We start from the raw sequence: 453118 nt of genomic DNA on the forward strand, positions 1-453118 counted from the left end.
ACGGCCCGGGTGTAGGGACGTTCTGCCTGCCGGTGCTGGAACGGATGAAAGGCGATGCACAGCTGATCGCTATCGATACCAACCCACTCTACGTCGAATTCCTCAACCGGACGATCAAGGACAGCCGCTTCACCGCAGTGCTCGGGTCTGCAGAGGATGTCGAAGAGATCGTCCGCCTCGCCGGGCATGACAACGCCGATTATATCCTGTCTGGCCTGCCGTTCTCGACGCTTCCCGGCGGCGTCGGCGAAGCCATCATCTCCGCAACGCACCGTATCCTGCGGCCGGGTGGAGCCTTCATGGCCTACCAGTTCACTGCCGCCGTACGCGACCTCATGCGGGCCGATTTCAAGCGCATCGATAGCGGGTTCGAGTTCTGGAACGTGCTGCCATGCAAGCTGTTCTGGGGCTGGAAGGAATAAGGCCCCCTAGTCGAATGTCTCGCTGATCGAATCCGGCGTGCCACCCGAGAGCTGGCGATAGGCCGCCGCGACAACCGACAGGAACACGCAGACAAAGACCGTGTTGATCAGCGATGAAACGAGCCCATTGCCGAACAGCGCCACCTCCGGCCCGGCAAGACTCAGGACCAGGCCGACCACCATGGCAACCACTGCCGAAAGCACGCCGAAGGCAAGGAAGAGCAGGAAATAAAACAGCCACAGCCGCAGCGAATTGCCTTTCGTCAGCGCCCACGACCGGCCCATCGCTTTGACGGGGTTGAACTGCTTCTCCATGCCGATGACGGCGACTGAGAGCGAAAACTTGGTGTAAACATAGATCACCAGCACAACCGCAGTCAGGCCGACCAGCGAGATGAGCAGGATTGACCCGGTTGCTGCGGCGATGCCCAGCGGGATACCGGCCACCAGCATCAGCGCGAGTGATTGCAACAGGCCGATCCCGAGGAAAGGGAGCAAGCCCTTGAAGCCGAAACCGATCGCTTCGCCCACGGTCGGTCGGTTGCTGTGCGAGATCAGGGCATAGATCGCCAGTGTGCCGACGCCTTGCAGAAGAGCCATCAGCAGGATCAACCACCAGATCTCGCGATAGACCGCCATCATCGCATTCATCATCGCGTCGGGATCGTTCGCCCCCGGCTGCATGGCCGGGTTCTGGCTCATGTCGGGGGTCATCAACATCAACACGAGATAGGGCAGGAAGAAGAATACCCCCGCAATGATCGTCACCATGTTGGTGTTGCGGCGAAGCATGGCGATCCCGTCATCCCAGGCGCGGCTCATGTCGAATTTCATTGGCGATCCCTCCCTGCCAGCAACTTGCCCCTTGATAAGCGCTTCCACCCACGCCACGCAATTGGCGATTATGGCTCAAAGCACAGACCTGGACCCAGCCGAGATGCCGGAGTGGCAGACTGAGAGCGAGAAAGTGCCTTACCGCACAGCGCTCGAAGTCATGGATGCGCGCAACGCCGCGATTGCAACGGGCGAGGCTCGCGAGCTGGTATGGCTGCTGGAGCATCCACCGGTCTACACCGCCGGGACCAGCGCAGCCGCTGACGAATTGCTCGAGCCGCGGTTCGAAGTGGTCGAGGCTGGGCGGGGCGGTCGCTATACCTATCACGGGCCCGGGCAGCGGGTCGGTTATGTGATGCTCGACCTCAGGCAGCGGGGTAAGGATGTGCGGCGCTTCGTCCACGCGCTGGAAGACTGGGTGATCGCGACCCTTCGCGGCTTCGGCGTCGAAAGTTGGTCGGTTGATGGCCGGGTGGGTATTTGGACCACCGATATCGATGGTCGTGAAGCCAAGATCGGTGCCATCGGCGTGCGCGTGCGGCGCTGGGTCACCATGCATGGTTTTTCCGTCAATCTCGATCCTGACCTGAGCCATTTTGCCGGCATCGTCCCATGTGGAATCGATGAATTCGGCGTCACCAGCCTCGCCCGATTGGGAATCGCGCTTGCACCGGGGGAGTGGGATGCGGCATTGCAGGCCGAAGCGCCGCGCTTTCTTGCCGCGCTGGAAGGAGAGCAGGCATGATGCGGCACGGCGGTTTTGCTTCGGCAGCGGTTCTGGCTTTGGCTGTGGCAGCCTGTGGTGGATCCGCAGATGCACCCACTGTGACCGACGGCGACGCACAGGGCGAGGTACAGGGCGGGAGCATAAGCGATGCAATGCTGGCGACCGATGCGGTGAAATCACAGTCGCCGTCGCTCAAGCCTTCGCCGACCGAAACCGGCGGCGGTGGCAACGCTGGCCAGGAAGGGCCGGAAGAAGCGGCGGAACCGGTCGCGCCGGCAGAAGCCGCAGCGCCGGAAGAGCCGGCTGAAGAAGGCTAGTCGATGTCCAGCAAGCGCTTGGCGCGTTCCAGCCCGATGCGGTCGATCGAACGGCCATCGACAGTGACGACCTGCGCTTCGGGATAGAGTTCAAAACCGGATAGTACGGCACGCGCGGCCACCAGTTCTTCTTCGGTAGGGGTAAAGACCTGCTCGATCACCGGAACCTGGGCCGGGTGGCGCGCCATCATCCCGTCAAAGCCGTTCATCCGTGCGCGTTGCACGGCTGCTTCCAGCGCTTCCGAGCTCTTCACGAGCCCGCTCGGGCTTTCGATGGCCTGCAATCCGCGCGCCTTGGCGGTCAGCAACAATTGCGCCCGGATGGCCCGGATTGCGTCATTGTCGGCGCTCGCCATGTGCGCAGCGGCCGCCAGTGCCTGCGCATCCCATGACAGGCCGAGGATACGGGGGTGGGGATCCTGCGCGAATTGCGGGATCAGCAGCGCGGCCTCAGGGGCATCGCCGACTTGTGGCAGGATGCGGACTGAGTTGTGCGGAACATTGAGCTTCTGCTCAAGCTCGTAAATGTCGGCCGCCAGCATCTGCACTTGCTGGGGCCCCATGGCGCGGGGCAGGACGATGCCCTGTGGCCGCCCGGCCATTGCGGCATTGAGATCTTCCTTCCAGTGCGGGCTGCCGATCGGGTTGATCCGGACCCAGCGATCGAAGCGTTTCTTGTTGGTCAGCTGGTGTTGCTGCTTGGTCAGGAACTGGACAGCGTTTTCGCGGGCCTGGGCTTTCTTGCCCTCCGACACTGAAGCGAGATCGAGCACAACGATACCCGCGCCAACGCCCGGCGTTCTCGCCAGCTTGGCCTCGATGTCGGCCGGGACAAGGAGCCAGGATCGTGCGGGCATGGTTTTGGCCTCAGTTGGTCCTCGGGCGGCGAAGCCTCAGGCGACCTGTGCCTGCTCCTCTTCCAGCGTGGGATAGTCGATGTAACCTTCGGGGATCGGGAAATACCAGCTTTTGGGCACATCCTTGTTGGGGTTGAAGGGTGCGCCAACGGCGATCCGCTTCTCAAGGTCCGGATTGGAAATATAGGGTCGCCCGAAGCTGATGGCATCGGCCTTGCCGCTGCTGACATCGGCATCGGCCTGCGCCGCGTCATAGTCCGAATTGAGGATCAGCGGGCCGGAATAGAGCGTGCGGATCAGCGGGCTTTGCTTGGGCACATCGGTGGCGCCGAAGGTGCCATCCGGCCCCGGCTCGCGCAGCTCGACGAAGGCAAGGCCCAGCTCTTCGCAGACCTTGGCCGCAGCGCCGAAGGTGGCGGGCGGGTCGCTGTCATCGCAGCCCTGCGTCTCGCCATTGGGCGAGAGGCGGATACCCACGCGGTCCGCGCCCCAGACGTCGATCAGCGCTTCGAGCACTTCGCGCATGAAGCGGGTGCGGTTTTCCGGCGAGCCGCCATAGTCATCGTCGCGCAGGTTGGAGCTATCGCGCAGGAACTGGTCGATCAGATACCCATTGGCCCCGTGCAGCTGGACGCCGTCGAACCCGGCTTTCTTCGCCTGCGCGGCAGCGTTGTGATAGTCGCCGATGGTGCGCTTGATGTCGTCCAGCGACATGGCGCGGGCAGTGGCATATTCCTGCTTGCCGACCGGCGTATGTGCTTCGCCGGGGGCCTTGGTGGCGCTGGCAGAGAAGGGCGGTTCGCCATCGAGGAAATAGGGGTGGACGATCCGCCCCATGTGCCACAGCTGCATGACGATCAGCCCGCCTTTTTCGTGGACGGCCTCGGTCGACAACTTCCATGCTTCGGCCTGTTCGTCGCTCCAGATACCGGGGGCAGACGGCCAGCCCAGCCCTTCGCGGCTGATCCCGGTCGCTTCGGTCAGGATCATCCCTGCGCCGGCACGCTGGCGGTAATAGGTTGCCATCAGCTCGTTGGGGACGAACATCGGTTCGGCCGCACGCCCGCGGGTCAGCGGCGCCATGAAGATGCGGTTCTTCGCCTCGAGGGCGCCCATGGTCAGCGGCTGGAACAGGCTGTCGTGCATAGATTTCAGTCTCCGCATTTTCTTTTTCAACTCGGTTAACAGCGGCTAGGGCAGCGCGATGGAGCGTGCAACCGTCGAAAATGTGTCAGGCCGGCAATGGCTGCTGTTGCTGGCGTTGCTGGCGGGCAACGTCGCGCTGGCGCTGGGTCCGTGGGCGGTGCGGCTTGCCGATACCGGGCCGGTCAGCGCGGCGTTCTGGCGGCTGTTCCTGGCGCTGCCGATTTTGATGCTGTTGGCCCGGGCCAACGGACAGGCGCTGGGCGGGATTCCACGGCGGACGCTGATGCTGGTGGCGCTGGGTAGTACGGCCTTCGCGCTCGACCTGGCCAGCTGGCACTATGGCATAGGGCTGACCCGGCTCGGCAATGCGACGCTGTTCGGCAATGCGGGCAGCGTCGTGCTGCTGTTCTGGGGCTTCATCGTCAGCCGCACCCTGCCCAAGGGGATGGAATGGCTCGCCATCGTCTTCGCGCTGGGCGGGGCGGCGATCCTGATGGGCGAGAGCCTCGAGATCAGCACTGCGACACTGGTGGGCGACCTGTTCTGCCTCGCCGCGGGCCTCAGCTACGCGATCTACCTGCTGACCTTGCAGGACGCGCGCAAAGGCATTGGCGCGTGGAGCCTGTTGGTATGGGTCAGCCTGTTCGCTTGCCCGGTGCTGCTGGTGCTGGCGCTGGTGCTGGGGGAGCCGGTCCTGCCGGGCGCGGCAGGCTGGGGGCCGCTGCTGGCGCTTTCAGTGACGAGCCAGATCGTCGGGCAGGGCCTGCTGGTGTTCGCCCTGCGGCATTTCCCGCCGCTGATCATCGGTGTCGCGCTGCTGACTCAACCGGCGGTGGCAGCGCTCTATGGCTACGGCGTGTTCGGCGAAGTGCTGGGCGTGTGGGACATCATCGGCATGGGCCTCCTCGGCAGCGCACTGGTAGTGGCGCGGAGCGAGCGGCCGAGAAGCGGGCCGGGGATGGCGGTGGGGCGGAACCCCTAGTACGTCATTTCCGCGAAGGCGGGAAATCAGAGTGACCTTGCGCTATTCTGCCCTGGATTCCCGCCTTCGCGGGAATGACGACTACTTACGAAACCACTCAAACAGGCATCGTTGGTTGTTAGGACGGCACTAAACCTTTCCCAGATCCCCCTTGCCGACAGTGCCGCTGGCCATTTCCAGCATCCGGTCGAGGCTCTTTTTGGCCTTGAGGCGCAGCTCTTCCTCGATCTCGATGCGTGGTTCCAGGTCGCGCAGCGCGACGTAGAGCTTCTCCAGCGTGTTCAATGCCATATAGGGGCAGATGTTGCAGCTGCAGTTGCCGTCGGCACCCGGGGCGCCGATGAAGTTCTTCTCCGGCAGCGCCTTTCCCATCTGGTGGATGATGTGCGGCTCGGTGGCGACGATCAGCGTGTCGCCTTCGAATTCCTTGGCGAATTTGAGGATGCCGCTGGTCGAGCCGACGTAATCGGCGTGGTCGACTATTGTAGGCGGGCATTCGGGGTGGGCGGCGATCGGCGCATCCGGATACTGCTGCTTGAGCTTGAGCAGCTCGGTCTCGCTGAAGGCTTCGTGGACGATGCACACGCCCGGCCACAGCAGCATTTCGCGGTTGAACTTGCGGCTCAGGTACCCGCCGAGGTGGCGGTCCGGCCCGAAGATGATCTTCTGGTCCTTGGGGATCTGCTGCAGGATCGTCTCCGCGCTGGAGCTGGTGACGATCACGTCGCTCAGCGCTTTCACTTCCGTGCTGCAATTGATGTAGGTCAGCGCGATGTGATCAGGGTGCTGCTCGCGGAACTTCTTGAACTTCTCCGGCGGGCAGCTGTCTTCGAGGCTGCACCCGGCGTCCATATCGGGCAGGACAACGATCTTCTCGGGCGAGAGGATCTTGGCGGTGTCAGCCATGAATTTGACGCCGCAGAAGGCGATGACATCGGCATCGGTTTCAGCCGCCATCTGCGAGAGTTGCAGCGAGTCGCCGACGTAATCGGCGAGATCCTGGATATCGGGGGTCTGGTAGTAGTGCGCCAGGATCACCGCATTGCGTTCCTTGCGCAGGCGGTCGATCTCCGCGATCAGGTCCTTGCCGGTGGGGAGTTTGGTTTCAGCGGTCATTGGTCGTCCCGTCGGTTAAGCGTTTGAAGTGCTTATAGACGGAACGGCCATGAAGGCGAGTGCGTTCCGGGCACCCGCGCTTGCATGGGGTGCCACGCAGTTGAGCCGCGCGGCCCGATGGGATAATCCCGCGCGGCGATGAAGCAGTCCGAACCCCTGTCGACTGAGATGATCCGATCCGGCCTCGTGAAGGTCGAAGGCATGGTCGCGCCGCACGATGTTCACGCTGCGCGCGACCGGGTGCTGGCATTGGCGAACGAGCACGGGTTGTTCAGCGAGGGGCGCTGGATGCACTCGCCCAGCTCCTTCGGCTATCCCAAGCCATTCCGCAATGCTCTCAACGCGCTCAATTATGACCCGACCTTCCCGGACCTGCTAGGCGCACCTGTCCAAACAATGGTCGAGGGAATCCTCGGCCAAGGGGTCATGCCGCTCCCGCCCGGACAGCAACTGCTGTTCACCCTTCCGGGGCAGCAGGACTGGCAGGTGCCGCACGATGTCTGGCATCTCGATATGCCGCGGCTGGGCGAGGATGCTTCACCGGGGCTACAAGCCTTCACTTTTCTCGAGGATGTCGACCCCGGCGGCGGGGCTACGCTGGTTGTTGCCGGGTCACACAGGCTCTTGAATGGCGATCAGTTCCTGAAGTCGAAGCAGGTTAAGCAGAAGCTGGCGGCGGAGCCGTTCTTCCGTTGGCTGTTCGATCCCGCTCGTACACCGATCACCAATCCGGCTGAAGCAAAGGGGCAGATGCACGGTGTAGACCTGCAAGTGGTCGAGCTGTGCGGGAAGGTGGGCGATGTGTTCCTGATGGACCTGCGCGTGCTGCATACGCCTGCCCCGAATTGCTCCGAGACGGCGCGGATCATGGCGACGTGCCGCTATCCGGTCCTGTCCGCTGCCGCCATGCTGGGCGCAGCGGCCTAGGCCAGCCTAGAAACCCGGCGGCAAGAAGGCTTCGGCCGGGCGCTCGCCGCCGGGTGTGCCTTCTACATGGGCGGCGACATAGGCCTTGGCGGCATCGGTGCTGGCGATGGCTTCGCCAACCACTACCGATGCCAGGGGCAGGGCCAGTGTCCACCACCAGGCCTTGTGGATCGATCCGTAACGGCGCTTGTCCACGATCATGGCGATCGCCGGGAACACCATAGAAGCGACCATGATCACCCAGAAGGTGTAGGGAATGGTGAGTGGCAATGGCAGCAGACGGGCCAGCCCCGGCGCAGCGACGGTCGCCATTGCCCCGAACATCAGCCGCCGGTGCCAGTCGGTCTCGCGACGCTTGGCAATCGCCCAGCCGGCCAGCATTGCGAAGACGATGATATGGGCGATATTGACGAACAGGAATTCGGCCTGAGCGAAGAACGGCGGACCGCCGAGCACCTGCAAGGTCACGAAGCTAAGCCAGATCGCCAGCACCACCATTGCCGGGATGAACAGTGCGGCGAGCTTGCCTATACGCCGGTGCAGCGCAATGTTGCCGCGGAACACCAGCGTATTTTGCAATAGATAAAGTCCGGTCCAGCCCATGAAGGTCAGTCCGTGGACGTGGTAGATCCACGGGACGTGGATGGTGGAGCGGCCCATCAGTGCGTTGAGCCCAAACCCGCTGACGACTGTCGCCGCCATCACACAGGCCATGATGAAGAAAAACCGCGCTTCGCGTTGCGCAGTGTCCGCCGGTGCGTCAGCCGCAGTGGCCATGGAAACCCCTCTCCCATTTTCCGACCCACCGGCAAACTAGCAGCGGGTGCGGGCAGGGCAAGGGCCACAGCGTCTTAGCTCACCTCTTCGCCGTCGAAGCGCACGTTCACTTCGACATCGCCATAGCCTGCAACCTCCAGAGGGATAGCGAGGTTCTGCGCCACGGCCTGGCGCGCAGCATCGCGGGCCAGGTCCATCAGCACGGTGTTGGCGGCCTGTTTGCGCGCTTCCCGCTCGGCGAGCTGGGTGTTGTCGCGCGTGAGGTCGCCCTGCGCATCACGGCTGATCCAGATACCCTCGCGCAGGTATTGCGCGCGGGCTTCGTCGAGATTGGGCTTTCCTATCTGTACCTGCGGCAGTTGCACGGTCAGTGTGTTCGATTCCCCGTCCCAGTTCAGCCGCGAACGGTCGACCTGCGACAGGTCGACGGTGTAGTTCACCCGGGTCGGGATCACTGCCACCTGGCGCGACTTGAGCGCGCCGAAGAAACGGCTGTTCTCGCTGGAGACGACCGGTGCGAATTCGGCGCTGAAGACCGTCAGCGAATTCTGTTTCTCGAACGCGACCAGGCTGGTGGCCAGGGGATCGCCGAGGTCATCGGGGCCGAATGCCTTCCAGCCCAGCCAGGCGACAGCCGCGATCAGCAGGATCACGATCATCCACGGCACCGCCTGGATACGCGCGAGTGATTGCTGGCGTCGGGGCTCCAACACGGTGGTGTCCGTTGTTTCCGCAGCGGGTTCCAGATTTTCAGTCATCGTCAAGGCAAACCAGGTTAGAGTGGACATAGTCGAAACCGCCAAGTCTCCAGCTCACGCCTCCCAAGCTGTGAAAGCTGACCCGCTGTTCGAATTGGCCATTGTTCGCAGATGGATCGATCCGTCGGTTAAGATACTTCCCCAGTGCCTCGTGATCATACCAGGGCGCAATATCGACGACCTTTGCTCTTGCGTTCCCATAGGTGTGCCATACGCATCCAATCCTGGCCGGCTCGGAAAGGGATGCAATCCCCTCAACTTCGATGTCCAAGGCGCGAAACCCGATGGTGATAGGGAATGCACCATAGCGTCGGTTTGGATTGCGGCAGCTCCTGGAAAAGGCAGAAAGTCCGAGTGGAGTGAAGCGGACGAACAATTCGTTCCGCGCGCGCTTTTGCTCCGGATGCTCCGCAATCCCGATCAGCCCCGCATCGACCAACGGCTGTAACAGCATCTCAGGATCGCCATGCTCCCCCCTGCGTCGTACCTGGATGAAGTCTTCAACCATCCTTCCCCGAGGCCGGAACGAAACGCCTGCGGGAAAGGTGACGCAAGTTTCGGATTGATCGAAGGTCTGCTGAAGCGCGGCCGCCAACTGCCCTTGATCCAGCGCAGGTTTGGCAGGCCCAGTGGTCGCGGTGCTGGCGCAGCCCGAAGCTGCCAGACCAAAAACAAGCAGGAGCCAAAGGCGCTTCACCTGCAAGTCCCTAATTTGCAGTCGCGACGTGCCAGGTATCCCCGTCGTGGAATACTTCGCCGCGCCGTTCGAGGTCGATCAGGTGTGCATGCACGCTCATCTGTGCAGCCTTGTCCAGCCGCGGGTCGAGCCCCTTGTACATCAGCGGCACGAAATCGGGCAGCGCCAAGGGCCGTTCACGTAAGTGTCGCCGGATCTGGTTCTCGCGCTGGCGGCGATGGCCGATCATGCCGCGCACGAGCTGGCGAGGCTTGGTGATCGGCTCACCATGGGCAGAGTAGTACACGGCGTCTTCGCGTGCGTAGAGCTTCTCCAGGCTCTTCATGTAGTCGCCCATGTCGCCATCAGGCGGGATCACCACGCTGGTCGACCAGCCCATGACATGATCGCCGGTGAACAGCGCGCCGCTCTGTTCCAGAGCGAAGCAGAGATGGTTGGAGGTGTGCCCCGGCGTATGCACCGCGCGCAGGGTCCAGCCGCGTCCGGTCATTGCCTCGCCGTCTTCCAGCACCCGGTCAGGGTCATAGGTCGGGTCGAAGGCCTCGTCGGCACGAGGCAGGTCGCTTTCCAGTACCAGCGGGGCGCAGCCGACGATCGGGGCACCGGTCAGCTCGGCCAACGGTGCAGCGGCGGGTGAGTGGTCGCGGTGCGTGTGCGTGCACATGATCGCAACGACCGTGTCATCGCCGATCGCGTCCATGATTGCGGCGATATGGTCTGGCTCATTCGGGCCGGGATCGATCACCGCCACTTCGCCTTCGGTCCCGACAATGTAGGTCTGGGTCCCGGTGAAGGTATAGGGCGAGGGGTTAGGTGCGAGGATGCGGCCCACCAGTGGCTCGGGCCGCTCGACCTTGCCCACCGGCCACGGTTTGGGAGGAGGCTTTGCCATGCCCTTGCATATGGGGGTGAAGGTGCCGCATGTCACGCCACAACAGTTTCTGCCCGGGAGAGAGCAGCTTGTCCGACCTGATCCTAGTCCTCGATGAAGGCACCACTTCGACCCGCGCCATGTTGTTCGGGCTCGATGGCTCGATGCATGGCGTAGCGCAAAAGGAGCTGACCCAGCATTATCCAAGGCCCGGCTGGGTGGAGCATGATGCCGGCGAGATCTGGGACCGCACCTTTGCCTGTGCGCGGGAAATGGTCGACAAAGTCGGGGTCGATAGAATCGCTTGCATCGGCATCACCAATCAGCGCGAGACCGTGGTGGCGTGGGACCGGCAAACGCTGGAACCGCTGAGCCGCGCCATCGTCTGGCAGGACCGCCGCACGGCTGGTTTCTGCGCGGAACTGAAGGCTGCCGGGCATGAGGAAGAGGTGCAGGCGAAAACCGGCTTGTTGCTCGATCCCTATTTTTCAGGGACCAAAATGCGTTGGCTGCTGGATCACGACGAACGGGTGAAGCAAGCTGCCAGGAAAGGTGCGCTGGCGCTGGGCACGGTCGAAAGCTGGCTGGTGGCGAAGCTCTCTGGCGGCGATGCGCATATCTCCGACGCGAGCAATGCCAGCCGCACGCAATTGCTCGCGCTCGATGGGGCGCAGTTCGATGACGGCCTGTGCGAATTGCTGGGAGTGCCGCGCGATGCCTTGCCCAAGGTTGTCGATACGCACGGTGCGCTGGCGGAGGCGCAGCCGCATTGGCTGGGCAAGGCGGTGCCCATCACCGGCATGGTGGGCGACCAGCAGTCTGCGACGCTGGGCCAGGGGTGCCTTTCAGTGGGCGATACCAAGGCGACCTATGGCACCGGTGCTTTCGTGCTCGCCAACAAGGGCAGCGAGCTGCCGCGTTCGGACAATCGCATGCTCGGCACGGTGCTGTGCCAGCAGGGTGGCGAGCGGACCTATGCCATCGAAGGATCGGTATTCGTCGCCGGCAGCCTGGTGCAGTGGCTGCGCGACCAGCTGGGTCTGATCTCAAGTGCGGCAGAGACCGAAGCTCTGGCGCGCTCGATCCCCGATAGCGGCGAGGTGGTAATTGTGCCCGCGCTGTCGGGGCTTGGCGCTCCGCATTGGCGGGCCGAGGCACGAGGGGTGATTGCGGGTCTCAGCTTTGCCAGCGGCAAGGCCCAGATCGCCCGCGCCGCGCTGGAGGCGATGGCGCACCAGACCCATGACCTGGCTGAAGCCTTCGCTGCGGATGGGGCGGCTTGGACTTCGCTCAGGATCGATGGCGGGATGAGCGCAAACGACTGGATGGCGCAGGACCTTGCCGACATGCTCGGCCTGACGGTCGAACGCCCCGATTTCGTGGAAACCACCGCACTGGGCGCCGCGATGTCGGCGGCAGTGGGCGCCGGCCTGCACCCGTCACTTGAAGCGGCCTCGCATGAGATGCGGGGCTCGGTGCGGGCGTTCGATCCGGTGATGTCGGATGCCGTGCGTGAAGAGCGCCTTGAGCGCTGGCGCAAGGCGTTGACTGTGGCCTAAAGCCGCCTCAGCGCGCTTTCGAGCCGCGCGTGGATCTGGTCGAGCCCTTCCGGTCGGGCATCGGGGCCAGTGCGCCATGCCTTGTCGAGCCGGGCGACGCGGGCGTGCAGCAACTGCGTCTCCACGATCAGCAGCTGGGTCGGCAATTCGAGTAGTTCCAGCTGGTCCGGTTCGGACGCACGGTCGGGTGGCAACTGGCCGTGCTTGCGCAGCTGGGCCTCAGTCATTTCGCCGCGGAAATAGGCCCGCTGGTTGAGCAGCCAGGCCAGCACATGCATGACGCGGGTGGTTGTCTTCAGCCCTTCGGTCGACAGCGCAATCCGCACCTGGTCCATCTTGCCGGCATCGCGTGGGGTAGTGAGGTCGAAAGCTGCGCGAACATCGTCTGCCAGAACTAGAGCTTCGCAATACAGCTCTTCGACAATCGTCGCGGAAAGATCGGTCGGGTCTCGCATATGTAAAATCCCGTAAGACCGTCCGGTGCCTGCGGAAAGCCGGGTAAGGATGATGTCCCTAGGAGAGATATGGGGTGTCCCAGCGGGGAACAGTTTTTGGTGTGTTTGCTTTCCGCAAGCGCGTCCGCGCTCGCGATTTCCTCGCGCCTACGGCGCTGCGGGCGGCCGGTCGGCCTTGCGGTCGGCTAGTCGCCGACCGTGCTCCGCTGCCAAGCCAATAGTTTCAGGATAGGTATCGATAGCACCGGGCCGGTGGAGGCCCGGCAAGGGCGACCGCCCGCCCGCAGGGGCCCGTAGCGAAGCGGAGGAACAGCCCCGAGGACGAACCGACGGAGGTCGGTTCGCAAAACAAGTCACGCAATGATGTCGGGAATCAGCTGGTCCTCGATCATGCTGATCTGGTCGCGCAGCGAGAGCTTGCGTTTTTTCAGACGCGCGATCTGTAGCTGGTCGGTGCTGCCGGCTTCGGTCAGCGCGCCGATTGCCGCGTCGAGATCGCGATGCTCGACGCGCAGATGTTCCAGCCGCTTGCGCAATTCCGCTTCGGTCACGCTTTCTTCGCTTCCTCGCCGATGACAGGGAAGACAACTCGTCCCTGAAAATGGTTTACCAATCGCATAGGGGGAAACAAGGACTTCGCAATCTTTGTGTGATGTGGTTGTATGCAGTTGGGCGATTGGCCCGCGAGGCGAGTCGCTCCTACGGTCGCACAACCCAAGGAGGAGAGCCCTATGGCTTCGTCACATGTCAGCGCCTTGCAATCCAAACACGCCGGCCTCGAACATCGCCTGCAAGAAGAGATGAACCGCCCGGCTCCTGACATGGCAACGATCCAGCTCCTGAAGAAGAAGAAGTTGCGATTGAAGGAAGAGATCGCTGCGAGCTGATCTTTTCGCCCGCCCGGCGGGCATCGCCATTTCCCAAGGAGCGTCCGATAGGCTAGGCGCAGCGGCATGACTGCTGCTGCTGCTGCCCGCCAGATTCTCACGCGCCTGCACGACATCATGGCCTCGCGCATGCACGCGCAAGGCAAGCTCGATGCCGTGGTAGAGATCATCGGTGAAGCGCTCGATAGCGAGGTCTGCTCGATCTACCTGCTGCGCGAAGGCATGCTGGAGCTGTTCGCGACCCGTGGCCTGAACAAGGCTGCGGTCCATGTTACTCGCATGGCACTGGGCGAAGGCCTGACCGGGACGCTTGTCGCCAATAACGAGACGCTTAACCTTGCCGAAGCGCGCGCGCATCCAGACTTCCAGTATCGCCCGGAAACAGGTGAGGACAAGTTTCACAGCTTTGCCGGCGTGCCGATTGTCTATCGCGAGCGGGCGGTGGGTGCGCTCAACGTGCAGCATGTCGATCCGCGCAAATACGAAGATGTCGAGATCGAAGCCCTGCAAACCACCGCCATGGTGCTTTCCGAGCTGATCGGCAATGCCGAGCTGATCGATGAGGAAGAAGTGGGAGCGACGGAAGCACAGACCGGACCGGTCACCGTCGAGGGCTTGTCACTTGTCAGCGGGATTGCTGCCGGACACGCGGTATATCACCAGCCGCGCGTGACCATCGACCAGGTCGTTGCGGAAGACATCGAGATGGAGCGCCAGCGGGTCTATCGCGCCTTTGACAAGATGCGCGACCAGATCGACGGGCTCTCGCAGCAGGCTGAGTTCGGCAAGGGCGGCGAGCATGAAGAGGTACTCGAGACCTACAAGATGTTCGCCTACGATGAAGGCTGGTCGCGGCGGATCAACGAAGCGATCGACAGCGGCCTGACCGCCGAAGCGGCCATCGAGCGCGTCCAGCAGCGGACCCGCATGCGCATGCGCGAGATCGACGATCCGCTGTTGCAGGATCGCATGCATGATCTTGAGGATCTGGCGAACCGCTTGCTGCGGATCGTGTCGGGCCAGCTCGGCACGGCGGCGTCGCAAGGACTGCGGCGTGACGCTATCCTGATCGCCAAGAACCTCGGCCCGGCCGAGCTGCTGGAGTACGACAAGCGCCGGCTCAAGGGCGTGATCCTTGAGGAAGGTTCGCTCACCGCGCATGTCGTGATCGTCGCGCGTGCCATGGGGGTGCCGGTGCTGGGCCGGGTCCGGGGCTTGCGCGGGATTGTGCGCGAAGGTGACGAGATCCTGCTCGACAGCGATGCCGGGACTGCCACCATCCGGCCGACCCCGCAGGTTGCTGAGGCATTCGATGCGCGCTTTGCCAAGACCAAGGAACGGCAGGCTGCCTACGCCGAGCTGCGCGATGTAGAGCCGTTTACGCGCTGCGGGACCAGGATCCAGGTGCTGATGAACGCCGGCCTGCGCGACGATATGGCAAACCTGCCACTGGTGGGCGCAGATGGAGTCGGGCTGTTTCGAACGGAATTCCAGTTCCTTGTCTCTGCAACCCTGCCCCAGCGCGAGCGCCAGCTGAGGCTCTATCGCGATGTGCTGGATGCTGCCGGGGACAAGGAAGTTACCTTCCGCACAGTCGACATCGGCGGCGACAAGGCCGTGCCTTATCTTGCATCGGGCGAGGCTGAGAATGACGAAAACCCGGCGATGGGCTGGCGCGCCTTGCGGCTGGCGCTGGAGCGCGAAGGCCTGCTCAAGGCACAGGCACGGGCCTTGCTAGAGGCCGGTGCCGGCAAGCGGCTGCGGGTCATGTTCCCGATGGTCAGCGAGCCGTGGGAGTTCGACGCTGCCAAGCAGGTGTTTGACGATCAGCTGGCATATTTGCGGAAACAGAAGAAGCTGCTGCCCGACGAAATCCAGTATGGTGCGATGCTGGAAGTCCCGGCGCTGGCAGAGGTGCTTGATCTCGTGATCCCGAAGGTCTCCTTCCTGTCGATCGGCACCAATGACCTGACCCAGTTCCTGTTCGCGGCCGACCGGGCCAATCCCAAGCTCGCGGCGCGGTATGACTGGGTCAGCCCCGCGATCCTGCGCTTCCTGCGGCGGATCGTACAGGCAACGGTGGGGCATAACATCGGCCTCGGCGTGTGCGGTGAAATGGGAGGGCGCAAGCTGGAGGCGCTGGCGCTGCTTGGCCTGGGCATAAGGCGCCTGTCGATTACACCGGTTGCGGTCGGACCGATCAAGGAACTGGTGCGACAGGTCGACCTGAAGGAAATCGAGCAAGCGATGACCGGATTTCTTGCTTCGCCACCCGCGTCATTGCGCGATGCGCTTGAAAATTGGGCGAAGGAGCGCGGAATCGACACCCAGTAAGGCCTGTGCCGCACGATTCTGCGCTTGACACATGCGCGGCGCTACTGGGATGTAATAACCATAAAACAAACGCCAGCTACCAAGGTCGCGACAGACAGCTTATGAGTGAAGAGGACGCCCCATCCGTCGAGCCCGCTGATATGGGCGGTGCCGGAGACCAGCTGCGCGCCGAGCGCGAGCGGCAGGAACTGACGCTGGCAAACATTGCCAGCAAGACCCGCATTCCCTTGCGACATCTTGAAGCGATCGAAGCCGGCGATTTCGCCAACCTGCCCGGTCGCACCTATGCAGTGGGCTTCGCCCGCAGCTATGCCAAGGCGCTGGGTATCGACGAAGGCGCGATAACCGAACAGGTTCGCGCCGAACTGGGTGCCGAGGATCCGAGCGAGCGCTATGCCAGTGGGCAGGCGCTGGAGCCGGGCGATCCGGCACGGGTGCCGTCGAGGGGGCTCGTGTTCTTCTCCATCGCTTCGATCCTGCTGCTGCTGGCAGGTGGGTTCATGTTCTACCGCACCTTCTTCGCTCCGGCTTCCGGGCCGGGATCGATCCTCGCTGCAGAGCAACGCGCCGAAGCCGAGGCGGCGCTGGCCGACAATTCCGCCGCAACGCCTGCGACGGACACCGTCGACCCGGCTGGCGAAGTGGTATTCACTGCTCTGCAAGACGACACCTGGATCAAGTTTTACGACGGCGCCGGCAACCAGCTGATGCAGAAGCAGATGGCTGAAGGCGAGCGGTACATCGTGCCCGCCGATGCAGTAAACCCGCAGGCATGGACCGGACGCCCGTATGCTTTTTCCATCACCATCGGCGGCCAGTCTGTTCCCAAGCTGAGCGAAGAGGATGTGACGGTGAAGGATGTTCCGGTGAGCGCCGAAGCGCTGCTGGCCCGCGCGGAAGAGCCCGCGCCGGAACCCACCCCGCAAACCTGACCGCTCGCCGTGCATTTCCCCGGATTTCCGGGGTTTGCCACTCGACAAGGCGCGCGCCCGGATTAGTTTTCGGTTTAACCACGTTCAGCATGGGTTCGGTGCACCATCGGCATGGCGCATTGACGCAATGACAGCGACGCGATGGAAGGGATGACCATGAGTTTTCGCCACACCCGCCTGATTGCAGGTGCCGTGATGCTTGGCCTTGTAGTGCCGGCGGTCCCAGCCTTTGCTCAGGATTCCAGCGAGGAGGCTCGCATTCGCAAACTGGAGGCCGAAGTGCGCGCCTTGCAGCGGCGGGTATTCCCGGGCGGCGACGGGCGCTATTTCGAACCACAGATCACCGGGCAGCCAAACGCTTCGACCACGCAACCGAGCACGTCCACCACTGCGGTGACGGATATCCTCGCCCGGCTCGATGCGCTGGAGGCGTCGCTCGCCCGCCTTACGGGCCAGGTGGAAGTGAACAGCAACAGCTTGCGCGATCTCTCTGCGCGGCTGGTCGAGCTCGAGAGCAACGGGAGTGTAACGACGACCGGTACATCGGGCAGCGCCACCAACCTGCTGCCGGCAGCAAGCGGCGAAAGTAGCGCTTCGACTGCGGTTGCGACGCCCACTCCGGTGCCTGACCCGGCACCTGAACAAAGTGGCCCGAGTGCGGAGCGGCTCGCTGCGGTGCAGGCAATTTCCAAGCCGCAGACAGACGACGCGGGAGACGACGAATATTCCTACGGCTTCCGGTTGTGGAATGCGGGCTTCTTCTCTGAAGCGCAGCAGCAGCTGGCGATGTTCGTGGACGAATATCCTAACCACAGTCGTGCGACCTATGGCCGCAACCTGCTGGGACGGGCCTTTCTCGATGATGGCAAGCCGCGTGAAGCGGCACCGTGGTTCCTCAAGAACTACCAGGAAGACCGCAATGCGGCCCGTGCGCCCGACAGCCTGCTCTATCTTGCTGAAAGCATGATCGCGCTGGGCGATACGAGCCGTGCTTGCATCGCTCTCGTTGAATTCGGCGAAACCTATCCTGCCCTGGCGTCCGGTCGGCTGCAATCGCAGTACGAAGCTAACCGGCGGAAGGTGACCTGCAATTGATACGCGCGTTGATCCAAGGTTAGTCGAGCGGTTTCGGGAGGACTTTGAACGCTCCTGTCCGCGGTTTCCATTGTCGGATGGGCGCGTCGGCGTCGCTGTGTCGGGTGGTCCTGACAGTCTCGCACTGTTGATTTTGTTGCATGCAATCCTGCCGCGCGACTCGCTCAGGGTCGCGACCGTTGACCACCAATTGCGGCCAGAAAGCGCAGGCGAGGCGAAGGCTGTTGCTGCGATCTGCAAGGCGTTGGACGTCTGTCACGACATTCTCACTGTCGAGGTGGATGACGGCAACCTGCAGCGCGGAGCCAGAGATGCTCGTTATTACGCACTTTGCGACTGGGCATCCGGTCTGAGGCTAAAATGTCTGATGACAGCCCATCATGCAGATGATCAGGCCGAAACCGTATTGATGCGGCTCAATCGTGGCAGCGGCGTATTTGGGCTGTCAGGCATCAGGCGTGCGCGCTGGCTTCAGGGTCGAAAGAAGGGGCAGATGGAGTGGCTGGTCAGGCCTCTCCTTTCTTGGAGAAAGACTGACCTTGAGAAGGTTGTCGAGGCATCACCTTTTGACCCGATCGATGACCCGAGCAACCGCAACCTCGACTTCGACAGGGTCGCCGTCAGGGAATACCTGAAGAATGCTCCATGGCTCGATGTCGACGCGATAGCTCTCAGCGCCGCTAATCTTGCCGACGCTGCAAGCTATATCGACGAAGAACTCACTACTGAAGTGTGGGGTCTCAATGTGCGGGAAGTGGCTGACGAGATTAGATACATCCCGGTCATATCCCGTTTCGCCAACATTGAAATTGTGCGCGACATTGTTGAGCGGTTGGGGTCTGCCAAGCCTCGTTCTGAGATCGGCCGAATGGTTGACAGACTTCAGACAGGTCAATCAGCCAATCTCGGTGGGGTGCTAGCGCGAGTAGGTGGCGAGGAGTGGGTCTTCACGCCCGAACCACCCCGCCGGACAGGCTAGCCGATCACAGGATCGATTCGCCCATTCCCAGCGTCTCGCCATTGGTGATGATCACCTTGTCGCCCTTCTTGGCGACCGCGAAGACCTTGGCGGCGAAATCGTCGGGCATGCCGATGCAGCCGTGGCTGGCATAGCCGTTCTGGACGTCCGATCCGTGCAGCGCGACGCCATCATCGGTCAGGAACATCGAATAGGGCATCGGGGCGTTGCCATATTTCTCCGACACGTTGTGGCGCATCTTGTACTTGATCGGGAAGGTGCCGAGCGGGGTCGGGTGCTCGTCGGTGCCGAGCAGGACAGCGGCGGCGCCGATCTCATGCCCACCCTTGAAGACGCTGATGACGCGGGCCTGCAGGTCAACCGTCATCAGGATCGTGCCCTCGGCGGGTGCCTTGTCGGTATTCCAGTGCCATTCGCCATATTTGATCGGGCCGTTGATCGGCAGGATGCTCTTGACGACGAATTCGCCCTCAGCTTCTGTCGAGGCCTCTTGCAGTTGGGCTTCGCCCTGGCCCGGGGCCGCAGCGACAGTCTCTTCGGTGAGCTTCGCAGGATCGACCGGGATCGCTTCTTCCAGCGCCATTTCCTGGGTCGTGCCTTCTTCGCCAGACATCATCGTGCTCGCCAGCGTTGCGCCACCGAGGACGAAAACCGTGGCCGCCGTGGCGCCACCAATCCATTTGATCATCGCGTTCATGCGGCCTGTCTGGGCTGAAATTCGCCAAGATTCCACCGCATCACCGCTCGCGTCCCGCAATCGGACGGCTGGCAGGTGCAAAAGTTAACGCGGTCAACTGCCTAGCCGTGCGCGCCAAAATGGTTGGCGATGGCGGTAGTGATCCTAAGCGAGAGCGAATAGGCGCGCTCGATCGGGTCGATGTAGTGCCGCCCGATTGCCCCATAACCCTCGCCTTCGTCGTCGGGCCAGTCGCTTGGCTCGTCCATCTGGAAATCGTCGAGCTGGGGGAAACTGGTGGGGAAGGCCCGCCGCATCTGGCCCAAGGCGTCGTCGATCCGCAGAGTGAAAACCATTTCCAGCACGTCGTCGCGGCTGATGTCGTTGGCACGGCTGAAGCTCGGGATCGACACCGCGCGCAGGAACATGTGCTTGAACAAGGCCAACCGTAGTGCCTGCAGCACACCAATGGTGCGGCGTACTTCCTCGCGCTCCGGCAGCGGGTCTTCGGGTTCCAGCAGGTCGAGCAGGCGATGGAACTTGAGCGCATCCACCCGCAGACGACTGACCAGCCGCCGGAACACGCCATTGCGGTCGTCCTTGGTCAGATAGTCGGCCAGCGCCTGGCAGGCATCGGAAATGCTCTCTTCCGTCCCGCGATAGGTCCGGCTCGCCCAATAGGCGCTGTTGAACAGCTCGCCATAGGCGGCCATCGTCTTGATGCTGGCGAGCGCATTGGCGTTGCGCACGAGCCGCATCAGTTGCCGCCCGCGCGGACTCGATTGTATCAATTGTGCGAGGTCTTCCTCATTGCCTTCCACCGCCGCGCCGATCCCGGCGATCACGTTCACAGGGTAGCCGAGCTGCTGCAGGATCGCATTGTGCGGGATCGCGCGAATCTGGCGCAGGCTCATGCTGCGGTCAGAGGCAAGGTCGCTCTGGCGGCGGCTGACGCGGCTGCCGGTGGTGTTGAGCATGCCCAGACCGAATGCCGTGATGGCGCGCGAATAGGTCTGGCTTTCCAAATGCTCGCGCTGGTGCGCGCGGATGGCGCGGTAGAAGTCGAGGCTCAGATCGGTGCGGACGTAGAAGGGATCGGGCTCATCAGGCGCGTGCTCTTTCCATTCATAGTCGGCGATCTGCTCCAGTGTGGCGAGTGCCAGCTCCTTCGTCTCGAAGAACTGGTAGCCGTCACCGCCCTGGAAGCTGGCTTCAGGCTCGAGCCGGATATTGCCGCGCGCAAACCGGCCGCGGGCCCAGGGGGAAAGCGGCCACTCCAGGCGGTCGCGAAAGCTCGCCGGATGTGCCCCGCGACCCATGCTCTCGCCATGGGTGTTGAATACCAGCGCGGCCACATCGCTGAGGGCATTGGCGCGCATGGCATCGGCCATCCGCCCCTGCAGGCGTTCGATGGCGAGGCTGGCGGGAAGCTGGCCGACAAATCGCCCGGCGTCGGAGAAACCGGTCTGGATGCAAATGCGGCCGCGTGTCCGCGCATAACTGCGATACTCGTCTTCCTGCAGCAGTGCATCGAGGAAGCGCCCGCCATGCTCCAGCGCGGCTTCGGTTTCGAACAGCGGCGAGACGTCGACCTTGCCCTCGATCCCGAACAGCTTCGCAAAATAGAGCGCGGCCATCACCGTCGAAGGCTGCTCGCATTCGGCGACCAACATGCGGATCGGCGCATCGGCGTCGATGTGTTTCAGGATCTGCTGCATGGCGAGGAACTGGCGGATCGCGGTCGATGCCTCGATCGCCAGCGCACCGAAATTGGCCCGCTGCGGCTTCACCTCGCGCACCATCCTGCGCAGAACCGCCATCGCGCCCTTGCTGCCGATCTCCAGTGTCTCGCCACCCTCGATCCGGCGGCGGATGGCGTTGTGCAGTTGCTTGGCGTTCACCCGGAAGTGGATCCAACCCATACCGAGCCCGTCCGCCCGCATGGCAGCCGTGAGCGCCAGCAGCTTTATGGCGCGCTCTTCGGGGGCGGTTTGCGCCTCTTCCTCCAACGCTGCGATCAGCGGAGTGAGGCTGAGCAGCTTGTTTTCGTGGTGGGCCGTGAGCCGGTTGGCAGCATCGCTGAGGTCCACAGGATCCGAAAGATCCTGCGCGAAATCCTCTGCCCGCGCTTCGGCATAGGCCAGCGCCGGGTGCAGCGTCGCGAGCAGCTTGTGTCCGCTGTCGATAGCCTCGAGCCGCGCGACATAGCGGCGCAGGCGCTGGGCTTTCTCATTCAGGCGAAACCCGATCGAGTCGTACCATTGGATATCGGTCCGCCCATCCATGTCGTAGCCGACCCAGGTGGCGAAGCGAAATGGCAGCGGCTTCAAGTCGCGCCAGCGATCCGGCCACTTGACCGCAGCTTCGGCAAGCAAGCGGCTGACGATCGAATAGCGAGCCTGCTGGGCATTGCCGATCGCCCGCATGGCACGCTTGTGTTCGTAGTCGAGCGTCACTGCGGGGCGGTCTTCCGTCGCCGTGCAAGCAGCATCGGCGACACTGCCGTCGCCGGCGATGGCCGAAGCCAGGGAGCTTGCCTGGTCGGGCGTCAGCAGGAACGTGGGGTGGGCGGTAATAACCGCGTGCAGGCGTGGCTGTTCCCAATGTTCGCGGAAGGCGCCAAAGTCGCTGAACTCCGGGCCGAGCCGGGGCTCTCCCACATGTGGGAGAGCCAGCAAGCGACGGCTTCGCGCGGCGCGGTCTTGCAGTGCCAGCGTTTCGAGCTCGCAGATCATGCCTTCGACATGGTCAAGTGACAGATCGCCCGCTTCAAGCTCGCGTGAAAGGTCGAGCGAGAGCTGGAAGACGGGGTTGAACAGCGGGGTTTCCGCAGTCCGGGCATGGAGTTCCTGAAGACGTTCGCGGAGATCGGCGACTGTCTTCATGCCGCCAGCCCCGCAGCGGCCCGGGCCGCTGCCTCGATAGCGGTAAAGTCCGTCGGCTTGCGTGGAGCTACCCAGCTGCCGCCAACGCATAGCACCGGATCGAAGGCCAGCCATTCCGGCGCGGTGGCTTCGCTGATGCCCCCGGTGGGGCAGAACAGGCACTGGCCGAAAGGAGCCGCGAGCGCTTTCAATGCCGGCAGGCCACCGGCGGCCATGGCCGGGAAGAATTTGAAATGCGTCAGGCCCAGGTCGAGCCCGCGCATGATATCGCCGGCATTGGCAATACCGGGCAGGAAGGGGATACCGGCGCTGATTGCTGCCTTGCCGAGCGGCTCGGTCAGGCCGGGCGAGACGATGAACTCGCTGCCGGCACCGATTGCGGCGTCGAGTTCCGCAGCGTTGGTGACCGTTCCTGCCCCGACGATCGCGCCTTCGACCTGTTTCATGGCGGCGATAGCTTCAAGCGCCGCTTCAGTGCGCAGCGTTACTTCAAGTACGCGCAAACCGCCTGCGACCAGGGATTCGGCAAGCGGCACGGCATCGGCGACATCATCAATCACGATCACCGGGATGACCGGGGCGGTGCGCATGATGTCTTCGATACTGCTCATGTGGCTCATTTCCCGTGTTCCGAGGCGTAGGCGGCAGCAGCGCCGAACAGGCCCGGCTGCGGATGGACGATCAGCTTGACGGGAATGCCCGCCATCAATTCGGCAAAGCGGCCCTTGGCGCGGAATCGCTCGGCAAAGCCGGAGCCGACCAGCGTATCGCGCAAGCGATAGCCCAGCCCGCCAGCGATCGCGACGCCTTTGGCTCCATGTGCGAGCGCCATGTCGCCTGCGACGCTACCAAGCGACAGGCAGAAGCGGTCAACTGCGGCTGCGGCCAGGCTGTCTTCACCGGTCATACCCTTGGTCCAGATCGTGATGTCGTCGACATCTGTCACCGGCTTGCTCTCCATCGCCGCGAGCGTTTGGTAAATGTCGACGATGGCCGGGCCGGAAACGACCCGCTCCACAGAAACCCGCGTGAGTCGTTTGCGCAGGCGAGCCAATATCGCGTCTTCGATGCTGTCGAGCGGGGCGAAATCGATGTGCCCGCCTTCCGTTGCAGACACGCGGTAACGGCCATCGGGTTCGCGATAGAGATGTGCCACGCCGAGGCCTGTGCCGGGGCCAAGCACGCTAAGCCGGCCAGTTGCCGGGAGCGGCGTTTCCGGCCCGGTCAGGTGGATAAACTGATCTTCACTGGCACGGGCGACGGCGTGAGCGACCGCTTCGAAATCGTTGACGATGGTGAAGGCGTCGACCCCGAGCTTTTCCTGCACCAGCGCCGGGCGGATAATCCAGGGATTGTTGGTGAAGCGGATCACATCGCCGCCGACCGGCCCGGCAATGGCCATGCTGACTGCCTTGGGCAGCGAGCCGCCCTTCCGCTCACGGAAATCCTCCCATGCAGTCTGGAAGCTGGCGTGATCTTCGGTGTGCAGGGTTTCCGGCTCGCCCAGCGTGATGGTGCCATCGTCGGCAAGCGTGGCGATGGCGAAGCGGGCATGGGTGCCGCCGATGTCGACGGAGACGAGCTGGGTCACAGGCCTGCTGCCGCGAGCATTGGGCTGGCGCCTTTCTCTGCGCTATCGGCATGCATGCGGAACATCGCGAACATCTCGCGGCCGACACCCCAGTCGGCGTGCGGATCAGGAGCAGCCTCTCGGCTGTCGAGATCGGCAGTGGTCGATAGCGCGCCGGTGGTGGCGCATAGCTTGACTATATCGCCATCGCGCAGTTTCGCCAGCGGGCCACCGCCGAGTGCCTCAGGGGTCACATGGATCGCTGCCGGTACCTTGCCGCTGGCACCCGACATGCGGCCGTCGGTGACCAGTGCCACGCGGTAGCCGCGATCCTGCAGCACGCCCAGGGGCGGGGTCAGCTTGTGCAGTTCCGGCATGCCATTGGCGCGTGGGCCCTGGAAGCGCACAACCACGACAACATCCCTGTCGAGCTCGCCCTTACGGAACGCCTCGGTGACTGAGGGTTGGTCTTCGAACACGCGACAGGGCGCTTCGATGATCCAGCGTTCCTGCTCGACCGCGCTGGTCTTGAAACAGCCACGGCCGAGGTTGCCTTCGACGAGGCGCATGCCGCCATCGGGGCTGAACGGATCGGACGGCGGACGCAGCATCGTCTCGTCGCCGGTTTCGCCAACCGCGCGATAGGCGAGCGCGTCATCCTCTAGCCCAGGCTCCATCGCGTAGGCAGAGAGGTCGCCATCCCAAACGGTTGCGATATCGCGATGCGCGAGCCCGGCGTCGAGCAATTCGCCAATGACATAGCCCATGCCGCCTGCGTCGTGGAAATGGTTCACGTCGCCCGAGCCATTGGGATACACTCGCGCGATCAGCGGCACCGCGCTTGAGAGCTCGCTCAGGTCGGTCCAATCGAAGATCACACCGGCAGCGCGGGCCATGGCCGGGATATGGATCGCGTGGTTGGTCGATCCACCTGTGGCGAGCAGGCCGATGGCGGCGTTGATGATCGCCTTTTCGTCCACGCACCGCGCAAGGCTGCGTTCCCTGGAGCCAGTTAGTGCTGCCAGGCGGTGCACTGCCGCCTTGTCGAGCGCCTGCCGCAGCTTGGTACCCGGCTGGACGAATGCCGCGCCCGGCACATGCAGCCCCATCATCTCCATCATCATCTGGTTGGAGTTTGCGGTGCCATAGAAAGTGCAGGTGCCAGGCGAATGATAGCTACCCATTTCGCTCGCCAGCAACTCATCCCGGTTGGCCTTGCCCTCGGCATAGAGCTGGCGGACCCGCTGCTTTTCCTTGTTGGCGACGCCGCTGGGCATCGGGCCACTGGGGACGAAGATGCACGGCAGGTGGCCGAAGCGCAGGCTGCCCATCAGCAGGCCGGGTACGATCTTGTCGCAGATGCCGAGGCAGGCGATGCTGTCATACATGGCATGGCTCAGCGCGACGCCGGTGCTCATGGCGATAGTGTCGCGGCTGAACAGCGACAGCTCCATGCCGTCTTCGCCCTGCGTCACACCATCGCACATCGCCGGGGTTCCGCCTGCAACCTGTGCGGTGGCGCCGACTTCGCGGGCGTAGATCTTCATCCGCTCCGGATACCGGCCGTAGGGCTGGTGGGCGGAGAGCATATCGTTATAGGCGGAAACGATCCCGATATTGGGAGCTCCACCCGCTTTCATCGTCGCCTGGTCGTCGGTCGCCCCGGCATAGGCGTGGGCGAGGTTGGAACAGCTCACTGCGCTGCGATCGGGTGCCCGGTCGGCCTCGCGATCCATCAACTCCAGATAGGCGCTACGCGTCGGCTTCGAACGTTCGATCACCCGCTCAGTGACCTTGTGAATGGTGTCGTTGAGATTACTCATCGTGCCAGCTCACTCCGTCGCGTTCGGCAAGGGCAATCGCCGCGCTCGGCCCCCACGTGCCGGCACCATAGGTCTTGGGCTTGAGTTCGTTTGCTTCCCAGGTCGCACGGATGGCATCGACCCATTCCCACTGCGCTTCGACCTCGTCGCGGCGCACGAACAGCGTCTGGTCGCCTTCGATCAGGTCGAGCAGCAGCCGTTCGTAGGCGATCCTCCGGGTCTTGCCGCTGAAGGCATCGGGCATGGCGATATTGAGCGGGACTTGTCTGAGGCGGATACCATCGCGACCCAGCCCCGGCACCTTGGCCATGAGACTCAGCGAAATATTCTCCTCCGGCTGGATCCCGATCACAAGCCGGTTGGGCTGGGTTGTGGCACCCTTGGAGCCGAAGATCGAATGCGGGATGCAGCGAAACTGGACGACGATTTCCGTTACCCGCTCGGGCAAGCGCTTGCCGGTGCGCAGGTAGAAGGGAACGCCTTTCCAGCGCCAGTTGTCGACATGCGCCTTGATGGCGACAAAGGTTTCCGTGTCGCTGTCCTTGCCCAGCTCTTCGTCGTAGCCGGGTACCGACTGGCCATCGACAGCACCGGCGCGATACTGCCCGGTCACCGTTTCACTGGTGTCGACCTTGCGTAGGGCGCGCAGCACCTTGACTTTCTCGTCGCGGATGGCGGTGGCGTCGAAATCGGTCGGCGGCTCCATGGCTACCAGCGCGAGCAACTGCAGCATGTGGTTCTGGACCATGTCACGCAGCGCTCCGGCATCGTCATAAAAGGCCACGCGGCCTTCCAGCCCGACTGTCTCGGCAACGGTAATCTGGACATGTTCGATGTAGTTCGAATTCCAGATCGGTTCGAACAGGATGTTGGCGAAGCGCAGCGCCATCAGGTTTTGCACTGTCTCCTTGCCGAGATAGTGGTCGATGCGGAACGTCCGGTCTTCGCTGAAAGCAGCGGCTACGGCATCGTTGATCTCGCAGGAGGTTTCGAGCGAAGTCCCGAGCGGCTTTTCCAGGCCGATGCGCACATCGTTCCCGGCAAGCCCGGCGTGTTGCAACCCGGCGATCGTTGGCTCGAACAGGCTGGGCGCGGTGGACAGGAAGATGGCCAGGCCATTGCCTGTTCCGCCGACCTTCTTCGCCAGTTCGGTGTAGCCTTCCAGCGTGGTGGCATCCAGCGGCTGGTAGTGTAGGCGGTTGAGGAACTGCGCCATGCCGCTGCGGCGCTCGGCCGGCATGAACTTTTCCAGTGCTTCGCGCGCGAAGTTGCGAAACCCGGTGTCGTCGAGATCGGATCGGGCGGTGCCCACGATCTGCAGGTCTTCGTGGATCAGCTCATCGGCGTGCAGCGCGGCGAGCGAGGGCAACAGCATACGCTGCGACAGGTCCCCGGTTGCCCCGAACAGCAGCAGGCGATCGGCGGTAAAACTCATTGGCGAAGCCACTCCCCATGCATAGGCGACCATAGCTATCAGCGGTACGGCCTGCATGCCAGTGCCGCGCATAGCTATTCAATGCGAAGGGGGTGGCTAGTAGCGCTCGACGCTGACCGCATGGCCCCCGAAATCAACCAGGCCGAAGCTGGTGAGGAAGCTGACGTCCGCCGCATCGCGCCCGACCCCGATCACTGCGGTCTCATGCGGCTCTGCCATGCCAGTCGGGTCGACCAGCACCCAGTCGCCGCCAGTCCCGTCATCGAGGAACACTTCCGCCACGGCATGGAAATCCTGCGGCGTGACTTCGGGTGCGTAGCAGCTGGCATAGCGCGCCGGGATGCCCGAGGCGCGAGCAAAGGCGATCATCACATGGGCATAATCGCGGCAGACTCCGCGTCGCTCGACAAAGCTGTCACGCGCGGTGGTGTGTGATCCGCTGGTGCCGGGCGCATAGGTGAAATGCTGCGCGATCCAGTCGCGCATGGCTTCGACCCGCGCGCCCCCGTGAAGGGAATGGAATTCGTCCTCCACCAGCGACTGGAAGGTTTCGGCGGCGCAATAACGGCTGTCGAACAGATATTGCGTAGTATCACCGGGCAGGGCAGTCTTGGCGACCTGACCCAGTGACGACAGCTCTGCCGGGCGACGGGCTATCTCCACCGTCGCTTCGTATAGGATGGAGACTTCGCCCTCGGCAGTGATCCAGAACCGTTCACCCACCCCATCCTGCGCCGCCACGCGTTGCACCGGCATGGCGGCGGGGAGGGTGGTGACGCCGTTGACGATGCGCTGTTGCGGCGTTCCCGCCACTTCGCACTGCAGCAGGCAGTCGACAGGGTGCGGAGCAACGAAGGACAACGTAGCTGTGATAGCCAAGGGCATAGCTGCCCCCTAGTCGTGCAGCCGAGTCGAAGCTACCCGCAAACAAAAGTGGGGGCCGGGATCCGCGCATGTGGATCCCGGCCCCCGCCTGCCGGTCCGCAGGAACCGAGTGGGAGGATTGCTTCCCGGACAGGCTTACCAGGCGATCTGGAACCCGCCGCGGGCGCCAACCTCTCCGCTGTCGAAGCCAACACCGATGCCAGCAGAGACGGATGCATTCTCGCCGACTCGTGCGCTCATGGCGATGGTGCCAGCCGTACGATCCTCGAAGTAGCCGATGCCGCCCGAGAGACCGAAATTGGTCCCCGCCGGGAGTGCCGGCGACTCCATCGCCAACGCCATGGCTACGCCTTCGTTGGCGCGTTCTATTGCCGAGCGGTTGGCGGCGGTTTCACCGAACAGGGCATTGATCTGCTGCGTCTGGGTCGTCCCGAGTGCCTGCAGCGACGCAATCGCGCTGGTGTTGTTGGCCTGTTGTGCCGACGAAGCCAGTGCAGTCCGGCCCAGTGTGCCGGTGGCATCGGTCGTCACAGCAAATACCGGACCGACCTGACTCGATGTGCTCGTGTCGAGTGACGCAACCACCACTTGGCCGTCGTTGGCCGCGACCGCGCCGTTTCCAATGGCGATCGAGTTCGTCCCGGTGGCCGAAGCGAGGTTGCCGACCGCGATCGAACCGTCACCGGTCGCTTGGGCGAAGTTGCCGATCGCGATAGCGTTGGTACCCGAGGCAACGGCGTCCTCGCCGCCAGCAAAGCTCTGGTCGCCCGATGCCGTGGTCTGGTGCCCAACGGCGGTCGCCATGGCACCCGAAGCGACCGCTTGCCATCCAAGCGCAGTCGAGCCCGGGGTGGAAGCGACACTTTCGCCACCGATGGCAGTGGTCGAGTTCCCGGATGCCAAGGCGCTGTCACCCAGCGCAACTGCATCGATGCCGTTGGCAACCGACAGGTTTCCAATGGCGATGGAAAAATCGGTCTGGGCCGAAGCTGCTTCGCCTACGGCGAGTGAGCGAACGCCAGCCGCATTGGCGAGGTGGCCGATGGCCTGTGCGCGCTCGGCCGTTGCTGAAGCGCGCCAGCCGATTGCAGTGGCGCCCGGACCAGTGGCCACGCTTTCGCCGCCGACAGCGGTGGTCGAGTTTCCATTGGCTGCAGCAGTATCGCCAATCGCCAGCGCATCGATGCCGTTGGCGATCGACTCATTGCCGATGGCGGTCGCGAAGTCGCTCTGCGCATCTGCGTTCTCGCCGACCGCTATGGAGCGGATGCCCGACGCACTGGCGAGGTGGCCGAGCGCCGTGGCTCGCTCAGCCGTCGCTTCGGCGCGCCAACCGAAGGTGGTTGCGCCTGGTCCGATGGCAAGTGCCTGCCCACCGACAGCGGTGGTTGACGGGCCTGATGCGAGTGTCGCGCGTCCTGCGGCTCCATCGCGGTTGCCGCCGATGGCAACGGAGTCGCCACCGTCGGCAACTGCAGTGTTGCCGATGGCGATGGCATTGGTGCCGGAGGCGATCGCATCCTCGCCCCCTGCGAAGCTCTGGTCGCCTGAAGCGGTTGTCTGGTGGCCTACGGCTGTGGCCATTGCGCCGGTGGCCTGGGCTTGCCAGCCCAAAGCGGTTGCACCTGGAGTGGTAGCATCGCTCTCGCCACCGATGGCGACCGTCGAAGGTGCAGAAGCCGTGGCAGGATCGGTCCCGGCATCATCGCCGCCAATGGCGACAGCGTCAGTCCCGGTTGCAGAGGCGCCGTTACCGACTGCCGTCGCGCCATTGGCAGTGCCGGTGTTGCTGTCGGTGCCGCATTCGGTCGATTCGACATTGGCATCATTGCATTCCGGGGTCGCATCGGCCCTAGCCGGAGCAGCAGTCGCCATTGCGATCGTCGCGGCGCCTGCCATCAGCACCATGGCTGCGGGCTTGTTCAATACCAGTTTCATCGTGAAGTTTCCTTCCTGTTGGTTCGGACCAGTCAGCCGTTCGACGATGGTCTCCCTCCCGGCAGGATCGAGATTGCGCGCGATGCCTCAAGGCACCGCTCTTCCCCCGATACCACCAGGTCCCCTCGGGTCCCGGCGCGTCACCAGATCAGGTGACGCGGGCAGCTACCCGCGAGTCCGCAAACTGGATGCAGACAGGAAGATGAAAACCTGTAAAGTACTGAATTATAAGGAAAGAAAGTTCATTTTCTCAGGTTGCGCGGAGGATCAGACCTCGTCCAGCACACCCACCAGCAGGATCGGCGGCGACGGCGCTTCGTGGCGAATGCCCTCATCGCGTTCGAAGGTCACGGCAAGCGCAGATCCGGCCACGAGCAGGCCGGCCTCAACATCGCTCAGTTCGCGTTGGAATGTGCCGCTTCCGGGGATTTCGCCCAACGAACGGGGGACCCCGTCAGCCGGGATGACCCAGAGTTCGGCGATCTGCCCTACTTCCGGATCGAGACCTTCCAGCCGCAGGGCCAGGCGGCGGGCGTCGGGATCGATCACACTGGCAAGGCGCCGTCCGGCGTTTTCGTCCTGCAACTGCGCAACCAGCTGCGGCGTAGGCGCGGCATCCTCGATTGGCGGGGTGACACCGGTACCGCCGGGTGTCGCCACATAAAGGACGAGCGCGGCAGCAGCCATGGCCGTACCCAGTGCCGCCCACGCCACGCTCCAACGGGAAGGCCCGCCTGTGGACGGCTCGAAGGCGACAGTGCCATCGCCGAGCTTGTCGAGCGCGGCATGGATGCCGCGCAGTACGTCAGCCGAAGGGACCATCGACCCACCGGCCTCGGCCATGCGTGCCAGCCGATCGTCCCACCAGGCCACGGCTGCAGCGAACTCGGGCTCGGCCAGCTGGCGGCGCCGAGCCGTCGCGCCATCGTTGCCTTCGAGCACGCCCAGCGACTGCTCGCCGGCAAGCAGGAAGTCGTCTTCGGGCAAGGCGATCGTATCAGCCACCGAGGCAGCCTTTCAGGCCGGACAGGCCGCGCCGGATCCAGCTCTTGATAGTACCGAGCGGGGCATCGACCTTGCTTGCGAGTTCCGAGTGTGTCAGCCCGTCGAAGAATGCCAGACGGATCGAACGGCGATGATCGTCCTGTAATGTTTCCAGGCAGCGTTGCAGTGCCTCGGCATCCTCGACATCGCACAGCCAGTCATCCTGCGGCCTCGCATCGTCGGCGATTTCAGGGAGTTCGTCGCTTGCCTCTTCGCCTAGCCGCCCGTCTCGCCGCAAATCGCTCAGCGCCGTGTTGCGAGCGAGAGTGCAGAGCCACGTAATCGGGCTGCCTTTGGCCGGGTCGAACCGCCCCGCGCGCTGCCACGCCTTGATATAGGTTTCCTGCAACAGGTCTTCGGCCCGCTCGCGCATGCGGACTATGCGCACGATGGTCGCAAACAGCTTGCCCGAGGTCATTTCATAGACGGTGTCGAGCGCGGCGCGGTCTCCCGCAGCCATGCCGGCCATGGCAAGCCTCAGAGCCTCGCGACGCGCTTCGCTCATGCAGTGCAACCCCTCTCAAGCAGAATCCTACACCCGATGTTCGACGAACCCAAGTCTTACCTTGGCCATCAATTCCTTAGGCAATGACCCCGTAGAGGTCATGCGCATCGGCATCTTCGACTTCGACACTGACAATCTCGCCTGCCCCTAGCGTCGCCGGGACATTGCGCAGGTAGACCGCGCCGTCGATCTCCGGCGCATCGGCCTGGCTGCGGCCTGTCGCACCGATATCGCCATCTTCGTCGGGCTCGCCGATCTCGTCGATAATGACAGGCAGTGTCTTGCCGACCTTGGCCTGCAGCTTGGCGGCGCTGATCCGCTCAGTCACTTCCATGATCCGGACGTAGCGCTCTTCCTTGAGCTCCTCGGGAACCGGGTCGGGCAGAGCATTGGCCTGTGCCCCTTCGACCGGTTCGAAGCGGAAGGCGCCGACGCGGTCGAGCTGCGCTTCCTCGAGCCAGTCGAGCAGGTACTGGAAGTCCTCCTCGGTCTCGCCGGGGAAGCCGACGACGAAGCTCGAGCGGACCGCGATGTCCGGGCAGATCGCGCGCCAGCCCTTGAGCCGTTCGAGTACCTTGGCCTCGTTGGCCGGGCGCTTCATGGCCTTCAGCACCTTGGGGCTGGCGTGCTGGAACGGGATATCGAGATAGGGCGTCAGCAGCCCCTCCGCCATCAGCGGGATGACCGCGTCGACATGCGGATAGGGATAGACATAATGCAGCCGCACCCATGGCGGCGTGCCGTCACCCGTGTCGAGCTGGCCCAGTTCGCGAGCAAGGTCGGTCATGTGCGCGCGGACCTCGCGGCCCTTCCACTGCCGCGGTTCGTGGCGGGTATCGACACCATAGGCCGAGGTGTCCTGGCTGATCACCAGCAGTTCTTTCGTGCCCGCTGCGACCAGCTTCTCCGCCTCGCGCAGCACTGCATCCACGCGGCGGCTGGCGAGTTTCCCGCGCAGGTCCGGGATGATGCAGAAGGCGCAGGAGTGATTGCAGCCTTCGCTGATCTTCAAATAGCTGTAGTGTCTTGGTGTGAGCTTCACGTCCGGCTGCGGGATCAGGTCGATAAACGGCCCCTGCGAGGGCGGCGCGTGTTCATGGACCGCCTCGACCACAGCCTCGTACTGATGCGCCCCGGTGATCGCAAGCACGCTCGGATGTGCAGCGCGGATGGCGTCGGCTTCCTCCCCCATGCAGCCGGTCACGATCACGCGGCCGTTCTCGGCAATGGCTTCACCAATGGCCGCAAGGCTCTCTTCCTTGGCGCTGTCCAGGAAACCGCAGGTGTTAACCAACACCACGTCGGCCCCGGCATAATCGGGGCTCATGGCATAGCCATCGGCGCGCAGCCGCGTAAGGATGCGCTCGGAATCGACCAGCGCCTTGGGGCAGCCGAGGGAAACCATGCCGACTTTCTTCTGGTCGGGGATCAGGGAAGTGGTGGTAGCCATGATTGCGCGCGCCCCTACACCGGTCTCGCGAATTGCGCTACTACCAAGCGATGCGGATCGAGATCGCCCTCAGGGAACGGACCGAGCATGTCACGGTCGAGCGGGCCGACGGCAGCACTGCGGTGTTTGTCATCTCGCGCAAGGGGCCGCTGCCACACGACGCCTATCATTTCTTCGTCGAGCAGGCGTTTGGCATTGATGATGGCTTCTGGGGCCGGGTGGCACAGGGCGAGGATCCCGAGGCGATCCAGCTAGCGGCCATCGCCGGCGGCCATGCCAGCGCGAAGCGCGCCACCGAGCCCGACCCGGCGCTGATCGGGCTGATCCAGGCTGAACGGCTGGTCGAATGTTTCGAAGCTGAAAGCTGGTCCGGCAGCGCGGATGACGGAGCAATCGCGGCGATGGCCAGGGCCGGTTGGCAGGCCAGCCATGTCCCGCCGCTTGAGCTGTCGGCTGCAGCATTGGCGCGGGTCCGCACGGGATTGCGTGAACTTGCCGACAAGTGGCGGGAAGGGGCTGTGAAGCTGACATGGGAGGAGGAGCACCATGGGTGATATGAGCTTGCTGACGATCCTGCTGGCCGGGGTGGCATTCTTCGTGGTTGGAGCGATCTGGTACGGCGTGTTGTTCGGAAAAGCATGGCAGGCTGCCGCCGGTCTTAGCGATGACGATGTACAGAGTGGCAATATGCCGCTGATCTTCGGACTAACACTGGCATTCGAACTGCTGATCGCGCTGGTACTGGCGCACCAGTTTGCAATGACCGGTGCCAGCGACCGGGCCATCATGATGATCTCGGTCGGCTTCGGCGCTTTCGTGATGACCCCGGCGATCGGGATCAATTATTTGTACCAGCGCAAAAGCGGCAAACTGTTCGCTATTGATGCCGGACATTTCATTGTGGGTATGGCAGCGATGGGCGGGGTGTTTGCGCTGATGAACTGAAGCGGTTAGGCTCCGATCAACCAGGAGGCCCCCCCAATGCTTGAATTCGCCATACCCCTTGCGCTTGCGCTCCAGGTTTCGACGCCGTCGGACTTGCCACCGGCTCCCGCGCCTGAGCGTTCAGATGTCGATCTGTCGGAGCTCAAGAAGATCTACGTGAAGGATTCCTCGGCTGCTCTGCGAGTCGAGGTCTCTCACCCACTCCAGCAGGTCTGCGTACGCAAACCGGTGCTGGGCAGCCGGGTCAAGGTTCGCACCGTGTGCCAGGACCAGGCTTCGTGGAAAGCCTACCAGCTGGCCCGGGACGCGGATGCCGATGAATGGGGTAACGGTCGACGCGGCATCGACGTAAAGTAGCGACATGACGCGCCTTCGCGCGAGCTTCAGTCGCCGTTGTTCGAAGGGATCACTTCGACGATGATGTCGCCGGACTGCAAGCCGGCGCATTCTTCTTCCCAGTATCCATGCGGCTTGCCGTCGCGATAGATTCTCAGGCCAATGCCCTTGCCGCAGCTTTCGGCCAGCGGCTTGCCGATTTCGTCCGGTTTTACCTCGCGCTCCACCAGCTGGACCTTGCCGGTGACGCTGGCGAGGTCGGCCATATAGTCGGCGATGTGGGCACCCTTGGCGCTTCCAGCGAGCAATAGGCCTGTGAAGCGAACCGGGTTGATGACATTGTCGGCACCGGCCTGCTTGGCGAGGAATTCATTGTCGTCGGCACGCACGACGACGCTGATCGGGACATTGGGCGCAAGGTGGCGCACTGTCAGCACGATGAGTATCGAAGTGTCGTCCCGCCCGGCAGACACCAGCACGTTGGATGCCTCGCGGATGCGGACCGCCTCCAGCGTATCATCGCGAGTAGCATCGGCGGCCATTACATTGCAGCCGAGCCGCTCTGCCGATCCCACGCGCTCTTCACTGGGGTCGATGACCACGATCTTGCTCGGGTCGGTGCCGCGCTCGATCAATTCGCTGACCGCTTCCGAGCCGGATACGCCGAAGCCCAGCACCACGACATGGTCCGATAGCTGTTCCTGGATGCGGGCCATGCGCCACTTCTCCCAACTGCGTTTGATGATGAAATTATAGGCTGTGCCGACGAAGATGAAGAGCACGGCGAAACGGACCGGGGTCACGATCACCGCTTCGACCAGCCGTGCCCGATCGCTGATCGGGGCGATGTCGCCGAACCCGGTGGTGGTGATGGAGATCATGGTGAAATAGATCACGTCGAGGAAGCTCACTTCCCCATCGAGATTGTCGACCAGCCCGTCGCGATCCCACCAGTGGATCATGATGACCAGCATGATAAGTCCGAGGGCAAGGCCGACGCGGATGCCGAGGTCGCCCCAGACAGGGATCCTTACGGCCCGGCGCAAGGGCTTGAAACGCGGCCCACGTGCCAAACGCTTGCGCCTGCCGGCCCCGATCGTTTCCAGTTGCTTGCTCATGCTCGCTTGCGTGCGCCTCTCCGTGAAGAGGGCGCTAGCCTATTTGGCGCGGGGCGGCAATTTGCTTGCCGGATCAACATCCTCGCCATCGTGGCGGATTTCGAAATGGAGCTCCGGCCGGGTCGCCTTGCCGGCATCTCCGGCGAGGCCGATGCGCTCACCGGCCTTGACGACATCGCCCTTCTTCACTGTGATTCGGGCAAGGTGGCCATAGGAAGTCTGCCAGCCATTGCCGTGGTCGATCAGCACCTGGCGGCCGAAGCGGGTCTTCTCCTCGTCGGCGAACACCACCGTGCCGCTGGCCGACGCGCGCACCATGTCGCCGATCTTGACGTCGATATCGATCCCGTCATGCCCGCCGCCATCGGGGCGCTTGGTGAAGCCGTAAAGCACCTTGCCATCATGCGGGCGGCGGAAATAGGGCGTGGCTGGGATCGAGCGGCGGGCGACCCGCTTGGGCTCGAACACGGCGGGGATGATCAGCGTCTGCCCCGCCTTGACGGTACCCTTGTCATCCAGCCCATTGGCAATCGCGATATTCTCGAACGAGACGCCATACTGGATGGCGATGCTGAAACCTGTCTCGCCTTCCTTGACGGTGTGGTTGCGCTGGCGCGGAATCGTGAGCACTTCGCCGACCTGCACCGAATAGGGCTCCGGGATGCCATTGGCGGCAGCGATCACGGCCAGCGGCACGCCGGCGCGCTCGGCAATGCCGGACAGCGTCTCGCCTTCCTTGACGGTGTGCTCGGTCTCGGTCGCGGGGTTGTAAGCAGCCAGCAGGAACGGAGCGGCGAGGGCGAGGAGAGCCGCGCGCGACATCAGTCGAACCGCTCGCCGATGGCGGACAGCAGAGAATGCTGGGTCAGGTCGAGCTGCAGGGGCGTCACGGACACATATCCCTCGTCGATGGCTTCCAGATCGGTCCCGTGATCGAGCGTGTGCTCGATCGCGTAGAGCCCGAACCAGTAGTAGGTTAGCCCGCGTGGGTCACGCCCCTCGACCACCGATCCGCGCGAATAATCGTGGAAACCTTGCCGTACAGCGCGGATTCCCTTCACTTTTTCGGCCGGGAGGGGAGGAAAGTTTACATTGATGAAGGTGCGATCGCCGAATGGTGCGTCAAGCAACTTGCTGACCACCTTGGCGCCAAAGCTGCGCGCCGCATCGAAATGCTCGTGTTCGCTGTCGCGCACCAGCACCTGGCTCAGCGCGATCGAGCGGATCCCTGCCAGCGCGCCTTCCATCGCAGCGGAGGCAGTGCCGGAATAGGTAATGTCGTCAGCGAGGTTGGCACCGCGATTGACGCCGGACAGGATCAGGTCGGGTTTCTTGTCCTCCAGCACAGTCCGCAGCGCCAGCATGACGCTGTCGGTCGGCGTGCCGGTGACCGAATAGCGCCGCTCGCCCAGCTTGCGCAGGCGGACCGGGTGATGCAGCGTGAGTGAATGCCCGGCGCCCGACTGTTCCTCCGCCGGGGCGCAGACCCAGACATCGTCGGACAGCTCGCGCGCGATGGCTTCGAGCACTTCGAAGCCCGGGGCGTGGATGCCGTCGTCATTGGTAAGGAGGATGCGCATGGGTTTCTCGGTCTTTCCTTCTTCCGTTCGGGCTGAGCCTGTCGAAGCCCAGCCACCAGACTTGCGGCACCGTGGCGGCTGCCCTTCGACAGGCTCAGGGCGAACGGGTTTAGCTACTTGGTTCCAGCTTCGTGACACCCCCCATATAGGGTGCAAGCACTTCGGGCACCGTCACGCTGCCGTTTTCCTGCTGGTAGTTCTCCAGCACCGCCACCAGCGTGCGCCCGACTGCGAGGCCCGAGCCGTTGAGCGTATGGACGAAGGCCGTCTTCTTCTCGCCCTCGGGGCGATAGCGCGCATTCATCCGGCGGGCCTGGAAATCGCCGGTGTTCGAACAGCTGCTGATCTCTCGATAGGCCCCCTGGCCGGGCAGCCAGACCTCGAGGTCATAGGTCTTGCGCGCGCCGAAGCCCATGTCGCCTGTGCATAGCAACACCTTGCGATAGGGCAGGTCGAGCGCATGCAAGATGCCTTCCGCGCACTCGGTCATGCGCTCGTGCTCGGCTTCGCTGTCTTCCGGGCGGCAGATGCTGACGAGCTCGACCTTCTCGAATTGGTGCTGGCGGATGAAACCGCGCGTGTCCTTGCCCGCTGCACCCGCTTCGCTGCGGAAGCACAGCGTATGCGCGGTTAGGCGGATCGGTTCGGCAAGGTCGGGGATGATCTGGCCGGCGACCGATGCGGTGAGGCTGACTTCGGAGGTCGGGATCAGCCAGCGGCCATCGGTGGTGCGGAAACTATCTTCGGCAAACTTGGGCAGCTTGTCGGTCCCGTACATGGCATCGTCATTGACCAGCACCGGCGGATTGCACTCGGTGTAGCCGTTCTCGCGCGTCTGCGTGTCGAGCATGAATTGCGCAATCGCCCGGTGCAGCCGCGCCATGTCGCCGCGCAGGAAAGTGAACCGCGCGCCGCTGAGCGCCGCTCCGGTTTCGAAATCCATCCCCAGCGCGGGGCCGAGATCGGCGTGTTCCTTCGGTTCGAAGGCAAAGTTGCGCTGCTCGCCCCAGCGGGTGACTTCCTGGTTGTCCTCCTCGTCCTTGCCATCGGGGACGTCGTTGGCGGGCAGGTTGGGAATGATCGCCAGCGCCGCTTCCAGCTTCGCGCCGAGTTCGCGGTCTTCCTCCTCCAGCGCGGGGAGCACCTGCTTCAGCTCAGCCACTTCGGCCTTCAGCGTTTCGGCGGTGTCGGTGTCGCTCTTGCCCATGGCCTGGCCGATCGCCTTGGAAGCCTCGTTGCGGCGGCTCTGCGCTTCCTGCATGCGGGTGGTGACGGCGCGGCGCTGCTCGTCGAGCGCGATCAACTCGGCGCTCACCGGCTCCAGCCCCCGGCGGGCAAGGGCGGCGTCGAAGGCTGCGGGATTGTCCCTTATCTGGCGAATATCGTGCATGGCCGCGCCTATGCCGATTTGCCGCCGCAAATGCCAGTGGGGAAGTGATCGCAATCGGCCCAATCACATGGGGAAGGGAACGGATCGCGCCCTTGTGCGCTTTTTCTCAAACAGTAGAACGGGTTGCTCGCTGTGCATTGCACATAAGCCAATTCTAGCGAGTGGGGCACAATCACTTGAGCAATACTTCACCGCCCCGGCGGGCGCCGTTCGTTGCCATGCTCAACCAGCTGTTCCGCGCCGGGCGGGCGCTGGGCCAGGTCAAACCGCCGGTCTATGATCGCGACATCCTGGTCGAACGCGCAGTCGAGGACATGGGCCTGAGCGACTTCGGCGATCCCTGGTTCCTCGAGCCCTTCGATGTCCTGTTGCAATCCATCCGCGAGGAAGCCCGCCTCAATCCGGGCGGCGACTGGGCCGCCATGTTCTATCTCGAGCATGTGCTGATGCACCGGCTGCTGAGCGAATGGTGGTTCGACCGGCATCCCGAAATCCTCGATCGCTCGCTCAAGCGCCCGGTGGTGATTGTCGGCCCGATGCGGTCGGGCACGACCCGGTTGCACCGCTTGCTCGCCGCCGACCGCCGCTTCAGCCATTTGCGCAGCTTCGAAACCATCAGCCCGGTGCCGCGGCAGGATTTCGAGGATGTGCGCGCGGGCAACAAGCCGGACTTCCGCCCGATCCTGGCGCAGCGGGCGATGCGGCTGGCGCGGCTGGTCAATCCGCGCACGCTCTCGATCCACCCGACCGGCCCGTTCGAGCCGGAGGAAGAACTCGGCCTGCTCTGCGCCAGCTTCTATGGCATGAAGCACGAGGCGCAGTGGCACGTCCCGAGCTATGCCAGGTGGTGCGAGGGCGTCGATGCGACCCCGGCCTATCGCTACATGGCGGACCAGCTGCGGCTGGTCGGCTGGAGCCAGCAAGCCTCGACCCTGCGCCCGTGGATCCTCAAGACCCCGCAGCACATGCTAGACCTGCCCGCGCTGCTCAAGGTCTTCCCCGATGCGCGGCTGATCTTCACTCACCGCGATCCGCAGCAACTGGTCGGCAGCGCCGCCTCGCTGGCGTGGAACCAGACCATCATCTATTCCGATGAAGCCGATGCCGGCGCAATCGGGAAGGAATGGCTGCGCAAGACGCATTTGCAGGTCGAACGCATGATGACCGCGCGCGAGAACATCGCGTCAGAGCGGATGATCGATGTCCAGTACGAGGACATGGAGAACGACTGGCGCGGGACGATGGAGCGGGTCTATCGCTTCCTCGATCTCGATATCGAACCGGCGGTTGCCGGGATGGAGGACTATCTCGAGCGATCCCGCGAATTGAAGCGCCACCCACATCGCTACAGCCTGGAGATGTTCGGCCTGACCGCCAACGAAGTGCGCGAGCGGATGGGCAGCTATATCGACCGGTTCGATGTCCCGATGGAGAGGCCCCTTGGCACCCCGGCCAAGCGCAAGGCGATCTGAAACGCCGCGGCTGGTTCACTTCGTCGGCTTTCGCGGCGACCGCTACTGGAATGCCGCCCGCGTATTCGGTCCGCCTGACATGATCCACGAAGCCTGGGACCGATACGCTGCGGACGATGTCGCGCCAGGCGACTTGGTGATATTCGCACAGGGTGAATGGGACCAAGCCCCGCGCAGCTTTGCCGTCGAAGCGGAAATGAAGCGCAGGGAGCGGTGGGATGAAGGGTGACCGGCAGGAGTCACTTGCACGGACAGGCAGGGATGGCATTGAGCATCGCCATGGCTGATACCGATCCGAACCTGCACACCTTCGATTGCTGCGGGACCAAGCTGGCCTGGTGGGAATGGACTCCGGCGGCCAAAGGCAAAGCCCCATCGCTGTTGTTTGCCCACGCGACCGGATTTCACGGCCGCGTCTGGGATGCAGTCATCGAGCATTTCCCCGATCGCCACGTGTTGTCGCTGGATCTGAGGGGCCATGGCCGCTCATCGGGCGGGCCGGTCGATCATTGGCGTGTCTTCGCTGCCGACACGGCGGAGCTTCTCGAGCATGCAGGTGTTGAATTGGCGTTGGGCATCGGCCACTCCATGGGTGCACACACGCTGCTGCAGGTTGCCGCTGATCGCCCACACAGCTTCGCGCAGCTGGTGCTGTTCGATCCAGTGGTAGTATCGCCTGAATTCTACGCTGCAGAGACGACGCCGTGGGATAGCCGCGAGCCACACCCGACAGTGAAGCGCAAACGCCACTTTACTTCGCCTCAAGAGATGTTTGAACGCTTTGTCGCGCGCGATCCCTATGCGCTCTATGACCCGCGCGTGCTGCGCGACTATTGCGAGTACGGATTGCTTGAGAAGGCCGATGGCGAGTTCGAGCTGGCATGCACACCGGAGATGGAGGCCAGCGTATACATGAGCAGCCGGAGCAATGGCGGCATTGTCGAGGCGGCACGCTCAGTCGATTTCCCGGTTACCGTTGTCCGCGCAAAGCGGCTCGACTTCCACGACTTCAAGTCGTCACCGACCTGGCCCGATCTGGCATCGGCCCTGCCGCAAGGGCGCGATCTTTACCGTCCCGACATGACGCACTTCCATCCGTTCCAGGACCCGGCAGATGCTGCATGGATCATTGCCGATGCGGAGGGAAATGGTGGGCGCGACAGGGATTGAACCTGTGACCCCACCCGTGTGAAGGGTGTGCTCTACCGCTGAGCTACGCGCCCGCCCGTCTTGCGGCGATCGGTCTTGTCGCCGGGCAGGGGCGCGCCTCTACTGTAGCGGGGCGGGCCTGACAAGCACCTAGTCGGCGAAAATCCGCGCCAGCCGGTTCAACCAACCTCGGTCGCCGTCAGAGGCGGCGCGGGCCTTCGGTTCGGCCGGGCAGGCGAGGCAATAGGCCTGCATTCCGCGCGCGCCAGCAAGGCGAGTCAAATCCGCTTCGACCTGGCCGATCAGGGCCTGTTGCCGGGCAGCGACCATTGCGAACAGATCGCCACCGCGAGCCGCTTCCCCCTCGTCAGAGAAGAGCAATGTACGCAGCAGATTGTCGTAGGCAGGTTCGCTGCCGCCAATAAATTCCGGATGCCAGTCGCCGTCATCGAGCTTGGCCTCGCCTGCAACCCATTCGAGCGCTTCGTCGAGGCCGCCATACTGGTCGATCAACCCGACCTGGCGCGCAGTGCCGCCGTCCCACACGCGGCCCTGGCCGATCTCGTCGACCCGCTCGACCGGCAGCTTGCGCGCGGCTGAAACGCGGGAAAGGAAATCGGCATAGCCATCCTCGATGGAGCTCTGGAGGATGGCATCGACTTCCGGCGTGAAGCCCCCGATGAGGTCGGGCTGGCCGGACAAAGGCGTTGTCTGCACACCGTCCGAATTGATGCCATATTCGCCAGTAATCCCTTCGAAGGTCGGGACCACCGCGAAAATGCCGATTGAACCGGTAATGGTTTCGGGTTCCGCGAAAATCCTGTCACCTGGCGTCGCAACCCAATAGCCGCCGCTTGCAGCTACATTCGCCATGGATACGGCAATGGGGATATCCTTCGCCTTGTGCCGCAGGATGGCCTCGCGAATGGCTTCACTGGCGAGCACTGAACCACCAGGCGAATCCACCCGCACGACGAGCCCGGCGAAGTCCTCGCTCAGGGCTTCGTCGAGCAGTTCAGCGATACGGTCACCGCCGGCAATACCCGGGCCGGCTTCGCCGTCCACGATCTCGCCGGCAATGGTGATGACCCCTATGGCGGAACCAGGGCTGTCCGGGCGATTGGCCGACAGCCACGGGCCAAGCTCGGTGTGGGCAAAGCTGCCCGGGGTCAGATCCCAGTCGTCCTTGCCGACGATCTTCGCCACGTGCTCGCCGAACTGGACCTTGTTGCCCAGCTTGTCGACGAGTCCGGCAGCAAGTGCGGCCTTGGCAAGGTCACCCTTGCTCGCTTCAACCCATTCGACTGGGGTCTTGGCGACGAGGTCGACATCGGCCTTGGGGCGCGCTTTCTTGACCTGTGCCTGCCATTCTTCCCACAGCGCGCCGTAGAGCTCCTGGGCATTTTGCCGCGCTTCGGGCGACATGCCGTTGCGATCAAATGGCTCCACCGCGGACTTGTAGGTGCCGACCTTGTAGATACGGGCGTTGATGTTGAAGCGGTCAAGCAGCTCGCCATAGTAAAGGCGGTTGCCGCCCGGCCCGGCAATGATCGCGCCGCCGAGCGGGTCGATCCATACTTCGCTGGCATGGGCGGCCAGCAACAGCCCGTCGTCGCCGTATCCTACCGCATAGGTCAGCACCGGCTTGTCCGCCGCCTTTGCCCGATCGAGCGCTTCGCCTATGTCCTGCAAATGCACCTGCCCGCCGCCGACGAAACGCGAGAGATCGAGGACGACGGCCTTGATGCGATCGTCGCCGGCTGCCGCATCAATCGCCCGGACCAGTTCCTGGACATCGTATTCGCGGATTGGGGCGCTGCCACTGAGGAACGCTTCGATCGGATCGATCACGCTCTTTTCCTCGACCACCACGCCGTCCAGTTCCAGCAGCAGCGCACCATCGCGCACCTGTGCTGGGCTGGGCCGGGCGGTCAGGACTGCGAACAGGGCAGAGAAAAACAGCAGCAGGAACAGCAGGCTGAGACCGTCCTTGATCCCGACCAGCAGTTTCCAGACCTTGCTTGCGAACCTCATGGAGTTTTCGAACCTCGTATTGCTTCCCCGGCAACATAGGTAGTTGCGTCTCTGCCCGCTACATCAAACCGCTTGAGCGCAGCATACAGCTCGACTAAGGGCTCGGCTTTAATGACAGACACCGGCAACCCCGCTTCGACCGGCCGCTATCCAGCGGGCGGGCAGGCCTTTCCGCATGGCAGCCTGACCGGCATAGCCCAGCTCGAACGCCACGAGATCCTATACTTGCTGGACGAGGCCGAGCAGTGGGTCGATTTCAACCGCCAGAGCGACAAGCATTGCGACCTGTTGGGCGGGCTGACGATCATCAATGCCTTCTTCGAGAACAGCACCCGCACACTGCTGAGCTTCGAGATCGCGGGCAAGCGGCTGGGGGCGGATGTCGTCAACATGCATGCCGCGCAGTCGAGCGTGAAAAAGGGCGAAACGCTGATCGATACCGCGATCACGCTCAATGCCATGCGCGCCGATGCCATTGTCATCCGGCATGGCTCGAGCGGCGCGGTGGACCTGATCGACAGCAAGGTCGATTGCCCGGTGCTCAACGCCGGCGACGGGCAGCACGAGCACCCGACGCAAGCGCTGCTCGATGCGCTCGCGCTGCGTCATGCGCTGGAAGAGCGCGGCGAAGGCGGAGATGACTTTACCGGCCTTACTATCACCATCTGCGGCGATATCCTGCACAGCCGCGTCGCTCGGTCGAATATCCTTTGCCTGCAGGCGATGGGTGCCAGTGTCCGTGTGTGCGCGCCGCCTGCCTTGATGCCGGTCGGGGTCGAGCGGATGGGGGCTGAGCCATTCCACGATTTCGAAGCGGCGCTGAAAGGCTGCGACGTGGCGATGATGCTGCGACTGCAAACCGAGCGGATGAGCGGCCAGTTCATCCCCTCGGCGCGCGAGTACCATCATCTCTACGGGCTGACCAAGGAGCGGCTGGAGCGCTGTGCGCCCGATGCGCTGGTAATGCACCCCGGTCCGATGAACCGCGGCGTGGAGATCGACAGCGATGTCGCGGACATGCTCGACCGCTCGATCATCACCCGCCAGGTCGAGATGGGCGTGGCAGTGCGAATGGCCTGCCTCGACGTGCTGACACGGCGTGGGCGCGGAATTGCCGGCTGGCAGGGCGAACTAGGCAAGGGGCAGTGGGCATGAAGCAGCAGCGTTCCCTCGTCATCGCCAATGGCCGGGTTGTTACGCCGGACGGGATCCGGGATGGATCCGTGCTGTGCAAGAGTGGCCTGATTGAACAGGTTGGAGACTTTGCCGCGCCGCATGATGCCGAAGTGATCGATGCCAAGGGGCAGGTGGTTGCCCCCGGGATTGTCGATCTGGGCGTGTTTGCCATCGACAAGCCGGCGTTTCATTTCGCTGGGATCACCCGCGCCGCGCTGATGCCCGACCAGTCACCCATGCTCGACCTGCCAAGCCGGGTTTCCTATATCGCCAAGAGCGGCAAGCCCGACTTGTGGGTCCATCCTCTCGCTGCCGCGACGAGCGGCCTCAATGGCACCGACCTCGCCGAATTCGCGCTCATGCGTGGGGCAGGTGCGCGCGGGATTGCCACAGGGCGGCGCTGGATCGCCGATAGCGGAGTCATGCTGCGGGTGCTGCGCTATGCCGCCATGCTCGACCTGGTCGTTGTAACTCATGCAGAAGATGGCGGCATCGCAGGGGATGCGGTTGCGACCGCCGGTGAGATGGCAACCCGGCTGGGCCTACCGAGTGCACCGGCGGAGGCAGAAGCGCTCGCGGTCGCTCGTGATATCGCGCTGGCCGAGATGACCGGGGCGAGGCTGCATCTGCGGCAGGTCACTACCGGGGCGGCACTGGATCTTGTCCGGGCGGCAAAGGGCAGGGGTGTTAATGTCACGGCGGGTGTGACGCCGGCGCATTTCATGCTGTCCGACCTTGCCACGGGTGATTTTCGTACCTTTGCCCGGCTCTCGCCGCCGCTCCGCGAGGAGCATGACCGTTTGGCGGTGATCGAAGCGATCGGTGACGGGACCATCGATGTCATCGCCAGCGGACATGATCCGCGCGGGGCAGAGGACAAGAGGCTGCCTTTTGCCGATGCCGAACCGGGCATGGCCGGAGCAGAGACGTTGCTGGCGACAACGCTGACACTGGTGCGGGATGAAGTCATTTCCCTCGAACGCGCCTTTGAACTCCTCGCCTTGTTGCCAGCGAGGCTCTTGGGCGTGCCCGCAGGGCAGGTGGCAGAAGGCCTCGAAGCGGATATCGCCGTGATCGATACGGATAAGCCCTGGGTCGTCTCCAGCAGCCGGATGGCCGCAACTGCCGGCAATACGCCGTTTGACGGGCAACCGATGCAAGGGCGTGTGACGACATTGCTGAAGGGCGGCTTGACTGTTACCCAGTCTTAATCATGCATCAGCATGCAGGGTTAATGTGGTGGTCGTAATTCCCGTTCCTGGCGATGATGACAAAGATGAGGGTTAGTCCCTTGGAAGAAGAAAACACAAGCAAGCGTCAGACCGACCGCAAGCGGATCGGCATCCAGGGCCGCTACCGGACCGGCTCGGGCCGTCCGCGCGATGTCTGGATCACAGACCTCTCACAGACAGGTTGCCGCTTCTACGACAAGTTCGGCACCATGCAGAAGGGAAAAGCCCTGACAATCCGGATCGGAACCGTTGGACCGATCCCGGCTGTCGTGAGGTGGTGGGACAACCAGGTCAACGGCATCGAGTTCGAGCAGCCGCTGCACGAATCGGTCTATGAACACATCTGCGCCAATTTGAGCGAAGTTCCCCCGGAAGCGCTCGACGATCAGGGCGACATTTCCGCCTGATTGCCCTTAACTACGGCAAAAGAAAAAGCCCCTCCCGGGATGTGGCCGGAAGGGGCTTTCGCTCGCTAGATGGAGAAAGTTTTCCTGCGCACCCTAGCGGCGAGCGAGGCGATATCCCTTGTCGACTGCACCGGGCAGCGGGCGGCCATCGGCCCAGGCAATGCAGCCCTGGCCCTTGGCTTTGACCTTGCCACACATGCTGGTGGCGGAGGCGACCTGGAAACCACCGGCGGACACGCGGAAGTAGGTCTTGCCGCGCACCTTCGCTTCAGTGATGACCATCTGGTAGTCACTCAGTTCGGGATAGCGGGCGGCATAGACGCCCCAGGCCCGGCGTGCACCGGCTTCGGAGCGGAAGCTGCCGAGCTGGATCAGGTGCGTGCCATTGGTTTCGACCTGGCGGGCAGCGACGCGCGCAGGGCGCGGTTCTGCACCGGAGCGGGTCGGGGTGGACTGAACCACCGGGTTGGAAACGAATTTGACTGCGTTCGATGCGACCTGAGCGATGGTGGCACCGGTCGGAGCCTTGGCCTTGAAGGCATCCTCGAAGCTCTCCGGTGCACGGACAGCCGGTGCGGCAACAGCCACCTGAGGTGCGTCGGGCTGGCGTGCGCCAACCGGAACACCATCGATCGGCGGCAATTCACGCGGCGTCGGAGCGCTCGCAATAAAGCCTTCAGACGGCTGGAGTTCGCCATTGGCGGCATAGAGCGAGGCCTTGGCTGCAGCTTCGGCTGCGAACTGTTCGACGCCCGGGTTGTTGTTCAGTGCGAGCTGCGCCGGCTGGCCGGCATCAGCGCTGACTGGAACATTGAGCAGGCCGGCAACACGCTGCTGGAACGCTTCCGGCTGGGCCGATTGAGCCCATTCGCTGATGCGCTGGTCGATCTTGTCGCCCGGCACGTCTTCAGCTGCCATGAGCCGAGCAGCACGCCAGTTGCCCTGCAGGGCATAGGCATAGGCCAGGTTCTGGCGCATTTTCGGCGTGTTTTCACCGGCGCGCAGGGCATTGCCCAGCACATGCACACCGCGATCGGCTTCTCCGGCAAGGGCCAGAGCGAGGCCGAGATCGGCTGCGGGGATCTGGTCGCGCCAGTCGTCAAGCACGGCCACAGCGGCGCGGTTGTCACCCTTGCCGATGGCGGCGAGGGCATAACCAAGCGCAGTGCGGGCCGACTGGTCGCCCAGCTTCATCGCGTCGTCGAAGCTGGTCGCCGCTGAAGCAAAGCGCCCGGCGTCGAGGTAGGCAGCGCCCAGCATGGCACGATAGGCCGCGTTGCGCGGTTCGGCGAGAACGGCGGCTTCGGCATTAGCGACGGCCTTGCCGCTTTCGCCGCGCTGTAGCGCGGTCTGCGCCTTGCTGGCCGACAGGTCGGCACGCGGAGCGCCTTGTCCACTGCACCCGGCCAGCGCGACCAGCCCGATGGCAGTCGTTACGGCCAGTGCGGCATTTCGGTTGATGCGAGCCATTGGTCTTTCCCCCTTGCAGGTGGTCTTCAGCGCCGCTGCACTTGAGCGGCGAGTGAATCGATATCGGGCGAGCTCTCGAGCAGGCTGTCGAGCGCTTCAGTGACGATCTGCTGTGCGCTTCGCCCCTTTACGGTGCTGAGCAGGCGCAGCTTGAGATGGCGTTCTTCGTCGAGCCGCAGCGTGAAGGCTGCCCGCCTGCCGCGCGCCAGGGCGGATCGGCGTTTCGCAACGGCCTTCGGGGCAGCCTCGGAAACTGGTTTTTGCGGAGCAGGTTTCGCAACGCGTTCAGCAAGCACTGCCTGCTGACGGTGCACTTCGGACTGTTTCTTCTCCGCGAGTGCCTCTTGTGCAGCCTTGTCGGCGGCCCGCGATTCGGCTTCGGCGGCTTCGTTGGCAGGTTCCGGCGTCAGGTGCAGGACCTGGCCGTGCGATTCCACTTTGCCATCGTGGTGCTCGTCTTCGCCCATGTCGTTCCAGCCCAGGTCTTCCAGGTTGGATGCAACGTCGGGCCCGTTCGGATTGAGCGGGGCGAGCTGCGGGCGCATGGCCGGCTTCGCGCCGCCCTTGCGGGCCAGCAGGCTTGGGTTGAGAGAGGCAAATGATGCTTCGTTCATGGCCTTGCGCCTGCCTTGCTTACTGAGCAACCCGGCGGCCGAAGCCACCTTGCGGACGACCGGCACCCGGAATCTGCGAAACAGAACCCGGAGCGGCAAAGACGGTGCGGCGGAAGTTTTTCTCGAGGCGATCCGCGATGTAACCCCACAGTGCTGTCACTTCTGCGGCGCTGCGGCTTTCCGGATCGACTTCCATGACCGTGCGGCCATCGATCATCGAGGCCGCGAAATCGGTGCGGTGGTGGAGGGTGATCGGAGCGACAGTGCCGTGCTGCGAGAGGGCGACAGCTGCTTCGCTGGTGATCTTTGCCTTGGGCGTCGCAGCGTTAACGACGAACACCAGCGGCTTGCCGGCGCGTTCGCACAGGTCGACCGTGGCACCCACGGCGCGCAGGTCGTGCGGGCTGGGTCGCGTCGGGACGACGATAAGCTCAGCCACGCCGATGACCGACTGGATGGCCATGGTGATTGCCGGCGGTGTGTCGATCACGGCGAGCTTGAAGCCCTGCTGGCGCAGGATCTGCAAGTCGCTCGCGAGCCGAGCAACAGTGGTTTGGGCAAAGGCGGGATATTCCGCTTCACGCTCGTTCCACCAATCGGCCAGCGATCCCTGTGGGTCGATGTCGATAAGAACAACCGGCCCAGCGCCAGCGCGCTGTGCCTGTACGGCAAGATGTCCCGAAAGGGTCGTCTTGCCCGATCCGCCTTTTTGCGAAGCCAGTGCCAATACTCGCACAGGTCGGTCCCCCTGATTTGCTTCGTTCACCCACGCCTTTCGCGGGCTTTCGACAGGTGGGATCGCAGGATACCCCTAATTTTGGGTTAACGGTGACGGCAAGAATTCGCGCCAATGCCCAGTGTGCGCCTCTCGCGGCCCAGGCCAGGGTTAGAAAAACTTTGCTAACGGCCTGTTCACTATGTCACGCTATCCATCAGGGCAGGATTTTGGTTTGTCGAGAGGGTTCGCAGCCGCATCATGATGATCGCGCGTACATATCGGGGCCTGCTTGCTGCAGCCCTGCTGGCCGTGCCGGCTGCAGCGCTGGCTGACGTCAAGGCTGGGGTCGAAGCATGGACCGCTGGCGATTATGACCGTGCCGTGCGCGAATGGCGCGAACCGGCAGCCAAGGGCGATCCCGATGCCCAGTTCAACATGGCGCAGGCCTATCGCCTCGGGCGCGGGGTCGAACAGAATACCAAGCAGGCCGAGGTCTACTATGCCAAGGCGGCCGCGCAGGGCCATCTGAAGGCAGCTGACAATCTGGGGCTGCTGATGTTCCAGGGCGGGCGGCGTGAAGAGGCAATGCCCTATGTCAAGTCGGCGGCCGACCGGGGGGATCCGCGCGCGCAATATTTGCTCGGCATTGCCCATTTCAACGGCGATTTGGTGGAGAAGGACTGGGTTCGCGCCTATGCCTTGCTGACGCTGGCCAATTCTGCCGGGCTCCCGCAAGCAGGCCCGGCGATCCAGCAGATGGACGATTTCATCCCGTTGGAGCAGCGCCAGCAGGCCCAGCCGCTCGCAGCCCAGATCAAGCGCGAGGCCGATGTGCGCCGCTCCAGCCAGCAGGCGGCGGTTGACCTCGGCGATCCGGCACCGGCGACAGTGGCAGCAGCCGTTCCGCCGCGCCCACAACCGGCGGCCTCCGATGCTACACGCCTGCCTCCGGTCGCAGCGCGCATTCCCGAACCGATTGCGCAGACGCCGGTCGCGCCCTCCGTTGCTGCAGCACAGGCTGCCATCGCAGAAGCAACGCGCGTTACCGGCACACAGAATCCCGCCGATGCAGGCGCTACTTTTGCGGCTCGCGAGGGATCGGCAAGCGCTTCGCGCCCCGCACGCGACGAAGCGGTGCGAGTTGCAGCTGCCCCCTCGGCCCTTCCGGCAGCGGAGCCGGCACAGGCACCAAGCCAGAGTATGCCCGCTCAGGCCCGGACCGGTCCCTGGAAAGTCCAGCTTGGTGCCTTTTCCGTCGCCTCCAACGCCGACCGCCTGTGGTCGCAGTTGGCAGGTCGTGCTGAACTTTCCGGTTCGAGCAAGTTGCTTGTGCCGGCGGGCCGGGTGACCAAGCTCCTTGCCGGTGGCTACGCCAGCCGCGGCGAAGCACAGGATGCCTGCGCTGCGCTCAAGCGCAGCGGGCAGGATTGCCTCGTCACGCGTTAAGGGCCCGCCGATCGACCTGGTTATGTCGGCCGTTGGTCGAAGCGTCTTTGGCGGTTAGCTTTAGCGTGATACGCCTTCCGGGACAGGGAGGAACAGCAATGGCAACTGCAGCTACGCCAGACATGGAAGCCGGCGCGGGTGGTGCATCGGCAGAGCCGGTGTCGGCGAAGGATGGCACGCGGCTCGTCAGTCTCGATTTCATTCGTGGGATCGCTGTGCTGGGGATCCTGTTTGCGAACATCACTGCCTTCGGCCACCCGTTCATGGTCTATATCTGGCCGGAAGCCATGCCCGGAGGGGCGACCCTCGGCGACAAGCTGGTGTGGTTGTTCCAGTATGTCGTAATCGACCATAAGATGCGTGGCCTGTTCACCCTGCTGTTCGGGGCCGGGATGATGCTGTTCATGGAGAGGGCCTGGGCGCGTGGTTCGACTCGCTGGCTCCAGTTCAGGCGGTTGCTGTGGCTGCTGCTGTTCGGAATGATCCATTATTACCTGATCTGGTTCGGGGACATCCTGCAGCTCTATGCCGTATGGGGGATCGTCGCTCTGACAACGATGAAGTGGAAAGCGAAGACCCAGCTTGTCGTATCGCTTGTGCTCTACGTGCTGGGGACCGTCGCCTTCACCGGCTTGATGGGGTCGCAATATTACTTCGCCGAGAACCCGCAGGTGGCGGCGCAGTTCCTCGACGAAGAACAGCTCGAGCAGCTAGCGAATGTCGAAAGCGAAACGCTCGAAGAGGTTGCCGAGACCGTCGAACGATACCAGACGCAGAGCTATGCGGGCTTTGTCACGCACCAGGTGCTGGAGGAAACCGACCAGAACCTCGTCGGGCTGGCGTTCGGCCTGTTCGAGACGATCGGCATGATCCTGATGGGGATGGCACTCTACCGGTTCGGCTTTTTCAGCGGAGCATTCGATTCCGCCAAGATGCGAAAGTGGGGATGGATCGGCTTGCTGGGCGGGGCCGGAACGTCGGCTGCGCTGGGCCTGTGGGTCTATGTGGCGGATTTCCCGTTGATGCTGACCTTTTTCGTGTTCCAGGGCCTGATGATGCTGCCGCGCCTGGCCTTCGTGCTCGGGTTGGCCGCGCTATTGGTCGAATGGGCACCGCGGGCGAGCGAGAGCTGGCTTGGCCAGCGCTTTATCGCCGCCGGACGAATGGCGTTCAGCAATTACCTCGGCACTTCGATCGTCATGCTGTTCCTGTTCCATGGCTGGGCGCTGGGCCTGTTCGGGCAGCTGCATCGGATCGAGCTGTTCGGGATCGTGCTCGCGAGCTGGACTGTCATGCTGCTGTGGTCGAAGGCGTGGCTTGAGCGGTTCCGCTACGGACCGCTCGAATGGTTGTGGCGTTGCCTGACCTACTGGAGGCTGTTCCCCTTCAAGCGCTAACACCGGGCCGACAAAGGCCCGGCGAGGGCGACCGCCCGCCCACAGGTGCCCGACCAAAGAGAGGAATAGCACCGAGGATGGTCGCTCGGATGTGCGACTACAATCACAGATGTCACTTGCTATTGAGAATAATTCGCATATCTTTGCTCTTGCGAATCACTCGCAGGAGAGCCGCCAGCATGTATGTCTGCATCTGCAACGCTATCAGGGAAAGCGAGCTGCGCCGTGTGGCCCGGCACGTCCCCGGCGATGCGGAACAGGCCTATGCGGCGATGGGCAAGGTCCCGCAATGCGGCCAGTGCCTGTGCGATGCCGACTGTATTCTCGATGAAGAGCGCGAGTTCGGCCTTCAACCGGCCGCTGCCTGAGCGCTCCAACCGCTAACGCAAATCGCTCGCAACTGGCGGAATTCCGCCATTTTTCCGCTGTCTGGCCCTTGTCCGTCCGGGTCCGATGGGCGTATGCCTATGCCATAACCCCCATCGAAGGAGTCGGGCCATGAAGGGCGATGCCAAGGTCATCGAATATCTCAACAAGGCACTCACCAACGAGCTGACCGCGATCAACCAGTACTGGCTGCACTACCGTGTGCTGGCCGACTGGGGCGTGCACAAGCTGGCCGAATACGAGCGCCACGAATCGATCGACGAGATGAAGCACGCCGATATCCTGGCCGAACGCGTGCTGTTCCTTGGCGGCCTCCCCAACTTCCAGGCCATCCACAAGCTCAAGGTCGGCGAAACGGTCGAGGAAATTCTCAAGGCCGACCTGGCCATGGAGGAGGAAGCGATCCCGCTTTTGCGCGACGCCATCCAGCACAGCGAAAGCGTGCGAGACTACGTCAGCCGCGAAATCTTTGCCCGCATCCTCGAGAGCGAGGAAGAGCATGTCGACTTCCTCGAAACGCAGTTCGACATGATCGCGAGGATGGGGCTGGAGAATTATGTCCAGCTGCAGAGCAAGCCGGCGGAAGAAGGATAGGCTTTTCTGGCCTCCCTCATTTACTATTCTTCCGCATCTACCCGTCGGGCTTCTCGATATGTCGGGCGTTGATTTGGGCCACCGGAGGGATCAAGCTCGATCTCAAACTCTTGGCTCCCGTTCTTTCCGAGCTCGTCCTTGAAGTAGATTGTTGCCCGAAAGTCCTCCATTTTGGATAGGTCGTCATAAGACCGCTGCATGGAGATAGTCTCACCCGCAGGCAAATGGGCCGCTTTGGAGGTAACTTGACCGTCAACGACAATTGAAACGTCTGTGCAGGTCGCTGCCACATTTCGAAAATGAAACTTCTGCTTTGTGGTTTGTCCGGAGTAGCTTGCACCGCCGACAGTGAGGAAGCGCGGCTGAGCAAGCCTCTCCGCTTCAAGTTCCTTAGCCCTTCGGTCATCCAGTTCTGATTTCAGTTGGTCTCTGGCGACTTCGACAAGCGCCCTTTGCTGCTCAACCGAGTTTCGAAGCTCTTCTCCTTGTATATGAAGGGCTTTGCTGCTGTTCCGCAATTCTATGCCTTGTTGTAAGAAGCCAAGGACGAGCCAAAGAAATGCTAAGGGAGCTGCTGACCCCGCCAGGAAATCACCGAACTCGTTCGGTCGCATTCGCCAGAAGGCATCTTGTTCGGACAAGAAATAGATCAGCAATATCAAAAGGTACGCTAGACTCGCGCCGAAGCCGAATCGGAATAATATCGACGGTTCGTGTACGATATCGTCTGATTGCCCATGATCTTCCGTCAACTTCTGATCTCCTAACTCCCCTCGTCACGGCCCTCGCGGGTCTGGCCACCGGTAGCGATTACAGTCTCCGCAGCAAACATAACCAAGCCCAGGATCAGGAGCAGCATCGTGGCGATCCAGGCGATCGCCGTCAGCGTGCCGATCTGCGGCTTGATGAAGGCGCTGATAAACAAGAGCATGATGACCAGAGAAATGGTGAGCGCCGCGGCCGTGGCAAACGTGACGGCGCGCTGGGCGTAGCGGCGGCGCCGCTTGAGGCGTTTCAATTCGCGCCGTTCGCGGGCCGTGTGCTCTTCGTCCATCCGCTCTTCCAGCCGGTCGATACGGTTGGCGATCCAGATCAGCCGGGCCATAATGACGTTCATGATCGCGCCGATCGCTGCCAGCAGGAAGGCCGGGGCAAGGCTGAGGCGGACGATCTCCTGCACGCGCAAGGTGCTGGAGGTGCGTTCAAGCAGGTCGGTCGCAAGGTTGCCTGACTGGACGAGCAGGTCGAGCCACATCAGCCGCGCTCCGAGCCGCCGCTGAAATTGCCCCCTCCGCCCTTGTTGGCATTGTAGGGATTTTTCGAACTCTTCAGCACCACGCGCACTGGCACGGCATCGAAGCCCAGCTTGGCGCGGATGCCGTTGACGAGATAGCGCTCGTAGCTCTTGGGCAAATCGTCGAGCCTGTTGCCGAACACTACGAAGCGCGGCGGTCGGGTACCGGCCTGGGTGATGTAGCGCAGTTTGATCCGCCGGCCGCCGGGTGCGGGCGGAGGGTTGGCCTCTAGCGCATCGTCGAACCAGCGGTTGAGCGCAGCGGTGGGCACGCGCTTGGACCAGCTCTCGCGGATCACGAAGGCGGCGCGCAGCATGTCGTCGAGGCCTTTGCCGGTCTTGGCGCTGACCGCAAACAGCGGCAAGCCACGGACCTGCGACAGCCCTTCGTCGAGCGCGGCGCGGATTCCGTTGAAGAGGTAGGACGCATCTTCCGCGATGTCCCACTTGTTGATGGCGATCATCAACGCGCGGCCTTCCTCGAGCACCTTGCTGGCGATTTTCAGGTCTTGGTGCTCCAGCCCCTGCGTCGCGTCGAGCAGCAGCACGACGACTTCGGCAAAGTCCACGGCACGCAATGCATCGGCGACGGAGAGCTTCTCCAGCTTCTCGACGACCTTGGCCCGCTTGCGCATCCCGGCGGTGTCGATCAGTCGGATGTCGTGGGTCGTCCCGTCCTTGGGGTCGGTCCATTGCCAGTCGACCGCGATCGAATCGCGGGTGATCCCCGCTTCCGGCCCCGTCAGCAGGCGATCTTCGCCCAGCAGGCGGTTGATCAGCGTCGACTTGCCCGCATTGGGCCGCCCGACGATGGCGAGCTTCAGCGGGCCGAGAGGAGCGTCTTCATCCTCTTCGCCTTCGGCCATCTCGCCAGCCTCGGCGGCCAGCTCGGCAGCGCGCTCGGCCTCTTCCTCAAAATGCCCGATATGCGGCCACAGGCCTTCGAACAGGTCGGCGACGCCTTCGCCATGCTCGGCGGAGATCGGCGCGGGGTCACCCAAGCCCAGCGAATAGCTTTCCAACAGCCCGGCATCGCCGGCCTTGCCCTCGGCCTTGTTGGCGACGAGCACCACCGGGACGTCGACCGTGCGCAGCCAGCGGGCGATTTCCTCGTCGAGCGGGGTGATCCCGGCCCGCGCATCGATCACGAACAGCGCGGCGTCGGCACCTTCGAGACTGACTTCGGTCTGCGCGCGCATGCGGCCAGGCAGGCTCTCCTTGTCCTCGTCTTCCCAACCGGCGGTATCGACCACGGTGAATTGCATGCCCGCCAGTTCGGCGTCGCCCATGCGGCGGTCGCGCGTTACCCCCGGCTGGTCATCGACCAGCGCGAGTTTCTTGCCCACCAGCCGGTTGAACAGCGTGGACTTGCCGACATTGGGTCGGCCGATGATGATCACAGTGGGTTTGCGGGTCGCGGACATTATGCTGGCGCAGGTGGCGCTTAAACGCGCGAATGGCAAGCATTCCCGCAATCCCTGTTTCGCGCAATCATGGTATATTCGCGTTAACCACAGCCGGGAGGCGGGTGGAAAGGTTACCGCCGCATTAGTGGCGACATGAAAAATGCTGTCACATCGCTATGTATCGGGGTCGCCCTGGTTGCAGCGCCAGCCCTTGAAGGCTCGCCGCAAGGTGCCGCGCATGCGCAGGAACTTGCGCCCTACTTGCAGTGCGTTCCCTATGCCCGCGAGGTAAGCGGGATTCAGATCTATGGCGATGCCTATACCTGGTGGGACCAGGCCGAAGGCGTTTATGATCGTGGCCGGAAACCCAGGGTGGGCGCGGTCATGGCCTTCGAAGCCAATGACCGGATCCAGCTGGGCCATGTCGCAACGGTGGTAAAGGTGATCGACAAACGCACCGTGCTGCTCGACCATGCCAACTGGTCGCCGATCAACGGTCGCCGAGGCCAGATCGAGAGCGGTGTCAGGGCGGTCGACGTTTCCAGGAAGAACGACTGGAGCCAGGTGCGGGTCTGGTATGCTCCGCTGAATAACCTCGGTACGACGCCGTGGCCGGTGCTCGGATTTATCTACGGCGACGGCAAAGCCACGCCACGCAAGGCACCGTTCGAGCCCCGGCCTGTCGAACGGTCGCCGGTTCAGGTCGCCGCAGTGACGGGCAAGCCTTCGCGCGATTTCCTCAACGCGTTCGGTTCACTGGGGCAGGGTGCCAATCCGCCCCTGCTCGAGCGTCGTGCGCCTGAAGCACCGCGGCAGATCGGTTATACGTCTCCGCCGCCGATCCAGCGCCGTGCACAGGCACAGCCCCCTGTGCGAACCGCCGCGGGCGATCCTTACGCGAACGTGCTCGCCAAATACGACTGACACGTAACGGGGTGGGGCTCAGGCCTTCGCTACCGGGGCATCGTCACCCAGGTCTTCATACCACGCCTCGACCGGGCCGGTGAGTTTGAGCGTCAACGGATTGCCCTTGCGATCGACGGTCTTGCCCGCCTGAACGCGCACCCACCCCTCGGAAATCGAATATTCCTCGATATCGTGGCGCTGCTTGCCCTTGAAACGGATGCCGACGCCGCGCTGCAGCACTTCGCTATCGAAATGCGGATTGCGCGGGTTCACCGACAGGTGGTCGGGCGGGGTATCTGCAGCTCCAGCTGCGGGAGTGTTCTCTTCGCTCATGGCGCGGCCCGATAATCCCGCGCGGCGCGCTGGGCAAGCACTCTGACGCATTGCGTGCTTTTTCCGCTACCGGGAGCCTTGCCCTTTGTCGCACTAGCCATTAGAGGCGCGCCTTCAACGCGGTGCACCGTTGGTGTGCCGCGTAGCTTCGTTCGGGGCTTCATTCGGGCTAGCGGGCGTGGCGGAATTGGTAGACGCGCTGGTTTTAGGTACCAGTATCGCAAGATGTGGGGGTTCGAGTCCCTTCGCCCGCACCAGTCCGCTGCCTGAGAGCCGAACTACAGAGCAGTTTACACAAGGCACAAAGACCAACCCATGCAGACTACAGAGACCACTAACGAGGGCCTCAAGCGCGGCTATGAGCTGACGCTGACCGCCAAGGAAATCGATGCCAAGATCGATGCCGAGGTGAAGAAGATCGCACCGCAGGTGAAGATGCCTGGCTTCCGCCCTGGCAAGGTGCCGGCCAACCTCGTGCGCAAGATGCATGGCGAACAGCTCCACGCACAGGTGCTCAACGACACGATCCGCGAATCGGTCGATGCACTGATGAAGGACAAGGAACTGCGCCCGGCGATGCAGCCTGCCATCGAGCTCAATCCGGATTATGAGCAGGGCAAGGACGCCAAGGTCACTGTCGACCTCGAAGTGCTGCCGCAAATCACTGCGCCGAGCATCGAAGGCCTTGAGATCGAGCGCCTGATGGTGCCGGTGGCCGACGAAGCCGTGATGGAAGCCATCGAACGCATCGCCGGCAGCAACAAGAGCTACAAGGACGCTGCGAAAACCAAGAAGGCTGCCGATGGCGACCAGCTGATCATCGATTTCGTCGGTTCGATCGACGGTGTCGAATTCGAAGGCGGGAAGGCCGAGGATGCCCCGCTGGTGCTGGGATCGGGTACCTTCATCCCGGGCTTCGAAGACCAGCTTGTGGGCGTGAAGACTGGCGATGAAAAGACCATCACCGTGACCTTCCCGGAAGACTACCAGGCTGAACATCTCGCGGGCAAGGACGCCCAGTTTGCCATCACCGTGAAGCAGGTGAAGGTCGAAACCGAAACCAAGCTGGACGACGAGTTCGCCAAGAATCTGGGCCTTGAGGGCATGGACCAGCTCAAGGAGCTGATCAAAGGCCAGCTCGAGCAGGAAACCGGTGGTCTCACCCGTACGGCGATGAAGCGCTCGCTGCTCGACCAGCTGGCAGCCGGTCACGATTTCGCCGTGCCGCAGGGCATGGTCGACGCCGAGTTCGAGCAGATCTGGAACCAGCTGCTGCAGGAAGCGGCCCAGGAAGAAGATGCCGACAAGGCGATGAAGGAAATCGAAGCGGAAAAGGACGACTACCGCTCGATCGCCGAACGTCGCGTGCGCCTCGGCCTGCTGCTGTCTGAGATCGGCCAGGCCAACGGCGTCGAGATCAGCCAGCAGGAAATGACCATGCTGATGACGCAGGCTGCACAGCAGTATCGTGAGGAAGATCGCGAGCGTTTCATGCAGTTCATCCGCCAGGATCCGATGGCCGCCGCCCAGCTGCGCGCTCCGCTGTATGAAGACAAGGTCGTCGACTTCCTGTTCGACAAGGCCGAGATTACGGACCGCGAAGTGACCCGCGAGGAGCTCGAGGCGGCGATCGAAGCCGACGCCGAAGAAGAGAAGAAGCCGGCGGCGAAGAAGAAGGCTCCGGCCACGAAAGCTCCGGCCAAAAAGGCACCGGCCAAGAAGGCTGCCGCCAAAGACGAGGCCAAGCCGGCTGCCAAGAAGGCCCCGGCCAAAAAGGCTCCGGCCAAGAAAGCAGAATCGACCGAGAAGAAGCCCGCTGCAAAGAAAGCCCCGGCCAAGAAGCCGGCCGCCAAGAAAGCACCGGCGAAGAAGTAAGCACTCAGCCGGCTAGCGCCCGGGGTTATTCAGCCTCGGCTTCGCGCTCGGCCGGTTTCCAGCGTTCGAAAGTAGGCTCGGGCAGCTCGGCTGTCCGGGCCTTTTCGTATCCGCGCCCTGCCTTGAGTACGGCGTGGTCGTCCCACTTGGTGCCGATGATCGAAAGGCCGACCGGCAGGCCTTCGATCTGGCCCATCGGCACGGTCAGGTGCGGGTACCCCGCAATCGCTGCCGGGCTGCCATAACCGATCGAACCGTTGAAATTGTCGCCATTGACGAGGTCGGTGGTCCAGGCCGGGCCGCGCGTCGGAGCAACGAGGAATTGCACGTCGAATTCCTTGAGCAGCGCATCAATCCCTTCCTCGCCGGCGATGCGCACGGCATTGGCGCGGGCTATTTCGTAGGCTTCGGTATCGGTCGTCTCCAGCGCTTGCCGGAAAACCTCCTGCCCGAACCAGCGCAGCTCGGTATCGCGATTGGCTTCGTTGAACGCGACCAGTTGTCGCAGGTTTGTCGGTCGTGCGCCGTCTTCATCGTCCCATTCGAGCCCGGCGAGATACGCGTCGATCCCTTCGCGGAATTCGTACAGCAGCACCGTGAAGCTGTCGCGGAACATGGCGCTCACCTGCTCCTGGTCCGCTTGCTTGTCGATTTCGACGAGGATTGCACCGGCCCGTTCCATGTCGCCTAGCGCGAGGTCGAAGACGTTTTCCAGGTCTTTCCGATTGCCGACATGGTTGCGCATTACCCCGATCCGCACACCTTGCAGGTTTGCGTCGATCATGCCTTCGGTGAAGTCGGGCTTGCGCGCGTCGGCTTCCGCAGTCGCCGGATCGAGCGGATCGGTCCCGGCCATGGCGTTCATGAGCATCGCTGCGCGATAGATGTCGACCGCCATCGGCCCAGCGGTGTCCTGCGTGCTGGAGATCGGCACCACATGCGTGCGGCTGATAAAGCCGACGGTGGGTTTGAACCCGACAATGCCGTTGATGGAAGCGGGGCAGGTAATCGAACCATTGGTTTCCGTGCCCACGGCAGCCCAGGCGAATTTCGCCGCCACGGCGGCGCCGCTCCCGGACGACGAACCGCAGGTGTTGCGATCGATGGCATAGGGATTGCGGGTCAGCCCGCCGACGCCGCTCCACCCGCTGGTCGAATCGTCGCCGCGAAAATTGGCCCATTCGCTAAGGTTGGTCTTGCCCAGGATGACGCCACCAGCCGCGCGTATACGCGCCACAAGCGGGGCATCGCGCCCGGTCATGTTGTCTTCCAGCGCGAGGCTACCCGCAGTCGTCGGCATGTCCCGCGTGTCGATATTGTCTTTCACCAACACCGTCATCCCGCCCAGCGGCAAGCCTGCTTCGTCGGCGATCCTTGCCTGAACCGGGGCGTCGGGATTGGTGACGATCACTGCATTGAGCTCGGGCCCTGCGTCATCCAGCTCGGCAATCCGGGCCAGTTGGCGTTCGGCCGTTTCCTCGGCAGCACTGGTGCCGGGCAACAGCGGCTCGGCCTCCTGTGCTACGGCTGGGGAGGCAAGGGCAAGAGCGAGCAGCGATGCAAATGTTTTCATGGACGGCAGAGTGCCACCGACCACGAAGGATGCAAGGGTGTTAGAAGTTTCCGCTGACGCTGAAGCGGAAGATCGGTCCAATCCGCCGACTGCGTGCTTCCTGGAATGCGATCGGGGCGTTCGGACGGTCGCCGGTGTATACCGTGCGTTCGAACTTGTTGCGCGCACCCAGCACATTGCCGACCAGCGCCTGCACGGTCAGCCCGAACACATCCTTGTGTTCGATAAAGACATTCATGAAGGCCGGCCCCTCCCAGTCGCGCCCTTGCTCGAAGCGACGCGAATACGGAGCGTTGTTGGCGGTGAAAAGCCCGCTTCCCCATGCGAAGTCGCTCCCTGGGATATCGTGCCGGAAATCGATCTCGAGCAAGTCATTCAGGTCGAACGAGAAAGGCCGGGTCTCGCCGGTGAAGGGATCCGTCACGTCCATCCATCGCTTGACAGCCTTGATCTCCAGCCGGGCCCCGTTGAAGCCAATCGGTTCGCCTTTGAGCGTAGTATTGAGCTCGACGTGGAAACGCTTGGCATTGCCGATATTCCCGCGCGCTTCGCCGCCGCTTGCGAGGGGGAAGAAGTCCACGAAGTCTTCGAACCAGGCTTGCCGCAATTGCAGCTTGGCCGAACCCCAGGCACCCAGGCCCTTGTTGACTTCAAGCTCGACGTTCCAGCTCTGGTCGGGCTGTAACTCGTTGTTGCCGCCGTTCTGGTTGTCGTTGTTGAGATTGACGCTGGCGAGGAAGTCGCCAAACGAAAGCTGCCCGACCCGGCGGCGAACTTCCAGTGCGATGTCCAGATCGTCGGCCGGCTTCCAGTTGAGCGAGACTGAGCCTTTGGGGCGCTGGAAGCTGCGCGAATTGGCGGCCGAGCCGGTCTGCTCGATCTTCGAATACTCCGCACCGCCGGAAAGCTGCAACGATAGCTTGGGGGTCAGTTGCTTGCTGACACTAACGATGCCTTCATAGCGGTCTTCGGTCACGCCACCGGTCCCGGCCGGGAATGCCAGCTCCAGGAAATTGCCGCTGCCATCGAGCTCGAACAGGCGCGAGGCGCGGTTGAGCCGGTTGAACGCTGCTTCGCCCGAGACCTGCCAGTCTGCTTCCCACATGTTCCAGCGATACTCGAACCGCCCGATCCGTTCGCCGGTCTCGTTAGTCTGCTGGAAGCGGAACCCGGTAGTCGGGCTACCATCGCTGAAGCTGTCGACCAGCTGGGCAGTGAAATTGTCGCGCTCGAACCGCTCCAGACCGATCAGCTTGAGCTTGCCTCCCGCCAGCGGGAATTCGATGTCGCCACCGATCTCATATTGCGGACCGTCTTCCTCGCGCATGTCCTGTCGAGTGCGGACCAGTCCTGTTGGGCTGGCCCCGGTTTCGGGCTCAACCGCGCGGAAGAAGTCCTCGCCATAGCTGAGGTTGAGATTGGCCACTGTTTCACCGCCGAAATCGTAGGTGAAATTGGTGCTGAGCTTGGGATTATCGAACTTGCCGGAGAATTTGCTGAACTGATCCTCGATCAGCGCGCCGTTCCTGTCAGTGATGAGTGTCGGACCGTCGGCCCCGAAACGGTTGTTCTCATTGGCGATCGATACGGTGTAGCTCAGCGCGCCGCTGCTGCCGGTGATCGAGGCTTCGCCACCATAGAGCTGGGCTTCTGTGTTGTATGGTCGAAATCCCGTACGCCAACGGAACTGACCACTGGTGCCGCTGCTCTTGTAGACGACATTGGCAACCTGACCGGACAGCCCGGCAATGTCGAGCGCGTTGCCGTCGAGCACTTCGATCCTCAGTACGTCTCCGGCCGGGATGCGGCGAAGCTGGTCCCGGATGGAATCGGACTTGCTGGAAAAGCGCTCGCCATTGACGATGACATTCTGGTTGGCTTCTCCGAGGCCGCGCTGGCCCTGGTTGCCATCGTCGATCTTGAAGCCGGGTATCCGACTTACCATGTCGAGCGCGGTGCGCGGCGCAAACTGCTCGAAATAGGCAGGCTCGAACACCTGGCCCTGGGCTTCGACCGCCAGCGACCCTTCCGGAACATTGTCTTCGGTCGTGCTTGCGGCAGTGTCCTCGGCCAACACTGGAGTCGGAACGCAAGTGAGGGCGAGCACGGCGGCGAGAGCGCGGGTGGGGGAGTTTCGAATACTGGGCAAGGGATAGTCCATGCAGTTTGAATCGGGGGTAGGCCAACCCTCGGAGTTTGTTCACGATTACAACAGTAGTCATCGACCGAAGGGGTATTTGTCGGGACCAGCGACATACAAAATCCGCAAGAATCGACAGGCCGTTGTTCACCTAGGGTGAACGGTCGATACCTCGTTCGCATGCATACCGGTGGCCCGATCGAAGGGCGATTCCAACAGGCTAAGGGTTAACCCCCTTGAACATCGTTGGCCGACCGCCGACATAGGCGCTCGACTTACTTGCAGAGGAAAATCTCCCCATGATCGATGTCCGCGACCAGCTTGGCGAAACCTATAGCACCCAGGGCCAGTTCACGCGCGATCCGTTGACCGGTGCGCTGGTTCCGGTGGTGGTCGAGCAGACCAGCCGCGGCGAACGGAGCTTCGATATCTTCAGTCGCCTGCTGCGCGAACGGATCGTGTTCGTGACCGGACAGGTGGAAGATGGCATGGCTTCGCTGATCACCGCGCAGCTGTTGTTCCTTGAAAGCGAAAACCCCTCGAAGCCGATCAGCATGTATATCAACTCGCCCGGCGGCGTGGTGACTGCAGGCATGGCGATCCATGACACCATGCAATATATCAAGCCGCGCGTTTCGACCGTCTGCATGGGGCAGGCCGCGAGCATGGGCAGCTTCCTGCTTGCAGCGGGCGAGCCGGGCATGCGGATCGCACTGCCCAATGCGCGGATCATGATCCACCAGCCGTCGGGCGGTGCCCGCGGCATGGCCTCCGATATCGAAATCCAGGCCCGCGAGATACTGCGCATCAAGGCTCGGATGAACGATCTCTACGTGAAATACACCGGCCAGAAGCTGGAAGAGATCGAAAAGGCAATGGATCGCGATACCTTCCTCGAAGCCGACGAAGCGATGAAGTTCGGGCTGGTCGACAAGGTCTTCGAGACGCGCCCCGAGAACGAAGACAAGACCGAAGAGGGGTCAGGCGGAGCGCCTGAGTAACCCTTTGCGGTAAGGGATGTGCCATGGCCCCGCTCCAATGCGGGACAGGGCATCGAAAGAAGTGGGAAACCTTGCCTTTTCAGCGCAGGGCAAGGTGGCTGCCGTATATGGCAATGGTTGTAATGTGGCCCGTTGGCGATACACTTGCCGAATCCCCGTGTTTTGCGGGTAGGGTCCGAAAGCCTAGGAAATGACGAAATTGAGCGGAACTGATAGCAAATCAACGCTGTATTGCAGCTTCTGCGGCAAGTCGCAGCATGAGGTGCGCAAGCTGATTGCGGGCCCGACGGTGTTCATCTGCGATGAATGCGTCGAGCTGTGCAACGACATCATCCGCGAGGAAACCAAGGCTGGCCTCACGGGCCGCAAGGAAGGCGACGTTCCTACGCCGTCGGAGATCTGCGGCACGCTCAACGACTATGTGATCGGGCAGGACCGCGCCAAGCGCGTGCTCTCGGTCGCGGTGCACAACCACTACAAGCGCCTGAAGCACAGCGGCAAGGCCGATGGGGTCGAGCTGGCAAAGTCCAATATCCTGCTGGTGGGCCCGACGGGATCGGGCAAGACGCTGCTGGCGCAGACGCTGGCGCGCACCTTCGACGTGCCGTTCACCATGGCCGATGCCACCACGCTCACCGAAGCCGGTTACGTCGGTGAAGACGTCGAGAACATCATCCTCAAGCTGCTCCAGTCGTCCGACTACAATGTCGACAAGGCGCAGCACGGGATCGTCTACATCGACGAGATCGACAAGATCACCCGCAAGGCGGAAAACCCCTCCATCACCCGCGACGTGTCGGGCGAGGGCGTGCAGCAGGCGCTGCTCAAGCTGATGGAAGGCACCACTGCCTCGGTCCCGCCGCAGGGTGGCCGCAAGCATCCGCAGCAGGAATTCCTGCAGGTCGATACGACGAATATCCTGTTCATCTGCGGTGGTGCCTTCGCCGGTCTCGACAAGATCATCGCCGATCGCCTGCAGAAGCGCAGCATCGGCTTCGGCGCACACGTAGCTGACCCTGACAAGCGCAAGGTTGGCGAGCTGCTTGAAAAGAGCGAACCTGAGGATCTCCTCAAGTTCGGCCTGATCCCGGAATTCGTCGGTCGCCTTCCGGTGATCGCGACGCTGCACGACCTCGATGTCGATGCCCTCGTCACGATCCTGCAGGAACCGAAGAACGCGCTGGTCAAGCAGTACCGCAAGCTGTTCGAACTCGAAGATGTCGAACTTACCTTTACCGACGATGCCCTCGTCGCGATTGCCGAACGCGCGATCCTGCGCAAGACCGGCGCCCGCGGCCTCCGCTCGATCGTCGAAGGCATCCTGCTCGACACCATGTTCGACCTGCCCGACCTCGAAGACGTCAGCGAAGTCGTGATCGACGCCGATGTCGTGGCCGGCAAGAAGGAACCGATCCGTGTCGTCGCCAACGACGATGACAAGGGCAAGAAGGACGAAGCGGCTTAAAGCCGACCGTCCGCGATAGATCGCACCACCAGTCCCTCTCCGTTCCGAAGGAATGGGGAGGTGGCAGCCCGCAGGGCTGACGGAGGGGTAGCGATATGCGCAAATTGGACAACGCCATTGCGAATGCGCGCAAGGTGCACCACGAGATGTCGCTGCCCGAGCGCCTCCTGTGGCATGAGCTGCGTGCGCGCAAGGGCGGTGCCAAGATCAGGCGGCAGCATCCGGTCGGGCCCTATGTACTCGATTTCTACTGTGCCGCCGCGAAGCTGGGTTTCGAGATCGACGGAAGTGCTAACGATTTGAGCGACCGGCCCGAGCGGGACAGGAGCCGGGACTCTGCCCTCGCCGATCTGGGCATAGAAATCGTTCGAATACCCGCACGCGATGTGCTGGACGATTGTCGCGGCGTTGCAGAGCACATCGCTACATACTGTCAAAGCCGAACCCGGTGATGCTCCCTCCGACCGCGCCTTGCGCGGCCACCCCCCCGATCCTCTGGAACGGGGGGATTGGTCAGGCCTCGATCCCATACTTCCCCAGCTCATCAATCGCCCGCTCGCTGCCTTCGCCGTACCTGCGCCATTTCTCCACGCTGCTGGTGTAGATCGGTGACCGGACCTGCACGGCGCTGGCGGTTGCGACAGGCTCGGCATTGCGGTGGAACTCCATGCAGGCATCGTCCCATTCCAGCCCGCAGAAAGCGAGCAAGCGTTCGGTCTGTCCGCGCTGGTCGGCGATGACCTCTTCGTAGCGGACCGGGAGGAAGCGTGCGGGGGGCAAGGATGCCTCGAACGCATTCGCCATCCGTTCGAACCCCGCCACGAAGTGCGCCGTGTCGCCGAAATCGTAGGCATAGCTGTAATAGCTGAAGCCGGTAGCGAAGAGCTGCCGGTAGTTGGCGAACAACACATCGAAAGGCGAACGGCGCAGGCAGATCACCCGCGCGCCGGGCAGCGCGCGCAGGATCGCGGGCGTGAAAAAGGCGTTGAACGGCATTTTGTCGATGAAATGCGGCGTGTCTCCGGCGAGCTGGCTGAGCCGCTGGAGATAGGCCTTGCCAACGGCGGTGAGATCGGGAGCGGTCGACGCAGCCTGCAGCAGCGCCGGTTCCAGCACGAGTTGGCCGGGTGTTCTCAGTTCCTGTTTCAAGAGGATCGCAAAGTCCGACAGCTCGCCGACCGAGCGCACATTGGGATGCGAAGTAAGGATCCTTTCCACCAGCGTCGTTCCGCTGCGCGGCATACCGACGATGAAGATCGGACGCTCGTCGCCTGAAGGGATGTCGGCAAAGCTGCCTGCCCCGCCAGCTGCGATGGCCGCATCCGCAATTGCTTCGGCAGCGCTGCGATCATGGGCGACCTCTGCTGCTTTTGGAGCCTTGGCGCGGTCGAGCCACTTCAGCGAGGTGTCCCAATCCTGGCGCTCCTCCGCCAGCCGAGCCAGCGCGTGACCGATTGTGAGGCGAGACTCGACGTCCTTCGAATCGTCAAAGAGCTGCGAAAGCGCTGCGTCCCATCCCGGTTCAGGCTCGTGTGCGAGCTGCACCAATGCGCCCCAGCCCTTCGCGTGGTCGGGCTGCATGGCCACGAGGGCATGGAACTCGCGTTCCGCGTCCGCGAGGTCCCCGGAGAACTGCAAGGCGACAGCCAGGTTGTATCGGTAGTCGGCATTGCCTGCTGCGCCCGCCACCGCCGTTCGGAACGGCTGAACGGCTTCCGCATGGCGCCCGGTCCGCGATAGCGCGACCCCAAGCTGGTTGGCGATATGCGGATCGTCGGTTCCGAGTTCAAACGCCACCAGCGCTCGTTCGCGTGCTCGCTCCTGGTCCTGCTGCATCAACGCCACCCGGGCTTCCAGTACCGCCAGCCAGCAGCTTCGATGCCCGGTCTGTGCCGCAATGCTGCACAGCTTCTCCGCACCGGGTCCATTGCCGTGCTCCACGGCTATCGCTGCCATCACCAGTACAGCCTCGACCGCCTGCGGGTCGTCTTTCAGGGCCTGCTGCGCTGCAGCATGGGCAGCCTGGAAGTTGCCGGCGAACAGTTGCTTTCTTGCAATTGAAAGATTGGAAATGTCGGTTTGTCCTGTCACGGCGTTGACAAATTTCGTCTGGCTTGGCTCAATTCCGGGGTATGTTGCTGTGCAGCATAGGGGCTGAACACCCATACCCCGAAAGATGAGGTAACCAGATATGAAAACGAGAACAACCGGCCGTATCGCCCGGGCTGCCCTGTTGAGCAGTACCATGATCGCAACCGCCTATGCCGCGCCTGCACTTGCGCAGGATGGCGAAGAGGGTGCCAGCACCGGCGGCGACAAGAACATCATCGTGGTGACCGCGACCCGCCGAGAGGCATCGGTCCAGGATATCCCGCTCAACATCGCAGCCGTCGGTTCGGCGCAGATCGAAGAACAGGGCCTGACCGAGCTTTCCGACCTGCTGCCCTTCGTTCCCGGCATCAACATCGTCGATCGTGGCGGGCGCCAGGGGAACCCGGTGATCGTTCGCGGCCTCAACGTCGATGCGATCGGCTCGGGTGACGGCAACAACGACGGTGGCGGCACGGTTGCCACCTATATCGGTGAAATCCCGGTGTTCGTCGACCTCAAGCTCAACGACCTCGAGCGCGTCGAAGTCCTGCTTGGCCCGCAAGGCACGCTCTATGGTGCAGGTACACTGGGCGGTGCGATCCGCTACATCCCGCGTAAGCCGCAGTTCGGCGAAACCTCCGCTTCGGTACGTGGCGAGATCTCGAAGTATGACGAAGCCTCGAGCCTGAGCTACGAGACCGGCGTCACCGTGAACTTCAGCCTGTCGGATACCTTCGCGATCCGTGGCTCGCTCGACTGGACCGACGAATCGGGCTTCATCGATTACGTCAACGTGGTCGACCAGATCGGTGTGACCAACCCCGACACCGGTGCTGGTCTCAACCGCGTCAAGGATGCGGATGGCGAGCAGACCCTGTCGGGCCGCATCGCCGCGCGCTGGGAACCGACCGACTGGTTCGACGCCACGCTGACCTATTACTATCAGGAAGCCGACATTGAAGGTCGCCGGGTTTCGCACTGGCGCAACAACGTGCCGGGCCTGCTCGATGGTAATCCCAGCGTCGGCCGCTACGAAGCCGCCTTCCGCGTGCGCGAGCCGAATACCATCAAGAACGACCTGATCGCGCTTGAAGTGGTGGCGGACCTCGGCTTTGCCGAACTGACATCGGCCACGGGCTGGAGCACCTTCAGCGACGACGGCCAACGCGACCAGACCAACCTGCTGATCACGCTGGAGTATAGCTACGAGCTGTTCCCGGCCTTCACTTCCTTCACTCGCGAAGTGGGCGAGGAAGAACGGATCAACCAGGAAATCCGGCTCGTTTCGAAGAATGACGGTCCGTTCAACTGGATCATCGGCGGCTATTACAACCGCGCCGATACCGCCGGTTCGTCGTCGGAATTCGTGCCCAACTACGTGCCTTACGTGAACCAGCCGGCACTGGGCTTCGGCTTGACCGACCGTCCGGACGCACTGGAATACTTCTCCACTGCGCGCAGCCGCCTGACGGAAACGGCGCTGTTTGGTGAGCTTAGCTACACTTTCTTCGACCAGCTGACGCTGACGGTCGGAAGTCGTTATTACGACTACAGCCTGAAAGCCGCGTCGACGGTCGATTTCCCGCTGTTCGAGCCGCTCAGCTACACGCCGCTGACGCTCGACCAGGTGGCAAGCCAGGCGTTCGATCCGGCACTGGCACAGTCCGACAACGGCTTCCTGTTCAAGGGCAACCTGTCGTGGGAAGTCAGCGATGACTTCCTGCTCTATGTAACGGTCAGCGAAGGTTATCGCATTGGTGGTGTGAACGGACTGGGCGACTGTCCGCCGTTCGACCCCAACGCGACGCAGGGTGCATGCGCGCTCGCGCCGGGCCAGCAATTCGGGCCCAATCCAGGCGACATCTCGATCCGCGACGAACGCCAGTTCTCGCCCGACAAGACCCGGAACTATGAAATCGGCTTCAAGTCGACGCTGGCCGATGGTGCGCTGACCTTCAACGGTGCGCTCTATTACATCGACTGGATCGATCCGCAGCTTGGCTCGGCCACGGTCAACGCCAATATCCCGATCACCGTCAATGGTTCGGGCGCTGAATCGAAGGGTATCGAGTTGTCGGCAAGCTGGCGGGCAACCGACCGCTTCCAGCTGCGCGGCAACTTCAGCTACACCGACTCGACGCTGACCGACCTTACGCCGGACCTGATCCGTACGATCACGCCTCCGGGTTTTGGTTCGGGCTTCGAAGACGGTCAGGCCGGCGACCGCCTGCCGGGCTCGCCGACCACCCAATTCTCGGTCTTCGGTGCCTACAACCAGCCGCTCGGCAATGGTGACGAGCTCGTCTTCAACGGCAGCCTGTCGTATCAGAGCAACGTGCTGACCACGACGGGCGCGCGTGGCTCCAGCTTCACGCTGGGTGGCTACGCGGTGGCCAACGCCGCTGTTACCTACGAAGCGGACCGTTGGTCGGCGACGCTGTTTGTTGACAATCTGTTCGACAAGTTTGCCGAAACCGGTGCCATCGGCACGCCGCTGTTCAACCAGACGGTGACAGACTTCGAAGGCGGCACGGTCTATCCGCGCGCGTTCTCGACCCACATCTTGCCCCCGCGCCAGATTGGCCTGCGGGTGAAGATCGACTTCGGCAACTAAGCCGACAGATCGAGACCTACAACAAAGCCCCGCTCGGCGATCTTGCCGGGCGGGGCTTTGCTTTGCTGGCTCGCAAGAGATGGGGGAGGCCGCGAGCCGACTGCCGGTGATGGGGGACTTAGCCCGGCAGGAAGACGCCATCCGTCACGTGGATGACGCCGTTCGAAGTGTTCACATCGGCCTGTGTTACGGCTGTCGCACGGCCAGCGGCGTCAGTGATGACGATAGTGTCGCCGGAAAGGCGCGCGGTGAGTTTCTGACCCGCTAGCGTATCGATGGTGAAGCTGCCCCGGTGACGCATGATGGCGCTGGTGAGGTCCGCTGCGCTCACTGCGCCTTCCACCACGTGGTAGACCAGCACATTGGTCAACTGGCCTTTGTTCTGCGGCTTGAGCAGGGTCGAGACTGTGCCGTCCGGCAGCTTGGCAAAGGCGGTATCGGTCGGCGCGAACACCGTGAACGGGCCGGGGTTCGAGAGCGTACCGGCGAGGTCCGCTGCGCCGACTGCTGCGACCAACGTGTTATGTACGCCGGTGCTCTGTGCAGTCTGGACGATATTCGGCTGGCTCTTGGCCTTGTGATGGCCTGCGAGCGCGGGCTGCGTCATGACAGCGGTACCGCCTCCCAGCAGGACAAGGGCAGAGGCAGCGGCGAGGGCTTTCTTTGGGAATGACATGGGTATTCTCTCCTGTTGTGCCAACGGCCCCGTCCTGCCTGGCACAGGAAGATACGAAAGCACCCGCACCGCGGATGCATCCTGTCGCGAATTTTTCCTGGGAACGCCGCGTCAGAGCGCGGTGAAAGTGCCCTGTGCAACAACCGGGCCGGCTTCGCCATCCTTGGGCGCGCCGCCCAACGGTTCGCGCGTCAGGACTAGCTCGGCCCCGTCTCTCAGCTGGGCCGCGAGCGCATCGTCGAGCGAGGTTTTGCGCACTTTACCCGGAGCAACGACGCCGAGCGATTGTGGCGCACCTTCTTCAGGAACGACCCACAGCTCGTGGTCATGCACGCCATCGGCGGTGAGACCCGCTGCCGAGACCAGCAGTTCGTGCCGGTCATCGAGATAGGTCACTTCGAGCCGCAGTCCGGTTTCGCCCACCGGAATCGAAGCCGCCAGCGGCGGCCCTGCTTCGGGGGCAACGGGTGTCGGAGTCTGGTACGGGAAGAAGGTCAGCATCAACAGCAGACACGCTGCCACGGCCGAACTCAGGCCCGTCGCCCATTTCCACCGCCGCAAGCGGTTCTCAAACGCGACGACATTGCCGCCGGTTTCGCTCGACCTGTCCAGTTCGGCTTCGATCGATTGCCACAGATCCGTGCGGGGCTCCTGAGCGGGGACCTCATCCAGCAGCGGCGCGAAATGCGCCTGCCACTTCGCCACCGTCGCCGCGAAGTCCGCGTCGCGCGCTTCCATTCCGCGCGCGCGCAGCAGCTCTTCCCCTTCAAGGAGGCCGAGAGCGTATTCCGCAGCGAGGTGGTCGTGTTCGGTCATTCGGCTTCGAGACAGGCTTTCAATTTGGCGAGGCCACGGCGGATCCGGCTCTTGACGGTGCCGAGCGGCTCGCCATCGGTTTCAGCCACTTCAGCATAGGTCCGCCCTTCGAAAAAGGCAGTACGGATGGAAGACCGTGTCGGTTCTTCCAGTTCGCCGAGGCAGTGATGGATGCGGGCAGATTGCTCGGCATCCTCCAGCAGCGCGTCCGCACGCGGGGTATCGTCGGCCAGCTCCATCGCTTCATCGACGGGCACTGCGCCGCGCCTGACCTTGCCCGTGCGCAGGCGGTCGATGGCGCGATTGCGCGCGAAAGCGGCGAGCCAGCTAATCGGGCTGGCCCGTTCCGGGTCGTAGCGGTCGGCGCGCCGCCACAGGGTGAGATAAACGTCCTGCAATGCGTCCTCGGCTTCCTTGCGGTCATTCAAGATACGCAGGCAAATGCCGAATAGCTTCGCATGGGTGACGTCATAGATTTCTCGCAAGGCATCACGATCGCCCCCGGCCAGCCGCACTATTGCCGCGCGGAGCCTTTCACGGGCCGCAGTGGCGTCGGCATCGCTCAACAGCCTCCCCCGCACCCGGGTTCGCGTTCGACCTGTACGGTCATGTGGTTGATACCAAACCGATGCTCGAGATCGTGGGCAAGTTCGCGCAGGAAGGCATCCCCATGGCCGCCTGGCATCACAAGATGCGCAGTCAATGCGGTCTCCGTGGTCGACATCGGCCAGATGTGCAGGTCATGGACTGCGTTCACACCCTCTTGCCGGGCGAGGAAACTTTCGACTTCCTTCTCACAGATCCCGTCGGGCACGGCATTGAGCCCCATCTTCACGCTGTCGCGCGCCAGGCCCCATGTGCCCCAGGCAATGACGGCCACGATGGCGAGGCTGGTGACCGGGTCGATCCAGACCGCTCCCGTCAGCAATATGGCAGCACCGGCGATGACTACGCCGACTGAGACCAGCGCGTCGGCGGCCATGTGCAGGAAGGCTCCGCGGATGTTGATATCGTCCTGCCCACGTACGAACAGCAAAGCGGTGGCGGTGTTGATGACAACGCCGATCCCGGCAACGATGATCATGGTCCAGCCTTCGACGGATGCCGGCGCAATCAGGCGGTGGGTGGTCTCGTAAAGAATGACTCCGATAGCCACGAACAGCAACGCAGCATTGGCGATGGCGGCGAGGATGGTCGAGCTCTTGTAGCCGTAGGTAAAGCGGCCCGAAGGTGGCTTCTTTGCAGCCACTGCGGCACCCCATGCCAGCAGCAGGGCCAGCACATCCGACAGGTTGTGCCCGGCATCGGCGATCAGGGCCATGGAGCCCGAAAGATAGCCATATGTCGCTTCGACGATAACGAAGGCGGTGTTGAGGACCACGCCTATGGCAAAGGCCTGCCCGAAGTCCTTGGGCGCATGGCTATGACCGTGGCCATGGTGGTGGCCGTGCGCATGGTCGTGCCCGTGATGGTGTGAATGCGTCGCGCCCATGCGAATCAGTCGTAGACGCAGGAATCCAATCCGTCACGCCGGACAACGCCGATACGCGCGGCTATCGTATTGCCATAGCCGCGGACCCAGCCGCGGGGGTTGGTGACGGCCCGTTTCTTGGGCAACGGCAGGGCGGCCGCCATGCGCGCTGCCTCCATTTCCGAAAGCGAGGCAGCAGACTTGTGCCAGTAGCGCTGGGCACCGGCTTCGGCTCCGTAAGTGCCGATCCCGGTTTCCGCGACGTTGAGATAGACCTCCATGATCCGCCGCTTGCCCCAGATCTTCTCGATCAGGAAAGTGAACCAGGCTTCGAAGCCTTTGCGGACGTAACCGCCACCCTGCCACAGGAACACGTTCTTCGCGGTCTGCTGGCTGATGGTCGAGCCGCCGCGGATGCGTCCGCCCTCGGCGTTGCGCTTGATCGCATTCTCGATCGCTTCAGCATCGAACCCGCTGTGCGAACAGAATTTGCCATCCTCCGCCGCAATGACGGCACGCACGAGGTCGCGATCAATGTTGCTGAGCGATTCCCAGTCCTTGGTAATGCCATTGCCGTCGAGCACCATTGTTGCCGTGACGGGGACCGGCACAAACTTGAACAGCACCACCAGCCCCAGGCTGATGCCGATAAACCAGACGACAATCTTGGCCAGGAGCTTGGCAAGGCGGATCATGTTAGCCGGTTACTTTTCGTCCGGCAGAAAAGCAACGAGGCCCTGATCCGAATGGAACAGGGCCTCGAATTCTGTCACGCAATGGGGCGTCAAGCCATCCCCGGCATCAGCCTTTCGCCGGCGATCCGCTGCATCGCTTTCTGCAGCTTTTCGAAGGCACGCACTTCGATCTGCCGAATGCGCTCGCGGCTGACGTCGTAGACTTGCGACAACTCTTCCAGCGTCTGCGGGTTTTCCGTCAGGCGGCGTTCGGTCAGGATGTGCTGCTCACGCTCGTTGAGACTTTCCATAGCTTCGACCAGCATTTCGTGCCGGACATGCGCCTCTTCGGCGTCGGCCACGGTTTCATCCTGCAGCGGGCGATCGTCGGTCAGCCAGTCCTGCCATTCGCCCGAGCCTTCCTCGCCGCCCCGCATCGGGGTGTTGAGCGAGCCGTCGCCGCCCATCATCATCCGGCGGTTCATGTTGACGACTTCCTGCTCCGGCACGCCGAGGTCAGTGGCGATCTTGGCCACGTCATCGGGGTGGAGGTCGGTGTCCTCGTAGGCGTCGAGGTTTTTCTTCATCCGGCGCAGGTTGAAGAACAGCTTCTTCTGCGCGGCGGTGGTACCCATCTTCACGAGGCTCCAGCTGCGCAGGATATACTCCTGGATCGAAGCCTTGATCCACCACATTGCGTAAGTCGCGAGGCGGAAACCGCGATCGGGCTCGAATTTCTTCACGCCCTGCATCAGACCGACATTGCCTTCGGAGATCAGGTCCGAAACCGGCAGGCCATAGCCGCGATAGCCCATCGCAATCTTGGCCACGAGTCGCAGGTGCGAGGTAACGAGCTGCGCGGCAGCATCGGGATCCTCATGTTCCTCATAGCGCTTGGCGAGCATGTATTCCTGCTCGGCGGTGAGGACGGGGTATTTCTTGATTTCGGCGAGATAACGGTTGAGGCTCTGCTCACCGCCCAGTGCCGGGATGGCTACTGCCTTGGAATTGCTCACTCTTTCCCTAACCTTTCTTGCGTCAACCCGGTTGCCGGACCCCTGATGGGCATCCGTGCGAGTGGGCCACACGGTTACATATAGTGTTTCAGGCGGCAGATTACACCGCCTTTCATCGATAAAAACGCGCAGTTTCGTCGATCAGTTCCTGCATGTCTTCGGGTAAATCGGCGGTGAATCGCACCCTTTCGCCGGTTACGGGGTGATCGAACCCCAGATCGGCCGCGTGCAGTGCCTGTCGGGCGAAGCCTATCTCCTTCAAAATCGGTCGCAACCCCTTGGGATCGCTGCCGTAAACAGGGTCTCCTAGTAGCGGATGCCCGATTGACTGACAGTGAACGCGAACCTGGTGGGTACGCCCGGTTTCCAGCCGACACTCGATCACAGCGCACTTCCCGAGCGTTTCGATGACCTTGTAATGGGTCACTGCCCGTTTGCCACGCGAGGATTCCTTGGGAAGCACGGCCATTTTCTTGCGATCGCGGTCACTGCGGCCGATCCGCGCGTCTATCTTTCCTTCGCGCGGATTGGGGATACCCGCGCAGACGGCGATATAGCGACGTTCAATCGAATGATCGGCGAACTGCCTTGCCAGCCCTTCGTGCGCGGCATCCGACTTTGCCACCACCAGCAAGCCCGAAGTGTCCTTGTCGATGCGGTGGACGATGCCGGGGCGGGCAACGCCGTTGATGCCCGACAACTGTCCATGGCAATGGTGCAGCAATGCATTGACCAGCGTACCGTCTGGATTGCCCGCTGCTGGGTGGACGACCATCCCGGCGGGTTTGTTGACCACAATCAGGTGCTCGTCCTCGAACACTACGTCCAGCGGGATGTCCTGCGGTGTTGCGGCTAGCGGCACGGGTGGAGGTAGGCGGATCTCGAAATGCGCCCCGGCCTGCATCTTGGCCGAGGGGTTGGTAACGATCGTCTTGCCTACCGTGACAGCCCCTTCCGCCATCAGGCCTTTGATCCGCTCGCGCGACAGCTCGCTCGCCTCGGCCAGCGCCTTGTCGACCCGGCCAGGGGTTTGCAGCGTTCCGGTGATGACTTCGGCTTCACCCATGCTAGGGCCATGGGCGATGCATTTCGAAGTGACAAGGGATGTCGTGGCGGCGATCCGGGCCGAGGCCGAGCGCGCGCATCCACGCGAGTGCTGCGGGATCCTGTTGGGTGACGTGGCGCGGATCGACGCGATCCTTCCTGCTGCCAATGTCCATGCCCTGCCGGAAACCAACTTCGAGATTGATCCGCAGACCTTGATTGATGCTCATCGCGCTGCGCGACAAGGTGGAGAACAGGTGATGGGCTACTACCATTCGCATCCGGCCGGCGCAGCTGAACCTTCCGCCACCGACTGCGCGCGTGCCGCGCATGACGGGCGCATCTGGGCCATAGCCGGCGCGGGCAGAGTCACCTTCTGGCGCGATAACAAGGGCGGGTTCATCGAACTTTCCTACTCTGCTGTCGATGGCTAAACTCCGCAAATGACCGCACATTCAGACCTATTCTCACCAGCGACGGCTTGCTCCTGCTGGCAGGAGGGTTTTTTTGCGCTAGGACTGTGTAACATGCGGTCCATGTCTCATCAGACGCACTCAGGAATTTGATCTCGCCCATGCACGATACCGACGCCATTACCCTTGCCAGCCAGCTGTGCTCGCGCCTGTGCCATGACCTGCTCTCGCCGGTCGGCGCGTTGTCGAACGGGCTGGAGTTGCTGGCTGACGAAGAAGATCCCGAGATGCGCCAGCGATGCCTGGAGTTGCTGGAACAGAGCGCCCGCACCAGCGCCAACAAGCTGAAGTTCTTCCGCCTGGCCTATGGCGCGGCAGGTGGCTTCGGTGATCGTGTCGATGTGACCGAACCCAAGGCCGTGATCGAGGCATTGGCCGCCGATGCCAAGCGAGTGGAGATCAACTGGGCCATTGCCACCGACAGCCTGCCCAAGCCGGCGGTGAAGGTCATGCTCAACTATGCCCAGATGGGGCTCGATGCGCTGGTCCGCGGCGGAACGCTGGATGTCGGTGCCGAACGGCGCGACGGCGCTAGCGAGATTGTCGTCCGTGCCGCAGGCCCCAAGGTCGCATTCGATGTGAGCGTAGGCAAGGCGTTGGAGGGCTTGTTGCCTGCGGATGGCCTGTCCGGCCGGACTGCGCCCGCCTATATGTTGTCGATCCTTGCCGACAGTTGTGAAGGCGAGCTGCAATACCAGCTAAGCGAAGAAGCGTTGGTCCTGGGGGCGGTACTGCCGGGCTGATGGGGGAACTGGTCCACCATGAACGGCCATCGCCGAATTGCAATGAACGGGCGCTGCCGATCAGCATGGTGGTGCTGCATTATACCGAGATGAAACCGGTCGAAACCGCGCTCGACCGCTTGTGCGACCCTGAGGCGCAGGTCAGCGCGCATTACCTCATCAGCGAGGAAGGCGAAGTCACCTTGCTGGTGCCCGAAAACAAGCGCGCCTGGCATGCTGGCGTTTCCTACTGGCGCGGCACGCGAGACGTAAACTCCGCCAGCGTGGGTATCGAGCTCGACCATCCGGGCCATGCGCTGGGCTATCGCGAGTTTTCGGAGAAGCAGATCGATGCGCTGGTCCCGCTGCTGCATTCGATCGTCCAGCGTTATGACATCCCGCGTGCCAATGTGGTCGCCCATTCGGACGTTGCGCCGCAGCGCAAGACCGATCCGGGAGAGCTGTTCCCCTGGGAACGGCTGGCAGAATATCATTTGTGCCTGCCACGCCCTGTAAAGCTGGAGCAGGGTGACCCGTTCGACAATGACGCAGCCTTCTATCTGGCGCTCGAGCGTTTTGGCTATGACATCACTGACGGCCACAAGGCGGTCGAGGCATTCCAGCGGCGCTGGCGGCCGGAACTGATCGACGGTCAGGTTGACGGGCAAGTTCGCGCGATCCTGTTCCAGCTGTTGCTCGACCGTGATCGCGGCATGGCGCGCTGAGCGCGCGGGAAGATCAATTTACAACCCGATCATCGACGGGTGCGGTCAAACGGGTGTAGTTTCCCGCATCGTTTCGGAAGATGGGGGAAACTATATGATACGGAAATTGAGCGCTGAGTTCTTCGGCACATTCTGGCTGGTCTTCGGCGGCTGCGGTTCGGCAGTCCTGGCTGCGGGTTTCCCCGAGCTGGGGATCGGTTTTGTCGGCGTTTCGCTGGCGTTCGGGCTTACCGTGCTGACGATGGCCTATGCCGTCGGCGGCATTTCCGGGGGGCATTTCAACCCGGCTGTGTCGCTCGGCCTCGCAGTCGGCGGGCGCTTCGCCTGGCGCGAGCTAGCTCCCTATTGGTTTGCACAGGTCGTCGGCGCAGCAGCAGCTGGGCTGGTGCTGTTCTTCATCGCTTCGGGCAACCCTGACTGGAGCGCGGGCGGCTTTGCTTCCAACGGCTATGGCGCGCTGTCGCCGGGCGGGTATTCGATGCCGGCAGTGCTGGTGGCAGAGGTTGTCCTGACGGCCTTCTTCCTGATCGTGATCCTCGGCTCGACCTCGTCGATGGTTCCGGGCGGCTTCGCTCCGATAGCCATCGGCCTGGCGCTGACGCTTATCCACCTGATCTCGATCCCCGTCAGCAACACTTCGGTGAACCCGGCACGTTCGACTGGCGTGGCGCTGTTCGCGGAGACGGGCGCGATGGGCCAGCTGTGGCTGTTCTGGGTCGCGCCGCTGGTTGGTGCAGCCATCGGCGCAGCGATCTGGCGCTACCTGCTGGCACCGGAAGAATCACTCGAGAACATCGGCGGCTAGTACTACCAGCCTTGCACGGGCCACCAGGAGCGGGCGCCAGCTTCCATTGAGCCGGCGCCCGTACTATATGGGCAGTGTCAGGGGGCCGGGCAGCTGCGTGTCGCAAGATGCGAGGAAAGTCCGGGCTCCACGAAGCAAGGGTGGCGGGTAACGCCCGCCCGGCGCGGGCCGCAAGGATTGCGCCGAGGGACAGTGCCACAGAGAGTATACCGCCGATGGCGCCTAAAGCGCACAGGCAAGGGTGAAAGGGTGCGGTAAAAGCGCACCGGGGGGCTGGCGACAGTCTCCGCATGGCAAACCCCACCCGGAGCAAGGCCAAATAGGGACCTCGCGCCGCCCAATCGAAAGAAAGGACGGCATTGGCGCTTCGCCGAGAGAGGTCCGGGTTGGCTGCTAGAGCGCGCGGAGCAATCCGCCGCCCAGATGAATGGCTGCCCTTGCGGGGCCGGTCCCTCGGGATACCGCCCGCAAGACAGAACCCGGCTTACAGGCCCCCTGGCACTTCACTTTCCGGCCTCGTTCATGCCATGCCCAGCTTGCCTTGATAGATTCGGGGCAAGGCAAGGGGGGGATACGATGCTCGGGACACTGACGGCACTGGCACTTGCGGCAACCACCGGGCAGGCCGACGATAGCCTGATCGAACAGGCCCGGTCCGAATGCAGCGGAATGCCTGCGTCGAGCACACTGGTCGATGCACGGGGTCTGACGACGCTTGAGCAACTTGTCGAGAAAGCCAAGCCTCATCGCGGCAGCATGCATATTGTCGTCGGTGGAGATTTCAGCGGGCAGGACCTGCGCGAAGTTGCGTGGTTTCTCGACCGGGGCTGCATCGTTGAGACCAAGCTCGAAAAGAGCGACTTGCGCGGGGCAGATCTCGTCTCGACGGTATTCATCCGTGCGCAAATGGCGGGGGCTGACCTGCGCGGTGCGACGCTCGATACGGCGCAGTTCGTCGGGGTAGACCTGTCGGGAGCCGACCTGTCCGGCGCTTCGCTGGGTGGGGCAACTTGGGAAGGGGCAAACTGGTCGAGCAAGCTCGAAGGGACCAGTTTCCGAGGCGCGTTCATGGAGAGCTTCGCGTTCAAGTGCGAGATCACCATGGACATGAGCTGCGGAGGCAGCAGCGGGGCCGACTTTAGCGGGGCGGACCTGACCGACGCCGATCTCTCCAGTTACCCGATCTGGGGTTTTGACAGTTTCGATGGAGCAACCTTCAACCGCACTTATGTCTCGGCGCGGGCGGTTCCCTATCTTGAGGGCATCGATGTGATCGGCCCGGTGCTGCTTGGCTACAAGCCTCAAAGCCCAGACGATGGCCGCGCAAGAGTCGAACTTTCGGCCGAAGAGTTCGGCGCTCTCGTCACATCCAGCCGTGCGGCGAAACGTGACGTTCCCTCGTTCGATTGTGCCAAGGCTGCAAAGAGCGTCGAAACGCTCATATGCGGCGAGTATCAGAGCGAGTTGCGAAGGCTCGATCGCGACATGGCCGCCCTCTATGGGCAGGCTCGAACGGCGGGGAAAGCGGACGCGGCGGGCCAGCGCGCCTGGCTCAGTCGCCGCAACGATTGCACCAAAGGCGAATGCGTTGAAACCAGCTACAGGGCGCGCATGCAGGAGTTGTTTGCAGCGATCGGCACCGAGCTCGCGATCGCGCCCGATGCTTCGCGCGAATATGAGGAAGACGTTCTCCCCGTTACCGACGACATGCGGCAAAGCGCACTCTACCAGCGCATCCTGCCTGCCATTCGAATGGCCTCGATGCAGGGTGTGACCCTCACCGGTCGTGAGGACGGCAGCATCAGCGCGCGGGGCGAAGCGGTCGGCGGCAACGCTCACACCTGCTCACTGGGTGCTGACGAGCTGGTATACGATCCGGCAACGGGCTGGTATTCGGCCACAGCCCGGGACGGTTCGCCGATCCCGATATTGCTGGTCTGGGACCAGCGCCTGTTCTTCCGCTACTCCGGCAATGCCGACACGCCTGACGAGGCGCAGGACTACATCAGTTGCGGCATGCGCGCGGCGTTCGGGGAACTGCGCGAATTGGGGCGGTAACGCCAACGCAAAAGGCCGCTTCCCGATTCAGTGGAAGGCCCCGTTCGTCGTGGTTCACCTGCCCGTTCAGAGACGCCAGTCGAGTCGGGTGCCACTTCGTTGTTGTCCGGTCCGCTGGGGGAGGCACATACTCTCTTGAAGGATGCCTGGCATTGCGTGGTCTGTTAAAAATTCACATGGTTTATTGCCAGAAAAGTATACGCTGCCGAAAATCTAATGTATCGACCTTATGAATCCGTCACAGACCGGTAGAGATTTATTTGGATCCACCGCTCATAAGGATGAATACGAGGTCGCACTCGGGGATTGAATTTGTATCTGGCCTGCGATGGTTCTGCTCGCGCAACATCTGTTTGTGCAGCACTGCTTTATTGCGGGAGGGATAGGAAATGAGCAATTCAATATCGAGAAAGGTGGCGGGCGTTTGTGGCGCGCTCGCCATGCTGGTTTCGCTGGCAGGATGTGAAGACAAGCCCGGCGCAACCACCGAGCTGGATCTGACTTCGGTCAATTGTCCGGAGGGGCTCGGTTGGGCCGAGGGGCTCGAAGCCTATCTCGACCCCGCTGCCATGATGGACGTGAATACCTCTGCCGAGGCTGACGATTGCCAGTTCAACCAGTGGTCGTGGGAGACATTTATCTGGGCGACTGCCGAGGTCGGCGAGAATAACGCGCCTCGCTTCCTGGGGTGGAAGACGCCGGACGACCTGATCCCGACCAAGGGGGACGCACCTCGCACTCCTGGCCTGCTTCGGCTCGAAGGACATATGAAACCGCTGCACATGCCCGGTGTTGCCAATCGCGACGGCGCGATTGTGGAGGCCGATGGCAGCATGCTGATCGGACGCAACGGTTATCCGGTCTATGCCTCAGTCCACATGACCGACGGCTTCTTCGCCACCGTCCAGCGTAATCTCATCGCCACGGGTGCCTACGAAAGCAATCCGAACCAGGACGACTACTTCAGTGTCGGCGATGCGGTCGTAAAAGCGACCTGGTACCGGCTCGACGAAGGTGAGTCTGCCCCCGAAGGTGCGTACACGACCCAGGCCGAGGTGCCGGTTCTCACCAAGAGCTGCGTCGATGACGTGTGCAAGGCAGTCACCACCGGTCAGTTCACGACTGTGACAGTCGCGCTCGTAGGCATGCATGTGGTCGGCTATACCGAGAACCACCCGGAATTCCTGTGGGCGACTTTCGAGCACAAGATAAACGCGCCGACTTTTGCTGACGACACCTTCGTGTTTGATGCCAGCGCCAGCAATCCGGACAACTTCACATTCTACGACGCCAACACGCCGATGGGCAGCGATACCTTGCTGGTGCGCACCAATCCCTCCAGCGGGGCGGTGGTGAGCTTCGATGAAGCGACCGGCAAGTTCTCGCCGATGACGCAGGTTGTGCAGATGAACCGGACCGGGGGCGATACCCAGCCTGATGGACCGGCCAATATTACTGTCCTCAACCAGGTCTCGCAGGCGGAACTGCAATCGATCAAGCCCGGGACGCCGTTCCAGAACTATAATCTGATCGGCACGACCTGGTTCAAGCCCAACACATACGTCACCACGACCGAGGGTTGGCAGAATCTTGGGCGCGGTGATGCCGTGGGCGCGATCAGCCTGATGAACAGCACGGCGGAGACGTTCCTTCAGAGCGCGAAAGGCAAGCAAGGCAACAATTGCTTCGAATGCCATAACGCTGGATCGTTCTCATACCCCGGCATCCAGCCCAAGGCATTGGCAGCGCGTCGTGTCGCGATCAGCCACATGATCGCCACTGGTTCACCCTATGATGTGCCCAACAGCCTGCCCGTGGAGCAGGGCACCGAAGAATAGTCCCCCGAAGAAGGCCCGGGAACCCATGCGTTTCCCGGGCCTTCTGTTTCCATGGACACTATAAACCTGCGCCCTGCTTCGCAGCGCATCGCCATCCTCGTCGCGCTCTTCATCCAGATCGGGGCGACATTCCTTCCGGCGCTCGGGCTGGGGGATCCGATCGGAGATCGCTCGGACAGTATCCGCACGCTGATCACGCCATCGGGCTGGGCCTTCGCGATCTGGGGGCCGTTGTTCTTCGGCTCGGCATGTTTCGCCGTTTGGCAGGCGCTGCCGAAGCAGGCGGACAATGCGCTGATTGGGCGGATCGGCTGGTGGGCGGCGCTGGGGCTGGTGATGCAGGGCGTATGGGCGACCTATACCCAATGGGCCAACCTTACCGCGATCAGCGCGGTGATCATCCTGACCTCGCTGGTCGGCCTGCTGGCGGTGTTGCGGATCGTTGTGAACTTCGAGCGTGACTTCACGCTGGCCGAACGTTTGCTGGTCGGCTTGCTGTTCAGCGCGCTGGCAGCGTGGCTGACCGCAGCAAGCATCGTCAATATCACCGCCTCGCTGGTCTATCACGGCGTCGGCGACGGGCAGAACGGCTTGCTAACGGCGGGCCTGATCGTTGTCGGCGGGCTGATCGCTGCCACCGCCACATTCCGCAGCCGCGGCAACCCATGGTATGCGCTGGTCTTCTGCTGGGCGCTGCTGGCGATCTACTTCCGCGGTGGGCAGGTCGATGCGCGCATCGCTCTGGCCTGTATCATGGCCGGGGTCTTGGTGATTGGTGCGGCTGTTGCCGGCTTGCGCAAAACTGAAAACCGTCGACGCTGGCTGGGCTGATTAGGGTCGCCCGATACTCACATACTCAAACCCGCGCCCGCGCACGTCGTCGGGTTGGTAGATATTGCGCAGGTCGACCAGCACCGGCGATTTCGCCAGTTCCTTGACCCGGTCGAGATCGAGCGCGCGGAAGGCGTCCCATTCGGTGACGATGGCGACCGCATCCGCGCCTTCGATGGCGGCGTAGGGATCGTCGACCATGGTCACTTCCGGCATCAGCGGGCGGGCCTGCTCCATGCCTTCGGGATCGTAGGCCGCAACCTCGACCCCGGCATCGGTCAGCGTCTGCGCCACGGCAATCGCCGGGCTATCGCGCATGTCGTCGGTGTTGGGCTTGAAGGTCAGGCCGAGCAGCGCGACCTTCTTGCCGCGCGCGGCGTCCATGCCGCCCAGCGCGTCGAGCACCTTGCGGCCCATCGCGCGCTTGCGGCTGTCGTTGACCTTGACCACAGCTTCCACGATACGCACCGGACTGTCGTAATCCTCGGCGGTCTTGAGCAGCGCCAGCGTGTCCTTGGGAAAGCAAGAGCCGCCATAACCGGGCCCCGCATGCAGAAACTTTGCGCCGATGCGGCCATCCATGCCGATGCCGCGACTGACATCCTGCACATTGCCACCAACCTTTTCGCACAGGTCCGCCATCTCGTTGATGAAGGTGATCTTGGTCGCAAGGAAGGCGTTGGCGGCGTATTTGATCAGCTCGCTCGAGCGACGGCTGGTGAACAGGATCGGCGCTTCGTTGAGGAACAGCGGGCGATAGACTTCACTCATGACCTCGCGGCCGAATTCGTCCTCTGCGCCGATGACTATGCGGTCGGGGCGCTTGAAATCGCCAATGGCAGCGCCTTCGCGCAAGAATTCGGGGTTGGAGACGACCGAGAACTTCTGGCTGGTGCCGCTATTGCGGATGATCCGCTCGACCTCATCACCTGTGCCGACGGGGACTGTCGACTTGGTCACGATCACAGCCTCGTTGGCAAGGTTCTCGCCCACTTCCTGCGCCACCGCATAGACGAAAGTAAGGTCGGCATGGCCATCGCCCCGGCGACTGGGGGTGCCAACGGCAATGAAGATTGCCTGTGCACCCTTGATGCCTTCTGCCAGATCCGTGGTGAAGCTGAGCCGTCCGGCTTTCACATTGCTTTCGACGAGCGCGTCGAGCCCGGGCTCGTAGATCGGCATGATGCCTTCGTGCAGGCGATCGATCTTCGACTGATCCTTGTCGATGCAAACCACATCATGGCCGAAATCGGCGAAACAGGCTCCGGACACAAGGCCGACATAGCCCGAACCGACCATCGCGATTTTCATACCAGCGTTTCCTTTTTCTCGACGGAGATCGCGCCGTCCGTTTCAACTGCCTGGATCACCCGCCGCGTCGTGCCTTCCAGCACGAGTGCGGTCAGTCGACCGAAGCGGAATGCCCCGGTGTCGATCCCGATGCGATTGGCCCGTACATCGATATCCTCAAAGATTGTATGACCATGCACGACATGCAGCGGGTGCTGACCATCGTGTTCGAGGAAGCGTTCGCGAATCCATAGCAGGTCGTCGCGCTTCTGGTTTTCCAGTTCGACCCCCGGCTTGATCCCGGCATGTACGAAGACATAGTCGCCCGCGATAATCATTTCCTCGAAGGTCTTGAGAAATTGCAGGTCGTCCTTCGGGACGTTCTTGCGCATGAGCTTCTGCAGCTCATCGAGATCCGCATTGTTGTATTTCTTCTCGGACACGCCGTAGCTCAGGATTGTCTCGCGCCCGCCGTGCCGGATGAAGTGCCGCAGGACCTTGGTATCCTTGAACGACTTCACGAACATCTCTTCATGATTACCGGCCAGGATATCGACCCGGCGGCGCCGTTGCCATTCGCGCGCATTGGCGATGACGCTGCGGCTATCGGGGCCGCGGTCGACGAGGTCGCCGAGCAAGACAACCCGGACATCGAGATGGGGTGCTGCGGCAGCCTCTTCCTCGATCGCCAGAATCAGGGTTTCGAACAGGTCGTTGCAGCCATGGATATCACCGATCACATAATAACGGGTGCCGTCCGGCACGGACGCGCTGGGTGATTCGGGCTTGGCCCGGAAGAGGTTCCTGATCGATTTGAGCATGGTGCTGGGCAGAGATTAGTCGAATTCCGCGCGGCGCGACATAGGGACTCGTGACCGCAACCGCAACGCGCAACCGCGTGGCGAAGCTGCCGCAGTGATGCCAAATGGCAACGCTGACACCGCGTCTCTTGGCGGGGATACAATTTTCTTGTGCACTGCAGCGTAGATGTGCATGATTGTGTCTCATCGACGCGAGATTGCGATCAAAAACCAGCAGCCGGTCGATGCGCAGGTGGGACGAAGCGACACCCTAACGCAAGGAAGCTTGTCATGCTTACGTCCTTTCGCGGTCTGACCGCGCCTCTCCTCGCCGGTTGCGCCTTTGTGGCAACCCCGGCATTCGCCGCAGAAACCGCTGCGGACGATTCTCTTCTCTCCGAACCGTCGGCTGCTTCTGTTGAAGCCTTGCCTGATGCTGCTCCGGCGGCTGCGGACAATGTGGTCGACCCCGTTGTCGACCAGGCTAGCATCGCTCTCGCAGCAGTAGAGCGCGACGCCTATATTCCGACCGACGACCAGGCCAATTCGGTAGGCGACGAAAGCGGGTTCGAGCTTTCGGGCAATGTCGCTCTCGTCTCTGACTACCGTTTCCGCGGCGTGTCCTTCTCCGATGGTGACTTCGCGCTGCAAGGCGGGATCGACCTTGGCCACTCAAGCGGCTTCTACATCGGCACCTGGGCGTCGTCGATTTCCGGCGGCTCACCGTATGGCGAGCTCGAGCTTGACGTTTATGCCGGCTGGAGCGGTGACATTTCCGACGGAGTAACTGTCGACGTCGGCCTGCTTTACTACATCTATCCGACCGAAGGCGAACTGGCGAACCTGCTGGGCGTGGAGACGGATTATTTCGAACCCTACGCGTCGATTTCGACGACGCTCGGCCCGGTCGGCGCCACACTTGGCGTCGCTTACGCCTGGGACCAGGACTCGCTGGGCGGGTCGGACAACCTCTATATCTACACCGACTTCGAAGCGGGTATCCCCAACACCCCGCTCACGCTGACCGCTCACCTCGGCTATACCGATGGCGTGTTCGCTACCTCGGGTAGCGGGGAATCCTTCGACTGGGGGCTGGGTATCTCGGCCGCTGTCGGCGAGAACCTCAGCATCGGCTTCAACTATGTCGATACCGAAGGCCCTTCGATCGAAGACTTCACCGATGCCGGTTTCTTCGTGACGATTGGCTACAGCATGTAAGCCTCCCGCCAGGGACCACCAGGAAAGCCCGCGCCGCCCAGACGGTGCGGGCTTTTCCGTTCTGGGCTTGAGGTCGGCCTAGCCGATCGAAAAATCGATCGTGGTAACGACCCTGACCTTCTTGAATGGCGAATCCGCGACGCCCCAGCCGCCAGCTTCCCCGTCACGGGCTTCGATAGTAAAATAGCCCTGCGTCGCATCGCGGATGCCGCCGACATGGGTGCCGCTGTCTTCCGCGAACTGTTCTGCCGCCGCACGCGCGTCACGTGTCGCTTCCGCCACCATCTCGGGCTTGATCTTGTTGAGGTCGGTAAAGCTGTAGGACATGCCCGAACCTTCCTCCAGGAACACTCCCTTGCTGACGAGATCGAATTGGCGGGACACCGCTTTCTGAGCCCGCTCAATATCGTCAGTCCGCAGAGCCAAGCGTTGCCGAACGGTGTAACTCGTCACGCCGTCGCTCGTGTAGCTGGAGACATTGGCCCCGGTCGGCTGCAAAGCATCGTCGGGAAACCCAAGCTCCTCGAAGAAGGTCTTGATGGTATCGGTATCGCGCCGGACCTTGGCCTGCGCCCCGGCCAGGTCACTGGAGCTGCTGGAGTAGCTGATCGTCCATGTCGCAAGATTGGCCGTCACATCGCGTTCGGCCAGGCCGCGGACCGTTACAGATCGCTCCGCCTCCTTCGCTCGGAGGAGGCCATCGCCCAGCAAATACCCGCCAGCTATCAGTCCGAATGAAACAACAGCCGCCGTTCCGAGCCATCGCTTGGCAGTGGCGTCGAAAAATCCTTGCGTACCGGAACCATCTGCCGTTGCACCCACTTCAGTCATCATCCATCCTCCAATCCATCGCGCTACCCTGCGATGAGTTGTGTAATTCTGTCGATGAACTGATTCTGAAGCGAGAGTCTGAATGGTCAAATATCTGCACACCATGATCCGCGTGAGCGACCCGGAAGCCACCGTCGATTTCTTCAAGCTGATCGGGCTGGAGGAAGTGCGGCGCTTCGACAACGAGAAGGGACGTTTCACGCTCATCTTCCTTGCAGCGCCGGGGCAAGAAGGGGCTGCAGAGGTCGAACTCACCTACAATTGGCCGCCGGAAGATGGCAGCGCGCCGGAAGAATATGTCGGGGGTCGCAATTTCGGCCATCTCGCCTATCGGGTCGAGAATATCTACGAGACCTGTCAGCGAATGATGGACGCCGGCGTAACGATCAATCGTCCGCCGCGTGACGGGCATATGGCCTTCGTACGTTCGCCCGACGGCATATCCATCGAACTGCTGCAGGAAGGCAATTTGCCCCCTCAGGAGCCTTGGGCGAGCATGGAAAACAGCGGTACCTGGTAGGCTCCCTAGCCAGGCTGTACTGGCCTGTCAGGGCGTGACGAATTCGCTCGGTTTCTCTTCCGGGTGCGTTGTCGTTAGCCGCAGGATCACATAGCCGATGACCGCTGAGACCAGCGACCCACCGAGGATGCCGATCTTGGCTTCGTCGATTAGCAGGCGGCTCTCGGTGAAAGCCAGGCCGCTGATGAACAGCGACATGGTAAAGCCGATCCCGGTCAGGATGCTCACGCCCCAGATCTCCACCCAGTTGGCATTCTCGGGTGCCTTGGCGAAGCCCAGCTTCACGGCGGCGACGATAATGCCGAAGATCCCCACTTGTTTGCCGACAACTAGACCCGCAGCAATCGCCAGCGGCAGCGGGGCCAGCACTTGCTCCATCCCGATACCGTCGAAATTTACGCCCGCATTGGCAAAGCCGAAGATCGGCACAACGAGATAGGCGCTCCAGGGTGCCAAGCCATGCTCCAGCTTTTCGAGCAACGAGTGCCCGTCCTGCCGGTGCATCGGAATGGTCAGCGCTGCCAGCACGCCGGCAATGGTGGCGTGGACGCCGGAGAACAGCACTGCGACCCACAGCACCAGGGCCACAAGGATGTAGGGCCAGATACGGTCGACCTTGAAATGGTTCATGCCAACCATCACGGCAAAGACTACGGCGGCCACACCCAGCCACATGAGCTTGAGATTGGCCGTGTAGAATGCGGCAATTACCAGCACGGCACCGATGTCATCGACGATGGCGACGGTCAGCAGAAACAGCCGCAGCGAAGCGGGCACTCGGCTCCCCAGCAGGCCCAGGACACCCATGGCAAACGCGATATCGGTTGCTGCCGGGATTGCCCAGCCGCGTACCAGCGGGCTGTCGATCCCCACCACGAAGACATAGATCAGGGCGGGAACTGCCATGCCGGCCATCGCGGCGAGAACGGGCAAGCGACGTTGTTCGGGGCTTGAGAGCTGCCCGCAGATGAGTTCGCGTTTCACTTCCAGCCCGACGACGAAGAAAAACACCGCCATCAGTCCGTCGTTGATCCACAGATGCAGGTCATCCAGCTTGGCAATCGGTGTCCAGCGCAACTCTCCGTAGAACAATTGTTCATAAGCAGCGGCCAGCGGCGAATTGGCGACGATCATCGCTGCTGCAGCGACGAGGATCAGCAGGACGCCGGCAGAAGCATCGCTCACGAACAGGGCGCGGACAGGCGCAAATGCACGCGCCAGCGGCTTGACGATAGGCTTGGGGAGAGGGTCAATCATTATGGGTGGCCCTTTTGATGGATATTTCTCGCGTTGCAAGGGAAGATAGGGTCAGCTAACCTTGTAAACGAGGACAGAGTCAGGGGGACTCTTGTATCTCGCAGGTTTTTCTGCGGGCGAATGGCTGCTTCTCATCCAGCATGAATTGCTGCTTTTTGCCGGACTATTTTTCCTCATTGGTGCACTCGACGAGCTAGCGATCGATTTGGTGTGGCTGTGGCTGTGGCTGCGTGGGCGTGCGCAATCGGCGCAAATTGACCCGTCGCGTAATGCCTTGCCTTTAAAGGGGCCGGTAGCGGTTCTGGTTCCAGCCTGGGACGAAGAAAAAGTCATCGCGACCACCATCGGCCACGCGTTGGAAGCATGGCCGCAAGAAGGCCTCACACTCTATGTCGGATGTTATCGCAACGATCCGGCAACGATTGCGGCAGCTGCTTCGGCTGCGCCGGGCGACCGGCGCCTGCGGCTGGTAATCCTCGAACGCGACGGCCCATCGACCAAGGCCGATTGCCTCAACCGACTGTATGAAGCGCTGGAGCAGGATGAGCTGCGCCGGGGCCAGGGCTATCGGATGGTCCTGTTGCACGATGCCGAGGACATGGTCGATGCCGAGGCCTTGCCGCTGCTTGACCGCGCGTTGGAAGATACAGACTTTGTCCAGCTACCGGTGCTGCCGGTGGCCCAGCCCGGATCCCGCTGGATTGGAAGCCATTACTGCGAGGAGTTCGCCGAAGCACACGGCAAGGCCATGGTCGTGCGCGATGCGATCGGCGCTGGGCTTCCCTCGGCCGGGGTCGGTTGCGCTGTTGCTAGGTCGCAACTGGCCGATCTCGCCAGACAACGCGGCAGCGGACACCCCTTTGCCGCTGACAGCCTTACCGAAGATTACGAACTCGGCCTCGCCATTGCACGCAATGGTGGGCGAATGTGCTTCCTGCGTGCCCGGAACCGCGATGGCAGGCTGATAGCAACCCGAGCCTGCTTCCCCTCCGGCATTGCTGCTGCCGTACGCCAGAAGACACGATGGCTGCACGGTATCGCATTCCAGGGCTGGGACCGTCTCGGCTGGAGCCGTTCGCCAGTGGAAAGCTGGATGCGCATACGCGATCGACGCGGTCCCTTTACGGCCCTTGTCCTCGCAATTGCCTATCTCTTGCTGGTCCTGACTGCTGCCAGCTTGACGGCGTCAGCGATTGGGCTGGCACCCGCCATCCGGCTGAGCCTGGTACTCAAGGCGCTTCTGCTGTTCAACCTGGCGAGCCTTGTGTGGAGGGCGTTCTTCCGCTTTGCCTTCACCGCTCGTGAATATGGGCTGGTTGAAGGCTTGCGGTCCATTTTGCGGATTCCAGTGGCCAATGTCATCGCCATCATGGCCGGACGCCGCGCCTTTGCCGCCTACCTAGGAGTATTGTCGGGCAACGCCGTCAGGTGGGACAAGACTGAACACCATCACCATGCCGCGCAGCTCAAGCAGGACGAGGTGCGCGCTTGAGCAGTTCAGACAGGCGAAGGGGGCAACCGCTGATCGTGCTGGGTACGATCCTAGGCCTGTGGCTGAGTGGCCGCGTGATCTTGTGGAGCCCGCCGTTCACCAGCGACGCTGCAGGGCAGGCTGATGCGAAGTTGAAGCGCGGAGCTGACATTGAGCTGACTGCCAAGGCGTCGCCTGCAACCGCTCCCAGCGACACAGAGGCAACGGACAGCTTTGTCGAAGGATACCAGGCGGCAGGGAGGGTTTGGAAGGCAGCGCCGGCATCCCCGCCCTATCAGCGCATGCGCGATACCACCGCCAGTCCGCCAGTGCAGGACCTTCGGCCACACGGCGAAGGGGGGAGCAACCTACCAGCTCCGTCGCCGCTGCCGCCTGCTGAAGGAGTTCATCGAGCTGCGGGTGAAGCTGGTGATCGTGACCTTTTCGAACCGCCGCCAACCGAGGAAAAGTCGTGGCGGCTCGATAGCTGGGTAATGGTTCGCGAGGGAGGTACAGTCGCCACCGTCAGTGCCGGTGGCCGCCCTGCCAGCTATGGGGCCAACCAGATTGGCGCGGTGCTGCGCTATCGGTTGGGAAGCAAGGCCTCGCCATTCCTTTTTGCCCGGGCGAGCCAGGCGCTGGTGGACCAGGGCGAGACAGATCTTGCCGTCGGGGCAGGATTCAAACCATTCGCCAGGGTGCCTCTCACCCCTCAGGCCGAGTTGCGCGTTACTGAGACGACGGGCGGCACACTCCTGCGCCCTGCGGCCTACGTTGTGACGGACCTCCAGCCGTTGGCTGTCACCGAAGAGATTGAGGCCGAGGCTTACGCCCAGGCTGGCTATGTCGGCGGAGACTTTGCCACTGGTTTCATCGACGGGCAGGTGCGTATCGAGCGCGAAGCAATGCGGATGGGCGGGAGCAAGGTGCGGGTGGGTGCCGGCGCCTGGGGCGGAGCGCAGAAAGGTGCAGCCCGCTTAGATTTGGGACCAACGGCCAGCGTCGGGGCGAGAATCGGGGATGTGCCTGTCCGCCTTCATCTCGACTATCGCTTGCGACTGGCCGGCAGTGCCGAACCCGGATCGGGCGTCACCGTCACACTAAGCACCGGATTCTAGCGCAGCGCCGCTTTTCTCCGGCGCAGCCCTCGGCTACGGCTGGGACGCCCATGGACGTCTATCTCCCTATCGCCAATCTCTCAGTCAATGGACTGGTGATCATTGCGCTTGGCGTACTGACAGGGATCCTGTCCGGACTGTTCGGTGTTGGCGGCGGCTTTCTCACAACGCCGCTGCTGATTTTCTACGGCATTTCGCCAACAGTGGCCGCCGCCTCGGCCGCAACGCAGGTAACCGGGGCCAGCGTCTCCGGCGTGCTGGCGCATCAGCGGGCAGGCGGGGTCGATTATCGCATGGGCGCAGTGCTTGTCGTGGGCGGCATCCTGGGGGCAATGGTGGGGGCTCTGCTGTTCCGGTTGCTGCAGTCGCTCGGCCAGATCGATGTCGTCATCAATGTGCTCTACGTCCTGATGCTGGGCACAATCGGCTCGCTCATGCTCCGCGAAGCGCTTGACGCGATATTTGCTCGCAGACGTGGCAGCGAACCCGTGGCAGCCAAGCGTCGCCACCATCCGCTGGTAGCCTCGCTACCCTATCGCTGGCGGTTCTATCGTAGCGGGCTCTACATCTCTCCTCTGGCACCTTTGATCCTTGGATTTCTTGTCGGCATACTGACCATGCTGATGGGTGTCGGTGGTGGTTTCATGCTGGTCCCGGCCATGCTGTACATTCTCGGCATGAGCGGGCGGGTCGTGGTCGGCACATCGCTGTTCAACATCCTGTTCGTAACCATGGCGACGACAATGACTCACGCCCTCACGACCAAGGCAGTTGACCTGATCCTTGCGGGCCTGTTGCTGATCGGATCAGTCATGGGGGCACAGTTCGGTACCAAGATCGCTCTGAAGGCCCGCCCGGATATCCTGCGTCTGGTGCTGGCATCGATCGTGATCCTGATCGCCCTGCGGATGCTGTTCGGACTGGGCGTGGCACCGGACGAAATCTATTCGGTGACCTTGTTGTGAACCGGCTTCTTGCCCTGATGCTGGCATTCTTTGCGCTGACTGCGCAAAGCGACCCGGTGCTGGTGCCCGAGGTTTCGCAGCACAAGGTCGAACTGCGACAGGGCTTTACTGGTACGGAACTGCTGCTGTTTGGAGCGGTGCTCGACCCGCAAGGACGGCGGATGAGCGAGGAATACGACATTATCGTCGTCCTCAAGGGGCCGACCCAGCCGATCCTGTTGCGCGAGAAGCAGCAGATCGGCGGTATCTGGATGAACGCGGAGAGCATGGATTTCCGCTCTGCGCCGTCCTATTTTGCGGTTGCTTCGAACCGTCCCATTGACCGGATCGTGGATGACCGCACTGCGGCGATTTTCGAATTCGGGACGGATTTCATCCAGCTTTCTCCCAGTGGTACGATCGACCCGGAAGAACAGGCCCGCTTTCGTGACGGGCTGGTCGACTTGCGGCAACGCCTGGGGCTCTACAAGCAGGACTTCCGCGGGGTCCAGCTTCGCGAAGGGGTGCTGTACCAGGCGCGCATTGCACTGCCTTCGAATGTCCATGCGGGGACCTACACGGCAGAAACGTTCGCTGTCAGCAGGGGACGTGTGATTGCCTCTGCCATAGCCGAAGTCGAGGTGGAGAAGGTTGGCTTCGAGCGCTTCGTGGAAACGGCAGCGCTATATTGGTCGTTTCTTTACGGGCTGGTGGCGATCGGTCTCTCGGTCGGCATGGGTTGGCTGGCCGGTCGGCTTTTTGCCATGATCTGAACCTCTTGCAGCGCGGTTGACGCGTTCTTAACCCCAATTCGCCTATGCCCGGCGGGTAACACCACATTGGGGATCGAGGTCCGAATACATGACTGACATGGGCAACCAGGATATCCGCGCGGCTGCGCCTGCCGGACAGGCGCAGGGCAAACCCGTCGACAACACCGCCAAGCCCATTGGCGTCGTGCTGGAGATCGCCGGTTCGGGCTCGCAGATCGCGCTTGACCTGCAGCGGCTCAATGAATGCATGAAGGACCAGGATCCTTCGGTCGCCCTTGCCGGCCAGGTCGGTAGCCAGATCAAGATCAAGGTTGGCAACAGCTGGCTGCTGGCGAGCGTCCGAAACCAGCGCCAGGACCGGCGCCAGAACGGCGGGATCATTGCCAACATCGACTTCCTTGGTGAAGGCCAGGAAGAGAAGCTCACCGGTCGCATTCACAGCTTCAAGCGCGGGGTCACCCGGTATCCTGTCCCCGGAGCCTATATCTACCCGGCCAGCACGGCCGACCTGAAAATGGTTTACGCTAGCGATGGGCGCTCCAACATCCAGATCGGCACAGTCTATCCGACCAAGGATATTCGCGCCGGGCTTTATGTGGACGCCATGCTGGGCAAGCACTTCGCGCTGCTCGGCTCCACCGGTACCGGTAAGTCGACCAGCGCCGCGCTGATCCTGCACCGGATCTGCGAAGCAGCGCCCGCCGGGCATATCCTGATGATCGACCCGCACGGCGAGTATTCGGCGGCTTTCAAGAACACCGGTCTCATCCTCGACGTGTCGAACCTGCAGATGCCATACTGGCTGATGAACTTCCAGGAACACTGCGAAGTGCTGCTGACCACGACCGGCAACGATCGGCAAACCGACGAAGACATCCTCGCCAAATGCCTGCTCAAGGCGCGGCAGAAGAACCGGCTGGCCGAGTTGTTGGGCAAGATCACTGTCGACTCGCCGATTCCCTACCTGCTGTCTGACCTCTCAGCCGCCGTTGCAGACGAGATGGGCAAGTTGGACAAGGCGCACTCCTCGGCGCCCTACATGCGCATCAAGACCAAGCTCGAAGAGCTCAAGGGCGACCCGCGCTACCAGTTCATGTTCTCCGGCATGCTGGTGGGCGACACCATGGCCGAGTTCATTTCCAAGATCTTCCGCATGCCGAGCGACGGCAAGCCGATCGCGATCATCGACGTGTCCGGCGTCCCCTCGGACATCACCAGCACCGTGGTGGCAGTGCTCAGCCGCCTGGTCTTCGACTACGCGATCTGGGCCCGCGAAGAGCGCACGCGGCCGATCCTGCTGGTCTGCGAGGAAGCGCACCGCTACGTGCCGAGCGAGAAGAACGCCGATGGCTCGTCGGTTGGCGACATCCTCAGCCGTATCGCCAAGGAAGGCCGTAAGTACGGTATCTCTCTGGGCCTCATCACCCAGCGTCCGTCCGACCTTGCCGAAGGCGTGTTGTCGCAGTGCGGCACCATCATCTCGATGCGTCTCAACAACGAGCGCGACCAGGCCTTCGTGAAAGCCGCCATGCCCGAAGGCGCGCGCGGTTTCCTCGATTCCATCCCCGCACTGCGCAACCGCGAATGCATCGTCTGCGGCGAAGGTGTGGCGATCCCGATCCGCGTCTCGTTCGACAATCTCGAAGAGTCCAAGCGTCCGGCGTCGGAAGACCCGAGCTTCATCGAGCTGTGGAACCAGAGCGGCGGCGAAGAGGATTCGGTCGGGCGCGTGGTCCAGAGGTGGCGCGCTCAAGGATAGCTTTGCGCTCCCACCTCCGTGGGAGCGTCCTCGCGGCTATTCCTCCTTCCAGTCAGGCTGCTGCGGGTGCGCGGTCGCGCTTGCAGCGCTGCGCGCCGTGCTCCGCAGCCAAGACATTCACGTTCCCCTGGTATCTCCGAACAGGTGGATGTGGAGCCGGTCCGAGAGGCCGTATCCATGCTCCAGGCATAGCTGCACCAGCCATTCCTCGCGCCGGCGCAGGGTCGCGCTGTCGGTCCCTTCGGGCATCAGGAAGATGCGCTGCGGGGGAATGGCGTGGGCGCGTTGCAGTACCAGTACCTCGTCGACATCGCCAGGTTCGGCGATCACGAACTTGAAGAACGCCCGCTCATCGAGCGCATAGCTGTCGAGCCGCTCGGGGATCAGCGCGAGATCGGCCGGATTGCCCGAATGCGCGAGCTTGGGGCTGACATTGTACTGGTCGATGCGGATATCGAGCCGGGGCGGGGCCTTGGTGGTGCCGTTGGTTTCGACTTCCACTGACATGTCGGGCAAGTGCTCAAGCATCTCCGCCAGCGGCCCGGCCTGCAGCAAGGGTTCGCCGCCTGTGATGACGAGCCGCTTCTGCCCCAGCGCCGCGATCCGCTCGGCCACGTCTGCGGGTTCGAGCGAGAGCTGGTTGGCCTTGCGCGCGTAGGTCTCGCCGCTGCGATGCGGGCGGTTGTCGCCTTCGAAACGCCAGGTGTAGGCGGTGTCGCACCACACGCAGGCGAGGTTGCAGCGGCTGAGCCGGACGAAAGCCACCGGCGTGCCTGCGCTTGGCCCCTCACCCTGGACGGAGGCAAAGATCTCCGGCCCGCCCGAGTCGTCTGTGGCGAGGACTAGCTGCGCCACGTCATCCCAACCGCGCCAGCGCCGCCTTGAGCCGCTCGACTTCGGCGCTGTGGTGGGCGAAGTCGGCCTTGGCCTTCTCCACCGCTTCGGGCGCGGCGCGTTCGACGAAGTTGGCGTTCGACAAACGGCCATCGAGCGATTTGGCTTCCTTCTCCGAGGCGGCGAGCGCCTTCTCGAGGCGGGCCTTCTCGGCGTCGATATCGATGATGCCTTCGAGTGGGATCACGAATACGTCGCTACCGGCGGTGACCTGCATGGCCGGGCCAGCGGGCGCTTCGCCCACGGTGACCGGGGTCAGCCGCGCGAGGCGTTCTATCGCGGCGCTGCTGCGCTCGATGGTGCGGCTGGCTACGCCGGATGGTTGCGGCAGGAAAGCCGCCAGCTTTGCGCCCGGCGCGATGCCCAGCTCGTTCTTGGCCGAACGGACATTGCCGGTCAGCTCGATCACCCAGTCGATCGCATCGGTTGCGTCCTTGCTCACGCTGGCGCGCGGGTTGGGCCATTTGGCGAGGATCAGCTCGTACTCGCGTTCGCCCTGCGCGTGCCACAGCTCTTCGGTGATGAAGGGCATGAAGGGGTGTAGCATGACGAGGATCTGGTCGAGCACCCATCCGGCAACCGCGCGGGTTTCGGCGGCGGCAGCTTCGCTCGCACCCTCCGCGAACACCGGCTTGATGAGCTCGAGGTACCAGTCGCAGAAGCGGCTCCACACAAAGTGATAGATCGTATTGGCTGCGGCATCGAAGCGCAGGCCGGCCATCGCTTCGTCGAGCGCTTCGACCGTTTGCTGGACTTCGCCGATGATCCACTGGTTGGCGGCGAGGCGCGCTTCGGGTGCCGCCAGCGTATCGCTCGCGCCGATGCCGTTGGACTGGCAGAAGCGCGTCGCGTTCCACAGTTTGGTGGCGAAGTTGCGGTATCCCTCGACCCGCTTCTCATCCATCTTGATGTCGCGACCCTGGCTTTCCATCGCCGCCATGAAGAAGCGCATGGCATCGGCGCCATACTGGTCGATCAGGATCAGCGGATCGACGACATTGCCCTTGGACTTGGACATCTTCGAGCCGTCCGCGGCGCGGACGAGGCCGTGGAGGTAGAGCTTGGGCCACGGGGCCTGCCCGGTGTTGAAATACCCCGCCATCATCATCCGGGCGTCCCAGAAGAAAAGGATGTCGAAGCCAGAGATCAGCAGGTCGTTGGGGTAGTGCTTTTCCAGCAGCGCGCTCTCGTCCGGCCAGCCGAGCGTCGCGAAGGGCCAGAGGGCGGAGGAGAACCAGGTGTCGAGGACGTCGCTGTCCTGCGTTAGGGCGACGCCTTCGCCGGCCTGCGCCTGCGCTTCAGCCTCGGACATGGCAACATAGCATTCGCCATTGTCGCCATACCAAGCCGGGATCCGGTGCCCCCACCATAGTTGGCGGCTGACGCACCACGGCTGGATGTTCTCCATCCAGTTGAAGAAGGTCTTTTCCCAGCTCTTGGGGACGATCTCGATCTCGCCGCTCTTGACCGCTGCGATCGGCTTCTTCGCCAGTTCCTCGGCGTTCACATACCACTGGTCAGTCAGCCACGGCTCGATCACCACGCCGCCGCGGTCGCCGAAGGGGGTGGCTATCTGGCGGGGCTCGGCGTCGAGCTCCTGCTCCTCGCCTTTCTTGGTCTTGGTGATGTGCGGGATCAGGTAGCCCTGTTCCTTCAGGCGCTGGACCACCAGCTCGCGCGCGCCATCGACGCCGTCTCGCTTGAAGCGATGCAGGCCGATAAATTCCTCCGGCACCAGCCCGTCGGCGGTCTGGCAGACATTGGCATCGCCATCGAGCATGTTGAGCATCTCGCCCGCCGCGATCCCGGCGCGCTTGCCGACTTCGAAGTCGTTGAAATCATGCCCCGGCGTGATCTTCACCGCACCTGAACCCAGCTCGGGGTCGGCGTGCTCGTCGGCAACGACAGGAATGCGCCGACCGGTCAGCGGCAGGATAACGTGCTTGCCGACCACGCTGGAGTATCGATCATCGGTCGGATGCACCGCCACCGCCATATCGGCCAGCATCGTCTCGGGCCGTGTGGTGGCGACTTCGATGTATTCCTGCCCACTATCGAGCGTCACACCATCTGCGAGCGGATACTTGAAATGCCAGAAGCTGCCCGGGATCGTCTGCTGCTCGACTTCGAGGTCGCTGATCGCAGTCTTCAGCTTCGGGTCCCAGTTCACCAGCCGCTTGTCGCGGTAGATCAGGCCCTTGTTATAAAGGTCCACGAACACCTTGAGCACCGCCTTGGTGAAGTGCTCGTCCATGGTGAACTGCTCGCGGCTCCAGTCCATCGAGCAGCCCAGGCGGCGCAGCTGGCGGGTGATGGTGCCGCCGCTTTCCGCCTTCCATTTCCAGACGATGTCGTTGAATTCTTCGCGGGTGTAGTTGGTGCGCTTGTCCTGCCGCTCTTCCAGCTGGCGCTCGACCACCATTTGCGTCGCAATCCCGGCATGGTCGGTGCCGACCACCCACAGCGCATCCTTGCCGCGCAGGCGTTCATAGCGGATGACGATATCCTGCAGCGTGTTGTCGAGCGCGTGGCCGATATGGAGGCTGCCGGTCACATTGGGCGGCGGGTTGACGATGGTGAAGGGCTCGGCGTCAGGGCGCTCGGGCCGAAACAGCCCTTTCTCTTCCCAATGCTGGTACCATCGCGCCTCGATAGTGGCGGGGTCAAACGTCTTGTCGAGTTCTTGTGTCATGTCGCTCTGCCCCTTGCCAAGCCATTAGGTGCAGCGCAACATTTCTCGCGCGTCAGGCCATCAGGGCATCGATCTCGGCATTGGCCTTGGCGCGCAGCTGGCGCTTGCAGGCGACGAAGCCCGGCTGGCTCATAAGCTCTGCTGCGCGACCGACTGCAATGTTGAGCAGGGCATCCGGCGCAACGATCTCGTCGGCCATGCCTGCTGCCACCGCTTCCTCAGGCCCGATCAGCTGCGATGTGAGCGCGAGCCGCCGTCGCCACACGGGGTCGAGCCAATGGTCGAGCACCGCCTGCGGCACACTCGGGAAGACCAGCCCCGCTTTCGCTTCGGGCAGTCCGATCCGGTAGGCCCCTTCCGCAGCGATCACCCAGTCGCCGGTCAGCATCATGATCCCACCCGCGCCGATGGCGTGGCCGTTGACGGCGCAGACCAGTGCACAGGGCAAGCGGTGCAGGCTGGCGCAGAAGCTGTTGATGGCGTCCCGGGCCCTTCTGCCGCCTTCGGGCGAGAGTTTCGCCGCGATCTTGGTGTCCATGCCGCGGGTAAAGTCGCTGCCAGCCCCGGTCAGCACGACGCCTCCCGCCGGTGGACCTTCGGCCAAATCGGCCAGCAAGCCTGCACCTTCCTCGAGGATGTCGGAATTGAGCGCGTTGTAAGGCGGGTTGGTGAGAGTGAGGACACAGGTCCCATCCCGCAAATCGGTCGTGAAATACTGCATTGCTGTTCTTTCCCTTGCCCGAATCCGGTGCTTGCGGGCGATCCTAGGGGCACGAACCGGGATTGTCGCGCGGCTTGAATCTCCCCTGCAAAGTCGGCGCTTGCCTTGCCGGGGCGTTTCCCCGCATAGGTGGCGCGATGTCGGAAGGGGCAAGTTTTACCCTGCAGCAGCAGGATGATGGCAGCACGGTATTGCGGCTGTCCGGTCCCTATCTGGTGTCTACCATCGGCGCGATCGACCAGGACTTGCGCGATCTAGGAGGTGATTTCCAGGCGGTAGACCTGAGCGATGTCGAGGAAATCGATACCGTGGGTGCATGGATGGCCAGCACGGTCGCACGCCGCCACGGTGCCAGCATTGTCGGCGCGGGCGAACGGGCGTTGCGCCTGATACGCGCAGTCGAGGCCAGCTCCAACGACGCCGAGATGGCTCCGGACAAGGGCTCGCTGTTCGAGCGCGTCGTGGTCATGACCGGCGAACGGGTCATCCAGTTCAGCCGCCATTTCGTCGATCTTGTGAGTTTCACCGGCGCTATTCTTACCGCCTTCGGAACACTGCTCATGCACCCGAGCCGTTTCCCCCTAAGGGCGCTGGTACGCCAGCTGGAACTGGTCGGGATCAATGCCTTGCCGATCATCGGCCTGATGAGCTTCCTGATCGGTATCGTCATTGCACAGCAGGGCGCGGTACAGCTCGAACAATTCGGGGCCGAGACGCTGACCGTCAACCTCGTAGGCCGGATTACCTTGCGCGAGCTGGGCGTGCTGATGACTGCGATCATGGTCGCGGGTCGTTCCGGCTCGGCTTTTGCTGCGCAGATCGGTACGATGAAGCTGACCGAAGAAGTCGATGCCATGCGCACGATCGGCATTTCGCCTGCTGAAGCGCTGATTATCCCGCGCATCCTCGCTGCCGTCCTGATGATGCCGCTGTTGGGCTTCTATTCGGCCTGCATGGCGATCATCGGTGGCGCGATCATTTCCGATTTCACGCTCGGCATTCCGTTCTGGAACTTCCTCGAGCGGATCCAGGATGTGGTGCCTACCTACGACTTGTGGGTTGGCCTCATCAAGGCACCGGTTTTCGGCCTGATTGTTGCATTGGCGGGCTGTTTCCAGGGCATGCAGGTCCGCGGGAATTCGGAAGAGGTCGGCTCACGGACGACCAAGGCTGTGGTGCAGGCGATCTTCATGGTAATCGTGCTCGACGCGTTCTTCGCGGTGTTCTTCACGGAAATCGGGTGGGGTTGATGGCCGCCGATCGCAACCTTGCCGAGCATGGACGCTACACCGGTGAGTTTCCGATCCGCGTGCGCGGCCTCGTCAACCGGTTCGGCGATTTTACCGTCCACGAAGACCTCGATCTCGATGTCAAGCGCGGCGAGATCCTGGGCGTCGTCGGAGGTTCGGGTTCGGGCAAGAGCGTGCTGATGCGTTCGATCATCGGCCTGCAGCGTCCATCGGGCGGCGATGTCGATGTGTTCGGGCACTCGATCACCGATGTCGATCCGGACCAGCATATCGGCGTACGCGGTCGCTGGGGCGTACTGTTCCAGGGCGGGGCGCTGTTCTCGACCCTGACAGTGGCCGAGAATGTGCAAGTGCCGCTACGCAAGTTCTATCCCGATCTCGAGCCCGATGTTGTCGATGCCATCGCCCGCTACAAAGTGGTGATGAGCGGACTGCCGGAGAATGCCGCGAGCAAGTATCCGTCCGAGCTTTCGGGAGGGATGAAAAAGCGCGCCGGCCTGGCCCGGGCGCTGGCGCTTGATCCCGAGCTGCTGTTCCTGGATGAGCCGACCGCCGGACTCGACCCGATTGGAGCGGCTGCATTTGACCGGCTGACTCGCGAGCTCAAGGAAACGCTGGGGCTGACGGTATTCCTCATCACCCATGACTTGGATACGCTTTACGAGATCTGCGACCGGGTGGCAGTGATTGCCGACAGGAAAGTGATCGCCGTGGGAACGATCCCCGAATTGCTGGAAACCGAGCATCCCTGGATCCAGGAGTACTTCAATGGACCGCGCGGGCGAGCGGCACAGGCCAGCCAGCTGCGCGCCAAAACCATGGACAATTCCCGCAGCAACGGCTCAAAGGGATAAGCAATGGAAACGCGGGCAAATCATATCTGGGTAGGCGCGGTGACGCTGGTCCTGCTGGCCGCGCTGGTGGCGTTCATCGTCTGGCTGGCCCGCTTCGGCGAGGGCTCGCAGAAGGAGTACGACATCTTCTTCAAGCAGTCGGTCGAAGGTCTCGCTACCGGCTCGCAGGTCTCATTTGCGGGTGTGCCGGTGGGGCAGGTGCGCCAGATCCAGCTTTGGGAGACCGATCCCGAATTCGTCCGTGTGCGCATTGCCGTGCGGGACGAGGTCCCGGTGTTGGTTGGCACGACCGCGACGGTGCAAAGCTCGTTCACCGGGGTCTCCACCATCCTCCTCGATGGTGCGCGCAAGGGTCGCCCGCCGGTCACTTGCGAAACCACCACTTGTGTCGAAGGCGTCCCGGTGATCCCGCCGAAGGCTGGCGGTTTCGGCGAAATCCTCGCCAACGCGCCGCTTCTGCTGGAGCGGCTGGCGACGCTTACCGAGCGGCTGACCGAAGTGCTCTCCGATGACAACCAGGCTGCGCTCGCCGGCATCCTGCAGAACACCAATGCCATGACAGAGGACCTTGCCCGGGCGACGCCCCGCATGGAAAGCGCGGTGGCAGAGCTGGAGAACACCTTGCGCGAAGCAGGCGAAACGCTCGACGCTTTCGAAAAGGTGACGAATTCGACCGACCAGATCATCAACCAGGAAGGCGCGGCACTGGCGAAGGAATTGCGCGGGACGCTGGGTTCAGCCAGCAAGGCGCTGCAATCCCTGAGCAAGACGCTCGATGAAACGCAGCCTGCCGCCAAGACTTTCAACCAGGAAACGCTCCCGGCTGCCCAGGCGGCGCTGGCCGAGCTGCGCGAGACCAGCAAGGCCTTGCGCGCAGTGACCGAACGGCTGGAAAACGAAGGGGCCGGCAGCCTGCTGGGGCCTCAGCCGCTGCCGGACTACGAACCATGAGGGGCCTGATGCATTCGACACTCGTCCGCACCGCAATCGTGCCACTGGCCGCGCTGACCCTCGCCGGTTGCGTCAGTTTTGGTGGTGAAGCGCCGCCGAGCCTGATCTCGCTCACTGCTGATCTTTCCGCACCGGCGGGAAGCGGAGCCACCGGTACAGCGGAGGATGCGCTGACGGTGCTGGAACCCAATGCCCCGGCGCGACTTGCCGTCACTCGCGTACCGGTGCAGGTCGACGATGCGACCGTCGCCTATCTCAAAGACGCGGTCTGGGTCGAGAAGCCTACCCGCCTGTTCCGCCGCCTGCTGTCCGAAACGATCTCCAGCAAGACCGGCCGTGTTGTGCTCGACGGCCTCGATCCGACGTTCCCGACGTCCGACAAGGTGCGCGGTACGCTGGTCGAATTCGGATACGACGCGCGATCATCTTCGGTCATCGTTCGCTTCGATGCGATCCGCGAGAACGCCGATGACAGCATCACTACACGGCGGTTCGAGAGTATTGTTCCCGGCGTGGAAGCAGAAGTTGGCCCGGTTGGCGATGCTCTCAACCGTGCAGCCAACGATGTCGCCGGCCAGGTGGCCGATTGGCTTGGTGAATAGGGCTCAGGTGCGAACGGCCCGGGCAAATTCCATCGCCCGTCTGAAATCCGCCAGGCGCCTTTCGCGCCGGACCGTGGATTCGTGATCTTCGCCCCACAGCTCGACCTGCCAGTCTTCTTCGAGGCTGGCGGCATCCCACAGCGCCTCCGGATTGGCGTCATCCTCCAAGGCTGTCAGTCCAATGATGAGCGATGCGGCGAGTGAAGTCGTCGCAAATAGAGGCGCGAGCAGGAATGGATCCATGTTCTCGATGCGCGATCCGATCATCGCCCGGGCTTGCGCATTCTGGGGCTTGTGGATGATGCCGCTGGCCCGTTCCACGTTGACCTTCTCGCGCGCTTCGAAGGCGACAACGATCGGCTCCCACACTTCTTGCTGGCGCTTGAAGAGCGGTTCGTCGGGATCGGCCCGGTAGCACAGGGTATCGGTCTCGAAGAATGCCTGCAGCTTGGCAGGAATATCGTCGACCTTCGTAGCGATCATGTCGATGGCATAGTCAGCCATGTCCCGATGCTTGAAGCCGACGGGGTCGATCTTCTCGCCTTGGGCGGCCCATTCGCCGGCCAGCATTTCACACAGCGTGCGTGAGGGTACGGCCTGAGGCCGCTTGCCTTGCGTCCTAATCGGTCGCCCGTCGAGCAGCACCTGCCACCCCGCGCCGGTCTCGCCGACGCTCACGTCCTTCCAGAATCGTTTCATTGGTCGGGGGTGCGCCAGCTCTTGGAGATGAGATTGGGCAAGAGGAAGAACTCCATCGCACCCAGCACCAGAAGGAGATAACCGAGTTCAGGGAAATCAATCAGCCGTCCGGAGATGATGACCGCTCCGAACAGGGCCATTGCAGCACCGCTGAGGCGGATCAACTGGAGGATCAGAAAGCGTTTGCGAGCGAGCTGTTCCTGGTCATCCATCGAGCATGTCTCCCAATTCTTGCGGCGTTTCCGCCACTGCCTCTGCGCCGGCTTCGAGCAAGGCTTCAGGCGGATGATATCCCCATGCGACCCCGATCGCGCGGGTCCCGGCTGCACGACCCATCTCGATATCGTATGTGGTGTCGCCGATCATGACAGTGGCGCCAGGCTCGGCCAAAGCCTCTGCGATCGCCAGTTCCAGCATTGCCGGGTGCGGCTTGGAAGGATGATGGTCGGCACCCTGCAGGCTGGCGAAACGATCGAGCAGGCCATGCCCGGTCAGCACAGTGCGCAAACCGCGATTCGACTTGCCCGTCGCTACGGCAAGGGCCCAGCCGGTCGCCTGCAAGCGGTCGAGCAACGGCAGGATCCCTTCGAACAGAGGCTCGTGTACCTCTCCCCTTTGCCTGGCCTCGAAGAAGCTGGTCTTATAGGCTTCTACCGCGTGACTCACCTGCTCTGGGCTGGCTTCGGAGGCCAACCGTCGGATCGCCACCGGCAGGCTCAGGCCGACGATCTGGCGGACGTCTCGCCGGTCGGGTGCGGGTAGGCCGGCCTCCGCAAAGGCGGCTTCCATCGCGTTGCAGACCGGTCCCTGGCCATCGACAAGGGTGCCATCGCAGTCGAAGACGGCGAGCCTCACTGTCACTTCTTCCGGCCTCCGGGACGTCCTGGCTTGGTGCCTCGCTTTACCTTCGCACCACCCGATTTCTTGCCCAGCTTCTTGGTCGCGGGCCCTCCGCGTGCGCGCCGCGGACTGCGCTGCGATTTGCGATACTGCTTGGCGTGCTGGCGCGCAGCCTGCTTCTTCTCCGCCGGGGTTTTTTCCGTAATGTCTTCGCGCAACGGAGCGGCCTTGCTCAGTGACAGGTCGAAACCCAGCTGTTCCATCGAAGCGGCGAAGTGTTCGGGCAGGTCGGCGGTCACATCCAGCTTGCCGCCGCTCTGGCCCTTGCTGCCCGGCTGCGAGATGATCAGACGCCGCGCGTGCAAGTGCATCTTGCGGCTGACGCTGCCGGTCAGGAAAGCGTCCTGCCCGCCATACTTGCCGTCGCCGACGATAGGGTGACCCATCGCTGCCATATGGACGCGCAGCTGGTGCGTGCGCCCGGTCAGCGGCTCAAGCTCGACCCATGCCGCCTTGTTGCCGACCCGTTCGACAACGCGGTAGCGAGTCTTGGCCGGCTGGCCGTTCTCCTCATCGACATGCATCTTCTCGCCACCGGTTCCGGGCTGCTTGGCGAGCGGGGCATCGATTTCGCCCTCCATAACATCGGGCACGCCGACAACCAGGGCCCAGTAGATCTTCTTGGCCGACCGGCCGGAGAACCGCTTGGAATAGGACGCCGCAGCACCCGGCGTACGAGCGATCAGCAGCACGCCCGAGGTATCCTTGTCGAGCCGATGGACGAGGCGCGGGCGGGGGGCGTCTTCGTCGTCCGAATCGACAAAGGCATCAAGCAGGCCGTCGACATGCTTGGTCGTCTTGGTGCCACCCTGAGTCGCAAGGCCCGGCGGCTTGTTGAGGACGATCGCGCTCGGTGTCTCGCGGATCACCATGTCGTGCGCCATCTGCACCTGTTCGGGCGACAGCGGCTTGCGGGCTGCGGGCTTGCGCGCCGGATCTTCGCCGCCGGGCGGGATGCGCAGGACCTGGCCTTCTTCCAGCCGGTCGTCCGGCTTTGCGCGCTTGCCATCGACCCGCAGCTGGCCAGTGCGGGCCCAGCGGCTCACAGTGCCAAAGCCGACCTGCGGCAGGTTGCGTTTGAACCAGCGGTCGAGGCGAATGCCATCGTCATCCGCGCCTACAGTGAACTGGCGCACGCTTTCGGGATCGCTTGTCCGTGTCATGCGATCAGCCGCGTCAGCATCAGGCCGAAGACAAGCGCACTGATCGCCAGCGAAACGGAAAGAACCACGTAAAGTGCTGCAAACGCCAGTTGTCCGCGCTCGACCATCACCCAGACCTCCAGGCTGAAGGCGCTGAAAGTGGTGAAGCCGCCGAGAATCCCGGTGCCGACGAGCAAGCGCCACTGGTCGGTGTTCTCGGGTGCCATCTTGAACAGGAAACCGGCGAGGACGCCCATCAGCAGACTGCCCAGGGCGTTGATCGCCAGCGTGGCCCAGGGAAAGACGCCCATCGCCTGTGCGCCCATCCAACCGGTCATCCAGCGACCGACCTGATATCGCAAAACTGCACCGATCGCGCCGCCGAGGGCGACGTTGAGGCTGGCGTAAAGTGGGGGAAGTGTACTCACGCGAGCAGCCTTAGACGGTCACAGGCATGCTCGCCAAGCGGCAAGTTGCATCCCGGCAAAAGAGTGATCGCGCGCTAGCAGCTTGCCTTTGGAGGCGATTTTGCATATAGCGCGCTCGTGTGAGCCGACCGCCTCGCGGATTCGGCGCTTTTTTAATTGGAAATTTGCGGTGCAACCCGCGCAGTTCTGCGGGCTCTCCCCATTTGATGAGGTGACGTTCTTTATGCAAATCATGGTTCGCGATAACAATGTCGACCAGGCTCTCCGCGCGCTCAAGAAGAAGCTGCAGCGTGAGGGGGTGTATCGCGAGATGAAGCTGCGTCGCCACTATGAAAAGCCCAGCGAAAAGCGCGCCCGTGAAAAGGCTGCTGCTGTCCGCCGCGCCCGCAAGCTGGAGCGCAAGCGGATGGAACGCGACGGCATCAAGTAGGCCCAAAAACGCAGGGCTTGCGATTCTTTGCTTCGCTGCGCTTGAAGTGGCGGCGGGCATACGCCAAAGGGCGCGGGAGACTTCCTCTTCCGCGCCCTTCGCTTTTCGGGGTTCGATCAATCAGGACTTGCCATGACTGAAGTTACTCGCGTTCCGCTCCAGCCCATTGCCAAGGGTTCGCTGACCAAGCTGTGGCTGGGCGTCATCGTTGCCGCTCTGATCGGTGCCGGGGTTGCCTGGGCCGCCGTTCCCAAGGGCATCGATATTGATGAACTGGTGGCCGGAACCGGCAATTCCCCTGAAGTCGGGGACGTTGTCTTCGTCAAGTATGTGGGCACACTTCCCAACGGCACCGAGTTCGACCGTTCGCAGCCCTTGCCGATCCCGCCCGGCATATTCCCGGAAGGCACGCCGATGCTGATTCAGGAAGGCCAGATGATTGATGGTTTCTACCAGGGGCTCCAGCAGATGGAGAAGGGTGGCAAGTACAAGCTGACGATCCCGGCCGAGCTCGCCTATGGTGATGCGCCGCCGCCCAGTTCCAGCATCCCGGCCAACTCGGATCTCATTTTCGAAGTCGAGATGGTCGATTTCATGAGCGAGGCCGATGCCAACGCCAAGATGCAGGCGCTGCAACAGGCCATGGCGGCCCGCCAGGGTGCCGAAGGCGCGGATGCACCTCCTCCTCCGCCGCAGAACTGATAGACACTGAACCGATAAGGGGCCGCCGACGCCATGTCCGTCGACAAGCAAACCGTTGCCAAGATCGCTTCGCTCGCGCGTATCAAGATGGATGACGCCGAACTCGAAAAGCTGGCACCCGAACTCTCCAAGATCCTCGACTGGGTCGAGCAGCTGGGCGAAGTCGACACCAGCGATGTCGAGCCGATGACGGCGGTCATCCCCAACCACCTGCGCTTGCGCGACGATGTGGTCGATGCCGATCCGCTAACCGGTGGCGGTGTGCGCGACAAGGTGCTGGCGAATGCCCCGGCGGCCGAGCATGGCTTCTTCGGCGTGCCCAAGGTGATCGAGTAATGCCCAACGTCAATGAATCGCTGATCGAACTGGGCGTCGCGGAGATTCGCGATGGCGTCGCTGCAGGCGACTTCACTGCACGCGAAGTGGCGGAAGCCTTCAACGCGCAGGTGGCAGCTGCCGAAGAACTCAACGCCTTCATCGTCACCACGCCGGACAAGGCGCTCGAGGCAGCCGACGCGGTCGATGCTGCGCGGGCCAAGGGTGAGGCGCTTGGCAAGATGGCCGGCGTTCCAATCGGCATGAAAGACCTGTTCGCAACGGAAGGTACTCAGACCACTGCCGCGAGCCACATGCTCGAAGGGTTTACCCCGCAGTATGAATCAACGGTCAGCGCCAATCTCTGGCGCGCCGGCGCAGGCATGCTGGGCAAGCTCAACTTGGACCAGTTCGCCATGGGGTCGTCCAACGAGACCAGCTATTTCGGCAACGTGCTGAGCCCGTGGAAGAAGGAAGGCAGCAATGCCGCGCTGACCCCGGGCGGGTCTTCGGGCGGTTCAAGCGCTGCCATTGCTGCGCGGCTGTGCCCGGCAGCGACCGGGACCGACACCGGCGGTTCGATCCGCCAGCCGGCTGCGATCACCGGCACCACCGGGATCAAGCCGACCTATGGCCGCTGCAGCCGCTGGGGCGTCGTCGCCTTTGCCAGCAGTCTCGACCAGGCCGGCCCTATGGCGCGCAACGTCAGGGACTGTGCGATCATGCTCGAAGCCATGGCCGGCTTCGACCCCAAGGATGCGACCAGCCTCGACATGCCGGTGCCGCAGTGGGAAGCGGGCCTGTCCGCCGACCTCAAGGGCAAGAAGGTGGGCATCCCCAAGGAATACCGCGTCGACGGGCTCGATGGCGACATTGCTGCCAGCTGGGATCGCGGGATGGAATGGCTCAAGGATGCCGGCGCCGAGATCGTCGATATCTCGCTGCCGCACACCAAATATGCGCTGCCTGCATACTACATCATCGCCCCGGCGGAGGCTTCCTCCAACCTCGCGCGCTATGATGGCGTGCGCTATGGCTTGCGCGACCTGCCCGATGGGGCGGGCCTGCAGGACATGTATGCTGCCACCCGCGCCGAAGGCTTCGGCGACGAGGTCAAGCGCCGCATCCTGATCGGCACCTATGTGCTGAGCGCAGGCTTCTACGACGCCTATTACAACCAGGCCCAGAAGATCCGCACGCTGGTGGCGCGCGACTTCGAAAATGCATGGGCGGAATGCGATGTGATCCTCGCCCCAACGACGCCTAACGCGGCGTTCGCGCTCGGCGAAATGCAGGCCGATCCGCTGGCAATGTATCTCAACGATGTGTTCGCCGTCCCTGCTTCGCTCGCCGGACTTCCAGCAATGAGCGTCCCCGCCGGGCTCAATAGCGAAAACCTCCCGCTCGGGCTGCAGATCATCGGCAAGCCGTTTGACGAGCAGGGGGTGCTGGGTGCCGGCCTCGCCATCGAACAGCGTAGCGGCTTCACCGCCAAGCCGGAGAAATGGTGGGCGTGAGCGCGCCCAGCTTCGCCGTCACCTACACGGTGAAGGATGAAGCGCGGCTGCTGCCCGATGCAATCAAGTGGCACCGGGCGCTGGGGTGCAAGCGGTTCTACATCTTCCTCGACGGCACCAGCGATGCGATGCGCGACTGGCTGCCCCGGCAGCCGGACGTGATGGTGCGCGAGAGCGTGCCGCCTGCCGAAGTGCGCGATGCGCCGGGCTTCATGAAGGTCATGGGCAAGGGTTGGGACGGCTACATTGATGCCCGCAAGAACCTCAATTCGTGGGTCGCAGCGCGGCTGGCCCTGCTCGACGGAATCGACTGGCTGGCGATGATCGACCCCGACGAATTGCTGCTGCCCGATCCGAAGGCAGGTCCCGATCCGGCGGCAATGGTGCGGCTGCTGGGCGAGCAGACACCCGATATTGCGCAGCTCCTGCTGCCCAATTGTGATGTCCTGCCTGATGGCAAAGCCGGCACCTCGCCCTTCGCGCAGCGGCATTTCCAGGCCCGCTTCCCCGCGCTGGAGGCGGTGTGGCGACCGGCGCGCAAGGCGCTGTCGCTGGTCTCCAATCCGGCGCGGGTGGCGCGGTTCGACCAGTGGTTCTGGGATCGTGCATTGGGCGACGATTTGCCACGGCGGCTGGTGCATCCGGTCAACGGCGAGACCATCCCGGCGGGCTATTTCCTCAGCTATACGAGCCACAAGTCGATCCTGCGTACACGGGCGCATCGCGGCTGGCGGCCGATCATCCATCACTGGAAATGCGAGGATGGCGAGGGCGAGACGGCCAAGACCAGGCGCGCCCGCGTGCTGCATTTCGATTTTACCACGGCCGATGCCTACCTGCACAAGTTCGGCCAGCGGCGCGGCAACCGCGAGGAGCGCCCGCAACACTTCGCCGCCCGCCGCGCGATCGGCGATATCGCGCTCGATTGCAGCGACGCGGGAGCACGGCGCTTCTTCGAGCAGTGCCTCGCGGTGAGCGACCCGGAGCGGATGGCGCAGCTGGTCAAACGCGGCGTGGTACTTGACCTGCCGCAAGTCGCCGCGTTCTTTGACCGCGAAGGAGAAGCGCTGTGAAGCTGTGGAGGCCCTATCGCTGGGGCGGCGCCATCATCAAGCTGGCGCGGCGCATGGGGCTCGACATCCGCCCCACGCTCACGCGCGAGCATCGCATCGCCGGGGCGCGGCTGAGCTGGCGCGATGAGGAGCCGGGCGTGCTGCGCGGCGCGATCGTCGACGGCGAGGTCGAGGGCGTCCCGCTCAAGCTGTTCGTCGAGAACGACTTCGACGTGATCCAGCAGGTCCACCGCAAGGGCGCGCTCTACGAGCCAGAGGAACTGGCGATAATCAAGTCGGCCTGGACCGGCGGGACATTCCTCGATGTGGGGGCCAATGTCGGCAACCATGCGCTCTATGCTGCACTGGTGCTGGGAGCGGAGAAGGTCATCGCCTGCGAGCCGCAGGAAGCCGCCGCGCGCATTCTCGAAACCAATGCTGCGCTGAACCATGTCGCCAGCCGGATCGAGCTGCACCGGGTTGGCCTGTCCGACAGCGCCGGGAACGCGAGCCTACAGCTACATAGTAATAACCTCGGCGCGACCCGTCTGACGGCGGGCGCGGGTGGTATCGAACTGGTCACCGGGGATACGCTGGTGGGTGAGCAAGGGATCGGCTTCATCAAGATCGACACCGAGGGTTTTGAACTCCCGGTCCTTCGCGGGCTGGCCGGGACGATCGCGCGCGACCATCCGCCGCTGTTCGTCGAAGTCGAGACCGAAAACCTTCCCGGCTTCGAACAATTGTGCGCCGAGCACGGCTACACCATCACCGAACGCTTCCAGCGCTACGAAACCAGCGTGAACTGTCTCGCAATCCACGAAGAGAATAGCTAAGAGCCCCCTCCATGAGCACTTACCGTATCCAGGGCGCAACCGGCGAATGGGAGGTCGTGATCGGCCTCGAGGTCCATGCGCAGGTCACTTCCAATGCCAAGCTGTTTTCAGGCGCCTCGACGCAGTTCGGGGCTGAGCCCAATGCCAATGTGTCGCTTGTCGACGCGGCGATGCCGGGCATGCTGCCGGTCCCGAACCGCGAGTGCATCCGCCAGGCCGTGCGTACCGGCATGGCGATCGAGGCGCAGATCAACGCCTGGTCGCGCTTCGACCGCAAGAACTACTTCTATGCCGACCTGCCGCAGGGCTACCAGATCAGCCAGCTGTACCACCCGCTGGTGGGCGAGGGGCAGCTGCTGATCGAAGCCGACGAGAAGGCCGGGATCGCCGAGGACAAGGTTATCGGCATCGAGCGCATCCATGTCGAGCAGGACGCCGGCAAGCTGATGCATGACCAGCATCCGACCATGTCCTATGTCGACCTCAACCGTTGCGGCGTGGCGCTGATGGAGATCGTCTCCAAGCCCGATATGCGCTCGCCGGCCGAGGCAGGCGCTTACGTGCGCAAGCTGCGCAGCATCCTGCGCTATGTCGGATCGTGCGACGGCAATATGGAAGAAGGCTCGATGCGCGCGGACGTCAACGTCAGCGTGCGCAAGCCGGGTGAGGAATTCGGCACGCGGACGGAGACGAAGAACGTCAACTCGGTACGCTTCGTGATGCAGGTCATCGAATACGAAGCCAATCGGCAGGTCGACCTGATCGAAAGCGGCGGCGCGGTGGAGCAGGAAACCCGCCTGTTCGATCCGGGGACGGGCACCACGCGGACCATGCGCAGCAAGGAAGACGCGCATGACTATCGCTACTTCCCCGATCCCGACCTGCTGCCGCTGGAGCTGGAAGCCAGCTTCCTCGAGGAATGCCGCGCATCGCTGCCCGAGCTGCCCGATGCCAAGCGCAACCGCTACGAAAGCGAGCTGGGCCTGACGCCCTACAATGCGCGCGAGCTGACCGCCGAGGTCGAGACCTTCGCCCGCTTCGAAACGCTGCTCAGCGCCACGGCCAAGGCCATCGGCAAGGACGAGAAAGCGCTCGCGACGCAGGTCGCCAACTGGGCGCTCTCGGTCGCGCCCGGCGTGATCAAATCATTGGGCGATGAAGGCGATGCCAGCCACGCCACGGCCGAGGCGCAGGCGGCGATCCTCAAGATGCAGGACGCCGGCGAGATTTCGGGCGGGCAGGCCAAAGAGATCTTCGAGATCGTCCTCAAGACGGGCCGCGCGCCTGACGAGATTGCCGACACCGAAGGGCTGAAACAGGTCAGCGACACCGGTGCCATCGAAGCCGCGATCAACGCGATCATCGCCGCCAATGGCGACAAGGTCGAGGAATACCGCGGCGGCAAGGACAAGCTGTTCGGATTCTTCGTCGGCCAGACGATGAAGGCGATGCAGGGCAAGGCCAACCCGGCGGTGGTCAACCAGATACTGAAAGACAAGCTGGGGTAGGCCAATTTGGCTTGCCGACTAAGCGCGAAGCATTACAATCATCGCGGTAACCTTTGGGGTCGGAGGTCGCATGCTATCGTTTCGTATACCCGTCATTGCGGCTGTAGCGCTCTGCGCCGCGCCGCTCGTTGCGCAGGAATCTGCTCCCGACGAAGAAGCTCAGGCCACGCCTGCGATAGAGTTACCCGATCTCGTCGCTCCCGACGGCAAATATGGTAACGAGCTCAAGTTCTTCGTCTTCCACAAGGAAGGCGTGAGCTACGATGCGGCGCGGAGCGACATCGCGGAATGCACTGTTCACACGGTTCACGGCAGGCAGCTCAAGATGCCGGCATTCGTGGCGTGGGACGATGACGACCGCACGTCGGTCCCGGTCGAGTTCAATGGCAGCTACGGGCTCGTCGGGCTGGCAATCTATTCGATCATCGACGGTCCGATTGAACGCAGCATCCGCCAGCAGGTGATGATGCGCTGTATGCTCCCGCGTGGTTATGACCGCTATTCGGTGACCGAGGAGATGTGGAAACAGATCCATGTCGGGGACAACCCAACCGAATTGATCGACTTGCAGGCCGCGATCGCCGCCGGCCCTGTCCCGGCTACCCCGAAGGTAACCTCATGATGATCCGCATCCTGCTCGCGGCATGGCTACTGCTGGCGGTGCCATTTGCGGCCTCGGCCCAGGATGGGCCAGCCTTCCAGCATTTTCGCAAAGGGGAGAAGGTGGTCCTTTCGCCCGAGAAGGCCTACCTGCTGATCCGGATGCCGGCGGAGTCGGTATCAACCAAGCTACAGCCGGTCTTCCTGCGCAAGCCTGTCCAAGACGAACTGGTCGCCTATCGGGCGGCGAAGCAGAAGGCCCATGAGGAGGCGGGCGAAGACGCTGGTCCGATCGAGAGCTTCGCCTTCGAATATTCCGGCGCAACCAATCTCTACCAACTTGAAAACGGGAAGTTCTACGCGAAGGAGGGCAAGGACCGCATCTTCGTGATCGCTACCGAGCCCGGGGACTATGTCTTCTACGGGATGGGGTTCAACAAATTCCTTTGGCAGTGCAATTGCTTCGGGACGGTGTCCTTCACTGCAAAGGCCGGCGAGGTGACTGATCTCGGAGCGATCCTCATCACCTTGGCGTGGGACGAAAGCGGCTTTCCCGAGCTGGCCGAAGACACTGGGCTGGGCAAGAAGATGCGCCAGGACTACGCCATGTTTGCCGCCGGGATTCGCCCCGATACGGGCAAGTCCGTGCCCGGGCAGCTTGCTTCGCTGCCGATCCGGCCTGCCGAGTATCATGCCGTCGGCAGTTTTCGCGAACCGGCACGACTGCTTGCCAACCGGCTCGCGCCGATCCCGGGCGTCCTCGCTTATGACAATGGCGCGGTGATCGACGCCCGGACGGGCGAGGTCTTGCCCAAGCGATTCTGACGTGAATTTCACACGACCGGACTGCCGCGAACTGTGACTTCTATCGTCCTTGTCCACCCCGAAATCCCCGGCAATACCGGCGCGGTGGGGCGCACCTGTGTGGCGCTGGATATGGAGTTGATCCTGATCCACCCGCTGGGGTTTCAGATTACCGACAAGCGGGTGAAGCGATCTGGGCTCGATTACTGGCCGCACATCCGGCTGGTCGAATTTGCCAGCTGGGAGGCGTTCCTGGCCGAGCGTGCGCCGCGTGCAGACCAGCTGTTCCTGTTCGAGGAGTATGCACAGCGCAGCTTTTACGAGCCCGACTATCCCGCTGATGCCTATCTCGTGTTCGGGCGCGAGACCAACGGGTTGCCGCAGGAAATTGTCGAGGCGCATCGCAGCCAGATGGTCAGCCTGCCGATGCGGTCAGACAAGGTCCGCTCGCTCAACCTCGCCAATACTGTTGCCGCAGCCGCCTACCAGGCAGTTCGGCAGCACTTGGGCTGAAGGATCGCTCGAACGCAGGGAAGATCTAGTCGCCTGCGCTCTGGGAAGTGACGAACCCTGCCTTTTGCGACCAAATGACGGCGCCGAGATCGTCGCGCATCAGCACCGGACCATGAAAGCTGGCAACCAGCGCCTGATCCTTGCTGCGTTTGCTGGTCTTTGCTGCGTAGGTCCCGGGATCGAGCGACATGACCGCCGGGATGACTGTGCCAAGGCGGGCGAACGCCTTGGTCATGGCGGCACGGACCAGCTCGCCGTCGTTGGCGGACCAGCGTGCTACGTTTTCGAAATTCTCGTATGATCGATTGTTCAGCCTGACGATGCTGACAATCCGCTGTGCGTACAGCGGAGCAAGGGTCGCACCCTTCAACACAGAGACATCTGCGACTACCTGGACTTGCGTGAAGTCGGGAGACATCTGGTAGCTGAAGGAGATGTGGCCGAGCTGCTCGCCCGGATTGGCCGAGGCAAAGGATCTCAAATTACCATCGCCATCGAGCACGAAGCCGATCAAGCTCGTTCCAAACCAGTCGAGCTCTGCCAGCGCTGTCTCTGTGGCATCGAGGGCAAGCGGGACCGGATCGAACCCCTCCAATGCCGCAATCAGGGGCGCAGCCTCGGCTTCGGCACGCAGAGTGGCATTGTCCGTCAGGATGTCTTTCTTGTTGTCCATGCTGCGGACGATCAGGCCGTCGAGCAGCCCGCCACCGCCGGGATCCATCGCCACCCTGCCAACGTCGACCGAGATCTCCATTTCCTGTTGCGGGACCTGAACCGCCACCGGGCGCAGGCTGGCGATTCTGCGATCTTCTTGAGCAATTGCCTCAGCCGCCTGGCCCCAGGCTGGAGCCATCGGAACTGCAGCTGCCACAAGCAAGACGGCAAGAGTGAAGCGGGATCGTCTCATCATGAATTACTCAGACACTGGCAGATGCGGTTTGCAGCAGGCAGCCAAAGCCAAGGGGCATCGAACCGACCGGTCCGATGCCCCTTGTCGTTGCCCTTACTTGAACTTCTTAGCGTACTCGACGAAGTTGGCAGTGAAGGCCTGGCGCAGGTCTTCTTCCGCTGCTTCAGTTTCGTCAGTAGTCTTGGGCGGGAAATGCGAGAGCCCGTTGCCGCCGCGGCCCTTGACCAGTGTGGTCGAATCCTTGCCGGTGCGGAAATCCTTGAAGATAAAGCGGTTGTTGAGCGAACGGCCGTAGATCGCTTTCTTCTGGTAGAAATTCTGCGTGACGATCAGTTCTGCGTAGCAAGGCGCAGTCGATTCCGTCAGGCGGGTTTTCACCTTGGTCGTGATCTTGCGGTCGGCGATCGGCGTTTCATAACGAACCGCCGTACCTTCCGGCAGGTTGAGTTCGCCGACAAGGTCGATCTGCTTCAGCGCGGCAACCTGGAAACGCGGGCCCAGAGCTTCCTTCAGATACTCCGCCTCGCTGACGTTGCGGTCCTTGTTCTTCGCAGCATCGGCAATAGCGCCGATCGCGCCAAAGCCCGACAGCAAGCTCGTGGTCTGTGCCTGTCCTTCAAGGGTCGGGAAAACGTGGAGATAGCAAGTCGGCTCGGCGTCGGACACAGCTGCTTCCGTGACCTGTTCAGAAGCGCCTTCCGCAGCAGTTTCAGCGTCTTGTGCGATACCGCCGGTTGAAATGCCGACAGCCAGAAAGGCTGCAAGCGCAAGGTTCGATTTACGCATTATTGGTCTCCTTGAGAGGTGTAAGAGTTGGATTGCATGTCGACGCCTTCCCCATTGGGTGCGTCGCCGCTTGCTTCCGAAGGCGTGACGTCCGGATCGGAGTCGTTACCTGGCACGGCAACGGAATCGCTCGGCGCCGGCTCTTGGCTGACCGCGTCGGTTGAAGTGGCAGGCTCAGCGTCTTGTGTCGTGGTCTCGCCGGTTTCTTCCGGCACAGGGACGGCTTTTGCGTCCACACCCACGATGTAAGGGATATCCTCGCCGGTCTTGGCGCGAAGCTCTCGGCCCTGCTCGATTTCAACGCCCTTGCCTTTGACCAGCCCGGCAAAGATTCCGACCATGAACATGGTCGCAGCTGCTGCGCCATCATTGCCCTTGCCCTCTTCGCGGTAGCGACCATCGAGCAGGAAACTGTCACCACCGATTTCGATGGTGCGGAGGGAAAGGCCGAGGATGCCTTGCTTGCCAAAGCCACCCTTCTTTGTTGCGAATGTGACTTGGCCGGCCCCGATCGAACCTTTCGGAATGACGATGGTGTCGTTGTGGACGACATCTTCCATCACGGTCACGGAGAACTCATCCCCGACGACATGCGTCTGGCTGGAAATGGCTTCGTTGAGCGTGACGTTCACCAATGTGAACATGGGTAGGTCGGCCCATTGTTCCGCAAGCGCGGGCTTGTCTTGTTCCGAAACGGCCATGCCGTCGTCTGCAGTCGCGTCTTCTGCGTCCGGTGCCAATTCGGCGTCGGCCCCAACGGGCGCTGCCATCGCTTTGTCGGGGTAGGACTCTTCGGTCGCAGCGCCATCGACCGGTAGCTCCGGCGTGGTCGCGGCGAACCCGGCCGTGGCGACGCACAACGGCACAATCCCAAGCAGCGCAAGCCCATTACAGGCTCTTGAAAATTCCATTGAAAGACGACCCCTAAGTCCAGCCGGTCTGAATTAATGGGGCTCCGAAAAGCTGTCCAGCCCCAAAAATCAACTATCGACTTCGGGTGCCTGGCCAGTGAGTACTTCCACTATTGTTGGAGAGAGACAGAAGATTGATCCCGGGCAATCGAGGTTGCTCCATTGTCAGCCTGTCTTCAGGCCAAGCAAAAGGCCCTGCCGCATTGCTGCGACAGGGCCTTTGTTGTGCCTGGTGGGCAATGACGCTTATGCGCGTGTACCGGTCAGCGGCATCGAGCCGAAGGCACCGGCATTGACTGCGCCGGTCAGCGAGTCGCCGTCGATGGTAGCTTCACAGTCGAGCTTCATCGGCATCGGCACGGTCATGTCCATCGACCACTTGATGGTGTTGCCTTCGACCGTGCCGCTGGCGATGTCCATCGAACCCATGGCACCGGCCATGTTGCCCGAGAAGGTGCCATCGCCGTTGTCATTGATGGTCAGCGTGCCGCTCTGGTCGCCCATCGGGCTCTTGACGGTGGTGTTATAGGTGCCTGCTACGGACATTGGGTTCTCCCTTGGTTTGGATGTCGTGGTGTGGCCTAGGCCGTTACTTACATTTGTGTCAATTCACCTCTGTCATTCAGCCGCCGGAAGTTCGATCTGCTCGATCGGCAGGCCGAGCCCTTCGAGCTGCGACATGACCTTTTCCGCATCGCCGACGACGACCCAGGTGAAGCGGTCCACATCGATCGCTTCCCGCGCTGCAGCGTCGAGGCTCTCCGCGGTTTGCGCACGATACTTCTCGGCCAGCGTCTCGTAATAGTTCATCGGACGCCCATAGAGGACATTGTTCTGCATTGCGCCGAGCACCGCGCCCGAGGTTTCGAACTGGCCGGGCAATTCGAAGATCTCGTTGTTGACGATCCGTACCAGCTCTTCCTGGCTCACCCCGTTGGTGGACGTAAACTCGTCAATCTCGCGGATCAGCTCGCTCAACGAATCGCCGGTGCGGTCGGCCTGGACCGGAGCGGAGACGATGTAGGTCACCGCGCCTTCGCGCTGCGACACACCACCACGCACGCCATAGGACCAGCCCTTGGTTTCGCGCAGGTTCATGTTGAGCCGGGCGAGGAAGTTGCCGCCCAGCGCATTGTTGGCGTTGAGCAGATCGACGATGCCGGGATCCTTGGGGTCGACCGTGGTCATCAGCCCGCCATAGATGAAGCTCTGCGGCGAATTCGGCCGGTTGACGAGCACGATCCTCGCAGCGTCCGGAGCAGCGGCCTGGGTTGAGAAGTCCTTGCTTCCGCGCGCCATGCGATTGCTGGCCCACTTGCCGAATGCCTCATCGAGCTGGGACTTGATGTCATCCAGTGCCATGTCGGAAACTACGAACAGTGTCGCATTATCGGGCTGGATCCAGCGGGTCTTGAAACCGACCAGGTCATCACGCGTGATCGAGCTGACCGATTCCACCGTGCCGCTGCCGGCATCGCCATAGGGGCTGTTGGCCCCATAGAGCAGCGGGGTCAGCGTCATCTGCGCAATTCCGCGCGGGTCGCGCATCTGCTGCTTGATGCCGGTTACGGTCTGCGTGCGAACCCGCTCGAGCTCGCCTTCATCGAAGGCCGGATTGCGGACGATATCGGTCATCAGCTCCAGCGACGGAGCGAGGTTGGCGCTCAGCGCCGTGAGAGTGAAGGTCGAACGGTCCGATCCGCCGCCGGTCGAAATCACAGCACCCAGGCGCTCCCGCTCCTCCGCAATCTCTTTCGAGCTGCGAGAGGTGGTGCCTTCGTCATACAGGCTCATGGCCAGCCCTTCGAGGCCGCGCTTCTCGACCGGGTCGGCCGCCGAACCGGCATTGAACGACAGCGCCACACGCGTCACCGGCACGGCATCGCGCTGGGCGTAGTAGACTTTCATGCCGTTGCTCAGAGTGGTTTCCTCAACCGTCGGGAAGTCGAGTTCCGCCAGAGCATCGATCGGCGGCTTGGGCCGCTCGACCGTGACCGTCAGCGTGTTGTCGGCCGGTTCCGCATCGCCATCGGCCTCGCCGTCGACGGAAGCGGCTTCAGCGTAGTTGCTGTCACGTTCGCCTGGCTCCAGCACCAGCGTCATGGCCGGACGGGTCATCCACTTTTGCATGGCTGCTTGCACGTCGGCCGGGGTCAGGGTGGCCAGGATTTCGAGCTGCTTGGCGTAAAAATCCGGATCGTCGACGAATACTTCGCCGCTGGCGAGTGTCACCGCCTTGCCGCCAAATCCGCCAACCTGCTCGAGGCCACGAATTGTACCGGCGACCTCTTGTGTCGCCGCCCGGCGAACTTCGTCTTCAGTAGGGCCATTGGCAATAAGGTCAGCGATAATCTCGTTCATACGGGTTTCGACTGTGGCCGGATCGACGCCCGGACGGGCCGTAGCTCCGACAGTCAGCACGCCTACGCGCTGGAACGAGAAGTTTCCGGCCGAGACACCGACAGCGATCTTCTCGTCACGTACAAGCGCATTGTCGAGCCGGCTGGAGGACAGGCCGCCGAGGATTTCCGCACCAATGGAAAGGGCAACCAGGTCCTTGCTGTTGAGGCCCGGCGCGGTCCAGTAGCGGCTGATATTGGTCGCTGCGACCTGGTCCTTCATCACTGTGCGGACGTCTTCCGCAAGTTCGGGAATGTCGGCGGCGGCCGGGGTGTTGACCGGGCCGGCCTTGATCGGGCCGAAATACTTCTCGACCAGCGGGCGGGCTTCTTCGGCCGAAATGTCACCCGCGAGCACCAGCGTCGCATTGTTGGGTCCGTACTTGTCGATGAACCAGCTGCGGACATCGTCCATGGATGCGCTGTCGAGGTCGGCCATCGAGCCGATCGGCGTGTGGTCATAGGGGTGCGGGGCAGGAAACAGCGTCTTGACGATCTCGTAGAACACCAGCCCGCCCGGCTGGTTGTCGCCCTGGCGCTTCTCGTTCTGGACGACGCCGCGCTGGTTATCGAGTTTCTCCTGCGTCACCGCGCCGAGCAAATAGCCCATGCGATCGCTTTCCAGCCACAACGCGCGGTCCAGCGCGCCGCGCGGCACGGTCTGGAAATAGTTGGTACGGTCGAAATTGGTGGTGCCGTTGTAATCGGTGGCGCCCATTTCCTGCAGGTATTGGAAATAGTCGCCGGTGGCGTTTTCGGAGCCGTTGAACATCAGGTGTTCGAACAGGTGGGCAAATCCGCTCTTGCCCTGCGGCTCGTCCTTGGAGCCGACATTGTACCACACGGCAACGCCGACGATCGGGGCTTTGCGGTCTTCATGGACGATCACTGTCAGACCGTTGTCGAGCTGGAACTGCTCATAAGGAATGGCGACCTGTTCGATCAGGTCCGGCAGCGGGGCTACCGTGGCTTCGGCTTCCATGGCGGCAGCCGGCTTGTCGCCATGGTGATCGGCAAGGGCCGGGGTTGCAGCGGCAAGGGCAATGCCCGTGGCAAGGGCGGTCAGGCTGGTCGAAGCAAAGCGAAGCATGGTCTCTCCAGGGTAAATGTTCTGCGATGGTTGAATGATTAGTGCCTCAGCGGCGGCTGGTCACGGTCTTTCGGGATTTGGCATTCTTCAATACGTCAACGCGCCAGAAGTGGACCGGTTTCAACTCTTTCCGGACGAACAGCGCCGACTGATCGGCGTAGTGCTTGCTGACAGGGCGGGTCACTGCGGCACCGAACGGTTGGATCGAGCGCGATCTCACCTTTTCGCCAGCCAGCCACTCGACCCACATGATGAAGCTGTCGCCATGGACGACCTGCAACCGGCCGTCGGGATCGACCTGCCAGGTGGTCGAAGCGCGCAGCGTGTCCGAGCCGCCGTCGAGTGGCAGGTCGACAGCAAAAGGTGCGGTCGATCCTTGTCGCAGCCGCAACAGCTCGCCCATCGGCGGGTCGAGGCGCCCGAAATGCTCCATCAGGTGATCGACCGACCATTGCAGCTGCTCGGCGACATCGGGCAGGTCCTTGTTCTGGTACTCTGCCGACATAAAATCCTTGATCATCAGCAGCGCGAGCGCGTCTCCGGAGCCTTTGCCGTCAGCGGTAAAATCCCAGTCGAGTAGCAAGCGACGGGCCTCGTCGAGCTTGCCATTCTCCGGTTTCATTCTTTCCAGCGCATCCCACAGGTCGGAGACATAGCCTTCGCGCTCATAGGCACGGTCATACTTGATCCGCTCCAGTGCGTCGCGGTCTAGCTGGTTGGCTTCGCTCAGCAGTTTCCACGCCCGGCGCGAGCGGTTGGTCTGCTTGAGCTCGACCCCCAGCTCGGGCGCGAAGTCGGCAGGATCGAGATCATCCGCCGCGCCAGCTGCCGTGTAAGGCTCGTTGTTGGCATTGTAGAGCCAGCCGGAGGACGGATTGACGATCTTGGGCAACTGCTCGAAGTCGACTGTGTCTTCCCAGATCAGCGAACTTTCATTGCCGGGCAGGACTCCGCGCCAGTTGTAGCCGGGCTTCCGGTCCGGGAAAGCGGCGTTGTAGAGATAAGCGATATTGCCTTCGGCATCGGCGTAGATGGCGTTGAAGTTGGGATTCTCCATCTTTTCGTACACCGCCATCCACTCTTCGAGCGACTGTGCCCGGCCTAGGCGGTAGTAGGCGTCCATCGATTCAATGCTGTCCATCTTGGCATAGCGCAGAGCGAAAGCACCGTTGTCGTTGATGATCACCGGGCCGTGCACGCTGCGATAGAAGGTCTGCGGGATCGGGAGGACGACCGGACCAAACTTCACCGGCAGGATTTCGGTCTTCTCTTCCAGCTCGTGCCATTCGCCGTCGAGGCGGTAGCGCGTGCCGGTTTCATCCATCTCCAACTGGTAGATATCGACTAGGTCGGGGCGATTGACGGTGTAGGTCCAGCCCAGCTTTTCGTTGTGGCCCAGCACCGGGTAGGGCGTGCCGGGCAGATTGGCTCCGGCGAAATGCCAGCCTTCTTCGCTTTCAACCACCAGTTCGTACCATGAGACACCGCCGCGCCAGGGTTGGTGACTGTTGGAGATCAGCGTGCTCGGCCCACCCGATTTTTCCGGCGTGATAGCGAAGGCGTTGGAGCCGGACAGCGCTGCCATCTCGCCCCATGGCAAGGGAAAGCGTGTCGCGCTGGCCTGCTCGGGAGCGGCTTCGGCTTCGGTCACGGCCCCATCCGCATCGCGCGGGAAGCCCGGGATGTCCGGACCGAATTCGCGCCGCAGCGGCTTGCCTTCCACAAGGTTGCCGATGATCGAACCGATACCGAAGAAGAAAGGTTGGCGCAGGGCAAATCCCGCAGCCACATCCTCGCCATTGATAGGGAAAAGGCCAGCCAGCTTCAGTTCTGCAGGGTGGCTTATTGCATAGTCATTGAGGCCGCTGGCATAGGCTTCGAACAGGGCCTGCGTGTCTTCGGGCAGCGCGGCATAGTTGCGCTCCGCCGTGCCGCGCGCATCGACCAAGTGATAGGCAAAGTCGATCTGCGCGCCGTCGGGCCCGGCAATCGCACCATAGCGTCCCTTTGCCATCGCGATCACATCTTGCAGGGTGAAGAAGTCGTCCTCGCTCTGCGCGATTGCGACGCCATACGCGACATCGGGATCGGTCTTGCCGTATATGTGCGGGACGCCGAATTCATCGCGGATGATCTCGGCACTGTAGGTATGGCCGGCCGCTGGTGCTTCGCCAGCGCGGGCGTAGAACGGCTCCCATGTCATCAGGCCGATCACAACGACCAGCGCCAAGACTACCAGCGCCCCACCGAGGCGCACAATCCACTTCTTCATCGCGAATCCTCTCTTGCCAGGGGCCTAGCGAGGCTACCCGGCAGGGTGAAGGGAAAACGACTCAGGAAAACTTGCCGCTCCACCTTCCGGTCTGAGGTTGGGACACGCTACCCACCCGAATCGTGAACGCGGAAATTACCATAGGCTACCAAGCAGGCGAGCAGCCGGTCGTCTTCGATATCGAAGAACTGCTGGCGACGCGCCTGCTGGTGCAAGGCAACAGCGGGTCGGGCAAGTCGCACCTGCTGCGGAGGCTGCTCGAAGAAAGCGCCGGCATGGTCCAGCAGGTCGTTGTCGACCCTGAAGGCGATTTCACTTCGCTCGCTGATGCCTTCGACCATGTGGTGATCGACAGTGCGGCTTATTCGCCGCCGGAAATCGAAGCATTGGCGCGGCGTTGCCGCGAGCACCGGGCAAGCGTCGTGCTGGCACTGGAAGGGCTGGAAGTGGAGCAGCAGATTCGCTGCGCTGCGCAATTCCTCAATGCGCTGTTCGATGCCCCGCGCGAACACTGGTTCCCGGCGTTGGTGGTGGTCGACGAAGCGCAGATGTTTGCGCCCTCGGTTGCGGGTGAGATCGGCGAGGATACGCGCCGGATGACGCTTTCGGCGATGACCAATCTGATGTGCCGCGGTCGCAAGCGCGGCCTCGCCGGGATTGTCGCCACCCAGCGGCTGGCCAAACTGGCGAAGAATGTCGCGGCGGAGGCTTCCAACTTCCTGATGGGCCGGACCTTCCTTGATATCGACATGCAGCGCGCCGCCGACCTGCTGGGCATGGAGCGCAAGCAGGCCGAGCGGATCCGCGACCTGGAGCGAGGGCATTTCCTCGCGCTGGGCCCGGCGATCAGCCGCCGCCCCGTGGCGGTGAAGATCGGTCCCGTCCGCACCGGGCATAAGGCGCGAGCAGAAGGTTTGATGCCCTTGCCTGCGGCACCGACGCAGGGGATGGAAGCCCTGCTGACCGGCGACCTTGCCGCCGATGTGCAGGTTACAGCGCCGCCGCCTCCACCACCACGTCCGGTGCCTCACCCCGAGCAACTCGTGCCCGATCGCGCGCCCGCACCTGCCGTTGCATCGGCCGATCCCGAGCACCAGGCCGAGCGCACGGCTTCGCTAGACGCCATCCTCGGCTCCCTTGCCCGCGAAGATGGTTCGACATTCCAGTCGGCAAGCCGTCTCTACCAAGCCTTCCTCACGCGGGCGCGAACCGAAGGTTTTCTCGGCGTGCCCATGGACATGGGCGAGTTCCGCCGCCGCTTTGCCATTGCCAGCGTTGACCTCGACCGATTTGCGGATTGCGACAGACAGCGCCTGATGGCGCTGGTCGAGGGTGTCGATGACGATATCGTGGCCCCTTACCTCGCCATCGCTGCGGCTGCGATGGATGGTCTTCCGGCACCCGATGACAACGAATTGGCGCGGGTCTATGGCACCAGCTCCCCGGGACGAATCCGGCGTTTGCTCGACCATCTCGAGAAGCTGGGCCTGATCGTGGTGCGAGAGGAATTCGGGGGCGGGCGAAGCCTGCTGGTTCCGGGCGTCGAACCCCAGTCTGCGAACTGATCCGCCAAGTTTTTTCGCAGCTTGCCTCTGGTCCTGTGGTGACAGGGTCCTATATCCGAGTAACACACCTCATTTTTGACGCAGGTCATTGCATACGCAGGGCTTGTGTTGCAAAAATGCAACATTATATGTCTCGGGTAACAGTTGAGGGACCACCATGAATCTCGAGAAATTTACCGACCGGGCCAAGGGCTTCCTGCAAGCGGCGCAAACCGTTGCCATCCGCATGAACCACCAGCGCATTACGCCGGCGCATTTGCTCAAGGCGATGATCGAAGATCCTGAAGGCATGGCCTCAGGGCTAGTCGCCCGGGCCGGCGGCAACCCGCGCGCGGTCGAGGACGAAGTCGATGCGGCATTGGCAAAGATTCCGGCAGTCAGCGGGGGCGGGGCCCAGCAGACCCCGGGCCTCGATAATGATACAGTCCGCGTGCTCGACCAGGCTGAGACAATCGCGGAGAAATCGGGCGACAGCTATGTCACCGTCGAGCGGTTGCTGGTGGCGCTTGCACTCGCTTCCACCACTTCGGCGGGGCAGGCGCTCAAGGCCGCCAACGTCGACCCCAAGGCACTGGAAGCGGCCATCAGCGAACTGCGCAAGGGCAAGACAGCCGATACCGCCAATGCCGAACAGGCCTACGACGCGATGAAGAAATACGCCCGCGACCTCACTCAGGCGGCGCGCGACGGCAAGCTCGACCCGGTGATTGGCCGCGACGAGGAAATCCGCCGCACCATCCAGATCCTTGCCCGGCGGACCAAGAACAACCCGGCGCTGATCGGCGAACCCGGCACCGGCAAGACCGCAATCGCCGAAGGCCTCGCGCTGCGCATTGCCAATGGCGATGTGCCTGACAGCCTCAAGGGTCGCACGCTGATGTCGCTCGACATGGGCTCGCTGATCGCCGGCGCGAAATATCGTGGCGAGTTCGAAGAGCGGCTCAAGGCCGTGCTCGACGAGGTGAAGGGTAGCGACGGTCAGATCATCCTCTTCATCGACGAGATGCACACGCTCATCGGTGCAGGTGCGTCGGAAGGCTCGATGGATGCTTCCAACCTGCTCAAGCCCGCGCTGAGCCGCGGCGAGCTGCACTGCATCGGCGCGACGACGCTCGACGAGTACCAGAAGTATGTCGAGAAGGACCCGGCGCTGCAGCGACGCTTCCAGTCGGTCTATATCGACGAGCCGAGCGTGGAAGACACCATCTCCATCCTGCGCGGGATCAAGGAGAAGTACGAGCTGCACCACGGGGTGAACATCACCGACGGCGCGATTGTCGCTGCCGCGCAGCTGTCCGACCGCTACATCCAGAACCGCTTCCTGCCCGACAAGGCGATCGACCTGATGGACGAGGCGGCCAGCCGCATCCGCATGGAAGTGGAATCGAAGCCCGAGGAAATCGAAGGGCTCGACCGCCGCATCATCCAGCTCAAGATTGAAGAGCAGGCGCTGCAGAAGGAAACCGATTCCGCGTCCAAGGACCGGCTCGAGACCCTGCGCAAGGAACTGGCCGAGCTGGAGCAGAAGTCCAGCGAGCTGACCACCCGCTGGCAGAACGAGCGCGACAAGATCCACGCCGAGAGCCGCATCAAGGAAGAGCTCGACCAGGCCCGCATCGAGCTCGAGCAGGCGCAACGCGAAGGCAATCTCCAGCGCGCAGGCGAGCTGTCCTACGGCACCATTCCCGAGCTCGAGAAGAAGCTCGAGGAAGCCCGCGGCCACACTGAAAATGCGCTGCTCAAGGAAGAAGTGACCGAAGACGATATCGCCGGCGTGGTCTCGCGCTGGACGGGTATCCCGGTCGACAAGATGCTCGAGGGCGAACGCGACAAGCTGCTCAAGATGGAAGAGATCCTGGGCAAGCGTGTAATCGGCCAGTCGCAGGCAATTGAGGCTGTGTCCAAGGCCGTGCGCCGCGCACGGGCGGGTTTGCAGGACCCGGGCCGCCCGCTCGGCAGCTTCCTGTTCCTCGGGCCGACCGGGGTCGGCAAGACCGAGCTGACCAAGGCACTGGCCGGCTTCCTGTTCGACGACGACCAGGCCATGGTCCGCATCGACATGTCGGAGTTCATGGAAAAGCACGCGGTCGCTCGGCTGATAGGTGCTCCTCCGGGCTATGTCGGTTATGAGGAAGGCGGCGTGCTGACCGAAGCGGTACGGCGGCGTCCCTACCAGGTGGTGCTGTTCGACGAAGTCGAAAAAGCCCATAGCGATGTCTTCAACGTATTGCTGCAAGTGCTCGACGATGGTCGCCTGACCGATGGGCAGGGACGGGTTGTGGACTTCAGCAACACGCTGATCATCCTCACTTCGAACCTCGGCAGCCAGTATCTCGCGCAGATGGACGATGACCAGAAGGTCGAGGATGTCGAGCCGCAGGTGATGGACGTCGTGCGCGGCCACTTCCGCCCAGAGTTCCTCAACCGGCTGGACGAGATCATCCTGTTCCACCGCCTTTCGATGGAGCACATGGCACCAATCGTGGAGATCCAGGTCGGCCGGGTGCAGAAGCTGCTCAAGGATCGCAAGATCACTATCGACCTTACCGATGCGGCCCTGCGGTGGCTTGGGCGGGTCGGCTACGATCCGGTCTATGGCGCGCGACCGTTGAAGCGGGCTGTCCAGCGCTACCTGCAGGACCCGCTGGCAGAGAAGATCCTGCAAGGCGACGTGCCCGACGGCAGCACACTGAAGATCGATGAAGGTGATGGCGAGCTCAAGATGGAACTCGCCTGATTCTTACAACGCTGCGGGATTCGCGCCCGCCAACGCTGCGTTGCAACAATTCGAACAGGCCACCGCGCGACTGCAGTGTAACGCTCTGTCGTGCGAAGGCTGTTCTGCGCAACTTTCTGCCGCCAGCCTACGCTCGCCACAGAAATTGTGGGAATTAAGCAACAACATTACAGCACAATGAACGGAACCCTCTCCAACCGCTTTGACATTCCGAGGTGGCCTGATGCAGACGTATGCCTTCGCAGGAACTGGGGGTTCCCGCACATTCGGATAATCGGGAAAGCTGCCTGGGGCGGTTTTCCCGTTGCTGTTATCTGAAGGGGGCGCGCCAGTTCCAGTTGTCGCGACTGGAGAAGTTATGAAAAAGTTCCAATCGAATTCGTTGAAGGGCCTCGCGGTTTCGGCATCTGTCGTTGCGCTGGCCATTTCGGGCCCCGCATTCGCACAGGACGAAGATGGCCAGGATGAAGAGTGCGTTGCAGACGCTGCCGGCAACCTGCCTGACGGCTGTGACATCAGCACCCCGACCCCGACGCCTGGTGGCGGTCAGATCGTCGTTACCGGTTCGCGCCTGAAGCGCGACACCTTCTCCAGCATTTCGCCGCTGCAGGTCCTCACCTCCGAAGACCAGAACGAAGGCGGCCTGTTCGATCCGGCCCAGATCCTGCAGCGCTCGGAAGCTGCTGCCGGCCAGCAGATCGATGCGACCTTCCAGGGCTTCGTGCTCGACAACGGCCCGGGTTCGCAGACCATCAACCTGCGCGGTCTGGGTGCCGACCGTACGCTGCTCCTCATCAACGGTCGCCGCATGGCGCCGGCCGGTGTGGAAGGCGCGCCGACCAACCCGTCGCTCAACCTGCTGCCGGGTACGCTGGTCGAACGCTATGACCTGCTGCTTGACGGTGCATCGTCGGTTTATGGTTCCGACGCAGTCGCGGGCGTTGTCAACGTTGTCCTCAAGAAGGACTTCGACGGCCTGGAACTGCGTGTCGACGGCAACGTGAACCCGCAGGGTGGCGGCGACGACTACACGCTGGGTGCAGCCTGGGGTAAGAATTTCGACCGCGGCTTCTTCGGCATCGGCGTGGAATACTCGGTCCGTGACGAAATCCGCCTGCGTGACCGCGACTTCTTCGACGGTTGCGACACCCACTACGAAATTGACCAGAACGGCAACATTCGCACAGTTGGCTTGGCTGATAACGCTGCGGTCCAGAACCGTAACCCGGCCATTTCGGTTGCAGAGAGCGAATGTAAGATCAGCGGCATCAGCGGCCGTATCTTCCAGCCCTATGCGCGTTTCGGTTCGGTCTATTTCCCGGGCAATGGCAACATCGCCAACTTCCCGCTCGATCCGCGCACTGGCCGTCCGTTCCCGTTCGGTGAATCGACCAACGCCTTTGGACAGGACCTCGACACCAACGGCGACGGCATCCGCGACGTTGACTTCCAGAACGTCAACACCAACGGTGCCAACCAGAACCAGGTCTTCGTGCCTGAGCAGAAACTGCTCAACATTATGGCGTATGGTGAGTACACCATTCCCAGCGAAATCAACCTGACGCCGTATTTCGAGTTCAACTACAGCCGGGCAGAGATCTACGGCGAAGAAACCTTCATTGCGCAGGTTTTCCCCTATGTGCCTGACTTGAACCCGTTCAACCCGTGTAACTTCCTGACCAACCCGGATGGTGTCGACTGTCGCGCTGTTGATAACGAAAGTCTCGGACTGACCGGTACCCCGTTTGCTCTGTCGACCGGTTTCACGCTGCCGACCCTGCCGATTTTTTCGATCCGCGGTGATCGCAACGATATCGACGTTGTGCAGGAACAGATCCGCGCGGTCGTCGGTATGCGCGGCGACATGCCGATCTTCGGCCCGAGCTGGAGCTTCGACACTTCGCTCGTCTATTCGCGTGCGAAGGGTGTCTCGAAGCGCCGCGGTATCCGTGAGGACCGCCTGGCCCTCGCGCTGGGTCTCGACCCGACGGCCGATTACAATGGCGACGGCATCGTCGACAATGACGGCGACGGTATTGCCGACGACTACGATGCCAACGTCGACGTGTTCGGCATCTTCGGCGACCCGCTGTGGATCGGCGTCTGTAACGCTGCTGGCATGGCTAACCCCAGCCTCGCTGCTCCGGACCTGAATGCTTCGGGCTGTGTGCCGGTCAACCTGTTCGCTCCGAGCGTCCTGACCGGTGCCGTCGGCGACTTCGCCACCCAGGCCGAACGTGACTACCTGTTCGGTGAGCGCGTCTTCAACACGATCTACAAGCAGATCACCTGGAACGCCTTCATCACCGGTGACCTGTTCGAACTGCCGGGTGGTACGGTCGGGATGGTGCTTGGTGGTGAATACCGCCGCGACGAGATCAACTCGCAGCCTGACACCGTTGCTTCGAACGGCCTGTTCTGGGGCTTCTTCTCGGACAAGGGTGCAGTCGGTAACAAGGAAATCAAGGAAGCCTTTGCCGAGATCGATCTCCCGATCGTCGCCGGTGTCCCGGGCTTCCAGGAACTCGACGTCAAGCTCGCCGGCCGTATCACGGACGACGAGTACTACGGCACCAACTACACCTATTCGGGTGCGATTGGCTGGCGTCCGTTCAGCCCGCTGTTGCTGCGTGCCACCTACGGTACGTCGTTCCGCGCGCCGAACCTGCGCGAGAACTTCCTCGCCGGCCAGAGCGGCTTCAACACGCTGTTCGACCCCTGTGCGGTCCCGACCAATGCTTTCGTCAACGGTGCCTACAGCGCAGCCGACGACCAGCGTGACCCGGTTGTCCTGCAGAACTGTCAGCGTGAAGGTCGCGACCCGACCAGCGTCGGTATCGATGCTCAGGGCCTCAACACCAACCAGTTCTCGAGCGTCGAAGTCACTACCGGTGGTAGCCTTGACATCGATCCGGAAACCTCGACCGCTCTGACGGCCGGTTTCTCGTTCGAAGAAACCCTGGCCGGTGTCGACATCAACCTGGGTGCGAGCTACTTCCGCATCAAGCTGGAAGACTCGATCATCGAGCCGAGCAGCCAGTTCATCGTCAACGACTGCTACACCCGCAACGATGGTCAGCGCAGCCCGTTCTGTGACCGTATCTCGGCTGACACGGCGGCGGCTTCGCGTCGCCTGATCAACTCGGTCAACTCGGGCTTCATCAACCTCAACCGCGAGAAGGTCGAAGGCATCGACTTCAACGCCTTCCTCGCTACCGATGTCCCGATGTTCGGCGAGAACGTCCGCTTCTCCGTGCAGCTGCGTGCCAATCACCTGCTCGAGAAGTCGACGCTGTTCATCGATGACACCGGTGTTGAGCTGTATGATGCGGACGAAGGCGAGTTCGGCTTCCCGCGTTGGACCGGCACCGCCCAGTTCCGCGCCAGCGTCGACAAGTTCCGCCTGACCTACACCATCGACTACACCGGTCCGGTGGAGCAGGATCCGGCTGGTATCGACCCGCTGTCGGATGCGTTCGGCAACGGTCCGGACGGGAACCCGACCGGTTTCATCGGCGATACCTGCCTCGGCGGCGGCTCGGCCAACGGCAATGTGGCCGGCGACAACATCTTCTGTCGCGACGTCGGCTTCGCCAAGGCCCAGTTCCTGCACACCGTGTCGCTGCGCTACCGTGCAGAAACCTGGTCGGTGCTGGTCGGTGTCAGCAACATCTTCGACACCGCTCCGCCGCTGGTGGATGGCAACGAAGTGTTCGCAATCAACAACGTCGCGATCGGTAACGGTTACGACTACGATGGCCGCGAATTCTTCATCAGCCTTGAGAAGTCGTTCTAAGCGAGTTCATCTTGCTTGAACCATGAATGGGCGGCCCTGTGCGATTGCGCCGGGGCCGCCCTTTTCATATCATTCCCAATCCCTGAAGTTTGGAAGAGTCGCTCCATGAAGTTTTTGAAGACCACCGCCCTTGCCGCTGCCGGCGTTGCAATGACGCTCGGCGGGGCCTTGTCGCCGATACCCGCCATGGCGGGCCCGCAGAATCAGCCGACCGTGCCAATCGAGGTGTGGTCGCTGCGCGATTCGATCACAGCGATGCAGCTTTCGCCTGACGGCAAGCACATCCTGCTGCTCAAGAACGAGAGCAAGGAAGGCGAAAACATCCTGGAGATCTACGCAACGGCAGATATGTCGAAGCCGCTACGCCGCCTTAACGCGGATCCAATGGAGCTGATCAGCGCACGCTGGGTCAGCAACAACTACATCTTCGGAACTGCCTGGCAGCAGAAGCGCAAGTCGGTGAAGAAACAGGAAGAGGATTCCCGCAGCTACCGGACCTATTCCTACAATCTCGACAAGAACAAGTTCAACCAGGTCGAAGGCAACTTCTCGATCGTCAGCACGCTGCCCGACGATCCCAACACGGTCCTGGTCCAGACGGGGCGTGGCGACAGCGATCTCACCGGTGTCGATCCATTCGACCTGTTCCGCCCGCGGTCCTATTATCGCTACAATCTCGAGAGCGGGGCTCGCTCGCTCGTTCTCAAGGGAACGACGAAGTACCCGTTTGCGAGTTTCGACAACAACGGTTACCCGCGCTTCACTCAGGGTCAGGATGACGACAAGACCGTTCGGACTTACTACCGCAAACCGGGGGACGGCTCTTGGAAGCAGTTCGGCCCGGTCCTGGACCAGAACGATCCGAGCCAGCTCTATCGCCTCCTAGGTGGCTTTCAGGGTCCGGCCGGTTTCGATCCCAGCAACCCCAACATTGGCTACATGATCGAAGCTCGTAATGGGGCCGACAAGGCGTCGCTATGGGAGTTCAACTTCGAGACCGGCGAATACACGCGCGAGCTGTTCAAGGCCGAAAATGCCGATGTCATGGGTATCCTGCAGAGCTCGATCCCCGGGGATGAGCGATTGGTGGCTGCAGTCTATCCCGGCGCAAAGATGGAATACCACTGGTTCGACGAGGAAGAGAAGGCGCTTTACGCCCAGCTCGAGCAGCTGATCCCTAATGCGCACCAGGTCCGGATCTCGAGCCGCTCGCTCGACGGGCAGTCGATGATCGTGACCAACAGCGGTCCGCGCGATCCTGGTTCCTACTGGTTCGTCAAGGACGGCAAGATCGTCAAGCTCGGCAGCCGTAACCCGTATCTCAAGCCGGACCAGCTTTCGGACGTCGAATTCATCCGCTATCCGGCGCGCGACGGGATGATGATCCCGGGATATGTGACCAAGCCGAAGGGCGAGGGGCCGTTCCCGCTGATCGTCTTGCCGCATGGTGGCCCGGCTGTTCCCGAGGTCGTCGGTTATGACGAGTGGGGCCAGTTGCTGGCCAATGCCGGCTACATGGTGCTGCAGCCCGGCTATCGCCAGACGGTGGGCTGGGGCCAGAAGCACTTTGATGCCGCTTACGACCAGCACGGCTATGCCATGCAGGACGACAAGGACGACGGTGCGCTCTACCTCGTGGAGCAGGGCCTGGTCGATCCCGACCGGATCGCCATGTTCGGCTGGTCATACGGTGGCTATGCCGCGCTCGTCGCGGCGCAGCGCGAGGACAACATCTACCAGTGTGCGATTGCCGGCGCAGCCGTTTCGCGGGCCGATGTCTGGTATCGCGATGTAGTGGACGCCTATGCTCCTAAGGCGCTCGATGACTGGTTCCAGACCCGCGGGGTCAAGACCGGCGTGCATCCCTACAACGATGTCGCCAAGACCAATATCCCGCTGCTGATGGTCCATGGCGATGTCGACCGCCGAGTTCTTTACTACCACATGAAGGACTTCAAGGACGCTGCCGACAAGCTGGGCAAGACCAACATCCAGTATCTCACGCTCAAGGGCGCAGACCACTTCTATACGACGCTCATGTATGAGCATCAGGAAGCGTTCTACACCAAGATGCTCGATTACCTCGCCAATGATTGCGGTCCGGGCGGGCTCTGATCCGCTAGGCCAGGAAAAGCACGAAAGGAGGGGCGCAACCGCAAGGTTGCGCCCCTTCCTTATTCCGCGTCGCCTAAACCGTTATTGATATCAACGGGTTGTAGCAGTTCGCGGGATCACTCTATCCGCCGGCCCTTGACCCCGGTCTGGCCATTCACGCGGATGAAATAACTGCCCATCGCGGCTTTCTTGAAGACGACGGTCTGGCCAGCCTTGGGGGGTTTCCAGCCCATCTTGGTCTCGGCAATGCGCCAGACCGAACCTTCCTGCGTGGTGAAAATCCAGCTTTCGCGACCTTCACGGCGAGCCTTGGTGATCGTCGTCTCGAGTTCGTTCATTTCGCCGTCTTCGCCGCCGAACAGCTTGATCTTCGGCAGGCTGAAGCCGAACAGGCCGCGCTTGGTCTCCTCGACATCGGCTTTGTCGACAACCTGCAGGCTGCCATCTTCGGTGGCCGCAATCACTTCGCCGACTTCCCTGTCATAGCAGGCCAGCCGGGCGGTCGGTTCGGCAATCGAGCGACAAGCCTTGAGCTGCTCGATCGTGTCCTCGCTATTAGGCACCACCGAGTCTTGCGCGCTTGCTGTCCCAAGGGGAAGAGCGCCAGTTGCAAGGGCTGCGCAGCCAATGGCTACAGGAAGGGGAAATCGCCGCATGTGTCCTCCGATATTGTCGCTGTGAACTGCCACATGGCAGCGCTCGCGCCAACTGTCACTTCAAAGTCACACATGCTCGAACAACCGCGAAATCCGCCGTTTCTCGATTGATACGAGGCTTGGCCGTGGCCTAGAGGCGCATCATTCGGATCACTGTGTCCGAAGGACCAACCGTTCAAGGCGTGCCCAAGGGGGGCACGCGGGATCAAGGGGATTGGAATGTCCAACCGTTTTAATAAGGCGGCTCTTCTCACCGGTACCGTAATGGCCGGTGCGATGATCGCTACTCCGGCTTATGCCCAGGATGAAGAAGGCGCTTCCAGCAACGACGGCCTGATCGTCGTTACCGGTTCGCGTATTGCTCAGCGCAATGTCGAAACCGCTGCTCCGATCGCAGTCGTGCAGGATGAAGAATTCAAGCTCTCCGGCACGGTCAACGTCGAAAACGTGGTCAACACGCTGCCGCAGGTTGTCCCGGGTTTCACCTCCAACTCGAACAACCCGGGTACCGGTACTGCTACGCTGAACCTGCGTGGCCTCGGCTCGACCCGCACCATGGTGCTGGTCAACGGCCGCCGCTGGATGTTCTACGATACAGCGCAGATCGTCGACCTTAACACCATCCCGAACTTCCTGCTCGACAGCGTGGACGTCGTGACCGGTGGTGCATCGGCAGTTTACGGTTCGGACGCTCTGGCTGGCGTCGTCAACTTCCGCCTCAAGGACGTTGAAGGCATCGAAGCTGGTGCACAGTACTCGCTGACCCAGGAAGGTGACGGCGCTCGTTACCAGATCTACGGTGCAATCGGCACTTCGTTCGACGATGGTCGCGGTAGCGCCACTGTCTACGCCGAGTACTACAACCGTAAGCCGATCTTCCAGGGCGACCGTGCGTTCTCGAACTTTGCTCTTGGTGGTGAAGCCTTCGGCCTCAACCAGCTGCAGTTCGGTTCGTCGACCCTGCCGAACGGCGTGATCCGTTACTTCGGTGACGGCGACCGCACCGGCACCGAATTCGCTGCCAACCGCGCAGTCGTGTTCGACAACACCCCGGGTGAATTCCGCACCCGTACCGGCGACACCTACAACTACGCTCCGGTCAACTACCTGCAGATCCCGCAGGAACGTTACCTGATGGGCGGCTACGCTGACTACGAGTTTGCCGATGGTCACGAAGCCTACATGGAAGTGTCGTTCGTCAACAACCGCGTTGCCCAGGAGCTTGCTGCTACCCCGGTAACCGGTTCGTTCAACGTCAACCTCGCTACCATCCAGCCGTTCCTGTCGCCGGGCGACTTCGCTCAGCTGCAGCAGCTGGATGCGACCGAAACCGACGGCAACCCCGGCAACACCGTGCTGTTCCTGCAGCGCCGTACGATCGAAACCGGTCCGCGTAACAGCCTCGACGAGCGTAATGCTTTCCGTGTGCTGGGCGGCGTTCGTGGTTCGATCACCGATTGGCTGAACTACGATGCCTACTACATGTATGCACGTACGCGTAACGCCAACGTCCAGGCCGGTAACATCTCGCGCTCGGCCTTCCAGGCCGGTCTCGACGGCTCGGCTCCGGCGATCAACATCTTCGGCCTTGGCACGCTCACGCCCGCCATGGTTCAGCAGATCTCGATCCAGGCACAGAACGGCGACATTTCGACGCTTGAAGTTGCCAACGCTGCCCTTTCGGGCTTCCTCGGTGACCTCGGCATGGGCGGTGGCGACATCGGCTTCGCCGTTGGTGTCGAATACCGTGAAGTCGGTTCGCGCTTCATTCCGGACACCGCACTCGCATCGGGTGACGTTATCGGCTTCAACGCCGGTAGCCCGACCGAAGGTGGCTACAACGTTCGCGAATTCTTCGCCGAGCTGAACATCCCGATCCTCGAAACCGACAGCGGTCTTCGCCTCGAAGCTACCGGTGCTGCGCGCTATTCCGATTACTCGACGCAGGCAATCGGTGGCGTCTGGACCTATGCTGCTGGCGTGGAATTCGCACCGGTTGATGGTCTGACCCTTCGCGGTCAGTACCAGCGCGCGGTTCGTGCTCCGAACGTGGGTGAGCTGTTCCAGGGCCAGGCCATTGGCTTCCCTGGCGCGAACGACCCCTGTGCCGATCCGGCCGCAGCCACTAACGCTACCGTTCGCGCACTGTGCGAAGCGACTGGCGTCCCGGCAGCCAACGTCGGTAACCCGGGCATTCAGCTGAACGCTCAGATCCCGGCACTGTTCGGCGGTAACCCGAACCTCTCGGAAGAAACTTCGGATAGCTGGACCGCTGGTGTGGTCCTGCAGCCGGCGTTCATTCCGGGCCTGACGATCACGGCCGACTACTTCGACATCAGCGTCGACAACGCAATCTCGGTTGCTGGTGGTAGTCTCCAGGGCCTCCTGAACCTCTGCTACGCCGATATCCAGGATATCAACAGCGCAGCATGTCAGGCGTTCGTCGGTACGCGTAATGGTGCCGGTGCCATCACCACGGCTAATCCGCCGCTGGTTGGCAACGCCAACATCGCAAGCCTGTTCGTCTCGGGTGTCGACCTTCAGGTCAACTACTCGACGACACTTCCGTTCTCGCTGCTGACCGATACGGGTGAACAGACGTTCAACATGAACTTCCTCGGCACCTGGACGGATACCTCGGGCTTCGTGCCGGTGGTTGGTCTCAACCGTACGGTGCAGTGCGCGGGTGAATTCGCCAACGAGTGTGGCGAGCCGACCCCGTCGTTCAAGTGGACCGCTCGTGCGTCGTTCGTGGATGGTCCGCTGACCACCTCGATCCGCTGGCGTCACCTGAGCAGCGTCAAGGATGACGATGACACGGTCGACTACGCAGCGTTCAACGGTGTTGAGAACATCAACGCCTACGACCTCGTCGACCTGACCTTCTCGTTCGAAGTCAACGAACAGGTGACGATCGCTCTCGGCGTGAACAACCTGTTCGACACCCTGCCGCAGACGCCGACTTTCGACGCCAACGGCTTCGTCAGCAGCACCAACAACGGTACGCTGGTGGGTTCGAACCAGGAGCAGGCCAACACCTACCCGAGCACCTACGACGTGCTGGGCCGTGACTTCTTCGCTTCGATTGCAGTCCGCTTCTAAGCGACCGGTCACACGGTAAAGAAAACGGGCGGTGAGGCTTCGGCCTCGCCGCCCTTTTCTTTTGTCCGCTCTGGGCGGATCGACAATTCAAGAAACACGCGACCAAGGGCTTACCGAGAAGCCGGTGGGTCAAGTCGTCACGAGGGGTAGGGGCGCTCGACCCTAAGACTGCAGGGTAAGCTCCCTGAAGTCGGCAAACGGGTCGGCAGCGCCGCTCTCGCTCAGCGGGGTCGATCTGGTTTCCACCAGCCCACCAGACTGAATAGCGCTGCGGAAACCCTCGCCATCGGCTGTCGTGCGACAGGCCTGTTCGAGGGAATTGATCCGACCGATCTCGTTCCGGGCCCGGCCAGCGAGGGTTTCCAAGGTTGATGCAACCTGCTGGCCTGTCACGCCTGCGCCTAGCAGCAGGGTCCGCCTTATCGCCTCGGAGATTTCCCATGCGGCCGAATTGGCTCCGAACCTTTGCGCGCCTTCCTGTACGGCCTGCATGACCAGCGGCGGAACATAGGCCTGGCCCTCGACCCGGTGGGCCAAGGCGGCATGCGCCACTGTAAAGAGGTCCTTGCGGTCGAAGATCCACCCGATCTGCATCCGCCGATCGCGGTTATGGGCAAGGATCGGCCCGTCCATCCGATGTGTCATGAGCGCCACCGTGCCATCCGGCCTGAGGACACGTCCGACTTCCTGCGATACTTCAGCCGTGTTGCCGTATTCGAACCCGAACTGGCTGACGACCGCATCGAAGCTCCCGGCGTCGAAAGGGAGTTTCTCCATTCCAATTCCGCCAATGGTCTCGCAACCCTGCGGCGGGGTCGGCAATTCGGGTGCAAGGTCGATACCGACGAGGGAGAGGTCGGGACGCTTGGCTGCCAGCCATCCCAACACCCGCCCGTCACCTGTTGCCAGGTCGAGAACGCGCGCTTGCTGGGGAAGAGCGGCGCACCAGTCCTGCCACTTGGCCCTTTGGAGAGCTTCGATCCCACTCCAACCGTCAGGCAGGCAACCGCCCTGTCCCTGACCGTCCTGCTGGGCCCAGAAATCTCCCCACGCGTCTTCGCCGACATTACTCATGGCAGTGAGTCTTCGTCGGTGACGACGTCGAAAGCAACCGTCATCCTTTGAGCAGCGCTGAAAGGGGTTGTGCCGTGATAGAGCGTGCTGGGAAACAGTGCGAGATGGCCAATCTGCGGCTCGATAACCTGCACCGGGCCTAGATCGAGCCGCAGGTCCGGCGCTGGACGCCCGATCTCGAGTGCACCATCGCCTGGTTGCCGTCCTTCCGGCAGGACCAGGTAGCAGGCCGAGCTGACGATACCTTGCGGATGGATGTGAGCGGTATGATGATCACCACCTCCAAACAGGCGCACCGACCACGAGCCCAGGATCTTCCACGGTGTGTCGCGGTGACGCAGGAGAGGATGGGTCGGATCGTGCGAAGGAAGCTGGTCACGATAGTTCTCCAGCGTCGCGCGGATGGCCTGCTGCAAGGCTGCAAACTCCGGCTCCAACCGATGGAACAAGATCCCACGTGTCTGCGACCCGCCGCGCAGCGATTGACCCAGCGGCATTGGTGAGCCGTCGTGCAAGGCATGGAGTTTCTCGATCGCAGGCGCGAGAACCGCTTCGGCATCAACCAGCGGCAGCAGGCTGACCAACCCGGCCTGTTCATGCAGCCAGGAGGCACGGTCATCGCCCGCAAGCCGCCAAGCAATCCCCCTCATTGCCCAGGCCGAAATATCCCACGCCTGCTCGGCCAGCGCCTTTTCTAGCAGTTCCTGGGCGCGATCCAGCTGCCCCAATCGGATGCGGTGCCGTGCTTCATGGAGCCAGCGGTCTGCGCGTTCGAGTTGGAGTTCAGCGAATACGCTTTCGGCGTGCGCATCGTCGCCCGCCGCTCCAGCGTTGATAGCCTCAAGCAAGCCAAAATGAGGCTGGTCAGGGAACCGCCGATACGCATCCGCTGCGACTTCCACTGCTTCGGCGGCATAGTCGAGCCCCGCCAGAACCGCGCAATGATCGGCCGGGATATTCGGGTCCTGCGGTGCCCGCCGGGCCGCCTCGGCATAGGGCGCGGTAAAGTCAACATCGCCCATTGCGTGGCGCAGCTGGGCCAGGAATCGCAGGCCCTCGAGCCAGCCCGGAGCCTGCTGCACGATCTGCTCGGCTATGTTGCGCGCGCCTGAGACATCGCCAGCGACATCGAGCGCCTGTGCTTTGGCCAACCACAAATCGGCATCGGCGGCATTGATCGCCAGCGCCCTGTCCACTCGCTCCACGGCATCCGCTTCACCGCGTTCGATGGCCATGCGTGCCCGGCCGTGCAACGCACGAGCGTGCGCCGGATCGAGGGCGATGCAGGCGTCATACCATCGAGCTGCTCCGGCCGGATCGCCCGCTGCGCGCTCCGCGTGACCCATGGCCGCGCAATAGCGCGGCAGTTTCGCGCCTTCCTCGGCGAAGTCCAACAGCGTCCGACGTGCTTCGCGGGGGAAACCGGCCCCGGTTTGGGCAATGCCCAGATTGATCGCGAAGTCGAGCGTTCCCGGCCTCGCCTTGAGCGCTGCTGCAAAGTGTTCGGCGGCCTCTGCAGGCTCTCCCCTTCGGATCGCGAGATTGCCGGCGGTGTTGAGCAAGTCGGCATGGCCGGGATGTTCCGACAGCGCCTGTTCGATCGCAGCCTTTGCTGCGGCGACATCACCTGCCCGTTCGGCAGATATGGCCCGACCATGCCATTCCTGTGGCGTCAGCGAACTCACCGGTCCCGCAACCAGCCAGTGATGGCGTAGCGACCCAGCGGTGCAAATGGGGCCACCATGCTGACGGAATGGGGCTGTGGCACCGCGAGCAGGTTCAAACTGTTGAACCGAGGCAGGAAAGCCTGCTCGATATTGCCGTCGCTATCGAAGAATTGCAGGTAACCGCCCCAGTCCGGCTTCCAGTCGTCAATCGTGAGATTGAGAACGTAGGCGACCTTCCAACCTTCTGCGACGTGACTGTCGATATGGAGGCCGAGAAACTGCGATCGGGCAAACAGCGTGGCCTGACCATCGGCCTTCACCAGGTCGCCAAACCCGGTGATGTCGCGCGCCAGCTGGAGGAAGTCAGGCGTGTTGATGTATTCGAGGATCAGTTCGTGCGGGCCGCCGGGATCCCAGCCTTCCTGCACCGCCTGCACGATCGGGTACTGGGCATAGCGAAAAGCATAGTCTCCGCGAGCGCCTGCAGCATCGGTGGCTGCCCCCAGCGCCTGCGCACGCTGCTGGCCTGTCGGCGTAGCCATGTCGCGGTGAAGGACCTGTTGCGGCCCTTGGAATTCGGACCCGTCAGCCTGCATGGCGAGGCCCCACGCAGTCGAGTTCTGGAGGATCGAGCGAATCTCCTCAGCAGTGTCCCGGGTCAGGACATCCCGCACTTGCACCCGTGTATCGCGCGCAAAACGGGTGGCGAGCTCAGCGCGATCGAGCGCCGGATTTATTTCGAATAGCTTCTTCGTCATGATCCCGCCGCGCTTTATGCGTAAGGCTATCTGCTTGGCAACCGGATGCGCCGCTCGTCCAGAGAATGCCAGTTGACGCAAACGTAAGGTGATCCTAGTCGAGTGGCAAATTGAAACCAAGAGAGGTGAGAGCCATGCCTGAAGCCTATATCGTCGAAGCCGTCCGTACTGCAGGGGGCCGTCGTGGTGGCCGCCTTGCCGGTGTCCATCCGGTAGACCTCCTGGCCAAGTCGCTCGATGCGATTGTCGAACGCAGTGGCATCGACCCCAATGCGATCGACGACGTGGTGACAGGCTGTGTGACGCAGGCTGGTGAGCAGGCAATGCAGGTCGGGCGCATGGGTGTGCTCGCTTCGAAACACCTCCCGCAATCGACCCCGGCGGTGACCATTGATCGCCAGTGCGGTTCGAGCCAGCAGGCGATCCAGTTCGCCGCGCAAGCGGTGATGAGCGGCACGCAGGACGCAGTGATCGCCAGCGGCGTGGAAAGCATGAGCCGTGTACCGATGGGTTCCAACGCTACGCTGCACATGAAAGAGGGTTTGGGCCACTACAAGTCGCCGGGCCTCGAAGAGAAGTTCCCCAAGATCCAGTTCAGCCAGTTCATGGGTGCGGAAATGATCGCTCAGAAGCATGGCTTCTCCAAGGACGACCTGGATGCGTTCGGCCTCTCCAGCCACGAGAAAGCCATCGCGGCTACGCAGGGCGGGGCGTTCGAGCGCGAAATCGTGCCCGTTGAGATCGAGACGCCTGAAGGCGAAGAATTGCACACGGTAGACGAAGGTATCCGCTTCGATGCCAGCCTCGAAGGCATCGCCGGGGTCAAGCTGATCAGCCCGGAAGGCAAGATCACCGCTGCGACATCCAGCCAGATCTGCGATGGCTCGAGCGCGGTGCTGGTGGTGAGCGAGGACTTCCTCAAGGCGCATAACCTCACCCCGCTGGCGCGTATCCATAACCTGACCGTCACGGCCGGTGACCCGGTCATCATGCTGGAAGAACCGCTGTTCGCGACTGACCGTGCGCTGGAGCGGGCCGGGATGAAGATCGACGACATCGACCTTTACGAAGTCAATGAAGCCTTCGCACCCGTGCCGATGGCCTGGGCCAAGCATACCGGTGCCGATCCGGACCGGCTCAACGTTCATGGCGGCGCGATCGCGCTCGGCCATCCGCTCGGCGCTTCGGGCACCAAGCTGATGGCGACGCTGGTCCATGCGCTGCACCGCCATGACAAGAAATACGGCCTGCAGACGATGTGCGAAGGCGGCGGTGTCGCCAACGTGACCATCATCGAGCGGGTCTAGAGATAGCCTGAGCCCCAGCGCAGGCTGGGGCCTCCCACAATACTCAATGATGTCCCAGCCTTCGCTGCGACTCATGCCAGAGAGGAAAAACAATGGAAGTTTCAGCCAATACTCCCGCAGTCGTCACCGGCGGTGCATCGGGCCTCGGTGCCGCCACGGCCCGCGCGCTTGCAGCCAAGGGAGCCATGGTCGCCATCTTCGACATGAACGAAGAGAAGGGCAACGCCATGGCGGCCGAGCTCGGCGGTGTGTTCTGCAAGGTCAATGTGACCAGCGACGAAGAAGTCGATGCAGGTTTCGCGGCAGCGCGCGAAGCGCACGGCCAGGAGCGGATCCTCGTCAACTGCGCAGGGATCGGCAACGCCATCAAGACCGCCAGCCGCAGCAAGGAAGACGGCTCGATCAAGCATTTCCCGATCAGCGCCTTCGATTTCGTCATCCAGGTCAATCTGATCGGCACCTTCCGCTGCATCGCCAAGTCGGCTGCGGGCATGCTCACGCTCGACCCGATGGGTGAATACGGCGAACGCGGCGCGATCGTGAACACTGCTTCGGTTGCCGGTGAAGACGGTCAGATCGGCCAGGCGGCCTATTCGGCGTCGAAGGCCGGGGTGATCGGCATGACCTTGCCGATTGCGCGCGACCTCATGAACGAAGGTATCCGCGTCAACACCATCCTGCCGGGCATCTTCGACACCCCGCTGCTGCAGGCCGCACCGCAGAACGTGAAGGACGCGCTCGCTGCTTCCGTCCCGTTCCCCAAGCGCCTCGGCCAGCCCGACGAGTATGCCAAGCTCGCCATGTGCATGATCGAGACCGGCTACTTCAACGGCGAGGACGTTCGCCTCGATGGTGCCATTCGCATGGCTCCGCGGTAAGGGTGGACTTTCCTACTCTGATGTCCGGCGCTAGCGTGTCGGCATGATTTTCGAAGCGCCCCGCATTCCCCTGTTCCAGCAGTGGAATCGGGGCGCTGGTTTTTCCGTCTTTGGACTGTGTAACATGCGGTCCATGTGTGCTTCAGATGCGATGATGGGAGAGGCTTCACGATGACCGACTACACCCAGATCCTGGTCGATAAGGATGACGGTATCGCCACCGTCACGCTCAATCGTCCGGAAAAGATGAATGCCTTTACCCGCACGATGATGGACGAAATCATTGCGGCGATGGATGACATCGATGCCGATGACGATGTGCGGGCTGTGATCTTCACAGGGGCTGGGGATCGGGCCTTCTGCGCCGGGGCCGATCTGACGCCGGAAGGCGGAGGACATGTATTCTCGGACCCGACACAGGTCGAAGACCTGTCAGACGAGCGCGTCCGCGATGGCGGCGGGCGGCTGACGCTGCGGTTGTTCGACAGCACCAAGCCGCTGATCAGCGCCTGCAACGGCGTGGCAGTAGGCGTGGGCATCACCATGCAGCTGCCGATGGACATCCGGCTTGCCTCGGACAACGCCCGATACGGTTTCGTCTTCGCCCGGCGCGGGATCGTGCCCGAAGCGGCATCGAGCTGGTTCTTGCCGAAGATCGTCGGAATCAGCCAGGCACTCGAGTGGTGCTATTCGGGCCGCGTGTTCGATGCGCAGGAAGCACTGGCTGGCGGGCTGGTGCGCTCGGTCCACCCGCAGGTCGAACTGATGGATGTGGCTCGCGGGATCGCCCGTGAGATCGCCGACAACACATCGGCCGTGTCCGTCGCCATGACCCGGGCCATGATGTGGCGCCTTCCTAGCGAGGATCATCCGATGGGCGCGCACCGGGTCGACAGCAGGGCGATCTATCGACTGTCGCGCGGCAAGGATGCAAAGGAAGGCATCGCCAGCTTCCTCGAAAAGCGTGCGCCGAACTATCCGGGCAAGCCGAGCGAAGACATGCCCGACTTCTATCCCTGGTGGGAGGAGCCTGAATACAAATGAGCAAGGCGGTGGAGGGTTGGCACATCGGTGTCCTCGGCGGATCGGGCCTCTATGAAGGCATCGCGCTGGAGGAGCAGCAGGTTATTGAAGTCTCGTCTCCCTTCGGGGAGCCATCCGGTCCGGTCACGACCGGGCGCGTCGGGAATGTCAAGCTGACCTTCATGGCACGCCACGGGGCGGGGCACCGCATGTCTCCTGACACTGTCAACTATCGGGCCAATATCGACGTGATGAAGCGCTGCGGGGTGACTGACTTGCTGGCGATCAGCGCAATCGGTTCGCTGCGCGAGGAATTGGCGCCCGGCAGCTTCGTTGCGATAGACCAGTTTATCGACCGGACGATCGGTAGCCGCCCGTCGAGTTTCTTCGGAGAAGGCCTGGTCGCGCATGTGGCGCTTGCAGATCCGGTTTGCGAACGCCTTGCCGGTCTTGCCGCTGATGCCGCCGCAGCTGCCGGGGCCACGGTCCATCGCGGCGGAACCTATGTCGCGATGGAGGGGCCGCAGTTCTCGACTCGCGCTGAGAGCCGGATGTACCGCGAGTGGGGCGGGGACGTGATCGGCATGACCGGCATGCCCGAGGCCAAGCTCGCACGTGAGGCCGAGCTGCCCTACGCCATGCTTGCGATGGTCACCGACTATGACAGCTGGCGCGATGACGAGGCCGGGGTCGAAACCATCGATATCCTCAAGGTGCTGCAATCCAACGCGCAAATGGCACGCGATACCATGCTGCACCTTGTCACTTCGCTGCCCGAGAAGCGGGAACCTAGCCCGCACGACACGGCGCTGGAGTACGCCATCCTGACCGCCCCAGAGCAGCGCGACCCGGTGCTGATGGCCAAGCTCGATGCGGTAGCGGGGCGGGTACTGGGGTAAAGCAAAGCTCGTCTTGCCAGCGGCGATGGTTTCCTTAGAAACTAGTATGATGCCGACAGAAACATCCCACGCCCCGGTGCTGGCAAACTTCCTGCCCTACGAGCTTTCGATCACCTCCAACGCGGTGAGCGGGCGGATTGCCGAGCTCTACCAGGCCCGGTTCGAGCTCAAGATCGCCGAATGGCGCATCATGGCGGTGCTGGGCGAGGCCGAGGCGCGGACCCAGCGCGAGCTGGCGGCGCTGACACTGATGGACAAGGTCGCCGTCAATCGTGCCTGCAAGGTGCTGGAGGATCGCGGGCTGGTCGGGCGCCAGCCCAATGCGCAGGACGGGCGTTCGCACCATGTCGCGCTGACCGACGAGGGCCGGGCAATCTACGGCCAGATCATGCCGCTGGCGCGCGATGTCGAGCGGCAATTGCTGGAACCCTTCACGACGAGCGAGCGCGATGTCCTGCGCGACCTGCTCGGCCGCCTGCGCACGGCTGCCGGACAAATAGAAGCGGCGGAAGACTAGAAGCCTCCCGCCGCCGATCAGCCCTTTGGGGCTGGAGAGTTGGTGATGCCTACATCGAGAAGGCGTCGCTGATCGAACAGGCCGCCGGGCCAAGAATGACGATGAACAGCACCGGCAGGATGAACAGGATCAGTGGTACGGTCATGATCGCCGGCAGGCGCGCTGCCTTCTCTTCGGCCCGCATCATGCGCTCGTTGCGGAACTCGGCTGACAGCACGCGCAAGGCCGAAGCCAGCGGCGTACCGTAGCGTTCGGTCTGCACCATGGTCGTGACCACGCCTTTGACGGCTTCAAGGTCGACGCGATAAGCGAGGTTGTCGAACGCGAGCTTGCGCTCGGTCAGGAATGACAGCTCGATCGCGGTCAGGGCAAACTCGTCGCCCAGTTCCGGATAGGCGCGACCAAGTTCCTTGGCGACGCGGTTGAACGCGGCGTCGACAGTGAGACCGGCCTCGGCGCAGATCACCAGCAGGTCGAGCGCGTCAGGCAAACCCTTGCGGATTGCGTCCGTGCGCTTCTTGGCGATGTTCTTGAGGTAGAGCTCGGGACCCTTGTAACCAAGGCCCAGTGCCGCACAGAGCGCGCCGTAGCGCTTCATGCTGCCCCATTGCGGGAAGAAGTCCATCCAGTAGACGACCGTGAACACGATCAGGCCCAGCACGATCGGCAGCACAAGACGCGCACCGATGACGTAAACCGCCAGTTCCTTGTTGCGAATGCCGGCGTGGGCCAGCTTCTGCTGGATGATCTCGATCTGGCTTTGCTGCAGAACCTTCATGTTCTGCAGGGTGTCCTTGACCTTCTCAGTCGATTCCGTCTTGCGGACCAGGCTCTGGCGCTTCTTGCCACTGGCCTTGACGATTCCGGCCTTGAGCTCGTCGCGACGCTCGTTGAGAGCCTTGACGCGCTTGGCCATAGGATCCTTGACCGTCACGGCGGCATAGATCGCCAGCATGACCGCGAGGGCTGCGATCCCGGCCAGGATCGTCCCGGCAAGGATGACATCGACACCAAGGAGCGTCGGGCCTGCGGGATTTCCGATAAGCATTGTCGTCCTCCCGCTCAGATCTCGAAGCTGACCATCTTGGCCATGATGAATGCACCGATGCTCATCCACACCAGCCCGCCGAGCCCGGTTACGATCAGGCGCTCGTCAGTAAAGAAGCCGCCGATGTAGCTCGGGTTGATCCACCAGATCATCGTGAAAACGATAAAGGGCAGGGCACCGACGATGTAGGCAGAGGCTTTCGATTCCGAGCTCATCGCGCGGATCTTGAGCTTCATCTGGCTACGCTTGCGAAGCACTTCCGACAGGTTGGACAGCGTCTCAGCCAGGTTACCACCGGTTTCGCGCTGGATGGCGAGCGTGATGCAGAAGAAGTTGAACTCCGGAATGCCCAACTTGTCGGCCGTGTTCTGGAGCGCTTCCTCCATCGATTTACCGATCTTGATGCGCTCGACGATGGCCTTGAATTCCACACCGACCGGGCCGGGAATTTCCTGTGCCACGACCGAAAGGGTTTCCGTCACCGGGAGACCCGAACGAAGGCCGCGGACAAGCAGTTCGATTGCGTCCGGGAACTTGGCATTGAAGTCGCCCGTCCGCTTCTTGATGAAGTAGCCCACCACAAGGTGCGGCAATCCGGCTCCGATCACCAGGCCGACAATAAGCGACAGCAATGCGGCGCCGCTGCGCAGGTAGATGATGATGGCGATCGCCAGCGCCAAACCCAGCGAGGCATAGAAATACTGGCTGATGGTCCAGCCCTTGCCGGTGCGGTCGAGGCGGATCTCCAGCGCTTCTGCGCGTGATGTCGCGCCGGCGACCTTTTGCGCCTTTGGCTTGCGAGCCGCGATCGCCTTCTTGAGCTGCGATTCGACTTTGGTGTCGGTGCTTTCGGAATGACGGTAGCGCACGGCATTGAGGCGCCGCTGGCTTTCCTTCGCAGCCGAAGGGCCGGACAGGGCCGTGTAACCGACCACCATCAGGGCCATCAGGCCGCCTCCAAATAGCAGGAGCTGCAAAATGCTCATGCGCTTACTGCCTTTCCCGTACTCACGTCACATTCTGGCGGGCGGGGCTGGTTGCCCCGCCGCCTTGGTTCTGCAGGCCTATTCAGCGGTTGCTTTCTCGGCTGCAGGACTCTTCTTCTTGAGCAGCGACTTGAAGTCGAAGCTGCCAAGCAGCGACTTCTTCTGCGGTTCGTCGCCATCGCCTTCTTCGTCACTGACGCCGATGATGCGTTCAGAGAGCTGGCGGATGACCTGGCTCGACTTTGCGCTGGGATTGGCGTCTGCGAAGACCTGGCCCAGCTTGGCTGCATTGGCGGCCGACTTCGAATCATAGGGAATCGTGAAGTCGATGCTGCGTTCGATCGAGGCTTCGAAATCAGATTTGCTGATCTCGACGGCACCAGTCTGCACCTTGTTGGCGACGATCAACGGCTGCGCATGGGCAGCGTTGGTCTTGAGCCAGGACAGCAGGCGGATCGTGTCGCGCGCCGAAGCGAGCGTCATTTCCGTTGCCAGCACCACGACGTTCACGTCAGCGAGCAAGTGCGGGAAATTGATCAGCATGTTGCGCGGCAGATCGATGACGGTCATTTCGAACGCCTGGCGGAATTCTTCCTCCAGCTGCACGAAGGCCGAACCATCGGTCATCAGCGGCGAATTGATCGGGGCCTCCGCCGAGAGGATGGCGAGGTTGTCGTTGGCGCGGATCATGGCGCGTTCGATGAACAGACCATCGATACGGCTCGGGTTGTCGATCGCATCGGTCAGCCCGCGACCCGGCTCGAGGTCTAGCGCGAGCGCACCGGTGCCGAAGTGCACATCGAGATCGAGCAGTGCGGTCGGCATCTTGTGATCGTCGCTGAACAACCATGCGAGGGAGGTCGAAAGCATCGACGCACCCACGCCGCCTCGCGTGCCGACGACAGCGGTCGAGATGTGGCGTTTGACCGCATCGGGATCAGCGTTCTTCGGCGCAGCGAACACGGCCTGGGCCTGGTTCAACGCGTCGCGCAGCTGTCCGGCAGAAAGCGGCTTCAGCAGGTAGTCGTGAATGCCGCTCGCGAGCAGGTCGCGATAAAGGCGCACGTCATTGACCTGTCCGATGGCGACCACCACCGTACCGGGTTCGCACACCTCGGCGAGGGCGTTGATGTCGTTGAGCGGGTCACCGCTTTCCGACAAATCGACCATCAGGATGTTCGGACTGGCCGAGACCGACAGGGATTGGACCGCGTTGCGCAGGCCGCCCTTGTTGCACTTTTCCGGCTGCCAGCCCATCTCGATGACCACCGGGCGCAGGATGTCCAGCGCGGTGTCGTCGCAGATGTAGGCGGCAAAAGGATCACGATTGCCGGGCATACCGGCGTTCCAGGGCGCGTTCATCAGTTGTTTCCTCCTCCGCCGGTCCCGCCACCGGGCAGGTTGCCAGTGATGCCTTCAGGGGCCTTTTCACGATATGCTTCAACGGCTTGCGACGAACGTCGAACGTAGGTTTCGCCAGAGCCCTTATCGCCGTTCACGAGATCTTCCGGATCCGCGACCATCGCCGCGAGGTTGGAGTTGATCGAACAGCCGTATCCGGGCTGGGTACCGTTGGTGAAGTTCATCTCGGACTGGACCGACCAATCGGGGCAGCCAGGCACCGAAGCGCTCGAACGAGTGATGACCACACGGGCGGAACCCGGCTGGACATAGCCTGAAGTGACCGGTGCACCGTCGCTGACCAGCAGGCCATAACGGCCCGCCAGTGCTGCAATCGAATCCTTGGTAGCAGAGCTCATCATCGGATCTTCGATCGAGACGCGGTCACCATAACGCAGGTCCATCGCTTCGAACCATCCGGCCAGCCGCTGCTGTTCCGGGATGGAAAGGCCACCAGCGCCGGTCTGGACGTCGAGCGTATAGTTGGTGCGTTCGACCACCGGCTGCTTCGTGCTGTAGAGCGTGGCGTTCTGCGGCATGCCGCCGCAGGCCGCGAGGGCGAAGCTGAGACCAATGGTAAGGGCCCCTGCGAACTTGGTTTTCTGGGTGCGCATTGCTTTCACCTTCCTCACTTAGAGACTGAAGCCCGGCGTCGCGGCGGCGGTGCGCTCGCTACGCTTGGAGTCACTGGATTTCTTGTCCGCCTTGCTTTCGGCCTGACGTGGCGAGGTCGGCAGGACAGCGCCCGGCTCGATGCGCGAAACATCGGGCGGCGTGCCATCACGATCGACAGCCGAAGGCTTGGGGCGGCCTGCTTCGTAGGTCGCACCGTTTTGCTGGTAGCCGAGCACGCGTCCCACCTCGTTCGGGCTCTGATAGCCGTCAGTCGGCAGGACGATGTCGTTGGCGTTCACCGGCTTCACGAGATAAGGCGTGACGATGATCACCAGCTCGGTCTCGCCGCGGCGGAACGAGGAAGACCGGAACAGGTTGCCCAGGATCGGAACGTCGCCAAGGCCCGGGGCCTTGCTGACCGAATTCTGCGCCCGGTTGCTCATCAGGCCGGCAATCATGAAGCTCTGTCCCGAGCCCAGTTCAACTGTGGTTTCTGCCCGCCGGGTCGTGATGGCAGGGATCAGCTGGTTGGCACTGAAGTCCAGTTCCGACACTTCCGAACGCACGCGCATCGAAATGCGACCATTGTCCAGGACCACCGGGGCATAGGCTAGGCTGATGCCGTAGGGCTTGAACTGGATAGCAGTCGTGCCGAGGCCAGCCGATTGCTCGTAGGGGTATTCACCCCCGGCAAGGAATTCGGCCGTTTCGCCCGAAAGGGCGGTCAGGTTGGGCTGCGACAGCGTGGTCAGCAGGCCGGTGTCTTCTGCCAGATCGATGGCCGCGCCAATGTCGAGACCAAGGAACTTGGTGAAACCGGAGATCGTGCTGCCCGAAGTCGGGATGGTCGAAACCACCGTCGTTCCGTCCGAGCCACTGGTAACGCCGGTGAACACTTCGCCGCCGACATTCCACTGCGGAATGGCCGTCCGGGTCGAATTGCCGACACCGCCACGGAAACCGCTCGAGGAGTCGAAGGTAGCGAGGTTCGCACCGATCACGCGGGCGAAGTTGCGGTTCACTTCAGCAAAGCGGACCTGCAAATTGACCTGCAGCGGCGTCGCCATCTTGAGACGGCTGATGACATTGGCGTTGTCGCCGAGGAAAGCCGACACCAGACGTTCGGCTTCCGCCACGTCTTCCGGCGACGAGACCGTGCCGGTCAGCAGCACCGTATTCGTTCCCATGGTAGCGGTCGCGATTTTCGCTTCCGGCATCGCCAGCGACAGCATCTGGTCGAGGCTGTCGATGTTGGAGCCGACGCGAACATTGGCAGCCCAGATCACATCGCCCGCCGAGTTGCTGGCATAGATGGTGGTTTCGCCACCGGCCTTGCCGAATACGTAGAGCTGGCGTTGCGACTTGACCTGCACGTCTGCGATGGCCTCGTTGGCAATGAAGACGTCGGTCATGGAACCGGGAATGCTGATCAGTTCGCCGCGACCGATCGACAGGACCACATCCTGCGACGGCTTCACGACCGACTGGGCGTTCGCCAGGCTGGCCGGACCAGCTGCCAGCGGCAGCGTGGCAAGGCTCAACATCAGAGCTTTGGCAATCAGGCGACGTTTCATGGTGTTGCCCCTTGGCTGTGTGGGTGCCGATTTCGATTGGCGGCGAAGGTGTGCGGTTGTCTGCGTTGTCATGTTTGGCCTCACCGGATCATTGCGCCGGAAGCCGCCGGAACGGTCTTCGCTGCTTCGTCGAGGCCCTGGCGCTGGCCGGACAGGATCCGGCCGGTTGCACCCACTTCGACGTCGGTGGTCTGCTTGCCACGGGTGACGCGGACGGTCGGGACCGAGCGTACCACGACCTGGCCATCGATGCCGCCGTTCTTCCGCGCGGTTTCGATGAAGGCTGCAGCAGCTTCCTGGGCTTTCTCTTCCTTGCTCTTGGGCAGGGACGAATTCTGAAAGCGCGAGACATCGCCGCCGGTGACATAAGAGGTCGGCCCGTCGTTCGGGGCATTCATAGCCGCCTGCAGGATCTTCTCTTCTTCTTCCGGCGAAGCGCCATCCGGGATCTTGACGTCACCCGAAGCGATAGCCCGTTCGAGTTCGGCCTGGTTGTCGGCGATCGAGCGAAGCGCAAGGCTAAGCGTGCCGATCGTCTGGGCCACAGCGACCTTCTCTGCGATCTTCGGCGTCACTTCGAGGGTGACGGTGCGGAAAGCGCGGACGACAGTCTTGCCGTTCTCATTGGTGGTCTGGTCGGTGCGCTGGTCGGTGGCAAGGACGCGCAGGTTGCGCAGGATGGTCTCGGTAGCCTTGAGGCCGCCTTCATCACCCTTGACCGCCTGGGTCAGCATCAGGTCGACGCGGTCGCCCGGGAACACGAAGCCGGCAACACCGGTGTTGGCGGAAACCGGGACGGTGATGGCGCGCATGCCCGGGCCGAGAGCCGCAGCGAGGAAGCCGCGGTCGCCGGGGCTCACCAGCGAGCCTTGGGTAACAGGCTCACCGGCCGTCACCTGGAAGCGCACGACAGTGCCGAGCAGTTGCGTGATGTCGGATTCGCCTTCGATGAAGTAAGCGTCCTGCACCAGCTCTTCCGGCCATTTCTGGAAACCGAGGGCGTCGGCGGTAATGATGGTACCGACCGGCAGGCTGCGCTGGGCAACCAGTACCTTCGGACCCTGCGGTTCCTGGACCGCGGCTTCCGCCTGCGGCGCAGAGGCCCCTGCAAACATGCTACGGGCCGCCAAGGCGGTGCCTACCGCAATGATCAGCGCTGCGAGCAGCAGAACCAGTTTCTTCCTGTCCATGGCTATCAAGCCCCCTTCAATCGGTCCCGCAAACAGCGCGGGCAGGTATGGTTGCCGTGGTTACGGCCCCAATGGTTAAAATCGGGTTCACCCCGCTGCACCGGTGTGGCCGAGCGCAGTTGCAGTGAGCGGAAAGTATTCAGTCGAGAGGATCCACAGCCCGGCCGCGGAGATGGCGACGCCATAAGGGATGGCCAGCCGATCCTTTTGCCGACGCATGAAATGCCACATGCCGAACAACAGGGTCAGCACACCGCCAACCAGCGCCATGATGATCACGAGTTTGAGAAACAGGGCGGGCGCAATCCACAAGGCGAGAGCCGTCAGCAACTTGACGTCACCGCCTCCCATCCAGCGCAGCGCAAACAGGCCGGCACAGATGAAGAAGGTTACAACGGCGACTCCGAACTGCCACGCAACGTCAGGCCACAGGGCCAGGCCGCTGGACCACCAGAATAGCGGAGCAGCCAGCGCAATGCCGGCATTGAGCCAGTTGTCGATCTGGCGGCGCTTCAAGTCCGTGAACGCGGCAACCAGTAGTGCGATTGCCAAGGCCACGAGCAGCCCGTAGTGGAGATATTCCAGCATTGATTTCCCCTGTGATCCCCCTTCACAGGTGCCGGTGCTACAGATCATCACTTACCAAAAAGTAACCAACGCCAGAGGTGCGCCATTAGCCATCCGCACAAATCCGGTTCTAACCCTGATCCGATGGGCATCGATCGCCGGGCCATACCTGCAGCGGCAAAGGAAGGCTGGTTCCAGCTGCCCGACGGCCACAAGGTCCGCCGGATCGATTGGCCGGGAGGTGTACCGACTGCTCGCGGATCGATCCTGTTCATGCCCGGGCGCGGCGACAATTATGAGAAATATCTCGAAAGCCTGGAACAATGGCACCGTGCCGGCTGGCGCGTGACGGCGGCCGACTGGCGCGGGCAAGCCGCGTCAGGGCGGCTCGGCAGTGATGCGGTGACCGGCCATATTGATGATTTCTCGACCTGGATCGACGATCTGGCGGCAGTTTGGAGTGCCTGGAAGATCGAGACGCCGGGCCCGCATGTCCTGGCGGGGCATTCGATGGGTGGGCATCTGGTGCTGCGAGCGGTTGCGGAAAAGAGGGTCGATCCGGACGCGGTGGCCCTGTCAGCCCCGATGTTGGGTTTTGTCGGCAATCTCCCGGTCGGGCTAACGCATGCCGTCGCGCGATTGATGACGCGCCTTGGCGACCCCAGGCGACCGGCATGGAAATGGAGCGAGAAACCCGGCGAGGTTCCGGCGGGAAGGCTCAAGTTGCTCACCCATGATGACGCGCGGTACCAGGACGAGCTTTGGTGGCGACAAGCGCGGCCTGAACTGGTCATGGGACCGGGCAGCTGGGGATGGGTCGAACGTGCCTATGCCTCGATGCGCGGACTGTTCGCTGCCGGCAAGCTGGAAGCGGTGCAAGTGCCGGTGCTCTTGCTCAGTACAGCGAACGATAAGCTGGTCAGCCACAAGGCCGTGGTGAATGCCGCCAGCCGCTTGCCGCATGGCGAGTTGGTTGCTTTCGGCAAGGAAGCCCATCACGAAATCCTGCGCGAAATCGACGAGGTTCGCGACCGGGCCATGGGAGCGATCGCCGAATTCCTTGACCGCACCGCGCCGGCGGAGGTCTGACGAGCCAGCGCAATGCCCGATTTCGACATTGCCATCATCGGTGCCGGAATGGCCGGGGCCAGCCTCGCGGCGGAGTGCGCGCCGTATGCCCGTATCCTGCTGCTCGAAGCAGAGGACATGCCAGGCTACCATACCACCGGTCGTTCCGCTGCGTTCTGGGAGGAATGCTACGGCGGACCGGAAATCGTTCCGCTAACCCTGGCCTCAGGCCCGTACTTGCGGGAGCACGGTTTCCTCTCTCAACGCGGCGCGCTTTATGTAGCGCGTCGGGAAGGTGTGGCGGCGCTCGATGCATTCATGAAACGGTTCGGAAATTCCGGCGTGACAATAGAGCGCATCGGTCGCGTCGGGATGCTGGCGCAGGTGCCCGGACTGCGCGAGGAATGGTGCGAAGCGGTGTGGGAGCCCTATTGCTCGGACATCGATGTGGCAGGGCTGCACCAGCACTATCTCAGCATGGCGAAACGGCACCGGGTAACGCTCGAATGCCGCGCCAGGGTCGCTGAAATCGTACGTGAAGGAAGCCATTGGCACATTGCGACCGGTGACGGACGATCATGGAGGGCGGCGACGATCGCCAACGCTGCCGGTGCCTGGGCAGATCAACTGGCGGAGATGGCCGGTGCTAAGTCGCTGGGTATCCAGCCGTACCGCCGAACTGTGGCCCAACTGGTGACGGACCCGGCTCCGAAACCTGACCAGCCACTCGTGCTAGACATAGAAGGCCGTTTCTATTTCAAACCGGAATCCGGTCGGGTCTGGCTGAGTCCCCACGACGAAGTGGCAAGCGAGCCGTGTGATGCGGCCCCGGAAGAGCTGGCGGTCGCCGAAGCGATCGACCGATTCCAGCATGTGGTCGACTGGAATGTGCGCAAGGTGGAACGCAAGTGGGCGGGCCTGCGCAGTTTCGCGCCCGACCGGCAGCCGATTTATGGCTGGGATCCGGAATGCGAGGGGTTCTTCTGGTTCGCCGGACAGGGCGGCTTTGGCATCCAGACGGCGCCCGCCGCTGCGAAATTTGGTGCCCAGCTGCTCTTGGGCCTGCCGTGCGACGATTTTACATCTTCGCTTGATCAGGCCCTTTATGCCCCACACAGGTTCCGCTAGCGTCGCCCATGACGTCGCGCCCCGTTCGTGGGTGCAGGGTCCCACAAACAGACGAGAGGGCGAAGATGGCTCACACTTTTGAGATCTACAAAGACAATGCCGGCGAATTCCGGGTCCGCTTCAAATACAATTCGGAAGTGATGTTCTCTACCCAGGGCTATTCGCAGAAGTCGAGCGCGCAGAACGCCATCGACTCGATCAAGAAGAACGGCCCGGGTGCCGATGTAGTCGACAACAGCTGAGGCTGTTCAGCTAGCCCAGCCGGGCAGCTTGAAGGTCGGCCGCGTCGCTTGCGATGCGGTCGACCCTTTCATTTTCAACATGGCCGTTGTGTCCCCGGACCCAATGCCATGTGATCTCGTGGCGCAGTTCGGCCTCGATCAGGTCGTGCCACAGGTCTTCGTTGCGAACCGGCTTCTTGCTGGCATTGACCCAACCGCGCTTCTTCCAGCCGTGGACCCACTTGGTGATCCCGTCGACGACATATTTGCTGTCGGTGTAGAGGTCGACATTGCACGGCTCGATCAGCGCATTGAGCGCTTCGATTACAGCGCGCATTTCCATGCGGTTGTTGGTCGTCTCCGCTTCGCCACCCGAAAGCTCTTTCTCGTGGCGACCCATGCGCAAGATTGCGCCCCAGCCACCGGGGCCGGGGTTTCCCTTGCAGGCACCATCGGTGAAGATTTCGACCTGTTTCATGTCCATGCCTCTAGCTTGCCATGCATCTCAGGCGAAGGCCTTGTCGCCCTCTTCGGCGTAAAAGTCCCACCTTCGGACAAAGTCCATCGGGTCCTTGCGGGTGACATGGGCATCGGCCGGGGTGTCGATCCAGTCCTCGGCGCGGCTGGCAATGAACCGCAGGCAGGCTCCCTGTGCCAGGATCGGCAACGCGGCACGTTCTGCCGCTGAGAGCGGTCGAACCGATTCGTACCCCGCTAGCAACGCGGTTGCGACATCGGGACGAAATGCCTGCCCGGATGGATCGAAACACCAGGCGGCATGTGTAACCGCCAGATCATACGCCAGCGTATCGTGGCAGGCGAAATAGAAATCGATCATGCCGGTTACGCGGTCGCCCAGCATCAGTACATTGTCCGGGAAAAGGTCGGAATGAATGATCGCCTCGGGCAAACCTGCGGGCCAAAGTCCCTGTAATGCAGTGCCCCGGGCGATGGCAGCGAAGACGGCCGGATCGATAAGCGACAAATCCCGCTCTCCGCACCGCTGCAACGTGGCGATATTGTCGGCAACGCTCAGGTCATTTGCGCGGGTTTGCGAGAACGACTTCGCCGCAATATGCATCTCGGCCAAAGCTGCGCCGACCGCGCGTACCTGCGCTGCGGTTGGCGAATCAACCGACACGCCGGGCAGATATTCGATCAATGCCACCGCCTTGCCATCGATTTGTCGCCACGATGCGCCGGTGCGATCATGGATCGTTCGGGGCACTGGCGCGCCGGCGGATGACAGGTGATCCAGCAGATCGAGGAAGAATGGCAAGTCCGCCAATTCGATCCTTCGCTCGTACATGGTCAGGATGTAGCGGGCACCCGCGCCATCATTGCCACTGGTCTCGATCAGCCAGTTGGAGTTGGAGACCCCCTCGGCAATTCCCTTGACTGAAACCAGCTCGCCCACGTCGTATTCCGCGATCAATGCGGCCAGTTCTTCGGAAGACAGGTGAGTGTAGACCGCCATCGGCGCAACGTCAGTCCATCAGCTGGCGGGGGAGCTTGAACACCATGTTCTCTTCAGCGGCGGCGATAGTGTCTTCTTCGACAGTGCGCCACTCCGCCAGCTTGTCGACCACTTCGCGCACGAGTTTTTCCGGAGCCGAGGCGCCGGCGGTGAGGCCGATGGTGCCGACACCGTCGAGCCATGCGGGATCGATCTCATCAGCGCGCTGGATCAGCTTGGCCACAGTTCCGAGACGTTCAGCCACTTCGACGAGGCGCAGCGAATTGGAGGAATTGGGTGCACCAATTACCAGAACCAGGTCCGCGCCTGGGGCAATCTGCTTGACAGCGGCTTGCCGATTGGACGTGGCATAGCAAATGTCTTCCGCCTTGGGTCCGCGAATATGGGGGAATCGCTCTTCCAGCGCTCCGACGATCTCAGCTGTATCGTCGACCGAGAGTGTCGTCTGAGTGAGGTAGGCCAGCGGTTCTTCCGTATCGAATGCCAACTTCGCCACGTCCTCGACCGTTTCCACCAGTGTCATTTGACCCGGTTCGACCTGGCCCATGGTGCCGATGACCTCGGGATGGCCGGCATGGCCCACGAAGATGATGTGCCGCCCTTTTTCGATCTGCCGCTCAGCCTGGCGGTGGACCTTGCTCACCAGCGGGCAAGTGGCATCGACATAGAGCAGCTCGCGTGCCTGCGCCTCGGCCGGGACCGACTTTGGCACGCCGTGAGCGCTGAAAACCACGGGGACGCCATCGGGCACTTCGTCAAGTTCCTCGACGAACACGGCGCCTTTCTCGCGCAGCGATTCGACGACGTAGCGGTTGTGCACGATTTCGTGCCGGACATAGACCGGCGCACCGTATTTCTCGATCGCTCGCTCGACAATCTCGATGGCTCGGTCGACACCGGCGCAAAATCCGCGTGGCGCAGCGATGAGAAGGCGCAAACCGGGTTTTGTCTGCGTCTCGTCGGGGGATGGAAAGGGCGCGTTCATGGTGCGCCCTCTAGCGCTTTCGCAAGACGCCCGCTAGGGCACGCGTGATCGTATGTACGAAGGACGGCTCATGACCCCGCATTTCCGCCTGTTTCTCCCGCTTGCTGCATTGGCTGTGCTGGCCGGTTGCAAGAGTGACGGCGAACTTGTTGTTACCGAGGGTGTCGGCGTTACGGCCACCCGCACTGCCTGCCCGGCCGTGGGCGTGCCTGATTACACCGGCGATATCACTACCTTCCGCTCGCCTACTTCGCGCACCGTAAACGATATCGACGTGACCGCTGCGATTACCAATGTACGGTCGACTTGTGACGAAACCGGCGAACGCATCTATTCCAACGTCACGTTCGACGTGCTGGCGAGCCGCACCGACACGCGCGGTGCCCGCACAGTGCAATTGCCCTATTTCTCGACGGTACTGCGCGGCGGCTCGGCGGTTGTGACCAAGCGGATTGGTACCGTTACGCTGACCTTCGCAGATGGCCAATCCCGCGCACAGGCAAGCGCGCAGGCCGGGGCGTTTGTCAACCGGGCGGAAGCGACACTGCCGGCCGATATTCGTGACCGCATCACTCGCAAGCGCAAGCCTGGTGATGTCGATGCCGCGCTCGATCCGCTGGCCGATCCTCAGGTTCGTGCAGCGCTCCAGCGCGCCACATTCGAGCTGCTGGTGGGTTTCCAGCTGAGCGAGAGCCAGCTGGCCTACAACGCGACCCGCTAACCTCTCTGCATATCGGCTTTGCGCCCGCAGCCGTTTCCGGCTAACCGCGCGCGCATGTCCGATATGAACACCCTCCATGCCGCCTTTGCGGCCAAGGTCGACGCAGTCCTGTCAACTCTGGAAGCCGAAGGTGTGCTGCCCGCCGGGATCGAGCGCAAGAACGTGACGGTAGAGCCGCCACGCGATCCCGGGCATGGCGACCTCGCCACCAATGCCGCCATGGTGCTGGCCAAACAGGCTGCCACCAATCCGCGCGCGCTGGCGGAAAAGCTGGTCGAACACCTCGTGCGCGATCCCGACATCACGGCGGCAGAGATTGCCGGGCCGGGTTTCATCAACCTGCGCCTGTCCGATGCAGCGTGGCTCGGCGAGCTTGAGGCCATCGCGGCGCTGGCCGCCGAATATGGTCGCTCGACCATGGGTGCGGGCAAGCGGGTCAATGTCGAATATGTCTCCGCCAATCCGACCGGGCCGATGCATATGGGCCATTGCCGCGGCGCGGTGGTGGGTGATGCGCTGGCCAGCCTGCTGGAATTTGCCGGCCACCCGGTGACGCGGGAATACTATGTCAACGACGCAGGCGGGCAGGTCGACACGCTCGCGCGGTCAGCCCACCTCCGCTATCGCGAGGCGCTCGGTGAAGACATCGGCGACATTCCTGAAGGATATTACCCCGGCGACTATCTCAAGCCCGTCGGCCAGGCTGCGGCTGCCGAATTCGGCGACCGCTTCAAGGATGCGCCCGAAAGCGAATGGCTGGACATCTTCAAGGCTTTCGCGGCCGAGCGGATGATGGACATGATCCGCGCCGACCTGAAGCTCCTCGGCATCAATCATGACGTTTTCGCTTCCGAAGCCGCGCTGCAGGCTGCTGGAAAGCCTGAAGAAGCCGAAGCCTGGCTGCGTGAACACGACCTTGTCTACGACGGGGTACTCGAACAGCCCAAGGGCAAGGTTGTCGAGGACTGGGAGCCGGTTGAGCTGCCGCTGTTCCGCTCGACCAAGTTCGGCGACGACCAGGATCGCCCGATCAAGAAGTCCGACGGCAAATGGACCTACTTCGGGGCAGATCTCGCCTATCATATGCAGAAGGCCGAGGACGCCGACGCGCTGATCGACATCTGGGGCGCGGATCATGCCGGGACCGTCAAGCGGATCAAGGCCGCGGTTGCAGCGCTCTCCGAAGGACAGGGAAAGCCGATTCCGTTCGACGTGAAGCTGGTACAAATGGTGCAACTGATGCGCGCCGGCGAGCCGGTGAAAATGTCCAAACGCAGCGGCAATTTCATCACCATCGCTGACATGGTGGAAGAGGTAGGCAAGGACGTTGTCCGCTTCACCATGCTGACTCGCAAGCCTGAAGCACAGATGGACTTCGACTTTGCGAAAGTCGTCGAGGCATCGAAGGACAACCCGGTATTTTACGTCCAGTATGCCCATGCCCGGATCCATTCGACCCTGCGCAAGGCGAAAGCGGAGGGGATCGAGCCCTCCGACGCGGCGATCGAGCGGCTGGGCGAGCCCGAACTGGGGCTTGTCAAGCAGGCGGCGCAGTTCCCGCGGATCGTCGAAGCAGCGGCGGCAGCGCGCGAACCGCATCGGATTGCGTTCTTCCTCTACGACCTCGCGAGCGCATTTCACTCCTTCTACAACCTCGGGAATGACGATCCCTCGAAGCGCGTCATCCTGGCACAGGATGCGGAGCTTTCTGCGGCAAGGCTTTTCCTTGTCGGCGCAATCGGGCAAGTTATCCGCAATGGCTTAACCCTGCTGGGGGTCGAGGCCGTGGAGGAGATGTGAGATGATGGCGCTTGGCGGCGACGACGAGAACGAATTCGACGCTCCCGAAGAGGAAGCGTGGGAAGGCGAGGAAGAAGAGCTCGACCTCGACGAAGATGAATCCCTGCCGTGGCTGGAATCGTCAGACTATGAAGAGGACGAAGGTGTCGACACCGGACGGATTGTCGGCTTTGTCATCCTTTCACTGGTCGCGCTAGGCCTGATTATCGGCCTGTTCTGGTTCTTTACCAATCGCGGCACCGATCCCGAGCTCACAGCTGACGGTTCGACCATCGAAGCCCCTGAAGGCGCGGCCAAGGAAGCGCCGGAGGATCCCGGCGGCAAGGTCTTCGACGGGACCGGCGATGTCGCGCCAGCCGTTGGCGAGGGCCAGACCCGCGAAGGGCGACTTGCCGATGGAGACACGGCACCCAAGCCGAGCGTGGAGACACCGTCTGCGAATAACGCCGGTTCCGCCAGCGTACCTGCCGGCACGGCCGTGCAGGTCGGGGCCCTGTCATCAAAGGCCGGGGCCGAGCAGCGCTGGCGCGAACTGGCGCGGCAGACCGATGCCCTGCAGGGCTTCAAATATCGGATCGAAGAGGCCCGGATCGACAATGGAACGGTCTATCGCCTGCAGGCTATTGCAGGTGACAAGGCCGCGGCCGATCGCCTGTGCAACGCGCTGAAGGCCGACGGCATCCAGTGCCTGGTGAAATGACCCGTTAAACGCGTGGAAAACTTGGCTTGAATCCATAGTGAATTTCCACACTCGGAGGTCCGCTCGCCCTTGCGGCAAGCGGGCTTTCTTGCGAATCTCTTCCTCTTATGACGCCCGCAATCTTCGGTATGTCCGGCCTCGCATTGACGGCGGACGAGCGTGCCTTCTTCAAGGAGGCCGATCCGGCGGGCTACATCCTGTTCGGACGCAATGTCGAAAGCCGTGCCCAGATGCACGCGCTGACCGATGAATTGCGGGCGATCCATGGGCGCGACGAGCTGTTCATCTGTATCGACCAGGAAGGCGGCCGGGTGGCGCGGATGAAGGCACCCGAATGGACGACATTCCCGGCCGGCGAGACATTTGACCGGCTCTATCGCCAGGCACCTGCCAGCGCGATCGAAGCAGCGCGCGTGAACGCGCAGGTACTGGGAATGGAACTGGCCGAAGTCGGCATCACAGTCGATTGCCACCCGCCGCTCGATGTCCGCCAGCCCGGCGCGCATGACGTGATCGGCGACCGATCACTGGGCAGCGACCCGATGCAGGTGGCGGCACTTGGGCGCGCCATCCTCGACGGGCTGGGGCGCGCCGGCGTGCTCGGCTGCATCAAGCACATGCCGGGCCATGGCCGGGCGCAGTGTGACAGCCACAAGGAAATGCCGACGGTGCATGCTACGGTGGAGGAACTGCAGGTCGACCTCGCTCCGTTCAAGGCGCTTTCGGACACTCCGGTGGGCATGACCGGGCACCTGCTGTTCCCGGCCTGGGATAGCAAGAACCCGTCGACACTGTCATCTACCATCATCGGCGACATCATCCGGGGCGAGATCGGGTTCGACGGGCTGCTGTTGACTGACGATATCGACATGCAGGCGCTTTCCGGCACCATCCCGGAACGGGCCGAGCGAGCCCTCTCCGCGGGATGTGACGTGGTCCTGAATTGCTGGGGCACGATGGAGGACATGCAGGGCATCGTCGCGCGCTGCGGCACCATGCGGGCTGAGAGTGTCGCGCGGCTGGAGCGAGCGCTGGCGTCGCGCAAGGCGGGGCTTGAAGCCGACAAGGCCACCTTGCTGGCGAAGCGCGATGCGCTGTTAAGTGTGGAAGGGGCGGCGGTATGACCGACGAAGATGCGCTGATCGTGCCGAGTGAGGATGCGCTGACTGACAGCGAGGCTTGGGAAGGCATCGCCGCGCCCGGCAGCAAGGACGAAGGCGCACTCTACCTCGCGCTTGACGGGTGGGAGGGGCCGCTTGACCTGCTACTCGACCTGGCGCGGCGGCAGAAGGTTGACCTGCGCCAGATTTCGATCCTTGCGCTGGTCGACCAGTATCTCGATTATATCGAGCGGGCCGAGGCGCTGAAGCTGGAATTGGCCGCCGATTACCTCGTGATGGCGGCGTGGCTGGCCTATCTCAAGTCGGCGTTGCTGCTGCCGAAGGAAGAACAGGAGGATCCCAGCCCGGAAGAGCTCGCGCTGCGGCTGCAATTGCGCCTGCAGCGGCTGGGGGCAATGCGCGAATCGGCGGCACGACTGATGGCGCGCGACCGGATCGGGCGCGACGTGTTCGTGCGCGGTGCGCCCGAGGGACTGCGGATCGACCGCAAGACCCAGTGGCGCGCCGAATGGTACGATATCGTTCAGGCCTATGGCCAGGTGAAAGCCCGTACGGCGCCGGTCGTCCACATGGTCGCCGAACGCCCGGTTATGACGCTCGACAGCGCGCTGGACCGGGTGTCCGCCATGCTGGGCGTCACGCTCGACTGGATGACGCTGGAGGAATTCCTGCCGCCGCATGCCGACCCGCAGCTGCGCCGCAGCGCCAAGGCCTCGAGTTTCGTCGCCGCGCTGGAATTGGCCCGGTTGGGCAAGGCCGAAATTGCACAGGACGAAATCTTCGGCGAGCTTCGCCTCAGGAGAGTTACGGTATGAGCGCGCCCGATGCCTTGCAGCGAGCCATCGAAGCCACGCTGTTTGCCGCCGAAGAGCCCATGAGCGTCGATTCGCTGTGCACGCACCTCGGCGATGCCGAGGCGGGGGATGTGCGTGAAGCGCTCAAGGCGCTGGAAGAGACCTATTCCGAACGGGGTATCCATCTCGTCGAGCGCTCCAAGCGTTGGCATTTCCAGACTGCGCCGGACCTTGCGCATCTGCTGCGGCGTGAAAAGGAGCAGGTGCGCCGCCTTTCGCGCGCAGCGACAGAAGTGCTCGCCATCATCGCCTATCACGAGCCGGTGAGCCGTGCGGAAATCGAATCGATTCGCGGAGTGCAGACCGCCAAGGGTACGCTAGACGTGCTGATGGAGGCTGGCTGGGTCCGGGTCGCGGGGCGCCGCGAAGTGCCGGGTCGGCCCGTGATATACGCTACGACACCCGATTTCCTGCAGCATTTCGGCCTTGAGAGCCGAAAGGACCTGCCTGGGCTAGACGAGCTCAAGGCGGCAGGCCTGCTCGATCCGGTCGACGACGCTTATGATGCCCTCGCCGGCGAGGATCCAAGCGGCGATGGCGAAGCTGATGACGAGAGTGTCGAAGACACCGATGAAGGCACTTTCGACACGTTCGAAGACGAGCAAACGCAAGCCTGACTGGCGCTCTTTGCCGGCAACGCCTATATTCGTTCCAACAGCTACCTAAAGTGAGGTCCCATGGGACAGATTGGCATTTGGCAGATCCTGATTATCGCGCTGGTTATCCTCGTCCTGTTCGGGCGCGGGCGCATCTCCGAGATGATGGGTGATTTCGGCAAGGGTGTGTCGAGCTTCAAGAAGGGGCTGAACGACGACGAGAAGCCTTCGCAGCCTGCCGGCAATCTCGAATCGCCCAAGGTTGACGCGAGCCCGACGGCCAACGAAACCAAATCCACCGACCAGCAGGGCTGACGCCCGCAGGAGAGCGCCGCCATGTTCGATATCGGCGCGACCGAACTGCTGGTGATCGCCATTGTCGCGATCCTGGTGATCGGTCCCAAAGACATGCCGCTGGCCTTGCGCACTGCAGGACGCTGGATTGCGAAGGTACGGCGCGTCTCCAGCCATTTCCGCAGCGGGCTCGATGCCATGATCCGCGAAGCCGAAATAGAAGAGATGGACAAGAAATGGCGTGAGCGGAACGCTGAAATCATGGCGAAATACCCTGACGAGGGAGAGATGGTGCCGATGTCCGAACCAGCACCCGATGCAGCAACCAGCCCGACGGCAGCAGAAGCCAGGGCAGCGCATGCGGAAAGTCGGGGCGAAGACCCTCCACCCGCAGATCCTGCGTCAAACGAAGCAAAGGATTGAGGCCGTGGCATTCGGCATCAAGGATATCGACGAAACGCAGGCTCCGTTGCTCGATCACCTGGTGGAGCTGCGCAGTCGCCTCTTGCGCTCGGTGCTGGCGTTGGCAGTCGCGTTCGGTATCTGCTTCTACTTTGCCGACGAGATTCTCGGTTTCCTCGTCCGGCCGCTCAATGATGCGTTTCCGGCCGGGCAGGGCAAGCTGATTTTCACCCAGCTCTACGAAGTGTTCTTCGTCGAGCTCAAAGTCGCGCTGTTCGCAGGCTTTTTCGTCAGCTTCCCGGTCATTGCGAACCAGATGTGGGCGTTCATTGCGCCAGGGCTGTATGCCAAGGAGAAGAAGGCGTTCCTGCCGTTCCTGATCGCGACGCCGATCCTGTTCACGGCTGGCGGAGCTTTGGCATACTATGTTGTGATGCCAACGGCATTCCGCTGGTTTCTGGGTTTCCAGGGCAATGTTGGCGGGCTCGACGTAGAAGCCTTGCCCAGCGCGGGCGCCTATCTTGGCCTCGCAATGCAGTTCATCCTGGCTTTCGGGGTGAGCTTCCTGCTGCCGGTATTGCTGCTGTTGCTCAACCGGGCAGGCATCGTCAGCCGCGACCAGTTCGCCAGGGCGCGCCGCTATGTGATTGTCGGGGTAGTAGCATTGGCCGCAATCGTTACGCCGCCCGATCCGGGGTCGCAGCTGATCCTGGCCGCACCGCTATACCTGCTGTTCGAGGGTTCGATGCTGCTGATGTGGTTCAGCGATCGGAAGCAGGCCGGGGCTCCGGGTTCCGATGCGGCGGAAGAGCAGCCCGCCGACGAGCCTGCAACGCGCTGATTTTCAACCGGGCAAGATTTCGTCGTGCTTGGCCGGGCAGCTGTTCTTCTGGCTCCGAACCTCGAACAGGCAATAAAAAAGCGGGGCACAAGGCCCCGCTCTTTTATTCTGTTTGTCCGTCAGGCTTAGCCGCTGACAGGGTTGTCGTCGCCGCCAGCAGCAATGATGATGCCGCCGATGAAAGCGAGCGCAGCGAAGATGCCGAGCAGCGTACCGCCGCCACCAGCTTCGCTTTCGCCTTCGACCGGAGCCGAAAGACGATCAAAATTGGCTTCAGCCACAGCCGGTGCAGCAGCGAGAGAGACGGCAGCAGCAGCAGCCAGAACACCACGGAATTTCATCATTGCCCTCCTTGAGGAAGATTCTTGTTGCAAACTTCACGAGCGTAATAGGGAAGCGACGGAGCAAGCGCAACCCCGAAAAACCCTGCAAATCAACTGCTATTGCAAGCGTGCAACGCCTTGAAAGAGAAAGGGCCCGTGGCGCGAACCACAGGCCCTTCTTGATAAGCTTTGCCGGACCGGCCGATCAGCCGCTTACGGGGTCGTTGTCATCGCTGGCGATGATGATGATCCCGGCGATGATCGCAGCGGCACCGAGGATCAGGAAGATGTCGGACTGCCCCTCTAGCTTGCTTTCACCGGTCACCGGTGCGGCGTCGCGCAGCGATTCAGCGGCGACAGGTGCGGCAGCGAGGCCGAGAGCAGCGGTCGCCAGAGCGATCTTGCGAAAAATCATAAAGTAACTCCACATTCTTTTGCTTGAGGTGGTGGGGGGTGCAATTGCTAGATCAATGTGAATTTCGGGTTAAAGTTCCGAATTTCCCGATTTGGCCGGTCAGTCCTGCCCGGCCTGGTAAACCCGCTCACCGGCGATCCAGGTCTCCAGCACCCTCGTGGCGCGCAAGTCGCTGGCGCTGGCAAGCATGGGATCGCGATCGACAAATATGAAGTCGGCCCGTTCACCGACGACGAGGCGGCCAAACCGACCTTCGGCAAAGCCTGCGTAAGCGGCATCGGCGGTGAATCCGGCCAGTGCCGCTTCGCGATTGACCCGTTCCTGCGGTAACCAGCCGCCGAACGGCTGACCTTCGGCATCCTCGCGGGTGAAGGCTGTAGCCCATCCGGCGAAGGGATCGGGAGATTCGACCGGCGCATCCGACCCGAACGCCAGCGGTGCGCCCGTGGCTGCGATGCTGGACCAGGCGTAAGCGCCACCGAGCCGGTCGGGGCCCAGCCGGGCTTCGGCCATCAACCGGTCGGAGGTTTGGTGTACCGGCTGCATCGAAGCGATGATGCCATGCTTCCCGAATGCGGCGATGTCGGCGGGGTCGACGATCTGGGCATGTTCGATGCGCCAGCGCCTGTCGCCGCCATAGGTTGCGGCGAGCTCGCCGAAAGCTGCCAGCAGCTCTGCATTGGCGGCATCGCCGATGGCGTGCACCGCTACCTGGAAATTGTCCATCGCCGCGCGGCTGACGAGATTGCGCAGCTGGTCGGGCTTGAGCATCGGCAAGCCGGTGTTGCCGGGGTCGTCATGATAGGGCTGCTTGAGCCATGCCCCACGCGAGCCAAGCGCGCCGTCGAGATAGAGCTTCACCCCGTTGAGGCGGAGCCGGTCGCCGTAGAGCCACTCGCTGGGCCCCGGGCCGCCGATCAGTTCCATCGCTTCTATCCCTGCAGCGTAGGACATGATCCGCAGCTTGAGTGTGCCCCGGTCGCCGGCGCGCCGGAAGGTCTGCCAGTCTTCCAGCGTCGTACCCATGTCAGCGGCGGCGGTGATCCCCATGGCAAGCAGCAAGTCCTGCGCCTTCTGCAAGGCAAGGTCGCGTTCGCGCGGGCGCGGTTCGGGAACGATCGAATAGACGAGGCTGCTGGCCGCATCGACCAGTACGCCCGACGGCGCGCGGGACCCGGCGAGGCGTTCGATCCGCCCACCGCTGGGATCAGCGGTTTGCGCGGATATGCCGGCGCGCTGCATGGCGAGAGTGTTGATCCACGTCGCGTGCCCGTCGACCCGCTCCAGCACCACCGGCCGGTCACCGACCGCCGCGTCTAGCTCGGCAGCGGTAGGGAACCGGCCAAGGCCCCACAGCTCCTGGTTCCAGCCGCGACCGATGATCCACGCCCGACCGGGGTTGGCAGCGGCGAAATCGGCGATCGCCTGCTGCGCTTCCGCCAGCGATCGCGTCTGCGACAGATCAAGCGTCAGCGCGCCGAAGCCGATGCCCATGACATGCAGGTGGGCATCGATCAGGCCGGGGATCACCACTCGGCCCTTGCCATCATAGGCATAGTCGGAAGGCGGCAGGTCAGCCCCGCGGTCGAGCACCTGCAGGATCCTCCCGTCGTCGCTTATCAGCATGGCGGCAAAGCGATCGACCTGGCCCTCTTCGTCGATGCGGATGCCTTCGACATTGTAGACCAGCGAATCGGCCAGTGCCGGGGTTGCAAGCGACAGCGCGGCCAGCGCGGCGACAATTTTCCTGACAATCATGAAGAGCTCTTCCCCTGTTTCGGGCCCTGCGGAAGACGGCGGATTAACGCGCTGGTATCCTGCCGCGCACCACCCATGGCCTGCACCTCTGCGTAGAACTGGTCAACCAGCGCAGAGACTGGCGAACTAAGTCCCAGCCGCCTGGCTTCATCGAGCGCATAGCCGAGGTCCTTTCGCATCCAGTCGATGGCGAAACCGAAATCGAACTCCCCCTGCGCCATGGTGGCCCAGCGATTGTCCATTTGCCAGCTTTGCGCCGCGCCACCGGAGATCGCATCATAGACCGTTTCCATGTCGAGCCCGGACGCTTGCGACAGTCGTACCGCTTCCGACAGGCCTGCCAGTACGCCGGCGATGCACATCTGGTTGGCCATCTTGGTGGTCTGGCCCGCGCCTGCCGCGCCGACATGGACAATCCGTGCGGAGAACGCCTGCATCACCGGGCGCGCGCGCTCGACGGCGTCCTCGCTGCCACCGCACATCACCGCCAGCGCGCCGTTTTCAGCCCCGGCCTGGCCGCCGGAAACGGGGGCATCGACTGCAGCGATTCTGCGTTCGCGTGCTGCCGCATCGACCCGCCGAGCCATATTGGCGGAGACTGTGGTGTGATCGACCAGCAAGCTGCCGGGCGTCATGGCGGGCAGGGCACCTTCGGACCCGAACAGCACTTGCTCAAGGTCCTCGTCATTGCCGACGCAGGTTAGCACCATGTCCTTGTCAGTCGCAGCTTCGGCAGGGGTGGAGGCGGTGCTGACAGAAACGCCTTCACCTGCCAGAGCCTTCGCCCACGCCTCGGCCCTGCTTGCCGTGCGATTGTACCCTGTGACCTCATAACCGGCACGCGCAAGGTGGCCTGCCATCGGCCCGCCCATCACGCCGAGGCCGATGAAAGCTATTGTCCTGATTTCCGTCATGAGGGAGCCGGGTAATGGTAATGTTGGGGCGTGCCAACATTCTTTCGAATTGCCTGCCTCCCACATCACCCCTAGGCCCGCAGCATGGCTACGCAGAATGCAGCGGAAACCGGCAGCGACGACCTGCCTCTCACACTCGAAGACGTGCGCGCCGCAGCGGCCCGCATCGAAGGTTCGGTGGTGCGCACCCCGACCCTGCATTCGATTACGCTGTCGAAGATTACCGGCGCGGAGATATGGCTGAAGTTCGAAAACCAGCAATTTACCGCTGCTTACAAGGAGCGGGGCGCGCTCAATGCGCTGCTGCACCTGACCGATGAGCAGCGCCAGCGCGGGGTGATCGCCGCTTCGGCCGGCAACCACAGCCAGGGGCTGAGTTACCACGGGACAAGGCTGGGGGTCCCTGTGACTATCGTCATGCCGCGCACCACGCCAACTGTGAAAGTGATGCAGACCGAAGCGGTTGGCGGCAAGGTGGTGCTCGAAGGCGAGACCTTTGACGAAGCCAATGCCCACGCACGCAAGCTGGAGAAAGAGCTGGGGCTTACCTTCATCCATCCGTTTGACGATCCGCTGGTGGCAGCAGGACAGGGCACGGTGGCACTGGAATTGTTCACTGATGTGCCCGAGCCGCTCGATTGCATCGTCGTGCCGATCGGCGGCGGCGGGCTCATTTCCGGCATGGGCACGGTCGCCAAGGCGCAGGAACCACCAGTTGAAGTGATCGGGGTCGAAGCCCGGCTGTTCCCTTCTTCCTACAATGCCTACAAGGGGCTGGAACTGCCGTGTGGTGGCGACACCCTGGCCGAAGGGATCGCGGTCAAGGAACCGGGCAAGTTCACTCAGCCCGTGATCGACCGGGTGGTCGACGACATCCTGTTGGTGGACGAGCCGAAACTCGAGGAAGCCGTCAGCCTGTTGCTGCAGATCGAAAAGACTGTCGTTGAAGGGGCTGGTGCGGCGGGCCTTGCGGCTATCCTGGCGCATAAGGACAGGTTCAAGGGCAAGAAGATCGGGCTGGTGCTGTGCGGCGGCAACATCGACACGCGGTTGCTCGCCAACGTCCTGCTGCGCGATCTCGCGCGGACCGGGCGGCTTGCGCGGTTGAGGATCACCTTGCAGGATCGCCCCGGCGCTTTGTTCAAGGTGATGTCGGAGTTCGACGCGCATAACGTCAACATCATCGAGATCTACCATCACCGCATCTTCACCAACCTGCCGGCGAAGGGCCTGATCACCGATATCGAATGCGAAGCGCGCGATTCGGCGCAGCTCGAACGGCTGGTTTCCGGGCTGCGCGGGAAGGGTTACGAGGTCACTCCGGTGGAACTGGCCAAGTAAGGGACAGCTCCCGGCACAATGCTTTCGAAAATTGTGCAAACACTTCAACGGGTAACCGGGTTTTATGGTTAAGGGTCTTTAACCCGCCCATCCTGTCGGGCATAAAAAGTCCATCGCAATGGCACGATGCCGTTGCCTGACAGGAGCACTAGAGCCGCCGTGACTGCCCCCGTTCGCTTTCCCCGCTTTTTCGTGACCAGCCCAGCGCCGTGTCCGTATCTGCCGGGCAAGACCGAGCGTAAGGTTTTCACTGAGCTCAAGGGTCCGCACGCCGACCAGTTGAACGAAGCGTTGGGCCGGATCGGTTTCCGCCGCAGCCAGACCGTTGCCTATCGCCCCAGCTGCATGGACTGCAATGCGTGCGTGTCCGTGCGCGTTCTGGCTGAGGAATTCGCCCCGTCCAGCTCGCAGAAGCGAACTCTCAAGCGCAACAGCGACCTGATTCGTATCGAGTGTCGCCCATGGGCCACCTCTGAACAGTTCGAATTGCTGCGTACCTATCTTGCCTCTCGCCACCCGGAAGGCGGGATGGCGGCGATGGACGAAATGGATTTTGCTGACATGGTCGAGCATACGCCTGTCACCAGCACTGTGATCGAATATCGCGAGCCGACCGAAACTGGCGAGCCGGGCAAGCTCGTGGGTGCCTGCCTGACCGATCGCCAGGGCGACGGGCTGTCGATGATCTACAGCTTTTACGACCCCACCCACACTGCGCGGGACGGGCTCGGCAACTACATCATCCTAGACCACATCCGGCTGGCAGCAGAAGACAATCTGCCGTTCGTCTATCTCGGCTATTGGGTCGAAGGCTCGGGCCGGATGAACTACAAGATCCGCTATCGCCCGATCGAAAGGCTCGGCCCCAAGGGATGGGAACGGCTTTCCCAAGAAGAGCACGACCGCCTCGTCCGACAGGCCGCAACCAAGCGCACCGATGGCGCGCCCGCCAAGATGGAACAGGCGAAGCATTTCAGCACGGCGGGTTAGTCAGCACCTGCTTCGACCAGGTCAGGAATGTAGGGAACTAGATTGCAGGGCCGGTGATGCTGAAGTTTGGCGTCTCTGGCAGCAAAACTGCGGGCACGCCTGCGGCGGCGAGGATCGTTCGCAGCCCGCCCCACAGGGCTCCGGCGACCGCGTTCCAGGCTTTCTCGACTGTGATGACGCTCAACATGGCGATGGACTTCGCCATGTTTTCTGCGTCGCGCTGCATCCCTTCGAGGAAGAACGCGAACAGATCGTCGTCATCGGTCAGGAAGCCATCGGCGCGTTCCTTCGCCAGGTGCTCGGCCTGCTTTGCCAGCATGCGGCCTTGCCGTTCGGCAAATTCCGCAATCGTACCGTAGCCGTCGTGTAGTTCGCCGCGCAGCGCGACCAGCATGTCGTTGAGAATGTCGGCAGCGTCCATGGCCTGCTCCTTCAGCGCTTGAGCGCGTTTTCGACCGTCAGGGCCTGGTCGATCTGGATATCGTAGCGGTTGCGAAAGGCGATGACAGCGCCGGGATCAAGCCCTGCCTGGCGATGGAGTGTCCGCATGCGTTTGAGGGTGGCGATCAGCTCTGCCAGGCTGGCTGGCGACGCATTGACGCAGCCATTGGGATCGCTTTCGGAATTGCAGAAGTTCCGCACGATAGAAAGCTCCTTGAGGCGGGATGCCATGGGAGGGATATAGCGCGTCGAGGCGCGCTGCCTGAGGGCATCGAACCTGCCGATCAGCGAGGCGTATCGATACTCCAGCCTGGCAAAATCCTCCTTGGTTGAGCCATCCTCGATCAAGGCGAACAGGGTTAGCGCGTCTTCATTCGCCGCAGTGAGATTTTCGACCAGAGACTGGTCATACTGCGGGGCCAGGCTCGCCATGCAGGCAGACAGGAGCAGAGCGATGACTGCCAGCAGCGCATTGCGCGCAATAACTATCATTCGGTGATCTCCCATCGGATTCGTAGCACGATTTCGGAGCAGTGTGGCGTGCCTTGGTCGGGAGTGCAAATCGGGTGGTTGGGCGTCGCAGCCTAGCGCTTGCCTTCCAGATGTTGGGCAACCCACCAGGCAACAAAGCTGGAATACGACGGCCACACGCTAAAGCCGGGCCGTGCTTCCCTGGTTGCGAGAGCTGGATCACCCCAGTCTTCGCGCTGGACCAGGTAAACCCGCTTGTCTTTGATCCACAACACGTACCAGCCGCCCTGCGGGTCGCGATAATCGGCCTTCTCCTCGCTCTCCACCACGGCAATAAAGTCCGCACTCATGCCGAACTCTTCAGTGAACAGCCCGGTCCACTTCTTCACGCCACAATAGCGGTCGCCGATGGGATCGCTCAGGAACACATGGGTGCTGTCGTTGAGGATGGCGTCCATGCGGTAGGTCCGCAAGAGATCGAGCGTTGCCGGATCGGCTTTCCAACCGACTTCCTTCAAGGCCTTGGCCACCTTTCCGCGTTCTTGCGCCGGGCGCGCCGCATCGACCTGCTCGCCTTCCCACCAGTCGCGCTGGTCCCTGACATGGGTGTCGATGAATCGCCGGGCCGCCTGCGGATTTTCGATGAGACCGCTCTCTCCATCGGGCACAGGCGGCGGCGCTGTGATTACACCCAGGTGCCGGTCGGATGCCCGGGTCGTTACCGCATCGCTCCCGGCAGGGCAGGTATTGGGCCAGCTATGCCGGTACGTTCCTTGCCAGCCGATCCGTTTGAGGACAGCGGCGAAAATGAAGTCGATGACGTAGGCGTTGTACTCTCCATACCCTTCCATTAGCCCTGCATCGGGATTGCGCCTGGCCTTGCCAAGCCACATCTTTTCATGAGCGGCGAGCATCTCTGCATCCGAGGCAAAACCGCCGGTGAGCGCTTTCACGCAGACCGCATATTCCTCCAGCTTGTATTTCGGGAAACGGTTCTTCAGCCAGGCGTCCTCCAGCGACTGCCAATGGCTCATGTCGAATGCAAATGTGCCGAGACAGCAGTCGAGCAGGTAGTTTTCGAATGCTGGCGAGTAGCCGACATCGACCTGGCTTGTGAGAACCGGGCCCTCCAACCTGGTATCGAGAAGGGCGGCGGCGGTCTTGATCTGGGCTTCGCCAAAATTCTTGTATTCTTCCAGCGACCGCCCGTGTTCCTCGCCAGCGGCAACAAATCTTTGATAGCGCTCGAGGGTCATACGCAGATATTTCTCTGCGTTCACAAGATCCCCCTGTCCCCAATGGAGGTTGGCGATCTTGAAGCAGCGGGCGGGTTGCCGGCTGAGATTACTCAGCGCGAGGTCGGTCTGGCCATCTGCCAGTTGTTGTTCGACCAGTTCGAGAAAGTTCAGCTTGCTTTGGCGGAAATCCCGCCCCTCGAGCATGTCGTGGTTGATATCGAGCAGGTATTCGATCCGGCTCATCTTCGCACGTTTCGCTGAAATCCGACCTTCTTTCGTGAAGTAACGCCTGAAGAAACTGGATAGGCCCATGGGTGTTGGATACTGGCGCTATATTCGATCCGCAAGTCCTGGTGAAGCGCAGCTCATCAATGCCTTGCACCTGACAAGAAAAGGCCGCCCGGTTTCCCGAGCGGCCTCTTGATTGCCGTATTGGCGAGCGCTTACGCGCTGTAATACATGTCGAATTCGACCGGGCCCGGGGTCGTTTCCCAGCGGATCACATCGTCCCATTTCAGTTCCATGTAAGCGTCGATCTGGTCCTTGGTGAACACATCGCCCTTGAGCAGGAACTCATGGTCGGCAGCCAGCGCTTCGAGCGCTTCGCGCAAGGAGCCGCAGACCGTCGGGACGTCAGCCAGTTCGGCCGGCGGCAGGTCATACAGGTTCTTGTCCATGGCATCGCCCGGATGAATCTTGTTGGTGATCCCGTCGAGGCCCGCCATCAGCAGCGCCGAATAGGCGAGGTAAGGGTTCGCCATCGCATCCGGGAAACGGAATTCGACGCGCTTGGCTTTCTCGCCGGCACCATAAGGGATGCGACACGATGCCGAACGGTTGCGAGCCGAATAGGCCAGCAGCACCGGCGCTTCGTAGCCCGGAACGAGGCGCTTGTAGCTGTTGGTGGTCGGGTTGGTGAAGGCATTGAGTGCCTTCGCGTGCTTGATGACACCGCCGATGTAATAGAGGCAGTTCTCGCTCAGCCCGGCATATTCATTGCCGGCGAAGGTCGGTTTGCCGCCGTCCCAGATCGACATGTGGGTGTGCATGCCCGAGCCGTTATCTTCCTTGATCGGCTTGGGCATGAAGGTCGCGGTCTTGCCATAGGCATGGGCAACCTGGTGCACGACATACTTGTAGATCTGCATGTTGTCGGCGGTTTCGACCAGGGTCGAGAAGGTCAGGCCCAGCTCGTGCTGCGCGGCGGCCACTTCGTGGTGGTGCTTATCGCAATTGAGGCCCATCTCGATCATGGTGGCGACCATTTCGCCGCGAATGTCCATCGCGCTGTCGACCGGTGCGACGGGGAAGTAGCCACCCTTGGCGCGCGGACGGTGCGCCATGTTGCCGGCTTCGTATTCCTTGCCCGAGTTGGTCGGCAGCTCGACATCGTCGATGGCAAAGCCCGAACCGGCGTAGCCGTCTTCGAAGCGGACATCATCGAACATGAAGAATTCCGCTTCCGGGCCGACGTAGACAGTGTCGCCGACGCCGGTGGTCTTGAGGTAGGCTTCGGCGCGCTTGGCAGTGGTGCGCGGGTCACGCGCGTACCAGTCGCCGGTCGAGGGCTCGACGATGTCGCAGAACAGGATCATCATCGGCGTAGCGCTGAACGGATCCATGTAGGCACGGTCGAGGTCGGGCTTCAGGATCATGTCGGATTCGTTGATGGCCTTCCAGCCTTCGATCGAGGAGCCGTCGAACATGAGACCGTCTTCGAGTTCGTCTTCACCCATGATGCTGGCGACCATCGAGAGGTGCTGCCACTTGCCCTTGGGGTCAGTGAAACGCAGGTCGACCCATTCGACCTCGTTTTCCTTGATCTGTTTGATGATGTCTTTGGCCTTGGACATTGGGTCTTCCCTTTACTGGTGATGTCTGGAGAAACGGATTGAGGTGGAAACGTCAGATGGCGTCGTCGTCTTTTTCGCCGGTACGGATACGCAGTGCGCTTTCGATGGAGGATACGAAGATCTTCCCGTCGCCGATGCGGCCGGTCTGCGAGGCAGCGGCGATCGCTTCCACTACGCGTTCGGCGTTACTGTCGGGCACGACGACCTCGAGCTTCACCTTGGGCAGGAAGTCGACGACATATTCGGCGCCGCGATAGAGCTCGGTATGGCCTTTCTGGCGTCCGAAGCCCTTGGCCTCGGTCACGGTGATCCCTGAAACGCCCACTTCGTGCAGCGCTTCCTTCACTTCATCCAGCTTGAACGGCTTGATGATCGCTTCGATCTTTTTCATCACGCCATATCCCCCTTGCTCGTCTTACCGACTCGGTGCCGGAGGATTGGTTCCGGGCAACGGCGGTCAGCTGCTTCATAATTCGCCCGCGCACGATCCAAGAATCGTGCCAGAATCATGCGCTGCTCGACTTCCGGCCCGTTGCCTAGGGCAAACGCGAGAGTCGGGGAAGCCGCTTCCGCCAAGCGAGGTCAGGCCTGCTTAATCGGAATCCAACACCTGCCCAATAAATAGGCAGAGTTGTCAGATAAGCCTCAAGCCGGTGCACTCCGGCAGGCCGGCCATGATGTTCAGATTTTGCACTGCGGCACCGCTCGCGCCCTTGCCAAGATTGTCGAGCACGGCGACCAGTCGAGCGTTCCAGCCGCCTTCGTTCCCGAACACATGGAGAGTCATGCTATCGCTCGGTTCGGCATTGCGGTGGATCAGCAGCTCGCTGGCAGTATCTCCGCGCGAAACCATGACTATCGAAGAGCCCTCGTAAAATGCCAACAAGGCATCGCGCAGCGCGTCGGCATGCGGATCATTGGCCATCGCACCTACGTGCAACGGCACTTCCACCACCATCCCTCGATAGGCCGGGACGACAGAGGGGGCGAACAAGACGACGTGATCGAGGCCGGCATGAACCTTCATTTCCGGACCGTGCTTGTGCGCGAGGTTCAGGCCGTAGGTGCGAAAGGCGATATCCGCGCCTTCGCCTTCGAAGCGTTCGATCAGCGCCTTGCCGCCGCCGGAATACCCGCTCACCGCATTGCAGGTGTAAGGCCAGTCGGCAGGCAGTTGGCCTGCGCGAACGAGCGGCGCGACGAGCGCGAGGAAGCCGGTGGGATAGCAGCCCGGATTGCTGACAAAGCGTGCGGAGGAGACCGCATCCCGGCCGACCAGCTCGGGAAACCCGTAGGTCCAGCCATCGGCCACGCGATGCGCGGTCGACGCGTCAATCACCCGTGTCTTGCTGGACGGATCGATCATTGCCACCGCTTCGATAGCAGCGTCATCGGGCAAGCACAGGATAGCGAAATCGCTGTCGTTGAGCGCTTCGCGCCGCGCCGCCGGGTCCTTGCGCCGGGCATCGTCGAGCACCACCAGCTCGAACTCATTGCGATCCGCCAGCCGGTCGCGGATTTCGAGGCCGGTGGTCCCGGCCGCGCCATCGATGAAGACGGTATGGGCCATCAGAGATCGAAAGCGGAGCGCTTTACATAGCCGCTCGGACCATCAGGCCCGCAGCTGCCCCAGACCCAGCTGGCCGTCACATCGAGGGCTTCGAACACATCGCCGGTCTCCAGCGTGCGGAGCACTTCGGACCCCTCATCCTCGGCCAGCAGCAAGGCCACTGGGCCATGCGCAACCGTCATTGCATTGGGCACGACATAGTGCGGCACGAGATAGCGATCGGCGAGCGCGATATGCGCGACATCGCCGCGGATCGGCAGCGTGCCGGGAGCGGGCCGGTCGACCGGCCCGCTCAGCGACAACTGGCCTTCGGGAATCGGATAATGTGCGCCTTCGCTCACCGCAGTCGATCAAACCCTGTTTGCGTTCTCAATTTCGCGCTTAGACGCCGCGCCCGCGCCGGGCAAGCGCGCCGCCAAAGCCTTACCCAGCGGTGAAGCGTTCCTGCAACATGCGCCAGCTGGCCCTTAGCCCGTAAGCCTCGCCACCCTTTGGGCGGCCGGGCTTGGCGAAGGGGCGCCAGGCGAAGGTGTCGAAATGGGCCCAGTCGATATCTTCGCTCACGAAGCGATCGAGAAATAGCCCAGCAACGCTGGCCCCGGCATAGGCATTGCCATGCGCGTTGTTGAGGTCGGCGATGTCGGATTTGAGCCATTCGCGATAGGCATCGGGAAGCGGCAGGCGCCACGGCTCATCGTCGCAGGCCTTGCCCGCAGCAATCAGCGCGTCTGCAGTCTCGTCACGGCGGGTCATCAGCGCCGGCAGGTCCGGACCTAGCGCCACGCGTGCTGCACCTGTCAGTGTGGCGAAATCGATGATCAGCTCTGGTTTTTCCTCGCTCGCCCGGGCCAGCGCATCGCCGAGGATCAAGCGACCCTCGGCGTCGGTGTTACCGATCTCGACCGTCAGCCCCTTGCGTGTCTTGAGCACGTCGCCGGGGCGGAAGGCATTGCCGGAAATGGCGTTCTCGACTGCGGGAACCAGCAAGTGCAGCCGCACCGGCAAATTGCCGCCCATGACCAGGTCAGCGAGTGCAATTGCATGCGCCGCGCCGCCCATATCCTTCTTCATCAACTTCATGCCGACAGCCGATTTGATATCGAGGCCGCCGCTGTCGAATGCCACGCCCTTGCCGACGATGGCGAGGACCGGGTTTTTCTCCTTGCCCCAGGTCAAATGCATGATCCGCGGTGCGTGCTTGCGATCCGCCGCCCGGCCCACGGCGTGGACCATCGGATATTCCTTCTCCAGCGTATCGCCCTTGGTCACGCTGAGCTTGGCGCCGTGCTTCTTGGCGAGCTTTTCGATTTCCTCTTCGATCGCTGCCGGGCCCATGTCCTCGGCCGGGGTGTCGACCATGCGGCGGACAAGGTGCACCGCTTCAGCCTCAGCGACTGCGGAAGCGATAGCCTTGACCTCTTCGGTCAGCAGCACGCGCGGACCCTGCGCCTTGTCGTCATCCTTGTAGCGGGTGAAACGGTATTGCGCGGTGAGCCAGCCAAGCATGGCTGGGCCGATCTTGCCGTTCTTCAGCCTGTAGGTGCCCTCGGGAAGCACCTCGGCCAGTTTGGCAAGGCACCAGCTGGAGAGGTCTTCAGGGTTGGCGACACCACCGACTGCAAACCAGCTGTCGCCATCGGGTACGATGCCGACCTGGTAACCGCCCCCGTCAAATTTCTGCGCCGCGAGCGCCGCACGCTGACCAGCTCCGAGCGATTTGCTCCAGTCAGTGAAGGTTTTTTCGTTGACCAGTTGGATCGGGACGGCGTCTTGCCCGCGATCGGGCTGGATAAGTTCAGCTTCAGTCATTTAATGTCCGTTTTGGTAAGCGCGTTTCAATGGTAATGGGTAGCGCGTGAATAGGAGTCAAACTCGATGATGCGTTTCGCCGTGCTGATTGCGCCTGCCATGGTGCTGGCCGCATGCGATCTTTCCGGAGAGGCAACCGATGGTGCGGGAAAGGACGATGGGGCTGCGGTTGCCACACCTGCTCCAACCGCTTCGGCCTCGGCCGCGCCTGATGCCGAAACGCCGGTCGAAGCCGTCAATATCAGCGAGGAATCAGCGCTCTTCAGCTTCGAATTTGCCTACCCCAAGGAAGTGGCCGCGATCCCGGCACTGAAAGCTCGGCTTGACAAGGACATGGCGGATGGTCGCGCGGCGCTTGAAAGCCAGGCCCGCCAGGCAAGTGCCGACTCCAAGGAGCAAGGCTTCCCTTACAACGCTTATGCCGAGGGGACCGAGTGGCAAGTCGTCGCCAATACACCGCGCTACCTGAGCCTGTCGGCCCAAATCTACAGCTACACCGGTGGTGCGCACCCGAACCACGGAACCTCCGCGCTGGTTTGGGACCGTGAAAGCAACCGCGCGCTCAAGCCGGTCGATTTCTTCGTATCGCCCGATGCGCTGAACGGGGCAGTAGAGAAGGCCTATTGCGCCGAGCTCAACAGGCTGCGGGCCGAGCGCAGGGGCGAAGTCGATGGCAGCGGATATTTCAGCGAGTGCCCCGGAGTGGGCGAGCTGACCGTCCTGCTGGGATCGTCAAACCGCAAGGCATTCAACCGCATCGGCTTTATCGCCGACCCTTACGTCGCCGGCTCCTATGCTGAGGGCGATTATGAAGTGACCTTGCCGGTGACCAAGGAGATACTCGCCGCAGTGCGCCCTGCCTTTCGCGACGCTTTCGCGGTTCGCTAGCGCGCACTCGCAATTTCGGCTGCCAGTCGCTACATACCGGCGCATGAGTGAATACCAGGTCATAACCAGCGACGACGACGTCCAGCGCGACGGCACCATCAAGCTCCACGGCCCCGACGGGTTCGAGGGCATGCGCAAGGCTGGCCGGCTGGCCGCCGAAATCCTCGACGAAGTGGCCGATTTCGTGAAGCCCGGCGTTACCACCGGCGAGATCGACGATCTCGTGCGCACCATGACGCTCGATGGCGGCGCGGTACCGGCGACGATGGGCTATCGCGGCTATGCGCACAGCTGCTGCACCTCGATCAACCACGTCATCTGCCACGGCATCCCGGGCGACAAGGTGCTGAAGGATGGCGACATCATCAATGTCGACGTGACCCCGCTGCTTGACGGCTGGCATGGCGACACCAGCCGTATGTTCTTCGCCGGCGAACCGTCGCTGAAGGCGCAGAAGCTTGTCGAAGTGACCTATGAATGCCTGATGCTGGGGATCGAAGCGGCGTCGAAGCCCGGCGCTCGGCTCGGCGATATTGGAGCCGTGATCGAAGCGCACGCGCGCCAGCACCGCTATGGCGTGGTCCGCGAGTTCTGCGGCCACGGCCTCGGCCGCCTGTTCCACGACGCGCCGGAAGTGGTCCACGCTGCGCGGGCGGGGACAGGGCCGGAGCTCAAGCCCGGCATGTTCTTCACCATCGAACCGATGATCAATCTCGGCAAGCCTTGGGGCAAGGTCCTCAAGGACGGCTGGACCGCAGTTACGCGTGACAAATCGCTAAGCGCGCAGTTCGAACACTCGTTGGGTATTACGGAAGACGGGATCGAGATCTTTACCGCGAGCCCGACCGGGAAGCACAGGCCGCCGTATTAGGCGATTTCCATCAACACCGTCACCCCGGGCTTGACCCGGGGTCCCACTTCCTTCTTCCTCGCGCGATGGGCGAAGAAGGCAAAGGCGGTTGGGTCTACATAATGGCCGATGTCTATCGCGGCACCATGTATGTCGGCGTTACAGCGCATCTGTCGGAGCGGATCACGCAACATCGCGAAGGCAATGGGTCGGATTTCTGCGCCAAATACGGGCTCACGCGCCTCGTTTGGGCAGAGCGCGGGGACGACATTCATGCCTGCATTGAGCAAGAGAAGCGCATCAAGAAATGGCGGCGTGAGTGGAAGTTCGAGTTGATCGAACGCGCCAATCCTGAGTGGGAGGATTTGTTCGATACGCTGATCTGAAAGGCAGTGGGACCCCGGCTCAAGGCCGGGGTGACGTAGGGAACTGGAACTGGCCTAAGCCCCCAAATACCCCAGTTTCTCCAGCTTCAGCAGCACCTGCTGCGCGGCCTGGTCGATGGTGATATCGGTCGTGTCGATCCGCATTTCGGGGTCTTCCGGCTCCTCGTAAGGATCGGAAATGCCGGTGAACTCCTTGATCACGCCCGCGCGGGCCTTGGCGTAGAGGCCCTTGCGGTCGCGGGCTTCGCACACTTCCAGCGGAGTGTTGACGTGGATCTCGAGGAATCCGCCGAGCGGCTCGATCAGTTCGCGGACCACGCGGCGGCTGCCGGAATAGGGTGCGATCGGGGCGCAGATGGCGATGCCGCCATTCTTAGTGATCTCGCTCGCGACATAGCCGATCCGCTCGATGTTGAGATTGCGGTGCTCCTTGGAGAAGCCGAGCTCGCTGGAGAGGTTCTTGCGCACCACGTCGCCGTCGAGCAGCGTCACGCGGCGACCACCCATCTCCATCAGCTTGGTCATGACCGCATTTGCGATGGTCGATTTGCCGCTGCCGGAAAAGCCGGTGAAGAACAGCGTGAAACCCTGTTCGGTGAGCGGAGGATGCCGCTCGCGCAGCACCTTCACGACTTCGGGGAAGCTGAACCAGTCGGGCAGTTCGAGATTGTGCTTTAGCCGCCGCCGCAGCTCGGTGCCGGAGATGTTGAGCTGGGTCTCATGGCTCTGGACCTCGTCCACCGGTGCATATTGCGCCCGCTCTTGCACATAGACCATCTGCTTGAATGGCACCAGGCTGATGTCGAGCTCTTCCTGATGCTCGACGAACAGGTCCTGCGCGTCATACGGCCCGTAGAAATCCTCGCCGTTCGAATCCTTGCCCGGCCCGGCATGGTCGCGCCCGATGATGAAATGCGTGCAGCCGTAATTCTTGCGGATGATGCCGTGCCACACCGCCTCGCGCGGGCCGGCCATGCGCATGGCGAGCGGCAGGAGCGAGAGCGCGCTGGTCTGGTCAGGGTAATGCGCCATCAGCTTCTCGTAGCAGCGCACGCGGGTGAAATAATCGATGTCGCCCGGCTTGGTCAGGCCCACCACCGGGTGCAGCAGCAGGTTCGCCTCGGCCTCGCGCGCGGCGCGGAAGGTTAGCTCCTGATGCGCGCGGTGGAGCGGGTTGCGGGTCTGGAAGGCGACGACCTTGCGCCAGCTCCACTTGGCGAACAGGTCGCGCAATTCCTGCGGACTGTGGCGGTTATGCGTGAAGTCGAAATGGCGCGGGGCCTGCACGCCTTTCAATTTGCCGCCGAGATAGACCGGGTTCGAATGGTTGAGCAGCCGATCGACTTCGGGATGCTTGTCATCGGTCGTGCCGAGCACGCCTTCGCATTCGGCACGCTTGTCGGGCGTCCACTTGTCGCTGATGGTCATGGTGGCGACGAGCACGCCTTCGCGGTCACGCAGGGTTATGACATCGCCTTCGCTCACCGTATCGGCGAACTCCTGCGTCACATCCATGGTGATCGGGATCGGCCACAGCAGGCCGTTAGCAAGCCGCATGTCTGAGACGACGCTGTCGTAATCGGCCTTGCCCTGGAAGCCCTCGAGCGGGGAGAAGCCGCCATTGAGGATCAGTTCGATATCACACAGCTGGCGCGGGGTCAGGTCCCAGCTGGGCCAGTCCTTGGACCTGGCTTTTTCCTCGGCAGCCTCCTCTGCGTTCAAATAGAGGTTCTTCAGCTCGCCGCCGTGCGGTTCCTTCAAGGCTCCCAAGTCGTCTCTCCCGAATCGATTTTTGCAAATGTGATCAAAGCATAGATCGGCGTCCGGCTCACCCCCCGCGTGCGGCGCGGATCGCGGCACCGGCGGCGAAAGGGGCAATGGCGCAGAGGGCGAGGCTGATCGCTCCGGCGAGCGCGATGCCGGTGGTGTCGCCCTGCGCCAGGCTGCCCGCGCCGAAGATCAGAATCGGGACCGCCAGCGGCAGCAGCAACAACCCGCCCAGCGCCGCACCTGCGCGCAAGCTTGCCATCAGGCTGGCAACGATCAGGCCGATACCGGCAAGACCGGGCGTGCCTGCCAGCAGGCCGAGCAGCACCAGCCGGGTCGTAGCACCGTCCAGCCCCAGCAAAGCGGCAGCGGGGAAGCATGCCAACAGCAAGAGCGGCGCGAAGGCCAGCCAATGCGCTAGCAGGCGGCTGGCCATGGTCACTTCCTCGGCAATGCCGCGCAGCGCGAACTGGTCGAACACTCCTTGCGTCAGGTCCTCGGTCACCAGCCGGTCGAGCGGCAGGATCGCGGCGAGCAGGGCAGCGACCCACAACACCCCGCCCCCGGTCCGCGCCAGCAGCGGCGCATCCGGCCCGACTGCGAATGGATAGAGCATCGCCACCGCGAGGAAGAACAGCAGCGGCAGGATCGCCCCGCCGCGCGAGCCCCCTGGCAGGAGCAGCGCGAGGTCGCGCCGGAGCAAGCTGCCGAACACGCTCATGGGGTGAAGTCCCCGATGGCGAGCGTCTGTGTCGCCACCCCGGTTGGCTGGTGCGACGCGATCACGCAGATGCCGCCGCCGCTGCAATGCAGCTTCACCAGCACTTCGACCTTCTCGCAGGCTCCACTGTCGAGCCCGTTGAAAGGCTCGTCGAGCAACCAGATTTCGTGGCTCTTGCAGAGCAGTCGGGCGAAGGCGGCGCGCTTGCGCTGGCCGGTGGAGAGGTAGCGCACCGGAATATCCAGCAGCGGCGCAAGTTCCATCGTCGATAGAGCCAACGACGGGTCGCTGCACCCGTCGAGCCGTTCCCAGAACTCCAGCGCCTTGCCCAGCGTCCAGTCGGGATCGAGCGCCAGCCGCTCGTCGATCATGGCCATTGCGCCCGCACTTTCGACCGCGCCTTCGAGTGGGCGCAGAAGGCCGGCCAGGATGCGGATCAGGCTGGACTTGCCGGTGCCGTTGGGGCCGGTCACATGCAACGCAGCGCCTGCCTCCAGCGCGAAGTTGAGACCGGTGAACAGCAGCCGGTCGCCGCGACGGCAGGCAAGGTTGCGTGCGGCGAGTGTGGCTTGCATGGGCCGAGGCGATAAGCCAAAGCCTGCTCCATCACAAGTTACCCGCACACGCCCACCGCACGAGGATGCCCATGACCGTCGCCAAGCTGACCGAGGAAGAACGCACAAGCTGGCTCGCCGCGCTCAAGGGCTGGGAACTGGCCGAGGGCAAGGATGCCATCTTCCGCAGCTTTGCGTTCAAGGATTTCAGCGAAGCCTGGGGCTTCATGAACCGTGTCGCGCTTTTGGCCGAAAAGCAGGACCATCATCCCGAATGGTTCAACGTCTACAACCGGGTCGAGATCACGCTGACCACGCATGATGCCGATCCCGAGAATGGCGGGGCGCTGTCGCTGCGCGATGTGACCATGGCCAAAGCGATAAACGCGCTGGTCTAGCGGTCGAGGTTACCTTCGCGTGGAAGTGGGCCGAGCTCGTATAGCAAGCAACGGTAATACAGCCCTTCGCGCCCGCGTTCGGCTGCGCCGGGAGTGATGCGCAAGCTGTTGTCGCCGGTGCATTCGGTGTCGAGCAAGGCCTGCTCTTCCGCTGTACGTTCGGTGATGGGCGGGCCGCCGATCAAGGGATAGGCCTTGTATTCGCGCATTGGCGAGCCGTAGAGCGCGCGCAAGGCGTCGAGTGCCATCGGGTGGTACAATGTGCCGTGAGTCTCGCTGTCGCCAGCATCTACGAAAGTCCATTGCAGCCCTGCCGGCGCGCTTGTGCGCAAGGCGTGGATCAGCTGCTCTGTCCCTTCGCGATGCCAGTCGCCTTCGGAGGCCGACGTCAGATAGAGCCGACGCTTGCCCGGTGGGGGCCTGGCGAAATAGCTCCTCGCTTCTCGTCCGTATTTCATCTCTTCCCACCACATGGAAGGCGAGATTGCGATGTAGTCGTCGAACAGCGTGGGGTCTTCCAGCAATGTCTCGACCACGAACAGAGCGGCTAACGATTCGCCCATGACCGTGCCATTGCCCTCGGTACGGAAGCTGGCTTCGATCCTCGGCTTCAACTCTTCGCGCAGGAATCTTCGATAGTCCGTCGAGCCGCCCGGAACGGCACCGAGCGCTTCTTCATAAGGCTTGTGATCTGCGGCCGAAGGCGCAAAGAAGTGGCGACGATTGACGCTCTGGATGCCAACCAGGATGAACGGATCGAACGAGTAGTTCATCTCGCGGCTCTGGACGATTCCGGCGATGTGCTCGAAATCTTGCTCCGGCCCGCCATCGAGCAGGTACAAAACGCGGAATCGCCTTTCGGGTTCGCTGGCATACTCGACAGGAAGCCTCACGACGAGCTTGCGCTCGCCGTCGAGCACGTTCGACGTGATTGTATAGACCGTGGCAGGGGAGAAGGGCTCACCCGGTGGAAGTTCCGCCTGGGCAGGGCCAGCCAGCCCCACCAGCAGCATCAGCGCGACCAGCAAACGCAAGAGGTCAGTCTCCCAAGAGCTGCATGTTGGCCCGGTCGCGCGACTGCTTGCGCACGCGGCCCGGCATCCAGCGGGCGGCGAACTTGATGCGCTTGGCGGTCTTGCCCACCGGCCAGTGAAGCTGGTCCTCATGCACTGCGCGCCACGCCGCTTCTGCCACTTTCTCAACCGGGGTAATTTCCAGCCCGGACGCCTGTACCCGGTTGCGGATATGCTCATTGGTGCCGGCATTGGGCACCATGTCGAGCAGCGGTGTGTCGATGAAGCTGGGCATCAACGAACGGACATTGATGCCGAAGCCGGCCCATTCGCCGTCGAGGCTCTCGGTGATCCCGCGGACGCCGAACTTGGTAGCGCAATAGACCGAGCCGCCCGGGCTGCCGTAGATGCCCGCTGCGCTGGCGGTGTTGAGCAGGCAGGAGCCGGGCGCGGTCTTCCTGAGGTGCGGGAAGGCCGCCTGCGCGCCGAACAGCACGCCCTTGAGATTGATGTCGAGGCAGCGGGTGATCTCGTCCTCACTGTTTTCGACCAGCGAGCCGCCGATGGGGATGCCGGCATTGTTTGCCAGCACATCGATCCTGCCGCCGGCGGCCTGCGAGAACGCCTCCAGAGCTGCATCCCACGCCGCGCGGTCGCGCACGTCGAGATGGTGGATCGAGCAGTTCTCTGCGCCGATCAGCCGCGCCGTTTCGGCCATGCCGCTGTCGCTGATGTCGCCCAGGCCGACGAACCAGCCTTCGGCTGCGAATTTCTGCGCGATGGCGCGGCCGATGCCGCTGCCGCCGCCGGTGATGAAGATGCTCTTGCGCGCCATGGTGTCCTCTCCCGAAAGGTGTCGGGAGGGACTGTGCACCAGAGCGTTGCGGAGTGAAACCCTTTATCCAGCCGCTTCGAGCAGGCCTTCCACGAACTCCGCGCCTTCGGGGATCTGCGCGGTCGATTGTGTCACCGTATCGCCGATCGGCTCGGCCCGCCCGCCAAGGTTGGTGGCGAGGAAATTTTCCGTCACAGCGGTGAAGGCGATGTTGTTGCTGGGCTTGGCGAAGCCGTGGCCTTCGTCGGGGTAAAGGACATAGGTGACCGGGATCCCGGCGTCCTTCATCGCGCTGACGATCTGGTCGCTTTCGGGCTGCTTGACGCGCGGATCGTTGGCGCCTTGCGCGATCAGCAGCGGGCGGACGATCTCGCCGGCCTTGTAGAGCGGGCTCCGCTCCTTGATCAGCGCCAGGCCTTCCTCGGTGTTCGGATTGCCCATGCGGGTGTGGAACTGCGCCACCATCGGTTCCCAATAGGGCGGGATCGATTCCAGCAGCGTTTCGAGATTGGACGGACCCACGATATCGACCCCGCAGGCGAACACCTCGGGCGTGAAGGTCAGGCCCGCCAGCGTGGCATAGCCGCCATAGGAGCCGCCCATGATCGCGATCTTCTCGCGCGGGGTGATCCCGCTTGCGACCGCCCATTCGACCGCATCGATCAGGTCGTCATGCATCTTGCGGCCCCATTCGAGATTGGCCGCATTGACGAAGGACTTGCCGAAACCGGTCGAGCCACGGAAGTTGACGGAGAGCACAGCATAGCCGCGATTGGCGAGCCACTGGTGGTGACCGTTGTAGCCATAGCCATCGCGCGCCCACGGCCCGCCATGCACCAGCAGAACCATCGGCACCGGCGCGTCGGGCACGCCGTCGCCATCGCTGTCGCTGCCCGGCGGCAAGGTGAGATAGGAAGGCAGGGTGAGCCCGTCGCGGCTGGTCAGCTCCAGCGTATGCATCGGCTGCAGCGGCGCGCCTTCAAGCTCGGGGCGGGTGGTGTAGAGCTTCGTCAGCGTGCCTGCATCGCGATCGTAGAGATAGCTCGCCGCGGGCTTCACCACCGGATCGTTGGCGACGATCCACTTGCGGTCATCGTCGGTTCGGCTGGATATGCCGAACTCGCCTTCGAGCTCGCCGCGCAGGAAATCGAAGGCGGCCTTGATGTCGGGATCGAGCGCAGTCCATTCGCGCTTGAGATAGGTCGCGCTCCACGCCAGCACTTCGCCGGTGTCCTTGTGCCTCAGCGTGCCGCCGATATCGGCGCGCGGGTCTTCCGCGACTAGGCGGCTGGTGCCGCTGTCCCAGTCCATAGCGAACAGCGCGGCGGTATTCCGTCCTTCGCTGTCGAGCCAGTACATGGTCTTGCCGTCGCGGGTGAAGCCCGCGGGGGAGGTGGTCAGCGCATCGTCGATCCCGGTCGACTTGAAAGCCTCGGCATCGACCGCATTGTCGACAACCTTGAAATAGTCGGTGCCGCCCTCGGCATTGGGCAGGATCGCCAACCGTAGTTGCAGGTCGTCATCGGCCACGAAGCCGGCGTAGGCATTGTTCTCCAGCACCAGCGTCAGCTCGCCCGTGTTGAGATCGAGCAAATGGACATCGTGGAACCGCGGATCGCGGTTGTTGAGGCCTATCAGGATGCGGTCCTTGTAAGTGTCGGACCCGCCAACCAGCATCACGCGTGTCTCCTCGAAGGGAGTCAGCGTGGTCTCCTTCCCGGTCTCTACATCGATACCGTAGAGCAGGAAGTTCTCGTCGCCACCCTTGTCCTGGATATAGAGCAGGCTGCGGCTGTCGGGCGCCCACATATAGTCGCGGATCGGGCGTTCCTTATCGTTCGACATCGCGCGCGCCGCGTCGGGATCATTCGCTGGGGCCATCCAGATATTGAGCACACCATCGCGCGGCGCGAGCCAGCTCAGCCACTTGCCGTCGGGGCTGATCTGCCCCCCGGCGCGGGTCGGGTTGCCGAACAGGTGCTCGCGCGGGATGAGCGGGAAGGCTTCGATGCTGGAGGTCATGCAGGGTCCGTTTTTGGATGGAAGTTCAGATCGCTTCCATATTGTAGGTATGCCAAGCGAAGATTGCGACCGCCCCGCGATGCGGTCGCCAGGCCTCTGCGACTTCGCGCACCAGCTTCTCCTTGGGCATTTCATCGTGCCCCAGCAGGCGGCCGACGGCCTTCTGCACGGCCAGGTCACCCGCTGGCCAGATGTCCGGACGGCCTTCTGCGAACAGCAGATAGATTTCGGCAGACCACCGACCGATGCCCTTGATGCGGGTCAGGTGTTCGATGGCTTCCTCGTCGTCGGAGGGAAGGCCCTCGAAATCGAGCTCGCCGCTTTCGACCAGTTCGCACAGCGAGCGGGCATAGCCCTGCTTCTGTCGCGACAGGCCGCAGGCGCGCAGCGTGTCGAAGTCGCGCTTCAGCAGGCAGGAAGGCGTGAAATCCTCGCCCAGTTCCGCCTCCAGCTTGTTCCACATCGATGTTGCCGCAGCGACGGAGACCTGCTGGCCGACGATGGTGCGCAGCAGGGTCTTGTAGCCGGTCGGGCGGATGCGCGGTTCGGGATAGCCCGCGATCTTGAGCGCATCGCCGATGCGCGGCTCGCGGGTCGCGATCTCATCCAGTCCGTCGCGGATCTGTGGTGCGGTCAGTCCCAATTGGAAACCCTCTCTTGCGTTCACGGGTTGCACCGCTTAGCAGCGCGGGCAAAGGGCCGATAGGCCGATCAATCGATACGGAGTTAGCAATGCCAAAACTGGTAGTGGTCAATCGTGATGGAGACGAAAGCACCATCGAGGTCGAAGATGGCCTGACCGTGATGGAAGCCATCCGCGACAATGGTTTCGACGAACTGCTGGCCCTGTGCGGTGGCTGTTGCTCGTGTGCGACCTGCCATGTCCATGTCGATCCCGCATCGATGGACAAACTTCCGACCATGAGCGAGGACGAGGACGACCTGCTCGAATCCTCCGACCATCGCGAAGCCAATTCACGCCTGTCGTGCCAGATTCCGTTCACTGCCGATCTCGACGGGCTGAAGGTTACTATCGCCCCTGAAGATTGATCTATCTTGGCGCAGGTGGGGGGAGCGCCTAACTCGCTTTCCATGATTGCACCTGCGCCGCACAATGACACCATCTCCCTTATCGGCAACACTCCGCTGGTCCGGCTCGCCGGGCCCAGCGCGGCTGCCGGTTGCGACATTTTCGGCAAGTGCGAATTTGCCAACCCTGGCGCTTCGGTGAAGGACCGGGCGGCGCTGTGGATCATCCGCGATGCGGAGGAGAAAGGCGAGCTCAAGCCTGGCGGGACGGTGGTTGAAGGGACCGCTGGCAACACCGGTATCGGCATCGCGCTGGTTGCCAATGCCCGTGGCTACAAGACCATCATCGTCATGCCCGACAACCAGTCCAAGGAAAAGATGGACACGCTGCGGGCGCTGGGTGCCGAGCTGGTGCTGGTGCCGCCGACCAAATTCGCCGACTGCAACCACTTCGTGCACACTTCGCGCCGGCTGGCAGAGGAGACCGAAGGCGCGATCTGGGCCAACCAGTTCGACAACACCGCCAACCGCAAGGCGCATATCGAAGGCACTGCGCCTGAAATGTGGGATCAGCTGGAGGGCCGGATCGACGGCTTCACCTGCGCCGCAGGGACCGGCGGCACTATTGCCGGGGTCGGTATGGGGCTCAAGGAATTCGACGAGAACGTGCGTATAGCGCTGACCGATCCGCACGGTGCGGCGCTCTACAATTACTACGCCAATGGCGAGTTGAAGGCCGAAGGATCGTCGGTCGCGGAGGGCATCGGGCAGGGCCGCATTACCGGCAACCTCGAAGGCGCGCCGATCGATACCCAGTTCCGCATCTCCGACGAGGAGGGCCTGGAATGGGTCGCACGACTGCTGCGCGAGGAAGGGCTGTGTCTTGGTCTTTCCAGTGGCATCAACGTCGCCGGTGCAGTGGCGCTTGGCCAGCAGCTGGTGGCCGAAGGACGCAAGGATGCCCGGGTGGCGACGATCCTGTGCGACACCGGTTTCCGCTATCTGTCTTCGCTCTATAGCGCCGAGTGGTTGCGCTCGAAGGACCTGCCAGTTTTCGACTGGCTCGAGCAGGCCTGATTGAGCGCCCCAATGTCCCGGTTGTTTGACGTTCAGCGCAGCCGGGTTATGGTCAGGATCATGGACCTGTTAGGCCAATCAATACGCCCCGCTGCGGACAGCGAAGCTGCCCTGCCTCATACCCCGCGTGAAGGTGAAACCTTTCACCGTCTCCAGGTCGGCCTGATCGGGCTTGGGGCCATGGTGCTGCTGGTGGGCGTCGCCAACATGATCATGGATCGGGCGCAGGAAGTCGAAGATACAACTGTGCCGGAAGCAGCGCCGACGGTTGAGCCTTCGCCGACGCCGACTCAGAACAAGGCACTGGAGAATGCAGGCGTGGTGCCCGACCTGCCGTCGGATGTAGTCGAGGAGCCAGTGCCGCAAGGTCCGGTCCTGCCGGAGCAAGGCGAAGGTGCCGAGCCGCAGGGACAGTAACAGCCGATGGCCGTTTGCGCTGGTTGCGGCCTTGCTGGCCGTGGCCGGATGCAGTGATCCCCAACCGGCGCAATCTGTCGACAAGCCGAAGTTGGGCCTCCTCACCAGCCTGCCGATCCTCTGGTCGGGCAGCGATGCCTTCGCTGCGCTGGCCACCGGTGACGACAACGCCGCACACTGGATGGTCGGCACGATTGAACGAGACTATGTCCTCGATCCGCTCGACACACTGACGGACGAGAGTCTCGCGCCAATCGACTTGCTGGTGTTGGCGCAACCACGCATATTGACCCCGCAAGAGAACGTAGCGCTGGACGACTGGGTGCGCGGTGGAGGCCACATACTGATATTTGCCGATCCCCAGCTCGCTGGCGACAGTGACTTTCCACTTGGCGATCCGCGCCGTCCACTGGACACCGCCCTGTTGAGTCCGATCCTCGATCGATGGGGGCTTGTCCTCGTACACGATCTCGACCGCGAAACTGTCCGCACTGTGACGCTGGGTGATGCGGACATGGCGGTCGTTGCCGCAGGAAAGTTCGAAACCAGCGTTGCCGAGGGTGCGGCTTGCGCCACCCGGTTTGAGCAAATCCTGGCTGAATGCATGGTTGGCGAGGGGCGCGCGGTTCTATTGGCCGACGCCACGCTGGTAGAGGACCGGGTTGGCGGGCCGGGCTCCCCTGCGGCGCTGAGGGCGTTGTTGGGGATGGCGCGGGAAGAGGTCCGGGAAAATGCGGGAGAGACTCGGAAATGAGTGGCCCAGTCGGGGATTCGGGCGGATTTTCAGGGGATTCCTCCCCATTGCTGCACATTTTCCACAAGGATTGCGAAACTGCTTGAGTTCAAATCATAAGGTAAATCAAATATTTACCACATAATCCCTTAAAATCCCGAGATTTCCCCTTTAATCCCGGGTCTGCCCGCGTTAAGACCATCCTCCATCGGACAAGCTGATTTGTCGCACACCCCCTGTGGAGAGGGGTGGGCCGCTCGCACCTGCGCGGGCGGAGACGGAGAAGTCGTGTCCTTCATCGAGGCGCTCAAAGCGGGCCACTTGATACGGGGATTGGCGGGGAGTGGAACAGGGTTTCGAAGGCTTTAGCGGACAGGCCTATTCGCCGGCAGGCGACAAGGGCCGTTTCGTGCTGCCTCCACTGTTCCGCAAGGCCGTGAAGGAAAGTTCCGGCTCACGCACTCTGTGCCTGACCAAGCACGATCGCTGGCCCTGCCTTGTCGGCTTCGGGCTGTCGCGCAAGGCGGAATTCGAAAGGCAACTCGACCGTGAGGAAGAGATGGCCTTCAAGTTCGGTCGCGAGTTCGATCGTGAAACCCGCGCCTCGCAGCTCAACGGTTTTGCCGAACTTCCTTTCGACGACAGCGGGCGTTTCGTCATGCCCGAATTCCTGCGCGACCTCGGCGATGTTGGCGATGGACTCTACTTCCAGGGTGGCGGTCGCTTCTTCACGATCTGGAACCCCGACCAGATCGCCACCATGGGCGACGACTGGGCGGCTGCCAAAGCTGCCTGCAAGGCGCTTGTCGCCGAATCCAGGGCGAAGAAGAAGTGAGCGGCGCCCCCCATGTCCCTGTCCTCCTCGACGAGGTAATAGCTGCGCTGGACCCGCAACCGGGCGATATCGTGGTCGATGCCACTTTCGGGGCCGGGGGCTATACCCGCGCGCTGCTCGACCGTGGAGCCATTGTCCATGCGTTTGATCGCGACCCCGATGCGATTGCAGCGGGAAGCGCCTGGCCGGAATGTTCCGAACATCCACCGCGACTTGTCCTGCATCCCCGACGCTTCTCGGAAATGGTTGCTGCGTTGGCGGAGGCTGGGATCGGTCAGGTCGATGGCGTAGCGATGGATATCGGCGTTTCTTCCATGCAGCTCGACCAGGCTGAGCGGGGTTTTGCCTTCTCCGCCGATGGTCCGCTCGACATGCGCATGAGCCAGTCTGGCATGTCGGCGGCAGACTTCGTCAACGCGGCTGACGCCGAAGAGATTGCCGATGTGCTTTACGCCTATGGCGAAGAGCGCCAGTCACGCCGGGTGGCACGAGCCATCGTAGCCGCGCGCCCGCTGGCAACGACCGACGACCTTGCCCGGGTCGTACGCAAGGCGCTGGGCTACAAGCCGCACGACAAGAAGGACCCCGCGACCCGTAGCTTCCAGGCCATTCGTATCCATGTGAACGGCGAGCTCGACGAGCTTGAGCAAGGCCTCGACGCTGCCGAACGCATCCTCAAGAGCGGCGGCAGGCTGGCCGTCGTTTCCTTCCACTCGCTGGAAGATCGTATCGTGAAGCGCTTTCTCCAGGGCGCTTCCGGAAAGGCCGGCGGTACGTCCCGCCATCTTCCCCAGACCAAGGGGCCGCCGGCCATTTTTTCCGACATTTCCAAGGCGATCCGCCCGTCAGAAGCCGAGATCGCCCGCAACCCGCGCGCCCGCTCGTCGACGCTTCGCCATGCCGTCCGCACCGATGCGCCCGCGCGCAAGGAGGCCGCGTGATGATCGGGGGTAGCCGGTTGAGGCAGGCCGGCTGGGCGATGGCGCTCGGCATCGTCTTCACGCTGTTCGTGGCACTGACATTCCGCGTCCATGCTGTGAAGAGCGAAGTCGTGCGGGCCGAGCGGCAGATCATTGCGCTCAAACAGGAAACCATGCGCCTCGAAACCGAGTTCGAAACGCGCGCTAACCAGCAGCAGCTGGCCAACTGGAACGCGGTCGATTTCGGCTATGTCGCACCGACTGCCGGGCAGTATCTTGAAAACGAGCGTCAATTGGCCAGCCTGGCGCAGCCGTTGGCTCCAGGGGCACCGGACCCTATTCGAGTTGCCCGGGCTCCGCAGGCCGGGGAAATACCGGAAATGGTTTCTCCATTGACCGGCAAGCCGGTGGAGACACTCCCCGCATCCTACCAGCCGAAGAAGCCCACCGGGCGCGAGCAGCGATCAGCAGAGGATGATCGTCCTTCGCTGGCGGAGCGACTGGGCATGACAGCGGAACTTGCACCAGGTCAGCCTGGTTTTGGCCAGAACCCCAAGGTGGCTGAATGACTTCGCTGACTGTCAGCACCGCCATATCTTCCGGGCGTGTGCGGCTCGTTTCGGATCGGCAGGAAGCATTGCTGGTGGCGCGCATTCGCGTGCTTCTGGTGGCGGCAGGATTTGCCTTGCTGGCGCTGATCGCGATCCTGCGGATCGTTTTCCTCGGCATTGGCGGTGGCACCACCGGCCCTGCCACGCTGGAGGAGGCCCTGCTGCCGCCACGCGGCGAAATCAGCGACCGCAATGGCATCGCGCTGGCCCGCAACTATCCGGCTCGGGCACTGTGGTTCAATCCGACTGCGCTGGGCGAAGGTGGGCCGCCGTTGATCAAGACACCGGAATCGCTTGTGGCCGAATTGAAGGCCATCTTCCCCGATCTCGACGAAGCGCGGGTCCTCTCAATGCTGGCCTCGGGCAAAGGCGGCTATTTGCGCCGCCGGGTGCTGCCGGAAGAGGCCAACCGCGTGTTCGAGCTGGGCGAAGTCGCGCTCGAGCTGCCGCAGGAAAACGACCGCCACTATCCGCAAGGGACAATGGCGGCCCATATCCTCGGTTTCGTCGCGTCCGACGGCAAGGGCCGGGTTGGCATGGAACAGGTACTCAACGAGCGTTTGTCGGACCCCGCACTGCGCGGCGAGCCCGTCCAGCTCAGTATCGACATGCGGGTGCAGGGTGCGTTGGAAGACGAACTGCGGCGCGGCATGCTCTCTGTAAATGCCATGGGCGCCGCGGGAATCGTGCTCGATGTCGATACCGGCGAAGTGATGGCGCTGGCCTCATTGCCTGAATTCGATCCAAACCGGATCGATGCCCAGGGCGAGAAATACATGTTCAACCGAGTGACCAACCAGGTCTATGAGCTCGGTTCGACCTTCAAGCCGTTGACAGTGGCAGCCGCCATCGATGCCGGTATCGTGCGCGATTTCGGCAAACGCTATGACGCCAGCCCGGTGGAGATCGCCGGTTTCACCATCAAGGACAGCCACGACCTCGGGGCCAGCCTCAATATCGCCGAGACCCTGATCCATTCTTCCAACACAGTCTCGGCTCGTGTCGCCGACGAACTGGGTGGCGATCGGCTGCGCCAGACCTTCATCGACCTCGGCATGAACCAGCGCCCGGAAATCGAATTGCCTGCCCGCGGTTTCCCGATCTGGCACGACAAATGGTCGCGCATCAAGACCATGAACGTCGGCTTCGGGCATGGGATTGCGGTCACCCCGTTGCACCTGGCCAGCGCTTATGCAGCGATGGTCAACGGCGGCATCTATCGTCCGGCAACGATGCACAAGATCGAACCCGGCATGGCACCCAAGGGCCGGCGTGTGTTCAAGGCTTCGACCTCGTCGCGCATGCGCCAGCTGCTGCGGATGATTGCAGTCTACGGCACTGGCAAGAATGCCAACGCAGCTGGTTATCGCGTCGGCGGCAAAACCGGCTCGGCCGAAAAGCCTGGCAAGGGCGGCTACCGCAAGAAGAGCCTGGTTTCGACCTTCGCCGCGGTCTTCCCGATGGATCGTCCGCGCTATGTCGTTATTGCCATGCTGGATGAACCGAAGGGCACTACCGCCAGCTCATTTCAGCGGACTGCGGCGTGGAATGCGGCACCGATAGTGGGACGGCTGGTGCCGCGGATCGGGCCGATGCTGGGTGTGCGGCCCGACATGACCCGCGACGTCGACATCTCTGACCTCAAACCGCTGATCCCCGGAGGTTCGGAGTGAAGTTGAACAAGCTGGCGGAAGGCGCTTCGATCATAGTGCCGGAAGATGCCGATCTGACTGTGACGGGCTTCGCTATCGACCACCGCAAGGTAGCGCCGGGGACCGTGTTTGGTGCGTTCCAGGGTGCGAAATTCAACGCGGAGGACTTCATCCCTCAAGCGATCGAGGCCGGAGCCATTGCTGTCGTCGCCCGCCCAGAGGCAAAGGTCCAAGGCGCGATCCACATTGCCGATGCCAACCCACGCCGGGCCTTTGCCTTGCTGGCAGCGCAGTACTTTACACCTGTCCCCTCAACTATCGTCGCAGTTACGGGGACCAACGGCAAGACCTCGACGGTCGAGATGACCCGCCAATTGTGGCGTATGGCCGGTGAACGGGCAGCCAGCATTGGCACCTTGGGCGTGACGACGCCGGACGAAAGCGTCTCTACCGGGCTGACAACCCCGGACATTGTGACATTCCTCAGCAATATGAGCGGATTGGCGCGAGAAGGCGTCACCCATGTTGCCTATGAGGCTTCGAGTCACGGCCTCTCGCAATATCGCAACGAGGGACTGCCTGTAACCGCTGCTGCATTCACCAATTTCAGCCGTGATCACCTCGACTATCACGGCACCATGGAAGAGTATTTCGAGGCCAAGATGCGGCTGTTCGACGAGGTTGTCGATGCCGGCGGAACGGCCGTGGTCTGGACGGGCAATAGCGAGTGGACCGCCCGGGCCATCGAACGCGCGCAGGCTCGCGGCCTGCGGGTGTTCACGGTGGGCGAGCAGGGCGAAGACATTCGCTTGCTCGCCCGTACCCCTACGCAATTGGGGCAGGATCTGGAGATCGAGCACGGCGGCACCATGCGCGAGCTGCGCCTGCCGCTGATCGGCGAATACCAGGTTGCCAACGCTTTGACGGCGGTCGGTTTGGCCCTGGCGACGGGCACCGATGCCAGCATGGTGTGGGACGGTGTCGCGCGGCTGCAGCCGGTGCGTGGGCGGCTTGAGCGCGCGGTGATCACCCAATCCGGGGCACCGGTCTATGTCGATTATGCCCACACGCCCGATGCTCTGGAAGCGGCCATTGAAGCGCTGCGCCCGCATGTAAAGGGGCGCCTTATCACTGTGTTCGGGGCCGGCGGCGACCGCGATACCGGCAAGCGCGGCCCAATGGGCGAAGTCGCCAGCCGGGCTTCGGACATCGCTATCGTCACCGACGACAACCCGCGGGGAGAAGATCCGGCGGCGATCCGTGCAGCAGTCATAGCGGGCGCAACGGGCGAGATGCGCGAAATCGGGGACAGGCGCGCGGCGATATCCGCAGCCATCGCACTGGCGGAGGCCGACGACATCGTCCTCATCGCCGGTAAAGGCCACGAACAAGGCCAGATAATCGGGTCGGGAGAGTCCATGAAAGTACTGCCATTCGACGATGTCACGGTTGCGCGCGAATGCGCTGCCGGGCAGGGAGGCGCGGCATGATCGCCCCCGCATTCGCGTCAAAAGCTATCCTTTCCTGGCCGCGCACGAAGCGCGATGCGCTCCCGCTTGCGCTTTGGACCGCGCAGGAGATTGCCGCGGCCACCGGCGGCGTGGCGAGCGGCGATTTCCAATGTGCCAATGTCGAGATGGACAGCCGCGATGTCCGCCCCGGCGACCTGTTCGTTGCGCTCAAGGGCGAAGCGATGGACGGGCACAGGTTCGTAGAAAAGGCCTTTGCCGCTGGAGCCCCTGCAGCGCTGGTTGATCGCCCGGTCGATGGCCCGCATGTGCTGGTCAAAGACACGACCGAGGCGCTCCACGCGTTGGCACACGCAGCTCGCGAACGCGCTGATGCGGTGCGGATCGGGGTCACCGGCTCAGTCGGCAAGACCGGGGTCAAGGAAGCGATCTTTGCCGCCTTGGAACGCTCCAGCCGCGGGCAGGCGCATCGCAGCGTGCGCAGTTACAACAACCATGTCGGCGTCCCGCTCAGCCTCGCGCGGATGCCCGCGCGCAGCACCTATGGCGTGTTCGAGATGGGCATGAATAACGCGGGTGAGATCAGTGTGCTGACTGAGCATGTCCGCCCGCATGTAGCGGTGATTACTACGATCGCCCCGGCGCACATCGAGAACCTCGGTTCGATCGAGGCCATCGCCGATGCCAAGGCGGAAATCTTCGCTGCGCTGGAACCCGGTGGTGCTGCTGTCATCCCGGCCGACAGCCCGCAATACGGCCAGTTGCTGGCGGCGGCAGAGGCGAAGGGGGCACGGGTCCTCTCGTTCGGGCGCTCGCCCGAGGCCAATGTCCGCCTGCTCGATGCCATTCCCGCCGCCAATGGCGGTTCGCTGGTCACGGCGCAGATCGCCGACAGACGGCTGTGCTACACCGTCGCCGAGCCGGGCGAGCACTGGGTTTCCAACTCGCTGGCGGTCCTCGGCGCAGTCTATGCCGCCGGGGGCGACCTCGGCGCGGCAGGCCTGGCGCTGGCTGAACTCGGCGGGCTGAAAGGTCGCGGCGCCCGCCACCAGATCAGCGCGGCTGGAGGGAAGGCGCTGCTGATAGACGAAAGCTACAACGCCAACCCGGCCAGCATGCGCGCTACCTTGCGCCAGTTGGGACACACGCCTTCCACGCGCCGCATCGTGGTGCTCGGCAGCATGAAGGAACTGGGCGATTTCGGGCCTGATTTCCACGCACAACTGGCTGAACCGATCCTCGAGGCGCAGGTCGACCATGCGGTGCTGGTCGGCGAGGAGATGCTGGCCCTTGCGCGGCACTTGGGGAAACAGGGTGAGGCCATGCTTGGCAAGGGGCTTTCCTTCGCCCATTGCGATGGGCCTGCCGAGGCGATCGCGGCGCTGCAGGAATACGGGCTCGCAGCCGGTGACGCGATCCTGGTCAAGGGCTCCAATTCGGTCGGGCTCGGCAAGCTGGTGGACCATTTCACCAGTCGGGTTTGAACTGGGGGCCGGGAAGACCGAATGCTCTATCTGATTGCCGAGTGGCTGGGTTTCGAAGGGGTCTTCAACCTCATCCGCTACCAGACCTTCCGGGCCGGGGCGACGCTGATGACTGCGCTTGTCATCGGGCTCATCATCGGGCCGCGCTTCATCAACATGCTGCGCGTGCGGCAGGGCAAGGGCCAGCCGATCCGCGAAGACGGGCCGCAGAGCCATCTTGCCAAGCGCGGCACGCCGACCATGGGCGGGCTGATGATCCTCGTCTCGCTGACGCTGTCTTTGCTGTTGTGGATGGACCTGAGGAACCCGTTCGTATGGGCCTGCATAGCGGTGACCATCGGTTTCGGCGTGATCGGCTTCCTCGACGACTATGACAAGGTTTCCAAGGCCAGCCACAAAGGGCTGTCAGGCAAGGTCCGCCTGCTGCTGGAATTCGTGGTGGCGGGGATCGCCAGCTATATCATCGTCAGCCAGATCAACACCTGGCTCTATGTCCCCTTCGTCTCCGACCAGGCGATCCCGCTGGGGCCGTTCTACTATGTCTTCGCCGCTGTCGTGATCGTGGGCTTCGGCAATGCCGTGAACCTGACCGACGGGCTCGACGGACTGGCGATCATGCCGGTCATCATCGCCGCCGGGACCTTCGCCATCATCGCCTATCTCGCGGGCCGGGCGGACTTCTCGGCCTATCTCGGCATCCCGCATGTCCCGGGCGCAGGCGAGCTGGCGATCTTCTGCGCCGCGATCATGGGCGGCGGACTCGCCTTCCTGTGGTTCAACGCGCCGCCGGCCGCGGTGTTCATGGGCGACACCGGCTCGCTGGCGCTGGGCGGGGCCCTGGGCGCGATAGCGGTCGCCAGCCATCACGAGATCGTGCTGCTGATCGTCGGCGGACTGTTCGTGGCCGAAACCGCCAGCGTCATCATCCAGGTGTTCTGGTTCAAGCGCACCGGCAAGCGGATCTTCCGCATGGCTCCCATCCACCACCACTTCGAACAGCTGGGCTGGAGCGAGAGCAAGGTCGTGATCCGGTTCTGGATCATCTCCATGGTGCTGGCGCTGATGGGCCTCGCGACGCTGAAGCTGCGATGATCACCTGCTCCGCCTGGTCCGGCAAGAAATTTGCCGTCCTTGGCCTCGCCCGTTCCGGCCAGGCCACGGTCGAGGCGCTGCTGGCGAGCGGTGCCGAGGTTATGGTGTGGGACCGGCAGGAAGAACCGCGCCTCGCCTTCGAAGGCCGCGCCCGCATTGGCGACCCGATGGCGGAGGACCTGACTGGGTTCGCCGGGATCGTGGTGTCGCCCGGCGTTCCGCTGAACACCCACCCTATCGTCCAGCGCGCCGAGAAATTCGGCGTCCCAATCATCGGCGATATCGAACTGTTCGCGCAGGCCCGTGCCGAGCTGCCGCGGCACAAAGTCGTCGGCATCACCGGCACCAACGGCAAGAGCACCACCACCGCGCTGGTCCACCATATCCTCAAGATCGCTGGTGTCCCGACTACGCTCGGCGGCAATATCGGCCTGCCGATCCTTGGGCAGGAACCGCTCCCAGAGGGCGGGGTCTATGTGCTGGAGCTGTCGAGCTACCAGATCGACCTGACCCAGAGCCTCGATTGCGATGTGGCGGTGTTGCTGAATATCACGCCGGATCACCTGGATCGGTATGACAACTTCGAGGCCTATGCGGCGTCCAAGAACCGCCTGCTGGAGATGCAGACTGGCGATCACTATGCGCTCATCAATTGGAAAGCTTTTGAAGGTGGCCTGATCCACCCGGGCAAGGCCGGTTTCAACGGTATCGTTCCGGCGAGCGAAGCTGGGCAAGCTCACTGGCCCTCGCTGCAAGGGCCACATAATGCCGAAAATGCCGGTGCCGCCATGGCAGCCTGTGCATGGCTCGGCTTGTCCGTACACCAGATTGAAGCTGGCCTGCGCACCTTCACCGGTCTCCCCCACCGCATGGAACGGGTCACCACCCACAATGGCGTGCTGTTCATCAACGACAGCAAGGCCACCAACCCTGACAGTACCGCCCCGGCGCTCGCGGCGTTCCCGCCTGAAGCGGGTGGCCCGCGCATCCACTGGATCGTCGGTGGGCTGCCCAAGGAAGATGGGCTGGGTGCGACAGAGGCCTATCTCGCCAATGTCAAACGCGCCTACGCCATCGGTGAAGCCGGGCCGCGCTTTGCCGAACTGCTCGAAGGCCGCGTGCCGGTAGACCGCAGCGAAATGATCTGCGCCGCCGTGCGCCGCGCGATGCGAGATGCTGTGCCCGGCGATGTGATCCTGCTCTCGCCTGCCTGCGCCAGCTTCGACCAGTTCAAGGATTTCGAGCGCCGCGGCGAGCATTTCCGCCAGATCGTCGCCGCGTTGACCGGTGAGGATGTCGAGGCCGAAAGCGAGCCTACGATTGATCACGCCAAGGATCACGGGGGCAAGGCGGCATGAGCAGTTTCCCCTCCGCAGGCCAGCCCTACGTTCCCGGCGTCGGTGAGCGCATGGCGCATGTCACGCACCAGCGGGGTTCCAAATCGTCCGAGCTCAAGATCTGGTGGCGCGAAGTCGACCGGGTCCTGCTGGCGCTGATCTTCGCGCTGATGCTGATCGGCACGGCGGCGGTCGCGGCAGGCTCGCCTGCCAGCGCGCGGCGATTGTCGACTGCGACCGATAAGCTGCCCGATCTCTATTTCTACTGGGCGCACCTGCGTTGGCAGGTGGTCGGGATTGCGGTGATGCTGGGCGCTTCCGCGCTCAGCCGCGACAACGCCCGCCGTCTCGGGATCGTGCTTGCCGCTGCCATGTTGGGGGCGCTGATGCTGGTGCCGCTGATCGGCTACGAAGTGAACGGTGCCAAGCGCTGGATCCGGTTCGGCCTGGGCTTCCAGCCGAGCGAGTTCCTCAAGCCCGGTTTTGCCATTGCCATGGCCTGGATCCTGTCTTGGCGGCTCAAGGATCCGCACTTGCCGGTGCTGGCAATCGTGACCGGGCTGATGGGCTTGATCGCCTTGCTGCTGATGCTGCAGCCGAACCTCGGGGCCACGATCCTGTTCGGCGGGGTGTGGTTCGTGCTGGTGATGCTGTCGGGCGTCTCGATGAAGAAGATCGGCGGGATCATCGCCGCAGGAGTGGCGGCGCTGACAGCAGCCTATTTCTTCTACGACAATGCCCGCTATCGCATTGACGCCTTCCTCGGCGGGGGGACCGAATTCGACCAGGTCGACCTTGCGCAGAAGACCCTGCTGGGCGGCGGCTGGACCGGCACCGGTTTCTGGCTGGGCCTCAAGAAGATGAGCCTGCCCGAAGCGCATACAGACTATGTCTTCTCCGTCATCGGCGAGGAATTCGGGTTGCTGGTATGTGCCATCGTAGTGATCCTCTATCTCGCCATCGTCGCCCGCGTGCTGGTGCGGCTGGCGGATGAAGAAAACCTGTTCGCGCTGCTGGCGGCGGCCGGGCTGACCGCGCAGATCGGCGGGCAGGCCTTCATCAACATCCTCGTCAACCTGCAGCTGTTCCCGTCGAAAGGCATGACTTTGCCGCTGGTCAGCTATGGCGGCAGCTCGACGATTGCCGTATGCCTTGCCGTCGGGTTGCTGTTGGCGTTGACCCGCCGCAACCCGTTCCTGACGCGCGAAACCCCCGGCCTCCGCGCGCTGCTGACAGACAAGGAGAAAGGCGCATGACCGGCGCCAACAGGCACTATGTCCTCGCTGCAGGCGGAACGGGCGGGCACATGTTGCCCGCTTTTGCGCTCGCTGCGGAGCTCGAGCGGCGCGGCCACCACGTTGCGCTGATGACCGACGAACGCGGGGCGAAGATCCCCGGCAAGCCCGACTTCCTGCCTGCGCATATCCTGCCCGCCGGGCGCTTCGGCAAGAACCCGCTGCGCTGGTTTGGCGGTGTGCGCGCCGTGTTGCGCGGGCGCGATATGGCCAAGCGTCTGTTCGAAACATTCGAGCCAAGCGCTGTCGTAGGCTTCGGCGGCTACCCGGCGTTTCCGACCATGCTGGCCGCAACCGGCGAAGGTATCCCGACCGTGATCCACGAGCAGAACGCTGTGCTGGGCCGGGTCAATCGCTTCTTGGCCGGGCGGGTCAATGCCATTGCTACGGCTTACCCCGAGATCAAGCGACTCGATGCCAAGCATGCCGAAAAGGTGCACCTGGTCGGCAATCCGGTCCGTGCGCAAGTCCTGACCCTTCGGGACGAGCCGTTTCCGGCGTTTACTGAGGACGGCTTGCTCAAGGTGCTTGTTACCGGTGGCAGTCAGGGCGCGCGTATCCTCAGCGATGTCATCCCCGATGCTCTCTCGATGCTGCAGCCGGCCTTGCGGCAGCGGCTGCAAGTCACGCAGCAATGCCGACCAGAAGATGTCGAACGCGTGCGTGGGCGGTATGCCAGCCATGACATCCCCGCCGAACTGGCTACCTATTTCGACGATATGGCGGAGCGGCTGGCGGACGCACATCTCTTTATCGGCAGGGCGGGTGCCTCCACGATTGCCGAGCTGACAGCTGTTGGACGCCCGGCCATCCTCATTCCGCTGCCGATCGCGACAGACGACCATCAAGCCTACAATACCGAAGAGATGGTCAAGGCAGGCGGCGCGAGGATGATCCGGCAGCCAATGTCCACGCTCAAGGACACATCTTCAATGGGCGAGGAAGGTGATTCCATTCGCTGGAAGCAGTCGGATGTTCAAGCCAAGATGGCGAAGGACATTGCGCGGCAAATCCAGGCGATGGCCCAGCGTCCGGAAACGCTTGCCACCGCCGCCCATGCGGCGTGGAATTGCGGCCGGCCCAAGGCTGTGAAGGACCTTGCCGACCTCGTCGAGAGCTTTGGCGGGGCGGAAATGATGGATGTGATCAAGGTGACGGGCGATAGCCCGCGTGCCTCCTCGCAAACCGCCGCTGCCACCCGCAATGCTGCGCGGGAGAGCGCCGAATGAAAGGCGTCGGCACCGATATCGGGACGATCCATTTCGTCGGCATCGGCGGGATCGGCATGTCCGGCATTGCCGAGGTAATGCACAACCTCGGCTACAGCGTGCAGGGCAGCGATCTCAGTGAAAGCGCCAGTGTCGAGCGGCTCAAGGCGCGCGGGATCGAAGTCATGATCGGTCATGCGCCGGAGAATGTCGAGAACGCTGCCGTAGTTGTGACCTCGACCGCGGTGAAACGCACCAACCCCGAAGTCGCAGCCGCGCTCGAAGCGCGCATCCCGGTCGTGCGCCGCGCGGAAATGCTGGCCGAGCTGATGCGGCTCAAGAGCACCGTGGCGGTCGCCGGCACGCATGGCAAGACCACCACCACCAGCATGATCGCCGCACTGCTCGATGCCGGCAATGTCGACCCGACCGTGATCAACGGCGGGATCATCGAACAATATGGTTCCAACGCCCGGTTGGGTGACAGCGACTGGATGGTGGTCGAGGCGGACGAAAGCGACGGCAGCTTCCTGCGGCTCGACGGGACCATTGCCGTCGTCACCAATATCGATCCCGAGCATCTCGACCACTATGGCGATTTCGACGGTGTAAAACGGGCCTTCGTCGAGTTCATCCATAACGTGCCGTTCTATGGTGCGGCGATCCTGTGCGTCGATCATCCCGAAGTGCAATCGGTGATCGGGCAGGTCCGCGATCGCAAAGTCGTGACCTATGGCTTCTCGCTGCAAGCCGACATTTGCGGGGTGAACATCCGCCCAGAAGGCGGCGGTAACGTGTTCGACGTCATCGTGCGCCAGCGCGGCGAGGAAGACCGCCGGATCGCCGACGTCCACTTGCCGATGCCCGGTCGCCACAATGTCCAGAATGCGCTCGCCGCAATTGCCGTGGCGATCGAGATGGGCTGCTCCGACGATGTCATCCAGAGCGGCTTCGGCAGTTTCGGCGGCGTCCGGCGTCGCTTTACCAAGGTTGGCGAAGTCGATGGGGTGACGATCATCGACGACTACGGCCACCACCCGGTCGAAATCACTGCCGTCCTGGGCGCAGCGCGCGAAGCCGCGTCCTCAAGTGGTGGAGGCCGCGTCATCGCCGTCGCCCAGCCGCACCGGTACACCCGCCTGCGCGACCTGATGGAAGAGTTCCAGACCTGCTTCAACGAGGCCGACAGCGTCTATGTCACTCCGGTCTATGCCGCGGGTGAGGACCCGATCGAAGGCGTCAGCGCGGAATCGCTTGTCGAAGGGCTGAAACTGCGCGGTCATCGGCACGCATCGACCATTGCCGACGAAGACGAGCTGGCGAAGGTGCTTGCCGGCGAGATCGCGCCGGGTGACCTCGTCGTCTGCCTCGGCGCGGGCGACATCACCAAGTGGGCTGCGGGCCTCGCCGATGCCATCCGGCTGGAGCGCACCGTATGACGATGCACCAGCCCGATGATTGGGCCATGCACGATACCGGTTCCGCCCCGACTGCCGAGGTCGAGGAAACGATGAACGCGCCCGTCGCCATCGAAGGATTGCGCGGGCGGCTGACCCGCGAAGCGTCGCTGGCCAAGCTCGTGTGGTTCAAGGCCGGGGGCAATGCCGACTGGCTGTTCGAGCCGGCCGACCTCGACGATCTCAAGACCTTCCTCAATCGGCTCAATGGCGAATTGCCGGTGATGGCACTTGGCCTCGGCTCCAACATGATCATTCGCGATGGCGGCGTTCCGGGCGTCGTCATCAAGCTCGGCAAGGCCTTCGCAAAGGTCGAGCCGCATGACGATCACACGGTCACCTGCGGAGCGGCGGCGCATGGCGTGCTGGTTGCTTCGACCGCGCGTGACGCCGGGATCGCGGGGCTCGAATTCATGCGCGGTATCCCCGGCACCATCGGCGGTTTCGTGCGCATGAATGCCGGGGCCTATGGCCGCGAGATGGCCGATGTGCTGATCGATTGCCAGGTCGTGCTGCCTGAAGGCGACCTCGTGACGTTGCCGGTGGCCGACCTGCAATACACCTATCGCCACTCAGCCTTGCCCGAAGGTGCTGCGGTCGTCTCCGCCCGGCTGCAGGGCGAGCCGGGCGATCCGGCGGTGATCGGGGCCGAGATGGAGCGCATCGCGAAGGCGCGCGAGGATTCGCAGCCGGTCCGGACCAAGACCGGAGGGTCGACCTTCAAGAACCCACCCGGGCACAAGGCCTGGGAACTGGTCGATGCAGCCGGCTGTCGCAGCCTGCGCATCGGCGGCGCGCAGGTGAGCGAGAAGCACACCAATTTCCTCATCAATGTCGACAACGCCACCAGCGCCGATATCGAGGCGCTGGGCGAAGAGGTCATGCGCCGTGTGTACCAGAACTCCGGGATCAGGCTGGAATGGGAAATCCAGCGGGTGGGGCGGCCATGAGCCTCCCCAAACTCCATGTCGCTGTCCTGATGGGCGGCTGGGCCAATGAGCGCTCGGTCTCTCTGATGAGCGGTGAAGGCGTCGCCAAGGCGCTGGAGGCGCGGGGCCACCGCGTGACCCGGATCGATATGGACCGGCAGGTCGCCGCCCGCATCGCCGAGACCGAGCCCGATGTCGTGTTCAACGCGCTCCACGGCGTGCCGGGTGAGGATGGCACGGTGCAGGGCATGCTCGACCTAATGGGCATTCCTTATACCCACTCCGGCCTCGCAACCTCCGTGATCGCCATCGACAAGGAACTGACCAAGCAGGCGCTGGTGCCGCATGGCATTCCGATGCCGGGAGGCCGGATCGTCAGGAGCGAGGAGCTCTACGAGAAGGATCCGCTCGCGCGGCCTTATGTGCTCAAGCCGGTCAATGAAGGCTCCTCGGTCGGCGTTGCCATCGTCACCGACGAAAGCAACTACGGCAACCCGATCCGCCGCGATGCGGTGGGGCCGTGGCAGGAGTTCGAGAGCCTGCTGGCCGAGCCCTTCATCCGCGGTCGCGAGCTGACCACGGCGGTGGTCGGCGGAAAAGCGCTGGCAGTTACCGAGCTCAAGCCGAAGAGCGGCTTCTACGATTTCGACGCCAAATATACCGACGGGATGACCGAGCACGTCTGCCCCGCCGATATCCCGCCCGAGATCGAAGCGTTGTGCAAGAAATACGCGCTCGAAGCCCACCGCGTGCTTGGCTGCAGGGGCACCAGCCGGACCGATTACCGCTGGGATGATGAACTGGGCGAAGACGGGCTGTTCGTGCTCGAGACCAACACCCAGCCGGGGATGACTCCGCTCAGCCTCGTTCCGGAGCAAGCGAAGTTCGTCGGGATGAGCTATGAAGACCTGGTCGAGGCGATTATCGCTGATGCGCTCGACCATTTTGCGCAATAGTCGGGAGGCAGCGATGGCGACTAAAGTCAGGCGCAAGGGGCAGGGAGTCCGCCGCTCGGCTGCAGCACAGAACCGTGCGGCCAGGGCACGGCAGGTGCGCAACCAGGGCAAGGGCATGCTCGATGGCGCAATGGCGTTGCTGCCCTTTACCGACGAGCAACTGCACCGGATCTTCCTCGCCATCATCCTTGGCGGGGCTGTCGCGCTGGCGTGGTTTGTTGCCAGCCTTGCAGGGCTTCCCGCCATGGCGCGCGCACAGATCGCAGAAGTCGCCTCCGATGCCGGGTTCGAAGTCCGCCGCGTGCGGGTTAGCGGGGTCGACCGGATGAACGAACTCAAGGTATACGAGGCCGCCTATGGCCAGCGCGATACTCCCATGCCGCTGGTCGATCTGGAGGCTCTGCGCGAAGAGCTGGTGGCGATGGACTGGGTCAAGGATGCCCGCGTTTCGCGCCAGCTGCCGGAAACGCTGGTCATCGATATCGTCGAGCGCACCCCGCATGCGGTGCTGGTCCAGCCCGGAAGGCTAGTGCTGATCGATGCTACCGGTGTCGCGCTGGAGCCGATTTCCGAAGCCAATGCAAAGGGCATGCTGCGCGTGGCCGGGCCGGGTGCGTCGAAACAGGTTACTGCGCTGGGCGAATTGCTCGAAGCGGCCCCTGCGCTCAAACCCCAGGTCACTGCCGCCGAGTGGGTCGGCAATCGCCGCTGGAACCTTACCTTCACCACCGAACAGGTGCTGGCCCTGCCGCAGGGCGAAGACGAAGCGGCGACTGCCCTGATCAACTTTGCCCGGCTCGACGGCCAGAACCGCCTGCTCGGCGGCAAGGTCGCGACCTTCGACATGCGGGTACCGGAGCGGGTCTACATGCGCATCCCGGGCCGCTCGCAGCAGGTCCTCAATAGCGAAGGGAGCGCCAACTGATGGGCCTCCCGCGCATCGCCAAGGTCTATGGCGCCGTCAATATCGGCAGCTTTCGCATCAGCGCCATGATCATGGGGCTGTCGGAAACCGGCGAGCTGGTCGTGCTTGGGTCAGGCCACCGCCAGTCGCAGGGGGTCCATCGCGGCTACATTACCGACATGGCCGCGGCGACCTATGCCATTCGCAACGCTGTCGAGCGGGCGGAGGAGAACGCCGGTACGCGCGTGCAGAGCGTGTGGGTCGGATGTTCGGGGGCTGGTCTTACCAGCCGGATCGCAAAGGTCGAAGTCCCGATCGGAGGGCGGCAGATCGAAGAAGAGGATATCGAACACCTGCTGGTCGCCGCGCGCGACAATATCGAGCCCGACGGCCGCATGGTGCTTCATGCCCAACCTGCTCATTACACACTCGACGGTGCGCACGGCGTGGCCAATCCCAAAGGCCTGCATGCCGAACGGCTGGGCGTCGATATCCATGTCATGCTGGCCGATGGCGCGCCGGTGCGGAACCTCAAGGACGCGGTCGAGCGCGCGCATCTCTCCGTCGAAGCTGTCGTGGCATCGCCGATCGCGGCAGGCCTTGCCTGTCTGAGCCCGGAAGAACGGGAACTGGGCACCGCGTTGATCGAATTGGGTGGTGAAGTAACCAATGTTAGCGTGTTCAAAGGGGGCATGCTGTCAGGGCTCGTGGCGATCCAGATGGGTGCGAGCGACATTACTGACGCAATAGCGGGCGCTTTCGGTATCCGCCGATTCCAGGCTGAGCGGCTCAAATGCCTTGCAGGTTCGGCCATTGCCAGTCCGACGGACCACCGCGAAATGGTGCCAGTCGATGCCCCCGGCGAGGGCGTGAGCGAGGATCACAAGATCAATCGGGCGGAGCTTGTTTCCGTCATTACCGAGCAGCTGGGCCTGCTCACCGACAAGGTCGGCAAGGCGCTCAAGACGCTCGATTTCGCGGGTGCGCGCGGACAGGTCGTGATTTCCGGCGGTGGTGCGCAACTGGCTGGAATTGCTGAATATATGCAAGGTGCCCTAGGTCGCCCGGTGCGGGTGGGGAAGCCTCCGGAACTGCGCGGATTGCCCGATTCCATGCGCAATTCCGGCTTCGCCACACTGGCCGGACTGTGCATTTACGCAGCGGACGATCCTGTCGACATTCGCGTCGTCGGCAGCCGCTATCAGGAAACTGTATCACCGGTGGGTTTCGGCCTTGTCAGCCGGGTGTGGCGCGCGGCGCGGGAATATTTTTAAGGAATGACCGCGAATATGCGGTGCGAAGGTGTAGGTCGGTTACGGGGAAACCACTGTGGATAAGGGTGGAAAACCCGATTCAAGCGGGATTCGCTTTGTGTCAGACTGCATACCAGAGTATTTTTGGCCGTCAGGCCTTTGGAGAAAAGCGACATGAGCATCAATATCGGCCCCGCGGCAAGCGACGACCTGCGGCCACGCATCACCGTGATCGGTGTTGGCGGTGCCGGCGGCAATGCCATCGCCAACATGATCGATGCCCAGATCGAGGGGGTCGAGTTCATCGTCGCCAATACCGATGCGCAAGCGCTCAACACTTCGGCGGCCGAGACACGCATCCAGCTGGGCCCTGACATCACTGGCGGTCTCGGCGCGGGCGCTCGTCCGGAAGTGGGCAAGGCCGCTGCGGAAGAAACCGTGGCTGAGCTCGAAGATGCGCTTGATGGTGTCAATATGTGCTTCATCGCCGCCGGCATGGGTGGGGGTACCGGTACTGGCGCTGCTCCAGTTATCGCCGAGGCGGCGCGTCGCAAGGGTGTGCTTACCGTAGGTGTCGTGACCAAGCCGTTCCTGTTCGAAGGCACGCGCCGCATGCGCGCGGCGGAGTCCGGGATCGAAGAACTGCAGAAGCATGTCGATACATTGATCGTCATCCCGAACCAGAACCTGTTCCTGGTCGCCAAGGCGGAAACGACTTTCAAGGAAGCGTTCCAGCTGGCCGACGAAGTGCTGCAGCAGGGCGTACGCTCGATCACCGACCTGATGGTGATGCCGGGTCTCATCAACCTCGACTTTGCCGATGTGAAATCGGTCATGGAGGAAATGGGCAAGGCGATGATGGGCACCGGCGAAGGCGAGGGTGAAAACCGCGCGCTCGAAGCTGCTGAACGCGCCATCGCCAATCCGCTTCTTGATGGCGTCAGCATGGCCGGTGCCAAGGGTGTCATCATCTCCATCATCGGCGGCGACGACATGAAACTGCTCGAAGTCGATGAAGCGGCCAACCATATCCGCGAACTGGTCGACGAAGACGCGAACATCATCTGGGGTTCGGCATTCAATCCCGATCTCAACGGCAAGATCCGCGTGTCGGTGGTGGCTACCGGTATCGAACAGGGCGAAGCGGGCCAGATCGGCTCCAGCCAGACCATGTCGCTCGGCGGCGCACGTGCGCCCAAGCGCCCGGTGCTGGAATTGCCTGAGGATGATGAAGTCGCGGAAGACGAACCCCTGGAGCTGTCCCAGGAACCCGAGGAAGAGCCTGAAGAGGACATTGCTCCGACGGGCATCGCCGGCCTCTCTGGCCTGGGCTCCGGCAGCGACGACGAAGAGTATGAAGAGGAAGACTTCGACGATGTCGATGAAATCGTCGATCCCCTCGCCGGTCTTCGCAACGACGGGGACGATGAATTCGAACTGCCGGCTGAAGCGGTTGCCGACGAAGTCGACGAAGCCGGGGACGATCACGACTGGAGCGGTGCTCTCGACCTGACCGAGGCAGATGAGACGAGTGCTGCCGAAGCAGGCGAAGATGAAGGCGAAGGTGACGCCTTTGATGGTGAGGGACCCGTTGGAGGTGACGCAGGCGACGGAGGCGCGGGCGGCGATGATGAATTGCTGCTCGATGCCGATCGCCTGGCAGAGCGTGACGAACCGGTGGAAGAGCCGGCCCAGCAAGCCACCGGTGGCCGTCGGCGCGGCCTGGTTGCAGGCGGAGGCGGCGGAGAGGGCGGCGATTCAGGTGGTAGCACCCTGTTCGAACGCATGGCCAATCTTTCGCGCGGTAGCTCTTCGCCCAAAGACGAAGCAGAGCCCGAAGAAGATGGCGATGACGACGATGATGATGACGGCAGCGCCCTGAACATCCCGCGTTTCCTCGGCCGCCAGAACAACCAGTAGCATCCGGCGTTGAAAGCGTGCGCGGCTCCGCCCGGCGCAAAATCCTGCTCGCCCGCCAAAGATCGTTTGCCTCGGGTTCAGTTGCGAACCTATAGGCCTGCGCCTCTGGAACACCCGATGTCGACGCTTCGCCCTTTCCTGCCTGCTGCGCTCATGGCGCTTGCACCGGTCTCGCCAATTTCTGCGCAAGGCCAGGGGCGAGAAGTCGTCCAACCGCTTCCTTCGGCAGCTACACAGGAGCTGAAGGATGCGTTGGCGCGGCTGGCACGTAGCCCGCGTAACCTAGATGCCCTCATTGCTGCGGGAACAGCTTCGCTCGAACTCGACGACGTCGAAGCGGCGGTCGGATTTTTTGGTCGGGCGCAAGAACTTGCTCCCGACGATCCTCGGATCAAGGCAGGCCGGGCTGCGGCCTATGTCAGGACCCGCCGCCCGGTCGAAGCCCTGCAGCTGTTCCGGGAAGCGGAAGAGGCTGGTGTCGAGATCAACCGGCTCGCCGGTGACTATGGCCTGGCCTACGACCTCGTGGGCAATAATGGTGAAGCGCAGGCCCGGTATCGTCGGGCCCTTGCGCGCGCGCCATCAGACGAGATCACCCGGCGGCTGGCATTGAGCCAGGCGATTGATGGAAACGCACAGGGTTTCGAACAGACCCTGCGGCCGTTGCTGGCGAGGCGCGACTTCGCGGCCTATCGCACCCGCGCCTTCGGGTTGGCGATCCTCGGCAAGGCCGACGATGCAGTTGCTATTACGGAGGCCGTGATGCCGCGGGCCATGGCCGCGAAGATGGAACCTTATCTGCGGTTCATGCCGACGCTTTCGAAAGCGCAACAGGCAGCTGCAGGCAATCTCGGTATCTATCCTACAGCTGCTCGCATCGGGCGCGATGATCCGCGTATTGCGGCGCTGTCGAGTGCGCCTGCGGCCGAACGGGCGGCCCGAACTGCCGATTCCGGACTGGCACCCGCCGGAGCGCCGCTTGGCGGCGGGTCGGATGCGCAACCTCCTGCAGCCGATGGCGAAACGGTCGCCGTCGCATCGCGCGAGGAAGCGGAGCGGGCGGTCAGAGTGGCGCGCCGCGAGGCAGCATCCGATCCTTTGTCTCGCTCACGGCAAAGGCCCAGGATTGTCGAGCGTCAGAGCACGGGCAGTCCGTCAGCAGGGCCGCCACCTGTCGCAGTCGATGAAGAGCGGCTGGTGACAGCTACCGCCGCGCCGGGGCAAGAGCCGCCACCGATCGAGGCGGTCCCTGCGCGTCGATTGCCGGAACAGGCCGCCTCAACGGGTGAGTTGCCTGCTACAAGTCCGGTGGAAGCCACGGCAAATCTCAAGCCGGTCGTTGTTGCTACCCTCGACACTGAGGCGGCAAGTCCCGGATTTGACTTGGGACGACTGACGAATTCAGGCGATAGCAGCGAGGCCCCTACCGCTATCGGGCCGGAAACTGAACCCGAAACCGCCAGCGTGGCGGACGCATTTGCCGATCTCGCAGCCTTGGTAGAGGCGCCAACCACGCCGGCAGCCGGTGCCGTCGACATTACTGCGATCGAAGCCCCGCGTGAGATCGAGCGCGAGCCGGAACCCGCACCGGCCAAGCCAGCCCATCCCAGCCGTTTCTGGGTGCAGGTGGCGACCGGTAAGGATCGCAGCGCGCTGAAATTCGACTGGCGCCGATTGAGCCGGTCGGCCGACGGCTTGCTCGATGGCAAGGGACCGTTCGTGACGCCCTGGGGCCAGACCAATCGTTTGCTTGCCGGGCCCTATCCGAACCGTGATGCGGCCCGCAAGGCGTTGGCCGCGTTGCAGGAAAAAGACATCGATTCCTTCACCTTCACCAGCCCTGAAGGGCAGGAGATCGAGCCGCTCGGCTAGCCCCGCACACGGGTTTTACACATGGTGTTAACAAGCCTTATCGTTTCTCCCCAAGGAACGATCGAAGCGCCATTGCGCCACGCAGGGGCATCGGGCCATGTCCGCAGCATGCAGATTACAGCACCCCCTTCTGAGGCCCCCGGCAATGACCTCCACTCTTGATCGCTTCGCCGAATCGGATGATGCGGCTCCGGTCGATATGCTGGCAGCGTTGTTCGATGCGCGCGGCTGGGCAGTCGAGGAACATACCGACGACGAGCTGGCGGGTGAGATTCAGGGCAGCTGGGCCAAGTACCAGATCAAGTGCATCTGGCGCAGCATGGACAATGTGCTGCAAGTCATCTGCGTGCCCGATATCCGCGTCGCGAAAGACAAACGGCAAGCCGCTTATGAGCTGCTGTCGCTGGTCAACGAGCAGATGTGGCTTGGCCATTTCGACCTGTGGTCCAACGGCGGTGTCATCATCTATCGCCATGGCGCGATGCTGGGCGATGACGGCATGCTCAGCCTCAACCAGGCGCAGGCGCTCATCGAATCGGCGGTCGAGGACTGCGACCGGTTCTATCCTGCGTTCCAGTTTGTGTTGTGGGGCGACAAGTCACCCGAAGCCGCGCTCGATGCGGCCTTGGTCGACGCTGCCGGAGAGGCCTGACAAGTCCCGGCTGTCCCTGCTAGGGGCACCAGTATGACGATCTCCAACATGCTGATAGTCGGCTTCGGGAATATGACCGGAGCCATGGTCGATGGCTGGCTGCGAGCCGGGATGAGCCCGCAGACCTTCACCGTGTACCACCCACGCGGCAAGGATGTGCCGGATGGAGTGGGGCTGGTGACGGAGTGGCCGGACACACCTTTCGATGCCGTCCTGCTGGGCGTGAAACCCTACATGCTCGACGATATCGCGCCGGGTCTGTCGAAAGCGGTAGGCGGCTCGACGACGGTTGTCTCGGTCCTTGCCGGGGTCGAACTCGCCAGCCTGCGGGCGCGCTTCCCGCAAGCGGGCGGTATCGCGCGGCTGATGCCGAACCTCGCTTGCGCGTTGGGCAAGTCGCCCAATGGTCTGGTGGGTGAAGGGCTGGACGGTTCTTCCCGTGATGACATCACCCGCCTGGCCGAGCGGCTCGGCAGCGCGGAGTGGCTCGACGACGAGAGCGAGTTCGATCTCGTCACGGCGCTGGCCGGCTCCGGCCCCGGCTTTGTCTACCGCTTTATCGATGCCTTGAGCATAGCTGCTACCCGGCTGGGCCTGCCGGAAGACCAAGCCCAGCGACTGACGATCCAGATGGTGGAAGGGGCAGCGATGCTGGCGTCGGCCTCTGACTACACGCCGGGCGATCTGGCGAAGCGCGTCGCCAGCCCCGGCGGGATGACCCAGAAAGGGCTCGATGTGCTCGATGAAGGCGATGCATTGGTCGATTTGCTTACCAAGACGCTCCAAGCAGCACGCGATCGCGGCGCGGAAATGGCTGAAGAAGCACGGAAAAGTGGTTAAATCCAGTTCAGTTGCATTCTATCGAACAGTGCCCGGTTTCCCTTGAAACCAAGGCGTTTTGCCCCGATATTACACCCGTACCGGCGCTATAGTGCTGCCGGCAAAAGGAGTTTGGATCGAAATGGCTGACTGGAACGACCCCCGGCAGGCGCAGCAGGGCTTCGGCTCGGTGCCGCGCGCAGGAGGCGACGTTGCTTCGCGCACGACCTTCGACGCGGGCCTGCGCAAATACATGCTGTCGATTTACAATTACATGGCTTCGGGCATCCTGCTGACGGGCATCATTGCGATGCTGACCGCCAACAGCGGCCTCGCCTACACCTTCGCCAGCGGACCGCTGATGTGGATCGTGGCGCTGGCCCCGCTCGCCATCGTGTTCGCGATGAGCTTCGGCATGAACAAGTTCTCCAAGACGACGCTGCAGGCGATGTACTGGGGCTTTGCCGTGCTGATGGGCCTGTCGCTGTCGACGATCTTCCTCGTCTACACGGGCGGGTCGATCGCCGTAACCTTCTTCGCCACTGCAGGCGCTTTCGCAGGTCTTAGCCTGTTCGGCTACACGACGGAGAAAGACCTCAGCGGCTGGGGCAGCTTCCTGATCATGGGCGTTGTCGGCCTGATCATTGCCAGCCTCATCAACTGGTTCCTGCAGTCGCCCGCGCTGATGTATGCCATCAGCTTCCTTGGCGTGCTGATCTTCGCAGGCCTGACTGCCTACGATACGCAGAAGCTCAAGAACATCTACAGCTCCGTGCGCGGTACGCCGTTCATGGACAAGGTCGTGATCATGGGGGCACTGAACCTCTATCTCGACTTCATCAACATGTTCCTCTTCCTGCTCCGCTTCTTGGGGGCTGCGCGCGACTAAATTCGCGCCTGCCTGCGACCTGTCGCAGGAATGACTCACTTGAACGTGCCCGGGGTGCAATCCGCACCTCGGGCATTTTCTTATCCGCGAGCGGCGACTAGGAAGGGCGCTTCAGCCCCGGTACAGTGGGGCTGGGCAAGTTTTGCAAGAAACAAGAGAGGTTGCCCCGCATGACCGCCCCCGCATCGGTTCCCGTGTCGTCCAAGAAGTCGCAGCCGATGCGGTTGCGCCTGGTCGCTGTTGCTGCGGGCCTTGCCGTGCTCGCCGGGTGCGCGACACCGCCTCCTCCGCCCCCACCTCCGCCGCCTCCGCCTCCGCCGCCGGTGGTCAAGCTGATCCCGCCCAAGCCCTATCCGCCGCGCGGTGCCTCGGCTTTCATGACGATTCCTGCGGTCGGCCTCAATGGTCAGCGGCTGACCGTCAATAATGGCCTCACGACCGCGCAGACGACGTGGAACTTGCGCTCGGCTCTCAATGTGGCTGCGCTCAACTGCCTCGGCCCCCGGCATGCTGGCATCCTCCCCGCTTACAAGTCGTTCCTGACCCGGTTCGAGCGCCCGCTGCGCAATACCAGCGGCAAGATCCTGGAGGAGTTCCGCGCCGAATATGGCCGCCGCCAGGGGCAGAGCCAGCTCGATGACTATATGACCAAGGTCTACAACTACTTCGCCTTGCCGCCGGCGCTGAACGACTTCTGCGACGCTGCTCTGCTTGTCAGCAATGATTCCGGCGCGGTCGCCTCTGGCGATCTCGACAGCTTCGCCGCGCGGTCGCTGCCCCAACTCGAAGCGGTGTTCGAGGATTTCTTCCGTTCATACGAGAACTACGAGACCCGACTGGCAAGCTGGACTGCGACATACGGTCCCGATGCCGTGCCGGGAACGCCGGTCCCTGACTGGGTGCGCGATGGTTCGCTTGGACCGACAGCGGGCGAACAGGTGCTCTATCGCGAGACGCCGGAAGGCGCTGCCTACCCCGAAACGGTAGGGACAGTGACTGTGATGCCCGCGCCCGCCCCTGAAACACAACCCGCGGCTGCTCCGGTAATCGTTGCCGAACTCCCCGCGGAAGACGCTACGCTGCAAGCGGTTGATCCGGGTGTGAGCAGTGCGGCAGATTCTGAAACGGACGCAGAACCCGGCTTCGAGACGGCACCTACATCGGACCAGGGCATCGTCTTTACGTCGGAGCCTGTTGTCCAGGGCAATCCGGACGACGACGAATAGCTGCAGCGCTCCCGGATTTGCGCTTTGCACGCCGGTCCCATTTCGGTAAATGCCCCCGTCCTGCCGCCCGGCATAGGGTGGTGGGACCTGTGTCGGGGCCGTAGCTCAGTTGGTAGAGCGCGTCGTTCGCAATGACGAGGTCAGGGGTTCGATTCCCCTCGGCTCCACCAGCATCTCGCGCAGCGAGAAGCTGGATTGTTTGTTTTTCGCACGCCATCCGGTGTGCGATTTCCTCGCTCAAGGGGCCTGACGGTCCAATCGCTGCGGGCGCGCAGTCGCGCTTGCGGCGCTCCGCACCGTGCTCCGCCGCCGAGCCAATAGGCTGGCGCTCAACACCTTTCGTGACTACCTGAACCGCTATGCATTTCCTTGACCAAGCCAAAATCTATCTCAAATCCGGTGCCGGTGGGCCGGGAGCGGTAAGCTTCCGGCGCGAGAAGTATATCGAGTATGGCGGGCCTGATGGCGGTAATGGCGGCAAGGGCGGCGATATCGTGTTCGAGGCGGTGCAGGGCCTCAATACCCTCATCGACTTCCGCTATTCGCAACATTTCAAGGCCGCGCGGGGCGGGCATGGCATGGGTCGTGACCGCACGGGGGCCGGGGCCAAGGACCTGGTGATCAAGGTTCCTGTGGGCACGCAGATCCTCTCTGAAGACAAGGAGGAGGTGCTGGCGGACTTCACAGAGGTCGGCCAGCGAATCGTCTTCCTCGAAGGCGGCATGGGCGGGCGCGGCAACGCCAGCTACAAGAGCTCGACCAACCGGGCCCCGCGCCAGCACCAGCCGGGCGAGCCGGGTGAGGAAATGTGGGTCTGGCTGCGGCTGAAGCTGCTGGCCGATGTGGGCCTGCTCGGCTTGCCCAATGCCGGCAAGAGTACTTTCATCAACGCTGTGTCCAATGCCAAGGCCAAGGTCGGGCACTATGCCTTCACCACGCTGGTGCCCAAGCTGGGCGTCGTGCGCCACAAAGGTCGCGAATTCGTGCTGGCAGACATTCCCGGCCTGATCGAAGGCGCGGCGGATGGGGCGGGGATCGGCGATCGCTTCCTGGGTCATATCGAGCGCTGCCGCGTGCTGATCCACCTTGTCGATATCTCTGGCGAGGATCCGGCCGAAGCCTTCCGGACTGTCAATGCCGAGCTAGAGGCCTATGGCGCTGACCTGATCGCCAAGCCGCAGTTGGTGGCGCTCAACAAGCTAGACCTCGCGGACGAAGAACTGGTCGCGGGCTTTGCTGAAGAGCTGCTCGAAGCAGGGGCTGAAGAGGTGTTCGCCATTTCCGGTGCCACCGGGGCGGGGATCGAGCAACTGCTCGACGCCGTGCTGGGATACTTGCCTGAACAGACGGCGACAGAGACCAAGGCCGGTCCTGAGGAAGAATCCGACGGAGAAGGCGAATGGTCGCCCATCTGATCGGCAAGCTCACTGACCTTCGCGACACACGCGCTTGCCCGCTACTGGTGGTCAAGCTCGGATCCTCGTTGCTGGTCGGGCCTGACGGCCAACCGCGCGAGGCGTGGCTGGCGGGGCTGGTCAAGGAGCTGGCCGGTCTGCACGCAGCGGGACAGAAGACTATTATCGTGAGTTCCGGCGCCATCGCGCTGGGTGCGGCGCAGCTGGGCTTGCCCGAACGCGGACGGCGCAGCCTTGCCGACGCCCAGGCAGCGGCTTCGGTTGGCCAAATCGCACTTGCGCGACTGTGGTCGGAAGGTCTGGCACGGCATGGCCTGGTGGCGGCGCAAATGCTGTTGACGCTCGACGACCTGGAAGATCGCAGCCGTTACCTCAATGCCTCGGCCACGCTGGAACGACTGCTCGAAGCGGGCGCAGTGCCGGTCATCAACGAGAACGACAGCGTCGCGACGGAGGAAATCCGCTTCGGCGACAACGACAGGCTGGCGGCGCGGGTGGGTCAGGCGGCAGGCGCCAGTGCAGTGTTGCTGCTGAGCGACGTCGACGGTCTGTTTGATCGCAACCCGTCTGACGACGGCGCGAAGCTGGTCCCGATTGTCGAACAACTGGATGAAACCATCCGCGCGATGGCGACCGCCGAAACTGCATCGGGCCTGGGTTCGGGCGGCATGGTGTCCAAGCTGCAGGCCGCAGATATCGCAACTCGTGCCGGGGTGGTGCTCGCTATTGTCAATGGCACCTGTGACACGCCACTCGATCGGTCGTTGGGTGAGGGAATCGGCACGCTGTTCCTCGCGCAATCCGGGGCCGGCGCACGCAAGGGCTGGTTGGGCGGGCGAATGGCCCCGCTTGGCACGCTGCGGGTGGATGCCGGCTGCGCTGAAGCGCTGGGCAAGGGGGCCAGCTTATTGGCGGCTGGTATCGTTGGCGTTTCCGGCAATTTCGGGCGCGGCGACCTGGTCAAGATCTGCAATGTCAAAGGCCAGGCCATCGCGCAGGGGCTGAGCGAGTATCCCGTCCACGAAGTGCAGGCGATCGCTGGCAAGCGTGCCGACGAACAGGCCGAGTTGCTCGGCTACGCTCCACGCGCGGCGGTGATCCATCGCGATCACATGGTGATGCTATGACCGTCGCTATCACCGGCGGGACCGGCTTTGTCGGGCAGGCTCTGATTGACCTTGCGGCACAAAGAGATGTGAAGCTGCGCTCTCTCGCTCGCAAGATTCCTGGCGAGACGCGCGGTGTGGAATGGGTCCGGGGAGATCTGGCTGCGCCACCGGCACTTGAACAACTTGTCGATCGTGTAGACGCTGTCGTTCATATCGCAGGGCAGGTGCGCGCGACCGACCCGGCAGACTTCGAAGCGGCCAATGTCACCGGCACCCTCAACATCATCGAAGCTGCGTTGGCTGCACGCGTGTCGCGTTTCATTTTCGTATCTTCACTGGCCGCGCGCGAACCCGAGCTGTCCACTTATGGTGCGTCGAAGGCGCGGGCAGAGAAGCTGGTACGGGCGAGCGGGCTTGATTGGACCATTATTCGCCCGCCGGCAGTCTATGGTCCGCGCGACGGCGAGATGCTGGACCTGTTCAAGATGGCCAATCGCGGCGTTGTGCCGATGCCGGAGAGCGGCCATGCGTCCATGATTCACGTCGGCGACCTTGCGCGGTTGCTGCTGGCTGTGTTGCCGTCAAGTGAAGAGACGACTGGAAAGACTTTCGAGCCCGACGACGGGAAGAACGGCGGCTGGGAGCACCGCGAACTTGCCCGCGCGATCGGCTGGTCCCTTGGCAAGCGACCGTTCGTACCGCGCCTTTCGCGTACGATGTTGGACCTTGCTGCGAAGGTGGATATGAAGTTGCGTGGTGCCAACGCCAAGCTCACATTCGATCGGGTTGGCTATATGTGCCACCCCGACTGGGTCTCAGGTATAGATGCCAAACCACCGGAATCGCTCTGGAAACCGAAAATCCCTACTCGCGAAGGCCTGAAGGCCACGGCACGGTGGTACAAAGAGGAAGGCTGGCTCTAGCCGGGTCTGAATTCGCGCAGAACGAACAGAAAGCTGTAAGCGAACATCGCGCGTTGCAGCAATCCGCGCAGTTCCGGTAGCCAGCCCATTGCCATTGGGACGAGTACGGAGATGATTAGGCCACACCAGGCCACCCGGTCTCGGTGCTGTCCTCCGGGAAGAAACAAGCGAGCTGCGCAAGCCGCCGCAAATGCAGTGCCGACGACAGCTGAGGCGATCGAATGCAGCCAGTCCTGATGCAGATCGACCGGAAGATCCGGGACAATGGGGGCGTTTGACCAAATGGCGGTTGCAACCAGCCCGATTCCGAACAGGGCCAGCGCCGCCGATACCCATGATCTTCTGTGCCAGGTCAGTGTAGCAGCGGCTAAAGTGCCCAACCCATAGGCAACAAATCCGCTACGCATGATCCATGCGCCGGGCAAGTGCTGGCCCGCCTGTTCGGATGTTGAATGAGCAACCCAGGAAAATTCCGTCGGGGAGAACATCGGCCCGACGGTCATTGCCGCAATGATCGCAAGGACTCCTGTCACGGCTAGCCTGAAGGCTAGCCGTTGTTGTCCTGAATCAACGGGCAATTCGCGCTTCACCCATGCGTGCTGCACCTTTGCGCGGTCGCGGACAAGTCTGAGTATGCAAACTCGTTCAGGTATTCAGAACGCCGGCTCATAACCCGGCGGCAGTTCGCCGTCCGGCCCCAGCGGGGTGTGGATACCGCATTCGGTCTTGTCCCACCCTTTCCAGCGACCGGAGCGCGGGTCTTCGCCCGGGGCGACCTTGTGGGTGCAGGGGGAGCAGCCGATCGAGGGATAGCCCAGCGCTACCAGCGGGTGGCGCGGCAGGTCGTGCTCGATCATGTAGCCTTCGATGTTGCTCGCATTCCAGTCGATCAGTGGATTGATCTTGAGCCGGCCCTGTTCGTCCGAAGTGTCGATCTCGAACCGCGGCAAGTTGGCGCGGGTGCTGGACTGGAACGCCTTGCGCCCGGTGAAGGTCGCGTCATAGCCAACCAGCGCGCGCGCCAGTGGCTTGACCTTGCGAATCTCGCAGCAGCCATCGGGGTCATAGGACCAGCGCAGGCCGGTCTCGTCGCGTGTCTCAAGTTCGCCGAGGCATGGGTAGATATTGACGAGGTTCTTGAGCCCGATGCGCTCGACCAGCTCGTCGCGATAGGCCAGCGTCTCGGGAAAATGCTTGCCGGTCTCGAGGAACAGCACCGGTACGCCGGGGTCGACCTCGGCAATCAGGTGCAGCAGCACCGCGCTTTCCGCGCCGAAGCTGGAAACCACCGCGATCTCGCCCGCGAGGTTGTCACGGATCACCGCTTCGAGCATCTCCTGCGCGCTTGAACCGCGAAACATACGGTTGAGCCGAACCGCGTCATGCTCGCTAAAACGCGGGCCGGTCTCGATCCGGTCGATGGCGCGCAGTTCATTCATGGCGTAACTCTGCAATTGTGCGGCGGGCATCGGCGGCCGACTGGTAGGCATAGGGCCAGCGCTCGAGCGCGGCCTGTGCATCATCCTCGTCGAGCGGCTTGTCAGGCGCGAAGCTGTCGAAACCGCAGCGCCGCATATAGGCCAGCTGGTCGACCAGGACATCGCCAACGGCGCGCAGCTCGCCGGAATAGCCGGCCTCGCGCAATGTGCGGGCGGAGGAATAACCGCGCCCGTCACCGAAAACCGGGAAGTTGACTTCGACCAGCCTCAGCCGGGTGAGATGCGGGATCAGCGCGCTGGCATCGTCGCCGGGCTCGATCCGCACCGCTGCGGCATCGTCCTGCTCCAGGAAGCTATCGACGGTGACCTGTGCGATGTCGGCAGTCTCGTCATCACGGAAGCGGAACTGGACGTCGTCGGGGCTGGTACCAAATGAATCAGCCATTCCAACCTCCGTTCACCCTCAGCTTGTCGAAGAGTGTCGCGCCGCCGTGCTTCGACAGGCTCAGCACGAACGGATGTGGGTGCAGGTTATCCATAAAGCGCCTCCTTGAACGGGGCCATGCCAATGCGACGATAGGTATCGAGGAAGCGTTCGCCATCCTCGCGTTGCTGGAGATAGAGATCGGACACAGTTTCGACCGCGTCGACAATGCCGTCCTCGTCGAAACCGGGGCCGGTAATCTTTGCGAGCGAAGTATCCGCCGCCTCGCTGCCCCCGAGCAGCAGCTGGTAGTTCTCAGTACCTTTCCGGTCGACGCCGAGAATGCCGATATGGCCGGCATGGTGATGTCCGCAGGCGTTGATGCAACCGCTGATCTTGAGCTTGAGCTCGCCCAACGTATCGCCCTTGCCATTTGCGGCGAAGCGTTCGGAGATCTTCTGCGCTATCGGGATCGAGCGGGCGTTGGCGAGGCTGCAATAGTCGAGCCCCGGGCAGGCGATGATATCGTCGATCTGGTCGAGGTTTGGAGTGCCGAGGCCTTCCGCTTCAAGCGTTCGCCACAGTGTGTAGAGATCGGCCTTGCGGACATGCGGCAGGACGATGTTCTGCGTATGCATGACCCTGAGCTCGTCGAATGAATAGGCCTTTGCCAGCTCGGCCATCACATGCATCTGGTGTGCGGAAGCGTCACCGGGGATGCCGCCAACGGGCTTGAGGCTGATGACGGCGGAGACATAGCCCTCGCGCTTGTGCGGATGGGTGTTGCGATCGACCCAGAGTGCAAAGTCGGGATCGCTGCGGTCCGCGGTGTCACCGCTCGCATCCTGGAAAGCAGGCGCTTCGAAGAAAGGCTTGATCCGTTCCAGTTCTGCAAGCGGGGGCTCCACGCCCTGCTCCAGCAGATGGGAGAACTCTTCTTCGACCTGGCGGGTGTATTCCTCCGCCCCCATTTCATGGACGAGGATCTTGATGCGAGCCTTGTACTTGTTGTCGCGGCGGCCGTGGCGGTTGTAGACCCGCAGACAGGCCTCGGCATAGGTCACCAGATGGTCGAGCGGCACGAAATCGCGGATCAGCGGAGCGATCATCGGGGTCCGGCCCATGCCGCCACCGACATAGAATGCCGCGCCCAGCTCGCCGCTGTCGTTCTTCACGATCTGGATGCCAATATCGTGCAGCTTCATTGCTGCGCGGTCGGCATCGCTGGCGATCACGGCGATCTTGAACTTGCGCGGCAAATAGCTGAATTCGGGGTGGAAGCTCGACCACTGCCTGAGCAATTCAGCGTAAGGCCTTGGATCTACGAGCTCATCCGCCGCAGCGCCGGCGAAATGATCGGACGAGATATTGCGGATGCAATTGCCGCTGGTCTGGATCGCGTGCATTTCGACCTTGGCAAGGTCGGCCAGCAGGTCGGGCGCGTCGGCCAGCTTGATCCAGTTGTACTGGATGTTCTGCCGCGTGGTGAAATGGCCGTATCCGCGGTCGTACTTGTCGGCGATATCGGCCAGCGCATGCATCTGGCGGCTGTCCAGCGTGCCATAAGGGATGGCGACCCGCAGCATGTAGGCGTGCAGCTGGAGATAGAGCCCGTTCATCAGCCGCAGCGGCTTGAACTGGTCTTCGCTCAGCCTGCCTTCCAGTCGGCGGCGGGTCTGGTCGCGGAATTCCTCCACGCGCGTGTCGACCATGGCCTGGTCGTATTGGTCATAGCGATACATGTCAGATCACCCAGCTGCCGATGTCGGGCTCGGAGGGTTTGAGGGTAAGGTCAGGCCGAACGGTCGGACCCAAAGCCCGGACGCGGTCCTTGATGTGGGCAGGTCGCACGCCCTGTTCGGTGCGTTCGGCATCGATAGCATAGGGGGCGTTGACGCGGCGGGCGGATTCCTCTCGCGCAGCGACTTCATTGGCGCGGTCGCCGACGTCGACAGCGTGGTCGACATAGGCGGACCAGCCGGTGCCGTCCCACCATACGACGGCCCCGCTTTTGAGGTCGTTTCCGGTCAGGATTCTCATTGAAATGCCTCCTTCGCCAGTGCGGCGAGTGCAGTATCGGGGGAGGCGAGGCCGCCTTTTGGGGGTCGTGCGGCGACCTCGCCAATCACGATGAGGGCCGGGGTAACAACCCTCTCTCGCGATACGATTTCCGGGAGCGCGGCCAGTACGCCGCGCAGCACGCGCATGGTTGGGCGAGCACCATTCTCGATGACCGCAACCGGCATGTCAGGTGCCAGGCCATCGGCCATCAGCTTTTCGGCGATCTGAGGAGCGGTCTTGACGCCCATGTAGATCACCAGAGTGCGGCCCTTGCCGGCAAGTCCGGCCCAATCCTGGTCGGCCAGCCCCTTGCACTGTCCGGCCACGAAAGTGACCATGCTGGAGGCTTCACGATGCGTGAGCGCGATCTGGGCCGCTGCGGCAGCGCCGTTGGCGGCGCTGATACCCGGAACAACCTCGACCGGGACGCCGGCGGCGTGGGCTGCCTCCGCCTCTTCACCGCCGCGACCGAAGATGAAGGGATCACCGCCCTTGAGTCGGATTACGTCGCGCCCGGCGAGCGCTTCGCGCACCAGCAGGGCATTGATGTCATCCTGCCGCAGGGTATGCTTCGACCGGCTCTTGGCGACAGATATCATCGTCGCGTCCGACCCTACGAGCGCAAGGATCGAAGGGTCGACTAGCCCGTCATGTACCACCAGCTTGGCTGACTGAAGCAGCGTGGCGGCCCGCAGGGTGAGCAAGTCCGCGTCGCCGGGGCCAGCGCCCACGAGATAGATGGTTCCGGTTTGTGCCATGCAGCCAATTTCGTCGCTTGGGCCGGAAACAGCCAACGAGAATGCATGGCAGGTCTGGTAGTTTCGATTTTGAAATCACCACTACAGGGTCACGAAGCAACAATTTCAGAAGCGGGAATTGCCGGCCGGGTAGCTAGCCTTTGCCGTCGCTGTGCACCCGTTGGCTTATTGCTGCGACCAGCTGGTCGAACTGTTCGTTGCTGCGCAAGTTGATATCGCGCTGGGGGAACGGTATTTCGATACCTGCTTCCTGGAACAGGTCCCACAGCTTCTTGAGCACTTCCGAACGCACATTGCCGATCCCGTCTTCGGGGTCGGAGATCCAGCAATGGATGACAAAATCGACCGAGCTTTCGCCATACTGGTCGAGCCAGATCGTGGGTGGCGGAGTCTTCTTGATGCGTTTGACGCTCTTGGCAGCCTCCAGCATCAGTTTCTCGGCCAGTTTGATATCGCAATTGTAGCTGATCCCGACCGGCACCTGCACCCGCACATTCTTGCTGGAATAGGACCAGTTCTCGACCTGGTTGATCATCAGGTTTTCGTTCGGGATCAGGTATTCCTTCTGGTCGCGCGTGGTGATCGACACCGCCCGGATGCCGATCTTGCGGATCTGGCCGAAGGTTGAAGCGCCCGACTGGTCGGCAATGGCGATGACGTCGCCCGGCTTGATCGACTTGTCCATCAGCAGGATGATCCCGGCGATCAGGTTACCGAAGGTCTTCTGCAGGCCGAAACCGATGGCAAGGCCGAATGCGCCGGAGAATACCGCAAGCGCTGTCAGGTCGATCCCGAGCAAGTCGATGCCAAGGAAGAAGGCTGCAGCCCACACAACGATAGTGGTGATTTTTTCGGACAGCAGGCGCTGCGTTTCGTCGAGCCGGGTAAAGCGGCTGAGCAGGGCATGGGCAGCCTTGGTGAAGACCCAGGCGGCAAGGATGACCAACAGGACTATCGCTGAAGCGTAAAGCACGTCCCACAGGGACAGCCGCATGTCGCCCAGTTCGATGGCCATGGCATCCATCGAATCGACCATGTCGCCGATGGTCTCGCTCTTCTCGCTCATGGCTTCCCTGGCATTGTCGGCCGCAGCAATGGCTTCAGTCGGCGAAGGCTCTGGCGTTGGCGTCGGCTGCGGTGTCGCGATTAGCGGATCGCCGGTTTCCGGATTCAGCATGACGTCGCCGGTTGCCGGGTCGAGGTACTGGGTCGGTTGCTGCGCAGGAATACCGGTCAGTTGCTCCCCGGTTTCGGGATCGAGCAGCGGCTCGCCGGTGGCCGGATTGACCAACGGCACGGCTTCAGGGGGTGCTAACGCGGTCGGCGTGGCGGTTGAAGTGGCGGCAGGCGCGGCTGTCGTCATGCTTGGTCCATCGCTGTAAAGGCTCGATCGAGATCTTCGATCAGGTCCTGCGGGTCTTCGAGCCCGACCGATAGCCTGATACCGAGCCGGTCGTCCATATCCCAGCCGCCAGGCGGCCAAGGGGTTGCCGTGCGTATCCCCTTAGGATCGAAGGGGATAACGAGGCTCTCGAACCCGCCCCAGCTGTAACCGATGCCGAACAACTCAAGCGTATCGACAAATGCTGCACGCTGCTCCTCCCTCCTGCCTCTGAGGATGAAGGAGAGCAGGCCGCAGCCGCCGGTAAAGTCGCGCTGCCACAGGTCGTGACCTGGGGCGGCGGGCAAGAGCGGGCAGAGCACGTGTGCCACCTCTTCCCGGCCTGAAAGCCACCCTGCAATCGCTAGCGCGCTCTTGGTTTCGCGCTCGAGCCGGACTTCCATGGTCCTCAGTCCCCGCAGCATAAGTGCAGCATCGTCGGGGGAGACGATATTGCCCATCTGCTGCGCGGTTGCGCGCAGGCGCTTGTAAAGCCGCTCATCGCGCGCGCTGGCGGAGCCCATCATCACGTCGGAATGTCCGGAGACATGCTTGGTCAAAGACATGATGGAGATGTCACAGCCCCGCTCCAGTGCCGGGAAGCCAAGCGGTGAGGCCCAGGTGTTGTCGATCAGCGAGACCGCGCCCTTCTCGCGTGCGACCGCAGAAAGAGCCGGGATGTCCTGCACTTCCATTGTCAGGCTGCCCGGGCTCTCGAACAGCACCGCCTTGGTCTTGTCGCAGAACTGCGCGGCAAAACCTTCGACATCCAGCGGATCGAAGAAGCGCGGGGTAACCCCGAACCGCTTGAGGATCCCGCTGGCGATATTGCGGCTGGGCTCGTAGGCATTGTCGGTTACCAGCAAAACATCACCCGGGCGCAGCACCGCCATCAAGGCCTGCACGATCGCTGCTGTCCCGCTGGGGTAAATGACGGTGCCAAACGCCCCCGGTTCGATCTCGGTCAGCGCTTCGCACAGCGACCATTGGGTCGGTGCGCCGCGGCGACCGTAGTAGAACTGGCCGTCGACATTGTTGGCCTGTGCTGCCTTGCGCGCCGCCTCGTTGGGATAGAGATGCGTGCTCGCACGCCATACCGGCGGATTGACCACCGGCCCGGTCCATTCCTGGCGACGACCTGCCTCGACGAGCCTGGTACCCGGTCGCTTCGGTTTGTCCTCGCTCAGCGTGCCGCTCCCGTTTCCTTGGGCGTTGCCGGGTCGCCACCCCATTCCGACCAGCTGCCATCGTAGAGCGCGACTGTAGTGATCCCCATCAGATGCAGCGCGAAGACCAGGACCGATGCGGTCACTCCGCTGCCGCAACTGGTGATGATGGGATCGTCGAGCGAAATCCCGGCATCCTCGAAGGCCCAACGCATTTCGTCAATCGGGCGGAATGTCCCGTCTTCACGCAAAAGGTCGGAAAAACACACATTGCGGGCTCCGGGGATGTGGCCGCCGGGCAAATTGTGGATCAGGTCCTCGGCTTCGCCGGTGAAGCGCTCTGCATCGCGCGCATCGACGACCTGTTCTGCTCCGGTATCGCAATTGGCGAGCATGGCTTGCTTGTCGCGGAGCAGGGTAGTGTCGGGCAACAGAGTGATGCCGGGCACCTTGCCCGCCGGCGGGCGCTCGGTTTCCAGTGGGCGCCCCTCTTCGCGCCACTTGGTAAAGCCTCCGTCGAGCACAGCGACATCGTCGAGCCCGAACATCTTCAGCAGGAACCATGCGCGGCACGCCGTCCGCAGCGCGGAATCGTCATACAGCACGATGCGGCTGCCGGGTGCGACGCCCAGGATCGCCAGGCGCGATTCCAGGTGTATGGCGTCGGGGATCTTGCCGGGCATGGAAGAGCCGGGCTGGTGGACGCTTGCCAGGTCGAGGAAACGTGCCCCGGGGATATGCGCAGCGGCGAATTCTTCGGCTGCGTTGCGGTCGGTCTGCGGCAAGTGCAGCGACGCATCGAGCACGACGAGATCGTCAGCGCCCAGTTCGAACGCCAGCCATTGTGTCGAAACCAACATATCCATGCGAAGCAGGCCTAGCCGCCTCGCCCGCGCACGTCGAGATGCTTGCGCGCGCCTATGTCAGGGGGCGAGCGTCGATCTCGGCATAGGTTTGAGGAGGAGTGTCGAGCCGGAAAGGCTGCAGCCTGCCTCCAGGTTGGCCAGGGCGCTTGCCGACCACGAAGGTAAAGGCTTTCGGCTCTGCCGCCGCTGCCGATGCCTTGAGCCGGACCAGCGGGATATAGATGGGGACATTGCCCTGCTGGATCGGTCGCACGTTTCTCAGTTCGAGCCGCAAGTCGCCTGTGAAGCTCTTGCGCTGTCCCGGGCCGAGATGATCGATGACATGTACCTGTGGCAGCGCCGTCAGAGTGTCTGCCATCTGCTCGGCAATCGGGGCGCGCCCGTGGGCGCTGGTAAGGTCGCCGTCGAGCGAGATGTTGCGGATCGAAGTGGCGGCGCGGTTGGTCAGCGTGATCCGGTAGCTAAGCGTCGATGCCATCACAGAGCGACTGATGCGCACGGCTTCGATTTCGACCTTGAGATAGCGCAGCGGATCGCCTTGCGCTTCGCTGTCTATTCCAGCCAGCCGAGGACGCTCAATCTCCGGCGCAGGAGCCGCTGCGCGGCGCCGTCGCCAGAATACCAACGCGACTGCGAGCAAAGCGGCCAGACCTGCCGCAAGCGCCGCGATCCACCACCACTCTGGCAAGGTGAATGGCGGTGATGAATCGGCCTCACTGGCTGCCGTAGTGGCCGTTGTATCGGGCAAGTCCAGCGACGGTGTCGGGTTCCCGTCCGTATCAGGCTGCGGAGGCAAGGGATCGGCGATACTTGGGCCGGAGGGTGCTGTGGCCGCGGGGACCGGCTGCTCGAACGGCTGGTCCGTGCGAACAGGGGCCTGAGAACGGATCGCCGTGCTGCTGCCGGTCGGGCGCGGGCTCGGTGCCGGAGTGGGCGTAGGCGTTGGCTCTGCTGTCGGGCGCGGAGTAAGCGTCGGACTAGCCGTAGGGATTGCGCGCGGGCCGATGGGAACGACGCCGCTATCATCGACCGGACCCTGCGGGCGCGGGGTGGAACTTGGCGCCGGATTGGGTGGCAACTGGAAGTCATTGGCCGACTGGGCAGCTGCAGGGACGGCAGCGGCGAAGGCGAGACCAAGCGCCAGCAAGGGAAGAGAGATCAGATGTTTCATCGAATTCAATTGCGGGAAAGCCTGTCCCATGAGGGGCGGCGCTGAATAGGCTCTGAATCGCTCGTGTCCAACGGCCAGCTTGTGCTTTGCGCAAGATCGCGGCAGATGCGCGGCATGAGCGACACACCTCAACCCCAATTCCTCGGTAAGCAGACGGGCCTGCCGGCTTCTCCCGAAGCGGCGGTACTCGACTATGTGCCCAACCCGCGCAAAGGCGCGTTGTACCTGGTGCGCTTTGCCGCGCCGGAATTCACCTCACTGTGCCCGGTAACCGGTGCACCCGATTTCGCACATCTGGTGATCGACTATGCGCCGGGCGACACCATTGTCGAATCCAAGAGCCTCAAGCTGTTCCTCGGCAGCTTCCGTAACCACAATGGTTTCCACGAAGACGTGACAGTCGGTATTGGCCAGCGGCTGGCAAGGGAAATGCAGCCGAAGTGGCTGCGCATTGGCGGCTACTGGTATCCTCGCGGCGGCATTCCCATCGACGTGTTCTGGCAAACCGGGCCGGCACCGGAGGGGCTTTGGGTCCCGGAGCAGGGCGTGCAGGGCTATCGCGGGCGCGGTTAAGCGCGTTTCAGCTCGAAAATTGCGACGCTCTCGGCCTTCTGTACCGGCGTCGGCAACCCCGCATTGGCCAGCCAGCTGCCGCTGAACCGCACTGGCCCTTCCTTCATCTGGTGAAAGATCGCTGCGCGCGGGAAGCTGTGGGCAGGCTCTTCGGCCAGTTCCAGGAGTCGCACGTCCCATTCAGCTGAATCCGCTGCGAACGGCAGCAATACAGGTTGGGGCCGCAGGTCTTGCGCGGGATTTGTGCGGATACAGTAAAGCAGCATGTGACTTGCCGTCCCTGACGCTTGCCAAAGCAGGTCGTCGGCTCCCTCGCCCAGCAAGCAGGCTGTGCCATGCAGCAAGTGCCGCCATCGCTTGTAGAAGCCAATCCAGCGTGCCAGCTCTGCGCGTTCATTCTCATCGAGCGTGCCGGGATCGAGTTCGACCCCCATGTGACCCATGGTGGCGATCGCACAGCGATAGGGCAGCGCGTGGCGGCGACCGGTAACATGCGCCGGGCTGCCCCCGACATGGGTCCCCATCATTTCAGGCGGCAGGAAGGCGAGGAACTCGCGCTGCATCTGGACGCGCGCGACTGCATCGATATTGTCGCTGGTCCAGAACCGATGGACATGGGGCACCATGCCTGCATCGCTGCGTCCGCCCCCGGCCGAGCAGCCTTCGATCTCGACATCGGGGTGTGCTGCGCGGACCCGGGCTAGCAATTCGTACGTCCCGCGTACCTGCGCTGCCCCGCCCAACGGGGCATGGGCTCGGTTGTGATCCCATTTCAGGTAACTGACCGGAGCACTCTTCAGGACCGCGTCGAGCTTGCCGAACAGGTAGTCGCGCACATCCTCGCGCCGCAGGTCCAGCACCAGCTGGTTACGAGCGGTCGGCTGGTCGCGGCCTTCAAGCGAGAGGGCCCAATCGGGATGTTCGCGGTAGAGGTCGCTGTCGGGGTTGACCATCTCCGGCTCAACCCACAGGCCGAACTGCTGACCCATGGCCTCGACGTCCTGCGCCAGCGGGGCAAGGCCGTGGGGATAGGTTTCAGGGTCCGGGTCCCAATCCCCGAGCCCAGCCATATCGTTACGGCGCCCCTTGAACCAGCCATCGTCCAGGACGAAGCGCTCGATTCCGATGTCGCTGCCCGATCGTGCCAGTTGGCCGATCCGCTCTGCATCATGGCGGAAATAGACCGCCTCCCAGCTGTTGAGATGGACGGGGCGCGGGCTCATTTCGCCTCTCGGCCAGTCGATCATGCCACGGATGGCAGCGTGATGTTGGGCCGTCGCTCCGTTTCGCCCGTGCACGGAGATTGCGAGCAGGGCAGGAGGGGCAGCATAGGTTTCGCCCGGCTCCAAAACGACTTCACCGGGTGCGAGCGAGGCATTGGCGGACAGTGTCCAGTAGCCTTCGTCGTGTCGCTCGATCGCGAATGTACTGTTGCCGGACCATTGCAGTTGCACCGCCACCGCAATGCCTTGGTGCCAGCCCGTACCATTTCCCAGCACGAACAGTCCCGGTGGCCCGCCATGGCCGGGCAGTCCTTGCCGTGCGACTTTCTCCCAGCGCTGTTGTGGCAAGGCTTCGATGCATTCGTGCAGCTCGGCATTGTGCCGCCCGCGCCACGAGAGGATTTTCTGGCTTGGTGCTGCCAGGGGAAGCTGGAGGCTGGCAAGCGCAGCGACTGAAACGGCGGCCTTGCCGTCGTTGGTGATCGCGGTTGCAAACCGAAAGGCACCGCCTTCGAGCCGGGTTATTTCCAGGCGAATTGTCAGGCCAGCGACACTGTCTGCAACCGTGCAGGCCAAATGCCCGTCATCCTGCTCGACCCTTGTCTCATCCGCCGCGAAAAGCAGCGACTCGCCCGACGGCGTCCGCAATTCGACAAGAGCAGGCCCGAACCAGCCGAGGCCGGAAGGCGGGACCAGAGCCTGGCCAATATCCTGGTTGAGCGAGAATGGTGCCGGCCCGCGTGTCTCTGCGCTCGGAACAAGCTGTTCGGCATCGACCCGCGCGCCGCAATGCCGCCAAAGGAGCCCTCGCGCCAAGTCGTGCTCCAGCACCAGGCTAGCTTCGTCGCTGTGCAGGGCGTGGACAGTGCTCATCGCTGCCTCAATCCCGCACCTTGGCAGCCAGCGCAAGAGCTGGCCTCGCATCAGGTCGGAAATTAGGCTAAACCATTGGCACGAGGGGGAAAGCCATGGGTCACATTGCGGGGCTGCCCAATGCGTAAATGGGTCATAGCGGCAGTCGCCCTGCTGGTGTTGGTCGGCATAGGTGCGGTGACAGTTTGGTACCTGCTGGAAACCCGCGTCCGCATCGAAAGCTATGACAAGCCGCAACGGGTGGAAAGTGCCCCCGGAATCGATGACGGCGAGACGGTCCTGGTTACGACTATCGGCGTTCCGCTGGAGACCCTGCGGCGGGCTTTGGAAACCGATGTCCCCCGCCGATTGTGGGCGGTCGACCGCCAGATGGATACCTGCGTCCCGCAGAAGAACATCAAGGTCCTGGGCCAGAAACTGGGCAAGACACCCAAGGTCAAATGCCGGGTGACAGGGCAGGTCGATCGCGGGAGGATTTCCCTGGTTGGCAAGGGCAACCGGTTGGTCGCGCGCATTCCCGTCAATGCAACCGTTACTGCCCGCGACATTGGCGGGGTTATCAAGCAGGAGACCGCTACCGGTTCAGCGGTGATGGAACTTAGCGTGCGACTGTCGGTCGGACGCGACTGGCGGGCGCAATCGGATCTCGATCTCGACTATCGCTGGACCAATGAACCCGGCATCGACATCCTCGGCCAGCGGGTGACCTTTACCAAACCCGCCGACCGCGAGTTGCAGCAGGTCATGCGCGGCGTCGAAAGAGCCCTCAATCGCGAGATCGGGCGGATCGCGATCAAGCCGCGCGTCGAACAGCTATGGACCCAAGGGTTCGCCACGCTTTCGCTCAGCAGGGAGAACCCACCGGTCTGGCTCACCATCGCCCCGCAGGAGGCAGGCGTTGGTTCTTTTCGCGTTCGCGGCAAGGAGCTGGTGACCGACGTGTTCGTGATGGCGCACACGCGGGTCTATGTAGGGGCCCGTCCCGCCGACCCGGAACGCCGGAAGCTGCCGCGCAATTCGGGGGTCGAACAGGGCGGCGGGTTTGCAGCGACCGTGCCGGTTATGGCCGACTATGCGCAGCTGGAGCCGGTGATCCTGCGGGCGCTGGGCAATCTGGCGGAAAAAGGGATCGAGAGAGAGGATCTGGGGCGGGTCGAGATCGATTTCGAATCGGTCGAAGTTTTCGCCACCGGGGGTGGTCGCATCGCCGTGGGCATACAGGCCGAGGCTGAACCCGTCGGCAAGCGCACCGGGCGAAGCTGGGGTCGTTCCAAGGGCGAGGTTTGGTTGACCGGGAAGCCCGTCACAGTGGCCGGTAGCGAGCTTGTCAGGATCGAGGATCTGCGCATTTTCGGCGACATGGACCTGATGACGGGCGACGCGCTCGTACGGATCATCCAGATGGAGGAGATCCGCAGTGCGATCGAGGCAGCGCTGGTTGAGGACTTCCAAGCCGACTATGCTCGGATCGTCGAGCAAGTGCGGGCAGGGTTGGCCGATGTCGATGCAGGGGACATGCGGCTTTCGTTCACGCTCGACAGCATCGAGCATGGCAAGATCGGGGTCTATGGCAGCGGGCTTTACATGCCGGTGCAGGCGCAGGGTTCGGTTACTGCGGATGTGCGGGTGAGGTAAGAACCTGAGCGTGCTTCCTCCCGCCCTTGCGGTTGGGAGTTTTCCGGCCGCGAATATCCCCCGGACATTCGCGCGTCACGGAAAACTGGTGCCGGCTAGAGGAATCGAACCCCTGACCTGATGATTACAAATCAACTGCTCTACCAACTGAGCTAAGCCGGCTTCATCTTCTGGCCCTACCGCTTCGCTACATGAGGGCGGAGGAAGAAGCGCTCCACCGCATGCGGTATACCAGCATTCGCGGCGAGACGCGGTCCCCTAGGGCAAAGTTCTGGCGCTCTCAAGTGCCAAGATATCGAAGCTGCAAGGCACCCGCCAATCCCTGTCGGCCCTTTGTCGAAGACGGGACCCGACAGTCTTGCGTCAGCTAGTGCGATAGCCGATGATGCACAGTACCAGAGGGACGAAGAAACGTGGACGACGCACACAAACAGATGATGTTCGAAGCCAACCGCAAGTCGGTCGGCGTAGCTTACCTGCTATGGCTGGTACTGGGATTTGTGGGCGTGCACCGTTTCTATGCCGGCGCGACCAAGTCAGGTGTCGCCCAGCTGGTGCTGGCCCTGTCAATCATTGGCTGGCTAGTGCTGATCCCATGGCTGCTGATCGACCTTGCGCTGATTCCCGGCCTCGTGCGCGACCAGAACATGAAGACCATTACCATGCTCGGATACAGCCCCCAGCAGGCCGCGCCGCAGGTTGAAGGCAGGCCACGTCCGAAGACACAGGCCGATCGCAAGCGCGATGCCATGGTCGAGGAATTGCGCAGCATCGGCCACCGCAAGTCACATCGGTAACAGCTTCTCTTGCCGTGGACCTTCTGCCGGGTCTGCGATAAGACACTGGCATGAAACGTTTAATGGCAAACGCAGCGATCGCGGCGTCACTACTTGCATCCACTGCCCATGCGCCAAGTCTAGCTGGCGAAGGTGAACCAGATAGCCCTAGGCTGTTCCCTGTCATGGTGGACGGCAAGTGGGGAGCGGTCGATGCCAAAGGAGAGGTGGTCGTCCCGTTGGAGAACTCTGCCATCGAGCAGTGGAGCGATGGCCTGATCGAAGTCACGAAGGATGGGTTGGTCTCGCTGCTGGCAGCCGATGGCACCACCATGGTCCCGTTCCTGTACGAGAGCATCTTCGGCAATGACACCTCTGCGGGAGGTTCTCCCGACAACTCGTGGTTCTGGGCCCAGAACGATTGGGGCGTTGAACGCTGGATCGTTGATGCGCGAGGCAAGCCCTTGCTTGGTCCAGGCCTCAATCCGCTGATGCCGTTCAACAATCGGGACCGGTTTACGGTCGAGGACGGCGGGAGGCGCGGGATCCTCTCGCTCGCCTGTGACTGGATTTTGCTGCCATCCTTGCGCGGTATTGGCAAACTGGCTGAAAACGGCCTTGCCTGGGCCGAGACGCCTGACCGCCGACAAGGCTTCATCGATGTCGATGGCAACTGGGTGATCGAGCCTGGGCGTTTCGAAGGCTTGGGCCAGTTCGCTGCCGACGGGCTGGCACCGGCCATGGTGGACGAAAAGTGGGGCTTTATCGACTCGACAGGCGCGTGGGTCGTCGAGCCAGTGTCGGAAGGCCTCTTGTGGCAGCCAGAACCCTTCGACGCATTTGGCCGAACGGTCGTCAATGTGAATGACAGGCGCGGGGTCATTGATCGCGACGGCAAATGGGTGCTCGAACCGGTGCATGACGGCGTCCGGCTGGAGTTCGATGGGGCATTCATCATCTGGCAGGACGGTGAAAGGCGCAGGCTGGCCAGCGACGGCACCGACTTGGGGCTGGAACCGCCGGATTTCGATCGCCTCATCCCGTATGACCGCAATGGTTATGGCCGCATGGTCAAGGATGGGAAGGCCAGCATCATCGACCGGTCCGGTCGCGAAGTGCTGGGGTCGCAGTTCGAGAATATCGGCGCCTTTGAGGGTCGCAAATGGGCCCCGGCCAAACGCGATGGCAAGTGGGGCGCGGTCAATATCGACGGCGAATGGGTGCTGGAGCCGGGCTATGATTGTGTCGGCAAGTGCTACGAGTATCCGCCCACCTTGCCGCCGCCGGCCATGCTGGTCCGCACGCAAACGCGCCCTGTCGGGATATTCAACCCCTCATCGCCGCGCTACACCGATCCCAAATCGCAGGACTGGTGCCACGCTCGCAGCGACGCGACTCCCTAGAGCGCGCCGAAGGTCCAGCCTTCGGTCCGCGCGACCTCTTCGGTCAGCCCCGGCGGGTTCCAGTAGGCGGGTTCGTGCCCGATCTTGCGTAGCCAGGCAGCGGTGACGAGCGCGTCGGAGGAATGGTCGTCGATCGGGCCTGCACCTGTGACCGGCGGCGACCCGAGTTGTCCCAGCGCCGCATTCAGGTCCTCGTAGCTGCGCAGCTTGGTCTTGGCCCCGCCAACTCCGCCTCCGCGCGCAGCAATCGAGGTGTACATCTCCACCACCACCGGGCCACGTTCGGGCAAGGGATCGATCGGCCAGACGCTGACGTGGCCGCGCAGCCGGTGCAGCATGCGCATGCCGGTGAGGCTGGACTTGCCGACCTGCGCTGCGCCGACGAGGTTGAAATTGCTCACCGGGCGCACGCCTTGCTGCCGTTGAGCCGCCTCTGCCACGCGGAAGCGGCCTTCGCGGGTCGCGGCATCGGGCAAATGGAAGCGATCGCCTACATGTTCCTTGGAATGACGAAAATAGCGCGAGGCCTCCGGGTGAGTGACAAAACTCCCAGCCTCGAGATACGGATCACCGGCGCAAATGGTGTCGATCAGGCCCCACAGCGCCCTGGCATCGCCGGGCGAGTCGTCCCAGCCCGGGAAAAAGGCACCCGCATCGGCAAAGGGCAGCGCAATGCCCAGATCCATGCCCACCAGCGTATTGGGCGGAACCTCGTCGCGCAGGATATGCAGCACTTCCTCGCGGCTCCACGCCCTGCCGCGCTCGACCAGCACCGGCGGGCCGCCCGCGGCATCAGCGAGCGAGAGGGCGATGCCTTTTTGCCGTTCGCCCTTGGCACCTGACCAATCGATGGCCAGGAAATGGGTGAAGCTACGCATGGCAGTGAGTCCCCGCGAAGGCGGGGACCTCAGGAGGGTTCGTCCAGAATTGCCTGAGACCCCCGCCTTCGCGGGGGATCACGACTTTCGCTCCGCTCGCAGCTTGTCCCAGTATTCGAGCCGCTTCTTCACCTCGCGCTCGAACCCGCGTTCGACCGGGGCGTAGTAAGTCTGCGATTCCATCTCCTCCGGCCAATAATTGTCGCCGGAGAAACCATTCTCAGCCTCGTGATCGTAGGAATAGCCACTGCCATAGCCGATATCCTTCATCAGCTTCGTGGGCGCATTGAGGATGTTCTGGGGCGGCATCAGGCTGCCGGTCTCCTTCGCGCTGCGGAAAGCGGCTTTCTGCGCGGCATAGGCTGCGTTGGATTTGGGTGCGGTGGCGCAATATAGGCAGGCCTGCACGATTGCGAGTTCGCCTTCAGGGCTACCGAGGAACTCGTAGGCATCCTTGGCGGCGAGGCATTGGGTGAGCGCCTGCGGGTCGGCCAAGCCGATATCTTCGCTGGCGAAACGCACCAGCCGGCGCAGGACGTAGAGCGGCTGTTCGCCCGCCACCAGCATCCGCGCGAGATAGTAAAGCGAGGCTTGTGGATCGCTCCCGCGCAGCGACTTATGCAGCGCGCTGATGAGGTTGTAGTGGCCTTCGCGGTCCTTGTCGTAGACGGCCACGCGGCGCTGCAGGAATTGACCCAGCGTAGCCGGGTCTAGCGGTTCACCTATTTTGGCATTGTAGAGCGTCTCAGCCTGGTTGAGCAGGAAGCGCCCGTCGCCATCGGCACTGGCAACCAGTGCCTCGCGCGCATCGTGGGTGAGCGGCAAGGGGCCTTCCAGTTCCTCAGCCCGGTCGAGCAGCTTGCCTAGCGCTTCGGCGTCAAGCCGGTGCAGGATCAGAACCTGCGCACGGCTGAGCAGGGCGGCGTTGAGTTCGAAACTGGGGTTCTCGGTTGTCGCGCCGACCAGCGTAACTGTGCCGCGCTCGACAAAGGGCAGGAAGCCATCCTGTTGCGCGCGGTTGAAGCGGTGGATCTCATCCACGAACAACAAGGTGCGCTGGCCTGCCTGCGCCATCTTGTCGGCCTCGGCAAAGGCCTTCTTCAGGTCCGCCACGCCGGAGAACACCGCGCTGATCGGGACGAACCGCATCCCCACCGCATCGGCCAGCAGGCGCGCGGTGCTGGTCTTGCCGGTGCCGGGCGGCCCCCACAGGATCATGCTGGACAAGCGACCCGCCGCCACCATTCGTCCGATCGCGCCTTCGGGGCCGATCAGGTGCTCCTGTCCGATCACATCGCCGAGCGAACGCGGTCGCAGCCGGTCCGCCAGCGGCGTATCCTCGCGCGGATCGTCGCTCGCGCCGGAGGGCGGGGTAGAGTCGTCGTGGAACAGGTCAGCCATTCGTCGTTCGAAATAGGTCACTGGTCGGAAATTGCCATGCTCCTCTTGCATCGTTAGCTCTAAGATATATCTTAAGTGCCATAAGACGTATCAAGGAGAGATCTTATGACATGGAACAGATACAGGCGCGGAGGTTGGAACAATCTCGGCCCCATGATCGCGATGATGGCGGCTTCGGCGGCAAGTGAGTGGGACGATGGCGACATGCGTCGCTCGCGTCGTGGCCGTGACTGGAGAGACGGTCATCGCCCGCGCAAGCGTCGCGGCCGGATGTTCGGACAAGGCGAATTGCGCCTGGCCCTGCTGGCCCTGATCAATGAAGAACCGCGGCACGGCTACGAGCTTATCAAGGCGGTCGAAGAGATGACCGGCGGTGCCTACGCCCCGAGCCCGGGGGCAGTCTATCCGACGCTGCAAATGCTGGAGGAAGAGGGTCAGATCAAACCGGCCAAGTCCAAGGGTGACGACGACGACAGCGAATCCGGCGGCAAGAAGCCGTTCAAGGCGACCAAGTCCGGCAAGGCCGAATTGGCCGAGCGTTGCGAGGAGGTCGACGAACTGATGGGCCGCCTCGGCGAACATGGCGACCGGGCGGAAAAGGTGCGCGAAAAGTCGCCCGACCTGTTCCGCGCCATGGGAAACCTTGCCAGCGTGCTCAAGAACCGCGCCAAGGCCGGCAAGCTCGACCAGAAGGCGATCGACGAGATCGTCGATATTATTGACGAGGTAGCAAAGCGCATCGAACGCCTCTGACGCTACGGCATACAAGTCTTAACGCGCTTTGTCCCCCGCCCGGCGCGTGATAGCACCCCTCCATTGGCCGTTCGTCAAGAAGCGGCACGTGGAGGGGTTTTGCTATGAATGTGATCGGTCGTCCTGCGACGCCATGGCACCTGTGGGTGGTTGGCGTCGTGTCGCTCTTGTGGAACGCCGTCGGCGCGAATGACTACACTCAGACCAGCCTGCGCAATGAGGCGTATCTCGAATCAATGGGATTCCCCCCCGAGGGCATGGCCTATATCGATGCCTTTCCGGCCTGGGCCCATGCCGGTTGGGCGCTGGGCGTGTGGGGTGCGCTGATCGGATCGATCCTGTTGCTCCTGCGCAAGCGGCACGCGGTTTGGGCCTTTGCTGTGTCGCTGGTCGGGATCGCGCTGACGACGGCCTACGAACAGACTACCGAAGTACCGCCTGAACTGGCTGCGGCGCAGCCGGGGTGGTTTCCCCTAGTGCTGTGGGGCATCGCCCTGTTCCTGATGTGGTATGCCTGGACCATGCAGAAAAAGGGTGTCTTGCTGTAAGGTTCAGCGCTGCCGGGCGGAGGTTACCCGCAAGTAAGTATCGACCACTGCCTGGTTGATCGCATCCCAGCTGTATTCGCGGCTCCGGAATTCACCCGCCTGGCCGTGCGTCAGCCTCAGCCCATCATCGGTGCAATAAGGCGCAAGCGCCTCTGCGAATAGCTGGGCCTTGCCTGGCGGGACCAAGCGCCCCGTCAGCCCATCGTGGACGAGGCTGGAGGCACCGGTGGCCGATGCTGCGACGACCGGCAGACCGCACGCCATGGCCTCCAGCGTGACATTGCCGAAGGTCTCGGTGATCGAGGGGTTGAGGAAGATATCGGCACTGGCGAGCGCGCGGCCGAGGTCCTTGCCGGTCTGGAAGCCGACGAAAATGCCGCCCGGCAGCGCTTTCTCGAACCATCCGCGCGCGGGCCCATCGCCGATCACCAACACCTTGTGCGGAGCCTGCAGCTTGCGCAACGCGATGATCGCATCGGCAAAGACGTCGAGCCCTTTCTCCATCACCAGCCGTCCGAGGAAGGCAATGGCGACATCGCTGTCTTCTAGCCCGAATGAGCGCCGCCATTCCAAGTCGCGCTTTGAAGGATCGAACACCTCGCGATCGACGCCGCGGGTCCACAGGCCGATGTCCTCGTGCATGCCCATGGCCTTGTATTCGTCGATCATGCTTTGCGATGGGGCGACCAGCGCATCGCAGCGGTTGTAGAACCGGCGCAGGATCCATTCGATAGCCGGTTCGGTGAAGCCGAGGCCATAGTAACGGGGATAGGTCTCGAACCGCGTGTGCACCGATGCCACCACCGGGATATCGTGCTTGCGCGCCCATTTCAGCGCCGCGTGCCCCGTCGGGTCGGGCGAAGAGACATGCACCATGTTGGGCTTGAACGCTTCCAGAGCGTAACGCGCTTCGTTGTTGAGCCCCATCGGCATGCGGTATTCGCCGCGCCCCTTCACCGGCATGCGGATATTGGGGACGTCGAACAGTTCGCCGGTCGGCTCGAAATCGGGCTCGTCCACCACAGGCGAGAACACCCGCACGGCTGCGCCTTGCCGCAGCAAATATCCCACCAGCCGGTTCAGGGCCTGGTTCGCGCCGTCGCGGGTGTAGTTGTAGTTCCCGCTGAACAGCGCAATGCGAAGGTCGCTCGTCTGCATCGGCTCGCCATAAGCGCGCATTCGCTTGGCCTCAAGCGCCGGCGCGCACATCCGTGCGCTTGGCTATCCTCCGGGGGCCCGACCCCAGCGAGGCCACCCCTCCGGTCGCGCAGTCGCGCTCTGGCTCGGCTTTGCCTCGCGACTATTCCCGGCAATCGGCCTGGTTGCGGAGCACGGCGCGCAGCGCCGCAAGCCCGACCGGGCGCCCGCAGCGATTGGGCGTTGAGAACCCTTAAGCGAGGAAATCGCACGACGGAGGTCGTGCGGAAAACACAACTCGTCGATGCATAGGTATTTCACATTGACTCTTCCACGCGCAACTTTAGTGCGGCCGACGGGCCACGCGGTCCCAACGCCGCGCGAGCTCTCTGCAAGGAGAGAATACATGACTGCTGAACCGACGCTCAAGCCTGAGCGCCCCTTCTTTTCGTCCGGGCCGACCGCCAAGTTCAAGGGCTGGTCTGCTACCAATCTCAAAACCGAATCACTGGGCCGTTCGCACCGTTCGGCCGTCGGCAAGGCACGGCTGAAATATGCCATCGACCTGTCGAAAGAGATGCTCGGCGTGCCCGAGGACTATCTCGTCGGCATTATGCCGGCGTCCGACACCGGCGCGCTCGAATGCGCGATGTGGAACATGCTCGGTGCCCGCCCGGCGACTGTCGCGGCGTGGGAAAGTTTCGGCAATGTCTGGATCCAGGACGCGGTCAAGCAGCTCAAGCTCAAGGACCTGCAGGTTCTCGACGCCGATTATGGCGAGATCCCCGACCTGACCCAGGTCCCGCAGGAGAACGACGTCGTTTTCACCTGGAACGGCACGACCTCTGGCGCAAAGATCCCCAATACCGACTGGCTGGCGGCGGATCGCACCGGCGTAACAATCAACGATGCCACCAGCGCAGTTTTTGCGATGGAGATGGACTGGGCCAAGCTCGATGCCACGACCTACAGCTGGCAGAAGGTGATGGGCTCGGAAGCGCAGCACGGCATGCTGATCCTCAGCCCCAAGGCTGTCGAGCGGATCGAAAGCTACGACCCCGACTGGCCGCTGCCCAAGCTGTTCCGCCTCAAGAAGGGCGACAAAATCAATCGCGGCATCTTCGAAGGCGCGACGATCAACACGCCCTCCATGCTGGCAACCGAGGACTATATCCTCGCACTCGAATGGGCGCAGGCGCTGGGTGGGCGCAAAGCGATGTTTGAACGTGCCGATGCCAATGCGAAGATCGTGACCGACTGGATCGAAGCCACTCCGTGGCTTCGCAACATGGTCTCCGACCCTGCCAAGCGCACCAACACCGGCGTGTGCATGGTGTTTCAGGGCGACTGGTACGAAAGCCTGTCTGTCGAGGACCAGGCCGCTGTTCCGAAGACCATTGCTTCGATGCTCGACAAGCTGGACGTCGGTTACGACTTCAATGGCTATCGCGACGCCCCGCCTTCCTTACGCATCTGGTGCGGCGGCACCGTCGAACAGGAGGACCTGAAGCGCCTGCTGCCGTGGATCGAGTGGGCCTACGAGAGCCTCAAGAACGGCTAATTTCGGGAGTGAGCCCCAGCGAATGCTGGGGCCTCCCTCGGCCCCGCCAAACGGCTCGAAGTCCCAGCCTTGACTGGGACTCACACCTCTTAGGAATTTACCATGACCAAACCCAAAGTTCTCATCAGCGACAAGATGGACCCCAACGCCGCGCGCATTTTCGAAGAGCGCGGTTGCGATGTCGACGTGATCACCGGCGAAACACCGGAAGAACTCACCGCCCGTATAGCCGAGTATGATGGCCTGGCGATCCGCTCGTCGACCAAGGTGACCCCGGCGATTCTCGATGCCGCGACCAATCTCAAGGTCATCGGCCGCGCCGGAATCGGCGTCGATAATGTCGATATCCCCTATGCCAGTGGCAAGGGCGTCGTCGTCATGAACACGCCGTTCGGCAATTCGATCACCACTGCAGAGCACGCGATTGCGCTGATCATGGCGGTCGCACGCCAGATCCCGGCCGCGGACCGCCGCACGCAGGCGGGCGAATGGCCCAAGAGCGATTTCATGGGCGTCGAAGTGACCGGCAAGACGCTCGGCCTGATCGGGGCCGGTAACATCGGTTCGATCGTTGCATCGCGCGCGCAGGGCCTGAAGATGAAGGTCATCGCCTTCGACCCGTTCCTGACGCCCGAGCGCGCTGTGGAACTCGGTATCGAGAAAGTCGATCTCGACACGCTGCTGGCGCGTGCCGACTTCATCACGCTGCACACGCCGCTGACCGACGAGACGCGCAACATCCTCAGCCGCGAAAATCTCGGGAAGACCAAGCCGGGCGTGCGCATCGTGAATTGCGCTCGGGGTGGCTTGATCGACGAGGCAGCCCTCAAGGACCTGCTCGACAACGGCCATGTCGCGGGCGCGGCACTCGACGTTTTCGCGACTGAGCCGGCCAAGGATAGCCCGCTGTTCGGTACGCCGGGATTCATCTCGACCCCGCACCTTGGTGCCTCGACCACCGAAGCGCAGGTCAATGTCGCGCTGCAGGTAGCCGAGCAAATGGCCGATTACCTCGTCAACGGCGGCGTTACCAACGCACTCAATATGCCGAGCCTGAGCGCCGAGGAAGCTCCCAAGCTCAAGCCGTACATGGGCCTTGCCGAAAGCCTCGGCAGCCTCGTTGGCCAGCTGGCGCATGGCAATTTGACCGAGATCAGCATCGAGCGTGAAGGTGCCGCCGCCGAGCTCAGCGGCAAGCCGATCGAAGGCGCGGTGCTGGCAGGCTTCATGCGGCGTTATTCCGACACGGTGAACATGGTCAACGCGCCTTACCTCGCCAAGGAGCGCGGGCTCGATGTCCGTTCGATCCGGCACGAGAAGGAAGGTGCCTACAACACGCTGATCCGTGTCACCGTGGGCACCGAACAGGGCGACCGCTCGGTGGCGGGCACGCTGTTCGGCAGCGACGCGCCGCGGCTGGTCGAGATCTTCGGCGTGCGGATCGAAGCCGAACTCGATGGGCACATGCTCTACATCGTCAACCAGGACGCGCCGGGCTTCATCGGCCGCATCGGGACGCTGCTGGGCGAACACGGCATCAATATCGGCACCTTCAACCTCGGTCGCCGCGAAGCGGGTGGGGAAGCGGTGCTGTTGCTGAGCGTCGACCAGCCGATCCCTGCCGAAGTGGTCAAGGCCGCCTGCGACCTGGAAGGCGTCAAGACTGTGATGCCTCTGGCGTTTTGAGCGCTTGTTTGTTCTCACGGCAATCGGCTTCGCCGATGCCTCCGAAGGGGCGGCCTACCGGCCGGCGGGCGCCAGAATCATTTGGCGCCCTTGCGGTTCGCACTGCGAACCGAAACAAGTTCCGTTCGCCCTGAGCTTGTCGAAGGGCAGCCGATACACTAGCGGGCACGCGTTATGACCAACACCGACGACCTGCTCCCCATCGGTCTCGAAGACCGGCTTCCCGCCGAAGCGCGCAAGGCTACCCAGGCCATGCGCGCGGTTCTGGTGGCGATGGAAGGACATGGGTATGACCGGGTACGCCCGCCGCTGATCGAGTTTGAACGCTCGCTTGCGGGCCGGATGGACGGGGTCCAGACGCGCCGCCTGTTCCGCTTCGTCGATCCGCAGAGCCTGCGCACGCTGGCGCTGCGCAGCGACATGACGCCGCAGCTGGGCCGCATCGCTTCGACCGCGCTGGCCGATGCCCCGCGCCCCTTGCGGCTATGCTATGCCGGTGAAGTCGCCACCATCACCGCCGACCAGCTCGACCCGGCGCGCCAGCGCCTGCAGCTGGGGGCAGAGTTGATCGGGGCCGACACGGCTGCTGCAGCGAGCGAGATTATGTTGCTCGCAGTCGAAGCGGTCGAGGCGGCGGGTGCAAAGGGAATATCGGTCGATTTCACCTTGCCCGACCTTGTCGATGTGCTGGCGACGAAGGAATTTCCACTCGCGCCCGATCAGATCGACAAGGTCCGGCGCGAGCTCGATACCAAGGATGCTGGCGGGTTGGTCGAGGCTGGCGGCGAGGCCTATTTGCCGCTGATCCACGCTGCCGGGCCCCTCCCCGAGGCGCTGGAGAAACTGCGCGCACTCGATGCCGGGGGAGCGCTTGCAAGCCGGATCGATGGCCTGCAGGCCATCGCCGCGCGGCTTGGCGAACGCGCCCGCATCACACTCGATCCGACCGAGCGCCACGGCTTCGAATACCAGAGCTGGTTCGGCTTCACGCTTTATGCCGAGGGCGCGCGCGGCGCACTGGGGCGGGGCGGGACCTACTGGATCAAGGGCTCCGACGAGCCCGCGACCGGCTTCTCGCTCTATCTCGACGGATTGCTCCCGGCTCTGCCCGAAGCGCCAGTGCCCGACACGCTGTTCCTGCCGCTCGGGCACGATGAAACCGCTGCAGAGCGCCTGCGGGCGATTGGCTGGCGCACCATTGCAGCTCTCTCGGATGCGGACGATGCCGCCGACCTTGGCTGCACGCACCGCCTCGACGGGACGGACCCCGTCGCGCTCTGATCAGCTGCGCGAGCGGAGGTTTTCACCGATCCAGTCGCCGGCCTGGGAGACCTTGTCAGGTCCCAGTTGCGCTGCGACTGCGCCTGCCAGTGTGGCGAGGTCCACTTGCGCCAGGCGGGCCCGATAGGCTTCTTCCGCGCGCCAGAAACCGGCGGCAATGTTGCAGGGGACCTTGCAGTCGGCGGGTTTGCTGCCGCACGGTCCATTCTGGCGAATCTCCGTGCAGCGGAACATCGGCTCATCGCCGTCCACCGCGAGCAGGATGTCGAGCAGCGTGATTTCGTTGGGTGCGCGGGCGAGGGTGTAGAACCCGCTGCGCCCGCGACCACCGCTGACGATCCCTGCACGCGCAAGGGCTTGCATCTGTTTCGCCATGTAGGGTTCCGGCAAGCCATGAAATTCCGCCAGTGCTGACAGAGGCAGCCCCCGGTCAGGCCAAAGCGGCACCAGCAACGCACAGGCATGTCCGGCCCATTCGACACCCTTGTTGATCCGCATGTTCGGCATACCTCTTGCGCTTACTCCTATATATGGATATTTATTATCCGGATATAGGAGGTCCGATAATGTATGGCAAACCTGACGTGCTTGACCGGGTGGTGCAAGCGATCCTCGCTACAATCGCAATTTTCGCCCTGCTCAACGGGATGGTCATGCTCATCGCACCCGCCGGTTGGTATGCGGCCTTGGATACTGTCCAGGCCACAGGACCCTCCAATGCCCATTTCATTGCCGACATCGGACTCGCCTACATGGTGTCGGGCCTGCTGATCCTGTTCGCCTCTGCCAATCCGGCGCTGCGCTGGGGTAGCGCGCTGGCGGGCGCGCTTTGGCTGGGTGGGCATGGCCTGCTACACGTCCATGAGGCGCTGACAGGGGTCTCCGACCACAGCGACTTCTGGCAGGATGTGCCCGGAGTGTTGGGCCCGCCGTTGCTCGTCCTTGGTGCCGTTGCGATCCAGCTGGGCCGCCAACGCATCTCACCTGTTCCCATACCCAAACGCGCTTTCGTCAAGCTGATGCAGCGCATGGTGGGCGATGCCGAACCCTATTTCGGCGATTTCTCCAAAGCTGGCGGATTCGCGGTCGAGAAGTTCCAGCACGCCATGGTGCTGTCAGGGCATTACTACCAAGCACCGAAGGATTTGATCCACATGGCCCGGCTTGGTTCAGCCCGGGCGGAGGATTGCGGCCCATGTGTCGAAATCGTGCGGGAATTCGCGCTCGCCGACCGGCTCGATCCGGATCGGCTTCAGCACGCGCTGATGGGCAAGCCCGACAGCGAAACCGATGCGCTCGCTTATGATTTCGGTTCTGCTGTTGCCAACGGCGATGTGATGCAGGCGACCGAGTTGGGCGACCGTATCGAAGCGCAGTACGGTCGCGCCGTGCGCACGGAACTCACGCTAGCAGCGGCGAGCGGGCGGCTCTATCCTGCGGTCAAGCGCGGCCTGGGATACGCTTCTGCCTGTACGATCCCGCGTGCGGCCTAGAACAGGTTCCTGAACGGGTTCTTGCGGAAACCGCGCTCCTCCCGCCCGATATAAGTGAAGATGCCGTCGAGCCCCTGGTCGGTCACGGTCTTGTTGAGTCCTGCCCGGTCGAGACCGGCAGCGCGCATCCAGCTGTGTTTGCCGTTGAGCTTTTCCAACTGGCCATGCGCGCCAAGGTCGCCCAGCGCGGTATCGACCAGGGGCTCGAGCTTGCCATGCAAGCGGTCGTTGGAGCTGCTGCGCAAGTATTGCGTTGCGCCATCGCCCTCGCGAATGATGCCCGGCACGTCGTCGAAGGAGATGTCGTCGATGGCGTCGCGGAAAATCGGCTTGGCTTCGCCCGCCGCTGTCCCCGCTGCGCTGTTGAGCGTGCGGATGAAGGGATCGACCAGCCCCAGCCGTGATGCCCCGCCCATTATGGAACCGAGCAGCCCGCCACCCTTGCCAATGAATGGCAAGCCAATGCGGATGTCCTTGTCATCATAGAACGCCCCTGGCTGCGCCAGCTTGTCGAGCGCGCTGTCCGATGCCTTGCCGAGGATCGACGAAAGGCCGAGCTGGGCGTGAGCCGGGGCTGGAATGACCAGCGCTGCGCCCGCGGCGGCGATGCTGCCGAGGAAAATCCTGCGATCGAGCCTGTTCGGAAATGCGTTCATGTCTGCTCCCCTTTGTGCCTGCGGAATGAAACCCATGAGCATGGCGATTATGAGGCAGGGGGTAGGGCAATGCTGAACCCGCCGATGAATTTACGATGTTTTGCAGAATCACTCCCACCCGCTTGACTGCGTGCACCCATCCTCCTAACCCGCGCACCGCATTTGGAGCGCCCCTGTGATTGCGCGCTCCTCTATCCCATCCCTTGGTCGAGTCCTGTCGAAGGACCTTGTGGATCCCCTGGCAGGGGAAAAGGCGTAACCATGGCTAACGTAACCGTGATCGGTGCCCAGTGGGGCGATGAAGGCAAGGGCAAGATCGTCGACTGGCTGGCCGACCGCGCCGATGCAGTCGTGCGGTTCCAGGGCGGGCACAATGCCGGCCATACGCTGGTGGTGGGCGACACCACCTACAAGCTGAGCCTGCTGCCCAGCGGGATCGTCACCGGCACGCTGTCGCTGATCGGCAATGGCGTGGTGCTCGATCCGTGGCACCTCAAGTCGGAGATCGAGAAGCTCGAGGGGCAGGGCGTCGAAATCACCACCGAGAATTTCGCCATTGCCGACAATTGCCCGCTGATCCTGCCGATCCACCGCGATCTCGACGGCTTGCGCGAAACCGCCGCGGGCGCGGGCAAGATCGGCACCACCGGGCGCGGCATTGGCCCGGCCTATGAAGACAAGGTCGGGCGCCGCGCGATCCGGGTGTGCGACCTTGCGCATCTTGACGATCTTGGCCCGCAGCTCGACCGGCTCTGCGCGCACCACGATGCACTGCGCGCCGGTTTCGGCGAGCCGCCGGTCGATCGCGAGCGGTTACTCGCGGACCTGACCGAAATCGCTCCTTTCGTGCTGCAATATGCCCAGCCGGTGTGGAAGCGATTGAAGAAGGTGCGCAAGGCTGGCGCCCGCATCCTCTTTGAAGGCGCGCAGGGCGTGTTGCTCGATGTCGATCACGGCACCTACCCCTTCGTCACCAGCTCCAACACCGTCAGCGGCACGGCGGCGAGCGGTTCGGGCCTTGGCCCCAATGCGACTGGCTTCGTGCTGGGGATCGTCAAGGCCTACACCACCCGCGTCGGCAGCGGGCCGTTCCCGACCGAGCTCGACGACGAGATCGGGCAGGGGATCGGCGAGCGCGGGCACGAGTTCGGCACCGTCACCGGGCGCAAGCGCCGCGTCGGCTGGTTCGATGCGGTGATCGTGCGCCAGAGCTGCGCCATCAGCGGCGTCACCGGCATCGCGCTGACCAAGATCGACGTGCTCGACGGCCTGCCCAAGGTGAAGATCTGCACCGGCTATCGCCTGAACGGCAAGGTAATGGACTACTTCCCCGGCCACGCCGCCAGCCAGGCCGCGGTCGAACCGATCTACGAGGAAATGGACGGCTGGAGCGAAAGCACCGTCGGCGCGCGCAGCTGGGCCGACCTGCCGGCCAATGCGATCAAGTATATCCAGCGCATCCAGGAACTGATCGAGACCCCTGTGGCGCTGGTCAGCACCAGCCCGCAGCGCGACGATACGATCCTGGTGCGCGATCCGTTTATGGATTGATTTGATGTTTAGCGGGGCGGTTGCTAGTTTCGTTCGGCAATGAACGCATCGTCAATCAGTCGACTAACAAAGATTGGGCTGTTTCTTGGCTGGGCCTTTGCCAATTATTGGTGGAAGGAATTCGCAACACAAGAGAAACTGAGCGACTGGCTCGAACTAGCTGGCTTCATCTTCCTGGGCGTCATTTGGCTCTGGTCCAGCCGACGAGTGGCGGAATTGACTTGGACCGGGAACGGCGAGAAGCCAATTATTCCCTGAGAAGGCCTACCCCACCGCCGCCAGCGCGGTCTCCTTGGCCCATTTGTAGTCGGCCTTGCCATTGGCGGCGCGGGCGACCCGGTCCACGAGCACCAGCTGGCGCGGCATCTTGTATCCGGCCAGCCGCGTGCGGGCGAATTCGATGACTGCGGCATCGTCGATCACATGGCCGGGGCTTTGCGAAACCACGCCGACGATGCGCTCGCCGAACCGGTCGTCGGGTACGCCCACCACCAGCGCGTCCCACACGCTGTCATGTGCCTTGAGCGCTTCCTCGACTTCTTCAGGATAGACCTTCTCGCCCCCGGTGTTGATGCACACGGAGCCACGCCCCAGCAGCACCAGCGAGCCATCTGCAGCGACCTTGGCATAGTCGCCGGGGAAGGAATAGCGGTGCCCCCTGATGGTGCGGAAGGTCTTGGCGCTTTTCTCGGGGTCCTTGTAGTAGCCGACCGGGACAAAGCCGCCGTTGGCGATGATGCCGACCTGATCCGAGCCGGGCGCAATCTCCTCGTCGTTCTCATCGAAGACCTTGGTGTGCTCGCCCAGCATGAAGCGGGCGGTGGGTCCCGGCGGTTCGGCGCGCGAGACAATGGATGAGCCCATGCTGCCCTCGGTCGAACCCATGGCATCACGGATCTCGATGTCGAGCAGGTCCAGCAAGCCCAGCTTGGTCTCTGCCGAGAACATCGCGCCGGAGGAAACGATCGCCTTGAGGGTGGAGAGGTCATAGGGCTCGCCCGCCTCGTGCGCCCGGCGCAGTTCGGCCAGCATCGGCTTGGCAAAGGCATCGCCAACGATGACGACCCCAGTCGCGCCAACCTCAGATGCATACTGCCACACCCGCGCTGGATCGAATCCTTCATCGCGCAGCAACGCCACCGCTCCACCGAACGAATGCGCTGCCAGCCCGCCCAGCCACATGCCCGTGCCGTGCATCAGTGGGCACGCGGGGAAGGCCACGGGCGATTCTCCTGCCATGTCGAGCTGCTTGATAGCTGCAATCATGAATTCAGGGGTTGGCTCGATCTCCGGGCCGAGCAGGAACTTTGCGATTCCGTTCACGAAGTCGCCCTGGCGATACATCACGCCCTTGGGCATGCCGGTCGTCCCGCCGGTGTAGACCATGTAGATGTCGTCTTCACTGTAATCGAGCCTGGGCAGGGGGTCGTGGCTTCCGATCAGCTCTTCATAATCAAGGGCACCGTCCAGGCTCTCTCCGCTGCCGTCGTCGATCTGCACCAGCATCTTGAGTTTGGGCAACCGGTCGCGGATCGCAGCAAGGCGCGGAGCGAAGCGGGCGTCGAAGAACACCGCTTCGACATCGGCATTGTCGAACAGGTAGACCAGCTCCTCATCGACATAGCGGTAGTTGACGTTGATTGGCACGGCACGCGCCTTGAAGATCGCGAACTGCGCTTCGAGGAAGTCGGCCGAGTTGTGGCCATAGATCGCCACCTTGGCATCGGGCGCGATGCCGCCTTCGGCCAGCGCGGCGGCGAGCCGGGACGCTCGGTCTTCATATTCGCGCCAATTGCGGGTGGTGTCGCCTTCGATCAGCGCGGTCTTGTCGGGGACCAGTCCGGCAATGGTTTCGAACAGGTCGGCAAAATGCCAGATCATGGCCGTCTCTCCTCCGGCTATTCCAGTGCGAGCACTATGTGCAGGAAGTTCGGGCTTGTCATCCCCTTGCCACGGTGCGCTTGCGCCGCCGGTGGATCGGACTAGGTTCGGCCCTATGCTGAAGCGCCTAGCCTTGTTGCCTGCTCTCGCACTGGCCGCGTGCGCGCCAGCCGAAATGGCGCTTGGTCCCGACGAACCGCAGGTCGACTTCCTGCTGGTCGACAAGTCCGACCGTACGCTCACGCTCTATCGCGACGGGGTCGAAGTGAAGACCTACACCGGCCTGCAATTCGGTGACGCGCCAATGGGACACAAGCGGTTCGAAGGCGATGAGAAGACGCCGGAAGGGCGCTACACCATCGATACGCGCAATCCGCAAAGCTCTTACTACCTGAGCTTGCGGGTATCCTATCCCAACGCGCGCGACCGCGCCTATGCCGAGGAACGAGGTCGTTCGCCCGGCGGCGATATCTTCTTGCACGGCCAGCCCAACTGGCTGCCTTCCGGGCGCATGGTCGGCAACTGGACGGACGGCTGCATTGCCTTCTCCAATACTGAAATGGACGAGTTGTGGCGGCTGGTTCCCGACGGAACTCCGATCGAAATCCGCCAGTAGTTCTTGACCAATTCATCATTTGTTCTATCATTGTTCTCACTAATTGGAGAATCGGAATGAATGCAACCCAGCTTGACTATGCACCTGTCGGCGATCCTGCGGGCATGCCGTTCGCAATTTCGATCTTCGCTGACAGGGCCCATGTGCGCAGCCAGATTGCAGACGATGTTTCAGGAGCCGGCTTTCGAGTGCTGCGTGAGGCACCGGTTGCCGAATTGCTTGAAGGCGAGGCAGTCTCGCTTGGCGAGATCGTGCTGCTCGATTGCCCCCGTGTCGATGCTGCGACGATGGCAGCGCTTTCGCGGTTGGACATGCGCATCGCCCGCAGCGGAGCGCGACTGGTTGTCTCGACCACGGTCGAAGCGCTGGAGGGGGTTTTTGCCTGCCTTGACCAGTCTGGCCCGCGTATCCTGGTCGCACCGACTAGGGGCGAACGCGTAGTTGCCTTGGGGCAGGAGTTGACCAACATTGCCCTGGTGCGTGTTCGCGAAAATTCGGGACGGGACGAGATCTCTTTGCTTCGCTTGGCGGAACAGGTCTCCGAAATAGCGCGCAAGCTCGACGCAATGGTCCCATCCAATGATACTGGCAATGCGAGTGTCTTCCGGTTTGAATCTCCGACTCCGCCCTATGCCGGGCCGGAGGGTGAGGATAGTTCGGGACGGCTGGCACGAAGCAGCAAGCCGCCATTGCCCGATCCGCGACTGGTGCGCCGGATTATCCGCCAGCGGCAAGCGAGAACGAAGTTCTTCGAAGGCGATCTCTTTGCAGATCCGGCCTGGGACATACTGCTCGATCTGACGGCTGCCCGCGCCGAACACACCCGTGTCTCCGTGACATCGCTTTGCATCGCCAGCGGTGTCCCACCGACGACTGCATTGCGCTGGATCAGCCAGATGACGGAAATGGGCCTGCTGCAGCGGATTGAAGACGAACAGGACAAGCGCCGCGCTTTCATAGCTCTCACCGATAATGCTGCGGAGGCCATGGCCCGCTATTTTGCCGAGTTGGACAAGGAAGCCGGGCGGCTGGCGTAAACGGATCGGTCAATCCCGCCGGAGAATGACCACCAATCCGACCAGGTCTGAAGTGTCCATCGGCAGCGACCGGCGCACAGCGTCCGCGCGCGAACGATCGAGAATGGCAGTCGGCACTTCGGGTGCATGAACCACGATGTCGGCCATCCCCAGCAAGCGCGCCTCGCGTATGGTCAAGTCGTCAGGATCATCACTTGCGAGAACGATGGTCACGACGTCGCGAGGGGCCGAAGGGGCACTATCTGCCGCCCATGCTTCCACCCGGTCGAACGCATCGCCATCGAATGGGTCCAATGCCCCGCCTTCGTCGAGCGCTTCGTCCAATGCGCGTCGACGATCGTTGCTGTCTGGAAACCGCGCTCGAAGTGTCTCGCGCGCTCGATTAAGCGCGGTTGCAAGATTGCCGAGCGTGTCGGGCAACAGGCGCTCCAGTCGCAGCCGTATATGCTTGGCGAGACCCGCAGATGCTCCACTCGTGGAGATCGCCAACAATACAGGCTCGCGATCGAGAATGCTGGGTGTCGTGAAGTCGCACAGCTCGGGCCGGTCCGCGACATTCACCAGCAGGCCAAGCGACTTCAGCCTCTGGGCGGCAGCGCGAGCGGCCCGCTCGTCTTCCAGTGCCACGAATGCCAGCCGCGCCTGATGCGCTTCGGCCTCGCTGCACGGGATCCCGCCTGCACGCTCGACCAACCTCCGCTTGGCTTCACCCATCGGCCCCTCGCCGACAACCACCACCCGCGTCCCGCGTACGCGGTGAAACAGCGGGAGGGAGCCAATCGTCACAGGACCCTCAAAGCCAGTCCGGAACCGGCTCTGCCGACATGATGGCGTCAGCGGTCAGCCGCTCGGCGACCACGGCGAACTTGTCGCCATCGACCAGTACCTCGGCCACGAAGCCGCGCGAATTGTAAGAGCTCGCCATGGTGGCACCATAGGCCCCTGCAGTCCGGAATATCGCCAAATCGCCTGACACCAATGCGTCGCATTCGCGGTCCTGAGCAAAGGTATCCCCGGTCTCGCAGATCGGGCCGACAATGTTCGCGGTCATCCGCTCGCCGTTGGGCGTCACCGCCTCGAAATCATGCCATGCACCATACAGCGCGGGGCGGGCGAGGTCGTTCATGGCCGCGTCGACAATGACGAAAGGAGGACCATTTCCGCCGCGTTTGACCCGGATCACCCGCGTTAGCAGCACGCCCGCATTGCCGGCGATCACGCGTCCGGGTTCGAACGTAAGGTGCACGTCCCAGTCCTGCGTCACCCGGGCGACCATTGCCCCATATTCGGCAGGAGACGGCAGGACTTCACCGGTCTTGTAGGGAACACCCAGCCCGCCGCCGAGATCGACATGGGTGATCGCGTGCCCGGCAGCTCGCAGGTCTGCAACCAGCTGTCCAACCTTCCCGAATGCGGTTTCCAACGGTTCGAGATCACCCAGCTGGCTGCCAATATGCACCGCTACACCGCGCAGGTTGAGGCCTTCGAGCGCGGCCAATTCGGCATAAACCTCGCGGGCATGCACCAGCGGGATGCCGAACTTGTTCTCGGCCTTGCCGGTCGAGATTTTCTCGTGCGTCCTGGCATCGACATCGGGATTGATGCGCAGGCAGACCGGGGCCTGTTCGCCGCGAGCGGCGGCGAGTTCCGCCAGTTCGCGGCCTTCCTCGCGCGATTCGATGTTGAACTGGCCGATGCCTTCGTCGAGCCCGAGTTGCAGCTCGGCACGGGTCTTGCCAACGCCCGAGAACACGATCTTCTCCGGTCCCATCCCGGCGAGCAGCGCACGGCGCAGTTCACCGCCGGAAACGACATCGGCGCCGAATCCCGCCTGTTGCAATACCTTGAGCACGGCGAGGTTGGGGTTGGCCTTCACGGCAAAGGCAATCAGCTTGTCTGGCACGCCGGCAAGCCCTTCGGTGAACACCCTTGCGTGACGCTCCAGCGTAGCGCGCGAATAGACATAGACGGGCGTGCCGACGTCCTGAGCAATGCGGGGCAGCGGCACATCTTCGGCGTGAAGCACGCCGTCACGGAGCGAAAAATGGTCCATCAGTCTTCAGGTGGCAGGTCGAAGGGGTCGTCTTCCCGCTCTTCGGAGCGGCGGCGCAATTCCACGCTTCGTTCGGGGGCAGCAAGTGTGTCGGGTGCCAGCAGTTCTTCGGCGGTGCGCTGACGCTCGCTGCCATAAGGGGCGGGCGGCAGGTCGGCCCCTGCGAGTGGTTTGAGGTCAGCCTGCTGCCCACACGCGGCGAGGGCTGCACAGGCAATCAGGGCAAGGGCGCGGGACATCAGTTCTCCATTCCGAGCGCTCGACGCGCAGCGGTAACTTGCGCGCTTACCTGATCCGGCGCGGTGCCGCCATAGGAGCAACGCGCCGCGACCGAGGCATCGAGCGTGAGCACGGCGCGTACATCCTCGGTCAACCGCGTATCGATGCCCTTGAGATCGTCGAGCGAGAGGTCCTCCAGCGTGCAACCCTTGCTGTCCGCCAGCTTGACAGCAGCACCGGTGATGTGATGCGCTTCGCGGAACGGGATATTGGCTGCCCGCACCAGCCAATCGGCAAGATCGGTTGCAGTGGCATGACCAAGGCCCGCTGCCTGGCGCATCCGGTTGGTATTGAACTCCGCTCCGCCAATCATGCCTTCCATGGCGGCGAGACACAGGTCGAGCAGGCCGGCCGCCTCGAACACCGGCGGTTTGTCGTCCTGCATGTCCTTCGAATACGCCAACGGCAGGCCCTTCATCGTCACCATCAAGGCCGTTGTCGCCCCAACGATCCGCCCGGCATGGCCGCGTACCAGCTCTGCGGCGTCGGGGTTCTTTTTCTGGGGCATGATCGAGCTGCCGGTCGACAGGCTGTCGGGCAGGCGGACGAAGCCGAACGGCTGGCTCGCCCACAGGATCAGCTCCTCGGCCAGGCGCGAAAGGTGAAGAGCGCACTGGCTTGCGGCCATCAGGTAGTCGAGCGCGAAATCCCGGTCGGACACGGTGTCGAGGCTGTTGGCAGTAGGCTGCGCGAAACCCAACGCCTCTGCCGTCATCGCGCGGTCAAGGTCGAACCCGGTCCCGGCGAGGGCGGCAGCGCCGAGCGGGCATTCGTTCGCACGCGCCCTGGCATCGCCAAAGCGCGATGCATCACGGCGCAGCATCTCGTAGTACGCCATCAAGTGATGGCCCAGCGTTACTGGCTGCGCAGTTTGCAGATGCGTGAAGCCCGGCATAACGTTTTGGGCATGTTCGCCCGCCCGCGTCACGAGTGCTTGCTGCAACGCTGAAATACCATCGAGCGCTCGGTCGGTTGCCCCCCGCACCCAGAGCTTGAAATCGGTTGCTACCTGGTCGTTACGGCTACGCGCTGTGTGGAGTCTTCCTGCGACAGGGCCGATCAGTTCCGTCAGGCGCGCTTCGACGGTCATATGGATGTCTTCGAGATCCCAATCCTCCGGCACGCCGTCAGCCTCGAACTCTGCGGCTACCTGCGCCAACCCGGCGTCGATCTGCGCGGCATCCGCGCTCGATATGATGCCTTGTTTGGCCAACATGGCGACATGTGCGTGGCTGCCGTCGATGTCCTGCTGCCACAATACCTTGTCGAAGGGGATCGAGGCGTTGATTTCGCGCATGATGGCGCTAGGCCCTTCTGCGAACCTTCCGCCCCACATTTGATTGGAACTCTTGGTGTCCCGACTGTCACTCACGCTTGCTGTCTTCCTTCTTGCGCTTGCAGGGTGCGATAGGGCCGCCACCGATAGTGCGCAAGACGAGCGAGCATTGCCCGATGCCAAGTCCAGCTTGGTCGGCGAAATTGATCGCAGCCACGCAGGTGAGTTGATGCCGGCGCAAGTGATCCGCGACACCGAAGGGCGCGAAGTCAATCTGGGCGCGTTGCAGGGGCGCACGATCCTGATCAACCTGTGGGCGACCTGGTGTGCGCCCTGCGTCGAGGAGTTGCCGCTGCTCGAGCGCTTCGCACATCAGCACTACGGTGAAGTGCGTCTCCTGACGATTAGCCAGGACCGCAAAGGTGCCGAAGTCGTCGGGCCGTTTCTCGCAGAGCGGCGCTTCACCATGATCGAGCCGTGGCTCGACCCGGAAAGCAAACTCGAACAGCACTATGGTGCGGGCCTGCCGGTCAGCATCCTCTACGATGGCAGCGGGCGCGAAGTCTGGCGTATTGCCGGTGCCTTCGACTGGTCGAGCGCAGAGGCGGCCGGGGCGCTCGATGAAGCAATTGCAGCGACGGAATAGGGGCTGGTCTTCGCCCCATCCTGCGCTTCGTTTGGACGTTCGCCCATCGCAATCGCTTGGGAATACTCGCGCGAGTTCATCCCGGGGAAGAATTCGTCCAGCGAAAACTGGTGGGCGCTGACGGGCTCGAACCGCCGACCCTCTCGGTGTAAACGAGATGCTCTACCAACTGAGCTAAGCGCCCTCCGCCGTGCGGAAGAGCGCTGCACATAGCGTGCAAAGGTTCAAAATCAATTGCCAATTGCGTTTCATTCACTAGGCCGCGCACCATGACCACCCGGCTTACCGTCCTTGCCACTGGCGGCACCATCGCGGGGATCGCGGGTTCCGCGATCGCCAAAGACTATCGTTCCGGTGAGATCGGGATCGAAGACTATCTCGAACAAGTCGGCGGGCTCGGGCTCGGGGCTGAGCTGTCCGGGAAGCAAATCGCCAATATCGATTCGGCCGATATGGGCCCGCAGGTCTGGAACCCGCTCCATGCTGCCATCCTCGAAGCGCTGTCAGACAATGATTGCGATGGCATCATCGTTACCCATGGTACCGATACACTTGAGGAGACCGCATTCCTCCTCGATCTGACGCTGCCCGCGCACAAGCCGGTGGTGATCGTGGGGGCCATGCGTCCGGCCGATGCGGTGGGCTATGATGGCTTGCGGAACTTCGCCAACGCGGTTTGCGTGGCAGGCGATGCCGAGGCCGCAGGGCGCGGTGTGCTGGTGGTGATGGGCGATCGGGTCTTTGGCGCGCGCGATGTGCGCAAGGTCCGCACCCGCGGGACAGATGCCTTCCGCGGATTCCCGCGCGAATCGGTGGGGCTGGTCGCACCCTCGTCGCTTGAGTGGTTCGGTGCGCCATGGCGTGAAGGTGCCGAGGCTCAGTTCGGCTGGCATGATCCCTTGCCGGAAGTGGTCGTAATCTACGCTCATGCTGCGCTTACGGCCGCGCAGGTTGAGCGTCAGATCGGACCAGGCACAAGTGGGGTGGTCATTGCAGGTGTCGGCGAAGGCAATATGCCGGATCCGGTGCGGCAAATGCTGGCCGACAAGGTTACTGCCGGTCTCAAGGTCGTCCGTGCCAGCCGCGCCGATGAGGGGTTGGTCGACCGCGAGGCCGAAGACGATGCCAACGGCTTCGTCGCTGCCCGCGCGCTCAATCCGCAGAAGGCGCGGATCCTTTTGCAGCTGCTGATCGCGGAGGGGGTTACCGACCCTGCCGCGATCCAGCGTGCGTTCGACGGTTCCTAGCAAGACGCGAGTCCCAGCGCAGGCTGGGACCTCCTACAAGTAAGCGCCAGGTGAGGGAGGCCCCAGCCTTCGCTGGGGCGCATGCCTCCTCAGGACCAGGGCGTGACGAGATATTTCTCGCCGGTCTTCATCGCGCGATAATCGGTCACTGCATCCTTGGTCAGCATCTCTTCCAGATTGACCTTGCGCTTGTAGCTGCTGGCGAAGGTGGTGGTGAGGTTTTCAAGAACGCGCTGGCGCATCCGCATCATGGTCTCCATGCCGGCCTGCTGCAGGAACGGAGTCAGCAGCCAGCCCGACAAGGTCCAGCCGAAGCCGTAGCTGGGGGTCAGGATGGTCGGACCCATGTCGAGCCGACCATAGATGAACATGCGTTTCTGCTGGTTGGAGCCATAGCGCGAATATTCGGTCATCTTGCTGACCGCGACCTGCTCCATCGCCTTGAAGACATTGTCGGTCGCTTGCCCGCCGCCAATCGGGTCGAAGCCGTAGAACGCATCCGTGGCGTCGATCGCTTCGCGCAGCTGCTTCATGAAGTCGTCGTCCGAGGAATTGACGACATGCTTCGCGCCGAGACCCTTGAGCATGTCTACATGCTCGGCCTTGCGCACGATGTTGACCAGCTCGATGTCGTCTTCGGCGCAGATCTTGATCAGCATCTGTCCAAGGTTGGAAGCGGCCGCGGTGTGGACCATCGCCTTGGCACCATCCATCCTGGCGTTCTCGGCAAAGCCCAGCGCGGTCATCGGGTTGACGAAGGCGCTCGCGCCGTCTTCTGCCGAATGGTCACCCAGCGGGAGGCACATGGCCGCGTCGGCAATGCAATACTGGCTGTAGGCATTGCCGGGCACGCATGCGACGCGCATGCCGATCAGCGCCCTCGCCATGTCGCTGTCACCCGTCGCGACCACAGTTCCGGCACCTTCGTTGCCGGCCGGCAGTTTCTGCCCGTGGCGCGCCTTGGAGCCGCTGTTGAACGGCTCGGGCATTGTGGCGACGTATTTGCCCGGAGTGTACTCGGCGTTTTCAAGGTCCGCTGCACCGGTCAGGATCGCAAGGTCTGAAGGGTTGATCGGGGCCGCCTCCATCTTGACCAGCACCTGGTTGCCGGTCGGATCTGGAAAGCTGACTTCTTCGATTGCGACAGTGAGAGTGCCGTCCGCTTCGAGGGTCGTGAAAAGCTGTTTGCCGGTCGTGGCCATTGGTCGTTCTCCCTATTTCGAGTCCTGTTCGGATTGATGCCATGGCTACGCGTGCGGCCGGGCGAAGGGAAGGTTTCTTTGCGAAACTATTTCTACTCGGGGTAGAGCGCTTCGACGAAATAGAGCCCGTGCGGCGGAGCGTTAAGGCCGAGTTCCTGCCGGTCACGGGCGGCAAGGGCTTTGCCGACCTGCTCCTCGCCCCATCGGCCCATTCCAACCAAGGCCAGGCATCCGACCATCGAGCGGACCTGGTGATGGAGGAAACTGCGTGCTGCGGCGTGGATCAGTACGTGTTCGCCATCCCGTTCGACATCGAGCCGGTCGAGCGTCTTGACCGGACTCTGCGCCTGGCACTGGACCGAGCGGAAGGTGGTGAAGTCATGGCTTCCTACCAGCGCCTGCGCCGCGCGGTGCATGGCTTCGTGGTCGAGCTCCTGCGGCACCTGCCAGGCCCGGTCGCGCTCCAGCGTCAGGGGCGCGCGGCGGTTGGCGATGCGATAGACATAGCTGCGCCCGATGCAGCTGAAGCGGGCGTGCCAGTCGTCCGGCACAAGCTCGCAGTGCGTCACCGCGATGGGATTGGGCCGCAGGTGGGCATTGAGCGCTTCCATCATGCGGAACGGGGCAAGGCTGCTCTCGACATCGAAATGGCTGCGCATGGCGAGGGCGTGGACGCCAGTATCGGTGCGCCCCGCGCTGTGGAGGGTGACCCGTTCACCTGTCACTGCAAGGGCAGCTTCCTCGACCGCCTGCTGCACGCTCGGCCCATGCTTCTGTCGCTGGAGCCCGAAGAACGGTGTGCCGTCGAATTCGAGGGTGAGGGCGAACCGGGTCAATCTCAGACCTTCGTCATTCCCGCGAAGGCGGGAATCCAGAATAGCTGGGCACTTTGTTGCCCGGGATCCCCGCCTTCGCGGGGATGACGGGAAGAGAATGAACTCGTCACGAGAGCACAATCCCGGCCACTACCGGGTACCCGCGCAGGAAATCAGCCAGGTCCATTGCGGGCTTACCCGCGCGCTGGAGTCGCAGCGGGCGGATCGCGCCCATTCCGCAGGCGATGGTGAACCGGTCGTCGAGCACTGTGCCGGCAGCGCCATTTGCGTCAGCGATTTCGGCGCTCAGCAATTTCACTCTTTCCCCATCTACTTCGCACCAGGCGCCAGGGAAGGGAGCGAGGCCGTGGATATGCCGCACAACCTCTTCCGCCGGTCCTGACCAATCAATCCGCGCTTCGGCCTTGTCGATCTTGGGGGCGTAGGTTGCGGCCTCGTCATCCTGCGCAACAGCCACATGCTTGTCGAGTTCGTGCAGGGTCTGAACCATCAGGTTCGCGCCCAGTTCGGCCAGTTCCTCGCTCAGCTCGCCGGTGGTCTTGTCATTGATAGGGGTGCGGATCGTTGCCAGCATCGGTCCGGTGTCGAGCCCGGCCTCCATCTGCATGATGGTGACGCCGGTCACCACGTCGCCCGCCATGATAGCGCGGTGGATCGGTGCCGCCCCGCGCCAGCGCGGCAGGATCGAGGCGTGGACATTGAGACAGCCGTTCGTGGGCGCATCGAGGATCGGTTGGGGGAGGATCAGGCCATAGGCCGCCACGACCGCGACATCGGCCGCGAGCGCTGCGAAGGCCGCCTGCTCCTCCGCCGACTTGAGCGACTTGGGCGAGCGGACTTGGATTCCCAGTTCCTCGGCCACTTTCTGTACCGGCGAGGGCTGGAGCTTCTTGCCCCGGCCAGCCGGGCGCGGCGGCTGGGTGTAGGCCGCGACAACCTCATGCCCAGCCGCATGCAGCGCGCGCAGCGTCGGCACGGCAAAGTCCGGGGTTCCCATGAAGATTATGCGCACAACCAGAGAGCCTTGATAACAGTTCCGTTCGGGCTGAGCTTGTCGAAGCCCTGCCTTTTCTTCTAGCGCGGCCCTATAAGGAACTACGGCCCTTCGACAAGCTCAGGGCGAACGGGAAGAGAGAAGCGCACTTTGGCATCGCAAGAGATCGAGCAGCTGGCGTCCGCCCTCGCGCGGCTTCCCGGCCTCGGCCCGCGCTCGGCGCGGCGGGCGGTGCTGTGGCTGGTCAAGCGCCGCGATTCTGCGCTGCCCGGCCTGCTCGAAGCGCTTGAAGCGGTGCAGGATCGGCTGGTCGAATGCCGCACCTGCGGCAATGTCGATACGCAGGACCCGTGCGGCATCTGCGCCGACCCGCGCCGCGATGCCAAGTCGATCTGCGTGGTCGAGGATGTCGCCGACCTGTGGGCGCTCGACCGGGCCAAGCTCTTCACCGGGCGCTATCACGTGCTGGGCGGCAAGCTGTCCGCGCTCGACGGGGTTCGGCCCGAGGACCTCAATATCGCCAGCCTGCTGGGCCGGGTCGAGGAAGGCGGGATCGACGAGGTCGTGCTCGCAATGAATGCCACGCTGGAAGGCCAGACCACCAGCCACTACTTGGCCGAACGGCTTGAGGCGTTTCCCGTGCGGATTACCCAGTTGGCGCACGGCCTGCCGGTAGGCGGGGAGCTCGACTATCTTGATGAAGGAACGCTGGCGCAGGCGCTGAGGGCGAGGCGTCCCGTAGGCTAACCACTTACTCTGATCGGAATCGCTTGCTTGCAGCGAGCACCACCAGCGCCTAAATTGGTTGCATGGCTATTCGTGAAATCCTGGAAGTGCCGGATCCCCGGCTCAAGACCGTGTCGCAGCCCGTCCAGCCGGACGAGTTCAATGACGAGCTCAAGACCCTCGTCGAGGACATGTTCGAGACGATGTATGACGCCCCCGGTATCGGCCTCGCGGCGATCCAGGTCGGCGTTCCCAAGCGCGTGCTGGTGATCGACCTCCAGCCCGACGATCCCGATGCCGAGCCCGAGGAATGCCACCACGACGGGCACAAGCACTATCACCAGCCGACCAAGCGCGAGCCGCGGGTGTTCATCAACCCCGAAATCCTCGACCCGGCGGAAGAACTGGCGACCTACCAGGAAGGCTGCCTCTCGGTCCCTGAAATATACGCCGATGTCGACCGCCCGGCGACCTGCACGGTCCGCTACCAGGACTTGGACGGCAAGGTGCACACCGAAGCGATGGAAGGCCTGCTGGCGACCTGCATCCAGCACGAGATGGACCATCTCGAAGGCATTCTCTTCATCGACCACCTGAGCCGGCTGAAGCGGCAGATGGCGCTGAAGAAGTTGCAGAAGCTGCGCGCGGCGTAAGCCGGGAAAATTCGCGCCACCCACTAGCGTTCCCTGTCCGTTCCGCCTAGACTGGCGGGATGGACCCCATGCTCTTCATCCTCTTCGCGCTGTTCGGTGGTCTCCTGCTGGGGGCATTGGGCGGCTGGTTTGCCGGATCGCGCCCGGCGGTGGAATTGCGTGACCGGCTGGCCGATCTCGAGAAAGAGGCGGATGAGCGGGAAGGCGAATTCAAGCAGGCGATCAAGGAGCTGGGCGAGGCCCAGATCAAGGTCGCGACGCTAGAGGCCAATGCCGCCAATTTCGACAAGCAGCTCGCCACCATGAAGGAAGCGCGCGAGGAAATGCTCGCGCAGTTCAAGGCCGTGGGCGGCGAAGTGCTGTCGCGCAGCCAAGAGGAATTCCTCAAGCGTGCCGAGGAGCGGCTGGGCCATTCCGAAAAGGCCAGCGAGGAAAAACTCAGGGCGTTGCTCGCTCCAGTGGGGGACCGGCTCAAGAGCTACGAAGAGCAGGTCAAGGTGCTGGAGGAAAAGCGCGTCGATGCCTTCGGGCAATTGGCGGGCGTAATCGAACAAATGCGGCAGGGGCAGGAGCAGGTCCGGCGCGAAGCGCAGCGGCTTGGAAACTCCCTCACCAACGCCCCGAAGGCACGCGGGCGCTGGGGCGAGCGGGCGCTGCAGAACCTGCTCGAACAATGCGGCCTCGCCGAACACACCGACTTCATGATGGAGCATTCGATCGACACCGATGACGGGCGGCTGCGCCCCGACGCGATTGTGCGCATTCCCGGCGGCAAGATGCTGGTGATCGATTCCAAGGTTTCGCTCAACGCCTATCAGGAGGCCTTCGAGGCCGACAATGACGAGGCGCGCGAACGGGCGCTTGGCGATCATGTCCGCTCGATGCGGAACCATGTGCAGACCCTGGGCGCGAAGAGTTACCAGAGCCAGTTCGAGGATGCGCCAGATTATGTCGTGATGTTCGTGCCGGGCGAGCATTTCGTCGCCGCCGCGCTCGAACACGATCCCGACCTGTGGAACTTCGCTTTCGACAAGCGGGTGCTGCTGGCGACCCCGACCAACCTTGTCGCCATCGCCCGCACGGTGGCACAGGTCTGGCGGCAGGATGGGCTGGCTCGCGAAGCGCAGGAAATCGGCCGGATGGGGACGGAGCTGTATGACCGGCTCGCCACCGCTGCCGAGCATCTGAAGCGCGTCGGCGGCGGGCTGGAAACCGCGGTCAACAATTACAACAAGTTCGTCGGCTCGTTCGAACGCAACGTGCTGTCCTCGGGCAAGCGGCTGGCGGAGAAGGGCATCGAGATCGGCAAGCGCGAGATCGAGGACGTACCCTTGGTCGAAGGCGCGCCGCGCTATACCAGCGACGACCTGCTGACCGACGGATCGAAGGAGGCTGCCGAATGAAATGGGGAATCATGCTCGCCGCCGCGATGCTGGGGGTGGCACCGCAGGCGCAGGCTGAACATCTCTATCCGCGCGATGAATGCGCGAAGCTGGAAGGCTTCGAGGCGTTCCGCATGCAGCTGGTCACCGCCGTCGCCAACCGGGATGCGGAGATGCTGCGCCCGGTGTTCAGCGAGGAAACGCTGCTCGATTTCGGCGGCGGGAGCGGCTGGGAAACGCTTTCGGAGCGTTTGACCGAGCGCGACTTGTGGGGCGAGCTCGACAAGGTGCTGCGGCTGGGCTGTGCCAGCTCAGGCGATGGCGAGATCGCCATGCCGTGGGCGTGGAGCCAGGACTACGGCATTGAGGACGCTTTCTCCGCCTGGCTGACGCTGGGCGATGCGGTGCCGCTGCGCGAAGCTCCCAGCGCTGATGCGCCAATGATCCGCAGCATGCGCTGGGAAGCGGTCGAGCAGCTGGGTGACTGGCAAGGCGACGAGGAATTCATCAAGGTCCGCACCAAGTCCGGCGAGGAAGGCTATGCGGCCGTCGCGCAGATGCGCCACCAGCTCGACTATCGCTTGCTTGCCTCGCGCGAAGACGGGCGCTGGCAGGTGACGGTGTTCGTAGCGGGCGACTAGCCCTCCAAACTCGCCAGCACTTCATAGGCCAGCACTGCGCCCGCCACGGCGGCATTGAGGCTATCCGCCCGGCCGCGCATGGGCATGGTCACGCGCAGGTCGCAGGCCATTTCATAGTCCTCGGGCAGGCCCTGCGATTCGTTGCCGACGAGGATGAAGCACGGCGCAGTATAGGGCGCGCCGCGATAGGGCACCGCGTCGCGTAGGGACGCAGCGACAAGCTGGCCTTCGCCTGCGCGCAGCCATGGCAGGAACTCCTCCCACCGCGCCATCGCAACCTGCTGGGTGAACACCGCACCCATGCTCGCGCGCACGGCTTCGACGCTGAAGAGATCGGCGCAGTCGTCGATCAGGATCAGCCCGCCCGCGCCCACTGCATCGCCGGTGCGCAACATGGTGCCTAGGTTGCCGGGATCGCGCAGAGCTTGCGCCACCAGCCAGATCTGCGCGTCTGAGCGGTCGAGCGCCGCGAGCGAGCTATCCCATTCGGCGAACACCCCGGCTACCGCTTGCGGGTTGGACTTGCCGGTAATCTTGGCGAGGATATCGTCCGAGGTTTCGATGATTTCGCCGCCGGCCGCGTCGACCGCAGCTTCCAGCTCAGCCAGCAGCGGATGCGGGTCGCGCCCTTCGGCCATCACCAGCACTTCGGGTACCTTGCCGCTTTCGCGCGCGTCGGTCAGCAGGCGGAGGCCCTCGGCGAGCACCTTGCCCGCAGCCTTGCGGTGCTTCTTCTCGCGCAAGGAGCGCAGATACTTGACCGTGGGATTGGAAAAGCCGGTGATCTGGCGCCGGGCCATGGCGGGTTACTCTTCGCCGAACCCGTCTTCGACGAGCGCGCACAGCTGATCGAGCACGGTATCCTGTTCGTCGCCGGTGACCATGATTTCCACCGTGTCACCCTTGGCCGCGCCTAGCATCATCAGGCCGAGGATCGATCCGCCGACGGCTTCGTTCCCGTCCTTTGCCACCGTCACCGCCACGCCTTCGGGCAGGCCTGCCACCATCCCCACGAACTTTGCGCTGGCGCGGGCGTGCAGGCCGCGCTGGTTGACGATGGTGACTTCGCGCCGCGCCCCGCTCATGAGGCTTTCTTCGCCGGAGGCGCCTCGTTCTGGCCAAGGAACTCCGAAGCCACGGTGATGTAATTCTTGCCAGCTTCGCGTCCGGCAGCGACGGCCGAGACGACATCCATCGTCTTGCGTGCGCCGGCCAGCCGGATCAGCATCGGCAGGTTGATCCCGGCGATGACTTCGACCTTGCCGGCAACGAGCAGCGAGATCGCGAGGTTGGAAGGCGTCCCGCCAAACAGGTCGGTCAGCACGATCGCTCCATCGCCGCTGTCCACCTTGGCGATCTTCTCAGCGATTTCGGACCGGCGCTGCTCAACATCATCATTAGGGCCGATACAGACGGTCTCGACCGCCTCCTGGTGCCCGACAACGTGCTCCATCGCCTCCACAAACTGGTCGGCAAGGCTGCCGTGAGTCACGAGAATAAGTCCAATCATGGGGGGTAATCTGCGCTCGCTTCTACAGGCCCTGCATCGTGCTGTGTGGATGCGGTTTAACCATGGTTGCTGCCAATCGCTGCTGTCATTTCAAGCCCATCGGGCCTTCAAACTGGTCGGCAGCACGCGATGCCAAATTGCGGTGGATGACAGTGGGCGAAAATCCGGCCTCGCGCAAGGCCTGAGCCATGGTCTCTGCGGTGTAGACCGAGCGGTGTCTCCCCCCGGTACAGCCGAAAGCGACATGGACATAGGCCTTGCCCTGCGCCCGGTAGCGCGGGAGCAGCGACAGCACGAGATCGCGGATGCGCTGGAACACCTCATCGAAGTCGCCGCGCGCGGTGATGAACTCGCCTACCGCCGGATCGAGTCCGGTTTGCTCGCGCAGGTTCGGCACCCAATGCGGGTTGTCGAGGAAGCGCATGTCGAACACCAGGTCGGCCAACGGCGGCATGCCGCGGGCGAAACCGAAACTGCTGACCGTCACTGTCTGCGAAGCCGGATCGTCCCGGTGGAAGCGCTCGCGCACCATCTGCTGCAGCTCGTTGGCAGCCAGTTCGCTGGTATCGAAAACTGCTTCCGCCCAGCGACGTAGCGGCTCCATCAGCTCCCGCTCCGCTCTGATCCCGTCGATCGCCGAGCGCCCCCTCGCGAGCGGATGATGGCGACGGGTCTCGTTGAAACGTCGCTCCAGTTCGTCGCTGGCGCAGTCGAGGAACAGCGTTGTTACAGTCAGGTCGTCGCGCTTCACCAGTTCCTTCACGAGGGCGATGATGTCGCTGGGGACAAAGCCACGGGTGCGGGAATCGAAACCGATTGCGAGCGGGGCGGGGTTTTTGCCCGATGTCACTTCGTTGATCAGGGGTTCGAGCAGGCGGATGGGGAAATTGTCGAGCATTTCCCAGCCGAGGTCTTCCAATACCTTGAGCGTGGTCGTTTTGCCCGCACCTGAAAGTCCGGTCACGAGGAGGATGTCGAGGCGGCCCGTCATGACCCCCGGCTACGCCCAAGCCCGTGCATCTGCAACGCATATTCGGCGCGCAAGGCGGCAACGGAGCCGTGCGGGGCAAACTTCAGCCATGGAATAGCGGCCCCCTGGATTTCGCACTGGAGGGCGTGCTCGACGAACCGCGGGGCTGAGGTGTCGAGCGAAAGGATCAGCGCAACCGGGGCTTCGACCGGCTCAAGTTCGGCAATGCCGACATTGCGAATTTCGATCTTGCCAGCGATCCTCGGCGGTGGCGAAGCCCAGAGTTTGCCGTCGCTACGCAACTCCAGCGAGACGCCGTCATCCCCCACCAGCATGGCTCCGCGATCGATCAAAGCCAGGGCCAGAGATGTCTTGCCCGACCCCGGTGGCCCTTCGATCATCACCGCATTACCGTGGATGGCAACGCAACTGGCCTGGTACAGCATCTAGGGTGAGCCCGTGATGCTGGGCCGCGCCTGCGGCAAGGTCATGATCAGGCAGGCCCCGCTTGCACCATCGGCGCGATTCTCCGCAACGAGCGATCCACCGTGTGCTTCGGCAATGGTCCGGGCGATGGCGAGGCCAAGCCCCGAATGGTCGCCGAAATCCTCGCCCTCCGGGCGGTCGGAATGGAACCGGTTGAAAATCTTGCGGCGGTCTTCCTCGGGAATGCCTGGGCCTTCGTCACACACGGACAAGGTAACGCAACTCTCAGTCGCATCGGTGGCAATTGCAATGGAGATAGTGCCCTGTTGCGGGGAGAACGACACAGCATTGTCGAGCAGGTTCTCGACAATCCGTTCGATTCGAACGGGGACGCCCATTACCAAGGATTGACCGGCGGGGGATTCGAGGATCAAGGTCCTCTCACCATCCAACCCCCGGTTGGTCCGCGTGGCGAGGATGTTTTTGACCAGGTCGCCCATGTCGATCATCTCGAATGTCGCGCGCGAAATCTCCGCATCGACCCGGCTGGCATCGGAAATTTCCGTCACCAGCCGGTCAATTCGCCGTACATCGTGCGTGGCGATATCGAGCAGTTGCTTTTGAAGTTCGGCGTCGTCGACCTTGGCGAGGGATTCGACGGCACTGCGCAGGCTGGCCAGCGGATTCTTGATCTCGTGAGCGACATCGGCGGCAAAATGTTCGACCGCGTCGATGCGCTGGCGCAAGGCATCGGTCATGTCGGACACGGCGCGAGCCAATACGCCGATCTCGTCGCGCCGTTCAGGCAGGCGTGGGACTTCGACTTCACGTTCCCGACCCAACCGAACCTTTTGCGCCGCCCGCGACAGCGTCTGCAAGGGACGGACGATGGTGCGAGCAAGGTAGAGTGAGAGCAGGATCGAAGCGAGCAGCGCGAAGCCTACGCCAATGCCAAGCGTGGAGCGGGCGCTCCGCACGGCTTCGGTGATGTCCCGGGCATTGCGGGTCGTCAGCAGGGTTGCTCCATTGAGCCCGACAGGAGCAGCGGCAGTAATCACCGGAGTGCGGTCTGCCGCTTGCCGCAGCTCGATCTGGGACAGCCCCTGTTCGCGCGCACGGACCAGTTCCGGCCAGGCATCGGCTGTCTCGGCCTCGGGCTCGTCGTATTTCGGGACCGGCTGTGCGCTCACGACTGTATCGACCATTTGGTCCAGGAAGCGGGCAAAACGCGGTCCGAAGGTATCATCGGAAGGATCGTCGAGGGTAAAGCCAGGTTCACCCAGTTTGAAGCTGTCCGCCCATAACCGCCCTTCGGCGTCGAACATGCGCAGCCGCATGCCTTGCTCCTTGCCGATTTGTACCAGCAAGGCTTCCTGTCGTTCCTTGGTGGCCCCCGCGAGTGCTTCAGCAGTGATCTGGGCTTCGATCCGCGCCAGCTTGTAGCGTTCGTCGAGCAATTGCGCACGGTAGGAATCGAGATAGAATATGCCGCCTCCGAGCAGCACAAGCGGGAGCACGTTGACCAAAAGGATGCGCGCGGTAAGCGACAGCCGGTCGAGCAGGCTCATCCGTTCGAGCGGGCGGACAATCCGACGGGTCAGGCGCTCCTCAGCCAAGGATATTACCCGTCCGAGAAGCTGTAACCGGCACCGTACAGCGTTTCGATGGCCGAAAACTCCCTGTCGACGGTGCGGAACTTGCGCCGCATGCGCTTGATGTGGCTGTCGACGGTGCGATCATCGACATAGACCTCGTCAGGATAGGCGGCATCCATAAGCTGGTTACGGCTCTTGATAACCCCCGGGCGCACCGCCAGCGCTTCAAGGATCAGGAACTCGGTGACTGTCAGCGAAACCTGTCTGCCATCCCACAGCACCTGGTGACGTGCCGGATCGATTGTCAGTCGGCCGCGGCTGTAAGTTGCGCGCTGCTCTTCCGGTTCGGCGGCCTGTTCGTCAGCGCTCAGTTCGTCCAGTCCGCCCCGGCGCAGGATTGCACGAATACGGGCGAGGAGCAGTCGCAGGCTGAATGGCTTGGAGATATAGTCGTCGGCACCCATCTCCAGCCCGGCTTCCTCATCACGCTCATCGTCCTTGCTGGTGAGGAAGATGACGGGGAGAGCCGAATGCTCGCGCAGGCGGCGCAGCAGCTCCATTCCGTCCATGCGCGGCATCTTGATGTCGAACACGGCAAGGTCAGGCGGATTCTCCAGCAGGGCCTTGAGCGCCGTCTCGCCCTCGGAATAGACGCGCGTGTCATACCCCTCGGCCTGCAGCGCGATCGAGACCGTCGTCAGGATGTTGCGATCATCGTCGACGAGCGCGATGACGCGCCGCTGCCGCACACTGCTTGCCAATGCCTCGCTCAGTTCCGCCATCCTCGCCCAGCCATGTTTGGTGCCATCCTCATACGTTGCAATAACTTTCCTAGCGCCAAGAGTTTGTTGAAACAACGGATGGTCGCGCGTGGTGAACCAATGGTGTAAGGAATGGCCCGCAAGGTTTGACGGAATCGCTTGTCCCGACTATCGGGGCGACGCGTTTCGTGCATACCTATGCACGACCTGCCAGACGCGCCTTAACCGGCCCCCGGCCAAACGAGATTTCAGGAGACACCAGCGTGACCGCTCCGCTGTCGACCAGCCTTGCCCAACAGGGCATCGAAACAAATGCCACCATCCACCCGAACATGGGCACCGCCGAGCTCGTCGAGCATGCACTGAAGAAAGGCGAAGGCCAGCTCACGCGCGATGGCGCGCTGCTGGTCGACACCGGCAAGTTCACCGGTCGCAGCGTGAAGGACAAGTTCATTGTCCGTGATGCCACGACCGAAGACACGATCGACTGGGGGGCGATCAACCAGCCGATGAGCGAAGAACACTTCGCCGTGCTGAAAGCGGATTTTCTCGCTCACCTGAAAGATCAGGACGAACTCTACGTTGCGGACCTGTTCGGCGGTTCGCAGCCGGAATATCGCGTCAACGTGCGCGTCATCAACCAGCTGGCCTGGCACAACCTGTTTGCGCGCACCTTGCTGGTCCGTCCGACCGAGGAAGAACTCGCCAGTTTCGCCCCTGAATACACCATCATCAACCTGCCCAGCTTCAAGGCCGATCCTGAACGTCACGGCTGCCGTAGCGACACAGTGATCGCGGTCAGCTTTACGGAGAAGCTCATCCTGATCGGTAACACCGAATATTCGGGCGAGATGAAGAAGGGCGTGTTCGGCCTGCTCAATTACCTGCTTCCGGCGCAGGGCGTCATGCCGATGCACTGCTCGGCAAACATTGGTGCCGACGGCAAGAGCGCGATCTTCTTCGGCCTGTCGGGCACCGGCAAGACCACGCTTTCGGCAGATGCCAGCCGCACGCTGATCGGCGATGACGAGCATGGCTGGTCGGATGACGCCGTGTTCAACTTCGAGGGCGGTTGCTACGCCAAGATGATCAACCTCTCGGCCGAAGGCGAGCCGGAGATTTATGCCACCACCAAGATGTTCGGCACGATCATCGAAAACGTGACGATGGATCCGGCCACCCGCGAACTCGACTTCACCGATGGCAGCAAGACCGAGAACACCCGCGGGGCCTATCCGATCGAATTCATTCCCAACACTTCGGAAAAGAACCTCGGTCCGGCACCCTCGAACGTCATCATGCTGACTGCCGATGCTTTCGGCGTGCTGCCTCCGATTGCCCGCCTTACACCCGACCAGGCGATGTATTACTTCCTCAGCGGCTATACGGCGAAGGTAGCGGGTACCGAGATTGGTGTGACCGAGCCGGAAGCGACCTTCAGCACCTGCTTCGGTGCCGCTTTCATGCCGCGCCACCCCAGCGTCTATGGCAATTTGCTCAAGGAACGCATTGCCAAGGGTTCCGTGCAGTGCTGGCTGTTCAACACCGGATGGACCGGCGGCAAGTACGGCGTTGGCCAGCGCATGCCGATCAAGGCCACGCGCGGCCTGCTGAACGCGGTTCTCGACGGCAAGATCGATGCCGTGGAATTCCGCAAGGATCCGAACTTCGGCTTTGACGTTCCGGTCAGCGTCCCGGCGCTGGCAGAAGCCGGCATCGACCAGACCATCCTCGACCCGCGCAGCACCTGGGCGGACAAGGAGGAATACGACGCCACCGCGCACAAGCTGGTGCAGCTGTTCGTCGACAATTTCGAACCCTTTGCAGCGCATGTCGATGAAGGCGTGCGCCAGGCTGCACCACAGGCTGCCTGACGCCAGCAGAGGACAACCAGTTGGAGAGGAGGGCCCTGCACCGCGGCAATACGCGGGCGGGGCCTTTTCTTTGCACGGAGTTCACCAGGCTTGCCTTTTCAGGTCGTTACTTGGCGATTCTGTGTTGAAGGCTTAGGCTTCAAGGCAACGACTCACCCCCAACCGGAGAATGACGATGAGCTTGCTTGATGGAATCCTGAAGAATATCGGCGGTGCGCCCGACGATGTGAAGCACCTGGCGGAGAAGGTCGGCATCGATCCTGCCATGGCCGAGAAAGCCATCGCGACGCTCGGCCAGACTCACCAGATGGAAGGCGACACTGTGGAACTGGCTGCTGCCAAGACCGGACTCGACGCTGGCGTGCTGGGCCAGATCGTCGAACAGATTGGCGGCGAGGGTTCGCTCACCGAGTTCGCCAATGCAATCAAGAGCGACCCAAGCAAGCTGATGGGCATCCTTGACCGTGATGGCGACGGCAATCCGCTCGATGATATCGCCGACATGGCCAAGGGGCTCTTCGGGAAGAAATGAGGCGGGTGCGCCAGGCGGTTATGCGAGGCTAGCTTTCTTTGTCCACGTCGTCTGGGCCAGGCACTTCCACGCGCGGAATGGCGATGACCCGCGACAGGTCGAAGGGTTCGCCTTCGGGTGCCTTGGCGAGGGCGTCTACCAGTCCCTGCACATACTCCGCGCGGCTGCCACCGTGCGGGTCTACTGCCAATGGTTGCAGGCTGAACCGGGCCAGCGCGATCTGACCCTCGCTGGCCTGCATGAAGCCGACGTTGAGCCACAGGTTCTGGTCGAACGGCGCGAGCTGGGCGGCCCGCTCGAGCGCATGTTTGGCCTGTTCTGGAGGTTCGGCTCCCCGTTCTAAGAAACTGAGGTAGTAGTAATAGAGCGGGAGAGGATGATCCTTCTCCAGCTTGTTGAGCTTGGAGAAGGGCTCCATCGCCGCCGCATAAGCTGCGTCTCGGTCATCGGCATCCTCGGCCTTGCGAAACAGTGCGTAGCCCTTTTGCACATAGGCGTTCTTGACGGTCGGATCGAGCGCGATGGCCTTGTCGGCGGCAGCGATCGCGGCATCGTCATTGCCGACATCGTATTCAGCCTCGGCCAGTACCTCGAGGACAAAGGGCTCGTCGGGATATTTCGCTGCGACCTCGCGAATCTCGACTACCAACTCGGTGGCTTCTTCCTCGGTGACGCCGCGCTTCGAGATCATCCGCAGCGGCAGCACCTCTCCTGCCCCTTCGCTGAGAGTCCGGACGGTGATCGGGCCGGTCGAGATCTGCTCGGGCTTAAGGCCAAAGTAGAACATGCGCCGTTGCTTGACGTAGTCGCTTACTTCCTTGTCGAGCGCGTCTATGTCACCGAACACCTCGCGCGCTGCTTCGGGCGATGACTTGCCGGTCATCATGGTACGCCAGTAGTTGCCGATCTGCCCGCTGCGTTCCCGGCTGAATGTCAGATAGTGATAAAGCGCCCACGACTTGCCGTAGAACTCGTCATACTTGTTGCTCCGCCGCTCGGCATAGAGCTCGGGATCGAGCAGTTCGTGGACGGATACATCCTCGGCATAGGCCAGCTCGGCTGCGCGATGATTGGCGGGGCGACCGATGTCGACCGACCCATCCTTCGGAAAGCGTGAGGCCGCATAGAACTCGGCTGCGCCTTCCGAGAGCCATCGCGGCATGCCGAAGCGCATGCTCGAAATCAGGAAATGGTGGGCGTATTCATGCAACAGTGTCCGCATGGACGGCGAGGGCTCAATGCCCTTGCCCCTGATATCCTGGACAAAGGCCATCGAACCGCTGGCCCGAGCGATATAGAAGCCCTGCAGATAGCGGCTTCTGGTGCGGGCCAGCCGGCGGATGTCGCGCTGGTCCCCTGCAACATAGATCGTCACGCGGTTGGAGGGGCTGGGCTTTTCGATCTTGTTGCCGGTGACAAACTCCATAGCGGAGTGATAGCTTTCCAGCATCAGTGCGAACTTGCGCAGGTCCTTCTCGCTGTCCTCGGCATAGATGACGAAATTGTCGCTTTCCGCCACGCGCCAATCGGCGAGGGCGGGAGCGGACCAATTGAACAGCAAGAGAAACGGGGCGACAGCAATGATCAAGCGACTCATGCGCCTATCCTGCCCCAAGATACGAAGAATTCAATCGATTAGTGAAGTAGAGGAGCCCGAATAGCGCCAGATAGACGAAGGGCGACCAACCGGCCGCCCTTCTATTCATCGTGTGCAATACGTCCGGTTCGCTCAATCGAGCATTGCAGCCGGAACCTTCCCGCCATTCTTGGCCAGTTCCTGCATGGTCGCCTTGAGCAGCCAGATGTTGTCTTCGGCGCTGCCCTGGTAGTTGCTACGACCCAGCTCTTCGGCCAGTTCCTTGCGATTGGCATAGCTCGAATCGAGCCCGATCAGTTTGAACAGGTCGACGATCGAAGTCCGCCAGTTGAGCGTGTCCGAACCTTCCATGGCATCAAGCCGGGCCTCGACATCGATTTCGCTGATGGCAGCAGGGGCTGCTGGCTTCTCGGGCACAGCGGTGACCGGCTTAGGCGCGGCTGCTTTCTTTTCATCTTCGTCCTTGCCGAAAATTGCGTTCTTGATGCTCGAGAAGATACCCATAGAATTGCTCCTGTCCTCAGGCGGTCGAAAGCCGCCGTGTTGCGATAGTTTACTTGTCTATCAGGCTTGGCGTGCCGCAGATGTAACATTGCTTCAAATCGAGAATCTTTTTGCAGAAGGGTGAGACTATGAACCTGGGTCAGATATTGAATGAAACCGGTGCGATCGGCAGCATTGCGCAGGAACTTGGTGTGGATGAGGCTACTGCCAAGACTGCCGCCGGTGCGCTGCTCCCGGCGATTGTCGCAGGGATGGGCCGGAGTGCGACCGGTGGCGGTGGCAGCGACCCGCTCGGCGGCCTGGGCGGGCTGGCCGGGGCGATTCTTGGCGGCGGTGGCGGCGGCTTGCTCGAAAGCGTGCTCGCGCCCAAGCCGACCCCGACCGCGCAGGGCAATGACATCCTCGGCACGATTTTCGGCAGCAAGGACGTAAGCCGTTCGGTCGCCGGAACCGTCGCAGGTGTGACCGGGCTCGACGAGAACCTGCTCAAGAAGATGCTGCCGCTGCTGGCGATGGCGGTTGCGGGCTACATGGCCAAGGACGCTGGGAGCAGCAGCAATCAGGGCGGCAGCCCGCTCGGCGGCATCCTCGGCGCGATCGTCGGCGGTTTGGCCAGCCGCTAGGCTCAGCAGCTAGGCGCGCGCCGCCGCGATATAGCGCTCTACATTCTTGGCGAGCACGTCCATCGGGGCGTTGCCGCCAAGGATGACGGCATCGTCGAAGGCCTTGAGGTCATAGCGGCTGCCCAGCGCGCGCTGGGCATCGGCGCGCAGGCCGGTTATGCGGCTGTGGCCGAGCTTGTAGCCGGTCGCCTGGCCGGGCCAGCTGCAATAACGGTCGACTTCGCTGGCGACTTCGTCGGGCTTGGAGCCATTGCGCTGGACGAAGAAATCGACCGCCTTCTGACGGCTCCAGCCCTTGGTATGGAGGCCCGTGTCGACCACCATGCGGCAGGCGCGGAAAGCGAGGCTCTGGAGGTAGCCCAGCCGGCCGACCTTGAATTCGTCATAGGCACCCAACTCATCGGCCAGCTGTTCGGCATAGAGCGCCCAGCCTTCGGAGAACGGATTGAAGGCCAGGATCGAGCGGATCAGCGGCAGGCGGTTGGAATATTCGCCTTCCCACACATGGCCCGGAATGGTCTCGTGATAGGCGAGGTCGGCTAGGTCGTATTTGCGGTGCAGGTCGGTGGTTCGCAGGTTGATCCACATCCGCCCCGGGATGGTGCCGTCCTTGCTGCCCGCGCCGCCATAGGCACCAGGAGCGCCCGGTTCCTCGGCCGGGGGCAGGCGGCGGATTTCCATGTTGGGATCGACCAGCGTGTTGAAGGCGCGCGGCATCTGCGCCTTGATCCATGCCACCCGTTCTTCGAGGAAGGCCATGATTTCCGCACGGCCCGGATCACCTTCGGCAAACATGTAGCGCGGGTCCTTGCTGAGGCCCTGCATGCGTTCGCCGACACTGCCCTTGGTATAGCCGATGTCCTGCAGGATCGGTTCCATCCGCGCATGCAGCGCTTCCAGTTCCTCAAGGCCCATACGGTGGACTTCATCGGGCGTCATGGCGGTAGTGGTGCTTGACCGCAGCGCCCAGGCGTAGAACTCCTCGCCATGCGGGCGGGCGTACATGCCGGGATCGGAGGTGGCGACTTCCTGTTCTGCGAACAATTCGGCCAGCTGCGCCTCAAGCGCCGGAGCGATCTGTTCCTTGATGACCTGCTCCGCGCGGCGGACCCGCACCCCGGCGTGCTCGTTCTTGGAATTCTTGAGCGGTGCAAGCAGCGCGCCGCCTTCCATCGCATCAAGCAGTGTGGTCTTCATCTGCGCGACGGCCTTGACCAGCAGGAAGTCGGGCGGGACCACGCCCATTGCCCGGGCCGATTGCATCCGTTCCAGCTCGCCGGCCAGCACGCCGGGCACTGCTTCCAGCCGAGCGACATAGGCGTCGAAATCCTCGGCTGTGGTGAGCGGATGAGTCGAATCCATGAATCGCGGCAGGTCGAGATAGCTGCCGACATTCTGGATCACGACATAGGGCGCAGTGCGCCAGCTGCCGACCGGGACATCGCCATAGGGCAGGGCAAAACCTTGCAGCGCGATATCGTAGCAGCTCTCGACCACTTCGAGATTGGTGCGGGTTTCTGCGTCGAGTTGGTCGCGTGGAAGCACGCTGAGCAAGGTCTGGCTGTATTTAAGCGTTTCCGCATAGGCCGCCTGGCCCTCAGGTGACTGATCTTCCAGCTTGCCGCGCAGGTCAGCGTATTCGCCGGTATCGACACCCAGGCTGGTGGCCCGCTCGGGCTCGTGTCGCAGAAGGCGATAGGCAACTTCGTCCAACAGCTTTCTTGCTTGCAAGCGCTCGACAGAAGCTCCGGTAGCCGGCGCGGCGGATGGCGGTGCTGCATCCGCGCCGGCCGTTGTACAGCCAGCGAGGGTAAGCGCAGTTGTCGCGCTCAGTCCGGCGAGGGCCTGGCGGCGGGTGATGTCGAAGCTGTGCATGGTCATGGCCGTGAGGTGTGGCGCGGGGGAGTGGGCAAGTCAAACCCGCTTTGCTAATGGCAGGAGCACCATGATGGATGTCGTACTTTCGGTAATGATGCTGGCGGCCTTCGCGCTGCTGCTCGGCGCTTTCGTCCTGTGGCGACGCGGTGTGCGCAAACAGGCCGGGCTGATGGCGCTGCTGGCGGTGATTGCGATCGTCAATGTGATGATATGGACGGTCCCCGACGCCGGAGGCCAGGCGCCGGTGGACCGTCTGGAACAGGAAAGCGAGTCAACCGACTAGCGATCCTGCTCCCTCAATCGGGGATCTGCCAGAGAACGGCGCTGGAGAAAGTACCGCTCACGGTTTCACCCTGATCGTTCCGTGCCGGATCGAACTTGGCGCGCCTTGTGACGAGGCTGCAGGTTGCCTTGTCGAGCGCCGCGTATCCGGTGGAATTGGTGATGGTGCAATTGGTGACCTTGCCATTGGTGCCGATGGTCAGGCGAAAACCCGCCGTGCCTTCCCATTCACGCGTGATCCAGCTGGTGCGATAATCGTTGTCGGTCACCCAGTCGCCGTTGCGGGCCTTGGGCGCGACGGGTTCGAACAGCTTGGGCGGATCGAGATCGATACCCTTGCCGATGCCGCCGCCGGTGCCGAAATCGACCATTGATCCGGTGTCGGGCGGGGTCCATGGCTGCTGTTCCGTGGTCGTGTTGATCGGATTGTTACGTGTCGGGATGTCGAACGGCGTCTTGGGCGTGAACACATCCTTGGGCGTAGTCGGGTTGGTATCCTGCGGGTCGGCCGGAGGTGGGGGCGGCTCGACGGGTTTGGTCACGAACTTCCCGATCAGCGGAGGATCCTTGATGATCTGTTCCACATTGGCGGCCAGCCCCGTGACGATCACGACACCTAATGCCGCATGGATCGCGGCGACCCCGATGATGGCCTGGGTGCGGTTGCCGCTCCCGCGTGTATCGACATATGCCATGCACACTCTCCCTTCTTACCCTCTGGCATGAAGGATACAACATAACATTACATAGACAAGCGTTTTCGCGTGGCAAAACGCTACTGATCCCGCAAGCGCGGGCGGCAAGGTCTGCGAATGCTTGGGGTGCGCTACCCGATCAGGTGATCGGGCAAGCCGGGTCCAGCCGGAAATCGAGGTAGTTGTTGACCGAGGCCATCAGCTCTTCCTGCTCGTCCTGGAAGAAGTGATTGGCGCGCGGGATTTCCTCGTGGTGCACGGTAATGTGCTTCTGCGTGCGCAGCTTCTCGACCAGCTTGGTGACCGAATTGGGCTGGACCACCGTATCCTGCGCGCCGTGGATGAAGATGCCGCTGGCGGGGCAGGGGGCGAGGAAGCTGAAGTCATACATGCTGGCGGGCGCGCCGATGCTGATCCAGCCGCGGATTTCCGGGCGACGCATCAGCAGCTGCATGCCGATCAGTGCGCCGAAGCTGACCCCGGCGACCCAGGTCACCTGCGCTTCTTCGTGGATCGACTGCACCCAGTCGAGCGCGGCGGCGGCGTCGCTGAGTTCACCGATGCCATTGTCGAAGCTGCCCTGGCTGCGGCCGACGCCGCGGAAGTTGAAGCGCAGCGTTGCAAAGCCGCGATCGACGAAGGTCTTGTAGAGCTTCTGCGTGATCTGCTCGTTCATGGTCCCGCCGCCCTGCGGATGCGGGTGCAGGATCATGGCGACCGGCGCGCGCGGGCGCGGCGGCGGGGAGAAACGGCCTTCGAGGCGGCCTTCAGGGCCGGGGAAAATGACGGTGGGCATGTATGAATACCTGGGCTGATTGCGGCGGCGCTGGTGACGCGCTTGAAGTGCGCGCTATATAGGCATGATTGAGAAATTCGCAATCATCCTGACAATAGGCGCACCATCCCCGAACGCATCTATCTCGACCACGCCGCCACCACCCCGCTGCGCCCCGAAGCGAAAGCGGCGATGGAGGAAGGCTTGCGCATCTGGGCCAATCCCTCGAGCCCCCACGCCGAGGGCCGCCGGGTACGCGCCGCGCTGGAAGATGCGCGGGAGCGGGTGAAGCGGGCGCTCGGCTGGGATGGCGAGGTGATCTTCACCAGCGGCGCGAGCGAGGCGCTGTGGATTGCGCTCAACCGGGCCAAGGTGGAGCGGCGCATTGTCAGCGCGGTGGAGCACGACGCGGTTTTCCGGGCTGCTCCGGATGCGGAGATATTCTCGGAGGATCTGCCACTCGACAGCCAGACGATTCTCGCCATCCAGCATGTCAATTCCGAAACCGGCGTCATCAACCCGGTCAGCGCGATGGAACCGACGATCAGCCAGGCGGGGGCCATGCTGCTCTCCGATTGTTCGCAATCCGCCGGCAAGCTGGACCTGCCCGATGCCGATATGCTGGTGATCTCGGCACACAAATTTGGCGGGCCGATCGGCATTGGAGCCTTGCTGGTGCGCGACTTCGCGCTGCTGCAGCCGATTGGCGGGCATGAGCGCGGATATCGGCAGGGTACGGAAAATGTTCCCGGAGCGATGGGGATGGCAGCCGCACTCGAAGCCGTACCCTGGTCGACGAGCAAGAATGAGCGGGCCGATTTTGCGGCGAAGTTTGGCGAAACCCTGCTCAGTTTTGGCGCTCAAGCCGACTATATCTTCGCGCTCTCGCACCCGACAATGAGTGCGCAGGCTTTGCTAATCCGCCTTGATGCCATGGGCTTTGCCGTATCGGCGGGAAGCGCATGCTCTTCCGGCACGCTCAAGAAGAGCCGCGTGCTCGACGCCTTCGGGATCGACGACGACACCGCCAGTCGCACGATCCGTGTCAGTCTCGGCTGGAACACGACGCCCGAGGAACTGGATCGCTTCGCAGATGCTTGGCGGTCCCTGTCCTAGCCCGTCATTGCGAGGAGCCGCAGGCGACGCGGTAATCCAGAGACGGCGATCGAACCTGCTCTGGATTGCTTCGCTACGCTCGCAATGACGAGGAGAAGGCGATAGAGCCAAGAACACAATGATCTACCTCGACTACCAGGCCACGACCCCGCTTTGCCCCGAGGCACGCGATGCGATGCTGCGCTGGCTCGACGGGCCGGACGGGACAGGCTTCGGCAATCCGCATAGCCCGCACCGGATGGGGCGTCAGGCCGCCGCAGCGATAGAGCTGGCGCGAGAGCGGGTTGCGGCGCTGTTTCCGGCGGGCGGGCGCGTGATCTTTACCGGCGGTGCGACCGAAGCGATCAACCTCGCCATTCGCGGCACCGCGCATAGAGGGGGCAGTGTCTCGGCTTCGGCCATCGAGCATGCCGCTGTGATCGACACCGTAGAAGACCTGGGTCAGGCGCATTACCTCAACGTCGCCAGTGACGGGCAGTGCAATACGAAGCAGGATCTGCCCGATGACTGTCGGCTCGTCTGCCTGATGCAGGTCAACAATGAGATCGGGGTGATCCAGCCGACCGTCGATTGGCATCGCAAGGCCAAGGCAGCGGGCGCGCTGTATTTGTGCGATGCCGTGCAGGCCTACGGCAAGATGGAAGTCACCGGCGCCGACATGATCGCCATCAGCGCGCACAAGTTCCACGGGCCCAAAGGCGTCGGCGCGTTGTGGGTGCGCGACGGGGTCGACCTGCACGAAGTCCAGACCGGCGGTGGGCAGGAATTCGGCCTGCGTTCGGGTACGCTTTCGCCGGCGCTCATTGCCGGGATGGGCGCAGCGGCAGAGCTGGCAAAGGAGCGGATGGAAGAAGACGCAGCACATGTGAGCGAGCTGTGGCACAAGGCGCGCGACATCCTCGCCGACTGGACCCTCAACGGCAGCGCGGAGGCGCGCTATCTCGGCAACCTCAATATCCGCCGCGACGGCCTCGACGTGAACCGCCTGATGAGCGAGTGCCGCGACATCATGTTCAGCGCCGGCAGCGCCTGTGCCAGCGGCTCGGGCCGCACCAGCCATGTGCTGACAGCGATCGGGCTCGGCAAGAAGCAGGCGAAGAGCTCCATCCGGCTGGGTTTCGGGCGCTACACCACAATGGACGAAATCGAACAGGCCGCCACGGCCATCAACGGGGCAGCGGAGGCCCAACTATGAAAGTGACCTTCGAGACCGCCACGGGCGAAACTGTCGAAGTCGAGGCCGCGCCGGGCGATAACCTGCTCAAGCTGGGGCAGGGGGCCGGGATGCCGCTCGAGGGTACCTGCGAAGGCCAGATGGCGTGTTCGACCTGCCATGTGATCGTAGCGAAGGACTGGTTCGCGCGGCTGCCCGAAGCGAGCGAGGAAGAGGAAGACATGCTCGACCTGGCCTATGGCGTCACCGCCACCAGCCGCCTCTCGTGCCAGATCGACCTGACTGAGGAACTGGACGGGCTGGCAGTCCGCATCCCGGCCGAAGCGCGGGATATGAGAGGGATTTAGCCTACGCTCTTCAGGGGTGGGTCTTTCTTCCAGAACCGGATGCGCAGGCCGAAGCGGTGAAGTATCCAGCGCAACCCAAGGATCAGCAGGATCACCGGGATTGCGGCGGTTATCAGGTAGATCAGCGCAGCGATCGTTGTGCCTAGTGTCGTGCCGATCGAACGGAACGCTGTCATGACCGGTCGGCTGAAGCCAAGCTGGGTTTCACCGAAGTAGGGCTCGTATTCGATGTTCACCGCGCTGTAGCGGATGCGGTTCCGGAACTGCTCGAGCTTGGACCGGGTGGCGTCGATCTCCTCATTGACCTCGGCAACGGCTTTCTCCGCTTTCACCAGTTCGTCGACCGACCCGCGATTGCTGCGCAGGATGGCAGTGAGCTTGTCGCGTAAGACCAGGCGTGAGGCGAGCCTTGCCTCGGAATCGATGATTTGCTCGCTCAGGTCTTCGCCGTCACGGACCGAGGAAATGAGTTCGCCGCCGAGCTTTTCGGCGGGCGCGGTCAGGCCGGAGCCGAAGACCGCGGCATCGTCGCTCGCAACCTGCATCTTGAGCTCGCCATAACCGTCCCAATTGTCGGCGGTCGCCTGTGACATTCGCAAGATCCGGCACTTGTCGCCCATGGCTTCGCACAACTTGGCGTGAGCCTGCTGAAGCTCTCCGATCTTGTCGCCCGCGATCTGAAACCCGAAACCGTAGGAATAGGCGATCTGTTGGGGAGGACTGGCAGCCTGGGCCTGCGGAGAGGGGTCCACGCGGGGTTCTTCGATATCGAGCGTTGCAACCCGCGCCACGGAGTTGCGTGCGGAGGGCGCTGACGAACCGAACAGGTCGGGGCCGGTCTCCATGGCTTCCATGAAGCCGAATTCGTGCCTAGGGGCACTGTCAGCATAGGAGACCGGTTCAAGCCGTTCGACAATCGCTTGGGCTTGATTGCCTTGTTCGGCCTCGCCGCAGCCGGACAGGCCAATGGCCAGAATAGCAATTGCCAGCTGATATTCTCTCATGACGGACCCTCCACCACCAACCTATGAGACATCATCACATGTAAGTAAAGTCCTGCCCCGCAAAACAAAAAAGGGGCACCCGGGAGGAGGGCGCCCCTTCGTGTGGCAACCGCCGCCGGAGGAGAAGGCGGATGCGCGAATGGTTGGGGATCAGGCTTGGGCCGGCTCGCTGCGCAGGCGCTTGTTCAGCGCGCGGCCACCCCACACCACACCGCCGATCGGCAGGGCAATCGCGCCGAGCACGATCAGGATCGCCACGAGATAGCCGAAGATTGTCCCGAGCGAACCGACGGCTCCGGCCACCGGAGCGAGGAAATCATTGGTCACCGGCGTGCCGGTTTCATAGCGAACAGTCATGCGGGAGTAGGCGACTCGGCCCTCCATTTCCTTCAGCCAGCTGCGGGCCTGGTCGATCTCTTCATTGACCCGGGCGACGCTGCGTTCGGCCTCGACCAGCTCCTTGACCGTGCCCTTGCGGGTCTTGAGCACGTCCATCAGCCGGTCGCGCAGCTCGGTGCGGGCGGTGAGGCGGGCTTCGGTATCGACGATTGCCTTGCTGAGTTCCTCCGACGCGATTTCGGCGGAGACCTGCTCGGCCCCGGCATCCTGCGATTCGTCTTCGAGCAGCGCTCCGAACGCGCGGGCTTGCTTGCTGGCGACGGCCATCTGCAATTCGCCATAGACCTCGTCGGCATCCTCGCCACTCTTGTTCATGCCCAGGATCTGGCAAGTTGACGGCCCTTGCTGCTCGCACAGGCTGGCATGGCGGCGTTGCAGCGGGCCGATTTCGTCGGCTGGCAAGCGCCAGCGATAGTCATAGACGTAAGCGAGCTTGGGCAGGCTGACAGGGATGTCGGCGAGCGAGGGGATGGCCGAGCCATCGGACGAAGCCTCTACTGCCATGGCGTCGGCAGCGGCATCGCCGGATGCCTCGTAGCTGTCTGCGCTCGCCCCTTCGGCATATTCGGCAGCTTCGTAAGCGGCCTCTTCGGCGTATTCCTCATTCTGGCCGCAGGCCGATAAGGCCAGCATCGATGCCGCTGCACCCAGCGCCACAAACTTGCGTGTACTCTGCCTCATTTCACTCTCCTCTCATCATTAGTTGCCTTATTTATGCCACAATGATGCCATGATTCGGGCGATTGGCAAGCAAAATGTGGCAAAAATGGGGCGGAAGAGGGCTGGATTGGTCCAAATGTGGCGGAATCCCGCAGGTTGCTGCGCATCACTTTTCTGCGCCGGAGGTGCAACTTTTCTTGTGATTTGCCCAAACCGTTCGCTCGACACGAACGGGTGGGTGGGTGGTTCAGTCTCATCCGAACATGGTCTAGGACTTATCGAGACAAGGAGAGAGCAATGCAAAAACGCCGATTGATCCTGACGCTATGCGGAGCCGCCGCTTTGGCCAACACGGCACTGGCGCAGGATGCGGACGAAGCTCCGCCTCCGGCATTCCCCGAGACGGAGATCTTCCTGTTCGACTATGACGCTGAGGCCGAAAGCAACGCGCTGTCGAATGGCCGCAACGTCACGCAGCGCGCCGGCTATGACAACCAGCCCTACTTTACAAAGGACAGCGCGTCCTTCCTCTATTCGCGCGATGACCGGACGCAGACCGATATCTGGGAATACGATATCGCCAGCGGCACGCACACGCGGATTACGAAGACGCCCGAGTCCGAATTCTCGCCCACGCCGTCACCTGATAACCGCACGATCTCCTTCGTGTTCGAGCGGAATAATTCGATCTGGCAGCTCGACCGGGCCAGGCCCGACGCGCCGACATGGGCGCTGGAGGCGGCGGGGGTCACCGAACCGGTCGGTTATTTCGCGCGCAACTATGCCACCGGCGATATCCTCTACTGGTCGCGCTATGGCTTCAACATCGCTCTGACCAGCGCCGAGCGGCCCGCCTACCACTTCATCAGCGGCCACGCCGTCCCCGCCACCCCGCATGTGATCCCCGGCACCGACCAGATCAGCTTCGTCCACCGCCAGACCAACGAGCAGGTCTGGATCAAGGCCTTCGACCCCGCAACCAAGGCAATCCGCCCGCTGACCTCGCTGGTCGGCACCAACGCCAACTACACCTGGACCCCCGACGGCGCGATCCTGCAGATCGAGGGCGGCAAGGTGTATCGGTGGAAGGAAGGTGGAGAGGGATGGGAGGTCATCGCTGACCTTGCGGACCATGGCGTGGCGTCAGCGAACCGGATTGCTGTGAGCCCTGATGGAAAGCGGATTGCGGTGGTGGGGCTGCCAGGGGCTTAGAAGGCACTGATTGAGAGCGAAGAGCTGAGTTCCGCGCATCGCTACGTCATTGGGAGAGTTGGGACCGGCTGGCAGCTTCGAACTATCACGCCATCTCCACGAAAACTTAAAACAGAAGTGCTTGTGTCTAGCTCCCAAGCCGGACTTCCCCATGGGAAGCTCATTGATCGCGTGACCGAAAGGTTTTGTTCCGATTCAACGAGGAATGCCTTTTCCTTCGTATCGAAGCATAATTCCGAGCCATTGCACGTAAGCGACCTATCAAGTATTGCATCACCAAAGACCATGGTGCCGCTCTCGACGTTGAAGAAGTAGCCTGGAATCTCAACTCCATCTTCGTCGCAAAACATTATCCTCTCGTTTGTGAAAGCTGTGCAACTGGCTAGGAGCACAAAGATCGGCTGAAACAGAACATGGCGCATTCGTAGGTTCTTGCCGATACCCGCACTTCCTGCAAGCAGTGCCACTCGATTGTTGGCAAATAGGCAACGGAGGATTCATTCCACACCACTCCCAATCCTGTGGAAACCCCTCTCCCTAGCGCCGCACCACCTTGCTAGATGGTCAGCCAATGTCTGACCCAACCGAAATCACTGAACCCGATCCGTTTGACGCCATTGTCGATGCGCCGTTCGATTCTGCGCTGGAAGAGCGCTATCTCGTCTATGCGCTCTCGACCATTACCGCGCGTTCGTTGCCCGATCTGCGCGATGGCCTCAAACCCGTCCATCGCCGCTTGCTGTGGACCATGCGGCAGCTGAAGCTCGATCCGTCCAGCGGGTTCAAGAAATCGGCTCGCGTCGTCGGCGAAGTGATCGGCAAGTACCACCCGCATGGCGACACCGCCGCCTATGACGCGATGGTGCGGCTCGCGCAGGATTTTGCGCTGCGTTATCCGCTGGTCGAGGGGCAGGGGAACTTCGGCAATATCGATGGCGATAACGCCGCCGCCTATCGCTACACCGAAGCGCGGCTGACGCGTACGGCGATCCAGTTGATGGCGGGGCTGGACGAAGGCACGGTCGATTTCATCCCGACCTATAATGGCGAGGAGCAGGAGCCGGAGCTGATGCCGGGCCTGTTCCCCAACCTGCTGGCCAATGGCGCCAGCGGGATCGCGGTGGGGATGGCGACCAATATCCCCAGCCACAACGTCCATGAAATCATCGAAGCGACGCTGGAACTGATCGACAACCCGCATGTCGAGCACGCGCGGCTGATGGAACTGTTCCAGGGGCCGGATTTCCCCACCGGCGGCCTGATTGTCGATAGCCCGGAGGTGATCTCCAACGCCTATGAGACCGGGCGCGGGTCCTTCCGCGTGCGCGGGCGCTTTCATGCGGCGGAGGCCGACAAGGCCGAGGATCGCGAGGCCGGGATCGAGCGGCTCGGTGGCGGGCAGTGGCAGCTGGTGATCTCCGAAATCCCCTACCAGGTGCAGAAGGGCAAGCTGATCGAGCAGATCGCGCAGGCGATTGCCGACAAGAAGGTGCCGATCCTCGAGGATGTGCGCGACGAGAGCGACGAGAACATCCGCATTGTGCTCGTCCCGCGCAGCCGCAATGTCGATCCCGAACTGCTCAAGGAATCGATCTACAAGCTGACCGACCTCGAGACCCGCTTCGGGCTCAACCTCAACGTGCTCGATGCCACACGCACGCCGATGGTGATGGGGCTGAAGGAGCTGCTGCAGAACTGGACCGCGAGCCAGATCGAGATCCTGCAGCGCCGCACCCAGCACCGGCTCGACCAGATCGCGCGGCGGCTGGAGCTGGTCGAAGGCTATATCATCGCTTTCCTCAACCTCGACCGGGTGATCGAGATCATCCGTTACGAGGACGAGCCCAAGGCGGTGATGATGGCGGAGTTCAGCCTCACCGACCGCCAGGCCGAGGCTATCCTCAACATGCGACTGCGCAGCTTGCGCAAGCTGGAGGAGATGGAGCTCAAGCAAGAGAAGACTGACCTCCTCGCCGAGCAGGAGGAGCTGCAAAAGCTGCTCGAAAGCCCGGCGCGGCAACGCACCCGGCTGAAGCGCGACCTGAAGGCGCTGCAGAAGGAATACGGGCTCGACACCGCGCTCGGCGCGCGGCGGACGACAATTGCCGAGGCGGCGCCGACGGTCGAATTCAGCATGGATGCGATGATCGAGAAGGAACCGGTCACTGTCGTCCTCAGCCAGAAAGGCTGGATCCGCGCGGCGAAGGGTCATGTCGATCTGGCGGCGAGCGAGGATGGCTGCGGGGACTTCAAGTACAAGGAAGGCGATGGCCCGGCCTTCGCACTGCATTGCCAGACCACCGACAAGGTGCTGCTGGCGGCGGACAACGGGCGGTTCTTCACCCTCGGCGCGGACAAGCTTCCTGGCGCACGCGGCTTCGGTGAGCCGGTCCGCAACACGCTCGATATTGATGCCGATGCGCAGGTCATCGCCATGGTGGTGAACCAGCCCAAGGGCATGCTGCTGCTGGCGGCAACGACCGGCAAGGGCTTCGCCGCCGAGATGGGCGAGCTGGTGGCCGAGACCCGCAAGGGCAAGCAGGTCGTCAACCTCAAGGGCGATGCGAAGCTGACTGTGGCGCGACCGATTGGTGAAGGGCACGACCATGTCGCGGTCGTCGGCGACAACCGCAAGCTGATGGTTTTCAACCTCGAGGAACTGCCGGTGATGGCGCGCGGGCAGGGGGTGACCCTGCAGCGCTACCGCGACGGGGGCCTCGCCGATGCGACGACCTTCAAGCTGGAGGATGGCCTCAGCTGGCAGATGGGCGGCAAGGGCGACCGCACCCGCACCGAGTCAGAGATCTGGCAATGGAAGGTCGCGCGCGGGGCGGCGGGCCGGCTGCCGCCACAGGGCTTCCCGCGGGACAACAGGTTCAGCTGATTTTGGGTTCACACGACGGCGCGAAGATTGTGTGCCGATCACCCCCCCTCTTTCGTCATCCCGGCGAAGGCCGGGATCCAGATAACGTTTGCGATCATCGATAGCTCATCTAGGCCCCTGCCTTCGCCGGGGGCGACGGACAAGGTCTATGAGGGCAGGACCAGCCGTCCGTAACTTCGCGTGAGGAAACCTACCTCCCCGCAAGTTCCTCTTCGAGCAACACCTCGACCCGCGCGCGGTCGGGGAAGTCTTCCTCGATCCAGCGACGCTCCACTGCGCGCATCATCTTTGCGACCTCGGGCCCCGCGCCAATCCCGCGGGCGACGATTTCGCCGCCCTTGAGCGGGAATTGCGGCACGTGCCACTGCACCAGGTCGCGCGGGTCCTTGCCAGTCAGCAGCAGCCGGTCGCGGGCATTCTCGATGCCTTGGCGATAGGCCAGCGCCCTGGGGGCATCGCCATCGGAGGCATTGCGCGCGGCGAGCGTGGTGAGCCGATCACGCTGGGCGCGGGACAGCCGCAGGCGCGCCGCAACGCTTTCGGCCAGCGCCGGGACGGGGGGGAGCAGCGCCGCCAGCCGCCGCAGCGAGTCGGTCTCGACCCCGTAGCGCGCCTCGATCCCGATTAGCAGCTCGAGCCGCGCCATCTCGGCTTTGCCTGCTTCGGGCAGGATCACCGGTAGCACGGCCTTCTCGCGCATCCGCAGCAGCGTGGGGTAGGGATCGGGCAGCGCCAGCAGAGCCAGCAGTTCACCCGCCACACGCTCGCGGCTCAGGCCCTTCAGCGTTTCGGCCAGTTCGGCGCAGGCCTTCTCGGCCTCAGCGTCGAGTTCCGCCCCGAAGCGCGCCTGGAAGCGATAATAGCGGAGAATACGCAGGTGGTCCTCGCGAATCCGTTCACGCGCATCGCCTATGAAGCGGACACGGCGGGCTGAAAGGTCCTCCAGCCCGCCGAAATAGTCATCGATCGCAAGTGATTGGGGGTGGGCGTAGAGCGCGTTGATGGTGAAATCGCGCCGCGCTGCGTCATCCTTCCAATCGCTGGCAAACTTGACTGTTGCTCGCCGACCGTCGGTCGAGACATCGTGCCTCAGCGTGGTGATCTCGACCGGCCCGCCGTCGAGCACGGCGGTGACGGTGCCATGGTCGATCCCGGTCGGGACCACGCGGATGCCGGCCTGCTTCAGCAGGTTCATCACCTCTTCGGGGAGCAGCGGCGTGGCGGCATCGATGTCCGCCACCTCTTCCCCCAGCAGCGTATCGCGCACGGCCCCGCCGACCCACCGGATATCCTCGATACCGATGGCCGCGACCAGCTGCGCCAAGTCGGCACGCTGGGTCCAGAGGGCGGTGGGAAGCGTTTCAGTCATTGCGTGGGAGCGCTAGTCGAACAACTCGGTCAATTCCAGCCGGTGCGACAGGTTGGCGATGATCGCGGCGGTGACGCCCCAGATGCGGTAGCCTTCGTAATGCCACTCGTAGTAATGCCGTTCCGCCCCTTTCCAGAACGCGCTGTGGCGGTCGTAATTGTTGCGGTCGAACAGCTCGGCGAGCGGGACTTCGAACCAGCTCTCGACTTCGCCGGGATTGGGGACCAGCGGCAGGTCAGGCGGGATCACGCCCAGCACCGGGGTGATGTCGAAGCCGGTGCCGGTGATGTAATTGTCTGTAGCACCGATCACGCGTACGGCCTCGCGCGGCAGCGCTAGCTCTTCCTCCGCCTCGCGCAGTGCCGCTTCGAGCGGGGTTTCGCCTTCGTCGATCTTGCCGCCGGGGAATGCGACCTGCCCGGGATGGCTGCGCAGATCGTCGGGGCGGCGGGTGAGGATGACGCCGGGCTCGGGCCGGTCGGTCACCGGGATCAGCACGGCGGCAGGCTTGGGTCTTCCTTCGGCAAACCGCACATCGGTTATGAGGTCGGGATGCGGATAGCCGTGGCCATCATCGAACACGCGCTTGAGGCGATCGAACAGCTCGCTCATGCCGGCAGCAACGAGAAGGTCTCGCCCCCGCTGGTAACGGTCCAGTCGTCGCCTTGCGCTAGCGCATGTTCGGCCAGCTGCTCGTAGGTGCTGCGGTTGAGCCGCGCTTCCACTCCGTTGCGGACAAGGATGTAGAGCGCAGGGGTTTCGGCATCGCCGCGCGAGATCAACGGATGAACTTTGTCTGCAACCACCAGCTCGTCGGTGTTGAGGCGGAAGGCGAGGCTGCCTTCGCGCTCGGCCATGTCGACCGCGACCAGCGCGGCGTCCTCGACTTCGATGGTCAGCTTCTCGAACGGCGTGACGAGCCAGTGCTGACCGGCATCGTCGCGGCGGAGCAGGCCGGAGAAAGCGCGGACCATGGCTTGTCGTTTTATCTCGCCACCCTCATGGTACCAGCGCCCGTCGGCAGCGATGCGCATATGGCTGTCGCCCTCGCGCTCGGGAGCCCAGCCTTCGACCGGCGGCAGCTTGCGCGCGGCAACCTGCTCGGCGATCTCGGCGAGCGTCAGTTCAGCCAGTTTGGGCGGCGGTTGGTAGGGCATGGGTTTCGCATGGCAGAATGCGCGAAGCTGCTCAATGTATCCCGGAGCAACTTATCCCGCCCAGGGCCCCAGCATGCCCTGTGCAGGCAATATGCCGGGGTTTGCACACCGCAGCAGCAGCCGCGACGGGTCATAGGGGCCGGGGCAGTGCCAGCCGCCGGTATGCTCGGCGCTGAAGCCCCACCGGCCATAGTATTCCGCATCGCCGATCAGCACCTGCGGCAGCGGCGGAGTGTCGCCATCGGCCATCGCATCGATTGCGCCCAGCGCCGCGCCCATCAGCGCCTTGCCGTAGCCTTCACCCTGCAGCGCCGGCATCACCGCCACCGGTCCGACCATCAGCAGGGGATGGCCGCGCCCATCAGGCGTCGCCAGTGCGACCGGCCACAGCTGGATGGTACCGACGAGGAAATCGTCATCATCGAGCGCAGCAAAGCTCAGCGCTTCCAGCCAATGCGATCCTTCGCGAATGCGATAGGCGGTGCGCGCGTGCCGGTCCGGCCCGAAAGCCTCGTCGAGCAATTGCTCGATCAGTGCGGGATCGACCGCGGTAAGGGGCACAAGCGTCGCCATGGGGCGCGGCGGTTAGGGCCGGTGCGCGTCCGTGTCGATATAATTCCGCTTGCGGCTCAGGAAGCCGGGCTGACCTTGAGCAGCCGGCCGCCTTCGCCATCCTCGATCAGCCACACGCTGCCGTCCGGACCCTGCGCGATATCCCGCAGCCGCGCGCCGAAGTCATAGCGGGCCTGTTCGGTGGCGGTGTCACCCTCAATGGCGACTTCGATCAACGCCTCGGTCGAAAGCCCGGTGATCAGCGCATCGCCCTTCCAGCCGGGGAACGCATCGCCGGTGTAGAAGATGAAGTCACCCGGCGCGATGACCGGGGTCCAGCCGATGGCAGCGGGCTTGAATTCAGGGTGGGTGGCATGGTTGGGGATCTTGTCACCATTATAGTGGTCACCATCCGAGACGACCGGCCAGCCGTAGTTTGTGCCGCGCTCGACCTTGTTGAGCTCATCGCCGCCGGCGGGACCGTGCTCGACATCCCACAGGCTGCCGTCGGGCGCGAATTGCAGGCCCAGCAGGTTGCGGTGACCCCACGACCAGATCTGGTCCGACGGGCTGCCCTGATCCGCCAGCGGGTTGCCTGCGGCGGGCGTCCCGTCGAGGTTCAGACGAACCACCGTGCCCAGCGTGTTGGAGGTATCCTGCGCCGGGTCCATCTTCTGCCGGTCGCCGCTGGAGATGTAGAGATATTGCCCGTCGGGCGAGAAAGCGATCTTGTGCGAATAGTGGCCGCGCCCGGTCACCTTGGGTGCCTGGCGCCAGATCACTTCGAGCCCTTCGATGCGGCAGTCATCAGCGGTTTCGCCGCAGATCAGCGTGCCCTTGCCGACGACCGCGCCGCGGGTGTCACCGTCGCCTGCCTCGACCCAGCTCAGGTAGATCGTGCGCCGGTCAAGCACATCGGAGGCTTCGCTAGGCAGGAAAGCAACATCGCCAAAGCCGCCTTGGCCGCCATAGTCGACCTCGGGGACGCCCGTCACCTCCCCAGTGACGCCGGTTTCAGTATCAACGAACTTCATCGTCCCGGCCTTCTCGGTGATGAAGACAATTGGCGTTCCCGGCGCAAAGGCGATGGCCCATGGACGATCGAATTCGCCGAGCGCAGTGGTTTCGTAACTGGCGGAGTGAACCCCGCTATCCCCCGAATTGGTCGAGCCGCAACTTGCGAGCGCGATGGCGGGGAGGGACATGAGGGCGAGAAGATTGGTGCGTGTCTGGTTCATGTTTGCTGCAACTCCCGAAGTGTCGTTCGTTTCCCGGTTGGAGGGGCAAAAACTCGTCTTTGGCGTCGACGAGGCCGGGCGCGGGCCGCTGGCAGGACCGGTGGTCGCGGGTGCTGTCTTGCTGGGCGAGGACTATCCGCAAGGTCTCGACGATTCCAAGAAGCTGACCGCCAAACGGCGCGAAGCGCTCGACGAAGCGATCCGCGCGCACTGCGCCTGGGGCGTCGGCGTGGTCGGGGTCGATGACATCGACAGGCTCAACATTCTCGGTGCGACCATGCTGGCCATGAGCCTCGCCGTCGGCCACCTGGTCGAAGCGCTGGGCTGCGAGCCGGACAATGTGCTTATCGACGGCAACCTCACCCCACACGGACGCTGTGAGAAATGGCGCTGGCCGGCCCGGGCGATCGTCGGCGGCGATGGCAGCGAGCCCGCGATCTCTGCCGCCAGTATCGTCGCCAAGGAATGGCGCGACCGGATGATGATCGCTGCGGCTGAAGAGCATCCGCACTATGGCTGGGAGCGCAACAAGGGCTATGGCAGCGCCGAACATATGGAGGCCCTGCGCACCCATGGTCCGACGCCGCTCCACCGCAAGAGCTTCGCCCCGGTGGCACAGCTGTCGCTGATTTGATCGACCCGTCCCAAAATCCGTGGTGACTTTGCAGCGAGGCTCTGCCAAGCGCGCTCGCCATGACCACAGCCATTTTCGCTATCATCGGTGGCCTCATTGCGCTTGCCATCGGGGGGGAACTGCTCGTGCGCGGCGCGGTGGCGTTGGCGCGCAAGCTCGGCATCTCAAACCTTCTGACGGGGCTGGTGATCGTTGGGGCGGCGACCTCCATGCCGGAAATGGTGGCAAGCATAGAAGCCGCCTTGATGGGCTCGCCAGGCATCGCCTGGGGCAATGTCGCCGGATCCAATATCGCGAACTCGCTCCTGATCCTGGGCGCAACCGCGCTGATTGCGCCGATTGCCATTACCGGGATCGGCAAGCGCGATGCTGCCGTCGGCGTCGGTGCGTCGCTGGTATTGTGGGCGCTGACATGGTGGCAACTGGGGTCGCCATGGATCGGCTTTGGACTGCTGGCGCTGCTCGCTGCCTACATCGCCTGGCGCTATTCGCACCCGCGCGTGGCGGCAGATGAGGATGAGGGCGAAGGCGGCGAGCTGGCGCTGGGTTTTGCCGTTGCGCTGACCGCAGGAGGCGTGGCTGTCCTTGTGCTAGGCGGGAACTGGTTGGTCAGCGGGGCGATCGAGATTGCCCGCATGGCCGGGATCAGCGAGACAGTGATCGGGTTGACCATCATCGCCATCGGAACCTCGCTGCCTGAGCTCGCCGCCTCCGCTGCGGCCGCCTTCCGGGGCAAGCCGGGCCTCGCCATCGGCAATGTTGTCGGCTCCAATATCTACAACATCCTGCTGATCGGAGGTACGACCATGGCCATCGCGCCGGTTGCCATCCCGCGTGAGCTGGTGGCGCTGCAATTGCCGCTTGTGGCCGGCTCTGCGGCGCTGATCTGGGCGCTGCTGGCGTTCGGCCAGCGGATCGGACGCATTACCGGCGGGTTGCTGTTGGCCGCCTTCGCCGCCAACACCGCGCTGCAGTTCGCCTAAGACCTGAAAGCCTTGGCGCGCAGCTCGTCGATATAGCGGCGGCCGAAGGCTTCGGCCTCTTCCGGCGTCTTCGCCATCCCCTCTTCCTCGCTATTGGCATGCTGCAATTCGTCGCGGCTGTTGACCCGGGGGAAGGGTTCCGGCGGCACCTCGACGCCCAGGAAGCGGCACAGCGGCTCCCACCCGTCCTTGGGGTGGAACACCAGCAGGCGCTCGGCCGGCAGCGTGTCGATCACCTGCTGGTTCCGCTTCGCATACCAGTCGGTCATGAAGGCACGGTTGCGGATGTCGCCGCCGTCGAAGAAGTCGAAGATCGCGCCCTGCATCATGTCGCCAGTCGGCGTGCCCACCAGGTGTCCCTGCATGGCCTCGGAAAAGATCGTGTCCGAGACCGATTCAAACCAGCTGTCGGGATCGCGCGTGGTCAGCACCACCTTCGCCTCTGGGTAATAATCGGCCAGCTCGCGCCAATAGCTGCAGGCGGGGTAGTCGGTGGTCGACTCATAGCCGTCGAAAACCGCATCCCAGTCCGGCTTGCCGTTCACGACATCGAGCCACAGCGGCACGTTGCGGCGGGCTGAGGCGAACACCTCGGCCATGTGGTAACACGGGCCGAAGCCGATGTGCTCCAGCGCGAACTTGGTCGAGAACGTGGCATTGCGGCCGAGGCCGGCGCCGATCACCTTGAGAGCCATGGCTCCTATCCCCCATCGCGCCCGAAAAAGGCCGGGCGAGTCCTTGCGGCCACACCCCCAGCATATCGAGTCTGCAAAGAGTCGCCAGACTCAATATCTTGTGCCGGACCTTTTCTGTTCTCACTGAAGTTAGCGCGCCGTTAACCATACCCTGCGAAACTTGCCTCTTGACGCGGAGTCCGGTTGGACTCACCCTGTGGATAAGTTTGAGCATAGGGGAAGATGATGGGGGTCGTGGAGACCACGAAACAGCGCGTGATGCGTGCGCCGAAACCGGTTGCGGTGCCGAAGGAAGCGCTGCCCCTGGGGCAGATCCTGAGCGGTGACTGCGTGGAAGCGATGCGTTCGCTGCCCGATGCTTCGGTCGATCTCGTCTTCGCCGATCCGCCTTACAACCTCCAGCTCGGCGGCGATCTCAACCGGCCGGACGGCAGCCATGTCGATGCCGTCACCGATCACTGGGACCAGTTCGATAGCTTCAAGGTTTATGACGATTTCACAAGGGATTGGCTGACGGAAGCAAAGCGCATTCTCAAGCCCGACGGCGCGCTGTGGGTGATCGGCAGCTATCACAATATCTACCGCGTCGGCGCGATCTTGCAGGATCTCGGCTTCTGGATCCTCAACGACATCGTCTGGCGCAAGACCAACCCGATGCCCAATTTCCGCGGCACCCGCTTCACCAATGCGCATGAGACGCTGCTGTGGGCGAGCCAGGGCGAGAAGGCGAAATACCACTTCAACTACACCGCCATGAAGACATTGAATGACGAGCTGCAGATGCGCAGCGACTGGGTCATCCCGATCTGCAACGGGGCCGAGCGGCTGAAGGAAAACGGCACCAAGGCGCACCCGACGCAAAAGCCCGAGGCACTGCTTTATCGCGTGCTGCTGGCGACGACCGAAAAGGGCGACGTAGTGGTCGACCCGTTCTTCGGAACCGGCACCACCGGCGCGGTCGCCAAGCGGCTGGGCCGCCACTGGATCGGCTGCGAGCGCGAGGATTTCTATCGCGGCGTGGCGATGAAGCGGATCGAGAAAGAACTCCCGCTCGACGAAAGCGCGCTCAAGGTCATGCAATCGAAGCGCGCCGCGCCCAAGGTGGCCTTCGGTGCGCTGGTCGAGGCAGGCTTCCTCAAGCCCGGCACCGAAGTGTTCGACAAGAAACGCCGCTGGGTCGCGACCGTGCGCGCCGACGGCTCGCTGGCGTATGAGAAGCAGACCGGCAGTATCCACGGCCTCGGCAAGGACCTGCAAGGCGCCCCCAGCTGCAACGGCTGGACCTTCTGGCATTACGAGGACGAGGGTGTGGTCAAGCCGCTGGACGCTGCGCGGCAGCTGTATCTGCTGGCGGTGGAGGATTGAGGATAGATGTGTAGATAAAGAAGACCCTAGAGCACCTTCTTCAGTCGATTTCCCGCCGTGACCTTATAGATGAAGGGTCGTTTCTCGGCCCCACAAACTTTGACTATTTTGTCATAGTTGTGAGCTAGGCTCTTGAGCTTGAAGAAGCCGATGGAGCTTGCTCCCCAAAGATAAAAGCACCCGATTTTGTGCTGCTCAATCGCTTTCCGGGCGGCGCTTTCATCTTGCCATTTGGCGTCGTGACTACAGACGATCCAGCCTTGAGGTCCAACGATATGGAGCCATTCATCGTCGGGCATGTTGTGAGGGAACCGCTCACCATCATGTGAGCGCACTTCGAAGGGGCACTTCAAAGATGAGAGCGCCTGCGGAAACTTCTTGCCGAAGTTTCGGTCAAAGTAGAGAGTCAGTGACGCGTTTGCCTCCCGGCTTCCACATCCACCCCCTCAAAACGTAGTGCTGTAATCACGTCCAGGTTGGCTATCCCAAAATCGTCCGCAATTTCGTCGATTTCCTCGCCCGCGTCCCACCGGCCCTTGAAAGCCCAAGTCGCCACACCTTCGACAGAAGGTGCACCAAATTGCAGGCGAGGGTCGATTATAACTCCCTCATTTCGGCCCGCGACATGCCATCGAATCGCCAAGCCGCCGTCGTTCTCATAATCGAACTCTTGCAAGCGCCCGATTATATCACTCCATGCCAGTTGTCCGCCGCGTGAGGCAGCAAGCAAAGTCTTGTCGCCAGAGTTTGCTTCAAACTGGGCGTAGTCCATCCAGAGGTCTTTGCCATCGGTCTTGAACCGATATTCCGCGAATGGGAATTCAGCTTCGAGCTGCTTGGCGAGATATTCTCGCGCAGCTGCAATCTTCTTGAGAGTTACGCCAGACTTTCGAAAAGAGGAAACGACTGCCACCTCAATCAATTGAAGGTATGAAAGTGAGGCACCCTTCGGCTTAACCGATAACGTAGATTTGTGGTTGCTGCCGGGCTTCGAATGCCATTTGGCTACGGTTTGCGATGAAAGGTGTGCATAGCGCGCGGCTTCACCAATCCTGTAATTCGGGACGTATAGGCGGGCACGCCAAAACTCCCGTTCGGATGCAGCCGCGTTCATTCCCTAGTCGATCCTCTCAAACTAAAACGCGCCTATCATGCCTAGATGGTGCTGTGAATCCCCTTAACGATCATCCGCTGCGATTGGGGCCAGAGAGATGCTCGATTGGGAAGTCGCATATTGTCTGATGCCTATCCTACACCCACCCCCCACGATACACCCGTGCAAATGCGCGCCTTCGCCCCTTCCCATCCGCCCCGCAAAAGGCGACACGCACCCTGTGACTTTTTCACCCCAGGACAGTGGTCCATGCGGTCCATGTCTTCCTACAAACGCAGGTGCGTGCCCCTATGACGACCGATTCGATCTACATCCGCCCGATTGGCTTTGTGCCTGGTCCGCAGGCGGAGGAGGGGGATGCGATCCGGCTGGCGGGGAGCATGGTCTATGCGCATCGCTTTGCGGTGATCCTGCGCCGCGATGGCCGCGTGGTGGAGCGGTGGACCTGCTCGCCCGAGCATATTGCGCAGGTGCTGAGCGAGCTGCCTGACAGCGTCGGGGCGGAGGCGGAGACGCAGTGGGCCAATCTCACCGTCGCGCATCCGCCGCTGTCGCTGGGCGAGCGCACCGTGCGGCTCGACCAGCCGCAGGTGATGGGCATCCTCAATGTCACACCCGACAGCTTCAGCGATGGCGGCAAGTTCCTCGACGACCCAGAAGTCGGCAAGGCGCAGGCGGCGAAGATGCTGGAGGCGGGCGCTTCGATCATCGACATCGGCGGCGAAAGCACCAAGCCCGGCGCGCAAGCGGTATGGGAAGAGGAAGAGATCAAGCGCGTGCGCCCGGCGATCGAATATTGCGCCGCGATGGGGGCAGCGATCAGCGTGGACACCCGCCGTGCCGGAGTGATGGAGGCAGCGCTCGATGCGGGCGCGGCGGTGGTCAACGATGTTTCCGCGCTGCAATACGATCCGCGCAGCGCCGAAGTGGTGGCGCGGCGCGGCTGCCCGGTGATCCTGATGCATGCGCCCGGTACGGGGCAGGATCTCCATGAAGGCGGGGACTACGAGAGCGTGGTGTTCGACGTGTTCGACCAGCTCAAGGCCCGGCGCGATGCAGCGGTGGCGGCGGGCATCTCGGCCGACCGTATCATCCTCGACCCCGGCATCGGCTTCGGCAAGACGCTGGGCGACAATACCGCGCTGATCAACGCGCTGCCGCTGTTCCATGCGCTGGGCCATCCGATCCTGCTCGGCGCGAGCCGCAAGCGGATGATCGGCGCGCTCAGCAACGAGGCCCCGGTCGAGCAGCGCCTGGGCGGCAGTATCGCACTGGCGCTGGCGGGGATGGATGCGGGCGTGCAGATGCTGCGGGTCCACGATGTCGCCGAGACAGTACAGGCGCGGAACGTGTGGCGCGGCCTGCGCGATGCGGCGTTGACGGACTTCTCGGATCTGGCGATGTGAGACACACACCAACATCCGTTCGGGCTGAGCCGGTGGCGCTGCGCGCCGTCTTCGACTCCGAAGCCCAGGCGAGACGCTGCGGCTGCCCTTCGACAGGCTCAGGGCGAACGGGTATTGGGGAAGGATGAGAGAATGAAGGGACTCACGATGCGCTCTTACCTAGCCGCCCTGCCGCTCCTGCTGGCAACCCCGCTCGCCGCGCAGGATGCCACTGTCGAGGCTGGCCCGGACACTTTCCTCACCGGCTATTACGAGCAACTGAAACAGCGGGTCGAGCTGCCCCGCGCGCCTGTCGGTGCGCCGCTGCCATCGACCGCTGCAACGCTCACCCGCATCGCCTTCGGCAGCTGCAACCACCAGAGCCGCGGCCAGCATATGTGGGGCAAGATCGCAGCGACCAATCCCGACCTGTTCCTGCTGATCGGCGACAATGTCTATGGTGACCAGCTGTGGAACGGCGATGCGGCGCTAACCGATCTGCGCGCGTCCTATGCCAAGCAGGCTAGCCACCCCGAGTTTGCCGACTTCCGTTCGACCGTGCCGATGCTGACGACTTGGGACGACCACGATTTCGGCTTCAACGATGGCGGCGCGAACTTCGCCTTCCGTGGCTGGGCGGAAGACATCTACGAAACCTTCTGGGACGCTTCGCCTGAAGTGAAGTCGCGCCCTGGCATCTACGAAAGCCGCATGTTCGGCAGCGACGGCCGCCGCGTGCAGCTGCTCATTCTCGACACACGCTTCTTCCGCGCGGATTTCGACCGGATGCCGTTCCAGGAAGAGCGCCCGCCGCTTGGGCCTTACGTGCCGAGTGAGGATGCGTCGAAGACGATGCTGGGCGAGGCGCAATGGGCGTGGCTGGAACAAGAGCTCGCCAAGCCTGCCGACCTGCGCATCCTCGTCAGCTCCATCCAGGTACTGACCGACGCGCATGACTATGAGAGTTGGGAGCAGCTCCCGCTCGAGCGGCGCAAGCTGTATGAGATGCTGGGCGCGCGCGAGGACAGCGGGCTGCTGATCCTGTCGGGCGACCGGCATGCCGGCGGGATATACAGCGACACGCCGCTGAGCGCCGGCGAGCAGCTGTGGGAGCTGACCAGCTCTTCGCTCAACCTCGCGTTCAACAACACCGCCAGCAACACGGCCCGCGAGCCAGACCCGCGCCGCCTGACGGATTTCATCTCGGAAGAGAACTTCGGCCTCGTCGAGATCGATTGGGATGCAAGGGAAGTCACGCTCAAGCTGCTCGGCAACCAGGGCGAGGAACGGGCGAATATGACCTATGGCTGGCAGCCGCAAATCAGCGATGCGCCGCCGATCATGGACGCGCCTGCGCCAGCGCCGGTGGAGTAGGCCCTACAGGCAGCCCTCGACATACTGGATCGACTTGGTCCCGGAAGAGATGAAGTCGATCTTCCCGTCGGAAGTGACGTGGAACTTGATCCCGCGATTGGCGCTGTCCCAGACGAAATAGTCGGTCCCGTCATAGGGGTTCTGCTCGCTCTTGAGCTTGGCCCCATAGGCCTTCTTGAGCTCGGCTTCGCTGGCACCCACAGCTATGCCGCGGGCGGTCTTGAGCTTGCTGCTCTCGGTCGTGAAGGACGTCGCCTTGCCGTCTTCCACCATCACGTCGACCAGCCCGTTCCTGGAGCGGTAGATGTCGCACACATCGCTTTCCCAATCGTCCATCTGCGAGCCATAGAGCGGCGCGGGATTGAGGCTGGAGCGCAGGAGCGGCAGGCCTTGTTCGGCCAGCATGCCCTGCATCCCTGCGGTCGTGATGGTTTCCATGCTGGCAAGGTTGCCTTCCCAGATGTAACCGCCGTCATTGGTCTTGAGCCAGCGGGTCTCGGGATCAGCCCCCTCGACCCAGCGCCCGGTGACCGCACGACCCATGTCGAGCGTCTCGAGGATTTCGCCACCCTTGGCCGTGGGGAAGCTGCGCTTGCGCGCTTCGCCGGATGTCAGGCGGGTGAGATCGGCGGAAAGGAAGGTGTCGGTGTAGTTGTCGAACCACTCTTGCGGACGGTCCGCATCGGGGTCTTCCTCAGTCGCTACTTCGGCAATTTCTTCATCGGCTGCCTCGGCATCGTCCTCGCTCGCGCCCGCGGCGAACATCCACCACGCCGCCGCGCTCACCAGCACTGCGGCAGCGACGATGAGAATGATGATGACGGGTGTATGGCTCGAAGCCGGCTCGGTGGCTGCAGCGGGATTGGTCGCCGGCCGGTCGGGGTTTGGGATCGGGTTAGCAACACCATCTATGGGGGTACCGCAGCCGGCACAGAACTTGGCTCCCGGCTGGAGCTTGTCCCCGCATTGAGCGCAGAAATTGGCCATCGTTCGCGAAATCCCCCTCGTTTGCGCGCACCCCGATCGGGTCGGAGCTAAACCGATTGCAGCGCAATTGTCGAGGGGCGGCTCAGGCCGCGTTGTCGATGCCGAGGTCGCTGAGCTTGCGGTACAGTGTCGATCGTCCGATGCCGAGCCTCCGGGCGACTTCGGTCATGCGGCCTCGATAATGACCGATGGCTAGCCGGATGACATCGGCCTCGATCTCGTCGAGCGGGCGCAGGTTCCCGTCTTCGGTATAGAGCATGACACCGACCGCTTCGGGCAACGATCCAGCGTTGTCGCCAAGGTCGCCGACGATCTCCGACAGCTGCGGGAAATCCCGCGCGGTCAGAGCCTCGCCTTCGCAGAAAACGGCGGCGCGGAAAAGCACGGCCTGCAGCTGGCGGACATTGCCGGGCCAGTCGAAAGCACTCAGGATCGCGAGCGCGCTGTCGGCCAACGAGAGGTGCTTGAGACCTGGTTGCTCGCCAATCCGGCCCAGGAAATGGCGAGAGAGTGCGGGGATGTCGCCGGCGCGGTCACGCAAGGGCGGCAGCGCAATATGCGTCGCGCCGATGTGCTTGAGCAGCCGACTGTCGAAATGGCCGGCTTCAACCAGGTCGGAAAGCGGCAAATTGCTAGCAGTCAGCAAGCGGATATCGATCTTGAAGCCATGCCGCGCGCCGATCGGACGGACGATCCCTTCCTCGAGTGTCTGGGCCAGCCGTTCCTGCAGGTCTGCACTCAGCCGGTCGATTTCGTCGATCATCAGCGTCCCGGTATCGCAAAACTGCAATGCGCCGACCTGGCGGTCGAATGCGCCGGGGAACGCCCCTTGCTCATGACCGAACAGCGCGGACTCGACGGAGTTTGCGGGGATCCCGCTGATATTGACGAGACGGAAGGGCGCTTTTGCGCGGGGGCTGGCCGCGTGCATCGCGCGCAGCAGCATTTCCTTGCCGGTGCCACTTTCGCCTTCGATCAGCACATGGCCGTGGCTGCGGGCAGCCTTGGCAGCGCGGGCGAGCGCTGTGCGGAACGCCGGAGCCGTACCGATCATGGCGTCGAAATCGAGCACCGCCGGCATTTTCTCGGTCAGCGGCTGCAATTCTGCCTTGGGTGCCTCGAGCTTGGTGGCACTGCGCAGGGCGCGCATCAGCCGCTCGGGCGCGACTGGTTTGATAAGATAGTCGGTTGCCCCTGCGCGCATGGCCTCCACTGCCAGCAACGGGCTGGCGCTTTGCGTCAGCATCAGGATCGGCAAAGCCGGGCGGCGGTTCTTGAGTTCTTCGATCAGCTGACACGCACCATCGCCGGGCACCCACTGGTCAAGAATGATGGCCGACAGCTGCATCCCCTGCCTGGTGCCAAGGGTAGCAATGGCGGTCTCCGAATCCCTGACCACGAGCGTACGCCATCCCTCGCGTGCGGCGAGTGCACTGATCAGCCTGCTTTGCGCAGGCTCATCATCGATCAGCATCAGCAGGCGTGTCTCGTCTTCTGCCATGATTCCCCAAAACCGTCCCGGTGCGGTACAGCCGCTTGGAATAGCGGTGAGGGGTAAAGGTCTAATTAAGGCTGTTGGCACGGCGTGAAGGCGGTGTGCTATGCCCTTGGCAAGTTGCCGGAGCGGCGATAGGGATTGGCGCAGCAAACCAACTTGAACCGGGGATTCCTACCATGGCCGCAAATGACATGAAGTCGGCAGAAAAAACCTATTCGAGCTTCATCTCAAGCCTCAAGATCAGCGTTCCGATCATTGCACTGATCGCGCTTGTCGTCATCGTCCTGATCGCCGACTGATCCCTTGCGGATAGCGACCCTGAAAGAGCGCGCGACCGGGGAAACCCGCGTCGCGATTACGCCTGAAACGGTTAAGAAGTTCGCCGGATTGGGCGCCGTCGTGGCAGTGGAAAGCGGAGCTGGCGAACATGCCGCCATCAGCGACGCTGCCTATGCCGAGGCCGGGGCCGAAGTCGGAAGTGCCGAAGCGACGGCAAAGGATGCGGACATCGTGCTGGGCGTGCAGGCACCCGATGTGTCGTTGCTGGGCGGGGTGAAATCGGGAGCCTGGGTGGCTGCCACTTTCGATCCCTTCCAGCAGCGCGAGCGGGTCGGTGCCTACGCCAAGGCCGGGCTTGAAGCGCTGGCGATGGAATTCATGCCGCGTATTACCCGCGCGCAGAGTATGGACGTGCTGTCCAGCCAATCCAACCTCTCCGGCTACAAGGCAGTGATTGCCGCTGCCGACCAGTTCGGTCGGGCCTTCCCGATGATGATGACCGCCGCCGGCACGGTGCAGGCGGCAAAGGTCTTCGTCATGGGCGTGGGCGTGGCCGGTCTGCAGGCAATCGCCACGGCCAAGCGTCTGGGGGCGCAGGTTTCCGCCACCGATGTCCGGCCCGAAACTGCCGAGCAGATCAGGAGCCTGGGCGGCAAGCCCGTGTTCGCGGAAGGGCTCGAAGCCTCGGGCGAGGGCGGGTATGCCGCCGAGCTGACCGACGAGCAGAAGGCAGCGCAGGCAGAAATGGTCTCGGGCCATATCGCCAAGCAGGACATTGTCATCACCACAGCTTTGATTCCGGGACGTGCTGCTCCGAGGCTGGTTTCCGACCCGCAGATCGCAACGATGAAGCCGGGCAGCGTGATCTTCGACCTGGCCGTGGGGCAAGGCGGCAATGTCGAGGGCTCGAAGGCCGATGAGGTAGTGGAAAAGCATGGCGTCACGATCATGGGCTTCTCCAACACGCCTGCGCACCTGCCCGCCGATGCCTCCGCGCTGTTCGCGCGCAACCATTTCAACTTCCTCTCCGCCTTCTGGGACAAGGAAGCGGGCAAGCCGGTGCTCGATGAGGAAATCGGCGACGCGATCCGGCTGACGCGTGGCGGCGAGGTAGTGAACGAGAGGCTGGCTGGGTGAGGGTTCTTGCGGCAACCGTTCTGGCACTGATCGTCTCGGTAGTATCGGCAGGATGGGTAGGTCCCATCAGCGCATCTACAGCGAGCCCCGACCGCATTCGGTACTATTTCCCCGAGGTTATGCTGGCCGAAGTACCACCTGCGGAGACAATCATCGTCACCAAGGGAGAGAAATGGCTGACGTTGAAAGCAGCGCCGTACCGACTGGCTCGCGTGAAAGGCGAGTTCACGAAGTTTTATGGTGATCGCAGCCGCAGTATCGGGAACGGCGAGATCATTTACATCTCTATGGGCACCGAAGTTTTCGGCTGCGCTGAATACAAGGATTTGACTGACACCGGAGAGCAGGTGCCTTGCTTTGCAGACCTCGACAGAGACGGCCTTTTCGAAGCAGTCATCATGAAGAAGATATCTCCCGGTCTCAATTCCTATCCTGGCTCCGTCAGTGTGGGCGACCTGGAGCCGATATCGCCGTTATCTTACGAACTGATCACCGATCGCGACGCCATTGTGGAAATCAAGAAGGAAGAAGAATGGCAAATCGAGCATCGGGGTAGCACGATCAGCATCTGCCAGAGCGACGTTCCCAAGGAGTACCGGTATTGCCTCAACAAGAAGGGCAAGATGAAGCGGAGCGATGCGGTGCAACGGGTTGAATACAAAGGTGCGGTCTTTGAGGTCAAAAGACTGGACGGGCAAAAAGTCTCGGTGCGTATTGAGACTCCTCCGTCTGCTATCGTGTTCTGAGATGTCTGTATGGCGAGCTTCATCAAGTTGGTCGGGATACCCGCCTCAGCAAGTGTTGGTACGCTCGAAAGTGTTACTTCATAAGAAATTGCCGGGAGAATCCGTTGCGTAGTGTAGGTCGCGCCAGCATCGCATTGTTGACATTAGCAAGTGTAGCCTTGGTCGGAGCAAAGGAACCGGGCGATCCTGGCTACGAGACTGAGTGGATGGTCACCACTAAGGTCCCTGACGTGCTGGCGGCACCGCGTACCCTTGGCAAGAACGAGATCGTCTTCCAGCAGCGCATCGTGTTCGAAAGACTTGCAGAGGCCGACGTCGCCCTTGTTCAGGCCGACAATGGTGAGGAATTCATCCCTGCCGGAGAGCAGTACTACAAGGCCCTGACTGCGCCCGAGCACGAATTGTGGTGCACGGCGAACATGAAAATGCCGGAAGGTGACTTTGCCAAGACAGTGATCGGGCGGGTCTACAGCCAGTATTGCATCTACGACCACGACAAGGACGGGACTTTTGACGCTTTCTTCAAGCGTGCACGGACAATCCCGGTAGCGCCGACGGTGCGTGGCAAGGTCCGGGCTTTTGAGAAGATGCGCACGATCAAGCCCCTGAAACTGACAGATGTTGCGCCGGAGACATTGCGAACGGAATATTTCTGGGGCGTGGCCTTCCTGAAGAACGGCAGGCGCGGCCCGCAGTTCACTCGCTTTGCCGGCAGCGAATTCGGCATGTTTGCGCTGGAGAAGGAGTTTCGCGGCGAACCCGGCCAAAACCAGATTGTCTCGGATGAGGACTTCACAATTACCTATTCGACCAAGGAGAAGCAGATTGAAGTCCACGGATTCACGCCGATGGCGGAGAAGTCCATCAGGATCCACGGCACACAGTGCGGGATGATCAACGGATGTTGAGCGGCAGATTTGCTGCACGATGCGCGGCGGCGCTGCTGGCAGCCTTGCAGGTAGCCCCCGCCGTCGCTCCAGCCCTGGCACAGGAAGAGGAAGCACGTTCAGTCGATACCATCGCTGGAGAATGGGTTGTCGACCTGCGGCTCTCGCTGGACGATGCACCATATACCCAGCCGATGGTGTTGGTCGTAGCAGAGGATGGCACGGTCACAGGGACATTTTACGGTGCGACCATCGAAGCGGGGAAACGCGGTAGCGCACAGGGGCGTACCTGCATCGCCTTCCGCACCAGCGACGGAAGCGGCCCTTACCAGCATGCCGCTTGCCTGGTGGACGGCAAGATAGTCGGCCAGAGCTGGTCGGAAGGGCGCGGTTTCGTGTTGCCGTGGACGGCTCAGCGGAAATGATGCGCGGCCTTGCCCTGCTTGCCGCCGGGCTTGCCGGTGCTGCCAGCGCACAGGTTCGAACGGTGCCGTTTCAGGACAATCGTGCCATCACCCCGGTGTGGGTCAGCGAAGCGCCGGAGCTGGAGAGCGAACGGGTCACCATCGGCAACAAGGACTATACGGTCCTCACCAAGGTCCGACCGCAGGATGCGCTGGTCACGCTCGATCCGACCTATCGCCGCAAGAAAAGGGAACTCTTGCCGGCGTCGACCGTAATGGTCCGCGCTCCGGGCAGCGATGGGGTCGCCTGCGAGATGTCGCGCAAGCCGGGCAACGAGCGCGTGACTTGCCTGCAAGACAGTGACGGCGATGGCAGTTTCGACCGGCTGTGGCGCGCGCCTGGAATCTGGAATTATTTCGTCATCCCGATCGCAGGCTATCAGAAGAAGTGGGAAGCCCTGCCAGCCCCGGTCCGCTATCGGACCGCCGATCAGCCTGGCGATGTCGTGTCGATCGAAATGATCCTGCGCTTCTATCGGGTTAAGGACAAAAGCGTGCTGGAGGTCTGCCTTGAACCGCACCGTCGCAAGGCGAGCTGGGGCTTTCCGCATCTTGTCGACGAATGCCTCAAGAATGCGCGCGGCTTTACCGACGACGCCATGCCGACGTCGCTGGTGCTGGACGGCTTCATCGTAACTGCTCTATCGTTCGACGCAGAGGAAAAGAGCCTGACCGTCAGGATCGACCGCGCGCCGGGCGAACGCGAGATCCAGTTCGGTTATCGAGGGGACTAGGGGACAACCGCGAATGGACTTCATATCAATCCTGTCGATCTTCGTGCTGGCGTGCTTCGTCGGCTATTACGTGGTGTGGTCGGTTACCCCGGCGCTGCACACGCCATTGATGGCGGTGACCAATGCCATTTCCTCGGTGATTATTGTCGGCGCGCTGATTGCTTCGGCTGAGGCCGGGAGTGCGTTGGCCAAATGGCTCGGCCTGGCCGGCGTGGTGCTGGCGAGCGTCAACATCTTTGGCGGCTTTGCCGTCACGGAGCGCATGCTGGCGATGTACAAGAAGAAGGAGAAGTAAGATGGACTTCTCGCTTCTAGCCGCGCCTGCGTCTGCCGCACCGCTTGAATGCTTTGCTGACTGTGGCGAAACTGCCGCTGCACATGGTGGCGTAAACCCTTGGGTTGCACTCGCCTACCTCGTTGCGGGCGTGTTCTTCATCTTGGCGCTGCGCGGGCTTTCCAGCCCGGCAACATCGCGCGCGGGCAATCGCTTTGGCATGATCGGCATGCTGATCGCGGTCGTGACCACTCTCATGACGCACGACATCGCCAACATCGTTGAGATCGGCATCGCGATCTTCGTAGGTGGCGCATTCGGGCTAATTGTCGCCCGCCGTATCGCCATGACGGCCATGCCTGAACTGGTTGCGGCCTTTCACTCGCTGGTCGGTCTTGCCGCTGTGCTGGTGGGCTGGGCTGCCTATCTCAATCCCGGCGCTTTCGGGCTGCTGGTCGATGGCGGCGGTATTGGCGCGGTCAGCAAGATCGAGATGGGCCTGGGTATCGCCATCGGTGCAATTACGTTCTCCGGCTCCGTGATCGCCTTTGCCAAGCTCTCGGGCAAGATGAGCGGATCGCCGATCATCCTGCCCGCACGGCATGTGATCAACCTCGGCACGCTGGCCGCAATCATCGTCCTGACGGCGCTGTTCGCCATGGCTGCTCCGGCCGAGACCATGCCGCTGATCGTCGCGCTGACCGTGCTCAGCTTCGCCATCGGTTTCCTGCTGATCATCCCCATCGGCGGGGCGGACATGCCGGTGGTGGTCTCGATGCTCAACAGCTACTCCGGCTGGGCGGCAGCGGCGATGGGCTTCACGCTCGGCAACACCGCTATGATCATCACCGGGGCTCTGGTGGGCTCTTCGGGCGCAATCCTCAGCTACATCATGTGCCGGGCCATGAACCGCAGCTTCATCAGCGTGATCGCCGGTGGCTTCGGGGCCGATGGCGGCTCGGGCGGGGGCGAGGCGAAAGAACAGCGGCCTTACAAGCAGGGCAGCGCCGCCGATGCCGCCTTCATGCTCGAACAGGCCGAGAAGGTCATCATCATCCCCGGTTACGGCATGGCGGTGGCGCAGGCGCAGCACGCCTTGCGCGAAATGGCCGATTTGCTCGAAGAGAAGGGCGTCGAGGTCAAATACGCCATCCACCCGGTCGCCGGGCGCATGCCGGGACATATGAACGTGCTGCTGGCTGAGGCTTCCGTGCCGTATGAGAACGTGTTCGAGCTGGAGGACATCAACAGCGAATTCGCGCAGGCCGATGTTGCCTTCATCATCGGTGCCAACGATGTGGTCAATCCGGCGGCCAAGACCGACAAGAGCTCACCGATCTACGGCATGCCCGTGTTCGATGTCGACAAGGCCAAGCAGGTGTTCTTCATCAAGCGCAGCATGGGCGGTGTCGGCTATGCCGGTGTCGACAACGACGTGTTCTATATGGACCAGACCATGATGCTCCTCGCCGACGCCAAGAAGATGGTCGAGGAAATCGTGAAGGCGCTGGACTAGTGCGTGCTGTAGTGGTTGCAGCCTGTGCTGCGCTGCTCCTGACCGGTTGTGTCGAGAAGATCGCCGAGAACCGCGTCGAAAGCGCCTTGCTCAAGGCGGGCCTGAGCGAACGGAATGCCGCCTGCATGGCCGAGCGCATGGTCGACCGACTCAGCATCTCGCAATTGCGCAAGCTTGAAGCCCTGCGCGGCAAACCCGGGGAGCCGATCAAGCCGCGCACCATGCGCCAGTATGTCGAACGTGTTCGTGCGGTCGGCGATGCCGAAGTGCTTGCGGTAACCTCTACGTCCGCCGCTCTATGCGCGACGGGTCTCGCCAATGAGTCGCGGCGCGACTGACCCTCTTGGCAATCCCTCCTGCTCGGCGCACAATGCGCGGATTGGGGGACGGCATATGAAGAAATTTCTGATCGCATCGGCCGCATTGATGCTGGCATCACCGGCGCTTGCTCATCCGGGCCACGGCGGGGATGAGCCTGCGTTGGGCAACAGCGTAGGCGTCGAATACATGGTGTTCGACACCAGCGTCCAGGGCGAAGCGCGCGAGCAGTTCCTCGTCGGCCTCGCGCTGCTGCACAACTTCGAATACCGGCGCGCAGCCGAAGCCTTCAGGGGAGCGCAGGAAGCCGATCCTGATTACGTCATGGCCTATTGGGGTGAGGCTATGACCTACAACCACCCGCTGTGGGAAGAGCAGGATCGCGAGGCCGCGCTGGCGGTCCTCGCCCGGCTCGACCCGGTGCGGGAGGGACGCTTCGCCAAGACCCGCAACCAGCGCGAAGCCATGTGGCTCGACGCGGTCGAGACACTCTATGGCACCGATGGCTCCGGCGCCTCCAAGGAGGAGCGCGATTTCCTCTACCTGGCCAAGATGCGTGCGCTGCACGATAGCGACCTGAGCGACATCGATGCCCGTGCCTTCACCGGGCTGGCGATGCTCGGCACCGCGCATGGCGGGCGCAATATCGCGATCTACATGCAAGCGGCGGGTCTATTGGAGCCGGGTTTCATGACGCATGAGATGCATCCGGGCATCCTGCACTACCTGATCCATTCCTATGACGATCCGGTGCATGCGCCGCTCGGCGAACGGGCCGCCGCGCGCTATGCCGTGGTCGCGCCCGATGCCGGCCATGCCCAGCACATGGTCAGCCACATCTTCCATGCGCTGGGCGACTGGAAAGCATCCGAGCGAGCGAATGTCCTCGCTGACGCCGTGGTCGATCGCCAGCGCGCGGAGGCGGGTCGCGACGCGACTTTCTGCGGGCACTACAACGAATGGCTGGTCTATTCGCTGCTCCAGCAAGGGAAGGATGCGAGCGCGATTGTCGATGGCTGTCGGGCACAGGCCGAAGCACAGATTGCGGCAGGAGCCGACAACCGCCTGGGGTGGGGCGCATCATCGAGTTATGCTGTGATCGCTGCGTGGCAAGGTGTCGATACCGGTTTATGGCCCGCGCCGGTGGAAGGAACAGGCGAGGGCTTCCTCCTCGCACGACTGCAAATGGCGCACGCCCGCATCCTTGCCAGTTTCGGGCGCGAGGAACTCATCGAGGGTGCGCTGGCTGAGCTGAAATCGCTCGCGGAGCAATACAAGCAGGTGCTCCCGCAAGTTGCGCCCGACGATCGCACGAGCGTGAACTGGCTGGAGCGGGCGATCGCTCAGAGCGAGGCAATCCTGGCGTTGTCTTATGGCAAGGCGGATGAGGGGCTGGCGCTGCTGGAAGCAGCTGCGGAAGCCGAAGCAGCGCTGCCGGTTGAGTTCGGCCCACCGCGCATCGCCAAGCCGAGCTACGAACTTCTGGGCGAGCAATTGCTGGCGATGGGCAGGAAACGGGAAGCAGCAGCAGCTTTCCGCAAGGCGCTCGATTTCGCCCCGGGGCGTCGGTTGTCACTGGAAGGGCTCAAGGCCGCGGAAGGCGGCGCTTAGCCCCCTTGCAATCCCGCTCCCGTGCGGCACTATGCCGCGCAAGAGGGAGAGGTTTCATGACACGATTTCTGATTGGTGCCGCCGCGCTGGCATTGGCGGCCCCGGCATGGGCTGAAACGATCACCGTCGACCCGGGTGAGGGTGCGCAGGAGCGTTTGCAGGAAGCGCTGATCCTGGCGGAACCCGGTGACGAGATCGTGCTGGGGGCCGGTCGGTTCGAACTGACCGACGGGATCAGCCTCGATGTGAACAGTGTGACCGTGCGCGGCGCGGGGATGGAAGCGACCGTGCTCGATTTCACCGGTCAGCAGGATGCGGGCGAAGGCTTCCTCGTGACCTCCGATTTCGTCACGCTGCGTGACTTCGCCGTCGAGAACCCCAAGGGCGATGGGATCAAGTCCAAGGGCGCGGACGCCATCGTCTATCACAAGATTCGCGTCACCTGGACTGCCGGTCCGCGCCGCGAAAACGGGGCCTATGGCATCTACCCGGTCGAAAGCACCGGGATCCTCGTCGATGGCTGCGAGGTCTCGGGCGCGTCGGACGCCGGCATATATGTCGGCCAGTCGTTCAAGATTACGGTCCAGAATTCCATCGCGACCGACAATGTCGCCGGGATCGAGATCGAGAACAGCCGCGATGCGATCGTCACCAACAATTTCGTCACCCGCAACACGGGCGGGATCCTGGTGTTCGACCTGCCGGGCCTGCCGGTGATGGGCGGCGGCAATGTGATCGTGAAGAACAACCTCGTGGTCGGTAACACAACGCCCAACTTTGCTCCTCCGGGGAACCCGGTCGCCGGTGTGCGGCGCGGGACCGGGATCATGGTGATGGCCAATGACAAGGTGTGGGTGAACGATAATATCCTGCGCAACAATCCGACCGCACCCTTCATGGTTGTCACCTATACCCAAGCCTTCGATGACGAGCGCTACAATCCCTATCCGCGCGAAATCGTGATTGCGGAGAACAATGTCGATGCTGGCGGAACCGATCCCGATTTCGAAGGCGGGGCGCTGTTGGCCCAGGCCTTTGGTGGGGCGCTCCCGCCTATCCTTTGGGACGGGATCAGCGTGGATGAGGATACGCCCGCGCTGCTGGCTACGCCTGAAATCGGAGCATGGTCGATGAACCTGACGACACAGGGCCAATCGATTGCCGATGCGAAGCCCGCCCCGGTCGACCTGCCCGCCTACGGGCAGCCCTGGGATTTCGGCGACATTGGTGCACCCGAAGAGCTTGCCGCGCGGATTGCCGGATGAGGAACGGGCTTGCCTTGCTGGGCGCGGCAGCGCTCGCGTTGGCGGGCTCGATGGCAGCTCAGGCGGAAATTGCGCCGCCTTCGGTTTCCGAAGCGGCGATCATCGACGATGGCATGCCGCGCTCGTTGTCGGAGTTCGGCTTCTTCATCGACGGTGCAGGGCAGATCCCTGCACCGGGAGTGGTGCCTTATCGCCTCAACACGCCGCTCTATTCGGACGGCGCGACCAAGCTGCGCTTCGTCTATGTCCCCTATGGCAAGGTGATCGGAATAGATGCCGGGAATGACCATGGTGGGTTGCTGCAATTCCCCGTTGGCAGTGCGCTGATCAAGACCTTTGCCTTTGGCGAAGGCAAGGACCGGCAGCTGATCGAGACTCGTGTCCTCTTGCACCGGGCTGATGGCTGGATCGCGCTGCCTTACAGGTGGAACGCCGAACAGACCGAGGCGCGCCTGGCCATTGCCGGGGCGCGGCTGGAGGTGACCACTCCGGCCGGCGAACAGATCAGTTACCGCATTCCCAACAAGAATCAGTGCAAGGAATGTCACAGCGTTGCCGGGGCGGTGATCCCCATCGGCCCCAAACCCCGCAATATGAGTGCTCAATGGCTGGGCGGGATGGAGCTGGTGGTGAGCGGGGCCGACACCATCCCGGTCTGGGAAGAGCGCGCCTCAGCCGATGTTGCTGCACTTGCTCGCGGCTATCTCGACGTCAATTGTGCGCATTGCCACCGCCCCGGGGGGATGGCTTCCAACAGCGGGCTCGACCTGAGGTGGGAGCAGGACAATCCTTCGCGCCTCGGTGTACTCAAGCGCCCCGTGGCGGCTGGGCGGGGCTCGGGCGGGCTGGAATTCGATATCGATCCGGGCCATCCCGAACGTTCCATCATCGTTCATCGCATGGGGAGCAAGGAAGCAGGAGTTGCCATGCCCGAACTGGGCAAGGCCACCGTCGATGCTGAAGGTGTCGCAGCGGTCGAACGCTGGATCGCGCAATTGGAGGGATCATGAAACGTCTCGGAAAAGTCCTCGCCGTCATTGTCGCGCTGCTGGTCATCGCCTTCGTCATCCTGCGCACACCTGACACCGACAAAGCCGAGATGCGCGCGAAATACGCTGGTGAACCCTCCCAGTTCATCACGCTTGCCAATGGGCAAGAGGTGCATTTGCGCGACGAAGGACCCGGGAACGGAAACAGCGATGCGCCGGTGATCGTCCTGTTGCATGGTTCGAATGCCGATCTCGCCACTTGGCAGCCCTGGACCGAAGCGCTGCGGCAGGACTATCGAGTCATCCGGTTTGACCAGATCGGTCACGGGCTGACCGGGCCGGCAATCGATGACGACTATGCCGGCGATCGCTTTGTCGAGACAGTCCACCTGGTGGCGGACAAGCTCGACCTCGATCGGTTTGTGCTGGCTGGCAATTCCATGGGCGGAAGCATCGCCATGGCCTATGCCTTGCGCCATCCGGAGCAGCTTTCGGGGCTGGTGCTGGTTGATGCCGGCGGTTCCCCGATCCGGCGCGAAGGGGGTGGAAACCTTGCCTTCACCATCGCCCGCATGCCGGTTGTGGGACCGGTGATGAGCCAGATGCTGCCACGCTCGCTGGTCGAGCGGAGCCTGTCGCAAAGCGTCTCCAACCAGGACATCATCACCGACGCGATGATCGACCGTTATTGGGAAATGGCGCGCTACCCAGGCAACCGTGCGGCAACGCGGGCGCGCTTCATCCAGCCCTATCGCATTTTCGATGCCGAACAGGTGGCGCAGGTGCGAGTGCCGACGCTGGTCATGTGGGGCGAGGACGACGCGTTGATTCCCTTCGAAGCAGCCAATTGGTATGTGCGGCATCTGCCCAACGCGACGCTCGCCAGCTATCGCGGGATCGGCCATATTCCCATGGAAGAAGCACCCGAAAGATCGGTTTCCGACCTGCGCAATTGGCTCGACACAGTGCTTGTCCCCGCACCTGCAGCTGAAACCGCTGAATAACGCCTCTCGTTTGCTTGCCATCTTCACGGTACCGGACGCATAGCCGGGGCCGGAAGGGGTGAATTCCATGCGCAAACTTGGGCTGATCGGCGGGATGACTTGGATCAGCACGCGTACCTATTACGAACAACTCAACCGGCTGGTGCAGAAACGCCTCGGGCCAAGAGCCAATCCTCCGCTGGTGATCGAGAGCCTCGAACACTCCGCCTTTTCCGGGCTGCAGAGCAGCGAGGATTGGAAGCGAGCCGCACTGCAGCTGTTCGAATGCGCGAAGCGGCTGGAACAGGGCGGGGCGCAGGGCCTGCTGATAACCTCCAACATCATGCACAAGGTGCACGGAGAAGTCGCTGAAGCGGTCGATATCCCCGTGCTGCACATCGGCGATTGCACCGGCGAACGGATGAAGGGTGCCCCCGTTGTTCCGGCAGCAATCCTCGGAACCAAGTCGGTGATGACAGACAGCTTCCTGCGTCGGCGGCTGGTTTCGCACGGGATCGACCTGATGCCGCCCGAAGCCAGCCATATCGACCAGCTCGACCGGATCATCGCCGAAGAGTTGAAGCTGGGCAAGAAAAGCCGCGAGGCGGAGCGGATGCTGAAAACGATCATCACCTGGTATGAGCAGCATGGAGCCAAGGCGATCGTCCTTGCCTGCACCGAACTGGAGCTGGTGGTCGACATCGATGCCAATGTGCTGCCGATCTTCGACACCGCGCGGATTCACTGCGAGGCAGCGGTAGAGTGGATTTGCGCCGACTGATCCGGGCACCCGCTCAATGTTGCCCGATTGTTCCCGTTGCCGCGATTTGCGCGCTTGCCTAAGTCCGCAGGCGTGATGTCGCGTTCCCCGCTTGCCTCCGATCCAGCCCGTAGCCGCGGGCGCGAATTTGCCCATTCGGCGAGCGAGACCCGCGGGCCGCGCAGCGCATTCCAGCGTGATCGCGACCGGATCATCCATTCGATCGCGTTTCGTCGCCTCAAGTCCAAGACGCAGGTGTTCGTCGCGCCCGATGGCGACCACTATCGCACCCGACTGACGCATAGCCTGGAAGTGGCGCAAATCGGCCGGGTCATTGCTCGCGCGCTCGGGCTGGACGAAGACCTGACCGAAGCGCTTTGCCTGGCGCATGACATCGGCCACCCGCCCTTCGGGCACGCCGGGGAACAAGCGCTGCACGAAGCCAATGCGCGCCACGGGGGCTTCGATCACAATGCCCAGACGCTGCGCACACTGATGCGGCTGGAGAACCCCTATCCCACGCATGATGGGCTGAACCTCAGCTGGGAGGTGCTGGAAGGACTTGCCAAGCACAATGGCCCTGTCACGCATCCGCATCCTGCGCTAGCAGAGCTCGACCGGGATTATCCGCTCGACCTTGCGCAATGGTCTTCGCTCGAAGCGCAGGTGGCGGCGGTGGCTGACGATATTGCCTATGACAACCACGATATTGACGATGGCCTGCGGGCGGGTTTCCTTGAGCTGGACGACCTGCTGACGGTCGACTGGGTTGCCGATCAGTGGCGCGCGGTGGAACGCGCCTATCCGGGTGCCGACCGCCGACGGCTGCTGCGCGAACTGGTGCGCAGCCAGATCGGGCTGATGGTCAATGACGTGATCAGCCACACCCAGCGCGTGACTGAAGCGATGGAGACTGCACAGGACGTGCGCGATGCCGGGCGCATGAGTGGCGGGTTCTCTCCGGCGATGTTCGAGCAGGAGCGCGTGCTCAAAGCGTTCATGTACGATCGGCTCTACTACCACCGGCAGCAGGTCGAAGCGGGCGACCAGGCGCGCGATGTCATCTCGCGGCTCTATGCCGCCTACGACCAGCAGCCGGAGATGATGGGTGGTGGATGGGCAGATGTGCTGCCCAACGAAGAGCCTGGCCGGTCGCGCCATGTGGTCGATTACATTGCCGGGATGACCGATCGCTACGCGCTGGAGCAATGCCGTCAGATCTATGGCAAGGCCCCAAGCGGGCTCAGCAATGTCTGACACTTCGCCACAGCCGCGCTGGATGGCGTGGGCGACGAACCTGTTCGCGGTCTGGACAGTCCTGGGCGTCGCGTGGGCCTGGCTGGTCCCGGGGCACTTTGCATGGGTCACGAGCACACAGGTCGCCGGACAGGGGCTGATCTCCGTCATGCTCGGCGTGATCATGCTGGGCATGGGCCTGACGCTCAGCCTCGATGACTTCCGCCGTGTCGCTGCCATGCCGCTGTGCGTGCTGGCCGGGGTGGTGCTGCAATTCACTGTCATGCCGCTCGCGGGCGTCTCGCTCGCAATCGGTTTTGGGCTGGAGGAAGGGCTGGCGGTGGGCCTGATCCTTGTCGCTTGTTGTCCCGGAGGCACTGCGTCGAACGTGGTCGCCTATCTTGCGCGTGCCAATGTTGCGCTGTCGGTATCGATGACGCTGTGCTCGACTCTGGTGGCGATCGTGTTGACTCCGCTCCTGACCGGCTGGCTGGGAGGGGTGTTTATCGAAATCGACCGCTGGAGCCTGTTTCGCAGCATGGTCGCCATCGTGTTGATCCCCGTTGTGGCGGGCGTGGTGCTCAACACGCTGTTCCCGCGTGTGACGCGCCGCATTGCGACGATTTCACCGCTGGTCTCGATCATCGCCATAGTCCTGATCGTAGGCGCGATCGTGGGCAATTCGAAGGCGCTGATCGAAGCGCATGCCGGCGTGCTGCTGCTGGCGATCTTCCTGCTCCACGCGGCTGGGTTTGCGCTGGGTTATTTCGGGCCGCGACTGCTGGGTTTCGGTGAGGAGGAACAACGAACCATCAGCATCGAAGTGGGAATGCAAAACAGCGGGCTAGGTGCGAGCCTTGCATCGCAACCTAGCTTTGCTGCGCAGTTCCTTGATCCGATGCAGGCGGCGCTGGCCCCTGTGCCGAGCGCGATTTCGTCGGTCTATCATGTGGTGATCGGATCGATCCTCGCCGGTATCTGGAGTCGCACGGGCGGCAGCGGGCAGTGAACCGCCCAGCGTAAAGCTGCGCCGCAGGCATGGATTATTGCGCCGATGGGCCCTAAAGGCCTGCCAGCCCTAACCAGAACAGATACGTCGCATGCCCAAACCCGTTCGCATTGCCCTCGTCGGAGCTACCGGCCTTGTCGGTCAGGAGGTGCTGCGCCTCGCGGTAGGCCGGGAGGATTTGCGGATCATCGGGATTGCACGGCGCGAAGTGCCATTGCCGCCCGGCGCGCGGATGGAGGTCTTTGTGGCCGAGCCGACGAAATGGGGCGATGTGCTGGAAGCGGTCAAACCAGATGCGCTGATCTGTGCATTGGGCACCACCATAAAGCAGGTCGGCGGCGACCAGGATGCGTTCAAGGCTGTCGACCTCGACCTCGTGGTCGATTCCGCCAAGGCTGCCAAGGTTGCAGGAGTCGATCGGATGGTGGCGATAAGTTCGGTCGGGGCCGACCGGCATTCGAAGAATTTTTATCTCCGCGTGAAAGGCGAAGCAGAGACACAGTTGAGCAAAGTCGGTCTCACCCGGCTCGACATCTTGCGGCCGGGCTTGCTCAAGGGTCGCCGCACTGGCGATAACCGCACCGGGGAAGGGCTCGCGAAGATTGCCAGCCCGATCACTGACCTGCTGCTGCATGGGCAGATGCGCAAATTTCGTTCGATCAAGGCTGAGATTGTGGCGCAGGCCGCGCTGGCACTTGCCATGCGCCGCACCCGTGGGCGCTATTCGCATGACAATGACGCGATTCACCGGGCAGCGAGCATGCTGCCACAGCCGGAAGCAGGCTAGGGAGACTGCACGATGTGGGCCTCTATTTTTTCCTTCGTAAACCTGCTGGCGCTGATCGGCTGGGCGATCCTCGTGCTGTTGCCGCGCAAGGAGCTGCTGCTCAGCGTCGTGCTCTACCTTGGTGTCGGGATTCTGTGCCTCGTCTATGCAGCGGGGTTGGGTCACGCGATCTGGTCAGGCGCGGCAGAGGCCGATTTCGGATCGATCGAAGGTGTGCGGGCGATCTTTGCCAGCGATGCCGGTGTGACTGTGGGCTGGACTCACTATCTTGCGTTCGATCTTTTCGTCGGCCTGTGGATCGCGCGCGATGCCGATCACAAGGGTATAGGGCGCTTGTGGCAGGCACCGGTGCTCATCACCACGCTGATGGTCGGCCCGGTGGGTTTGCTGGTATGGCTCGTCGTGCGCGAGAAGTATCGCGGCCCCCGCACTTCACCGGGGCCCTTGCAGAGGATCCGGCGCTAGGGGCGGACTAATCGATCGCGTCTTCGCCCGCTTCGCCGACCGACTGGATGTCCCGGCCAAGCCCCTTGACGGTGTTGCAAGCGGCAGTCGTCAGCGAGATGGCTACGATGCCGAGGGCGATCAGTGCTTTGCGTGCCATGGTGTTTCCTTCGATTGGCTCACACGGAGTTGAGATTAAACCACTCAACTGGTTGCCTGTTCCTTTACACCAGATGAGCGTTTCAGGCGATGCTCGCGCCACGCGACGACCAGCCCCGCAGCCACGATCAACGGAGCGCCCAGCCATGTGGTTGCGGGCGGGAGCCGGTCGAATACGCCCCAGCCGAACAAGGTCGCCCAGAGTAGCGCAGAATAATCCATCACGATTACGCTCGCGACTGCGCCATAGCGCAAGGCAGCGGTGAGGCAGAGCTGCCCGATCAGCCCGAAGGTGGCGAGGCCTGCCAATATGACCGATTGGTAGGGGGTATGGGCTGTCATCACGAAGGTCAGGGCGAGCGCCAGCACCGGGATGCTGAACGCGGAGAAGTAGAATACGATGGTCAGCGGTGCTTCCGTGCGCGTGAGATCGCGGATCTGGATCGAGATCAGCGCGATCATGAAGGCTCCACCAAGCGCCGCAGCAGCCCCGGCGAGCGGGATGTGCCCATCACCTGGCTGCGCGATGACCAGCACGCCAAGAAAGCCCAATGCGACCGCCGCCCACCGATAGTAGCCGATTTTCTCATGCAGGATGAGCGCCGAAAGGATCACTGCCCAGAAGGCCGAAGTGAAATTGAAAGTGGTTGCTTCGGCCAAGGGCAGCAGCATCACGCCGAGGAAGTTCAGCAGCATGCCGACGAGGCCATAGGCTGCGCGCCGGGCATGGATCGGCAGTCTCGAGGTACGCAGGGTTGCGAGCGATCCGGTCCACGCCAACCAGACGACAAGGATGGGGACGGTCGGCATCTGGCGCCAGAACAGCGTTTCAGCCACGTGAATACCGCTCTCGCCTGCCAGTTTCACAAATACCAGCATGATTGAGAGCGACAGCGCGGCGCAGAGCCTGATGAGCAGGGCAAACAAGGGTCGCTGGGTCTGGGGATCGGGTTCCTGCACAGTGTCGCCATAGGCAGGCGTCACTGTGATGCAAGCGCAGGCGGAACCGTTGTGCAATCCTCCTGCAATGCCCATATGCGCGCGCCATGGAGTTTCTTGGCCAACTTGCCTTTGCTTCCGATGCGGAACTGCTCGCGCTCTACGGTGTGGGTTTCCTGCTGCTCGCGCTGCTGGCGATGGTTGCCGAACGTCGCCGCATGAAGCGGGCCCGCATTGACAAGGTCGGCTGGGTACCGTGGACTGGTGTATTCCTGCTATGTGCGATCATCGGCGGGGGGTTGCTGGCGCTGGCGGTTCCAGGGATGCTGAGAGGATAAGGGTTGCTTGCTTTGCGCACCCACCTCCGTGAGTGCATCCTCAGGACTGTTCCTTCGCTCCGCTAAGGGCCCCTGCGGGCGGGCGCCTCCGTCGGGCTACCGCCGGACGGCTACTTGAGCCTACGCTCTTGCGGTCGGCTAGTCGCCGTCTGCGCTCCGCGACACGAAAGCTAACTCGTTCTGGGATCGGCGCCGAGACGGCGACGACAGCGCGCGACTGCGCGCCGGCCGGTTAGGCCGCAGCCAAGCGAGCCGGATGGCTCGCGCCCGGTACTCGAGGGTCGCCTGCCTTACAGGCAGGCTTCGAGATACGCCTGGTCGAACCCGAACTGGCGGGCTTTCTCCAGCGTGTAGGGGCGCAGGCCACTGGCGCGGAATTCGCCGATGATCTTGCCGTCCTCGCTCTCGTCGAGATACTCGAACTTGAACAGGTTCTGCGTCACGATCACATCGCCTTCCATCCCGATCACTTCGGTGATGTCGGTGGTGCGGCGCGAACCGTCGCGAAGGCGCTTCACCTGCACGATGATGTCGACCGATTCGGCGATCTGGCGCGAGATGGCTTCCTTCGGAATCTTGATGTCGCCCATCAGGATCATGTTTTCCATACGGCCCAGGCACTCGCGCGGCGAGTTGGCGTGGAGCGTACACATGGAGCCATCGTGGCCGGTGTTCATGGCGGCAAGGAGGTCAAAACACTCCGCGCCACGAATTTCGCCCAGGATGATGCGGTCCGGGCGCATACGCAGGGCGTTCTTCACAAGGTCGCCGATGGTAATCGCGCCCTGGCCTTCCAGGTTCGGCGGGCGGGTTTCCAGCGGCAGCCAGTGAGGCTGCTGCAAGCGAAGCTCGGCGGCGTCCTCGATGGTCAGCACGCGCTCGCCCGGGTCGATCATCTTCGACAGGGCGTTGAGCATGGTGGTCTTACCCGAACCGGTACCGCCCGAGATGACGATGTTCATGCGGCATGCGCCGGCAATCTTGAGCGCGGTACACATCTTGTCGCTCATCGAACCGAAGTCCTTGAGCATGTCGAGTGTGATGGGCTTCTCGGAGAACTTACGAATCGAGATTGCGGTGCCGCGCAGGGACAGCGGCGGCACAATGACGTTCACACGCGAACCGTCTTTCAAACGGGCGTCGGCCAGCGGCGTGGTCTGGTCGACGCGGCGGCCGACCTGGTTCACGATGCGCTGAGCGATCTGGAACAGGTGCTGCTCGTCGCGGAACCGGATCGGCGCGATCACGAGCTTGCCCTTTTTCTCGATGTAGGTCTGGTCGGGGCCGTTGACCATGATGTCGGAAACGTCAGGGTCGTTGAGCAGTTCTTCGAGCGGACCGAAGCCGAGCAGCTCGTCGATGAGGACTTTCTCAAGCGCGAACTGTTCGCGGCGGTTGAGCGTGACCTTCAGTTCGGCCAGCACTTCCATGATGATCGGCCGGAATTCCTCCGACAGCTCTTCCTTGGACAGTGTGGCCGCCGCTTCCGGGTCGACGCGTTCGAGCAGGCGCGGCAGCACCTGTTCCTTGATCTTGTGGACGCTGGCTTCGAAGCCGCCGACTTCCTGCTGCTCATGGACCGCATTGGCGCGATCCGTAAGGCGGGTCATGGCGTCGTCTTTGTTGGGCGTCGACGAAGGCGCCGAGGATTTTTCCTCGTCTTCGCCAGGAAGGGGCGGGAACTGTTCGCCGCCCGGAGGCGGAGCTTCGTCTCGTTTGGGCGCGCCTCCACCCTTCATGGGGCGTGCGACGCCGAACGCGGGGCGGCTACCCGGAGCCATGCCGCCAGGCCCGTTCTTGCGTCCGAATGCACTCATTCCCTGTCCCCCAGGTTCACACGGTTTAGCTTCATCGCAGGTCTTCAACGCCGAGAGACGAAGAGTACCTTCCTGATGAAAGTGAATAGTTTGGAAACCTTATTTTTTTCCTAAGGAATCGGTTCGGATGTCCGCTCGGCGACACATTCGGGCGATCTCATCCGCAGGTGCTCTAGGCGTGTGAAGGTAAATAGCGCTTAACTGTCGATGCTTAACGACACTGAGTTGGATGATGTGACGCTTTTGGCGGTTGCCCCGGTGGACAGAGCCTGTATCGCGAGCTGAAAGGCGCATCGTCAGGGTGCGTTGATCGGATCGGGGCATGGCATTTGCAACAGGACGAACGTAGCGGCTTGCTGCTGGCATTGGCCGGCTTCGCCTGCCTGTCTGTCGGCGATGCCGTCATCAAGACCATGGCGGGGATGTGGTCGCCGATTGCAGTGGCAGCGCTACGCTTCACCATTGGCGCGTTGGGCCTGTCTGTCTTGTTGGCGATCCGGGAAGGGTGGGCTGCGTTCCGCCCTCGCCACCCGTGGCTGCAACTTGGCCGCGGGCTATGCCTGGCCGGAGCGACGCTTACTTTCTTCAGCTCGATCTTCCTGATGCCGCTTGCGGAGGCGACGGCTCTGGTCTTCCTCGCCCCTATCCTCACTGCCCTGCTTAGTGGGCCGATGCTGGGAGAGAAAGTGCGCCGGGCCACGTTCGTCGCTTCGGTTGTCGCCTTCATTGGCGTTGTGATCGTGTTGCGGCCGAATGTGCTGGAACTGGGGGTCACTGCATTCCTGCCTGTATGTGCAGCTTTCTTCATGGCTCTGCTGATGATCGCCAACCGTGCTTCAGCGGGCACGGGCAGCCCGCTTTCCATGCAGGTCTACATGGCTGCCATCGCTGCGCCGATCCTGGCACTTGCCGCCTTGATTGGGCGCGAGACAGGGGCGGAAATTCTTCAGTTCAGCTGGCCGTCGCCGGATGTGCTGATCCGCTGTGCGATCGTGGCGGTCACAGCAAGTACAGCGCATTGGCTGGTATTCCACGGTACTGCCCGGTCGGGAGCAGCGACAGTTGCTCCGATGACCTACGTGCAGTTGCTTGTCGCGGGTGCACTTGGCTGGTGGTGGTTTGGCGATGCGCCTGACGGTGGGACAGTGATTGGCGCGAGTATCATCATCGCGGCTGGGCTCTATCTCTGGCGCGACGGCGCGAAAGCGCAGGTCCGAACCTCGGCGCTCCGCTAGGAAGGATGTATTGACATGATATCATGATATGATATCAGGATATCACTCATGACTCGAATTCTCGCCGACCTGCCCGATGACGACATCGAATGGCTCGACAAGCTCGCTGCGGAGCAGGGCAAGTCGCGCGCCCAGTTGTTGCGTGAAGCTGTCTCCGAATATCGGGCCGAGATTGGGCCAGCAGCCAACAAGGACTGGCTCAAGATCGGTTTCGGGGCCTGGAAAGATCGCACCGACATTGGCGATTCAGTCGAATGGCAACAGCGCGAGCGGGCGGCTGGGACTCGACCGTGGGATGATGATTATGAAGCGGTGAAGGCTCAATTCCCCGACCTGTTCGACGAGGAAGACGATCGGCAGCGCCAGATCCACCTGGACATGCTGGCGGGCAAGTATCCCCAGCCCAAGAAGCCTTCTTCCCGGTGAGCGGTTTCGCATTCGACACCAACATCATCATTGATGCGCTGTTGGGCTTTGACCAGGCTCGGGTCGAGATCGACCGTGCGACAGACAACGGTTCGCGGGCCTGGATCAGCCGTGCGGTCTGGATCGAAGTGATGTCGAAAGGCGAGGGCGATGGCTTGCGCCGCGCCGAAATCCTGCTTTCAGGCTTCGGGATCGACGAGATCGATGCAGAGATCGGTGTGCGTGCGGCCGCGCTGCGGCGCGAACGCGGTCGTTTGAAAGCGATGGACGCGATCATTCTTGCCACGGCCCAGACGCGTGGCCGCGTCCTTATTACACGAAATACCAAGGATTTCCCGGCAGCGATGCCGGGCATCCGTGTCCCCTATACTCTCTAGATGCGAAGGACCTGAGAACATGTGCGGCATTATCGGCATCGTCGGCAAGGAACCGGTGGCAGACCGGCTGGTGGATGGCCTCAGGCGTATGGAATACCGTGGCTACGACAGCGCCGGGGTTTGCACCATCGATGACGGGCAGCTCGTGCGCCGTCGCGCCCAGGGCAAGCTGCAGAACCTCGTTACCGAATTGGCTGATGCGCCCGCGCCCGGTACAATCGGTATCGCCCATACCCGCTGGGCCACTCATGGTGCGCCAACCGCCAACAACGCCCACCCGCATGCTACCGGTGAAGTGGCGCTGGTGCACAATGGCATAATCGAGAATTTCAAGCCGCTGCGCGACGAACTACTGGCCGCTGGACGCACGCTGGAAAGTGAAACCGACAGCGAAGTCGTCGCCCACTTGGTCAGCCATGAATTCGAATCCGGCAAGACTCCCGAAGAGGCAGTCAAGGCTGTGCTGCCGCAACTGCGGGGTGCCTTCGCGCTGGCCATCGCTTTCCGCCAGCATCCCGATATGCTGATTGGTGCGCGGCTCGGATCACCACTGGTTGTCGGTTATGGCGAGGGGGAAATGTATCTCGGCTCCGATGCGCTGGCGCTGGCGCCGCTGACCCAGCGTATCGCCTATCTCGATGAAGGCGACTGGGTCGTCATCACCCGCGATGGCGCGCAAATCTACGATTCCGAGAACAACCCTGTGGAGCGCGAGATCGTGACCTCTGGCGCATCGGCAGCTGCGGTCGAGAAGGGCAACTACCGTCACTTCATGCAGAAGGAGATCTTCGAGCAGCCGACCGTGGTGGCACAGACGCTCAACAGCTACGTTCGTCAGGCCGATGCCAGCGTGGCGTTGCCGCAGGTCGATTTCGACCTGTCGGCGATCAGGCGCATCACCATCGTTGCCTGCGGTACGTCGTTCTATGCCGGGATGGTGGCGAAATACTGGATCGAGACCTTTGCCCGCGTTCCCGTCGATATCGATGTTGCGAGCGAGTTCCGCTATCGCGAACCGGTGCTGGAGGACGGCGGCCTCGCCATTTTCATCTCGCAGAGCGGCGAAACCGCTGACACGCTGGCGGCGCTGCGGCACTGCAAGGACAATGGCCAAACCATCGCCGCTGTTGTCAACGTGCCGACGAGCACCATGGCGCGCGAGGCCGACCTGCTGCTGCCGACCCATGCCGGGCCGGAAATCGGGGTGGCCTCGACCAAGGCCTTCACCTGCCAGCTGGCAGTGCTCGCCGCCCTCGCTGCGCATCTTGCGGTCAAGAAAGGCCGCATGAGCCGTGAGGAAGAGCAGGAGGTGGTCAAGCACCTGCTCGAAGCGCCCGCCGCGCTCAACGCCGCGCTCGACCATGATGACGATATTGCCGCCATGGCACCCTTACTCGCCCCGGCGCGCGACGTGCTCTATCTCGGCCGCGGTCCAGACTATCCGCTGGCGATGGAAGGGGCGCTGAAGCTCAAGGAAATCAGCTATATCCATGCCGAAGGCTATGCCTCGGGCGAGATGAAGCATGGCCCGATCGCGCTGATCGACGAAGCCGTGCCGGTAATCGTGCTCGCGCCGTCCGGCCCGCTGTTCGAGAAGACCGTTTCCAACATGCAGGAAGTGCGCGCACGCGGCGGCAAGATCGTGCTGATTTCTGACGAGGAAGGCCTCGCCGAAGCGGGCGACGAATGCCTTGCCACAATCCAGATGCCCAAGGTTCATCCCTTGATTGCGCCACTGGTCTACGCCGTGCCGGTGCAATTGCTGGCCTATCACGTGGCAGTGGTGAAAGGCACCGACGTCGACCAGCCGCGCAATCTGGCGAAGTCCGTGACGGTCGAATAAGCGCGGGGAGAGCTCCGGCGGCTGCGCGAAACTCTGATACCTCACTTTACCCGGCAATAACCTTTCCCGGTTAACGCCTGCACCGGTGAGCGACAATCGATCTGAAACGCTGAATTTGCCGGCGAAATTGCCCCTGCTCGCCCTCTTGGGGTTCAGGGATAGCGAAGGGCTCGACTGGTCGCGCCTGCGGGCCCTGCAATATGCCCGCGTCGGGCAACGAACCAGGCTGCGGGTCATTTCGCATATCGTCGTCGGAATCTTGCTGGTGTGGACCGTGTGGGGCGTGCTTCCGCTGGTTGCCATTGCCGGCTGGGCTGCGGCGTTGGCTCTTGCGGTCGCGCACCTCACTGGGCGCGACTGGATGTTGCGCAGATCGGAAAGCCGTCGGCTCGGCCGCGAGGAAGCGAACCAGCACACGCTGGCTGCGGTGCTTTGCGCCATAGCGTGGTCCTCGGTCCTGGTCATGACCCATGTGTTCGGCACCCCGGCGGACTTGCTGCGGGTCTGGATCGTTGTTGCATTGCTGCCGGTCGGATCGGCCATTGTACTTGGCTCGGCGCCCGCCGGTGCAGTGGCATACCTGGTAACCATCTGTACGACTGCTATCGCCACGCTTGCCCTTGCCGGACACTATCCGGCGGCCGCCAGTGGTGCCTGTATGATTGTCATCATCGGCTATGGCATCGTGACCCGCGCCGATGCCTATCTGCGCGGGGTCGTCGCGGAAGAAGGGATGGCAGAGCGTAATGAAGTCGTCTCGCTGCTGTTGCGCGAATTCGAAGAGAACGAAGCCGACTGGCTGTGGCAAATCGACACCACACGCAAAGTACGGTCTGCCAGTCCGCGTTTCGCCTTTGCTCTGGGCTGCGAGCCGGAAGAAGCCGAAGGCAGGCCGTTCCTGCAACTGATCGCCGGCAAGGCGTGGGACACAGGCCAGTTTCCAACCAGCCTGCACGATCTTGCCGAGCGCTTGAAACGCCGCGAGAGTTTTTCCAACCTGCTGGTCAAGGTTTCCATCGGGGCGGAAAGCCGCTGGTGGGAACTTTCCGGAACTCCGATGCTCGATGGTAAGGGCCAGCACATCGGCTTTCGTGGCGTCGGCTCAGATGTCACCGAACAGCGCGAGTCCTCGGAAAAGATCGCTTACCTCGCGCGCTACGATACACTTACCGAATTGCCTAACCGCCTGATGCTCAATGAAGCGCTGGGCGAGGCCATGCGTTTTGCTCGCCAATGGCGCTCGCGCTGTGCCTTCCTGATGATCGACCTCGACCGGTTCAAGCAGGTCAACGATTCGCTCGGCCACCTGGTTGGCGATCGCTTGCTTGCGCAGGTTTCCGCGCGGTTAAAGGACATCATGTCGGATAATGAGCTGTGCGGTCGTCTGGGCGGTGACGAATTTGCCATCGTTGTTCGCGATGCATCGGACCGCAGCCGGGTCGACAAGGTCGCCCGCAAGATCATCGACCGGCTGTCGCAACCCTACGAAGTGGATCATCACACGCTTTATGTCGGTGCCAGCGTCGGCTCTGCCATTGCCCCGCGTGACGGCAAGACCGTCGAGGAGCTGATGCGCAACGCCGACCTCGCGCTCTATCGCGCGAAGGATCTCGGCGGCGGCGAACATTGCAGCTACGAGCCGGCGCTCCATGCCTCTGCCGAGGAACGCCGAAAGCTCGAATTCTCGCTCCGCAAGGCGCTTGAACAGGACGAGTTCAAGCTCGTGTTCCAGCCAGTGGTGCATGCGGGCAGCGAGGACATCGTCAGCTTCGAGGCCCTGCTGCGGTGGATCAGCAAGGAACATGGCTTCGTCGGGCCGGACAAGTTCATTCCGCTGGCAGAAGACACGCGCCTGATCGTTCCCATCGGGACTTGGGTACTGGAACAGGCCTGCATCGAAGCGGCAAGCTGGCCGGCACCGACCAAGATCAATGTCAATGTCTCGCCCGAACAGCTGATCGAACCGGACTTTGCGGCCACCGTGGTGCGGGCGCTATCGATCAGCGGGCTCGATGCCAGCAGGCTGGAACTGGAAGTGACGGAAAGTATCTTCCTGCGCGATGCCGATGTTGCGCGCGGGGCGCTTGAGGAAGTGATGGCGCTTGGCTGCCAGGTTGCGCTCGACGATTTCGGGACGGGCTATTCCTCGCTCGGATACCTGCGCAAGCTGCGGTTCTCGACGATCAAGGTCGATCGCACGTTCGTGCAGGGCGCGGCACAAGGCAGCAATGAGAGCATCGCGATCATCCGTGCTGTCGTGGCAATGGCCGACAGCCTCGGTATGACGACTACCGCAGAAGGGGTCGAGAACGCTGAAGAAGCGAAGATGATCCGCGACATGGGATGCACCAAGATCCAGGGCTATTACTTCGGCCGGCCGATGCCGAGCGATGAAGCCCGCATGCTGTTCGACCGTCGGGAAAAGCTCACCGCCTGAGCGGCCAGCTGCAATCAGGCAGTGGCAAGTCGCTCCAGCGCTGCCTTGAACAGAGCCAGCCCGTCGGTCCCGCCGTGCGCGGCATCAATGGCGCGTTCAGGGTGCGGCATCATGCCCAGCACATTGCCGGCAGCGTTGAGAATCCCGGCGATATCGCGCTGTGAGCCATTAGGGTTGTCGCGATAGCGGAACGCAACCCGGCCATCGCCTTCGAGCCGGTCTAGCGTTTCCGCGTCGGCAAAATAATTGCCATCGTGATGCGCGACAGGGATGTCGATGATCTGGCCGGCATCATAGCCCGCCGTGAACAGCGACTGGTTGTTGACCACTTCCAGCGATACCGTCTTGCAGATGAAGGTCTGTCCGGCATTGCGCATGAGTGCACCGGGCAAGAGGCCGCTTTCCGTCAGCACCTGAAACCCGTTGCATACGCCCAGTACGGGCACGCCGCGCTCAGCTTCCCGGATGACCGAACGCATGATTGGGCTGTTGGCGGCCATTGCGCCCGAGCGCAGGTAGTCACCGTAGGAAAACCCGCCGGGCAGGGCGATAAAGTCGAGTCCCTTGGGCAATTCGCTGTCGGCATGCCAGACCCGGATCGGGGCAGCGCCGCTGGCGACTTCCAGCGCCACCGCCATGTCGCGGTCGCAGTTGGATCCGGGGAAAGTGATGACAGCGGTCTTCATGGTGCGATCCTTAGTGCTCTCAGGCGACCTTCTCGATCCGGTAGTTCTCGATCACCGTATTGGCGAGCAGCTTCTCGCACATCTCCGTCAGCGCCGCGTCGCTGGTATCGTCAGCGACATCGAGTTCGATCAGGCGACCAATGCGCACATCATCAACTCCTGCAAAGCCGAGCCCTTCCAGCGCATGGTGGACCGCGCGACCCTGCGGATCGAGCACCCCGGGCTTGAGGCTGACATGGATGCGGATTTTCATGGGTGCTGCTCCGGTTCGCGAGTGCGATGCGTTTCGAGCCGTGTGCCTATAGCGATCCGTGGAGCCGCTGCAATCCCGCGAGCGGCAGCTTCCCACCTCAAAATCGTTACATTCCTGCACCAGTTTGAAGCGAAACGGTGCTGCAATGCCATGAAATGGGGGTTTGGGACGCTCGAAAGCTCGCCCCCTTAACCAATTCAGGGCAAGGGAGGCCCAGTATTTCTACGTTGCCGGTTTTACACTGATTGCCGCGAGGAACCGATGAAGACTTCCAGCACTATTCGCCGCCTATCCTTTGCCACTGCCAGCATTGCCGCTTTGGCTGTTGCCGCTCCCGCTGTCGCGCAGGACGGAGACAGCGCCAGCGCCGAAGCCAATACCGGCGGGTTGGGCGTCATCGTCGTCACCGCCAACCGGCGTGAGGAAAACCTGCAGGACGTGCCGCTGTCGGCCGCCACTCTGGAGGAATCGCGCGTCCAGGCGCTGTTCGCAGCGGGCACCGACAACACCGGCCTCTCCGGCCAGGTTCCGGGCCTGTTCGTCGAAAGCTCCAACGGCCGCGCGGCCCCGCGTTTCTACATCCGCGGCCTCGGCAATACCGACTTCGACCTGGCCGCTTCGCAGCCGGTCTCCGTCATCATGGACGACGTGGTGCTGGAGAATGTGACGCTCAAGAGCTTCCCGATCTTCGACGTCGAGCGGATCGAAGTCTTGCGCGGGCCGCAAGGCACGCTGTTCGGGCGCAATACCCCGGCCGGGATCGTCAAGATCGATACCAAGCGCCCGACCTATGACACGCAGGCCCGTGGCTCGGTAAGCGTCGGCACCCTCGGTTCTGTCGCTCTCGACTTCGGGGTTGGTACCGCACTGGTGCCCGACACTGTCGCTTTCCGCATTTCCGGCCTGTGGCAGCATCGCGGCAATTGGGTCGACAACGGCTTCACCGGTGAAGAAGACGCGCTGGGCGGGTTCGACGACATCGCCATTCGCGGCCAGTTGCTGATCGAACCGATCGAAGACCTGTCGATCCTGATCAACGCGCAATACCGCGACCTCGAAGGTACCTCGACATTGTTCCGCGCCAATATCCTTGGCCCGGGCAACAACGACCTCAACGCCAATTACGATCGCGACACCGTCTTCTTCGACGCTGGTGCGGGCAACCAGGCCGAGTACGAGACCTTCGGGATTTCCGGCACCATCGAATATGCAGCGCGTGGCGTTAAGCTGACGTCGATTACTGCGCATTACGAGAGCAAGGGTTCGAGCCGGGGTGATATCGACGGAGGCTTCGGCGCGTCGTTCCTGCCGTTCATGGGTCCGGGCTTCATCCCGTTCCCCGCAGATACCCAGGATTCGATCGAGCTGCAGCAGCTTACGCATGAAACCCGCATCGCTTCGGATACCGATGGTCCGGTCAGCTGGCAGTTTGGCGGCTATGCCTTCTGGAGCGATTTCGACGTTACCACCGTTGGCTTCACTTTCCCGCCACCGGTCACCGTGCGCCACCGCAACGATGCCTGGGCAGTCTTCGGACAGGTCAGCGGGCAGGTCGGCGACACCGTCCGCCTGACGGGCGGCCTGCGTTATACCGAGGATGACAAGAACTTCGTCGTCCGCTCGGGCGCACTGCCTCAGTTCCGCGCGGTCGAGGATTCGCGCCTGACGTGGGATCTCAGCGCCTTCGTCGATGTCTCGGAAGACGCCAGCGTTTACGCCCGCGTCGCCAGCGGGTTCCGCGCTCCGACCATCCAGGGCCGTGACGTGGCCTTCTTCCAGCCGCCGTCGATCGCGACGAGCGAGAAGATCATGTCCTACGAAGCCGGCTTCAAGTCCGAGCTGGCCGATCGCACGATCCGCCTGAACGGCGCAGTGTTCTACTACACCGTCGACGATCCGCAGTTCACCGCCGTCGGCGGTGGCGGCAACCTCGTCCAGCTGGTCAACGCCAACAAGGGTCACGGCTATGGCTTCGAGCTCGACAGCGCGTTCCAGTTGACCGACAACTTCGTCATCACGGCCGGCGTTGCCTGGAACAATACCAAGATCAAGGACGATACGCTGGCTGTAGGGATCTGCGCTCAGTGTACTGTCACCGACCCGACCACGGTTATTAACGGCAACACCCGCGCGCTGGTGGACGGCAACCCGTTCCCCAACGCGCCCGAGTTCACGGCCGACATTACCGCCGAGCTGACGGTGCCGGTGGGCGACAACCACAAGGTGTTCGTCTTCACCGACTGGCAGTACCAGGGCGCGACCAACTTCTTCCTTTATGAAAGCCTGGAGTTCAATTCGGACAACCAGATCGAAGGGGGCCTGCGCATCGGCTATGGCAACATCGACGACAAGTGGTCGATCGCCCTGTTCGCACGAAATATCACCAACGCCGACAACGTTCGCGGCGGGATCGATTTCAACAACAATACCGCTTTCGTGAACGAGCCGCGCATCATCGGGGTCTCGGCCAGCTTCAACTACTGATAGCGGCTACCGCATTCTTGAAAGGGGCGTCCGAACGGGCGCCCCTTTTGCGTTGGCGAGCTATTCTTCGGCGGCGATAGTCGCCTGAACTGGGCGCGGAAGCACGACAAACTGCACCGCGCCGTCTGCTGTCAGGTACTGCTCTGCCACTTCACGCAGCCGTTCGGGCGTCACCGCTTCGTAGCGGGCCCGCGCAGCAAGGAAGCGATCGATCACGACAGGTTCGGTTTGGGCCCTGCGAACATAGCCGAGCCAGCTGCCGTTGGTCTTTAGCGCGTTGTCGATCCCTTCGAGGATCGGTTGGCGGGCACGCTGCAGGATATCGGCATCGACCGGCTCGCTGCGCAGCCGTTCAACGGTTGCCTCGATAGCTTCGCGGGTTGCAGTGACTTCGTCGGTCTCGACCCCGGCGCGGACCCGGAACAGGCCCCAACCGGTGTAGCTACGCGATTGCTCATTGCTCACGGACGGGGAATAGCTCTTGCCCAGTTCCTCGCGCAGCGCGTCGGTCATCTCCAGCGCGGTGACAGCGCGGAGCAGGTTGAGCTCGATCGTCGCTTCGGCATCCCAATAGTCTCGCGTGGGCCAATTGTAGCTTACCAGCGCCTGGTCTGCCTCACCGTCGTGATAGATCGTATGCGACACACGATCCCCGGTAAACACGCGGTGCCGGCTGTCGGGATAGTCGCGAAAATCGCCTTCGCGTGCAGGCAAGGCGCCCAGCGTCTGGGCCACCAGCGCAATGGCTGCTTCCTCTTCGAAATCACCGACCAGCGCAATTTCCATCGCTCCATTCTTGAGGCGGTCTTCGATGGCGTTGCGCAAATAGTCGAAATCGAGTTCTTCGTAGGCTTGCCGGGACTGGATGGTGAAGCGAGGGTCGCCGCTCGAAAGAATCGAATCCGCCTGGCTCCGCAGCGCCGCACCCGGGGTTGCGACCAGTGAGGCGAAATAGTCCGGGATGCCGTTGCGATAGCGGGCAAGCGGCTCAGTGTGATAGGCAGGATCGGTCAGGAATGCGGCAATGAGCTGCAATTGCAGCTCCAGGTCTCGCGGGGTCGTGCGCTGGGTGACGGAGAAGCGGTCAGGCGTCGCACCGATAGAAAAATTGGCGCTGCGCCCGGCGAGCACCGATTGCAGTTCGTCCTGCGTGTATTTGCCCAGCCCGCCTGCCGGCAGCATGCCGATCAGGTTGGTCTTGAGCGGCTCTTCCCGCGTCTCGATGAATGTCCCGCCGTCAATAGTAACCGCGACCAGGATGCGATCCTGTTCGAGCTCGGTGCGCTTGAGATTGAGCCTTGCGCCATTGGCGAAAACCACTTGCCGAATGTCAAGCGGCGTGCCGATTGTATCGGACACGATTTCTCCCGCTGCGCCGAAGTCGGTATAGTCCCATTCTGGCAGCGACACGGCTTCGGGTGGGCTGACCGGTTGTGCCCGCGCTGTCTTCCACGCCTCGCGCAAGGCTGCTTCTCCGCCATCGGGGGCAGTGCGCCCGGCGAAACGGATCAGCGGGTCATCGAAGGGCACGATATCGGAGCGGATCGCAGCCATGACCTCATCCGGTGAAGCCTTGCTCGCCGTCGTCTCGAACAGCGCGAGGTTGGTCTCAGGCGAGGTCGGAATGCGTTCCTCGCGCGCCAGCCGGATTGCGCGGCCGGCGAAATAGCCATGGCTGCGGGTGTCCTGGCCCGAAACGGCATTCTCGAGAGCGGTGCGTGACCGCGCAACCTGTTCGGCAATCTCCGCTTCGCTGACGCCATATTCCAGAAACTGGCGGACGATTGCTTCGGCTGCGGTCATGCCATCGGCCCAGCGCCCTTCGATAGCATTGATGCGCAAGATAGTCTGCCGCCCGGCCTCGAAGATATCGGCACCTCCGAAGCTGGCCGACTGGAACGGCGGATCCTCGATCCGGGTCGCGCGGGTAAAGCGGCGCTGCAATATGGCGTACCCGATGGCGCGCAGGATTGCCTGCCTGCGTTCCGCCTTGGTGTCAGGTCGTTCGATCCATGGTGCGCCCTGCGCCACGATCAGGCCATCGCTGAGCGCCGGATCGAGATACACGTCGCTGGCTCCGCGATAGTCGGGATCGACCGGCCCGGCTTCAGGCTGTTCGGGTGTCGCGGCGTCTTCCCAGTCGGCAAAGCGCGCGATGATGGCTTGTTCGACCTCTGCCGGATCGAAGTCGCCAACCACCACCAGCGTCGTGCGCGACGGGACATAGGTGCGCTGCCAGAACGCCTTCAACGCCGCGGCATCGACCTTGTCGATATCCTCACGCCCGGCGACGGGAAATCGCTCTGCAAACAGCGAGCCGGGGAAGAAGAAATCAACCTGGTCGGCGCTTTCAAGCCGCGTGAAATTGGTCCGTTCGCGCCGCTCTGCCAGCAATACCCCGCGCTCGCGTTCGACCGCTTCGGGAGCGAAGGTCAGCTCGCTCGCAGTCTCGCGCATCAGCATCAAGGCAGTATCGAGCAACTCCGGTCGGGTGTTGGGTAGGTCAAGCTTGTACTGCGTGTAGGTGAAATTGGTGACGGCATTGGTGTCGGCGCCAAAGGCCAGCCCCAGCCGCTCCAGCAATTTGACCATTTCGCCTTCAGGTACGTTGGTGGAGCCGTTGAAGGCCATATGCTCGACGAAATGTGCGAGCCCGCGCTCGTCGTCATATTCGTCGAGCCTCCCGGCAGCGACTTCCATCCGCACCAGTGCCGTGCCTTCAGGTGTTGCATTGGCGCGGATGACATAGCGCATGCCGTTGGCAAGCTGGCCGAAGAGATAGCCATCCTCGGGTTGCAAGTCGCTGGCTTCGAAGCCCCACGATGTTTCTGCCACGACCTCTGCAGGCGTGCCTTCCGGGCCTTCCGCCACCAGCGGGGTTGCGAACAGCAGCGCCAGCGGGGCTGCCAGAATGAATCCTCTCATGCCGCGCAGCTTGGCGAAGCGTGCAGGGAAGGGCAACCGCTTGTACGGCGGAATTATGCCTTTGGCTTGCTCGGCGCGCCCCGCAGGCGGCTGCGATGGGCGCTCATGTCGAACACTTCGCCCGGGCCGCCGTCGCCATTCTCTTCTTCCAGCAGTCCGAGCCGGCGTGCGACTTCCTGATAGGCCTCGCTCTCGCCGCCGAGATCGCGGCGGAAGCGATCCTTGTCGAGCTTCTCACCCGATTTCATGTCCCACAGGCGGCAACCGTCAGGGCTGATCTCGTCGGCCAGGATCACGCGGCTATAATCGCCGTCCCAAATGCGTCCGAACTCGAGCTTGAAGTCGACCAGCCGGATGTCGATGGCGGCGAACATGCCGGCCATGAAGTCGTTGATGCGGATCGCCATGCTGGCGATGTCCTGCATCTCTTCGGGCGATGCCCAGTTGAAACAGGCGATATGCTCTTCGGCGATCAGCGGATCGCCCAGCGCATCGTCCTTGTAGTAATATTCGATCAGCGTGTGCGGCAGCGGATCGCCTTCGGTCAGGCCCAGTCGCTTGCAGATCGAACCGGCGGCGACATTGCGCACGACCACTTCGATGGGCACGATCTCGACCTGCCGCACCAGCTGTTCGCGCATGTTGAGGCGGCGGATGAAATGCGTTGGTATGCCGATATGGCTGAGGCGCGTGAAGACATGCTCGCTGATGCGATTGTTGATCACGCCCTTGCCGCTGATGGTGCCTTTCTTCTCGGCATTGAACGCGGTTGCATCATCCTTGAAGTACTGGATGATGGTGCCCGGCTCAGGCCCCTCATACAGGATCTTGGCCTTGCCTTCGTAGATCTGGCGGCGACGCGACATGGACTTTTCCTTCGCAAGAAACACGTGACCCCGGCCTGCAAAGCTGCTGGGCTTCGCTGCGCCGGGGCAGGATTTCGCCAATACAGCGGAATGGCGGGGATAGCAATTGTCACAGGGCCAACGCCTCGCTAGCCGTGGCAGCATGACAGTGGAGATCCGCAGGCTGGCCGGCGCAGAGCTGGAAGGCGCGCTGGCAGCGCTGGCCGAACTGCGCATCGCGGTGTTCGCCGAATGGCCCTATCTCTACGAGGGCGACCTTGAATACGAGCGCGATTATGTGCGCGAATTCGCGGCCGAGCCAGGTTCAGTGCTGGTCGCTGCAATGCGCGGGGGCCGGATGGTGGGGGCCGCCACCGCCTCGCCGATGCTGGGGCAAAAGAGAGAATTTCGCGCACCATTCGAGGCACTTGGATATGATACTTCGCGCCTGTTCTATTTCGGGGAGAGCGTGCTGCTGTCCAGCTATCGCGGGCAGGGGATCGGCCATGGCTTCTTCACCGAGCGCGAAGCTGCGGCGCGTGAGGCTGGGGCGGCCCATGCCACCTTCTGCGCTGTCGTGCGACCGGAGGATCACCCGGCACGCCCTGAAGCGTACCGCCCGCTCGACGCTTTTTGGCGCGGGCGCGGATACCTCCCGGTCGAGGGCCTGACGACCAGCTTCGCGTGGAAGGATCGCGGCGACACGGAAGAGAGCAACCACCCGATGCAATTCTGGATGCGGGCGCTCTGAGCATGGCAGCTTTCACTTATCACCACTCGGGACTGTTGGTGCGCTCGGAGCTGGAGCTGCCTGAATGGCATGCTTTTGCAGTGGAACCCGACGACAGGGAACCCGACGCGCACATCCGCTTTGCCAGCGACCTCGGCGAGGCCGCGCCACCTGACCACCGCCCCGTGATGGAGGGTGATGCACTGCGTTTCTCCGTCCCCGACGTCGGGACATGGCGGATCGAGGGGGGGCGAGAGATCGCGATCGAACCCTTTGATGAGCCCAGTTCCATCGAAGTGCGGCTGTTCACGCTCGGCAGCGCCTGGGGCACGCTCGGCTACCAGCGTGGCTGGGCCATGTTGCACGGCAGCGCAGTGATGGGGCAACAGGGAGCGGTGCTGTTCTGCGGCCCGCAGGAGGCGGGCAAATCGACCATGGCGGCAGCGCTGACGGTGCGTGGGCTGCCGCTGGTGGGGGATGACCTCAGCCGCGTAGTGCCGGGCCGGACCGACCGGGCAACCCTTCTCCACCCCTCCAGTACGCGGCACAAGCTGTGGCAGGAAGCCATCGACACCCTCGACCTAAGCGGACGCGAGCTGGTGCAGGACTATTTCCGGGCCGAGAAATACCATCTCGAAACCAGCGAGACTGTCGCGGTCGACCGCCCGGTGCCGCTGGCGGCGATCTATGCGCTGGAATTCGGTGATGAGCTGTCAATCGAGCGGCTCAAAGGCGGCGGTGCCGCTACCTCGGTGCTCAAGGAAACCATCTATCGCCCGCGCTTCCTCGAAGCGATGGGGCGGCTGGCCGAACAGGCCGTCTACGCCGCCCAGATCGCCGGCTCCGTGCCCGTCTACCGCCTGACGCGCCCGCGCGACCTGGCGCTGCTCGACGACGTGTGCGAGCGGGTGCTGGCGGAGATGAGGGTGGAGTAGGAGAGTGGTGCCTCGGGGCGGGATCGAACCACCGACACTACGATTTTCAATCGTATGCTCTACCAACTGAGCTACCGAGGCATTCTCTCTGCGGCCTGGCCCAAGCGGGTCGGCGAGCGAATGAGTGCGCGCCTATGGCGAAGCCCCGCGCGCTTGGCAAGGGGGGAATCACTCCTCGCGGACAATCTCTTCCGGGGACGCCGGACGGCCCGGGACGGAATAGCCATCGTTGAACCATTGCGCGAGATCGCGATCCTTGCAGCGGCTGGAGCAGAACGGGCTGAACTCCTCGCTGCGGGGCTTCTTGCAGATCGGGCAGGGGCGGGGCTTGGCGCTCATAGCGGCACCGCCTGAACGTTTCCCGCGCCGAGTGCAATGCCCGGATCGGCGCGGAGGCGGAGCGGTACGCCGCGCCGTCGCAGAAACTCCTCTTCCCATTCGGGGCGAATCTTGGCCAAGACAGCGGGGTGCGCAGTGATTTCGATTGCGCCAGGGCCTGCGGTCTCTTCGGCCCGCAGCAGGAGGTAGCGGGCTGACGCGCCCGCCCGATCGAACTGGATGCGGTGCAAGAGCGACGGTCGCTCGAGCCGAGATACCAGTTGGACAAAGCCGAACCCGTTCATCGCCGTACGCTCGTGATCCCAGTCGGCAAGCGCATCAGCCAGGGCATTATCGACCTGTCGCCGGTCGGCCTTCGAAGGCAAGGTCGGAAAGTCGATCCCGATCGAACCCGACAGGTCGAGCAGGGCAATGGCGCTGGCGACAGATTCGACGGCTGCCAGCGCCAGCTCGCGCGGCGGCAACTCGCCGTCCACATCGATCAAGGTCATGGCTGGCGTTGGCGTAATCGTCAGCGAGCCTCCGGCAAACGGCCAGTCGCTGTCCCAAGCTCCCGACCAGATCTCGGCCCAGGTGTCGCGATAGAAGCCGTTCACCACCTTCGCGCCCAGTCGCTCAGCCAATGTCGGCGCAGGCCGCACCGCTTCATCGGTCACGCGTGCGTGAGCAAGCTTGTTGCGTCCGGCCTCGGCGATGGCCGCGCGGGTAATTCGAAAGCGCAGCGTTGCGCCTTCGCTGGCATCCCGGGGCAGGTAGTCTACGAGCGCTTCCTCGCCGCTGGGGAAACGAGCGCGGCCGCGCGACGAATTCCTCGGGTGGTGGACCAGGACTCCTTCGATGACCTGTCCTGGAGACAGCTCGCCGGGCCAGTCGATCTTGGCCGCGAAATAGCTTCCTTCACCGCACAATACGGCGCGGTGCTCCCCGATCCCTTCGACGACGTGCCACTCAGCCAAGGGCGAACCCCGCCGCCTTTAGCAACGCGCGCGTCTCGAACAATGGCAGGCCGACTACGCCTGAGTGGCTGCCGTCGATGCGGCTGATCAGTCCTTCGGCGCTGCCCTGTATGGCATAGCCGCCGGCCTTGCCATGCCATTCGCCGCCCTCGATGTAGGCGTCGATTTCACTGGTCGAGAGCCGCTTGAACACCACGATTGTCTCGCTCAGCCGCTCGCGCAGCGTGCCGTCGGGCGCGCGCAGGGCGATGGCGGAGAGCACGCGGTGGCGGCGTCCCGACAACAGCTCCAGGCATTGCCGCGCGGTCGCTTCGTCTTCGGCTTTGGGCAGGATCCGCCGCCCGCAGGCGACCATGGTGTCACCGGCCAAGACGAAACCCTCGCTCGATGCTGCTGCCTCGGCCTTCTCCCGCGCCATGCGCACGGCATAAGCGCGTGGGAGTTCGCCTTTCAGCGGGGTCTCGTCAATATCGGCAGGGGCGATTGCAGCCGGTTTAAGCCCCAACCGCGCGAGCAGTTCGCGCCTACGGGGACTGGCTGATGCGAGGATGAGAGTGGGCTTGCCCACAGCAGCTTATTGTGGGCCCGGACCCTGGCCCGGCCCGCCACGGCCCGGCATGAAGCGGTAGGTGATGCGCGCCTTGGTCAGGTCATACGGCGTCAGCTCGCACAGGACCTCGTCGCCTACCAGCACGCGAATGCGGTTCTTGCGCATCTTGCCGGCGGTGTGGCCCAGCACTTCATGGCCATTCTCGAGCTCGACCCGGAACATCGCGTTGGGCAGCAGTTCGACTACCTTGCCGCGCATTTCGAGGAGTTCTTCTTTCGCCATAAAGTTCCGTAATCCGTTGTGTTCGTGTTCAGGTGGCGCGCGCTTTACTCGCCCTTCGTCAAAAAGGGAACCCCAAGGCGCACAGGGTGGTTATTCGCCACAGGCATGGTGCGTGCCATGCGACCGTCCACTATCGAGCCCTTCTTGCAAATGTCCTGCTGCACCGTCAGGAAGCCGGGCGCGCAGGAAATATAATAAAAGGTTGAAAAACTTTGCGTCAGTTCGCTGTCCTCCCCCTGATAGCTATAGTATTCGCATCACCGGCATTGGCTCAGGAAAGCGGAACGCCTCCTGACGGTGGCGATCAACGTGCGCAATCCACCTCCGATGTCGATACAGATGGTGAAATCGTCGTACGCGCAGGGCGATTGCCGGGACAGCTAGATGTGCCGCAGGAGCCGCTGGTCGAGCTCGATGCCGAGGATATTGCCGCCTATGGCGTGAGCTCGATCGAAGACCTTGTGGCGCAGCTCGAACCGGCCACGGGCTCATCGACCGGGCGCGGGGGCGGGGGACGCCCGGTGTTCCTGATCAACGGTATTCGCGTCTCCAGCTTCCGCGAGTTCTTTGCCTATCCGCCCGAAGCCTTGCGCAAGGTCGAAGTGCTGCCGGAAGAGGTCGCGCAGAAATTCGGCTATCCAGCCGACCGGCGGGTGGTCAATTTCATCCTCAAGGAAAACTTCTCCAGCCGCACGGTTGAACTGGAATACGAACAGCCCTGGGATGGCGGATATTCGCGAACAGAGCAGGAATTCACCCTGCTCAAGCTGACCGACAAGGGGCGGATCAACCTGAACCTCGAAGCGCAAGACACCTCGCTGCTGACCGAATCCGAGCGCGACATCATCCAGACGCCGGGGAGTTTGCCGACCGTGCCGGGCGATCCCGATCCCGCCACCGGTCGCAGCCTGATCAGCGACAGCGCCGGGATCGAAGGTACGCTGAGCTACACGCAATCCTACCAGGAAAGCGGTGCTACCTTGAGCCTGACGGGGAACCTCGAACGAAACGACAGGCGCTCGCTTTCGGGGTTCAATACCGTCACATTGGTCGATGGGGCGGGCAACAGTGAGCTGCGCGCTTTCGGCGAGCCGCTCGAAGTTCGCAGCCGCACCGACAATGCAAACGCCTCGCTTGGCTACTCCCGCCCGATCGGCGACTTCCAGCTGACGGTGACAGCCAATGCCGGGATAGTCGATACGACGACGGAGATCGACCAGCGCGCCGACACACTCATCGTCGAGCAGCAGGCATTGGCCGGGGCGCTGGCCCTCGATGGGCCGCTCGGCAACCTCCGCAGCACCGCCTTTGATACCGCGCGCACGCAGTCGACCTCCGCCAGCACGAAGGCGACCCTGCGTGGTTCGCCGTTCAGGGTGCCTGGCGGGGAAGTCAACGTGACGTTCGATGCAGGCTACAACTGGAGCCGGATCGACAGTGAAGACACCCGCGGTTCCGCAGCCACCCAGCTGACCCGCGGAGTCATCGATGGTGGCATCAGTGTCAACATCCCGCTCACCACCGAACGAGAGAATTTCCTCGGTGCACTGGGAACCATCGGGCTCAACCTCCAGACCGGGTTCGATAATTTCTCCGACTTCGGAACGTTGAATGATTGGTCGGCAACGGTCTTCTGGCTTCCGTTCGATAACGACATCTTCCTGAGCGCAACCTATTTCGACCGGGAAGTTGCCCCGTCGCTGGCGTTCCTGGGTAATCCGCGGATCGAGACCTTCAATGTCCCGACCTTCGACTTTCGCAACAATACGACGGAGCTGATAACAGTCATTTCCGGCGGAAATCCGAACCTGTTGGCGGAAAAACAGAAGGACTGGAAATTCTCCGGCAATGTCAAACTGCCGATCAAGGCGGACATGCGGCTCAATGTCACCTATGCCCGCAATCGCTCGGACAATGTCTCGCGTTCATTCCCGGCGCTGACCGACGCGACTGAAGCAGCCTTTCCGGGCCGGGTGACACGCACCCTGGCGGGCACGCTGGTGGCTGTAGACCGCCGCCCGGTCACCTATGCCGAAGCGCGGTTCGAAAGTCTCAATATCGGGCTGACCTTGCGCGGGCAGATTGGCGGCGGGGGCGGTTCGCGCGGTGCCGGACAGGGCGGTCGCCGTGGTGGGCCACCGGCGGCAGGCGGTGGCGACGCGCCCGCAAGTCCGCCTGCGACCACGGGTGGCGCGAGGCAAGCGGTGGGCGGCCCTGGCGGCGGCGCACAGTTCCAGCAGATGCGCGAGAAATTCTGCGCCAATCCCGAAGGCGAGATGCCCGATCTCACCGGCATCCCTGAACGCATGCTGGCGCGACTGCGGGGCGAAGATGGCAAGATCGATCCGGCCAAGGTCAAGCAGGCGCGCGAGCGAATGTGCGGCGAAGACGGCGCGGAGCAGGGCGAGCGCTTTGCAGCGATCCGCAAGGCCCTTTGCGCCGATCCACCGAAGGTCGACGATTTGCCCGAACAGATGCGGGCGCGCCTGCGCAATGAAGACGGCACGATCAATGCCGAGCGACTGTCGCAGATGAAGCAACGGATCTGCTCTGCCGAAGGTGTGCAGCAAGGCGAAGGTCAGGCAGGGCAACAAGGAAAGCCGGCACAAGCAGCACCTGCGGTCAACTTCAATCCGTTCGACCGGCGTGGAGCGCGCGGCACGCGTTATTTCCTCAATGTGACCCACACGATTGAGTTGAGCAATACGATCCTCGTTGCACCCGGAGGGCCGCTGCTCGACGAACTGGCCGGAGACTCGGTCTCCGCCTTCGGTCTGGCGCGGCACAAGACACGGTTTTCGAGCGGGATATTCTTCGACGGCTACGGGTTCCGCGCCAATGGCAACTACACCGGGTCCAGCACGGTGCGTGGCTCCGGGCTGCCGGGCAGCACCGACCTGTTCATCGGCGACCTGCTGGAAATCAACCTCTTCGCCTTCGCCAACCTCGGCGAAGTCTTCAAGCAAGAGGAAGGCCTACTGAAGAACTTCCGTGTCAGCCTGCGGGCGGACAATGTCTTCAATGCCCGCCGCACTGTGCGCGACAGCAATGGCAACACGCCGCTGAGTTATCAGCCGGATTTGCTCAATGCGACCGGCCGCTATGTCGGGATCGACCTGCGGAAGCTGTTCTGATCGCTCAGTGCAGCTTGCCGGTCGGGAAGGCGAGGCTCGCCAACCCGCGCGCTTCGAACGGCTTCCACTGTCCTTCGTCCTGCGCCAGCCGGTCGGCAATGGCATAGGCAACCAGCGGGTTTACGCCGAGGCCGCAATGGCTGGCGTGGACGAGGATATTCTCCGTCTCGCCGCCTTCGTCAGCCTGCACTGACCCGCGCCAGTGAACCACGCCATCGGTCTTGGTCAGGATCGACGTTGTCGGCACCGGCGGGGCCTTGCCCAGCTGCAAGAACTTGCCTCCTTGCATCGGCTCCGGCTCCTTGCCGTTGAGATACTCGAACAGCTTGCGCGCATTGGTGTGGTTACGGTCGTCGCTGATGGGACTACCGAGGCTGATGACGAAACGCACATGGTCAGGCATCATCTTCGCCAGCTCGCGCGCAAACACGCCGCCCAGCGACCAGCCGACAATGGAGACCTTGCCACCGCTTTGCGCGTGTAGCCGCGCCACGCAATCCTGCATGGCTTCGATACGGATGTTGTCGACCCGGACATTTCGGCCCAGGCCCCAGCCCGCGGTGCGATAGCCGAGATCATCGAGCAGCGAGCGCAGCGGACGGGTCGAGCTGTCAGAAGCCATGAAGCCCGGCAGCACCAGCACGCCGTGCCCGTCGCCCTTGGGCAGCTGTCCCAGCAAGGGGCGCAAGGCCATGAAGGCGGCCAGTTCGCTCAGCGCGCGGCCCGGCTCTGCCAGGGTCAGGAGCTTGTGCGGCGGTCGGGCCATCGAAGCCTCGCTGTCCAGCGTCAGTGGTGCTGTTGCCATTATGTGGTGTTCCTCCTGCTACCCGAAGATTTCCTGCGTTTTGGCGCCGCCTTCTTGGCGGTCGTCGTTTTTCTGGTGGTCTTGGCCCCGGTTGCGGGGTTGGTTCCCGTCCGCGCCTTGGTCGAAGCCTTCTTTGCCGGTGGTTTCTTGGCGGCTGGCTTTTTGGCCGGAGCTGGCTTGGCCGGTGCCTTGGCGGGCGTCTCGCCGAGCGCCCTGGCCGCATCGCGCAGCTCGTTGAAGCTGTCTTCGATGCACTGGATGTAGAATTCCGGATCTGGCAGCAGCTCGCGGCAGGCGGTGAAGCTGATGGTGGCTTCGTCGCAATAGCTTTGCACCACGTGGCCAAGGCCGAGCCCGTCGTTGAGACACAGCAACCCCATCATGCTCTCCAGCCGCGCGCCGGTAGAATAGATCGGGATCGGCGGACCGGGAACATTGGTGACCACGGTCGAGAATGGCGGTCCGACCCCACGATTGGCGAGGCCGAGGCGGGTATAGAGCTGCGCACCCAGGCTCATCCACAAAGCCGGCGAAACCTTGCTCATCTCCGTCATGTTGCGCGCGCCCATGGCGTCGGTCATGGCCTTGGAATTGACGGTCTTGGAATGGACGTATTTCAGCCGTTCCACCGGGTCGGCGATATGCGTTCCGAGCGGCGCGATCATCGCTGCCACCTGATTGCCCATGTCGCCTCGCTCGTCCGAAGAGCGGACAGAGATAGGGGCCATGGCGGTCATCGTCGCCTTGGGCAGGTCACTCTTGGCGGTGAGATATTTGTTGAGCGCTCCGCCGACGATAGTGAGGAACACGTCATTGACCTTGCAGCCGGGATCGAGCGCGCGGATTGCCTTGATATCGGCCAGCGGCACGCTTCGGCCCTCGACCACGCGGTGGGCTGAAACCTTGCGGTTGAAGCGGGTACGCGGGGCAACCATGTCGCTCGACAGCTTGAATTCCTGCGTCAGCAAGCCCTTGATGGCATTGGCGAGGCCGGGGGCCGCCTTGGCAGCAACTTCGATCTGCTTCACCGGGTTGGCGAGGGCCCCGATATAGGCCTTGCCCAGCAGTTCGGCCGGGCCGGGGACACGCTCCGGCTTCCACTCGTCGGGCGCATTGGGCGGCGGCTGGTTGGGATCGAGCGTGTGCATCGCTTCCATCAGGTCGATCCCGCTCATCCCGTCGATGGCGGCATGGTGGACCTTGGTGACCATGGCGAAGCTGCCCGGCGCGACACCCGGGATATTGTCGAGCCCCTCGACCACGGTGAATTCCCACGGCGGCTTGTTGAGATCGAGTGGGCGGGCAAATATGCGCGCGGCCTGGATGCACAGCTGGCGCCAGTCGCCGGGCTTGGGCAGGGCGATGTGGCGGACGTGGTATTCGAGATCGAAGTCCGGATCCTCGATCCAGTAGGGATAGTCGAGGTCGAACGGCACCCGTACCATGCGTTGGCGAATGGTCTTGGACAGCTGCATCCGGCTTTCGAAGAAGCTGAGGATATCCTTGAAGCGGACGAACCCGCCCGGCGCCGTTTCCGGGTTGTAAATAAGGATTGAGCCGATGTGCATCGGCGAAGTTGGGCTCTCAAGCGCCACGAATGACGCATCCATCCCCTGCAGCTGGCGCAAAGGCATCCTCCTGTCCGGCCCACGCCTCGTTCGAAATTGAACGATTGTTGCGCGGAAACGCCTGCTTTTGCAGGTCTGTAATACAGGCGTAACAGGTGCAGGCACGACGTCAAGCTGCCGTCCCCGTCAACAGCTTCCCTTACGGAGGGGTTTCCCACAGCGGGGACGCCCCCTAAATCCTTCCCGACATGGCAGAAGAACAAGACGCACCCGGAATTTCTGACGCCCTGCTCGACCCTGCCCAAGGGTTTCTGCACCATGGTTTTCTCATAAACCCGGATGCGAAGCTCGTGGTGAACGTCACTGCTTCGACTTATGGCACAGACATCGGTCATCCGACCTGGAAGATCCTTTGCCTTTTCAATGAGAAACTAACTCACGAAAACGCACGCTCGACCGTCACCCGGAACATGAACGGGCACGAAGTCGAGCTCGGGTTTGCGACCTTGGACTCGCCGCGCCTGCTCGATATCTGGACCACGGCGCGATATCCTGACCGCAATCTCTGGCTCTTCATCATGGGCAATTCGCTCGGCAAGCTGGGTGAGCCACGCCGGGATTTCTTCGTTGATCCTGACGTCGGAGATTTCGATGGGACCGAGCTGTATCGCTATGTCCTGCGATCCGTACTCCGGATCATGCGCGAGACTACGAACTGGGAAGAGGGCGAGTTTCGCCTGTTCGTGCCCGGGAACCACCGCGAGCGGCTGGGCGGCGAGTGGGGCGAAACCATCAGGCCGCGCAACATGGACGAAGACTTCTGCGAATACCTTCAATCCAATGAGCGGAACGACTAGGTTCACGCTGCCATGAGCCGCACCAAAGCCGGATCCCCGCACGACCCCCGTGGTGCCGAGCGCTTCAATGAGGAGCGCGCGGCCTATACGGTCGCCTCGGCGCAGCCCGATCTCGAGGCCGGGATCGCGGCGATCCGCGAGACGGTGAAGACGCTGAGGCCCGTGCCCGGGGTATATCGCATGCTCGATGCGCGCGGCGACGTGCTCTATGTCGGCAAGGCGCGGGCGCTGAAGAACCGGGTGGCGAACTATACCCAGGTCACCGGGCTCACCAACCGCACGCTGCGGATGATCAGCCAGACCCGCGGGATGGAGATCGTCACCACCAATTCGGAGGCCGAGGCGCTGCTGCTGGAGGCGCAGCTGGTCAAGCGCTTTCGTCCGCCGTTCAACGTCCATCTGCGTGACGACAAGAGCTTCCCCTTCATCCTGCTGCGCGCCGAGCACGACTATCCGCGCATCATGAAACACCGCGGCGCGCGGCGAGCCAAGGGCAACTATTATGGCCCCTTCGCCAGCGCCGGAAGCGTCAACACCACGATTAATGCGCTGCAGAAGCTGTTCCTGCTAAGATCGTGCACCGACAGCTTCTTCGAACGGCGCGACCGTCCGTGCCTGCTTTACCAGATCAAGCGCTGCAGCGCGCCCTGCGTCGGGCGGATCAGCGCGGAAGACTATGCCTCGCTGGTGCGCGAGGCGAAGGACTTCCTCGGTGGCAAGTCGAACCAGGTGCAGCAGGAGCTCGAAGCGCAGATGCAGCAGGCGGCCGAGGATCTCGACTTCGAGACCGCCGCGATCCTGCGCGACCGGCTGCGCGCGGCGACCTTCATCCAGGGCAGCCAGGCCATCAACGCGCAGGGGGTGGGCGATGCCGATGTGTTCGCCCTCGCCAACAGGAACGGCACCATCGGCATCCAGAGCTTCTTCATCCGCGGCGGGCAGAATTGGGGCCACCGGGCCTTCTTCCCCAGCCAGACGAAGGAAGTGGACGATGCACAGGTGCTGGCCGACATCATCCTGCAATTCTACGAGGAAGTGCCCCCGCCGCCGACGGTGCTGGTCGACCGCGAACTGCCCGAGACCGAGCTGATCGAGGCGGCGCTGAGCGAACTGGCGGGGCGGAAGGTCCAGCTCTCCGTCCCGCAGCGCGGCGAGCGGCGCAAGCTGATGCAGCAGGCCGCGCGCAACGCGGTCGAGGCGCTCGACCGGCGGCTGGCGGAGACCGGCACCAAGGCGAAGCTCAACCGCGAGCTGGCCGAATTCCTCGAGCTCGACGCCCCGCCGGAGCGGATCGAGATCTATGACAACAGCCATATCCAGGGCGCCAAGGCCGTTGGCGCGATGGTGGTGGCGGGGCCGGAGGGCTTCCTCAAGAACCAGTACCGCAAGTTCAACATCCGCGAGGCGCAGTCGAACGACGATTTCGCCATGATGCGCGAAGTGATGCAGCGGCGGTTTCGCAAGCTGGCGGACGATAGTGAAGAGGGCAAGAAGGACAGTCACGAGACGCAGTGGCCCGACCTGGTCCTGATAGATGGCGGCAAGGGCCAGATGAGCGCGGTGCGCGATACGCTGGAGGAGATGGGGATCGAGGATGTCCCTTTGATCGCCATCGCCAAGGGGCCCGACCACGGGCGCGAGGGGCGTGAGGTGTTCCACTTCCCCGACGGGCGCGAGAAGACGCTGCCGGTCAATTCGCCGCTGCTGTTCCACCTGCAGCGGCTGCGCGACGAGGTCCATCGCTACGTCATCGGCGCCCACCGTGCCAAACGCAGCCGCGCAATTACTGCGTCACCTTTGGACGAGATCCCCGGCATCGGCCCGGCCCGCAAGCGCGCGCTGCTGCTGCACTTTGGCACCGCCAGCAAGGTCCGCGCGGCGGCGCTGGAGGACCTCCAACGCGCGCCGGGCGTCAGCGATGCGGTGGCGCGCAAGGTGTATGATTTCTATCATGCTGGTGGCTGAGGTGTAATCATAGGGTGCGCGGCCTGTCTCAGGCTGGTCAGCGACTGCCGGGCCGGAACCGGTCGGGCACGAATCCTATCCGCCCGGCAATCGCTGTGTGGTCTCGCGAGCGGTCAGGCGGTGACCAGCTCGCGAGTCTCGTTAGCCGCAGGGTCTGCAGCATAGGTCTTCAAGGCGTCGACAACATTGGTCTCCTCTGTCGTCGATGCCTTGCTGTTGCGCGAACGCGGCAGGCTGGCTCGCACATTTTTCAGGAACTCGACCGCCTGCGTCTTGAGAATCGTGGCCTGGCTTTCGAGTTCGCCAGACGACGATGTCACCTGCGAAGCGGCCGCGCCGGTGGCGACTGCGGTCTCCTTCACGGCGGTGATCCGGACCGATACCTCTTCCGTGTTGCGCGCGGCGATATCGATGCTTTGCGCCAGATCCTTGCCAGCAATGGACTGCTGGTCGACCGCCGAAGCGATGGCGACCGCTGTCCCTTCCAGCTTCTGGATCTGCTTGGAGATCTCGCGCAGCACAGTGGCACTCTCGCTGGTCGAGGACTGGATGCGCCCGATATGGGATACGATATCCTCAGTGGCCTTGCTGGTCTGCGTTGCCAGTTCCTTCACTTCGGAAGCGACCACCGCGAACCCGCGCCCGGCCTCGCCGCCGCGCGCTGCCTCGATCGAAGCATTGAGCGCGAGGAGGTTGGTGCGGTCGGCGATCGAAGAGATCATTTCCACGATCGAGCTGACCATGTTGGCGGTCTCGATCAGTTCGGAAATGGTCGCGTCGGCATTGGCCGCGCTGGCGCTGGCTTCACGGGCCAGCTCGGCCGAGCCGGAGGCCTGGCGGCTGATCTCATTGATCGACAGTGCGAATTCATCGCTGGCGGTGGCGGCAGTGGTCACTCCCGCCGATGCTTCGCTGAGGCTCTCGGTTACCGAGGTGACTTCGTTGGAAGACTGCTCTGCGCTGGCCGCCATGGCGAGCGCGGTGTCCTTGAGCTGGGTCGAGGCCGATGCGACCCCGCCTACGACATCGCCAACGGTGGTCTCGAACTGGTCGGCGAGCTGGTTGAGCAGGCGGGCCTGTTCGATCTTCTGCTTTTCGCGCTCGGCGGTGAGGCGCTCCACTTCGATGGTCGCTTCCTTCATCAACACGAGGCTGCGGGCGACATCGCCGATCTCGTCTTCCTGGTCGGCTTCGGGCACGTCGAAATTGGTGATCCCGCGCGCCAACCCGATCATCCTCTCCTGCAGCCGCAACAGCGGGGTCAGCAGGTCGAACTTGACGACATGCTGGGCGCTGAGGGTGAAATAAACCGAGACGCCGCCGAGCAGCAACATCAGTGCGAACAGCCAGTTGACGATGGTCACGTCGCTGTCCTCCATCGACACGAGTTCTTCGTCCAGTTCCTGAGTCAGCTGTTTTGTTTTTTGCGACGCCGAAAGGCCGATGCTGGTCGACGCACCGTTCGACAGCAGGCGTTCCGGATTGGCGATGGTGTCGATGGAGGCATATTCGCGGTCCATCTGGGCGATGATACCCAGCAGTTCGTTGACAGCGACGCCCTCGGTGATGTCCGCTTCTTTCATCACCGTTTCGAGTTGCTCGGCACCTTCGCGCGCTTCGCCAAGGGTTGCGCGCGCCTTGCGCAGCATCGCCGGGTCCCGGTCAACGAGATATTGGCCAAGCTCGATCGAGCTTTGGTACATGGATCGATCGACTTTGTTGCTGAGCTCTATGGCATGCACGCGCTGGCTGGTGGCATGCAATTCCATGTCGATCCATGCCAGCGAGAGAACGCCGAGGATGACCGCTGATACGGTAAACGCTGTCGAACTCTTGAACAGGAGCCCCAGTCGTTCGGCAATCTTCCTGCCGGCGAACATCCTCCCGAATACGCGATGCCACTTCATCTGTCCCACTCCACAGATTGCTTCCCCGTCAAGGGAAGGGCTTCGCGACCCTGACCCAAAGGCTAGGGGGGGCTGGTAAACAAGCTGTTTACGGGTGCAAAATTTTGTGAAGGTTCTCAAAAATGGCCGGAAATCGGGCTGACTGCCACGGCCCGGCGGCTCGCCAGGGCTGCAAGGCAGGCAGGTTTCCAGCCCCTTTGGCGAGCCGCCATTTTCAGGGTGTGCAGCTATCCCCCGGCTTGAACTGGGCAGCGTTGAGCAGGAAGGTCAGGGTCTTGAACTGGTCTTCCTCGAAGGCCTTTTCCGGAGTGCACTTGGGCTTGGCGGCTGCATGGCAAAGGATACAGCTGAAGTTCTTCTGCGTGTAGCTTTCCAGCGCCGCGTTTATGAGATTGTTGGTATTGGTATAGACCCCGGTGATCGGGCCCTGGTGGCCATTGAGGTTGCGTTCCCCGGGGGTGTCGAAGGCGAACGGGCCCTGATGACGGTTCTGTGTCCCGATCAGGCGATAGAACCGCATGACCGACCGGTTTCCGCCGACACTGCTGCCCAGCACGGTCTTCTGGTAGTGGTCGTTGATGGCCTCGATCGCATCGCTCAGCGGGGTAACGCGATAGATGTTTACCGGTTTGCGCGAGGGATTGGTGGTGGTCCCGCTGGAACAGGGGGCCTGCCCCGGCGAACGATCGGCCTCGGGACAAGGGGGGATCCGGCCGGCAAAGCCATAGGCCTCTTCTTCCGGCGTTTGCGGTCCGCCCCCGGGGTTGAACGAGGGCGTCAGCGTGCCGCCCAGCGGTTTCTCGAAATCGATCGCGACATTGTCGACATGCTCGAATGTCGCCGCCACGAAAGCGCCTTCGACGCCTTTAGACGGATCATACTTGTTGGGCGTGTAACGCAGGATATGCAGCGCCACGAGGCCATAGAGCTTGGTCGTGCCTTGGGCATCGACCGCGATCCGGCGCTGCAGGTACCGGTTGTTGTATGGCGCGCCTTCAGGCAGCTCCTTCCACGCTGCCTTAACGTCGACCATTCCCTGCCGGGCATAATCCGGCAGCCCGGCAAGGTAGCCGTCGCCGGTTGTCTGTGCGGGATTGCCGAAGGGCGGCCGCTGGAAAGCGTCGGCGGCCTTGGGATTGGCGATATAGGTCAGCACTGCGTCGCGTTGCCGACCGGCGTTGTAATAGCCGAATTTGCGAATGTAGGTGAAAAAGGCCTGGTTCACAGCCACTTCGTAGCGGACATAATTGCCGTTCTGGTCGATTAGCGGGCCGGTCGACTGACCGAAGAAATAGGGCTGCTGCACATCCGGGCGATAATCGGTCAGCTGGTCGGGGAAGGCCAGGAAGGCACGGCTGGTGTCGGTCGGGCTGTTGCCCCAGTTGGCGACGTCGGGATCCTCCCATCGGTCCGAACTGGTAAAGATCTGCTGCGGGGTCTTGTAAGTTTCCCACACCGCCAGCGGCAGCGTGCCGATCCCGCCGAAGATGGTCTTGCCCCGATCGGGCTGGCCGCGGTTGCCACCGGGGACCGCCGGCCAGTTCACTGCGATGAAAGAGCGCCACATGAAATCGTAGAACATGCATTGCTGGACCGTGGCAGCCAGCACGGGGTCATTCTTTTCCAGGGCGGCATCGACCGATGCCCATTCCAGCGGCAGGTACCCTTCCTGACCGGGCAGCCATGGCGCGCCCAGCGCCGGTGCAGGGCCATTACCTGGATCGCAATTGTAGGCGAAGGACTGCGGAAACTCTGCCGTCGCCTCGGGTCGAGACTCACCGGTCTGTTCCCGGCCATTGCAACCGTACAGCGCCAGTCCCAGCGCGATGGCTCCGAAAATTGCCCGCATGGCACGCACCCCCTCAAGCAGGGTCACTGTTATGACCGGGAAACGCGACTTGTTATGAAGTCGGAACTTGCCGTAGCAATGTGGCCACATTGTGGGCTGGATCGATTTCTCGGCTCGCTGCCACGCATGGTCGACAGACCGCAATCTTTCGGTGGCCCGATCCGTTTGCCATGCGAGCCCGTCCTCATGCCGGAACCGTATGTAAATTAGTGAAAAAATTAACCGTTCTTGTGCACATTGCAGAATTGTGACGGTCGTATCAGCAGCGCTGTCACGCCCATCAACGGGTCGCAATATAAGAATCAGGGGACAGCTGTTGAACAAGTTCCGGTCATCGCAGCCTCGGCTGCAAGGGACGATTGCATTTGCACTTGTCGCAGCCATTACTGCGCCGGCGCATGCCACCGACGGCTATTTCCAGCACGGGGTCGGCGTAAAGGGCAAGGGCACTGGCGGTGTCGCTGTCGCCCTGCCGCAAGATGCCACCAGCATCGGTGCCAATCCAGCTACTGCGACTGAGATCGACCATCGGGTCGACATCGGCGTGGAAGTGTTCGTGCCCGATCGCTCGGCACAGATCAGCGGCAATGCCTTCGGCCTCAATGGCAATTACAATGGCAATGGGGCCAACCCCTTTGTCCTTGGCGATGTCGCCTACGTCCGGCCCGTTTCCGACAAGGTGACTGTGGGCATCGTATTCTTCGCCAACGGCGGGATGAACACAGTCTACGAAACCAATCCGTTCGGGCCCCTGGGCGGCCAGGGCGATGCCGGGGTGGATCTCAAGCAAGCCTTCATCATGCCGACCGCAGCGGTGAAGGTTGCCGAGGGGCACAGCGTCGGGGCATCGGTGGTTGGCGTAGTCCAGTCTTTCAAAGCGACCGGCGTGCAGCCGTTCGCCGGGTTCTCTGCCGATCCGGCCAATTTCACCAATCGCGGCACCGACTGGTCGGTCGGGGTCGGCTTCAAACTGGGATATTACGGCAAGCTCACCGAAGGGTTTTCGGTCGGCGCATTCTACCAGTCGAAAGTCGGCACGGGCAAGTTCGACAAATATGCCGGTCTGTTCGCCGATGCCGGCGGGTTCGACGTCCCTGAAAGCTGGGGCGTGGGCGCTGCCGTCGATGTCAGCGACAAGCTGACCGTCGGCGTCGACTACAAGAAAATCAACTACGACAGTGCTCCGTCGGTCGGCAATTCGATTGCCAGCCTGTTCCAGGGCGTGCCCTTTGGCGCTTCAGACGGGCCCGGCTTCGGCTGGAGCAATATCGACGTGCTCAAGGTCGGCGCGGTGTGGCAGGCCAGCGACAAGTTTACCCTGCGTGCCGGTTATGGCCGCTCGGAAAACCCGATCCCTGCCAATGAAACCTTCCTGAACATCCTGGCCCCTGGCGTGGTGCAGGATCACTTCACGCTGGGCGGCAGCGTGCAACTGAGCAGCAAGGCGGAACTCTCCGCCTATGTCATGCGTGCGCCGACCAACCGGGTCTCAGGCGCAGGCTCGATCCCGCCAATGCTAGGCGGCGGTGAGGCCGATATCTTCCTCGCTGAAACCTCGGGCGGGCTCTCGCTCGGCTTCACTTTCTAAGCAGCTCAACAGTCCAGGATCGCAAGGGACAGAACCATGACGATTGAACCGGATACCAGCGCCATGCAGGCGCAAATCGACGAGAACACCAAGTCGATGACTCTGATGGTCACCAAGGGTACGCTCGACTGGGCCTACCCGCCGTTCATCCTCGCCAGCACGGCGGCAGCGTTGGATATGAAGGTGACGATGTTCTTCACCTTCTATGGCCTCGGCCTGCTCAAGAAGAAGCTCGACCTCAGCGTGACGACGCTGGGCAACAGCGCAATGGAAATGCCGATGATGGGCATGCACATGAAGATGCCCAACCTCGTCAGCATGATCCCTGGCGCGACTGCCATGACCAGCAAGATGATGAAAGACCTCATCGCCAAGAAGGGCGTCGCTTCGATCGAGGAATTGCGCGAGGCGGCTCAGCTTTCGGGCGTGCGCATGATCGGCTGCCAGATGTCGGTCGACCTGTTCGAATACACGCCTGACATGCTGATCGACGGCGTCGAATACGGTGGTGCTGCCACCTATCTCGAATGCGCCATGTCATCCAATATCGACCTATATATCTGATTTATAAATAGTAAGGGGAGCAATCATGGAAACCAGGACTCTCGACGCGCGCGGACTGAACTGCCCGATGCCGATCCTCAAGACCAAGCAGACGCTGGCTCAGATGAACGATGGCGAAGTGCTGGAAGTGCTCGCCACCGACCCTGGCTCTGTCGAGGATTTCCGCGCCTTCTGCCGGGCAACCGGTAACCAGCTGATTTCCGACAGCGAGGCTGGCGGCACCTTTACCTACCGGATCGAGCGGCAGGGCTGAAACATCGACCGGCGATGGGCGGCCAACCATGAAACCGACATTCGATCTTCTTTCGGGCCTCCGCAATCGCGGGGAGCATCCGGCTGGACCATCGGTCCGGCCGGCGGAGCCGTCCATGGAGTTGCAGGCTGCGCTACGGCGTGCGGAAGAGGCCGAATCGGCGCTTGAAGCGGAGCGCGCATCGCGGCGCGCCGCCGAAGCGAAGCTGAAACAGGCGCGGGCCGAGGCCCTGGCCGAACTGGCCAATGAGTTCCGTGCCTCTGTTGCTACTGTTACTCAGGCGCTGGGATCAGCCGCCGAGCAGCTGGAAAAATCGTCACACACGCTGCGATCCTTTGCGCATTCGACCAATGCCGAGGTGACGAGCGTTCAGGCGACCATGGCCGGTGCATCCAAGCAAGCCGGCCGGATCTTTGCCGATGCCAAGGACCTGCATGAATCGGTCGCGACAGTCGATATTTCCTGGGGTTTCCTCGCCCGCATGGGCTCGGAAGCGCGCGAAAGCACGGTCACCAGCGAAACTACGATTGCCGAACTGGGCGAGAATTCCGCCAAGGTGGGCAAGGTCGTCGATGTCATCCGTGGGATCGCCGACAAGACCAAGATCCTCGCCATCAATGCCAAGATCGAAGCGGCCCGTTCAGGCGATTCCGGGCGCGGCTTTGCCGTAGTCGCCAGCGAGGTGGAATTGCTGGCCGACACGGTCCAGCAAGTGACTGAAGAAGCCACTCAGATGATCGACGCGATCCGCGTCGGTGCGACCGATACCGACAAGGCGGTGCGCGACGTGACCGGGGTGATGCAGCGGCTGATCGATTCCGCCGAAGCCATCGGCGTCGAGGTCAGCCAGCAGGAAGGCAAGGCGTTGACGATCAAGGACAGCGCCGGAGACGGCGCGCGCCAGATCGAGGAAGCTGCGGAGCGTTGCCGCGACGTCGCTGAAGCAGCCGCCAACGCTTCCGACCTTTCGACGGAAATCGAGCAAGCGGCAGAACATTTGGCCGGGATTGTGCACGACCTGGAGAAGTCGACCGAGGATTTCCTCGGTCATCTGCAGTCTTCAGTCTGACCCGGGAAACCGCTTGGTCTGAAGAATGGGCAACGGCGGTCCAGGCACCGGGCCATGACTTTGCTGGGAGGGTGCAAAACTCCCTACGCGCATTTCCCAATTCAAATTTGACCCAGATCAACGCATCGGAGCATGTTTGCTGCCAGTGTGAATGTGTTGGAGGGGCTTCTCTCTACCCCCTCCGCGTCGAGAAGGAGATGGGCCATGAAAGCAATCACAGTTCACGCGTTCGATGACGACAGCTTCGAAGGGCGCCTGCAAGTCGGGTTGGGGTTGGCCCGTGCGTTCGGCGGGCACGTCACCTTCGTCAATGCGATCCCGATCGAAGCCAGCGTGCCGGGCGATTTCTATGGCGCTGCCTTTGCCGCCATGGTGCCGGTGTGGCGCGAAGCGGCGGACAGGCTGCGAGCGAAGACCGAAGCGGATATGAGCAACGAGGACGTACCCTGGAACTGGGTAGAGTTCGCGGGCGCATCGGTTACGGGGCTTCTGCGGCATTCGGCGATCAGCGACCTGCTCGTGGTTGGCGCGCATGAGCCGCAGATCGATGCCCGGGTCCCCTCGACAACAGTCGGTGATCTTGCGCTGCATGCCCGCTGTCCGGTGCTGGTCGTGCCTGATGGGCAGGATATCATCGATGTCGGTGCGCCTTTGCTGGTGGGTTGGGATGGTTCGGCCGAGGCCTCCCGCGCGCTGCGCACGGCGATGCCGCTGATCCAGCGCGCCAGCCGGGTCTTCCTCGCCAGCGTGCAGGAAAATCGCGCGGCTGGCGATGATTACGACCTGCCGCCGCTGGCCGGGGCAGAGTACCTCTCGCGCCACGGGATCGAGTGCGAGATCGTCGAACTACCGCAGGCCGGCCGCAAGGTTGCCGACATCCTGCGTGACGCGGCCCAGCAACGGGGCTGCAGCATGATAGTGATGGGTGCCTACGGCCATTGGCGCCTGGCCGAGCGGGTCTTTGGCGGGGCGACGCGCGATATGCTTCGCGACGTGCGGGTGCCGCTTTTCATGACGCATTAGGGCTGGGGCGGTTCAGGCCACCAGCCGCTCCAGCCTGAACGCCTTGTCCGCCTCCAGCTGGCTGCGCTCGACCCAGGTCGAATGCGTGCCGCTGCAGAGCTTGTGCGGCAGCGCGAGGCGGCAGATCGGGCCTTTGGTCACGTCCGAGGCATCGAGGATCGCGCATTGCGAGGTGCCGGTGTTCTCGTCGATCAGGAAAGTGACCAACCAGCCGTCATCCTCGCGTGTTTGTTCGCCTACCGCTGCGCTGCTTGAGGCGGGTTTGCGCGGCACCATCGGGCTTTCGCTGGCATAGACGCCTTCGGGCAGCTGGTAGACCTGCTCCTCGCCCGTAAGCGTGTCGTGGCGGCAATAGCCGTTGAACAGGAACCAGCCCGGTTTGCTCGTCGTCGACCAGACATAGCGGCTCGGCTGCATGGCATATCGCGGGTTGATCATGCCGAATTCGACGATCCGCTCGCTCAGCCGCTCCTCGCTTGTCTCGCCCGTTTTCAGGTTGAAACGCCAGCGGTGCAGGCGGCAGCCGAAGCTGTGCTCGTCGACATAGGACATCATGTGGGCATAGCGGCCGAACTCCTCGAGCGGTTCGGGCATGGGGTTGGACTGGTGATAGCCCTCCAGCACCACCTCATCCCCCAGCTCGTAAGCATTGGTCCAGTGCAGCACGAAGGTCGGCTCGGCCTCGAACCAGCGGATGTCCTCCGGCTGGCCGTGCCGCGGGATCAGCGCGAAGCGCGTCGGTATCCCCTCGTGCAGTCGCGCGGCGTGGATATCGCGCTTGAGCAATTCCTCGTCCCAGAACAGCGGCATGTCGTTGAGGATCGACCAGTTGGGGGTAATCGCCATGTCATGCGGCAGGCGCGGGCCGGGCAGCGGGATTGGCACATAGTGCACCAGCTTCCCCGCCCGGTCGACCACGCCATAATGCATGTAGGGCGTGTGCTTGGAATAGTTGAAGAACATCAGCTCGCCCGTGCCCTCGTCGACCTTGGGATGGGCGGAGATGCCGTCGAGCGGCCCCCACGGCGCCTTGCCCAGCGTCTCCAGCGTCTCCGGATCGAGCATCCACGCCTCGCCGCACTGGTAGAGCGTGGCATAGGCCACCCCGGCGTGGACGATGATGTCGGTGCTGCCGGTATCCTTGAGCCCCCCATGCGCGCCGAAGCCGGGTCGCTCGGAGGTACCCGCCGGGTCCATCAACCCGCCCCACAGGCTGCGCCCCGCGATCTGCTCCGCCTCGAAACACTGCGTGCGCACGAAGCGGTTGCGATAGCTCGCCTTGCCGCCCGAAATGCTGAGCTGGTGGATCATCGCATCGCCATCGAAGGGATGATGCCGCCCCAACGGCTGGTGCACCTGGTTCTCGGTATTGCGCAGGTAGATGCCGTCGATATCCGCCGGGATCGCACCCTCGATCACTTCGAGCTCGGCAACGTCGACTTCCTCATGCAACGGCGTCCACGCGCCCGAGAGATAGGGGTGGTTGGACGGTTCGAGACTGGTGCGGACCGGCGGGTGGCGGGTGATGTTCATGGGGTTCCTCTCAAATGCGAGAGTAACCCCCGCAGCACGTCACGCAAGTTTCAGTCCTTCTTCACCCGCTTCCGCATCATCCCTTCCTGTGCCACGCTCGCGACCAGCTGGCCTTCGCGGTTGAAGATGCGGCCGAGGTTCATGCCGCGGCCGCCGCCGCTCCACGGGCTTTCGGTGGCGTAGAGCAGCCATTCGTCGGCCCGCGCGGGCCGGTGGAACCAGATGGCGTGGTCGAGGCTCGCGCCGATCAGCTCGCCGCGGAACCAGCTGAGGCCGTGGGGCAGGGCGCTGGTGCCGAGCAGCGTGTAGTCGCTGGCATAGGCGATGATTGCGCGGTGCAGCGCGGCGTCGTCGGGCAGCGGGGCGACCGTGCGGAACCAGCTGTGGGCGCGCGGCTCGCTCGGTTCGCGGTTCATCCAGTGGAGCCGGCCGCAGGTGCGCATTTCGATCGGGCGCGGGCGCAGCATCATGGCGCGCTGGGCATCGTTCATGCGTTCGCCCAGCATCTCGGCCAGCTCGCGGCGCACCTCCATGTCGCTGCGCAGGTCGTCGGGGTCGGGCACGTCGGGCATGGGGGCATCGTCATGCTCCATGCCCTCCTCCGGGGCGTGGAAGCTGGCGGTGAGGTTGAGGATCGGGGTGCTGGTGCCGTCCTCGTTCTCCTGGCTCGCAACCACCCGGCGGTTGGCGAAGCTGCGGCCGTCGAAATCGCGCTCGATGCGGTATTCGATCGGCGGGCCTTCCTTGCCGCCGCGCAGGAAATAGGCGTGGAGCGAGTGGGCCTCTTTGCCGCCCGCAATGGTCTGCTGTGCTGCCTGCAATGCCTGGGCGATGACCTGTCCGCCGAAGACCCGCCCGGTGCCGCCCTTCTGCGGGCGGCCCTGGTAGACATCGGTGGCACGCTTCTCGACTGTCAGCAGCTTGACGAGGCTGCCGACGAGCTTCTCGGGCGGGATTTCGGTGGGTGTGGTGTCGCTCATGCCTCGCCTCCTGCGGCGAAGCGGGCTCCGCGTCAATCGGGCTTAGCCGGCCAGCCCCAGCTTGCGCAGCGCGCGGTAGGCATAGGCCTTGCCGGTGTTGCGGGCGGGCCAGCGGCCGGGGGCGGTGGGCTGGAGGCCGGCCTTGCGCAGCAGGCGGTTGAGCCCGCGGGCGTCGGCTTCCTCGAAGCTCCAGTCGCTGCGCCAGGTGATCGAGAGCGAGATCGAGCTTGCGGGCCCGTTGCGGACGAAGTGCGGGGCCATGACGGGGACGAACAGTGCTTCGCCTGCCGTGATGGCGAAATCGGTGCCGCCTTCGGCCAGCTCATCGCGCCAGGTCAGCTCGCGCGCGCCGCCGGAGTGGTAGGTCTCGTGGATCTCGTCGGGCGCATAGCGGGCGTCGCCGGCGGGGAACTGGGTCATGGTCTTGCTGCCCCTGATCTGCAGCAGGATGTTGTGCTCGGGGTCGAAGTGATAGGGTGTGACGGCGTCGGGGCTGGAAATGAAGATGAAGCCCTGCGGGCGCAGCATGGCGCCGGTCTTCTCTTCGATCTCGCTGCGGAGCTCGCCCAGCAGCCGCAGCAGCAGCGCCTGGTAGGCCGGGTCCTGCTCGATGTTCTTGAGCACCGCCCAGCTGTTGCTGGTGGAGATGTGGTGGATGGTCTGCTCGATGGTCATGCCGTTCGCTTCGGGCTTGCCATCGACGCCGATCGGCAAATTGCCGCGGTTGTATTCGATCGCGCTTTCGGGAAGCCGCCCGGCCAGCTGCGCCAACGCGTCGAGCGTCAGCAGCGGGTGGTCCTCCAGCGTGTGCTGCAGGATATGCGGCTGCTCGGGATAGTGGGCGGCAAAGCGGGCCCGCTGCTCGGCCGGGAACACGTCCTGCGGGATATCGGCATCGGCGGGCTGGTCGAAGGGCAGGGGCGGATTGGCGTAGTCCATCAATCGAGGCCTTTCGGGAAGGAGCCGGTTTCGAGCCGCGCCAGGATCCGCATGGCATTGCGGCGCAGCGGACCGCCCAGCGCGATGTTGAGCGACACTATCCGGCGTTTCTCACGCCAGATACGCTCGATCATCGGGTGATCCGCGGCGGCACAACTGTCGACCCAATCGATAACGGGGTTGGCGAGCAGTTCGAGGTTTTCGCGCTGGAGCAGGACACCGGGGGAGAAGCGGGCATAGTCCTCGTCGAAGGTGGTCTTGAAGCTGAACCCACCCGGCGGGGTGAGGAAGTTGGCGAGCATGGCGATGGGGCGTCCGTCGAGCGTCATCGTGAGCCGTTCGAGCTTGCCGGCATCTGCCGCTCCGGCGATTGCCGTACGGAAGAATTCGGTGGTGCCGTGGTCGTCAGCCAGTGAGGTGCCCTGGGTGCCTTTCCAGCCGGCCTTTTCCAGCCATAGGTAGGCCTCGATCCACGCTTCGATATCCTCGCCGCCCCGGCTGCGGTGGAAGCGCAGTTCGCCTTCCTCGGAGAGTCGCTTGTGCTGTCGGCGCAGTTCCTTGCGCTTCTTGGTACTCATCGACTGCATGAAATACTCCTCCGCCGAGAGGTCGGATGCGAGCAGGGCGCGATCCTCTTGCTGGACGACGCAGGCAGGGCGCTGCTGTAGCGCCAGGACATTGCGCAAGGCGGTATAGAGCGGCCCGTCGGTCGGTTGCTTGGCCAGGTGCAGGAAAGGCGCGCCCTTGCCCTCCGCATCGGCCCAGTCAAGTACCGCGGACCAGAAGGCGATCTCGTAACCGCTGGCGACCAGCGGTACACCGCAGAAAGCGTTCTGGTGCAGCCAGCATGACACATGCGGGATGACCTTACCGTAGTAGTCGCGACTGAGCGCGAGGGGCATCAGGCCGACCAGCGTATCTCCGTCGTAAAGCGTCAGTAGGCGAACCGGGTGATCGGAGGCGAAATTCTCTAGGGCGGGGAGCATCGCCCAGCGTTCAAAGAATGGGTTGGGAGAAGTAGCCCGGTCGGCCAGTTCGAGCCAGTCCCACCGGTTGTCGAGCACATGCGCTGCGCGCCAGGGCTGCACCATCAGGCGCGGACCTTCCTGTCCTGCCTGCGCCAGCAATCCGTCCTCGTGGCGTGTCATGCGTTAACCCTCGGCTGGCGCGGCTCACCTGCCGCTTGCGGCAAGGGTACGACGCAAGAGCTTAAACGGCGTTAACGCGCAGTTCGTGGAATGACCGCAATCAAAAGGGCGCGAGAACCAGAAGTTCCCGCGCCCCCTCTTGGTGTCGGTATTTCCCGATCAGGACATCAATGACCACCCGCCAGCGCAGCGAGCATCAGCAGCGCCACGATGTTGGTGATCTTGATCATCGGGTTCACGGCCGGACCTGCGGTATCCTTGTAAGGATCGCCAACGGTATCGCCGGTCACGGCAGCGTGGTGGGCATCCGAACCCTTGCCGCCGTGGTTGCCGTCTTCGATGTACTTCTTGGCGTTGTCCCATGCGCCGCCACCGGCGGTCATGGAAAGGGCCACGAACAGGCCGCCGACGATGACGCCGAGCAGCAGTGCGCCGAGCGCAGCAAAGCCGTTGGCTTCACCGGCGACCCAGCTGATCACGAAGTACACCGCGACGGGCGCGAGAACCGGCAGCAACGAAGGAACGATCATCTCCTTGATCGCGGCCTTGGTCACGAGGTCCACCGTGCGGGCATAGTTGGGCTTGCTGGTGCCTGCCATGATGCCCTTGTCGTTGGCGAACTGCTCGCGCACGTCCTTGACGACGTCCCCGGCAGCACGACCAACCGCAGTCATGCCCATCGCACCGAACAGGTACGGCAGCAGCGCGCCGAGCAGCAGGCCGACGATGACATACGGGTTCTCGAGGCTGAACGAGACTTCACCATTGGTGAGGTCGCCGTCGAGCAGCGTCGGGAAGAACACCCGAAGGTCCGTCGTGTAGGCTGCGAACAGAACCAGCGCGGCGAGGCCGGCCGAACCGATAGCATAGCCCTTGGTCACGGCCTTGGTGGTGTTGCCAACCGCGTCGAGCAGGTCGGTCTTCTCACGCACACTGTCATCGAGACCGGCCATTTCGGCGATGCCGCCGGCGTTATCGGTCACTGGGCCATAGGCGTCGAGCGCAACGACCATGCCTGCCAGCGCCAGCATCGCGGTCGCGGCGTAGGCGATACCGATCAGGCCAGCGAGCTGATAAGCGATGATGATGCCCGCGACGATGACGATGGTCGGCAGCGCGGTCGATTCAAGGCTGATGGCAAGACCCTGGATCACATTGGTGCCGTGACCCGTTTCCGAAGCCTTGGCGATCGAGCGGACCGGACGGTAACCTGTGCCGGTGTAGTACTCGGTGATCCAGATGATCAGGCCGGTGATGACGAGGCCGAGCAGCGAGCAGTAGAACAGCTCGCGGCCGTTGAAGCTGCTGTCGCCCACGGTCATCGTGGTCGCCATGCCGCCCAGCGCCACGTCGGTGGCAAACCAGATGGCCGGGATCGCCAGCACGGCGCTGACGAGGAAGCCCTTGTACATGGCACCCATCACATTCGTGCCGCCGCCGAGGCGGACGAAGTACGTGCCGATGATCGAAGTCACGATGCAAACACCGCCGATCAGCAGCGGCAGGGCCATGAGGCCTTCGAGCTGCGGCGAGTTCGACATCAGCAGTGCGGTCAGCACCATGGTGGCACCGACGGTCACGACATAGGTTTCGAACAGGTCGGCAGCCATACCGGCGCAGTCGCCGACGTTGTCGCCAACGTTGTCGGCGATCACGGCCGGGTTGCGGGGATCATCTTCCGGGATACCGGCTTCGACCTTGCCGACGAGGTCGGCACCGACGTCGGCAGCCTTGGTGAAGATACCGCCGCCGAGACGAGCAAAGATCGAGATCAGCGAAGCGCCGAAAGCGAGGGCCACGAGGCCGTCGACCACGGTCCGGTCCTCACCGCCTAGGCCGTATCCGCCGGGACCGGTAAGGTACCAGTAGAACACCGAGATGGCGAGCAGGGCTAGTCCGGCCACCAGCATGCCGGTGATGGCACCGGCGCGGAACGCCAGCGTGAGGCCGTTCTGCAGGCCCTTCTCGGCAGCAGCTGCAGTGCGGACGTTGGAGCGAACCGAGATATTCATCCCGATGTAGCCTGCCACGCCCGAAAGCACGGCACCGATGACGAAGCCGACAGCCGATACCGGGCCAAGGAACACGCCCACGAGGATGGCGACGACAACGCCTACCATGCCGATGGTGGTGTATTGGCGGTTGAGATAGGCCTGCGCACCCTCTTGGATGGCGCCGGCGATTTCCTGCATCTTTGCGTTGCCGGCATCTGCGCCGAGCACCTGGCGGCTGGTGACGAAGCCGTACACGACGGCAAGCAGTCCCAGACCGATCGCGATCACTACAAGATCCACGATGAGTTCCCCCTAAATTGTTTCATTCTTGCGTTTTAAGCCAAGGGCCCCGCGCGCACGGGGCCCATGTGGCACGCACCGCTAGAGGGCGAGGCGGCGTTAGGCAAGCCCTTCCGCCGTTCTTCCACCGGGGGTTCGGCAGCGTGCCGAAATGGGGCGGTGACTTGCTGAAAACCGCAGACTCTTGCCGGATTCCATGGTTACAAGTAAGTTAAGACCCATGCAGGTCGCGATAAAGAAGCTGTTCCTGGTGATGCCCTTCCTGTTCGGCATCGGATTTATTGCGCCCTTGATCGCGCAGTTGATGGCAGTTTGGGGCTGGCAGGCCCCGTTTGGACTGGAGCGAATCGTGTTCGGGCTGCTGATCGGCGGAGCATGGGGGCTTTACGCTACCATCCGGGGTCGCTGGATATGAACGATCGTGCCGACGTCACTGAAACACAGTTCGATTTCGATCTCGGACCGGCAGATGTCGCGACCGAAGCGGAAGATCGTGCGATCCCTCTTGGTGAGGACGCGGGACTCGACAGATACGCCCGGGTCGAATTGCTCAAGGAAGAGCGCGAGATCGCCGCTCGCTTCCACGGGGGGCCGATGTGGGGCTATGTCGCGGCGGCGTTTGGTGGGTTCGCATTATGGGTGGCCCTGTTTCCGCTGACCATGTTCGGCGTAGTCCATCCGCTGATCACGCTGGCGGTTTCGACGTTCCTCACCACCGCCGGCTACGTCACCTGCCACGAGGCAATGCACGGCAATATCGCCCAGCGGGGGGACAAGAATTTCTGGATGAACAAGTGGGTCGGTGAAGTCTCGCTGCTGCCAATCGCGGTTCCCTTCAGCATGGGCCGGATCACCCACCTCGAGCATCACAAGCATTGCAACGACCCGCTCAAGGATCCCGACTACACCGATGAAGCGCCGAACATGTTGGCCGCGTGGTACAAGACCTGGTGGAACCGCCAGCCACGCGTCGACGGGACGATTAACCGCTACAAGACTGTGTGCGAGGAGCTTGATACCGAGGAGTCCCGGCTCGCTTTGAAGCAGACGCTTTTACTGCAGATGTTCTACCTTGCGACACTCTTCACCATGGCATGGAGCGGCTATGCCATCGCTGCCGCAGTGTGCTGGTGGCTGCCGCGCCAACTCGGGCTGAGCTGGATCCGCTTCTTCCTCAGCTGGGCCCCGCACCACCCGCGCGAAGGGCATACGGGCCGCTATGACCAGGCCTATATCTTCAAGAGCAAGGTCGGCCACTTCTGGTCGATGTGCATGGAAACCCACCTGATCCACCACCTCTATCCGGGCATACCGAACCACCGGACGCGGCAGGCCTATTTCGCGCTCAAGCCGATTTTGGAGAAGCGCGGGGTCGACTGTTCGGCGCTTTAGTGCCGGTAGCCGAGTCCTTCGGTATCCCAGATCGCCAGCCCGTCCAGCAACAGCGGCGGTTCGCCTTCCTCGACCGTACCTATGGGGGTAGCCTTGACCGGCAACTCGGCGGAGGGCGGGGCGGTGAAGAGGAGCTGGTAGTCGTCGCCCCAGCGCAGGGCTTCGGCGCGGCGGTCTTCGGGGGCGGCGAGGGGGATGTCTTCGCTCGCCATCGCAAGGGTCACGCCGCTGGCGGTGGCGAGGCGCCAGGCGTCGAGCAGGACGCCGTCCGACACGTCCATCATCGCGCTGACATGGGGGGCGAGCGCGGCTCCTGCGGCGAGTAGCGGCTGCGGGCGGCGGAAGGCGAGGCTGTCGGCTTCCGAGCCGGTCTGCAACGCTTCGAACCCCATCATCGCCCCGCCGACCGGGCCGGTGATGTAGAGCAGGTCTCCAGGCCGCGCTCCGTCGCGCCCCGGCACTGGCGAGAATGTCGCCTTGCCAAGCGCGGTCAGGCCGAGCGCGCGCGGGCCACCGCTTTCGCCGACGGTATCGCCGCCGAGGAGCGGGACGTCGAAGGCATCGAGTGCTTCCTTGAGGCCGGCGAGGAAGCGGTCGCTGTCGCTGCCCATCATCTGGCCCAGGATCACCCCGATCGGCAACGCGCCCTTCGCGGCAAGGTCGGACAGGTTCACCGCCACCAGCTTCCACGCCACGTCGGCCATGTCCTGGCCTTTCAGCCAGTGCATCCCTTCGACCATCATGTCGTGCGTGACGACCAGCTCTTGCCCGCCGATAGTGAGCACCGCCGCATCGTCATTGAGGCCACGCGCTGCCGGGTCCGTCGCCAGTGCGCGGAGCTGTGCGATAAGGTCGAGCTCGCCGCTCACCTTACCTCTTTGGCGATCGCATCCAGCACGCCGTTGACGAACTTGGCTTCGCGGTCGTCGAAGAAGGCCTTGGCGACATCGACATATTCGCTGATCGCAGTGCCGACCGGCACATCGGCGCGGGCCAGCAGTTCGTAGGTGCCGGCGCGCAGCACCTGCACCATGGTCTTGTCGAGCCGGGCGATTGTCCAGCCTTCCGCCAGCTTGGCGGTGATCAGCGCGTCGATTTCATCGGTTCGCGCATCTACGCCAGTTACCACGTCGTCGAAGAAGTCGACTTCGGCTTCGGCATAGTGCTCGCCTTCCTCGATCTCGCGACCCAGCCGGTGCTGGTGGAACTCGTTGAGGAGACGGGCGAGCGGCGTGCCTTCCATATGCTTCTGGTACAGCGCCTGCACCGCGGCGAGGCGAGCGGCAGAGCGGGATTGGGAGCGTTGATTCATTACTTGAGTCGCAATTCTATCGAGGCAGCGTGGGCCGGGAGCCCTTCGGCATGCGCCAGCTTCACCGCGGCAGGCCCGATTGCATCGAGCCCTGCCTTGTCGAGGGAGATGAAGCTGGTGCGCTTCATGAAGTCGAGCACCGAGAGCCCGCTGGCAAAGCGCGCGCGGCGACCGGTCGGGAGCACGTGGTTGGGCCCGGCAACGTAGTCACCGACGGCTTCGGGCACCATCCGCCCTAGGAACACGCTGCCGGCATGACGTAAGCCGGCCATCAGCGTTTCGGGATCGTCCACCGCCAGCTCAACATGCTCGGCGGCAAGGCGATTGGCGAGCGGGATGGCCTGTTCGAGGCTCTCGACCACGATCATGGCGCCATGCGCGTCCCAACTGGCGCGAGCGGTTTTCTGCGTTGCCAGCATCGAACACTGGACATCGATCCGGTCTTCGACCTGCTCGGCAAAGGCAGCATCGTCAGTGATCAGGATCGACTGGCTGGTCGGGTCATGCTCGGCCTGGCTCAGCAAGTCGGCGGCAATCCAGTCGGGATCGTTCTTGCCATCGGCGATGACGAGGATTTCGCTCGGCCCGGCAACCATGTCGATCCCGACAACGCCATAGAGCTGGCGCTTGGCCTCTGCGACCCAGGCATTGCCGGGGCCGGTGATCACGTCCACCCGCTCGATCCGCCCGGTGCCATAGGCGAGCGCGGCGATGGCCTGCGCGCCCCCGACGCGCCAGATCTCGTCCACACCGGCGATGTGCGCGGCTGCCAGAACCAGCGGGTTGGTCTCGCCATTCGGGGTCGGGGTAACGATCGCCAGCCGCTCGACGCCGGCGACCTTGGCGGGAATCGCGTTCATCAGCAGCGAGGAGGGATAGGCTGCGCGACCACCCGGAACATAGAGCCCGGCGGCATCGACCGGAAGCCACTTGGCCCCCAGCCTTATGCCAGCTTCGTCGGTATAGTCGCGATCCTGCGGCAACTGCGCTTCGTGATAGGCCCCGATGCGGGCAGCCGCGAGTTCGAGCGCATCGCGCAGCTCGGCGTCGAGCGCGTCATAGGCTGCCTTGCAGGTCTCCGGCGCGATACGCCACCCACTCTCGTCCTCGCCCAGCGCATGCTTGTCGAAGCGCATGGTGTAGTCGACCAGCGCGGCATCGCCCTGCGCCTTCACCCGGGCGAGGATGTCGTACACATCACGACCGACATCCTGCGCGCTTTCGCGGCGAGCCTCGACCAGGCGCGTGAAGCGCTCTTCGAAATCGGTGTCAGTGGTGGAAAGGCGCTGCATCAGGCCGCGCTCTTCTCGGCGCTACCGCTTGCGCTGCTTGAGCGCGATTCGGCGTCTTCGCGAAATGCTTCCACGAGAGCCGCAACGCGCGGATCGGTCTTCAGTGCCGCGCGATTGACGATCAGCCGCGCGGAAATGTCGAGGATGCGCGAAGTTTCGACCAGGCCGTTGTCCTTGAGCGTCTGCCCGGTCGAGACTAGGTCCACGATCCGGCCCGCGAGGCCCAGCGACGGCGCAAGCTCCATCGCCCCGTTGAGCTTCACGCATTCGGCCTGGATGCCCATGGCTTCGAAATGGCGGCGGGTCAGGTTGGGATATTTGGTCGCGACGCGCAGGTGGCTCGCGCTGCGGACCTCGCCCGCGCCATCGGCCGGTTCGGCGACAGCGAGGTGGCAGTGCCCGATATCGAGATCGACCGGCGCGTAGAGATCCGAATAGTCGAATTCCTCGATCACGTCGGAGCCGACAATGCCCAGCTGCGCTGCACCATGGGCGACGAAGGTGGCAACATCGAAGGCTCGCACCCGGATCAGGCGCATGTCTTCCCGCGTGGTGGCAAAGCTGAGCGCGCGATTGGCCTTGTCGTGGAACCCGTCCTCGGGCACGACGCCGGCACGCGCCATCACCGGAAGGGCTTCTTCCAGGATACGGCCTTTGGGCACGGCGAAAGTGAGCGAGCTTTGCGGCATGGCGCGCCAGATAGGCAGCAAGCGGCCAAAGGGCAATTGGAAAGGGGCAGGAACGATGGCGGAATCGGGCGCGGTCATGGACATCAAGTCGGTTCCGGAGGCTATCGAATGGCAGGCGCGCCACGCTGAAGAGGGCGGCGCGCCCGGCACGGCGCGGGTCATTCGCGGGCTGCTCGCGCTGGAAGACAGCCAGGCCGCAACCGCGCGGCGGATCTTCGGCTGGCAGGGGCTGACCCTGAAGGACGCCATGCCGCTGCGCATCAATGGCGGGCTGCACAATCTGGTACTGACGGGTGAAGATACTCGGCTGGGTGCGGTGTATGCAGCGCTGACCACCGACCAGGCGGCGGTCGATGCGCTGGTGCGGGAACTCGTTGAAACCTACGATGCGTTGCTGCTGCCGTGGCTCGACGGGCCTCCGCAGACCAATGAAGCGGGACGTTCGGCCAGCCTGATGGCCGGGTTGCTGTGGTTGGCCGAGCGAGTGCCTTCGAGGTTCGAGATGCTCGAACTGGGATCAAGTGCCGGTATCAACACCATGATGGAGCGCTATTTCTTCGACCTAGGCGGTGTGAAGGTCGGGCCTGAGACCAGCCCGATGTGGATCGTGCCGGAATGGAAAGGCAATGCTCCGCCGGCCACGTCACCGCAGATTGTCGCCATCCGAGGCTGCGATATCGCCCCGGTCGATCTCAGCGATCCGGAGGCGGCCGTCCGGCTCAAGAGTTACGTCTGGCCCGAGGCGATCGCCCGAATGGGGCGGATCGATGCAGCGGTAGAACTGGCGAGCGAGACCCCGCCCGATGTCGTCAAGATGGATGCCGCGGGTTTCGTCGCTGAAGCGCTGGCGCGTCCGCAGGACGAAGGCGTCACCCGCGTCCTGTTCCATTCCATCGTCTGGCAATATATCCCTGACGACCAGCAGCAGGCGATCCGCGACGCGATGCGTGCAGCGGCGGAATCTGCAACCGAGGACGAGCCGCTGGCATGGGTCAGCCTCGAAACCAACCGCAAGACCTTCCGCCACGAGCTGCATGTCACCTATTGGCCTGGCGGGGAGGAGCCTGCGCTGCTCGCCTGCGCTCATCCGCACGGCGCATGGGTGGAGTGGCTCTACGACTAGCCCGGCGAGAATTCCTGATCCGGCATCCGTTCGGGCTGAGCTTGTCGATGTCCGGCCTCGGCACTGGCGCACTCATGGTGGCTGCCCTTCGACAGGCTCAGGGCGAACGGGGATTGGTTGAGTTGGCGAGGAACCCTTCCATCGCCGCATTGACCTGCGCGGGTGCCTGCCATGTCAGGAAATGCCCGCAGTCGGGGATGGTCACCAGCGTCAATTTCTCGACCCATTCGTCGAGCCCCTCAATATTGCCGGGGGTCAGCGCGTGGTCGTCGAGCGCCCACACCACCAGCGTGGGGATGGTCAGCACCGGCACGCGCGGCAGCTTCGCGTCGGGCGGGATTTCCAGCGGGGCATCGGCAGGCGGGACCGCCATCGGCGTGGCGCGGTACCAATTGAGCATGGCGATGGCGGCCGCTCCGTCGGACCAGTCGGCGAGGACAGCGGCGTGCTCTTCGGGATCATCCTCGGGCAGTGCGCCGGTGGCATTGCCGGTCCCGCCGATCAGCGCGATCAGGCCTTTCTCGCGGATTTCGTCGTCGCGCGAAGTGTCACGATAGACGCGCATATATTGCCCGGCCGCGCGCTGGACCGGATCGGTGTAGAGCAACTTCGCATAGATCACCGGATGCGCCGCATTGCACAGGATCGCGCGCTCGACGCGTTCACTTTGCCCGCGCATCGCGACCGCCCATGCCAGCGCGCCGCCCCAGTCGTGCCCGACGATGGTGAAGCGTTCGATCCCCAGTGCGTCGGCCAGCAGGAAGACATCGCCGACCAGCTCCGAAGGCTTGTAGTTCTCTGCCCCCTCGGGCTTGGACGAACCACGATAGCCGCGCTGGTCGGGTGCGATGCAGCGATAGCGGTCACGGAAATATGCGACCTGGTGCCGCCATGTGCGGTGGCTTTCGGGAAAGCCGTGGAGGAAGATCAGGACCGGCGCATCGCGCGGGCCCCCGAGCGGACCGGTGTCCACCACATCCAGCTCGATCCCGTTGGCGAGCTTGACCCGTTTCACCCCTCGGCTTCCATCTTGTCCATGTATCCGCTGGCGACCATCGCCGCGACCTGGTCGAGCAGCGCTTCGGGCGTGCGACGCATCTCGCCCATCGCCTGCTCGGCGCCTTCGGCCACGATGATCTCGCGCTCGCCCGCCGCCATCGCGTCGAGCATGGTCTTGGCCGCATCATCGGGCGCAATACCGTTGTCGATCACGCTGTCGCTGCGGCCGCGCTTGCTGCCATCGGCATTGAGCGCATTGCGGCTGACATTGGTCGCGATCGAGCCGGGATAGATCGCATGGACCTGCACCCCGTCGATGGAGAGCTCTGCCCGCAGCGCATCGGCATAGCCCGCGAGGCCGAACTTGGCAGCAGAATAGGCGGTGCGCATCGGCACCCCGACCTTTCCGGCGATGGAGCTGATGAAGGCCAGGTGTCCCGATCCACGCCCGGCCATATGCGGCAACAGCGCCTGCGTGGCGGCGATCTGGGCGACAAGGTCGATTGCGATAATGTCGCGATAGACCTGCATCGCGGTCTTCGTTGCGCGGCTGCGCTGTGAAACGCCTGCGTTGGCGACGAAGCCGTCCACGCCGCCCGACCATTCGATGGCCCTGGCGGTCGCGGCATGCATGGCATCCTCGTCGCGCACGTCGAACGGCAGGATCAACGCGTCGGTCGCGATACCTTCCGCGACTTCCGCCAGCCGCGCTTCATCGCGGCCCGACAGGATCACCCGCGATCCGCGCGCGCCCAGTTCCTTCGCCAGCGCCGCCCCGATGCCGCTCGATGCGCCGGTGATCCACCAGCATTGTCCTTGGTAGCTCATGTCCTCTCCTCGTGTTCGTGAATTCTAGTCTTCGCTCCGCGTCAGCGGCTGGCCGGGGATGGGGATATATTCCTCCTCATCGCCGGGCACCGCCGGGAAGCGGCCCTTGTTCCAGTCGTCCTTGGCCTGCTCGATGCGGTCCTTGCTCGAACTGACGAAATTCCACCACACATGGCGCTTGGTGGCAAAGGCCTCGCCGCCCAGGAGCATCACCCGCCCGCCGCGCCCGGAGCTGAGCGTCATATTGCGCCCCGGCTCCAAAACGGTCAGCTCGTACAGCCCAAGTGCCTGCCCGTCGACACTGGCTTTGCCGCCGACCACCATCACCGCGCGTTCGTCGGCGCTGACTTCGATCGGCAGCGCTCCAGTCGGTGCGAGCACGATCTCGGCATAGATGGTGTCGGCATAGGTCGTGGTCGCCGCGCGCTGGCCCCATAGCTCGCCCATGATGACATAGGCCTTGGCGCACTGGTCCTCGATCACGGGCAGGTCCGTCACCGCTTCGAAGGCCGGATCGATCTCCTCGCGACCATCTGGCAGGGCGAGCCAGGTCTGCATCCCGTACATCCGCGGTCCCGCATCGCGCTCGCTTTGCGGGCTGCGCTCGGAATGGACGATGCCCTTGCCCGCGGTCATCAGGTTCACCTGCCCTGGGCGAATGGTCGAAAAACTGCCGATGCTGTCGCGGTGATCGATCGCCCCTTCGAACAGCCAGGTGACGGTCGCAAGATTGATATGCGGGTGCGGCCGCACGTCCATCGCCTTGCCGATATCGAGCTGCGCCGGCCCAAACTCATCGACGAAGATGAAAGGCCCGACCATGGTGCGCCCCTTGCTTGGCAGCGCGCGGCGGACCTGGAACTGGCCAAGGTCATGGGTGACGGGGGTGATGGTCTGTTCGATCACGGCTGGGGGTCCCTTTCGATCAACTCGGCAAGGTCGCGGGGGTAGATATATTCGTGCCAGCTGGCGAGTTCCTCGGGGGTGAACCAGCGATGCTCCTGCATGACCCTTTGCTCAAGAGCGGTGTGTCCGGAGGTGTCGATCCGGGTTTCCGACACGCGCACACGGAAAAAGCGCTCGTCGGCCCGCACCGGCTCGCCTTCGACAGTGATGAATTCGGGCGTCTGCTGGGCGATCTGCGGGCCGGGATCAGCTTCGAAGCCGGTTTCCTCGCGCAGTTCGCGGCGGGCTGCCTCCTCGAAGCTTTCGCCCGGATCGCATTCGCCGCCGGTAGTGACCCAAAAAGGCGGACGATCGTCAAGCACGAAACGGAACAGGAGCACGCGATCTTCGGGATCGAGCACGATCACCCGGGCCGCGCGCCTGATCCGCCGAGAGGTGCCGGTCTCGCTCATTCGCGCGCTCATTCCCCCGGTGCGCTCGCCTTGATCGCAACGGCATGCACTCTCTCGCCGACGATATCGCCCAGCGCCGCGATCACCTTGCGCTGCCTTTGCAGCCGCGAGACGCCCGTGAAGGCCGCGCTCTCGATCACCACGGTGAAGTGCGATTCGCCCGAGCCGTCGTCACCCGCGTGGCCGTGGTGCTTGGCGCTGTCGTTTATCACGTCGAGCCGCGAAGGCGCAAAGGCCTCGGCCAGCAGCGTTTCGATCTCGGTCTGGATTGCTCCCACGGATTTTACCCTTCCAATTCTGGCGGTGCGTCACCATCATTAAGCGCTATGCGCGGTGACCGGTTCCATGGACGATACGAAGCCCAAGGGCGAGTCTGCGAACACCCCACCTGCCGCGAAGCCGGGGAATTTCGCGCTCCGGGTGGCTATGGCAACAGCTTCGACGGGCCCGGCCAGTGGCGCTGGTTCTGCTTGGACCATGTCCGCGAATTCAACGCCGGCTACGACTGGTTCGAAGGCATGAGCGCTGAGGAAATCCTCGCCGCGCAATCGCCCGCCAGCGGCTGGCAGACCGAAACCCGCGCCTTTCGCCCGACTGCAGGGGTCGACGGCATGCCGCGCTGGGCCGATTTCGACGATCCGCTCGATGCGATCGGTGCGCGCGCGGCCGGCATCAAGAGCCGTGCCCAGCGCGAGGCCGAGATGGCGATGGATGGCAGATTCTCGAAAGAGGAAGCACAGGCACTGGAAGTGATGGGCCTCGGCTTGCAAACCGACCGGCGCAGGCTTCGCCGTCGCTACTCAGAGCTCGTCCGCCGCTACCACCCGGATCGCAACGGTGGCGACCGCAAATATGAGGCGCGACTGGGGCGGGTGGTAGAGGCGTACCAGCTGCTCAGAAAGAGTGCTGCGATCGCCTAGCCTCAGGCAGGCGGCTCCATCAGCGACATGTCGATGGCATTGGCGGCCTGCTTGGCGTCGCGGGCGTTGATCCGGTCGCGATAGCCGGTGAACGCATCGCGCTGAGGCAAGGTGCCGAATTGCAGGCCCCAGTCGACATGGCTGCCAACATAAACATCGGCCATGGTGAAGCGGTCACCGCAAACGAACTGGCGATCCCTGAGCCATCCATCCAGCGTATCGACAGTGAGATCGAACGAGCCAAAACCTGCCGTTGCCCGCCGCTCTTCCGGTACTTCCCAGCCCATTGTCTTCGTCACAATGGCTTGTTCAAGCGGCCCCGCCGCGAAGAACATCCAACGGAAGTAGTCGGCTTTCTCTTCGACCGTAGGCAGCAGTTCCGGTCCGGGATGCGTTTCGGCAAGATAGTGGCAGATCGCCGCGCATTCGGTGATCACATGGTCATGCCCGTTGTGGTGATGAACCAGCGTCGGTACCTTGTTCATGGGGTTGAGCGCGCGATAGCTATCGGGACGCGTCTCCCACGTCATCATCTCGTGCTCGTAATCCGCGCCTGCCTCGTGCAGCGCCCAGCGCGCGATCATGCCGCGGCTCATGGCGACGGTGTAGAATGTGAAAGCTGCCATGGTCATGCCTCTCCGCTAAAAAGTGTCTCGAATCCGCCGAAGATCATCCGCTTGCCGTCGAAGGGCATGTCACTGCCGTCGGGCGCGCCGAACTGATCCTCCATGCGCGGATCGGCCATCATCTTGTCATGGGCAGTATCGGCGGTAGCCTTGTCGGGCCAGGTGATCCAGCTGAAGACGATCTTCTCGCCCGCCTTGGCCTTGACCGCCATGCGGAAATCGGTGGTTTCGCCGTCCTTTACGTCGACTTCCCAGCACTCGATCTGCGCCAGCGCGCCATAGTCGCGGGCGATTGGCCAGAATTTCTCCGCCACCTCGCGGTAGGCCTCGCGGTTGCCTTGAGGCACCGGAATCACGAATCCCTGAACATACATCGGGCCTCTCCTCCTGTCCTTGCGTCACCATGCGCCGGGAATGTGACGAGAGGAAGGTCTATTGCCGGAAGGCCCAGCGCAGCGTCTTGCCCATGCCCCAGGTCGCCGCGCGAGCGGGGAGCGCGGCGAGGCCGGGACGTTCGAGGTCGAGCATCGAGCGGGCGAAGGACGGGAGCAGGGCGACCGCTTCGGAACCCATCACCGCCTGCACGGCTGGCGGGGCGCCCTTGGGCTTCTGGTCCAGCACCAGCCTGGCGATCTCGCGCGCTTCCGGGCGCGCCTGCAAGTCATGGCGCAATTCGCGGAAGATCGCCTCGGCCTCATTGCGATCGAGCGGGACCGGATCGGCCCCGAGCGCGCGGGCGATCACTGCGAACTGGCGATAATACTCGTCCTGCTCGCTGCCCGGCATATCGGGCCGCACATGGCGCAGGTAGGCGGCGAGGAAGCTCTGCGCCTCGGCGACATGGACCCAGGCCAGCGTTCGCGGGTCGGTAGCGCGGTAGGGCGTGCCATCGGGCAGGGTTCCGCTAACCTTGGCATGGATGCGGTTGACCCGCTCGATCGCCTGCATCGCTTCATCGCGGTGGCCGAAGGTCGTGACGGCGATGAAGCGGGCGGTCCTGCGCAGCCTGCCGTGCATGTCTTCGCGGAAGTTGGAGTGGTCGAGCACGCCCTGCAGCGCTTCGGGATGGAGCATCTGCAACAGCAGGCTGCGGATCCCGCCGACCATCATGCCAACCACATCGGCATGCACCATGCGGATCGGCGAATTCTTCCCGAACAGCGCCTCGTCGCTGATCGGCACAGGTTGCTGTCCGGCCTCGACATCGTTGAACATCGCGCGCACGCGCCCAACCAGCTGCTGGCGCAGGAATTCCGAAGGCGATGGGCGGCTCATCCCTGCCCAATATAGTGTCACCGCCGCTAATGAAAATGTTGGCGTGTCCTCGCTTGCGCGCATGCGCATGCGCGTCTAGTCCCGCCCGCGAGATGAATGACATGACCGACAAGACCTTCGAACCCAACGCCAAGACCACGCTCTCTGCACCTGACACCACCGTCAACGTGCGCGAGACTTTCGGCATCGACGTCGATTGGGAAGTTCCCGCCTTCTCGCAGGCCGACGAGCGCGTACCCGATCTCGACGAGAATTACGTTTTCGATCCGGACACGACGCTGGCGATCCTGGCCGGCTTTGCCCACAACCGCCGGGTGATGGTGCAGGGCTATCACGGCACGGGCAAGTCGACCCATATCGAGCAGGTCGCCGCCCGCCTCAAATGGCCGTGTATCCGCATCAACCTCGACGCGCATATCAGCCGTATCGACCTTGTCGGGCGAGATGCGATCGTGCTGCGCGACGGGTTGCAGGTGACGGAATTCCGCGAAGGCCTGCTGCCGTGGGCGCTGCAGCACCCGGTTGCACTGGTGTTCGACGAATATGACGCTGGCCGGCCGGATGTGATGTTCGTAATCCAGCGCGTGCTGGAAACCGAAGGCAAGCTGACCTTGCTCGACCAGAACCGCGTGATCCGCCCGGATCCGAACTTCCGCCTTTTTGCCACGGCCAACACCGTGGGCCTGGGCGACACCTCGGGCCTCTATCACGGCACGCAGCAGATCAACCAGGGCCAGATGGACCGCTGGAACATCGTGGTTGGCCTCAACTACCTGCCGGCGGAGACTGAACAGGAAATCGTCAGCGCGAAGAACCCCGACACCGATCCAAAGGTCATCGCAGACATGATCAAGGTCGCCGACCTGACGCGACAGGGATTCATCAATGGCGACATATCGACCGTCATGAGCCCACGCACCGTGATCACCTGGGCCCAGAACGCAGCGATCTTCAACAACGTCGGTCTTGCTTTCCGTCTCAGCTTCCTCAACAAATGCGATGAGGCCGAGCGCATGCTGGTGGCAGAATACTATCAGCGAGTATTTGGCGAAGACTTGCCCGAGAGTGTGGTTAAGCCAGGCTGATAAGACCAAAACGGTTGGAGTTCTTGTCCGGCTGGATTATCCAGCCTGCCGGATTGTACATGCTTGGAAATGGGTCACATGCGTAAAATCTTGCTGTCGCTGGCGGTGCTCGCGGCACCGACGGTTCCTGCTTCTGCTGAAGACACGCCGAAGTGGATCGAATCACCGGTCATTTTCATGCCTGCCGATGTCGAGGCAGGCGAACGGCTGGTGACCGAAGGTGAAATCATCGTGGACGTGCCGCTGCGCTGGGCATTCGCCGGCAAGCTGGAGCAGGACGTAACTGTCATTGCTGCCGGGGAAGAGGTCGTGCTCAAGGCAGGCGAGGTCCTGCCGCAAGTGATGGTTCCCGTGCCGGGTAGCGGAGCAGCCGGCCGGATTCTCCTGTGCACGCGCAGCAAGGTGGTGTTCAAACGCGAAGGGATCGGTTTCATCGCCAAGCTGGTCGACGACCTCCGCGATAGCCTGAGCGATGCCCAGCGCTGCGTCGAGGATACCGACAACGATGGCAAGGTGGACCGGGCTCTGGTCCTGGGCGAAGGCAAGGAGGAGATCCCTGCCGAACCCATCGAGCCGGTAGGTTTCAAGCTGACGACAGCCGAAGTCATTCCCGGCGACGAAGACAAGGTCACTCTGACACTCGTGTCGGTCGGCAACAAGCGCAGCAGCCTGGCGCTCAATATCATCCAGCTGGGTGCTGCCCGGCAATTCGACACCATGGTCAGCGGGCGGTTCTACACCCGGCAAATGCCGACCTTCCAGCACAAGGACGGCCTGCCAGCCACGCTCAATGCGTTCGGGATCGGCGTGCGCCTGCTTGAAGCGGACAAGAAGGGAAATAACGCCAAGCTGAGCTGGTCGGGTCAGGCCCGCGAGGGTGAATATGCAGTCATCCCGCGGACAACCAAGGTCTCGTTCGGCTATTGAGGTTTGACCTCGCCATTGCCGTGTTAGCCTGCTAACACAGTCAGATGAACTCCCCCTGGTTCCGCAAGTTGACACTTTGGCGTCGCAATTCGGGCAAGCCCGAAGGTGCCTACGCCGGATTCTTCGCGCAATCGGGTGAGGAAGATGCGTCCACGCCCTACTACCGCTCGGGCACGCCGCAGCCGGATTACGACCAGTGGGACGATCGCCTGGCCCGTGTCGATGGCGCGGTCGAATTCGAACAGCGCAAGCGGGAGAAGTGGTGGCAGCGCCGCTACTGGCAGGGGCGGCGCAAACGCTGGTGGGCAGCGCGGATCATCGCGGCCATGCTGCTGCTGTTCATTATGCTGGTGGCCTGGCTGGCACTGACGACTCCACTGTCGAAATCGCTCGAGCCGGTCGTCCCGCCGCAGATGACTATTCTCGCCGCCGATGGCACGCCGATTGCCCGCAACGGGGCGATTACGGATGCGCCGGTCGAGATCGAGAAGCTGCCCCCGCATGTGGCCGAGGCGTTCCTCGCCATCGAAGATCGCCGTTTCTACTCCCACTGGGGGATCGATCCGCGCGGGATTGCGCGGGCGGTGTGGACCGGCCATGGCGGCGGTAGCACCATCACCCAGCAGCTGGCGAAGTTCACTTTCCTCAGCTCCGAACGCACGCTGACGCGCAAGGCGCGCGAAGCGTTGATTGCGTTCTGGCTGGAGACCTGGCTGACCAAGGACGAGATCCTCGAGCGCTATCTCTCCAACGCCTATTTCGGTGACAACGTCTACGGCCTCCGCGCCGCCAGCCTGCACTATTTCTACCGCCAGCCGGAAAATCTGAAGGTCGAGCAAGCGGCGATGCTCGCTGGCCTGGTTCAGGCACCATCTGCACTCCGGCCGACAAAGCATTATGAACGCGCCGAAAAGCGGATGCGACTGGTGCTTGGATCGATGGTGGCGGCAGGCTACCTGACGGAAAGTGAAGCCGACCTGCCTTCGCCCAGCCTTGATGTACGGACCAGGAACGACCTGCCAACAGGGACCTATTTCGCCGACTGGGCGCTGCCAATCCTGCGCCGCAACACCGAAACCGGTTACGAAGCGCAGACCATCACCACCACGCTCGACGCGCGGCTGCAAGGCATCGCCAGCGGGATTATCCGCCGCGCCAACCTCGGCGGAGCGCAGGCGGCATTGGTGGCGATGCGGCCCAATGGCGAAGTGGTCGCTATGGTCGGCGGCAAGGACTATGCTGCGAGCCCGTTTAACCGCGCCACACAGGCGCAGCGGCAGCCGGGCTCGACCTTCAAGACCTTCGTCTATCTCGCTGCGCTCAAGGCCGGGGCGACGCCAGATGACGCGGTCGACAATACCGAAATCACCCAGGGCAGCTATCGCCCACGCAATGCAGCGGGGAATTACTCCGATACGCTGACGCTGGAGGAAGCCTTTGCGCGCTCCAGCAATGTGGCTGCTGTTCGGCTCTACCAGTCCGTCGGCGATGAGGCCGTGATTGCGACCGCGCGCGAACTGGGCGTGACAGCCGGGCTCACGCCGGGTGATCCCAGTGTCGCACTGGGCACTGCCACCATGTCGCTGCTGGAGCTGACCTCGGCCTATGCGGGTATTGCGGCCAATGCTTATCCTGTCCGGCCCACGCCACTGCCGGTGGTCGAACAGGGCTGGTGGGATTGGTTCTGGAATGGGCCTGGCAGCTATTCCAGCCGGGTCCATGAGGACATTGAACAGATGTTGCGGCGCGCGGTCAACGCAGGGACAGGGCGTGCGGCGATGTTGTCGATCCCCAACTACGGCAAGACCGGCACCAGCCAGGGCAATCGCGATGCTCTGTTCGTGGGGTACGCTGGAGACCTGGTTGTCGGGGTATGGATCGGCAATGACGACAACACCCCGCTCGACGGTGTTTATGGCGGCGGACTACCGGCGCGAATCTGGCGTGATTTCATGCGGCAGGCACAAGGCGTGGCTCCGACCCGCGATCGCCCCCGTCCGAATCCGTCGGGCCCGGTCGAGCCTTTGGACGTGATCGAACCGGAAGAAATCCCGCTCGGCGACAATGTCCGGATCGAGGATGGCGGGCTCAACATAGACGCCGAGATCGAAGGCGTGCCGCTCGATATCCGCGTCGATGGTGACGGGATCGACGTCCAGCCCGCTGAGCGTTAGCCCTCCGGTTCCGCCAAGAGTACGTTCATGATCGCGGTCGCGCGCGGGCGGCTGCGATCCTCTTGCCAGCATTCGACTTCGATATTGGCGTTGCGCCGCCCCAGCTTGGTTATCCGTGCTTTGGCGAACAGCGGTGCGGCCTTCGCCGGAGCGAGGAACTGGACAGTGATGTTGATCGGCTTGAGCCGCGCGTCGCGCCCTGCCTGTTCCAGCGCCAGTCGCAGCGCGGCATAGCCCGCTGTTTCCAATAGACCGCTGATCGCCCCGCCGTGATAGACGCCGGGCCGCCCTTCGATGATCGGATCGCCACCGAGTTGCAGGACCGGGACGCCATCCTCCATCTCCCGCGTCGAAATACCCAGCGAGCGGGCATAGGGGGTTAGTTCACTTGCCATCGCGCGAGACCCCGGGGAGAGACATGAAGACACCGGCCATATGCGCTACCGGATCGTCTGGATCACCATCATGCGCGATCCCGCGCACGAAGGCGGCAGACTTGGTCAAGCGATAGCACTCGGCGCGGCCAATCACATTGTGCCGCTCGCGGGCCGGGCGCTGGTAATCGACGCGCAGGTCAAGCGTGGCGACAGCCTGGAAGTGCTTCATCTTCGTCCAGATTGACAGGCCGCTCGCCATATCCATCAGGCTGATGATCGGACCTGAGGCGAGCACCGGGCGATCGCTTTCGCCGACGAGATCTTCGCGCCACGGTAGTTCGAGCTCGGCCCAATCGTCGCCGCTGCCGCAAAACTTCATGCCCAGCCAGCCGGAATGGCCGTGTTTCAGCACGAAGGCTGCGGCTTGGGCGGGATCGAATGAAGAAGCCATGTCAGCGGCCTTGGCGCAGTTGGCGAGGGGTTACAATCCCCCACCACTCAGCGCGTCGAGCGCGGCCTGCAGGAACACCGCTGCGGCGTGGCTGTCGATCCGTTCGGCGCGCTTGGCGCGGCTCATGTCCTGCCCGATCATCGCTGCTTCGGCGCTTTGGGTAGACCAGCGCTCGTCCCACAGCAGCACCGGCAGGGTGAAGGCCTCAGCAAGATTGCGGGCATAGGCGCGACTGGCCTGTGCCCGCGGACCTTCGCTGCCGTCCATGTTGCGCGGCAGGCCCAGGACGAGGCCCTTGATCGTGCGGGCGGTGACCAGCTCCTCCAGCTTGGCCTTGTCTTTTCCGAAGCGTCCCCGCGAAATGGTTGTCCCCGCCGTGGCAAAGCGCCAGCCCGCATCGGCGGTGGCCGTACCGATGGTTTTGGTGCCGAGATCCAGCGCCAGCAACGCTCCGCCATCAGGTAGCAGGTCGCCAAATTCTAGCGTGTTTTCGGTTACGAGGCGGGCTGTTTCTGCCATGCCTCGACCCGGGCAGCGACATCGGCCTGCAGGTTCCGCCAGAACAACGGGATGTCGTATACGTGATAGTTATTGCCGGGCAGTACGTAGTTGCCCAGCTCGGGAGGCTCGCCGATCAGCAGGAGGCCGCGCTCATCGCAACGGGCCGGAACGGCTTGCGGGACAAGCTCTCCGCCGTCGAGATCGTTTTCCGGCACCAGCGTACCCAGGTTGCGCTCGCGCGGGGCATCGCCGCCGATGCCCCCTGTCAGCGGATTGGAGCACAGCAGTGAGCTTTCACCGCGTGGCTTTCCGTCGAAGCCGATCGAATTGGCGTAGGTCTCCAGCAGGTCGCTGGGATCGGCTGGTTCGGCATAGGTGGACCAGCTCATGATGCAGGCCGGCTGGTCGGCAGTGGCACAGGCGGGGAATGGAAGGGCGGGCAAATCGTGCTCAACCGAAATGGGCCAGCCAATGACGTAGACCGCCGATACGCGATCAGCGACGGGTTGCCCGGCGACCTGTTCGCGCAGCAGCCGCAGCAGGTGCAGCGCGCCCTGGCTGTGCCCGGCCAGCACGATGGGTGTATCGTCGTCGACCGTATCGCGGAAATAGGCGAAGGCCTGCGCGACATCGGCATAGGCGGCGTCGAGCGCCTGCTTTGCTTCCGGGGCATCGGTCAGGAAAGCTCCGACCGTTGCTTGTCGATAGCGGGGCGCCCAGATTTCATCGGCCTGGTTGAACGGACTGGCCAGGCCCCGGACATAAAGGCGGGCACGATTGTTGGCTTCCACGTTGTCGAGCGCTGCGTTCCAGCTGGCCCGGTCCATATAGCTGGTCGGATGGACGAAAAAGACTGCAAAGGCCGGTGGAGATTGCTCCGCCGGGGCCGGGATACTGCGTCCTTCGCCGCGCATGGCCGGCTGCCAGCGCGCAGGGTCGCTGGTGCCAATACCCGGGCGCGAGAACCACATCTGTGGATCTTGGTAGGCGTTGTCTGCGAGTGCATCCTGCTCCACGAATTCCGTTGTAGGGACCAGCGCGATTGCCGTCAGTTCGCGCGACCAGATGCTCAGCGCAAACCCGGCACCAATCACGATCACAGCGATGATTGCAATGAAGTAGAGGAACTTACGAGCCATTGCTTCCTTCCTGTACGAGCTTCGCCCGGCGTGCTGCCTCTTGCAGTTCGGCATTGCGCTCGGAGCGGCGCTCCAAAGCAACCTTGATCATGGCCATCAGCGGATCGGCCAGGAACAGCCCGAGGATACCGAACAGCAACCCCATGATCAGCTGGAATCCCAGCACCAGCGCCGGAGCGAGGTCGACGGTCTTCCTGGCGATCATCGGGATGACGACATAGCCGTCGAAATTCTGGACAAAGAAATAGACGAAGACGGTGTAGAGTCCCATGTCGGTCCCGCCCGAGAAGCCCACGGTGACCATCAGGAGCCCCGATATGATGGCACCGATGTTGGGGACGAAGGCGAGCAGGCCGGTGAGGATCGCTAGCAGTGCTGCCATCGGGACAGTGCCAACGCCAACCAATTGAGCGCCAAAGGTCAGCAATAGATAGGTAAACACGCCTTCGAACAGCATCCCGACCATGCGGCCAGCCATCAGCCTGCGCAAGGTCTGGGCCATGCGGTTGAGCGTGATATGAAGGTCGTTGCGCTGATGTCGGGGTGCCATCCATTCCACGCCGCGTTCGTAAAGATTGGGCTCCAGCGCAACATACAGGCCGATGATCACGATGAGCACGAAGGAGGTCAGCCCGCCAGCCAAACCTGTCAGGGCGCGCGTCAGGGTGCCGACACCGGTCATGACCTGGCTGACAATCGACTGCATGTCCGCAACTTCGACACCAAGCCCGTTGGCGCGTGCCCATTCAAACACCTGCTCGGCCTGACCCCGGACGATGGTGGGCAAGGCAGCGGCCTGCCGTGCGATCTGGTCGCCAGCATATCCCGTCAGCCAGATAAAGAATGCGACCGTTGCTACCAGCACAATCAGGATACGAATCGTGCGGGCGATGGGCAGGAACTTGCCAATCAACCTGGCACCCCCGTCGATCATGGCCGCAAAGACAAGTCCGCCAAAGATCACCAGCAGCGATTGCGAGATATAGACCACCAGAACGGCCAGGCCGACGACGCCGACCCATACCATGGCCTTGTAGGCTTCCTGCCGCAGCACCGGACTGTCGATATAGGAAGGGCTGGCACCCAGATCGGTGGCCTCTTCGCTATCCTCCGGTGGGGGCGGCGCTGGCTCGCTCATTCGGCCTCGGTGGTGGGTTTCCCGGATGCGATCTTCGTCGGCCTCAATGTCGACCATGACCGACCGTCACGCAGGGCGCTCCACCAGCTAAAGGGATTCCAGTTGGCGGTCCCATCAAGCGAGAAAGTGATAAACTCCGCCCGTCCGCCGATATTGCTGAGCGGGACCGGTCCGCCAAGACCGCCGCCCTTTTCTTGCAGCGGGGCTCGGCTGTCGGCCGAATGGTCGCGATTGTCGCCCATGACGAAGACAGCGTCGTCCGGAATCGGGAGCGGGCCGAAATTCTCGAGCCCTCGTACATCCGGCGAATCGATTACGAGGTACGAAACACCATTGGGCATGGTCTCGCGCAGGGTCGGTACCCGGCAAACTTCCTCGCCCTTGTCACTGGTTGTCACTTCGAACTCGGCCTCGTCGCACAGGTTGTTCAGGTCGAACGGCAGGTCGAGCGAAGGCTCCATGGTCTGCGGCACCGGCGTACCGTTGAGGATGATCTGGCCATTGCGCACTTCGAATGTGTCGCCCGGCAGGCCGACCACACGCTTGATGTAGTCTTCGCTGCGTTCGGGATGCACGGGGATCACGATATCGCCGTATTCCGGCGTCGACCCGAATACACGCCAGTCGCTCCGGGGCAGCAGGTGAAAGCTGACCGAGGACCAGTTGTAGCCATAGGGATACTTGGTCACCACCAGCCGGTCACCGACCAACAGGTTGGGCATCATCGACTGCGACGGGATATAGAACGGCTTGGCAACGAAGCTGTGGAAGGCGAGCACCGCCAGCAGCATCAGCGCAAGGCCGCGAATTTCCGCGATCCAGTTGACCTTCTCTTCGGTCTCGTCGGTTGTCTTTACGTCGGTGTCGGTCACGTTTGCCTGGGGGTTCGTTGTCATTTGCGATGTGCCTCGATGATCACGAAGGCCTGCGCCCATGGGTGATCGTCGGTGAGGGTAAGATGAATGCTGGCCTCATGGCCATCCGGCAGCAGTTCCGCAAGCCGAATTGCCGCGCCGCCGGTGAGCGCCAGCGTCGGCGCACCGGAGCGGGCGTTGACCACGCCGATATCCTTCATGAACACTCCGCGCCGGAAACCCGTGCCGACGGCTTTACTGAAGGCCTCCTTGGCAGCAAAGCGCTTGGCATAGGTGCCGGCGATGGTGAACGGCCGACGCCGCGCCTTGGCGCGTTCGATCTCGGTGAAGACGCGATGCTCGAACCGCTCGCCGAAGCGGTCGAGCGAGTTCTGGATACGCTCGATATTGCACAGGTCGGAGCCGAGGCCGATGATCACGCTGTTCTCCTCACCGCGCCTCATCCATCAGTTCGCGCATCGTGCGCACTGCGGTCTCCAGCCCCACGAACACCGCTTCACCAACCAGGTAGTGCCCGATGTTGAGCTCTGCCAGCTGCGGGATCGCAGCGATCGGCTGGACATTCTCATAGGTGAGGCCGTGCCCGGCATGCGGCTCGATGCCGTTCTTGGCGGCGAGCGCGGCCATGTCGGCGATGCGTTTCAGTTCGCGCGCTGTCTTGTCGCGATCGCCGTCGAGATGGGCATGGGCATACTCGCCGGTGTGGAATTCGACCACCGGCGCACCGAGACGAAGGGCGGCATCGAGCTGGCGTTCCTCAGCCTCGATGAACAAGCTCACACGGATGCCGGCATCTGTCATCCTGGTGATGATCGGGGCCAGCGTGTTGTCCATCCCCGCTGCATCGAGGCCGCCCTCGGTTGTGCGTTCTTCCCGCTTCTCAGGAACGATGCAGGCGGCATGCGGCTTGTGGCGCAGGGCGATCTCCAGCATTTCCTCGGTTGCTGCCATCTCGAGATTGAGGGGCAGGCTGGTGGCCGCCTGGATGCGGGCGAGGTCTTCATCGCGGATATGCCGGCGGTCTTCGCGCAGATGCGCGGTGATGCCATCGCCGCCGACTGCTGCGACGATTTCCGCCGCCCGCACGGGATCGGGATGGTCACCGCCACGCGCATTGCGGATCGTCGCAACGTGATCGATATTGACGCCGAGGCGGAGAGGGCTGCTCACGCGGCGCGGCTGCCCGGCTTGGTCACGGGGATGGCGGCAAGCTCCTCTGGCACTTCATCTTCGGCATAGGTCGGGAAGTTGATGGCAACCAGCGGATAGAAAGGCACGCCAAGGTCCGCCTCGCCGCCGGAACGGTCGACGAGTGAGACTTCGGCCAGCACATCGCCGCCTTCCGCCTTCACCGCTTCGATCGCCTCGCGACTGGAAAGGCCGGTTGTGACGACATCTTCGACCATCAGCACCTTCGCACCCGGTTCGAGCCGAAATCCGCGCCGCAGGTGGAACGTGCCTTCAGGTCGCTCGAGAAAGATTGCGTCCTTGCCTAGCGCGCGGCCCATTTCATGCCCGATGATGAGCCCGCCCATGGCCGGGGAAACCACAACATCGATCTCGCTACGAAGGTCGCGCGGCAGCTTCTGTGCCAGCGCAAGTGCGAGTCGCCCGGCGCGTTCGGCATTCATCAGCACGCGGGCGCACTGCAGGTAGTAGCCGCTGTGGCGACCGGAGGAGAGCTTGAAATGCCCTTCGAGCAGGGCCTCGCAGCTGCGGAATTCGGACAGGACTTCTTCGTCGGTCATGGCAGAAATGCGGTATTTCCCTGCTGGATGGGTTAGCCTTATGCTCGGTTGCATGGAGGCGAACCGTGCTTGTGTATTTTTCTCCCTAGGGACGCTTGTGACTGACGGCAAGCGCGCGTATAGCGCGCCGCAACTGCCCGCCACCGGGCTGATTTCGGCTGCCAAATCGGTGGCTCCAGAATGCAACATGGGAAGCGTCAGAAAGATGATCTCTGCCAACTGGCTCCGTGAAACCACCCGTTCGATGGCGCTGCTGTTTGCCGCGCTGGTCCTCGCGCTGGGCGCTCAGGCCGTGATGGCTGCGCCGGCTGACGAAGCGGCTCCGGCTGCCGAAGCAGTCGATGCCAGCGCCGATGCTGCCGCTTCAGAAGCCTCGGGCTACACCCCGCTTGGGCCTGAAATGATCAAGGGCCAGCCGACGTCCTACGAAGACGATGCGCTTGCCAGCATGACGTTCCAGGATCAGTACAACGACATTGGTCGCGAAGCGCTGTGGATGCACGATGTTGTCCTCATGCCGGTGATCACCATTATCAGCCTGTTCGTGCTGTTCCTGCTGCTTTATGTGATGGCTCGCTATCGCAAGGGGGCGAACCCGCAGCCTTCGAAGACCACGCACAACACGCTCATCGAAGTGGTGTGGACGGTCATCCCGATCCTTATCCTTCTCGTCATCGCGGTTCCTTCGATTCGCCTGTTGGCGAACCAGTATGAGACCCCGCCGGAAGACGCGATCACGATCAAGGCGACCGGCTACCAGTGGTATTGGGGCTACAGCTATCCCGACCAGGGCGGCTTCGAAGTCATCTCCAACATGCTGCCGGAAGACGAAGCCAAGGCGAAAGGTTTGCCAGGCCAGCTGGCGGTCGACAATCGCATGGTCGTGCCGGTCGGTGTTCCGCTGCGCATCCAGACCACCGCGGCCGACGTGATCCACTCGTTCGCCCTGCCAAGCCTGTGGTTCAAGAACGATGCAGTGCCCGGTCGAATTAACGAGAAGCTGCTGACCATCGACGAACCTGGCATCTATTACGGCCAGTGTTCAGAGCTGTGCGGCGCGCGTCACGGTTTCATGCCGATCGCAGTCGAAGCAGTCCCGATGGAACAGTTCCGTGCATGGGTCGCTTCCAAGGGCGGCTCCATGGGCGATGAAGCTGCCGCTGAAGATGCAGAATCCGCTGCCGACGCCGCTGAGACCGGTGACGAAGCGGGTGCCGAAGCTGCCGAGCCAGCTGAAGCGGCCGCCGAATAAACGTACGAACACACGAATAGTCGCGAAAGTAGAGACCAGATACCATGGCTACCACCGCTGAAGGCTTTGACACCCACCATGACGATCACGCACATGATGCGGATCACAAGCCGAGCTTTTTCGCTCGCTGGTTCATGTCGACCAACCACAAGGATATCGGCACCCTTTACCTGATCTTCGCGATTATCGCGGGTCTCGTCGGCGGTGCGATGTCGGGCGTCATGCGCGCTGAACTCGCCGCACCGGGCATCCAGTATCTGGGCTGGTGGGTAGAGTTCTTCGGTGGAGAGGCCAGCCTCGACACCAATTACCACATGTGGAACGTGTTCATCACTGCGCACGGTCTGATTATGGTCTTCTTCATGGTCATGCCGGCGATGATCGGCGGGTTCGGTAACTGGTTCGTGCCGCTGATGATCGGCGCGCCGGACATGGCGTTCCCGCGCATGAATAACATCTCGTTCTGGCTGACCGTCGCGGGCTTCTTCAGCCTCTGCCTCTCGCTTTTCGTGCCGGGTGGCACCGGACTTGGCGCCGGTGTTGGCTGGACCGTGTACGCTCCTCTGTCGACGACCGGTTCGGTCGGGCCGGCGGTCGACTTCGCGATCTTCTCGCTCCACCTTGCCGGTGCGGGCTCGATCCTTGGTGCGACGAACTTCATCACCACAATCTTCAACATGCGCGCGCCGGGCATGACCCTGCACAAGATGCCGCTGTTCGTGTGGTCGATCCTCGTCACCGCCTTCCTGCTGCTGCTGGCGCTGCCGGTGCTGGCTGCGGCCATCACCATGCTGCTGACCGACCGTAACTTCGGCACGACCTTCTTCAGCCCGGCTGGCGGTGGTGACCCAGTCCTTTACCAGCACCTGTTCTGGTTCTTCGGCCACCCCGAAGTCTACATCATGATCCTGCCGGGCTTCGGCATGATTTCGCAGATCGTCGCGACCTTCAGCCGCAAGCCGGTGTTCGGCTACCTCGGCATGGCCTACGCCATGGTCGCGATCGGCGTCGTCGGCTTCATCGTGTGGGCGCACCACATGTATACCGTCGGTCTCGACGTGAACACGAAGATGTACTTCACCGCCGCAACCATGGTCATCGCTGTGCCGACCGGCGTGAAGATCTTCAGCTGGATCGCCACCATGTGGGGCGGCTCGATGGAGTTCAAGTCGCCGATGGTGTGGGCGCTCGGCTTTATCTTCCTGTTCACCGTGGGCGGTGTGACCGGCGTCGTGCTTGCCAATGGCGGCGTCGATGACAACCTGCACGACACCTATTACGTGGTGGCGCACTTCCACTACGTGCTGTCGATGGGTGCGGTGTTCTCGATGTTCGCCGGCTTCTACTACTGGTTCCCGAAGATGAGTGGCCGCTGGCACAGCGAGTTCCTCAGCCATGTGCACTTCTGGCTGTTCTTCATCGGCGTGAACGTGGTGTTCTTCCCGATGCACTTCCTGGGCATGAACGGCATGCCGCGTCGCTATCCCGATTTCCCGGAAGCCTTCGCGCACTGGAACCAAGTCGCATCCTATGGCTACATGATCGTCGCCGTCTCGGTCGTGGTGTTCCTCGTCAACGTGGCCTATGCATTGATCGCCGGGCGCCGTGCGGAAGCCAACTATTGGGGTGAAGGCGCAACGACGCTCGAATGGAGCCTGTCGAGCCCGCCGCCGTTCCACCAGTACGAGACGCTGCCGGTGATCGAAGACCACCATGATTACCACAACCAGCTGCCCTCCAAGGCGTAAGCTGCTGAGCCCGAGAACGGGCCGGTAACAAACAAGAGCAAGAGGGGGCGTGCCAGCGATGGTGCGCCCCTCTTACAAGAAAGAAACCAAGACCCACGATCATGAGCGTCGCTGCCAAACAGGTTGTCCTTCCCGCCGACTGGCGCGATTTCTTCGCGCTGACGAAGCCGCGGGTGATGACGCTGGTGATCTTCACCGGAATCTGCGGCCTGCTGGCGGCACCGGGTTCGATCAACCCGATCCTCGGTTTCACCGCGATCCTGTGTATCGCCATGGGCGCCGGCGGTTCGGCGGCGCTCAATCAGTGGTGGGAAGCCGATCTCGATGCCGGGATGAAGCGGACCTCCAAGCGGCCGCTGCCGACCGGTCGGTTGCGGCGCGAGGACGCACGCGACTTCGGGATTGCACTCTCAGCCGCTTCGGTTGGCATCATGGGTGTGGCAATCAACTGGCTGGCGGCGGCGATCCTCGCTCTGGCTGTGATCTACTATGCCGTCATCTACACTATCTGGCTCAAGCCGCGCACGCCGCAGAATATCGTCATTGGCGGCGGGGCAGGGGCCTTCCCACCGATGATCGGCTGGGTTGCAGTGACTGGCGACGTAACCGCCATGCCAGTGCTGTTGTTCGCCATTATCTTCATGTGGACACCGCCGCATTTTTGGGCGCTCGCGCTCTTCGTGAAGACCGATTATGCCAATGTCGGCATCCCGATGATGCCGGTGGTGAAGGGCGAGAAGAGCACCCGCCAGCAGATCCTGCTTTACTCGATCCTGCTGCTGCCGATTGCCGTGGCACCTTGGTGGATCGGTGGTACCGGCGCGATCTACGGTATTGCGGCCGCCGCGCTGACGCTGGGCTTTGTCGTCCTGGCGATCCCGGTCGCAACGCGTACTGCTGTCGAAGGCGACGCGATGAAGCCTGAAAAGCGCCTGTTCGCTTTCAGCATCCTCTATCTGTTCGCCCTGTTCGGCGCGCTGGTCGCCGATCGCTTCCTCACCCCCCTGATGAGCGCATGAGCATGACCCCCGAAGAAGAAGCCGAATTCAAACGCCGCCAGAAGAGCCGCAACCTCGTGCTGGGCGGGGTACTGCTGTTCTTCGTGGTGCTGTTCTACATGATCACTATCGTGCGGATGGGTGACTGAGCATGGCAAGCGCGAGTCCTGACGCCCATCTCGACCGCAAGAATGCCAAGGTTGGCCTCTATGCCTTCCTCGGCGCACTGTTCATGCTCGGCATGGGCTATGCTGCTGTGCCGCTCTACGACCTGTTTTGCCGCGTCACAGGGTTCGGCGGGACGACCCAAGTGGCGAGCGAAAGCGAAGCGGCCTCGGCGGAAAGCCGCGCCCAACTGGCCGGGACTCCGACAATCTCGATCCGCTTCGATGCCAGCACCGCGCGCGACATGCCCTGGACGTTCAAGCCGGTGAAGAGCACCGACACGATCCGGATCGGGCAGCGCAGCCTCGCTTTCTACACGGCGAAGAACGATTCCAGCGTGCCGATTACCGGCACGGCAACCTTCAATGTCGAGCCTGAGCAGGCCGGCTATTATTTCAACAAGATCCAGTGCTTCTGCTTTACCGAGCAGACGCTGCAGCCGGGGCAGGAACTGCGCATGCCGGTGCTCTACTATGTCGATCCGGCAGCGCTGGACGATCCGAACATGGAAGGGGTGGAGCAGATCACGCTCAGCTACACCTTCCACAAGAAGCTGGAGGATGGCGAATAGCCGCTTCTAACCCCTAGACCCCATCCTGCATGGGCGATATGGGCAACCACGAACACGCGTAACAGGGTAATGATCATGGCTGGTGCCAAGAACCACGATTATCACATTCTCGAACCCGACATCTGGCCGCTGATCGGCTCGATCTCGGCGCTTACCTTTACCAGCGGCATGGTGATGATGATGCACCGCGCCGATTGGGATATGCCGTGGCAGATCGTGCTTGGGCTCGGCATCGCCGGCCTGATCGCGACCTTCTTCAGCTGGTGGGCCAATGTCGTGAAGGAAGCACAGGGCGGCGACCACACTCCGGTCGTGCAGCTGCATATGCGATACGGCATGATCCTGTTCATCGCTTCCGAAGTGATGTTCTTCGTCGGCTGGTTCTGGGCATTCTTCGATTTCGCCCTGTTCCCCGCGCCGATCCGCGACCTTGGCGAGAACGTGTGGGAAAACCTGATCGGGCAAGACGGCGCAGCTGCGCTCGCAACCTTCCCGGCGCAGGGTATCGAGGTGCTCGATCCGTTTAGCCTGCCCTTGCTCAATACGCTTATCTTGCTGTGCTCGGGCACCACGGTCACCTGGGCACATCACGCGCTGCTTCATGGCGACCGCGATGGCCTCAAGAAGGGCCTATGGGCGACCATCGCTCTGGGCGTGCTGTTCACCTGCATCCAGGCTTACGAATACAGCGTCGCTCCGTTCGGTTTCGGAGGCAACAACTACAGCTCGGCCTTCTACATGGCGACCGGCTTTCACGGTTTCCACGTGCTGGTCGGCACGATCTTCCTGATTGTCTGCCTCGTGCGCACCTACAAAGGGCACTTCACCCCGCGCCAGCACTTCGGTTTCGAAGCGGCTGCGTGGTACTGGCACTTCGTCGACGTGGTGTGGCTGTTCCTGTTCGTCGCCGTCTACATCTGGGGCGGCTGGGGCGCACCGGTCCACTGATGAATTCCGGTTCGCCGGACACACCAAAGGGGCGGCCCGCACTCAGCGAGGCCGCCCTTTTCGGTTTGTGCCCCGAGTGTGGTGGGCGGACGTTGTTTGCCGGATGGATCAAGCTGGCTCCGCGCTGCCGGGTTTGCAGTCTCGACTATGACCAGTTCAACGTTGGCGATGGACCAGCCGCGTTCCTGACACTCCTGATCGGCGCATTGGTCGTGGGACTCGCTGCATGGCTTGTCATTGCCGTCGATCCGCCCTGGTGGGTGCATGTGCTGCTGTGGGTGCCGCTCAGCATTGGTTTGACGATCGGTGGCTTGCGTGTGGCAAAGGCGGCACTGCTGACCAGCGAATACCGCAATAGTGCGCGCGAAGCGGGTACGAAGGACCTGTGACCATGCCGAAGTTTCCGCTCATTCCGACCCTGGTGGTTGTCATTGCCGTAGGGATCATGGTGTCGCTCGGCTTCTGGCAGCTCGGCCGGATGCAGGAAAAGGAAGCCATGATTGCTAGCTACGAGGCTGCGGTTGCGGATCATCAGGTGGACAACAGTCATTGGCCGCACGAATCCGAGAGCGCTTACCGGACTGTCGAATTCTATTGCGCAGGTCCGCACACAACCAAGGTTCGAGCCGGACGGAATGCCAATGGTGAAACGGGATGGCGACACATCGTCCAATGCCTCCTCGGTGGCCCGGATCCCACCGATGAATCGACACCGATTTTGCCGGATTACGAATACTTCGAAGGCGAGGTCGCACTTGGCTGGTCTCGCGACCCTGAATCGATCCGGTGGCAAGGGGGCATGGTTAGAGGCGTGGTTGAGCCCGGTAGCAAGTACGGTGGACGAATCGTCGCCGATCCGCCGCTGGCCGGGCTCCAGCCGCTCGCCAAGCCCGACCCGCGCAACCTGCCCAACAACCACCTGTCCTATGCGGTGCAGTGGTTCCTGTTCGCGCTGACCGCGCTGGTGATCTACATCCTTGCGCTCAAGCGCCGACAGCGCGGCGGCTGAACCATTAATCGCCCAACTCGATCCGCCGTTCGACACCGATGGCTTCGAGAAACGCCGGGTCGTGGCTGACGCAGACGATTGCGCCGTCCCACTTGGACAGCGCCTGCTCCAATACCTCTATGGCTTCGAGGTCCAGATGATTGGTCGGCTCGTCCAAGAGCAACAGCCATGGCGGCTCGGTACGGCTAAACAGGCATGCAAGGGCCAGGCGCACTCGCTCGCCTCCAGATAGCGTGCCAACTACCCGCTGTGCCCAGCGATTGCGAAAACCGTAGGCGGCAAGCGCGCCATGCGCTGTTTCCTTCGACAAGTCGGGGCAATGCCGCCGTATTTCTTCCAGCGCGGTGGCCTCGGGCGATAGCATGGAAAGATGCTGATCCAGCATGCCAAGCCGGTGTGTTTCCGCCTTCAACATCCCGGCATCCCGCTCCAGCTCACCGGCCAGGATACGCAGCAGGCTGGTTTTGCCCGAGCCGTTGGGGCCGCACACCGCGATGCGTTCGCCGCCCCGGATGGTGAGGTCGAGACCCTTGGCGAGTTGACCTGTGCCGCGTCCACAGACCAAGCCTTGTGCCTCCATGAGGCGGTGAGAACTCGGGACGTCCGCCCGAGGTAACTCTATGCGGACAGGTGTCAGCCGTTCAACTTCCTCCTCGGCCGCGCGCAACTGGTGTTCGGCAGCTTCGATGAGCCCATCGCCTAGCTTGTGTTTTCGTGCGGCGGTCGCTTCGGCCTGCTGGCGGCGGGCGTTGAGGACGATCTTGGGCTGGCTTCCACTGGCCGCAACCTTGCGCCCCGCACTGTCGCTGCGGGCCTGCTTTTCTCGCTCGCGCTGAGCGCCCTTGCGCGTCCGGGACAGCTCCTGCTTGCGGCGCTCCAGTTCGGTTTCGGCCCGTTCAATGCGATCGGCGCGGGCGGCGGCAAAGCTATCCCACCCACCAACCGAGACATGCGTACCGATAGGAGTCAGCTCGACGATCCGATCGACATGGCGCAGCAATTCGCGATCGTGGCTGGCGAGCAGGATTCCCCCTTGCCAATCGTCCATTAGGCGTAACAGGGCAGCGCGGCCTTCGGCGTCGAGATTGTTGCTGGGTTCGTCGAGCAGCAGGACGTCGGGCTGCTGCACCAGCAGGCCTGCCAACATCAAACGCATACGCTGCCCGCCGCTCAGGGTCCCAAGCCTTCGAGCCAAGGCCAGCGAGGGCAAGGCACAGGCAGCGAGTGCTTCCTCGATCCGAGCGGTGAGCGACCAGTCGGCGCAATCGAGATCGTCGCCTTCAGGCTTTCCCGCTTCGATCCGGGCAATCCGTGCGAGTTCATCCGCCAATCCGATAGCCTCGGCGAGCGTTTCTTCCGGATCGGGGGCTTGGCGGAGCAGGCCTATCGTACCGCTGCGGGCAATCGTGCCACTGACTGGTTCGCGTCCGCTGGCGATTGCCTCGAGCAGCGTCGACTTGCCGCAACCATTGCGACCGACAAGCCCGACAGTCTCGCGCCCAAGCGCGAGGTCGAGGCCGGGAAACAGCGGAGTGGAATCAGGGGCGGTGCAGGAAACCGCGTTGAGCGTGAGGAAAGACATGGAACACCATCGATCAGGGCAGTTGGGAAAGGTTGCGCTGAAAGATTAGTTGTTCACGTCGGCATGCTCCCTGTGTGCGGTTGGCCGCTCCCTACAGCTATTTGCCGTGCGGGGCAAACTGGCCGGGCGAAAGCCGCGCAAGGCCCGCCGCAAGACGGGCTTGCTTGCCCTGCGATAGCGCCCCGGCTAACGCGCCTCGCACCATGCGCTATATCTCTACCCGCGGCTCTGCGCCCACGCTCTCGTTCGAAGAGGTCACGCTGACCGGCCTCGCCAGCGATGGCGGGCTGTATGTGCCGGAGGAATGGCCCACGCTGACAGCGGACGAGATCCGTGCCTTCCGCGGGCTGCCCTATGCCGAAGTGGCCGCGCGAGTGATGGCGCCCTTCGTCGGCGACAGCCTCAGCTTCGAGGAACTGCGCGAGCTGACCGGCAAGGCCTATGGCCGCTTCTCGCACGCGGCAGTCGTGCCGCTGGTGCAGGTGGATGAACGGCATTGGCTGATGGAACTGTTCCACGGGCCGACGCTGGCGTTCAAGGATGTCGCACTGCAGATGCTCGGCCTGCTGTTCGAGACTTTCCTCGCCCGGCGCGGCGAGCAACTGACGCTTGTCGGGGCGACCAGCGGCGACACCGGTAGCGCCGCGATTGACGCGGTGGCCGGGCGCGAAGGGGTGGAGATCTTCATGCTCCATCCCAAGGGCCGAATCAGCGACGTGCAGCGCCGCCAGATGACCACTGTACGCGCGCCCAACGTCCACAACATCGCCATTTCCGGCAGCTTCGACGATGGGCAGGCGGCGGTGAAGCGCATGTTCACTGATCCAGCCATCGCCGGCAAGATCCGCCTCGGTGCCGTCAATTCGATCAACTGGGCGCGGCTGATGGCGCAGGTGGTCTATTACTTCACAACGGCGGTACAATTGGGAGCACCCGACCGCAGTGTCGCCTTCAGCGTGCCGACCGGCAACTTCGGCGATGTCTTCGCCGGCTATGTCGCGGCAAGAATGGGCCTGCCGGTCGAAAAACTGATCGTGGCCACCAACGTCAACGATATCCTCCACCGTGCCCTTTCGGATGGCGACTATTCCGCCGGGACCGTCACGCCGACTGCAGCGCCGAGCATGGATATCCAGGTCAGCTCCAATTTCGAGCGGCTGCTGTTCGATGTCGGCGGTCGCGAGGGTGCGGCGATGGCGGAGCAGATGCACGCCTTCGAAGCGAGCAAGGCGATGCAGCTGACCAACTCGCAGCGCGAAGGGGCGGCATCGCTCTTCACCAGCGTGCGGGTGGATCAGGACGCGATGGCACATTCGATCCGCCGGGCGTTCGAGAATTCGGGCGAGATCATCGATCCACACACCGCCATCGGGCTCTATGCCGCCTACCAGGTCGAATTGCCGGTTGAAGTGCCGATCGTCACGCTGGCAACCGCGCATCCGGCCAAGTTCCGCGATGCCGTCGAGCGAGCCACAGGCGCACGGCCTCCGCTTCCGCTGCGGGTCGGCGACCTGTTCGCACGCGAGGAAGCCTGTACCGACCTGTCTGGCGACTATGACGAACTGACTGGGTTCATTCTTGAGCACGCGGCACAGGGCAACTGATGGCTGACCTGGTCCGCCAGCCGCAGCTCATGGTGGGCGAGGGATGGGACGACTACGCCCTGCTCGACAGCGGTCACGGGCGCAAGCTCGAACGGTTCGGCCGTTTCCGCTTCATCCGCCCTGAACCGCAGGCGATGTGGACTCCGCAATCCGCCGAGTGGCAGGCCGATGGCGAATTCATTCCCGGAGCCGACGAGGATGGCGGCGGCCGCTGGCACCTCTCGCCTGAGGTGCCCGAAGAGGGCTGGCCGCTCAGCTGGCGCGAGGCGCGCTTTACGGCCTCCTGCACGCCGTTCCGCCACTTGGGCTTCTTCCCCGACATGGCCCCGGTCTGGGACTGGATGCGGGCGCAGCTCGACGGCAAGCCCGAGGCGCAGACGCTCAACCTGTTCGGCTATACCGGCGTCGGCTCGCAGGCGCTCAGCGAATGCGGCCCGGTGACGCATGTCGATGCTTCGAAGAAATCGGTCGCGCAGGCGCGTGAGAATGCCGAGCTGGCGGGCATGGGCGATCGCCCGATCCGCTGGCTGGTTGACGATGCCGCCAAGTTCGCTGCGCGCGAAGTGCGGCGCGAGCGGCGCTATGACGGAATCATCCTCGACCCGCCCAAGTTCGGGCGCGGACCCAAGAACGAGACCTGGCGGATCGAGGAAGGCCTCGCCCCGCTGGTGCGCGATTGCCGCGCATTGCTCGATCCGGAAAGCCGCTTCCTGTTCCTCACCGTCTATGCCGTGCGCATGAGCAGCCTCTCGCTCGCGGGTTTGGTCGATGAGATATTCGCCGGGATGCCCGGCAAGGTTGAGCACGGCGATCTCGCTGTCCAGGAACAGGGCACTGGCAGGTTGCTGCCGACAGCCATCTTCGCACGATGGAGCAATCCCGGCTAAGGGACGGCATGGCTGATTCGCTGATCCTCGAGTTCGACGATATCGAACATGATGTCCTGACCGGAATTTACTCTGAAGAGACCGGCAAGCCGCAGCCGCTGCGGATGTCGATCGCGGTCGAATACAAGGTTGCCGATCACTACGGGCCGGACAGCCATCTCGACGAGAGCAAGAACTACATGGACCTCAAGTTCGCAGCGACCGATGCGTTGCCCGAGGGGGTCCATTTCAAGCTGATCGAATCGGTCGCCGACCACATCTGCGACACGCTGTTCGCGCAGGATGCCAGGGTGCTGGCAGTCACGGTAAAGATCGTGAAGCTCGCCATTGCGACTGCCAACGAAAAGATTGGCATCACGCTCAGGCGCGAGCGGCGCTGAGTGGCGCAGGCGGTGCTCGATTGCGGGCGCTTGCCCGATGGTGCGGCCGAGGCTGCCCGGGTCTTCTACAGCGATTGGCTGCCCAAAGTGACGGGTGCGCTGGCTGGTGAGGTCGATACTCTCGCCATCGTGATGAATGTTGCCGATTATGACCATGCCGACTGGCGCCGCGCCGTGGCGCATGATCTCGCACGCCAGCATGCGCCCAAGCGTGTCAATGTCGTAAGTGGCGAAGGCGCTGCGCTGGCCGCGACTTTGGCGTATCTTGAGTGCGCGCCGGGTGTAACCGGGCATTATCTTCCGCTAGAACAGCAGCCATGAGCAGCAGCGATCTCATCGACAGCTTCGGGCGGCGTATTACTTACCTGCGCCTGTCTGTCACCGATCGCTGCGACCTGCGTTGCACCTATTGCATGCCCGAACGGATGGAGTTCCTGCCGCGCAAGGATGTGCTGAGTCTTGAGGAATTGCGCGACCTTTCGCTCGGCTTCATGGAGCGCGGGATCACCAAGATTCGCCTGACCGGGGGCGAACCGCTGGTGCGGCGCGATGTGATCGACCTGATCACAGCGTTGGGGCGGTTTGTCGGTAGCGGGCTAGACGAACTGACGCTCACCACCAATGGTACTCAACTGGCCGCCCACGCGCAGCGAATCGCCGATGCCGGGGTGCGCCGGATCAACATCTCACTCGACACGCTCGACCGCGAGACCTTCATCCGCCTGTCGCGCCGCGATGCCCTGGCGAGTGTGCTGGGCGGGATTTCCGCCGCCAAGGCGGCCGGGCTCAAGGTCAAGCTGAACACTGTCGCCATGAAGGGCATCAACGAGCACGAGATCCCTGCGCTAATCGAATGGGCGCATGGCGAGGGCCACGATCTGACCCTCATCGAAACCATGCCGCTAGGTGAAATCGACGAAGACCGGACCGACCAGTTCCTGCCGCTGGTGGCAGTGCGCGAGGTGCTGGAGCAGCGCTGGACACTGACCGACAGCGAGCATCGCACCTGTGGCCCGTCGCGCTATGTCGATGTGCGCGAAACCGGCGGGCGACTGGGCTTCATCACCCCGCTGACCAACAATTTCTGCGCTGGGTGCAACCGAATCCGGGTGACCGCGACGGGACAACTCTATCCCTGCCTCGGCGGGGGGGAGATGGTGGACTTGCGCGCCGCGCTGCGATCGGCGGACCCCGACCGCAATCTTGCCGAGGCGCTCGACACTGCGATGCGGATCAAGCCCGAGCGGCACGACTTCCGCATTGGCGAAGGCGAGGCTCCGGCGGTGGCGCGCCCTATGTCGACGACGGGGGGGTGACATGACCTTCCAATTCAAAAATGGTCATGTCATTCCCGCGAAGGCGGGAATCCAGACTGGCATCGGCACATTGTTTCGCTGGATCCCCGCCTTCGCGGGGATGACGGTGAAGTAGGTGACAATCACCATCGTCTTCCTAGGCCCTTTGCGAGACCTGGCTGGAGAGTCCGAGCGCGAGGTTACGGGCCCGCTCGACTGGGCAGGCTTGCTGCAAGCGGTTGGCCCGCAAGTTGCGGAGCAATTGCGGCTCGACCGCGTCAACGTCGCTTGCCGGGGCAAGGTGCTGGCCGACAAGACCGCGCTTGCCGCTGAAGACGGCGATGAAGTCGCGCTGCTCCCGCCTGTCAGCGGGGGCTAGCCATGCGGGACATCCGTCTCCTGACAGAACCCTTCATTCCCGGCATGCTGATCGGGCCGTTCACGAACGCCAATCCCGGCCTCGGAGGCGTTTGCACCTTCGTCGGTGAAGTGCGAGGTGAAGGCGGGGTTCAGGCGCTGGAATTAAGCCACTACGAGCCGCTCACCCTGCCGGGTATGGAAGAGCTTGCAGATAAAGCCTTCGAACGCTTCGACCTCATGGGTCTGCTGATGGTCCATCGCGTCGGAATCATGCTTCCGGGCGAACCCATAGTGTGCGTGTCAGCAGCTTCGAAACATCGCCGCGACGCTATCGATGCGGTCGATTTCTGCATGGATTATCTCAAAAGCGCCTCGTGGTTCTGGAAGCGCGAGAAACGTGCAGACGGCTGGCACTGGATCGAGCCGCGCGAGGCCGACTATGCCGACCGGGACCGCTGGGCGCAGGCTGGACGCAAATAATTTTGCGATTTGACCTGCGTCAAGGAAGCGACTCGCAGGGCCCGCCATAGTCACTCCAGACAAAAGGAGTGGCCCAAATGTCCCAGATGCTTCACCGCGAAATCGTTGCCGAAAAGGCGATCGTCTACACCATCCATCCGGTTGCCGAGAAGGAAGAGGCCCCGCGCGCTTTCTTCAATCACACGTTCGAACTGCCGACCGGCGTCTATATCGCCAGCCTCGCCTGCTTCATGACGTTCCTCGCCACCATGGTGGTGGGCTTCGGCAATCCCGAGCTTGGTATCCCGATGGCGATCTTCGGCGTCTTCTTTGCCGGTTTCTACGGCATCCCGACGCTGTTCGTAAAAGAATCACCGGAAGGCACAAACAAGGCACTGAGCTGGGGACAGTTCAGGAGCCGCGGAATCAACACGCTCACCGGCCCCCTCCCGGCAGGTGAAGCGTTGGCACAGGTCATGGTCCTGCCGGTCCTGATCGTCCTGTGGGGCGTGGCCTGTGTAACCATTGCGGCGCTGGTATAAGGGCGGAGGCTCTCTATTGAGAGGATAGCGGGCTTAACCCCTTACAGGCCCACTCCAACCAGCGCAGCAAGACGCGCGGGGTCGACCAGTTCGATCCCGCGCGCACCTTTTTTGGCGATCAGCCCGTCTTTCTCGAATCGCGTCATGCGGCGGCTGACAGTTTCGATTGTGAGACCCAGCATCTGCGCCATTTCCCCGCGCGACAGAGGGAGCTCGAACTGGTCGGCAGGATGGCACGGCGAATCGCTCGCAGCGCGCGCCAGCGACAGGATCAGGCCCGCGAGCCTCGTTTCTGCATCCTGTTTTCCGGTGAGTTCAAGCAATTCACGGGCTGCATGGAGATCATCCTGCGAACGCCGCAGCAGCGCGCGTGCAAGGGCAGGGTGCTTGTCCAGTGCGCGCTCCATCTCGCTGCGCGCAAAAACGCACAGGCGGCAATCTGTCAGGGCCACCACATCATGATGCGCAAACGGCTGGAAGAGCTCGCCGACAAACCCGGAGGGATGGATCAGGGCGAGGATTCGTTCCTCGCCGTTCTGGTCGAACGAGGTGACCTTGAGCGCACCGTAAACCAGCGTGGCGCAGGAATGCTCCTCGTCACCAGCGGCGAACAGCATCTCGCCTTTCTTGAGTTCTACCGTCCGGCCAGCGCGGGCAAGGTCCTCACGCTCTTCGTCGGAGAGGACGGCGCACGCTGCACTGTCCCTCACCGGGCATGTGGCGCAGGCGAGCGTCATGGTCGAATCATCCCTTGCAGGCGGATCAGGCTTTGATCCTGGCGGGCGAGGATGGCAGCAACATAGACGCGTGCGTCGTCAATGAAGTCACGACGCTCCAGTGCCACGGCGCGCTCGGCATACATCTTGTCGAGATCGGCTAAGGCGATGGCAGTTGTGCTGCGGTGCGAATCAAGTTCGGAAAGCGCCGTTTGCGCGCTTGCCCAGCTCTTGCTGGCGATAGCGGCGCCGCGCGCTGCTTCGAGCTGGAGTGTTGCGCCTGGCAGCTTGTCAAGAAAGGCATGATCGGCAGCGTCAGCTTGGGCGCGCAGGCGCGATACACGGGCTGCCAGTTCGGTTGGGACAGGTTCAATCGGGCCGGGGTCGGACCCTGTTTCGTGCGCAGCAGCGATCCGCTCGGCATCGCGGACCGCGAGCGATGGATAATCGGTGCTCGGCGAAGCACAGGCTGCGACCACTGGAAGCAGCAAAATCGGGAAAGCGGCCACTCTCATCCTTGCCCTCATATACGAGAGCGGGGTCGTGCCACAATGCTGTTGCCATGGTGCCAGAAAAACCCGCCACTCGCGCGTTGACTTTGCGCGGATGTTCCCTTAACGGCACCGTTCTTTCCGGGCCTCGCCATCGGCGGGTTGCCCGTCGCGCCATTTCCAAGCGGGAATGGCACAGCAACACGAATGGAAGTTAAACCGATGTTCGCAGTAGTGCGCACGGGCGGCAAGCAATACCGGGTTGCCGCCGGAGACAAGATCGCGGTCGAGAAGCTGGCTGGTGAAGCCGGCGAGACCATTGTGCTGGACGATGTCCTGCTCGCCGGCGAAGGCGATACCATCGCCGACGCCAGCAAGGTGACCGTTTCGGCTGAAGTCATCGCCCAGGCCAAGAGCGAGAAGGTCGTCGTTTTCAAGAAGCGTCGCCGTCACAACTATCGCCGCAAGGCCGGCCACCGCCAGCAGATGACCCTGCTGCGCATCACCGACATCGGTGAAGGCAAGAAGCCTGCTGCTAAGAAGGCCGCTCCGGCCAAGAAGGCTGAGGCTCCGGCTGAAGAGAAGAAGGCTCCGGCAAAGAAGGCGGCTGCTCCCAAGAAGGAAGCCGCTGAGAAGAAAGCTCCGGCCAAGAAGCCTGCTGCAAAGAAGGCCCCGGCCAAGAAAGCTGCCACCAAGGCAGCCGACAAGAAGTAAGGATCAGACACCATGGCACATAAAAAAGCAGGTGGTTCATCCCGTAACGGTCGCGACTCAGCCGGTCGCCGCCTTGGTGTGAAGAAGTTCGGCAGCGAAGCAGTCGTCGCCGGCAACATCATCGTGCGCCAGCGCGGCACCAAGTTCTATCCGGGCAGCAACGTCGGCATGGGCAAGGATCACACCCTCTTCGCTCTCGAAGACGGCGTGGTGCGATTCCACACCGGCAAGCAAGCGCGCAAATACGTGTCTGTAGACATGATTGCGGAAGCTGCCGAATAATCGGACGATCATAACGGGATCGTCCAGCGGGACGGTCCCAGTCGGCCATACGCCGACAGCCAAAGAGGGAGATGGGGCCGACCCGTCTCCCTCTTGTCGTTTCTCCCTCTCAATTCGCCGGATCTTCGGGTCCGTGTTCATTTGAGTGTCACGAGCCCGGACTAGGAGCCCGGGGCGGGGCGAAGAGGAGAAGTCCCATGTTCCATCGCAGTGAAAGACTGTTCCTGAGGCCTGTCTGGGAAGAGGATGCGCCGGCGATCTATCGCGGCATCGCCGACGAGGTAATCGTGCGCAACCTTGCCCGCGCGCCGTGGCCCTATGGTATGGAAGATGCGCGATCCTTCGCCAAACTGCCACGCAATCCCGCGCAACCGGACTTCGCCATCACCCTGCCCGACACCGGCGAATATGTCGGCCAGTGTGGCTATGGCCCCGACGAGGACGGGCAGCTGCAAGTGGGCTACTGGATCGCCCGCGAACACTGGGGGAAGGGCTTTGCCACAGAAGCGACGCGTGCGCTGCTCGATATCGGGCGGGCGCTCGGTTTCGGGCGCATCGTGGCTGCACATTTCGTCGACAACCCCGCATCGGGCAAGGTCCTGCGCAAGGCGGGTTTCCGTGCCACGGGTGAAGTTCGCCCGCTCTACAGCCGGGCGCGCGATGCCCGGCATCCGGCCGCACGCTATGTGATCGACCTCAGTGACGAAGAGACTTCCCCGGGCGGAATGCTTCGCGCAGCCTGACGAGACGTCACACGAAAAAGGCCCCGCAAGCGATTGCGGGGCCTTCTAATTGTCCTTGGTGCGATCCCCCGCGGAGGCGGGGGTTTCAGTCTATGGGGCAGAGCGCCAGTGGCCTGAGGTCCCCGCCTGCGCGGGGACTCGCGCTCACCTACTCCGCCGGCATCAGCGCATCTTCGAAGTCGCCTTCGTAGATATTGATCAGGGCGCGATCATCTTCGTTCCAGGGATGGAAGCCGGGCATGAAATAGGCCAGCCAACCGGGCACGATGCGGCGCAGGAAGCCTGGCTTGACCAGCAAATACTTGGCCAGCTCCCACCGCCATTTCCAGCCAGTGAGGCCGTCCTGTGCAAGCAGCTCCATTGTGTCTTCGCTACGGTGCTTGATGAAGCGAACGGTAACGTTGAGCATCATCAGGCTCTTGACCCACCAGCGCTTGAACCGGCTCCAGTCACGGGTGGCGTGAAGCCAGGTGTCGTAAGCGACACCCTTGTGCTCGACTTCCTCGGCCGAATGCCAGCGCCAAAGGTCGCCCAAGTCGCCATCGGCGCCTTCGAGATGGGCCGGGTTCTTGAGCAGTTCATGGCCGAGCATGGCGGTGAAGTGTTCGAGGGCCATGGTGGCGGCCAGGTTGAGGATGACTGGACGCCCTTCGAGTTGAGCGAGCAGTTCTTCCACCCGCTTGTCGATGGCGTCGATGTCGTAGCCATGATCCTGCGCCAGTCGGTTGAAGGCGATGTGCTCGCGCGTGTGGTTGATCTCCTGCTTCACGAAAGCGCGGATTTCCGCGGTCAGCTTGGGATCGGCACCCTCACGGAATGCCTTCACCGATTCGATGAAGAAGGCTTCACCGCGGGGGAAGGTGGCACTGAGCGCGTTGAACCAGGCCGAAGCGACCGGATTGCCGTTGAGCCACCAGCGGCGAGCATTGATGCCGCGTGCGAAGCGGCGATTGCGCACGGTAATTTCAAGATCTTGTGGGGTGGGGGTCGTCGCGTTGTCGACGGGGATGGAGGTATGAGCGTTCATGGCGTGAGAGCACCCGTGGTTCGTTACTGACATTAATGTTAGTAAGCACTATTTACATCAATGTCAATAATGAATGGTTACGTGCTTGCCGCTTGTGCTGATGCACGGTAGCTTCCCATACCGGATCGCAAGAACAGGGGCTTCGCTCGCACTCCATGGCTACTCGCAAACGCCTTTCTCCCGAGGAATCGCGCGCATCGGCGCTGCAGGCCGCCCGTACGCTGCTGATTGAAGCCGGGCCGCAGGCTGTAACACTCAAGGCGGTTGGCGCGCGGGTCGGGCGCACGCATGCCAATCTGCTGCACCACTTCGGTTCCGCCGCGGGGCTTCAGCGCGAGCTGGCGGCGCATCTGGCGCAGACCGTTTGTGAGAGCGTGGCCGAAGCGGTGCGGGCGACCCGGGCGGGGCTGGGGAGCCCGCGCGAAGTGGTCGATATCGCCTTCGACGCCTTCGAACGCGAGGGCGGCGGGGCACTGGTCAGCTGGATGCTCGCGACCGGCCATGAAGACGCTATCGAGCCGTTCGTGGAAACGATCCATTCCATGGTCGACGATCTCAATCCGGAAGAAGACGGGCATGATGATGCCATGGCCGCTCACCGGGTCACTCACACAGTCGTGCTGCTGGCGCTGGGCCAGTCGCTGATGGGGGCACCGCTGGCGAAGTCATTGCAATTGCCGGAAGAGACGGCGCGCGAAGTCGCGGAGAAGTTTATCGTCGAAGACCTGGTCGGTCGGCATCAGGAAGTGCCGCAGGATTAGGACGCCTCCAGTCGCATCCAGTCGGGTGCGATGTCCGCTGTAATATCGTCAATCCGCAAATGCGCGATCGCGAGGCCAAGGTCCCCGTGGCTGACCTTGATCCGCTTCTCGTCCGCATCTTCCAGCGGGACCACCACCAGCCGCCGGTTGACTTTCTGCCGCCAGTTCATGCGGGCGGTGTTTTCCTGCCCGACATAACAGCCCTTCTCGAAGCTGACGCCGTGCAGCTCGACCGCATTGGTCTCTAGCCACAGTATATCGCTGAGTTCCGCGCGGCCTTCCGGCACGCCCAGCCGCAGGCGGTGCGCGCGCCAGGCTTCGTCGGCGGCCTGGTCATCGTCGGAAGCCGGTGCAAGCCAGCGTTCTCCCAATGCGGTGAGACGCGGGTCGGCAGCGGCGCCATCGCCCATATGCCCAGCCCAGTGCACGCCAACGGCGTCGTCCCGCACAATCGCGATCTTGCGGCGCAGGCGGTAGAGGCTCAGCCGCTTGACCAGCTCGTCTGCCGCCTCGGCCTCGCAATCGATCAGCAGTTCGCCATTTCCGCCCGGCCAGACGATGAAATCGAACAGCGCCTTGCCCTGCGGTGTCAGCAGCCCGGCATAGGCCGGCAGCGTGCCTTTCACATCGTTGGTGACAAGTCCTTGCAGGAAATCGGCGACATCCTCGCCGGGATCTTGCGGGGTCAGCCGGATCACGGCGCGATCGAACAGGCGGGTAGCGGTCATGGTGCCTAGGTAGCGGGCGCGACCAGAGCTTCAAGGCGGCGCGCGATCGCATCGGCCATCATCGCACCGAGTAGGGGTCCCTGGGCCGGGTAAAGGAACGGCTCGATCAGCTCGGCTTCCATCAGCAGCAGGCCGCCGTCATGGCCGCGTACCATGTCGATGCGGGCGTAGAGCGGGCGGTGATCGATCGCAGTGACTGCCGTCAGTGCCGCGGCAATATCGCGATCCGACGGCGTGTAGGGCTCTTCGCTCCCGCCATAGATCGACTGCACGCGGTAATCGCCTGAGGCCGGGCGCTTGCACAAGACATGCGAGAAAGCTCCATCGACAAACAGGAAGGAGTACTCTCCATCCGTTTGAATCTGCGGTAGGAACGGTTGCAGCATCGCCGGATGAGCCATGCTCCAGTCCGGGTCGAGCGAGGCCTTGCGGTGGATCGATTGCCCTTCCGCGCCCGCGCCGACCTGCCGCTTTGCCACCACGGTGTCACAGCCGAACGCCTCCATGGCGGCGGCGATATCGGATGTGGTCGGTTGCTCAACCCAGCGCGTCGGGATCGTAGCGACGTCGCATTCGGCGAGATCGCGCAGATAGGTCTTGCGGGCATTCCAGCGGACGGTTGCGGCACTGTTGCAGACAAGGTGGCCGGCGGCTTCCAGCGCATCGAGCCGGGCGAGGAATTCGGCCTCGCTGTCCTGGTAGTCCCACGGGGTGCCTACCAGCACCAGCGGCATCCCGTCGAAGGCTGCAACCGGGCTGCGCCAGTCGATCTCCACCAGCCTGTGCCCGCGCGCCTCCAGCTCGGGCCGGATCGCGGCGACCTGGACGTCGTGCTCATAGGCATCGGCGCGCCGGTTGGGCGAGCCGGGATGGGTGCCGGGGCAGGTGAGGAAGGCAATATCCATGCGGTATGCGTTTAGGCGCGCGAATGCCCGCTGGAAAGTGGCTGCGCACGCGGTTAGGGGATGCAGCGATGACCGAGACGCTGACGATCCGCCGCCCCGATGACTGGCATGTCCACCTGCGCGATGGCGCGATGCTGGCGGGCGTGGTGGAATACACTGCGCGCCAGTTCGCCCGCGCGATCGTGATGCCCAATCTCACCCCGCCGGTGACGACTGCCGCGCTGGGTGCCGCCTATCGTGAGCGTATCATGGCGGCGGTGCCTGCGGGTCTCGATTTCACGCCGCTGATGACCGCTTACCTGACTGACCAGACAGACGCAGACGATCTGGTTCAGGGGCATACTGAAGGCATCTTCACAGCAGCCAAGCTCTATCCTGCCAATGCGACGACCAATTCAGCCCACGGCGTAACCGATGTCGAAAAGCTCTACCCGGTGCTCGAGAGCATGGCTGAGGCCGGCATCGTGCTGTGCGTCCACGGCGAAGTCACCAGCGCCGACATCGACGTGTTCGACCGCGAGAAGGTGTTCATCGAACGCACGCTGGCACCGCTGCACGCAGCGATCCCGCAGCTGAAGATCGTGTTCGAGCATATCACGACCAGCGACGCCGCCGATTTCGTGACTGGAGCTGGCAATACCGTTGCCGCCACGATCACGCCGCAGCACTTGCATATCAACCGCAACGCCATGCTGGTGGGCGGGATCCAGCCGCACAATTACTGCCTGCCGGTCGCCAAGCGCGAGGAGCACCGGCGGGCGCTGCGCAAGGTTGCGACGTCCGGCTCGGCCAAGTTCTTCCTTGGCACTGACAGCGCCCCGCATGAAAAGCATACCAAGGAAAGCGCCTGCGGTTGTGCTGGCATTTTCAACGCGCCCTATGCGCTGGAAAGCTACCTCGCTGTGTTCGAGGAAGAGGGCGCAATCGAGCACTTCGAAGGATTCGCATCGCTGTACGGCCCGGCCTTCTACGGCCTGCCGGTGAACGAGCAGAGGGTTACGTTGGAGCGGGTGCCGCATGTGGTGCCCGAGGTCATCGAAACGACGGGTGGCAAGCTAGTGCCCTGGCACGCCGGGCAGGAACTCAACTGGCGGCTGGCCTAACGGCGCGGCGCCGGGCGAACATATCCCACACGAAGATCGCCAGCGCGGTCCAGATCAGCGCGAAGCAGACCAACTCGGCCGTATGCAACGGCTTCTCGAAGACAGTGAGGCCGAGCACAAATACGATACTGGGGGCGAGGAACTGCGTGAACCCGAGCGTCGAATAGTCCATCCGCTTGGCCGCCACTGCAAACATCAGCAGCGGTACTGCCGTCAACACTCCGCCCAGCACGATTGCAACGCTCAGCCAGAGCGAATCGTCGAAACTCGATCCGGCCGGGCTCATCGCATACCAAGCCGCGATCCCTGCCGAGGGTAGCAGCAGGATCATGCTTTCTATGGTCAGGCCGGGCAGCGAGCCGACCGGTACCTGCTTGCGGATCAGGCCATAGGTGCCGAAGCTGAAGGCGAGCGTCAGGCTGACCCATAGGGTCGTCACTGCCCCTGATGAAAGCGCGGCCACCCCCGCAGTCGCAATCGCCACCGCGGTCCATTGTAGCCGCGATAGCTTTTCCGACAGGATCACCGTTCCCAGCAGCACATTAACCAGCGGGTTGATGTAATATCCCAGGCTGGCGGCGTAGATATGGTCGTTCTGGATCGCCCAGATGTAAGTGAACCAGTTGATCGCGACGAGCGTGGCGCTGATGGCCAGCACGCCCAGCACCTTGCGATTGCCCAACGCTGCGCGAACCTCGGGCCATTGCTGGCGGAACAGCACAATCACCAGGCAGATCGGGAGCGTCCACACGATTCGCCAGGCGACGAATTCGAACGGCGGCACGCTGCGGACCAGCACGAGGTAGAGCGGCAGGAATCCCCAGATGATGTAAGCGCCGAGCGCGGGCGGCAGGCCGGACGGCTGGCGGGGTTCTGTTGCGCTCATCCAAGCGCCCTAGGAGCGGCGAAAAGGCACTGCAAGCCACCATTCGTCGCCTGAATCCACTCGCCTCGTCGAATAGCGCAATTCTGACACCGATGTTGCACCCTGTTCAGCTTTGACCTTTTAAACATGAACACATCGGACGACGCACTGGTGGAGCCGCCCGACCCACCGCCAGTTCGAGAAAGGATTTTGACGATGCACATGACCATCAAAGCAGCCGCTCTCGCCATTGCCGCAACAGGCATGGCTGTCGCCGCACCTGTTGCCGCTGCTCCTGCGAGCCAGGCCGTGTCTATTAGCGTAACCAGCCATGGCGCACCTGCCTGGCAAGAAGATACCGCGCAACATCACCGCCGCTGGCATCGCAATGGCTACGGCAAGCGCGACCGTGATTATCGCGACTACCGCGACTATCGCTATCGCGACCAGCGCTATCGCGGCGACCGCTATTATGGCGAGCCGGTTTATCGCGACACCCGCGTATGGCGCGGCCGTGACGGTCGCTATTACTGCCGCAGGCGCGACGGGACCACCGGCCTGCTGATCGGCGGTGTTGCCGGTGCCCTGGCCGGACGCGAGCTGGCCGGCCGTGGCGACCGTACGCTTGGAGCGCTGCTGGGCGGTGTCGCCGGGGCCTTGCTTGGCCGTGCGATCGACCGGGGCGATTCGCGCTGTCGCTGAGACGACCTGACCTGAATTGACGACCTTCGGCCCTTCGGGGTCGCAGCGCGGCACCCCACCAAGCCGCGGAAGATGCCCTGTTCCCGCTTTGCCGGGGCAGGGCATCTTCAATTCCTGCAAAGCCGCGTGTTGACGGGGTTTTCATTCCCGGCGCAGTAAGGGGGCGACATGCGCCTGATGCTCACCCTTTCATCGCTTCTTGTGCTGGCGGCCTGTTCCAGCGAGCCTGAGGAAGTACCGGTCGTGCCGGAGCGTGACCCTGCAACGACGCAAGCGCTGAGTGACCAGATCATGGTCGATCCCGACCTGACGCAGCAGAATGAAGCCAATGCTGCCTTGACGGGGGGAACAGATCATTCGTTGCCCCCTATCGTCGCCACCCGCGAAGCGATCGAGGATGCAAAACTGGAAGCGGCTGACCTCGTTGGCGGTTCGAGCCAGCTCAAGCCGCTCGGAAAGACAAGCGAACAAGGTGACCCACTGCCGGAAGGGGCGCTCTATTCCGTGACCGAAATGGCCAAGCTCACGCCTGGCACCTCAGCTTGCGCTGATAGCGCCAGTTTCACTGCCATGTGGGCAGCGAAGATGCCCAAGGCATTTCCTGTCTATCCGCGTGGCAATACGATCGAAGCGGCGGGCAGCGACACCGACCCCTGCAGCTTGCGCGCGATCCGTTTCCTGACCCCGGTTTCGACCGAGGACGTGCTGGCATTCTACACAGCGAGCGCGCGGAAGGAGGGGTATTCTACATCGCACCTTCTGCGTGGCGAGATCGAGGAACTGAGGGGCGCCAAGGGAAAAGGCAGCTACGCTGTCTATGTCCGGCGGCGCGCCTCGGGTATTAGCGATGTGGGTCTGGTGACCAGCGGGGTCGATTAACCGGACCTAGCCGTCGCGGAAGCCGACACCGACAGTGGCGCGGGGCTGGTCCATCTCGCTACTTGCAACCGGATAGGCGCAATAGTCAGCAGCATAATAGGCTGCGGGCCGATGGTTGCCCGACAGTCCCAGACCACCGAACGGTGCCTTCGACGAGGCTCCATTGGTCGGCTGGTTCCAGTTGACGATCCCGGCCCTGACGTTGGCCCAGAACTTGTTGTAGTCCTGCGGGGAGCCCCCGATGAGCGACGCACTGAGGCCAAAGCGGGTGTTGTTCGCTTCGGCAATTGCAGCGTCGAGATCCTTGACCTTGATGACCTGCAGCAACGGCCCGAACAGTTCCACGTCCGGGCGATCCTTGATACCGGTCGTATCGATGATCGCCGGGCTGAGGAACGGCAGATTGTCGTCCGCCCGCGTCATGTGCTTGATCGCCTTGCCGCCGTTGGAGAGGAAATAGAGGAAGCTTTCGACCAGCTGGTCGGCCGACTGATTGTCGATCACGCAACCCATGAACGGCTGGGGCTCGGCAAAGGGCTGGCCCACGATCAGCCGGTCGGACAGGCGTTTCACCTCTTCGACGATCGGGTCGTACATGCTTTCGACCACAACCAGCCTGCGCGCGGCCGTGCAGCGCTGCCCGGCGCTGGTAAAAGCAGAACGGACCACCAGTATCGCCGCGTCGCGCACCAGCGGGGTGTCAGTCACCACGATGGGGTTGTTGCCACCCATTTCCAGGGCGACAATCTTGCCAGGATTGGTCGCGAGCTTCTTGTTGATCGCGATACCCGCTTGCGCGGAACCGGTGAATAGCACTCCGTTGACATCGCGATGGGCAACCAGTGCCTGCCCTTCGGCCGGGCCGCCCGGCAGGAATTGAGCCACAGCGGCGGAAATGCCGGCCTTGTTGAAGCACTTCATCAGCAGTTCGCCGACAGCGGGAGTTTTCTCGCTTGGCTTGAAGATCACCGCATTCCCGGCGATCAGTGCGGGAACGATGTGGCCATTGGGCAGGTGCGCGGGGAAATTATACGGCCCCAGCACCACCATGACACCATGCGGTTTGTGGCGGACCGCCGCGGTCCCCCCGATCCCGCTGTCGAGCTTCTTCTGGCCGGTCCGGTCGCTATAGGCGGAGATCGAAATATCGACCTTGGCGACGACCGATTCGACTTCCGTACGGGCTTCCCAGAGAGGCTTGCCTGTCTCCTTCGAAATCAGTTCCGCCATCTCGTCGCTGACCGAACGCACTTCGTTGGCGAAGCGACGGCATAGTTCGATCCGGTTAGCGAGAGGCTTGGCCGCCCATTCAGGCCATGCCCGGCGTGCGCGAGCCACAGCCTTGTCGACATCGCCGACCGGGCTGCGCCACAACTCTTCGCCGGTCGCAGGGTCGAAGGATATGATTTCGTTCTGCCTCACAGTCGCGCGATCAATTCTCTGGAGCCGGGCGAAAATGCCCTGCTCGACTCTCCGGCGAGGCTTCTAGCGCAATAGGCGAGAGCGTCAATTCAAGCATTCTTGGGCATTTACTCAATTTACATGACCCGCAGGTGCCAGGACTTCGCCATGCGCTTCGCCAGCAGCGCGCAAGCGCGCAACCTTGTCATGAAGCGGCTGCCAGTCGTTCCGTTCGGCGATGGCGGACCACAGGGTTTCCACCTCGTCGATCAGCATGCTCTCAGGTGGGCTCTCGCGCCAGTAGTCGTGCGTCAAAGCGTCCGGTGTCGCGGTATATCCTTGCAACAATTCTCCGAGATCGCCTTCGCCGCCACGCCCGCCGCGATGATGGTGGAAGAATGCATCGGGCTGCCACTTGCCTTCGCGCATCGCCTTCTCGCTAGCTCCAACAAGCTCAGTGTCGGCTTCCGGGCCGCGCGGTTCCAACCCCAGTCGCCAGCACCAGCGCCGGGCGATGGCTTCCCCATAGAGCGGGCCAAACCGGTTCATCGCCGCGATCAGCGGCTCGGCTTCGGTAAGAGCGCGCAGGGCCACGGCGAGCTGGCCGCAGTTCCAGTGCAGCGCTTCGGGTTGGCGACCAAAAGCATAGAGCCCGGTCTGGTCGAAATAGGCCGCGGTGAAGCCCGGGTCCCACGCCGGCAGCCACCGCCAGGGGCCATAATCGAAGCTCTCGCCGGTGATGTTCATGTTGTCGGTGTTGAGCACGCCGTGCACGAAACCTGCGACCATGTAACTGGCAGCAAGATCGGCCATCCGTTCGACCGCCATATGCATCAGCTGCACGGCAGGTTCGTCGCGCCCGGGCGCATCTTCGGGCGGAGGCGGGCCGGGGAACTGCGCAAGGCAATAGTCGACCAGCTGCGCCATATGCTCAGGCTCTTCCATCACCAGCAAGCGCTGGAAGCTGCCGATGCGGATATGCGAATGGCTTAGCCGCACCATGACGGCAGAACGCGCAGGCGAGGGTTCGTCATTGCGCTCCAGCTCCTCGCCCGTTTCAATGACCGAGAAGGTTTTCGACGTATTGACCCCGAGCGCTTCAAGGAATTCGGTGGCGAGGATTTCGCGCACTGCGCCTTTCAGGGTCAGCCGCCCGTCTGCAGTGCGGCTGTAGGGGGTCGTGCCCGAACCCTTGGTACCCAGGTCCAGCAGGCGGCCTGCCCCGTCGCGCATTTGTGCGAACAGGAAGCCGCGCCCGTCACCGATATCGGGGTTGAAGACACGGAACTGATGACCGTGATAACGAAGCGCGAGCGGCTGCGGGACATTGTCGCGCAACGGTTCGAAACGGCCGAAATGGCGGATCCACTTGTCTTCGGATAGTCCGGCGAGACCAACCGTTGCAGCATGGCGATCATTGCGAAAGCGCAAGATGGTTTCGGGAAAATCCGCCGATTCGACCGAATCGGCCAACCAGTCGGCAAGCGAATCGATGGGCGTGTCGGGATGGTAGCTCGCGGCTTGCGGTTCAGGGCGCATGGCGCGATAGTGGGGGCAAGGGCTTGGTCACGCAAGCGAAGGCGCAACGATTTCTCGAAGGCATGGCGATTTGACAGACACAGCCGTTCTCGATCGCCTGACCGACGATCGCCCATTTGCCGATCGCTTCTGGAATAGCGAGGACGGGCTGGCATTGCATTATCGGGACTATGACGGGTCGCCGGATCGGCTACCGGTGGTCTGCATGCACGGACTGACACGCAACGCCCGCGATTTTGCCGGGCTGGCGGCAATCCTTGCCCCGTCGCGGCGAGTGATCGTGCCGGAAATGCGCGGGCGCGGCGATAGCGCCTATGCCAAGGACAGCAGCACATACGAGGGCGGACACTATGTTGCCGACGTCGCCAGGCTGCTGGGGGAACTGGGCATCGATCGCTTCATCGCCATTGGTACCTCGATGGGCGGGATCATGACGATGTTGCTCGCCAACGCCTACCCGGGGCGGATCGCAGCGGCGGTCATCAACGATATCGGCCCGCGCATCGAGGCGGTGGGGCTAGCGCATATCGGCAGCTATGTCGGGCAAGGTCGCAGTTTCGAGACCTGGATGCACGCTGCCCGCGCCTTGCGCGAAGTCCAGTGTGCTGCGCATCCCAAGTTTGGCATCGAGGACTGGCTGGCGATGGCCAAGCGGGTGATGGTGCTGGGGCAAGGCGGGCGCATCGCCTTCGATTACGACATGTCTATCGCCGATACTTTTTCCGAGGGCGAAGCACCTGATTTGTGGCCGTTCTTCGAAGCGTTGGCAGACGTTCCGATGGTGCTGGTGCGCGGGGCGCGGTCCAATATCCTGTCGCAGACCACCGCCGAGCAGATGCAGTCACGCAGCAAGGCACTGGAGATCGTGACTGTAGCCGAGACCGGCCATGCGCCTTTGCTGACCGAACCCGAAGCGTTGGCCGCAATCGACCGCTTGCTCGAGGCCGCACCGTGACGGCCGCCAAGCCGCTCCCGACCGGGCGGATCTTGCACTTGCACTCGACCTTCTCGCCCGGCGGCAAGGAGTTGCGCTGTGTCCAGCTGATCAATGCGCTTGGTTCGAAAGTCGAGCATGCGATCGTCTCGGCAGTGCCCGAGGCGATGGGGGCCGCCGAACGAATTTCGAAGGCAGCGCGCGTCAGCTTCCCGACCGGCTTCCCTTCGCTTCGGGGATTGCCGTGGCCGTGGCGCCTGATGGCTCTGGCCCGGGCCATGAAACCCTATGACCTCGTGCTGACATACAATTGGGGCGCAATGGATGCGGTGATGGCGCATACGCTGTTTTCCGGTCCGCTCGACCTGCCACCGCTGATCCACCACGAAGATGGCTTCAACGAAGACGAACAGTCCGGGCTGAAATCTCGCCGCAACTTCTATCGCAAACTGGCGCTGGGAAAAACGCATCGCCTGGTGGTGCCATCGGAAACGCTCGAAGCCATCGCGCTGGAAGTATGGGAGCAGCCTTTCGGGCGTGTCCTCAATATCCCGAACGGGATCGATTGCATGGCCTTCGCGAAAACGCCTGCACGCAATGCTGTGAGCGGGGTGACCAAGCGTGACGGCGATCTTTGGCTCGGTACGCTTGCCGGCCTGCGCAAGGTCAAGAACCTGCCCCGGCTGGTGCGCTCATTCGCCGCCATGCCGGACCCGTGGAAGCTGGTGATCGTGGGCGAAGGTCCGGAAGAAAGCGCGATCCGGGCGGAAGCGGCCCGGCTGGGCTTGGCTGACCGGGTCATCCTGCCCGGTTTTACCCCCGATCCCGCGCGCTACGTCGGCCTGTTCGACATTTTTGCCTTGTCTTCAAATTCCGAGCAGTTTCCGATTTCGGTTGTCGAAGCCATGGCCGCCGGCCTGCCGGTGATTGCCCCCGCAGTCGGCGATGTGCCCCACATGGTATCTGGCGAGAATGCCTCGCTGATAACGTTGCCGGGCGACGAGAAAGCACTGGGTGAGGCCATGCTTTCGCTTGCTGGCGACGCAGCCAAGCGCGCGGGAATTGGCGCTGCCAACCAGGTTTTGGCGCGCGAGCGCTATGACCAGCATTCCATGATAGCTGCCTACCGCCGGCTCTATGCGCAGGCGATGGAAGGTTAGCTGGCTCCACAACTTCACCTGCCGTTCACGCGGCTCCGTGTTGATTTGCCCCGGTCGCGACCCTAAAGACGCGCTCAACCGATTTTCAGCTTCAGAAAGATGAGCCCCACGTGGCCCTGACACCCAGCAACTCCAAATCTCCCGACGACAAGAAAGCAGAGCAGAAGGCGGCGCAAGATGACGCTCTCTTGCGCGAAGTCGACGATGCTGTCCGGCAAGACCAATATGCCGACTTTGGCAAGAAGTACGGGCGGCCCTTGCTGGCGGCGCTGGTGCTGGGGCTGGCGGGCTTCGGCGGCTACTTGTGGTGGGACAGCGAGCAGGAAGCGGCCATGGAAGCCGATTCCGAAGCAATCGTTTCCGCGATGGACCAGCTCGATGCGGGTAATTTGCAGACCGGGCGCGAAGCGCTCGAAAAGCTCGGCAGCAGCGATCATGCCGGTGCGCGTACCGTTGCCTTGATGCTGCAGGGCGGGGCGCTGCTGGAACAGGACGATAGCGAAGGCGCTGCGCGGATCTTCGGCCAGGTGGCCAATGACGCAGAAGCACCCCAGGCCTATCGCGATCTCGCAGTGGTGCGTCAGGTCGCGATCCAGTTCGACACCATGGAGCCTGCCGACATAATCACCCGGCTCAAACCGATTGCAGTGCCGGACAACGCATTCTTCGGCAGCGCGGGCGAGATGCTGGCGATGGCCTATCTCGACCAGGGCAAGCGCAAGGAGGCGGGCGAACTGTTCAGCCAGATCGCGCAGGACGAAGACGTGCCGCAGTCGCTGCGGGGGCGCGCGCGGCAAATGGCCGGCGTGCTGGGCGTCGATGCAATCACCGATGTCGACAAGGTGCTGGAAGAAGCCGGTGCCGACACCGGAACGACGCCTGCAACGGGCAATTGAAATTCTATAGCTTCGTGGTCGCCCAGGAATGCTGTTTGACGGGATGGGATCGATGAATTCGACTGGAAAGACTTGGGCCATGAAGGCTGCCACCGCTGCAATGCTGGCGGTTTCCCTTGCGGGCTGTTCAGGCGGCCTGTTCGGCGGCGGCGAGGACAAGAACAAGACACCGACTGTCGGCAACCGTGTACCGGTGCTGTCGCGGATCGAAACCGGGGCGTCGGTCGATCCGGCGCTGGCAGGTGTCGCGGTCGTGCTGCCTCCGGCGCAAGTCAATACCACCTGGGCAATGGCAAGCGGCACTGCCAGCAAGAGCTACGGTCACCTGGCGCTAGGCGATAGCCTTGGTCGGGCCTGGACTGCGCAGATCGCGGGGGCGAGCAATCGCGTGCGGCTCGGCGCTTCGCCTATCGTCGCCGATGGCAAGCTGTATGCGGTTGATACCGACGGTACGGTTCATGCGTTCGATGCTGCAACCGGTGGCCGTTTGTGGCAGCACCGCGCCGAAATCGACAAGGGCGCGCGCAATTCGTCTTTCGGTGGCGGGGTCAGCTATGCCGGTGGCCGGGTCTATGCCACCAATGGTGTCGGCGAAGTGACTGCTCTCGACGCCAGTAGCGGACAGCTGGTCTGGAAGGTCAAGCATGGTGGCCCGCTACGCGATGCGCCGACGCTGGCTTTCAACCTCGTGATCGTGACGACGCAGGACAACCAGATCTTTGCTCTCAATGCCACCGACGGTTCGGTCGCATGGCAGGAATCGGGTTCGCTGGCGCAAGCCGGCGTGTTCGGAGTGGCCTCGCCGGCTGCTGGACAGGGCTCGATCATTGCCGGTTACAGCTCGGGCGAGCTGTCGGCCTATCGCTATGAGAACGGCCGGACGCTGTGGTCCGATGCACTGGCGCGAACCTCCATTTCGACCACTGTCGGCTCGCTGACCGATATCGATGCCGATCCGATCATCGATTCGGGCCGTGTTTACGCGCTGGGGCAGGGCGGTCGCATGGCCGCCTATGAGCTGGTCACTGGCCAGCGCATCTGGGAACTCAACCTGGCAGGGATCTCGACCCCCGCCATCGCCGGTGAGTGGATTTTTACCCTGACCGACGATGCCCGCATGCTCGCCATCCAGCGCTCGACGGGCAAGGTCCGCTGGATCAGCCAGCTGGCGCGCTACAAGGACGAGAAGGACAAGGAAGGCCCGATCTTCTGGACCGGGCCGGTGCTGGCCGGCAATTCGCTCTATGTGGCCAGTTCGCGCGGTGAAATCTGGCGTCTGAGTACCGGCGAAGGCAGCGCGCAGCTGTTCCAGGACATCAAGCAACCGGTCAGCGTACCGCCGATCGTCGCCAACCAGACGCTTTACGTGCTGGATGACAGCGGCACGATCCACGCCTACCGCTAGGTTTCCTGGCATCGATTTTGCAGGGTTAGCGCGCTGGAATTAACCTCTGGCGAGGTCTGCGCCCCGTTTCTGCACGCTGCCGGATCTCTTACCCGCAATTTAACCCTTTGCGCGTAAGGGAATCCCATGCGCGCGAGCGAGCAATCCCACCGGCTCCCCGAGAGCGATGTGTCGTCCGGAGTCGGCCTTGCCGGCCTGCTGGGGCTGGCCGCGTGGATCCTGTTCTGCCGCAACTACGCGCCGATCGCCGATACGCTGGGCCTGCCCGGTCCGCATGCGCCGATGTCTGGCCCCTTTGCGTCACTCGCGGCCATGGTGTTCACCGCCGGGCCGATGGTGGTGTGGTCCTTGCTGGTCGACAAGGTTCACTTGCGCCCTTCCACCGGGATCGACTGGACGTCCGTTCGCCCGCGCGATGAAACCTTGCCCGTCTCCTCGGTCAAGCTGATTGGTCTGTGGGCAACCTGGGCGATCATCGCCGGCTTTTACTGCCTTGGCCGGTGGTACTGGGACGGGCAATACCAGTTTGCCATGCAGGTGCTCAGCCTTGCGCTGGTGCCGATGCTGGTGCTGTCGATCCCCTATGTCATCTGGCTCGATCGGCGCATGATCGAGCCGCGGGACCATGCCTGGCACTTCGGGGCCATGCTGCTGGCGCGCGAGGCCTACGACCCGGATGAAGTGAAAAAGCACTGGCGCGCATGGGCCATCAAGGGCTTTTTCGGCGCGTTCATGATCTCGATACTGCCCGGCGGTTTCCAGCAAGTGGTGGAGGCTGATTTCACCGTGCTGGCGCAGAACCCCGCTCAATTCGCGTGGACGCTTATTGCCCTGCTGTTCGTGGTCGATGTGCAACTCGGCACGGTCGGCTATCTCGTCACCTTCCGCCCGCTCGATGCGCATATCCGCAGCGGCAATCCTTTCCTCGCCGGCTGGGTGGCAGCTCTGCTGTGTTACCCGCCATTCGTGTTCGGTTTCATGGGCGGCGAAGGGATCATCGCTTACGAGGTATACACGCCCGGCTGGACGCACTGGTTTGCTGGCAATCCCTTGCTGCTCGGCCTGTGGGGCGCGATGCTGGTGTTCCTTACGGCGATTTATGCCTGGGCGACAGTTGCGTTCGGCATTCGCTTCTCAAACCTGACCTATCGCGGTGTGCTGACCAACGGGCCTTATCGCTTTACCCGGCACCCCGCCTACATCTCAAAGAACCTGTTCTGGTGGCTTTCGGTACTGCCGTTCCTTGTCAGTGCAGACGGCTCGATCGTGGACGTGATCCGCAACACTTTCTTCCTCGGCGTCACCAGCGCGATCTACTATTGGCGCGCCAGGACCGAGGAAGCACATTTGCTGGCTGAGGATCCGAAGTACCGCGCATATTACGACTGGATGCAGCAGCACGGCCTCATCACCGCGCCGCTTGCCCGCATGCTGCGCAAGTTCCGCCCGCGCGGGCCGATCATCGCGCAACCGGCGGAATAGCGCGCCTCAGAGCGGCTTGCCGTCGTCGGTTTCGTAAATCCGCAGTTCGCGGCCCAGCGGCGGGTGCGCGGCCATGACTTTCTGGAACTCGGCCATGTGCGGCGACTGGCCGTGCGCGGCGAGCGATTCGGCATCGCGCCAGCGCTCGAACAGGATCAGCGTATCGGGATCGGTCAGGTCCTGCGCGAAGGTATAGTCGAGGCAGCCATCCTCGGCGCGAGAGGCCTCGACCTGGGTCCTGATCGCATCCATCAGCGGCCCTGCGTTAGCGACGGTGCCGGGGGCCAGTTTGACGGTGCCGTTGATCTGGATCATGCGCTCTCTCCCTTCGGTTTCAGAAACTGTATTTGTAGACCCGCTTGATATCGCCGCCCCATTCGCCGTGATATTTGTCGAGCAGGCGTTGGGCTGGGACCTTGCCGCTTTCGACGATCTCGTCGAGCGTGGAGAGGAAGCCGGTTTCGTTGTCGCCGCTCTGGCCCAGGCGGTTGCGGGCGGTGAGGCCCTGGCGGGCGATCTTCATCACGTCCTTCGCAAGGTCCTGCAGGCGGTGGCCACCGGGGATCTCGGCATCGAGCGCGAGCTTAGGCACCGCATTGCGCAGCGCCTCGCGCTCTTCCATGGTCCAGTCCTTGACCAGCTCCCACGCGGCATCGAGTGCAGCCTCGTCATACAGCAGGCCGACCCAGAAAGCGGGCAGGGCGCAGATGCGGCTCCATGGCCCGCCATCGGCACCGCGCATTTCGAGGAAGCTCTTCAGCCGCACTTCGGGAAAGGCGGTGCTGAGGTGATCCCACCAGTCGCTCTGCCGGGGCTTCTCGCCAGGCAGGACGGAGAGCTTGCCCTCGAGAAAATCGCGGAAGCTGAGGCCCGCCGCGTCGATGTATTTGCCGTCGCGATAGACAAAGTACATCGGCACATCGAGCATGTAGTCGACCCAGCGCTCATAGCCGAAGCCGTCTTCGAACACGAAGGGCAGCATGCCGGTGCGATGCGGGTCGGTGTCTGACCAGATGTGCGAGCGATAGCTGAGGTAGCCGTTGGGCTTGCCTTCGGTGAAAGGCGAATTGGCGAACAGCGCGGTGGCGAGCGGCTGCAGCGCCAGCGAGGTGCGGAACTTCTTCACCATGTCGGCTTCGCTCGAGTAGTCGAGATTGACCTGGATGGTGCAGGTCCGCAGCATCATGTCGAGGCCCAGGCTGCCGACGCGCGGCATGTGCCGCAGCATGATGTCATAGCGGCCCTTGGGCATGATCGGCAGCTCTTCGCGTGTCTTGTCGGGCCACATGCCGAGTCCGAGGAAACCGATCCCGCACTTCTCGCCGACTTCCTTTACCTGCGCCAGATGACGGCCGGTTTCGTTGCAGGTCTGATGCAGGTTTTCGAGTGGCGCGCCGGAAAGTTCGAGCTGGCCGGCCGGTTCGAGGCTGACCGCGCCGTCTTCGCCCTTGAGCGCGATGACATTGCCGTTCTCTTCCACCGGAATCCAGCCGAAGCGCTGCAAATTCAGCAACATGTCGCGGATACCGCAGGGCTCGTCGTAAGACGGCGCGCGGAAATCACCGCCGTCTTCGGGGCGCTTGTAGACGAGCTTCTCATGCTCGGTGCCGATGCGCCATTGGTCCTTGGGCTTCTCGCCACGCTGCATCGGCGCAACCAGCTGGTCGCGCGATTCGATGATGGGGTCCTCGGCCCCGCTCTCCTCCCGAGTGCTCATGCCCGCCGCGTTAGGCCGCGATCATCACGAGGCCAAGGAAAAACGGTTTTCCTATGCAACGTCTATCCTTGCCAGTCGCCGACGGTACCCATCCACAAAGCCGTCGCGGCGATGGCAGCGGTCTCGCCGCGCAGGATTCGCGGTCCGAGTGAGATTGCGCGCGCTTGAGGATGGGCGCGGATGACCTCGCGCTCGGTGTTTTCGAAGCCGCCTTCGGGGCCGATCAGCAGGGCGGCCTTGGCGAGTGGTGCGTTCCCGCGCAGGCGGGAACCTCCTTCCACCTGGTCGTCCAGCTGTGGTTCTTCACTGGCCTGAGGTCCCAGCCTCCGCTGGGACTCGTAACAGGATTTGAAAGCCGCTTCAGCGGGCTCGCCTCCCAATTCGTCGGCGAAGAAGAGCGCCCGGTCGGTGGGCCAGTCGCGTAGCAGCGCATCGAGCTTCAGCGGCTCTGCCAGTTCGGGCAACGCTGTGCGCGCGCATTGCTCGGCCGCCTCGGTGACGATGGTTCGCGCCCGCTCGGCGTTGAGCTTGTCGGCAACGCAGCGGCGGGTCACGACCGGATGGATGGCGCGCACGCCCAGCTCGGTGGCTTTCTCCAGCACCAGGTCGAACCGGTCTTTCTTGAGCAGCGCGGGGAGGAGCCATAGGTCGGGTACTTGCTCGCGTTCGCGCAGCTTCTCGACCGGTTCGAGCGTGACTGCGCGTTTCGCCGCATCGATTACTCTGCAGGCCCATTCACCGGTCACATCGTCGCACAGGATCACGGCGTCGCCCACGCCAATGCGCATCACCTTGCCGAGGTAATGCGCGGCGTTGCCTTCCACGGTCACCGGCACGCCGGCAGCGATGGGGTCGGGTACAAACAGGCGCGGTGCAGATCGCGGAGGCCAGGCGGGTATGGCAGGCATGGCTAGGCAGGTGGCACGGGGCGCGTTAGGGGGCAAGTGATGACTGAAGCAGCGCCGCCCGACATCGTCCCCGATACCGAACACCGCGGGCTGGTCGCACGGCTGCCGCAATTGCCGCGTGACCTGGCACAACTGGCGCGGTTCGACCGGCCGATCGGGTGGTGGCTGCTATACTGGCCCTGCGTGTGGGGTGTGTGGCTGACCGGCACGGGGTGGCAGCTGGCGATGCTGGCGTGGCTGCTGCTGGGGGCTGTCGCCATGCGGGGTGCGGGCTGCGTCTATAACGATATCGTCGATGCCGACCTTGACCGGAAGGTCGCGCGCACCGCGGTCCGCCCGGTGGCGAGCGGGCGAGTCTCCAAGAAGCTGGCGTGGGGCTGGCTGCTGGCACTGTGCGGGATTGGCCTCATCGTCCTGCTGCAATTGCGCTGGGAAGCGCAGCTGGTGGCACTGGCGAGCCTGGTGCTGGTCGCGGCCTATCCCTTCATGAAGCGGATCACCTGGTGGCCGCAGGCATGGCTCGGCATGGTCTTTACCTGGGGCCTGCCCGTCGGGTGGGCGGCGTTCCGGCTCGACAATCTCGATGCGCTGGCCGCGCTCTACCTCGGCTCGGCCTGCTGGGTAATCGGTTACGACACGATCTACGCCATGCAGGACCGCGAGGACGATGCGCTGGTCGGCATCCGTTCCAGCGCGCTGCGCATGGGCGCGCATGTGCAGGGCGGGGTGGCGGCCTTCTATGCCGGGGCGATTGCGCTTTGGGCCCTGGGCTTCTGGCTGCTGCGGGCCGACTGGATCGCGCTGCTGACGCTGATCCCGGTCGCGGCGCATTTCGCGTGGCAGGTGGCGACGCTCGACGGCGAGGACGGTGCCAACCCGCTCGAACGCTTCCGCTCCAACCGCTGGGCCGGGGCACTGATGGCGGCGGCGTGCTACGTGGTGGGCAACGCGTGAGGGCATTGGGGCAAGCCACCCAAATCCGTTCGCCCTGAGCCTGTCGAAGGGCAGCCACAACCGTTGCGGCTGGGCTTCGACAGGCTCAGCCCGAACGGACGTAGGGAAGTTGGCTGGACCGGGTGTTTACTTTTCGTTCCACCTTCCCCAACACTCTGACCGATGCCCGCGATCCCCCTTCCAGCGCTCCACGCCAGCCATGCCGGAACATGGCTGAAAGACGGCAACGCGCCGACGCGAGGGTGCTCCAAGGGTGAAGCGATCAATGCGGCAGCGGATACGCCGGTGCTGATGCTCAACGCCCCGCTGGTGGCGACGCGGCTGGGCTATCCCGACCTGTCCGGGCTCGATTTGCTCGAGCTCTACGCCTTCGTCCATCCGGCCAAGTTCTGCGTGCCGACGCCCAAAGGGCTGGCGCACGCGCTGGGGCTGGAGGAACCCGTCGGCGACGATGCTGTCCCCGAACTTCTGCAAACTGCGGCGGGCAAGCTGCTGGAAACATGCGAGAGTACCGACTGGGTCGAGCGTGAAGGCGCATGGAGCGTGCTGCAATCGCTGGCCCGGCTGCGCTGGCCGTGGGCGGGAGTGCTCGCGCCGCATGTCGCCAAGCCCGAAAAGGCAGAGAAGTGGCTGTTCAGCCGCCTACCCGAATGGGAGGAAGCGCCCGAGCGCCCGCAGCCCGCGCAGGTCGTGCTGAGGGACGAGGAAGTCGCGGCGCAGCTCGATGCGCTGACCGGCGAGGGTGCGGAGAAGCGCGAAGGACAGCGCGCCTATGCGAGGGATGTGGCGAAGGTCTTCGCGCCCCGGGACAAGCGCGCCCAGCCACACGTCCTCCTGGCGCAGGCGGGGACGGGGATCGGCAAGACGTTGGGCTATCTAGCCCCGGCCTCGCTGTGGGCGGAGAAATCGCACGGCACGGTCTGGGTCAGCACCTATACCAAGAACCTCCAGCGCCAGCTGCGGCGCGAGAGCCGCCGGGCGTGGCCCTCCCGCCGGGCCGACGGATCGCAGCCGGTTGTGGTGCGCAAGGGGCGCGAGAACTATCTCTGTCTGCTCAATCTCGAGGACGCGCTGCAGGGCGGCTTTGCGGGTCGGCCGGCGGTGCTGGTGCAGCTGGTGGCGCGCTGGGCGGCCTATAGCGCCGATGGCGACATGATCGGCGGGGACTTGCCGGGCTGGCTCGGCACGCTGTTCCGCAAGCGCGGGATCGCGGCGCTGACAGACCAGCGCGGCGAATGCATCTATGCCGGTTGCCCTCATTACCGGAAGTGCTTCATAGAGCGCGCGACGCGTGCGAGTGCGCAGGCCGATCTCGTCATCGCCAATCACGCGCTGGTGATGGTCAATGCCGCGCGCGGTCGGCACCAGGGCCAGCCGCCGACGCGGGTGATCTTCGACGAGGGCCATCACGTGTTCGACGCTGCCGACAGCACCTTCGGCGCGGCACTTTCCGGGCAGGAGGCGATCGAACTGCGCCGCTGGATCATCGGCCCGGAGAAGGGCAATCGAGGACGCCGCCGGGGCCTCGCGGCACGGCTGGCAGACGTCGCGAGCTATGACGAGGCTGGCGGCGAAGCGGTGGAAGCCGCAGTCGAGGCGGCCCACCAATTGCCCTCTGATGGCTGGATCGGTCGGCTGGCGGAGGGGCAGCCGTTCGGCCCGGTCGAGGCGCTGCTGGGGCAGGTCCGCGCGGTTACCTATGCCCGCGACGAGAGCGGGGCGCAGGATGCAGGCTATGGCATAGAGACCGAGGTTGCCTCGCTCGAAGGCCCACTGATCGAGGCCGCGCAAGAGGCCGGGGCCGCGCTCGCGGCGATCCGCGGGCCACTGATGAAGCTCGGCCAGCGGTTGGAGGCGGTGCTGGAAGACGCGCCTGACTGGCTCGATGGGCAGGGCCGGGCCCGGATCGAAGGCGCGCGCCACTCGCTGCGCTGGCGGATCGATCTGCTCAGTGCATGGGAAGCGGTGCTAGCGCGGCTGGGTGGCCCGGCGGACCCTGACTTTGTCGACTGGTTCGCGGTCGATCGCAACGATACACGCGAATTCGATATCGGCATCCACCGTCACTGGCTCGACCCGATGAAGCCCTTTGCACATATCGTGCTGGAGCCCGCGCATGGCGTGATGCTGACCAGTGCCACGCTGACCGATCGCGGCGATGCGGGGGAAGACTGGGAAAGTGCCATCGAAGCCAGCGGTGCGCCGCATATCGAACTCCAGCCCAAGACCTCCAGCGCGCAAAGTCCGTTCGACTATGCCAGCCGCGCCGAAGTGCTGATCGTGACCGATATCAAGCGCGGCGACCTCGCTGGCCTCGCGGGCGCCTATGCGAGGTTGATTGAAGCGGCAGGCGGCGGGGTGCTGGGGCTGTTCACCGCGATCAAGCGGCTGCGTGCGGTCTATGGCCGCATCGCCGACCGGCTCGCACGCGCCGGTCTTCCGCTCTATGCCCAGCATGTCGATCCGATCGACACCGGCACGCTGACCGACATTTTCCGCGATGATCGCAAGGCCAGCCTGCTTGGCACCGATGCCCTGCGCGACGGGGTCGATGTACCGGGTGAGAGCCTGCGCTGTGTGGTGATGGAAGCTGTGCCGTGGCCGCGCCCGACGATCCTTCACCGCGCCCGCCGTGCGGCGCATGGGGGCGGCAAGTATGACGACCGCATTATCCGCGCCCGGCTGGCGCAGGCCTTCGGCCGCCTGATCCGCAGCCGCGAAGATGCCGGCTATTTCGTGGTACTCTCTGCAGCCTTTCCCAGTCGCCTGCTGTCGGCATTCCCGCCCGGCACGCCAATAACCAGGCTGACACTGGATGAGGCTTTGGAACGGGTTGCAGCCGGGCCGCCCAGCGGCGATAGAGCGGTTGAGCGAGAGGTTGACGAATATATGCCGTGGGAGTCGCAACAGGAATGAAGATCTTGGGTCTGTTGCGGCATGCCAAGTCCGACTGGGACGATATGTCGACGCGCGATTTCGACCGCGGACTCAACCAGCGCGGGCGACGCGGGGCGGCGCTGATGGGCGAGCATATCCGCGAGGGCGACTATGATTTCGACCTGCTGCTCGCCAGCCCGGCAGAACGGGTGAAAAAGACGCTGGAGTCTGCGGAGCTCGGCATGACGCCGCGCTTTGACCAGCGGCTCTACCTCTCCAGCGCCGACACCATGATCGACGTGATCCATGAAAAGGGCGGTGAAGACCAGGCGATCCTTGTCTGCGCGCATAATCCGGGCTTGCAGGAAATGCTGCTGCGCCTGATCGCGCCGTCGAACGAGAATGCGCTGTTCGACGAGGCGAGCATCAAGTTCCCTACCGCTGCCTTTGCGGTGATCGAACTCCCCATCGACGACTGGAGCGAGCTGGGCGGCGAGGATGGCCAGCTCGTCCACTTCATGCGCCCGCGCGATCTCGACCCCGAACTGGGGCCGGAAGGCAACTAGTCGAGCACCTGCCGCGGCCCCGGACCTTTCTCTCCAAGCCTGTCCTGCGGATTGTAAAGCGCGCATTTCTTGAGGCTCAGACAGCCGCAGCCGATACAGCCGTCGAGCGTTTCGCGTGCCCGCTGCAGCTCGGCGATGCGCTGGTCGAGTTCGGTGCGGATCGCGCGGCTGATCGCCTGCCAGTCGCGCGCGGTCGGTGTGCGGCCCTGCGGCAGGCGTTTCAACTGCGATTCGATTTCAGCCAGTGACAGGCCCAGCCGTTGGGCGATGAGGATAAAGCTGAGGCGGCGGATATCGCTCCGCAGGAAACGGCGCTGGTTGCCGCTGGTGCGGAAGGCACCGATCAGCCCCTTGTCCTCGTAGTAACGGATGGCAGAGACGGCGAGGCCGGTGCGCCGGGCGAGTTCGCCGATAGGCAGCAGGTCGTTCTTGTGCATGGCCGCGAGCATTAGCGCATTAATAGCTTGACCTCAACTTAGCTTGAGGTTGCAAAAGGATCGGCACGTGATTCGTTTCAACCGTTTCGCAGCACCGGCAATGTGGCGCTGCGGGGCAAAACCGAAGGAGTGCCACCATGCCCAAGGGCTATCTCGAACACGCCAATGTTACCGTCAGCGATCCCCAGCGCTCGTCAGCCCTGATGCAGGCACTGTGCGGCTGGAAGGAACGCTGGAGCGGACCTTCACGCCTCGGCGGCCAAACCATCCATGTCGGGGATGAGGCACACTATATAGCATTCTACACGGCCGGACCCGTTGCACGCCGCTATTCTAAGGGCCAGCCGCTCAACCACCTCGCAGTGGTCGTCGACGACCTTGATACAGCCGAGCAGGCGGTCCGCGACGCAGGACTGGAGCCGGGCGAGCGTGACGTCTACGAACCCGGCCAGCGGTTCTACTTCTTCGATTGGGACGGGATCGAATTCGAGGTGGTCAGCTATGAATGAGCTGATCCCACGCCAGCCGCTTTTCCCTGTGCGCCAGCGCAGTGACCGTCAGGCCGCGATGGACAACTCCGAGGCTGCCAGAGCCTGCCCGAGGTCTGCGAATATGTCATCGAGGTCTTCCAGCCCGACCGAAAGTCGCAGCAAGCCCTCACCAATCCCGTGGGCCGCGCGCTCTTCGGGTGTGTAGGTCGAATGCGTCATCGACGCCGGGTGTTGCACGAGCGTTTCGGCATCACCCAGCGAGACGGCCCGCAGCACCATCTGCAGCCGGTTCATGAAGCGGATGCCCTGATCGTACCCACCGGCAAGGTCAAAGGCGATCATCCCGCCCGGCAGTGCCATTTGCTTCGCTGCGAGATCGTGCTGCGCAAAACTTGCCAGGCCGGGGTAGTGAACGGCCGATACCTCCGGCCGGGCCTCAAGCCATTCGGCCACTTCCACGGCATTGGCGCTGTGGCGTTCCATTCGCAGGGCCAAAGTCTTCAGGCCGCGCATGACAAGAGTCGCGGTGAACGGGCTCATGACCGCTCCTGTCATGTCCTTGAGCCCTTCGAGCCTGACCCGCTGCATCATCTCAGCCGACCCTGCGACGAGACCTCCGACAAGGTCGCCATGCCCGCCGAGATATTTGGTCGCAGAGTGCACCACGATATCCGCACCCAGTTCGATCGGGCGGGTCAGTGCGGGGGTGGCATAGGTATTGTCCACGATAACGCTCGCCCCATGGCGCTGTGCGACTTCGCTGATGGCAGCAATATCGACCAGCCGCATGTTGGGGTTGGCCGGGGTTTCAAAATAGACGACCTTCACATCGTCAGTCATGACCTCTTCAAGTGCGGCCGGGTTCGTGAGGTCGACATGCACCAGCTTGACGCCGAACTTGGCGAGCCCGTGGCGGAAGAAGGCGAAGGTACAGCCATAGAGCGTCTTGTCAGTGACGATGGTATCGCCTGCCTCCAGCAAGGTCCACATCACAGCCGTGATGGCACCCATTCCCGAGGCGGTGGCGACGCCCGCTTCTGCGCTTTCCAGCGTGGCGATGCGTTGTTCGAGTAGATCCAGCGTCGGGTTCGAAATGCGTGAGTAGAAATATCCCGGCTGTTCCCCGGCAAAGATCGCTCCGCCTTGCTCTGCACTTTCGAACGCAAAGGTCGAAGCCAGATGCATTGGCGGCGTGAGTGCACCCTGGTTGTCTCTCGGGTCATACCCGTGGTGGATGGCGCGGCTGGAGAAACCGGAAAGCGGGGAACGACTCATGCGAAATGCCTTCTTGCTGGTGTTTGCACGAGATTAGCGTCTTTCGATTGGAATTTCTCTCCAATCTATGCCACGATTGCGTCCAGTATTAGCAGAATATGCTAAGGAAGCTGGGAAATGGACCGCAAGGACAGGCAAATTCTGCGCGAGCTGCAACGCGATGGTCGATTAAGCAATGCGGACCTGGCTGAGCGCGTGAACCTCTCGCCGTCGCCCTGCCTGCGGCGGGTCCGCAATCTTGAGCGGGCCGGAGTGATCGATCGCTATGTCGCAATCGTCAATCGGGAAGCTGCCGGCTATCCGGTCACCGCACTGGTCCAGGTCACGCTGGCCCGGCACGAACGCGAAGTGGTCGAAGCGTTTGAAGCGCGGGTTCGCGAAACACCCCAGATCCTGTCCTGCCGCCTGCTGACGGGAAGCTCGGACTACCTGCTGGAAGTGGTGATGCCGGGCATCGATTCCTACGAAGCCTTCATGCGCGACACTTTGCATACGACCCCCGGTATCGCGACCATCAACACCAGTTTCGTCTATGGCAGCATCAAGGAAACCGTCGAGCTGCCGTGATCGGGTGATCGACTACGCTGCGTGAGCTTCTACGCGGTTCCGGCCGCGTTCCTTGGCACGGTACATGGCGAGGTCCGATTTCTGCAGCGCTGTATCCAGCGATTGGCCTGACCTGACGCTGCACAGGCCGATGGATGCGCTGGTTGTGACGCCTTCAAAATTGCGAACCTTGGTCCCGAGCTCCTCGATCCGGGTGCGGATGAGTTCGGCTGAGGACAAGGCGAGCGCCCGGTCGAGATTGGTCAGCACGAAGACAAACTCTTCGCCGCCCAGTCGGGCTGAGACATGCGGTCCGCCGGGGATGGAGGTTTCGAAATCCCGCAGGATATTGGCCACCGCAATCAGCACATGATCGCCGGTTGCGTGGCCGTGGGTGTCGTTGACATGCTTGAAGTGATCGAGATCCAGCGTCAGCACATGTTTGCGCTTATGGGGGGCAAGGCCGGGCCATTCCTCCTCGAACAGGCAGCGCCGGTTGCGCAGGCCGGTCAGCGGATCACGATGCATCAGGAATTCCGCGTGTGCGAGTGAGTCCGCCAGTTCCTCTCCCAGCAGGCGGTTCTCGACCAGCATCTCGGCTGAAAGTCTGCGCTGGTGCGAGGAAGCATAGGCGAAGCCCGCGATCGCAAGCAAAAGGCCATGCGCATAGATGAAGGCCTGTAGAGCCATGAATTCCGGCGCGGAAAAGAGACCGGCGGTCACTGTCACGCTGAAGCCGGCGATAAAGGCGATCATCAAGCGCGGGGTTGGTGACAGGAGCACAGTCACCAGCGCCACACCGACAAAGGTGCCGGCACCAATCGCCATGCGTGCGGGGTGCAGGAAGGGATCGACCAGCAATGGCAGCAGCAATAGCGCCCAGCTCGCCCCGCCGAAGGCGAGTGTGAAGCCAAGCCCCCACATCGTTGGCCGGATCACTTTGCCGGCCTCGAGCTTTTGCCGCAGCCGGTTCCACATCGTGCGAGTACCGAAGATGGCCGCAGCGCGCGCCAGCAACGGGATCACGAAGACGCTGGCATTGGGCATGAGCGTGGCAGCGAGGCCCATCACCAGCAATCCGACAAGGTTAGCGACCAATGCCTTTTCTTCGGTGATCGCAACCCCGCGCACAGTCTCGTAGCGGACCTCGCGATACCAGGATTCGTCGCGCACGACGGCCACCGTGCCAGAGGCATCCTGGTCGAACCGATCGATAGAGAGAATTGCCCCCTGCGACATCAGGTGGTTGCTATCGCAGATTGTGGTTAAGGTACGGTAAGGCCTTGCTGGCGCTGCCCCTTGGTCTGGGCAGCAACATCACTCTGCAGGCTTGTGTGCTTCCCTACACGAACAATTTGTGCCTTTATTGGGTTCGGGCAGCCCGGCTTCGCCAGATGGGCCGGTGGCGGGGGCCTCCCATGTTGGTCTAGTTCGGAGTAGTCCGGACAAAACCCATTTAAAAACAATTTGATGGAGTGATTTGGCGAAGTTGACACGGTGTCAATTTCGTCAAGCAAATGTCAACCGCGCCGACCGCCGACTCTCCTTCGCACTTGCAACACGCATCGCCCTCACGCAAAGGCGCTTCCCATGAGCATGCAAGACCTGATCGACGCCGCCCGAGTATCCAAGTCCTGGCCTTTCCAGGAGGCACAGCGGCTGCTCAAGCGCTATCCCGATGGTACCAAGCCCGCCAAGGACGGGAGCACGTCGCCCGTGCTGTTCGAGACCGGCTACGGCCCCAGCGGCTTGCCGCATATCGGCACCTTCCAGGAAGTGCTGCGCACCACGCTGGTCCGGCGCGCGTTCGAAGCGATGATCGGCGCGCGGCCCGAGGATGGCAAGACGCGGCTGGTCGCTTTCAGCGACGACATGGATGGCTTGCGCAAGGTGCCCGACAATATCGACCGCAAGGATGTGCTCGAGGCCAATTTGCACAAGCCGCTCAGCCGTATCCCCAGCCCGTTCAGCAACGAGCACGAAAGCTATGCCGCGCACAACAATGCGATGCTGCGCGAATTCCTCGATCGGTTCGGGTTCGACTACGATTTCGTTGCTTCGTCCGACATGTACAATTCAGGCAAGTTCGATGACGCGCTGCGGCAGGTCCTGCGCAAGAACCAGGACATTCTCGACATCATGCTGCCGACCCTCAGGGCCGAGCGTGCCGCGACCTACTCGCCGGTGCTGCCGATCAGCCCGGTCACAGGCAAGGTGTTGCAGGTCCCGGTCGAAGTGGTCGATGCCGAGGCAGGCATGGTTCGCTTCACCGACGACGACGGTACAGTGGTTGAACAGTCTGCGCTCGGCGGCCTGTCCAAGCTGCAATGGAAGGTCGACTGGGCGATGCGCTGGTATGCGCTGGGCGTCGATTACGAGATGTATGGCAAGGACTTGACTGACAGCGGCGTGCAGTCTGGCAAGATCGTTCAGGTGCTGGGCGGCCGCAAGCCGGAAGGACTGATCTACGAGCTGTTCCTCGATGAGAAGGGCGAGAAGATTTCCAAGTCGAAGGGCAATGGCCTGACGATCGAGGAGTGGCTGACCTACGGCACGGAAGAGAGCCTGGGCTTCTATATCTTTCCCAATCCCAAGAGCGCCAAGCAGCTGCATGTCGGGGTGATCCCGCGTGCGGTCGACGATTACTGGCAGTTCCGCGAGCGGATTCCGGAACAGGATCTGGACAAGCAACTCGGCAACCCGGTGTGGAACCTGCTGCGCGTCAATGGCGGCTGGGAAGCAGAGGAAGCGCCGGGTGCGGGGGATAGCCTGCCAGTCAGCTACGGCCTGCTGCTCAACCTCGCCAGCGTGCTGGGGACCGAAGCGAGCGAGGCCAACCTGGCCGACTATCTCGATACCTATCTCGGCGATGTCGAGCGCGGGCCGGAGCTCGACAAGCTGATCACCGCAGCGGTCAATTACACTCGGGACTATATCGCGCCGACGCTGAGCAAGCGCGCGCCCGAAGCCAATGAAGCCGAGGCGCTCAAGGCGCTCGATGCGTTCCTGGCCGACGCTTCAGGCGACATGAGCGCGGAAGATTTGCAGACCGAGGTCTATGAGATCGGCAAGCGCGAGGAGTTCGGCTTCGAGAACCTGCGCGACTGGTTCAAGGCGCTCTACCAGACCCTGCTCGGCAGCGACCAGGGCCCGCGCATGGGCAGCTTCATCAAGCTCTATGGAATTGAAAATAGCCGCAAACTGATTGCAGAGGCGCTTGCTCGCTAGGCCTCAGTTCCATTTGCGGGTGCGATACCACTTGGTGATGACATATTTGACGCCCTGCTGCACCGGGGTTCCGGCGTGGAGAGTGTCTTCGTTCGGGGTTCCGTCGGGCAAGGCGTTGTTCCAGCATAGCAGCACGCCCGGCTTGGGTTCGATATTGATACCGACCTCGGGAAAGCCGGTTGCCCCGCCGGCCTCGACCTTGTTGAGGAACATCATCGCTGTCCAGCTGCGCTGGCCGCCACGCTTGCGCTCGCCTTCCCAATAGGCCTGGTTGGTGTGGAAGAAGTCATGGTGCGGCTTGAATTGCTGGCCCGACATATAGCGCTGGCCCTGCATCGTCTCGCCAATCTTGCTGGGCAGGCCCAGCACCTTGTCGATGCGGTCCGACAGCACTTTCACGAACGGATCATGCGGGTTGAAATTGCCGGAATAGGAGGTGCGGAAACCTTCGCGCTGGGTGCCGTCATACAGCGTGCTGGGCTGGGCGACGACGTCGATCATCATCATCAGCTTCTTGCACTCTTCGGCGCTGACGAATTCCTTCACGGCATAGATCTCGGCCTTGTCGGTCGGGATCTTTTCGGCCTTGGGGTTGGCGTCGAGCGCCTTGCGCGCCATCCGGCCGACCCGGGCGAGCGCATCCTTGTCGGGAATGAGTGTCTTCGTAGCCATGGCGGCAACGCTAGCAGCGCGGCCCGGCTCCTGCTAGATGCCGCAATGGGATTGAGCGGAGAGATTGCATGACCGCAATAGGTCGCAGCAAGTATTCAGGCGTGGCGATGATTTTCCACTGGGTCATCGCCATCGCCGTGATCGTCAACTGGCGCATCGCCGAGGCGGCCGAGCACGGCGCCACCGATGCCGAAAAAGGCGCAATCATGGCCAACCACAAGGCACTGGGGATCACGATCCTGGTGCTGACGTTGGCGCGGCTGGCGTGGCGGCTGAAACAAAAGGTGCCGCCGCTGCCGGACAGCTACAAGGCGTGGGAAAAGGCTGTCGCGCGCGGCCTGCATATCCTGTTCTACGTGCTGTTGATCGGTCTTCCTCTGGGTGGCTGGCTGGGCAGTTCGTTCTACGGCCGCGGGATCGAATGGTTCGGAATGTTCAGCATTCCGGCACTGCCAGTGGGCGAGAACTTCGAAACCGGCAAGGCTATACTCGAGCTGCATCACACCGGTGGTTCGATCTTCATCTACCTGATCGCGCTACACATCCTTGCGGCGCTGAAGCATCAGTTCCTGGACAAGGAAGGCGGGATCACCCGCATGCTGCCGTTCGGGCGGGCCTGACGCCCGGACCGATCCAGGCACCAGATGTAGGAAACCCCCGCCCGGGCAGGAACCGGGGCGGGGGTTTCACTGGTCCGGGCAGACCCCCATCGGCCCGGCGTATCCTGTGACTCTGACCTACCAGAAGAAGTCGTAGATCACGTCGACCACTTCCCCGGTGTAGATATTCACCAGCATCACGTCATCGTAATAGCGGACCCAGCGATAGGGGCCGTAGACTTCCGGCAGGCGATAGGTCCACGGATCGTTGATCCAGTAGCGGCTGCCGAAGAACAGGCTGTCGAGATAGAAGCCGATATTGACGCGGTTGTACCGGTGATAGCGGTACGGCGCATAATAGCGGCCGAGGTTGTAATAGCTCCGGTTGTGCCGGCGGTAGTTGTGCCAGTCGTAACGCCGATTGTGGCGCCAGCTGCGGTTCCAGCGGCGATAGTCGCCTCTGCGATAGTCGCGTCGGTGATCGCGGCGTGCGTCGCGGTACCCGTCCCGGCGACCATCGCGATAGGCGTCGCGCCGGTCGTAGCGGTTGTCGCGGCGCGTGTCGCGGCGATCATTGCGCCAGTCCCGCCGGGTGTCGCGACGATCGCTGCGCCAATCACGGCGGGTATCGCGCCGGTCGCTGCGCCAATCATTGCGGCGCTCGGTTCGACGTTCGGTACGGCGCTGGTCGCGAGTGTCCTGCGACCAGCGATCGCTACGCCGGTCGAGACGCCGGTCGGCGCGGCGGTCAGAACGACGTTCGGTCCTGACCGTCCGATCCCTGTCACCGCTGCGCCATTGCTCGCGGCGGTTCTCCCGCGCAATCTCGCGCTGGGTGTCCATGCGTGTGGTCTGCTGGGCGCGGCGCGGCGGTGTCTCGCCGATCCGCTGGGGCGGGGCAGAGGCGTTGCGCTGGACCTGCCGGCGTTCCTGTCGTTGCTGGCGGAATTCGCGTTGCTGCGCGCGGTTGGGGCGCGCTTGCTGGCGATTGCCACGATTCTGGCGCACCTGCTGACGCTCGCCGCGCTCGCGGTCGGCGCGCTGGGTGTCGGCGGTCTCGCTGGCCTGGGCCGGAGCAGCACTGAGCGCGAGCATGGCGGCCAGTGCGCCAATCCCGCTCGCATTGAGGAGTTGCTTGATCGTCATGGGTACCTGTTCCTTCCTGTTGCCGCGCTGCCCACCCCGGCGGCCCTTGACGGTGAATCGATAATTAAGGGAGGGCAAGTGAGCCGGAACTGAACCGGCCTGCTGGCCTCCTGTTAATGTTGAAATAGCCTTAGCTGAATGAACCTGCGCTTGACGGATCGACGGGAAAGGGAGCATTGCGCGGCCATGCTCGCACCCCCGCAATCGCTCGAGGACATCCGCCGAGACATTCAGCAGCGGCTGACTCGCGCTACGAACGATCGCAAGAGCCCCATGCACACGCCGGTTGTCGCCACCGCCGACGCCGATCTCCGCGTGATGGTGCTCCGCGCTTTCGACGCCGATTCCATGACCTTGCGTTTCCATACCGATATCCGTGCCCCCAAGGCGCAACTGATTGGAAGCGGTTCGCCGGTGGGTGTGCTGTTTTATGACAAGGGCGCCAAGATCCAGGTCCGTACGCGCGGGAGGGGACGGATCGAGCAGAACGGCCCGGTGGTCGATGCCGCCTGGGCACAAAACACCAACTTCGCCCGCCGCTGTTACCTCGGCGATGGTCCGGGCGCGGCGAGCGACACTGCGACCAGCGGCTTGCCTTCAGGGCTGGAGGGCGTGCAGCCAAGCGATGAGCAGGTGCTCCCCGCGCGGGAGAACTTCGCAGTGCTGCTGGTGCAGGTCGAGCATTGCGACTGGCTTTACCTCGCGCACACCGGGCATATGCGGGCGCAATTCGATGGCCAGGATGCAAGGTGGGTCGCGCCCTAGCTTGCCCACAGGCGGATTCGCCTTGGTCGCTGCCACCATGCTATTCTCAGCCCTGCGACCGCTGAGTCGCTTGGGGTCGCGCAAGGGTTATCTGGAGGGGGATACCTTATGCGCTTGGTTAGAGCTTTGTATGCCGTTGCGACCTACTTTCTGTTTTTCGCGACATTCGTCTACCTGATCGCTTTCGTCGGCGGGGTGTTCGTACCCAAGACCGTGGACAGCGGAGTGGCCGGGCCGATGGGTGTGGCAGTTGCCGTCGACCTGGTGCTGATCGCGCTGTTCGGGGTGCAGCATTCGGTGATGGCGCGACCGGGCTTCAAGCGATGGCTGACCGGCTTCCTACACCCGGCGATCGAGCGCAGCACCTATGTGCTGATGACGCTGGTGGTCCTGTGGATCATGTTCGCCTTCTGGCAACCGATCCCAAATGTGATCTGGGCGGTGGACACGGAAACCGCGACGCTGGCGCTATGGGCGCTGTTCCTTGTCGGCTGGACCATCGCTTTCATCAGCACCTGGCTGCTCAACCATTTCGAGCTGTTCGGGCTGCAGCAGGTGTGGCTGGACTTCACCGGCAAGGAACCGGTCGAGCAGAAGTTCCGCCAGCCGCTGTTCTACAAGGTTAGCCGCCACCCGCTCTATCTCGGCATGCTGATCGGCATCTGGGCGATCCCGGTTATGACCGCCGGGCACCTGCTGTTCGCAGCCGGCATGACGATCTACGTCCTGATCGCGATCCGCTATGAAGAGCGCGACCTGGTAGCGTTCCTGGGCGAGCAATATGCGGAGTACCGGACCAAGGTCGGGATGCTGCTGCCAGGGATCGGGAAGGCGAAGGGGTAAGGGGGCCCTTAATTCATCGTCGCCCCCGCTTAGGCCGGGGTCCAGGGCAGCAAAGGCTTTTCCAGCCAAACTGGATCCCCGCCTGCGCGGGGATGACGAACAATGGCGTTAGGAGCTACCTAGTCAGCTTCTTATACGCCAACCGCGTAGGTCGATCAGCCGCATCACCCAGACGCCGCCGCTTGTCTTCTTCGTAAGCCTCGAAGTTCCCCTCGAACCACTCGACGTGTGAGTTGCCTTCGAACGCCAGGATATGGGTCGCCAGGCGGTCGAGGAAGAAGCGGTCGTGCGAGATGACCACGGCGCAGCCGGCGAAGTTTTCGATCGCCTCTTCCAGCGCACCGAGCGTTTCGACGTCCAAATCGTTGGTCGGCTCGTCCAGCAGGAGGACATTGCCGCCTTCCTTGAGCATCTTGGCCATGTGCACGCGGTTGCGTTCGCCGCCCGACAGCTTGCCGACGTTCTTCTGCTGGTCCTGCCCCTTGAAGTTGAACGCGCCGACATAGGCACGGGTCGACATGTCGTGGCCGTTGACCTTCATGTAATCGAGCCCGTCGGAGATTTCCTCCCACACATTGTGCTTGGGATCCAAATCGTCGCGGCTCTGGTCGACATAGCCCAGGCGCACGGTCTCGCCGATTTCGATACTGCCGCTATCGGGGGTTTCCTGACCCGTAATCATGCGGAAGAGGGTCGACTTGCCCGCGCCGTTGGGCCCGATGACGCCGACGATGCCACCCGGGGGCAGCATGAAGGAGAGATCTTCGAACAGCAGCTTGTCGCCATAGGCCTTGGAGATGTTCTTGGCTTCGATCACCTTGCCGCCCAGCCGCTCGGGCACCTGGATCACGATCTGCGCCTTGCCCGGCTTGCGGCCGTCCTGCGCGTCCTGCAGCTGCTCGAACTTGCGGATACGCGCCTTGGACTTGGTCTGGCGCGCGGCCGGGGTCTGACGGATCCACTCGAGCTCGCGGCTCAACGCCTTCTGGCGGCCTGATTCCTCGCGGCTTTCCTGCTCGAGGCGCTTGGCCTTCTTCTCGAGGTAGGTCGAGTAGTTGCCTTCGTACGGGTAGTAGCTGCCGCGATCGAGCTCGAGGATCCAGCCGACGACATTGTCGAGGAAGTAGCGGTCGTGGGTGATCATCAGCACCGCACCCGCATATTCCTTCAAGTGGTTTTCCAGCCATTCGACAGATTCCGCGTCGAGGTGGTTGGTTGGCTCGTCGAGCAGCAGGATCGACGGCTTCTGGATCAGCAGGCGGGTGAGCGCGACGCGGCGCTTCTCGCCGCCCGAAAGGTTTTCGACCGAGGCATCGGACGGCGGGCAGCGCAACGCTTCCATCGCGATTTCGAGCTGGTTGTCGAGCGTCCACCCGTCGACCGCGTCGATCTTTTCCTGCAGCACGCCCATTTCTTCCATCAGCGCATCGAAATCGGTGTCGTCCTGCGGGTCGCCCATTTCGGCGCTGATGGCGTTGAAGCGTTCGACCATTTCGGCGGTCTCGCCGGCACCGTCGCGGACGTTTTCGAGCACGGTCTTGGTCGGGTCGAGCTCGGGCTCCTGCGGCAGGTAGCCAACAGTGATGTTCTCGCCCGGCCAGGCTTCACCGGTGAAATCGGTGTCGATCCCGGCCATGATCTTCATCAGGGTGGACTTGCCCGCGCCGTTGGGCCCGACGATGCCGATCTTCGCGCCCTGGTAGAACTGCAGGTTGATATTGCTCAGCACCGGCTTCTGGGCACCGGGGAAAGTCTTGGTCATGTTCTTCATGACATAGGCGTATTGCGCGGCCATCGGGGTCGTCCTTCGGATCGGAGAATCTGCGTGGATTTGCCGGTGCAGATAGGGGGCGAAGAGGCCGAGGGCAAGCGGTTCGCAGGCCTGCCGAAGCGGCCCGGCCATGTGCCGGAATTACCCCGCAAGTATGTGGCGCCCCTAAAGACGCTGTTAACCTTATTGGCCTAACCCGCAGGCGAGGGAGTGTGGCAGGGTCGATGCAGACACAGATTCTAGGACTGGTACCACCATTGATGTCGCTGTTCTTCGCAGCGACGTTCGTGGTGCTCTGGCGAGCGGGGCAGCTGAAGCGCCACGTGCTGGGCTTCGGTATTGCCTATGCCCTGGCCTCGGTCGGCTATCTCTTCACCCACCTGTTGCCACCTGACTCATTCTACATCTTTCATACCACGCAGGTCTTCTACACACTTGGCTCGGTCACGCTGATTGCCGCCGTGTGCGAGCGCTGCGGGCAACGGCTGCACCTTGGCAGCATGGCTGTCGTGTACGGTTTGAGCGCGCTGATGCTGGCTGTGACTGTCGGCGTCTCCGATGATGTCGGGCCCCGACTGATCATCGTCAACGTGGGGTATGGTGTCATGTTCGCCATGGGCGTGACGACCCTCCTAACGGCGCGGCGGCGGGACGTTGTCGATGTTGCGATCATCGCGATAATGGCTTTCCAGGCGGTCGATTTCCTGGTCAGGCCGACCATGACCCTGCTGTTCGAGCAATCGATCCCGGCCGAGGTCTACCGCCAATCGATCTATTATTCGCTGATTGGGCTGGTGCTGGCGGTGAAGGGCATCGCCACCGCGATGGTACTGATCGGCGCGACGATTGCCGAATGGACGAGGGGACTGCGCGAAAGCGGCGAACGCGATCCGCTGACCGGCCTGCTGAACCGAGGCGCGTTCGAGCAATCGATCCGCAGTATGCTGCCGCGTGCCCAGGTCGAAAAGCGCGCGCTCAGCCTCGTGGTTGCCGATATCGATCACTTCAAGCAAGTGAACGACATTTGGGGGCACCAGGCTGGCGACGCGGCGATTTCGAACTTCGGCGAGCTGATCCAGGCCACGGTGCGCGGTTGCGACGTGGGTGGGCGCATCGGCGGGGAAGAATTCTGCATCGCGGTGTGGAACTGCGAGAACGAGCCGGCCGAACGGCTGGCCGAACGGATCAGGCTGGCGTTCGCTCGCTTGCAGCACGATGGCCTCAACGACGATATCCGCCTTACCGCCAGTTTCGGCATCGCCACGGCGCGCTCCGGCGAAACTTATCGCAGCCTGTTCGCTCGGGCCGACGAAGCGCTCTACCAGGCCAAGTCGAGCGGTCGGAACCGGGTGGAAAATGCCGAGCGCGAGGCCTTGAGCAATGCTGAGCCTGACCCCGAACCCCAACCCGTTGAGCTGAAGCAGGCCGCCGCCGGCGGTTAACAGTCTGCTGGACACAGGCAGGCGGCACCATTAGCGGTTCCGCCCATGAAAACATCCCTGTTCGCGCTTGCCGCGCTTTCGCTTCCCGTTTCCGCACTGGCGCAGGTCGTCATTCCAGAGAGCACGGCGACCCGCGTCGCCGCTTCGGCAGATCGCGCCTTGGAAAGCGATGCACTGGCGTGGGACTTTGTCGAAGGCATCACCACTGAAGTCGGTCCGCGCCAGGCAGGAACCGAAGCGGAGGCTCGCGGGCGAGAATGGGCTGTGAAATGGCTCAAGGCCAACGGCTTTGACAATGTCGCGATCGAACCCTTCGAGATGGAGACCTGGGTGCCGGGCGATCAGGCGAGCGCCGGCATCGTGTCGCCATTCCCGCAGTCCTTTGTAGTGGCTCCGCTCGGCGGCAGCGCTTCGACCGGGCCAGAAGGTATCACGGCGGAGGTTGTGAATGTAGGCACTGTGGCAGAGCTGGCAGCGATGGCAGACGGCAGCCTGACAGGGAAGATCGCCTACATCACGCATTACATGACCCCTGCGCAAGACGGCTCGCATTATGGCTTTGCCGGCCCGGCCCGCTGGGTGGGTTCAGGGATCGCAGCCCAGAAGGGTGCGGTGGCGACGGTCATCAAGTCGGTCGGCACGGACTATCACCGCAATCCGCACACCGGTGGTGCGGGTTTCCCCGAAGGTGTTAAACCGACGCCAGCGGGTGCACTGAGCCTGCCCGATGCGGCCAACCTTGAACGGATGTTCGAACGGACGCAGGGTCCCATCACGATGAAGCTGACGCTGACCCCGCGTGACCTTGGTACCACGATGAGCGGCAATGTCGTTGGCGAGATTGTCGGCAGCGATCCTTCGCTGCCGCCGGTGCTGCTGGCCTGTCATATCGACAGCTGGTGGAACGGCACGGGTGCTTTCGATGATGGCGCGGGTTGCGGTATCGTCGCGGCGGCGGCCAAGGCGGTCAGCGACGCAGGGCAGCCGCTGCGCACAATCCGCGTCTTGTTTGCCGGGGCTGAGGAAACCGGGCTGTGGGGCTCCAAGGCCTATAGCGCAGCGCATCTCGACGAACCCGTCGCAGTCGGCCTTGAAAGCGATTTCGGGGCCGACCGGATCTGGAAATTCGAAAGCAATTTCCGCGAAGCCAACCCGGCGCTGCACAACCGGATCGCACGGGCCGTTGCGCGCTTCGGGGTGTCGAACGGAATGGCAGTCGCCACGGGCGGGGCGGATATCAACATCGCCCGCGACCAGAAGACCGCAATCATCGACTTGCAGCAGGACGGCACCCGCTATTTCGACCTGCACCACACGCCGGACGATACGCTCGACAAGATCGATCCCGTCCAGCTGCGCCAGAATGTAGCTGTGTGGACGCAGGTCGTCGGCATCCTCGCCAACGAGCCGAACGATATCCAGGCCGGCGAGTAGGAATTAGACGCGCAACAACCCGGTCTCGGCTGCGGCATCGCGACCCGGAAACAGTTCTGCCATTGTCCGCCAGGAATCGAGGCCAAAATGTTCGGCAATCGCGCCGGCCAGCACGCTTTCTGTCGAGCGGGTCGGCATCAGGTCGCGGGACTGGTAGAGGTCGCCCTCGCGCAAGCCCGGCCAATCGCTCAGCACGCGCCCGCCTCGGACTCCGCCACCGATGACCATCATGGCGGCACCAGTGCCGTGATCTGTGCCGCGAGTGCCATTGAGTGCGGCGGTTCGACCGAACTCTGTCGCCACCAGGACGAGCGTGTCCTGCCATTCCGGCCCCATGCGTTCGCGGAAAGCACCAAGCATCGCATCGAGCCGCCTTGCTGCGGCGGGGAACTGGAATTGCTGCCCGGCGTGGCTGTCCCAGCCGTTCGATTCGACCATCATTATCCGCGCCCCTTGCGGCCCGGACATCAGCGATGCCGCCAGCTGTCCGGCTGCCTCTGCATTGCGCAGGTTGCGGATATCGACTTCGCCCGCCATCGCGCGTGTCCTGACAGCTTCATCGAGCAGCGGCGCAAGCTGTTCGTCACCCTGGTAGAGCATCGCGATGCGTTGCAGCAGGTCGGCGCTCGCTTCAGGCAAGGCTGAAGGGGCATAGCTGGAAACAGGCTGCGGGCCCTGCAAGGCGGTGGGAACAGCAGCCGACAATGCCAGCGCCCGAGGTTCATCGTCTGCCAGCAAGCCGACCAGCCGGTTGAGCCAGCCATCGCGCCTTGCATAGGCCTTGAGCCCGCCCGTTTCGAGCAGGTTCTGGGCATCGAAATGCGATCTCTCGCGATAGGCGGAGGCCACGGCGTGCACGAACAGCACTTCATTCTGCGCCGCCATGGTTCCGATATTGGCAAAGGCCGGGTGGGGACGAAAGAAAGAACCCAGCGCTAAGGACTCCTCATAATCTTCCAGCATCGGTCCGCGCAGTCGCGCGAAATCGGGATCGCCGGTGGGAGCAAGGGTCGCCAGCCCATCGGCAGCACCGCGCTGGAGCACGAACAGCAGACGCTTGCTACCTGCGGCTGCCGCAAGGGCAGAGCCGGGTGCTGCCACCACCATGCCGCCAAGGACCAGCGAACCGAACGCAAAAGAACGTCGGGTGAAGGCAATATCGATCATGCTTACCTCCGCATCATTTCCGGCGACGACAACAGCAGTGCCAATGCCTGCGCCGGGCTTTCGGCCCGGGCAATGGCCCGGTCGGTAGTTTCGTTGATCGCTTCTGGAAACAACCGCCCTGCCAACGCAGCGACATCGTAGGTCGGCGCATTCTCGGCCAATCTCGCGGCGACTTCGATGCGCCGGATCAGCGCGTCCGGAGCAGCCCAACTGTTGGACGTATCGGGGAAGCCTTGCGGGGAAGGCGGCCCCCAGACCGGCTGGCCCAGTTCGCGCTGCATCCCGAGAAACCGGCGTGGGTTCATGCCTCCGCTGCCAACGCCGCGCAGTGCACCGATCGACCATTCCCATGGCGTGCGGAACTTCGACCCTGCCAGCTGCCACGGTTCAGGCGCATCGATGAGTGCGCGATAGACAGTTGGCAGGTCGCCATCGCTCTCGATGAAGGCCCGTTCCAGCCGGGCGACGAGGGCCGGCGGCGGGTCGTCGGCAGCGAAATGGCGGGCGAGCTTGGTCGCGATGTGGCGCGCGGTGGCCGGATGGCTGGCGAAATCGTCGAGAACTGCCTGCGCCTGGGCCGCATATTCCTGGGCATAGCGCTTGCCCATGATAATGCGCGGGCCCGGCTCATGGATGACCCGGGCATAGGCTGATCCATTGGCAAGATCCTTTGCCCTTCGCAGCTGCGGAAATCCAGCGAACGTATAGCCGGTCAGCGCTCGGGCGAATTCCGTTACGTCGGCCTGGCTGTAGCCGGCCTCCACACCGAGCGTGTGCAGCTCCATGATTTCCCGGGCGAGGTTCTCGTTGAGGCCAAGTTGCCCCCCGTTTTGCTGGCGGCGATTGCCTCGTCTGGCTGCCGGACTCCCGGGTCCGACGGACTGGACCTGGTCGAGATAAAGCAGCATCGCGGGATGCAAGGAGGCTTCGCGCAGCATGGTGCGGAAATTGCCCAAGACATTGGGCCGGATTACCTCGAACTCAGCGGAGCCGACCAATGACAGCGCTTGTGCCTTGGCTGCCGAGACAGCGAAGTGGTTGGACCAGAAGTGCACGAGGCGCTCGACAAATGGCGTATCGCTTTCGATTGCGACCTGCGCTCGGGCAGCGACGTCCGCGAGGTAGACCTCCCGGCTTTCCCGGGCTGCGGCTTGCAGGTTTTCCTGGACCGCTTTCGGATTGCCTCCTTCTTGCCCTTGCCTGCGCGCAGCACGGACCAAGGCGCGCCGCTCCTGGCGATAGGCAACCAGCTTTGCGACCCCTTCGCGCGCGCCGGGGCGATTGGCGATCGCAAGCGGCTGGGGGTCGAAACGATCGAATTGGTGCAGCAGCCAGCGACGCGCATCGTTCGGCACTGGTTCTCCAGCCCGTGCACCCAGGCCAAAACGGTTCAGGGCTGTCGAAATTTCGCTCATGGAGCAACCATGCCTTGCTGTGCGCGGAAAGTCAGGTCGCAAAGCGTATCAGAATGTAGCTGAATAGGTCCCTACAGGCCGGGTTGCCGGGGCGAAAGGATCTGGGAGAATATCCGGCGCATCCCTTGGATGATTTCGGGACATGAAAACTGGTCGGGGAGACAGGATTCGAACCTGCGACCCCCTGTACCCAAAACAGGTGCGCTACCAGGCTGCGCCACTCCCCGACCGATTTTCATGCGGTGCCCAATGGTGGGCCCGGCAGGACTCGAACCCGCGACCTAGCCGTTATGAGCGGCCAGCTCTAACCAACTGAGCTACAGGCCCCCATACGGGCATCCCGCATGCGCGCCGCTAGCGGGGCTTGGCGCAAAGGGCAAGCGGTTCTGGCACCGGAGCGCTCAGACTTTCACATGACCCATGATGTCTTGCACCGTAGTCGGCGCAACTCCGCGCTGGAAAAGGTAACCGTAGACCTGACGGAACCATTCATACAGCAAGTCAACATCGGCCTCGTTTTCGACATAGGGTGTATAGCCGGGTGCCAATGATGGGCTGTGAAACGATAGCACGATAACCGGCAATCCGTCGTCGAGTGCGATGTCGATCCCGCGAATGGCATCCTCGATCCCGACCCCTTCCGGGGTCAGCGCGATCCGTTCCAGCAAGCCGAGCCTGGCGAGCAGGCCGATCGCAGCCTGGAAACGATGCAGGGCCGGGAAGATTGCATCCGCCTGTTTGCGAAGCGGCCCCCAATAGACTGTCGTTACCGGCAGTTCGAGCAGGGTACGGTCTTTGCCAACCCACCACGGCACCAAAGGATGGCGCGCATAGTCAGGCCCGTCACTGGCGGAATAGTCGAACTTCGACCGCACCGATGTATCAACGGCAATCCCGGCCTGTTTGAGGAGCTTTGCCGTGGCCGGGCCGGTTCCATAGCGGCCCGCGCGATAGATTTGCGGCACGCAATTGAACTTGTCGGTGATCGCATCGCGCAGCATCATCAGCTTCTCGCGCTCGAGATCTGTTGGAAGGTTGCCCGCAAAGCTGTTGAAATTGCCCACTTCCTCTTCGAAGGGCGGATTGACCCAGGGATGCAGTTGGATTCCAATTTCAGCCTTGCCCCGGGCGCAGGCGTCACCGAGGATTTCCTGGGCCATCGGTGATTGCGCGATCGGCCAGTCGACGAGGTAGACAGGCGAAACCCCCAGGTTCTCGCAGAACTCCTGGAAGCGGGTCAGCTGACGGACGTGGTCGAGACCGTGTTCTGTGGCGCTGAAGTCGCCGTCCCAGTCAAACTCTTCCTCGGTATCGACAGTGAGCAGTACGCGCGGAGCGAAGCCAGGTTCGAACCTGGCGAAATTTTCCTTCGGGGGAAGGCGTTGCATCGGCCTCGGGCTGCCCTGTGTTGGCCCGGTGCAATGGTGTCAGGATACTCCTGGCCGGGCGGAAGTGGTTGCGTCCCCCTCCGGGCTAGAGTCGGCCTCTGCGGCGGTCAAGAGCGGCAAGGTAAGAGTGAGCCTGTCATCCACCCTTGCCATGCTGCCACCTGCCGAACGTGCCTCCGCACGCGCCAATCGTAGTGCGAAACCGCTGCCAAAGGATCCGGGGGTGAGCAGGCCAGTGCCGCCGGCCTTCGCGGTGGCTGCAGCGAAGATGTCGTCGCGCGCCTTCAGAGCTTCAGGCAGGTCGCATTGCAATTGCAGCGCTTCGCCACGCGCCTTTGCCGCCCCCTTGAGCGAGATACGCAGCGTTTCGCCCGGGGCGAGGGATGCGGCAAGGGCAGCGAGGATACGCCAACTCAGAGCTTCTGCTTCGCCATGCGCGAGAGCGATGCTGCAGTTCTTGTCCAGCTTGCTTGCGAACCCGGCATTGCGCGGCTTGAGAATGTCTCCGAGTTGCTTCAGTTGGCCTGCGACAATGGCCGAGAAATTCGCCTCGCCCTCTTCCAGTTCACGGACACCGCTTTCCAGTTTCGCAAGGCGGTCGAGCTCGTCGAAGCCAGCAAGGATGCGTGCCGCGTCGCCAGCAATGGCGGCGGCATGGGCACGGTATTCATGCGGAACCGGACCGAACAGTTGCTGCTGGATCACTTCGGCAAAACCCTGGATGGCGTTCACCGGAGTGCGCAGTTCGTGCAGCAACTGGCGGATGCGGTCGCTTTCCGAAGATTCTTCCTGAGCATCGTCCCTGCCGCTGGCGCGGCGGAGCCTGGCAGCATAGCCGACAAAGCGTCCGCCGAGCGGATCGAAGCGCGGCGCGGCGTCGAGATACCAGGTGCCAGCGATACTGGGAGCGCCTTCGAGCGTGACTGCGACCGAAGCGAGTGGGAGCCGGCGCTGCCAGGCCAATTGTTGCGCCCGGGGCAGGATATCGGCCACTCCCAAGTAGCGCAGCATCGGTGCGACATGCTCTTCGGCCCAGTCGATCCGTCCTTCGGCATCGGTGGTGAAGACCAATCCGTCCTGCCGTTCTTCCTGCGATTCCTGCTCCAATTCAATGAACGGGAGGTGCGGATCGGACTCTGCTGCCGTTGCCGGAGCCTGCCGGGCTTCATTCCGGCTGCGCTGGAACGCCTCGATACGCTCGACCAGCGCTGCGATCGGTGTCTGTTCCTGCTCGACCGCCTCACCCCTAGTCGGCTCAGCCACGAGTTCGGGATCGGTTTCGGGCTCAATCTTCGGCCAGGCCGGGTCTTGATCGGCCGCATCATTGGCCGGAAATGGCATGACGTTGCTGGGGCGTTCTTCGGATTCCGGATCCGCTTCTTCGGTCAGCACGAGCGGTTCATCGGTTGTCGGTAACGGCAAGGCACGGTCACTGACGCCGAGGCGGTCAAGCACCCGCATGGCCCCGTCGGGCAAATCGCGGCGCAATCGCAGGAAGCCGCGCGCGCGGATCGGCAGGCGCGGGATCAGTGCTTCCCAGTCATCTTCGTCGAGATGGGCCGAGGCCAGCGCTGCCGCCGCGACCGCCGGTTGGTCTTCGGCGAGATGCGCGGCCAGCTCCGGGTTGCGAAAGCGCCAGCTCGGCTCACGCACTATGGCGGCGCGGTCGATGGCCGGGATGGTCTCGCCCAGCGCCCCGAGCCGCAGCCAGGCCGCCGCCAGCAGGCTTTCGTCGCGCCCATGGCGGCGCTGGCCCAACAGGTCGAGCAACTGCCGGTACTGCGTGCGCGCAGCCCGCTCGCCGCTGGCGCGGTGGCGCAGCACAGTGGCAAGGCGGTCGTCGAAATGCATGGGCGCGAGCGGGCTCCGGCGGAATCGGGGTTGGCCGCTTTGTGCGGCATCCGGCGGTCAATAGCAGTTTATAAAAGGTTAAGAACCACAGCTGCGTGGTGCGTTGCAAAGCGGGACAATTGCTGTCATGAACAATATTATTAGCGAGAACGGGCGTTGGTGGGCCTGTTCCTTTCGCAACCTTGCAGGGAAGCCATAAATAAGGGGCACAGCATGGCCAATCTCGACGATATCGACCGGCGGTTGCTGGCGGAATTGCAGAGCGAAGGGCGTATCACCAATGTCGAACTTGCGCAGCGGGTGGGGCTGACGGCTCCCCCATGCCTGCGCCGGGTACGCGCGCTGGAGGATGACGGCGTCATTCGCGGCTACCATGCGGAGCTGGAACCGTCCAAGCTGGGCTTCGCCATCACCGTTTTCGCCATGGTCAGTCTGAAGAGCCAGGCCGAGGATTCGCTGCGCGAGTTCGAGGACCATATGCGCGACTTGCCTGAAGTGCGCGAAGTGCACATGCTCAATGGCGAGATCGATTTCATCCTCAAGATTGTCAGCAAGGACTTGCAGAGCTTCCAGGAATTCCTGACCAGCAAGCTGACGCCTGCGCCCAACGTGGCGAGCGTGAAGACATCGCTGACCATTCGCACCGCCAAGCATGAACCGGGGGTCCCGTTGGGGTGACCTTCTTGCGGCTCCACGCCACGATCTTCGCGCTTGGCTCGTCGGCGTTGATGTTTGCGGCCAGCATGACTGCTACCTTGGCCACGGAAGCTGAATTGACCGCCAGCTATTGGGCGGCAGCGATGTCCTGTTTCCCTTGGCCTGTATAGCGGCAACCCACCGCTCAGTCGTTTCCAGCCTCGCGCTGCCTGCCCATTACCCGATCGCTTTGTTCTGCATGATGCCGTGCCTGCTCGGCTGTGAGTGATGAAGCAAAGCTCGTGAACAGGATCTTGGTGTCGAGTTCCATTTGCGGCGGCAAAGTGCCAGTGAACACGGTGGCCGACCTGACGCCCGCCAGCGGGGTGAGCAGCGAGCGCATCGACCAGTCCGGGCATTCGCGATTTTCGCGTTCGTCCTGTCGTATATAGGTGATACCGCTGTGGCGGCTGTCGCGCTCGATCCCCCGCATCGTTTCAAGGACCGCAGCGCCTTCACCTTCGAGCAACTGCATGAAGCTCAGTGAGTTATAGGCCAGAAGCCCGGTTACCCGGCGCCGCGCATTGTTTTCGGCAGCGCGGTGAGCAAGACCTTTGACGTCTTCAGGTGTGATGCCCGGCTCAGCCCGGCTCACATACATCAGTGACAGCAAACCAGCCCCTCCCTTGCTCGCTTACACGGACCCTGGAGCGTCCATTGCAAAAGAGAAGGTCAGTGGCAACCCATTACAATTGCTGCCTTTCCTATTGAGCTAGCTTTCTCGCTCGGCCAGCCACTCTTCCAGCCACTTGATGGAATAATTGCCGTTCAGGACGTCATCCTGCCGGAGCAATTCCTGGTGCAGCGGGATGCTGGTTTTGACGCCTTCGACCACCATCTCTTCCAGCGCCCGGCGCAGGCGCATGATGCAGCCTTCGCGGTTGCGGCCATAGACGATGAGCTTGGCGATCATGCTGTCGTAATAGGGCGGGATCGAATAGCCCGCGTAGAGACCGCTATCGACGCGCACATGCATGCCGCCGGCCGGGTGGTAATAGCTGACCTTGCCGGGCGAGGGGGTGAAAGTGAACGGATCCTCGGCATTGATGCGGCATTCGATCGCATGGCCGGTGAAGGCCAGCTCTTCCTGCCGAACCGATAGCGGCTTGCCATCGGCGATGCGGATCTGTTCGCGCACCAGGTCGACGCCGGTGATGGCCTCTGTCACCGGGTGCTCGACCTGCAGGCGGGTGTTCATCTCGATGAAGTAGAACTCGCCGTCTTCCCACAGGAACTCGATGGTGCCAGCGCCGCGATAGCCCATCTTCCTCATCGCATCGGCGCAGATTTCGCCCATCCGGTGGCGCTCGGCGCTGTCGAGCACGGGGGAGGGTGCTTCTTCCAGTACTTTCTGGTGGCGGCGCTGCAGCGAGCAGTCGCGCTCGCCGAGATGGATCGCGCTGCCGTTGCCGTCGCCGAAGACCTGGAATTCGATGTGGCGCGGGTTGCCGAGGTATTTCTCGATATAGACCGTGTCGTCACCAAACGCGGCCTTCGCCTCGCTCCCGGCCTGTTTCATCAGGGTTTCGAGCTGGTCTTCGGAAGGGCAGACCTTCATGCCGCGTCCGCCGCCGCCGCTGGCCGCCTTGATGATGACCGGATAGCCGATCTCGGTCGCGATTTTCTTCGCTTCCTCTGGATCGGAGACCGCGCCATCGCTGCCCGGCACTAGCGGCAGGCCCAGCTCGCCGGCGGTCTGCTTGGCGGCAACCTTGTCGCCCATGGTGCGGATATGTTCGGGCTTGGGGCCGATCCACTTGATGTCGTGCGACTCGACGATTTCGGCGAAACGGGCGTTCTCGGAGAGGAAGCCGTAGCCGGGGTGGATCGCGTCGGCATGGCTGACTTCGGCAGCGGAGATGATCGCCGCGACATTGAGATAGCTGTCGGTGGCGCTCGGCGGGCCGATGCACACCGCATGGTCGGCCAGCCGGACATGCATGGCATCGGCATCGGCGGTGGAGTGCACCGCGACCGTCTCGATGCCCATTTCATGCGCGGCCCGGTGGATGCGCAGCGCAATCTCGCCGCGATTGGCGATAAGGATGCGGGAAATGCCCATGCGTCTCGCCTCAGCCGATGACCACGAGAGGCTGGTCGAACTCGACCGGCTGGGCGTTCTCGACCAGGATCGCCTTGATGGTGCCATCCCTGTCGGCGGTGATCGGGTTCATCACTTTCATCGCTTCGACGATGAGGATCGTGTCACCCTTCTTCACGCTGTCGCCGACATTGACGAAATTGTCCGCGCCCGGCTCGGGCGCGAGGTAGCAGGTGCCGACCATTGGCGACTTCATCGCATCGGCATGGGCTTCGGCGGCAGGCTCGCTTGCAGCGGGTGCAGGCGCGGCTGCCGCCGGGGCTGGAGCCGGTGCCGGTGCAGCCATCGCGACAGGTGCGGGTGCCGCAGCGACGACTCCGCCACCACGCGAAACGCGCACCTTGCGGTCGCCATCTTCCACTTCGATTTCCGTGAGGCCGGTTTCCGCGAGCAATTCTGCAAGCTCGCGAACCAGCTTGGTATCCACATTCATCCCGCTCTTGCGTGCGGGGGCACGTTTGGTTTCGGCCATAAATGTCCCTGTTGGTAACCCGAAGCCAAGCCGTATGCGCGGGGGCGCGCGCGGTTGCAAGGCTTCAATTGGGGCGATTTTGGGGCGTTTTACAATTCTGCCGCCTTCTCGAGCGCCACGATATAGGACTGCGGCCCGAGCCCCTGAACCGTAGCGGCAGCGGCCATGCCGACATAGGAGAGGTGACGGAATTCCTCGCGTTCCTCGGGGTTCGACAGATGCACTTCAATCACCGGCAGTTCGATCGCCTTGATCGCGTCGAGCAAAGCAATCGAAGTGTGGGTGTAGGCTGCGGCATTGAGCAGCACCGCCTTGGTCCTGCGCTCGCGCGCTTCGTGGAGCCAGTCGACCAGCTGGCCTTCGTGGTTGGTCTGGCGAAAGTCGATCTCGAGGTTGAGCTGCGCCGCCTTGACCTCGCATATTGCCTCGATGTCCGCGAGCGACTGGTGCCCGTAAATCTCCGGCTCACGCGTGCCGAGCAGGTTAAGGTTGGGGCCGTTGAGGATGAAGACTGTGTCCATGCGACCCGCTCTAACCGTTCAGGCTGGGGCCGGGAAGAGTGAATGCTGCACGAGACATGGACCGCATGGACCACAGTCCAGGCGCGAAAAAGCGCGCCCCGGCACGTCCCTATTTCTCGACGCCTTTGACCTTCCCCCACTGGCGGGCGGCGGTGTAGCCAAGGTAGCCGGTGCCGAAGAGTGCGTAGAGCGGTTCGGGCAGGCCGCCGAGATAGGCGTTGATGCCGCTGGCGATGGCGGTGGCGGAGGCGGGCGAGACTGCGGCGATCAATCCCATCGGCAGGGCGAACAGCAGGATCACATACATTACATAGAGGAAGCTCGGTCGGGCGCGGCTGGTCCAGGGATCGGGCGATTGCGCTTCGGCGACGATGGCGGAAAGGCGTGCCTCGATCGCCTTGAGCTCCTGCGTGCCTTCGAGTTCGAGCAGTTGCAGCTTGGCCTGCGCGCGGGCCTGCTTGTCGGGGATGATCTTGTCGATGATCGAGGCGACCGGTCCGATGAGGGATTCGAGGATTGCCATGGGGATGTCCTTTTGGGTTTTTAGGAGATACTTCCGATAACCAAAAAGGTTCGTGTAGGAAAACGATTGAACCTGTGGGCCGTGCCCGGCTATCGCGCGAGGACACCGCACGAGAGGAGCGCACACATGGCCGGGATCTGGTTCGACGAGATGCAAGTGGGGCAGGTCATCCAGCACCCGATCCGCCGCACGGTGACCGAAGCGGACAATGTCTTCTTCACCTGCATGACCCACAACCCGGCCCAGCTGCACCTCGACGAAGAATATATGAAGGGCACCGACTACGGTACCCGCATCGTCAACAGCTGCTTCACCCTGTCATTGATGGTGGGGATTTCGGTCAACGACACGACGCTGGGGACAGCGGTGGCGAACCTCGGCTGGGACGAAGTGCGCTTTCCGGCACCGGTGTTCCACGGCGATACGCTGCGGATCGAGACGGAGATCGTCGGCCTGCGCGAAAGCAAGTCACGGCCCAATGCCGGGATCGTGACCTTCGAGCACCGCGCCTACAACCAGAAGGACGAGCTTGTGGCGACGTGCAAGCGGTCGGGGTTGCAGTTGAAACGGCCGGTGGAGGGGTAGGGTGTTTCTCGAAACCGTCAATCGCTCGCTGCAGACAGCCCATATGCATTCAGTGCAAAAAGCGCCAGAAGCGCGAATAGGCTCGCGAAAACAAACGGTCTCGCTCGTTCGCTTAACGTACCCGACTTCTCTTCCATAAACGGCTCAGTCAAGACATCTGTAATTGAACTGTAGCAGACCATGATACTCAGCGGCGTCAGCAGTATCAAAGCCTTTACGGCAACATGGGCGGGACGGAAATTGTTGTCGAAACCGCGATAAGTTAGGTCGCGTATGGCCCCAGAGCGAAGCAATGTGGACGAGCAAAGGAGTTGAAGGGCCAAGACTTCACGCTGAAATGTTGTGAGTCGCCAATCAAAGGGCCAACCAATCCAGCCCAAGCTCCAATTCGCTAAGCGCCGATAGTATTCAAGTATGTCGCCTAAGACTGATGACACTCCGAATTGCCAGATTTGTTCGGCCATCGAAAAGAGACTTACAGCCCCGATCAAGGCACCCACCAACTGGAATGTCGACAGGCTCAAGGGGAGGTTTCGGGATCTTCCTATCAAGGTCGTGATGCGCTGCCGTGTATATTCCGCGATCTTCAAAGCCTCCCCGCCGCCCGCAACAACCCCTTCGCCCGGTCAAGATGTGGCCGGTCTAGCATCTTGCCCTCATGCCCGATGGTCCCCGCTCCGGGGTTGGCGGCGAAGATATCGACGATCTCCTGCGCGGCGGCGAGTTCTTCCTCACTCGGCGTGAAGACGCGGTTGATGACCTCGACCTGCGCCGGGTGGATGGCCAGCATGCTTGTGTAGCCCTGCCGCTTGACGTCGCGGGCGCGTTGCTCCAGCCCTTCGAGATCGCGGAAATCGGCGTGGATGGTCTCGACCGGCTGCACCCCGGCATGGCGCGCGCCGAGCAGGCACAGGCTGCGGGCGAGTTCGTAAGGGTGGTCGTAGGTTCCGTCGGGCGCGCGGTTGTCGCTCGCACCGAGAGCATCGGAGAGGTCCTCTGCGCCCCAGGTCAGCCCGCAGACGCGCGGCGCGTCGGCATAGTCGCCGCAGTGGAACATCGCGCCTGCCGTCTCGGTCGCCAGCACCAGCACGCGGGTCGAGCCCAGTTCAATCCCGTTCGCCGCCTCCAGCGCGGTCAGGAAATTGTCGAGCGTGTGCACATCCTCGCGCCCGCGCGACTTGGGCAGCAACAGCCCGCCGGGCCTGGCAGGCATGATCGCGGCCAGGTCATGCGGGGTTAGCCCGCCATCGAGCGGGTTGATCCGCACCCACAGCCGCGCACGCTCTTCGTCGCTGGCGCTGGCGAGCCTGTCATGCACCATGCGCCGCGCTTCGGGCTTGTTCTCGGGCGCGACCGCGTCTTCCAGGTCGAAGATCGCGATGTCGGCCTCGCTCGCGGCGGCCTTGTCCATCTTCTTTTCGCTGTCGCCGGGGGCGAACAGCCAGCTGCGGGCGGTGGTCGGTTCGGTCATGGCAGCAGCGTTAGCGTCTGTCTTGCGCCTTGGGTAGGCCCGCTGCAGCATCCAAAGCGATTGACCTTGCACGCAGCTTTCGGCCAAGCAGCGCCAAGACCATAAAACAGGGTGAGGAACAGCTGTGAGCAGGGATGAGAGGCGCCTGACCTCGTTCGACGTGGCGGCCAAGGCCGGCGTCTCGCAATCGACCGTATCGCGCGCGCTATCTGGCTCGCCGACCATTACCGAAGCGACCAGGCTACGCGTGGTCGAGGCAGCGCGCGAGCTGGGTTATGTTGTCGACGAGCGCGCGGCGCGGCTGCGCAGCGGGGTCAGCAAGACCATCGCGGTGGTGGTAATCGGTCGCCCGGGTCAGGGCGCGGCATCGGTCAATCCGTTCTATTATTCCCTCCTCGGCAGCGTCTGCACCGCAGCAGCGCAGCAAGGGTACCAGGCGCTTGTCTCGATCCAGTCGGAACCGGAGCAGTTCTTCGGCCAGTTTATCGAACGCGGGCAGGCCGATGCCGTCGTGGTCCTCGGCACCGCAACCAACCGCGAGGCCTGGCGGTATTTCAGCGACTATCGCGAGGCACAGGACAATCTTGCTTTCTGGGGTTCGCCCTTCGACGGTCCGGGATATGTCCGGTCCGACAACCGCACGGGGGCAAAGCTGGCGGTCGAGCGCCTGGTAAAGGGCGGATACAAGAAGATCGCCTTCATTGGCGAAACCGATGGGGCCCAGCGGCAATTCCGCGAGCGATACGAAGGGTATTGCGATGCGCTCAAGGCGGCCGGGCTTGAATGCTTCGAGGCGGTCACTGCCCCGGGCGATACGCGTGAGGAGCAAGGCGCGGGTGCAATCGCGGCCCTGCTCGCGAACGGGCAACCCTTCGATGCGGTATTCTCTGCCTGCGACGCCATGGCACTGGGGGCACTTGCAGCGCTGCGCGAGGCCGGCAAGTCCGTCCCCGAAGACGTTGGAGTAATCGGCTTCGACGGCCTTGGGGTCGGGGCGCATTCTTCGCCGCCCCTTACGACGATCGAACCCGATTTTGCCGAAGCCGGGCTCAATCTTGTCGAAGCGGCCCTGGGCGGTGCCAATGACGACCGTGACCGTCGGGTCTCGGTCCACCTGGTCGAACGGGCCAGCGCACGCCGCTAGCATTGCCGCCGGCTACATCGTGCGAGGAGCTCGAGCGAACAGCTAGCAATTGTTAGGGCGAGACCGCTATAGGATGAGCCATGGGCAGCCTGCCGATCACCCAGGACAACGACCTTGAGCCGCCGACCGAGGCGCGCGAGCGCTATTTCAACCGCGAGCTGAGCTGGTTGGCCTTCAACGACAGGGTTCTGTCCGAGGCCTGCAACGATGCCTATCCGCTGCTTGAACGGCTGCGGTTCCTTTCAATCTCGGGCAGCAATCTCGACGAGTTCACCATGATCCGCGTCGCTGGCCTGGTCGGCCAGGTACAGCGCGGGATCGAGAAGCTCTCCGACGATGGACGCACGCCCCGGGAACAGCTTGCCGCCGTGGTTGAGCGGCTGGAAGAGCTGACGGCAAGGCAGCAGGACATCTGGCGGGAGCTGCGCGAGCAACTGGCCGATGCGGGGATCCATGTCGCTGCGGAAGAGCGCGTGAATGCCGAGGCCTATCACTGGCTCAGGCGACACTTCCATGACGAGATAATGCCGCTGTTGACCCCGCAGGCACTCGATCCGGCCCATCCGTTCCCCTTCGTCGCCAATGAAGGGCTGGGCCTGCTGTTCACACTGCGTCGTGGCGGACGGGAATTGGTCGAGATGATACTCATCCCGTCGGCCCTACCGCGATTCATCCGGGTGCCGGGCGAGGATGCGCTATACATCAGCATCGAAAGCCTGATCACCCGCTTTGCCGGGCACCTGTTCCCCGGTTTCGAGATTATCGGAGATGGCGCATTTCGCGTGCTCCGCGACAGCGACATCGAGATCCAGGAGGAAGCCGAAGACCTCGTGCGCACATTCCGCAGCGCCATCCAGCGGCGGCGACGCGGGCAGGTGATCCAGCTTGAGATCGAGGAAGACTTCGAACCGACCGCGGAAGCCTTGCTGCGCGAGAAGTTGGACGTGCCGGGGGCCACAATCGTCAAGACCGATGGCATGCTGGGCATCGAAGGGTTGGGCGACATTGTCGATGAAGATCGTCCGGATCTGAAATTCGACAGCTATTCACCGCGCTACCCCGAACGGGTGCTGGAGCATGATGGCGACCTGTTCTCCGCCATTCGCGAGAAAGACATCGTCATCCACCACCCTTACGAGAGCTTCGACGTGGTGGTCGATTTTGTGCGGCAGGCCGCGAGCGATCCCAACGTCGTGGCCATCAAGCAGGCGCTCTATCGCGCGGGTAACCAGTCCGAAGTGGTCGACGCGCTGGTCGAGGCGGCAGAGAACGGCAAGTCTGTCACTGCCGTGGTCGAGCTCAAGGCCCGCTTCGATGAGGAGCAAAACCTCTATTGGGCCAACAAGCTGGAGCGGGCCGGGGTGCAGGTGATCTACGGCTTCGTCGACTGGAAGACTCACGCCAAGGTGGCGATGGTCGTGCGCCGCGACGAGGATGGTTTCCGCACCTATTGCCACTTCGGGACCGGCAATTATCACCCGATCACGGCCAAGATTTACACCGATCTCAGCTACTTCACAGCTGATCCTCGAATGGGCCGAGATGCGGCCAAGCTGTTCAATTTCGTCACTGGCTATGTCGAGCCGCGCGAGACAGAGTTGCTGGCCATTTCTCCGATCGACCTACGCGAAACGATCTATGCCGCGATCGACAATGAAATGGTCAACGCCCAATCGGGCAAGCCCGCAGCGATCTGGATGAAAATGAACCAGCTGGCCGACACTGGCATGATCGACCGGCTCTACGCCGCAAGCCAGGCCGGGGTGGAGATCCAGCTGGTCGTGCGTGGCATTTGCGAACTGCGCCCGGGCGTGCCGGGCTTGTCGGAGAACATTCGGGTCAAGTCGATCATCGGCCGCTTTCTCGAGCACAGTCGCATCTATGCCTTTGCCGACGGCGAGCCGATGCCGGGACCGCAAACGCGGGTCTACATCTCGTCGGCCGACCTCATGGTGCGCAACCTGGATCGTCGGGTCGAGCAACTGGTTCCGCTGGAAAACGAAACTGTGCGCGACCAGGTGTTGCAGCAGGTGCTACTGGCTAACCTGCTCGATACCGAGCAGAGCTGGGAACTGTTGCCCGATGGCAGTTACATTCGCATCCCCGACGGTGAAAAACCGTTCAACTGTCATCGGTATTTCATGACCAACCCGTCGCTGTCCGGGCGCGGCGGTGCGCTGGAAGCTGGCGCTGTTCCCAAGCTGGCCTTGCGCCGGGGTGCTATCTGAATGGTGCGAGCGGGGCGCAGGACGGACAGGGAGGGGCTGTTCTCCGGCAATACCCCGCATCGCGCGATCATCGATATCGGGTCGAATACGGTGCGGCTGGTCGTCTATGGCGGCTCGCCGCGCGCACCCACGGTGTTGCTGAACGAGAAAGTCGCTGCCCGGCTGGGGCGCGATATCGCCAGCACCGGGATGCTCGCTGACGAGGCCATCGAGCTGGCGATGCGCGGGCTGGATCGCTACGCGCTGATGTTAGGTGATATCGGTATCGATGAAGTCGATGTCGTCGCCACTGCAGCGGTGCGCGATGCCAGCAACGGCGGCGAATTCCTCGATCGTTTGCGCCAGCTCGGCTTTGCCCCCCAGCTCCTGTCAGGCGAAGATGAAGCCGGGCTCAGTACCTGGGGCGTGATCGGGGCCTTTCCCACTTCGCAGGGTATCGTCGCCGACCTTGGCGGCGGCAGCCTCGAACTTACACGGATCGGCGAGGGAGAGCCTTGCCCGGGCGTCAGCCTGCCGATCGGTACCTTGCGTTTCGAAGGGCTGGGAGGTGGCGACCAGGGCAGATTGCGCAAGGCGGTACAGCAAGCGATCAAGAAGTCGGGCATCGGCATTTGCGAGGGTGGCGATCTTTACCTCGTCGGCGGAACCTGGCGAGCCATGGCCGTCTATGCCATGGAGCGGCTCGACTTCCCGCTGACCGATCCGCACGGGCTGCGCCTGCCGGCCGGCGAAGCCGTGAAGCTGGCGAAAGAGCTCGCCAAGAAGGATCCCGAGGAATTGCTGCAGAATCCGCGCATTTCGACGATGCGTGCTGGGTTCATGCCGGATGCTTCAGTGGTGCTGCAGGCGCTGGTCAAGAAGCTGGAACCGCGCAATGTCGTGGTGTCGGCATGGGGCCTGCGCGAAGGGATCCTGTTCGAAGGGCTGGCACCGCATGCCCGGGCGCAGGATCCGTTCATCGCAGGGGTTTCGACCTTCGCCAGTTCGCGCGGGGCCTCGCCGACGATGGCGGCCAAGGTGGCGAGCTGGACTGTAGATGCGCTGCCCGAATCAGGTCCCCGGTCCGAGCGGCTCAGGCTGGGTGCGACCATGCTCTCGCTCGCTGCAATGCAGATCGAGCCCAACCTGCGCATGCGGTCGGGCGTGGAATGGGCGCTGCACAAGCGCTGGATTGCAGTCTCGCCGCAGGGACGGGCCATGCTGGCAGCGGCAATCTGTGCCAACGGCAACAACCTTGATTTGCCCGCTGAGGTTCGGGCGCTGGCACCGAAAGAAAGCCTTGATCAGGCAATCGGATGGGGGCTGGCAATCCGGCTGTGCCGCCGCCTGGGCGCACGGTCGCGTCAGTCATTCCAGCGCGCCGGCCTTGCAAGCAATGGAGACAAGCTGGTGCTGTCGCTCGAGGAAAGCCATGCAGCACTGTTCGGCGTACCCAATGAGAAAGACCTCAACCTGCTCGCCGGGTGGATGCAGCTGGAGCCGGAAATGCGCGTCATCAGCCAGGGCGAGGCGACGGCAGTGCGCGACAGGGTCTGACCCCTCCGGAAATCAGCGAGTGACCGAAAGTCCACAAAATGCGCACAATCGCGCAATCCTATTGCAAGGCATACGTATTCCGGTTTAGCTTCCTTTCTTAGATGTCGCGGAAAAGCGGCACTAAGGGAGAGGAGAGAGTTTATGAGGATCAGGGCTTCCCTGATGGCCGGCATCTGTGTCGGCGCGATCGCTGTACCTGCCTACGCACAAGATGGGGATACCGAGGAGGCAACAAGCCGCAGCGGCAATCCCGTCATCGTCGTTACCGCGCAACGCCAATCGCAAAGCCTGCAAGAGGTTCCGATCGCGGTCAGCGCCTTCTCGGCAGAAGCACTCGAAGCGCAGCAGATCGAGAACGCAAGCGACCTGCAGCTGACGCTGCCGAACGTCTCCTTCACCAAGTCGAACTTCACCGGGTCGAGCTTCACCATCCGTGGTATTGGCGACCTTTGTGTCGGCACCAGCTGCGATAGCGCGACCGCAATTCACATGAACTCGGCACCGCTGTTTGGCACCCGTCTGTTCGAAACCGAGTATTTCGACCTTGAGCGGATCGAAGTCCTGCGCGGCCCGCAAGGCACACTGTTCGGTCGCAACGCTACGTCAGGCGTGGTCAACGTCGTTTCGGCCAAGCCGGACCTGTCAGGCTTCGCCGCCCGCGGCGAATTCGAGTATGGCAACTACAACAGCATCAAGGGCAAGGGGATGGTCAATATCCCCATCGGTGATTCCATCGGTGCCCGTTTTGCAGGCTTCTACCTGAAGCGAGACGGCTATACGACCAACCTCTATGACGGCAACGACATCGACGGTCGTGAAATGTATGCCGTCCGTGGTTCTCTGCGGTTCGAGCCAGGCCCTGATACGACAATCGACCTCATGGGATACTACTTCCGTGAAGACGATGACCGCATGCGTATCCAGAAGCAGCTGTGCCAGCGCGATCCGACCGGCATTCTCGGCTGCCTCAACAACCGGCGCGATTTCGACAAGACCAATTCCAACTCGACCTTCACCGGTACGCTGGGTTCGTCGGAATTCCTCGCCATCAACGGCATCCCGGCGACCTTCGGGCTTAACAGCCTCTACGGCCCCGATGCTTATGCC

447 protein-coding genes, 8 tRNA genes and 1 other RNA gene (2 of these 456 running past the window's edge) are annotated in these 453118 nt (G+C 62.9%); 238 read left to right on the forward strand and 218 right to left on the reverse strand.

What is annotated here, in order from left to right:
- Positions 1-422, forward strand: the 3' portion of a protein-coding gene (locus QPW08_RS04120) for a class I SAM-dependent methyltransferase (protein WP_284124476.1). It extends 208 nt beyond the left edge of the window; only the last 422 of its 630 coding nucleotides appear in the window; its start codon lies beyond the left edge, outside the window; it ends in the stop codon at positions 420-422.
- 6 nt (positions 423-428) lie between these two features.
- Here QPW08_RS04120 and QPW08_RS04125 read toward each other — a convergent pair whose 3' ends face one another.
- Entirely contained in the window at positions 429-1256 is an 828-nt protein-coding gene (locus QPW08_RS04125; protein WP_284124477.1) for a glycerophosphoryl diester phosphodiesterase membrane domain-containing protein, read from the reverse strand.
- Between the two features lie 70 nt (positions 1257-1326).
- Between QPW08_RS04125 and lipB the strand changes: the two genes are divergently transcribed.
- A complete protein-coding gene (gene lipB, locus QPW08_RS04130) occupies positions 1327-2001 on the forward strand; it encodes a lipoyl(octanoyl) transferase LipB (RefSeq protein WP_284124478.1) in 675 nt (224 codons plus the stop codon).
- Positions 1998-2300 carry a hypothetical protein gene (locus QPW08_RS04135; RefSeq protein WP_284124479.1) on the forward strand — a complete coding sequence of 101 codons (303 nt, stop codon included), beginning with the start codon at positions 1998-2000 and terminating at the stop codon, positions 2298-2300. Before lipB ends, QPW08_RS04135 begins: the two co-directional genes overlap by 4 nt.
- Here QPW08_RS04135 and QPW08_RS04140 read toward each other — a convergent pair.
- A complete protein-coding gene (locus QPW08_RS04140; RefSeq protein WP_284124480.1) occupies positions 2297-3157 on the reverse strand; it encodes an HpcH/HpaI aldolase/citrate lyase family protein in 861 nt (286 codons plus the stop codon). The two genes, QPW08_RS04135 and QPW08_RS04140, sit on opposite strands and share 4 nt — an antisense overlap.
- A gap of 36 nt (positions 3158-3193) precedes the next feature.
- Positions 3194-4303 (reverse strand): alkene reductase, encoded by a 1110-nt coding sequence (locus QPW08_RS04145; RefSeq protein WP_284126291.1) that lies wholly within the window; start codon positions 4301-4303, stop codon positions 3194-3196.
- Positions 4304-4361: 58 nt separating this feature from the next.
- Here QPW08_RS04145 and QPW08_RS04150 point away from each other — a divergent pair, with 58 nt between their 5' ends.
- Positions 4362-5285, forward strand: a complete 924-nt coding sequence (locus QPW08_RS04150) for a DMT family transporter (RefSeq protein ID WP_284124481.1) — start codon at positions 4362-4364, stop codon at positions 5283-5285.
- Between the two features lie 129 nt (positions 5286-5414).
- Here the strand turns inward: QPW08_RS04150 and nadA are convergent, their stop codons facing one another.
- Positions 5415-6401, reverse strand: a complete 987-nt coding sequence (gene nadA / locus QPW08_RS04155; protein WP_284124482.1) for a quinolinate synthase NadA — start codon at positions 6399-6401, stop codon at positions 5415-5417.
- A 138-nt stretch (positions 6402-6539) separates the two neighbouring features.
- On the opposite strand from nadA, the gene QPW08_RS04160 reads away from it, so the two are divergent.
- Positions 6540-7328 carry a phytanoyl-CoA dioxygenase family protein gene (locus tag QPW08_RS04160; RefSeq protein WP_284124483.1) on the forward strand — a complete coding sequence of 263 codons (789 nt, stop codon included), beginning with the start codon at positions 6540-6542 and terminating at the stop codon, positions 7326-7328.
- A 6-nt stretch (positions 7329-7334) separates the two neighbouring features.
- On the opposite strand, the gene QPW08_RS04165 is transcribed toward QPW08_RS04160, so the two are convergent.
- From QPW08_RS04165 to QPW08_RS04180, 4 genes are all read right to left on the reverse strand, one after another.
- Complete coding sequence (locus QPW08_RS04165; RefSeq protein WP_284124484.1) at positions 7335-8105, reverse strand: hypothetical protein; 771 nt, start codon at positions 8103-8105, stop codon at positions 7335-7337.
- 74 nt (positions 8106-8179) lie between these two features.
- Entirely contained in the window at positions 8180-8863 is a 684-nt protein-coding gene (locus QPW08_RS04170) for a DUF4230 domain-containing protein (protein ID WP_284124485.1), read from the reverse strand.
- A complete protein-coding gene (locus QPW08_RS04175) occupies positions 8856-9560 on the reverse strand; it encodes a hypothetical protein (RefSeq protein WP_284124486.1) in 705 nt (234 codons plus the stop codon). The genes QPW08_RS04170 and QPW08_RS04175 overlap by 8 nt, the downstream gene beginning before the upstream one ends.
- Positions 9561-9570: 10 nt before the next feature.
- Positions 9571-10452: an MBL fold metallo-hydrolase gene (locus tag QPW08_RS04180; RefSeq protein ID WP_284124487.1), complete on the reverse strand. Its 882-nt coding sequence runs from the start codon at positions 10450-10452 to the stop codon at positions 9571-9573.
- Between the two features lie 29 nt (positions 10453-10481).
- On the opposite strand from QPW08_RS04180, the gene glpK reads away from it, so the two are divergent.
- A complete protein-coding gene (gene glpK / locus QPW08_RS04185; protein WP_284124488.1) occupies positions 10482-11990 on the forward strand; it encodes a glycerol kinase GlpK in 1509 nt (502 codons plus the stop codon).
- On the opposite strand, the gene QPW08_RS04190 is transcribed toward glpK, so the two are convergent.
- Positions 11987-12445, reverse strand: a complete 459-nt coding sequence (locus QPW08_RS04190; RefSeq protein ID WP_284124489.1) for a DUF1465 family protein — start codon at positions 12443-12445, stop codon at positions 11987-11989. The two genes, glpK and QPW08_RS04190, sit on opposite strands and share 4 nt — an antisense overlap.
- Before the next feature lie 353 nt (positions 12446-12798).
- Positions 12799-12996 carry a YdcH family protein gene (locus tag QPW08_RS04195; RefSeq protein ID WP_284124490.1) on the reverse strand — a complete coding sequence of 66 codons (198 nt, stop codon included), beginning with the start codon at positions 12994-12996 and terminating at the stop codon, positions 12799-12801.
- 180 nt (positions 12997-13176) lie between these two features.
- On the opposite strand from QPW08_RS04195, the gene QPW08_RS04200 reads away from it, so the two are divergent.
- The 5 genes from QPW08_RS04200 to tilS all read left to right on the forward strand — a co-directional run bounded on the left by QPW08_RS04200 (position 13177) and on the right by tilS (position 18672).
- Complete coding sequence (locus QPW08_RS04200; RefSeq protein ID WP_284124491.1) at positions 13177-13332, forward strand: DUF465 domain-containing protein; 156 nt, start codon at positions 13177-13179, stop codon at positions 13330-13332.
- A 66-nt stretch (positions 13333-13398) separates the two neighbouring features.
- Positions 13399-15666, forward strand: a complete 2268-nt coding sequence (gene ptsP, locus QPW08_RS04205; RefSeq protein WP_284124492.1) for a phosphoenolpyruvate--protein phosphotransferase — start codon at positions 13399-13401, stop codon at positions 15664-15666.
- A 101-nt stretch (positions 15667-15767) separates the two neighbouring features.
- On the forward strand, positions 15768-16598 hold the full coding sequence (locus QPW08_RS04210) for a helix-turn-helix domain-containing protein (RefSeq protein ID WP_284124493.1): 831 nt from the start codon (positions 15768-15770) through the stop codon (positions 16596-16598).
- Positions 16599-16754: 156 nt separating this feature from the next.
- Complete coding sequence (locus tag QPW08_RS04215) at positions 16755-17693, forward strand: tetratricopeptide repeat protein (protein ID WP_284124494.1); 939 nt, start codon at positions 16755-16757, stop codon at positions 17691-17693.
- A gap of 97 nt (positions 17694-17790) precedes the next feature.
- Positions 17791-18672, forward strand: a complete 882-nt coding sequence (gene tilS / locus QPW08_RS04220; protein ID WP_284126292.1) for a tRNA lysidine(34) synthetase TilS — start codon at positions 17791-17793, stop codon at positions 18670-18672.
- Positions 18673-18676: 4 nt separating this feature from the next.
- Here tilS and QPW08_RS04225 read toward each other — a convergent pair whose 3' ends face one another.
- The 11 genes from QPW08_RS04225 to rimO form a co-directional block, all read right to left on the reverse strand.
- Positions 18677-19360, reverse strand: a complete 684-nt coding sequence (locus QPW08_RS04225) for a L,D-transpeptidase family protein (RefSeq protein WP_407674545.1) — start codon at positions 19358-19360, stop codon at positions 18677-18679.
- 110 nt (positions 19361-19470) lie between these two features.
- Positions 19471-22233 (reverse strand): phosphoenolpyruvate carboxylase, encoded by a 2763-nt coding sequence (locus tag QPW08_RS04230; protein ID WP_284124496.1) that lies wholly within the window; start codon positions 22231-22233, stop codon positions 19471-19473.
- Entirely contained in the window at positions 22230-22844 is a 615-nt protein-coding gene (eda, locus tag QPW08_RS04235) for a bifunctional 4-hydroxy-2-oxoglutarate aldolase/2-dehydro-3-deoxy-phosphogluconate aldolase (RefSeq protein WP_284124497.1), read from the reverse strand. The genes QPW08_RS04230 and eda overlap by 4 nt, the downstream gene beginning before the upstream one ends.
- Before the next feature lie 5 nt (positions 22845-22849).
- On the reverse strand, positions 22850-23824 hold the full coding sequence (glk, locus tag QPW08_RS04240) for a glucokinase (protein ID WP_284124498.1): 975 nt from the start codon (positions 23822-23824) through the stop codon (positions 22850-22852).
- Positions 23821-25626 (reverse strand): phosphogluconate dehydratase, encoded by a 1806-nt coding sequence (gene edd / locus QPW08_RS04245; protein ID WP_284124499.1) that lies wholly within the window; start codon positions 25624-25626, stop codon positions 23821-23823. The genes glk and edd overlap by 4 nt, the downstream gene beginning before the upstream one ends.
- Positions 25619-27061, reverse strand: coding sequence for a glucose-6-phosphate dehydrogenase (zwf, locus tag QPW08_RS04250; RefSeq protein WP_284126293.1), 1443 nt, complete (start codon positions 27059-27061; stop codon positions 25619-25621). Before zwf ends, edd begins: the two co-directional genes overlap by 8 nt.
- A 96-nt stretch (positions 27062-27157) precedes the next feature.
- Positions 27158-27946: a transglutaminase-like domain-containing protein gene (locus tag QPW08_RS04255; protein WP_284124500.1), complete on the reverse strand. Its 789-nt coding sequence runs from the start codon at positions 27944-27946 to the stop codon at positions 27158-27160.
- Positions 27947-28081: 135 nt separating this feature from the next.
- Complete coding sequence (locus tag QPW08_RS04260; protein WP_284124501.1) at positions 28082-29884, reverse strand: YadA-like family protein; 1803 nt, start codon at positions 29882-29884, stop codon at positions 28082-28084.
- A 267-nt stretch (positions 29885-30151) separates the two neighbouring features.
- Complete coding sequence (locus QPW08_RS04265) at positions 30152-30889, reverse strand: anti-sigma factor (RefSeq protein ID WP_284124502.1); 738 nt, start codon at positions 30887-30889, stop codon at positions 30152-30154.
- Positions 30882-31433, reverse strand: coding sequence for a sigma-70 family RNA polymerase sigma factor (locus QPW08_RS04270; protein ID WP_284124503.1), 552 nt, complete (start codon positions 31431-31433; stop codon positions 30882-30884). Before QPW08_RS04270 ends, QPW08_RS04265 begins: the two co-directional genes overlap by 8 nt.
- A gap of 76 nt (positions 31434-31509) precedes the next feature.
- Complete coding sequence (gene rimO / locus QPW08_RS04275; RefSeq protein ID WP_284124504.1) at positions 31510-32883, reverse strand: 30S ribosomal protein S12 methylthiotransferase RimO; 1374 nt, start codon at positions 32881-32883, stop codon at positions 31510-31512.
- Between the two features lie 50 nt (positions 32884-32933).
- On the opposite strand from rimO, the gene QPW08_RS04280 reads away from it, so the two are divergent.
- The 3 genes from QPW08_RS04280 to QPW08_RS04290 are packed head-to-tail and all read left to right on the forward strand — an operon-like array spanning position 32934 to position 34185.
- A complete protein-coding gene (locus QPW08_RS04280) occupies positions 32934-33437 on the forward strand; it encodes a hypothetical protein (RefSeq protein WP_284124505.1) in 504 nt (167 codons plus the stop codon).
- Positions 33430-33828 (forward strand): DUF1761 domain-containing protein, encoded by a 399-nt coding sequence (locus QPW08_RS04285; protein ID WP_284124506.1) that lies wholly within the window; start codon positions 33430-33432, stop codon positions 33826-33828. The genes QPW08_RS04280 and QPW08_RS04285 overlap by 8 nt, the downstream gene beginning before the upstream one ends.
- Positions 33829-33864: 36 nt before the next feature.
- Positions 33865-34185 carry a hypothetical protein gene (locus QPW08_RS04290; RefSeq protein ID WP_284124507.1) on the forward strand — a complete coding sequence of 107 codons (321 nt, stop codon included), beginning with the start codon at positions 33865-33867 and terminating at the stop codon, positions 34183-34185.
- Positions 34186-34211: 26 nt separating this feature from the next.
- Here QPW08_RS04290 and QPW08_RS04295 read toward each other — a convergent pair whose 3' ends face one another.
- The 4 genes from QPW08_RS04295 to serS form a co-directional block, all read right to left on the reverse strand.
- The gene (locus QPW08_RS04295; RefSeq protein WP_284124508.1) at positions 34212-35282 is read right to left on the reverse strand and encodes a potassium channel family protein; all 1071 of its coding nucleotides are present in this window, start codon (positions 35280-35282) and stop codon (positions 34212-34214) included.
- Positions 35283-35321: 39 nt separating this feature from the next.
- Entirely contained in the window at positions 35322-36104 is a 783-nt protein-coding gene (locus QPW08_RS04300; protein ID WP_284124509.1) for a M23 family metallopeptidase, read from the reverse strand.
- A complete protein-coding gene (surE, locus tag QPW08_RS04305) occupies positions 36104-36862 on the reverse strand; it encodes a 5'/3'-nucleotidase SurE (RefSeq protein WP_284124510.1) in 759 nt (252 codons plus the stop codon). Before surE ends, QPW08_RS04300 begins: the two co-directional genes overlap by 1 nt.
- A gap of 109 nt (positions 36863-36971) precedes the next feature.
- Entirely contained in the window at positions 36972-38252 is a 1281-nt protein-coding gene (gene serS / locus QPW08_RS04310) for a serine--tRNA ligase (protein ID WP_284124511.1), read from the reverse strand.
- Positions 38253-38428: 176 nt separating this feature from the next.
- Between serS and QPW08_RS04315 the strand changes: the two genes are divergently transcribed.
- Genes QPW08_RS04315 through QPW08_RS04325 form a run of 3 tightly spaced genes read left to right on the forward strand, consistent with a single transcriptional unit; the run spans position 38429 to position 40894 of the window.
- A complete protein-coding gene (locus QPW08_RS04315) occupies positions 38429-39724 on the forward strand; it encodes a sulfotransferase family protein (protein WP_284124512.1) in 1296 nt (431 codons plus the stop codon).
- Entirely contained in the window at positions 39693-39953 is a 261-nt protein-coding gene (locus QPW08_RS04320; protein ID WP_284124513.1) for a hypothetical protein, read from the forward strand. The genes QPW08_RS04315 and QPW08_RS04320 overlap by 32 nt, the downstream gene beginning before the upstream one ends.
- 50 nt (positions 39954-40003) lie before the next feature.
- Positions 40004-40894: an alpha/beta fold hydrolase gene (locus tag QPW08_RS04325; RefSeq protein WP_284124514.1), complete on the forward strand. Its 891-nt coding sequence runs from the start codon at positions 40004-40006 to the stop codon at positions 40892-40894.
- On the opposite strand, the gene QPW08_RS04330 is transcribed toward QPW08_RS04325, so the two are convergent.
- A tRNA-Val gene (locus tag QPW08_RS04330) sits at positions 40873-40947 on the reverse strand. The genes QPW08_RS04325 and QPW08_RS04330 overlap by 22 nt on opposite strands.
- Before the next feature lie 76 nt (positions 40948-41023).
- Complete coding sequence (sppA, locus tag QPW08_RS04335) at positions 41024-42907, reverse strand: signal peptide peptidase SppA (protein ID WP_284124515.1); 1884 nt, start codon at positions 42905-42907, stop codon at positions 41024-41026.
- Positions 42908-43018: 111 nt separating this feature from the next.
- On the opposite strand from sppA, the gene QPW08_RS04340 reads away from it, so the two are divergent.
- From QPW08_RS04340 to QPW08_RS04350, 3 genes are all read left to right on the forward strand, one after another.
- A complete protein-coding gene (locus QPW08_RS04340; protein WP_284124516.1) occupies positions 43019-44062 on the forward strand; it encodes an aspartate carbamoyltransferase catalytic subunit in 1044 nt (347 codons plus the stop codon).
- On the forward strand, positions 44059-45294 hold the full coding sequence (locus QPW08_RS04345) for a dihydroorotase (protein WP_284124517.1): 1236 nt from the start codon (positions 44059-44061) through the stop codon (positions 45292-45294). Before QPW08_RS04340 ends, QPW08_RS04345 begins: the two co-directional genes overlap by 4 nt.
- Before the next feature lie 80 nt (positions 45295-45374).
- Entirely contained in the window at positions 45375-45722 is a 348-nt protein-coding gene (locus tag QPW08_RS04350) for a PilZ domain-containing protein (RefSeq protein WP_284124518.1), read from the forward strand.
- Positions 45723-45815: 93 nt separating this feature from the next.
- On the opposite strand, the gene QPW08_RS04355 is transcribed toward QPW08_RS04350, so the two are convergent.
- Genes QPW08_RS04355 through QPW08_RS04365 form a run of 3 tightly spaced genes read right to left on the reverse strand, consistent with a single transcriptional unit; the run spans position 45816 to position 48542 of the window.
- Positions 45816-47192 carry an SPOR domain-containing protein gene (locus QPW08_RS04355; protein ID WP_284124519.1) on the reverse strand — a complete coding sequence of 459 codons (1377 nt, stop codon included), beginning with the start codon at positions 47190-47192 and terminating at the stop codon, positions 45816-45818.
- Between the two features lie 26 nt (positions 47193-47218).
- Complete coding sequence (locus QPW08_RS04360) at positions 47219-47806, reverse strand: hypothetical protein (protein WP_284124520.1); 588 nt, start codon at positions 47804-47806, stop codon at positions 47219-47221.
- A gap of 19 nt (positions 47807-47825) precedes the next feature.
- Positions 47826-48542 (reverse strand): ParA family protein, encoded by a 717-nt coding sequence (locus QPW08_RS04365; protein WP_284124521.1) that lies wholly within the window; start codon positions 48540-48542, stop codon positions 47826-47828.
- Between the two features lie 243 nt (positions 48543-48785).
- Here QPW08_RS04365 and QPW08_RS04370 point away from each other — a divergent pair, with 243 nt between their 5' ends.
- The 4 genes from QPW08_RS04370 (at position 48786) to bfr (ending at position 52348) form a co-directional block, all read left to right on the forward strand.
- On the forward strand, positions 48786-49970 hold the full coding sequence (locus QPW08_RS04370; RefSeq protein ID WP_284124522.1) for an SPOR domain-containing protein: 1185 nt from the start codon (positions 48786-48788) through the stop codon (positions 49968-49970).
- A gap of 98 nt (positions 49971-50068) precedes the next feature.
- Entirely contained in the window at positions 50069-51367 is a 1299-nt protein-coding gene (locus QPW08_RS04375; protein ID WP_284124523.1) for a DUF418 domain-containing protein, read from the forward strand.
- 179 nt (positions 51368-51546) lie between these two features.
- Positions 51547-51735, forward strand: coding sequence for a (2Fe-2S)-binding protein (locus QPW08_RS04380; protein ID WP_284124524.1), 189 nt, complete (start codon positions 51547-51549; stop codon positions 51733-51735).
- A gap of 130 nt (positions 51736-51865) precedes the next feature.
- On the forward strand, positions 51866-52348 hold the full coding sequence (gene bfr / locus QPW08_RS04385) for a bacterioferritin (protein WP_284124525.1): 483 nt from the start codon (positions 51866-51868) through the stop codon (positions 52346-52348).
- Positions 52349-52371: 23 nt separating this feature from the next.
- Here bfr and QPW08_RS04390 read toward each other — a convergent pair whose 3' ends face one another.
- The 3 genes from QPW08_RS04390 to der form a co-directional block, all read right to left on the reverse strand.
- On the reverse strand, positions 52372-53010 hold the full coding sequence (locus QPW08_RS04390; protein ID WP_284124526.1) for a hypothetical protein: 639 nt from the start codon (positions 53008-53010) through the stop codon (positions 52372-52374).
- Between the two features lie 101 nt (positions 53011-53111).
- Complete coding sequence (locus QPW08_RS04395; protein WP_284124527.1) at positions 53112-53603, reverse strand: DUF2721 domain-containing protein; 492 nt, start codon at positions 53601-53603, stop codon at positions 53112-53114.
- Positions 53603-55066 (reverse strand): ribosome biogenesis GTPase Der, encoded by a 1464-nt coding sequence (der, locus tag QPW08_RS04400; protein ID WP_284124528.1) that lies wholly within the window; start codon positions 55064-55066, stop codon positions 53603-53605. The genes QPW08_RS04395 and der overlap by 1 nt, the downstream gene beginning before the upstream one ends.
- Before the next feature lie 135 nt (positions 55067-55201).
- On the opposite strand from der, the gene QPW08_RS04405 reads away from it, so the two are divergent.
- The gene (locus QPW08_RS04405) at positions 55202-55972 is read left to right on the forward strand and encodes a CHAP domain-containing protein (protein ID WP_284124529.1); all 771 of its coding nucleotides are present in this window, start codon (positions 55202-55204) and stop codon (positions 55970-55972) included.
- Positions 55973-55990: 18 nt separating this feature from the next.
- On the opposite strand, the gene QPW08_RS04410 is transcribed toward QPW08_RS04405, so the two are convergent.
- The gene (locus QPW08_RS04410; protein ID WP_284124530.1) at positions 55991-56287 is read right to left on the reverse strand and encodes a DUF3297 family protein; all 297 of its coding nucleotides are present in this window, start codon (positions 56285-56287) and stop codon (positions 55991-55993) included.
- 172 nt (positions 56288-56459) lie between these two features.
- On the opposite strand from QPW08_RS04410, the gene QPW08_RS04415 reads away from it, so the two are divergent.
- Both QPW08_RS04415 and tig read left to right on the forward strand, forming a co-directional pair.
- Positions 56460-56544: transfer RNA gene (locus QPW08_RS04415), tRNA-Leu, on the forward strand.
- A gap of 58 nt (positions 56545-56602) precedes the next feature.
- A complete protein-coding gene (gene tig, locus QPW08_RS04420) occupies positions 56603-58162 on the forward strand; it encodes a trigger factor (RefSeq protein ID WP_284124531.1) in 1560 nt (519 codons plus the stop codon).
- Positions 58163-58187: 25 nt separating this feature from the next.
- Here tig and QPW08_RS04425 read toward each other — a convergent pair whose 3' ends face one another.
- Positions 58188-59735 carry an amidase gene (locus QPW08_RS04425; protein ID WP_284124532.1) on the reverse strand — a complete coding sequence of 516 codons (1548 nt, stop codon included), beginning with the start codon at positions 59733-59735 and terminating at the stop codon, positions 58188-58190.
- Positions 59736-59775: 40 nt separating this feature from the next.
- Entirely contained in the window at positions 59776-61812 is a 2037-nt protein-coding gene (locus tag QPW08_RS04430; protein WP_407674546.1) for a TonB-dependent receptor plug domain-containing protein, read from the reverse strand.
- Positions 61813-62174: 362 nt separating this feature from the next.
- On the opposite strand from QPW08_RS04430, the gene QPW08_RS04435 reads away from it, so the two are divergent.
- The 3 genes from QPW08_RS04435 (at position 62175) to QPW08_RS04445 (ending at position 64793) form a co-directional block, all read left to right on the forward strand.
- Positions 62175-62876 carry an ATP-dependent Clp protease proteolytic subunit gene (locus QPW08_RS04435; protein WP_284124534.1) on the forward strand — a complete coding sequence of 234 codons (702 nt, stop codon included), beginning with the start codon at positions 62175-62177 and terminating at the stop codon, positions 62874-62876.
- Positions 62877-63066: 190 nt separating this feature from the next.
- Positions 63067-64341 carry an ATP-dependent Clp protease ATP-binding subunit ClpX gene (gene clpX / locus QPW08_RS04440; protein ID WP_284124535.1) on the forward strand — a complete coding sequence of 425 codons (1275 nt, stop codon included), beginning with the start codon at positions 63067-63069 and terminating at the stop codon, positions 64339-64341.
- Between the two features lie 95 nt (positions 64342-64436).
- Positions 64437-64793, forward strand: coding sequence for an endonuclease domain-containing protein (locus tag QPW08_RS04445; RefSeq protein WP_284124536.1), 357 nt, complete (start codon positions 64437-64439; stop codon positions 64791-64793).
- Positions 64794-64854: 61 nt separating this feature from the next.
- Here QPW08_RS04445 and QPW08_RS04450 read toward each other — a convergent pair whose 3' ends face one another.
- Positions 64855-66432 carry a tetratricopeptide repeat-containing sulfotransferase family protein gene (locus tag QPW08_RS04450; protein WP_284124537.1) on the reverse strand — a complete coding sequence of 526 codons (1578 nt, stop codon included), beginning with the start codon at positions 66430-66432 and terminating at the stop codon, positions 64855-64857.
- 100 nt (positions 66433-66532) lie between these two features.
- Here QPW08_RS04450 and QPW08_RS04455 point away from each other — a divergent pair, with 100 nt between their 5' ends.
- Positions 66533-69046 carry a TonB-dependent receptor gene (locus QPW08_RS04455; protein ID WP_284124538.1) on the forward strand — a complete coding sequence of 838 codons (2514 nt, stop codon included), beginning with the start codon at positions 66533-66535 and terminating at the stop codon, positions 69044-69046.
- A 118-nt stretch (positions 69047-69164) separates the two neighbouring features.
- Here the strand turns inward: QPW08_RS04455 and QPW08_RS04460 are convergent, their stop codons facing one another.
- From QPW08_RS04460 to QPW08_RS04490, 7 genes are all read right to left on the reverse strand, one after another.
- Positions 69165-69722, reverse strand: coding sequence for a fasciclin domain-containing protein (locus tag QPW08_RS04460; protein WP_284124539.1), 558 nt, complete (start codon positions 69720-69722; stop codon positions 69165-69167).
- 111 nt (positions 69723-69833) lie between these two features.
- On the reverse strand, positions 69834-70538 hold the full coding sequence (locus tag QPW08_RS04465) for an anti-sigma factor (RefSeq protein WP_284124540.1): 705 nt from the start codon (positions 70536-70538) through the stop codon (positions 69834-69836).
- Positions 70535-71104, reverse strand: a complete 570-nt coding sequence (locus QPW08_RS04470) for a sigma-70 family RNA polymerase sigma factor (protein WP_284124541.1) — start codon at positions 71102-71104, stop codon at positions 70535-70537. Before QPW08_RS04470 ends, QPW08_RS04465 begins: the two co-directional genes overlap by 4 nt.
- Complete coding sequence (locus tag QPW08_RS04475; RefSeq protein ID WP_284124542.1) at positions 71101-72030, reverse strand: cation diffusion facilitator family transporter; 930 nt, start codon at positions 72028-72030, stop codon at positions 71101-71103. The genes QPW08_RS04470 and QPW08_RS04475 overlap by 4 nt, the downstream gene beginning before the upstream one ends.
- Before the next feature lie 5 nt (positions 72031-72035).
- Complete coding sequence (gene mtgA, locus QPW08_RS04480; protein ID WP_284124543.1) at positions 72036-72704, reverse strand: monofunctional biosynthetic peptidoglycan transglycosylase; 669 nt, start codon at positions 72702-72704, stop codon at positions 72036-72038.
- An 89-nt stretch (positions 72705-72793) separates the two neighbouring features.
- Positions 72794-73699, reverse strand: coding sequence for an RNA polymerase sigma factor RpoH (gene rpoH / locus QPW08_RS04485; protein ID WP_284124544.1), 906 nt, complete (start codon positions 73697-73699; stop codon positions 72794-72796).
- Positions 73700-73811: 112 nt separating this feature from the next.
- The gene (locus tag QPW08_RS04490; protein WP_284124545.1) at positions 73812-74765 is read right to left on the reverse strand and encodes an RluA family pseudouridine synthase; all 954 of its coding nucleotides are present in this window, start codon (positions 74763-74765) and stop codon (positions 73812-73814) included.
- Between QPW08_RS04490 and QPW08_RS04495 the strand changes: the two genes are divergently transcribed.
- The 8 genes from QPW08_RS04495 to QPW08_RS04530 all read left to right on the forward strand — a co-directional run bounded on the left by QPW08_RS04495 (position 74746) and on the right by QPW08_RS04530 (position 82195).
- A complete protein-coding gene (locus tag QPW08_RS04495; RefSeq protein WP_284124546.1) occupies positions 74746-75177 on the forward strand; it encodes a M67 family metallopeptidase in 432 nt (143 codons plus the stop codon). The genes QPW08_RS04490 and QPW08_RS04495 overlap by 20 nt on opposite strands.
- Positions 75178-75317: 140 nt before the next feature.
- A complete protein-coding gene (locus QPW08_RS04500; protein WP_284124547.1) occupies positions 75318-75959 on the forward strand; it encodes a histidine phosphotransferase family protein in 642 nt (213 codons plus the stop codon).
- On the forward strand, positions 75959-76663 hold the full coding sequence (locus QPW08_RS04505; RefSeq protein WP_284124548.1) for an N-acetylmuramoyl-L-alanine amidase: 705 nt from the start codon (positions 75959-75961) through the stop codon (positions 76661-76663). Before QPW08_RS04500 ends, QPW08_RS04505 begins: the two co-directional genes overlap by 1 nt.
- Positions 76664-76757: 94 nt before the next feature.
- On the forward strand, positions 76758-77468 hold the full coding sequence (aqpZ, locus tag QPW08_RS04510) for an aquaporin Z (RefSeq protein WP_284124549.1): 711 nt from the start codon (positions 76758-76760) through the stop codon (positions 77466-77468).
- Between the two features lie 77 nt (positions 77469-77545).
- Positions 77546-77971, forward strand: an RNA gene (gene rnpB / locus QPW08_RS04515) — RNase P RNA component class A.
- A gap of 73 nt (positions 77972-78044) precedes the next feature.
- The gene (locus tag QPW08_RS04520; RefSeq protein WP_284124550.1) at positions 78045-79526 is read left to right on the forward strand and encodes a pentapeptide repeat-containing protein; all 1482 of its coding nucleotides are present in this window, start codon (positions 78045-78047) and stop codon (positions 79524-79526) included.
- Between the two features lie 389 nt (positions 79527-79915).
- The gene (locus QPW08_RS04525) at positions 79916-81364 is read left to right on the forward strand and encodes a hypothetical protein (RefSeq protein ID WP_284124551.1); all 1449 of its coding nucleotides are present in this window, start codon (positions 79916-79918) and stop codon (positions 81362-81364) included.
- Between the two features lie 51 nt (positions 81365-81415).
- Complete coding sequence (locus QPW08_RS04530) at positions 81416-82195, forward strand: hypothetical protein (RefSeq protein WP_284124552.1); 780 nt, start codon at positions 81416-81418, stop codon at positions 82193-82195.
- Here the strand turns inward: QPW08_RS04530 and QPW08_RS04535 are convergent, their stop codons facing one another.
- Both QPW08_RS04535 and QPW08_RS04540 read right to left on the reverse strand, forming a co-directional pair.
- Positions 82196-83506, reverse strand: a complete 1311-nt coding sequence (locus QPW08_RS04535) for a UDP-glucose dehydrogenase family protein (RefSeq protein ID WP_284124553.1) — start codon at positions 83504-83506, stop codon at positions 82196-82198. It lies immediately after the preceding gene.
- Positions 83503-84306 carry a metallophosphoesterase gene (locus QPW08_RS04540; protein ID WP_284124554.1) on the reverse strand — a complete coding sequence of 268 codons (804 nt, stop codon included), beginning with the start codon at positions 84304-84306 and terminating at the stop codon, positions 83503-83505. The genes QPW08_RS04535 and QPW08_RS04540 overlap by 4 nt, the downstream gene beginning before the upstream one ends.
- Positions 84307-84576: 270 nt before the next feature.
- On the opposite strand from QPW08_RS04540, the gene QPW08_RS04545 reads away from it, so the two are divergent.
- Entirely contained in the window at positions 84577-85503 is a 927-nt protein-coding gene (locus QPW08_RS04545; RefSeq protein ID WP_284124555.1) for a TorF family putative porin, read from the forward strand.
- Positions 85504-85581: 78 nt separating this feature from the next.
- Here the strand turns inward: QPW08_RS04545 and QPW08_RS04550 are convergent, their stop codons facing one another.
- Positions 85582-86334 carry an SIMPL domain-containing protein gene (locus QPW08_RS04550; RefSeq protein ID WP_284126294.1) on the reverse strand — a complete coding sequence of 251 codons (753 nt, stop codon included), beginning with the start codon at positions 86332-86334 and terminating at the stop codon, positions 85582-85584.
- A gap of 82 nt (positions 86335-86416) precedes the next feature.
- Between QPW08_RS04550 and QPW08_RS04555 the strand changes: the two genes are divergently transcribed.
- Positions 86417-86854, forward strand: a complete 438-nt coding sequence (locus QPW08_RS04555; RefSeq protein WP_284124556.1) for a VOC family protein — start codon at positions 86417-86419, stop codon at positions 86852-86854.
- Between the two features lie 27 nt (positions 86855-86881).
- On the opposite strand, the gene nhaA is transcribed toward QPW08_RS04555, so the two are convergent.
- The gene (gene nhaA / locus QPW08_RS04560; protein WP_284124557.1) at positions 86882-88111 is read right to left on the reverse strand and encodes a Na+/H+ antiporter NhaA; all 1230 of its coding nucleotides are present in this window, start codon (positions 88109-88111) and stop codon (positions 86882-86884) included.
- Positions 88112-88202: 91 nt separating this feature from the next.
- Between nhaA and QPW08_RS04565 the strand changes: the two genes are divergently transcribed.
- From QPW08_RS04565 to QPW08_RS04585, 5 genes are all read left to right on the forward strand, one after another.
- Positions 88203-89603 (forward strand): glycosyl transferase family protein, encoded by a 1401-nt coding sequence (locus QPW08_RS04565; protein WP_284124558.1) that lies wholly within the window; start codon positions 88203-88205, stop codon positions 89601-89603.
- A 35-nt stretch (positions 89604-89638) separates the two neighbouring features.
- Positions 89639-90700, forward strand: a complete 1062-nt coding sequence (locus QPW08_RS04570) for a hypothetical protein (protein ID WP_284124559.1) — start codon at positions 89639-89641, stop codon at positions 90698-90700.
- Between the two features lie 50 nt (positions 90701-90750).
- Positions 90751-91665 carry a sulfite exporter TauE/SafE family protein gene (locus QPW08_RS04575; RefSeq protein ID WP_284124560.1) on the forward strand — a complete coding sequence of 305 codons (915 nt, stop codon included), beginning with the start codon at positions 90751-90753 and terminating at the stop codon, positions 91663-91665.
- 17 nt (positions 91666-91682) lie between these two features.
- A complete protein-coding gene (locus QPW08_RS04580; protein ID WP_284124561.1) occupies positions 91683-92417 on the forward strand; it encodes a TIGR02186 family protein in 735 nt (244 codons plus the stop codon).
- A gap of 88 nt (positions 92418-92505) precedes the next feature.
- Entirely contained in the window at positions 92506-94176 is a 1671-nt protein-coding gene (locus tag QPW08_RS04585; RefSeq protein WP_407674547.1) for an ATP-binding protein, read from the forward strand.
- Between the two features lie 117 nt (positions 94177-94293).
- Here the strand turns inward: QPW08_RS04585 and QPW08_RS04590 are convergent, their stop codons facing one another.
- From QPW08_RS04590 to QPW08_RS04600, 3 genes are read right to left on the reverse strand one after another with little or no spacing between them, the layout of a single operon-like run.
- On the reverse strand, positions 94294-95031 hold the full coding sequence (locus tag QPW08_RS04590) for a 7-carboxy-7-deazaguanine synthase QueE (RefSeq protein ID WP_284124562.1): 738 nt from the start codon (positions 95029-95031) through the stop codon (positions 94294-94296).
- 1 nt (position 95032) lies between these two features.
- A complete protein-coding gene (locus QPW08_RS04595; RefSeq protein ID WP_284124563.1) occupies positions 95033-97762 on the reverse strand; it encodes a valine--tRNA ligase in 2730 nt (909 codons plus the stop codon).
- Positions 97763-97814: 52 nt separating this feature from the next.
- Positions 97815-98483 (reverse strand): enoyl-CoA hydratase/isomerase family protein, encoded by a 669-nt coding sequence (locus QPW08_RS04600; protein WP_284124564.1) that lies wholly within the window; start codon positions 98481-98483, stop codon positions 97815-97817.
- A gap of 137 nt (positions 98484-98620) precedes the next feature.
- On the opposite strand from QPW08_RS04600, the gene QPW08_RS04605 reads away from it, so the two are divergent.
- From QPW08_RS04605 to QPW08_RS04620, 4 genes are read left to right on the forward strand one after another with little or no spacing between them, the layout of a single operon-like run.
- The gene (locus tag QPW08_RS04605) at positions 98621-99733 is read left to right on the forward strand and encodes an ABC transporter permease (RefSeq protein WP_284124565.1); all 1113 of its coding nucleotides are present in this window, start codon (positions 98621-98623) and stop codon (positions 99731-99733) included.
- Complete coding sequence (locus QPW08_RS04610; RefSeq protein ID WP_284124566.1) at positions 99733-100587, forward strand: ABC transporter ATP-binding protein; 855 nt, start codon at positions 99733-99735, stop codon at positions 100585-100587. Before QPW08_RS04605 ends, QPW08_RS04610 begins: the two co-directional genes overlap by 1 nt.
- A gap of 3 nt (positions 100588-100590) precedes the next feature.
- Entirely contained in the window at positions 100591-101538 is a 948-nt protein-coding gene (locus QPW08_RS04615) for an MlaD family protein (RefSeq protein ID WP_284124567.1), read from the forward strand.
- 8 nt (positions 101539-101546) lie between these two features.
- Positions 101547-102140 (forward strand): ABC-type transport auxiliary lipoprotein family protein, encoded by a 594-nt coding sequence (locus QPW08_RS04620; protein WP_284124568.1) that lies wholly within the window; start codon positions 101547-101549, stop codon positions 102138-102140.
- 3 nt (positions 102141-102143) lie between these two features.
- Here QPW08_RS04620 and QPW08_RS04625 read toward each other — a convergent pair whose 3' ends face one another.
- The 5 genes from QPW08_RS04625 to crcB are packed head-to-tail and all read right to left on the reverse strand — an operon-like array spanning position 102144 to position 105309.
- The gene (locus QPW08_RS04625) at positions 102144-102839 is read right to left on the reverse strand and encodes an ATP12 family chaperone protein (RefSeq protein WP_284124569.1); all 696 of its coding nucleotides are present in this window, start codon (positions 102837-102839) and stop codon (positions 102144-102146) included.
- A complete protein-coding gene (locus QPW08_RS04630) occupies positions 102836-103051 on the reverse strand; it encodes a hypothetical protein (RefSeq protein ID WP_284124570.1) in 216 nt (71 codons plus the stop codon). The genes QPW08_RS04625 and QPW08_RS04630 overlap by 4 nt, the downstream gene beginning before the upstream one ends.
- Entirely contained in the window at positions 103044-103700 is a 657-nt protein-coding gene (locus QPW08_RS04635) for an HAD-IA family hydrolase (protein ID WP_284124571.1), read from the reverse strand. The genes QPW08_RS04630 and QPW08_RS04635 overlap by 8 nt, the downstream gene beginning before the upstream one ends.
- A complete protein-coding gene (locus tag QPW08_RS04640; RefSeq protein WP_284124572.1) occupies positions 103697-104902 on the reverse strand; it encodes an RluA family pseudouridine synthase in 1206 nt (401 codons plus the stop codon). Before QPW08_RS04640 ends, QPW08_RS04635 begins: the two co-directional genes overlap by 4 nt.
- Positions 104899-105309, reverse strand: coding sequence for a fluoride efflux transporter CrcB (gene crcB / locus QPW08_RS04645; RefSeq protein WP_284124573.1), 411 nt, complete (start codon positions 105307-105309; stop codon positions 104899-104901). Before crcB ends, QPW08_RS04640 begins: the two co-directional genes overlap by 4 nt.
- Positions 105310-105532: 223 nt before the next feature.
- Between crcB and rpsU the strand changes: the two genes are divergently transcribed.
- The 10 genes from rpsU (at position 105533) to QPW08_RS04695 (ending at position 113586) form a co-directional block, all read left to right on the forward strand.
- A complete protein-coding gene (rpsU, locus tag QPW08_RS04650; RefSeq protein ID WP_006834591.1) occupies positions 105533-105739 on the forward strand; it encodes a 30S ribosomal protein S21 in 207 nt (68 codons plus the stop codon).
- Between the two features lie 132 nt (positions 105740-105871).
- Positions 105872-106441 (forward strand): FKBP-type peptidyl-prolyl cis-trans isomerase, encoded by a 570-nt coding sequence (locus tag QPW08_RS04655; protein ID WP_284124574.1) that lies wholly within the window; start codon positions 105872-105874, stop codon positions 106439-106441.
- Positions 106442-106474: 33 nt separating this feature from the next.
- Positions 106475-106777 (forward strand): Asp-tRNA(Asn)/Glu-tRNA(Gln) amidotransferase subunit GatC, encoded by a 303-nt coding sequence (gene gatC, locus QPW08_RS04660; protein ID WP_284124575.1) that lies wholly within the window; start codon positions 106475-106477, stop codon positions 106775-106777.
- On the forward strand, positions 106777-108273 hold the full coding sequence (gene gatA / locus QPW08_RS04665; protein WP_284124576.1) for an Asp-tRNA(Asn)/Glu-tRNA(Gln) amidotransferase subunit GatA: 1497 nt from the start codon (positions 106777-106779) through the stop codon (positions 108271-108273). The genes gatC and gatA overlap by 1 nt, the downstream gene beginning before the upstream one ends.
- The gene (locus tag QPW08_RS04670; RefSeq protein ID WP_284124577.1) at positions 108270-109346 is read left to right on the forward strand and encodes a glycosyltransferase family 2 protein; all 1077 of its coding nucleotides are present in this window, start codon (positions 108270-108272) and stop codon (positions 109344-109346) included. Before gatA ends, QPW08_RS04670 begins: the two co-directional genes overlap by 4 nt.
- Positions 109343-110161: an FkbM family methyltransferase gene (locus QPW08_RS04675; RefSeq protein ID WP_284124578.1), complete on the forward strand. Its 819-nt coding sequence runs from the start codon at positions 109343-109345 to the stop codon at positions 110159-110161. Before QPW08_RS04670 ends, QPW08_RS04675 begins: the two co-directional genes overlap by 4 nt.
- Positions 110162-110172: 11 nt before the next feature.
- Positions 110173-111669: an Asp-tRNA(Asn)/Glu-tRNA(Gln) amidotransferase subunit GatB gene (gene gatB, locus QPW08_RS04680; protein ID WP_284124579.1), complete on the forward strand. Its 1497-nt coding sequence runs from the start codon at positions 110173-110175 to the stop codon at positions 111667-111669.
- A 70-nt stretch (positions 111670-111739) separates the two neighbouring features.
- Positions 111740-112291 (forward strand): hypothetical protein, encoded by a 552-nt coding sequence (locus tag QPW08_RS04685; RefSeq protein WP_284124580.1) that lies wholly within the window; start codon positions 111740-111742, stop codon positions 112289-112291.
- Entirely contained in the window at positions 112288-113094 is an 807-nt protein-coding gene (locus tag QPW08_RS04690) for a hypothetical protein (protein WP_284124581.1), read from the forward strand. The genes QPW08_RS04685 and QPW08_RS04690 overlap by 4 nt, the downstream gene beginning before the upstream one ends.
- 33 nt (positions 113095-113127) lie before the next feature.
- Complete coding sequence (locus QPW08_RS04695) at positions 113128-113586, forward strand: tRNA (cytidine(34)-2'-O)-methyltransferase (RefSeq protein ID WP_284124582.1); 459 nt, start codon at positions 113128-113130, stop codon at positions 113584-113586.
- 25 nt (positions 113587-113611) lie between these two features.
- Here the strand turns inward: QPW08_RS04695 and QPW08_RS04700 are convergent, their stop codons facing one another.
- The 6 genes from QPW08_RS04700 to QPW08_RS04725 all read right to left on the reverse strand — a co-directional run bounded on the left by QPW08_RS04700 (position 113612) and on the right by QPW08_RS04725 (position 121954).
- Positions 113612-114496: a hypothetical protein gene (locus QPW08_RS04700; RefSeq protein ID WP_284124583.1), complete on the reverse strand. Its 885-nt coding sequence runs from the start codon at positions 114494-114496 to the stop codon at positions 113612-113614.
- A gap of 93 nt (positions 114497-114589) precedes the next feature.
- The gene (locus tag QPW08_RS04705) at positions 114590-115282 is read right to left on the reverse strand and encodes a hypothetical protein (protein WP_284124584.1); all 693 of its coding nucleotides are present in this window, start codon (positions 115280-115282) and stop codon (positions 114590-114592) included.
- Positions 115282-116193, reverse strand: a complete 912-nt coding sequence (locus QPW08_RS04710; RefSeq protein ID WP_284124585.1) for a hypothetical protein — start codon at positions 116191-116193, stop codon at positions 115282-115284. The genes QPW08_RS04705 and QPW08_RS04710 overlap by 1 nt, the downstream gene beginning before the upstream one ends.
- A 246-nt stretch (positions 116194-116439) precedes the next feature.
- Positions 116440-116739 carry a hypothetical protein gene (locus QPW08_RS04715; protein WP_284124586.1) on the reverse strand — a complete coding sequence of 100 codons (300 nt, stop codon included), beginning with the start codon at positions 116737-116739 and terminating at the stop codon, positions 116440-116442.
- Positions 116740-116811: 72 nt separating this feature from the next.
- Positions 116812-119682 (reverse strand): M16 family metallopeptidase, encoded by a 2871-nt coding sequence (locus QPW08_RS04720; RefSeq protein ID WP_284124587.1) that lies wholly within the window; start codon positions 119680-119682, stop codon positions 116812-116814.
- A gap of 46 nt (positions 119683-119728) precedes the next feature.
- The gene (locus tag QPW08_RS04725; RefSeq protein ID WP_284124588.1) at positions 119729-121954 is read right to left on the reverse strand and encodes a penicillin acylase family protein; all 2226 of its coding nucleotides are present in this window, start codon (positions 121952-121954) and stop codon (positions 119729-119731) included.
- A 122-nt stretch (positions 121955-122076) separates the two neighbouring features.
- Here QPW08_RS04725 and QPW08_RS04730 point away from each other — a divergent pair, with 122 nt between their 5' ends.
- The 4 genes from QPW08_RS04730 (at position 122077) to QPW08_RS04745 (ending at position 132167) form a co-directional block, all read left to right on the forward strand.
- Positions 122077-123519 (forward strand): ATP-binding protein, encoded by a 1443-nt coding sequence (locus QPW08_RS04730; RefSeq protein WP_284124589.1) that lies wholly within the window; start codon positions 122077-122079, stop codon positions 123517-123519.
- A 157-nt stretch (positions 123520-123676) separates the two neighbouring features.
- On the forward strand, positions 123677-126256 hold the full coding sequence (clpB, locus tag QPW08_RS04735; RefSeq protein ID WP_284124590.1) for an ATP-dependent chaperone ClpB: 2580 nt from the start codon (positions 123677-123679) through the stop codon (positions 126254-126256).
- A gap of 358 nt (positions 126257-126614) precedes the next feature.
- The gene (locus QPW08_RS04740; RefSeq protein WP_284124591.1) at positions 126615-130052 is read left to right on the forward strand and encodes a TonB-dependent receptor domain-containing protein; all 3438 of its coding nucleotides are present in this window, start codon (positions 126615-126617) and stop codon (positions 130050-130052) included.
- A 105-nt stretch (positions 130053-130157) separates the two neighbouring features.
- Positions 130158-132167 carry an alpha/beta hydrolase family protein gene (locus tag QPW08_RS04745; RefSeq protein ID WP_284124592.1) on the forward strand — a complete coding sequence of 670 codons (2010 nt, stop codon included), beginning with the start codon at positions 130158-130160 and terminating at the stop codon, positions 132165-132167.
- A 116-nt stretch (positions 132168-132283) separates the two neighbouring features.
- Here the strand turns inward: QPW08_RS04745 and QPW08_RS04750 are convergent, their stop codons facing one another.
- Positions 132284-132730 (reverse strand): hypothetical protein, encoded by a 447-nt coding sequence (locus QPW08_RS04750; protein ID WP_284124593.1) that lies wholly within the window; start codon positions 132728-132730, stop codon positions 132284-132286.
- A 312-nt stretch (positions 132731-133042) separates the two neighbouring features.
- On the opposite strand from QPW08_RS04750, the gene QPW08_RS04755 reads away from it, so the two are divergent.
- Positions 133043-135925 carry a TonB-dependent receptor plug domain-containing protein gene (locus QPW08_RS04755; protein WP_284124594.1) on the forward strand — a complete coding sequence of 961 codons (2883 nt, stop codon included), beginning with the start codon at positions 133043-133045 and terminating at the stop codon, positions 135923-135925.
- A gap of 162 nt (positions 135926-136087) precedes the next feature.
- On the opposite strand, the gene QPW08_RS04760 is transcribed toward QPW08_RS04755, so the two are convergent.
- From QPW08_RS04760 to QPW08_RS04770, 3 genes are read right to left on the reverse strand one after another with little or no spacing between them, the layout of a single operon-like run.
- Positions 136088-136999 carry a class I SAM-dependent methyltransferase gene (locus QPW08_RS04760; protein ID WP_284124595.1) on the reverse strand — a complete coding sequence of 304 codons (912 nt, stop codon included), beginning with the start codon at positions 136997-136999 and terminating at the stop codon, positions 136088-136090.
- On the reverse strand, positions 136996-138684 hold the full coding sequence (locus tag QPW08_RS04765) for a putative 2OG-Fe(II) oxygenase (RefSeq protein ID WP_284124596.1): 1689 nt from the start codon (positions 138682-138684) through the stop codon (positions 136996-136998). The genes QPW08_RS04760 and QPW08_RS04765 overlap by 4 nt, the downstream gene beginning before the upstream one ends.
- The gene (locus tag QPW08_RS04770; protein WP_284124597.1) at positions 138681-139424 is read right to left on the reverse strand and encodes a 2OG-Fe(II) oxygenase; all 744 of its coding nucleotides are present in this window, start codon (positions 139422-139424) and stop codon (positions 138681-138683) included. Before QPW08_RS04770 ends, QPW08_RS04765 begins: the two co-directional genes overlap by 4 nt.
- 134 nt (positions 139425-139558) lie before the next feature.
- On the opposite strand from QPW08_RS04770, the gene QPW08_RS04775 reads away from it, so the two are divergent.
- The 5 genes from QPW08_RS04775 to QPW08_RS04795 all read left to right on the forward strand — a co-directional run bounded on the left by QPW08_RS04775 (position 139559) and on the right by QPW08_RS04795 (position 144048).
- Complete coding sequence (locus QPW08_RS04775; protein ID WP_284124598.1) at positions 139559-140731, forward strand: acetyl-CoA C-acetyltransferase; 1173 nt, start codon at positions 139559-139561, stop codon at positions 140729-140731.
- Positions 140732-140823: 92 nt separating this feature from the next.
- The gene (locus QPW08_RS04780; protein ID WP_284124599.1) at positions 140824-141609 is read left to right on the forward strand and encodes an SDR family NAD(P)-dependent oxidoreductase; all 786 of its coding nucleotides are present in this window, start codon (positions 140824-140826) and stop codon (positions 141607-141609) included.
- A 171-nt stretch (positions 141610-141780) separates the two neighbouring features.
- Complete coding sequence (locus tag QPW08_RS04785) at positions 141781-142653, forward strand: crotonase/enoyl-CoA hydratase family protein (protein WP_284124600.1); 873 nt, start codon at positions 141781-141783, stop codon at positions 142651-142653.
- Positions 142650-143531 carry an S-methyl-5'-thioadenosine phosphorylase gene (mtnP, locus tag QPW08_RS04790; protein WP_284124601.1) on the forward strand — a complete coding sequence of 294 codons (882 nt, stop codon included), beginning with the start codon at positions 142650-142652 and terminating at the stop codon, positions 143529-143531. Before QPW08_RS04785 ends, mtnP begins: the two co-directional genes overlap by 4 nt.
- A gap of 49 nt (positions 143532-143580) precedes the next feature.
- On the forward strand, positions 143581-144048 hold the full coding sequence (locus QPW08_RS04795; protein WP_284124602.1) for a MarR family winged helix-turn-helix transcriptional regulator: 468 nt from the start codon (positions 143581-143583) through the stop codon (positions 144046-144048).
- 49 nt (positions 144049-144097) lie between these two features.
- On the opposite strand, the gene QPW08_RS04800 is transcribed toward QPW08_RS04795, so the two are convergent.
- The 7 genes from QPW08_RS04800 to QPW08_RS04830 all read right to left on the reverse strand — a co-directional run bounded on the left by QPW08_RS04800 (position 144098) and on the right by QPW08_RS04830 (position 151450).
- Positions 144098-145096, reverse strand: coding sequence for a type II secretion system F family protein (locus tag QPW08_RS04800; protein ID WP_284124603.1), 999 nt, complete (start codon positions 145094-145096; stop codon positions 144098-144100).
- A 14-nt stretch (positions 145097-145110) separates the two neighbouring features.
- Positions 145111-146082, reverse strand: coding sequence for a type II secretion system F family protein (locus QPW08_RS04805; RefSeq protein WP_284124604.1), 972 nt, complete (start codon positions 146080-146082; stop codon positions 145111-145113).
- 78 nt (positions 146083-146160) lie between these two features.
- Positions 146161-147444 carry a pilus assembly protein CpaE gene (locus tag QPW08_RS04810; protein ID WP_284124605.1) on the reverse strand — a complete coding sequence of 428 codons (1284 nt, stop codon included), beginning with the start codon at positions 147442-147444 and terminating at the stop codon, positions 146161-146163.
- Positions 147444-148097: a CpaD family pilus assembly protein gene (locus tag QPW08_RS04815; protein WP_284124606.1), complete on the reverse strand. Its 654-nt coding sequence runs from the start codon at positions 148095-148097 to the stop codon at positions 147444-147446. Before QPW08_RS04815 ends, QPW08_RS04810 begins: the two co-directional genes overlap by 1 nt.
- Positions 148098-148115: 18 nt before the next feature.
- On the reverse strand, positions 148116-149672 hold the full coding sequence (locus QPW08_RS04820; RefSeq protein WP_284124607.1) for a type II and III secretion system protein family protein: 1557 nt from the start codon (positions 149670-149672) through the stop codon (positions 148116-148118).
- 80 nt (positions 149673-149752) lie between these two features.
- Positions 149753-150862, reverse strand: coding sequence for a Flp pilus assembly protein CpaB (gene cpaB / locus QPW08_RS04825; RefSeq protein ID WP_284124608.1), 1110 nt, complete (start codon positions 150860-150862; stop codon positions 149753-149755).
- Positions 150863-150949: 87 nt separating this feature from the next.
- Positions 150950-151450 (reverse strand): A24 family peptidase, encoded by a 501-nt coding sequence (locus tag QPW08_RS04830; RefSeq protein WP_284124609.1) that lies wholly within the window; start codon positions 151448-151450, stop codon positions 150950-150952.
- A 123-nt stretch (positions 151451-151573) separates the two neighbouring features.
- Between QPW08_RS04830 and QPW08_RS04835 the strand changes: the two genes are divergently transcribed.
- The 3 genes from QPW08_RS04835 (at position 151574) to QPW08_RS04845 (ending at position 153867) form a co-directional block, all read left to right on the forward strand.
- Positions 151574-152518 carry an alpha/beta hydrolase gene (locus tag QPW08_RS04835; RefSeq protein ID WP_284124610.1) on the forward strand — a complete coding sequence of 315 codons (945 nt, stop codon included), beginning with the start codon at positions 151574-151576 and terminating at the stop codon, positions 152516-152518.
- 12 nt (positions 152519-152530) lie between these two features.
- The gene (locus tag QPW08_RS04840) at positions 152531-153625 is read left to right on the forward strand and encodes an NAD(P)/FAD-dependent oxidoreductase (RefSeq protein WP_284124611.1); all 1095 of its coding nucleotides are present in this window, start codon (positions 152531-152533) and stop codon (positions 153623-153625) included.
- Between the two features lie 65 nt (positions 153626-153690).
- Positions 153691-153867, forward strand: coding sequence for a YegP family protein (locus QPW08_RS04845; RefSeq protein WP_284124612.1), 177 nt, complete (start codon positions 153691-153693; stop codon positions 153865-153867).
- A 10-nt stretch (positions 153868-153877) separates the two neighbouring features.
- Here the strand turns inward: QPW08_RS04845 and rnhA are convergent, their stop codons facing one another.
- Genes rnhA through ispH form a run of 3 tightly spaced genes read right to left on the reverse strand, consistent with a single transcriptional unit; the run spans position 153878 to position 156308 of the window.
- Positions 153878-154324 carry a ribonuclease HI gene (gene rnhA, locus QPW08_RS04850; RefSeq protein ID WP_284124613.1) on the reverse strand — a complete coding sequence of 149 codons (447 nt, stop codon included), beginning with the start codon at positions 154322-154324 and terminating at the stop codon, positions 153878-153880.
- Positions 154325-154351: 27 nt separating this feature from the next.
- The gene (gene thrB / locus QPW08_RS04855; protein ID WP_284124614.1) at positions 154352-155323 is read right to left on the reverse strand and encodes a homoserine kinase; all 972 of its coding nucleotides are present in this window, start codon (positions 155321-155323) and stop codon (positions 154352-154354) included.
- Between the two features lie 10 nt (positions 155324-155333).
- Positions 155334-156308 carry a 4-hydroxy-3-methylbut-2-enyl diphosphate reductase gene (ispH, locus tag QPW08_RS04860; protein WP_284124615.1) on the reverse strand — a complete coding sequence of 325 codons (975 nt, stop codon included), beginning with the start codon at positions 156306-156308 and terminating at the stop codon, positions 155334-155336.
- 70 nt (positions 156309-156378) lie between these two features.
- Here ispH and QPW08_RS04865 point away from each other — a divergent pair, with 70 nt between their 5' ends.
- From QPW08_RS04865 to tatC, 9 genes are all read left to right on the forward strand, one after another.
- The gene (locus QPW08_RS04865) at positions 156379-157029 is read left to right on the forward strand and encodes a hypothetical protein (protein WP_284124616.1); all 651 of its coding nucleotides are present in this window, start codon (positions 156379-156381) and stop codon (positions 157027-157029) included.
- 54 nt (positions 157030-157083) lie between these two features.
- The gene (gene argS / locus QPW08_RS04870) at positions 157084-158829 is read left to right on the forward strand and encodes an arginine--tRNA ligase (RefSeq protein WP_284124617.1); all 1746 of its coding nucleotides are present in this window, start codon (positions 157084-157086) and stop codon (positions 158827-158829) included.
- Between the two features lies 1 nt (position 158830).
- Positions 158831-159529 (forward strand): SPOR domain-containing protein, encoded by a 699-nt coding sequence (locus tag QPW08_RS04875; protein ID WP_284124618.1) that lies wholly within the window; start codon positions 158831-158833, stop codon positions 159527-159529.
- Between the two features lie 107 nt (positions 159530-159636).
- Entirely contained in the window at positions 159637-160653 is a 1017-nt protein-coding gene (gene nagZ / locus QPW08_RS04880; RefSeq protein WP_284124619.1) for a beta-N-acetylhexosaminidase, read from the forward strand.
- On the forward strand, positions 160650-161465 hold the full coding sequence (locus QPW08_RS04885) for a segregation and condensation protein A (protein WP_284124620.1): 816 nt from the start codon (positions 160650-160652) through the stop codon (positions 161463-161465). Before nagZ ends, QPW08_RS04885 begins: the two co-directional genes overlap by 4 nt.
- On the forward strand, positions 161462-162121 hold the full coding sequence (scpB, locus tag QPW08_RS04890; RefSeq protein ID WP_284124621.1) for an SMC-Scp complex subunit ScpB: 660 nt from the start codon (positions 161462-161464) through the stop codon (positions 162119-162121). The genes QPW08_RS04885 and scpB overlap by 4 nt, the downstream gene beginning before the upstream one ends.
- A gap of 60 nt (positions 162122-162181) precedes the next feature.
- A complete protein-coding gene (gene tatA / locus QPW08_RS04895; RefSeq protein WP_284124622.1) occupies positions 162182-162415 on the forward strand; it encodes a twin-arginine translocase TatA/TatE family subunit in 234 nt (77 codons plus the stop codon).
- A gap of 21 nt (positions 162416-162436) precedes the next feature.
- Positions 162437-162817: a Sec-independent protein translocase protein TatB gene (gene tatB / locus QPW08_RS04900; RefSeq protein ID WP_284124623.1), complete on the forward strand. Its 381-nt coding sequence runs from the start codon at positions 162437-162439 to the stop codon at positions 162815-162817.
- 4 nt (positions 162818-162821) lie between these two features.
- A complete protein-coding gene (gene tatC, locus QPW08_RS04905; RefSeq protein ID WP_284124624.1) occupies positions 162822-163637 on the forward strand; it encodes a twin-arginine translocase subunit TatC in 816 nt (271 codons plus the stop codon).
- Between the two features lie 125 nt (positions 163638-163762).
- Here tatC and QPW08_RS04910 read toward each other — a convergent pair whose 3' ends face one another.
- The 4 genes from QPW08_RS04910 to QPW08_RS04925 form a co-directional block, all read right to left on the reverse strand.
- A complete protein-coding gene (locus QPW08_RS04910) occupies positions 163763-163981 on the reverse strand; it encodes a hypothetical protein (protein ID WP_326521298.1) in 219 nt (72 codons plus the stop codon).
- 184 nt (positions 163982-164165) lie between these two features.
- Complete coding sequence (locus QPW08_RS04915) at positions 164166-164375, reverse strand: hypothetical protein (protein ID WP_284124625.1); 210 nt, start codon at positions 164373-164375, stop codon at positions 164166-164168.
- Positions 164376-164474: 99 nt separating this feature from the next.
- Complete coding sequence (locus tag QPW08_RS04920) at positions 164475-166133, reverse strand: amidohydrolase (RefSeq protein ID WP_284124626.1); 1659 nt, start codon at positions 166131-166133, stop codon at positions 164475-164477.
- Entirely contained in the window at positions 166130-167047 is a 918-nt protein-coding gene (locus QPW08_RS04925) for an NAD(P)-dependent oxidoreductase (RefSeq protein WP_284124627.1), read from the reverse strand. Before QPW08_RS04925 ends, QPW08_RS04920 begins: the two co-directional genes overlap by 4 nt.
- An 84-nt stretch (positions 167048-167131) precedes the next feature.
- Here QPW08_RS04925 and QPW08_RS04930 point away from each other — a divergent pair, with 84 nt between their 5' ends.
- Both QPW08_RS04930 and QPW08_RS04935 read left to right on the forward strand, forming a co-directional pair.
- Complete coding sequence (locus QPW08_RS04930; RefSeq protein WP_284124628.1) at positions 167132-168388, forward strand: threonine ammonia-lyase; 1257 nt, start codon at positions 167132-167134, stop codon at positions 168386-168388.
- A gap of 159 nt (positions 168389-168547) precedes the next feature.
- Complete coding sequence (locus QPW08_RS04935; protein ID WP_284124629.1) at positions 168548-169378, forward strand: arginyltransferase; 831 nt, start codon at positions 168548-168550, stop codon at positions 169376-169378.
- Between the two features lie 37 nt (positions 169379-169415).
- On the opposite strand, the gene QPW08_RS04940 is transcribed toward QPW08_RS04935, so the two are convergent.
- From QPW08_RS04940 to QPW08_RS04975, 8 genes are all read right to left on the reverse strand, one after another.
- Positions 169416-169799 (reverse strand): hypothetical protein, encoded by a 384-nt coding sequence (locus QPW08_RS04940; protein ID WP_284124630.1) that lies wholly within the window; start codon positions 169797-169799, stop codon positions 169416-169418.
- 11 nt (positions 169800-169810) lie between these two features.
- Positions 169811-170311 carry a hypothetical protein gene (locus tag QPW08_RS04945; protein ID WP_284124631.1) on the reverse strand — a complete coding sequence of 167 codons (501 nt, stop codon included), beginning with the start codon at positions 170309-170311 and terminating at the stop codon, positions 169811-169813.
- Between the two features lie 92 nt (positions 170312-170403).
- Positions 170404-171771, reverse strand: coding sequence for a hypothetical protein (locus QPW08_RS04950; protein ID WP_284124632.1), 1368 nt, complete (start codon positions 171769-171771; stop codon positions 170404-170406).
- A gap of 200 nt (positions 171772-171971) precedes the next feature.
- A complete protein-coding gene (gene glnA, locus QPW08_RS04955; RefSeq protein WP_284124633.1) occupies positions 171972-173381 on the reverse strand; it encodes a type I glutamate--ammonia ligase in 1410 nt (469 codons plus the stop codon).
- A gap of 52 nt (positions 173382-173433) precedes the next feature.
- Positions 173434-173772, reverse strand: coding sequence for a P-II family nitrogen regulator (locus QPW08_RS04960; protein ID WP_284124634.1), 339 nt, complete (start codon positions 173770-173772; stop codon positions 173434-173436).
- A gap of 243 nt (positions 173773-174015) precedes the next feature.
- Positions 174016-174951, reverse strand: coding sequence for an N-acetyl-gamma-glutamyl-phosphate reductase (gene argC, locus QPW08_RS04965; protein ID WP_284124635.1), 936 nt, complete (start codon positions 174949-174951; stop codon positions 174016-174018).
- Positions 174951-175292: a hypothetical protein gene (locus QPW08_RS04970; RefSeq protein WP_284124636.1), complete on the reverse strand. Its 342-nt coding sequence runs from the start codon at positions 175290-175292 to the stop codon at positions 174951-174953. The genes argC and QPW08_RS04970 overlap by 1 nt, the downstream gene beginning before the upstream one ends.
- Positions 175293-175374: 82 nt before the next feature.
- On the reverse strand, positions 175375-176760 hold the full coding sequence (locus QPW08_RS04975) for a leucyl aminopeptidase family protein (RefSeq protein ID WP_284124637.1): 1386 nt from the start codon (positions 176758-176760) through the stop codon (positions 175375-175377).
- 66 nt (positions 176761-176826) lie between these two features.
- On the opposite strand from QPW08_RS04975, the gene QPW08_RS04980 reads away from it, so the two are divergent.
- From QPW08_RS04980 to QPW08_RS04990, 3 genes are all read left to right on the forward strand, one after another.
- Positions 176827-177648 (forward strand): DUF4163 domain-containing protein, encoded by an 822-nt coding sequence (locus QPW08_RS04980; protein ID WP_284124638.1) that lies wholly within the window; start codon positions 176827-176829, stop codon positions 177646-177648.
- Between the two features lie 43 nt (positions 177649-177691).
- Complete coding sequence (gene map, locus QPW08_RS04985) at positions 177692-178519, forward strand: type I methionyl aminopeptidase (protein WP_284124639.1); 828 nt, start codon at positions 177692-177694, stop codon at positions 178517-178519.
- Positions 178520-178584: 65 nt separating this feature from the next.
- Positions 178585-178884 carry a GIY-YIG nuclease family protein gene (locus tag QPW08_RS04990; protein ID WP_284124640.1) on the forward strand — a complete coding sequence of 100 codons (300 nt, stop codon included), beginning with the start codon at positions 178585-178587 and terminating at the stop codon, positions 178882-178884.
- A gap of 54 nt (positions 178885-178938) precedes the next feature.
- Here QPW08_RS04990 and QPW08_RS04995 read toward each other — a convergent pair whose 3' ends face one another.
- From QPW08_RS04995 to ccmA, 3 genes are all read right to left on the reverse strand, one after another.
- A complete protein-coding gene (locus QPW08_RS04995) occupies positions 178939-180645 on the reverse strand; it encodes a bifunctional sulfate adenylyltransferase/adenylylsulfate kinase (protein ID WP_284124641.1) in 1707 nt (568 codons plus the stop codon).
- A 67-nt stretch (positions 180646-180712) separates the two neighbouring features.
- Entirely contained in the window at positions 180713-181372 is a 660-nt protein-coding gene (locus QPW08_RS05000) for a heme exporter protein CcmB (RefSeq protein ID WP_284124642.1), read from the reverse strand.
- Entirely contained in the window at positions 181369-181947 is a 579-nt protein-coding gene (gene ccmA, locus QPW08_RS05005; RefSeq protein ID WP_284124643.1) for a heme ABC exporter ATP-binding protein CcmA, read from the reverse strand. The genes QPW08_RS05000 and ccmA overlap by 4 nt, the downstream gene beginning before the upstream one ends.
- 71 nt (positions 181948-182018) lie before the next feature.
- Here ccmA and QPW08_RS05010 point away from each other — a divergent pair, with 71 nt between their 5' ends.
- The gene (locus QPW08_RS05010; protein ID WP_284124644.1) at positions 182019-182324 is read left to right on the forward strand and encodes a 4a-hydroxytetrahydrobiopterin dehydratase; all 306 of its coding nucleotides are present in this window, start codon (positions 182019-182021) and stop codon (positions 182322-182324) included.
- Here QPW08_RS05010 and QPW08_RS05015 read toward each other — a convergent pair.
- From QPW08_RS05015 to QPW08_RS05030, 4 genes are all read right to left on the reverse strand, one after another.
- Entirely contained in the window at positions 182321-183358 is a 1038-nt protein-coding gene (locus QPW08_RS05015; protein ID WP_284124645.1) for an alpha/beta hydrolase, read from the reverse strand. The genes QPW08_RS05010 and QPW08_RS05015 overlap by 4 nt on opposite strands.
- 4 nt (positions 183359-183362) lie before the next feature.
- Complete coding sequence (locus tag QPW08_RS05020; protein WP_284124646.1) at positions 183363-184172, reverse strand: SDR family oxidoreductase; 810 nt, start codon at positions 184170-184172, stop codon at positions 183363-183365.
- Between the two features lie 63 nt (positions 184173-184235).
- Positions 184236-186194 (reverse strand): S9 family peptidase, encoded by a 1959-nt coding sequence (locus QPW08_RS05025; RefSeq protein WP_284124647.1) that lies wholly within the window; start codon positions 186192-186194, stop codon positions 184236-184238.
- 25 nt (positions 186195-186219) lie between these two features.
- Complete coding sequence (locus QPW08_RS05030; protein WP_284126297.1) at positions 186220-186837, reverse strand: DNA-3-methyladenine glycosylase family protein; 618 nt, start codon at positions 186835-186837, stop codon at positions 186220-186222.
- An 89-nt stretch (positions 186838-186926) separates the two neighbouring features.
- On the opposite strand from QPW08_RS05030, the gene QPW08_RS05035 reads away from it, so the two are divergent.
- The 29 genes from QPW08_RS05035 (at position 186927) to QPW08_RS05175 (ending at position 217677) form a co-directional block, all read left to right on the forward strand.
- Positions 186927-187244: a 2Fe-2S iron-sulfur cluster-binding protein gene (locus tag QPW08_RS05035; protein WP_284124648.1), complete on the forward strand. Its 318-nt coding sequence runs from the start codon at positions 186927-186929 to the stop codon at positions 187242-187244.
- Positions 187245-187286: 42 nt separating this feature from the next.
- Positions 187287-188300 (forward strand): cysteine synthase A, encoded by a 1014-nt coding sequence (locus QPW08_RS05040; protein ID WP_284124649.1) that lies wholly within the window; start codon positions 187287-187289, stop codon positions 188298-188300.
- 60 nt (positions 188301-188360) lie between these two features.
- Entirely contained in the window at positions 188361-188717 is a 357-nt protein-coding gene (locus QPW08_RS05045; RefSeq protein ID WP_284124650.1) for a hypothetical protein, read from the forward strand.
- A complete protein-coding gene (locus tag QPW08_RS05050) occupies positions 188695-189471 on the forward strand; it encodes a Gldg family protein (RefSeq protein WP_284124651.1) in 777 nt (258 codons plus the stop codon). Before QPW08_RS05045 ends, QPW08_RS05050 begins: the two co-directional genes overlap by 23 nt.
- Positions 189472-189793: 322 nt before the next feature.
- Positions 189794-190285, forward strand: coding sequence for a division/cell wall cluster transcriptional repressor MraZ (locus tag QPW08_RS05055; protein WP_284124652.1), 492 nt, complete (start codon positions 189794-189796; stop codon positions 190283-190285).
- Positions 190282-191226, forward strand: coding sequence for a 16S rRNA (cytosine(1402)-N(4))-methyltransferase RsmH (gene rsmH, locus QPW08_RS05060; RefSeq protein ID WP_284124653.1), 945 nt, complete (start codon positions 190282-190284; stop codon positions 191224-191226). Before QPW08_RS05055 ends, rsmH begins: the two co-directional genes overlap by 4 nt.
- On the forward strand, positions 191226-191774 hold the full coding sequence (locus QPW08_RS05065; RefSeq protein WP_284124654.1) for a hypothetical protein: 549 nt from the start codon (positions 191226-191228) through the stop codon (positions 191772-191774). The genes rsmH and QPW08_RS05065 overlap by 1 nt, the downstream gene beginning before the upstream one ends.
- Positions 191771-193489 (forward strand): peptidoglycan D,D-transpeptidase FtsI family protein, encoded by a 1719-nt coding sequence (locus QPW08_RS05070; RefSeq protein ID WP_284124655.1) that lies wholly within the window; start codon positions 191771-191773, stop codon positions 193487-193489. Before QPW08_RS05065 ends, QPW08_RS05070 begins: the two co-directional genes overlap by 4 nt.
- Positions 193486-194958, forward strand: coding sequence for a UDP-N-acetylmuramoyl-L-alanyl-D-glutamate--2,6-diaminopimelate ligase (locus tag QPW08_RS05075; RefSeq protein ID WP_407674548.1), 1473 nt, complete (start codon positions 193486-193488; stop codon positions 194956-194958). The genes QPW08_RS05070 and QPW08_RS05075 overlap by 4 nt, the downstream gene beginning before the upstream one ends.
- A complete protein-coding gene (locus tag QPW08_RS05080; protein WP_284124656.1) occupies positions 194955-196421 on the forward strand; it encodes a UDP-N-acetylmuramoyl-tripeptide--D-alanyl-D-alanine ligase in 1467 nt (488 codons plus the stop codon). Before QPW08_RS05075 ends, QPW08_RS05080 begins: the two co-directional genes overlap by 4 nt.
- A 21-nt stretch (positions 196422-196442) precedes the next feature.
- Positions 196443-197513: a phospho-N-acetylmuramoyl-pentapeptide-transferase gene (gene mraY / locus QPW08_RS05085; protein ID WP_284124657.1), complete on the forward strand. Its 1071-nt coding sequence runs from the start codon at positions 196443-196445 to the stop codon at positions 197511-197513.
- The gene (locus tag QPW08_RS05090; protein WP_284124658.1) at positions 197510-198871 is read left to right on the forward strand and encodes a Mur ligase family protein; all 1362 of its coding nucleotides are present in this window, start codon (positions 197510-197512) and stop codon (positions 198869-198871) included. Before mraY ends, QPW08_RS05090 begins: the two co-directional genes overlap by 4 nt.
- Positions 198868-200106 carry an FtsW/RodA/SpoVE family cell cycle protein gene (locus QPW08_RS05095; RefSeq protein WP_407674549.1) on the forward strand — a complete coding sequence of 413 codons (1239 nt, stop codon included), beginning with the start codon at positions 198868-198870 and terminating at the stop codon, positions 200104-200106. The genes QPW08_RS05090 and QPW08_RS05095 overlap by 4 nt, the downstream gene beginning before the upstream one ends.
- Positions 200103-201374 (forward strand): undecaprenyldiphospho-muramoylpentapeptide beta-N-acetylglucosaminyltransferase, encoded by a 1272-nt coding sequence (murG, locus tag QPW08_RS05100; protein WP_284124659.1) that lies wholly within the window; start codon positions 200103-200105, stop codon positions 201372-201374. Before QPW08_RS05095 ends, murG begins: the two co-directional genes overlap by 4 nt.
- The gene (gene murC, locus QPW08_RS05105) at positions 201371-202792 is read left to right on the forward strand and encodes a UDP-N-acetylmuramate--L-alanine ligase (protein WP_284124660.1); all 1422 of its coding nucleotides are present in this window, start codon (positions 201371-201373) and stop codon (positions 202790-202792) included. Before murG ends, murC begins: the two co-directional genes overlap by 4 nt.
- Before the next feature lie 71 nt (positions 202793-202863).
- Positions 202864-203760, forward strand: coding sequence for a UDP-N-acetylmuramate dehydrogenase (murB, locus tag QPW08_RS05110; protein ID WP_284126300.1), 897 nt, complete (start codon positions 202864-202866; stop codon positions 203758-203760).
- A complete protein-coding gene (locus tag QPW08_RS05115; RefSeq protein ID WP_284124661.1) occupies positions 203757-204695 on the forward strand; it encodes a D-alanine--D-alanine ligase in 939 nt (312 codons plus the stop codon). The genes murB and QPW08_RS05115 overlap by 4 nt, the downstream gene beginning before the upstream one ends.
- Before the next feature lie 13 nt (positions 204696-204708).
- Positions 204709-205620: a cell division protein FtsQ/DivIB gene (locus QPW08_RS05120; RefSeq protein WP_284124662.1), complete on the forward strand. Its 912-nt coding sequence runs from the start codon at positions 204709-204711 to the stop codon at positions 205618-205620.
- Positions 205620-206873 (forward strand): cell division protein FtsA, encoded by a 1254-nt coding sequence (gene ftsA, locus QPW08_RS05125; RefSeq protein ID WP_284124663.1) that lies wholly within the window; start codon positions 205620-205622, stop codon positions 206871-206873. Before QPW08_RS05120 ends, ftsA begins: the two co-directional genes overlap by 1 nt.
- 153 nt (positions 206874-207026) lie before the next feature.
- Complete coding sequence (ftsZ, locus tag QPW08_RS05130) at positions 207027-208772, forward strand: cell division protein FtsZ (protein WP_284124664.1); 1746 nt, start codon at positions 207027-207029, stop codon at positions 208770-208772.
- Positions 208773-208889: 117 nt separating this feature from the next.
- The gene (locus QPW08_RS05135) at positions 208890-210644 is read left to right on the forward strand and encodes an SPOR domain-containing protein (protein WP_284124665.1); all 1755 of its coding nucleotides are present in this window, start codon (positions 208890-208892) and stop codon (positions 210642-210644) included.
- 145 nt (positions 210645-210789) lie between these two features.
- On the forward strand, positions 210790-211296 hold the full coding sequence (locus tag QPW08_RS05140) for a type III secretion system chaperone family protein (RefSeq protein WP_284124666.1): 507 nt from the start codon (positions 210790-210792) through the stop codon (positions 211294-211296).
- Positions 211297-211329: 33 nt separating this feature from the next.
- The gene (locus QPW08_RS05145) at positions 211330-212136 is read left to right on the forward strand and encodes a pyrroline-5-carboxylate reductase family protein (protein ID WP_284124667.1); all 807 of its coding nucleotides are present in this window, start codon (positions 211330-211332) and stop codon (positions 212134-212136) included.
- Between the two features lie 121 nt (positions 212137-212257).
- A complete protein-coding gene (locus QPW08_RS05150; protein WP_284124668.1) occupies positions 212258-213004 on the forward strand; it encodes a Bax inhibitor-1/YccA family protein in 747 nt (248 codons plus the stop codon).
- 170 nt (positions 213005-213174) lie between these two features.
- Positions 213175-214230, forward strand: a complete 1056-nt coding sequence (locus QPW08_RS05155) for a hypothetical protein (protein WP_284124669.1) — start codon at positions 213175-213177, stop codon at positions 214228-214230.
- A gap of 94 nt (positions 214231-214324) precedes the next feature.
- Positions 214325-214400, forward strand: a tRNA-Ala gene (locus tag QPW08_RS05160).
- A 189-nt stretch (positions 214401-214589) separates the two neighbouring features.
- Positions 214590-215645 (forward strand): GTPase ObgE, encoded by a 1056-nt coding sequence (gene obgE, locus QPW08_RS05165; protein WP_284124670.1) that lies wholly within the window; start codon positions 214590-214592, stop codon positions 215643-215645.
- Positions 215630-216772, forward strand: a complete 1143-nt coding sequence (proB, locus tag QPW08_RS05170; RefSeq protein ID WP_284124671.1) for a glutamate 5-kinase — start codon at positions 215630-215632, stop codon at positions 216770-216772. The genes obgE and proB overlap by 16 nt, the downstream gene beginning before the upstream one ends.
- Entirely contained in the window at positions 216769-217677 is a 909-nt protein-coding gene (locus QPW08_RS05175; protein WP_284124672.1) for an NAD-dependent epimerase/dehydratase family protein, read from the forward strand. Before proB ends, QPW08_RS05175 begins: the two co-directional genes overlap by 4 nt.
- On the opposite strand, the gene QPW08_RS05180 is transcribed toward QPW08_RS05175, so the two are convergent.
- The 10 genes from QPW08_RS05180 to QPW08_RS05225 all read right to left on the reverse strand — a co-directional run bounded on the left by QPW08_RS05180 (position 217674) and on the right by QPW08_RS05225 (position 226943).
- On the reverse strand, positions 217674-218282 hold the full coding sequence (locus QPW08_RS05180; protein ID WP_326521299.1) for a DUF998 domain-containing protein: 609 nt from the start codon (positions 218280-218282) through the stop codon (positions 217674-217676). The two genes, QPW08_RS05175 and QPW08_RS05180, sit on opposite strands and share 4 nt — an antisense overlap.
- A gap of 48 nt (positions 218283-218330) precedes the next feature.
- The gene (locus QPW08_RS05185) at positions 218331-219116 is read right to left on the reverse strand and encodes a phosphoadenylyl-sulfate reductase (protein WP_284124673.1); all 786 of its coding nucleotides are present in this window, start codon (positions 219114-219116) and stop codon (positions 218331-218333) included.
- Positions 219109-219561 carry a DUF934 domain-containing protein gene (locus QPW08_RS05190; protein ID WP_284124674.1) on the reverse strand — a complete coding sequence of 151 codons (453 nt, stop codon included), beginning with the start codon at positions 219559-219561 and terminating at the stop codon, positions 219109-219111. Before QPW08_RS05190 ends, QPW08_RS05185 begins: the two co-directional genes overlap by 8 nt.
- A gap of 86 nt (positions 219562-219647) precedes the next feature.
- Positions 219648-221282, reverse strand: coding sequence for a nitrite/sulfite reductase (locus QPW08_RS05195; protein ID WP_284124675.1), 1635 nt, complete (start codon positions 221280-221282; stop codon positions 219648-219650).
- 1 nt (position 221283) lies between these two features.
- On the reverse strand, positions 221284-221580 hold the full coding sequence (locus QPW08_RS05200) for a DUF2849 domain-containing protein (protein ID WP_284124676.1): 297 nt from the start codon (positions 221578-221580) through the stop codon (positions 221284-221286).
- Positions 221577-222359, reverse strand: coding sequence for a uroporphyrinogen-III C-methyltransferase (cobA, locus tag QPW08_RS05205; RefSeq protein ID WP_284124677.1), 783 nt, complete (start codon positions 222357-222359; stop codon positions 221577-221579). Before cobA ends, QPW08_RS05200 begins: the two co-directional genes overlap by 4 nt.
- A 133-nt stretch (positions 222360-222492) precedes the next feature.
- Positions 222493-223722, reverse strand: a complete 1230-nt coding sequence (locus QPW08_RS05210; RefSeq protein ID WP_284124678.1) for a mechanosensitive ion channel family protein — start codon at positions 223720-223722, stop codon at positions 222493-222495.
- The gene (gene metC, locus QPW08_RS05215; protein WP_284124679.1) at positions 223719-224972 is read right to left on the reverse strand and encodes a cystathionine beta-lyase; all 1254 of its coding nucleotides are present in this window, start codon (positions 224970-224972) and stop codon (positions 223719-223721) included. The genes QPW08_RS05210 and metC overlap by 4 nt, the downstream gene beginning before the upstream one ends.
- The gene (locus QPW08_RS05220) at positions 224924-225772 is read right to left on the reverse strand and encodes a sulfurtransferase (protein WP_284124680.1); all 849 of its coding nucleotides are present in this window, start codon (positions 225770-225772) and stop codon (positions 224924-224926) included. The genes metC and QPW08_RS05220 overlap by 49 nt, the downstream gene beginning before the upstream one ends.
- Positions 225773-225824: 52 nt before the next feature.
- Positions 225825-226943, reverse strand: coding sequence for a hypothetical protein (locus QPW08_RS05225; RefSeq protein ID WP_284124681.1), 1119 nt, complete (start codon positions 226941-226943; stop codon positions 225825-225827).
- 114 nt (positions 226944-227057) lie between these two features.
- Here QPW08_RS05225 and queF point away from each other — a divergent pair, with 114 nt between their 5' ends.
- Positions 227058-227516, forward strand: a complete 459-nt coding sequence (gene queF / locus QPW08_RS05230; RefSeq protein WP_284124682.1) for a preQ(1) synthase — start codon at positions 227058-227060, stop codon at positions 227514-227516.
- Here queF and QPW08_RS05235 read toward each other — a convergent pair.
- Positions 227513-229612 (reverse strand): alpha-galactosidase, encoded by a 2100-nt coding sequence (locus tag QPW08_RS05235; RefSeq protein WP_284124683.1) that lies wholly within the window; start codon positions 229610-229612, stop codon positions 227513-227515. The two genes, queF and QPW08_RS05235, sit on opposite strands and share 4 nt — an antisense overlap.
- A 120-nt stretch (positions 229613-229732) precedes the next feature.
- Here QPW08_RS05235 and QPW08_RS05240 point away from each other — a divergent pair, with 120 nt between their 5' ends.
- Positions 229733-231247 (forward strand): DUF4403 family protein, encoded by a 1515-nt coding sequence (locus QPW08_RS05240; RefSeq protein ID WP_284124684.1) that lies wholly within the window; start codon positions 229733-229735, stop codon positions 231245-231247.
- Between the two features lie 86 nt (positions 231248-231333).
- Here QPW08_RS05240 and QPW08_RS05245 read toward each other — a convergent pair.
- Positions 231334-231409, reverse strand: a tRNA-Thr gene (locus tag QPW08_RS05245).
- A gap of 251 nt (positions 231410-231660) precedes the next feature.
- Here QPW08_RS05245 and QPW08_RS05250 point away from each other — a divergent pair.
- Together QPW08_RS05250 and QPW08_RS05255 are read left to right on the forward strand one after the other, a co-directional pair.
- Positions 231661-232044 (forward strand): TM2 domain-containing protein, encoded by a 384-nt coding sequence (locus QPW08_RS05250; RefSeq protein ID WP_284124685.1) that lies wholly within the window; start codon positions 231661-231663, stop codon positions 232042-232044.
- Between the two features lie 164 nt (positions 232045-232208).
- A complete protein-coding gene (locus QPW08_RS05255; protein WP_284124686.1) occupies positions 232209-233426 on the forward strand; it encodes a WG repeat-containing protein in 1218 nt (405 codons plus the stop codon).
- Here QPW08_RS05255 and QPW08_RS05260 read toward each other — a convergent pair.
- On the reverse strand, positions 233423-234304 hold the full coding sequence (locus QPW08_RS05260) for a hypothetical protein (RefSeq protein WP_284124687.1): 882 nt from the start codon (positions 234302-234304) through the stop codon (positions 233423-233425). The genes QPW08_RS05255 and QPW08_RS05260 overlap by 4 nt on opposite strands.
- A gap of 78 nt (positions 234305-234382) precedes the next feature.
- Positions 234383-235705 carry a replication-associated recombination protein A gene (locus QPW08_RS05265; protein WP_284124688.1) on the reverse strand — a complete coding sequence of 441 codons (1323 nt, stop codon included), beginning with the start codon at positions 235703-235705 and terminating at the stop codon, positions 234383-234385.
- A gap of 105 nt (positions 235706-235810) precedes the next feature.
- On the opposite strand from QPW08_RS05265, the gene QPW08_RS05270 reads away from it, so the two are divergent.
- The gene (locus tag QPW08_RS05270) at positions 235811-236458 is read left to right on the forward strand and encodes a PadR family transcriptional regulator (protein ID WP_284124689.1); all 648 of its coding nucleotides are present in this window, start codon (positions 235811-235813) and stop codon (positions 236456-236458) included.
- Between the two features lie 104 nt (positions 236459-236562).
- Complete coding sequence (locus QPW08_RS05275) at positions 236563-237006, forward strand: hypothetical protein (RefSeq protein WP_284124690.1); 444 nt, start codon at positions 236563-236565, stop codon at positions 237004-237006.
- A gap of 3 nt (positions 237007-237009) precedes the next feature.
- On the opposite strand, the gene QPW08_RS05280 is transcribed toward QPW08_RS05275, so the two are convergent.
- Entirely contained in the window at positions 237010-238164 is a 1155-nt protein-coding gene (locus QPW08_RS05280) for a glycosyltransferase family 4 protein (protein ID WP_284124691.1), read from the reverse strand.
- Positions 238165-238549: 385 nt separating this feature from the next.
- Here QPW08_RS05280 and QPW08_RS05285 point away from each other — a divergent pair, with 385 nt between their 5' ends.
- The 3 genes from QPW08_RS05285 to QPW08_RS05295 all read left to right on the forward strand — a co-directional run bounded on the left by QPW08_RS05285 (position 238550) and on the right by QPW08_RS05295 (position 242671).
- Positions 238550-239704, forward strand: coding sequence for a phosphoserine transaminase (locus QPW08_RS05285; RefSeq protein WP_284124692.1), 1155 nt, complete (start codon positions 238550-238552; stop codon positions 239702-239704).
- A 102-nt stretch (positions 239705-239806) separates the two neighbouring features.
- The gene (gene serA / locus QPW08_RS05290) at positions 239807-241390 is read left to right on the forward strand and encodes a phosphoglycerate dehydrogenase (RefSeq protein ID WP_284124693.1); all 1584 of its coding nucleotides are present in this window, start codon (positions 239807-239809) and stop codon (positions 241388-241390) included.
- A gap of 174 nt (positions 241391-241564) precedes the next feature.
- Entirely contained in the window at positions 241565-242671 is a 1107-nt protein-coding gene (locus QPW08_RS05295; RefSeq protein ID WP_284124694.1) for an ATP phosphoribosyltransferase regulatory subunit, read from the forward strand.
- On the opposite strand, the gene QPW08_RS05300 is transcribed toward QPW08_RS05295, so the two are convergent.
- Positions 242672-243169 carry an RrF2 family transcriptional regulator gene (locus QPW08_RS05300; protein ID WP_284124695.1) on the reverse strand — a complete coding sequence of 166 codons (498 nt, stop codon included), beginning with the start codon at positions 243167-243169 and terminating at the stop codon, positions 242672-242674. It abuts the gene before it with no gap.
- 68 nt (positions 243170-243237) lie between these two features.
- Here QPW08_RS05300 and QPW08_RS05305 point away from each other — a divergent pair, with 68 nt between their 5' ends.
- Positions 243238-244164, forward strand: a complete 927-nt coding sequence (locus tag QPW08_RS05305; protein ID WP_284124696.1) for a hypothetical protein — start codon at positions 243238-243240, stop codon at positions 244162-244164.
- On the opposite strand, the gene QPW08_RS05310 is transcribed toward QPW08_RS05305, so the two are convergent.
- The gene (locus QPW08_RS05310; protein WP_284124697.1) at positions 244161-244820 is read right to left on the reverse strand and encodes a DUF4197 domain-containing protein; all 660 of its coding nucleotides are present in this window, start codon (positions 244818-244820) and stop codon (positions 244161-244163) included. The two genes, QPW08_RS05305 and QPW08_RS05310, sit on opposite strands and share 4 nt — an antisense overlap.
- 261 nt (positions 244821-245081) lie before the next feature.
- Between QPW08_RS05310 and QPW08_RS05315 the strand changes: the two genes are divergently transcribed.
- Together QPW08_RS05315 and QPW08_RS05320 are read left to right on the forward strand one after the other, a co-directional pair.
- Positions 245082-246371: an adenylosuccinate synthase gene (locus QPW08_RS05315; protein ID WP_284124698.1), complete on the forward strand. Its 1290-nt coding sequence runs from the start codon at positions 245082-245084 to the stop codon at positions 246369-246371.
- Between the two features lie 39 nt (positions 246372-246410).
- The gene (locus QPW08_RS05320; RefSeq protein WP_284124699.1) at positions 246411-246629 is read left to right on the forward strand and encodes a hypothetical protein; all 219 of its coding nucleotides are present in this window, start codon (positions 246411-246413) and stop codon (positions 246627-246629) included.
- A gap of 6 nt (positions 246630-246635) precedes the next feature.
- Here QPW08_RS05320 and QPW08_RS05325 read toward each other — a convergent pair whose 3' ends face one another.
- A complete protein-coding gene (locus tag QPW08_RS05325) occupies positions 246636-248252 on the reverse strand; it encodes an acyl-CoA synthetase (RefSeq protein ID WP_284124700.1) in 1617 nt (538 codons plus the stop codon).
- Positions 248253-248367: 115 nt separating this feature from the next.
- On the opposite strand from QPW08_RS05325, the gene QPW08_RS05330 reads away from it, so the two are divergent.
- Positions 248368-248868, forward strand: a complete 501-nt coding sequence (locus tag QPW08_RS05330) for a L,D-transpeptidase family protein (protein WP_284124701.1) — start codon at positions 248368-248370, stop codon at positions 248866-248868.
- Between the two features lie 56 nt (positions 248869-248924).
- A complete protein-coding gene (locus QPW08_RS05335; protein ID WP_284124702.1) occupies positions 248925-249905 on the forward strand; it encodes a winged helix DNA-binding protein in 981 nt (326 codons plus the stop codon).
- A 9-nt stretch (positions 249906-249914) separates the two neighbouring features.
- Here QPW08_RS05335 and QPW08_RS05340 read toward each other — a convergent pair whose 3' ends face one another.
- The 4 genes from QPW08_RS05340 to argH are packed head-to-tail and all read right to left on the reverse strand — an operon-like array spanning position 249915 to position 253573.
- Complete coding sequence (locus QPW08_RS05340) at positions 249915-250691, reverse strand: siroheme synthase (RefSeq protein ID WP_284124703.1); 777 nt, start codon at positions 250689-250691, stop codon at positions 249915-249917.
- A 7-nt stretch (positions 250692-250698) separates the two neighbouring features.
- Complete coding sequence (gene lysA, locus QPW08_RS05345; RefSeq protein ID WP_284124704.1) at positions 250699-251958, reverse strand: diaminopimelate decarboxylase; 1260 nt, start codon at positions 251956-251958, stop codon at positions 250699-250701.
- On the reverse strand, positions 251958-252197 hold the full coding sequence (locus QPW08_RS05350; RefSeq protein ID WP_284124705.1) for a hypothetical protein: 240 nt from the start codon (positions 252195-252197) through the stop codon (positions 251958-251960). Before QPW08_RS05350 ends, lysA begins: the two co-directional genes overlap by 1 nt.
- Positions 252197-253573: an argininosuccinate lyase gene (argH, locus tag QPW08_RS05355; RefSeq protein WP_284126302.1), complete on the reverse strand. Its 1377-nt coding sequence runs from the start codon at positions 253571-253573 to the stop codon at positions 252197-252199. The genes QPW08_RS05350 and argH overlap by 1 nt, the downstream gene beginning before the upstream one ends.
- Before the next feature lie 130 nt (positions 253574-253703).
- Here argH and QPW08_RS05360 point away from each other — a divergent pair, with 130 nt between their 5' ends.
- Entirely contained in the window at positions 253704-254159 is a 456-nt protein-coding gene (locus tag QPW08_RS05360) for a TlpA family protein disulfide reductase (RefSeq protein ID WP_284124706.1), read from the forward strand.
- 108 nt (positions 254160-254267) lie between these two features.
- Here QPW08_RS05360 and QPW08_RS05365 read toward each other — a convergent pair.
- A tRNA-Val gene (locus tag QPW08_RS05365) sits at positions 254268-254343 on the reverse strand.
- Positions 254344-254428: 85 nt separating this feature from the next.
- Here QPW08_RS05365 and QPW08_RS05370 point away from each other — a divergent pair.
- Positions 254429-255406, forward strand: a complete 978-nt coding sequence (locus QPW08_RS05370; protein ID WP_284124707.1) for an asparaginase — start codon at positions 254429-254431, stop codon at positions 255404-255406.
- An 89-nt stretch (positions 255407-255495) separates the two neighbouring features.
- Here QPW08_RS05370 and QPW08_RS05375 read toward each other — a convergent pair whose 3' ends face one another.
- The 3 genes from QPW08_RS05375 to fmt form a co-directional block, all read right to left on the reverse strand.
- Positions 255496-256608: a zinc-binding dehydrogenase gene (locus QPW08_RS05375; protein WP_284124708.1), complete on the reverse strand. Its 1113-nt coding sequence runs from the start codon at positions 256606-256608 to the stop codon at positions 255496-255498.
- 92 nt (positions 256609-256700) lie between these two features.
- Positions 256701-257444, reverse strand: a complete 744-nt coding sequence (truA, locus tag QPW08_RS05380) for a tRNA pseudouridine(38-40) synthase TruA (protein ID WP_284124709.1) — start codon at positions 257442-257444, stop codon at positions 256701-256703.
- 106 nt (positions 257445-257550) lie between these two features.
- Positions 257551-258456: a methionyl-tRNA formyltransferase gene (fmt, locus tag QPW08_RS05385; protein ID WP_284124710.1), complete on the reverse strand. Its 906-nt coding sequence runs from the start codon at positions 258454-258456 to the stop codon at positions 257551-257553.
- Between the two features lie 132 nt (positions 258457-258588).
- Here fmt and recR point away from each other — a divergent pair, with 132 nt between their 5' ends.
- From recR to QPW08_RS05405, 4 genes are all read left to right on the forward strand, one after another.
- Positions 258589-259185, forward strand: a complete 597-nt coding sequence (gene recR / locus QPW08_RS05390) for a recombination mediator RecR (RefSeq protein WP_284124711.1) — start codon at positions 258589-258591, stop codon at positions 259183-259185.
- 62 nt (positions 259186-259247) lie between these two features.
- Positions 259248-259817: a peptide deformylase gene (gene def, locus QPW08_RS05395; protein WP_284124712.1), complete on the forward strand. Its 570-nt coding sequence runs from the start codon at positions 259248-259250 to the stop codon at positions 259815-259817.
- 59 nt (positions 259818-259876) lie between these two features.
- Positions 259877-261220, forward strand: a complete 1344-nt coding sequence (locus QPW08_RS05400) for a DNA recombination protein RmuC (protein ID WP_284124713.1) — start codon at positions 259877-259879, stop codon at positions 261218-261220.
- Positions 261217-261840, forward strand: coding sequence for an SH3 domain-containing protein (locus QPW08_RS05405; protein WP_284124714.1), 624 nt, complete (start codon positions 261217-261219; stop codon positions 261838-261840). The genes QPW08_RS05400 and QPW08_RS05405 overlap by 4 nt, the downstream gene beginning before the upstream one ends.
- Here QPW08_RS05405 and QPW08_RS05410 read toward each other — a convergent pair.
- The 7 genes from QPW08_RS05410 to QPW08_RS05440 form a co-directional block, all read right to left on the reverse strand.
- Positions 261837-262640 (reverse strand): TrmH family RNA methyltransferase, encoded by an 804-nt coding sequence (locus tag QPW08_RS05410; protein WP_284124715.1) that lies wholly within the window; start codon positions 262638-262640, stop codon positions 261837-261839. The two genes, QPW08_RS05405 and QPW08_RS05410, sit on opposite strands and share 4 nt — an antisense overlap.
- A gap of 6 nt (positions 262641-262646) precedes the next feature.
- The gene (locus tag QPW08_RS05415; RefSeq protein ID WP_284124716.1) at positions 262647-262925 is read right to left on the reverse strand and encodes an HPr family phosphocarrier protein; all 279 of its coding nucleotides are present in this window, start codon (positions 262923-262925) and stop codon (positions 262647-262649) included.
- Entirely contained in the window at positions 262922-263350 is a 429-nt protein-coding gene (locus QPW08_RS05420; protein WP_284124717.1) for a PTS sugar transporter subunit IIA, read from the reverse strand. The genes QPW08_RS05415 and QPW08_RS05420 overlap by 4 nt, the downstream gene beginning before the upstream one ends.
- A gap of 85 nt (positions 263351-263435) precedes the next feature.
- A complete protein-coding gene (rapZ, locus tag QPW08_RS05425) occupies positions 263436-264341 on the reverse strand; it encodes an RNase adapter RapZ (protein ID WP_284124718.1) in 906 nt (301 codons plus the stop codon).
- Complete coding sequence (locus QPW08_RS05430) at positions 264338-264766, reverse strand: HPr kinase/phosphorylase (RefSeq protein WP_284124719.1); 429 nt, start codon at positions 264764-264766, stop codon at positions 264338-264340. Before QPW08_RS05430 ends, rapZ begins: the two co-directional genes overlap by 4 nt.
- On the reverse strand, positions 264767-266362 hold the full coding sequence (locus QPW08_RS05435) for a sensor histidine kinase (RefSeq protein ID WP_407674550.1): 1596 nt from the start codon (positions 266360-266362) through the stop codon (positions 264767-264769).
- A 5-nt stretch (positions 266363-266367) separates the two neighbouring features.
- Complete coding sequence (locus tag QPW08_RS05440) at positions 266368-267123, reverse strand: response regulator transcription factor (RefSeq protein WP_284124720.1); 756 nt, start codon at positions 267121-267123, stop codon at positions 266368-266370.
- A gap of 242 nt (positions 267124-267365) precedes the next feature.
- Between QPW08_RS05440 and QPW08_RS05445 the strand changes: the two genes are divergently transcribed.
- Both QPW08_RS05445 and QPW08_RS05450 read left to right on the forward strand, forming a co-directional pair.
- Positions 267366-268976 (forward strand): phosphoenolpyruvate carboxykinase, encoded by a 1611-nt coding sequence (locus tag QPW08_RS05445; RefSeq protein ID WP_284124721.1) that lies wholly within the window; start codon positions 267366-267368, stop codon positions 268974-268976.
- Positions 268977-269151: 175 nt separating this feature from the next.
- Complete coding sequence (locus QPW08_RS05450) at positions 269152-269508, forward strand: hypothetical protein (protein WP_284124722.1); 357 nt, start codon at positions 269152-269154, stop codon at positions 269506-269508.
- A gap of 28 nt (positions 269509-269536) precedes the next feature.
- Here QPW08_RS05450 and QPW08_RS05455 read toward each other — a convergent pair whose 3' ends face one another.
- Positions 269537-271105, reverse strand: coding sequence for a DUF1570 domain-containing protein (locus QPW08_RS05455; protein ID WP_284124723.1), 1569 nt, complete (start codon positions 271103-271105; stop codon positions 269537-269539).
- A gap of 132 nt (positions 271106-271237) precedes the next feature.
- Positions 271238-271609, reverse strand: coding sequence for a DUF3597 domain-containing protein (locus QPW08_RS05460; protein ID WP_284124724.1), 372 nt, complete (start codon positions 271607-271609; stop codon positions 271238-271240).
- A gap of 128 nt (positions 271610-271737) precedes the next feature.
- Between QPW08_RS05460 and QPW08_RS05465 the strand changes: the two genes are divergently transcribed.
- Entirely contained in the window at positions 271738-272232 is a 495-nt protein-coding gene (locus QPW08_RS05465; RefSeq protein ID WP_284124725.1) for a DUF937 domain-containing protein, read from the forward strand.
- Positions 272233-272241: 9 nt separating this feature from the next.
- Here the strand turns inward: QPW08_RS05465 and QPW08_RS05470 are convergent, their stop codons facing one another.
- Positions 272242-274113: a DUF885 domain-containing protein gene (locus QPW08_RS05470; RefSeq protein WP_284124726.1), complete on the reverse strand. Its 1872-nt coding sequence runs from the start codon at positions 274111-274113 to the stop codon at positions 272242-272244.
- A gap of 64 nt (positions 274114-274177) precedes the next feature.
- On the opposite strand from QPW08_RS05470, the gene QPW08_RS05475 reads away from it, so the two are divergent.
- Positions 274178-274393 (forward strand): hypothetical protein, encoded by a 216-nt coding sequence (locus QPW08_RS05475; protein WP_284124727.1) that lies wholly within the window; start codon positions 274178-274180, stop codon positions 274391-274393.
- Positions 274394-274406: 13 nt separating this feature from the next.
- On the opposite strand, the gene QPW08_RS05480 is transcribed toward QPW08_RS05475, so the two are convergent.
- Together QPW08_RS05480 and QPW08_RS05485 are read right to left on the reverse strand one after the other, a co-directional pair.
- Entirely contained in the window at positions 274407-275087 is a 681-nt protein-coding gene (locus tag QPW08_RS05480; protein WP_284124728.1) for an energy transducer TonB, read from the reverse strand.
- 139 nt (positions 275088-275226) lie between these two features.
- A complete protein-coding gene (locus QPW08_RS05485; RefSeq protein WP_284124729.1) occupies positions 275227-275883 on the reverse strand; it encodes an alpha/beta hydrolase in 657 nt (218 codons plus the stop codon).
- Between the two features lie 117 nt (positions 275884-276000).
- Between QPW08_RS05485 and QPW08_RS05490 the strand changes: the two genes are divergently transcribed.
- From QPW08_RS05490 to QPW08_RS05500, 3 genes are all read left to right on the forward strand, one after another.
- Positions 276001-276978, forward strand: a complete 978-nt coding sequence (locus QPW08_RS05490) for a cysteine desulfurase family protein (protein WP_284126304.1) — start codon at positions 276001-276003, stop codon at positions 276976-276978.
- Positions 276979-277096: 118 nt separating this feature from the next.
- Complete coding sequence (locus tag QPW08_RS05495; RefSeq protein ID WP_284124730.1) at positions 277097-278173, forward strand: cysteine desulfurase family protein; 1077 nt, start codon at positions 277097-277099, stop codon at positions 278171-278173.
- The gene (locus tag QPW08_RS05500; RefSeq protein ID WP_284124731.1) at positions 278170-278499 is read left to right on the forward strand and encodes a 2Fe-2S iron-sulfur cluster-binding protein; all 330 of its coding nucleotides are present in this window, start codon (positions 278170-278172) and stop codon (positions 278497-278499) included. Before QPW08_RS05495 ends, QPW08_RS05500 begins: the two co-directional genes overlap by 4 nt.
- Here QPW08_RS05500 and QPW08_RS05505 read toward each other — a convergent pair.
- Positions 278496-279503 carry a DUF4349 domain-containing protein gene (locus tag QPW08_RS05505; protein WP_284124732.1) on the reverse strand — a complete coding sequence of 336 codons (1008 nt, stop codon included), beginning with the start codon at positions 279501-279503 and terminating at the stop codon, positions 278496-278498. The two genes, QPW08_RS05500 and QPW08_RS05505, sit on opposite strands and share 4 nt — an antisense overlap.
- Before the next feature lie 150 nt (positions 279504-279653).
- Entirely contained in the window at positions 279654-280583 is a 930-nt protein-coding gene (locus tag QPW08_RS05510) for a DUF4349 domain-containing protein (protein WP_284124733.1), read from the reverse strand.
- Between the two features lie 276 nt (positions 280584-280859).
- Here QPW08_RS05510 and QPW08_RS05515 point away from each other — a divergent pair, with 276 nt between their 5' ends.
- Both QPW08_RS05515 and parC read left to right on the forward strand, forming a co-directional pair.
- Positions 280860-281774, forward strand: coding sequence for a hypothetical protein (locus QPW08_RS05515; protein ID WP_284124734.1), 915 nt, complete (start codon positions 280860-280862; stop codon positions 281772-281774).
- Between the two features lie 571 nt (positions 281775-282345).
- Complete coding sequence (gene parC, locus QPW08_RS05520; RefSeq protein WP_284124735.1) at positions 282346-284658, forward strand: DNA topoisomerase IV subunit A; 2313 nt, start codon at positions 282346-282348, stop codon at positions 284656-284658.
- A gap of 190 nt (positions 284659-284848) precedes the next feature.
- Here parC and QPW08_RS05525 read toward each other — a convergent pair whose 3' ends face one another.
- The 5 genes from QPW08_RS05525 to QPW08_RS05545 are packed head-to-tail and all read right to left on the reverse strand — an operon-like array spanning position 284849 to position 288974.
- On the reverse strand, positions 284849-286027 hold the full coding sequence (locus tag QPW08_RS05525) for a CCA tRNA nucleotidyltransferase (protein WP_284124736.1): 1179 nt from the start codon (positions 286025-286027) through the stop codon (positions 284849-284851).
- A gap of 12 nt (positions 286028-286039) precedes the next feature.
- Entirely contained in the window at positions 286040-286639 is a 600-nt protein-coding gene (locus QPW08_RS05530) for a CoA pyrophosphatase (RefSeq protein ID WP_284124737.1), read from the reverse strand.
- Positions 286636-287184 carry a DUF1285 domain-containing protein gene (locus tag QPW08_RS05535; RefSeq protein WP_284124738.1) on the reverse strand — a complete coding sequence of 183 codons (549 nt, stop codon included), beginning with the start codon at positions 287182-287184 and terminating at the stop codon, positions 286636-286638. Before QPW08_RS05535 ends, QPW08_RS05530 begins: the two co-directional genes overlap by 4 nt.
- A 51-nt stretch (positions 287185-287235) precedes the next feature.
- The gene (locus QPW08_RS05540) at positions 287236-287757 is read right to left on the reverse strand and encodes a GNAT family N-acetyltransferase (protein ID WP_284124739.1); all 522 of its coding nucleotides are present in this window, start codon (positions 287755-287757) and stop codon (positions 287236-287238) included.
- Positions 287758-287813: 56 nt separating this feature from the next.
- Positions 287814-288974, reverse strand: coding sequence for a PQQ-dependent sugar dehydrogenase (locus tag QPW08_RS05545; RefSeq protein ID WP_284124740.1), 1161 nt, complete (start codon positions 288972-288974; stop codon positions 287814-287816).
- On the opposite strand from QPW08_RS05545, the gene QPW08_RS05550 reads away from it, so the two are divergent.
- Both QPW08_RS05550 and QPW08_RS05555 read left to right on the forward strand, forming a co-directional pair.
- Positions 288973-289608 carry a ribonuclease HII gene (locus QPW08_RS05550; RefSeq protein WP_284126305.1) on the forward strand — a complete coding sequence of 212 codons (636 nt, stop codon included), beginning with the start codon at positions 288973-288975 and terminating at the stop codon, positions 289606-289608. The genes QPW08_RS05545 and QPW08_RS05550 overlap by 2 nt on opposite strands.
- Positions 289609-289667: 59 nt before the next feature.
- The gene (locus tag QPW08_RS05555; RefSeq protein WP_284124741.1) at positions 289668-290591 is read left to right on the forward strand and encodes a calcium/sodium antiporter; all 924 of its coding nucleotides are present in this window, start codon (positions 289668-289670) and stop codon (positions 290589-290591) included.
- Here the strand turns inward: QPW08_RS05555 and QPW08_RS05560 are convergent.
- Positions 290588-291286 (reverse strand): sulfotransferase family protein, encoded by a 699-nt coding sequence (locus QPW08_RS05560; RefSeq protein ID WP_284124742.1) that lies wholly within the window; start codon positions 291284-291286, stop codon positions 290588-290590. The two genes, QPW08_RS05555 and QPW08_RS05560, sit on opposite strands and share 4 nt — an antisense overlap.
- Before the next feature lie 225 nt (positions 291287-291511).
- On the opposite strand from QPW08_RS05560, the gene QPW08_RS05565 reads away from it, so the two are divergent.
- The gene (locus tag QPW08_RS05565) at positions 291512-292651 is read left to right on the forward strand and encodes a site-specific DNA-methyltransferase (RefSeq protein ID WP_284126306.1); all 1140 of its coding nucleotides are present in this window, start codon (positions 291512-291514) and stop codon (positions 292649-292651) included.
- A 26-nt stretch (positions 292652-292677) separates the two neighbouring features.
- Here QPW08_RS05565 and QPW08_RS05570 read toward each other — a convergent pair whose 3' ends face one another.
- Together QPW08_RS05570 and QPW08_RS05575 are read right to left on the reverse strand one after the other, a co-directional pair.
- On the reverse strand, positions 292678-293061 hold the full coding sequence (locus QPW08_RS05570) for a PIN-like domain-containing protein (RefSeq protein WP_284126307.1): 384 nt from the start codon (positions 293059-293061) through the stop codon (positions 292678-292680).
- Positions 293058-293765, reverse strand: a complete 708-nt coding sequence (locus tag QPW08_RS05575) for a DUF433 domain-containing protein (protein WP_284124743.1) — start codon at positions 293763-293765, stop codon at positions 293058-293060. Before QPW08_RS05575 ends, QPW08_RS05570 begins: the two co-directional genes overlap by 4 nt.
- Positions 293766-294055: 290 nt before the next feature.
- On the opposite strand from QPW08_RS05575, the gene folP reads away from it, so the two are divergent.
- Together folP and QPW08_RS05585 are read left to right on the forward strand one after the other, a co-directional pair.
- On the forward strand, positions 294056-295171 hold the full coding sequence (gene folP / locus QPW08_RS05580) for a dihydropteroate synthase (RefSeq protein ID WP_284124744.1): 1116 nt from the start codon (positions 294056-294058) through the stop codon (positions 295169-295171).
- Between the two features lie 132 nt (positions 295172-295303).
- Positions 295304-296524: an alkaline phosphatase D family protein gene (locus QPW08_RS05585; RefSeq protein WP_284124745.1), complete on the forward strand. Its 1221-nt coding sequence runs from the start codon at positions 295304-295306 to the stop codon at positions 296522-296524.
- A gap of 3 nt (positions 296525-296527) precedes the next feature.
- On the opposite strand, the gene QPW08_RS05590 is transcribed toward QPW08_RS05585, so the two are convergent.
- Both QPW08_RS05590 and QPW08_RS05595 read right to left on the reverse strand, forming a co-directional pair.
- Positions 296528-297511: a zinc ribbon domain-containing protein gene (locus QPW08_RS05590; protein ID WP_284124746.1), complete on the reverse strand. Its 984-nt coding sequence runs from the start codon at positions 297509-297511 to the stop codon at positions 296528-296530.
- An 82-nt stretch (positions 297512-297593) separates the two neighbouring features.
- A complete protein-coding gene (locus QPW08_RS05595; RefSeq protein WP_284124747.1) occupies positions 297594-299012 on the reverse strand; it encodes a sigma-54-dependent transcriptional regulator in 1419 nt (472 codons plus the stop codon).
- A 173-nt stretch (positions 299013-299185) separates the two neighbouring features.
- Between QPW08_RS05595 and QPW08_RS05600 the strand changes: the two genes are divergently transcribed.
- The 18 genes from QPW08_RS05600 to QPW08_RS05685 all read left to right on the forward strand — a co-directional run bounded on the left by QPW08_RS05600 (position 299186) and on the right by QPW08_RS05685 (position 314469).
- The gene (locus QPW08_RS05600; RefSeq protein WP_284124748.1) at positions 299186-299308 is read left to right on the forward strand and encodes a hypothetical protein; all 123 of its coding nucleotides are present in this window, start codon (positions 299186-299188) and stop codon (positions 299306-299308) included.
- Positions 299309-299312: 4 nt separating this feature from the next.
- On the forward strand, positions 299313-300425 hold the full coding sequence (locus QPW08_RS05605; RefSeq protein WP_284124749.1) for an NAD(P) transhydrogenase subunit alpha: 1113 nt from the start codon (positions 299313-299315) through the stop codon (positions 300423-300425).
- A gap of 119 nt (positions 300426-300544) precedes the next feature.
- Positions 300545-301171 carry a hypothetical protein gene (locus tag QPW08_RS05610; RefSeq protein WP_284124750.1) on the forward strand — a complete coding sequence of 209 codons (627 nt, stop codon included), beginning with the start codon at positions 300545-300547 and terminating at the stop codon, positions 301169-301171.
- Between the two features lie 158 nt (positions 301172-301329).
- The gene (locus QPW08_RS05615) at positions 301330-302079 is read left to right on the forward strand and encodes a hypothetical protein (RefSeq protein WP_284124751.1); all 750 of its coding nucleotides are present in this window, start codon (positions 301330-301332) and stop codon (positions 302077-302079) included.
- Positions 302073-302483, forward strand: a complete 411-nt coding sequence (locus QPW08_RS05620; RefSeq protein ID WP_284124752.1) for a hypothetical protein — start codon at positions 302073-302075, stop codon at positions 302481-302483. Before QPW08_RS05615 ends, QPW08_RS05620 begins: the two co-directional genes overlap by 7 nt.
- Positions 302480-303256: a hypothetical protein gene (locus tag QPW08_RS05625; RefSeq protein ID WP_284124753.1), complete on the forward strand. Its 777-nt coding sequence runs from the start codon at positions 302480-302482 to the stop codon at positions 303254-303256. The genes QPW08_RS05620 and QPW08_RS05625 overlap by 4 nt, the downstream gene beginning before the upstream one ends.
- A gap of 13 nt (positions 303257-303269) precedes the next feature.
- Positions 303270-303551 (forward strand): NAD(P) transhydrogenase subunit alpha, encoded by a 282-nt coding sequence (locus tag QPW08_RS05630; RefSeq protein ID WP_284124754.1) that lies wholly within the window; start codon positions 303270-303272, stop codon positions 303549-303551.
- A 1-nt stretch (position 303552) separates the two neighbouring features.
- Complete coding sequence (locus QPW08_RS05635) at positions 303553-305046, forward strand: NAD(P)(+) transhydrogenase (Re/Si-specific) subunit beta (protein WP_284124755.1); 1494 nt, start codon at positions 303553-303555, stop codon at positions 305044-305046.
- Positions 305046-305384 (forward strand): hypothetical protein, encoded by a 339-nt coding sequence (locus tag QPW08_RS05640; protein ID WP_284124756.1) that lies wholly within the window; start codon positions 305046-305048, stop codon positions 305382-305384. The genes QPW08_RS05635 and QPW08_RS05640 overlap by 1 nt, the downstream gene beginning before the upstream one ends.
- Positions 305385-305439: 55 nt before the next feature.
- Positions 305440-306975: a hypothetical protein gene (locus tag QPW08_RS05645; protein ID WP_284124757.1), complete on the forward strand. Its 1536-nt coding sequence runs from the start codon at positions 305440-305442 to the stop codon at positions 306973-306975.
- Between the two features lie 56 nt (positions 306976-307031).
- Entirely contained in the window at positions 307032-308240 is a 1209-nt protein-coding gene (locus QPW08_RS05650) for a parallel beta-helix domain-containing protein (RefSeq protein WP_284124758.1), read from the forward strand.
- Positions 308237-309250 carry an SO2930 family diheme c-type cytochrome gene (locus QPW08_RS05655; protein WP_284124759.1) on the forward strand — a complete coding sequence of 338 codons (1014 nt, stop codon included), beginning with the start codon at positions 308237-308239 and terminating at the stop codon, positions 309248-309250. The genes QPW08_RS05650 and QPW08_RS05655 overlap by 4 nt, the downstream gene beginning before the upstream one ends.
- Positions 309247-310233: an alpha/beta fold hydrolase gene (locus QPW08_RS05660; RefSeq protein ID WP_284124760.1), complete on the forward strand. Its 987-nt coding sequence runs from the start codon at positions 309247-309249 to the stop codon at positions 310231-310233. The genes QPW08_RS05655 and QPW08_RS05660 overlap by 4 nt, the downstream gene beginning before the upstream one ends.
- 67 nt (positions 310234-310300) lie before the next feature.
- A complete protein-coding gene (locus QPW08_RS05665) occupies positions 310301-310993 on the forward strand; it encodes an aspartate/glutamate racemase family protein (protein ID WP_284124761.1) in 693 nt (230 codons plus the stop codon).
- Positions 310994-311068: 75 nt separating this feature from the next.
- On the forward strand, positions 311069-312229 hold the full coding sequence (locus QPW08_RS05670; RefSeq protein ID WP_284124762.1) for a deoxyguanosinetriphosphate triphosphohydrolase: 1161 nt from the start codon (positions 311069-311071) through the stop codon (positions 312227-312229).
- On the forward strand, positions 312222-313217 hold the full coding sequence (locus QPW08_RS05675) for a bile acid:sodium symporter family protein (protein ID WP_284124763.1): 996 nt from the start codon (positions 312222-312224) through the stop codon (positions 313215-313217). Before QPW08_RS05670 ends, QPW08_RS05675 begins: the two co-directional genes overlap by 8 nt.
- A gap of 91 nt (positions 313218-313308) precedes the next feature.
- Positions 313309-314004: an NAD(P)H-binding protein gene (locus tag QPW08_RS05680; RefSeq protein ID WP_284124764.1), complete on the forward strand. Its 696-nt coding sequence runs from the start codon at positions 313309-313311 to the stop codon at positions 314002-314004.
- A 12-nt stretch (positions 314005-314016) separates the two neighbouring features.
- Entirely contained in the window at positions 314017-314469 is a 453-nt protein-coding gene (locus QPW08_RS05685; protein ID WP_284124765.1) for an ABA4-like family protein, read from the forward strand.
- 7 nt (positions 314470-314476) lie between these two features.
- On the opposite strand, the gene QPW08_RS05690 is transcribed toward QPW08_RS05685, so the two are convergent.
- Both QPW08_RS05690 and QPW08_RS05695 read right to left on the reverse strand, forming a co-directional pair.
- On the reverse strand, positions 314477-314608 hold the full coding sequence (locus QPW08_RS05690; RefSeq protein WP_284124766.1) for an entericidin A/B family lipoprotein: 132 nt from the start codon (positions 314606-314608) through the stop codon (positions 314477-314479).
- A 44-nt stretch (positions 314609-314652) separates the two neighbouring features.
- The gene (locus QPW08_RS05695) at positions 314653-315642 is read right to left on the reverse strand and encodes a DMT family transporter (protein ID WP_284124767.1); all 990 of its coding nucleotides are present in this window, start codon (positions 315640-315642) and stop codon (positions 314653-314655) included.
- An 11-nt stretch (positions 315643-315653) separates the two neighbouring features.
- Here QPW08_RS05695 and QPW08_RS05700 point away from each other — a divergent pair, with 11 nt between their 5' ends.
- Positions 315654-315884: a hypothetical protein gene (locus QPW08_RS05700; RefSeq protein WP_284124768.1), complete on the forward strand. Its 231-nt coding sequence runs from the start codon at positions 315654-315656 to the stop codon at positions 315882-315884.
- Positions 315885-316174: 290 nt separating this feature from the next.
- On the opposite strand, the gene QPW08_RS05705 is transcribed toward QPW08_RS05700, so the two are convergent.
- The gene (locus tag QPW08_RS05705; protein WP_284124769.1) at positions 316175-317701 is read right to left on the reverse strand and encodes a CpaF family protein; all 1527 of its coding nucleotides are present in this window, start codon (positions 317699-317701) and stop codon (positions 316175-316177) included.
- A gap of 329 nt (positions 317702-318030) precedes the next feature.
- On the opposite strand from QPW08_RS05705, the gene QPW08_RS05710 reads away from it, so the two are divergent.
- The 5 genes from QPW08_RS05710 (at position 318031) to QPW08_RS05730 (ending at position 324019) form a co-directional block, all read left to right on the forward strand.
- A complete protein-coding gene (locus tag QPW08_RS05710) occupies positions 318031-318936 on the forward strand; it encodes a DMT family transporter (protein WP_284124770.1) in 906 nt (301 codons plus the stop codon).
- A 48-nt stretch (positions 318937-318984) separates the two neighbouring features.
- On the forward strand, positions 318985-319362 hold the full coding sequence (locus tag QPW08_RS05715) for a ribbon-helix-helix domain-containing protein (RefSeq protein WP_284124771.1): 378 nt from the start codon (positions 318985-318987) through the stop codon (positions 319360-319362).
- Complete coding sequence (locus QPW08_RS05720) at positions 319359-319739, forward strand: type II toxin-antitoxin system VapC family toxin (RefSeq protein WP_284124772.1); 381 nt, start codon at positions 319359-319361, stop codon at positions 319737-319739. Before QPW08_RS05715 ends, QPW08_RS05720 begins: the two co-directional genes overlap by 4 nt.
- Before the next feature lie 19 nt (positions 319740-319758).
- Positions 319759-321582 (forward strand): glutamine--fructose-6-phosphate transaminase (isomerizing), encoded by a 1824-nt coding sequence (glmS, locus tag QPW08_RS05725; RefSeq protein ID WP_284124773.1) that lies wholly within the window; start codon positions 319759-319761, stop codon positions 321580-321582.
- 145 nt (positions 321583-321727) lie between these two features.
- Complete coding sequence (locus tag QPW08_RS05730; RefSeq protein WP_284124774.1) at positions 321728-324019, forward strand: putative bifunctional diguanylate cyclase/phosphodiesterase; 2292 nt, start codon at positions 321728-321730, stop codon at positions 324017-324019.
- Between the two features lie 14 nt (positions 324020-324033).
- Here the strand turns inward: QPW08_RS05730 and purQ are convergent, their stop codons facing one another.
- The gene (gene purQ, locus QPW08_RS05735; protein WP_284124775.1) at positions 324034-324705 is read right to left on the reverse strand and encodes a phosphoribosylformylglycinamidine synthase subunit PurQ; all 672 of its coding nucleotides are present in this window, start codon (positions 324703-324705) and stop codon (positions 324034-324036) included.
- Between the two features lie 19 nt (positions 324706-324724).
- Complete coding sequence (gene purS, locus QPW08_RS05740; RefSeq protein ID WP_284124776.1) at positions 324725-324958, reverse strand: phosphoribosylformylglycinamidine synthase subunit PurS; 234 nt, start codon at positions 324956-324958, stop codon at positions 324725-324727.
- 261 nt (positions 324959-325219) lie between these two features.
- On the opposite strand from purS, the gene QPW08_RS05745 reads away from it, so the two are divergent.
- Entirely contained in the window at positions 325220-327442 is a 2223-nt protein-coding gene (locus tag QPW08_RS05745) for a TonB-dependent receptor (protein WP_284124777.1), read from the forward strand.
- Positions 327443-327502: 60 nt separating this feature from the next.
- Here the strand turns inward: QPW08_RS05745 and QPW08_RS05750 are convergent, their stop codons facing one another.
- Both QPW08_RS05750 and purC read right to left on the reverse strand, forming a co-directional pair.
- Complete coding sequence (locus tag QPW08_RS05750) at positions 327503-330367, reverse strand: M16 family metallopeptidase (RefSeq protein WP_284124778.1); 2865 nt, start codon at positions 330365-330367, stop codon at positions 327503-327505.
- 53 nt (positions 330368-330420) lie between these two features.
- A complete protein-coding gene (gene purC / locus QPW08_RS05755) occupies positions 330421-331233 on the reverse strand; it encodes a phosphoribosylaminoimidazolesuccinocarboxamide synthase (protein ID WP_284124779.1) in 813 nt (270 codons plus the stop codon).
- A gap of 142 nt (positions 331234-331375) precedes the next feature.
- Here purC and QPW08_RS05760 point away from each other — a divergent pair, with 142 nt between their 5' ends.
- On the forward strand, positions 331376-331963 hold the full coding sequence (locus QPW08_RS05760) for a GNAT family N-acetyltransferase (protein WP_284124780.1): 588 nt from the start codon (positions 331376-331378) through the stop codon (positions 331961-331963).
- Between the two features lie 2 nt (positions 331964-331965).
- Positions 331966-332877: a phosphoenolpyruvate carboxykinase (ATP) gene (locus QPW08_RS05765; protein ID WP_284124781.1), complete on the forward strand. Its 912-nt coding sequence runs from the start codon at positions 331966-331968 to the stop codon at positions 332875-332877.
- A 5-nt stretch (positions 332878-332882) separates the two neighbouring features.
- Here the strand turns inward: QPW08_RS05765 and QPW08_RS05770 are convergent.
- The 5 genes from QPW08_RS05770 to infA all read right to left on the reverse strand — a co-directional run bounded on the left by QPW08_RS05770 (position 332883) and on the right by infA (position 335004).
- Positions 332883-332958: transfer RNA gene (locus tag QPW08_RS05770), tRNA-Phe, on the reverse strand.
- 87 nt (positions 332959-333045) lie between these two features.
- Positions 333046-333216, reverse strand: coding sequence for a DNA gyrase inhibitor YacG (locus QPW08_RS05775; protein WP_284124782.1), 171 nt, complete (start codon positions 333214-333216; stop codon positions 333046-333048).
- Positions 333213-334172 (reverse strand): ribonuclease E/G, encoded by a 960-nt coding sequence (locus QPW08_RS05780; protein ID WP_284124783.1) that lies wholly within the window; start codon positions 334170-334172, stop codon positions 333213-333215. The genes QPW08_RS05775 and QPW08_RS05780 overlap by 4 nt, the downstream gene beginning before the upstream one ends.
- The gene (locus tag QPW08_RS05785; protein ID WP_284124784.1) at positions 334165-334740 is read right to left on the reverse strand and encodes a Maf family protein; all 576 of its coding nucleotides are present in this window, start codon (positions 334738-334740) and stop codon (positions 334165-334167) included. Before QPW08_RS05785 ends, QPW08_RS05780 begins: the two co-directional genes overlap by 8 nt.
- Positions 334741-334746: 6 nt before the next feature.
- Positions 334747-335004 (reverse strand): translation initiation factor IF-1, encoded by a 258-nt coding sequence (gene infA, locus QPW08_RS05790; protein WP_011413465.1) that lies wholly within the window; start codon positions 335002-335004, stop codon positions 334747-334749.
- A gap of 266 nt (positions 335005-335270) precedes the next feature.
- Here infA and QPW08_RS05795 point away from each other — a divergent pair, with 266 nt between their 5' ends.
- The gene (locus QPW08_RS05795; protein ID WP_284124785.1) at positions 335271-338138 is read left to right on the forward strand and encodes a TonB-dependent receptor; all 2868 of its coding nucleotides are present in this window, start codon (positions 335271-335273) and stop codon (positions 338136-338138) included.
- A gap of 4 nt (positions 338139-338142) precedes the next feature.
- Here QPW08_RS05795 and QPW08_RS05800 read toward each other — a convergent pair whose 3' ends face one another.
- On the reverse strand, positions 338143-338943 hold the full coding sequence (locus tag QPW08_RS05800) for an esterase/lipase family protein (RefSeq protein ID WP_284124786.1): 801 nt from the start codon (positions 338941-338943) through the stop codon (positions 338143-338145).
- On the reverse strand, positions 338943-340571 hold the full coding sequence (locus tag QPW08_RS05805) for a WS/DGAT/MGAT family O-acyltransferase (RefSeq protein WP_284124787.1): 1629 nt from the start codon (positions 340569-340571) through the stop codon (positions 338943-338945). Before QPW08_RS05805 ends, QPW08_RS05800 begins: the two co-directional genes overlap by 1 nt.
- Before the next feature lie 188 nt (positions 340572-340759).
- Here QPW08_RS05805 and QPW08_RS05810 point away from each other — a divergent pair, with 188 nt between their 5' ends.
- Positions 340760-341368: a hypothetical protein gene (locus QPW08_RS05810; protein ID WP_284124788.1), complete on the forward strand. Its 609-nt coding sequence runs from the start codon at positions 340760-340762 to the stop codon at positions 341366-341368.
- A gap of 12 nt (positions 341369-341380) precedes the next feature.
- Complete coding sequence (gene uvrC, locus QPW08_RS05815; protein WP_284124789.1) at positions 341381-343333, forward strand: excinuclease ABC subunit UvrC; 1953 nt, start codon at positions 341381-341383, stop codon at positions 343331-343333.
- A gap of 113 nt (positions 343334-343446) precedes the next feature.
- Here uvrC and QPW08_RS05820 read toward each other — a convergent pair whose 3' ends face one another.
- Positions 343447-345240 (reverse strand): methyl-accepting chemotaxis protein, encoded by a 1794-nt coding sequence (locus tag QPW08_RS05820; protein WP_284124790.1) that lies wholly within the window; start codon positions 345238-345240, stop codon positions 343447-343449.
- A 214-nt stretch (positions 345241-345454) separates the two neighbouring features.
- Entirely contained in the window at positions 345455-347089 is a 1635-nt protein-coding gene (locus QPW08_RS05825) for a hypothetical protein (protein ID WP_284124791.1), read from the reverse strand.
- Positions 347090-347405: 316 nt separating this feature from the next.
- Here QPW08_RS05825 and QPW08_RS05830 point away from each other — a divergent pair, with 316 nt between their 5' ends.
- From QPW08_RS05830 to QPW08_RS05850, 5 genes are all read left to right on the forward strand, one after another.
- The gene (locus QPW08_RS05830; RefSeq protein ID WP_284124792.1) at positions 347406-348677 is read left to right on the forward strand and encodes an OmpP1/FadL family transporter; all 1272 of its coding nucleotides are present in this window, start codon (positions 347406-347408) and stop codon (positions 348675-348677) included.
- A 36-nt stretch (positions 348678-348713) separates the two neighbouring features.
- On the forward strand, positions 348714-349241 hold the full coding sequence (locus QPW08_RS05835) for a DsrE/DsrF/DrsH-like family protein (RefSeq protein ID WP_284124793.1): 528 nt from the start codon (positions 348714-348716) through the stop codon (positions 349239-349241).
- A gap of 25 nt (positions 349242-349266) precedes the next feature.
- The gene (locus QPW08_RS05840) at positions 349267-349494 is read left to right on the forward strand and encodes a sulfurtransferase TusA family protein (protein ID WP_284124794.1); all 228 of its coding nucleotides are present in this window, start codon (positions 349267-349269) and stop codon (positions 349492-349494) included.
- Positions 349495-349522: 28 nt separating this feature from the next.
- Positions 349523-350563: a methyl-accepting chemotaxis protein gene (locus tag QPW08_RS05845; RefSeq protein WP_284124795.1), complete on the forward strand. Its 1041-nt coding sequence runs from the start codon at positions 349523-349525 to the stop codon at positions 350561-350563.
- A gap of 204 nt (positions 350564-350767) precedes the next feature.
- On the forward strand, positions 350768-351586 hold the full coding sequence (locus QPW08_RS05850; RefSeq protein ID WP_284124796.1) for a universal stress protein: 819 nt from the start codon (positions 350768-350770) through the stop codon (positions 351584-351586).
- A gap of 12 nt (positions 351587-351598) precedes the next feature.
- Here the strand turns inward: QPW08_RS05850 and QPW08_RS05855 are convergent, their stop codons facing one another.
- From QPW08_RS05855 to QPW08_RS05875, 5 genes are all read right to left on the reverse strand, one after another.
- The gene (locus QPW08_RS05855; RefSeq protein ID WP_284124797.1) at positions 351599-353119 is read right to left on the reverse strand and encodes a carotenoid oxygenase family protein; all 1521 of its coding nucleotides are present in this window, start codon (positions 353117-353119) and stop codon (positions 351599-351601) included.
- A 50-nt stretch (positions 353120-353169) separates the two neighbouring features.
- Positions 353170-354099: an acyl-CoA thioesterase gene (locus QPW08_RS05860; RefSeq protein ID WP_284124798.1), complete on the reverse strand. Its 930-nt coding sequence runs from the start codon at positions 354097-354099 to the stop codon at positions 353170-353172.
- A gap of 42 nt (positions 354100-354141) precedes the next feature.
- Positions 354142-355038, reverse strand: coding sequence for a cupin domain-containing protein (locus QPW08_RS05865; RefSeq protein ID WP_284124799.1), 897 nt, complete (start codon positions 355036-355038; stop codon positions 354142-354144).
- The gene (locus QPW08_RS05870) at positions 355038-356186 is read right to left on the reverse strand and encodes a GNAT family N-acetyltransferase (protein WP_284124800.1); all 1149 of its coding nucleotides are present in this window, start codon (positions 356184-356186) and stop codon (positions 355038-355040) included. Before QPW08_RS05870 ends, QPW08_RS05865 begins: the two co-directional genes overlap by 1 nt.
- A gap of 167 nt (positions 356187-356353) precedes the next feature.
- A complete protein-coding gene (locus QPW08_RS05875) occupies positions 356354-358480 on the reverse strand; it encodes a sodium-translocating pyrophosphatase (protein ID WP_284124801.1) in 2127 nt (708 codons plus the stop codon).
- A gap of 220 nt (positions 358481-358700) precedes the next feature.
- On the opposite strand from QPW08_RS05875, the gene QPW08_RS05880 reads away from it, so the two are divergent.
- Positions 358701-358895, forward strand: coding sequence for a hypothetical protein (locus tag QPW08_RS05880; RefSeq protein WP_284124802.1), 195 nt, complete (start codon positions 358701-358703; stop codon positions 358893-358895).
- A complete protein-coding gene (locus tag QPW08_RS05885) occupies positions 358892-359872 on the forward strand; it encodes a fatty acid desaturase (RefSeq protein ID WP_284124803.1) in 981 nt (326 codons plus the stop codon). Before QPW08_RS05880 ends, QPW08_RS05885 begins: the two co-directional genes overlap by 4 nt.
- Here QPW08_RS05885 and thiL read toward each other — a convergent pair.
- The 4 genes from thiL to hisG are packed head-to-tail and all read right to left on the reverse strand — an operon-like array spanning position 359869 to position 363165.
- A complete protein-coding gene (gene thiL / locus QPW08_RS05890) occupies positions 359869-360741 on the reverse strand; it encodes a thiamine-phosphate kinase (RefSeq protein ID WP_284124804.1) in 873 nt (290 codons plus the stop codon). The genes QPW08_RS05885 and thiL overlap by 4 nt on opposite strands.
- Positions 360738-361184, reverse strand: coding sequence for a transcription antitermination factor NusB (gene nusB / locus QPW08_RS05895; protein WP_284124805.1), 447 nt, complete (start codon positions 361182-361184; stop codon positions 360738-360740). Before nusB ends, thiL begins: the two co-directional genes overlap by 4 nt.
- Complete coding sequence (gene hisD / locus QPW08_RS05900) at positions 361184-362476, reverse strand: histidinol dehydrogenase (protein ID WP_284124806.1); 1293 nt, start codon at positions 362474-362476, stop codon at positions 361184-361186. Before hisD ends, nusB begins: the two co-directional genes overlap by 1 nt.
- Positions 362476-363165, reverse strand: coding sequence for an ATP phosphoribosyltransferase (hisG, locus tag QPW08_RS05905; RefSeq protein WP_284126308.1), 690 nt, complete (start codon positions 363163-363165; stop codon positions 362476-362478). The genes hisD and hisG overlap by 1 nt, the downstream gene beginning before the upstream one ends.
- A 55-nt stretch (positions 363166-363220) precedes the next feature.
- Here hisG and QPW08_RS05910 point away from each other — a divergent pair, with 55 nt between their 5' ends.
- Complete coding sequence (locus QPW08_RS05910; protein ID WP_284124807.1) at positions 363221-364288, forward strand: DUF2332 domain-containing protein; 1068 nt, start codon at positions 363221-363223, stop codon at positions 364286-364288.
- A 97-nt stretch (positions 364289-364385) separates the two neighbouring features.
- On the opposite strand, the gene QPW08_RS05915 is transcribed toward QPW08_RS05910, so the two are convergent.
- The 5 genes from QPW08_RS05915 to QPW08_RS05935 are packed head-to-tail and all read right to left on the reverse strand — an operon-like array spanning position 364386 to position 367751.
- Complete coding sequence (locus tag QPW08_RS05915) at positions 364386-365303, reverse strand: alpha/beta fold hydrolase (protein WP_284124808.1); 918 nt, start codon at positions 365301-365303, stop codon at positions 364386-364388.
- Positions 365300-366115, reverse strand: a complete 816-nt coding sequence (locus QPW08_RS05920; RefSeq protein WP_284124809.1) for an SDR family NAD(P)-dependent oxidoreductase — start codon at positions 366113-366115, stop codon at positions 365300-365302. Before QPW08_RS05920 ends, QPW08_RS05915 begins: the two co-directional genes overlap by 4 nt.
- Before the next feature lie 24 nt (positions 366116-366139).
- The gene (locus QPW08_RS05925) at positions 366140-367021 is read right to left on the reverse strand and encodes a pirin family protein (RefSeq protein ID WP_284124810.1); all 882 of its coding nucleotides are present in this window, start codon (positions 367019-367021) and stop codon (positions 366140-366142) included.
- Positions 367018-367473: an NUDIX hydrolase gene (locus QPW08_RS05930; RefSeq protein ID WP_284124811.1), complete on the reverse strand. Its 456-nt coding sequence runs from the start codon at positions 367471-367473 to the stop codon at positions 367018-367020. The genes QPW08_RS05925 and QPW08_RS05930 overlap by 4 nt, the downstream gene beginning before the upstream one ends.
- An 8-nt stretch (positions 367474-367481) precedes the next feature.
- Positions 367482-367751: a BolA family protein gene (locus tag QPW08_RS05935; RefSeq protein WP_284124812.1), complete on the reverse strand. Its 270-nt coding sequence runs from the start codon at positions 367749-367751 to the stop codon at positions 367482-367484.
- 48 nt (positions 367752-367799) lie between these two features.
- Here QPW08_RS05935 and QPW08_RS05940 point away from each other — a divergent pair, with 48 nt between their 5' ends.
- Positions 367800-368393, forward strand: a complete 594-nt coding sequence (locus QPW08_RS05940) for a DnaJ domain-containing protein (protein ID WP_284124813.1) — start codon at positions 367800-367802, stop codon at positions 368391-368393.
- 2 nt (positions 368394-368395) lie between these two features.
- Here QPW08_RS05940 and QPW08_RS05945 read toward each other — a convergent pair whose 3' ends face one another.
- The 3 genes from QPW08_RS05945 to QPW08_RS05955 are packed head-to-tail and all read right to left on the reverse strand — an operon-like array spanning position 368396 to position 370294.
- Positions 368396-369019 (reverse strand): glutathione S-transferase family protein, encoded by a 624-nt coding sequence (locus tag QPW08_RS05945; protein WP_284124814.1) that lies wholly within the window; start codon positions 369017-369019, stop codon positions 368396-368398.
- A gap of 2 nt (positions 369020-369021) precedes the next feature.
- A complete protein-coding gene (locus QPW08_RS05950; RefSeq protein ID WP_284124815.1) occupies positions 369022-369393 on the reverse strand; it encodes a DUF1428 domain-containing protein in 372 nt (123 codons plus the stop codon).
- 58 nt (positions 369394-369451) lie between these two features.
- Entirely contained in the window at positions 369452-370294 is an 843-nt protein-coding gene (locus tag QPW08_RS05955; protein WP_284124816.1) for an oxygenase MpaB family protein, read from the reverse strand.
- Positions 370295-370386: 92 nt separating this feature from the next.
- Here QPW08_RS05955 and cobS point away from each other — a divergent pair, with 92 nt between their 5' ends.
- From cobS to QPW08_RS05970, 3 genes are all read left to right on the forward strand, one after another.
- A complete protein-coding gene (gene cobS / locus QPW08_RS05960) occupies positions 370387-371379 on the forward strand; it encodes a cobaltochelatase subunit CobS (RefSeq protein WP_284124817.1) in 993 nt (330 codons plus the stop codon).
- A 78-nt stretch (positions 371380-371457) separates the two neighbouring features.
- Positions 371458-372306 (forward strand): hypothetical protein, encoded by an 849-nt coding sequence (locus QPW08_RS05965; protein WP_284124818.1) that lies wholly within the window; start codon positions 371458-371460, stop codon positions 372304-372306.
- Positions 372307-372350: 44 nt separating this feature from the next.
- The gene (locus QPW08_RS05970; protein ID WP_284124819.1) at positions 372351-374480 is read left to right on the forward strand and encodes a transglycosylase domain-containing protein; all 2130 of its coding nucleotides are present in this window, start codon (positions 372351-372353) and stop codon (positions 374478-374480) included.
- Here QPW08_RS05970 and QPW08_RS05975 read toward each other — a convergent pair.
- Genes QPW08_RS05975 through pyrE form a run of 9 tightly spaced genes read right to left on the reverse strand, consistent with a single transcriptional unit; the run spans position 374477 to position 380709 of the window.
- Positions 374477-374875, reverse strand: a complete 399-nt coding sequence (locus QPW08_RS05975) for a PaaI family thioesterase (protein WP_284124820.1) — start codon at positions 374873-374875, stop codon at positions 374477-374479. The genes QPW08_RS05970 and QPW08_RS05975 overlap by 4 nt on opposite strands.
- Positions 374865-375308 carry a PaaI family thioesterase gene (locus tag QPW08_RS05980; protein WP_284124821.1) on the reverse strand — a complete coding sequence of 148 codons (444 nt, stop codon included), beginning with the start codon at positions 375306-375308 and terminating at the stop codon, positions 374865-374867. Before QPW08_RS05980 ends, QPW08_RS05975 begins: the two co-directional genes overlap by 11 nt.
- Positions 375309-375338: 30 nt before the next feature.
- A complete protein-coding gene (ruvX, locus tag QPW08_RS05985; RefSeq protein WP_284124822.1) occupies positions 375339-375827 on the reverse strand; it encodes a Holliday junction resolvase RuvX in 489 nt (162 codons plus the stop codon).
- Positions 375803-376948, reverse strand: coding sequence for a DUF3089 domain-containing protein (locus QPW08_RS05990; RefSeq protein WP_284124823.1), 1146 nt, complete (start codon positions 376946-376948; stop codon positions 375803-375805). The genes ruvX and QPW08_RS05990 overlap by 25 nt, the downstream gene beginning before the upstream one ends.
- The gene (locus tag QPW08_RS05995; protein WP_326521300.1) at positions 376938-378143 is read right to left on the reverse strand and encodes an AI-2E family transporter; all 1206 of its coding nucleotides are present in this window, start codon (positions 378141-378143) and stop codon (positions 376938-376940) included. The genes QPW08_RS05990 and QPW08_RS05995 overlap by 11 nt, the downstream gene beginning before the upstream one ends.
- The gene (gene lepB, locus QPW08_RS06000; RefSeq protein WP_284124824.1) at positions 378083-378982 is read right to left on the reverse strand and encodes a signal peptidase I; all 900 of its coding nucleotides are present in this window, start codon (positions 378980-378982) and stop codon (positions 378083-378085) included. Before lepB ends, QPW08_RS05995 begins: the two co-directional genes overlap by 61 nt.
- A complete protein-coding gene (acpS, locus tag QPW08_RS06005; RefSeq protein WP_284124825.1) occupies positions 378979-379380 on the reverse strand; it encodes a holo-ACP synthase in 402 nt (133 codons plus the stop codon). Before acpS ends, lepB begins: the two co-directional genes overlap by 4 nt.
- 10 nt (positions 379381-379390) lie before the next feature.
- Positions 379391-380131: a pyridoxine 5'-phosphate synthase gene (locus tag QPW08_RS06010; protein WP_284124826.1), complete on the reverse strand. Its 741-nt coding sequence runs from the start codon at positions 380129-380131 to the stop codon at positions 379391-379393.
- Positions 380128-380709, reverse strand: coding sequence for an orotate phosphoribosyltransferase (pyrE, locus tag QPW08_RS06015; RefSeq protein ID WP_284124827.1), 582 nt, complete (start codon positions 380707-380709; stop codon positions 380128-380130). The genes QPW08_RS06010 and pyrE overlap by 4 nt, the downstream gene beginning before the upstream one ends.
- A gap of 187 nt (positions 380710-380896) precedes the next feature.
- Here pyrE and coxB point away from each other — a divergent pair, with 187 nt between their 5' ends.
- The 8 genes from coxB (at position 380897) to QPW08_RS06055 (ending at position 387400) form a co-directional block, all read left to right on the forward strand.
- The gene (gene coxB / locus QPW08_RS06020) at positions 380897-381961 is read left to right on the forward strand and encodes a cytochrome c oxidase subunit II (protein WP_284124828.1); all 1065 of its coding nucleotides are present in this window, start codon (positions 380897-380899) and stop codon (positions 381959-381961) included.
- Positions 381962-382005: 44 nt separating this feature from the next.
- On the forward strand, positions 382006-383709 hold the full coding sequence (ctaD, locus tag QPW08_RS06025; RefSeq protein ID WP_284124829.1) for a cytochrome c oxidase subunit I: 1704 nt from the start codon (positions 382006-382008) through the stop codon (positions 383707-383709).
- A 101-nt stretch (positions 383710-383810) separates the two neighbouring features.
- Positions 383811-384728 carry a heme o synthase gene (locus tag QPW08_RS06030; RefSeq protein WP_284124830.1) on the forward strand — a complete coding sequence of 306 codons (918 nt, stop codon included), beginning with the start codon at positions 383811-383813 and terminating at the stop codon, positions 384726-384728.
- A gap of 2 nt (positions 384729-384730) precedes the next feature.
- Entirely contained in the window at positions 384731-384856 is a 126-nt protein-coding gene (locus QPW08_RS06035) for a hypothetical protein (RefSeq protein WP_284124831.1), read from the forward strand.
- Between the two features lie 2 nt (positions 384857-384858).
- Entirely contained in the window at positions 384859-385443 is a 585-nt protein-coding gene (locus QPW08_RS06040) for a cytochrome c oxidase assembly protein (RefSeq protein ID WP_284124832.1), read from the forward strand.
- 75 nt (positions 385444-385518) lie between these two features.
- Positions 385519-386391, forward strand: a complete 873-nt coding sequence (locus QPW08_RS06045; RefSeq protein WP_284124833.1) for a cytochrome c oxidase subunit 3 — start codon at positions 385519-385521, stop codon at positions 386389-386391.
- Positions 386391-386780 (forward strand): DUF983 domain-containing protein, encoded by a 390-nt coding sequence (locus tag QPW08_RS06050; protein ID WP_284124834.1) that lies wholly within the window; start codon positions 386391-386393, stop codon positions 386778-386780. The genes QPW08_RS06045 and QPW08_RS06050 overlap by 1 nt, the downstream gene beginning before the upstream one ends.
- A 2-nt stretch (positions 386781-386782) precedes the next feature.
- The gene (locus QPW08_RS06055) at positions 386783-387400 is read left to right on the forward strand and encodes an SURF1 family protein (protein WP_284124835.1); all 618 of its coding nucleotides are present in this window, start codon (positions 386783-386785) and stop codon (positions 387398-387400) included.
- Positions 387401-387404: 4 nt separating this feature from the next.
- Here the strand turns inward: QPW08_RS06055 and QPW08_RS06060 are convergent, their stop codons facing one another.
- Positions 387405-388982 (reverse strand): ABC-F family ATP-binding cassette domain-containing protein, encoded by a 1578-nt coding sequence (locus tag QPW08_RS06060; RefSeq protein WP_284124836.1) that lies wholly within the window; start codon positions 388980-388982, stop codon positions 387405-387407.
- A gap of 203 nt (positions 388983-389185) precedes the next feature.
- On the opposite strand from QPW08_RS06060, the gene thrC reads away from it, so the two are divergent.
- The 8 genes from thrC (at position 389186) to QPW08_RS06100 (ending at position 394509) form a co-directional block, all read left to right on the forward strand.
- On the forward strand, positions 389186-390586 hold the full coding sequence (thrC, locus tag QPW08_RS06065; RefSeq protein ID WP_284124837.1) for a threonine synthase: 1401 nt from the start codon (positions 389186-389188) through the stop codon (positions 390584-390586).
- The gene (locus QPW08_RS06070; RefSeq protein WP_284124838.1) at positions 390586-391473 is read left to right on the forward strand and encodes a class I SAM-dependent methyltransferase; all 888 of its coding nucleotides are present in this window, start codon (positions 390586-390588) and stop codon (positions 391471-391473) included. The genes thrC and QPW08_RS06070 overlap by 1 nt, the downstream gene beginning before the upstream one ends.
- An 8-nt stretch (positions 391474-391481) precedes the next feature.
- Complete coding sequence (locus tag QPW08_RS06075) at positions 391482-391853, forward strand: dihydroneopterin aldolase (protein WP_284124839.1); 372 nt, start codon at positions 391482-391484, stop codon at positions 391851-391853.
- On the forward strand, positions 391854-392174 hold the full coding sequence (locus QPW08_RS06080; protein WP_284124840.1) for a Rossmann fold domain-containing protein: 321 nt from the start codon (positions 391854-391856) through the stop codon (positions 392172-392174).
- Positions 392171-393169 (forward strand): GTP 3',8-cyclase MoaA, encoded by a 999-nt coding sequence (gene moaA, locus QPW08_RS06085; RefSeq protein WP_284124841.1) that lies wholly within the window; start codon positions 392171-392173, stop codon positions 393167-393169. Before QPW08_RS06080 ends, moaA begins: the two co-directional genes overlap by 4 nt.
- 115 nt (positions 393170-393284) lie before the next feature.
- Positions 393285-393527, forward strand: coding sequence for a MoaD/ThiS family protein (locus QPW08_RS06090; RefSeq protein ID WP_284124842.1), 243 nt, complete (start codon positions 393285-393287; stop codon positions 393525-393527).
- A gap of 2 nt (positions 393528-393529) precedes the next feature.
- Positions 393530-393988, forward strand: a complete 459-nt coding sequence (locus tag QPW08_RS06095; protein ID WP_284124843.1) for a molybdenum cofactor biosynthesis protein MoaE — start codon at positions 393530-393532, stop codon at positions 393986-393988.
- 77 nt (positions 393989-394065) lie between these two features.
- Positions 394066-394509: a hypothetical protein gene (locus tag QPW08_RS06100; protein ID WP_284124844.1), complete on the forward strand. Its 444-nt coding sequence runs from the start codon at positions 394066-394068 to the stop codon at positions 394507-394509.
- A 41-nt stretch (positions 394510-394550) separates the two neighbouring features.
- Here the strand turns inward: QPW08_RS06100 and QPW08_RS06105 are convergent, their stop codons facing one another.
- Together QPW08_RS06105 and QPW08_RS06110 are read right to left on the reverse strand one after the other, a co-directional pair.
- Positions 394551-395246, reverse strand: coding sequence for a Crp/Fnr family transcriptional regulator (locus QPW08_RS06105; RefSeq protein ID WP_284124845.1), 696 nt, complete (start codon positions 395244-395246; stop codon positions 394551-394553).
- Positions 395243-395734: a hypothetical protein gene (locus QPW08_RS06110; RefSeq protein WP_284124846.1), complete on the reverse strand. Its 492-nt coding sequence runs from the start codon at positions 395732-395734 to the stop codon at positions 395243-395245. Before QPW08_RS06110 ends, QPW08_RS06105 begins: the two co-directional genes overlap by 4 nt.
- Before the next feature lie 204 nt (positions 395735-395938).
- Between QPW08_RS06110 and rplU the strand changes: the two genes are divergently transcribed.
- The 3 genes from rplU (at position 395939) to QPW08_RS06125 (ending at position 397455) form a co-directional block, all read left to right on the forward strand.
- Positions 395939-396430, forward strand: coding sequence for a 50S ribosomal protein L21 (gene rplU, locus QPW08_RS06115; RefSeq protein WP_284124847.1), 492 nt, complete (start codon positions 395939-395941; stop codon positions 396428-396430).
- A 12-nt stretch (positions 396431-396442) separates the two neighbouring features.
- Positions 396443-396712, forward strand: a complete 270-nt coding sequence (gene rpmA, locus QPW08_RS06120; RefSeq protein ID WP_284124848.1) for a 50S ribosomal protein L27 — start codon at positions 396443-396445, stop codon at positions 396710-396712.
- 197 nt (positions 396713-396909) lie between these two features.
- Positions 396910-397455, forward strand: a complete 546-nt coding sequence (locus tag QPW08_RS06125; RefSeq protein WP_284124849.1) for a GNAT family N-acetyltransferase — start codon at positions 396910-396912, stop codon at positions 397453-397455.
- Between the two features lie 148 nt (positions 397456-397603).
- Here the strand turns inward: QPW08_RS06125 and QPW08_RS06130 are convergent, their stop codons facing one another.
- Positions 397604-398482, reverse strand: a complete 879-nt coding sequence (locus tag QPW08_RS06130) for a metal-dependent hydrolase (protein WP_284124850.1) — start codon at positions 398480-398482, stop codon at positions 397604-397606.
- A 155-nt stretch (positions 398483-398637) separates the two neighbouring features.
- Here QPW08_RS06130 and QPW08_RS06135 point away from each other — a divergent pair, with 155 nt between their 5' ends.
- Complete coding sequence (locus QPW08_RS06135; protein ID WP_284124851.1) at positions 398638-399243, forward strand: TetR/AcrR family transcriptional regulator; 606 nt, start codon at positions 398638-398640, stop codon at positions 399241-399243.
- Here the strand turns inward: QPW08_RS06135 and ygfZ are convergent.
- Both ygfZ and QPW08_RS06145 read right to left on the reverse strand, forming a co-directional pair.
- Positions 399240-399971, reverse strand: a complete 732-nt coding sequence (gene ygfZ / locus QPW08_RS06140) for a CAF17-like 4Fe-4S cluster assembly/insertion protein YgfZ (protein ID WP_284124852.1) — start codon at positions 399969-399971, stop codon at positions 399240-399242. The two genes, QPW08_RS06135 and ygfZ, sit on opposite strands and share 4 nt — an antisense overlap.
- 5 nt (positions 399972-399976) lie before the next feature.
- On the reverse strand, positions 399977-400876 hold the full coding sequence (locus QPW08_RS06145; protein ID WP_284124853.1) for an ATP-grasp domain-containing protein: 900 nt from the start codon (positions 400874-400876) through the stop codon (positions 399977-399979).
- Positions 400877-400944: 68 nt separating this feature from the next.
- On the opposite strand from QPW08_RS06145, the gene pyrC reads away from it, so the two are divergent.
- On the forward strand, positions 400945-401979 hold the full coding sequence (gene pyrC, locus QPW08_RS06150) for a dihydroorotase (RefSeq protein ID WP_284124854.1): 1035 nt from the start codon (positions 400945-400947) through the stop codon (positions 401977-401979).
- Here pyrC and rarD read toward each other — a convergent pair.
- Positions 401960-402865: an EamA family transporter RarD gene (rarD, locus tag QPW08_RS06155; protein ID WP_284124855.1), complete on the reverse strand. Its 906-nt coding sequence runs from the start codon at positions 402863-402865 to the stop codon at positions 401960-401962. The two genes, pyrC and rarD, sit on opposite strands and share 20 nt — an antisense overlap.
- 201 nt (positions 402866-403066) lie before the next feature.
- Here rarD and QPW08_RS06160 point away from each other — a divergent pair, with 201 nt between their 5' ends.
- Together QPW08_RS06160 and QPW08_RS06165 are read left to right on the forward strand one after the other, a co-directional pair.
- Positions 403067-403546 (forward strand): glycine zipper 2TM domain-containing protein, encoded by a 480-nt coding sequence (locus QPW08_RS06160; protein WP_284124856.1) that lies wholly within the window; start codon positions 403067-403069, stop codon positions 403544-403546.
- Between the two features lie 168 nt (positions 403547-403714).
- Positions 403715-404425 (forward strand): hypothetical protein, encoded by a 711-nt coding sequence (locus QPW08_RS06165; protein ID WP_284124857.1) that lies wholly within the window; start codon positions 403715-403717, stop codon positions 404423-404425.
- A 6-nt stretch (positions 404426-404431) separates the two neighbouring features.
- Here QPW08_RS06165 and astD read toward each other — a convergent pair whose 3' ends face one another.
- Entirely contained in the window at positions 404432-405847 is a 1416-nt protein-coding gene (gene astD / locus QPW08_RS06170) for a succinylglutamate-semialdehyde dehydrogenase (RefSeq protein WP_284124858.1), read from the reverse strand.
- A 111-nt stretch (positions 405848-405958) separates the two neighbouring features.
- Entirely contained in the window at positions 405959-407365 is a 1407-nt protein-coding gene (locus tag QPW08_RS06175; RefSeq protein ID WP_284124859.1) for a protein adenylyltransferase SelO family protein, read from the reverse strand.
- 70 nt (positions 407366-407435) lie between these two features.
- Between QPW08_RS06175 and QPW08_RS06180 the strand changes: the two genes are divergently transcribed.
- The 5 genes from QPW08_RS06180 (at position 407436) to QPW08_RS06200 (ending at position 413242) form a co-directional block, all read left to right on the forward strand.
- Positions 407436-408320: an alpha/beta fold hydrolase gene (locus tag QPW08_RS06180; protein ID WP_284124860.1), complete on the forward strand. Its 885-nt coding sequence runs from the start codon at positions 407436-407438 to the stop codon at positions 408318-408320.
- Positions 408317-409459 carry a glycosyltransferase family 4 protein gene (locus tag QPW08_RS06185; protein WP_284124861.1) on the forward strand — a complete coding sequence of 381 codons (1143 nt, stop codon included), beginning with the start codon at positions 408317-408319 and terminating at the stop codon, positions 409457-409459. The genes QPW08_RS06180 and QPW08_RS06185 overlap by 4 nt, the downstream gene beginning before the upstream one ends.
- 110 nt (positions 409460-409569) lie before the next feature.
- The gene (locus tag QPW08_RS06190; protein WP_284124862.1) at positions 409570-410355 is read left to right on the forward strand and encodes a tetratricopeptide repeat protein; all 786 of its coding nucleotides are present in this window, start codon (positions 409570-409572) and stop codon (positions 410353-410355) included.
- A gap of 43 nt (positions 410356-410398) precedes the next feature.
- Positions 410399-411760, forward strand: a complete 1362-nt coding sequence (locus tag QPW08_RS06195) for an outer membrane protein assembly factor BamB family protein (protein ID WP_407674565.1) — start codon at positions 410399-410401, stop codon at positions 411758-411760.
- A 126-nt stretch (positions 411761-411886) separates the two neighbouring features.
- Positions 411887-413242 carry a methyltransferase family protein gene (locus tag QPW08_RS06200; protein WP_284124864.1) on the forward strand — a complete coding sequence of 452 codons (1356 nt, stop codon included), beginning with the start codon at positions 411887-411889 and terminating at the stop codon, positions 413240-413242.
- 6 nt (positions 413243-413248) lie between these two features.
- Here QPW08_RS06200 and QPW08_RS06205 read toward each other — a convergent pair whose 3' ends face one another.
- From QPW08_RS06205 to QPW08_RS06215, 3 genes are all read right to left on the reverse strand, one after another.
- Entirely contained in the window at positions 413249-413557 is a 309-nt protein-coding gene (locus tag QPW08_RS06205) for a putative quinol monooxygenase (RefSeq protein WP_284124865.1), read from the reverse strand.
- A 19-nt stretch (positions 413558-413576) separates the two neighbouring features.
- Positions 413577-414959 (reverse strand): glutamate--cysteine ligase, encoded by a 1383-nt coding sequence (locus QPW08_RS06210; protein ID WP_284124866.1) that lies wholly within the window; start codon positions 414957-414959, stop codon positions 413577-413579.
- A 62-nt stretch (positions 414960-415021) separates the two neighbouring features.
- A complete protein-coding gene (locus QPW08_RS06215) occupies positions 415022-415867 on the reverse strand; it encodes a 16S rRNA (uracil(1498)-N(3))-methyltransferase (RefSeq protein ID WP_284124867.1) in 846 nt (281 codons plus the stop codon).
- 39 nt (positions 415868-415906) lie between these two features.
- Here QPW08_RS06215 and ubiA point away from each other — a divergent pair, with 39 nt between their 5' ends.
- From ubiA to QPW08_RS06230, 3 genes are all read left to right on the forward strand, one after another.
- On the forward strand, positions 415907-416821 hold the full coding sequence (gene ubiA / locus QPW08_RS06220) for a 4-hydroxybenzoate octaprenyltransferase (protein ID WP_284124868.1): 915 nt from the start codon (positions 415907-415909) through the stop codon (positions 416819-416821).
- A gap of 162 nt (positions 416822-416983) precedes the next feature.
- Complete coding sequence (locus QPW08_RS06225) at positions 416984-419737, forward strand: ATP-dependent DNA helicase (RefSeq protein ID WP_284124869.1); 2754 nt, start codon at positions 416984-416986, stop codon at positions 419735-419737.
- Entirely contained in the window at positions 419734-420264 is a 531-nt protein-coding gene (locus tag QPW08_RS06230) for a SixA phosphatase family protein (protein ID WP_284124870.1), read from the forward strand. The genes QPW08_RS06225 and QPW08_RS06230 overlap by 4 nt, the downstream gene beginning before the upstream one ends.
- Here QPW08_RS06230 and soxR read toward each other — a convergent pair.
- Complete coding sequence (soxR, locus tag QPW08_RS06235; protein ID WP_284124871.1) at positions 420261-420701, reverse strand: redox-sensitive transcriptional activator SoxR; 441 nt, start codon at positions 420699-420701, stop codon at positions 420261-420263. The genes QPW08_RS06230 and soxR overlap by 4 nt on opposite strands.
- Positions 420702-420838: 137 nt before the next feature.
- Between soxR and QPW08_RS06240 the strand changes: the two genes are divergently transcribed.
- Positions 420839-421210 (forward strand): VOC family protein, encoded by a 372-nt coding sequence (locus QPW08_RS06240; RefSeq protein ID WP_284124872.1) that lies wholly within the window; start codon positions 420839-420841, stop codon positions 421208-421210.
- Between the two features lie 48 nt (positions 421211-421258).
- On the opposite strand, the gene QPW08_RS06245 is transcribed toward QPW08_RS06240, so the two are convergent.
- Positions 421259-422467, reverse strand: coding sequence for a methionine gamma-lyase (locus QPW08_RS06245; RefSeq protein ID WP_284124873.1), 1209 nt, complete (start codon positions 422465-422467; stop codon positions 421259-421261).
- 117 nt (positions 422468-422584) lie between these two features.
- On the opposite strand from QPW08_RS06245, the gene QPW08_RS06250 reads away from it, so the two are divergent.
- Positions 422585-423034 (forward strand): Lrp/AsnC family transcriptional regulator, encoded by a 450-nt coding sequence (locus QPW08_RS06250; RefSeq protein ID WP_284124874.1) that lies wholly within the window; start codon positions 422585-422587, stop codon positions 423032-423034.
- 12 nt (positions 423035-423046) lie between these two features.
- On the opposite strand, the gene QPW08_RS06255 is transcribed toward QPW08_RS06250, so the two are convergent.
- Positions 423047-424252 carry a GGDEF domain-containing protein gene (locus tag QPW08_RS06255; protein ID WP_284124875.1) on the reverse strand — a complete coding sequence of 402 codons (1206 nt, stop codon included), beginning with the start codon at positions 424250-424252 and terminating at the stop codon, positions 423047-423049.
- A 351-nt stretch (positions 424253-424603) separates the two neighbouring features.
- On the opposite strand from QPW08_RS06255, the gene QPW08_RS06260 reads away from it, so the two are divergent.
- A complete protein-coding gene (locus QPW08_RS06260; RefSeq protein WP_284124876.1) occupies positions 424604-426241 on the forward strand; it encodes a lysine--tRNA ligase in 1638 nt (545 codons plus the stop codon).
- Between the two features lie 3 nt (positions 426242-426244).
- On the opposite strand, the gene QPW08_RS06265 is transcribed toward QPW08_RS06260, so the two are convergent.
- The gene (locus QPW08_RS06265; RefSeq protein WP_284124877.1) at positions 426245-426913 is read right to left on the reverse strand and encodes a prolyl hydroxylase family protein; all 669 of its coding nucleotides are present in this window, start codon (positions 426911-426913) and stop codon (positions 426245-426247) included.
- Between the two features lie 68 nt (positions 426914-426981).
- Here QPW08_RS06265 and QPW08_RS06270 point away from each other — a divergent pair, with 68 nt between their 5' ends.
- Entirely contained in the window at positions 426982-427533 is a 552-nt protein-coding gene (locus tag QPW08_RS06270) for a cytochrome b (protein ID WP_284124878.1), read from the forward strand.
- 117 nt (positions 427534-427650) lie between these two features.
- Here the strand turns inward: QPW08_RS06270 and QPW08_RS06275 are convergent, their stop codons facing one another.
- A complete protein-coding gene (locus QPW08_RS06275; RefSeq protein WP_284124879.1) occupies positions 427651-428658 on the reverse strand; it encodes an RcnB family protein in 1008 nt (335 codons plus the stop codon).
- 186 nt (positions 428659-428844) lie between these two features.
- On the opposite strand from QPW08_RS06275, the gene QPW08_RS06280 reads away from it, so the two are divergent.
- Complete coding sequence (locus QPW08_RS06280; protein WP_284124880.1) at positions 428845-429423, forward strand: PNPOx family protein; 579 nt, start codon at positions 428845-428847, stop codon at positions 429421-429423.
- A 108-nt stretch (positions 429424-429531) separates the two neighbouring features.
- Positions 429532-430266 carry a methanethiol S-methyltransferase gene (gene mddA, locus QPW08_RS06285; protein ID WP_284124881.1) on the forward strand — a complete coding sequence of 245 codons (735 nt, stop codon included), beginning with the start codon at positions 429532-429534 and terminating at the stop codon, positions 430264-430266.
- A 115-nt stretch (positions 430267-430381) separates the two neighbouring features.
- Here the strand turns inward: mddA and ettA are convergent, their stop codons facing one another.
- A complete protein-coding gene (gene ettA / locus QPW08_RS06290; protein WP_284124882.1) occupies positions 430382-432061 on the reverse strand; it encodes an energy-dependent translational throttle protein EttA in 1680 nt (559 codons plus the stop codon).
- 200 nt (positions 432062-432261) lie between these two features.
- Between ettA and QPW08_RS06295 the strand changes: the two genes are divergently transcribed.
- Together QPW08_RS06295 and QPW08_RS06300 are read left to right on the forward strand one after the other, a co-directional pair.
- Entirely contained in the window at positions 432262-433479 is a 1218-nt protein-coding gene (locus QPW08_RS06295) for a GGDEF domain-containing protein (protein WP_284124883.1), read from the forward strand.
- A gap of 45 nt (positions 433480-433524) precedes the next feature.
- Positions 433525-434913, forward strand: coding sequence for a M20/M25/M40 family metallo-hydrolase (locus QPW08_RS06300; protein WP_284124884.1), 1389 nt, complete (start codon positions 433525-433527; stop codon positions 434911-434913).
- A 3-nt stretch (positions 434914-434916) separates the two neighbouring features.
- On the opposite strand, the gene QPW08_RS06305 is transcribed toward QPW08_RS06300, so the two are convergent.
- The 6 genes from QPW08_RS06305 to QPW08_RS06330 form a co-directional block, all read right to left on the reverse strand.
- A complete protein-coding gene (locus QPW08_RS06305) occupies positions 434917-436080 on the reverse strand; it encodes a DUF1501 domain-containing protein (RefSeq protein ID WP_284124885.1) in 1164 nt (387 codons plus the stop codon).
- Between the two features lie 2 nt (positions 436081-436082).
- On the reverse strand, positions 436083-437495 hold the full coding sequence (locus QPW08_RS06310) for a DUF1800 domain-containing protein (protein WP_284124886.1): 1413 nt from the start codon (positions 437493-437495) through the stop codon (positions 436083-436085).
- Positions 437496-437645: 150 nt separating this feature from the next.
- Positions 437646-437722 (reverse strand) — tRNA-Pro (locus tag QPW08_RS06315).
- Positions 437723-437745: 23 nt separating this feature from the next.
- A tRNA-Ile gene (locus QPW08_RS06320) sits at positions 437746-437822 on the reverse strand.
- Between the two features lie 74 nt (positions 437823-437896).
- A complete protein-coding gene (locus QPW08_RS06325; RefSeq protein WP_284124887.1) occupies positions 437897-438883 on the reverse strand; it encodes a polysaccharide deacetylase family protein in 987 nt (328 codons plus the stop codon).
- A gap of 39 nt (positions 438884-438922) precedes the next feature.
- Positions 438923-440734: a histidine kinase dimerization/phospho-acceptor domain-containing protein gene (locus QPW08_RS06330; RefSeq protein ID WP_284124888.1), complete on the reverse strand. Its 1812-nt coding sequence runs from the start codon at positions 440732-440734 to the stop codon at positions 438923-438925.
- 213 nt (positions 440735-440947) lie between these two features.
- Here QPW08_RS06330 and QPW08_RS06335 point away from each other — a divergent pair, with 213 nt between their 5' ends.
- The gene (locus tag QPW08_RS06335) at positions 440948-441412 is read left to right on the forward strand and encodes an Lrp/AsnC family transcriptional regulator (protein WP_284124889.1); all 465 of its coding nucleotides are present in this window, start codon (positions 440948-440950) and stop codon (positions 441410-441412) included.
- 163 nt (positions 441413-441575) lie between these two features.
- Here QPW08_RS06335 and QPW08_RS06340 read toward each other — a convergent pair whose 3' ends face one another.
- The 5 genes from QPW08_RS06340 to QPW08_RS06360 form a co-directional block, all read right to left on the reverse strand.
- Positions 441576-442043 (reverse strand): BLUF domain-containing protein, encoded by a 468-nt coding sequence (locus QPW08_RS06340; RefSeq protein WP_284124890.1) that lies wholly within the window; start codon positions 442041-442043, stop codon positions 441576-441578.
- Positions 442044-442142: 99 nt separating this feature from the next.
- Positions 442143-443492, reverse strand: coding sequence for an acetyl-CoA carboxylase biotin carboxylase subunit (accC, locus tag QPW08_RS06345; protein ID WP_284124891.1), 1350 nt, complete (start codon positions 443490-443492; stop codon positions 442143-442145).
- 10 nt (positions 443493-443502) lie between these two features.
- A complete protein-coding gene (gene accB / locus QPW08_RS06350; RefSeq protein ID WP_284124892.1) occupies positions 443503-444003 on the reverse strand; it encodes an acetyl-CoA carboxylase biotin carboxyl carrier protein in 501 nt (166 codons plus the stop codon).
- Positions 444004-444092: 89 nt separating this feature from the next.
- A complete protein-coding gene (aroQ, locus tag QPW08_RS06355; protein WP_284124893.1) occupies positions 444093-444524 on the reverse strand; it encodes a type II 3-dehydroquinate dehydratase in 432 nt (143 codons plus the stop codon).
- A gap of 109 nt (positions 444525-444633) precedes the next feature.
- Positions 444634-445047 carry a holin family protein gene (locus QPW08_RS06360; protein WP_284124894.1) on the reverse strand — a complete coding sequence of 138 codons (414 nt, stop codon included), beginning with the start codon at positions 445045-445047 and terminating at the stop codon, positions 444634-444636.
- A 126-nt stretch (positions 445048-445173) separates the two neighbouring features.
- On the opposite strand from QPW08_RS06360, the gene QPW08_RS06365 reads away from it, so the two are divergent.
- On the forward strand, positions 445174-445632 hold the full coding sequence (locus tag QPW08_RS06365; protein ID WP_284124895.1) for a MaoC family dehydratase: 459 nt from the start codon (positions 445174-445176) through the stop codon (positions 445630-445632).
- Positions 445633-445649: 17 nt separating this feature from the next.
- Here the strand turns inward: QPW08_RS06365 and QPW08_RS06370 are convergent, their stop codons facing one another.
- Entirely contained in the window at positions 445650-446156 is a 507-nt protein-coding gene (locus QPW08_RS06370; RefSeq protein ID WP_284124896.1) for a hypothetical protein, read from the reverse strand.
- Positions 446157-446218: 62 nt separating this feature from the next.
- The gene (locus QPW08_RS06375; protein WP_284124897.1) at positions 446219-447103 is read right to left on the reverse strand and encodes an HpcH/HpaI aldolase/citrate lyase family protein; all 885 of its coding nucleotides are present in this window, start codon (positions 447101-447103) and stop codon (positions 446219-446221) included.
- Positions 447104-447227: 124 nt separating this feature from the next.
- On the opposite strand from QPW08_RS06375, the gene QPW08_RS06380 reads away from it, so the two are divergent.
- From QPW08_RS06380 to QPW08_RS06395, 4 genes are all read left to right on the forward strand, one after another.
- Positions 447228-448247: a LacI family DNA-binding transcriptional regulator gene (locus tag QPW08_RS06380; protein WP_284124898.1), complete on the forward strand. Its 1020-nt coding sequence runs from the start codon at positions 447228-447230 to the stop codon at positions 448245-448247.
- An 80-nt stretch (positions 448248-448327) separates the two neighbouring features.
- Positions 448328-450475 (forward strand): RNA degradosome polyphosphate kinase, encoded by a 2148-nt coding sequence (locus QPW08_RS06385; RefSeq protein ID WP_284124899.1) that lies wholly within the window; start codon positions 448328-448330, stop codon positions 450473-450475.
- Positions 450476-452011, forward strand: coding sequence for a Ppx/GppA family phosphatase (locus QPW08_RS06390; RefSeq protein WP_284124900.1), 1536 nt, complete (start codon positions 450476-450478; stop codon positions 452009-452011).
- A 141-nt stretch (positions 452012-452152) separates the two neighbouring features.
- A protein-coding gene (locus tag QPW08_RS06395; protein ID WP_284124901.1) for a TonB-dependent receptor crosses the window boundary here: on the forward strand, positions 452153-453118 show its 5' portion. It continues 1926 nt past the right edge of the window; only the first 966 of its 2892 coding nucleotides appear in the window; the start codon lies at positions 452153-452155; its stop codon lies off the right edge, out of view.

Origin of the sequence: Parerythrobacter aestuarii (assembly GCF_030140925.1) — a bacterium.
Lineage (GTDB): Bacteria > Pseudomonadota > Alphaproteobacteria > Sphingomonadales > Sphingomonadaceae > Parerythrobacter > Parerythrobacter aestuarii.

Excerpts from the sequence above, each read along its gene's own strand:
- QPW08_RS05440 (WP_284124720.1), bottom strand. The coding sequence starts at position 267,123 with ATGGCGGAACTGAGCGAGGCATTGGCAAGCAGTGTGCGGCAGCGGCGC.
- QPW08_RS06240 (WP_284124872.1), top strand. The coding sequence starts at position 420,839 with ATGCCCAAGGGCTATCTCGAACACGCCAATGTTACCGTCAGCGATCCC.
- thrB (WP_284124614.1), bottom strand. The coding sequence starts at position 155,323 with ATGGCGGTCTACACTCACCTGTCTTCCGAAGAACTGGCCGCATTGATC.
- QPW08_RS04775 (WP_284124598.1), top strand. The coding sequence starts at position 139,559 with ATGCCTGAAGCCTATATCGTCGAAGCCGTCCGTACTGCAGGGGGCCGT.
- QPW08_RS05275 (WP_284124690.1), top strand. The coding sequence starts at position 236,563 with ATGAATGTGATCGGTCGTCCTGCGACGCCATGGCACCTGTGGGTGGTT.
- murB (WP_284126300.1), top strand. The coding sequence starts at position 202,864 with ATGAACGCGCCCGTCGCCATCGAAGGATTGCGCGGGCGGCTGACCCGC.
- tig (WP_284124531.1), top strand. The coding sequence starts at position 56,603 with ATGCAGACTACAGAGACCACTAACGAGGGCCTCAAGCGCGGCTATGAG.
- QPW08_RS06270 (WP_284124878.1), top strand. The coding sequence starts at position 426,982 with ATGACCGCAATAGGTCGCAGCAAGTATTCAGGCGTGGCGATGATTTTC.
- QPW08_RS04135 (WP_284124479.1), top strand. The coding sequence starts at position 1,998 with ATGATGCGGCACGGCGGTTTTGCTTCGGCAGCGGTTCTGGCTTTGGCT.
- QPW08_RS06365 (WP_284124895.1), top strand. The coding sequence starts at position 445,174 with ATGGCCGGGATCTGGTTCGACGAGATGCAAGTGGGGCAGGTCATCCAG.
- QPW08_RS05610 (WP_284124750.1), top strand. The coding sequence starts at position 300,545 with ATGCTGGCCGAAGTACCACCTGCGGAGACAATCATCGTCACCAAGGGA.
- argS (WP_284124617.1), top strand. The coding sequence starts at position 157,084 with ATGTCCGATATGAACACCCTCCATGCCGCCTTTGCGGCCAAGGTCGAC.
- QPW08_RS05980 (WP_284124821.1), bottom strand. The coding sequence starts at position 375,308 with ATGGCTTCTTCATTCGATCCCGCCCAAGCCGCAGCCTTCGTGCTGAAA.
- QPW08_RS04685 (WP_284124580.1), top strand. The coding sequence starts at position 111,740 with ATGCTATCGTTTCGTATACCCGTCATTGCGGCTGTAGCGCTCTGCGCC.
- pyrE (WP_284124827.1), bottom strand. The coding sequence starts at position 380,709 with ATGACCGACGAAGAAGTCCTGTCCGAATTCCGCAGCTGCGAGGCCCTG.
- QPW08_RS05945 (WP_284124814.1), bottom strand. The coding sequence starts at position 369,019 with ATGGCAGCTTTCACATTCTACACCGTCGCCATGAGCCGCGGCATGATC.
- QPW08_RS05510 (WP_284124733.1), bottom strand. The coding sequence starts at position 280,583 with ATGAGGCAGAGTACACGCAAGTTTGTGGCGCTGGGTGCAGCGGCATCG.
- QPW08_RS04540 (WP_284124554.1), bottom strand. The coding sequence starts at position 84,306 with ATGCTCAAATCGATCAGGAACCTCTTCCGGGCCAAGCCCGAATCACCC.
- QPW08_RS04145 (WP_284126291.1), bottom strand. The coding sequence starts at position 4,303 with ATGCACGACAGCCTGTTCCAGCCGCTGACCATGGGCGCCCTCGAGGCG.
- QPW08_RS05765 (WP_284124781.1), top strand. The coding sequence starts at position 331,966 with ATGGCAGCTTTCACTTATCACCACTCGGGACTGTTGGTGCGCTCGGAG.
- QPW08_RS06230 (WP_284124870.1), top strand. The coding sequence starts at position 419,734 with ATGAAGATCTTGGGTCTGTTGCGGCATGCCAAGTCCGACTGGGACGAT.
- QPW08_RS04370 (WP_284124522.1), top strand. The coding sequence starts at position 48,786 with ATGATCGCGCGTACATATCGGGGCCTGCTTGCTGCAGCCCTGCTGGCC.
- QPW08_RS04180 (WP_284124487.1), bottom strand. The coding sequence starts at position 10,452 with ATGGCAAAGCCTCCTCCCAAACCGTGGCCGGTGGGCAAGGTCGAGCGG.
- QPW08_RS05620 (WP_284124752.1), top strand. The coding sequence starts at position 302,073 with ATGTTGAGCGGCAGATTTGCTGCACGATGCGCGGCGGCGCTGCTGGCA.
- QPW08_RS04425 (WP_284124532.1), bottom strand. The coding sequence starts at position 59,735 with ATGAAAACATTTGCATCGCTGCTCGCTCTTGCCCTTGCCTCCCCAGCC.
- QPW08_RS05315 (WP_284124698.1), top strand. The coding sequence starts at position 245,082 with ATGGCTAACGTAACCGTGATCGGTGCCCAGTGGGGCGATGAAGGCAAG.
- QPW08_RS05760 (WP_284124780.1), top strand. The coding sequence starts at position 331,376 with ATGACAGTGGAGATCCGCAGGCTGGCCGGCGCAGAGCTGGAAGGCGCG.
- QPW08_RS05910 (WP_284124807.1), top strand. The coding sequence starts at position 363,221 with ATGGCGGAATCGGGCGCGGTCATGGACATCAAGTCGGTTCCGGAGGCT.
- rpsU (WP_006834591.1), top strand. The coding sequence starts at position 105,533 with ATGCAAATCATGGTTCGCGATAACAATGTCGACCAGGCTCTCCGCGCG.
- QPW08_RS06100 (WP_284124844.1), top strand. The coding sequence starts at position 394,066 with ATGTCCCAGATGCTTCACCGCGAAATCGTTGCCGAAAAGGCGATCGTC.
- QPW08_RS04140 (WP_284124480.1), bottom strand. The coding sequence starts at position 3,157 with ATGCCCGCACGATCCTGGCTCCTTGTCCCGGCCGACATCGAGGCCAAG.
- QPW08_RS05280 (WP_284124691.1), bottom strand. The coding sequence starts at position 238,164 with ATGCAGACGAGCGACCTTCGCATTGCGCTGTTCAGCGGGAACTACAAC.
- QPW08_RS06300 (WP_284124884.1), top strand. The coding sequence starts at position 433,525 with ATGAAAACATCCCTGTTCGCGCTTGCCGCGCTTTCGCTTCCCGTTTCC.
- QPW08_RS05950 (WP_284124815.1), bottom strand. The coding sequence starts at position 369,393 with ATGTATGTTCAGGGATTCGTGATTCCGGTGCCTCAAGGCAACCGCGAG.
- QPW08_RS04630 (WP_284124570.1), bottom strand. The coding sequence starts at position 103,051 with ATGGATGACCAGGAACAGCTCGCTCGCAAACGCTTTCTGATCCTCCAG.
- QPW08_RS05155 (WP_284124669.1), top strand. The coding sequence starts at position 213,175 with ATGACCGCCCCCGCATCGGTTCCCGTGTCGTCCAAGAAGTCGCAGCCG.
- QPW08_RS06390 (WP_284124900.1), top strand. The coding sequence starts at position 450,476 with ATGGTGCGAGCGGGGCGCAGGACGGACAGGGAGGGGCTGTTCTCCGGC.
- QPW08_RS05700 (WP_284124768.1), top strand. The coding sequence starts at position 315,654 with ATGGAGTTTCTTGGCCAACTTGCCTTTGCTTCCGATGCGGAACTGCTC.
- QPW08_RS04640 (WP_284124572.1), bottom strand. The coding sequence starts at position 104,902 with ATGACACGGACAAGCGATCCCGAAAGCGTGCGCCAGTTCACTGTAGGC.
- QPW08_RS04435 (WP_284124534.1), top strand. The coding sequence starts at position 62,175 with ATGATCGATGTCCGCGACCAGCTTGGCGAAACCTATAGCACCCAGGGC.
- QPW08_RS05410 (WP_284124715.1), bottom strand. The coding sequence starts at position 262,640 with ATGGCCCGGCGCCAGATCACCGGCTTTTCCAATCCCACGGTCAAGTAT.
- QPW08_RS04705 (WP_284124584.1), bottom strand. The coding sequence starts at position 115,282 with ATGCGTAAATCGAACCTTGCGCTTGCAGCCTTTCTGGCTGTCGGCATT.
- QPW08_RS04260 (WP_284124501.1), bottom strand. The coding sequence starts at position 29,884 with ATGAAACTGGTATTGAACAAGCCCGCAGCCATGGTGCTGATGGCAGGC.
- QPW08_RS05575 (WP_284124743.1), bottom strand. The coding sequence starts at position 293,765 with ATGAACGCGGCTGCATCCGAACGGGAGTTTTGGCGTGCCCGCCTATAC.
- QPW08_RS04225 (WP_407674545.1), bottom strand. The coding sequence starts at position 19,360 with ATGATCAAATGGATTGGTGGCGCCACGGCGGCCACGGTTTTCGTCCTC.
- QPW08_RS04270 (WP_284124503.1), bottom strand. The coding sequence starts at position 31,433 with ATGAGCGAAGCGCGTCGCGAGGCTCTGAGGCTTGCCATGGCCGGCATG.
- QPW08_RS04505 (WP_284124548.1), top strand. The coding sequence starts at position 75,959 with ATGGGGGAACTGGTCCACCATGAACGGCCATCGCCGAATTGCAATGAA.
- QPW08_RS04785 (WP_284124600.1), top strand. The coding sequence starts at position 141,781 with ATGACCGACTACACCCAGATCCTGGTCGATAAGGATGACGGTATCGCC.
- QPW08_RS05450 (WP_284124722.1), top strand. The coding sequence starts at position 269,152 with ATGAGCTTGCTTGATGGAATCCTGAAGAATATCGGCGGTGCGCCCGAC.
- lysA (WP_284124704.1), bottom strand. The coding sequence starts at position 251,958 with ATGGACCATTTTTCGCTCCGTGACGGCGTGCTTCACGCCGAAGATGTG.
- QPW08_RS06265 (WP_284124877.1), bottom strand. The coding sequence starts at position 426,913 with ATGGCTACGAAGACACTCATTCCCGACAAGGATGCGCTCGCCCGGGTC.
- scpB (WP_284124621.1), top strand. The coding sequence starts at position 161,462 with ATGAGCGCGCCCGATGCCTTGCAGCGAGCCATCGAAGCCACGCTGTTT.
- QPW08_RS04990 (WP_284124640.1), top strand. The coding sequence starts at position 178,585 with ATGGGCGAAGAAGGCAAAGGCGGTTGGGTCTACATAATGGCCGATGTC.
- folP (WP_284124744.1), top strand. The coding sequence starts at position 294,056 with ATGACGACCGATTCGATCTACATCCGCCCGATTGGCTTTGTGCCTGGT.
- QPW08_RS04910 (WP_326521298.1), bottom strand. The coding sequence starts at position 163,981 with ATGATGAAATTCCGTGGTGTTCTGGCTGCTGCTGCTGCCGTCTCTCTC.
- murG (WP_284124659.1), top strand. The coding sequence starts at position 200,103 with ATGACCGGCGCCAACAGGCACTATGTCCTCGCTGCAGGCGGAACGGGC.
- pyrC (WP_284124854.1), top strand. The coding sequence starts at position 400,945 with ATGACCGAGACGCTGACGATCCGCCGCCCCGATGACTGGCATGTCCAC.
- QPW08_RS05370 (WP_284124707.1), top strand. The coding sequence starts at position 254,429 with ATGACCACCCGGCTTACCGTCCTTGCCACTGGCGGCACCATCGCGGGG.
- clpB (WP_284124590.1), top strand. The coding sequence starts at position 123,677 with ATGAATCTCGAGAAATTTACCGACCGGGCCAAGGGCTTCCTGCAAGCG.
- QPW08_RS06135 (WP_284124851.1), top strand. The coding sequence starts at position 398,638 with ATGGCTACTCGCAAACGCCTTTCTCCCGAGGAATCGCGCGCATCGGCG.
- QPW08_RS05715 (WP_284124771.1), top strand. The coding sequence starts at position 318,985 with ATGACTCGAATTCTCGCCGACCTGCCCGATGACGACATCGAATGGCTC.
- QPW08_RS05990 (WP_284124823.1), bottom strand. The coding sequence starts at position 376,948 with ATGGCTCGTAAGTTCCTCTACTTCATTGCAATCATCGCTGTGATCGTG.
- QPW08_RS05525 (WP_284124736.1), bottom strand. The coding sequence starts at position 286,027 with ATGACTGAAACGCTTCCCACCGCCCTCTGGACCCAGCGTGCCGACTTG.
- gatC (WP_284124575.1), top strand. The coding sequence starts at position 106,475 with ATGTCCGTCGACAAGCAAACCGTTGCCAAGATCGCTTCGCTCGCGCGT.
- QPW08_RS04885 (WP_284124620.1), top strand. The coding sequence starts at position 160,650 with ATGACCGACGAAGATGCGCTGATCGTGCCGAGTGAGGATGCGCTGACT.
- QPW08_RS04545 (WP_284124555.1), top strand. The coding sequence starts at position 84,577 with ATGCTTACGTCCTTTCGCGGTCTGACCGCGCCTCTCCTCGCCGGTTGC.
- QPW08_RS04945 (WP_284124631.1), bottom strand. The coding sequence starts at position 170,311 with ATGATAGTTATTGCGCGCAATGCGCTGCTGGCAGTCATCGCTCTGCTC.
- argC (WP_284124635.1), bottom strand. The coding sequence starts at position 174,951 with ATGGCCCATACCGTCTTCATCGATGGCGCGGCCGGGACCACCGGCCTC.
- QPW08_RS05210 (WP_284124678.1), bottom strand. The coding sequence starts at position 223,722 with ATGACGACAGCCGCGCCTGCCGCCACTTCAACCGCCACGCCGACCGCG.
- QPW08_RS06205 (WP_284124865.1), bottom strand. The coding sequence starts at position 413,557 with ATGATCCAGATCAACGGCACCGTCAAACTGGCCCCCGGCACCGTCGCT.
- QPW08_RS04755 (WP_284124594.1), top strand. The coding sequence starts at position 133,043 with ATGTCCAACCGTTTTAATAAGGCGGCTCTTCTCACCGGTACCGTAATG.
- QPW08_RS05670 (WP_284124762.1), top strand. The coding sequence starts at position 311,069 with ATGTCGCGTTCCCCGCTTGCCTCCGATCCAGCCCGTAGCCGCGGGCGC.
- QPW08_RS04125 (WP_284124477.1), bottom strand. The coding sequence starts at position 1,256 with ATGAAATTCGACATGAGCCGCGCCTGGGATGACGGGATCGCCATGCTT.
- zwf (WP_284126293.1), bottom strand. The coding sequence starts at position 27,061 with ATGAGTTTTACCGCCGATCGCCTGCTGCTGTTCGGGGCAACCGGGGAC.
- QPW08_RS05635 (WP_284124755.1), top strand. The coding sequence starts at position 303,553 with ATGGACTTCTCGCTTCTAGCCGCGCCTGCGTCTGCCGCACCGCTTGAA.
- QPW08_RS05975 (WP_284124820.1), bottom strand. The coding sequence starts at position 374,875 with ATGGCAAGTGAACTAACCCCCTATGCCCGCTCGCTGGGTATTTCGACG.
- QPW08_RS04215 (WP_284124494.1), top strand. The coding sequence starts at position 16,755 with ATGAGTTTTCGCCACACCCGCCTGATTGCAGGTGCCGTGATGCTTGGC.
- QPW08_RS05195 (WP_284124675.1), bottom strand. The coding sequence starts at position 221,282 with ATGTATCGCTATGACCAATACGACCAGGCCATGGTCGACACGCGCGTG.
- cpaB (WP_284124608.1), bottom strand. The coding sequence starts at position 150,862 with ATGGACAGGAAGAAACTGGTTCTGCTGCTCGCAGCGCTGATCATTGCG.
- QPW08_RS06030 (WP_284124830.1), top strand. The coding sequence starts at position 383,811 with ATGAGCGTCGCTGCCAAACAGGTTGTCCTTCCCGCCGACTGGCGCGAT.
- QPW08_RS05090 (WP_284124658.1), top strand. The coding sequence starts at position 197,510 with ATGATCACCTGCTCCGCCTGGTCCGGCAAGAAATTTGCCGTCCTTGGC.
- QPW08_RS05000 (WP_284124642.1), bottom strand. The coding sequence starts at position 181,372 with ATGAGCGTGTTCGGCAGCTTGCTCCGGCGCGACCTCGCGCTGCTCCTG.
- QPW08_RS04530 (WP_284124552.1), top strand. The coding sequence starts at position 81,416 with ATGGACACTATAAACCTGCGCCCTGCTTCGCAGCGCATCGCCATCCTC.
- QPW08_RS06310 (WP_284124886.1), bottom strand. The coding sequence starts at position 437,495 with ATGAGCGAAATTTCGACAGCCCTGAACCGTTTTGGCCTGGGTGCACGG.
- QPW08_RS04830 (WP_284124609.1), bottom strand. The coding sequence starts at position 151,450 with ATGCTGGAATATCTCCACTACGGGCTGCTCGTGGCCTTGGCAATCGCA.
- QPW08_RS05970 (WP_284124819.1), top strand. The coding sequence starts at position 372,351 with ATGAACTCCCCCTGGTTCCGCAAGTTGACACTTTGGCGTCGCAATTCG.
- QPW08_RS04495 (WP_284124546.1), top strand. The coding sequence starts at position 74,746 with ATGACTTCGGCTTCACCCATGCTAGGGCCATGGGCGATGCATTTCGAA.
- QPW08_RS05375 (WP_284124708.1), bottom strand. The coding sequence starts at position 256,608 with ATGGCCACGACCGGCAAACAGCTTTTCACGACCCTCGAAGCGGACGGC.
- QPW08_RS05020 (WP_284124646.1), bottom strand. The coding sequence starts at position 184,172 with ATGGCGCGCAAGAGCATCTTCATCACCGGCGGCGGCAGCGGCATCGGC.
- QPW08_RS05405 (WP_284124714.1), top strand. The coding sequence starts at position 261,217 with ATGAAATGGGGAATCATGCTCGCCGCCGCGATGCTGGGGGTGGCACCG.
- QPW08_RS06335 (WP_284124889.1), top strand. The coding sequence starts at position 440,948 with ATGGCCAATCTCGACGATATCGACCGGCGGTTGCTGGCGGAATTGCAG.
- QPW08_RS06105 (WP_284124845.1), bottom strand. The coding sequence starts at position 395,246 with ATGACGCTCGCCTGCGCCACATGCCCGGTGAGGGACAGTGCAGCGTGC.
- QPW08_RS05045 (WP_284124650.1), top strand. The coding sequence starts at position 188,361 with ATGGACCTGTTAGGCCAATCAATACGCCCCGCTGCGGACAGCGAAGCT.
- ccmA (WP_284124643.1), bottom strand. The coding sequence starts at position 181,947 with ATGCAAGCCACACTCGCCGCACGCAACCTTGCCTGCCGTCGCGGCGAC.
- QPW08_RS04930 (WP_284124628.1), top strand. The coding sequence starts at position 167,132 with ATGGCTACGCAGAATGCAGCGGAAACCGGCAGCGACGACCTGCCTCTC.
- QPW08_RS04585 (WP_407674547.1), top strand. The coding sequence starts at position 92,506 with ATGACTGACATGGGCAACCAGGATATCCGCGCGGCTGCGCCTGCCGGA.
- QPW08_RS04325 (WP_284124514.1), top strand. The coding sequence starts at position 40,004 with ATGGCTGATACCGATCCGAACCTGCACACCTTCGATTGCTGCGGGACC.
- QPW08_RS04455 (WP_284124538.1), top strand. The coding sequence starts at position 66,533 with ATGAAAACGAGAACAACCGGCCGTATCGCCCGGGCTGCCCTGTTGAGC.
- QPW08_RS05555 (WP_284124741.1), top strand. The coding sequence starts at position 289,668 with ATGACCACAGCCATTTTCGCTATCATCGGTGGCCTCATTGCGCTTGCC.
- ygfZ (WP_284124852.1), bottom strand. The coding sequence starts at position 399,971 with ATGACCGCTACCCGCCTGTTCGATCGCGCCGTGATCCGGCTGACCCCG.
- QPW08_RS05480 (WP_284124728.1), bottom strand. The coding sequence starts at position 275,087 with ATGGCATATGTCGATACACGCGGGAGCGGCAACCGCACCCAGGCCATC.
- glpK (WP_284124488.1), top strand. The coding sequence starts at position 10,482 with ATGTCACGCCACAACAGTTTCTGCCCGGGAGAGAGCAGCTTGTCCGAC.
- QPW08_RS04255 (WP_284124500.1), bottom strand. The coding sequence starts at position 27,946 with ATGCCCTTGGCTATCACAGCTACGTTGTCCTTCGTTGCTCCGCACCCT.
- argH (WP_284126302.1), bottom strand. The coding sequence starts at position 253,573 with ATGTGGGGCGGAAGGTTCGCAGAAGGGCCTAGCGCCATCATGCGCGAA.
- QPW08_RS05920 (WP_284124809.1), bottom strand. The coding sequence starts at position 366,115 with ATGAGCTACCAAGGACAATGCTGGTGGATCACCGGCGCATCGAGCGGC.
- QPW08_RS04710 (WP_284124585.1), bottom strand. The coding sequence starts at position 116,193 with ATGGAATTTTCAAGAGCCTGTAATGGGCTTGCGCTGCTTGGGATTGTG.
- QPW08_RS05065 (WP_284124654.1), top strand. The coding sequence starts at position 191,226 with ATGATCGGGGGTAGCCGGTTGAGGCAGGCCGGCTGGGCGATGGCGCTC.
- QPW08_RS05095 (WP_407674549.1), top strand. The coding sequence starts at position 198,868 with ATGAGCAGTTTCCCCTCCGCAGGCCAGCCCTACGTTCCCGGCGTCGGT.
- QPW08_RS06160 (WP_284124856.1), top strand. The coding sequence starts at position 403,067 with ATGACCATCAAAGCAGCCGCTCTCGCCATTGCCGCAACAGGCATGGCT.
- QPW08_RS04815 (WP_284124606.1), bottom strand. The coding sequence starts at position 148,097 with ATGCGCACCCAGAAAACCAAGTTCGCAGGGGCCCTTACCATTGGTCTC.
- obgE (WP_284124670.1), top strand. The coding sequence starts at position 214,590 with ATGCATTTCCTTGACCAAGCCAAAATCTATCTCAAATCCGGTGCCGGT.
- QPW08_RS06060 (WP_284124836.1), bottom strand. The coding sequence starts at position 388,982 with ATGTCTTTCCTCACGCTCAACGCGGTTTCCTGCACCGCCCCTGATTCC.
- QPW08_RS05255 (WP_284124686.1), top strand. The coding sequence starts at position 232,209 with ATGGTGGACGGCAAGTGGGGAGCGGTCGATGCCAAAGGAGAGGTGGTC.
- QPW08_RS04355 (WP_284124519.1), bottom strand. The coding sequence starts at position 47,192 with ATGGCTCGCATCAACCGAAATGCCGCACTGGCCGTAACGACTGCCATC.
- coxB (WP_284124828.1), top strand. The coding sequence starts at position 380,897 with ATGGGAAGCGTCAGAAAGATGATCTCTGCCAACTGGCTCCGTGAAACC.
- QPW08_RS05550 (WP_284126305.1), top strand. The coding sequence starts at position 288,973 with ATGTTTGCTGCAACTCCCGAAGTGTCGTTCGTTTCCCGGTTGGAGGGG.
- QPW08_RS05750 (WP_284124778.1), bottom strand. The coding sequence starts at position 330,367 with ATGAGAGGATTCATTCTGGCAGCCCCGCTGGCGCTGCTGTTCGCAACC.
- QPW08_RS05010 (WP_284124644.1), top strand. The coding sequence starts at position 182,019 with ATGACCGTCGCCAAGCTGACCGAGGAAGAACGCACAAGCTGGCTCGCC.
- murC (WP_284124660.1), top strand. The coding sequence starts at position 201,371 with ATGAAAGGCGTCGGCACCGATATCGGGACGATCCATTTCGTCGGCATC.
- metC (WP_284124679.1), bottom strand. The coding sequence starts at position 224,972 with ATGGGGTGGCGACCCGGCAACGCCCAAGGAAACGGGAGCGGCACGCTG.
- QPW08_RS05500 (WP_284124731.1), top strand. The coding sequence starts at position 278,170 with ATGAAAGTGACCTTCGAGACCGCCACGGGCGAAACTGTCGAAGTCGAG.
- accC (WP_284124891.1), bottom strand. The coding sequence starts at position 443,492 with ATGGGCATTTCCCGCATCCTTATCGCCAATCGCGGCGAGATTGCGCTG.
- QPW08_RS06215 (WP_284124867.1), bottom strand. The coding sequence starts at position 415,867 with ATGCCTGCCATACCCGCCTGGCCTCCGCGATCTGCACCGCGCCTGTTT.
- QPW08_RS05325 (WP_284124700.1), bottom strand. The coding sequence starts at position 248,252 with ATGATCTGGCATTTTGCCGACCTGTTCGAAACCATTGCCGGACTGGTC.
- QPW08_RS05260 (WP_284124687.1), bottom strand. The coding sequence starts at position 234,304 with ATGCGTAGCTTCACCCATTTCCTGGCCATCGATTGGTCAGGTGCCAAG.
- QPW08_RS04700 (WP_284124583.1), bottom strand. The coding sequence starts at position 114,496 with ATGATGAGACGATCCCGCTTCACTCTTGCCGTCTTGCTTGTGGCAGCT.
- cobA (WP_284124677.1), bottom strand. The coding sequence starts at position 222,359 with ATGGCACAAACCGGAACCATCTATCTCGTGGGCGCTGGCCCCGGCGAC.
- QPW08_RS05530 (WP_284124737.1), bottom strand. The coding sequence starts at position 286,639 with ATGAGCGAGCTGTTCGATCGCCTCAAGCGCGTGTTCGATGATGGCCAC.
- QPW08_RS06050 (WP_284124834.1), top strand. The coding sequence starts at position 386,391 with ATGAATTCCGGTTCGCCGGACACACCAAAGGGGCGGCCCGCACTCAGC.
- QPW08_RS04725 (WP_284124588.1), bottom strand. The coding sequence starts at position 121,954 with ATGAAGAAGTGGATTGTGCGCCTCGGTGGGGCGCTGGTAGTCTTGGCG.
- QPW08_RS04805 (WP_284124604.1), bottom strand. The coding sequence starts at position 146,082 with ATGAGCATTTTGCAGCTCCTGCTATTTGGAGGCGGCCTGATGGCCCTG.
- QPW08_RS05200 (WP_284124676.1), bottom strand. The coding sequence starts at position 221,580 with ATGAGAATCCTGACCGGAAACGACCTCAAAAGCGGGGCCGTCGTATGG.
- QPW08_RS04340 (WP_284124516.1), top strand. The coding sequence starts at position 43,019 with ATGACAGACACCGGCAACCCCGCTTCGACCGGCCGCTATCCAGCGGGC.
- QPW08_RS05995 (WP_326521300.1), bottom strand. The coding sequence starts at position 378,143 with ATGGTCGACATTGAGGCCGACGAAGATCGCATCCGGGAAACCCACCAC.
- QPW08_RS06055 (WP_284124835.1), top strand. The coding sequence starts at position 386,783 with ATGCCGAAGTTTCCGCTCATTCCGACCCTGGTGGTTGTCATTGCCGTA.
- QPW08_RS05955 (WP_284124816.1), bottom strand. The coding sequence starts at position 370,294 with ATGAGCCGCCCATCGCCTTCGGAATTCCTGCGCCAGCAGCTGGTTGGG.
- QPW08_RS04960 (WP_284124634.1), bottom strand. The coding sequence starts at position 173,772 with ATGAAAAAGATCGAAGCGATCATCAAGCCGTTCAAGCTGGATGAAGTG.
- QPW08_RS05235 (WP_284124683.1), bottom strand. The coding sequence starts at position 229,612 with ATGAGCACTGTCCACGCCCTGCACAGCGACGAAGCTAGCCTGGTGCTG.
- mtnP (WP_284124601.1), top strand. The coding sequence starts at position 142,650 with ATGAGCAAGGCGGTGGAGGGTTGGCACATCGGTGTCCTCGGCGGATCG.
- QPW08_RS05745 (WP_284124777.1), top strand. The coding sequence starts at position 325,220 with ATGAAGACTTCCAGCACTATTCGCCGCCTATCCTTTGCCACTGCCAGC.
- QPW08_RS06255 (WP_284124875.1), bottom strand. The coding sequence starts at position 424,252 with ATGTCGCAGGGGGCAATTCTCTCTATCGATCGGTTCGACCAGGATGCC.
- QPW08_RS05270 (WP_284124689.1), top strand. The coding sequence starts at position 235,811 with ATGACATGGAACAGATACAGGCGCGGAGGTTGGAACAATCTCGGCCCC.
- proB (WP_284124671.1), top strand. The coding sequence starts at position 215,630 with ATGGTCGCCCATCTGATCGGCAAGCTCACTGACCTTCGCGACACACGC.
- nusB (WP_284124805.1), bottom strand. The coding sequence starts at position 361,184 with ATGAATCAACGCTCCCAATCCCGCTCTGCCGCTCGCCTCGCCGCGGTG.
- glnA (WP_284124633.1), bottom strand. The coding sequence starts at position 173,381 with ATGTCCAAGGCCAAAGACATCATCAAACAGATCAAGGAAAACGAGGTC.
- ubiA (WP_284124868.1), top strand. The coding sequence starts at position 415,907 with ATGACTGAAGCAGCGCCGCCCGACATCGTCCCCGATACCGAACACCGC.
- nagZ (WP_284124619.1), top strand. The coding sequence starts at position 159,637 with ATGACGCCCGCAATCTTCGGTATGTCCGGCCTCGCATTGACGGCGGAC.
- rpmA (WP_284124848.1), top strand. The coding sequence starts at position 396,443 with ATGGCACATAAAAAAGCAGGTGGTTCATCCCGTAACGGTCGCGACTCA.
- QPW08_RS05145 (WP_284124667.1), top strand. The coding sequence starts at position 211,330 with ATGACGATCTCCAACATGCTGATAGTCGGCTTCGGGAATATGACCGGA.
- QPW08_RS05855 (WP_284124797.1), bottom strand. The coding sequence starts at position 353,119 with ATGAACATCACCCGCCACCCGCCGGTCCGCACCAGTCTCGAACCGTCC.
- QPW08_RS04770 (WP_284124597.1), bottom strand. The coding sequence starts at position 139,424 with ATGACGAAGAAGCTATTCGAAATAAATCCGGCGCTCGATCGCGCTGAG.
- QPW08_RS05695 (WP_284124767.1), bottom strand. The coding sequence starts at position 315,642 with ATGGGCATTGCAGGAGGATTGCACAACGGTTCCGCCTGCGCTTGCATC.
- QPW08_RS05685 (WP_284124765.1), top strand. The coding sequence starts at position 314,017 with ATGTGGGCCTCTATTTTTTCCTTCGTAAACCTGCTGGCGCTGATCGGC.
- QPW08_RS05320 (WP_284124699.1), top strand. The coding sequence starts at position 246,411 with ATGAACGCATCGTCAATCAGTCGACTAACAAAGATTGGGCTGTTTCTT.
- parC (WP_284124735.1), top strand. The coding sequence starts at position 282,346 with ATGTCTGACCCAACCGAAATCACTGAACCCGATCCGTTTGACGCCATT.
- QPW08_RS04720 (WP_284124587.1), bottom strand. The coding sequence starts at position 119,682 with ATGCTTCGCTTTGCTTCGACCAGCCTGACCGCCCTTGCCACGGGCATT.
- QPW08_RS04760 (WP_284124595.1), bottom strand. The coding sequence starts at position 136,999 with ATGAGTAATGTCGGCGAAGACGCGTGGGGAGATTTCTGGGCCCAGCAG.
- QPW08_RS04200 (WP_284124491.1), top strand. The coding sequence starts at position 13,177 with ATGGCTTCGTCACATGTCAGCGCCTTGCAATCCAAACACGCCGGCCTC.
- moaA (WP_284124841.1), top strand. The coding sequence starts at position 392,171 with ATGAGCAGCAGCGATCTCATCGACAGCTTCGGGCGGCGTATTACTTAC.
- QPW08_RS04690 (WP_284124581.1), top strand. The coding sequence starts at position 112,288 with ATGATGATCCGCATCCTGCTCGCGGCATGGCTACTGCTGGCGGTGCCA.
- queF (WP_284124682.1), top strand. The coding sequence starts at position 227,058 with ATGAGCGACACACCTCAACCCCAATTCCTCGGTAAGCAGACGGGCCTG.
- QPW08_RS06360 (WP_284124894.1), bottom strand. The coding sequence starts at position 445,047 with ATGGCAATCCTCGAATCCCTCATCGGACCGGTCGCCTCGATCATCGAC.
- QPW08_RS05800 (WP_284124786.1), bottom strand. The coding sequence starts at position 338,943 with ATGGCAACAGCACCACTGACGCTGGACAGCGAGGCTTCGATGGCCCGA.
- QPW08_RS05185 (WP_284124673.1), bottom strand. The coding sequence starts at position 219,116 with ATGAATGAACTGCGCGCCATCGACCGGATCGAGACCGGCCCGCGTTTT.
- QPW08_RS05645 (WP_284124757.1), top strand. The coding sequence starts at position 305,440 with ATGAAGAAATTTCTGATCGCATCGGCCGCATTGATGCTGGCATCACCG.
- QPW08_RS05535 (WP_284124738.1), bottom strand. The coding sequence starts at position 287,184 with ATGCCCTACCAACCGCCGCCCAAACTGGCTGAACTGACGCTCGCCGAG.
- der (WP_284124528.1), bottom strand. The coding sequence starts at position 55,066 with ATGTCCGCGACCCGCAAACCCACTGTGATCATCATCGGCCGACCCAAT.
- QPW08_RS04500 (WP_284124547.1), top strand. The coding sequence starts at position 75,318 with ATGCACGATACCGACGCCATTACCCTTGCCAGCCAGCTGTGCTCGCGC.
- QPW08_RS04535 (WP_284124553.1), bottom strand. The coding sequence starts at position 83,506 with ATGAAAATCGCGATGGTCGGTTCGGGCTATGTCGGCCTTGTGTCCGGA.
- QPW08_RS06040 (WP_284124832.1), top strand. The coding sequence starts at position 384,859 with ATGGCAAGCGCGAGTCCTGACGCCCATCTCGACCGCAAGAATGCCAAG.
- rapZ (WP_284124718.1), bottom strand. The coding sequence starts at position 264,341 with ATGACGGGCCGCCTCGACATCCTCCTCGTGACCGGACTTTCAGGTGCG.
- QPW08_RS05850 (WP_284124796.1), top strand. The coding sequence starts at position 350,768 with ATGAAAGCAATCACAGTTCACGCGTTCGATGACGACAGCTTCGAAGGG.
- QPW08_RS05240 (WP_284124684.1), top strand. The coding sequence starts at position 229,733 with ATGCGTAAATGGGTCATAGCGGCAGTCGCCCTGCTGGTGTTGGTCGGC.
- QPW08_RS04920 (WP_284124626.1), bottom strand. The coding sequence starts at position 166,133 with ATGATTGTCAGGAAAATTGTCGCCGCGCTGGCCGCGCTGTCGCTTGCA.
- def (WP_284124712.1), top strand. The coding sequence starts at position 259,248 with ATGGCTATTCGTGAAATCCTGGAAGTGCCGGATCCCCGGCTCAAGACC.
- QPW08_RS05705 (WP_284124769.1), bottom strand. The coding sequence starts at position 317,701 with ATGAGTGCATTCGGACGCAAGAACGGGCCTGGCGGCATGGCTCCGGGT.
- QPW08_RS05470 (WP_284124726.1), bottom strand. The coding sequence starts at position 274,113 with ATGACCATGCACAGCTTCGACATCACCCGCCGCCAGGCCCTCGCCGGA.
- QPW08_RS04380 (WP_284124524.1), top strand. The coding sequence starts at position 51,547 with ATGTATGTCTGCATCTGCAACGCTATCAGGGAAAGCGAGCTGCGCCGT.
- QPW08_RS04595 (WP_284124563.1), bottom strand. The coding sequence starts at position 97,762 with ATGACACAAGAACTCGACAAGACGTTTGACCCCGCCACTATCGAGGCG.
- QPW08_RS06070 (WP_284124838.1), top strand. The coding sequence starts at position 390,586 with ATGGCTGACCTGGTCCGCCAGCCGCAGCTCATGGTGGGCGAGGGATGG.
- sppA (WP_284124515.1), bottom strand. The coding sequence starts at position 42,907 with ATGAGGTTCGCAAGCAAGGTCTGGAAACTGCTGGTCGGGATCAAGGAC.
- rplU (WP_284124847.1), top strand. The coding sequence starts at position 395,939 with ATGTTCGCAGTAGTGCGCACGGGCGGCAAGCAATACCGGGTTGCCGCC.
- QPW08_RS04300 (WP_284124509.1), bottom strand. The coding sequence starts at position 36,104 with ATGTCGCGCGCGGCTCTCCTCGCCCTCGCCGCTCCGTTCCTGCTGGCT.
- QPW08_RS04600 (WP_284124564.1), bottom strand. The coding sequence starts at position 98,483 with ATGCAGTATTTCACGACCGATTTGCGGGATGGGACCTGTGTCCTCACT.
- QPW08_RS04410 (WP_284124530.1), bottom strand. The coding sequence starts at position 56,287 with ATGAGCGAAGAGAACACTCCCGCAGCTGGAGCTGCAGATACCCCGCCC.
- QPW08_RS05885 (WP_284124803.1), top strand. The coding sequence starts at position 358,892 with ATGAACGATCGTGCCGACGTCACTGAAACACAGTTCGATTTCGATCTC.
- QPW08_RS05675 (WP_284124763.1), top strand. The coding sequence starts at position 312,222 with ATGTCTGACACTTCGCCACAGCCGCGCTGGATGGCGTGGGCGACGAAC.
- rimO (WP_284124504.1), bottom strand. The coding sequence starts at position 32,883 with ATGGCTACCACCACTTCCCTGATCCCCGACCAGAAGAAAGTCGGCATG.
- QPW08_RS04605 (WP_284124565.1), top strand. The coding sequence starts at position 98,621 with ATGTCGGAAGGGGCAAGTTTTACCCTGCAGCAGCAGGATGATGGCAGC.
- ruvX (WP_284124822.1), bottom strand. The coding sequence starts at position 375,827 with ATGGCAGAAACAGCCCGCCTCGTAACCGAAAACACGCTAGAATTTGGC.
- mddA (WP_284124881.1), top strand. The coding sequence starts at position 429,532 with ATGCGCTTGGTTAGAGCTTTGTATGCCGTTGCGACCTACTTTCTGTTT.
- QPW08_RS06195 (WP_407674565.1), top strand. The coding sequence starts at position 410,399 with ATGGGATCGATGAATTCGACTGGAAAGACTTGGGCCATGAAGGCTGCC.
- QPW08_RS05690 (WP_284124766.1), bottom strand. The coding sequence starts at position 314,608 with ATGGCACGCAAAGCACTGATCGCCCTCGGCATCGTAGCCATCTCGCTG.
- QPW08_RS05880 (WP_284124802.1), top strand. The coding sequence starts at position 358,701 with ATGCAGGTCGCGATAAAGAAGCTGTTCCTGGTGATGCCCTTCCTGTTC.
- QPW08_RS04230 (WP_284124496.1), bottom strand. The coding sequence starts at position 22,233 with ATGAAGACAGTCGCCGATCTCCGCGAACGTCTTCAGGAACTCCATGCC.
- QPW08_RS05595 (WP_284124747.1), bottom strand. The coding sequence starts at position 299,012 with ATGGCAGAAGACGAGACACGCCTGCTGATGCTGATCGATGATGAGCCT.
- QPW08_RS04295 (WP_284124508.1), bottom strand. The coding sequence starts at position 35,282 with ATGAGCAAGCAACTGGAAACGATCGGGGCCGGCAGGCGCAAGCGTTTG.
- QPW08_RS05810 (WP_284124788.1), top strand. The coding sequence starts at position 340,760 with ATGGCAGAAGAACAAGACGCACCCGGAATTTCTGACGCCCTGCTCGAC.
- QPW08_RS06145 (WP_284124853.1), bottom strand. The coding sequence starts at position 400,876 with ATGGATATTGCCTTCCTCACCTGCCCCGGCACCCATCCCGGCTCGCCC.
- serS (WP_284124511.1), bottom strand. The coding sequence starts at position 38,252 with ATGCACGATATTCGCCAGATAAGGGACAATCCCGCAGCCTTCGACGCC.
- QPW08_RS05025 (WP_284124647.1), bottom strand. The coding sequence starts at position 186,194 with ATGACCTCCAGCATCGAAGCCTTCCCGCTCATCCCGCGCGAGCACCTG.
- thrC (WP_284124837.1), top strand. The coding sequence starts at position 389,186 with ATGCGCTATATCTCTACCCGCGGCTCTGCGCCCACGCTCTCGTTCGAA.
- QPW08_RS04865 (WP_284124616.1), top strand. The coding sequence starts at position 156,379 with ATGACCCCGCATTTCCGCCTGTTTCTCCCGCTTGCTGCATTGGCTGTG.
- QPW08_RS06280 (WP_284124880.1), top strand. The coding sequence starts at position 428,845 with ATGCTCGCACCCCCGCAATCGCTCGAGGACATCCGCCGAGACATTCAG.
- QPW08_RS04795 (WP_284124602.1), top strand. The coding sequence starts at position 143,581 with ATGCCGACAGAAACATCCCACGCCCCGGTGCTGGCAAACTTCCTGCCC.
- QPW08_RS06095 (WP_284124843.1), top strand. The coding sequence starts at position 393,530 with ATGCGGGACATCCGTCTCCTGACAGAACCCTTCATTCCCGGCATGCTG.
- QPW08_RS05070 (WP_284124655.1), top strand. The coding sequence starts at position 191,771 with ATGACTTCGCTGACTGTCAGCACCGCCATATCTTCCGGGCGTGTGCGG.
- QPW08_RS05930 (WP_284124811.1), bottom strand. The coding sequence starts at position 367,473 with ATGAGCGAGACCGGCACCTCTCGGCGGATCAGGCGCGCGGCCCGGGTG.
- nadA (WP_284124482.1), bottom strand. The coding sequence starts at position 6,401 with ATGACCGCTGAAACCAAACTCCCCACCGGCAAGGACCTGATCGCGGAG.
- QPW08_RS04210 (WP_284124493.1), top strand. The coding sequence starts at position 15,768 with ATGAGTGAAGAGGACGCCCCATCCGTCGAGCCCGCTGATATGGGCGGT.
- serA (WP_284124693.1), top strand. The coding sequence starts at position 239,807 with ATGACCAAACCCAAAGTTCTCATCAGCGACAAGATGGACCCCAACGCC.
- accB (WP_284124892.1), bottom strand. The coding sequence starts at position 444,003 with ATGGCCGAAACCAAACGTGCCCCCGCACGCAAGAGCGGGATGAATGTG.
- QPW08_RS05040 (WP_284124649.1), top strand. The coding sequence starts at position 187,287 with ATGATTGCACCTGCGCCGCACAATGACACCATCTCCCTTATCGGCAAC.
- ctaD (WP_284124829.1), top strand. The coding sequence starts at position 382,006 with ATGGCTACCACCGCTGAAGGCTTTGACACCCACCATGACGATCACGCA.
- ftsZ (WP_284124664.1), top strand. The coding sequence starts at position 207,027 with ATGAGCATCAATATCGGCCCCGCGGCAAGCGACGACCTGCGGCCACGC.
- QPW08_RS05350 (WP_284124705.1), bottom strand. The coding sequence starts at position 252,197 with ATGTCCCGCGCCCTTGCCCTGATTGCCTGTGCAGCCCTCGCCGCGTGT.
- QPW08_RS04655 (WP_284124574.1), top strand. The coding sequence starts at position 105,872 with ATGACTGAAGTTACTCGCGTTCCGCTCCAGCCCATTGCCAAGGGTTCG.
- mtgA (WP_284124543.1), bottom strand. The coding sequence starts at position 72,704 with ATGATCCGCCTTGCCAAGCTCCTGGCCAAGATTGTCGTCTGGTTTATC.
- eda (WP_284124497.1), bottom strand. The coding sequence starts at position 22,844 with ATGAGCAGTATCGAAGACATCATGCGCACCGCCCCGGTCATCCCGGTG.
- QPW08_RS06245 (WP_284124873.1), bottom strand. The coding sequence starts at position 422,467 with ATGAGTCGTTCCCCGCTTTCCGGTTTCTCCAGCCGCGCCATCCACCAC.
- QPW08_RS06250 (WP_284124874.1), top strand. The coding sequence starts at position 422,585 with ATGGACCGCAAGGACAGGCAAATTCTGCGCGAGCTGCAACGCGATGGT.
- QPW08_RS04460 (WP_284124539.1), bottom strand. The coding sequence starts at position 69,722 with ATGTCATTCCCAAAGAAAGCCCTCGCCGCTGCCTCTGCCCTTGTCCTG.
- QPW08_RS06035 (WP_284124831.1), top strand. The coding sequence starts at position 384,731 with ATGACCCCCGAAGAAGAAGCCGAATTCAAACGCCGCCAGAAGAGCCGC.
- QPW08_RS05220 (WP_284124680.1), bottom strand. The coding sequence starts at position 225,772 with ATGGATATGTTGGTTTCGACACAATGGCTGGCGTTCGAACTGGGCGCT.
- QPW08_RS05680 (WP_284124764.1), top strand. The coding sequence starts at position 313,309 with ATGCCCAAACCCGTTCGCATTGCCCTCGTCGGAGCTACCGGCCTTGTC.
- QPW08_RS04820 (WP_284124607.1), bottom strand. The coding sequence starts at position 149,672 with ATGAAACGTCGCCTGATTGCCAAAGCTCTGATGTTGAGCCTTGCCACG.
- QPW08_RS05495 (WP_284124730.1), top strand. The coding sequence starts at position 277,097 with ATGATCTACCTCGACTACCAGGCCACGACCCCGCTTTGCCCCGAGGCA.
- QPW08_RS04950 (WP_284124632.1), bottom strand. The coding sequence starts at position 171,771 with ATGAGCCGGATCGAATACCTGCTCGATATCAACCACGACATGCTCGAG.
- QPW08_RS04810 (WP_284124605.1), bottom strand. The coding sequence starts at position 147,444 with ATGAACGCGCCCTGGAACGCCGGTATGCCCGGCAATCGTGATCCTTTT.
- hisG (WP_284126308.1), bottom strand. The coding sequence starts at position 363,165 with ATGCCGCAAAGCTCGCTCACTTTCGCCGTGCCCAAAGGCCGTATCCTG.
- QPW08_RS05140 (WP_284124666.1), top strand. The coding sequence starts at position 210,790 with ATGACCTCCACTCTTGATCGCTTCGCCGAATCGGATGATGCGGCTCCG.
- surE (WP_284124510.1), bottom strand. The coding sequence starts at position 36,862 with ATGCGCATCCTCCTTACCAATGACGACGGCATCCACGCCCCGGGCTTC.
- QPW08_RS05540 (WP_284124739.1), bottom strand. The coding sequence starts at position 287,757 with ATGGCGACGCTTGTGCCCCTTACCGCGGTCGATCCCGCACTGATCGAG.
- uvrC (WP_284124789.1), top strand. The coding sequence starts at position 341,381 with ATGAGCCGCACCAAAGCCGGATCCCCGCACGACCCCCGTGGTGCCGAG.
- QPW08_RS04190 (WP_284124489.1), bottom strand. The coding sequence starts at position 12,445 with ATGCGAGACCCGACCGATCTTTCCGCGACGATTGTCGAAGAGCTGTAT.
- QPW08_RS05330 (WP_284124701.1), top strand. The coding sequence starts at position 248,368 with ATGCTGAAGCGCCTAGCCTTGTTGCCTGCTCTCGCACTGGCCGCGTGC.
- QPW08_RS06330 (WP_284124888.1), bottom strand. The coding sequence starts at position 440,734 with ATGCATTTCGACGACCGCCTTGCCACTGTGCTGCGCCACCGCGCCAGC.
- ptsP (WP_284124492.1), top strand. The coding sequence starts at position 13,399 with ATGACTGCTGCTGCTGCTGCCCGCCAGATTCTCACGCGCCTGCACGAC.
- QPW08_RS04520 (WP_284124550.1), top strand. The coding sequence starts at position 78,045 with ATGCTCGGGACACTGACGGCACTGGCACTTGCGGCAACCACCGGGCAG.
- QPW08_RS05310 (WP_284124697.1), bottom strand. The coding sequence starts at position 244,820 with ATGAACGCATTTCCGAACAGGCTCGATCGCAGGATTTTCCTCGGCAGC.
- QPW08_RS04290 (WP_284124507.1), top strand. The coding sequence starts at position 33,865 with ATGCTTGAATTCGCCATACCCCTTGCGCTTGCGCTCCAGGTTTCGACG.
- QPW08_RS05590 (WP_284124746.1), bottom strand. The coding sequence starts at position 297,511 with ATGGCCAATTTCTGCGCTCAATGCGGGGACAAGCTCCAGCCGGGAGCC.
- QPW08_RS05825 (WP_284124791.1), bottom strand. The coding sequence starts at position 347,089 with ATGCGGGCAATTTTCGGAGCCATCGCGCTGGGACTGGCGCTGTACGGT.
- QPW08_RS04840 (WP_284124611.1), top strand. The coding sequence starts at position 152,531 with ATGCCCGATTTCGACATTGCCATCATCGGTGCCGGAATGGCCGGGGCC.
- QPW08_RS05120 (WP_284124662.1), top strand. The coding sequence starts at position 204,709 with ATGGCGACTAAAGTCAGGCGCAAGGGGCAGGGAGTCCGCCGCTCGGCT.
- QPW08_RS05650 (WP_284124758.1), top strand. The coding sequence starts at position 307,032 with ATGACACGATTTCTGATTGGTGCCGCCGCGCTGGCATTGGCGGCCCCG.
- QPW08_RS06225 (WP_284124869.1), top strand. The coding sequence starts at position 416,984 with ATGCCCGCGATCCCCCTTCCAGCGCTCCACGCCAGCCATGCCGGAACA.
- QPW08_RS04550 (WP_284126294.1), bottom strand. The coding sequence starts at position 86,334 with ATGACTGAAGTGGGTGCAACGGCAGATGGTTCCGGTACGCAAGGATTT.
- QPW08_RS06295 (WP_284124883.1), top strand. The coding sequence starts at position 432,262 with ATGCAGACACAGATTCTAGGACTGGTACCACCATTGATGTCGCTGTTC.
- QPW08_RS04980 (WP_284124638.1), top strand. The coding sequence starts at position 176,827 with ATGATGCGTTTCGCCGTGCTGATTGCGCCTGCCATGGTGCTGGCCGCA.
- QPW08_RS05870 (WP_284124800.1), bottom strand. The coding sequence starts at position 356,186 with ATGACACGCCACGAGGACGGATTGCTGGCGCAGGCAGGACAGGAAGGT.
- QPW08_RS05630 (WP_284124754.1), top strand. The coding sequence starts at position 303,270 with ATGGACTTCATATCAATCCTGTCGATCTTCGTGCTGGCGTGCTTCGTC.
- QPW08_RS05560 (WP_284124742.1), bottom strand. The coding sequence starts at position 291,286 with ATGGCTCTCAAGGTGATCGGCGCCGGCCTCGGCCGCAATGCCACGTTC.
- QPW08_RS06260 (WP_284124876.1), top strand. The coding sequence starts at position 424,604 with ATGAGCATGCAAGACCTGATCGACGCCGCCCGAGTATCCAAGTCCTGG.
- QPW08_RS05585 (WP_284124745.1), top strand. The coding sequence starts at position 295,304 with ATGAAGGGACTCACGATGCGCTCTTACCTAGCCGCCCTGCCGCTCCTG.
- QPW08_RS05225 (WP_284124681.1), bottom strand. The coding sequence starts at position 226,943 with ATGAAACATCTGATCTCTCTTCCCTTGCTGGCGCTTGGTCTCGCCTTC.
- QPW08_RS06305 (WP_284124885.1), bottom strand. The coding sequence starts at position 436,080 with ATGATCGATATTGCCTTCACCCGACGTTCTTTTGCGTTCGGTTCGCTG.
- purC (WP_284124779.1), bottom strand. The coding sequence starts at position 331,233 with ATGTCGCGTCGCCGCCAGATCTACGAAGGCAAGGCCAAGATCCTGTAT.
- QPW08_RS05475 (WP_284124727.1), top strand. The coding sequence starts at position 274,178 with ATGATGGATGTCGTACTTTCGGTAATGATGCTGGCGGCCTTCGCGCTG.
- aqpZ (WP_284124549.1), top strand. The coding sequence starts at position 76,758 with ATGATACGGAAATTGAGCGCTGAGTTCTTCGGCACATTCTGGCTGGTC.
- QPW08_RS05565 (WP_284126306.1), top strand. The coding sequence starts at position 291,512 with ATGGGGGTCGTGGAGACCACGAAACAGCGCGTGATGCGTGCGCCGAAA.
- cobS (WP_284124817.1), top strand. The coding sequence starts at position 370,387 with ATGAATGACATGACCGACAAGACCTTCGAACCCAACGCCAAGACCACG.
- QPW08_RS04580 (WP_284124561.1), top strand. The coding sequence starts at position 91,683 with ATGCTGGCATTCTTTGCGCTGACTGCGCAAAGCGACCCGGTGCTGGTG.
- QPW08_RS05305 (WP_284124696.1), top strand. The coding sequence starts at position 243,238 with ATGTATGGCAAACCTGACGTGCTTGACCGGGTGGTGCAAGCGATCCTC.
- QPW08_RS05860 (WP_284124798.1), bottom strand. The coding sequence starts at position 354,099 with ATGAGCGACACCACACCCACCGAAATCCCGCCCGAGAAGCTCGTCGGC.
- soxR (WP_284124871.1), bottom strand. The coding sequence starts at position 420,701 with ATGCACAAGAACGACCTGCTGCCTATCGGCGAACTCGCCCGGCGCACC.
- QPW08_RS05840 (WP_284124794.1), top strand. The coding sequence starts at position 349,267 with ATGGAAACCAGGACTCTCGACGCGCGCGGACTGAACTGCCCGATGCCG.
- glmS (WP_284124773.1), top strand. The coding sequence starts at position 319,759 with ATGTGCGGCATTATCGGCATCGTCGGCAAGGAACCGGTGGCAGACCGG.
- QPW08_RS04405 (WP_284124529.1), top strand. The coding sequence starts at position 55,202 with ATGAAAAATGCTGTCACATCGCTATGTATCGGGGTCGCCCTGGTTGCA.
- QPW08_RS06375 (WP_284124897.1), bottom strand. The coding sequence starts at position 447,103 with ATGACCGAACCGACCACCGCCCGCAGCTGGCTGTTCGCCCCCGGCGAC.
- QPW08_RS05080 (WP_284124656.1), top strand. The coding sequence starts at position 194,955 with ATGATCGCCCCCGCATTCGCGTCAAAAGCTATCCTTTCCTGGCCGCGC.
- QPW08_RS04285 (WP_284124506.1), top strand. The coding sequence starts at position 33,430 with ATGGGTGATATGAGCTTGCTGACGATCCTGCTGGCCGGGGTGGCATTC.
- QPW08_RS04940 (WP_284124630.1), bottom strand. The coding sequence starts at position 169,799 with ATGGACGCTGCCGACATTCTCAACGACATGCTGGTCGCGCTGCGCGGC.
- QPW08_RS06045 (WP_284124833.1), top strand. The coding sequence starts at position 385,519 with ATGGCTGGTGCCAAGAACCACGATTATCACATTCTCGAACCCGACATC.
- QPW08_RS04745 (WP_284124592.1), top strand. The coding sequence starts at position 130,158 with ATGAAGTTTTTGAAGACCACCGCCCTTGCCGCTGCCGGCGTTGCAATG.
- ettA (WP_284124882.1), bottom strand. The coding sequence starts at position 432,061 with ATGGCCGCGCAATACGCCTATGTCATGAAGAACATGACCAAGACTTTC.
- gatB (WP_284124579.1), top strand. The coding sequence starts at position 110,173 with ATGAGCACTTACCGTATCCAGGGCGCAACCGGCGAATGGGAGGTCGTG.
- QPW08_RS06385 (WP_284124899.1), top strand. The coding sequence starts at position 448,328 with ATGGGCAGCCTGCCGATCACCCAGGACAACGACCTTGAGCCGCCGACC.
- tatA (WP_284124622.1), top strand. The coding sequence starts at position 162,182 with ATGGGACAGATTGGCATTTGGCAGATCCTGATTATCGCGCTGGTTATC.
- QPW08_RS04170 (WP_284124485.1), bottom strand. The coding sequence starts at position 8,863 with ATGACTGAAAATCTGGAACCCGCTGCGGAAACAACGGACACCACCGTG.
- QPW08_RS04715 (WP_284124586.1), bottom strand. The coding sequence starts at position 116,739 with ATGTCCGTAGCAGGCACCTATAACACCACCGTCAAGAGCCCGATGGGC.
- clpX (WP_284124535.1), top strand. The coding sequence starts at position 63,067 with ATGACGAAATTGAGCGGAACTGATAGCAAATCAACGCTGTATTGCAGC.
- QPW08_RS04475 (WP_284124542.1), bottom strand. The coding sequence starts at position 72,030 with ATGGGCGCGACGCATTCACACCATCACGGGCACGACCATGCGCACGGC.
- lipB (WP_284124478.1), top strand. The coding sequence starts at position 1,327 with ATGGCTCAAAGCACAGACCTGGACCCAGCCGAGATGCCGGAGTGGCAG.
- QPW08_RS04395 (WP_284124527.1), bottom strand. The coding sequence starts at position 53,603 with ATGTGGCTCGACCTGCTCGTCCAGTCAGGCAACCTTGCGACCGACCTG.
- QPW08_RS06325 (WP_284124887.1), bottom strand. The coding sequence starts at position 438,883 with ATGCAACGCCTTCCCCCGAAGGAAAATTTCGCCAGGTTCGAACCTGGC.
- QPW08_RS05485 (WP_284124729.1), bottom strand. The coding sequence starts at position 275,883 with ATGCCCACCGTCATTTTCCCCGGCCCTGAAGGCCGCCTCGAAGGCCGT.
- QPW08_RS06275 (WP_284124879.1), bottom strand. The coding sequence starts at position 428,658 with ATGACGATCAAGCAACTCCTCAATGCGAGCGGGATTGGCGCACTGGCC.
- QPW08_RS05285 (WP_284124692.1), top strand. The coding sequence starts at position 238,550 with ATGACTGCTGAACCGACGCTCAAGCCTGAGCGCCCCTTCTTTTCGTCC.
- QPW08_RS04555 (WP_284124556.1), top strand. The coding sequence starts at position 86,417 with ATGGTCAAATATCTGCACACCATGATCCGCGTGAGCGACCCGGAAGCC.
- tatB (WP_284124623.1), top strand. The coding sequence starts at position 162,437 with ATGTTCGATATCGGCGCGACCGAACTGCTGGTGATCGCCATTGTCGCG.
- QPW08_RS04160 (WP_284124483.1), top strand. The coding sequence starts at position 6,540 with ATGAAGCAGTCCGAACCCCTGTCGACTGAGATGATCCGATCCGGCCTC.
- QPW08_RS06165 (WP_284124857.1), top strand. The coding sequence starts at position 403,715 with ATGCGCCTGATGCTCACCCTTTCATCGCTTCTTGTGCTGGCGGCCTGT.
- QPW08_RS04575 (WP_284124560.1), top strand. The coding sequence starts at position 90,751 with ATGGACGTCTATCTCCCTATCGCCAATCTCTCAGTCAATGGACTGGTG.
- aroQ (WP_284124893.1), bottom strand. The coding sequence starts at position 444,524 with ATGGACACAGTCTTCATCCTCAACGGCCCCAACCTTAACCTGCTCGGC.
- purQ (WP_284124775.1), bottom strand. The coding sequence starts at position 324,705 with ATGAAGACCGCTGTCATCACTTTCCCCGGATCCAACTGCGACCGCGAC.
- QPW08_RS05420 (WP_284124717.1), bottom strand. The coding sequence starts at position 263,350 with ATGATTGGACTTATTCTCGTGACTCACGGCAGCCTTGCCGACCAGTTT.
- hisD (WP_284124806.1), bottom strand. The coding sequence starts at position 362,476 with ATGCAGCGCCTTTCCACCACTGACACCGATTTCGAAGAGCGCTTCACG.
- QPW08_RS05625 (WP_284124753.1), top strand. The coding sequence starts at position 302,480 with ATGATGCGCGGCCTTGCCCTGCTTGCCGCCGGGCTTGCCGGTGCTGCC.
- bfr (WP_284124525.1), top strand. The coding sequence starts at position 51,866 with ATGAAGGGCGATGCCAAGGTCATCGAATATCTCAACAAGGCACTCACC.
- QPW08_RS05600 (WP_284124748.1), top strand. The coding sequence starts at position 299,186 with ATGGCCGCAAATGACATGAAGTCGGCAGAAAAAACCTATTCGAGCTTC.
- QPW08_RS06130 (WP_284124850.1), bottom strand. The coding sequence starts at position 398,482 with ATGAACGCTCATACCTCCATCCCCGTCGACAACGCGACGACCCCCACC.
- QPW08_RS04740 (WP_284124591.1), top strand. The coding sequence starts at position 126,615 with ATGAAAAAGTTCCAATCGAATTCGTTGAAGGGCCTCGCGGTTTCGGCA.
- QPW08_RS04620 (WP_284124568.1), top strand. The coding sequence starts at position 101,547 with ATGCATTCGACACTCGTCCGCACCGCAATCGTGCCACTGGCCGCGCTG.
- QPW08_RS04975 (WP_284124637.1), bottom strand. The coding sequence starts at position 176,760 with ATGACTGAAGCTGAACTTATCCAGCCCGATCGCGGGCAAGACGCCGTC.
- QPW08_RS05515 (WP_284124734.1), top strand. The coding sequence starts at position 280,860 with ATGCAAAAACGCCGATTGATCCTGACGCTATGCGGAGCCGCCGCTTTG.
- QPW08_RS06125 (WP_284124849.1), top strand. The coding sequence starts at position 396,910 with ATGTTCCATCGCAGTGAAAGACTGTTCCTGAGGCCTGTCTGGGAAGAG.
- QPW08_RS05135 (WP_284124665.1), top strand. The coding sequence starts at position 208,890 with ATGTCGACGCTTCGCCCTTTCCTGCCTGCTGCGCTCATGGCGCTTGCA.
- QPW08_RS05035 (WP_284124648.1), top strand. The coding sequence starts at position 186,927 with ATGCCAAAACTGGTAGTGGTCAATCGTGATGGAGACGAAAGCACCATC.
- QPW08_RS04150 (WP_284124481.1), top strand. The coding sequence starts at position 4,362 with ATGGAGCGTGCAACCGTCGAAAATGTGTCAGGCCGGCAATGGCTGCTG.
- QPW08_RS04610 (WP_284124566.1), top strand. The coding sequence starts at position 99,733 with ATGGCCGCCGATCGCAACCTTGCCGAGCATGGACGCTACACCGGTGAG.
- QPW08_RS05775 (WP_284124782.1), bottom strand. The coding sequence starts at position 333,216 with ATGAGCGCCAAGCCCCGCCCCTGCCCGATCTGCAAGAAGCCCCGCAGC.
- QPW08_RS04445 (WP_284124536.1), top strand. The coding sequence starts at position 64,437 with ATGCGCAAATTGGACAACGCCATTGCGAATGCGCGCAAGGTGCACCAC.
- QPW08_RS05465 (WP_284124725.1), top strand. The coding sequence starts at position 271,738 with ATGAACCTGGGTCAGATATTGAATGAAACCGGTGCGATCGGCAGCATT.
- QPW08_RS06175 (WP_284124859.1), bottom strand. The coding sequence starts at position 407,365 with ATGCGCCCTGAACCGCAAGCCGCGAGCTACCATCCCGACACGCCCATC.
- QPW08_RS05865 (WP_284124799.1), bottom strand. The coding sequence starts at position 355,038 with ATGGACTACGCCAATCCGCCCCTGCCCTTCGACCAGCCCGCCGATGCC.
- QPW08_RS05400 (WP_284124713.1), top strand. The coding sequence starts at position 259,877 with ATGGACCCCATGCTCTTCATCCTCTTCGCGCTGTTCGGTGGTCTCCTG.
- QPW08_RS04465 (WP_284124540.1), bottom strand. The coding sequence starts at position 70,538 with ATGACCGAACACGACCACCTCGCTGCGGAATACGCTCTCGGCCTCCTT.
- QPW08_RS05545 (WP_284124740.1), bottom strand. The coding sequence starts at position 288,974 with ATGAACCAGACACGCACCAATCTTCTCGCCCTCATGTCCCTCCCCGCC.
- purS (WP_284124776.1), bottom strand. The coding sequence starts at position 324,958 with ATGAAAATCCGCATCCATGTCAGCCTCAAGCCCGGGGTGCTCGATCCG.
- QPW08_RS05820 (WP_284124790.1), bottom strand. The coding sequence starts at position 345,240 with ATGAAGTGGCATCGCGTATTCGGGAGGATGTTCGCCGGCAGGAAGATT.
- mraY (WP_284124657.1), top strand. The coding sequence starts at position 196,443 with ATGCTCTATCTGATTGCCGAGTGGCTGGGTTTCGAAGGGGTCTTCAAC.
- QPW08_RS05665 (WP_284124761.1), top strand. The coding sequence starts at position 310,301 with ATGCGCAAACTTGGGCTGATCGGCGGGATGACTTGGATCAGCACGCGT.
- QPW08_RS04615 (WP_284124567.1), top strand. The coding sequence starts at position 100,591 with ATGGAAACGCGGGCAAATCATATCTGGGTAGGCGCGGTGACGCTGGTC.
- infA (WP_011413465.1), bottom strand. The coding sequence starts at position 335,004 with ATGGCGAAAGAAGAACTCCTCGAAATGCGCGGCAAGGTAGTCGAACTG.
- QPW08_RS05660 (WP_284124760.1), top strand. The coding sequence starts at position 309,247 with ATGAAACGTCTCGGAAAAGTCCTCGCCGTCATTGTCGCGCTGCTGGTC.
- QPW08_RS05505 (WP_284124732.1), bottom strand. The coding sequence starts at position 279,503 with ATGAGAGAATATCAGCTGGCAATTGCTATTCTGGCCATTGGCCTGTCC.
- QPW08_RS04780 (WP_284124599.1), top strand. The coding sequence starts at position 140,824 with ATGGAAGTTTCAGCCAATACTCCCGCAGTCGTCACCGGCGGTGCATCG.
- QPW08_RS05300 (WP_284124695.1), bottom strand. The coding sequence starts at position 243,169 with ATGCGGATCAACAAGGGTGTCGAATGGGCCGGACATGCCTGTGCGTTG.
- QPW08_RS05415 (WP_284124716.1), bottom strand. The coding sequence starts at position 262,925 with ATGAGCGGGGCGCGGCGCGAAGTCACCATCGTCAACCAGCGCGGCCTG.
- QPW08_RS05190 (WP_284124674.1), bottom strand. The coding sequence starts at position 219,561 with ATGGCTGATTCATTTGGTACCAGCCCCGACGACGTCCAGTTCCGCTTC.
- lepB (WP_284124824.1), bottom strand. The coding sequence starts at position 378,982 with ATGACAACGAACCCCCAGGCAAACGTGACCGACACCGACGTAAAGACA.
- QPW08_RS06210 (WP_284124866.1), bottom strand. The coding sequence starts at position 414,959 with ATGAGCACTCGGGAGGAGAGCGGGGCCGAGGACCCCATCATCGAATCG.
- QPW08_RS04915 (WP_284124625.1), bottom strand. The coding sequence starts at position 164,375 with ATGATTTTTCGCAAGATCGCTCTGGCGACCGCTGCTCTCGGCCTCGCT.
- QPW08_RS05265 (WP_284124688.1), bottom strand. The coding sequence starts at position 235,705 with ATGGCTGACCTGTTCCACGACGACTCTACCCCGCCCTCCGGCGCGAGC.
- QPW08_RS06200 (WP_284124864.1), top strand. The coding sequence starts at position 411,887 with ATGCGCGCGAGCGAGCAATCCCACCGGCTCCCCGAGAGCGATGTGTCG.
- QPW08_RS04345 (WP_284124517.1), top strand. The coding sequence starts at position 44,059 with ATGAAGCAGCAGCGTTCCCTCGTCATCGCCAATGGCCGGGTTGTTACG.
- gatA (WP_284124576.1), top strand. The coding sequence starts at position 106,777 with ATGCCCAACGTCAATGAATCGCTGATCGAACTGGGCGTCGCGGAGATT.
- QPW08_RS04845 (WP_284124612.1), top strand. The coding sequence starts at position 153,691 with ATGGCTCACACTTTTGAGATCTACAAAGACAATGCCGGCGAATTCCGG.
- QPW08_RS05430 (WP_284124719.1), bottom strand. The coding sequence starts at position 264,766 with ATGCTGTACCAGGCCAGTTGCGTTGCCATCCACGGTAATGCGGTGATG.
- QPW08_RS04280 (WP_284124505.1), top strand. The coding sequence starts at position 32,934 with ATGCGGATCGAGATCGCCCTCAGGGAACGGACCGAGCATGTCACGGTC.
- ispH (WP_284124615.1), bottom strand. The coding sequence starts at position 156,308 with ATGAACGCGCCCTTTCCATCCCCCGACGAGACGCAGACAAAACCCGGT.
- QPW08_RS05940 (WP_284124813.1), top strand. The coding sequence starts at position 367,800 with ATGCGCGGTGACCGGTTCCATGGACGATACGAAGCCCAAGGGCGAGTC.
- QPW08_RS05115 (WP_284124661.1), top strand. The coding sequence starts at position 203,757 with ATGAGCCTCCCCAAACTCCATGTCGCTGTCCTGATGGGCGGCTGGGCC.
- QPW08_RS05655 (WP_284124759.1), top strand. The coding sequence starts at position 308,237 with ATGAGGAACGGGCTTGCCTTGCTGGGCGCGGCAGCGCTCGCGTTGGCG.
- QPW08_RS05295 (WP_284124694.1), top strand. The coding sequence starts at position 241,565 with ATGACCAACACCGACGACCTGCTCCCCATCGGTCTCGAAGACCGGCTT.
- rarD (WP_284124855.1), bottom strand. The coding sequence starts at position 402,865 with ATGAGCGCAACAGAACCCCGCCAGCCGTCCGGCCTGCCGCCCGCGCTC.
- QPW08_RS04625 (WP_284124569.1), bottom strand. The coding sequence starts at position 102,839 with ATGAAACGATTCTGGAAGGACGTGAGCGTCGGCGAGACCGGCGCGGGG.
- QPW08_RS04835 (WP_284124610.1), top strand. The coding sequence starts at position 151,574 with ATGGGCATCGATCGCCGGGCCATACCTGCAGCGGCAAAGGAAGGCTGG.
- QPW08_RS05175 (WP_284124672.1), top strand. The coding sequence starts at position 216,769 with ATGACCGTCGCTATCACCGGCGGGACCGGCTTTGTCGGGCAGGCTCTG.
- rnhA (WP_284124613.1), bottom strand. The coding sequence starts at position 154,324 with ATGAAACAGGTCGAAATCTTCACCGATGGTGCCTGCAAGGGAAACCCC.
- QPW08_RS05965 (WP_284124818.1), top strand. The coding sequence starts at position 371,458 with ATGCGTAAAATCTTGCTGTCGCTGGCGGTGCTCGCGGCACCGACGGTT.
- QPW08_RS05460 (WP_284124724.1), bottom strand. The coding sequence starts at position 271,609 with ATGGGTATCTTCTCGAGCATCAAGAACGCAATTTTCGGCAAGGACGAA.
- QPW08_RS04525 (WP_284124551.1), top strand. The coding sequence starts at position 79,916 with ATGAGCAATTCAATATCGAGAAAGGTGGCGGGCGTTTGTGGCGCGCTC.
- QPW08_RS04925 (WP_284124627.1), bottom strand. The coding sequence starts at position 167,047 with ATGACGGAAATCAGGACAATAGCTTTCATCGGCCTCGGCGTGATGGGC.
- map (WP_284124639.1), top strand. The coding sequence starts at position 177,692 with ATGAGTGAATACCAGGTCATAACCAGCGACGACGACGTCCAGCGCGAC.
- QPW08_RS05455 (WP_284124723.1), bottom strand. The coding sequence starts at position 271,105 with ATGAGTCGCTTGATCATTGCTGTCGCCCCGTTTCTCTTGCTGTTCAAT.
- QPW08_RS05845 (WP_284124795.1), top strand. The coding sequence starts at position 349,523 with ATGAAACCGACATTCGATCTTCTTTCGGGCCTCCGCAATCGCGGGGAG.
- nhaA (WP_284124557.1), bottom strand. The coding sequence starts at position 88,111 with ATGATTGACCCTCTCCCCAAGCCTATCGTCAAGCCGCTGGCGCGTGCA.
- QPW08_RS05150 (WP_284124668.1), top strand. The coding sequence starts at position 212,258 with ATGGCTGACTGGAACGACCCCCGGCAGGCGCAGCAGGGCTTCGGCTCG.
- QPW08_RS05835 (WP_284124793.1), top strand. The coding sequence starts at position 348,714 with ATGACGATTGAACCGGATACCAGCGCCATGCAGGCGCAAATCGACGAG.
- ftsA (WP_284124663.1), top strand. The coding sequence starts at position 205,620 with ATGGGCCTCCCGCGCATCGCCAAGGTCTATGGCGCCGTCAATATCGGC.
- edd (WP_284124499.1), bottom strand. The coding sequence starts at position 25,626 with ATGAGTAATCTCAACGACACCATTCACAAGGTCACTGAGCGGGTGATC.
- QPW08_RS04165 (WP_284124484.1), bottom strand. The coding sequence starts at position 8,105 with ATGGCCACTGCGGCTGACGCACCGGCGGACACTGCGCAACGCGAAGCG.
- QPW08_RS04375 (WP_284124523.1), top strand. The coding sequence starts at position 50,069 with ATGGCAACTGCAGCTACGCCAGACATGGAAGCCGGCGCGGGTGGTGCA.
- QPW08_RS06075 (WP_284124839.1), top strand. The coding sequence starts at position 391,482 with ATGGCTGATTCGCTGATCCTCGAGTTCGACGATATCGAACATGATGTC.
- QPW08_RS05335 (WP_284124702.1), top strand. The coding sequence starts at position 248,925 with ATGAATGCAACCCAGCTTGACTATGCACCTGTCGGCGATCCTGCGGGC.
- QPW08_RS04875 (WP_284124618.1), top strand. The coding sequence starts at position 158,831 with ATGATGGCGCTTGGCGGCGACGACGAGAACGAATTCGACGCTCCCGAA.
- QPW08_RS04800 (WP_284124603.1), bottom strand. The coding sequence starts at position 145,096 with ATGCTTATCGGAAATCCCGCAGGCCCGACGCTCCTTGGTGTCGATGTC.
- QPW08_RS04360 (WP_284124520.1), bottom strand. The coding sequence starts at position 47,806 with ATGAACGAAGCATCATTTGCCTCTCTCAACCCAAGCCTGCTGGCCCGC.
- QPW08_RS04490 (WP_284124545.1), bottom strand. The coding sequence starts at position 74,765 with ATGGGTGAAGCCGAAGTCATCACCGGAACGCTGCAAACCCCTGGCCGG.